A 454,016-nucleotide genomic window follows, 5' to 3' on the forward strand; every position below is an offset into this window, starting at 1 on the left:
ATGAAGGATATTACGGCAGTGATTGGAAGTTTGAGCGGTCTCGACACGCAGCAGAATGCGCGCCTGGAGACTGCCTGGGCGACCATTCGCGCCGGGCTGCGCCGCGACATTGGCGCGCGCATGTTCGACCAGTGGCTGAAGGCCGCGCAACTGGGCGATTATTGCCCCGAATCGCAGACGCTGGACCTGTTGTTCGCTTCCGACTTCACCGCCAATTTCGTGTCGGGCCAGTTCGGGGATCGGCTGCGCATGGCATGGCGCTGCGCCGGCGTGCGCGAGGTGCGCCTGCGCCGCGCCCCCAATGCGGTGGGCCCCCGGGTTCTGGAACTGCCGCCGGCGGAAGCCCTTGCCGTGAACGACGGCGGGGTGGCGGACGATCAGGCCCCCGCATCCAATTTCCAGCCGCGCCACAGCTTCGACCAGTTCGTGACCGGCGAGACCAATCATCTCGCCTTCTCCGCCGCGCAGGCCATGGCGGGCAGGAGCCAGCCGCGGTTCAGCCCGCTTTTCATCCATGGCGGCACCGGGCAGGGCAAGACCCATCTGCTCCATGCCATCGCCCAGGGCTTCTCCGCGCATTCGCCCTCGGCCCCCGTGCTCTACATGTCGGCCGAGCGGTTCATGATGGAATTCGTGAACGCGATGCGGGCGAACGAAACGATGATGTTCAAGGCGCGGCTGCGCGCGGCGCGGCTGCTGCTGATCGACGACATCCAGTTCATCGCCGGCAAGGGTTCGACGCAGGAAGAGTTTCTTCACACGATCAACGACCTGATCGATTCGGGCGCCCGCATCGTCGTGACCGCCGACCGTGCGCCGCAAATGCTGGACGCGATCGATGCGCGCATCCTCTCGCGCCTCGCCGGCGGGCTGGTGGCCGACATCCGTCCCGCCGGGCTCGACCTGCGCCTCGCGATCCTGGAGGCCAAGCGCGCCATTGCGGGCGACCCGCCGGTTCCGGACGCGGTGGTCGATTTCCTGGCGCGGTCGATCCGTTCCAATGTGCGCGAGTTGGAAGGCGCCTTCAACAAGCTGATCGCCTATGGCCAGCTCACCGGCCGATCGATCGACCTGGAGTTCGCGCAGGCGATGCTGGCGGACGCGGTGCGGGCCAATGCCCGCCGCATCACCGTCGACGAGATCCAGAAGGCCTGTGCCGCGCATTACAAGATCGACGCGGCGGAAATGCGTTCCAAGCGCCGGGCGAGGGCGGTCGCCCGTCCGCGCCAGGTGGCGATGTATCTGGCCAAGAAGATGACGCCGCGTTCCCTGCCCGAGATCGGCCGTATCTTCGGCGGGCGCGACCATAGCACCGTGATCCACGCGGTGCGCACGATCGAGGAATTGCGGCAGAGCAATCCGGACATAGACGCGGACATCCGCGCCCTGCAGCGCCAGTTGGAAGGCTGACAGGCGGGCGGCTTTGGATTAGAGCCAATCGACATTCAGATGATGACGAGCCGAAAATGGTGTTTTTCCGTGACCCGGAGCGCAGCGTACTCAAGGTACGTGAGTACCGGAAGCACGGAAAAGCGTCATTTGCAGGCCGTCAGGGCTGAATGTCGATTGGCTCTAGGCTTCGCGCCATGATCCGACAACTCGCCCTGTTCCTGGCCGCCCTTTTCTCCCTTGCTCCCGCCTTTGCCCAGAGCCCTGCTGCTGCGCCGCCTGCCGATGTGCGGGTTGCGCTCGACACCGGCGCCGGCCGCATCCTGATCGCGGTGCATGTTGCGCAGGCGCCGGCGACGGCGGCGAATTTCCTGCGCTATGTCGATCAGAAGCGGCTGGACGGCGCCAGCTTCTACCGCGGCGTCGGTTCGGCCGACTATGGCTTCGTGCAGGGCGGGGCGCAGAACGATCCCAAGCGCATCCTGCCGCCGGTCAAGCATGAGCCGACCAGCCAGACCGGCCTTACCCATGATGATGGCGCGCTCTCCATGGCCCGCTATGCGCCCGGCAGCGCGACCGGGGATTTCTTCATCGTGCTGGGCAAGATGCCCGGCATGGACGCGCATCCCGAAGCGGCGGGCGACAATCAGGGCTTCGCCGTCTTCGCCCATGTGATCGAGGGAATGGATGTCGTGAAGACGATCCTCGCCGCCCCCAAATCCCCCACGGCCGGCGAGGGCGTGATGAAGGGGCAGATGCTGGAGCAGCCGGTGACGATCCTGACGGCGCGCCGCCTTCCCTGACACTGACCTTGGCCCCGACCTTGGCCCTGACGCTGGCCCTGAGAGCGGATGATGGAGGGCGGAAGGCGAATGATGGGGGCATGGCTTGTTCGGGACGAGTCCTGTCCCTGTTGGAAAATCGCGCCGCCTGAGCCGGACTCCTGCTCTTGCGGCAGCGCGGCTGGCCTGATGCCGCTGCATCGTTAACCATATTCGCCGGGCCGCCTCCAATGAGGGATGCCCTGCGCGGTCGGCTCTATGCCTTGCCGCTTTCCCCTTTAAGATTCAGCTTTTTGCGGAGAGCAAGCCATGCAGGTCGACAGCAACGACACCCTGTCCGAACGGGCGGAGCTTCACTTCCTCGCGGCGCTGGTCGATGAACTGATGCGCAAGCTGCTTCATTCCGGCGTGCTCAGCCAGGCCCAGCTCAACGAGATCGAGCAGCAGGTCTCCCATCGCGTCGGGCACAGCCCCCGCGCCTGGTAGGCCTGTTCTGCCGAGGCCGCTTGCGATAGCATCGTGGGATGCGCGTCCTCACGGCACTCCTCCCCCTTGCGGCCTTCCTTGCCGGACCGGTCTGGGCGCAAGCCTCCGACCGGGCGGGGCATTATTATCTGCGCGGCGTGATGGAGACGGGGTCCGAACTGATGCTCCATCCGGACGGCCGCTTCCAATGGTATCTGGTCTATGGCGCGCTGGACCTGTTCGCGGAGGGGCGGTGGGCCGAGAGGGACGGCGCCGTCATCCTCACTGCCGAAAGGACGAAGGACGTGCCCGAACCCGGCTTCCGAACGCTTGTCCTGAAAGTCGAGGACAGGTCGCTCGTCCCGCCCGATGGCCGCGGCGCCTATGTCAGGCCCGCCGACGACAGGGACTGACCCCCGGCTGCATGTCGGCCGTTCTTCAGGGCGCGCTGCGTTGAAGCGGGCGCCGGTCGCGCGCTCCGGGTTCCTGTCGTCGCATCCTTTCAGGCGGAAGCCGGTTCCCGCCCTTCGCCGGGGTCGGGACAGGCCTTTCTGCACGACGCTCCCTAGCGGACCGCCGGTTCCAGCAGGCGGATCGTTCCCGCGTCGGCGTCGATTTCCGCCCGGCAGCCCACCGGCAGGCTGAACTGGCTGGCGACATGCCCGAACAGCGCGCCCTGGAAAGCGGGGACGCCAAGGGGCGCCAGATGCTGCCGCAACACCTCCGCCAGGGTGAATCCGCCATAGGAGGCGCCGCCGGGGCCGCAATCGGTGCATTGCCCGAACACCACGCCCGCCACCCTGCCCAGAAGGCCGGCCAGCGCCAATTGGGTCAGCATCCGGTCGATCCGATAGGGCTGCTCGCTCACATCCTCGATGAACAGGATCGCGCCGTCGAAATCCGGCAGCCACGGGGTTCCCATCAGCGTCGAGAGCACGGTCAGGTTTCCGCCCAGCAGCCGCCCGCTGGCCTTTCCGCCCCGGAAGGTCAGGATGCGCCCGCTGCGCTGCACCAGCCGGTCCTCATGCCCGTCCGGATTGGTCATCAGCGGCGTTGCTCCATCGAAGGCGACGGCGCGGAAGGCATCCCAGGAAAAGCGCGGCCAACTGCTGGCCGCATTGGGCCCGTGGATGGTGACGAAGCCAGCCCGCGCCGCGAAGGCGAGATGCAGCGCGGTGATGTCGGAAAAGCCGATCAGCAGCTTGGGATTGGCCCTGATCTTCGCGAAGTCCAGATAGGGCAGGATGCGCGCGCAGCCCCATCCGCCCCGGGTGGCGAAGACGGCGCGCACCTGCTGATCGGCGAACATGGCGTTGACGTCGGCTGCCCGGTCGGCATCCGTCCCGGCCAGATAGCCGTAGCGTTCGACCAGATGCCGGGCGGGCCTGGGCACCAGCCCCATGGCGACGATCGTTTCCTTGACCAGATCGAGGTCGAAGCTGTCGTCGGTAAAGCCCGCCGGCTCGATCAGGCCCACGCTGTCGCCGGGGCGCAGCCGGGGCGGCTTCACCACGCCCGCAAGGGGCGCGGCCGAAAGCCCGGGAGCCGCCATCGCAGCGCCCAGCGCGGCCATCAATGCCCGCCGGTCCAGCCTCAAAAACTGCTTCCATTCTTGCGGCGGTAGCTGCCCTCGACCCACTGCATGTCGATGTCGGGATAATGCGCATCGCCCAGCGGAACGCGCCCGACGACCAGGAAGGCGCAATCCTCGCCGCTTTCATTCACCAGATGATGGCCATTGGGATCGCCCTTCGGGAAGGAGGCCATGTCGCCGCCGTGCAGCGCTGTTCGGCTTCCTTCCTCGATCAGCATCGCTTCGCCGCTCAGCATGACGAGGAATTCGTCTTCATCCTCATGCCAGTGCCGTTGGGAGGATGCGGCGCCGGGCTTCAGAACCACATGGCTGATGCCGAAATCGGAAAGGCCGGTCGCCGGTCCCAGCCTGCGCACCCATCGCCCCGCCACCGCATCCGCATATTCGGGCGGATAGCCCGTCCGATCGGTCTGTTCGATGGCGGCAAGATCGATCCTGGGCATGACATATCCTCCTGCCGGCGGCGGCGCCGGCGGTCCCGCCAGCTTCAAAATGCGCGCTGTGCGCCACCGCATTTTGCGAGCCGCGCCTGTTCCAGCAGCTTCAAAATGCACGTCGGCCTGCACGCATTTTGCGAGCCGCTGACTGTTTCAGCCAGCTTCAAAATGCTCTAACGCAACCCCATGAACAAGACCAGCGCCGATGCAAACCCGATCGACATAGCCGAGAAGCTGATCGCCTGTCCCTCCGTCACGCCGGCCACGGGGGATGTCTTCGCCGTGCTGGAGGCGATGCTGAAACCGCTGGGCTTTACCGTCGACCGCTTCCTGGCGGGGGAGGCGCCGGACGGCCCGGTGGAAAATCTGCTGGCATGGCGGACGACGGGGCCGGGCAGGCATTTCGCCTTTGCCGGGCATCTGGATGTGGTCCCGCCGGGCAATGGCTGGGCGAGCGATCCCTTCCGGCCGGAGGTGCGCGGCGAGTTGCTCTACGGGCGCGGCGCCGTCGACATGAAGGGCGCCATCGCCGCCTATGTCGCCGCCCTTCATGACCTGCCCGAAGACCTGCCCGGCACGATCAGCCTGATCATCACCGGCGATGAGGAAGGCGCGGCCGTGCATGGCACGCTGGCCCTGATGGAGCGAATGGCCGCCCATGGGCTGCGTCCCGACCTTTGCCTGGTGGGCGAGCCGACCTCCTCGCAGCGGCTGGGCGACGTCATCAAGATCGGCCGGCGCGGATCGGTCAACATGTGGATCCATGTCGACGGCGTGCAGGGCCATGTCGCCTATCCGCACCTGGCCGACAATCCGATCCCGCGCCTGATCCGCATCCTGTCCGCCATCGATGCGCTGGTGCTGGACGAGGGCAATGACTGGTTCCAGGCGAGCAATATCGAGATCACCAATCTGGATGTCGGCAATCCGACGACCAACGTCATCCCCGCCGCGGCGCAGGCGCGCATCTCGATCCGTTTCAACAATGAACATGGCGGCGCGGAACTGGTCGACCGCATCACCGCCATCGCCGCGGCCGAAGGGGGCAGGGTGGAAGCGAAGATCAGCGGCGAACCCTTTCTGACGGAGCCGGGCATGCTGTCGGACATGGTCGCGGGCGCGATCCGGGACGTGACGGGGGTGGAGGCGGACCTGTCGACCACGGGCGGCACGTCCGACGCGCGCTTCCTCTCGCGCCTGTGCCCGGTGGTGGAATTCGGCCTCAACAATGCCACCATGCACAAGCTGGACGAGGCGGTGGCGCTGGCCGACCTGCGCGACCTCACCGAAATCTACCGGCTGGTTACGGCGAAGGCGCTGGCGAGCTAGGGCATCGTGCGCAAAAGTGGGAACCGGTTTTGCGCTTAAAAGGATGCGCCAACAAAAGCTTGGAGCGTTGCACGGAACGGCCTGTCCCGGTCCTGTCGAAGGGCAGGAACCCGGTCATGACGAAGGGAATGAAATCCCGCCCCATGAGGAGCGGGATGCGCATGGCCATCCGCTTCAGACGGAGCGATGCCGGACCAGCGGCGCGGGCGCGGCGAAGCGGGCGAGATAATCCTCCTCCCCCATGGGCCGCGCCAGATGATAGCCCTGGAACAGCGTGCAGCCGATCACGCGCAGCATTTCCATCTGCGCCTCTGTCTCCACCCCCTCGACCACTACTTCCATGCCCAGTCCCTGGATCAGCCCGACGACGGCGCTGCAGATCGTGCGCGCTTCGGCGGAAACGGCGATGTCGCGGACGAGCGAGCGGTCGATCTTCACCCGGTCGACCGGCAGTTCGCGCAGCCGCGAGAGGTTGGAATAGCCGGTCCCGAAATCGTCGATGGCGATGCGCACGCCGTCGCGCCGCAGGGCACGGATCTGGTCCAGCGTCCGCGACTTCATCTCCATCGCGAGCGATTCCGTGATCTCCAGTTCCAGCATGATCGCCGGCGCCCGATGCGCGTCTATCGCATGGCGCAGGCGCATGAAGAAGTCGGCCTGCCCCAGTTCGCGGGAGGAGATGTTGATCGCGATCCGCTGCCTTACCCCGGCCTGCGCCCAGCGCGCCGCCGTTTCGCACACGCGGCTCATGACCCAGTCGCCCAGCGCCACGATGGCGCCGCTTTCCTCCGCAATCGGCACGAAGGAGCCGGGCATCACCAGATCGCGTTCCGGATGCACCCAGCGGATCAGCGCTTCGGCGCCGATCGCCCGGCCGCTGGAAATTTCGATCTGCGGCTGGAATTCGAGGAGGAACTCGTCCCGTTGCAGGCCCAGCAGCAGGTCGCGCTCCAGCTCCGCGCGGTCGGCGGCTTCCAGCGCCAGTTCGGTGGTGAACATCTCGGCCCGGTTACGGCCCTGATGCTTGGCATGATACATGGCGATGTCCGCCGATCGCAGCAGCGCGGGCAGCGTGTCGCCATGTTCGGGATAGCAGGCGACGCCGATGGACGCGCCCAGGTCGATATGCTGGCTGCCGAGGTCGAAGCGTTCGCGCAGCGCGAACTGGATGGCGCGGGCAATGCGGCCGGCCGTGTCGAGATCGGGCATGCTGGGGACGAACAGGGTGAATTCATCCCCCGCCAGGCGGCCGATCAGGCAATCGCCCGCGCCCGCGCTGGCCTGCGCCATGGCGACTTCGCGCAGGCGGCCGGCAACGCGCGCCAGCAACTGGTCGCCCGCCGCATGGCCCAGCGTGTCGTTCACGCCCTTGAACCCGTCCAGGTCGATGAAGAACAGGGCCGCAAGCCCTTCTTCGCTGCGTTCCGCCAGCAGCCGTTCGACCTGCCGGCAGAAGCTGGCGCGGTTGGGAAGGCCGGTCACCTGATCGAACAGCGCCAGCGCCTGCACATGGTCCAGGTTCGTGCGGACCTGGCTGAACAGGCTTTCCATCGCCACGGACAGGTCGGGCAATTCCCGGCCTATGTCCCGCGGCACGGCGGATTGCAGGTCGCCATGGGCCGCCGCCAGCAGGCGTTCGGTCGCACCGTCGATGGCGCTGGCGGTCGTGGCCACGGTACGGCGGGCGGAGGCCCAGCTGAGCGTGCCGCACAGGATCGCGATGATGAGGGAGCGGCCGATGCCGTCCATGTCGGTCGCCTGCCCCTGCCCAAGGACCAGCGACAGGATGAACACCAGCGCCCCCGCGGCGCAGGCGAAGGCGGTGGCGCGGCTCGTCAATGTCACGCCCTGCATGAGTCTCCCTACCCCCGCCAGTCCGGCGTTGGACTGGATCAGTGGGATATGAAGGACAGTGGTTAAGAAAAGGTCAGTGAATCAGTCCGAAAGGCTTATTTTTTGCGCCGCAGGATGACGTAGAGGGCGCCGTCGCCGCCATGGCGCCGATGCGCGATCCGCACGCTGGCGATGCGGTCGGCATAGCTGCTGGTTTCCAGCCAGTGACCGATCTCGCCGCGGATGGCGCCCCGCCGCGAACCGCCGCTGGCGGAGGGGCTTTTCGGCGGTTTCCCGGTGACCACCAGCAATATTCGCACGTCCCTTGCCCAGGCCGAGGCCAGCGCCTGGTTAAGCTGCGAATGGGCCGCCGACAGGCTGTGGCCGTGCAGGTCTATGGTCATGTCCGGGGTCAGATTTCCGCTACGGATTCGGCGCTCCCAGCCCGAATCCAGAGTGGCTGCGGGGGTGCGCGCCGGGGCCGTCGCGACTGCCTGAACGGACGGAGCCGTTAACCCTGTCCCGTCCTTTGCGGGGGTTGGCGGCGTCGGAAGGGAAGAGATGCGCGCACCCGGCCTCAGCGGCCTTACGGAGCGGGTCAGCGCCGTCCAGAGCGCCTGTTCATCGGAGGTGAGACCGCGTCGGGGCATCGCAGCATGATGTCAGGGCTGCTGACCCAGGCGAGCCGCCGACCCGAGCGGCAGCAGGACCAGCGCGCTGCCCCGCGCCGACATGCCGCCCGCGATGCTGCGCGCATTGCTGCCGGCGCCCCAGAAGCTGTCGAAGCGGTTTGCGCCCTTGATCGCGCCGCCGGTATCCTGCGCGATCCAGATGCCATTGGGTTCCGCCCGGTCCAGCGAGAGCAGCACCGGCGCGCCCAGCGGCACATAGCGGGGATCGGCCGCCACCGTCGCTTCGGGCGTCACGGCGACGCCCATCGCGCCCAGCGGGCCGGCGCCGGTCAGTTCCCGGAAGAAGACGAAGCTCTTGTTCTCGTTCATGATCGCCGCGCCCTCGGCCGGATGGGCGCGCAGATATTGCATGATGTCCTGCATCGACCCGGCCTGGATGAGGCCGCGATCCTTCATCAGCTTGCCGATGCCGGTATAGTCGCGGCCATTCTGCCCGTCATAGCCGATCCGCATCACGCCGCCGTCGGGCAGCAGCAGGCGGCCGCTGCCCTGCACCTGGAGGAAGAAGAATTCCACCGGATCGGCGGCCCATGCCAGTTCCAGCCCCTTGCCGGCGAGCGATCCCGAAACGATCTGCGACCGTTCGTCGAACGGCACCAGATTGCTGCCGTCCACCTTGCCGCGAATGGTCCTGCCCTTCAGGCTGTCGCTGAACTGGCCCAGATTGACGTCGATGAGCGTGGGCGGGCGGCGGTAGATCGGCACCTCGTAACCGGGCTGCCGCGTGCGCGACCCCGCGATCTCCGGCTCATAATAGCCGGTGACGAAGGCCTTTCCGTCGCCCACCTGCACCGCTTCGAAATAGCGGGCGAAAAATTCGCCGGCCGACGCCTCCGGCCAGCTCGACGCGGCGGCGCAGGCGCTGTTCCAGTCCGTGCCGCGCGTCAGTCCGCTCTGGTCGCCCCGCCGCATCAGCGAAGGGCAGGAGAGGCGGAACGCCTGCAACGCCTTGCGCGAACGCTCCCCCGACGGAATGAGGTCGGTGATGGCCGGGCCGGGGGCGATTCCGGCGCTGACGGCATTGGCTGTATCGGTCGGCGCGGTCGCGGGAGGCGTGACCGGCACGGGCGGACGGGGGGTGGCGGGAACGGGGCGGGTTGCGGTCTCACCGCCGCGAGGCGGCCTTGAGGGCGCAGGCCCACCCGCGCCGGGCGGAATCACGCCGCCGGCGCAAGCGGACAGCAGCAAAGCCGCGGCCAGCGCGCCCCACGACTGACGAAGGCTCATGCCGCCTCGTCGGTCTCGCTGAGCTTCCAGTTGGGATCGGTGCTGCGCAGGTCGCGCGTGAAGGTCCAGATGTCGTTGGTGCCGACAGCGTCGGTCAGCGAACCGGCGACGACATTGCCGTCGCGGTCGCGGGTGACGGCGGCGATGTCCGCCTCGAAACGCAGGGAAATCTCCGCCATGCGGCCAGTGACGCCCGCGTCGACGATCTGCACCTTTTCCATGCGGACCAGACGGTTGTCGAGGACATGGCCCTCCGCCTCCCGCGCCGCGATCGCTTCCTCGAAGGAGGCGAGAACATCGGCATCGCAAAGCCATTCCAGTTCCTGCCGGTCGCCGCGCCAGAACGCCTCCAGCACCATCTTGTAGGCGGCCTTGGCGCCCTCCACGAACTGGGGCACGTCGAAGCTGCGGTCGGCCGCGATCAGCGCGCGGACGCCCGCTTCGCCGCCGGGAGCGATCAGCCCGTCCGACAGCCGCACCGAATCGCCCGCCATTTCCGGAACCGGGCGCGGCTGCACGATCGTCACCTTGGCGCGTTCCTCCGCCGGGCGAAGCGCAGGCTCCTGCTCATGCCCGGTCCGCTTGCCGAGCACCGAATAAAGCCGCAACGCCAGAAAGCCGGCAATCATGGCGAGGATGACGATCACATACACGGGGTCAGGCACCCTTTGGACTGAATCTGAAACTGTAACGCAACCAACATAGGCATGTTTCCCCGCATATTCAAATGGCCGCTTTTCATGTGCCGCATTGCCCCCTCCTGCCGCCCCTGCTAAGCGCGCGGATCGACATGCGCGGACATTCCGCCCGCCAGGCAAACCTTAAAAACCAGGGAAATGAGATGGCCGAGGAAGCCGATACCATTCAGACCACCGGCAATGGCGCCGACAATGGCCCCCAGATCGCGCTGATCAGCCAATATGTGAAGGACATGTCCTTCGAAAACCCCAATGCGCCCGCCGTCTTTCAGTGGCAGGACCAGCCGCAGATCGACGTGCAGTTCAACATCGGCGCCGACAAGGTGGGCGAGGAAGTCGTCGAAGTATCCCTGAAGATCGAGGTCAAGGCCACCGCGCCGCAGGGCACCGCCTTTGCCGTGGAACTGGTCTATGCCGCGATCTTCGGCATGCGGAACGTGCCCGAGGACCAGATGCAGCCCTTCATGCTGGCCGAAGCGCCGCGCCTTCTCTTCCCCTTCGCCCGCCGCGTGCTGGCCGACGCGATCCGCGACGGGGGCTTCCCGCCGCTGCTGCTCGATCCCATCGATTTCGGCGGCCTCTATGTCCAGCAGGCGCAGGCCATGGCGCAGACCGCAGGCGAGCCGGCCGGCCACGCCTGAGTCCGGGAATGATCCATCCCCCCGTTCGGGCTGAGCGTGTCGAAGCCCGCCACTTTCTTCCGATGAAGAAGAAGTGCAGCCCTTCGACAAGCCAAGGGCGAACGGGAGGAGGGGTTTTGCCATGAAACTCGCCAGGGCCCTTGGTTCCGTGGGCGGGCTGACGCTCGCCAGCCGGGTGCTGGCCCTTGTCCGCGATTCGCTGGCGGCGCGCTATGTCGGCGCGGGATTCGCGTCGGACGCCTTCAACGGCGTCGCCTTCCGCCTGCCCAACATGTTCCGCGCCCTCTTTGCCGAGGGCGCCTTTTCCGCCGCCTTCATCCCGATGTTCAACCGCAAGGCGGCGGGGCCGGGTGGGGTCGCGGACGGCTATCGCTTCGCTGAGCGGGCGCTGGCCGTGCTGCTGCCGGTGCTGGTCGTCTTCACCGCGCTGCTGATCGCGGCGGCCTGGCCGATCACATGGGCGCTCTCCGGCGGCTTCTCCCGCCAGAACCCGACGCCGGAGCAATTCGCCTTCGCGGTGACGCTCTCGCGGATCACCTTGCCCTATCTGGCGCTGATCAGCCTTGCCTCCCTGCTGGGCGGCATATTGAATTCGCTCGAGAAATTCTGGGTGAATGCCGCCGCGCCGATCCTGCTCAACATCGCCATGATCGCGGGGCTGTGGCTGTTCCACGGCGCCGACGAATATGAAACCGCGCGGGTGCAGGCGATTTCCGTCACCGTGGGCGGGGCGCTGCAATTGCTGTGGCTGATCTGGGCCTGCCGCCGGGCGGGCGTGTCGATGAAGCTCAGGCGCCCGCGACTGGACGCGGATGTGAAGGAACTGCTCCGCCTGATCGTGCCGGCGGCGGCGGGGGCCGGGGCTTCGCAGATCAACCTGCTGATCTCCACCGCCCTGTCCGGCTGGCTGCTCGCCTCAGGCTCCATCACCTATATCTATTATGCCGACCGGCTGAACCAGTTGCCGCTGGGGCTGATCGGGATCGGCCTTGGCACCATATTGCTGCCGACCATTTCCCGCTTGCTGTCGACGGGCCAGGAGCAGGTGGCCATGGACACGCAGAACCGCGGCATCGAACTGGCGCTGTTCCTGACCCTGCCCGCGACCGTCGCCTTCATCACCGTGGCGGAACCGATCGTGCGGGGCCTGTTCCAATATGGCCGCTTCACCGCGCTGGATGCGGAGCGCTGCGGCTGGGCGCTGTCCGCCTTTTCCATCGGCCTGCCATCCTATGTCCTCGTGAAGGTGCTGACGCCCGGCTATTATGCGCGCGGGGACACCAGGACGCCGGTCCGCTATGCGATGCTGTCGATCCTCATCAACATCGTCGGGAACATCGTCCTGATCCCGCTGCTGGGCCATGTCGGGCCGCCGCTGGCGACGGCGCTGTCCTCCACCGTCAATGTGGCGATGCTCTATTCGACGCTGGTGAAGCGCGGACATTTCGCCGCCGACGGGCAGTTGCGGCGGCGCCTGCCCCGCCTCGCCGTGGCGGCGGTCGTGATGGGCGGGGCGCTCTATGCCGGCGAAGGGCTGCTCGATCCATGGCTCGGCGGGGCGATGGTCCAGCGCTATGTGGCGCTGGCGGTGCTTGTCGGCGCGGGAATCGCGCTGTACGGGGTGGCCTGCTTCCTTACGGGCGCCTATCGGCTCTCGGACCTGAAGGCGCTGATGCGGCGCAAAAGTGCAACCAAGACAGAGAACGGATAGAAGAATGCGCGTCCTTTCCGGCATCCAGCCGACCGGCAATCTGCACCTGGGCAATTATCTGGGCGCGATCCGCAACTGGGTGCGGATGCAGGACGAGATGGACAGCGAGAGCCAGTGCTTCTTCTTCCTGGCCGACATGCATTCGATCACCGTGCATGAAGGGCGCGAACAGCGTATCCGCAATGTCCGCGACATGGCCGCCGCGCTGGTCGCCGCCGGGATCGACCCGGACCGCTCCGTCCTCTTCAACCAGGCGCGGGTGCCCGCCCATGCGGAACTGTGCTGGCTGCTGAACGGCACGGCGCGGATCGGCTGGCTCAACCGCATGACCCAGTTCAAGGACAAGGTGGGCAAGGACCGCGAGGGCGCCTCCATCGGCCTGTTCGTCTATCCGGTGCTCCAGGCCGCCGACATCCTGGTCTATAACGCCACCCATGTGCCGGTGGGGGAGGACCAGAAGCAGCATCTGGAGCTGGCCCGCGACATCGCCACGAAGTTCAACACCGATTTCGGCGTGGAGCTGTTCACCCTGCCCGATCCGATCATCCCCAGGGAATCGGCGCGCATCATGTCGCTGCGCGACGGCACGGCGAAGATGTCCAAGTCCGACCCGTCCGACATGAGCCGCATCAACCTGACCGACGATGACGATGCGATCATGCAGAAGGTGAAGAAGGCCAAGACCGATCCCGAACCGCTGCCGGACAATGCCGGGGGGTTGGCCGGGCGTCCGGAGGCGAACAATCTTCTCGGCATCTATGCGACGCTGTCGGGCATGAGCGTGGACGCGGTCTGTGCCGAATTCGCCGGCAAGGGCTTCGGCGCGTTCAAGCCGGCCCTGGGCGAACTGCTGGTGGAAACGCTCCGCCCCATCCGTGCGCGGTTCATGGAATTGCGCACCGACGACGCTGCGCTGGACGCCATCCTCGAAAAGGGGGCGGCCAAGGCGTCGGCGGCGGCCGCGCCCACTTTGCGGGCGGCCTATGACGCGATGGGACTGATGCGCTGATGCCGCAGGGGTCGCCAAAGCGGCGGCCCTTTCCGGTTCGTGACGGAATAATCCATGCCGCGGCGTCGTACGGATGGCAGGACATGGTTTGCGCCCGTTCGCCCGTTACGTGCGTTCAAACGATGTTCAGTTGCGTTTTGCCATGGCAGGACGCAAGATGTTTGGCAGGCGAAGTGCCTGGTACAGGACGCAAGAAAAATGACCCGTTTCAAAAAGATCGGCTTCCTCGCGGCGCCCGCTTTGGCGCTTGTGGCGCTGTCAGGCTGCGCGAGTTCCTTCAAGGCGGATGTGGCGCGCTTTCAGCAGCTTCCGGCGCCCACCGGCCAGAGCTTCACCGTTGTCGCGGACGATCCGCGCCTGGCGGGCGGGCTTGAATTTTCGCATTATGCGGACCTCGTCAGCCAGCGTCTGACGCAGACCGGCTATGTCGCCGCCGGCGATCCCGCGCGGGCCGACCTGATCGTGCGCGTGGCCTATGGCGTCGACAATGGGCGCGAAAAGGTGCGATCGACCGGGTTCGGCAATCCCGACCCGTTCTTCTACGGCGGTTGGGGCTGGCGGGGCCGCTGGGGCCGCCCCTGGGGCTATGGCTTCTATGACCCGTGGCTGTTCGGGCCCGGCGGTTATAATGACGTGACCAGCTACACCGTCTATACCGGCGACCTCAGCATGAAGATCGACCGCGCCGCCGACAATCGCCGCCTGTTCGAGGGCAAGGCGCAGGCCCAGTCGCTTTCCAACAAGCTGACCTATCTGGTGCCGAACCTGATCGATGCGATGTTCACCGGCTTTCCGGGCCAGAATGGCGAGAATGTGAAGATCACGCTGCCGCCCGAGAAGAAGGGCTGAGCGGCTTTCCTCAGGGCGGCTCCCAGCCATGCCCCTTTGCCCGGCGGTCGAGGATCGCCGGGCTTTTCTTCTCGAAAGCGCGAGGGTCGCCGGGCGGTCCGTCGCACCGGGCCGCCCGTCTCGCTGGAGCGCCTTCGCCGGAACATGGCGCGAATCACGGTCCGTCGTCGACCCCTTGCCGGCCGGCGAAGGGCAGCAGCGCCTCATAGACCGGAAGCGGCGGCTTGCCGTGCACGGAAACCCCGCGGCGCAACAGGAACGCATGCCGCACGATCTCCGCCTGCTGCTCCAGGCCGTAGCGGCGGAACGGCTTTCCCGGCACGATCTCATAGCCGTAGCGGCAGAAGGGATGGCGCATCAGCGGCAGATACCATCTGCCGCCCCGCTGCGCCTGCCAGACATGGGTCATTTCATGGATGAAATGTCCCTGGACGTGCAGGGGGCTGTCGCAGAAATCAGGGCAGAACAGGCCGCTTTCCGGATGAAACCAGAGGTCGCCGTCGGGCGCCATGGTGACTTGCCGCGGCTGGAACGGCCACCATTTGCGATCATGCACCCGCACCCGCCGATAATCGATGGCGGCGGCGAACACCGACCGGGCCAGGGCGGTTTCAGCCTCGGTCAGCGGACGTCCGGTCAATGCGCTTCATGCTCCTTTTGCGGAGGAACGGGAGCGGCGGCGCCGGGCTTCTGGATGATGGCGTCGACCAGCAGGCGGTCGCCATTGGCGAGCAGGAAAGTGAGCGTCATCCTGCCGCGGCCGATCGCCGTGTCGTTGACGCCCCAGAGCATCAGATGCTTGCCGCCCGGCGCGAAGGCGACCGTGGACCTGGCGGGGATGGGGACGCTGTCGAGCGGCTTCATCGTCATCCTGCCGCCCTCGCTCATGCTCTCGTGCATCTCCACCTTCAGCGCATAGTCGGTGAGCACGCCGCGCAGCGCCGTGTCCGCATCGCCGCCATGGGCGATGAAATAGCCGGAGGACGGCATGTCCTTGTTGGGGCTGAGCCGCACCCAGGCCTGATCGACATAGGTGGGCGCGGGATCGCCGCACGCCGTGAGCGCAAGCGGGGCGGCAAGGGCGATTAGGGGGTAAAATGCGCGCATGGGCAAAGGCTTCCTCAATGTCCCGTTTCCGATCGTTTCCTGGAGGTAATCGTCACAGCTTCTTGTGCCAAGCGAAAGCACGCCTATATCCCTTGCGCAAACGCCCTTGCCTTGGCGCTTTCGTGAGGTATGGGGCCGTCAACCGCTGAATATGATTTGGGGTTCAAAGAGGACACAATGGCAAAAGTAATCGGTATCGACCTGGGCACCACCAACAGCTGTGTCGCTGTGATGGACGGCGGCAAGCCCAAGGTGATCGAAAATGCGGAAGGCGCGCGGACGACGCCCTCCATCGTCGCCTTCACCAAGGACGGCGAGCGCCTGATCGGCCAGCCTGCCAAGCGTCAGGCCGTGACCAATCCGGACAACACCATCTTCGCCGTGAAGCGCCTGATCGGCCGCCGCTTCGACGATCCGATGACCAAGAAGGACATGGAGCTGGTGCCCTACAGCATCGCCAAGGGTCCCAATGGCGACGCCTGGGTCAATGCCGGCGGCAAGGATTATTCGCCTTCGCAGATTTCCGCCTTCATCCTGCAGAAGATGAAGGAAACCGCCGAGAGCTATCTGGGCGAGACGGTGACGCAGGCGGTCATCACCGTGCCCGCCTATTTCAACGACGCCCAGCGTCAGGCGACCAAGGACGCCGGCCAGATCGCCGGCCTGGAAGTGCTGCGCATCATCAACGAGCCCACCGCGGCCGCGCTCGCCTACGGGCTGGAGAAGCAGGACGGCAAGACCATCGCGGTCTATGACCTTGGCGGCGGCACGTTCGACATCTCGATCCTGGAGATCGGCGACGGCGTGTTCGAGGTGAAGTCGACCAATGGCGACACCTTCCTGGGCGGCGAGGATTTCGACGCCAAGCTGGTGGAGTTCCTGGCTTCGGGCTTCCAGAAGGATGAAGGCATCGACCTCACCAAGGACAAGCTGGCTTTGCAGCGCCTGAAGGAAGCGGCGGAAAAGGCGAAGATCGAACTGTCCTCGGCCCAGTCGACCGAAGTCAACCTGCCCTTCATCACCGCTGACCAGAATGGGCCGAAGCATCTGGTCAAGACCATCACCCGCGCCGATCTGGAGCGGCTGGTGGCCGACCTCATCAAGCGGACGATGGAGCCTTGCAAGAAGGCGCTGGCCGACGCCGGCGTTTCCGCGAGCGAGATCAGCGAAGTGGTGCTGGTCGGCGGCATGACCCGCATGCCCAAGGTGCGCGAGGCCGTGAAGGAGTTCTTCGGCAAGGAACCGCACACCGGCGTGAACCCCGACGAAGTGGTCGCCATGGGCGCCGCCATTCAGGCGGGCGTGTTGCAGGGCGACGTCAAGGACGTGCTGCTGCTGGACGTCACTCCGCTGTCGCTGGGCATCGAGACGCTGGGCGGCGTGTTCACCCGCATGATCGACCGCAACACCACCATCCCTGCCAAGAAGTCGCAGGTCTATTCGACCGCCGACGACAATCAGCAGGCGGTGACGATCCGCGTGTTCCAGGGCGAGCGTGAGATGGCGGCGGACAACAAGCTGCTCGGCCAGTTCGATCTGGTCGGCATCCCGCCCGCGCCGCGCGGCGTGCCGCAGATCGAGGTGACGTTCGACATCGACGCCAACGGTCTGGTCAACGTCCATGCCAAGGACAAGGGCACGGGCAAGGAACAGCAGATCCGCATTCAAGCTTCGGGCGGTTTGTCGGACGCCGACATCGACCAGATGGTCAAGGATGCCGAGCGCTTTGCCGAGGAAGACAAGAAGAAGCGCGAGGCGGCCGAGGCGAAGAACAATGCCGAAAGCCTGATCCACACCACCGAACAGCAGCTTTCCGAGCATGGCGACAAGGTCGACGCTGGCCTGAAGTCGGAGATCGAGACCGCGATCGCGGCCACAAGGTCTGCGGTCGAGGGCGGCGATGCGGAAGCCATGAAGGCGAAGGCGCAGGAACTCGCCACGGTCGCGATGAAGCTGGGGCAGGCCATTTACGAGAAGGAGCAGGCGGCTGCGGCTGCTCCGGGCGCGGACGCGCCGAAGGCGGATGACGATGTCGTCGATGCCGAATTCTCCGAAGTGGACGATAACAAGGCGTAAGCTGATGTGCTTGCCCCGTCAGGACTGTTATGGCCTTGACGGGGCAGGGACGCCGGGGGCGAGATGAGCACCGAAATCGACTATTACGAACTGCTCGAAGTCGAGCGCACGGCGGACGCCGCCACGATCAAAAGCGCCTATCGCAAGCTGGCGATGAAATATCACCCGGACAAGACCGGGGGCTGCACCGACAGCGAGGCCAAGTTCAAGGCCGTTTCGGAAGCCTATGAATGTTTGAAGGACCCGCAGAAGCGCGCGGCCTATGACCGGTTCGGCCATGCGGCGTTCCAGAATGGCGGCGGTTTCGGCGGCGGGCGTGGCGGCGCGGGCGGCTTTTCCGACCTGGGCGATATTTTCGAGACGATCTTCGGTCAGGCGGCGGGCGGCTTCGGCGGCGGGCGGCAGGCGCAGCGGCGCGGGGCGGACCTGCGCTACGACATGGAAATCACGCTGGACGACGCCTATCATGGCAAGAAGACCGAGATCGAGATCGAGGTTTCGGCCCCTTGCGAAAGCTGCGACGGCTCGGGCGCGCAGCCGGGCACCGGGGTCAAGAGCTGCGGCACCTGCCATGGCCATGGCCAGGTGCGGGCGCAGCAGGGCTTTTTCGTGGTCGAGCGGACCTGCCCGTCCTGCCATGGCGCGGGTCAGGTGATCGAAAGCCCCTGCCGTAGCTGCCGGGGCGAGGGGCGGGTGGACAAGCCCAAGACGCTTTCCGTCAACATCCCCGCCGGCGTCGACGAAGGCACGCGCATCCGCCTGTCGGGTGAGGGCGAGGCGGGGGCGCGGGGCGCGCCGGCCGGCGATCTCTACATCTTCCTGCATGTGAAGCGGCACTCGATCTTCGAACGGGACGGCACGACCCTGTTCGCGCGTGCGCCGGTCAGCTTCACGACCGCCGCCCTGGGTGGGGTCATCGAGGTGCCGGGGCTGGATGGCCGGCGGCATGAGATCAAGATTCCGAGCGGCATCCAGTCGGGCAAGCAGATCCGCCAGCGCGGCGCGGGCATGCCTGTGCTGAACGGGCGTGGACAGGGCGATCTGGTGATCCAGGTCGACGTCGAGACGCCGACCAAGCTGAGCGCCAAGCAGCGCGAACTGCTGGAAGCCTTTCGCGAGACGGAAACCGGCGAGGAATGCCCGCAATCGACCGGCTTCTTCAGCAAGCTCAAGGAATTGTGGGGGGACTGATTTTCCCTCCACCCTTCGGATGGTCTTCCCTGCCTTCATTCGCCCCGAGCTGGTGGAGGGGCTTTTCTTTCTTCGAGGAGAAGGGAAGGGCTTCGCCGGGCTCAGCCTGAATGGCGACAGGGCAGGGACTTTCGGTCCCGGCGCGCCCAGGCGTAAAAGGGAAATCCCCCCGCCATCAGCAGGAAGCTTGCTCCGCTGGGCACCAGCCCCGCGCCCCATAATGTCCAGAGCGCATAGCACAGCCCCAGCAGAGCGGCCGGCATCGCCAGCCGAAACCTGAGCGCCGCCAGCGCGCAGCCGACATAGAGCCAGAGCGTGGCCGAGGTCGACAGCAGCGCCATCGCCGTGAACAGCGCCACCAGCCCCTGCAGGCTGTTGGCGATCAGCATCAGCGTTCCGAGCAGGCAGGACAGCAGCAGCGCGCGGACCGGCGTGCCGCGGCCGTTGGTCCCGGCCAGCCAGCGCGGCAATTCGCCGCCCCGCGCCATGGCAAGCGGCACTTCACCCTGCAACAATGTCCAGCCATTGAGCGCCCCGAGGCAACTGATCGTGGCGAAGACCGCGATGAGTCCCGCCGGGCCGGGCGACCAGTAATGCGCGACGAAGGCGGCGAAGGGGGAGCCGGACCGGCTTTCCTCCGCCGGCAGGGTGAGGGCGATGCCGGAGCAGACCAGCAGGTAGATGAGGCCGGTGACCGCCGTGCCGATCAGCGTGGCGCGCGGGATTGTCCGGGCGGGATCGCGCACCTTGTCGGCGGCGACGCTGGCCGATTCGAAGCCGAGCAGCGCCCAGAGCGTCAGCGCGGCCGAGGCGGTGATGCCGGCGCTGGTGAAGCCTTGCGCGGGGAATGGAGCGACCTGCGCCCGGCCATGGCCCAAGGTCAGGGCGAGCAGGACGAAGACGACAGCGATCGGGATCAGCTTGATCGCGGTGGTGGCGAGCTGGGTCGCGCCCGCGGCGCGCGCGCCGACCAGGTTGATGCCGGTCGTCGCCCAGAGGAAACCGATGGAAAGGAGCGCCCCCATTCCGGGCCGGTGCAGCGCGGGCAGGATGCTGCTGAGATTGGCGGTGGCGGCGACGGCGATGGTGACATTGGTGAAGATCACCGAAATCCAGTATATCCACCCGATCGCGAAGCCGGCGGACGGGCCATAGGCGCGGGTGATGAACTGCGCCGTGCCGCCGGCGTCGGGCATCCGCACCGTCAGCCGGGCGATGACATAGGCAAGGAGGAGGGAGCCGGCGATGGTGAATATCCAGCCCGCCACCGCATCCCAGCCGAACGGCGCGAGCGAGGCGGGCAGCAGGAACACGCCGGACCCGATCATGTTGCCCATCACCAGCGCAATGCAGGCGGGCAGGCCGAGCGTGCGGCTTGCCGGCACTGGCCCGTTCACGAAGCGGCTCGCTGCATCATGTCCCGTTTGATGGGCCCATGCCGCGCCGCGCGCAATGGGTCAATGGTCGGTGGCGATGACGGGCAGCGGTGGACGGTCCGTTGCGGGCGCCATGCGCCACGGGCGCCTGCGAAGGCAGGGCGCGGCTTTTCCGCCTTCGCTGGATTGACTGAGGCGGTTTGCCGAACGCGGGAGCTTCGGGCTGCAAGCGGGATCGCGCCGCTCAAAATCCAGCCATGATGCGCGCGGTCATGAGGATGAGCTTTCTGCAATCGCGTTCGAAGCCATTGCATTTGCGGATTTTTCCCGCTGACCCCAGATAGGCGTCGATGCTGCAACGCAGCAATCCTTTTATCAAGAGGTCGCCATGTTCTCCCTGTTGTCGCTATATTTCGCCTATCGCCGCGATGTCGTCGTTGCCGAGCGCTATGTCGCCGGACTGGCCAGGGCCGAAGCCCGCCCTGCCGCCCCGGCGGCGCGGCGTCCGGCCGAACGACTGCCCCTCGCCGCCTGAAACGCAGGGACGCTCCGTCCGGCTTGGGCCGGATGGAGCGCCTTGCCTGCCCCGGCGGTCAGGCCGCCAGGAACATATCCGGGTCGAGCGCCATCAGGCTGTCGGCGCCGCCCTCGATCTTGCGGCGGAGCGCGCCGGCGTCGGGCATGATGCGTTCCGCGAAGAAGCGGGCGGTCACCAGCTTGGCTTCCAGGAATTTCGCGTCGCCTTCCCCCGCCGCCAGCAGGGCCGCCGCGGCCTTGCCCATGCGAAGCCACATCAGGCCGGTCGCGACGATGCCCAATATGTGCATATAGTGCACCGCCCCCGCCCCGGCATTGTCGGGGTTCTTCATCGCATTCTGCATCAGCCACATGGTCGCCGCGCCAAGCTGGCCGCCCGCCTTTTCCAGCGCCTCGGCAAGGCCGGCGAGCTTCTCGTCACCCTTGGCCTGCGCCACTTCATCCGCGACGATCTTCAGGAAGGCCTGAAGCGCGCGGCCGCCGTTCATCGGCAGCTTGCGCCCGACCAGATCCATCGCCTGCACGCCGTTGGTGCCTTCGTAGATCTGGGCGATGCGGACGTCGCGGACATATTGTTCGACGCCATTTTCCCAGATGTAGCCATGGCCGCCGAACACCTGCTGCGCCATGACGGTGACGTCGAAGCCCTTGTCCGTGCCATAGCCCTTGATCACGGGGGTCAGCAGTTGCACCAGATCGTCGGCGGCCTGGCGTTCCTCTTCGGTGGCGGCCTGATGGGAAAGGTCGACCTGGAGCGCGCCCCAGAGCATCAGCGCGCGCAGCCCTTCGGTCAGCGCCTTCGCCTCCATCAGCATGCGGCGGACGTCGGGATGGACGAACAGCGTGTCGGCCTTTTCCTCCAGATCCCTGGGGCCGGTCAGGGCGCGGCCCTGACGGCGGTCATGGGCATAATGGGCGGCGTTCTGATAAGCGATCTCCGCCTGTCCCAGGCCCTGCAGGCCGACGCCCAGCCGCGCGGCGTTCATCATGATGAACATGGCGGCCAGGCCCTTGTTCTCCTCACCCACCAGCCATCCGGTGGCCCCGTCATAGTTCATGACGCAGGTGGCGTTGCCGTGAATGCCCATCTTGTGTTCGAGCGATCCGCAGGAGACCGCGTTGCGCTGCCCCAGCGATCCATCCTCGTTCACCAGGAACTTGGGCACCACGAACAGCGAAATGCCCTTGCTGCTGTCCGGCGCGCCGGGGGTCTTGGCGAGGACGAGGTGGATGATGTTTTCGGCAAGGTCATGCTCGCCCGCGGAAATGAAGATCTTGGTGCCGCTGATCGCGTAGCTGCCGTCGGCGTTCGGAACCGCCTTGGTCTTGATGAGGCCAAGGTCGGTGCCGGCATGCGGCTCCGTCAGGTTCATCGTCCCGGTCCATTTGCCCGACACCATATCGGGCAGATATTTCCGCTTCTGTTCCTCGCTGCCCTTGGCGAGCAGGGCGGCCACGGCCCCGCTGGTCAGGCCATGATACATTTCGAAGCTGTGATTGGCCGAGAGGATATATTCGCTGACCGCCGTGGCGACGACATGGGGCAGGCCCTGGCCGCCATATTCGGCCGGCGCGTGCAGCGTGGTCCAGCCGCCCTCGACATAGGCGTCATAGGCCGCCTTGAAGCCGGTCGGGGTGGTGACGCTGCCGTCGGGGTGGCGGGTGCAGCCTTCCCTGTCGCCCACGGCGTTCAGGGGAAAGAGGACTTCGGCGGCGATCCTGCCGCCTTCGGTCAGGATCGCGTCGACCAGGTCCGCCGACGCATTTTCGAAGCCGGGGAGGTTGGTGTAGCGGTCCAGCCCCACGATGTGATCGAGCACGAAGCGGGTGTCGCGGACGGGGGCGGTATAGCTGGGCATGATCTTCTCCGGACGGTTCTGTTCTGGTGGGGGATTATCTGTCGAGGACGGTCACGAACTGCGAGAGTTCCGCTATGGCGGCGTCGATGTCGTCCTTCTGCCGCGTGAGCAGGTCGATGCGCGCCCTGCACTTTTCTATGGTGACGCGGCGCTGTTCCTCATGCTCCTCGTCGGCGTCATAGAGGTCGATCATCTCGCGTATGTCGGACAGGCTGAAGCCGACCCGCTTGCCGCGCAATATCCAGGCCAGGCGGGCGCGGTCGCGGCGCGAATAGATGCGGGCGAGGCCCTGCCGTTCCGGGGCGATCAGCCCTTCATCCTCGTAGAAGCGCAGGGCGCGGGCGGTGACGCCGAATTCTTCCGACAGGTCGGTGATGGTATAAGACTGCCGGTCGCTGTGATCGGGCAGTTCGATACCGGCGATACTGGTGTGTTTGTCCATGCCGGCTGATGTAACGGTGCTTTACGTTTACGTCAAGGTGAGTGTGCGGCCCCTGGCCCTTTTGTCCTAGTGACAGGGCGGGCCGCCGCCGCTAGGGCCTGGGGCCATGATGGGGGCAGTCAGACGATCGGAATCGGCAAGGGGCCTGCTGGCCGCGCTGGCCCTGCTCGTCCTCGCGATCCAGCTTGTCGCGCCTTCGGGCTTCATGCCGGTGCGGACCGAACGGGGCGTCGTCGTGACGCTCTGCACCGGGCAGGGCGCGGTCAATGTCGTGGTCGACCGGGGCGCCTTCGACCGGCATGGCGAGTCGGGCCGGCATCGTCCGGACGAAGGTGCGCCGGGGCAGCAGCATTGCCCCTTTGCCGCATCGGTGCAGCCGCTGGTTCCGCCGCTGGCTCTGGCCGATCTGCCCCTGCCCGCCTGGCAGCTAGGTTTCGGGCCCATCGCCTTCGCGCTCAAGACCGGGCTGATCGCGCGGCTGGCCGCGCCGCCGCCCCCCTCCTCGGGGCCGCCCGCCTTCTGAAAATCCGCCATTTTCCGCGATTTTTCAGTAAGGTTATCATTTCATGCCAGTCTTTTCCGTTTCGCGCGGCGTCTCGCTGTGCGCGCTTGCCTGTTCGCTGTCCGCTCCCGCTTTGGCCGAGGAGGCCGAGCAGAGCCGGATCATCGTCACCGCCAGCCCCGTGGTGGAGGAAGCCGCGGCGAAAGTCGTCCGCACCCCCGGCGGCGTCGACGTGGTGTCGGCCGGGGATTTCGAGGACAGGCTCGCCATTTCCCTGCGCGATGCGCTGAGCTTCTCGCCCGGCGTCTACACCCAGCCGCGCTTCGGGCAGGAGGTGCGCATCTCCATTCGCGGGTCGGGCCTGTCGCGCGGCTATCATATGCGCGGGCTGACGCTGTTGCAGGATGGCATCCCGATCAACATGGCCGACGACAATGGCGACTTCCAGGAGCTGGACCCGCAGGTCTTCCAGCATCTGGAGGTCTATCGCGGCGGCAATGCGCTGCGGCTGGGCGGGTCGACGCTGGGCGGGGCGATCAATGCGGTGACGCCGACCGGGCGCACGGCGCCGGGCGTGGAGATGCGGGTCGACGGCGGGTCGTTCGACACATTGCGGGCGAAGGCGGCCTATGGCCATGCCGACGGGCGGGGCGACGCCTGGGCAGCGGTGACCGCCGACCGGTCCGACGGCGACCGCGACCATGGACGGCGCAGGGCGCTGCGCTTCAACGGCAATGTCGGGCTGAAACTCAGTGAGCGGGTCGAAACGCGCTTCTATGCCAGCGTGCAGACGATCCGGCAGAAGTTGCCCGGCGCGCTCAATGAAAGCGATGCGCTGGATCATCCGGCGAAGGGCAATTTTACCGGCGATCAGGCGCGCAACATCGATTCGATCCGCTTGCAGAACCGCACCACGGTGGCGCTGGATGGCGGGGAGCTGGCGTTCGGCGTCTATTATAACGCCAAGGCGCTGGATCATCCGATCTATCAGGTCGTGGACCAGAAATCGGAGGATCGCGGGGTCTTTGCCAGCCTCGACCTGGCTGGTGACCTTGGCGGGATGCCGGTCGGGCTGACGCTGGGCACGCAGGCGCGTTTCGGGCAGGGCCGGTTCCGGCAGTTCGTCAATGTGAACGGCAGGGCGGGGGCGCCGACATCCTATCAGAAGGCGCGGGCGCAGACGATCAACAGCTATGGCGAGGCGCGGATCGCGCCGCTTGCGGGGCTCTGGCTGATCGCGGGCGGCATCTACACCCATGGCGAGCGGCGGCTGGACAACCGCTTCGCTCCGGCGCGGAGCGGGGATGCGTCCTTTGACGCCTTCGCGCCGAAATTCGGGCTGCTGGTGGAGCCGGCGCAGGCGGTGCAATTCTATGCGAACTACAGCCGGTCGGTGGAACTGCCGGGCTTTATCGAGCTTGGCCAGACGCAGTTCGATACGCTGGCCGTCGGCTTCGTCCCGCTCCAGCCGCAAAAGGCATGGACAGCGGAGATCGGCACTCGCGGGACGCTGGGCATGGCCCGTTGGGACATCAGCATCTACCGGGCCGATCTTCGCGGCGAGATGCTGCAATATGGCGCGGGCGACAGCGCCATTCCGGCGGCGACCTTCAATGCGGGCCGCACGCGCCATCAGGGCGTCGAGGCAGGACTGGACCTGACGCTGACGCCTTGGGCGACGCTGCGGCAAGTCTATCAATATAGCGATTTCCGCTTCCGGGGCGATGCGCAGTTCGGGAACAACCGCCTGCCGGTGGCGCCGCGCCATTTCTACCGGGCGGAACTGAAGCTGGGGACGGAGCGGCTGAGCATTTCGCCCGCCGTCGAATGGCTGCCGCAGGGGGCTTGGGTCGACTATGCCAATACCAAGCGGGTGGGCGATTACGCGACCCTGAACCTCGGCGCGCAGGCGGAGGTCCGGAAGGGGCTGGCCCTGTTCCTCGATGCGCGCAACCTGACCGGCGAGCGGGCCGTGGGCGACATCAGCGCGGTGGTTCGCTATGTGCCGGACAATCCGGCGACTGTGGCGAATGAAGGCAGCGTCGCCTTTTATCCCATCGAACGGCGCGCCTTCTATGGCGGGGTGCGCGCCCGGTTCTAATTCAAGCGTCATTCCCGCGAAGGGGGGGAAACGCAGTTCAGCAAAGCTAATCCATCTCCGACGCGGCATCCCGTCTATTCTTATGGGAGATGGGTTCCCGCCTTCGCGGGAACGACAATGGGAGAGATAATCTAAGGAGCACTGGAGCCGACTCGGTAATAGGTTTAGGGGCAGGCGGATGTTGCGCCTTTCCGGACTGAAACTGCCCCTCGACCATCCCGCCGGGGCGATGCCCGCCGCCATTTGCGAGCGGCTGGGCCTCGAACCGCAGGAATTGCTGGCCCATGTCGTCGTGCGCCGGGGCAATGATGCGCGGCGGAAGAATGCGATCCAGCTCGTCTATACCGTCGATGTCGAACTGGCCGACGAGGCGGGCGTGCTGGCGCGCTTCGCGAAGGATCATGACGTCCGCCCGCGCCCGGACACCGGTTATAAATTCGTGGCCAGTGCGCCGCCGGGCTGGTCGGGCAAGCGCCCCGTCGTGATCGGCGCGGGGCCGTGCGGGCTGTTCGCCGGCCTCATCCTCGCGCAAATGGGTTTCCGGCCGATCATCCTCGACCGGGGCAAGGTGGTGCGGGAACGGACCAAGGATACCTGGGGCCTCTGGCGGCGGGCCGAACTCAACCCCGACAGCAATGTGCAGTTCGGAGAGGGCGGGGCCGGCACCTTTTCCGACGGCAAGCTTTATTGCCGCGTCAAGGACCCGCGCTTCCTGGGCCGCAAGGTGCTGGAGGAATTCGTCGCGGCCGGTGCGCCCGACGACATCCTGACCGAGGCGCATCCGCATATCGGCACCTTCCGGCTGGTTTCCATGGTGGAAGCGATGCGGCGGCAGATCGAGGGGCTGGGCGGCGAATATCGATGGCAGCACCGGGTCGACGAACTGGAGCTGGAGCGGCAGGCGGACGGCACGCAAAAGCTGCGCGGGCTGCATCTGGCGGATGGCGGCTTCATCGAGGCGGACCATGTCGTGCTGGCGGTGGGCCACAGCGCCCGGCCCACCTTCGAGATGCTCCACCGCCGGGGCGTGCATATCGAGGCGAAGCCCTTTTCCATCGGCGTGCGGATCGAGCATCCGCAAAGCTGGATCGACCGGGCGCGCTACGGCAGTTGCGCGGGGCATCCGGTGCTGGGGGCGGCGGCCTACAGCCTGGCCCATCATTGCGCCAACGGGCGGACGGTCTACAGCTTCTGCATGTGCCCCGGCGGGCGGGTGGTGGCCGCGACGTCCGAGGAGGGGCGCGTCGTCACCAACGGCATGAGCCAATATTCGCGGGCCGAGTTCAACGCCAATTCAGGGCTGGTCGTCGGCATCGATCCGGAACGGGACTATCCCGGCGGGCCGCTGGCGGGGATCGAATTGCAGCGCCATTGGGAAAGCATGGCCTTCGTCGCGGGCGGCGAAAGCTATCATGCGCCGGGGCAGAAGGTGGGCGATTTCCTTGCCGGCCGCGCCTCGACCGGGTTGGGGGAGGTCGTCCCTTCCTACAAGCCGGGCGTGACCCTGACCGACCTGTCGCGCTGCCTTCCCGAATTCGTGCTGGAGGCGTTCCGCGAGGCGATCCCGGTCTTCGGCCGGCAGATCGCGCGCTACGACCATCCGGACGCGGTGATGACGGGGGTGGAGACGCGCACCTCCTCCCCCATCCGCATCACGCGGGGCAGGGATTTCCAGAGCCTGAATGTCGCCGGGCTTTATCCGGCGGGCGAGGGGGCAGGCTATGCGGGCGGCATCCTTTCCGCGGCCATCGACGGCATCAAGGTGGCGGAAGCGGTGGGGCTGGGCATCGCGGCGACATGACGTCGCACCTTCCCGATTGCGCAGCCATGCGCGACCTGCCGCTTTGGCGGGGTGAAACAAAGCGGTCACGCGCCCGTCATCCCGTCGTCTCCTGACCGACGCTCTGCCGTAACTCCAGCGTCAAGGCGCCGTCATGCAGCCGCGTTAGCAGTCGTGGCATGACGACCAGCCCCGACCGCTGCATGCGCATTCCGGCCGCCGACAAGGCGCGGCTGCGCGTCCTTTTCCTTGCCAAACATGCCTGCGCGGGCGGGCGGCCGGACGCAGTGGACGGCAATCACGCCATCTATCATCATGAGATGCGCTCCACGCTGGAGGGCATCGGCCTCCATGTCGCCGCCGCCAGCCGCTATGATGCCCTGTTCGAACGGCCCGATGCCGATTTCGTCGTCACCCTGCTCAATCGCGGCGGCTTCCAGAACAGCGAGATGCTGGCGCCCCTGCTGCTGTCGTGGCGCGACGTCCCCTTTCTGGGCGCCAGCCCGATCGTGCGCGGCGTGTCGGACGACAAATATCTGAGCAAGCTGATCGCGCGCGCCCGCGGCGTGCCGACCATGAAGGCGCAGCTCTTCCGGCGCGGCGGCCTGCCCGGCGGCCCCGCTTTCGCGGCCGAGCGGCTGGTGGTGAAGCCGAACGCATCCTCCGCCTCCTGGGGGCTGGCCATGGTCGACGGCTGGGCCGAGGCGCTGGTCCATGCCGATCGTCTGTTCGACCTGGGCCATGACGTGCTGGTGGAGGCCTGGGCTCCGCTGCTGGATGTGGCGGTGCCGGTGGTGGGCGGCAGCGGCAACGCCCCCTGGGTGCTGCCGCCGATGATGTACGTCCCCGCCGACCCGCATCGCGAGCGCAGCTATGAGGAAAAGCGCGGCCTGGTGGATGCGGGCGACGATCCGCTGGTGCTGGTCGAGGATCGCGACCTGCGCGAGCGGCTGGAGGATTTGACCCGCCGTCTGCTGCCCGAATTCTGGCCGTTCGACTATGGCCGGTTCGAGTTCCGCTACGATCCGGCGACCGATGCGCTGCTGTTCATGGAACTGAACCTGTCCTGCAATCTCTGGTCGAAGAAGACCATTTCGCGTTCCGCCCGTTCGCTGGGCGTGGATCATCCCGCGCTGGTCGAGACCATCGTCGCGCACAGCCTGTTGCGGCAGGGGCTGTTGCGGCAGGGGCTGTCGGCCGACGTGCCGGACCGGGCGGCGGCATGACCACGGCACTGATCCTGGCGGGCAGGCGCGACGGCCTGACCGATCCGCTGGCGCTGGAAGCGGGCGTGTCGCACAAATGCCTGGCGCCCGTCGCCGGCAGCCCGATGCTGACCCATGTGGCTGCGGCACTGGCGGCAAGCGACGGGATCGGGGAGATCCGCGTCGCGATCGAAGATCCCGAAGTGCTGGCGGGCGTACCGCTGCTGCGCCGCCTGCTCGACAGCGGCCGGATGATGCCGGTGGCCGCGCGGCCCAATCTGGTCGACAGCATCCTTGCCGCCGCGCAGGGCGCGCAGTTCCCGCTGTTCATCACCACCGCCGACAATGTGCTGCTGACGCCCGAAGCGGTGGCCGACATGCTGGGCCAATGCGGGACGCCGGGAACCGACGCGGCGGTCGCCTTCGCCCGGCGCGAGTCCGTGCTGGCCGCCCATCCGGAGGGGCAGCGCAAATTCTACCGCTTTGCCGAGGGCAGCTATTCCAACTGCAACAGCTATTGGCTGAAGGACCGCGCAGCCCTGACGGCCGCGGAGACATTCCGGTCGGGAGGGCAGTTCGTCAAGCATCCGATGCGCATCGTCAACGCCTTCGGTTTCCTGAACCTCGTCCGTTTCCGCCTTGGCATCGGCACGCTGGCGGAGACCTTCGCCCGCTTTTCCCGGCGGTTCGGCATGACCATCGCGCCGGTGATCCTGAACGACGGCGCGGTCGCCATCGACGTCGACAACAGCCGCACCCGCGCCGTCGCGGGGGAACTGCTGAACGCCCGCATGACGGTGGCGCAGGCGGCGGAGTAGCCGCCTTGTTCACCCTGCGCGCCCTGCCCGCCGGATCGGGCGACAATGAGCTGATGGCCGCCTATCACCGGGGGCTGCGCAGCCATTGGAGCCTGAGCCGATGGGTCCTTGCGCGGCTGTTGGCGGAGGCGGGGCAGGGCGGCTGGAGCCGCGCCGAGCGGGCGATGCTGAGCGAAGCCGCGCGCGCCCAGGGCCTGTCGATGCGCGACCGCAAGGGGCTGCACCGGCTGCTCAATCCGGGCGCCTTTCCGCTTGCCGCCAACCCGCTCAAGAACAAGCGCCTGTTCGCCCGGCTGGTGCGGGAGGCGGGCCTGCCCGCGCCGGACAGCCACGATCCGGAGCGGGAGGCGCTGGCGCAATGGCTGGGCCGCCATCATGACATCATCGCCAAGCCCAGCTACACGTCCAGGGGGCGGGGCGTGGAGCGTTTCGTCCGGGACGGGGACCGCTGGCGCGGCGGCCATCGCCGCCTGTCCGAAACGGCGCTGCTCGCCCGGCTGCATCGGCAATGGGCGCGGGGCGGCGTCATCCAGCAGCGGCTCGCCACCCATCCGGCGCTGGAGCCGGTGTCGCCCGGCGCGCTGCCGACCCTGCGGGTCGTGACCGTCCTCGATGAGCGGGGCGCGCCGGAGGCCTGCGCGCTGGCCTTGCGCCTGTCGGCGGGGGAGGGGCGGCCGGTCGACAATTTCAATGCCGGCAATCTGGTGCTGGCGGTGGACGATGCGGGGCGCTGCGGCGCTGCGTGGCGCGGAGGCATGGGACGGGTTCGTCCGGGCCGGCACCCCGCCACCGGTGCGATGCTGGAAGGCATGATGCTTCCCGACCGGGATGCGGCGGAGGCCCTGGCGCTGGCCGCGCACCGGCGCTTTCGCGAGGGCTTCGCGGTCATCGGCTGGGACATCGGCCTGACCGCGCAGGGACCGGCGCTGATCGAGGGGAACTGGAACCCCGGCACGGACATTGTGCAACTTGTCAGCGGGCGAGGCGTCGGGACCGGACGCATGGGCGCATTATACCGCCATCATCTCGACCGTTTGCCCGATCGACGCTGGCGCACGGCCCGCGCCATCGAAACGGAGGCGCGGCGGTGATCGTCCTCTACGTCCACGCTCTGGCGGCGACCGGCGTGGTGCGCAATGCGCGGCTGCTGGCGGCCGCCCTGGCGGAGCGCGGCCATCAGGTGGAACTGGTGACGGCCGCGCCCGGTGGGGAGGGCGTTCCCGGCGTGCGTCACCATGCGCTGCTCCAGCGGAGCCATGCCTCCCGCCTGATCGAAAAGCTGATCGCGATCCACGCGCTGCGCCGCCATTTGCGGCGGCGCGCGCCGGGCCTGCTGATTTCTGCCGGCAATCACGGTCATTTCGTCGCCTGGGCGGCCAGCAGGGGGCTTGGCGGCCTGCGCCGCGTCTATCGCATCAGCAACGACATGGTGCGTGCCGTTCCGGGCGCCCCACATGGCGGATCGGCAGGGTGGGAGCGGCGGATCATGACCCGCCTGATCGCCGCCGACGCCGACCGGGTCGTGCTGGTGTCGCCGACGCTGGCCGCCGCGCCGGCCTTCGCGGCGGCGGCGCGCGAGGGGCGGGTCGCGGTCATTCCCAACGGCATCGACGCCGCCGCGGCGCGCGCAAGGGCGGAAGGTCCGGCGCCCCATGGCTGGATGGCCGAGGATGCGCCGGTCATCCTCGCCATCGGCCGGCTGGCGAAGCAGAAGAATTTCGAGACGCTGCTGCGCGCCTTCGCCACTTTGCGGCAAAGCCGGCGGGCGCGGCTCATCATCCTGGGCGAGAGCCGGGACCGGATGCGCGACCGGCTGATGGAGCAGGCGCGCAGGCTGGGCATGGCGGACGATCTGGCGCTGCCCGGCGTGGTGGCGAACGTCTTTCCCTGGCTGGCGCATGCCGACGCCTTCGTCCTGCCGAGCTGGTGGGAAGGATCGCCCAATGTGCTGCTGGAGGCGATGGCCGTGGGCGTTCCCGTGGTCGCCTCCCGCACGGCGGGCAATGCGGCCGATCTGCTGGATGGCGGGCGGTTCGGGCGGCTGGTCGACCCGGCGGATGCGACGGCCATGGCGGATGCGCTGCTGGGCCAGATCGAACCCGCCAGCGCCATCCTGCCGGGCAACAGGATCGAAGCGTTCAGCCTGGAGAGGGCGATGGCGGGCTGGACGGATATTGTGGAGCGGCTCGGGGTGACGGTACGTCCGGGGAAAGGCCGAGTCGCCGCCGCGAGCTTCGGTCCCGTTCACCAAAACTGATCAACGACAACGGGTTGGCCCGCATCCCCGCCGCGCGCCCGGCAGCCATGCGGCCACGCCGGAGCAAAGGCACAATCGTGAAATATTATGCATGTCGATGAGATTGTTGGTTTATATTCATTACCAGCAGGATCGATTTTGTAATATATAGCTTCGCGCTGCTTTCGGCCGGTCAGACACAGCCGCAGCGGCAATCCACGACATCATTATCCTGGCAGAGGAGGCCCTTATGCGTGCCAGATATGTGGTGCTTTGCTCGTCCCTGCTGCTGTCGACAGGGGTTAGCGCCAGACAGCCCGGTGACCAGCTGACCGTCATTGCCTCTCCCGAAAAGGAGATGACCCTTGAAAAATGGCAGAGCCGGACCGCGACCCGGCTGACCGGCAGCATCCGCCGCGCCGCCGATCAGAATTTCGACCGGGATGCGACCGGCTATACCCGCGTCGAATTCCGCCTGGACGGGGAGGGGCGGCCGCAAGCCGTCTCGCTGGCCCAGCCTTCATCGTCGCCCGCCGTCGACAGCATATCGCTGCGGGCGGTGAAGCGGATGGGGCGGCTGACGCCCCTGCCGCCGCAGATCGCCGCCTCGTCCCGGTTCGAAGCCTGGATCGTCGTCGCCAGCGACGCGCTGGAACGCGACGCCATGTTGCGCCGGCTGCGCACCGACCACCGCGCCCGGACGATGGCGCAGGCCGACGGCGACAGGCCGGTCCTGATTGCGTCGCGCTGAGCGCCGTCCTTCCCCCCGGATGGCGTTGCGCGATGCGGAGTCTGGAGGAGCGGCCGGGCGGTTCGATGCGGCGCGGGTCAGCCTGCGCGCATCCGCCCCGTTCGCTCTTCCAGCTTCCCTTGCCCGTCAATGGAAATAGGCGGCGGTATAGGGAAGCTGGAAATAGTTGAGCCCGCTGCCGATCGCCCGGCCCAGGCGCGAGCGGCTGTCGCGGAAGAACAACTGCTTGATGTTGAGGCCGACGCCGAAGAAGATGTCGCGCTCCGGCTCTCTTCCGGCGGCGCGGTCGGCATTGGTGAAATTCCTGCCGCGATAGCCGACCTGCAGTTCGACGAAGCGCAGCGGGCTGTCGCGCAATCCCCTGAAACCGGAAAGTTCGAGCGCCAGAAGGAAGCGCTGCTGCTCATAATGACGCTTTCCCTTGAAGCTGTAGACCTCTGAATTGGGCATCATCAGCAGGCGGAAATCCAGCTTCTCCTCCAGCCCCGGCACGGTGTGGCGGAGCACCGAGAAGGCCGCGCCGCCGCTGTTGAAGACCACGTCCTGTATCGAAAAGCCGCTGTCCTTCTTATGCGCGTCCCACAGCTCGCCATAGAGCATGAGGCCCATGGAAAGCAGCGCCGCGGGCGCCGCCGCCCGCGCCCGGTCATGAGTCCTGCGGGCGATCCGCGCGCCCAGAAATTCAGCGAAGAGATAGGCGTTGAAGGCGTGGGTCAGCTTGTCGATGCCCAGATTATGGGTGTTCTTGCCGAACCAGCCCTCATCCTTGAAATGGAAATGGGTCGTGCCGTCGGTCCAATAGGCCTGCGTCGCGGTGATATAGGCGAACAGGCCGATAGTCTCCCATCTGGCGGCGCCGATGCGGCTGCCCAGCGAATGGTAACGCCCTTCCATGACGGTATCGGGAGGAGGCGGGATGCGCGGATCGGCCGGCCCCTGGACCCTGTTGCCGGTCGCGGGCGGTTCCGGCGTCATGGCGCTGAGGTCGAAGGGTGTTTCCAGCAGGGCCGTTTGGACCGCTTCATCCGGGCGGACGTCTTGCGCATCCGCCGGCGTCAGGGCGATGCAGAGAGCCCAGGGGAGCGGCAGGAATGTCCATGCAGGGCGCATCCTCTCCTCCCCGACAGACTGCGCCCATTGCAGGCTTTGCATGGGCGCTTGATCTCATCGCGGGAATTTAATCTGGACCGGCCATCGGGGACAATTTGCGAAAATGGGTAATGCTTGCCCATTATTGCTTATTGCGTTGGCAACTGCGTCCAATAGCCGACGATCTATATCCTGTATCGCGCCCTGCCCCGACGCGCCGGTGAAAATCCCCGGCGGCGGCGATGCGCCATGACATCTGCATGCCCGGGCCGCCCTATATGTCGGAAGTCATATGGCGTCGGATCGGATATTTTACCATTCTGTATCAAAGCGATACATATTTGCGGGGAAAGGCAAAATAGGTTGGAGGATCAATTATGAATGCGTAAATATACGCAATGGGGACAGGTCTCCGGTGGAGGATGGAGGCAGTCGGTAAGGGGCCCGTAGAGGTCGCTCCCGTGCCGGCGCCAGCTTTCCCAAGGTCGTGGACGGCGGGAGTCTGGCACCATTTCCCCCGCAGGTTCCCGCAACGGCTCCGGGCGATGGGACCACTGTCCCGTGCGGGGCAAGGACGATGGGGAGAGGACATGATTGCTAGCCTGGGCGTTTCCCTTCCCGGTCCGAGGTTGAGGGAATGATCGGCGCCCTGTTCCTGGCGTCCGCCCTGACGGTGGTCGATGGCGGCATGCTGCGCGTGAATGGCGAGCCGATCCGGCTGATCGGCATCGAAGCCCCCGACATTGTCGGCCGTTGCCGCAAGGGCAAGGCCTGCCCGGAGGACAGTTCGCGCCGGAGCAAGGAAAGCCTGAAGCACGCTTTGCGCGACCCCATCACCATCGTTCCCGTGGCGCGCGACGCCTATGGGCGCACCGTGGCCATCGTCTATGCCGGTGGGCTCAACATGTCGTGCGAACAGCTTCGCAAGGGCATGGCCGTCTATAGGCCGGCATGGGACATGGGGCGCCGGCTGGCCAAGGAATGCCGTTTCCTGACAAGGCGGTGATCGGGCGCGGCGTCTTTGGAGCCCAAAGCGCCCCAGGCCTTGCCGTGCGTCCCGTGATTTTTAGGAAAGTGTGGATGCCCGACAAGGATTCGAACCTTGATTGACGGAGTCAGAGTCCGCTCTCTTACCATTAGAGGATCGGGCATCAGGATGGGCCAGCGGCTCACCGGAGAGGCGCAAATAGGCGGCGATTCCGGATTGGTCAAGAGTTTTGCGACAGGCCTGCCGGACAATTTCATGCCCTGCCCGGCGCAACCATAAAAGAAAACCCGCCGGACAGGCTGTCGCTTCCGGCGGGCTCTTCATCGATCCCTGATGGGGTACGAAGGGCTGGGAGCCGCTTCCCGAGATAGGAAGCGGACCCCATTATTTCAAAGCGCTTATTCCATGTCCTCGGTGGTGAAATCCTCACCCTGGACGGCGGCCAGCGGATCGTCGCCGATGGCGGCTTCCGGACCCTGGCGCAGTTCGGCGGCATGCTCTTCGGCAGCCGTCTTGGGCGCGATCAGGTCGACCTGGCTGGAGGCCCGCAGCGCCGCCCGCATCGCCGCGTCACGCGACGAGGCGGCGACGCGCATGCGGTTCATGCCGGCGCCGGTGCCCGCCGGGATCAGGCGGCCGACGATGACATTCTCCTTGAGCCCGACCAGCGTGTCCTTCTTGCCCTGGACCGCCGCTTCCGTGAGGACGCGGGTGGTTTCCTGGAAGGAGGCCGCCGAGATGAAGCTGCGCGTCTGGAGCGACGCCTTGGTGATGCCGAGCAGCACCGGCTTGCCCTCTGCCGGCTGGAAGCCGGGCTGGAGCTTGGCGTTGATCTCCTCCATCTCCTCGCGGTCGACCTGCTCGCCCACCAGCAGCGTGGTGTCGCCGGACACGGTGATCTCGACCTTTTGCAGCATCTGACGAACGATCGTTTCGATGTGCTTGTCGTTGATCTTCACGCCCTGCAGTCGATAGACTTCCTGGATTTCGGCAACCAGATATTCGGCCAGCGGCTCGATGCCCAGCACTTCCAATATGTCGTGCGGGTCGGGCGAACCACCGATCAGGTTGTCGCCGCGCTTCACATAGTCGCCTTCCTGAACGTCGATCACCTTGCTCTTGGGGATCAGATATTCGACCGGCTCGCCGCCATCCTCCGGATTGATGGCGATCTTGCGCTTCGCCTTGTAATCCTTGAGGAACTGGACGCGGCCCGACACCTTGGCAATGATGGCATTGTCCTTGGGCTTGCGGGCTTCGAACAGTTCGGCGACGCGCGGCAGACCGCCGGTGATGTCGCGGGTCTTGGCCGCTTCGCGGCTGACACGCGCCAGCACGTCACCGGCCTGCACCTGCGCGCCGTCGTCCACCGACAGGGTCGCACCCACCGCCAGCATGTAGCGTGCGGCTTCGCCCGACTGGTCGTCGAGCAGGGTGAGGCGCGGGCGAAGGTCTTCCTTGGTGCGGGCGGACCCACGATGCTCGGTCACGACGCGCTGCGCGATGCCGGTCGCTTCGTCGGTCTGTTCGGTCAGCGTCTTGCCGTCGATCAGGTCCTGATACTTCACGATGCCCGGCTTTTCGGTGATCACCGGCATGGTGAAGGGGTCCCACTCGGCGAAGCGATCACCCTTCTTCACGGTGTCGCCATCCGCGAACAGGATGGTGGCGCCGTAAGGCAGGCGGTGCGTTTCGCGCTCGCGGCCCTCGCTGTCGATGATCGCGATCTCGCCATTGCGGGCGAGGCTGAGGCGGCGGCCATTCTTGTCGGTGATGGTCGGCATGTCGCGCAGCTCGATCGTGCCGTCCGACATGGCTTCCAGGTTCGACGTTTCGTTGAAGTTCGCCGCGCCGCCGATGTGGAAGGTCCGCATGGTGAGCTGCGTGCCCGGTTCACCGATGGACTGCGCCGCGATGACGCCGACCGCTTCACCGATATTGACCGGCGTACCACGGGCGAGGTCACGGCCGTAGCACTTGCCACAGACGCCCATCTTGCTTTCGCAGATCAGCGGGCTGCGGATCTTCACGGCCTGCGTGCCGATGGCCTCGATCTGCGCGACCAGCGCTTCGTCGAGCAGCGTGCCGATCGGCACGATGACCGAACCGTCCTTGCTGTCGACGATGTCCTGCGCCGTGGTGCGGCCCAGGATTCGTTCGCCGAGCGAGGCGATGACCGAGCCGCCCTGCACGATGGCCTTCATCTCCAGCGCCTTGTCGGTGCCGCAATCCTCCTCGACGACGGTGCAGTCCTGGCTGACGTCGACCAGACGGCGGGTCAGGTAACCCGAGTTCGCCGTCTTGAGCGCGGTGTCGGCCAGACCCTTGCGGGCGCCGTGGGTGGAGTTGAAATATTCAAGGACGGTGAGGCCTTCCTTGAAGTTCGAGATGATCGGCGTTTCGATGATCTCACCCGACGGCTTGGCCATCAGGCCGCGCATGCCGGCAAGCTGCTTCATCTGCGCCTGCGAACCACGGGCGCCGGAATGCGCCATCATGTAGATGGAGTTGATCGGCGCCATGCGGCCCGTATTCGGGTCCTTGGGCTGGGCGCGGATTTCGTCCATCATGGCGTTCGCGACCTGGTCGCCGCAACGGCTCCAGGCGTCGATCACCTTGTTGTACTTTTCCTGCTGGGTGATCAGACCGTCCTGATATTGCTGCTCATAGTCGGCCACCAGCGCCTTGGTTTCGTCGACCATTGCGGTCTTCGAATCCGGGATCACCATGTCGTCCTTGCCGAAGCTGATGCCCGCCTGGAACGCGTGGCGGAAGCCCAGCGCCATGATGGCGTCGGCGAACAGCACCGTGTCCTTCTGGCCGGTGTGGCGATAGACCTGGTCGATGACGTCCCCGATTTCCTTCTTGGTGAGAAGGCGGTTGACGACGTCGAAGGGCACCTTGTGCGACTTGGGCAGGCATTCGCCCAGCAGCATGCGGCCCGGCGTGGTCTCGAAGCGCTTCATATACTGATTGCCGGCTTCGTCGGTCTGCGGCACGCGGCTGATGATCTTCGAGTGCAGGGTGACGGCCTTGGCATAGAGGGCCTGATGGACCTCCTGCATGTCGGCCAGCAGCATGCCTTCTCCCGGCTCGCCTTCGCGTTCCATCGACAGGTAATAGATGCCCAGCACCATGTCCTGCGAGGGGACGATGATCGGCTTGCCGTTCGCGGGGCTGAGGATGTTGTTGGTCGACATCATCAGCACGCGGGCTTCAAGCTGGGCTTCCAGCGAAAGCGGCACGTGGACGGCCATCTGGTCGCCGTCGAAGTCGGCGTTGAAGGCCGAGCAAACCAGCGGGTGAAGCTGGATCGCCTTGCCCTCGATCAGCACGGGTTCGAACGCCTGAATGCCGAGGCGGTGGAGCGTCGGCGCGCGGTTCAGCATGACCGGGTGCTCGCGGATCACCTCGTCGAGAATGTCCCAGACTTCCTTGCGCTCCTTCTCGACCCACTTCTTGGCCTGCTTCAGGGTCATGGAGAGACCCTTGGCGTCGAGGCGGGCGTAGATGAAGGGCTTGAACAGTTCGAGCGCCATCTTCTTGGGCAGGCCGCACTGGTGCAGCTTGAGTTCCGGGCCGGTCACGATGACCGAGCGGCCCGAATAGTCGACGCGCTTGCCGAGCAGGTTCTGACGGAAGCGGCCCTGCTTGCCCTTCAGCATGTCGGACAGCGACTTCAGCGGACGCTTGTTCGCGCCGGTGATGACGCGGCCGCGGCGGCCATTGTCGAACAGGGCGTCGACGGCCTCCTGCAGCATGCGCTTTTCGTTGCGGACGATGATGTCCGGCGCGCGCAGTTCCATCAGCCGCTTCAGGCGGTTGTTGCGGTTGATGACGCGGCGATAGAGGTCGTTCAGGTCCGAGGTCGCGAAGCGGCCGCCGTCCAGGGGAACAAGCGGGCGCAGTTCCGGCGGGATGACCGGCACGACGTCCAGGATCATCCACTCCGGCCGGTTGCCCGACTCCAGGAAGGACTCGACGACCTTCAGCCGCTTGATGATCTTCTTGGGCTTCAGTTCCGACTTGGTGACGGCCAGTTCGTCCAGCAGCGCCTGCTTCTCGCCCTCAAGGTCGAGGTCCATCAGCATCTGCTTGACCGCTTCCGCGCCGATGCCGGCGGAGAAGGCGTCTTCGCCATATTCGTCCTGCGCGTCGAGCAGTTCGTCCTCGGTCAGGAGCTGATACTTCTCCAGCGGGGTCAGGCCCGGCTCGGTGACGATGTAGCTTTCGAAATACAGGACGCGCTCAAGCTGCTTGAGCTGCATGTCGAGCAGCAGGCCGATGCGCGAGGGCAGCGACTTCAGGAACCAGATGTGCGCGACGGGCGCGGCCAGTTCGATATGGCCCATCCGCTCGCGGCGGACCTTCGACACCGTGACCTCGACGCCGCACTTCTCGCACACGATGCCCTTGTACTTCATGCGCTTGTACTTGCCGCACAGGCATTCATAGTCCTTGATCGGACCGAAGATGCGGGCGCAGAACAGGCCGTCACGTTCCGGCTTGAACGTGCGGTAGTTGATGGTTTCCGGCTTCTTGATCTCGCCGAAGGACCAGCTGCGGATGCGCTCCGGAGAGGCAAGGCCGATCTGGATCTGGTCGAAGGTTTCCGGCTTCTGGATCGGATTGGCGAAGTTCGTCAGTTCGTTCATTTTTCAGTCCCTCTAGAGGGTAAATTGTTCGGGGCGGGGCAGGGAGGGAGCGCCGTCTTCGGGAGACAGCGCTCCGGAGTTCCCTTTATTCCGCCGCCTGCGCGAAGCCGTCATCGTCCTCGATCTCGTCCATCGACGCGAGTTCGACATTGAGGCCCAGCGAGCGCATTTCCTTGACCAGCACGTTGAAGCTTTCGGGAATGCCGGCCTCGAACGTGTCGTCGCCCTTGACGATCGCCTCATAGACCTTGGTGCGGCCGACCACGTCGTCCGACTTCACCGTCAGCATTTCCTGCAGCGTGTAGGCGGCGCCATAGGCCTGGAGCGCCCACACCTCCATCTCACCGAAGCGCTGGCCGCCGAACTGCGCCTTACCGCCCAGCGGCTGCTGGGTGACGAGGCTGTAGGGGCCGATGGAGCGTGCGTGGATCTTGTCGTCGACCAGGTGGTGCAGCTTCAGCATGTAGATGATGCCGACAGTCACCTTGCGGTCGAACTTGTCGCCCGTGCGGCCGTCGAACAGGTCCGACTGGCCCGACGAGTGCAGGCCCGCCAGTTCCAGCATCGCCGACACGTCCGCTTCGCGGGCGCCGTCGAACACCGGGGTCGCCATCGGCACGCCGCGTGCGAGATGTTCGGCCAGGTCCACGATCTGATCGGCCGTGCGGCCTTCGATCTGGTCGGCATATTGCGGCCCATAGGTTTCGAGCAGGCGGGTCTTCACCGCATCCGGCATCTCACCGCCCTGCGCGTTCGGATTGGCTTCGCGCCATTCCTCCAGCGCATGCTTGAGCTGCTGGCCAAGGCCGCGCGCGGCCCAGCCGAGGTGCGTTTCGAAGATCTGCCCGACGTTCATGCGCGACGGCACGCCCAGCGGGTTCAGCACGATGTCGACATGGGTGCCGTCCTCCAGGAACGGCATGTCCTCGATCGGCAGGATGCGCGAGATGACGCCCTTGTTGCCGTGACGGCCGGCCATCTTGTCGCCCGGCTGCAGCTTGCGCTTCACCGCGACGAAGACCTTCACCATCTTGAGCACGCCCGGGGGCAGTTCGTCGCCGCGCTGCAGCTTGTCGACGCGGTCCTCGAACTTCTCGACGATCAGCTTCACCGCTTCGTCATATTGCGCCTTGACGGCTTCGATGCCGGCCTGGCGGGCGTCGTCCGCAACCGCGAACTTCCACCATTCATGACGCTCGACCTCAGCCAGCAGGGCTTCGTCGATTTCCACGCCCTTGCGCACGCCCTTGGGAGCGGCCGTGGCGGTCTGGCCCAGCAGCATTTCCTGGAGGCGGTTGAAGGTGGCGCGGTTGAGGATGGCGCGTTCGTCCTCCCGGTCCTTGGCGAGACGGTCGATTTCCTCCCGCTCGATCGCCATGGCGCGCTCATCCTTGTCGATGCCGTGGCGGTTGAAGACGCGGACTTCCACGACCGTGCCGGCCACGCCCGGCGGCAGACGCAGCGAGGTGTCGCGTACGTCGCTCGCCTTTTCACCGAAGATCGCGCGGAGCAGCTTTTCTTCCGGGGTCATCGGCGATTCGCCCTTGGGGGTGATCTTGCCGACCAGGATGTCGCCCGGCTCCACTTCGGCGCCGATATAGACGATGCCCGCCTCGTCGAGGTTGCGCAGCGCTTCCTCGCCGACGTTCGGAATGTCGCGGGTGATGTCTTCCGGACCCAGCTTGGTGTCGCGGGCCATGACCTCGAACTCCTCGATATGGATCGAGGTGAAGACGTCATCCTTCACGATCCGCTCGGAGATCAGGATGGAGTCCTCGTAGTTGTAGCCGTTCCAGGGCATGAACGCGACCAGCGTGTTGCGGCCCAGCGCCAGCTCGCCGAACTCGGTCGACGGGCCGTCCGCGATGACGTCGCCGGCTTCGATCAGGTCGCCCACCTTCACCAGCGGGCGCTGGTTGATGCAGGTGTCCTGGTTGGAGCGCTGGAACTTCTGCAGCGTGTAGATGTCGACGCCCGACTGGCCGGGTTCGATGTCGCCGGTGGCGCGGATCACGATGCGGGTCGCGTCGACCTGGTCGATGATGCCCGCGCGACGCGCCGCGATGGCGGCGCCCGAGTCACGCGCAACCGTGCCTTCCATGCCGGTGCCGACGAACGGCGCCTCGGCACGGACCAGCGGCACGGCCTGACGCTGCATGTTCGATCCCATGAGCGCGCGGTTGGCGTCGTCATTTTCCAGGAACGGGATGAGCGAGGCCGCGACCGACACCAGCTGCTTGGGGCTGACGTCCATCAGGGTGATGTGGTCCTTGGGCGCCATCAGGAATTCGCCCGCCTCCCGCGCCGAGATCAGGTCTTCGGCCAGCGTGCCCTCTTCGGTCAGCTCGGCGTTGGCCTGCGCGATCGTGTGCTTGGCTTCTTCCATCGCCGACAGATAGACGACCTCGTTCGTTACCTTGCCGTCGATCACCTTGCGGTAGGGCGTTTCGATGAAGCCGTATTTGTTCACGCGGCTGAAGGTCGCGAGGCTGTTGATCAGGCCGATGTTCGGGCCTTCCGGCGTTTCGATCGGGCAGATGCGGCCATAATGGGTCGGGTGAACGTCGCGGACTTCGAAGCCGGCGCGCTCGCGGGTCAGGCCGCCCGGCCCAAGCGCCGACACGCGGCGCTTGTGGGTGACTTCCGATAGCGGGTTGGTCTGGTCCATGAACTGCGAAAGCTGCGAGGAGCCGAAGAACTCACGCACGGCGGCCACGGCGGGCTTGGCGTTGATGAGGTCGTTCGGCATCACAGTCGACACGTCGACGCTCGACATGCGTTCCTTGACGGCGCGCTCCATGCGGAGAAGCCCGACGCGATACTGGTTTTCCAGCAGTTCGCCCACCGAGCGGACGCGGCGGTTGCCGAGATTGTCGATGTCGTCGATCTCGCCCTTGCCGTCCTTCAGGTTCACCAGTTCCTTGACGACCGCAAGGATGTCCTCGGTCCGCAGGGTGGTGACGGTATCCTCGGCGTCGAGGTCGAGGCGCATGTTGAGCTTGACGCGGCCCACGGCCGACAGGTCGTAGCGTTCCGGATCGAAGAAGAGGCCGGCGAAGAGGGCTTCGGCGGTTTCCTTCGTCGGCGGTTCGCCGGGGCGCATCACGCGATAGATGTCGGCCAGCGCCTGGTCCCGCTCCTCGGCCTTGTCGGCCTTCAGGGTGTTGCGGATCCACGGACCCGTGGTGACATGGTCGATGTCGAGCAGTTCGAGGCGGTCGATGCCCGCCTTGTCCAGCTTCTCCAGATTTTCCGGCGACACTTCGTCACCAGCCTCGATGTAGATTTCGCCGGTCGACTCGTTGATGAGGTCATAGGCGCTGTAGCGGCCATAGACTTCCTCGGTCGGGATCAGCAGGGTTTCAAGGCCGTCCTTCTCCGCCTTGTTGGCGGCGCGGGGCGAAATCTTGTGACCGGCGGCGAACACCACCTCGCCCGACTTGGCGTCGACGATGTCGAAGGCGGGCTTCTGGCCGCGCCAGGCTTCGGCGGTGTAGGGAATCTGCCAGCCGCCTTCGCCGCGCAGGAAGGTCACCTTGTTGTAGAAATAGCCCAGAATGTCCTCGGCATTGAGGCCGAGCGCATAGAGCAACGCCGTGACCGGCAGCTTGCGCTTGCGGTCGATGCGGACGTTGACGATGTCCTTGGCGTCGAATTCGAAGTCGAGCCACGAACCGCGATAGGGGATCACGCGGGCGGCGAACAGATATTTGCCCGAAGAGTGGGTCTTGCCCCGGTCATGGTCGAACAGGACGCCCGGCGAGCGGTGCATCTGCGACACGATGACGCGCTCCGTGCCGTTGACGATGAAGGTGCCGTTCTGCGTCATGAGCGGCATGTCGCCCATGTACACGTCCTGCTCCTTGATATCCAGGACGGAGCGGGTTTCGGTGTCGGCATCCACCTCGAACACGATCAGGCGCAGCGTGACGCGCATCGGCGCCGCATAGGTGATGCCGCGCTGACGGCATTCCTCGACGTCATATTTCGGGTCTTCCAGCTCGTAATGGACGAAGTCCATTTCGGCGGTGCCGGCGAAATCGCGGATCGGGAAGACCGAGCGCAGGGTCTTTTCCAGGCCGGAGACATAGCCGATCGACGGATCGGAACGGAGGAACTGCTCATAGCTCTCCCGCTGGACTTCGATCAGGTTCGGCATCTGCACCACTTCGTGGATGTCGCCGAATACCTTTCTGATGCGCTTCTTCGCGCCGGTATTGCTGATCGTGGGGAGAGCTTTGGTCGCCATTGCGTATCCTGCCTGGTTGTTCGTCGCATTTTTTCGCATCGCAGCGAAAATTCAGCCTGGCCTGTCGGTTTCAGAGGTGATTCGCCCCTCCACCGCCACGCAAAAAAGTGCGGGCCGGGACTGTCCGATCCGCACTGTCAGCGTCTTGTGACCCGCCGTTTTCGCCCAATCCCGCCGGTCCCGTGCGCTAAACGAAGCCGGTCCCCGGGCGATCCGGGGGACGGTTCCCGCACGCCCGAGGGCAGTGCAAGAGCCGGATTTGAAGGACCCATATAGGCTCCATGCCCGCTCTTGTGAAGGGGGCAGGTCTGTTGATTCTGGCTGGTTGCCGCGTCAGGTCGTTGCTGTAGAGAGATGGGATGGCTTTTGCCGGGATTCAACCTCTTCTGCCGTCGGCTCGTCTGTCGTGAAGCCATGGGCGCGTCTGTGTTGCGCTTTCGCACTGGCCATGGCGGCGCCTGCCTATGGGCAGGAGGACGATGAAGCCGGGGAACCTTCGGCCGGCGAGCATGCCGTCTTCGTCACCGCCCGTCGCGTGGCCGAAGCGCAGGAGAGGGTGCCGATCAGTCTTGACCGCCTTGATGCGGCCGATCTGGAACGGCGCGGTATTGCCAGGCTGGCCGATCTGGCTGGCGTGGTGCCTAATCTCACCATGCCGACCATAGGTGCCTTTGGTGCGCAGCAGCCGATCATGCGCGGCGTCTTTTCTCCCATCGGCGCATCCACGATCGGCCTCTATGTCGATGATGTGCCCATTCAGATCCGGTCGCTAGAGGTGGCGGGCAATCCCGACCTGCGCCGTTTCGACCTCGACCGCGTCGAGGTGCTGCGCGGGCCGCAGGGCACGCTGTTCGGCGCGGATTCCATGGGCGGCACCATCCGCACCCTGACCCGGCAGCCTCAACTGGAAGGCTTGGATGGGCAGGCCAGCGGCGAGTTTGCGTTGGTCGGGAGAGGGGGATTCAGCCGCGAAATGCAGGCGGCCCTGGGCGGCGCCATATTGCCCGGCCGGATCGGCATGCGCGTCAGCGCTTATTATCGCCGCGATGCCGGCGTTATCGACCGGTTCGACCCTGCTTCCGGCGGCCTGTTGACGAAGAATATCGATCACGACGCGGCGCTGGGCCTGCGCTTCGCGTTGAAGGCGGCTCTTGGCGAGCGTCTGGAGTTGACGCCGTCGCTTTTCTTCCAGAGGGCGAAGCGGGGCGACCTGCCCTTTTACGAAAGCAGCCTGGGTCTCTTCCGTCAGACCGCCAGCCTCCGCCAGCCGGGCCATGATCGTTTCCTTTTGCCCGGCCTCACCGCGCGGCTGGACCTGGGCGGCGCCGTGCTGACCGGCGTCACCGCCTGGTTGGACCGCCGAAACCGCCAGATAGTGGATTATTCGGGCTATTTCGGAGAGATCATATTGGGTGGCATGGTCCCGGGAATCCGTACGCCCGGCGGCAGCTATAGCCGGACGACGGTCGATCAAACGGTTTTCACGCAGGAGTTGCGCATTGCATCCGCCGATCCTCGTGCGTCCGTCCGCTGGCTCGTCGGCGGCTTCTACAGCCGATCGCGGATCGCCATGGAACAGCATGTGGTCGAACCTGGGATCGCCGATCTCGCGCAGTCGCAACTGGGCCTGTCGATCGGGGAGATTTTCGGCTTGCCGCTGCTGCCCGGCGGGCTGAGCTATCACAGCCGGCAGCAAATTCGCGAGCGCACGCTGGCGGTTTTCGGGCAGGCAAACTGGACCTTCGCGCCCCGTTGGGAAGTGACGGGAGGCCTGCGTCTGTCCTATAATCCATTGCGCTTCCGCTTGATGTCGGAGGGGCCCTTTGCCGGCGGCAGCAACGCGGTCGGGCCCCGGGGACAAAGCGATACGCCCCTCATTCCCTATGCCGGGCTGTCCTGGCGACCGGGGGGCGACAGTCTTGTCTATCTGAGCGCCGGCAAGGGTTTTCGCGGCGGGGGGACCAATGGAGCGGTGCCGGCGAACAGTTGCGCGGCCGATCTTTCGGCGCTGGGCCGCGCTGCCGCACCGGACAGCTATGGCTCCGACTCGCTCTGGAGTTATGAGGTGGGCGTAAAGGCGGGATTGCCCGCCCGGCGGCTTCACTTGTCGCTGGCCGCTTTCCGCATCGACTGGCGACGCATACAGCAGTCCGTCACCTTGCCCAATTGCGGCTTTTCCTATGTCGATAACCTGGGGGCGGCTCGCAACCAGGGTGTCGAACTGGCGTTACGGAGCGAGCCGCTGCGGCGGCTGGTGCTGGATTTCTCGTTCGGCTTCGTGGATGCGCGTTTCCGCCGCGATGTCGGGCTTCCAGCCTCGGCCATCGTCGCGGCGGGCGACCGGATACCCTATGTACCGCGATGGTCGGGGACGCTGGCGGCGGAATATGGCTTTACGCTGCCGGGGCGGCTGGACGGTTTCGTGCGGACCGAATGGCGGCAGGCAGGGCGCTATCGCCGCGCACCTTCGACCCGGTCGGTGGCCTATGATCCGCGTGTCTATTCGGGCGAGGGAAGCGAACTGCTGTTCCTGCGCATGGGGCTTGGCCGCGATGGCTGGCAGTTGTCCGCCTTTGCCGACAATCTGCTGAACAGCCGCGCGCTGCTCTACCGCAATGCGGAGCTGGTGCCGGTAACCGGATCGCCGCTGCGCGAAATGGCGCAACGGCCGCGCACTGTCGGTCTGTCAGCCAGCTTCGGCCTGTGACGAACGAACCGATGCGATAAGCGGCGCGGCGGCCAGTGCGAGTGCCGCATAGACCGAGACGGGCAAGCCGTAACCGCCGCCCGTCGCGCGCATCTGGTCTGTCCAGAGCGGCGCCAGCGCGCCAACCAGGCTGATGATCGCGGTGTTGAGGCCGAGCAGCCGGGGGAACGCCTCCGCCTCCACCGCGTCGGCGAGCAGCATCGATCCCGACTGGCCCGGCAGCGCGCTCGCAACGCCCCAGAGAAGGACGAACAGCCAGACCCCGGCCATGTCCATCATGCGGACCCCCAGCAGCGCCATGGTCCCCGCGGCCAGCAGCAGCGCCGTCGCGGTCAGGCTGCGCCGCGCGCCGAGCCGGTCGGCCAGCATGCCGCCCATCAACAGGGCGGGCAGGCCGAGCAGATTGGCGCTGCTATAGGCGAGGACCGCCGTGGATTGGCTCAGGCCCTCCGCCATCAGGCTGTCCACCGCCGCGAACAGCACGCCGTTGATCGCGAGCTGCAACAGGGTCATGGCCAGCACGATCCGGAGGAAATTCCCCGTCCGGATGGCTGCCGGGGGCGCGGTCCGCTCCACCGGCATCGGCCCGGCATCCGTCCGGTCCCCGGGGACGAGTAGCACCAGCAGGGGGCAGGCCAGCACGATCGCCGCCGAGCAGAACAGCATGGCCATGCGCCAGGTCCAGAAGGTCATGGCCGCCGCGACAAATGGCGGTACGACGGCGCCCGCCACGACGGCGGCGCCCAGAAAGACCGCAAGCGCGAGGCCTCGCCGCGCCACATGATGCCGGGTGATGACGGCGATGCCGGGCACGATGGTCGATGCGCCCGCGCCGAAGCCCGACAGCGCCATGCCCGCCATCAAGGCCGTTCGCTGCTGCGCGATGGCGGCGAGCGCGAAGCCGGCCGCACTGAGCAGAACGCCGATCAGCAGCACCGGCCGGACGCCGGCTTTTCCCATGGACGAACCGACCGCCAGGCTGGCAAGGCTCATCGCCAGCAGGAACGCGGTGGCGCCGCCGCCCGCCTGCCCCCCGAAATCGGCCGCGATCCCGGGCAGGAGCACGCCCAGCGACATCAGCGTGCACCCCTGGACCAGCAGCGTCATGGCCGACAGGGCGAGAACCGGAAGCCAGGCGCCGTCTGCGGAAAAGCGGGGGAGGAGGAGCAAGGGACGCGGCACGACGGCAGCTTTATCCGTTTTTCCAGCAATTTGAATGGATCGGTGTCCGATTTGTGCAATGCGGCAGGGCGCAATTGCGTATATTCCGCATGGGGACTTGGAGAGATCGGGGCAAAGCTGTGATCCGGACGGAGGATATTTACGACGCGGCGACCGACGATGGCGCGTTCGACCGGCTGGCTTCGACGCTGGCCGACGCGGTCGGCGCGCGCTCGGGCGTTCTGCATTGGGGCCGCACGCCCCAGCATGTCGCGGAAATCTCCTACTCCGGCTATTTCACCGATGCGCAAATGGCGCTTTACGACGAGGAGTTTCAGGACGACGACATTTGGGGCGTCGCGCTGGACCGGGCAGAGGCGGTCAATCGCGTCTGGAATGTCGAAGCGCTCGTACCGACCCATGCCTATGAAGGCAGCCGCATCTACAATGAGTGGATCAAGGGCATGGGCGACGACACTTTCCGTTGCCTGGGCGGCGTGATCCGGAAGGACGGGACGACCGGCCATATCGGCCTGCATCGGGGGCGCACGCAAAAGCCGTTCAACGAGGGCGAAGTGCGGGCGATGCAGGACAGCATCGATCATATCGGCCGCATGTTCGCGATCCGCAGCAAGCTGGACCGCGCCAACCATTATGGCCGTTCGCTGCACGCCACGCTCGACATGGTGGGCCATGCCGTCTTCACCCTGCGCGCCAACGGCGCGCTGATCGACTGCAACCAGATGGCGGACGCGCTGCTGCGCCGGGGCGATGCGCTGAGCTTGCGTCAGCGGCAGTTGAAGGCGCGCGATCCCCGCGACGACGAAGCGTTGCAGGCCGCCTTCAGGGCTGCAACGGCCCGGCAGGGTGGACAGGCGAGCGCGATCTTCGTCCATCGCGAACGGGGCGCGCCCTATGTGCTGTCGATCGCCGCGGTGCGGGTCGGCATGGAGCGGCAGATCGTCGCGATCGCCACCGATCCCGCCGACCGGGACCAGAGCCTCGCCAGCCGCATCCGATCGCTTTACGGCCTCACCAGGGCGGAAGCGGAGGTGGCCGAAGCGCTTTGCCAGGGACGGGGCCTGGAAGACCTGTCGCAGGAACGCGGCGTGGCGCTCAACACCGTGCGGACGCAGATCAAGAATATCTATGTGAAGCTGGATTGCAGCCGCCAGTCCGAACTGGTCGCCCGCATCGGCGCGCTGCCGCGCCTGAGCGGGTTCGAGGACATGGAATAGATAGAAGGCGAGACGGAGCGCCCTTCAGGGTTGGGCGGGCGCCGTCACGGCCGGCGACGGCGGCGCAATCTTCACCACTTCGAAGCGTTCCTTGCGGCGCACGCCCGCCAGTTCCGGCGCGGCGGCGGGCGGCGGCGGGGCTGCCGCCCTGGGGTTCCGCTGAAGCATGCATTCATCCTTGTTGCCGCGCGGCGTCTGGAAGCAGTTCCAGAGCGAGCGCTGCAATCCCGTCGCGCTGTTGTGGATATAGGCGAAGGCCATGCTTTCCATCTGGTCGCCCGACAGAGGCAGGCCGCCCGGCGCGGTTCCCGCTCGCCAGGCCATGATCCGGCATTCCGGGCGCCCGGCGCAGAAGGTCTGGGCCATGGTCGGCCAACTGTCGGGGGAGATGGCGCGCCCCAGTTCGACCAGGAAACTCCTGGCCCCCGGCGCGATGGCGATGAGCCGGACGCCGGCCATCGTCCGGCCCAGCGAATCCGCCCCTATCGCCTGCTGCGGCCGGGCGGCGAGGTCGGCCAGCGTGCCGCCGGTCAGGGCAGGCGGGGACAGACCGGCGGGCGCATCCGGATCGCCCTGGTGCGCGGCGGACAGGCGCGCGATGCGCTGCACCAGCGGCTCGCCGCTTTCGCCCGCGCGGCGGAAGGCGGGGGGCGTGCCCCACCAGCCCCGCCAGCGGAAGAAGAGATGGGTGCCCACGGACGTGATCTTGTCCAGGCTGCCGCTCCAATAGGGCACGACCCAATCGGTATGATAATGGGTGGCGTAGCCGACCGGCTTGTACACCTTGCCCGCCAGGGCCGCCCGCGCGATGTCACGCGCCCTTTCCCACGCCGCCTGTGTCGGCGTGCGGGCGAGCGCGCCGTCGCAGGTGAAGGTGAACTGGCACCCCGTCGCCCGTTCCTGCCCCTGGAAGACGACGCCGCAGACCGTCTTGGGAAAGGCGGGATGCCGCACGCGGTTCAGCACCACCTGCGCGACGGCCCGCTCGCCCACGGCATCGTCGCCCGCCTCGTAAAGCTGCGCGGCGGCCAGGCAGTCCGTGGCGCGGGCGAGGTCGATGGGCGATCCTGAGAAGAGGAATGGCCGCGCCGCCGGATTGGGCAGGCGGGAGAAGGGAATGGCGGCGTTGAAGGCCCGCGCCTGATCGCGCTCCAGCGCATAGACCTCCACCGGCGCGACCGCCGGCGGCGGCGTGGCGGGGCGCGTGAGCCGGGCGGCGGCGACGCCTTCCGGGCGCGGCCTGCCGGGAGGCACCCGCGCCTCCCAGGCGGAAACCATAGCGGGCAGGCCGACGAACAGCAGGAGCCAGAGCAGCCACATCGAACGATGTGGCTGGCTGGTGGGGTTTGCGTCGGTCATGCCCGTTCCGGCTCTTGCCTGTGTCTGGCCTTATTCGGGCAGGAAGTCGGGCACCGACAGATAGCGTTCGCCGGTGTCATAGTTGAAGCCCAGAACGCGGCTGCCCGCCGGGAGTTCCGGCAGCTTCTGATGGATGGCGGCCAGCGTCGCGCCGGAGGAGATGCCGACAAGCACGCCTTCCTCCCGCGCGGCGCGGCGGGCGAATTCCTTGGCGTCGGCCGGATCGACCTGGATCACGCCGTCCAGCAACTGGGTGTGGAGGTTGGCGGGGATGAAGCCCGCGCCGATCCCCTGGATCGGGTGAGGACCGGGCTGGCCGCCGCTGATGACATGGGACAGGGTCGGTTCGACCGCATAGACCTTCAGATGGGGCCAGAGCTGCTTGAGCACCTGCGCGACGCCGGTGATGTGGCCGCCGGTGCCGACGCCGGTAATCAGCGCGTCAAGCGGCGAGTCGGCAAAGTCCGTCGCGATTTCCTGCGCCGTGGTGCGGACATGCACGTCGATATTGGCGGGGTTCTCGAACTGTTGCGGCATCCAGGAACCGGGGGTCTGCTCGACCAGTTCCAGCGCACGCTCGATCGCGCCCTTCATGCCCTTTTCGCGCGGCGTCAGGTCGAAGCTGGCGCCATAGGCCAGCATCAGCCGGCGGCGTTCCAGGCTCATGCTCTCGGGCATGACCAGGATCAGCCTGTAGCCCTTGACCGCCGCGACCATGGCCAGGCCGACGCCGGTATTGCCGGATGTCGGTTCGATGATGGTGCCGCCGGGCTTGAGATCGCCCGACGCCTCCGCCGCCTCGATCATCGACAGGGCGATTCGGTCCTTGATCGACCCGCCGGGGTTGGACCGTTCGGACTTGATCCACACCTCCGCATCACCGAACAGCCGGTTGACGCGGATATGCGGCGTGTTGCCGATGGTTTCCAAGATACTGGATGCCTTCATTGCACTTTCTCCTGCGTGGGCTCGGCCGCCCTTGTTTCGGGTGGGTCGAAGGTACGGGCAAGGCGGAGTTCTGGAAAGAGCTTCGCCCAGATAAGGGTTATCACGATGGCGCCGATCCCGCCGCCGATCACCGCCGCGACCGGCCCGACCAGCGCGGCGAGGAAGCCGGACTCCGCCTCGCCCAGTTCGTTGGAGGCGGAAATGGTGAGCTGCGACAGGCTGGATACGCGGCCGCGCATCTCGTCGGGGGTGTGAAGCTGGATCAGCGACTGGCGGACATAGACGGACACCATGTCGGCCGATCCCAGCAGGATCAGCGCGCCGATGCCGACTTCCGGCGCGATGGCGCGGGGCAGGAAGGCGGTCGAGCCGAAGACGATCGTGGCGATGCCGAAGAGGATGACGGCGCCCAGCATCTTGAGTCCGACTTCCGTCTTCATCGGCCGGAAGGAGAAGAAAAGGGCGGTGACCCCCGCGCCGATGCCGGGGGAAGCGGCGAGATGGCCGAGGCCGGCCGAACCCACATGCAATATGTCGCGGGCATAGACCGGGAGCAGCGCCGTCGCGCCCGCCAGCAGCACCGCGAACAGGTCGAGCGTGATGGTCGCCAGAACCAGCCGGTTGGTGCGGACATAGGTGAGGCCGTCGATCATCTGGCGCACCGGGTGCCGGCTGGTGTCGCGCGGCGGCTGAGGCACCGGGCCGATCAGCATCATGCAGAGCAGGGCGACCGTAAACAGGCCCGAGGCCAGCGCATAGGCCCCCCAGGGCTGCATCGCATAGGCATAGCCGCCCAGCGCCGGGCCCGCGATCATGCCCGCCTGCCACACGACGCTGGAAATGGCGATCGCGTTGGGCAGCAGTTCGCGCGGGACCAGATTGGGGGCGAGCGCGCTATAGGCCGGGCCGTTGAATGCACGCGCGACGCCGACCAGGGCGGCGATGCCGAAGATCAGCGGCAGGCTGACCCAGCCCTCATAGGTGGCGAAGGCGAGGACGGCCGACGCCAGCACCAGCAGCAGCAGGGTGAAACGGGTGATCAGGCGCCGGTCGAAATGGTCGGCCACCCATCCCGTCACGGGCGTCAGGAAGAAGAGGGGCAGGAACTGCGCCAGCCCGATCAGGCCGAGTTGGGCCGAGGCGGCGGCGGTGCTCATCGTTTCGCGGGCGACATTATAGGCCTGCCAGCCCAATATGATCATCATGCTATATTGCGCCAGAACCGTCGCCAGCCGCCCCAGCAGATAGGCCCGGAAATTGCCGAAGCGCAGGGGATGGGCGGGAACCGGGGGGCTAAGCATGCGCACTCCTTAGCGCCTGCACAATGATCCTCGCAACCGCGGCGGTAGAGAAAAGGCGCAGCAATATTTGGGGCGGTGATGGTCTGGCTTTAGAGGAGATCGGGCCTGTTCCCCATGCGCTTGGGCATGGCGGCTTTCGGCTGGGCAGGCTTTCCGTGTCGGTGGGGGCGAACCCTAGCGATCTGGCTGCAACAGGATGCCGCTTACCGATCCATTGCGCACGGAGCAGACGAAGGGCACCGACCGCCGGCCGTCGAACGGACCGACTTCGCCTTCCACTTCCCAACCGGTGGACATGGTGCTGGCGGCGATCCGTCCCAGGACCTTCGCGCCAGGTCCTGCCTCTTCCCGCGCCTTGGCCGCGCAGGCATTGCGGGCTGCCGTGGCGGTCTGGATCGGGCCGTAGCCGGGCGACACATAGGGTTGGCGTCTGGCATCGCGTTCGGCCTGACGATCGCGGGCGATGTCGCTGGCGATGGCGGCGTCCGTGGCGCGGCGCAGGTCGCGATAATCCTGCGCATGGGTGGGCAGGGCAGGCGCCAGACCCAGGGTGCAGATGGCCAGGGTGAAGGTGCCCCGTGTGAAGATGCCTAAGGTGAAGATGATCCTCTTTCGCATGGCATGTCTCCCCTCTTATTTGAACAGGCTGCCCAATATGCCGCGCACCAGTTGCCCCGCAATGCCGCCGGACCTGCGGCTGGACCCGCCGAAGACCGCCCGGCCGATTTCATTGGCGACCTGACGCCCGACGGACGAGGCGGCGGAGCGGGTCGCGGACTGGATCGCCTTGTCGAAGGAGGAGGGCCTGGCGGCTTCGCGGGCGGCGGCTGCTTCCTGCCGCGCCTGTTCCTTTAGCTGGGCCTCGCGCTGCTTGGCCTCTATTTTGGCCTGGGCGGCGGCCGCCTTGTCCGCTTCGGCCTGCGCCTTGGCGGCCTGCGCGGCGGCGGCGGCGGCCTGACCCCGGGCGGCGAGGATTTCCTCTGCCGACTCCCGATCGACGGTCGCGTCATATTTGCCCGCGCAGGGGGATATGGATTGGATGATCGCCCGTTCCTTGGCATCAAGCGGGCCTAGGCGCGACCGGGGCGGGGCGATCAACGTGCGCTGGACGATGCCGGGCGAGCCGTCCTCCTGCAGCAGCGACACCAGCGCCTCGCCCACCTTGAGTTCGGTGATCGCGGTTTCGACGTTCAGGTCCGGATTGACGCGGAAGGTTTCCGCCGCTGCCTTGATCGCCTTCTGGTCGCGGGGGGTGAAGGCGCGCAGGGCGTGCTGGACCCGATTGCCAAGCTGGCCCGCCACATCTTCCGGAATGTCGATCGGGTTCTGCGTCACGAAATAGACGCCGACGCCCTTGGAACGGATCAGTCGCACCACCTGTTCGATCTTGTCGGTCAGCGCCTTGGGCGCATCGTCGAAGAGGAGATGCGCCTCGTCGAAGAAGAAGACGAGGACCGGCTTGTCCGGATCGCCCACCTCGGGCAGCGTCTCGAACAGTTCGGAGAGCAGCCAGAGCAGGAAGGTGGCATAGAGCTTCGGGCTCTGCATCAGCCTGTCGGCGGCGAGGATGTTGACATAGCCGCGCCCCTTTTCATCCACCTGCAACATGTCGTGGATGTCGAGCGCGGGTTCGCCGAAGAAATGGTCGCCGCCCTGGCTTTCGAGCTGGAGCAATTGCCGCTGGATCGCGCCGACGCTGGCCTTGGTCACATTGCCGTAGCGCGCGGACAGGCTGTCGGCATTTTCCGCGCAATAGGCCAGCATTGCCTGCAGGTCGCCCAGGTCGAGCAGCAGCAGCCCTTCCTCATCGGCATATTTGAAGGCGATGGAGAGCACGCCCTCCTGCGTTTCGTTGAGGTCCATCAGCCGGGAAAGCAGCAGCGGCCCCATCTCGCTGACGGTGGTGCGGACGGGATGGCCCTGCTCGCCGTACAAGTCCCAGAAGATGGCGGGATTGTCGGCATAGCTGTAATTGTCGAGGCCGATCTCCCTGGCCCGCGCCACCAGCTTGTCCGCATTTTTGGCGGTGGGGGAGCCGGCCATGGCAATGCCCGCCAGGTCGCCTTTCACATCGGCGAGGAAGACGGGCACGCCCAGCGCGGAGAAGCTTTCGGCTATGCCCTGGAGCGTCACGGTCTTGCCCGTACCGGTCGCGCCGGCGATCAGGCCATGACGATTGGCCCGGCGCAGGTTCAGCGTCTGGGGGATGCCGCCGTCCTTGTCGGGCGCGCCAAGGCCGATGAAAATGCCGTCGCTCATCTCGCGTCATTCTCCCAAAAAGGTGACGGGCCGCGCCCACCGGAGTCTGCCGACCCCTTTGTAGAGGCGAGGCAGGGCTTCCGGCAAGCGCGACCCGTAACGATCGGCTGGTTTTCAGCTCTTGGCCTGTCCTGCGGCGCGCGCGCTTATTTGTCGCGCAGCCGCACCGGCAGGAACACGGCGGGCTGGCCGCGCCGCAGCACCTGGAGCAGGATCGCGCTGCGGCCCTGCGCCGACACCGCCTTCACCTGCGCGTCGAGGTCCGCCTGGGTCGCGACGGGCCGGTTGTTCGCGGTGATGATGACGTCGCCGCGACGCAGGCCCTTGGCGCCTGCATCGGTCGAGCCGTCGACGGCGGTGATCACGATACCCCGCGTATCGGCGGCGATGCCGAGCTGGCGGATGATGGTCGAGGTCAGCGGAATGGCCGAAATGCCCAGCGATTGCTGGCTGGCCTGGCCATTATTGGAGGGGTTCTCCTGCTGCTGGCTGAAATCCTCATCCTGGCTCTGGGCGAAGGCGTTGAGTTCGTCTTCGGACGGGCGTTCGCCCACGACGGCCGTCACCGTCTGTCGCTGCCCATTGCGCAGCAGCACGATCGGCACGCGTCCGCCGATCGGCTGGTTGGCGACGATGGACGAGAGATTCTGGTCCGGCGTCACTTCCTGGCCGGCGACGCTGACGATCACGTCGCCCGCCTTGATCCCGGCCTTGTCGGCGCCCTTGCCGGGCTCCACGCCCTGCACGAATTCGCCGCGATTCTTGGCGAGGCCAAGGGAATCGGCCAGATCCTCGCCCAGCGGACTGATCTGGATGCCCAGATAGCCGCGTTTGACGGCCTGGCCCTTGCGCAGCGTGTCGACGATGGGCGCCGCCTGTTCCGACGGGATGGCGAAGCCGATGCCGACATTGCCGCCCGAGGGTGAAAGGATCTGGCTGTTGATGCCGATCACATTGCCGCGCATGTCGAACATCGGGCCGCCGCTATTGCCCTGGTTGATCGAGGCGTCGGTCTGGATGAACTTGTCGTAGGTGCCGCCGGTGCCGCGATGCACGGCGGAAATGATGCCGGCCGTCACCGTGCCGGACAGGGCGAAGGGATTGCCGATGGCGATCACCCAGTCGCCCACGCGCGCCTTGGTGCTGTCCCCGAACTTCACGAAGGGCAGGGCTTTCCTCGGCTCGATCTTGAGCACGGCGATGTCGGTGGCGGGATCGCGGCCCACCAGCTTGGCGGGATATTCCTCGCTATTGGTCAGCGTGACGGTGATGGAATCGACGCTGGCCCCTTCCGCGCCGGCGGACACCACATGGTTGTTGGTGACGATATAGCCGTCGGCGGAGATGATGAAGCCCGACCCCAGCGATTGCGCCTGACGGGTCTGCGGCCTTCCGCCCGGAGCGCCGAACAGGTCGCCAAAGGGCGTGCCGGCGAAGGGATTCTGCACCTGCACGCGCTGCTTGGTGGAAATGTTGACCACGGCCGGTTGCAGCTTCTCGACCATGTCGGCCAGGCTTGCCGGGGCGCCGGCGGGGGCGGCGGCCTGCATGCCTTCATTCTGCGCGACCTGCGCGCCGACATTGGAACTGGTCGTGACGGCGATGGCCGTGCCGCCGAGCAGCAGGGCGCCGGTAATGGCATAAGCGTAACGCACTCGTGACGGTCCTCTCATGAACTTGCGAAGGAAAGGCGGGACTCTGCGATGAGCGGGATGCGCCGTCTTGCCTTAACCCTCATTGAATGACGCTGGTTCCGTAATGAAATCAACGCCCCTGGAACTGCTTCAGGAAATCATTGTCGCGGGAGAGGACCATGGTGGTCGACCCCTGCCGGTCCGGAGCGAAAGTATAGCGATAGGCCTGCATGGCGCGATAGAAATCGTAGAACTGGGCGTCCTTGCCGAAGCTTTCCGAATAGATGCGGGCGGCGTTGGCGTCCGCCTCCGCGCGGATGATCTGCGCCTGCTTGGCGCCCTGAGCGCGGATGGTGAGCGCTTCCTGTTCCCGCGCCGTGCGCATGCGGGTGAAGGCGCTTTCCAGCGGCGCGCCGTCGGGCAGGTCGGCCCGCTTGATCCGCACATCGACGATCTGCGCGCCATATTGCCGGGCGACGCGGTTCAGGCCCGCCTCGATATTGTCCATCACCTGTCCGCGTTCGGGGGAGAGCAGCGCCGCGAAGGGCCGCTTGCCCAGTTCGTTGCGCAGCGCGGAACCCAATATCGGGCGCAGGGCATCCGACACCCGCTCCTCGCTGCCCGCCGCGATGTACATGCGCAGCGGATCGACGATGCGGTAACGGGCGAAGGCGTCGACCTGAAGCCGGAGCTGGTCGGTGGACAGCACCTGCTGCCGCTCCATCTCCACCGACAGGACGCGCTTGTCGATCCAGACGATCTGGTCGATGAACGGCCAGCGCAGGATGATCCCCGCGCCCGTCTTGCCGAAATCCTCGTTGGGGCGATAGCGGTTGATGATCTTCTTGGGATCGCCGAAGCGCACGATCACGCCCTGCTTGGTTTCAGGCACGATGGCGATGGTGCTGCCGATCAGCAGCAGCGCGGCGATGGCCAGCAGCGCCAGCGCGACGGGATGGCGGACGAGGTTCTGCATCACTGGCCCTCCACGGTCGCGCTGCCCTGCGCGGTGCTGCCCTGCGCCCGGCGCTTGAGTTCGGGAAGGGGCAGATAGGGCGTGACATTGCCGCTTTCGACGATGGTCTTGTCGACGTTCGACAGGACACCCTCCATGGTTTCATAATACATGCGGCGGCGGGTGACGTCGGGCGCGAGCCTGTACTGCTCATAGACCTTGTCGAAGGCGGCGGCTTCGCCCTGCGCCTTGGCGGTCACCTGCTGCGCGGCGGCGCGGGCTTCGTTGAGATAGGTCTGGGCCGTCTGCTGCGCCGCGGACACCGCCTTGAACGCATCGTTGACGGCGGTCGGCGGATCGGCCTGCTTGATGGCGACGCCCTGCACGCGGATGCCCGAGCGGTAGCCGTCCAATATCTCCTGCATCCGTTGTTCGACCTGCTGCTCGATCTCCGTGCGGCCGGCGCCCAGCGCATCCTCCAGGCTGACGCTGGCGACGACGGAGCGCATCGCGCTTTCGGCGACTTCGCGCACCGATGAGTCAGGGTCGGAAAGCTGGAACAGGTAAAGTTCCGGGCTGCGGATGTTCCAGCGCACGGAATAGGCGAGGTCGATGATGTTCTGGTCGCCGGTCAGGACCAGATTCTCGCTCTCCGCCCGCGTCGAGCCGATGTCGATGGTGCGGATTTCCTCGACGTCGACGGTCGTCACATTTTCCAGCGGGGCAGGCAGCGTCAGGCTGATGCCGGGGGAGAGGGTGCGGCTGTATTTGCCCAGCAGGGTGACGACGCCGCGTTCCTGCGGGCCGACCCGGTGGAAGCAGGTCAGGACCAGCCACAGCACCACCAATATGCCGATGGCGGCCGGCCACAGCGCCTTGCCGGATGGGCGGGGCGGCAGATTGCCGAAGCCGCCACCCCCCTGGCCGAAGCTTTCCTTGCTGCGGCGGAGCAGTTCCTCGATCGCGGAAGGGCCCTTGGCGCCGGGGCGTCCCGGCCGGGTCCACGGGTTGCGCGGCCCGTCGCTGCCCTTGCCTTCGCCGCCCTTGCCCTGGCCGTCATTGCCGTCCGGACCGTCGCTCTTGCCGCCCCACGGACCCTGGGCCATGGCGCTCGCTATGCCCGGCATCCACCCGAAAAATCTCTTCATGCCTTCTCTATAGGTAGGCTCTCCGGCGAAAAACAGTGCCCTTCGCAACGATTATTGTTTCGAATGATGTCGATGGCCAAGAAAAACGGCGGCCTGCCGGTTTCGCCGGACGGGGAAAGTCCCTAGATGGCCTGCCATGACCCAGCTTGAAGATTTCGCCGCTCGCCTCAAAACGCTGACCGACGGCCGCGCCAGCGCGCCGCGCCTGAAGGACGGGGTGATGTCGCTGGTGCTGGACGTGGCGGGCCTGTCGTCCGATCAGCGCGACGCCGTGGCCGCCGCGATCCGGGAGGGCGCGCTGACCGTGCCCGGAGTCGAGGATGTGCGCATCGCCATGACGGCCGAGCGCAGGCCGCTGAAGATCGTCGCCGTCGCATCGGGCAAGGGCGGGGTGGGCAAATCCACGCTGTCGGCCAATCTCGCCGTCGCGCTGCAAAGGCTGGGGGTGAAGGTCGGGCTGGTCGACGCCGATATTTACGGCCCGTCGCAGGCGCGGCTGATGGCCAGCGAGGACAGGAAGCCGCAGGCGAAGGACAAGCAGCTCATCCCGGTGCAGAGCCCCTTTGGCGTTCCGATGCTTTCCATGGGCCATCTGGTCGAGCCGGGCAAGGCGCTCGCCTGGCGCGGGCCGATGGCGGGCAATGCGCTGGCCCAGCTGATCGAGGCGGATTGGGGCGATGCGGAGCTGCTGATCGTCGACATGCCGCCGGGCACGGGCGACGTGCAGCTGTCGATGGTGCAGAAGCACAAGCCGGCCGGCGCCGTCATCGTCTCCACGCCGCAGGACCTGGCGCTGATCGACGCGGTCCGCGCGGTGAGCCTGTTCGATCAGACGCAGGTGCCGATGATCGGCCTGGTTGAGAATATGGCGGGCTATGCCTGCCCCCATTGCGGGGAAGTGTCGGACCCCTTCGGTCAGGGCGGCGCGGAAGCGGCCGCCGGGGAAATGGGGATGCCCTTCCTTGGCCGGATACCGCTTGCCATCGACATTCGCCGCCGGTCCGATGCGGGAGATCCTCCGGCGGCGGGGGACGACGCGCATGGTGTGGCTTTCCGCACGATTGCGGAGAAGGTCGTTGCGTGGTTGCGGGGTGGGCGCTGACGTCTTCACCCTGTTCCTTCTTTCGTCATCCCGGCGATAGCCGGACCTCGTGAGACTACTCCATGCCCTGCCGCCTGAGATCCCGGCTTTCGTTGGGATGGAAGGGTTGGAGGGAACGGCTTGCGCCTCTCCAGCGTCCTTCCCATGTCTCGCGAATATGGAGGACCCCTCATGCCGCTTACCGATGCGCAGGATATAGCCGATCTGTTGAACGAAACCCGCACCATAGCGCTGGTCGGCATTTCCGACCGGCCCGACCGGCCGAGCTATGGCGTGATGAAGACCCTTCAGGATCACGGCTATCGCGTGCTGCCCGTCAATCCGCAGATCGCGGGCGAGCATGTCCATGGCGAATTCGTCTGGGCCAGCCTGTCCGACATCGGCGTGCCGATCGACATGGTCGACATCTTCCGCCGCAGCGACGCCGCGGGGGAGGTAGTGGACGATGCCATAGCGGCAGGGGCCAAGGCGGTCTGGATGCAGTTGGCCGTGGTCGATGAGGCTGCGGCGGCCCGGGCCGAGGCGGCCGGGCTCAAGGTGGTGATGGATCGCTGCCCCGCCATCGAGATACGCCGGCTCCAGCTCAGGCCCGTCGCCTGAACCTTCGGGCGCAATAGGGCTTTGCAGAGCTTCCAAGCCCCTCTATCAGCGATGGCATGGGGCGTGCACCGCGGAAGCAGGGTCAGCAGACGAAAAAGGGTTTGGACCGGCGCACCCTGCTGGTCGGCGGGGGCGCCACGGTGGGGCTGCTGCTGGCATGGGCCATATGGCCGCGCTCCTATCGCGCCAGTCTCAACACCGCGCCGGGCGAGACCGCGTTCAACGCTTTCCTGAAGATCGACCGGTCTGGCCAGGTCGTCGTCATCGTGCCCCAGACCGAGATGGGGCAGGGGGTCACGACCCTTCTGCCGCAGATACTGGCCGACGAACTGGGCGCGGACTGGCGGACCGTCGGCGTGCAGAGCGCGCCGATCGGGCCGCTCTACGCCAATATCCTGCTGGCGCGCGAATGGCTGGCCAATGACTGGAGCCGGCTGGCGGGCGAGGCGGGCGAATGGACCATCGATCAATATGCGACCCGCCGCGCCCTGATGCTGACGGGCGCGGGCACGTCGGTGCCGATGTTCCACCAGCCCTATCGGGAGGCGGGCGCGGCGGCGCGGGTGCTGTTGTGCAAGGCGGCGGCGGCGCGCTGGGACGTCGCCTGGGAAAGCTGCGACATCCAGAACGGCATCATTTCCGACGGCGGGCAGCGCCGGTTGAAGCTGGGCGAGGTGGTGGAGGATGCCGCGACCTTCGACCTGCCCGAGATATTGCCCTTCCGCCAGGCGGAGGTGGACCGGCTGGCGGGGCAGGAGCTTCCCCGGCTGGACACCCCGTCCAAGATCGACGGCAGCCATAATTTCGCCGCCGACATCCGCCTGCCCGACATGGTCTTCGCCTCCATCCGGCAGGGGCCGATCGGGGATGCCGTGCTGAAAAGCGTCAACGAGGGCGCGGCGAAATCCGTCACCGGCTTCCTGAAGCTGGTGCGGCGGGACCGGTGGGTCGCGGCGGTCGCCAGCAACTGGTGGGCGGCGAACAAGGCGCTCGATCTGGCCGATCCGGTCTTCGCGCTTTCCAGCAGGCCGGTGGACAGCGCCGCGATGGAGGCGGCGCTGGAGCAGGCCTTTTCCGGCTCCGGCGAACGGCTCTATGCGCAGGGCGATCCGCAGCCGCTGTTCGGGGATGCGACCATCCTTGCCAGCGAATATCGGGTGCGGCCGGGCCTGCATCTGGCGCTGGAGCCGATGTGCGCCACCGCCCGGATCGGCGAGGACAGCGCGGAAATATGGATGGCGACGCAGGCGCCCGGCCTGGCCCGCGCCGCCATCGCCCGCGCGCTGGGGCTGTCGGCGGAAGCGGTGACGCTCTACCCGCTGCACGCCGGCGGAGGCTATGGCCGCCGCATGGATTTCGAGGCCGGCGTGCAGGCCGCGCTCCTCTCCCGCGAGATGGGGCGGCCGGTGCAACTGCTCTGGTCGCGGCTGGAGGATGTGATCCAGGACAGGCCCGGCGCCCCCGCCCATGCGCGCATGGCGGGCAAGCTGGGCCGCAACGGCGCGATCGAAGGCTGGTCCGCGAAGGTCGCCGCCCCCTGCGCCCTGACCCAGACATGGGCGCGCATCGCCCATGGCAAGCTGCCGCACGAGGCCGGCGCCGATGCGTCAGGCACGTCCACCCGGCTGGCGGTGGCGGGCATGGAGCTGCCCTATGCGGTGCCCAACTGGGCGGTTGATCACTTCCCCGCCGATGTCGGCCTGCCGCTGGGGTTCGCACGTGGCAACGCGCATCTGCACGGCGCCTTCTTCACCGAAAGTTTCATGGACGAGTTGGCGCATCAGGCGCAGATGGAGGCGATGTCCTTTCGTATCCAGATGCTGGGCGGCAATCCCCGGCTGGCGCATTGCCTGACCACCGTCGGCGCCATGGGCGGCTGGCAGGGCGGCATAGAAGGAAGCGGGCAGGGACTGGCGGCGCATGTGATGAACGGCGCCTTCATCGCCGTCATGGTGGAGGCGGGCATGGCGGAGGGCAAGTTGCAGGTCTCACGGATCGTCGCCGCGGTGGACGGCGGGGATCAGGTCAATCCGGACATTGCCCGGCAGCAGGTCGAAAGCGGCCTGATCCATGGGCTGGCATTCGCCATGGGGGCATCCGTCCCCTATGCGAAGGGCATGCCGACGCGGGCGATGCTGGGCCGCATGGGCCTGCCGCGGCTGGGCGATGTCGGGGAAGTGACGGTCGAACTGATCCGTAGCACCGCGCCTCCCGCCGGGCTGACAGACCTGGGCGCGCCGCTGGTGGCGCCCGCCGTCGCCAATGCGCTGTTCACCACGGCGGGGCGGCGTTTCCGCACCCTGCCCCTGCTGATGGAAGGGTGAAATTCTTGGGCAAGATCGGCCTTCTCATCATCAATCTGGGCACGCCCGACGGTCCCGACCCGGCATCGGTGCGGCGCTATCTGGCCGAATTCCTTTCCGACCGGCGCGTCGTGGAAATTCCGCAACTGCTGTGGCAGCCGATCCTGCGCGGCCCGATCCTGCTCACCCGTCCGAAGAAATCCGCCCATGCCTATCGGCAGGTGTGGATGAAGGAGGGATCGCCGCTCGCCGTCTATACGCGCGACGCCGCCCGCGGGCTTCAGGAGCGGATGGGCGCTGGCGTTATGGTCGATTGGGCGATGCGCTATGGCAATCCGGCGATCGGCGCGCGGCTGGAGGCGATGGTCGCCGCAGGGTGCGACCGCATCCTGCTGGCTCCGCTCTATCCCCAATATTGCGCGGCGACGACGGCCACCGCGCTCGATGCCGCCTATGCGGCGCTGGCGAAGATGCGGGCGCAGCCGGCGATCCGCACGCTGCCGCCCTATCATGCCGATCCCCCCTATATCGAGGCGCTGCGCGCATCGACCCAGGCGCAGCTCGCCACGCTGGATTTCGCGCCGGACCTGCTGATCGCCAGCTTCCACGGCATGCCGGAGCGAACGCGGCAATTGGGCGATCCCTATCGCGACCAGTGCGTCGAAAGCGCAAGGCTGCTGGGCGAGGCGCTGGGGCGGGAGGTCCGGGTCACTTTCCAATCGCGTTTCGGCCCCGCGAAATGGCTGGGCCCGGCAACCGATGCGGTGCTGCGGCAGCTCCCTTCGGAAAATGTCCGGAATGTTGCCGTCCTGACCCCCGGCTTCTCGGCGGATTGCTTGGAAACCCTAGAGGAAATCGCCATTCGCGGCAAAGAGGATTTTATCGCTTCCGGTGGCAATAATTTTGTCCATTTGAGTTGTTTGAACGCCTCCCCGGACGCTATGAATCTGTACGAGACTCTGGCCCGTCGCGAACTGGCCGGCTGGTTGGAGAGGTAAGTTTCGTCCCGTCAATATTCTTTGAGGAGAGCCACTATGAGCAAGGTTGCAGTCGTCACGGGCGGAACGCGTGGAATTGGCGAGGCGATCAGCCTGGCGCTCAAGGAGATGGGGTTCACGGTCGCCGCCAACTATGCCGGCAACGACGCCAAGGCGCAGGCCTTTTCGGACAAGACGGGCATAGCGTCCTTCAAATGGGACGTGGGCGATCACCAGGCCTGTCTGGACGGTTGCGCGCAGGTGGCCGAGGCGCTGGGGCCGATCGACGTCGTCGTCAACAATGCGGGCATCACGCGCGACGGCGTGCTGGCGAAGATGAGCTTCGACGACTGGAACGAGGTGATGCGCATCAATCTGGGCGGTTGCTTCAACATGGCCAAGGCGACCTTCGGCGGGATGCGGGAGCGCGGCTGGGGCCGTTTCGTCAATATCGGATCGATCAACGGGCAGGCGGGCCAATATGGCCAGGTCAACTATGCGGCCGCCAAGTCCGGCATCCATGGCTTCACCAAGGCGCTGGCGCAGGAAGGCGCGAAATATGGCGTCACCGTCAATGCGATCGCGCCGGGCTATATCGACACCGACATGGTCGCGGCGGTGCCGCAGGCGGTGCTGGAAAAGATCGTCGCCAAGATACCGGTCGGCCGTCTGGGCCATGCCGATGAGATCGCCCGCGGCGTCGCCTTCTTCTGCAGCGAGGAGGCGGGCTTCGTGACCGGCAGCACGCTGTCGATCAACGGCGGCCAGCATATGTACTGATGGAAGGCGAGGGGCTTTCCATTGACGCTTCGGCGCCGGCGGCATCGCCCTTCGCTCCGCCCGTCAAGCGCAGCGTGACGATTGCGGGCCATCAGACCGCGATCAGCCTGGAACCGATATTCTGGCAAGCCCTGCGCGCGGCCGCCCTTCGGGAGGGTTTGCCCGTCAACGCCTTGATCGCGCGCATCGATGTCGCGCGCATGGCGGCGGCCGATCCGCCCAATCTGGCGAGCGCGATAAGATGCTGGCTTTTCAACGATAATATACAATCATAAAATAATAATTACTCGCAATAGCGTTGACTCTGCGAACAAGTCGCAATAGCAGGCCCCTCAAGGTTCAAGAAAGGGGTTCTGTTTCCATGTCCAAAGCACTGTCACGACCGTCCTTCCTGGCGCTGAGTTGCGTCGGCGCGATCGCCTTTGCCTCGTCCGCGCAGGCGCAGGATGCAGCGCAGGGCGCCAAGCTTGGCGGGATGACGGTCACCGACACGGCGATCGAGGAATCGCCGATCAAGGTCGAAAAGGCGGAATCGCCCAAATATACCCGGCCGCTGCTCGATACGCCGCAGACCATCACGGTGATCGGCAAGGAAACCATCCAGCAGCAGAACCTGCTGACGCTGCGCGACGTGCTGTCGACCGTTCCCGGCATCACCTTCGGCGCGGGCGAGGGCGGCTTCGGCTATGGCGACCGCATCATCCTGCGCGGGCAGGACGCGAAGAACGACGTCACGGTCGACGGCGTGCGTTCCGGCGCGTTCCTGAACCGCAACGAAGTCTATAATATCGAGCAGGTCGAAGTCACCAACGGCGCCAATTCGGTCATGAACGGCGGCGGTTCGGTCGCTGGCACGATCAACCTGGTGACGAAGCGTCCGTTGGCCGACGACAAGACGATCCTGAACGCCGGGATCGGCACGGACAATTATTATCGGGCGACCATAGACGCGAACAAGCGCGTCAACGACCTGATCGCCGTGCGCCTCAACGCCGTCTATCACCGCAACGATGTGCCGGGCCGCGATGTCGAGGATTATGAGCGCTGGGGCGTGGCGCCCGCGATCACCATCGGCATCGACAGCCCCACCAGCCTGACGCTGCAGGGCGAATATCTGGATGACAAGGCGATGCCGCAATATGGCATCCGCTACTTCCCGGCGCTGGGGGGCATCGTCGACCAGTTCGACCGGTCGGGCTATTACGGCTTCGCCAATCTCGACCGCCAGGACAGCAAGACCAACTCGCTGCAGGCGATCTTCAGCCATGCCTTCAGCGATACGGTCAAGGTCCGCAACCTGACGCGGTACGAACATATCCGCCAGGATACGGTGACCAGCCAGCCGAACGGCGTCTTCTGCCTCGACAACGGAACGGCGGGCGGCTTTAACCCGGACACCGGCGGCGCATGCACCCAGCGCATCGGCACGACCGCCGCCGGCGAAACGCTCACCATTCCAGTCGGCTATTATCTGCCGATCGGCGGCCGCGGCAACCAGCGCTTCATCACCAATGAAACCGCCTATAACCAGATCGACCTCAGCGCCGATTTCGACACCGGCGGCATCGGCCATACGCTGGTCGTCGGCGGTTCGGCCCTGTGGGAGCGCTACGACCAGTTGCAGGGCAGCCTGGGCCGCAGCGCCAACGGATTCGATCCCTATGCCGCGCCTTTCACCGCGCCTGCCACCGGCGCCGGCGCCGCCAATCCGGCCTATAGCGCCGCCGCCAGCCTTGGTTTCTACCTGCCGCTGGTGAACATCGCCGATCCGTCGTCCGGCATCGTCGGCCCTGCGGCCACCACCGGCCTGGCCCGCGTCTATGGCAGCAACAATTATGTCGGGCCGGTCAACTTCATCCTGGGCACGCATAATGTCGGGGAACAGACCAGCTATGCCGCCTATCTGTTCGATACGATGAAGTTCACCGACTGGTTCGAGATCAACGGCGGCGTCCGCTATGAGAAGGTCAAGGGCTTCAACCGCACCTTCACCTACAACACGACGGGCGGTTCGGCGCAGCTTGGCCAGATCAGCACGGTCGGCACTCGGCTGGAGGTGGACGACAATCTCTTTTCCTTCCGCATCGGCGCGGTCGTGAAGCCGACGCCGGACACCAGCCTTTATGTCGCTTTCGGCAACTCCAAGCTGCCGTCCAAATCGTCGGTCGACGGAAGCTGCACCGCGGACAATGCCGCGGGCGGCAGCGGCACCTGCAATGTCAGGCCGGAAACCACGAAGAATTACGAGATCGGCGCCAAGGCCGACCTGTTCGACAAGCAGTTGCTGCTGACACTCGCGCTGTTCCGCAACGACCGCAACCAGATCAAGGTGGTGTCGGGCGATCCGTTGCTGCCCGATCAGGCGACGGATGGCCGCCAGCGGGTGGAGGGCGTGTCCTTCGGCGCGTCGGGCAACATCACCGGCAACTGGACGATTTCCGCCAACTACATGTACCTCAAGAGCAAGATCAAGCAGGGCGTTTCCGACTATTGCCTCGCCCATCCGGGCGCGACCGACCCGGCCGCCGGCACATGCGCCAACAGCACGACCTTCCTTGATCCGACGGCTGGTTACGCGCTGACCAATACCCCGAAGCATTCGGGCAGCCTGTTCACCACCTACCGCTTCGGCTTCGGCCTGGAACTGGGCTATGGCCTGACCTATCAGGGCAGCTTCCTGCTGAACCAGCCGTCGCTCGCCCAACTGGTCGCCAACAGCTATGTCGGCTACCGGGTGCCGAGCTACACGATCCACCGTTTCATGGCCTCCTACCCGATCACGGAGAATCTGAAGGCGCAGGTGAATGTGCAGAACTTCACCAATGAGAAATATGTGACGACGGTGCGCAACAACATCAATAACAGCTGGGCGCAGCCTGCCCCGACCCGGTCGGCGGTGTTCAGCCTCAACTATATGTTCTGACCGATCCCTATCCCCCGGCACTCGTCCCTTGCCGGGGGAAACGGGCGGGTGGCGATGCACTCCTATCCTCCTCGGGTCGCCACCCGTCCGGTCCCATGGCAAAGATGCGATTGAGTAGCATTAGGATTCGCGTTATGGACCGGTTTCGCCGGCAGGGCGGCAAAGGGGATCTGGCATGCTTCGCGTAGCAGATGGATATGTTGAAGAGGCGGCGGATGACGCGATCGTCCCATCCCCCGCCGTTCCGCTCTCCGTCCCCAGCGCACCCGTTCGATTCGAGGCTGCTCCCGCCCGCTATGGCGCGCGGCGTGGGCCGAACGTTCCAGCCATTCTTGTCATCGTCCTGCTTCATGCCGTCCTTATCGCCGCGCTGGTCCAGGTCCGGCATCATGCGCAGCGCGTGCGGGAGGCGCGCCTGTCGGTCGTGAACCTCATGCCACCGCCTCCTCCGCCTCCATCCGCGGAGGCCCCGCCACCCCCGCCGCAGACCAAGATCGTCGCGCCGCCGCCACTGGTGAAAGTGCCCCTGCCGCCGGCGCCGGCCGTGGCGACCACGCCCGAGATCGTGCCGCCTGCGCCGCCTGCTCCTCCCGTCGCGCTTTCCTCACCCCCCGCGCCGCCCGCCGCATCCATGGGATCGAGCCTGGTCCAGGGCGGCGACCTGGGCACGCAGATGATCGCCGGCAAGCCGCCCCGCTATCCGGTGGAGAGCCGTCGCAGGCGCGAACAGGGGACCGTCGTTCTGGCTCTGACGCTGGGTCTGGATGGCGCGGTGGAGAATCTCTCCATCGCGCAGAGCAGCGGTTTTCCCCGGCTCGACAATGCGGCGCGCGACGCGGTGCGCGGCTGGCGCTGGAAACCCGTGATGCGCGATGGCCAGGCCGTCCGGGTCAAGGGCGTGGTCGAAATTCCCTTCGTCCTGCGCGGCGGGGCGGAGTGACGGCAATGGGCCGCTTCCGCTTCATCCGTGCCTGTCCAGGTTCATCGGCATGCTGACCGTCATCCCCGAACTGCTGGATGGCCAAACCGTCGCCCGGGTCCGCGCGCTGATCGACGCGGCGCAGTGGGTCGACGGCAATGTCACCTCCGGCCACCAGTCCGCGCTCGCCAAGCGCAACCTGCAACTGCCGGAGGATTGCGCCGAAGCGAAGCAGGCAGGGCAGATCGTGCTGGATGCTCTGGGCCGCTCGCCCCTGTTCATTGCCGCCGCGTTGCCGCTCAAGGTCTTCCCGCCGCTGTTCAACAGCTATGCGGGCGGTCAGGCCTTCGGCACCCATGTCGACAATGCAGTGCGGATGCAGGCCGGCACCGGCTTTCGCGTGCGCTCGGACCTGTCGATCACCGTCTTCCTGGAGGAGCCCGGCAGCTATGACGGCGGCGAACTGACGGTCGAGACCAATTTCGGCGTGCAGCAGGTGAAGCTGCCGGCCGGCCATGCGGTGCTCTATCCGTCATCGTCGCTGCATCGGGTGGAACCGGTGACGCGGGGGCGTCGGGTGGCCAGCTTCTTCTGGCTACAATCCATGGTGCGGGACGATGCCGCGCGGCAGATGCTATTCGATCTCGACAGCAGCGTTCAGGCGCTGGCGGGCGAACTGGGCCATGACAATGCGCAGGTCATCCGGTTGACCGGCGTGTATCACAATCTGCTGCGGCGATGGGCCGACGCTTGATCTTGTGGGAATTGGGCAATGGCGGACGTCAATGCTTCCTCTCCCCTTCAGGGGAGGGGACTGAGGGGTGGGGGCGTGCCCCACGGGAAAAGTTGACCTGTAAAGGCACGCCCCCACCCCAACCCCTCCCCTGAAGGGGAGGGGCTTAATGGCAAGAAACCACCCAACCCGTCTTTCACTCCCGCCCGGCGCGGATTGCCGCGCCGCCGGCAAAGGGGGTGATCGCGACCAGCAGCAGGGACGCTGCGCCCAGGAACTTGAGCGCTGCGCCGCTTCCGTCGCCCAGCGTCCCGGCGCCGAAGATCAGCAGCGGCACGGCGAGCGGCAGGGCCAGTAGTCCGGCGAGCGCCCCGCTGGAGCGCAGGCCTGCCGTCAGCGTCGCCACCAGCAGCCCCAGCGCCGCAAGGGCGGGCGTGCCGATCAGCAATCCGGCTTCCAGCAAGCCTATGGTCGCCCCGTCCAGCTTCAACAGTGCGGCGGCGGGCAGGGTGGCGATCATCAGCGCCGGGCCGAAGCCCAGCCAATGGGCGATCAGCCGGGCGAGCACGACCGTCTCCTCCCCGATCCCGCGCAGGGCTATCTGATCGAGAACGCCCGCATCCCGATCCGGCGCCACCAGCCGGTCCACGGGCAAAAGACTGGCCAGCAACGCCGCGATCCACAGCATGCCGCCGCCGCTCCGCTGCAGCAGCGCCGCGTCCGGTCCCACGGCAAAGGGGTAGAGGCTGGCCACCAGCAACAGGAAGGCGACCGGCAGCCACAGCCCGGCGGATTGCCAGGACTGCCGCAAATCCCGCACCGCGAGCGTCAGGAGGATGGTCATGCCTCCTCCTCCGCCCATGCATGGTCCTGCATCGCCACGATCACCGGCGTCGCCAGCGGCAGCGGCTGGTGCGACGCCGCCACGACGATCCCGCCCTTGGCCAGATGCCCCGCAACCGCCGTTCCGAGCAGGTCCAGTGCCGCTTCGTCCAGCCCGTTGCCCGGCTCGTCCAGCAGCCAGATCGACGCGCCGCTGGCGATCACCCGAGCCAGCGCAGCCCGCTTGCGCTGCCCGGTCGACAGCATGCGCACCGGCACCTGGCGGAGGGGCTCCAGCGCCATTGCCGCTATCGCCGCGTCCAGTGCGTCCGACGCCACTGCATCCAACCGCGTCCAGAAACGAAGCGCCGCTTCGAGCGGTTGCTCCATGTCCAGCGCCAGCCGCTCATCCGCCAGCGCGATCCGGCCATGGCGATCGACCGTCCCCGCCGTTGCCCGCAGCAGCCCGGCGCAAATCCGCATCAGACTGGACTTGCCGATGCCGTTCGGCCCCTTCAGCAAGGCGCTGCCGCCCGGCTCCATCGCCAGGTCGACGCCGCGGAACAGCAGCCGCCCGCCGCGCGCGCAGGCGACGCCCGACAGGTGCAATCCCGCCCGGCTCATAGAGTGACCATGTCCTCCAGCACATGCATGTCGAGGTCGGACAGGCCGAAATGATGGCCGATCTCATGCACGACGACATGGGTGATCAGCATGTCGAGCGGCACGCCGGTTTCCACCCATTCGTCCAGCAGCGGGCGGCGGAAAAGATGGACCGTCGGCGGCAGGTCTCCGCTCTGCGCCGCTTCCCCGACGGGCCGGCCGGTGTAAAGGCCGGTCAGGCCGAAGGGATCGTCGATCTCCATTTCCTTGAGCACCTGCGGATCGGCAAATTCCTCGACAAACAGCACGACATTCGACAGGTGCGAACGAAACGGTTCCGGCAGGCGCGACAGGGCCGCCAGCGCCAGGCTTTCTATATCCTCGCGCGTCGGCGCAAATCGGGGCTGTTGACCGGCATCGTCCATGGGAGAGACATAAAGCATGTTCCGAATCGTCTGCAAACCGCCGACGCTTGGGAAAATGAGTTAACGCCGCCAGGAATCGGCCGGGCAAGGGACGGGAAAGACAAATGATCGCGAAACTGGATGGGGAGGAACGCGCGCTGGCGCTGAGGAATCTGCCGGAATGGGCGCCGGTGCAGGATCCGGACGGCATCCGCCGCCTTTTCACCTTCAAGGATTTCAACGCCGCCTTCGGCTTCATGACGCAGGTGGCGCTGCTTGCGGAAAAGGCGGATCATCATCCCGAATGGTCGAATGTCTACAACCGCGTCGACATCCTGCTCACCACCCATGATGCCGGCGGCCTGTCGCGCCGGGACATCGAACTCGCCGCCCAGATCGACGTCCTTTCATAAGGCCCTATTGCGACGCATTTCCTTCGATCCGGTCATCATAGCCGCTGAGCGCCGAGATGACCGCCGGGACATGGGCATAGCGGTGGCGCAGCAGCGCCAGCCGCGCATCGGTGCCGGTGCAGAGCGCCGCGATATTGTCCTGCAAATAGGCCAGCCGCTCCGGATCATAGGCTTCCTCGCCCCGGAAATGGTCGCAACTGTCGCGGTCGACCATGTAGCGCGTCACCTCATCGGGAAAGGGCTGGATGTCGGCCGCGCCGTCCGATGGCGGCAGGTCGGGGACATAGGGGGGCGGCGGGATGTTGACCACCGAAGGCTTCATCGGCAGCAGCCGCAATGGCACGGCGCTCGTCGGGCCGGCGTCCGCCTGCCGTCCGGCGCCTTTTCCGCCGGGGCGCGAAGGCGCGGCAGCGAGGGCGGAAGATGCAGGAAGCGTCTCCGCCGCCTCTTCCCGGCGCAAAGGCATGTCGGGTAGCGCGAGGGAACCGAGGGCGTCACGCGGCTCGCCAGGCCGTTCCCCCGCCTTTGCGCTCGTCTGTCCATCGGAGCCAGGAGAACAACCGGCGGCCAGTGCCAGCACCAGCATCGGAAACAGCGTCTTGCCTGCGTTCACCCGATCTCCTCTCTCAAGCTGGCGATCAGGTCGGCGGCATGGTCCAGCCGCTCCTCCTCTTCATCCAGAATCGCCATGAAAGCGGTTCGCCTATATTGATGCACCGCTTCCTGGGAAAGACGGCTTGCCGCGGGACATGCAGAAATCACGATGTCCAGCAGCCGCTCCACCCCATGAAGCCGCCCCCACAGATAGTCGTTCTCCCGATAGGCGCGGCTGAAGAAAGCGCCGAAATTATTGAATTCTACGCCTTTCAGCGTCGCTTCCGCCCCGCCGGAGCGGATCGCGCTGCAATCCTCCGGCGAGATGCGGTCGACCTTGACCGGATCATATTCGTCCATCCCATGCCCTTGCAGCAGCGGCAGGGTGGCGATGTCGTAGAAGGGGAAGCCGAGATAGGCGAGCAGCATGGTCCGACGCGCCGCCCTGGGCAGCGCCGCCAGGGCATCGGCCAGCATCATGTCCGCCGCTTCGTCCCGTTCGCGCAGGCCACGTAGCTGCGCCACCGCCTCCAGCGCTGCGCCGGGATCATTGGGGACTTCGCGCGCCGCCGCCTTGATTTCCCCATTGTAGAAGTCGGCGCCCTCGCATTCGGTATAGTGCGACAGGGCGGCGTAGATGGCGTCGTGCATCTTCTGGATGACGGCGTCGTCCGCGGCGCCCTCCACCTCCAGCGTTTCGGCCAGACGCCGGGCGAGGAAGCGCAGGCGGCGAATGCGGAAGGGCAGGTCATGCTGGCGGAAGAAGCCGACCGGGGCGGATGCCGGTCCGACATCCTCCGTCAACTGGTCCGCACCGATCGACCTGACATGGCCCCATAGCGCCTGGCGGTAGCTTTCGCGCATCAGCGCGCTTTCCTCCCCGCTCAGGTGGAACAGCAGGTCGGCCAGGTCCTCGACGATGCCGGACAGCTTGAGGTGGCCGTAAGCGGGGAAGGCGAAGCCGGCGGAACTGGCGGCCCGTTGCTGGGCCTTGCTGCGCCAGGCGGACAGCCGCGCCGGCGTCGGGCGATCCAGGAACAGCATGCCGCCGATGGCGCTTTCGACCTCCGCCTCTATGCCGGGCCGCAGAGCGGTCAATATGCGCGCCATGCGCCGGATGCGGGCGCTGTGCCGGTCTATGGCGTCCAGATTGTCGCGGATCGGCTGTTCGCGGGGAATGTCGCTGAGCGCGCCGAAAATGGTGCGGAAGAAGCCCGGCAGCGGCGCATCCTCGCCCGATGAGGCTTCCTCCGCCTCGCCGTGGCGGTTGAGCTGGATCGAGCGATGGCCGGGCTTGGGATCGATATAGACGAAGCGCCGGTCGACCTCCCGCCGGGAGGGGCGGTTCCTGAGCGCGCCGATGGCCTGGGCGAACGGGGCGTTGGCCAGCACCGAACCGTCGATCAGCACCGCGTCCTCGGCGCGTCCGCGCGCCGCATGGCGGGGAAGGGCGCGCGCCAGAAAGGCGTCCCGCGTCGGCCAGGCGCGATGGCGGCGTTTCAGCACCCGGTCCAGCTCGCGCACGGTGAAGGGCGGAAAGGCGCCGGGAAAGCTGGCCGTGGCGCGGGCGGCGAAGACCAGTTCGGCGGGATCGGCAAGGTTGCGCTGTCCATGTCCGCGGGCGCGAAAGCCGATGGAGAGCCGATGTTCCGTCTCCACCACCTGTGGGGGGCTGTTGAGGTTCAGGCTCTGCGGATGCCCTTCGAAATCCGTGACGGTGACGAACAGGTCCAGCGGATGGCCGGGCGGCAGCAGCGCCGGGCCGCGCCCAGTCGCCTCCATCGCGTCGAAGGCGTCCAGGATCATGGCCGTGAAGATTTCCCCGCCGAAGGGAGGCTCGAACCAGCGGGAGCGGATGAAGTGCGACAGCTTGTGCCGAACCTCCTCCCGCGTATCGGGGGCGACGGTGCGCTCGACCGTGTCTCCCGGATGCCGCGCCGCCATCCACACAAGCGGCGTCGCCCAGAATTTGGTGATCCGCCGGGCGGGGCGGGCATCGGGATCGAGCAGCTTTTCGACATCGGCATTGTCGAGCCACATATCGGTCAGCGGGTCCAGCGACTGGCCCGTCTCTATCGCCTGCGCCAGGAAGATGCCGTTGATGCCGCCGGCGCTGGCCCCGGCGATGATGTCGGGCATCACCCGCAATTTGACGCCGCAGGCCGTTTCCAGATCCTCCAGCAGCTTGCGATAGACCGCCTCGCTGCTGTTGCCGGACGGCACGCCGTCATGGAACGCCCGGCTGGCCCGGGCCAGATGCCAGATCTCCTTGGTGATGCCGTGCATGTAGACGGCCAGGCTGATCCCACCATAGCAGACCAGTGCGAGCCTGAGTTCCCGCTCTTTCATGGGGTTGAGAGTTGCAGAGCAAAGGGGGCTTGTCGAGGGGGCGCTGATGGACAGGCGCGTTTGCCCAAAGGGTTCGGTGCTCCCGCCCTCGCAGGAACATGATGGAGCTTCGCCGTCACCCCAGCTTGAATTCCGCCCAGATGGGCAGATGGTCGGACGCCTTTCGCGCCCCCGCGCTTTCATGCACGCCGCAATCGACCAGCTTCAACTGCCCGCAATGCATGATCCGGTCGAGCCGCGCCACCGGCCGTCGCGCATGGAAGGAACGGCCGCAGGGCGCGAAGCTGTAATGCCGCGCGAAATCCGCCAGGCAGCCCCGTTCCGCGCTCCATTCGTTGAGGTCGCCCATCAGCACCGTCGGCATGGCGTCGCGCTGCCCTGCCGCGTGGATCACGGCGGCGGCCTGCTTGCGCCGCCAGAGCCCGGACAGGTCCAGATGCATGCCGAAGATGCGAAGATGCGTCTTGCCCAACGTCACCTCCGCCATGGTCGCGCCGCGCGGCTCCAGGCAGGGGAGGTGCAGAACGTCGTGCGCGCCGATCTCCACATCCTTGCGCACCAATATGGCGTTGCCGTGCCAGCCCATCGAATCGACCTGCACGTTGAGCGGCACCGGCTTATAGGGGCTGATGCTCTCCAGCAGCCAGGGCGGCAGCGCCGCCGACCGAACGCCGAAGCGCCGGTCGGCCTCCTGCAGGGCGATGATGTCGGCGTCCAGTTCGTTCAGCACGTCGATCACCCGCTCGGGAACCCGGCGGCGGTCGGTGCCTATGGCCTTGCGGATATTGTAGCTCGCGACGCGAATGGTCTTCATGGCGAAACAATGCGCCACAGCGCGCCCGGTTTCCATGGCAAGATGCAAAGAGGATTTGTGTTCCGCATATGTTCTGATATGCGTGCCGCATGGCCAAGGCAAAGCGAAAATTCGTCTGTCAGCAATGCGGCACCGTTTCGGGCCGGTGGCAGGGGCAGTGCGACGATTGCGGCGAATGGAACAGCATTGTCGAGGAAGCGGCCGAGACGGTCTTTTCCGCCCGCCACGACCTGCATAGCGGCGGCAGGGCGCTGACGCTGGTGGGGCTGGACGACAAGGTCGAACTGCCGCCCCGCACCACCACCGGCATTGCGGAGTTCGATCGGGCGCTGGGCGGCGGCATCGTGTCCGGTTCCGCCACGCTGATCGGCGGCGATCCGGGCATAGGCAAGTCGACCCTGCTGTTGCAGGCGGCCGCGCGCATTGCTTCGGCCGGGCACAGCGTCGCCTATATCAGCGGCGAGGAAGCGTCGGATCAGGTGCGCCTGCGCGCGCAGCGGCTGGGGCTTGGCAATGCGCCCGTGCAGCTTGCCAGCGCCACTTCCGTGCGCGACATACTGACGACGCTGGGGGAGGGCGCGCCGCCCGCGCTGCTGATCATCGATTCGATCCAGACGATGCACAGCGACCTGATCGAGGGCGCGCCCGGCACGGTGAGCCAGGTGCGCGCGTCCAGCCAGGAACTGATCCGCTTCGCCAAGCAGCGCGGCACCGCCCTGATCCTTGTCGGTCATGTGACCAAGGACGGCAGCATCGCGGGCCCCCGCGTGCTGGAGCATATGGTCGATACGGTGCTGAGCTTCGAGGGAGAGCGCAGCCACCAATATCGCATCCTGCGCGCGATCAAGAACCGCTTCGGCGGCACGGACGAGATCGGCGTGTTCGCGATGGTGGCCGAGGGGCTGGAGGAGGTCGCCAATCCGTCCGCCCTGTTCCTGACCCATCGCGACGAGAATGTGACCGGCGCCACCGTCTTTCCGGCGCTGGAAGGGACGCGCCCGGTGCTGGTGGAGATCCAGGCGCTGGTCGTCCGCCTTTCGAGCGGGGCCACGCCCCGCCGGGCTGTCGTGGGTTGGGACAGCGGGCGGCTGGCCATGGTGCTGGCCGTGCTGGAGGCGCGCTGCGGCCTCAGCTTTTCGACCTGCGAAGTCTATCTGAACGTCGCGGGCGGCTATCGCCTGTCGGACCCGGCGGCCGACCTGGCTGTCGCGGCCGCGCTGATGTCGGCGCTGTCGGAACGGCCGGTGCCCGCCGATGTCGTCCTGTTCGGGGAAATCGCCTTGTCCGGCGAAATCCGCCCGGTGGCCCATGCCCCGTTGCGGTTGCGCGAGGCGGCCAAGCTCGGTTTCAACCGCGCTTTCGTTCCCGCCGCCGTGGCCGATGGGGTCAAGGGCATTTCGGTCAGCGGTTATCGCGCCCTTGCGCAACTTGTTGACCAGATGCTCGGCCGCGGATAGCCAACAGCGCGATGAACGCGATCGACATTCTCGTCCTGCTGCTGATCGGCGGCTGCGCCATTTTCGGCCTGATGCGCGGTTTCGTGCAGGAAACCCTGTCGCTGATCGCCTGGGTGCTGGCGATCTTCGCGATCCGCCTTTTTCACGCTTCGGCGACGGAACTGGCGGCGCCCTTCGTCGGCAGCACCAGCGGCGCGGCGGTGCTTGCCTTCGCCTTGGTGTTCGGCATCACCTTCGGCGCGGGCAAGCTGCTGGCTCACGCCATCGGCCGGCGCACGCGGCAGTCGGTGCTGGGTCCCGTCGATCGGGTGCTGGGCGCGGGCTTCGGCGCGGTCAAGGGGCTGATCGGCGCGACGCTGGTCTTTCTGGCGTTCAGCCTGGTTTACGACACTTTCTACGGCAGCGGCGCGCGGCGGCCGGATTGGCTGTCCGATGCGCGGACCTATCCGCTGCTGAACGCCAGCGGTCAGGCGATCAGCGAATTCGTGGCGGAACGGCGGGCGCGCAAGCCGTCCGAGACGGACTAGAGCCAATCGACATTCAGAAGATGACGAGCCGAGCCGAAGGCCACCGAAGGTAAAATGGCGGTTTTCTGTGAGCCGGAGCGCAGCCTACTCAAGGTAGGTGAGCACCGGCAGCACGGAAAAGCATCATTTGCAGGCCGTCAGGGCTGAATGGCGATTGGCTCTAGCGGGCGATCCCCGACTCCGCCTGTCACTCTGTTTCCTCTTTCCGTCCGTTCCGCCTGCGTATTGGAGGCAACTTTCGGTTCTGCCCATCCGTTTATCGGGCAACAGCAACTGAAGGAGACAACCGATGGGCGAGATGACCGACAAGGTGAAGGCGGCCGGCAACAAGGCGGCCGGTGCGATCAAGGAAGCGGCTGGGCGCAACCAGCGCGATCCCGATCTGGTCGCGGAAGGCAAGGCGCAGAAGGCCAAGGGCACGGCGCAGGACGTCAAGGGTTCGGTCAAGGGCGCGCTTGGCGACAAGATCTGAGCCCAAGTCCAAGAAGCTTCCATAGAATGGCCTCGCCTTTTTGGCGGGGCCTTTTACTGTATTATTGACATCATACGCCTCTTGCTGTTCCAATCCTTTCAGCAAGGGAGTTCAGGGACATGTGGGATCGACGGTCGATAATCGCGGGCGGGACGGCTTCGTTCCTGTGCGCCGCCGGGTTGCGGGCGCAGGTCCTGCCGCCGCAGGGCTTTGCGACGCCTTCGGGCACCGTTCCCTTCGCGCCTGATGTGTTTCGCGAGCGCCGCCGCCGGGTGATGGAGGCGTTGAAGGACGGCGTCGCCATCGTCCATGGCGCGGGGCCGGTGGAAAGCAGCGCGGCGGTGGCGCCGCCCTTCGTGCAGGATGGCGATTTCGCGTGGCTCACCGGCATTGTCGACGAGCCGGACGCCGTGCTTGTCATGGCGCCCGCCGAACGCACGGTCAGGGAATGGCTGCTGCTGCCGTCGCGCGATGTGGAGTCGGAGCGGTGGGAGGTCGAGCGCCTGCCGCTGGGCACCGAAGTGGAGCGGCGCACGGGCTTTTCCCGGGTGGCGCGCACCGGCGGGCTGGGGAGCCTTGTCACCGCTTTGGCCGAGCGGTCCAAGACGCTGCATTTCCTGGGGCCGATCGTCAGCGCGTCCGCGCCCGTGCCCAGGGCGCTGGAGCTTTACGGCAAGGTGATGCAGCGGGTGCCGGGCGTATCCCTGAAGGACGACAGCGGCCTTCTGCCCTCGCTGCGCATCGTCAAGGAGGCGCGCGAACTGGAGCTGATGCGCAAGGCGATGGCGGCGACGGCGCGCGGCCATCTCGCCGCGATGAAGCAGGTGCGGCCCGGCATGACCGAAAGGCAGTTGAAGGCGATATTGGAGGATGGCTTCCGCGCCGGGGGCGGCGACGGGCTGGCCTATGACAGCATCGTCGCCACCGGGCGCAACGCGGCGTCGCTGCACTATACCGGCGGCGGCGGGGTGATCGGGGAGAGGGACCTGATCCTGATCGACGCGGCGGCCTCCGTCGGGGGATATGCCTGCGACGTGACGCGCACCTTCCCCGCCGGCGGCAGGTTCACCGACGAACAGCGGGCATCCTATGAACTGGTCCTCGCGGCGCAGGCGGCGGCCGTCGCCAGGCTGAAGGCCGGGGTCTATTATGAGGATCTGGTCGAGGCGGCGAAGGACGTGTTCCGCAAGGCCGGGCGGGTGGACGACTTCACCCATGGGCTGGGGCATCTGGTCGGGCTGGACGTCCATGATGTGGGCGACATGTCGAAGCCGCTGCCGGCGGGCGCGGTGATCACCGTGGAGCCGGGGCTGTACGTCCAGTCCGCCAATTACGGCATCCGGATCGAGGATCTGTACCTGATCACGCCGACCGGTTCGCAGCGGCTGAGCGAAGCCGTGCCGCGCACCGTCGCGGAGATCGAGGCGGCGATGGGGCGGTAGGCTTGCTTTCCGGGCGGATGGAATCATCTGCTGACTTGGAAAAGGCGACAAAACGGAAACTTGGAGCAGTCGAGCCGATGCAGTCGGATTGAAATTTGCTCTGGGGTGTGTGGGCAAGTTCAAGACCTTCCTTCTCCCTTGAGGGAAGGATGGGAAGCGTTGGCGACGGAGGAGCCGGGGCGGGGTTGGATGAGGGGGAGCGGGCCTGCGGCCCGCGCGGTCCCTTGGATCGCAACCCCCTCACCCGGCTGCGACTAGGCAGCGAGCTGCCAAGTCTGCGCAGCCCTCTCCCTCGAGGGAGAGGGGTAAGGTGGGTGTCCGATTCCTTCCCACATCATGCGGGCTGGCGAGACTTGAACTTGTCCGTGCAGGAGCGCGGTTTGCTGAAATCGATTTTAATCCTCTTCGGGCGCGGCGAGATAGGCCCGCACGTCGCGTCGCAGTTCGCCTGCGCAGAGGTAGAGGGCGATGACATTGGGGAGCGCCATCAGGAAGAAGCTGCTGTCGACGATGCCGACCACGCGGCCGAGGTCGATGGCGGCGGCGGGGGGCAGGGCGACGATATAGAGGATCTTGTAGGTCCATTGCGCCCGGGGACCGTTGCCGAACAGATAGCCCCAGGCCTGAAGCCCGTAAAAGCCCCACGCCACCAGCGTCGAATAGGCGAACAGCACCACGACCACCGCCAGCAGCCAGGGGAAGGAGGGCGAAACCTGCGCGAAGGCGGCGGAGGTGATGGCGATCCCCTCCAGCCCGCCATTCCATGTGCCCGCCACGACCAGCGCCAGCCCGCCCAGCGCGCAGACGATCATCGTGCCGAGCAGCGGTTCCAGCAGGGCGACCAGCCCCTCCGACACCGGGTGCCGCACCCGCGCCAGGCTGTGCGCCATCACCGCCGATCCCACGCCCGCCTCGCTGGCGAAAACGGCGCGCCGCATGCCCGCGACGAAGGCGCCCACCGCGCCGCCGGTCGCGGCCTGCCCGTTCCATGCGCCGTGCCAGATGTCCGCCAGCGCGCCCGGAATGGCGGCGGCGTGAAGGATCAGCACGGTCGCGACGCCGATCAGATAGACCGCGACCTTGAGCGGCGTCAGCCGCTTCGCCACCTCGCCCAGCCAGGCCGCGCCGCCCAGCGTCACCAGCGCCACCGCGCCGGCCAGCATCGTGCCATAGGCCCAGCCATTGGCGAAGCCGGTCACCACCTTCACCTGCGCGAAGCTCTGGTTGACCTGCACCATGGGGATCGCCCCGAACAGCGCGAAAAAGGCGTAGAAGCCGCCCAATATCAGCCCGATCTTCGGCCAGCCGCGCGCCGCGCCCACCGCCTTCAGCACATACATCGGCCCGCCATGCACATGGCCCTGCGCGTCGAAGACGCGATATTTGAGGCCCAGCGTCACTTCCGCCATCTTCACCGTCATGGCGAACCAGCCGATGATGAACATCCAGAGGATCGCGCCCGGCCCGCCCATCGTCAGCGCGACCGCGACGCCCGCGATATTGCCGAGGCCGATGGTGCCCGACAGCGCCGTCGACAGCGCGCCCCACTGGCTGACGTCGCCCTTCGCCTCGCCCGCATGCGGCTGCGCCCTGAGGATGCGGAGCGCCCGGCCCACCGCGGTCAGGTTGGGAAAGCCGAGCCAGAGGGTGAAGAACAGCATCGGCAGCGCCAGATAGAGCACGATCAGCTCGATCTGCGCGCCGAGCACCGGCACCTTCATGAAGACCGCGCCGGAAAGGGCGTCGACCGCTGCATTGAATCCGTCCATTCGCAAGGGGATGGCCGGTCCTTGCTGGAAAGTCGAACAAAGATTGCTATGGGAAGCATGAGAGCTTCACCGCGGGGCGGGCAGGGACGATGAGCAGGAAATATTTCGGTACGGACGGCATTCGCGGGCGCACCAACCAATGGCCGATGACCGCCGAACTGGCGATGAAGGTCGGCATGGCGGCGGGCAAGCATTTCCAGCGCGGCACCCATCGCCATCGCGTGGTGATCGGCAAGGATACGCGGCTGTCGGGCTATATGGTCGAAAATGCGCTGGTCGCCGGGTTCACGGCGGTCGGCATGGACGTGGTGCAGTTCGGGCCGATCCCGACGCCCGCCGTGGCGTTGCTGGCCCATTCGATGCGCGCCGACCTGGGCGTGATGATTTCGGCCAGCCACAATCCCTATTTCGACAATGGCATAAAATTATTCGGTCCGGACGGCTACAAGCTGTCGGACGAGGATGAGCTGAAGATCGAGGCGATGCTGGACCAGCAGATCCCGCTGGCCGCGTCGCAGGACATCGGCCGCGCCCGCCGCGTGGAGGATGCGCGCGGCCGCTATATCCATGCGGTCAAGTCCAGCTTTCCCGCCGATCTGCGGCTGGACGGGCTGAAGATCGTGGTCGATTGCGCCAATGGCGCGGCCTATCAGGTCGCCCCTTCCGCCCTGTGGGAATTGGGGGCGGAGGTGGTGGCGATCGGCGTCACGCCCAACGGCATCAACATCAACGACCAGTGCGGATCGACCGCGCCGCTGCTGTTGCAGGAAACGGTGGTGTCGTCGGGCGCCGACATCGGCATCGCGCTGGACGGCGATGCCGACCGGCTGATCGTGGTGGACGAGCATGGCGCGATCGTCGACGGCGACCAGATCATGGCCCTGATCGCGGGCAATTTCGCGAAGGCGGGGATGCTGCGCGGCGGCGGGCTGGTGGCGACGGTGATGTCGAACCTGGGGCTGGAGCGGTTTCTGGCCGGGCAGGGCATGGCGCTGGAGCGGACCAAGGTGGGCGACCGTTATGTGCTGGAGCGGATGCGCGAGGGCGGCTTCAATGTCGGGGGCGAGCAGTCGGGGCACATGATCCTGTCCGACTATGCGACGACCGGCGACGGCACGATGGCGGCGCTGCAGGTGCTGGCGGCGCTGGTGCGGTCCGGCAAGCCGGCGAGCGAGGTGCTGCACCAGTTCGATCCGGTGCCGCAATTGCTGAAGAATGTGCGCTTTTCCGGCGGCAGGCCGCTGGAGCATGAGGATGTGCGGAAGGCGATCGCGCAGGCGGAGGCGGAGCTGAACGGGTGCGGGCGGCTGGTGATCCGTCCGTCCGGCACGGAGCCGGTGATCCGGGTGATGGCGGAAGGCGACCGCGAGGAGCAGGTCAGGGACGTGGTGGAGCGCATCTGCGACGCCGTGGCGAAGGCGGCGGCGTGACGGCGTTGCGTTGCGGTTGTCCTTGCGGATATGGCGCTGCCTTTCCGGCGCGTCCGGGCCGGGGGAGGCGGCGGGAGATGGGTTCCCGCCTGCGCGGGAAAGACGGACGGAGGACGATCGTCCATGCTTGAGATGCGGCCCGATTGCGAACGCTGCGGCGTCGATCTGCCCGCCGACGAGCCGGGGGCGTTCATCTGTTCCTTCGAATGCAGCTTTTGCGCGCCCTGCGCCGAGGCGCTGGACGACCGCTGCCCCAATTGCGGCGGGGAGTTGATGGACCGGCCCACGCGGGTGGGGGATGCGTTGAAGCGGCATCCGGCTTCGGCGGAGCGGCGTTTCGGGGGATGAGCATCGCCCGCATCCTGATCGTCGCCGGGTCCGACAGCGGCGGCGGTGCCGGCATCCAGGCCGACATCCGCACCGTGACGCTGTTGGGCGGCCATGCCATGACGGCGATCACCGCGATCACCGCGCAGAACACGCTGGGCGTGCAGGACGTCCATCCGGTGCCGGCCGACATGGTGATCGCGCAGATGGAAAGCGTGATCGGCGACATCGGGGTCGACGCGGTGAAGATCGGCATGATCGGATCGGCGGAGACGGCGGCGGCGGTGGCCGAGCGGCTGGCGGCGCTGGAAGGCCTGCCCATCGTCTTCGATCCGGTGATGGTGGCGACCAGCGGTTCGGCGCTGGCCGATGAGGCGACGGTGGCGGCGTTCGAGCGGCTGATGGCGCTGGCGGCGCTGGTGACGCCCAATATTCCGGAGCTGGAGGCGCTGGGCGGGGAGGAGATCGCAGTCCGCTTCGCGACGCATGTGCTGGCCAAGGGCGGCCATGGCGAGGGGCCGATGCTGACCGACCGGCTGATCGGGCCGGGCGGCGTGGTGAAGGCCTGGAGCAATGCGCGGATCGACACGCGGCACAGCCATGGCACGGGCTGCACGCTGGCCAGCGCGATCGCGACCGGGCTGGGGCAGGGACGGGACATGATCGACGCGATCGAGCGGGCGCGCAAATATGTGCGGGAGGCGCTGGCGCTGGCGCCCGGCCTTGGCGGCGGACATGGGCCGATGGGAGCGCCGTTCGGATTTCATGACCATGCCTGATTTCGCCCATGAATTGCGGCATCATCCGGGGCTGGTCGCCGGGGTGGACGAGGCCGGGCGGGGGCCGCTGGCCGGGCCGGTGGTGGCGGCTGCGGTGATCCTGCGGCGGGAGGATTGCCCGGACGGGCTCAACGACAGCAAGCAGCTCAGCGCGGCGAAGCGGGCCGTGCTGGAGGGGGAGATCAAGGCGCGGGCGCTGTGCTGGGGCCTGGGGGTCGCTTCGGTCGAGGAGATCGACAGCCTCAACATCCTCTGGGCGACGATGCTGGCGATGACGCGGGCGGTGGAGGCGCTGACCCATGACTGCGCGCATGTGCTGGTGGATGGCAATCGCTGTCCGCAATGGCGCTGGGCCTCGACGGCGGTGGTCGAGGGCGACGCCAAATGCCTGTCGATCGCGGCGGCATCCATATTGGCGAAGGAGGCGCGCGACCGGATGATGATCGAGGCGGCGGCGGCGCACCCGCATTATGGCTGGGAAAGCAACAAGGGCTATGGCAGCGCCCGGCATCTGGCCGCGCTGCGCGAGCATGGGCCGACGCCGCTGCACCGCAGGAGCTTTGCGCCGGTCGCGCAGTTGAGCCTGCTTTAGGGACGCGCCGGGGCGGCGACCGTCCCGATCCGATACCGATGCGAGTCCGCCGGGGGCTGGCGCTGCGCCGTCTTATGGTTAAGAAGGTGTTTATGCGCGCCTTTCTGACCTTCCTGCTGTTGCTGACCTGTGCGGTGGCGCCGCCGGCCGGGGCGCAGGAGGCGCTGGGGCCGGGGGGCTATCGCTGGCTGGAGGAGGGGCCCTTTGCCGGGCCGCTCTATCTGGTCATCAGCATCGAGCGGCAGAGGGTGCATGTCTATGACGGCGACCGGCTGGTCGGGGTCGCCAGCGTGTCGACCGGCATGAAGGGGCATCGCACCCCCACCGGCGAGTTTCCGGTGTTGCAGAAGCGGGAATGGCATCGGTCGAACCTCTATTCCAACGCGCCCATGCCCTTCATGCAGCGGCTGACCTGGGACGGGATCGCGCTGCATGCCGGGCATAATCCCGGCTATCCGGCGAGCCATGGGTGCATCCGCCTGCCCCAGGCCTTCGCCCGCAAGCTGTTCGGGATGACGCAGATCGGCACGCTGGTCAGCGTGACGTCGGACCGGCTGAGCCCCGCGCTGATGGTGGATGCGCTGGTGGTGGGCGATCCGGGGAGCGCGGTCGCCACCTTCACGCCGCAGGCGCCGGTCGTGCTGGCGCAGCGCGAAGATGCGGGGGTGGGAGCGGGCGCGCCGATGCTGGAGGTCGATCCGGGGATATTCCGGCTGAGGTTGATGCGGCGTTAGGGGCCCTTCAGATGGGGCAGGAAGGCGGCGGGTTCCTGCGAGACCCCGCCGCCTTCCTGTTTTCCGGCATTCCGATCAGGCCGCTTCCGCGGTTTCCTCCGTCGCGGGGAGGCGGATGAGATAGTCGAAGGCGGACAGCGCCGCCGTCGATCCGGCTCCCATGGCGATCACGATCTGCTTGTAGGGCACGGTCGTGCAGTCGCCTGCCGCGAAGATGCCCGGCTGGCTGGTTTCGCCGCGCGCGTCGATCTCTATCTCTCCGCGCGGGGAGAGGGCGATCGCGTCCTTCAGCCATTCGGTGTTGGGGACGAGGCCGATCTGGACGAAAATGCCCTCCAGCTCGACATCGTGCTCCGTGCCGCCGTTGCGGTCCTTGTAGCTGAGGCCGGTCACTTTCTCGCCATTGCCGTCGACCCTGGTCGTCAGGGCCGAGGTGATGATCCTGACATTGGGCAGGCTGGCGAGCTTGCGCTGGAGCACGGCGTCGGCGCGGAGCTGGCTGTCATATTCGATCAGCGTCACATGGGCGACGATGCCGGCGAGGTCGATGGCCGCTTCGACACCGCTATTGCCGCCGCCGATCACCGCGACGCGCTTGCCCTTGAACAGCGGACCGTCGCAATGCGGACAATAGGCGACGCCCTTGTTGCGATATTCATCCTCGCCGGGCACGCCCATCTGCCGCCAGCGGGCGCCGGTGGAGAGGATGACGGTGCGGCCCTTGAGCGACGCGCCATTTTCGAGGACGACTTCGTGATAGCCGCCTTCGGCCTTGGCCGGGATCAGCTTCGCCGCCTTCTGGAGGTTCATGATCTCGACATCATAGTCCTTCACATGCGCTTCCAGCGCGGAGGCGAGCTTGGGCCCTTCGGTGCGGCTGACCGAGATGAAATTCTCTATGTCCATGGTGTCGAGCACCTGGCCGCCGAAGCGTTCCGCCGCGACGCCGGTGCGGATGCCCTTGCGCGCCGCGTAGATGGCCGCCGCCGCGCCGGCGGGGCCGCCGCCCACCACCAGCACCTCGAACGGGTCCTGGGCCTTGATCTTCTCCGCCGCGCGGGCCGCCGCGCCGCTGTCGATCTTCGCGACGATCTGCTCCAGCTCCATGCGGCCGCTGGCGAAGGGTTCGCCGTTCAGGAAGACGGTGGGGACGGCCATGACCTTGCGCGCGTCGACCTCTTCCTTGAAGAGCGCGCCGTCGATGGCGGTGTGGCTGATGCGCGGGTTGAGCACGCTCATCAGGTTCAGCGCCTGCACCACGTCGGGGCAGTTCTGGCAGGAGAGCGAGAAATAGGTTTCGAAGGCGAAGTCGCCGTCAATATTCCTGATCTGCTGGATCAGGTCCTGCGCGGCCTTCGACGGATGGCCGCCGACCTGGAGCAGCGCCAGCACGAGCGAGGTGAATTCATGCCCCATGGGCAGGCCGGCGAAGGTGACGCCGATGTCCGTGCCGGTGCGGCGGATCATGAAGCTGGGGACGCGGCTGGCGTTACCGGCGGCGATCGTCACCTTGTCCGACAGTTCGGCGATCTCATCCAGCAGCGTCTTGAGTTCGCGGCTCTTGGGGCTGTCGTCCAGCGATGCGACCAGCTCGATCGGCTGGGTGATGTTCGCCATATAGGCCTTGAGCTGGGCCTTCAGATTTGCGTCCAACATCTTCGGTCTCCTTGGGTTGGGCGCGCCTATCCGGGGCGCGGCTATATGTTCGCCGGAACGGTGCGACCCGAAGGCCCGGCGGTGTTTGCGATGATGCGATTTGACTTCGTCGTGCGCTTGCCTTCGCAGGAGCACGCGGCATGCAGAGGCCCTGCCGGATCAGGGAGGAACTCGACCCGATCCGGCAGACGCCCTTTCAGGTCTTTAGATCTTGCCGACGAGGTCGAGCGACGGAGCAAGGGTCGCTTCGCCTTCTTCCCACTTGGCCGGGCAGACTTCGCCGGGATTGGCGGCGACATATTGCGCGGCCTTGACCTTGCGGAGCAGTTCGGTCGCGTTGCGGCCGACGCCTTCCGAGGTGATTTCCATGAACTGGATCACGCCTTCGGGATCGACCAGGAAGGTCGCGCGGTCGGCAAGGCCCACGCCCGGGCGCATCACGTCGAAATTATTGGTGATCTGGCCCGACTGGTCGCCCAGCATATAATAGTTGATCTTGCCGATGGCCGGCGAGGTGTCGTGCCAGGCCTTGTGGCTGAAATGCGTGTCGGTCGACACCGAGTACACCTCTACGTTCAGCTTCTGCAGCGTCGGGTAGATGTCGGCCAGATCCTCCAGCTCCGTCGGGCAGACGAAGGTGAAGTCAGCGGGGTAGAAGAAGAAGACGGCCCACTTGCCCTTCACGTCGGCGTCGGTCACGTCGACGAACTTGCCTTCCTTGTAAGCGGTGGCCTTGAACGGCTTGATGGTCGTGTTGATAAGCGCCATGGGCTTTCCAGTTCCTTTTTAGGGGGTTGCTGTTGCCCGACCCATGTAGGGAAAGCGCAGGGCGCCGTGAAATTGGTTTTATCGACAAGGTTGATTGATAAAAACGATCACCGCCAGCTTCATTGATCGATCTAGCCGCTTCTCGGCTTTTGCAGGACGTAGTTCATCGCCTCCTCCAGCATGCCTAGCGCTTCCTCTATGGTGAAGGTGGAGGAGTCGAGGCACAGTTCCAGCCACAGGCCGTCGATCATCGCGGTAAGCCCGATGGCGGCGATGCGCGCGTCGGGACGGGGAATCTGGGGCGCCGCCTCGCGCAGCAGCACCTCCATGCGTTCGCGCCCGCCGCCATAGGTTTCGGCATGGGTGGCGGCGATGGCGGGATTGGTCTTGTTGAGGCTCCAGAAGGAAATCCAGGTCGCCAGCAGATCGGGGTCCAGCACGGGCGGCTGGAAGTTGGAGCGCAGATAGGCCCACAGCCGTGCGCGGGGGCAGGAGCCGGCCTCCGCCACGGCGCGTTCCATGGCGGCGGCGACCTTTTCACCGACATCGCGATAGGTGGCCAGGATCAGCGCGTCGACGCCGTCGAAATAATGGGTGAGCAAACCGGCCGAAACGCCGGCATAGGCGCAGATCGCGCGGACGGAGGTGCCGCCCACGCCCTTTTCCGAAAGACAGCGCGCCGTCGCCTCGATCAGGGCCTGCCGCCGGACATCGGCGGATTCGCGAACGAACCGCGCCCTTTCCGGGCGCCCCTCAACCTTGTTCTCCATCTCTTTTCCCCGCCCATGATCCTGCCTTCCCGCCGCAGCCGCTGGCAAGCGGCTCCGCCCCCTGTCGGGAAATGGATCGAAGCCCCGCGTTCAGCGGTTTATCGGGTCAATTGCAAGGAGAAAGATGGATGAATCGTCGCAATCTGGGCCTGATTCTCCCGCTGATGGCGATGGGAGCGCTAACTTCCGGTTGCGCCAGGAGCGCCGACGAGGGCGGGGCCGCGAACAATGCCGCGCAGCCGGCCGATGTGGAGGCGATTGCCGAGCCGGATGCCGTCAATGCCGCCGCCAACGGGGCGGCGGGCCTGCCCACCGACGAGTGGGTCGGGCGGTGGAATGGGCCGGAGGGGCTGTTCCTGGACATCCAGCCGTCGCCCGATGGCCGGCCCGGACATTATGCCATCGCCAATCAGGACAATCTGGACCGGCAGGGAGACTATCCCGGCGTGGCCGAAGGGGCGACGATCCGCTTCGTGCGCGACGGCAGGGACCTGAGCATTCGTCCGGGCACGGGCGCGGAAACCGGGTTCAAGGACCTTGCCGGCCGGCAGGATTGCCTGATCGTGCTGCCGGGCCGGGAGGGCTATTGCCGCTGATCCGGTCAGGAACCCGCCCGCTCGCTTGCGCATTTATGCCGCCGGGTGGCGTGAAGACGAGGAGGATTTCTATGGCGGATTATCAGGATCGTCCGGCGACGACCACGATCATCGAGAAGCGTGGCGGCGGCGGAACCATGGTGGCGGTTCTCTTGCTGGTCGTGGTCGTGGCGATTGCCGCCTTCTTCCTGATCAGCAGCCAGAGCCGGAAGGACAGCGCGGTCGAGAGCGCGGCCACGCAGGTCGGCCAGGCGGCGAGCGATGTCGGAGATGCGGCCAAGGACGCCGCGGGCGCCGCGAAGGGCGAATAGGACCGGCGCCGCACCGGCGGTTTCCCGCCGTTCATCCGGTTGGATTGCAAAAAAAGGGCGCCCTGTTCGGGGCGCCCTTCCTTCAGGCCTGCCGTTGTCGGCTCAGCCGGATGTCGTCAGCCTTCCACCTTCGCATGCCGGGGTGCGGCTTCGTTGAGGATGCGCAGGATCTTCTTGAGCGCGCTCGGTTCGTCCGTTTCCTCCATCGCCGCGAGTTCGCGGGCGAGGCGGCTGGACGCGGCTTCGAAGATCTGCCGTTCGGAATAGCTCTGTTCCGGCTGATCGTCGGCGCGGAACAGGTCGCGGGTCACTTCGGCGATCGACACCAGATCGCCCGAATTGATCTTCGCTTCATATTCCTGCGCGCGGCGCGACCACATGGTGCGCTTCACCTTGGGCTTGCCCTTCAGGGTTTCGACCGCTTCCTCCAGCGTCTTGTTGGAGGACAGCTTGCGCATGCCGACGCCCTCGGCCTTGTTCGTGGGCACGCGGAGCGTCATCCGCTCCTTTTCGAAACGCAGGACATAGAGTTCCAGCTCCATGCCCGCAATCTGCTCCTTCTGCAGTTCTATGACGCGGCCAACGCCATGCTTGGGGTAAACAACATAATCACCTACGTCAAAGGACAGCGCCTTGGCAGCCATTTGAAACCTTTCCATGTCTTCGGGGGAGCGGTGGCATTCGCGTTGCAGGTGCGAAAAGGTGCACGAGCCAGGGGAAGCGCGGCGCCACCATCATAACATCAGGCATTTGTCTCCGTAGTGGACGCGACCATATCCACCTGTTGGCGCCTATTTAGCAGATTCGTAACAAAATTGCCACCCCCGGACACAAAATCCGGGAGTGGCGGTGCAAATTAAACGCAACAGCTAGTCTTCATGAGGATGCCGGCGGCCGTTCGCGACAGCCTTGCGGCGCGGCGTTTCAGCTGCCCGCGCCGGGCTCCGGCGAGAAGAATTTCTCCAGCTTGTTTTCGATGCCCTTCATCTCGTCGGCGTCGGCGGGGGCTTCGCCCTTGACGGTGATGTTGGGCCATTCGGCGGAGAATTTCGTGTTCAGCTCCAGCCATTTTTCCAGGCCGTTCTCCGTATCGGGCAGAATCGCCTCGGCAGGGCATTCCGGTTCGCACACGCCGCAGTCGATGCACTCGTTCGGATTGATGACCAGCATGTTCTCGCCCTCGTAGAAACAGTCCACGGGGCAAACCTCGACGCAATCCATATATTTGCAGCGGATGCAGTTATCGGTCACGACATAGGTCATGGGTCAGCACTCTTGGTAGGGAGACAATCGGCGCCCTGCTATGCGCGGTCGGCGCGAAGGTCAATGAGGATATTGTTGGGGCGCGGGTAGTGGGCTTTTTCCTGTCATTCCTGTGGAGACGGGGATTCATCCCCCCTGCCGATGAGCTGGGGGCAATGTTGGGAGATGGGTTCCCGCCTTCGCGGGAATGACAAAAAGGGGGGGGGGGGCTTCAGGCGCCGACCGTCAGTTCCTCGTAGCAGGACTGGGCTTCGGGGGCGGGGCCTCGGCGGCCGGGGAGCTGGAGGATGCGGACGACCCGGACGCCGCTGGGATGGGGAAAGGTGATGAGATCGCCGGCCCGCACCGGCGCGTGCGAGCGTTCGATGCGGCGGCCGTTGAGGCGGATATGGCCGTCCTCCGCCATTTTCTGGGCGACCGAACGGCTCTTTGCGAGGCGCGCGAACCAGAGGAACTTGTCGATGCGCAGGCTGGGGCCGTGGGCCGCGACCAGGCCCGCGTCAGCCATTGCGGCCCAGCAGTTCGGCAAGGCCCGCAAAGGCATGGTTGCCGGTGGGGGCAGGGCCGGACGAGGCGGCGGGGCGCGGCCCCCGGTCGTTGCGGGGCTTGCCCTGGGCGGGCGCGCCGCGCTTTTCGCGGCCCGGATGCTGCTGGTGCGTCCGCGCCTTCTGCCGGCCACGGAAGGCCCAATTGGGTCCGCCCTCCGCAGGCGCCTCCACGGCGCGGAAGCCCGCGAGGCGCATCAGTTGCAGGAAGGCGTCCTCCGACAGGCCGAGCGAGACGATCTGCGGACTCTGCGCGGTGAAGGCCTCGTTCCTGGCGATGGCTTCATGCGCGGTGCGGGCCATGCGTTCGGCCATGTCGATGCGCAGCATCTGTTCGCCAAAGCCGCGGAAGCCGGCGATGCGGGCGCCCATCTGCTCAGGCTTTTCGCCGGCCGGGATCAGGGTGAGGCCGGGGCCGGGCAGGGGCAGGCAGGGCTTGCCCAGGCGCGCGGCCAGCAGGGCGGCGCGCCAGCGGGCGGCGCCGGGCTTCAGCAGGCCGGGATGATAGATGTCGAGCACGCCGATGTCGATGCCGGCGCGGCGCAGCAGATGGCGCTGATCCTTGTCGAGATGGCCGAGCGCCGAATCGAGTTCGGTGCGCGCGATGACGCCGCCGGCATCGGCAAGCTGGGCGAAGACGGCGCGGACGACGGCGGGGACTTCGGGATCGGCGCTGCTGGCCACCATTCTGGTGAGGGGCAGCAGATGCTTTTCCTTCTGCGCGTCCATCCATGCGGCAAGGCGGGCCGCCACCTGCTTCTGCACATCCTGTCCCATTGCGAGGAGCGCGCGGTCCAGACGGATTTCCGGGGTCAGCAGCGCGGGGCCGCCGTGCAGCGTCGCCACCGGATCGCCCTTCCAGCTTATGCCGGGGGCCTGCCCTGCTTCGTCCATGAGCGCGAAATCGGTATCGGGTGCGCCCAGCAATTCGTCAGCCTTCACTCGCAATATCCTTCCAAGGCGCCGTTCAGCGGCCGCCAGCAGCATCTTCCTGTCCTGATGCCGGGTAGCGGGATCGACCGAGAAACGAAATCCGTCAAGTCGCCCGATCGTCTCGCCATCGACGCAGACTGTCCCGTCCTGTTCGATTTCGACCGGCAGATTGGCCGCGCTTTGGCCGATGTCCCTTAGCAGAACGGTGGTGCGCCGGTCCACGAAACGCTGCGTCAGCGCGGCGTGGAGCGCGTCGGAGAGCTTTTCTTCGAGGGCGCGGGTGCGCTCCGCCATTTCCGCCGGATGGGCGAGCCAATCGGCGCGATGGGCGATGTAGGACCAGGTGCGGGCGGCGGCGATCCGGCCGGAGAGGGTGTCGATGTCGCCCTGAACCGAATCGAGTCGCGCAATCTGCTGGGCGAACCAGTCGCGGGGGATGTGGCCCGTCCCTTCGGACAGGAAGCGCCAGATGCGGCTGACGGCGCGGGCATGATGTTCGGCGCCCAGCTTCTGGAAATCGGGCAGGCCGCAGGCGGCCCAGAGCCGTTCGACCTGCTTCCTGCCGCGTGCCCGATCGATCACCAGCGGGTCGTCGGCGAGCCGCCTGAGCACGGCGAGGTCGACCGCTTCGGGCGCGGCGCGCAGTTCGGGGCGTTCGGGCTTCTGCTCCAGATCGGAGATGAGGTGATCCAGCCGGTCGGTGCGCGGCGTGCCGTTGCGCCAGAAAAGCTGCTCCACCGGCGGAAACCGGTGCGCCTCTATCGCCTCTATCTCCTCCGGCGTGAAGGCGGCGTCGCCATCCTCATGGCCCAGGCTGCCGAAGGTGCCGTCCTGGTGGTGGCGGCCGGCGCGCCCGGCGATCTGCGCCATTTCCGCGACGGTCAGGCGGCGGGTGCGGCGGCCGTCATATTTGCGCAGCGAGGCGAAGGCGACATGCGCGACGTCGAGGTTGAGGCCCATGCCGATCGCGTCGGTGGCGACCAGATAGTCGACCTCTCCGTTCAGGAACATCTGCACCTGCGCATTGCGGGTGCGGGGCGAGAGCGCGCCCATCACCACCGCCGCGCCGCCCCGGAAGCGGCGGAGCATTTCCGCCACGGCATAGACCTCCTCGGCGGAGAAGGCGACGATGGCGGAACGCTTGGGCAGGCGGGAGAGCTTTTTCGCGCCGGCATAGCTGAGCGTCGAGAAACGCGGGCGGCCGATGATCTCCGCATCGGGGACCAGCGCCTTCACCACCCGGCCGATGCTGGCCGAGCCGAGGATCATCGTTTCCTCCCGGCCCCTGGCGCGCAGGAGGCGGTCGGTGAAGACATGGCCGCGTTCCGGATCGGCGCCGAGCTGGGCTTCGTCCAGGGCGACGAAGGCGTAATCCGCCAGCCCCTCGTTCGCGGTCCCGGCCTGCCGACCGATCGGCATGGATTCCGCGGTGCAGAGGAAATAGCGGGCGCCGGGGGGCACGATCTTTTCCTCGCCGGTGATGAGGGCGACCTGCGCCGGGCCCTTCATGCCGGCCACCCGGTCATAGACTTCCCGCGCCAGCAGGCGCAGCGGGAAGCCCATCATCCCGGAGCTATGGCCGCACATGCGTTCGACGGCGAGGTGGGTCTTGCCGGTGTTGGTGGGGCCCAGGACGGCGGTGAGGGGCGATCGGGCGAACTGGGCCATGGTCCCTGCTATGTCGGGCATGGATCGGGGAAGGGCAAGGGGAAAGGCCCGGGCGGGAGGTCGAATTGGGGTGCGCCGGTCTTGCGGGTGGGCCGCCGGCCTTGCGGCGGGGGTGGGGGTGGGAGATGGATCCCCGCCTTCGCGGGGATGACGGGGAGGGGGCGGGGATGAGGGAGGAGAGGCGAGGATGAGGGGACGAGCGGCGGGGATTGGTCCGCCGGTCCTTTGCGGGGCACGGCCGGTCGCGGAAAAAGGGTTAAAAAAGGCGTGTTTATTTGACTTTAACCTTGTGCTTTTACAAAATTGCGGATGAACGCGCGGCGGGGGTCGGGCGATATTTGCCCCGGGGGCGTGTTTTACCGTGTTTCATGATGGTCAGATCAATGCCCAGCAGGGTGGCGCTTCCGCGTCCCTGTGGCTGACTGACTCGATCCGCAGGGCGGGACCGGCCGAGGATCGGCGCGACTGGCGGGAGAAGCTGCGCGACTGGGCCGAGGATGTGGAACTGGTTCCCGACCTTGGCCAGCGGGTGGGAAGTTTCACCTGGTTCCGGGGACTTGCGACCTGTTTCGGGCTGTGCGCGGCGGCGCTTTATCTGTCGCCGGGCTTTCATGCGCTGCCCGGCGCGCCGCAGCCGCTGATGCCGGCGAGGCAATTCGACGAAGTGCGCAGCCAGATGATCATGCCGCTTGCCCTGGGCGCGGACAGCGGGCGGCGCATGGGGCCGACCGACGCGGTGCAGCCGCTGCGCGAGACGCCGGAGCGGCCGCAGATCGAATTGCGCGCGCAGATCGGCGGCAGCGATTCGCTGGGCCGGGCGCTGGCGCGGGCGGGCGTGAGCGGCGGCGACGTGGCGACGGTGACGAGCCTGGTGGCGGGCGACACCGGCGCGGGATTGAAGCCGGGCACGCCGCTGGACATCGTGCTGGGCCGCCGGCCGAGCCGGGACGTGCCGCGGCCGCTGGACCGGCTGAGCTTCCGGGCGCGGCTCGATCTGGGGATCGAGATCGCGCGGGCCGGCGGGGTCCTGCAGGTGCAGCGGACGGCGATCCATGTGGACGAGACGCCGCTGCGCATCCAGGGCGTGGTGGGCGAGAGCCTCTATCGTTCGGCGCGGGCGGCGGGCGCGCCGCCCAAGGCGATCCAGAGTTTCCTGCGCGTCGTCGCGCAGCAGGTCGATCTCGGATCGATCTCGGCGGGGGACCGCTATGACATCGTCACCGAATATCGGCGGGCCGACACGGGCGACGTGGAGGTGGGCGACCTGCTGTTCGCCGGGCTGCACCGGGCGAGCGGGCGCGGCATCGACATGCTGAAATGGACGCAGGACGGGCGGACCCAGTGGTTCGAGGCGTCGGGCGTCGGCCAGCGGCGCGGCGTGCTGTCGGCGCCGGTGGCGGGGCGCATGTCGTCCAGCTTCGGCATGCGGCGCCATCCGATCCTGGGTTATACCCGCATGCATGCGGGGATCGATTTTGCCGCCCATTACGGGTCGCCCATCTATGCGGCGACGGACGGCGTGGTGTCCTATGCCGGGCGGCATGGCGGGCATGGCAATTATGTGCGGCTGGAGCATGGCAACGGCCTTGCCACCGGCTATGCGCATATGAGCCGCATCGCCGCGTCGCCGGGGCAGCGGGTGCGGCAGGGGCAGGTGATCGGCTATGTCGGATCGTCGGGCCTGTCGACCGGGCCGCATCTGCATTATGAGCTGTACCGGAACGGACGGACGATCAATCCGCTGTCGGTGCGGTTCACCACGACATCGCAACTGGCGGGCAGGGAACTGGCGGCTTTCCGGCAGCGGCTGGTGCAGTTGAAGAGCCTGCGCATCGGCCTGCCCGTGCAGGTGGCGCAGAAGAGCGCGGCGCCGGCCGCGGCCGGGAAATAGCTTTTCGCGGGCGATTCCCTCCGCTAACGGGCGTGAATGAACGCAGCGGCTTCCGACATCACCGCGATCCTGCTGGCCGGGGCGCGGCCGATCCCCGATCCCCTGGCGGCGGCGGCCGGCGTGGCGGTCAAGCCGCTGGTGCCGGTGGCGGGGGAGCCGATGATCAACCGGCCGGCCCGCGCCCTGCTGGCGCATCCGGCGGTCGGGCGGCTGGTCGTGCTGACCCAGGCGCCGGAGCTGTTCGCCGCCGATCCGGCGACCGCCTGGCTGGCGGAGCATCCCGAAGTGCGGTTCGAAAGGAGCGGGGGCGGAATCGCTTCCTCCCTCATCGCCTTGCTGGACCGGGGGGACCTGCCCTTTCCCCTGCTGATGACGACGGCGGATCATGTGCTGCTGGACGGGGCCATGCTGGACCAGATGGTGCGCGAGGCATCCGGCGCGGACATCGCCGTGGCGATGGTCGAGCGCAGGACATTGCTGGCGCGCTATCCGGGGTCGCGGCGGACCTGGCTCAAATTTCGTGACGGCGGGTGGTCGGGGGCGAATCTCTTCTGGTTCGGCAGCGGCAAGGCGCGGCCGGTGGTCGCGCTGTGGCAGGAGGTCGAGCAGGACCGGAAGAAGGGGTGGAAGATTCTGTCCGCCTTCGGACCGCTGGCCCTGCTGGGCGCGGTGCTGCGGATTTCGACGCTGCGGGGCGGGATCGCGCGGGTGGGGCGGCGCTTCGGGATCGTGGCGCGCCTGGTGGCGATGGAGAAGGCGGAGGCCTGCATCGACGCGGACAAGCCGGACGACGTGGCGCTGATCGAGGCGATCCTGGCGGGGTCTGTGCGATAGAAGGGGTGTGTTCCTGCCTGCGCAGGAGCACCTAATTCCATTTCCGCATGTTGTTCCATGTTCGAAAGTCAGTAGGCGTCCAGTTCCTCCAGCGCGGTGAAACGCTGCGACCAGAGCGCGCCGTAGACCGCCATCCACTGCACGACGGGCGCAAGGCCCTTGGCGCGGGCGGAATAATAGGTTTCGCGCCCGGCGCGGCGGGCCGTCACGAGGCTGGCGCGTTTCAGCTTGCCGAGATGGCGGGACACCATGGGTTGCGATACGCCGGAAATGGCGGTGAGGGCGTGGACGCTCTGTTTCCCTTCGCGCACCAGATATTCCAGCAGGGCGCGCCGGGTGCCGTCCGACAGGGCCTTGAACAGTTCGTCGCAGGAGGCCGATCGATCCCCCTTTAAAATATGGTCGGTCATGGCCCCATTCATAATCATCGGGTTATCGATGGGTCAAGGTGAAGGCGGTTTTTACCCTTCCCGGCGGCGTTAACCAAAAAAACTTTGGGCCTGTTCTCCGCTGAGTCTTTTGAGTCACACTAGCCGATCTTGAGTCTTTCGAGTCGCTGTCGACTCAATATCTAGTGGCTACCCGGTTCGTTCTCCGTCATGTTAACCATTATGTGAGGCTTGAACCCTAAGTTGCTGATCTTGACGGCTGACTCCGGAGGACTCATCGCTGGGCCTCAGAAGGAAACGGGGGTCACGAAATGGGTGTCATGGAACGCGTCGCGCCGCGGCGGAAAAAGGCGGTTGCGCCCGTGGAGGTCGAGGCCGACCGCCTGCTGCGCGGCGACTGCATCGCGGAAATGGCGAAGCTGCCCGATGCGTGCATTGACATGATCTTCGCGGACCCGCCCTATAATCTCCAGCTTGGCGGCGACCTGTTCCGGCCCGAGGGCAGCCGGGTGGACGCGGTCGACAATGACTGGGACAAGTTCGATACGCTGGGTTCCTACGACCGTTTCACCAAGGCCTGGTTGCGGGAAGCGCGGCGCATATTGAAGCCGAACGGCACCATCTGGGTGATCGGCAGCTACCACAATATCTTCCGCGTCGGCACGGCGTTGCAGGACGAGGGCTTCTGGATCCTCAACGACATCATCTGGCGCAAGTCCAATCCCATGCCCAATTTCAAGGGCACGCGCTTCACCAATGCGCATGAGACGCTGATCTGGGCGAGCCAGGGGGAGGATGCGCGATATACGTTCAACTACAAGGCGATGAAGACGCTGAACGACGAGTTGCAGATGCGGTCGGACTGGGTGCTGCCGATCTGCGGCGGGCAGGAACGGCTGAAGCGCAACGGCACCAAGGCGCATCCGACGCAGAAGCCGGAGGCCCTGCTCTACCGCGTGCTGCTGGCCTGTACGAAGCCGGGCGACGTGGTGCTCGATCCCTTTTTCGGCACCGGGACGACGGGCGCGGTGGCCAAGCGCCTGGGCCGCAGGTGGATCGGCATCGAGCGCGAGGACGATTATATCGAGGTCGCGCTGGAGCGGATCGAGGCCGCGCTGCCGCTTGACGAAAGCGCGCTGACCATCATGCAGACGGCGCGGCAGCAGCCCAAGGTGGCGTTCGGCACGCTGGTCGAGACGGGCTATCTGCAGCCCGGCGCGGTGCTGACGGATTCGAAGCGGCGCTGGCAGGCGGTGGTGCGGGCGGACGGTTCGCTGTCGGTGGGGGCGGATACCGGCTCGATCCACAAGATGGGCGCGACCCTGCAGGGTGCGCCGAGTTGCAATGGCTGGACCTTCTGGCATTGCGAGGTGGAGGGCGTGCTGAAGCCGATCGATGCGCTGCGGCAGACCTATTTGCTGGCGAACGAGCCTTAACGATCCCGGATTTCCTTTCGGGCTCTGGGCGACGGAGTTTGAAGATGCTGCCACAGCTTCCTGCGGATGCGCGGCTTTACCTGCGCCCCATCTGGTTCGTGCCGTCGCCCGTCGGCCTGGCCGACGGGTCGGCGGCGCGGATGGGCAATGGGTTGCTGTGGTTCCAGGCTTATGAGCTGACGGCGCGGAAGGACGGGCGGCGGGTGGCGCGGGCGACGGTGCCGGTCGCGGAATTTGCCGACGCCATTGCGGGGCTGCCCGATGCGCTGGCGGAGCGGGCGCAGCGGCTGGCGGCCAATATCTCTGCGCAGCGTCCGCCCCTGGTGCTGGGGGAACGCACCATCCGGTTCGACGCGCCGCAGGTGATGGCGATCCTGAACATCACGCCGGACAGCTTTTCCGACGGCGGCAGGCATATGGACGATCCGCAGGCGGCGGCCGATGCGGGCTTCGCCATGGCGGCGGCGGGGGCGGCGCTGATCGATGTGGGCGGCGAATCCACCCGACCCAGGGCGCCGCGCCTGTGGGAAGGGGATGAGATCGCCCGCGTCGTGCCGGTGATCGAAAGGCTGGCGGCGGCAGGGGTTCCCATGTCCATCGACACCCGCAAGGCGGCGGTGATGGAAGCCGCGCTGGCGGCGGGAGCGGCGGTCGTCAATGATGTGAGCGCGCTGCGGCATGATCCCCGCGCCATGGAAGTGGCGGTTGCGGCGGGGTGCCCCGTCATCCTGATGCATGCGCCGTCGGCCGGGGACGATCCGCACGACAATGCCGGGGGTTATGGCGATGTCGTGGCCGATGTGTTCGACATGCTGGAGGCGCGGGTGGACGCCTGTCTGGCGGCGGGGGTACCGCGCGGGAAGATCATGGTCGATCCGGGATTGGGCTTCGGCAAGTCGCTGGGCGACAATCTGGCGCTGGTGAACGGGCTGGCGACGTTGCAGGGGCTGGGCGTGCCGCTGCTGTTCGCGGGCAGCCGCAAGCGCCTGATCGGGGCGCTGTCGAACGAGGCGCCGGCGGCGGAGCGGCTGGGCGGATCGGTGGCCCTGGTCTTTCGCGCCGCTGAACTGGGCGCGCAGATGGTGCGGGTGCATGATGTCGCGGAAAGCGTTCAGGCGCTGCACCTCTGGCGCGGTCTGGCGGATGCGGGCTTGGGCGCGGTTTAGAGCATCGTGCGGAGAAAGGGGAGGCGGTTTAGGCCTTGCCGGGAGGGGCCCCGCTCAGGCCGTGGCGGAGGCCGTTCGGCCTATCGCAGCCAGCCTTTCGCCCGATAGGCTTCGGCAGTGGCCTTCAATCCCTCTTCCGTCGGCACCCGGGGCACCCACAGCTTTTTGGGCGGTTGCCTGCGCTTCGTCACGACCCAGTCGGGGTGGCAGAAATAGCTGACCCGGTCGGGCGTCAGCCTGGCGTTCCTGCCGCGCACCAGCCGGTCGAGCCGCGCGCCCATGCCCAGCAGCCAGGCGGGCGTCGCGAAGGTCCGCACCGGCCGTCCGACGGCGCGTCCGATCGCCTGCGCAAAGTCCATATGGTCCCAGCCGCCGGGCGTGCCGTCATCGACCTCATAGACATGGGTCAGGCTCTTCATGTCCTTTTCGACCGCCAGCGTCAGGAACAGACGGGCGAGGTCGCCCACCTCGATCACCGACAGGCGTCCGCCGGGCGGCATCAGCATGATCCCGCGCCGGGCCATGCGGAACAGTTCCAGCATCTCCCGGTCGCCGGGGCCGTAGATGGCGGGCGGGCGGATGATCGTCCAGTCGAGGCCGCTTGCCTTCACATGCCGCTCCGCCAGTTCCTTCGACCAGCCATAGTCCGACAGTTCCGGTTCCCGCGCCGAAAGCGAGGAGACGTGGATCAGCCGCTTGACCCCGCGATGCCGCATCGCGTCGACCACCGCCATGGTGCCGCGCGCATTGCCCGTTTCGAAGCCTTCGCGGTCGGGCGCGTTCACCACGCCGGCGATGTGGATCACCACATCGGCGTCGCGCACCAGCGTGTTGAGCGCCGCCCGGTCCTCCAGCGCGCCGGGCACCCATTTGAGATGGGCGCGCGGCGGCTGCGCCCGGCGGGTGATGGCGCTGACATGATGTCCCGCCGCCAGAGCCTGATGGAGCGTTTCGGCGCCGACGAAACCCGTCGCGCCCGTCATCGCAATGCGCAGGGACATGGGATCAGACCATCGCCATATGATCGCGGTGGACCAGCACGGAGCGGGGCAGATGCCCCAGCAGCGCGGCGATGTCCTCGCTGCGCTTGCCGGCGATGCGGGAGGCTTCCTCGCTGTCATATTCGATGAGGCCGCGGGCGATCACCCGACCATCCTCAGCCAATATGTCGACCACGTCGCCGCGGGCGAAGATGCCATCGACCCGCGCCACGCCGGCCGGGAGCAGGCTGTTGCCGCGGCCCAGGGCCGCCTCCGCCCCCGCATCGACCACGATCCGCCCGCGCACGGTGAGGCGGCCGGCGAGCCAGCCCTTGCGCGCGCCCCTGGCCTGTGCGGCGAGGAAGATCGAGCCCTTGCCGCCATCGGTCCAGTGCGACAGCGGCGAGTCCACCTTGCCGGAGATGATCGCCAGATGCGCGCCGGCCCCGGTCGCGATCCGCGCCGCCTCGATCTTGGAGGTCATGCCCCCCGATCCCATGCCCGAGGCGGAGCCGCCGTCCGCCATCCCGGCGATGCGCGCATCGATGCGCTCGATTGTCTCTATCAGCATGGCGTCCGCATCGACATGCGGGTTGGCGGTGTAAAGCCCGTCGACGTCCGACAGCAGCACAACTGCGTCAGCCCGTGCCGCCTGTCCGATGCGCGCCGCCAGCCGGTCATTGTCGCCGAAGCGGATTTCCGCCGTGGCGACGCTGTCATTCTCGTTCACGACCGGCACGACGTCGAGCGCCATCAGCCGTTCCAGCGTGGCCGACGCGTTGAGATAGCGGCGGCGGTTTTCCAGATCGTCCAGCGTCACCAGCATCTGCGCGGCGGTGATGCCCCTTTCGTGGAGCAGGCTGGCCCAGCATTGCGACAGCGCGATCTGGCCGGTGGCGGCGGCCGCCTGCGCGTCTTCGAGCGAGCCGCGTCCGCCCTTGGGCAGTTTCAGCCGCCGCGCCCCCAGGGCGATGGCGCCGGAGGAGACGATGATGATCTGCTGGCCCGCAGCCTTGCGCGCCGCGATGTCGGCCACCAGCGTGCGCAGCCAGGATTGGCGCACCTCGCCCTTCGGATCGACGAGCAGGGCGGAGCCGATCTTGATGACCAGGCGGCGGATTTGCGAAGGAGGGAAGCCGGAGAGGGAAGAAGTCATGAAGCGGTCCGAATGCGCTCCTCCCCTGCAGGGGAGGGGTTGGGGTGAGGAGGCAAGGCGGGGGAAGCCCTATCCGGCCAGCCCCCATCCCCGACCCCTTCCCTGAAGGGGAGGGGAGGAGTTACAGTGGCGACCACGGCTTCTCGTCTTCTTCTGTCCCATCCTCATCATCCTCGCCGGGCTGGTCCAGCAGCGGCAGCACCGCGTCCAGCAGGGCCGGCACGCCTTCGCCGGTCGCGCCGGAGATGATGAACACATCGTCCACCCCGGCCTCGTCCCGAAGCTGGCCGGCAATGTCCTCCATCAGTTCCGGCCCCAGCAGGTCGCCCTTGTTGAGCGCCACGATCTGCGGCTTTTCGTCCAGCCCGCCGCCATAGGCCGCGAGTTCATCCTGCACGATGCGGAACTGTTCGACCGGGTCGTCGCCGGTCGCGTCGATCAGGTGCAGCAGCACGCGGCAGCGTTCGACATGGCCCAGGAAGCGGTCGCCTATGCCGGCGCCCTCGGCCGCGCCCTCGATCAGGCCCGGAATGTCGGCCAGGACGAATTCCCGGTCGCGATGCAGCACCACGCCCAGTTGCGGCTTGGTGGTGGTGAAGGCATAGGCGCCGACCTTCGCCTTGGTGTTGGTGACCTGGTTGATGAAGGTCGACTTGCCCGCATTGGGCATGCCCACAAGGCCCACATCGGCCAGCAGCTTCAGCCGCAGCCACACCCACATTTCCTGCCCCGGCCAGCCCGTGCCATGCTGGCGCGGGGCGCGGTTGGTGCTGGTCTTGTAGGACAGGTTGCCGCGCCCGCCGTCGCCGCCGCGCAGCAGCACGACGCGTTGCCCGACCTGCGTGAAGTCGGCGAGCAGTTCCTGTTCATATTCCATCGTCCCGTCCTCATCCTCCGTGCCGTCGACGGGCGTGGGATCGGACAGGATCTGCGTGCCCACCGGCACCTTGATGACGAGGTCTTCGCCGCCGGCGCCATAGCGGTTCTTGCCCGCGCCGGGCATGCCGCGCTGCGCCTTGAAATGCTGGGTGTAGCGGAAGTCGATCAGGGTGTTCAGCCCGGCCACCGCCTCGAAGATGATGTCGCCGCCCTTGCCGCCGTTGCCGCCGTCGGGACCGCCATATTCGACATATTTTTCGCGCCGGAAACTGACCGCGCCGGGACCGCCCCAGCCGGACTTGATGAAAATCTTCGCTTGATCAAGAAAATGCATCGCGCGCCCATAGCGGTTTATGCGGCGGAATTAAACAGGCGCGCGGCAAAAGCGGCCGCTTGCCCGAAAAGCGGCCGGCGCCGGAGAAGGCGGCGCCGTGCCGCCATCCCCGGCAGCAGGGATCAGGCCGCCAGCGCGGGCAGCGAATCCCCGTAGAGATCGGTCGACGAATCCGTCATCATGGGGCTGGCGCCCGCCTGTCCGGAGGCGCCTTCCTCGAAGACCAGGCAATCCGCCGCCGCGCCCCGGCCCAGGCTGAAGCGCCTTTCCATCCGGCCGGCATAGCGGAAGCCGAGCTTGCGCAGGACGTTGCCGGATGCCGGATTGTCCACGAAATGGGCGGCGCGCACATCGCGGACGCCCGAGGCGCGGGCCATGAGCATGACGGCGCTGGCCGCTTCGGTCGCGAAACCGAGTCCCCAATAGGGGCGGGCGATCCAATAGCCCAGCTCCACCCTGCCATCCGCCGCTGCATGGAGGCCGCAGCCGCCGACAAGGCGCGGCGCGCCCTTGGTGCGGGTGAAGGCAAGCAGGCTGGGCAGGCGCGGGTCCTGCGGCTGGGCCAGGAACGCCTGCGCATCGGCCTGGCTGTAGGCGGCCGGTGCGCGGGTCAGGTTGCGCAGGACGGCCGCATCGCCGATCGCTTCGGCAAGGACCGGCGCATCTTCCATCCAGCCGGGCCGCAGCAACAGGCGGGGGGTACGGGCGAACATCGAAAGTCTCCTAATCTCCGGCGCGCCAATGACCGCGAAAAGTTACGGCTTGACGACTATCTTCTCTGGCTGGGCCCCGCCCGCACGACGCGCGAGAAAGCGAGGGGTTCCAGAGAGTTGAGGGAAATTCAGGGGAGACGCCCGTCGACACGAAAAAGGGGCGCTCCCGGATGGGGCGCCCCTTGTTTCCCTCGAACTCTGGCGGTGTGACCAAAGTCGTTCCGCCAGGAGGATCGCCCCGATTGCGAGGGACGATCCGTCATCGATCGTCCGTTATTCGGCTGCTTCGGCCAGTGCGTCGACCGACACATATTTGCGGCCGAGCTTGCCGGTGTGGAATACCACGCGGCCTTCACCCAGCGCGAACAGCGTGTGGTCCTTGCCCATGCCGACATTGCGGCCAGGATAGACGCGGGTGCCGCGCTGGCGAATGATGATGTTGCCGCCGATCACTTCCTGACCGCCGAACTTCTTCACGCCAAGGCGCTTCGATTCCGAATCGCGACCGTTGCGCGACGAACCGCCAGCTTTCTTATGTGCCATGACTTAAACTCCTCGTGACTTTGCTGCGGCTCAGGCGATCGACACGATCTTGAGGATCGTGTGATTCTGGCGGTGGCCGTTGCGACGACGGTAGTTGTGCCGGCGGCGCTTCTTGAAAACGATGACCTTCTCGCCCTTCGCCTGCGCGACGATTTCGGCGGCGACGGTCAGCTTGGCTGCGTCCTTCACGTCGCTGCCTTCGCCGGCGAACAGGACGTCATCCAGGGTCACCTTGTCGCCAGCCTCACCGGCCAGCTTCTCGACGACGATCTTGTCTCCGGCGGCGACGCGATACTGCTTGCCGCCCGTGCGCACGACTGCGAACATGGCTCTTCTCTTCTCGTTCAAATCTGCTTTACGCAGATCGTCGAGGGACAATGCCCTGTTGGACCCGCGCGGGAATGTGGCCCGCTACTGGAATGACTCGCCCATGTCAACCGGCAAGCGCGGCATTCGGGGCTGGTTTTTGGCCTTGCGCGTCCCTATCTTGGCGCGGCGAAAGGATAGCATCACGCATGACGCCAGCGCCATACAGGAATGAAGCACTGGCCGCCCGGCTGCTGTTCATCCTGACCCTGTGGCTGTCGATCGGCGTGGCCCTGCTGAGCGCGCTCGCGCCACTGGGGCCGCCATCCAGCCGGTTCACCGGCTCCGCCTTCAACCCGGCCACCACCGCCGTGGTGTTGAAGGCCCGCGCCCATGCGACCCCTGTCGCCGCGCAGGCCATCGAGCCGGATGGCGACGGGCGGGCGCCGTTTCCGGCGCTCGCCATGAGCGGGCCGATGGCCATCGCGATGCTGCCGGACGTCGTCCTGCTGCGCGCCGGCGACCGATTCTCTCCCGCCTTCGTTTCTTTCCCGTCCTTCCACCTGCTTTCCCCCCGGCGGGCGCGGGCGCCCCCGGTCCTTTCCTGACGCATCGCCCTCAGGGCGGCCGTTCCAGGCCGCCATCAGGAAAAAGGAGCCTCTTCATGACCCGCAGAAGATCGAGACGCGGCAGCACGGGGTCGTCCCGCCGCCGTCCGCCATGGTGGTTCATGCCGGCCGTCATGGCGGGACTGGGCGCGGCCGGCGCGCTGTTGTCGGCGGCGATGCTGACCGTCGCTGAATGAATATGATATGCCGCCGATGGAGGGCGTTCCTCCATCGGCGGTCAGGGAAAGACACTCCATGCCCCATCACACGCCCCTGATCGGAACGATCGTCGCGGGCCTTGTCGTCGCCTTCGTCATGGGCGCCATCGCCCATCGCCTGAAATTGTCGCCGCTTGTCGGCTATCTGATCGCCGGGATCATGGTCGGGCCGTTCACGCCGGGCTTCGTCGCCAATGCCAGCCTGGCCAATGAACTGGCGGAGATCGGCGTCATCCTGCTGATGTTCGGCGTCGGCCTGCATTTCTCCCTGCGCGACCTTCTGTCGGTGAAGAACATCGCGGTGCCCGGCGCGCTGGGCCAGATCGCGGTGGCGACGCTGATGGGCATGGGCCTGGCGCATGTCATGGGCTGGCCGCTGCTGGGCGGGCTGGTCTTCGGCCTGGCGCTGTCGGTGGCGAGCACCGTCGTGCTGCTGCGCGCCCTGCAGGGGGCGGACCTGGTGGAAACGCGCCGGGGCCGGATCGCCGTCGGATGGCTGATCGTCGAGGATCTGGTGATGGTGCTGGCGCTGGTGCTGCTCCCCGCGCTTGCCGGGGTCATGAACAATGCCGATGCGGCGGGCGGAGCCAATGCCGGGGCCTTGCTGGCGCCGCTGCTGGGCACGCTGCTGAAGGTCGCGGGCTTCGTCGCGCTGATGCTGGTGGTCGGCCGCCGCGTCATTCCCTGGGCGTTGCACTGGGTCGTGCATAGCGGATCGCGCGAGCTGTTCCGCCTGGCCGTGCTGGCGATAGCGCTGGGCGTCGCGTTCGGCGCGGCGGTGGCGTTCGACGTGTCCTTCGCGCTGGGGGCGTTCTTCGCCGGCATGATCTTGGGCGAGACGCCGCTCAGCCGCCGCGCGACGGAGGAGACGCTGCCGCTGCGCGACGCCTTCGCCGTGCTCTTCTTCGTTTCCGTCGGCATGCTGTTCAATCCGGCGGTGCTGGTCGAGCAGCCGCTGCCGTTGCTGGCCACGGTGGCGATCATCATCGTCGGCAAGTCGATCGCCGCCTTCGCCATCGTCCGCGCCTTCGGCCATCCGGGCGACACGGCGCTCACCATCGCGGCGAGCCTGGCGCAGATCGGGGAATTCTCCTTCATCCTCGCCTCCTTGGGGACGGGACTGGGGGTCTTGCCGGCCGAGGCGCGCGACCTGATCCTTGCGGGCGCGATCGTTTCGATCTTCCTCAATCCGCTGATCTTCTCCCTGATCGTGCGCGGGCACAAGCAGGAGGAGGTGGAGGAAGAGGCGCAGGCCCAGAAGGCGAAGGCCAAGCCGCGCATCGGCCATGTCATCCTGGTCGGCTATGGCCGGGTGGGGAAGCTGATCGCGGATCGGCTGGCCGAGAAGGGCGCGCATTTCGTGGTGATCGAAGCCGATTCCGACCGGGCGGAAGAGGCGGAGGAGGCCGGCCTTACCGTGGTGCGGGGCAGCGCGCTGGAGGACCGGCATCTGCGGGCGGCCGGCATAAACGAGGCGCGGCGGCTGCTGATCGCCGTGCCCGAAGGGTTCGAGGGCGGCGCGATCCACGAACATGCGCGCCACCTCAATCCCCATCTTCAGGTCATCGCCCGCGCCCATTCCGATGCGGAGGTCAGGCATCTGGAGGGGCTGGGCGTGCCCCATGTGGTGATGGGGGAGCGGGAACTGGCGGCGCGGATGCTGTCGCTCTGCGGGGCGGGTTAGGGTGTTGACGGAGCTTGGTCGATCGATGCGAAGGCATTCTAGAGCATCGTGCGCAAAAGTGGGAACCGGTTTTGCGCTTAAAAGGATGCGACAACAAAAGCTTGGAGCGTGCGGCCTGCGTAGGATTTAACGCAGCGCGCTCTAACCGTTGCCCAATCCGTCGAGGAACCGTGCCGCCTGTTTCCTGAGGGCGGCGCGGTCCTCCACGCTCATCCGGTTCCAGTTGCGATAGGGCATGGCGAGGCGCGGATTGCGCGCCAGCTTCCGCTCGTTGCGGGCCAGAAAGTCCCAGTAGAGCGCGTTGAAGGGGCAGGCGTCCTCGCCAAGGCGCTGCTTCACGTCATAGCGGCACCGGCCGCAATAATCCGACATGCGGTTGATATAGGCGCCGCCCGCCGCATAGGGTTTCGACCCCAGCAGGCCGCCGTCCGCGAACAGCGCCATGCCAATGGTGTTGGGCATTTCCACCCATTCATAGGCGTCGGCATAGACCTCCAGATACCAGACATGCACCTGCACGGGGTCGATCCCGGCGAGCAGGGCGAAATTGCCGGTGATCATCAGTCGCTGGATATGATGGGCGTAGGCGTGGTCGATGGTCTGGCCGACCGCCCGGGCCATGCAGTGCATGTCGGTCTTGCCCGTCCAGTAGAAGCCGGGCAGGTCGCGCTTCGCATCCAGCGCGTTGCGGCGGCCATAGCCGGGGCCTTCGTGCCAATAGACCCCGCGCACATATTCGCGCCAGCCGATGACCTGCCGGATGAAGCCCTCCGCCGCGTTGAGCGGGACCCTGCCGGCGCGGTATCGCCCCTCCACCGCCCGGCAGAGCGACAGCGGGTCGAGCAGTCCGGCGTTGATATAGGGCGACAGGACCGAGTGCCAGAGGAATGGCTCATCGGTCAGCATCGCGTCCTGATAGTCCCCGAAGCGGGGCAGGGCGTGATCGAGGAAATGGTCCTGCTGGCGTTGCGCATCCTGATGCGTGACGGCGAAGTGGAAATGGTCGAGCGAGCCGATATGATCTGAAAAACGCGCCGCGACCAGCGCCAGCACGTCCTGCGTGATCGGGTCGGGGCGGAAGCGGAGCGGCTGCGGCATCAACAGGTCGCGCGGGGGCGGCGGTTTTCGGTTTTCCGCGTCGAAATTCCACTGGCCGCCTTCGGGTTCGCCCTCTTCCGTCAGCAACAGCCCGGTCCTGCGGCGCATGTCGCGGTAGAAAAATTCCATCCTGAGCTGCTGGCGCGCCGCCGCCTAGGCATCGAATTCGGCATGGGAGCAGAGGAAGCGGTCATCCTCATGGATGGTGACGGGGATGCCGAAGCGGCCTTCCCATTCCTCCAGCATCGCGCGGACGCGCCATTCGCCGCCCTCCGTGACGTGGATCGCGGAGGGACGGTGGCGTGCGATGGCGCGGGCGACCTCCCCGGTGAAGCTGCCGCTGTTTTCCGGCTGGTCGAGCTTCACATAGTCGACCGTCCATCCGAGCGCTCTCAACCGATCGGCATGATGGCGCATGGCGGAGAGGATGAAGGCGATCTTGGCCTTGTGATGGCGGACATAGGTGGTTTCGTCCGCCACCTCCATCATCAGCAGGATGCTGTTTGCCGGGTCGGCGTTCCGGAGCGACGCGATGCCGGGCGTCAGCTGGTCGCCGAGGATCGGGATGAGGAGGGGGGCAGCCATGGCTTTTCAATGCATGAAGGGCTGCCCGGCTCCCGCCCGGTCAACCGCGGGGCTTGCGGGGGCCAGCCTTGCGCGGGCCGCCCTTGAACGGCCGCGCGCCATAGGCGGGCCTGGGGCCGTGCCCTTCATTGGGGCGACCCTTGCCGCGCGGGCCGCCGTCGCGCCGGTTTTCGCGCGCCATTTCGCGGGGCTTGCCCTCGATCTGCTCGATCGCGACTTCGGCGCCCTCGTCGCTGGCCTGGCCGGTGCGCTTTACTGCGCCGACGAACTTCGCCGCGATGGCGGAAGGGATTTCGAACATCGTTTCATTGGCGGCGATGCGGATCGCGCCGATTTCCTGCCGCGACACATGGCCGCGGCGGCAGATGAGCGGCAATATCCAGCGCGGATCGGCATTCTGGTTGCGGCCGATGTCCATGCGGAACCAGACCGTATCCTCAAACCCCGGACGCGGTCCGTCGCGGCGGGCGGGCGCTTCGCTGGCGTCCAGCAGCTCCTCCGGCGCGGGAAGGGCGGCGCGGGCGCTCTTCACCAGCATGGCGGCGATTTCCTTGGGCGATTTTTCGGCCAGCAGTTCGGCGCCCAGCGCCCAGTCCTGCTCGTCCAGCTCGGCGCGTTCCATCAGCTTCTCGCGCAGGCGGGCATTGTCCTGTTCCTGGATCGCTTCCCGGCTGGGCGGGGTGCCCCATTCGACGGGAATCTTCGCGCCGCGCAGCATGGATTCGACCCGGCGGCGGCGCGGATAGGGGACGATCAGCACGGCCGTCCCCTTCTTGCCGGCGCGGCCGGTGCGGCCGGAGCGATGCTGCATCGTTTCCGCGTCGCGCGGGATTTCGACATGGATGACGAGGCTGAGATTGGGGAGGTCGATGCCGCGCGCCGCGACGTCGGTCGCGACGCAGACCCGCGCGCGGCGGTCGCGCAGGGCCTGCAGCGCGTGGTTGCGCTCATTCTGGCTGTGCTCGCCCGACAGCGCCACCGCCGCGAAGCCGCGCTCCGTCAGGCTGGCGTGGAGGTGGCGGACATTGTCGCGGGTGGCGCAGAAGAGGATCGCCGTTTCCGCCTCATGATAGCGCAGCAGGTTGACCACCGCGTTTTCGATGTCGGCGGGGGCGACGGTGACGGCCTGATAGCTGATGTCGCCATGGCCGCGCTCGTCGCTGACGGTGGAGATGCGCAGCGCGTCCTTCTGGTAGCGCCTGGCCAGCGCCACGATCGGCTTGGGCATGGTGGCGGAGAAAAGGAGCGTGCGGCGGCCCTCGGGCGCCCCGTCGAGGATTTCTTCCAGATCCTCGCGGAAGCCCATGTCGAGCATTTCGTCGGCTTCATCGAGCACCACCGTCCTGATCGCCGACAGGTCGAGCGCGCCGCGTTCGAGATGGTCGCGCAGGCGGCCCGGCGTGCCGACGACGATATGCGCGCCGTGGGAAAGCGCGCGGCGTTCCTTGGCGGCGTCCATGCCGCCGACGCAGGTGGTGATGCGGGCGCGCGCCTCGCCATAGAGCCATTCCAGTTCGCGCGCGACCTGAAGCGCCAGTTCGCGGGTCGGCGCGATGGCGAGGGCCAGCGGCTGGGCGGCGACGGGCAGGCGGTTCTGTTCGCCCAGCAGTTCGGCGGCCATGGCGAGGCCGAAGGCGACCGTCTTGCCCGATCCGGTCTGCGCCGAGACGATGAGGTCGCGGCCTTTGGCTTGCGCCTGGGTGACTTCGGCCTGGACCGGGGTCAGGCTTTCATAGCCCTTTCGCGTCAGCGCGTCGGACAGGAGGGTGGGGAGATGTTCGAAAGACATTATATTTTCCATCGGTAAAGCGACCCGCCATTCCCGACGGATACGAAGGTGACCTCAATGCGCTCCGGGGGGTTTTTGGAGCCGGGGTGCAAGGTCATGCACCCCGAAGTTCACACCGTTGCCGGGCGAGTCCGCCTAAGGTCACGGTGTCTGGTGATCGCGTTATAACATGCATGCCTGTCCTCCGTTCGCCCTGAGCTTGTCAAAGGGGCTTTTTTCTTTCCTTCAGGAAAAGAAGAGGGCTTCGACAGGCTCAGCCCGAACGGGTGAGAGGGCGTTTTATGGTGCCAAGTCTCTAAAAAGCGAAAGCCTCCTTCCCCGCATGGAGGAAGGAGGCTCCCCTATCTGTTTGTGCGTCGGATCAGGCCGAAGCGACTTCCGCCACGTCGACCTTCACGCCCGGGCCCATCGAGGACGACAGGGCGATCTTGCGGACATATTTGCCCTTCGAACCCGACGGCTTCGCCTTGACGATGGCGTCGACGAAGGCGTCGAAATTCCTGCGCAGGTCTTCGGCCGAGAAGCTCGCCTTGCCGAGGCCGGCATGGATGATGCCCGCCTTTTCGACGCGGAATTCGATCTGGCCGCCCTTGGCGGCCTTGACCGCTTCGGCGACGTTCGGGGTGACGGTGCCCAGCTTCGGGTTCGGCATCAGGCCCTTGGGGCCCAGAACCTTGCCCAGGCGCCCGACCAGACCCATCATGTCGGGGGTGGCGATCACACGCTGGAAGTCGATATTGCCCGCCTGGATCGATTCGAGCAGGTCTTCGGCGCCCACCACGTCGGCGCCGGCGGCGGTCGCGGCTTCAGCCTTGTCGCCACGGGCGAACACGGCGACGCGGACGTCCTTGCCGGTGCCGGCGGGCAGGGTGACGACGCCACGGACCATCTGGTCGGCGTGACGCGGATCGACGCCCAGGTTGATCGCGATTTCGACGCTTTCGTCGAACTTGGCGGTCGCATGGGTCTTGATCAGGCCCAGCGCCTCATCGACGCCGTGCAGCTTTTCGCGGTCAACGGCAGCGGCCAGGGCCTTCGCCTTCTTCGTCAGCTTTGCCATGGTCTTAGCCCTCCACCACTTCGAGGCCCATCGCGCGGGCGGAGCCTTCGATGATCTTCGTCGCTGCGTCGATGTCGTTCGCGTTCAGGTCGGCCATCTTGGCCTGCGCGATTTCGGCGAGCTGCGAGCGCTTGATCTGTCCGGCGGAAACCTTGCCCGGCTCCTTCGAACCCGACTTCAGGTTGACGGCCTTCTTGATCAGGTAGGTGGCGGGCGGCTGCTTCGTGACGAAGCTGAACGAACGGTCCGCATAGACGGTGATGATGGTCGGCAGCGGGGTGCCCTTTTCCATCTTTTCCGTCGAGGCGTTGAACGCCTTGCAGAATTCCATGATGTTCACACCGCGCTGACCCAGCGCCGGACCGATCGGCGGCGAGGGGTTGGCGGCTCCAGCGGGCACCTGGAGCTTGATATAGCCCGTAATCTTCTTGGCCATTTTCACTCACTCTGTTGCTGGGCGTGCCCGAAGGCGCGCCCGGTTCAAGTTTAGCGGTATTGACGGATCACCGGAGCGATCCTCCCGCACTTTCCCTTGTCGTCATGCCAGCGGAAGCTGGCATCTCAGGCCGCAAGGGAACGGCCTGGGGCACGAGATCCCAGCTTTCGCTGGGATGACGTGAAAATCACTTCGACAGTTCGACCTGTTCGAAGTCCAGTTCGACCGGCGTGGCGCGGCCGAAGATCGACACCGACACCTTGACCCGGTTCTTTTCGAAATCCAGTTCCTCGACCGTGCCGTTGAAGCTGGCGAAGGGGCCGTCCAGCACCTTGACGCTGTCGCCGATCTCGTAATCGACGTTGATCTTGTGCTTGGGCGCGGCTTCGGCCGCCTTCTGCGCGCCGAAATAGCGGGCGGCCTCCGCCTCGCTGATGGCCTGCGGCTTGCCGCTGGACCCCAGGAAACCCGTCACCTTCGGCGTGTTCTTGACGAGATGGTAGATGTCGTCGTTCATCGCCAGCTTGGCGAGGACATAGCCGGGCATGAACTTGCGCTCGACCTGCACCTTCTTGCCGCGCTTCACCTCCGTCACGGTCTCGGTGGGGACTTCCACCTGCTCGACCAGCTGGGAGAGGCCCATGCGCTCGGCTTCGGACAGGATCGATTCCTTGACCTTGTTCTCGAAGCCCGAATAGGCGTGGATGATGTACCAGCGCGCCATGTTATCCTGTCAAACTCCCAGTTTCGTCGTCAGGCCTGTCCGGCGGCGAACGCCAGCAGCCACTGGACGATCGCGCCGAAGAAGGTGTCGATGCCGAAGAAGAACAGGCCCAACAGCGAGGTCATGATGACCACCATCACGCCGGTCATGATCGTTTCGCGGCCCGTGGGCCACACGATCTTCGACGCTTCGGTCTTCACCTGATTGACGAATTCGCCCGGAGAAACCTTCGCCATCGCCCGCACCAAATCCTTCCAACAAACACCAAAGCGCGAAGCAACAGTCCGCCCTCCCGATCCCGCCCTGTTCGGCGTCCGGGGGTGCGGCCGCGCTCCGCGACCCATGCTTCGTCAAGCACAGCTAGCCGCGAACCCCCGATATTTCAAGGTTTCGCGGCCAGTTCGCTTGGCAGGAGTGGAGGGACTCGAACCCCCGGCATTCGGTTTTGGAGACCGACGCTCTACCAACTGAGCTACACTCCTGCACTGGCCGGGGCCAGCGAAGGAGGGCGCTTTAGCGTGGCCCGCCGGGGAGAGCAAGCGGGAAAACCGAGAGCATGTTCCGATTGGATGGAATCGGAACATGCCCTCGATTTTCCCTGCCTGCGGTGATTTCCGAACCTTGGAATGGGCCATTTCACTGGAGATCGCCCTAGAGGAAATTTCCCCCCTTCATGATCCTGCGCACGCGGCCCTGCACGGGCATGCGGTCGAACGGCGTGTTTCCGGCCTGGGCGGCCATCTTCCCCGAATCCACGATCCACGGCGCGTCCGGATCGATGAAGATCAGGTCGGCGGCGCTGCCTGCCGCGAAGCTGCCGCCGTTGACGCCCAATATCCTTGCCGGATTGGCGCTGAGCAGGGTCATCAGCCGGTTGAGCGTCACATGCCCGTCCCGCACCAGGTTGAGCGACAGGGCGAGCAGCGTTTCCGCGCCGGCCATGCCGGGGGCGGCGTCCGCGAAGGGCAGGCGCTTGTCCTCCGGCCCGCGGGGGTCGTGGCTGGACGTGATGACGTCGACGGTGCCGTCCGCGACCGCTTCGATCGCGGCCTTCCGGTCGTCCTCTGACCGCAGCGGCGGAGAGAGGCGCGCGAAGGTGCGGAAATCCGTCACCGCATTGTCGGAGAGGAAGAGATAGGCCGGGCTGATGCCGCAGGTGATCCTGAGGCCATCCGCCCTGGCCGCGCGGATCAGGTCGAAACCCGCCCGGGTCGTCACCAGCCGGAAATGGATCGCGCCGCCGGTCACCCGCGCCAGCATGATGTCGCGGGCGATGGCCATCGCTTCGGCGCAGGCGGGCGCGTGGGGCAGGCCGAGCCGCGTCGCCGTTTCGCCGCTGGTCGCCACGGCCTTGCCCGCAAGGCCGCTATCCTCCGCATGGGTGATGACGGTGAGGCCAAGGCCCGAGGCATAGGACAGCACGCGCATCATCACGCCGGAATCGGCGATCCACTGGCGTCCGGTGCCGACCGCCTTCGCCCCTGCGGCCTGCATCATGCCGATCTCCGCCAGCTCGGCCCCCTTCAGGCCGCGGGTGGCCGCCGCGATGGGGTGGACCCAGAAGTCGGGCTTGCCCGCCCGCGTCGCCTGGCGGATGAGGCCGGCATCGTCCAGCGGGGAGGATTGATCGGGCATCAGCGCGGCGCGGGTGATGCCGCCGAAGTGGAAGGCCGGCTTGTCGGTGGCGAAGACGCCGAGGTCGACGAGGCCGGGCGCGACGACGAGGCCCGCCGCGTCGATGGTTTCGGCGCCGGCCGGTATCGCGGCATCGCCTGCCGCCGTGATGCGGTCATCCTCGATCAGGATGACGCCGGTGGCGAGGTCATTGCCTGCGGGGTCGGCCAGCTTTCCGTTGATGATGGCGAGTTTGGTCATTTCGGATTCACCTTGCGGCCAATGCCGTCAATCCCCCTGCCTTGCGTTTTGGGATGGGGCGGGAGATGGGTCCCCGCCTTCGCGGGGATGACGGGTGAGGGGGCGGGGATGACTGAGGAGCGGGCGGACGTGGCGAAGGAACGGGCGGGGATGACGAGAGAGGGGCTCGTCATGCCCAACCCTCCACGCCGCGCGCGCCTCTGGTCAGCACGTCCAGGCAGGCCATGCGGATGGCGACGCCCATTTCCACCTGCTCCGTGATGGCGGAGCGTTGCGGGTGATCGGCGACGACGCTGGCGATCTCCACGCCCCGGTTCATCGGGCCGGGGTGCATCACCAGCGCGTCGGGTCTGGCGATGGCCAGCCGTTCCGGCGTCAGTCCGTAGAGCATGTGATATTCGCGCGGGGAGGGGATGAAGGCGCCGTCCATCCGTTCATTCTGGAGCCGCAGCATCATGACGACGTCCGCGCCCTCCAGCCCTTCGTCCATGCGGGTGTAGGGCGTCGCGCCCAGCATCTCGACCTCCGGCGGCATCAGCGTCGGCGGGGCGACGGCGCGGACCTGCGCGCCGAGGGCCGCGAGGCAGAGCATGTTCGAGCGCGCCACCCGGCTGTGCAGCACGTCGCCGCAGATCGCGACGATCAGCCCTTCGAACCCGCCCTTGCGCCGGCGGATGGTAAGGGCGTCGAGCAGGGCCTGGGTCGGATGCTGGTGCCAGCCGTCGCCCGCGTTCAGCACCGGGCAGTCCACCTTGTCCGCGATCAGCGCGACCGCGCCCGAACTGGCGTGGCGGATGACGATCACGTCGGCGGCCATGGCGTTGAGCGTCATGGCGGTGTCGATCAGCGTCTCGCCCTTCTTCACGCTGGATTGGCCGGCATGCATGTTGACGACGTCGGCGCCCAGGCGCTTGCCCGCGATCTCGAAGGACAGCAGCGTGCGCGTGCTGTTTTCGAAAAAGGCGTTGATCTGGGTCATGCCGGCGAGCCGGTCGTCATGCTTGCGCGCGCCGCCCCGGTTGCTCCTGGCCCAATGTTCCGCCTCATCGAGGAGGAAGCGGATTTCCCATGGCTTGAGGTCCGCGATGGAGAGCAGATGCCGATGCGGGAACAGCGCCCGGCCGGTCAGGTCGCCCCCTTCAAGATCGGACTGGGTGGAGGAAACGGGGATGTCGGGCATGAGCCGACGCTTTAGGCGAGGGTGGGGAAGAGGGCAAGTATGCTCCCCTTCCTGCGCGGCAGGTTCAGCCCCGTCCGAGCCAGCGGCCCAGCAGCGCGCCGTCCTTCATCACCTCCCGCGCGGCATTGTGGCCGGGCGCGCCGGTCACGCCGCCGCCCGGATGGGTGCCCGCGCCGCACATGTAGAGGCCCTTCAGGGGTCCGCGATAGGCGCCGTGGCCCAGGACCGGGCGCGCCGCCCAGAGCTGGTCCAGGGTCATGTTGCCATGCATGATGTCGCCGCCGACCAGCCCGAATTTCCGTTCGAGGTCGAGCGGGGAGAGAATGTCCCGCGCGATCACCGATCGGGCGAAGCCGGGCGCATGGGCGTCGACCGTGGCGACGATGCGATCCGCCGCCGCCTCCCGCTCATCGTCCCAACGGCGTCCGTCGGGCAGGACCGGCGCGAATTGCTGGCAGAAGAGGCTGGCCACATGGCAGCCGGCCGGGGCGAGGCTTTCGTCCACGGTCGAGGGGATCAGCATCTCCACGATCGGCTCGCGCGACCAGCCTTCGCGCTTCGCGTCCATATAGGCGCGGTCCATATAGTCGAGCGTGGGCGCGATGATGATGCCCGACTGGTGATGTTCGCCCATGCCGGGCAGGCAGGTGAAGTCGGGCAGGGACGACAGCGCGACATTCATGCGGAAGGTGCCCGACGCCGTTTTGAACCCGCGGATGCGCCTCAGGAAATCCGGCGGCAGGTCGGCGGGGTCCATCAGCCGCTCGTAGAGCAGTTTCGGTCCGACATTGGCGATGACGGCCCTGCCCATCACCTCCTCGCCGCTTTCCAGCCGGACGCCCACGGCGCGCCTGCCGTCGACCAGCACGGATGCGACCGGCGCCTCCAGGCTGATTTCCACGCCCAGGCCGCGCACCACCTGCGCCATGATCCGGGTGATCGTGCCCATGCCGCCGACGCTGTGGCCCCAGGCGCCCTTCTTCCCGTTCACCTCCCCGAAGACATGGTGCAGCAGCACATAGGCGCTGCCCGGCGCGTCGGGGGAGGCATAGTTGCCCACGATCGCGTCGAAGCCGAAGGCGGCCTTCACCGCCTCGCTCTCGAACCAGCCGTCGAGGAAGCCGCGTGCCGAGCGGGTGAACAGTTCCAGCACGTCGCGCTGCTGTTCCAGCGTCAGGCTGCCGATCCGCCGTCCCTGCCGGAGCGCGGCGGCGATCATCGCCAGCCCGTCGCCCGCATTGGGCGGCGCCTTCAGCGTCATGTCGCGCAGCAGGTCCGCCACCACCTCCAGCGCGTCATAATAAGGGGGGAGGGTGGCGGCGTCTTTCTGGCTGAACTTCGCGAATTCCGCCTGCGTCCGCTCCAGCCCGCCGCCCAGCTTCAGATAGCGGCCGTCCGGCTGGGGGAAGAAATTGCTGATCGGCCGTTCGAGCACGCGATAGCCATGTTCGGCCAGCCGCATGTCGCTTATCACCTTGGGGTGGAGCAGGCTGACCGTGTAGCTTGCCACCGAATTGCGGAAGCCGGGGTGGAACTCCTCCGTCACGGCGGCGCCGCCCACGATGGCGCGCCGTTCCAGTATCCGCACCCGGTAGCCGGCCCGCGCCAGATAGAAGGCGCAGACCAGCCCGTTATGCCCGCCGCCGATGATGACCGCGTCATAGGCCCCGGTCATGCCGCCCGGCTCCATCCCGGGGCCGGGGCGCGATGCAGCCGCGCCTGCGGAATGATCCGCCGCATCCGCGCGCAGAAATGGCGGAGCGCCACCTCCTGCGTCGACAGGGGGCCAACGGTGAAGCTGTCCGAGGAAAGGCCCGCCTGCACCCGGTCCAGCAGGGCGCTGTCCTCCGCATTCACCCGCCGGTTGATCCGCCAGTTGAGGTAGCGGGCGGCCTTCATTTCCCGCCGCTCGTCAGGAATCGCATAGGGAATCTCCCTGATCAGCGATCGGGTGGGGGACAGCGGCAGCCACTGCATGAAGTCCACCTGGTCGGGATATATGTCGAAGGCGATATTGGGCCACAGCCTGAAATAGGTCCAAAGCCGCTGCCGCTCATCCCCCAGATGCGGTATGCGCGGCAGGAAATGCTGATAGGCGCGCTCGGAGGGGTTGGAGGAGGGCTGGCGGAGGATCGGCCCGCACATCCGGTCGGCATGGGCGCCGGCTTCCACCCGATAGCCCTCCCCCATCAGGCGCCGCAGTCCGGGATGCGCGACCGAAATATGCAGCCCGTCCGAATAATTGTCCCCGATGATCTTCCAGTTCACCGCGCGGGGCCGCAGCGTCATGCGCCCCATGGCCCTCAAGTCCGCGAAGCGATAGGCCGCGATCTCCTGACCATGGGGCGCCATCATCTCCGCGACGCGGGGGCCGCCGTCATCCTCCAGCCTGACGAAGAGAAAGCCGTGGAAATCCTCGACCTCCACGGCGTGGAGCCCATGGCGGGCGGGGTCGAAGCCGTAGCCGGCCTTCAGCGGCACCCCGGTCAGGCGGCCCCGGTCGTCATAGGTCCAGCCATGATAGGGGCAGGTGAGCTTCCTGGCGCAGCCCGCGGCGGCGTCCACGATCCGCGCGCCGCGATGGCGGCAGACATTGGCGAAGGCGCGGATGACGCCGTCCCCGCCCCGGATCAGGATGACGCTTTCCCCGATATAGTCCAGCGTGCGGAAATCGCCGGGAGCGGGAATGTCGCTTTCATGCGCCACGATCTGCCAGGAGGGGCGGAATATCCGGCGCAGCTCCAGCTCGAAAAATTCGGGATCGCGATAGGTCCATGCCGGCAGGCTCCATGCCGCATCCGGGTCCGCCAGTTGCCCGCCTTCCTCCACTATCCCGCCCCCCACCCCAGCCGATAGATTTTACGTATGTATAACAACCTCGTTTTTCCGGCAATGGCGGCGGTCGGGCCTGTCCTAAGCCGTTCTTTCCGGCACCTCGCCCCAGTCGGCCAATATGCTGTCCCGGCTGGCCACCGCCTCCCACGGAAAGACGAACCAGTCCTTCGTCGCGTCCCGGTCGATCGTTTCCGCGCGATAGTCCACCGTGGCGGCGGACCGGATATTGTCGATCAGGACCGCGAAGCGCACCCCTGCGGCGGGAGCGGCCGCCAGGGCATTGCGCACGGCATTGATCGTCCGTCCGCTGTCGTTGATGTCGTCGACGAACAGCAGCGTTTCGCCTGTCGCTGCGCGCTGCGCCAGGCCGGCCAGCAGCGCCTCTCCGAAATCGGGCAGCTTCGCCGACAGGTCGACCGACAGCATGGCGAGGCCGGTCGCATGGCTGAGATAGGTGGCGGGCACCAGGCCGCCGCGTCCGATGCCCACCAGATAATCGGGCCGCCATTGCGACGCCGCCAGGGCGCGGGCCAGCGCATCGATCTGGGCCAGGAACGCATCCATGGTGACGGGGGTCAGGATCGGCTGGCCCATCGCGTCAGCCCGCCGCCGCCAGACGGGTTTCGGCATCCGCCGCCGCGCCGTAGCGGCGGGCGAGGAAGGCGCAGGCCATCAACTGTATCTGGTGGAACAGCATGACCGGCAGCAGGATCGGCCCCACCGCACTGGCGGGGAACAGCACCCCGGCGATGGGCACGCCCGACGCCAGGCTTTTCTTCGATCCGCAGAATTGCAGCACGATCGCGTCCTCCCGCGACAGGCCGAGCAGCCGTCCCAGCAGGAAGGTGAAGACCAGCACGACGACCAGCATGGCGATGCAGATCGCGGCCAGCAGCAGCAATTCGCCGCGCGACACCTTCTGCCACAATCCTTCCACCACCGCCGCGCTGAAGGCGGAATAGACCACCAGCAGGATCGATCCGCGATCCACCCGCCCCAGCATCGCCCTGTGCCGGCTGACGAAGCCGCCGATCCATGGCCGGGACAGGTGGCCGATGACGAAGGGCAGCAGCAGTTGCAGCACGATGTCCTCGACCGAGGAAAGCGAGATCAGGCCGCCCGTCCCGTTTTTTTCCATCGTCAGCGCGACCAGCAGCGGCGTCAGGACGATGCCCAGCAGGTTGGAGAAGGATGCGCTGACCACCGCCGCCGCGACATTGCCCCGCGCAATGGCGGTGAAGGCGATCGAGGATTGCACCGTTGAGGGCAGCAGCGTCAGGAACAGCAGCCCCGCCCGCATCGAAGGCGGGATCGCCGCCGCCTGCTGAGTCGCCAGGCCGATCAGGGGAAAGACCGCGAAGGTCGTTCCCAGGGTCGCCAGGTGCAGTTTCCAGGCCCGGGCGCCGTTCCAGATCGCCTCCCGCGACAGCTTGGCGCCGTGCAGGAAGAAAAGCAGGACGATGCCCGCATCGGCCGCCGCCCCGGCCAGGCCGGCGGCTTCCCCGCGGGCGGGCAGCAGGGAGGCGAGCGCCACCGTGCCGATCAGCAGCAGCAGGAAGGGGTCCAGTATCTCGCGCAGGCGTTGCATGGGTCGCCTTTAGGCAGGATGGACGGAAAAGGATAGACGCGCTCGTGCCGATGCGCCAACAGTCGCGACGAACCAAGAGGCCCGCGACACGGCGACATCCGTGACAAGGGCGGAAGAACAGCAAGGAGACTCCGGTCGTGAGCGAAGGGATAGCCATTGTCGAAAATCAGGGCGTCGTCGAAATCCACATCGACCGGCCGGAAAAGAAGAATGCGCTGACCGCCGACATGTACCGCACCATGACCGCCGCGCTGGCCGACGCATCCGCGCGGGACGGGATCGGCGCCGTGCTGTTCGCGGGCAAGGGCGACGCCTTCTGCGCGGGGAACGACCTTAAGGATTTCATGTCCGGTCCGCAGGGCGGGGAAGCGGCCTTCGCCTTCATCCGCGCCATCGCCGCCTTCGACAAGCCGGTGGTCGCCGCCGTGCAGGGTCTGGCCGTGGGGGTGGGGACGACCATGCTGTTCCATTGCGACTTGGTCTATGCGAGCCCCGACGTGCGGTTCATCATGCCCTTCGTCAATCTGGGGATCGTGCCGGAGGCGGGCTCCAGCCTGCTGGCGCCGGCCATATTGGGCTATGCCAAGGCGGCGTCGATGCTGCTTCTGGGCGAGCCGATGGATGCGCAGACCGCCGACCATGCGGGTTTCGTCACGGCGATCGTCCCGGCAGACGCGCTGCTGGACCATGCCCGGCAGAAGGCGGCGTTGCTGATGACCAAGCCGCCCCAGGCGCTTGCCGCGACGCGCCGGCTGATGAAGGGCGACCCGGCGGCGCTGAACCAGCGGATCGAGGAGGAGGCGCGCCTGTTCCAGCAGACGATGCAATCCGCCGAGGCGCAGGAGGCGTTCGCCGCCTTCTTCGAGAAGCGCGCGCCGGTGTTCCGCCGCTAGAGCGCGCTGCGTTAAATCCTGCGCAGGCCGCGCGCGCATCGTGCACAAAACCGGTTCCCGCTTTTGCGCACGATGCTCTTAGCGTCCCGCCGCTGCGGAGGATTCCGCTATGGCTGCATCGGATCGGCTGCGGGTCGGCTGCTCCCGGCGCGCTCTAAGGCTTGCCGAAGCGGATTTCGCTGACGATGACGGCGGCGACCACCAGCGCGCCGCCCAGCAGGGCGCTGGCGGGCAGGCGGTCGCCCGCGATCCAGCCGATCAGGCCCGCCCAGACGGGCTCTCCGGCATAGATCAGCGTTGCACGGGTGGCCGACACGCTGCGCTGCGCCCAGTTCATCACCAGCTGGATCAGCGCCGTCATCAGGCCCAGCCCGCAGGCCGACAGCATGACGATCCAGTTGATGGGCGGGACGGCCTCTCCGGCCGGAATCATGCAGGCGAAGGCGAGCAGGGATGTCACCGCCAACTGGATGAACGTCACCCGCGCCACATCGACGCGGCCCGCCCAGAGGCTGATGAAGATGATCTCCAGCGCGATGGCGAGCGTGCTGATGAGCGTCAGCGCCTCCCCCCGGCCGAGCGACAGCCCGTCCCGCGGCGCGGCGATCAGCAGCAGTCCCGCAAAGGCCAGCGCCACGCCGATCCAGCTTGCAAGGCGCGGCCGCCTGCGCAGGACGATCCATTGCAGGATGGGGACCAGCGGCACATAGGCCGCCGTGATGAAGGCGGAGGTGCTGCTGGGGATCGTCCGCAGGCCCCAGGTCTGGAGCGTATAGCCGGTGAAGATGCCGCAGCCGATCATCGTCCCCGCCAGCCATTCCCGCCGCGTGACGCCGCGCAAGACCGGCAGGGCGAGGGGGAGGGCGATCAGCGCGGCGGTGCCGAAGCGCAGTCCGACGAAGAACAGCGGTCCGCTGTGCCGCATCGCCTGATGCACGATCAGGAAGGTGCCGCCCCACAGCAGGGTGATGCCGATCAGCGCCAGTTCCGGGCGCCCGATCATCAGCCGGGAGGGGGTTTGGGGTGCGGCGCCGTGCATGCCGTCGCTGGTGCTGCGGATGGCCGCTCAGGTCAAGCGCCGCTCCCCTCCGGTCGGCGGGGCGCGGCGTTTTTTCCGATCCCTTTCCCCAGTTCTTTTCCGTGCCGTCAGTCGTTGCGGATGTCGTTGCCCGCGCGTTCCATCGCCGCGCCGACATCCCGCTTTGCTTCGCGCGCCTCCCGCTCCGCATCGCGGGAGGCATTGTCCATGGCCGCGCCGAGGCGGCCGGAACCTTCGTCTATCGCATTGCCCGCCTCGTCCAGACCCCGGTCGAGCCTGTCGCCCGCCCGGTCGACCGTATTGCCGACGTCGCTGCCGATCGCGGAGCCGGCATTTTCCAGATTGTCGGCCGCCTTTTCCGAACAGGCCGATGCGCCGAGGACGGTCAGCGCCGACATGGCGGTCAGGAATGATGTGCGCATGGGTTCACCCTTATCTTGCCTTCAACAAAGAGCAGATAAGCGCCCCTGCGGCGATAAGGTTGCGCAACGATCCTTCACCGGCCGCGCAGGCCGAACACCATGGACCGGTCCTGATCGGGAATCAGCCCCTCCAGCACGCGCCAGAAGCCGGTGACGGAGCCCTGCCCCGCCTGGGCGTAGGCGGCGGCCATCTTTTCCCGCAGGGCGCGGAACAGGTCCGCCTCCAGCGCGACGCCGGCCGGGCTCAGCCGCAGCAATTTCTGCCGCCGGTCGCTGGCGCCTTGCCGGGTTTCGATATAACCCTGCTCGATCAGGTCGTTGAGCACGCGGCCCAGCGACTGCTTGGTGATGGCGAGCAGGCGCAGCAGGTCCTTGACGGTCAGGTCGGGCTGGCGCGAGATGAAATAGAGGGCGCGGTGATGCGCCCGGCCCAGCCCCTGCGCGACGAGCCCTTCGTCGATCGAGCGGGTCAGCGCGGAATAGCCGAAATAGAGCATCTCTATGCCGCGCCGGATCTCATCCTCGCGCAGGAAAAGCGGTGAAGCGGGCGCGATCTGGGATGTCGGGACGGGGGATGGGGAATGGGGCGCGGACATGCCGGTCGGTTCCAGGCTGAGAGGAAAGGGCGCGCGCATATTGGCGGTTCCGGAAAATAATGACTAGGCTTTCCTTTCGCGCAACAGGCGCTATATGGCGGTCCGCGCCGGCGATGTCCGGGCGATGCTGGGGCGTAGCCAAGCGGTAAGGCAGCGGTTTTTGGTACCGCCATGCGCAGGTTCGAATCCTGCCGCCCCAGCCAGCGTTTTGCCTACTTATCCACAGGGCATTCCGCAGTTCATTCCGCACTTTTGCCTGCCCTTCTTTCCAGTTTTGCTACCGCCGACCGGCTAAGATTTGCGGTCATAGCCTGATAGGTATCGAGCATTTGGTTTACGGTCGTGAGGGTCCAGCCGAGCCAAGATGCGATCTCCGATGGCGTGCATTCGGCCTCCGCGAGAGTGGTGCAGGCGGTGCCGCGCAAGTCGTGCATGTGCAACCCGTCAAGACCGGCCGCCAGGTGGTGACACGCCTCGAAGAGGAGACCCGGATCGGCAAGGGCGGGACCCTGGCGGGCCAGCTCTCGCGGCTCGACCTGGTGGTGCTCGATGAGCTTGGATATCTGCCGTTCGCGCGCTCTGGTGGCCAGTTGCTGTTCCACCTGATCAGCAAGCTCTATGAACGCACCAGCGTCGTCATCACGACGAACCTCGCCTTCGGCGAATGGCCTACCGTGTTCGGGGATCCCAAGATGACCACCGCCTTGCTCGACCGCGTTACGCATCATTGCGATATCGTCGAGACCGGCAATGACAGCTGGCGCTTCAAAAACCGCAGTTAGTCGCCACTCTCACCCCATCTTCAAAACCGACTTGCGCTGTGCGCGCCTCCGGCCGGGCTACGCCCGACCTCCGCCGCGCACAGCGCAGGGCGCTCCCCACAACCCTCCGCTCAATCCCGGAAAGGGGGTCCCTCTTCAACGCCGATACGGGGTCCCGTTTGCGCGCCGTTTGACACACATGGCCGCACCAACCAGCTGGGCAAAGTTCATAAACCCTTGCCAACGGAGGGCCGTCCACACAGGATCGCTGTTCCAAATTGCAGCCAGTGGTCGAAAGCGTGGTCTGCTATCGGATTGTCGCCGGTTCCAGCCATCCGCGATAATGGACCAGCCGCCCGATCAGGGGCAATGCGATGGGCACATCGAAATGGAAGCGCCCGCCTTCGGCCCATTCGCGGGCGGGCGAACGCGGGGCAAGCCATGTTGGCAGGGGCAGGGGACCGATCCACCAACGCCGCATGACCATGGTCAATCCCTGAGCGTCGCCGGGAAGATCGAAGGCGAAGCGGAACGGGCCGAAGCGCTCGACAAGCCAGCGGCCCCGTTGGCTGAGGTGGCTCTGAAAGCGTCGCCCTCCAAAATTGCGGGTCCAGCTTTCGCGGCCGTCGGCTTCATGGAAATGAACATGCAGGCGATGAGTACCGGCTTTGGGAAAGCCCATGATCCGCGCGATCAATGCCGCGGCCGGGTTCGACGCGCCGGTCACCGTGGCTTCGCCCGCTGCGCCACCATCGCGAAATACATCATGAATGGCGCGCACCTCCGGTGGGAGCTGTCCGAAGCGATCACCCATGATGCGGTCATACAGGGACGGCGGAGCAGGCAGTTCCGCCCTATCGTGCTGGATGGCCAGATTTCCGAAGGCATCGGCATAATCGCTCAGCGTCAGCGCCTCTGCGGCATCGCGGGCGCCTGCGGCTTCCTGCCCCGATAGGATGCGGGCTACTATGGGCGCCACGGACAATGTCGGTATTTCCGGGCCATCGCCCCGGTCGGCGATCAGCGTCCATCGGCGCTCGACCTTTTGACCAGCCACGTCACCGAACAGGCGCACGATCATGGCGGAGCGATCGCTGCCCAGCGAACGGGTCAGGGATTGGAGAGGGTGAAGGAAGCGCGCGAGCGGCGCGAGAGTGGTGATGAGCCGCCAACGCACCAGCCAGCTGGCGAGCCAGAGCGCCCAATTCTGGAACCGGAGTTCCGTACCCGCCCGGAAGGTGACGGCCGGGCGTCCCGCCAACCTTTCGGGCAGAAGGGCGAGGTCGGGCACATCGACAAGCGCGACCTTGCGACCTGTGATCGCCCCCGTTCCCGCGCATCGGAACTGGACGGAACGCATCTCCTGCCATCCGAAGGCTTTCGCCCAGTGCTGACCGCGCCAGATGCGCAGGGGCTGGCCGACCTGTCCTGCTATGGCGGCGGAAACCGCCGGACCTGCCGTCGCCTTGTTGGATGCGCTGATCGCCATCTCGACCGCGCGCACCCTGTCCATGCCTTGCGCCAGATGACGCACCGCCGCGCCCGACAGCGCCGGCACGCTCGAAGCGCCGGAGAGGAGGATGACGCCTGCGGCTCTGGCGGCATCGTCCAACGCCCGGATGCCGCACACGAAATCGCGGCTGTCGGCGATATCGACATAGTGAACCCCGGCAGCAATGCAGGCTTTGGGGATGGAATGATCCATCGCCTGAAAGGGGCCTGAGGCATCCACCACTATGTCCGGCCTATGCTCCTCCAATGCGGTGGCGATCCGACTGCGATCCAGCGCCAGCGGCATCAGGCTGGGCGCATCCCCGCAAAAGGCGCGGGCCTTGTCGATGGACCGTCCAGCGACCAGCACCTCATGCCCTGCAGCGGCGAGACGCCGCGCGATGCGCCCGCCAAAGCCGCCATAGCCGCCAAGGAGCAAGATCCGGCTCACAGGATGCGGCGGGCCTGTTCCGTTGTCGGGATCCAACAGGTCGACCGCTTCCCGAACAGCCGATAACGATGGCGCGCAATCCAGCGATAGACGGGATCGCGCAGCCAGCGCGGAACGATACGGAATGCCGCCAGCCCATCCCAGGGGCGGTCCAGACCCGCCCATATGGCCAGCACCGCATCGCTGTCCCGCAAGGCGCGGCCGTCTTCCACCACGATCAAGCTTTCCGGATTGGCCGGGTCGATGCCGAACTGGCGGTAGAGCGCGGCCCCAATGTCACCTTGCATGGACGCGAGCCGAAAGCGACCGGCGCGGTCATGGCGCAGCACGAAAGCGGCATTGGCGGAGCAGAGCACGCACATGGCGTCGAAGACGATGATGGGGCCGTCGCTATCGCTCGACGCATCGTTCATGCAGCCTCCGCCAAGGGCATCCCAACCGTCCAATCGCCATCCAGCCCCAGTGGCGGCAGGGGATTGCCGACCAGCCCGCTGACCATCGCCGCCTGTATGGCGGTGGCCGGCCAGAGCTTGGACAAGGGGCCGACCACGCGGTCGCGGATCAACGGCAGCAGACGGCTGTCCGATTGATAGACCGGGGTGAACAGTGCGGTGAGCCATTGATAGGTCAGCACATGGCGACGGCGCAGTTCGATGGCGTGCCGAATCCCTTCATCGACACCATTCTTCTTTGCTAAACCCTGGGCCAGCGCCCAGGCGTCGAGCAACGCCATGTTGGCGCCCTGTCCCAGCTGAGGGCTGGCGGAGTGCCAGGCATCGCCGATATGGATCAGCGCCGGTCCCACTGGAGCCGCAAGGGTCCGATGGGCGTAGCGGGCGAAGGTCAATTGGTCAGCATCATGAATCTGATCGAGCAGCGGCATGCAGTCGGGCCATAGCTTGGCAACCTGCGCCTTCCATGGCGCCAGCCCGGCCTCGCGCCAGTCGTCCAGCCGGTCCGCGCGGAGCGACCAGAAGAAAGCAGCCTTGGGCATCGTCGCACCGGGCGGCGTTCCGATGGGCAGGACTCCCGCCATGATGCTGGCGCGCTCGTAACGCTGCGCGAGTGCGTGGGGATCGAATGTGGCGGTCTGCGGCCAGTCGAGGCTTGCCCACAGCGCGCCATAGGCCAGTTCCCGACCCGTGGGCGGCGCCAGCGCTGTGCGCGTGCCCAGCGCATCGACGACGAGATCATAGGGGCCACTCGTCTCTCCATCGGCAAAATGTAGCGCGCGCTTCAGCCCGACCGGGGCGCTCCCCGTCAGCGTGCGGCCGGTATGGACGGCTATTCCCGCCTGCAGGACGGCGTCATGCAGGATCGCGAACAGGCTGGCACGATGGATGCCAATGCCGAACATTTCCCGGTGGCGAAGGGCTGCATAATGGACGTCGAGGACAATCCGCCTGCCCGCCTTGCCGAAAAGGCGATCGACCCGCGCGCCCCGCGCCAGAGCCTCCTCCAGCAATCCCAATTGAAACAAGACCTTCATGCCCGTGGGCTGGAGCATCAAGCCGGACCCGATGGGTCGAGGCGTATCGAAGCGTTCGAACAGCGTTACATGATGTCCGGCACGATGAAGCAGCAGCGCCGCCGCCAGTCCGCACGGCCCGCAGCCCGCGATCGCAATGTCCAGCCCCCGCATGGTCGCTGTCTAGCTGAGGATACCGTCCTATCCAATAGGATTGCCACAAGCTTTTAAAATCAGCATTCTAGGGCGTGTGGGGATTCAGCCCATCACCCCTCCTTGGCGCCAAACGGACTTTCCTCCCGCCTGACGACGGTGCGGCGTGACAGAGCCGTCCTTACGCGATCCGCCAGCTCCTCGCGGCGATAGGGCTTGCCGATCACGTCGAGCCGCGTGCCGCGCGGGATGTCGGCGACCAGATCCTCATTATAGCCCGTGGTCATAAGGACTGGCGTTTCCGGATATAGTTCGTTGAACTTCTCGACCAGTTCCAGGCCGCTCATGCCACCCGGCATGACCATATCGGTGAAGAGCAGGTCGACCTTGATATTCTCAAGCTTCAGGAGCGCTTCCTCGCCGCTTGCGACAGGAATGACCCGGTACCCGATCGCAGCCAGTTGCTCGCTCGCCAGCGCGCGGACATCGTCACTGTCTTCGACCAGCAGGATCGTCTGTCCTCCGGCATCGCCTGAAATCGCCGGCGCTGGCATGGGCCGCACGGGGCCGGACACGGCCTCTTCGGGCGGCGCGACGGGAAAGAGCAGCCGCATCGTCGTTCCCTGCCCCGGCTCGGAGTCGATTTCCAGACGGCCGAGCGACTGCTGCACAAAGCCGTGGACCATTGCCAGGCCAAGGCCGGTGCCGCGCTCCTTGCCCTTGGTGCTGAAGAACGGTTCGGTGGCGCGCTGGCGAACCTCGGCGCTCATGCCATGGCCTTCGTCGCGGATGCTCAACACGACATAATCCCCTTCGGGAAGGCCATGCGCCGCCGCGTTGCCGTTCAGCTTCCAAAGCTCGGTCGCGATCGTCACGGTGCCGCCGCCCGGCATCGCGTCGCGGGCGTTGATCAGGATGTTGAGCACCGCCATCTCAAGATGCGTGGGGTCGATCTGCACCGCCGGGAGCCGGCGCTCCAGCGCGGTGACCAGCCTGATCTGCGGCCCCACGGTATTGTCGATCAGATCGCCGAATTCGTGGATCAGCTCGTTCATGTTGATCCGGCGCGGCTCGAGCCGGGTCTTGCGCGCGAAGGCAAGCAACTGGCGCGTCAGCCTCGCGCCGCGCTCGGCAGCCCGGGCAGCATTGCCCAGCATCCGCCGCTGGGCATCGTTCAGATCGTCTCCGAGCACGATGTCGAGATTGCCTGTCACCACCTGCAGCAGGTTATTGAAATCATGCGCCAGGCCGGCAGTCAGTTGTCCGATCGCCTCCATCTTCTGCGCCTGACGAAAAGCCTGTTCAGAGGAGCGCCGACGCGTGACGTCAAGCTGGCTGGCGAAGAAATAGAGGAGCGTGCCGTCGTCATCATAGACGGGCGCCACGAACACCGCGTTCCAGAAGGGACTGCCGTCGCGGCGATAGTTCAGGATTTCGGTGGAAATCGCTTCCTGCGCCCTTACGGCTTCGCGAAGGGCGCGGACGGTTTCCCTGTCGGTGTCGGCCCCCTGCAGGAAACGGCAATTGCGGCCGACGACTTCGCTTTCCTCATAGCCTGTCAGATCGAGAAACGCTTTGTTGGCGAAGACGATGGGATTGTCGCCCTGGCGCGGATCGGTAAGGATCATCGGCATCCGCGTCATCTGCAAGGCAGCGAAGAACACCGTACCGCGCTGGTCGAGCCCAGGTTCCGCCACGGTCGATCGCTTCCAGTGATGCGTCGGCCGGGCACCTGTCGGACTATAGGAGCTGGTGTCTTCCAGATCGCCGGCTGGCTCGCCGGTCGCTTCGTTGGGATTGACGGGCGCTTCTGCGCCATCCTTGTCGGCCACGGGCTACCTCAAATCAGTTTCAACATCGCAATAAATCTTCACCGGCGATCTGGTTGCCATGAGTCTTCGATCGAGATTATCGGCCCGGTCCCACCGTCCCGTCTGCAACCAGTTCAGGCGTTTTGCGTTTGCGTCCAGCATCAGAAGAATTTTTTCCCGGGGGATCGATGAAAAAGCCAGAACCGTCGCGCGCGATCAGCGCTGACGAATGGCGCCAGATCGTCGATGGCGCGGTTGGCACGGCGATCGTCACCACCGATCTCGAAGGCCGGGTGACGAGTTGGAACGAGGGCGCGTCCCGGATGCTGGGCTGGACCGCCTCTGAGGTTCTGGGCGAGACGCTGGAGCGCCTGTTCCCCCCCGGAGAGGGCGCCTCGGCGCTCCGACAAGAGATGACCGACGCGCTGACCGTCGGCCGTGGCGGCGGAACGGAAGGTTGGCGCATTTGCCGCGACGGATCGCAGATATGGGCCGTAGGCGAAATGTCGCCGATCCGCGATCAGGCCGGTTCCGTGGTCGGATTCACGAAGATTTTGCACGATCGCACGAAAAGCAGGGAAGCGCAGGAGGCGATCTCCGAAGAGCGGCGCGCGCTGGAGATACTCAATCGGGCCGGCTCCGCGCTGGCGGCCAAGACCGATCTTCAGGAACTCGTCCAGATCGTCACCGATGCGGGGGTCGAACTGACCGGCGCCGAATTCGGCGCCTTCTTCTACAATGTCGAGAATGAGGCCGGGGAGAGCTACATGCTCTACACCCTATCCGGGGCGCCGGCAGAGGCCTTCTCCAAATTTCCGATGCCGCGCAACACATCGGTGTTCGCGCCGACCTTCTCGGGCGAAGGGATCGTTCGCTCCGACGATATAACCAGGGACCCGCGTTACGGGCAGAATGCGCCACGCAAGGGCATGCCCGAGGGACATCTGCCCGTGCGCAGCTATCTGGCCGTGCCGGTCATTTCGCGCAGCGGAGAGGTGATCGGGGGCCTGTTCTTCGGCCATGCCGATATCGGCGTCTTCGACGATCGGTCGGAACGGGGCCTGGAAGGCCTGGCGGCCGAGGCGGCCGTCGCAATCGATAATGCCAGGCTGTTTCAGGCGCTCGAGCGCGAGCTTGCACAACGGCGGAAGGCGGAGAGCGAGCTGGCCGACAGCGAAGCGCGCTTGCGGCTGGCCACTGAAGCGGCTGAAATCGGCACCTGGGACTACCACCCCGCCTCGAACGAACTTCGGTGGGATGTTCGGTGCAAGCAACTCTTCGGTTTATCCCCGGAGGCGGCAGTCACCTATGCGGGCTCCTTCATCGCGGGAATTCATCCGGACGACCGGGAGCGCGCGGATGAGGCCGTCCGGCGAGCGATCGATCCCGAGGGCATGGGCCGCTACGACATAGAATATCGCACCATCGGTATCGAGGATGGACGGCAGCGGTGGATTTCCGCGAACGGCCGCGCGCTCTTCGATACCGACCAGGGAACGCGGTTTGTCGGGACCGTGATCGACATTACCGAGCGGAAGGCGACCGAGGACAGGTTGCACCAGCTTAACGAGCGGCTGGAAGAACAGGTCGAGGCCGAAATCCGCAAACGCGCGGAAGCGGAAGAGGCGCTGCGCCAGTCGCAGAAGATGGAGGCGATAGGACAACTCACCGGCGGGATCGCCCACGACTTCAATAACCTGTTGGCAGGCATCATCGGCAGCCTGGAAATCATCGAAAGGCGCATTTCCGAAGGCCGGACCGAGGGTATAGAGCGCTTCATCAACGGTGCGCAGACCTCCGCCCGGCGCGCCGCGGCGCTGACCCAGCGGCTCCTCGCCTTCTCTCGTCGCCAGACCCTCGATCCCAAACCGACCGACGTGAACCGGTTGGTCTTCGGTATGGAGGACCTCATCGCCCGCACCGTCGGCCCGGCCATCAAGGTCGAGGTCGTCGGCGCCGCAGGCCTCTGGCCAACCAGGATCGACACCGTCCAGCTTGAAAGCGCGCTCCTCAATCTCGCCATCAACGCTCGCGACGCCATGCCCGACGGCGGCAAGCTGACGATTGAGACCGCGAACAAGTGGCTGGACAATCGCGCCGGGCGGGAACGCGACCTGCCGCCGGGGCAGTATATCTCGGTGTGCGTCACCGACACGGGGACAGGCATAGCCAGGGACATCGCCGACCGGATCTTCGATCCGTTCTTCACGACCAAGCCGATCGGCCAGGGCACGGGCCTAGGTCTTTCCATGATCCACGGTTTCGTGCGGCAGTCCGGCGGCCAGGTTCGCGTCTACAGTGAGACAGGGCAGGGAACGACGATGTGCCTCTATCTGCCCCGCTACTCCGGTGATGTCGCGGACGATACCGCGGCGGCGGAATCACCGATCCCGGAAACGGGCGCGGGGGAAACCGTGCTCGTGATCGACGACGAACCGACCGTTCGCATGCTCATAGTAGAGGTGCTCGAAGAGGCTGGATATGTCGCACTCGAAGCCGAAGATGGCCCCTCAGGGTTGAAAATCCTTCAGTCCGACGTCCGGGTCGACCTGCTCATCACCGATGTCGGATTACCCGGAGGCATGAACGGCCGACAGATCGCCGACGCGGCGCGCGTCGGTCGCCCGGACCTGAAGGTGCTTTTCGTGACCGGGTTCGCGGAGAATGCCGCTGTCGGCAACGGGCATCTTGAGAGGGGCATGGAGGTTATCACCAAACCATTTGTGATGACCGAACTCGCGAACAAGATCACCGACATGATCGAACATCGGCACCTCGGCGCCTGATCGACGCCGATCTCCGGCCGCGTCGGCCAAAGGTCATCTTGAGGGGCGTGGCATGAGATAGCTGACCGTCCCGACCTGAGGACTGAAAATTGGCGATAGCGCGTTGTTTTCGTCTGTTTGGATGGCTGATTACTGCCAGACGGCATATTCACCATGGGGATGGACGACAGCCAGCAGCCGGTCGTGCCCCGGCCCCGACCATAGCCGCAGTTCGAACTGCCGCGCGGTCTCATTCAGTTCCATCCGGAGCCAGAAGAACGGCGCATCGGCCGTCGCGGCAGCGGCATGGCTCTCCAACGTCGCAAGGATTTGCGCCTGCTCGACCGGCAGGATATATTGCCAGACCACCGAGTGGAACACGACCGTCGCGAAGCCAGTCTTAGGTGCCGCGCGCTGCACGAAACGCGCTGCATTCTCAGCCTCGACCACCAGCGAACCGCTTTGACCCAGCGCGACCGCCGCCTGCAGGCGTTCCATTCTCTCCCGCTGCTCAGCCCAGCAATAGGACAGCAGACGGGTGGCATCGGCCGTCTGCCGGATGTCGATCGGGCGACGGTCGCAGGCATGCCGCTCCGCCACGATCAAGTCCCGGTCCAGCGAGGGTGCCGCTCCTTCCCATCGGCTTGGGACAATCACGGAACTGGCCGGATCGCCCCAGATCGTCCCGCCGATCTCATAGCGAAACGCATCCCACAGGCTGTTCAGCCCCGCGCTCGCGCCCAGTTCAAAGCAGCGTAGCGGGAGCCCGGCCTCGCGCCCGATCGTCAGGAACCCGCCCAGCAGGCATGCCGAGCGCCGCACCTCATTGGTCTGCGGCTCATGTGCCAGAATGGCGGCCACCGGCCCGGCATGGTCGATCAGCACCTGCTCCGCCGTCACCCAGGCCTGTTCCGGATCCTCTGCCGCAGGCGGGTAGCAGGCTGCCAGAGCGGGCGCTTGCCCGCTCAGCACCAGATAATGCAGGCTCGCCAGCAGCCGGAGCGCGACGGCATCGCGCACCAGTCGATCGGCCGGAACCCCGCTCCAGTCCGCCAGCAGATGCGACACTATCCCGCCCGGGATGATGGCCCTGCCCGCCCGTTCCAGCACAGCCGCGCTGAACGGCGCACCCAGCGTCGCGCAGGCATGAGATTGGCGTTCAAAGGCTTCCAAAAGCGTGTTCGACATGGCGGTCTCCCGGATATTCGCTTGCCCGGAAAAGCCCCCATCGACATTGATCGGTCAATCTTGATAAATATAATCAATATGAAAGAGAGCGATTGGATATCCGCCGAGGAGGCGCAGTTGCGCCTGGGCGTTCGCGCGCAGACGCTCTATGCCTATGTCAGCCGCGGGCATGTTCAGGTGCGTGCCCATCCAGCGGACGCGCGCCGCAGCTTGTATCGAGCGACCGATGTGGATGAACTCGCCGTCCGCAACGGGCGCAGCCGCAAGCTGGCGGATGTGGCGTCCGCCGCCATCGTCTGGGGCGAGCCCGTCCTGAGTTCGGCGATCACCACGGTGCGCGCCGGCCGTTTCTTCTATCGCGGCCATGATGCCGTCGGACTAGCGGAGGATCGGCCGCTCGAAGCCGTCGCTCGCCTGCTGCTCGGCGAAGACCAACCCAGCGCCGACAACATGGAGCGAACCCCACCGCCCGACCATGTCGATCTCCACCATCGCCTCTACCAGATGCTGGCGGGGCGTGCCGCGGCCTCGCCGCCGATGCTGGGATCGAGCGACGGTATGATTGCTGCCGAAGCGGCGCTGCTGCTGGACCTCGTCGCGGATGCGGCCGCTGGCGCTGTCCTGCCTGGCCCGATCCATCAGCGGCTGGCGAACAGTTGGGGCGCCGACCCCCATGGCGCGACGGCTGACCTCATCCGCCGCATGATGATATTGGTCGCCGATCATGAATTGAACGCCTCCACTTTCGCGGCGCGTGTGACTGCATCGACCGGCGCCTCGCTGGCCGCCGCTGTCCTTTCCGGCCTTTCGACGCTTTCCGGCCCGCGCCATGGCGGCATGAGCGCCATGGCGCGGCGTTTCGCCGCCGAAGCCGAGCTGCATGGCGCGCGGGACGCTGTCCACGCGCGGCTGGTTGAGGGGCGGTCCCTGCCGGGTTTCGGCCATCCACTCTATCCGCAGGGCGACATAAGGGCGAAAGCGCTGCTCGACGGCTTCGAACTGCCCGCCTCGCTGGCGGCATTGCGGGCAGCGGCGAAGGATCTGGCCGATGTCGAACCCAATATCGACTTCGCCATGATGGCTATCTGCCTGTCCTGCGGCATGCCTGCCCAGGCGCCCTTTGCCCTGTTCGCGACAGCGCGCAGCGCAGGCTGGATCGCCCATGCCGTTGAACAAAACCGGACGGGCAAACTGATCCGGCCTCGTGCTCGCTATGTGGGACCGGAACCGCTGATCGGGTCGGATTGACGGACCGGGCCTTGGCCGCGACACGGCTGTGCTTCAAGCCTCCATGCGGTCCGGCGTGTCTCCCTTGGCGACCCGCAGCAGCAGATAGCCCAGCAAGCCGGAAAGCAGGGAGCCGGCGAGGATGCCGATCTTGGCTTCGGCCTGGAGCATCGCGTCGTTCGAAAAGGCGAGAAGCGTGATGAACAGGCTCATCGTGAACCCGATCCCGCACAGGAGCGCCGTGCCCAGCATCTGGAGGCGGCCCGCATGAGCAGGCATGTCGGCCATGCCGAGCCGGATGGCGAGCATCGATGCGCCGAACACACCCACCACCTTGCCGACCAGCAGGCCTAGCCCGACGCCCAGCGTGACCGGCGCGACAAGGGCCTCCGCCCGAAGGCCGAGAAGGGGAACGCCCGCATTCACCAGCCCGAAGAGCGGCACGATCAGGAACCCCACCGGCCAGTGCAGCAGATGTTCGAGCCGATGGAGCGGGCTATGTTCCTCCAGATCCGGTTTGCCGGGCGTCCCTTGCAGCGGAATGGCGAAGGCGAGGATCACGCCCGCCAATGTCGCATGGATGCCCGAGCGCAGGACGAAGAGCCACAATAGCGTGCCGATGAGCAGATAGGGAATGAGCCGGCGCACGCCGGAACGATTGAGCGCGAACAACAGGATGGTGACGGCCGCCGCGCCGCCGAGGTCGATCAGCGAGAGTTTTGCCGTGTAGAAGAAGGCGATGATGACGACCGCGCCAAGATCGTCGATGATGGCGAGCGCCGTCAGGAAGACGCGCAAGGAAATGGGAACGCGGTTGCCCAACAGCGCGATCACGCCCAGTGCGAAGGCGATGTCCGTCGCCGCCGGGATCGCCCATCCCCGCGCGGTCGCACCGCCGTTCAACGCCAGATAGACGAGCGCAGGCACCGCCATGCCGCCCGCCGCCGCAATGCCGGGCAATATTCGACGGGGCCAGGTGGAGAGTTGCCCGTCCATCACCTCCCGCTTGATCTCCAGCCCGACGAGCAGGAAGAAGACCGCCATCAGCCCGTCATTGACCCAGTGATGCAGGGACAATGGGCCAATCCGGCTGTGCAGCAGATGTTCATAAGCCCGACCGAGGGGTGAATTGGCGATCAGCATCGCCAGCGCGGCCGCGACCATGAGAATGATTCCGCCGGAGGCCTGTCCTTTGAGAAACTGGCGCAGGGCGCTGAGCGGCTTCACACGCAAGAGGGCCATCGAGAAAACTCCCGGCAAGTCATCAGCCCGCTGGCGGCCCGACCAACGGCTATCAACCTGCCCGCCCGACAGCCGAAGCGAACACCCGTCGCCGCTATGGCAAATGCGCTCGCGGCGCACAACCGTATCCGAAGTCAGGCAGCGGGCCGCGGAGGATGAGGAGGGAGCATGGGGCGCTTTCCTGATCCCTGAGCCGGGCGCGGCAACTGAATCGACGCTGTCGCCTCTTCCGCATGCAATGGATTGTGCTCGATCAATGATGATCGGCCCAACGGTCTGCTATCCTTGCCGGGCAGGTGGGGCAGAAGATTACAGCCAATTAAATTGCGCAATTTCGCTGGAGGGGCGAAGGAGGGGCATCGGATCGGAAAGGCGCCCAAGGATGGAAGGCGGGCTGGAGACTGTCTATCATAGCTGCCGCGCCGAACTGCTGCGCTTTCTGCTGGCGCGCACCGGCAGTGCGGCGGAGGCCGAGGATATTCTGCAGGACATATGGCTGCGGGTCGGTCAGGGCCGAAGCGGTCCTGTCGCCAATGGGCGCGCCTATCTCTATCGGGTCGCGCAGAATCTGGTGCTGGACCGCCTGCGGGAGGCGCGGCGGCGCGCGGTGCGGGAGCAGGGTTGGATGGAGATGGCCGCCGGCGTGGACCTGCGGCATGCCGATCCCGCCGATCCGAACGCCGATGCGCTGGCGCAGATGACCGAGCGGGAGGAGGTGGCGCGGCTTGCTTCCGCGATCGCCAACCTGCCTGCCGGGGCGCGACGCGCCTTCCAGTTGCACAAGCTGGAGGGGCTGTCGCATGACGAGGTGGCGCAGCGGCTGGGGATCAGCAGGAGCGGGGTCGAGAAACATATGGCGGTCGCGATGAAATATCTGCGCCGGGCCCTGTGCGAGGACTGAGGCGGAGCGGGCATGATGGCGTCACAGCGGGACACGGGAGCATGAGCGGGAGGCGGCGCCCCGAACGGGCGGGCTTCGATGGGACCGGCTTTGGTGGGATAGGGCCATGACGGAGACGATCCTCGACCAGGCGATCGCCTGGCACCGCGCGCAGGATGACGCGGATTTCGACTGGGACGGCTTTACGCTGTGGCTGGAGGCCGATCCCGCGCATCGAACCGCGTTCGATTCCATTGCGCTGGTCGATGCCCGGATCGTCGAGCATCGCGCGACGCTGGCGGCGCTGGTGCCGCCGGTGGACATGCCGGGTCCGGCCATCGCGGCGGAGGCGCCGCGCCGGCGACGGCGGTGGGTGGGCGGTGGAGTCGCGGCGGCGCTCGCGCTTGCCGTCGCCATTCCCGCCTTGCGATCGCCCGCGCCGCAACCGGCGGACTATCGCACCGGGCCGGGGCAGGGGCGCACCATCCTGCTCAAGGACGGCTCCCGGATCGCGCTTGCCGCCTCCAGCCATTTGCGCGTGGAGGGCGCGGCGCAGGACCGGCTGGCGCTGGAGGGCAGCGCCCTGTTCGACATTCCTCACCGGCCCGGGCGGACGATGACGATCGAGGCGGGCGGGCAGCGGATCAGCGACATCGGCACGCGTTTCGACATATTGGCCGACGCCCGGACGATGCGGGTGGCCGTGGCGGAGGGCAGGATCAGCATCGCGCCGCGCGATGGCGGGGATGCGATCCCATTGCCGGCCGGGCGGCAACTGCTGGTCGATCGGCTGACGCATCGCGGCGCGACCAGCGCCGTATCGCCCGGCACCGTCGGCAGCTGGCGGCAGGGACGGCTGGTCTATGAGGCCGTGCCGCTCTCTCTGGTGGCGTCCGATCTCAGCCGCTATGCAGGGGTGCCTGTCAGGGTCGGGGCCGATGTCGCCGACCGGCCATTTTCCGGTGTGTTGATCGTGGGGGACGGATCGGGCCTTGTCAGGGAAGTCGCGCAGTTCATGGACCTTCGCACCGTGCATCAGGGCGGCGCTGTGCTGCTGCGCGCTGGCGCCCGCTAGCGTCGGGGCTGAGGAGCGGCCGATCCATGTCGAACCCGCGCCGCTGGCCCAGGCGCTGACGGCGCTGTCGCGGCAGACCGGGATAGCGATCGGCTTCGAAGGCCGCCTGCCCGGCCTTCGGTCGCGCCGCGTCGACGGGCGGATGACGGTGGAGCAGGCGCTGGCCCGGATGCTGGAGGGAACGGGGCTGGAGGCGCGGCGCCTCTCCCCCACCGCCTATCGCCTGGTGCAAGCCGCGCCGCCGGCATCGCGCCGCGACCCCGTCCGGCCAGCGCCTCCGCTTCCGCCGGAGGGGTCGGTGGATATCATCGTCACCGGCACCAAGCGGGAGGAGCCTCTTGCCCGGCTGCCGATTTCGGTCGCGATCGTGCAGGCGCCCGGCGAGCAGGGCGGCGCGCTGCTTCCGGGCACAGAGGAGGTTGCGCAGCGGCTGGACGGCCTGACGCTCACCAATCTGGGACCGGGGCGCAATCGCCAGTTCATCCGCGGCGTGGCGGACAGTCCCTTCAACGGAAACAGCCAGTCGACCGTCGCCATCCTGATCAACGATGCGCGCGCCACCTATAATGCGCCCGATCCCGACCTGAAGCTGGTCGATGTCGAGCGCGTGGAACTTTTGAAGGGACCGCAGGGGTCGCTTTACGGCACCGGCACGCTGGGGGGCGTCTATCATATCGTCACGCGCCCGCCCGATGCGGGGTCGTTCGCGGCAATGGCGGGCATGGGCGCATCACTGGCCACCCACGGCGAAATGGGCGGCAGCGCGGAGGCGATGGTCAACCTGCCGGTCGTGGCGGACCGGCTGGCGTTGCGCGCCGTGGCCTATGCGGTCCGCGAGCCGGGATGGATCGACACGGCGGGCCGGGGGGATGCGAACCGGGGTGAGTTGCGCGGCGGGCGCGTGGCGTTGCGCGCGCTGGCGGGGGACTGGACCGTCGATCTCAACGGCATGGCCCAGATGCGGGACGTTGCCGACAGCCAATATGTCTATGCCCGCCATGCGTTGGAGCGGCCCGCCCAGCCTGCCGAGCCGCACGACAATGATTTTGCCCTGATGGCGCTGCGCGTCGCGGGAAAGCTGGGCGGCGCGGACCTGGTCTATGCCGGCAACTGGGTCGATCATGACGTATCGAGCACGCTGGACGCGAGCGATCTTTCCGCCTCCGCCTTCGGCATTGCTCCCCCGGCGCTTTATCTGGAGCAGCGCCGCAATCGCCTGTTCGACCAGGAAGTGCGTCTGTCGCAGACGCGGGATGACGGTCTGTCCTGGCTGGCGGGTCTCTCCTTCGTGGATGTGCGCAACCATCTCTCCGGCGTGGTCCGGGGGGTGCGGGATGAGACGGTCGGGACCGGCATACAGGGCGTGGTCGAATTTTCGGCCTTCGGCGACATGCGCATGCCGCTGACCGGGGCTCTGTCGCTCAGCGTCGGCGGCCGCCTGTTCCATTCCCGCATAGAGGAGGAGCAGGGCGCGCGCCACGCACGGATCGAGGCGTCGGTTGCGCGCAGCGGCTTTACGCCTTCGCTGGCCCTGTCCTGGCAGGCGGGCGCGCATGATTTCCTCTATGCGCGTTATGCCGGGGCGCTGCGGCCCGGAGGCCTTAGCCGGACCGGCGCCGCTTCGGCCGAGCGGTTCGAATCCGACGAGCTGCAGACGGTCGAGATGGGCTGGCGGCATTCGGCCTCCGCCTGGCTGACGATCAATCTCGACGCCTTCCTGACGACATGGTCGCATATGCAGTCGGATTATCTGCTGGCCGACGGGTTGATCGGTACGCGCAATGTCGGCGATGCCCGCATCCGGGGGGTCGAGGCGTCGGTGGACTGGAAACCGGCCGCCGGATGGGCGATCAGCGCCGGGCTGGTCGGGCAGAGCGCGCTGTTGACCCGCACGAACGAGGGCTTGCGGCTGGAGGACCGGCATTTGCCTGTCATTCCCGACTGGAAGGCGCGGCTGGGGGTGAACCGCCATTTCGATCTGTCCGGCTGGAGCGGCAGCATGGGCGTGAACCTTGCCTATCTCGGTCCTTCCCGTCTCAGTTTCGATCCGGGCCTCGACCGGCGGATGGGCGACTATGCGCTGGCGAATGCCGATCTGGCGCTGCGCCGGAAGGATTGGAGCATCCGGCTGTCGGGCAGCAATCTGCTGGACTGCAAGGCGGACAGCTTCGCCTTCGGCAATCCCTTCGCGCTCGCCAGGGGCACGCAATATACGCCGCTGCGGCCGCGGCAATGGGCGATCGGGTTCACGAAAAACTGGTGACCGGCCTTCGCCCTGGAGCCAATCGGCATTCGGAAGATGAAGAGCCGAAAATGGTGGTTTTCCGTGACCCGGAGCGCAACCTGCTCAAGGTAGGTGAGCACCGGAAACACGGAAAAGCGTCATTTGCAGGCCGTCAGGGCTGAATGTCGATCGGCTCTAGCGCATAGGTGGCGGTATAGCCGACATGGTCGGAAAGCATGGCGCCGTCCGCCCCATGGCCGAAGGGAATGTCGATCCGGCGCAGCGTCAGAGTCATCTGCCGGCCCGACGCGAAAAACTCCCAGTCGCGGGCGCGCCGTTCCGACAGGCGGGCATCGGCGGAGAAGGGCAGGTGCAACCCTTCGGCAGCGGCATAGGCATTGTCCATGGGCGTGCCGAAGCTCCAGTCCCGCGCCGCATGGTCCATAAGGTCGACGCGCCGCTCGACCGCCTGGCCTGCATTGAAATCGCCGCCGACGATCAGCGGGTCGTGAGGGTCGTGCCATTGGCGGATGAAGGCGGTGAGGCTGGCGATCTGAAGGCTGTGGGCATGGTTGGAGCGGGCATCCGGCACGTCGGAGGCGCGACGGCTGTTGAGATGCGTAGTGACTATATCGATCGGCCCGGGCTGGCCGGGAAGGCTGATCCGCACCAGCAGGGCGCCCTTGTTCGCCAGGCAGTCGAACCCGGCACAGGCGAAGCGCGGAAAGGCCATGCGGTGGACGGCGACGATGGGAAAGTCGGACAGGATCTGCAGGCCGCTGCCGACATATTTGCCGATGCCCTCGCCGTGGAGCGGGCTCTCGCCGGCGACGAAGCGCTGCTCCGTGACCGCCGGTCGCGCATCGTTCGTCGTCCGGTCGTCCGGGCCGTCCGCGACATAGGCATAGCCGGCCGCCCGTCCGATCGCCCTCGCATCGTCGGTAAAGGCTTCCTGCAACAGCACGACATGGGGATTGCGCCCCTCCGCGCGCATGTCGCGCAGCGTCGTTGCGATGCGGTCGAAATCGGCTTCGCGCCCCCAGGCCAGCGGCCAGGGCAGGCCATGGACATTATAGGTCATGACCGACAGGGCGCCATCGAAGCCGATGGGGACGGGCGGCGGCGGGAGGGCGCGCGTGTCAGCCGGAGGCGCCGCCGCGATCAGTGCGGCGACGGCGATCATGCGGAAAGTCCATGTCGGAATGCGCACAGCTTCTTCTCCTGTGGCGCAACGACGATGCCCGCAGAGCAACACCGCAGTTGTCGCCGGGCGATAAAAATATTCATGCAGCAACTGCGGTCCTTTGCGGCGATGGCGTCTTCCCGATGAGGGCGAAAGGCGGATATGGCGCAAATTGTCACAGGCAGGTCATCACCCGGCATCATAGCGGCGCTCGATAGGCGCAGGCGTGCTGGGGGTGTGGACCTGTCATGAAACGACTTCTTCTTTCCCTTCATGATGTTGGTCCATGTTTCGAGGGTGAAGTCGATCGACTGCTGGATCGGCTTTCGATGCACGCCGCGCCCGGCGCGCTCGCGATGCTGGTGGTGCCCAATCATTGGGGCGCGCACCCGCTGCTGCCCGGATCGCCCTTCGCGACGCGGCTGCGTGGCTGGGCGGAGGCCGGCGTCAGCATGTTCGCCCATGGATGGTTCCACAGGGACATGGCGACCCATGACAATGCCCTGGATCGGTTCAAGGCGCGGCGCATGACCGCCGGGGAGGGCGAGTTTCTGGGTCTGGACGGGGCGACCGCTGCACGGCGGATGACCGACGGCCGCGATCTGATCGAACAGGTTACGGGCCTGCCGGTGGCGGGCTTCGTCGCGCCCGCCTGGCTTTACGGCAGCCCTGCGCGCGCCGCGCTTGGCCGGTGCGGATTCGCCTTGGCGGAGGATCATATGAAGGTGTGGCATCCGCCATCGGGCAGGATATTGGCCCGTGGACCGGTCATCACCTGGGCCAGCCGCAGCCGGGCGCGCATCGCATCCTCCCTGCTGGCGGCGCGGCTGTTGCCGCCTGTCCTGCGCCATGCGCCGGTCGCGCGGGTCGCGGTGCATCCGGGCGACGCGCATGTGCCCGCCCTGCTCGACAGCATCGACCGGGTGGTGCGGCGTCTGGGGCGGACCCACCGCCCGGCGCGCTATGGCGATCTGCTGGCTGGCTGAAATGCGTATCCTGACCTTCCTCCACAGTTTCGAGCCGGGCGGCGTCGAGCGGGTCGCGCTGCGGCTGGTGCGCCGCTGGCGGGACCAGGGCATCGACGCGCCACTGTTCCTGGGGCGCGGCGATGGCGCGATGGGCGCTGAACTGGGCCATGACCTTGACCCTCATGTGCCGCGCGGGCCGGGCTTTTCCGTTGCCGGGTTCGAGACCCTGTGGATGATCATGACATTGCCGGGCTTCATCCGCCGGACGCGGCCGGACGCGATGTTCTGCGCGGGCAACAGCTATGCGGTGGTCGCCGTGGCGATGAAGCTGCTGCTGGGACGCCATTGCCCGCCCGTCCTGGCGAAGATCAGCAATGACCTGGAGCGGCGGGACATGGTCTGGCCGGTGCGTACCGCCTACCGGTTATGGCTGCGCATCCAGGGGCGGTTCATCGATCATTTCGTCGCCATGGCGCCGGGGCTGGAGCGCGAGATTGCCGCGCTCGTCCGGCCGGGAGCCGGGGCGATCAGCATCATCCCCGATCCGGCGCTGTCGCTGGACCAGATCGACCGGCTGCGCGCCGTCCGGCGGAAGAGGGCGGGCAAGGGGCGCCGGTTCGTCGCCATCGGCCGGCTGGCGCGACAGAAGAATTTCGGGTTGATGCTGGACGCCTTCGCGCGGGCCGCGGGCACCGACGATCGTCTGCTGATCTTCGGCGAGGGCCCGGAACGCGGCAGGCTCGCCGCGCGGTCCCGCCGGCTTGGCATTGCCGGACGCCTTTGCTTCATGGGCCATGTTCCCGATCCCGCCCTGAGGATCGGGCAGGCCGACGCCTTCCTCCTCTCGTCCGATTATGAAGGAGTTCCCGCCGTGGTGCTGGAAGCGCTGGCGGTCGGCCTGCCGGTCATCGCGACGGAGTGCAGCGCCGCGATGCGGTCCTTGTTGGGCGACGGCGCGTTGGGGAGGCTGGTGCCGGCAGGTGATCTTGCCGCCTTCGCAAGGGTTCTGGCCGACGCGCCGGGGCCCCAGCATGCCGCCGCCAGTCTGGCCCAGGCGCGGCGCTTCACGCTGGAGGCGGCCGCCCCCGCCTATCTGGACAGCTTCGCCCGAATTGCCGCGCGACCGACTGAGGCGTTCCTCATTGCGTGTCGTCAACCCATCCCGTCCACAATGACGAGTTCCTTATGACCGGCAACAGCTCCACCGGCCTGCTTCCTCCTCCCGTCGTGCCGCTCGACCCGCCGGTGCTCGACCCCAAGCCGCTGATCCAGTCGGGCCGCAACTGGACCCGCTGGGCCGGGCCGCTGGTGTCGGTGCTGATCCTGGTCGTCGCGCTGCACCAGTTCCATGGAATCGACCCGTCCAGCCTGTGGGCGATGCTGCCCGGCAGCATCGCCTTCTGGGCGGCGTTCGCGCTTTACTATCTGGCCGGGCCGCTTTCCGAATGGGTGATCTTCCGCCGTCTCTGGGCGATCCCGGCAGACGGCTTCGCAGCGCTGCTGCGCAAGCTGGTCAGCAACGAGATACTGCTCGGCTATCTCGGCGAAGTCTATTTCTACGCCTGGGCGCGGCGCAGCGGGAAGATCACGACCGCGCCGTTCGGCGCGATCAAGGATGTGACGATCCTTTCCGCGCTGGTCGGCAACGGCGTCACATTGGTCATGGTCGCCTTCGCCGTGCCGCTGCTGGGGGCGGTGGACGCGCGGCTCAACAGTTGGGAAGTGGGCGGGTCGATCCTGTTCGTGCTGGCGACATCGCTGGTGGCGATGCTGCTGCGCAGGCGGCTGTTCACCCTGCCGCGCGCGGAATTGCGGGTCGTTGCGGGCATCCATCTGGCCCGCATCGTCGCGACCACGGTGCTGGCGGCGATGATGTGGCACATGCTGCTGCCCGACATCGAACTCAGCTGGTGGATCCTGCTCGGCACGCTGCGCCAACTGGTATCCCGCCTGCCCTTCCTGCCGAACAAGGATGTGGTGTTCGCAGGCATGGCTGCCTTCCTGATCGGGCGCGACAGCGAGATCGTGTCGGCGATGGCGTTGATGGCCTCGCTCATCCTGGTGGCGCATCTGCTGGTCGGCATGGCGCTGGGCGCGACGGGCCTCATGAAGGAGAGCGAGGCGCAATGATCGCGACGCTGCTGCTCGCCGCCGCCATCCCCTCCACTCCCGACCTTGGCAAGGCGGAGGGCCAGTGCCGGGTGGATGAAAAGGGCCCGTCCTTTCTGGTCGACGTCAACCGCCTCAAGGACCGCAAGGGACGGCTGAAGCTGGAACTGTACCCCGCGGACGACGCGGACTTCCTGGCCGACGACAATCTGCTGGTCGCGGCCGGCAAGCCCTTCCGCCGGGTGGAGGTGGCGGTCCCGGCCACCGGGCCCGTGCAGCTCTGCATCCGCGCGCCCGGTCCCGGCACCTATGCGCTCAGCCTGCTGCACGACCGCGACGCCAACCGCCGTTTCTCGCTTTCGGTCGACGGGATCGGCTTTCCCGGCAATCCGAAGCTGGGCTGGTCCAGACCGTCCGCCGCCGCCGCCAGGGCGGTCGTCGGCAGCGGCCCCGCCCATATCGGCATCATCGTCAATTATCGCCGGGGGCTGCTGTCCTTCGGCCCGGTGGAGAAATAGGCCATGCGCATCGTCGACGTCTGCGCCTTCTACGCGCCCAGCGGCGGCGGGGTGAAAACCTATGTGGAGCGCAAGCTGCGCGCCGGGGCGCTGGCCGGGCATGAGGTCATCATCCTCGCGCCGTCCGACAGCGACCGGGTGGTGGAGGCGGGCGGCGGCAGGATCGTCATGCTGCCCGCGCGCCGCTTTCCGCTGGACCGGCGCTATTCCTATTTCGACGACGAAGCGTCGCTCCATGCCATGCTCGACCGGTTGCAGCCCGATCTGGTCGAGGCCTCCTCGCCCTGGGCCAGCGCGGCGATGGTGGCGCGGTGGCGGGGCGGCGCGCCGCGCGCGCTCATCATGCACGCCGATCCGCTGTCGGCCTATGCCTATCGCTGGTTCGGATCGGTGCTGAGCCGCGAGGCGATCGACCGGGGGTTCGACTGGTTCTGGCGCCACCTGCGCCGGCTGGACGAGCGGTTCGATCTGGTGGTCAGCGCCAGCGACAGCCTGTCGCGCCGGCTGGAGGCGGGACGGCTCCGGCGGGTGATGACGCTGCCCATGGGCGTCGAGCCGGGGCATTTCAGCCCCGCGCATCGGCATGAGGGGCTGCGCGCCCGCCTGCTGGAGCGCTGCGGGCTGGGGCCGGAGGCGACGCTGCTGCTGGGTGTTGGCCGTCACGCCCCGGAAAAGCGCTGGCCGATGGTGATCGATGCGGTGACGTCGGCGGGCTTTTCGACGCCGGTCGGTCTGGTGCTGGTCGGTGACGGGCGGGAGAGAGGGCGGGTGCGCCGGGCGTCGGCCCATAACCCGCACATCCAGCTGCTGGCGCCGATGCATTCCCGCCCGGCGCTGGCCGAACTGCTCGCCAGCGCCGACGCGCTCGTCCATGGCTGCGAGGCGGAGACCTTCTGCATGGTCGCGGCCGAAGCGCGCGCCAGCGGCCTGCCGGTCATCGTGCCCGACGAAGGCGGCGCGTCCGATCAGGCGCGCAGCGGCGGCGGACTGCTCTATCGCGCGGGACAGGCGGACAGTCTGGCCGGCGTGATCGCGAAATTCGCGCGCGCCGATGCGGTGGCGCGGCGCCGGGCGGCGCTGGAGTCTGCGCCGGCCGTCATGACCATGGACGACCATTTCGACCGGCTGTTTGCGGCCTATGGCGATATTGCAGGGGCACGACGCCATGTTGCTTGACCGACGCATCACCCGCCCCCTGCGCCCGCACATTCCCCTTCCGGCCTTTCGGAAATCGCCGCAGGATGCGGTGGAAGTCCATCCCTGCGGCCTGCGCCATCGATCGACTTGCGAGTGCTGGTCGTTCGTGGCCGCCATTCTTTGGTGGTTGTTGCGTGCCGATCGGCAACATGGGAAGCGGCCGGGACGACCCTGACCGCGGCATCAGGTCGCGCGGGAGCCAATACCTGACATTCAAATAAAGATAATCGGTCTTCTTCGATATTTCGAAAGTTATATATCCATCCCGCAAATTGTGATCGGAAGTGAATATAATCCCCTTTGCATCGGAAACAGTAAACACTGCTAACGTTTCTCTAACCTTTCCTGCTCCAATATTGGTTCAGATCAATAGGTGTCGAAATCACCGGAGGGGGAAACGTCATGCGCAAATATTGTGCGTTGTTCCTTTTGGGTCTCTTGCCGAATGCGGCGATGGCAACGGATGCCACAACGACGATGGGCGTGTCGGCCACGGTATTGAACGTCTGCCTGGTTTCGGCGACGAACATGGCGTTTGGCAGCTATGATCCGACATCGGCGTCTCCGACCGATGCGACCAGCACGATCAATGTCACCTGCACGCCGGGCACATTGTTCAACATAGGATTGAACGCCGGAAGCGCCGTCGGAGCGACGGTATCGACCCGGAAGATGCTGAGCGGCGCCAATCCGCTCGGCTACGCGCTCTACAGCAATTCGGGACGCAGCACGAACTGGGGCAACTCGGTGGGGTCGGACACGGTCGCCCAGACCGCGTCGACGATCCTGCCGGCGGCGTTCACCGTTTATGGCCGCATCCCCGCCCAGCAGAGCGTCGCGGCCGGCAGTTACACCGACACGGTGACGATCACCGTCAGCTACTGAAGGCAGGCCCGGTCATGACAATCAGGCGGCATGGCGCAGGACCCGGACGGGTTCTGGCGGTGATGGTCGGCGCCCTGTTCTGGGGGATCGCGCCGTCGGCGAATGCGGGCGCGCTGCGCATCCTGCCGGTGCGGATCGAAATGGCGGCCGAGAAACAGTTTTGCAGCCTGACCATCGCCAATGATGACAAGGCGCCCGCGACTGTCCAGGTCAGGGGTTTTGGCTGGCGCAAGGATGCGAACGGCATCGACCTGCTGGACCCGGACGGGGGGCCGGTCGTCAATCCCTCCATTCTCAGCATTCCCGGCGGGTCGAGCCGGCTGGTCCGGTGCAGCCTGCCGGCGCGCAGCGGGTCGCGTGAAGAGAGCTACCGCCTGATCATCGATGAATTGCCGATGGCGACGATTGCTCCCGGTACCGTGCGGACGTTGCTTCGCATCAGCATGCCGATATTCCGCGCGCCGTCGGGCGCGGCGCCCCTGCTTCGCTGGTCGGTCGGAAAGGGTGCGGATGGACGGCGGACGCTCATTCTGTTCAACCAGGGCGACCGGCATGTCCAGGTCACGGCGATCGACATGACGCCTGCCGGGGCTGGCGGGAAAGTCACGCGGCTCGACCGTGGTTTCTACCTGCTGGCGGGCGGGCGCATCGACCTGCCGCTTGAATCCCCGGATGGCGATGCGATCAGCGGAGTGCAGGTGGAGACGGCCACTGGCCCACTCGCCGCGTCAACCGCCGTCGCCGAGCGGTGAGGGCGGATGATCGATGCCGCTCGCTGCTGCATTGTCCGGCGCAGGGCGGGCCGGCTGGCGGCCGGGCAGGGCATCGGTCCTGCTATGGCTGTCGCTGGCGCAACCGGCGGCGGCGTCCGATCTTCCGTTGGCACTCGCCGTTCCGGTGGCGGTCGAGCCGGACGGCAGTCCGCGCCCTATGCCCGTGGGAGTCGTCATCAATGGCCAGCCGCTTGAAGAGACGGGCCTTGTCGTGCTGAGCGCGGGCCGCCTGTTCGTCCGGCAGGACATGCTGAGCCAATGGGGTTTGCGGTTGCCCGCGCCGCTTCGGCAAATGGAGGTGGGCGGCTGCAACTATGCCTTGCTGGACGGGCTGCCCGGCCTTTCGGTGAAACTCGACGGTTCGGGCGGGACCCTGCTGATCGACGCCGGGCCGTCCTTCTTCCCGACCGCCCATATCGGCCCGGAACAGCGCGGCCGGCCGGTGATGGAAGCGGTGCCGGTGCAATTTGCCGGCTATGATCTGTCGGTCGCGCGCTGGGGCGGCGGCTGGGCCGCTTCCGCCCTGCTGGATGCCGGGATGTCGGGCGGCTGGGGCGTCGCCGGCATCACCGCCCTGATGCAGCAGGGCGGCGGCGGGCCGGGGGCGGTTCGTCTCGACAGCAATGTCATCCGCGATTTTCAGGATCGGCGTTTGCGGCTGGTCCTGGGCGACACATTGACGCGCGGCGCCGACTGGAACCGGCCGGTCCGGTTCGCCGGGGTGAGGCTGGGGACCGATTTTTCGTTGACGCCGGAAGCCGTCACCTATCCGGTGCCCCGGCTTTCCGGCTCCGCCGCCTTGCCCTCGGTCGTGGACCTTGCGGCGGCCAGCAGCCGCCAGAGCATGGCGGTTCAGCCCGGCGATTTCAAAATCGATTATCAGCCCGTCTTTACCGGCGCGGGCGAAGTGACGATGACGATCAGGGACGCCAATGGCGCCGCCCGCACCGTCACGCAAAGCTTCTACACCAGTCCGCGGCTGTTGCAGGAAGGGCTGGACGATTTTTCGCTGGAGGCAGGGTTTTTGCGCAGGGACTTCGGTGCGCGCAGCTTTTCCTATGGGGCTCCCTTCGCCGCCGGTTTCTGGCGGCATGGGCTGGGCCAGGGCCTGACGCTTTCCGGCCGCATGGAGGCAAGCGAGGATGGGCAGATGGCCGGGCTGGGATTTGGCGCGCTTCTGTCTTCCTGGGGCGAAATATCGTTGGCGGCGGCGGGGTCGCATGGCCGTTCGGGTGATGGTTTCCTGTGGCGCGCGCAGGTGCAGCGGATCACGGCCCGCTATTCCGTGACCGCCAGCTACATGCAGGAAGATGCGCATTTCGCGCAGGTCGGGGAGGAGGATCAAGTGCCCGCCGGTCGCCGGGAATGGGTCGTGGCGGGAAGCCTGGCCCTTGGCGGGCGCGGCACCATCAATGCCCATTATCTCGACAGTGAGGGCGGCCAAGGCGACCGCTTCTCCACCGGCTCCCTTTCCTATGCGGCCAGCCTGGGGGCGGCCTGGGTCACGCTGGGCGCGCGGCGGACGCGCTTTTCGGACAGCCGTACCAACGGCCTTTTCGGATCGCTGACCCTTCCCCTCGGCGCGCGGTCGGGCGCGGGCCTGTTCGTGGAGGGAGGCCGCACCGCCGCCAGCTTCAGCCAGAACCCGCCGCCGGACGCGGGGTGGGGCTATCGCTTTCTGGCGTCGCGTCAGGCGGATGCGCCGGTACAGATGGAAGGCGGCGTGACATGGCGCACGGCGGCCGGCGATGTCGATCTGTCGGCGTCGCGCATGGGGGAAATGGAGGGGATGCGATTCCAGGCCCGCGGGGCGTTGCTGCGGGTAGGGGGACGGATCATCGCGACACCGCAGCTCGATTACGCCTTTGCCGTGGTGGATGTGGCCGCCGATCAGGACGTGACGGTCTTCTTCGAAAACCGGCCGGTCGCGCGCAAGGCGGAACCGGGCAGGCCCGCGATCGTCACGGGGTTGCAGCCCTATGCGGCCAACCGCATCGCGATCGACCTGGATGCCCTGCCGATCGACACCGTCGTGACATCGGCGGAGCAGGTCGCGGTTCCGGGATACCGGCAGGCGGTGAGGATCGGTTTTGGCGGCGCGGCCGTTCACCCCGTCACCTTGCGGCTGGTCGACGGCGGCGGCGCGGCCATTGCGGAAGGACTGACCGTCACCATGGAGGGAGCGGCACCCGGCATTTCCGGACATGGCGGCGAAGTGTATCTGGCCGACGCGCATGAAGGGCAGGAAATCCTGCTGTCCGGCCCGGCGGTCGCCTGCCGCGCGATCGTCCCGGCCCTGCCGGGCGGCGCCGGTGCGGCACGGATGGGGCCGGTACGCTGTGTGCCGGATCGGGAGGGGAAGCGATGAAAGCTGCGGGATTCGTTCTGGCCGCGCTGGCCGGCATGGGGCTGGCGACGCCGGCATGGGGCTGCACCCTGTGCAGTTGTTCGGCGTCGACGACGGGGATCGGCTTTGGCGGCTACGATCCCACTTCGCCCGCGCCCAAGGACGCCGCGGGCAGCGTGACGCTCAGTTGCACGGGCCTGGTCTCGCTGGCGGGAACCATCGACATCGCGATCAGCCCGGGCTCGTCGGGCGATGCGCTGGCGCGCCAGATGACGCAGGGTGGCGCACGGCTCAACTACAACCTCTATACAAATGCCAGCCGCACGACCGTCTGGGGAACCGGATCGTCGGGGACCGGCACGGTCACCGCCTCGTTGAACGGGCTGCTGTCCTTCAGCCAGACCGTGTCCGTCTATGGCCGCATCGCGGCGGGACAATGGCCGCAGGCGGGGGCCTATGCCGACAGCCTGATCGTCACCATCAGCTACTGATGCCGACCGGCTTCGTTCCCATCATGAAGACGCCGCCCGCCTGCCCGTCGGCGGACAAGAGCGGCGCGGCATTGACCCAGACGGTCTGGCCGTCGGGACGGCCGCCCACCAATGCCGCCGCCATGCCGAACGGTTTCCCAACGGTCAGCAACTCTTCCACGGCATCGCTGATCGTGCCGCGGTTGGAAGCCCCGAACAGGGTCGCAAATCGGGTGCCGACGATCCGGCTCTTCTCCGTCCCGACCAGCTCCGCGAGCGCGGGCGAAATATCGGTGACGATGGCCCGGACATTGAAGGTTCCGCGGGCCAGTCCGGGCAGCCGGTCGATCAGATCCTCATAGGCGGCGATCCGCGCATCCTGGGCGCGCAGGGTCACGCGATCCGCGATTTCGTCGGCAAGCACGGCAAAACCGCCCGGAAAGGCCGCAGCCTGGACGCGATGGACGAGCGGCGGCGGCCCGGCGGCGTTCTGCTCGAACGCTTCCGGAATGCCCGTGTCGCGCACGCGTTCAAGCGCCCGCAACAGGGAATGGGAGTCGGAGCCCGCCAGCATCTGCGCCAGGGGGACTCCCAGCACCTGCTTCTCGCTGACGCCAAAGCGGCGGCGGGCGGCCAGATTGATCCGGGAGAGTTTCAGATCCCGATCCGTCAGGATCACCTGCGTGGGGATCATGTCCAGCAGGATGTCCAGTTGCGTTTCCGGATGATCCGGTCCGCTGGAGCATTTCCGGCCACTGGCCAGACGCTGGAACAGGTCCGTCGCAAGGAGCGTCAGGCCGACATGGCCATGGTTCATGATATGGATGGGTTCGCCCATTGCCTGTCGGGAATGCACGGCGAAATGCCGAATCAGCGCCGTGGCCGTGACGACCTGACCGGGCGGTAAATCATCCACCGGCTTGCTCCCCTTTCCCCATCATCCCGTCGGTGTCCGCATAATGCGTACAATATCGGGCCTGTCATTAAAACGGAATCGTAACGAGTGCGCTGCCGCCGATCAAATGCTTCCTCAACCCATTGTGTTGCCGGACGAATATGGACGGGGTCGGGGAAGGGAAAAATCCTGCGGGCCGTGCCGATACATATATTGCGTAAAATTCCCTGTCTTCGCCTTCGCGCGCCCTTAGCCGTGGCGCTTCCATCTTCCGTCCGGGGACGTGGGATGCCGGGCTTGCGCTACCGCTGGACGGGCGCGTGGGGGGCACCCGTTCAGGGGACGGATCCATGAGGCGCGACGCATCGCGATATTCATCCGGGACTGCCGGAATAGCGAACCCGGCAAAGGGGCGAGGCAGGAAGGCCATGCGATGGCTGACGGGCGCTTTGCTGCTGGCGGGCGCGGGGTCGGGCGTGACCGCCCGAGCCAATGTGGTCAGCGCCTGCTCCGGCGTCAGCCTGCCCAAATCGGTGCTGACGCAGACCATCGGCGATGTCATCACGCCCGTTCTGGCGCCGGTGGAATCGACGCTGAGCATCCTGACCTTCGGATCGGTCGACCTCGGCATCAACGCCGCATTGTCCAATGCGGCGTCGGGCGCGCCGATCAATCTCAATGTGCTCGACATCAACGGCAATGCCGTCGACCTGCTCTCCGACCCGAGTTGCGAAACGACCTCCGACAGTTTCAGCCTTCTTACGCCCAGGGGCATTTCCTTTGGCGGCAACAGGATCACCGGTCTGGGTACGCCGGGTCTTGAAGCCAGCGCGGGCGAGCTGGATGCCATCGCCATCGGCAACCTCGCCAGCACGGCCACGGGCGCCTATGAGGCGGTGGCGATCGGCGCGGGGGCATCTGCCACCCACATGCGCAGCGTGGCATTGGGTGCGGGATCGGTCGCCAACGGCCTCAGCCTGAACCTGCCCGCCTATCTGGTCGGCGGCACTGCCAGCGCGGAGGTGAATATCGGCGGCCGCCGCCTGACCGGGCTCGCGGCCGGGGCGAATCCGACCGACGGCGTCAATGTCGCGCAATTGCAGGCCGTCAACGACGCGCTGGGCACCCTGGCCGGCAACGCGGTGCAATATGACGGCAGCGCGCGGTCGATGGTCACGCTGCAGGGCGCGACCGGCACCGGCATCACCAACCTCAGCGCGGGAGCGGTGAACGCCACCAGCACCGATGCGGTCAACGGCTCGCAATTGCAGGCGACGAACGACCTTGTGGCCCAGAACAGCGCGGCCATCGTCCAGCTAGGCTATGATCTTGCGATATTGAACGATCTGGCCGTCAAATATCAGGATGGGACGAAATCCTCCATCCTCCTCGGCGGCGCAGGCGGCACGGCCATCACCAATCTGGCCGCCGGCACCACGAGCAGCGACGCGGTCAACCTGTCGCAGTTGAGCAGTTCGGGGAGCGGCAGCGGCAGCGGCGGTGGCGGTGCGGCGCAGGACGCGCTGCCCTATGATCCGGCGATCCAGGCCTATAATGCCGCGCGCGGCGGCGTCGACCAGAAGATCGGCGGCGTTGCCGCAGGCGAACTGAGCGCGGCATCGGCCGAGGCGGTCAATGGCGCGCAACTCTACGCGACCAATGTGCAACTGGCCTATAATGTGACCGCCATCGCCGACCTTCAGGAAGCAAGGGCAGGGTATCTCCAGGTCAACAACAGCTCCGGCCATGCCAAGCCCGTTGCGAGCGGCGCGGACACGCTGGCCGCGGGGGCAGGCGCCGTGGCGTCCGGCAGCGGCAGCCTGGCCCTGGGCACGCAGGCGCAGGCGATTGCGCCGGGCAGCGTCGCGCTTGGCTATGCTTCTGTCGCCGACCGGGCCAATACGGTGTCGGTCGGCAGCGCTGGGGCGGAGCGGCAGATCACCCATGTCGCCGACGGCATGGCGCCGACCGACGCGGTCAATCTGCGCCAGCTGCAAGGCGGAATGGGGCAAGCGGTCGATGCCGCCAACGCCTATACGGATGTGCGCTTCAATCTGTTCGACAGCGGCCTGCGCAATTTGCGCCGCGATGCGGAGGGCGGCATCGCCGCGTCCATGGCGATGGCTGGCATACCGCAATTTTCCGAAGCCGGCGGCGGCACCCTGGGCCTGGGCGTCAGCACGTGGCAGGGCGAACATGCGGTCGCCATGGGAATATCGAAGGTGTCGGATAATGGCCGTTTCATCATGCGGGCGTCCGCAACCTATAACAGCCGCAATCAGGGAGGCGCCAATGCCGGCATGGGCATCGCGTTCTGAAAGGCGCCGGTATCTGGCCCTGCTGGCACTGGTCCTGTGTCCGTCGCCCGCGGCGGCGGCCGAGCCGGACTTTCTGCCGGACATCGCGCCCTTGTCGGATTTCCCCGATCCCGGTCGCGCCACCCGCCGCGAGGGTGTGTTTCTGTTGCCCCAGACGCCGCGCCTGTTAACGCCCGGCATGACCAAGCGGCAGGTCTATGCCTTGCTGGGCGTGCCCCATTTCCATGAGGGTTTGATCGGTGAGCGGCGCTGGAACTATATCCTTGATTTCTATACCGGTTCTGGAACGGAATATCGGATTTGCCGCCTGCAATTGCATTGGGACCGCAGGATGCGCCTCGAAAAAATGGCCTGGAGCGACAAGGCGTGCCGGGACATGGTTTACGCGCCGCCGCAACCGCTGGCCAGCGATCCGCAACGCCCGGTTACGGTGCGGAAGTTGCCGACGCTCACGGTCTATTTCGATTTCGACAAGGCCGATGTGCGCGAAGACGCGCATCGCGAACTGACCGCATTCCTGCAGGGAAATGAGCGAAGCATCCAAAAGCTGTCCGTGACGGGTTTTACCGACAGCGCGGGACCGGATGCCTATAATGACCGGCTGAGCCTGATGCGGGCGGATGCCGTGGCCAGGGATCTGGTGGCGATGGGGGTGCCCCTGTCGAACCTCCAGGTCTCCGGAGCGGGGGAGCGCACGCCCGCGCACCGGTCTGAGGGAGGCGCTGCCGATCCTCTCAACCGGCGGGTGCTGGTCCGCATGATGTCGAATGACGAATGATGATATATCCCTGCGCTTCGCAGCCGGATCGCTGGCATGTCCGGCAAAGCCGGCGCGCCGGAGCGATCGTCGCTGCGTCCCGCCGAAAAGCTAGAGCCATCGACATTCAGCCCTGACGGCCTGCAAATGACGCTTTTCCGTGCTTCCGGTGCTCACCTACTTTGAGTAGGCTGCGCTCCGGGTCACGGAAAAACACCATTTTACCTTCGGTGGCCTTCGGCTCGGCTCGTCATCTTTCTGAATGTCGATTGGCTCTAGGCGTCAGTTGGGCCTCGCGCCGATTTCAGGGTGACGGGACGCAGGCTTTCCTTGTCCTCCGGAGCGACCGTTGCATGAATGTCGGGCCGGTAATGTTCGTCCGCGCGTTGCGATCCGTCGGGATGTTCGGGACCTTCCAGATCGACCGGGCGATGTCCCACTTCGCCGGGGGCGTCGGCCCGTTGCCGATGCGCCGCGGTCTGTTCATCATGCTCCGCTGCTGAATCCCGGTTCGCTGTAACAGGCGTGGACCAGGTTGGGCGTCCGCTTTTCAAGAGTTGCCGCCCGGCCAAGGCCGCGACGCCGAGCAATGCCAAAGTCCTCAACATGACAGGTCTCCTTCGTGATGAAGGAACGCGGCGGAGGAGATAGGTTTCCCATGGCGTTCGATGCCCTTTGTTCGATCCGGCGCTCAGGCCGGGCCGTTATCGTGCAAGGGAATGATGTGATCTGCCGGGTTCATGGAAAAGAAGACATGCTCTTCCCACAGGCGCAGAAGGTCGGCGGCGCGGCCGCTTTGCTGGGCGTCCAGCAATGCCGTCAGCAATTCCTCATGCATGACCGCCTGGTCCTGCAAGACACGGCCGTGCAAATCCTCGACCGAGAGCATGGCGAACCGAATTTGATCTCTCAGTTGGTCGTAGCGTGAGATCAATCGCGGAAGTCCGGTGAGCCGGACCAGCGTCATATGGAATTCGATGTCCAGCGCGGAGATGGTTTCCACATCGGAATTGGCCTGCGCCGCCCGCATTCCATCCACCACGGCGGCTAGCGGACCGAGATCGGTCTTGCGCTGCACGAGGATGCGAATGGCCAATATCTCGTCAGCCGCCCGAAGCGCGGCCAGTTCGGGCATGTCGCCCGGCGCGGACGGAGCAACGACATAGGATCGATTATGCGCCTTCACGATCAGTCCGGATTGTTCGAGCAACCGAAGCGCTTCGCGCACGGGGGCGCGGCTGACGGCCATCCTCGTCGCGAGCACGGACTCCCGCAACGGTTGCCCGGCGAGGAATTCCCCTGACAGCAGCTTTTCCCTGATCTGGGCATATACCTCGCTGACGATCGAGCTGGTTCGAACCGCGGTGAAATTCATGTCATCAGTGCTCGCGCGTGCCATTGCCGTTCCACCGCCTTTATGACGATTTCCATCCGATCGTCTCACATTGAGGTGCTGGCTGTAAGATAAGGTCCTTGTCCTGTTCAAGGTCGAACGGCAAGCCAGGCCTTCGCCTGACAATGGACGGATTATTGTCATGTCATATGCTTACGTATCGAATCGAGGAAATAGGGCTGAATCCCTCAGCTATGCTTTTCCGGCTTGAGACGGCGCCCGGCGCGAAATCAGCGCTCTTCGAGAGTAATCGATTGAAATAAAATGATCTTTTCGGGGGTTTCGGGCTTCCTCCTCTCAGCGTTCGAAAAAGCAAAAAACTGTCGACAGTCTACAGTTGATAAGATATGCATACGTACAAATATAAACAGGAGGGGCGAGTTGGAGAAATCTCCGGTCGATCTCGCGGCGCGGCATATTCTGCCTACGCTGGCGCTGTGCGTTTTCGTGAATATCGTCGATCGCACCAATGTGGGCATCGCCGCCCTCAACATGCGCGCGGATATCGGCCTGTCGGCATCGGCTTACGGGATGGGGGCGGGCCTCTTCTACATCGGCTTCTTCTTCGCCGGCGTACCCGCCAACCTGCTGCTCGCCCGAATAGGCGCGCGCCGGTGGATCGCGGCCCTGCTGGTCGCCTGGGGCCTTATCGCGATTGCCACCGGGTTCATATCCGATGCCGGAAGCTTCTATGCGGTTCGTCTGGCCCTGGGCATTGCTGAAGCGGGGTTCGTGCCTGCCATCGTCTATTATCTCGCGCAATGGTTCGACCGGCGCGCAATGTCGAAGGTCATGGGGCTGATGATCGCGATGATGCCAGCGTCGCTGGCGATTGGCGCGCCGCTGACCACGGGTCTCCTGATGGCGGTGGATTGGCGCTGGCTGTTCATCATCGAAGGCGCGCCGGCGTTTCTCGTCGCCATTCTGGTGCTGAAATCGCTGCCCGAGCGCATCGACGACGTGCCCTGGCTTTCCGACGATCAGAAAAAGGCCCTGTCCGCCCGGCTGATGGCGGACGGCGCCCATCGTCAGGCCGGGTCTTGGCGGGACGCATTGACGCATCCCCAGGTGCTCCTGCTCAGCCTGCAATATTTCTGCATAGGGCTGAGCAGCCAGGCCATCATCTTCTGGTTCCCCCAGATCATCCGGTCGACCGGCATGTCGACGCTCGAGTCCGGGTTGTTCAGCACGGTGCCATGGGTGCTTGCGGCACTGCTCACGCCGCTCTGGGCCTGGCATTCAGCCTCGACCAACGAGCGTTACTGGCACGCCATCCTGCCCTGCTTGGCGTCGGGAGCGATCACGATCGCCGGCGCGCTGCTCCTTGACGACAGCGCGCTTTCCGGGTTGTTGCTGCTGTCGCTGGGCGTTGCGCTGAGTTCGATGGCGTCGGCATCCTATTGGGCCATTCCGCGGGTCCATGTCTTTGGCGCGGCAGCCGCAGCAGCGGGTGCGCTCACCAATTCTTTCGGCAATCTTGCCGGTTTCGTGGCGCCGGTCGCCGTCGGCATTTCAAAGGATATGACCGGCGAATTCAGGCTGGTGCTCATCCTGCTGGCCATGCCCGCCTTCCTCGCGGCCCTGTGTTCCACCTTTGCCGGCCGAATGGCCGACCCGGTGGACCGGCGTTCGATCCCATGAGGCTGCACCGCATGCGCGATCGATTGAGGCAGGGCGGTCTGATCGGCATGTTCATCTCCCTGCCTGCTCCCTCGCTGGTCGAATCCCTGGGCGGCATCGGCTTCGATGCGCTGGTGCTCGACGCCGAACATGCCGCGTTCGGCATTGCGGAGCTTGAGGCGCTGATCCGCGCCGCCGACGTCGCCGGTCTGCCCGCGCTGGTCCGCGTGGCGGCGATCGGTCCGGACATCGGCAGAGCCCTGGACCTGGGGGCGGCGGGCGTCATCGTGCCGCGCGTGGAAAGCGTCGCCCAGGCCGAAAGGATCGTCGCTGAAGTCCGTTTCCCGCCGGACGGCGCGCGGGGCGCTGGGGCAGTCCGCGCATGCGATTATGGGGCTTCGCTGCAGCCATATCTGGAACAGGCAAATGATCATCTGGCCGCGATCGTTCAGATCGAGACCCTGGCCGGACTGGACATGGTGGAGCAGATCGCCGCTGTTCCGGGCATCGACGGCCTGTGCATGGGACCGTTCGACCTTGCCGTGTCGATCGGCCATCCGGTGGGGTCGCCGGCGCATGCCGCCGCGATGGACCGGATCTGCCGCGCCGCGCGCGATGCAGCCATTGCCGGCATCGCCGTGTGCGCCACCGCCCGGCAGGTCCAGCATGCCCGCGATGCCGGAGCAAAGCTGGCGATCTTCGGCATGGATCGGATGTTCGCGCTTCAGGCGGCCGCGGCGGCTGCCGCGTCCATCGCGGCTAAACCCGGATAGACGCACCGAAAAAGAGGCGGCCTTGCCCGCGACGAATATCAACAAGGGGAGGTATCATGACAAGAAGGACGATCCACCGGACAATATTGGTCTGCGCCAGCCTGATCGCCATGCCGGCCATGGCGCAGGGGACGACCGCGGCGGGGCAAGAGGGGGCAAGCCTTGCCGACATCGTCGTCACGGCGCAACGCCGGTCGGAAAATCTGCAGAACGTCCCGATCTCGGTAACGGCCATCACGTCGGAACAGGCGATCAAGCTGGGCATCACCCAGCCGGACGTGATCGCTCAGATGGTTCCCGGCCTCCAACTGAACCACTCCGCCTGGGGCCTTACGCCGTTTCTTCGCGGGGTGGGCACCAATTCGGTCGCCATCGGCAATGAGCCTGCGGTGGCGCTGTTCGTGGACGACGTTTATCTGCCGACCGGTTCGGCCGGCGTCTTCCAGCTCAATTCGATCAGCTCGATCGAGGTTCTCAAGGGCCCTCAGGGCACCTTGTTCGGGCGGAATGCGACGGGCGGCGTGATCCACATCCGCACCAGAGACCCAAGCTTCGACCCCTCCGCCAGCGCGACCGCCAGCTATGGAAATTACGACACGATCTCTGGCCAGCTCTATGGATCGACCGGTCTTACCGACACCGTCGCGATCAATTTCGCCCTGCAGGGCATCGACCAGCGCAAGGGCTGGGGCGTCAACGGCACGACAGGGAACGAAGCCAACAGCATGTCGGGCTGGGGAGGGCGCGCCAAGCTGCTCTGGAACATGGGCGAAGAGACGTCGCTGCTGGTCGCGGGCAGCTATGACCGGCGCAGTTCCGATCAGGGGCAGCCGGGGCGCTCGATTGCAGGAACCTTTACGCGGGACGGTTACAGCGCGGATGCGGCGGGGCTGGGATTCTACGACGTCATGTCCAATCTCGACACCGTGCAAAAGTCGACCACCCGGTCCCTGAGCGGCAAGTTGACGCATGATTTCGGATCTGCGCGGCTCGTGCTGATAAGCGCGTTCAGCAAGACCGTCGTCGATCCCGTGGTCAGCGACAGCGACGGATCGCCCAGCCCCTTCTTCCAGACGCGCAAATTCGCCATGGGCGGGCGCACGTTCACGCAGGAAGTGCAGCTGCTCTCGCCCGAAGGTTCTGCGGTCAAATGGATTTTGGGCGCCTTCTACCTGCATGACCGGTCCTTCATGGACGCGACCTATGAGGGGCAGGCGTTCGGAACCTCCAAATCGCATACCGACGCGGTTCAGCGGACCAATTCGATCGCCGGCTTCGGGCAGGTGACAACGGAAATCCTGCCGAGGACCAACCTGACGCTGGGCTTGCGCTATACTTCGGACCGCCGGTCGCTCGATGCCGTTGCCCGATTGCTTCCGGCCACGGGCGCGGCTGTCACATTCGGCCCGTTCGAGGATGCAAAGACATTCAACAGCGTGACCGGCCGGGCTTCGATCGATCATCATTTCTCCGACGATCTCATGGGCTATATTGCGTATAATCGGGGCTTCAAATCGGGCATATATAATTTTACCGGCATCGTCGCGGGCACGACCACTCTGCCCCCGCCGGTAAATCCCGAGACGCTGGATGCCTATACGATAGGTTTCAAGTCCGAATTCCTCAATCGCCGCCTGCGCGTGAATGCTGAAGCCTTCCTCTATGAATATTCAGACCTTCAGGTGCAGATCGTCCTGCCGACGGGAACGACCCTCACCAATGCGAGCAAGGCCACCATCAAGGGGATCGACTTCGAAATATCCGCGATCCCGGTCCGCAATCTGACGGTCAGCGCCTCCATCGGATTGCTGGACGGGCGGTACAAGGATTTCCGGAATGCCCCTTCCTTCTTCCTGCTGCCGCCGAACGCGCCCACGCCCTATGATCCCGCCAGATGTAGTGGACCCAATCCCTATCCCGCGGTCCAGGGTTCCGCCCCGGCGACGCAACGAAGCTGCGACGTATCGGGCAACAGGCTGATCCAGGCTCCGCCCTTCTCCAGCAATCTTCAGCTTCTCTATACGCTGCCGACCGACCTTGGGGATTTCGACCTGTCGGCATCCTGGGCGCATGGCGGCAATTATGAATATGACGTCTTCAGCAGTCCGCTGACGCGCCAGCCCAGGACGGACATCGTCAATGGATCGGTCCAGTGGACCGCGCCGGGCGGCACTTTCAACGTGCGGTTGTGGGCGAACAACCTGACGGGCGAGAAATATTACACCATCGCCACGACCGGGTCGACGGCCGGCGCCAAATATGCGGCCGCCGCGCCCCGCACCTATGGCGTCACGCTGGGCGCGAACTTTTGAGGTCGAGGCGGCTTGCGGGGCAAGTTCCCGGAAGCCGCCCCTGGCGCAGTCCAGGGAAATATTCGCTGAAAGGAAGCCAGTTCTCGTGATGGATCATAGGGAAGAACTTCGATCCATCGTCGGCAGGGCCCATTGCTTTGCCGGGGATGAAATCGACCAGCGCTATCGAACGGACCTGCTTGGCCTCTACACCTGCTCTCCATCCTGCGTGGTCCGCCCGGGAAGCACGGGGGAGGTGGCGCGGGTGATGGAGGCGGCGCGCAAGGCACGCATCGCGGTCACCGTTCTGGGCGGCGGAACGGGGGGCGTCGGCGGCACGGCCTGCACGGATGGCGGCATCATCCTGTCGCTCGAACGGATGAACAGGGTCCTTGAGATCGACGAGGATGCCATGACCATCACCGCCGAAGCCGGCGTCACTCTCCAGTCCTTGCAGGAGGCGGCCGCTGGCAAAGGCCTGCTGATGCCGCTGGACATCGGATCGCGCGGCAGCGCGACGATCGGCGGCAACATAGCGACCAATGCGGGCGGCCTCAGAACCCTGCGCTGGGGCATGATGCGCGATATGGTGCTGGGGCTGGAAGCGGTCCTTGCCGATGGCACGGTGGTGTCGAGATTGGGCAAGGTGCTGAAGGACAATGCCGGCTATGACTGGAAGCATCTTTTCATCGGCAGCGAGGGCACGCTGGCCATCGTCACCCAGGCGGTCCTGCGGCTGCGGCCGCTTCCCACGACGGCGCAGACCGCCCTGTTGGCGTTCGATACGGTCGAGCAGGCAAGCCGGCTGCTTCGCCGGTTGCAACGGGATCTGGACGGGCGGCTGTCCAGCTTCGAACTGATGTGGAGGGATTTCTTCAACGTCATCGGCCAGGCGCAATCGGCCCGCCGTCCCTTGCCCATGTCGCCGGAATATCGGCTATATGCGATAGTCGAAGCGCTGGGTTCTCACCCGGAGCGCGATCGACAGGTGTTCGAGGAAGTCCTGTCGGCCATATTCGACGGCGGGCTCGTCCATGATGTCGTCATTGCCCAATCGGAGCGTGAAAGGCAGAATATCTGGGCCTTGCGGGAAGATCTGCTCGAACCGCTGGCGGCCCTCTCCCCTTTTGCGGGCTTCGACATCAGTCTTTCGCTGCTCGATATGGACCGGTTCATCAAACAGACCGATGCGAAAATGGGCGAGATGCTGCCGGGCGCCGTGGTCCTGCACTATGGACATGGCGGCGACGGCAACATGCACCTGATCGTGAGCCACCCCGCCTTGCATGATCCGCAGGTCATGCATGCGACCGAATGCCTGGTCTATGACGCCATCCGTCAATATCGCGGTTCGATAGCCGCCGAACATGGCATCGGGCAGGCCAAGCTGGAATTTCTCGATCGATCGCGCTCCCGGGAGGAAATCGCGCTGATGCGGTCGCTCAAACAGGCTCTCGACCCGCTGAACCTGCTGAACCCCGGCAAGGTTTTTCCTGCCGCCGGATAAGGCCGGGCAGGTCGGCCCGGCGGCCTTCCGGCGCGGGCATGGGGACGATGCGGTCAGGCGCAGATTTGGAGATTCAATGGCGTTTCGATATGCTTGGCGGGATTTCAGCGCGCTGCAGAACATAGAGGATTACCGGAAGCGGGCGCGCCGCATCCTTCCCGACATGATCTGGACATATGTGGAAAGCGGTGCGGGAGATCATCTGACGCGGCTCGACAATGAGGCCGCCTTCACCCGCTGGAAATTGCGGCAGCGCTGTCTGACAGGACAGGCGGCGCCATCCTTGGGCACGATCATGTGCGGCGTCGACGTCAGCCTTCCGGTCGCGCTGGCGCCGACCGGGCTGGCCGGCGCCTCGCATTGGAGCGGGGATGTCGCAGCCGCCCGCGCCGCGGAGGCGGCGGGCACCCGACTGGCGCTGAGCACGGCGTCCTGCTATTCGATCGAGGAGGTCGCGCAGGCCACGAAGAGCAACCACTGGTTTCAGCTCTATCCCTTTGCCGACCGGCCGGTGGCGTCCTGGTTGATGCGGCGCGCGAGCGATGCGGGCTATGGCGCCCTGATCGTCACCGTCGACGTGCCCGTGCCGGGAAATCGCGAAGGCGAGCGCCGAGCCGGAATAGGCATGCCTACGGTTCTTACACCCGCGCGCATTCTGGACATCGCGCGCCGGCCCCGATGGATGGCGAACGCGCTGCTGCATCGCCGCAATGTGCCGGTTCATTATGTCGAGGCAGAAAGGTTGCGGTTCGACGGGGCGGCTGGGGCAAGGCAGGCTTGGCGCGCCATGCAGCAGGATCTGGGCTGGGACGACCTGCGATGGATGCGGGACCAGTGGCGGGGACGCTTCTACATCAAGGGCATTCTGGACGCCGATGACGCGGAAAAGGCGATCGATCTTGTCGGCGCCGATGGCATTGTCGTGTCCAACCATGGCGGGCGTCAGCTCGATCGGGCCATGGCGTCGATCGATGCATTGCCGGCCATTTCCGACAGGATCGGCGGTCGGGCCGAAATCTATCTGGATGGCGGGGTAAGGCGGGCGGCGGATATTGTGACGGCCCTGTGCCTTGGCGCGACCGGCGTCTTCCTGGGCCGCCCCTATCTTTACGGTTTGGCGGTGGCTGGAGAAAAGGGTGTTGGGGAGATCATCGAGCTGTTGCGATCGGATTTGCATCGCACGCTCATTTTGATGGGATGCCGCTCGGTCCGCGATCTGGACCGATCCTGGATATTGAAAACAGGCGAAGAGGTTCCGCCAATCCGTCATCGCGGTTAGGGCCCGGCAGCTTCGAACCGCTTCCTGCCACGGGCCCCTGGCGCGGGGGGAGGGGATATGCGCCCTTCCCGTCGAATCCTTGACCTGTTGCCCCCCCCGGCATCTCAGGAAAGATCGGCCAGGTCGTAAACCGGCCGGATTTCGATCTCGCTCGGCCCCGGCATGGGGTTGGGGCAGCGCTTCGCCCAGGCGACGGCCTCTTCCATGTCCTTGACTTCCCACAGCCAGAAGCCGGCGACCAGTTCGCGGGCCTGTGCGAAAGGGCCGTCGATGACCGTCCGGTTCGGACCGTTAAAGGCGATCCGCTTGCCTTGGGAAGAGGGCGTCAGGCCGTCGGCGGCGAGCAGGATGCCGGCCTCCGCCAGTTCGTCGTTGAACCGGCCCATGGCTTCCATCGCCGCCCGAGTCTCCGGAGTCGCGACGAAACCTCGTTCGCTGTCCTCAGTGGCCTTTACGAGCACCATCACGCGCATGGCTTTTCTCCTGTCAGGGCTGGATGTCGATACAGCCTATATGCTGCCGTTCCGTCCTGGAGCATCGTGCAGAAAAGTGGGAAAGGGGTTTCTGCCTGAAAGGATGCGGCAACGGAGACCGGGAGGACCTGCCCCCGATTTAACGCAGCGTGCCTCAGAATGTAGGAGAAAGCGCGCCGGATCAACCTATGACCGCATGGGGCGGCCGCCCTTCCATGCCGGCCGGTCCGGGAAGAGTCATTGCTCAATCGCGACGAACCGACTCCCGTTCATGTCCGACATGCGCTAAACATGGATCAGTTCGCCGGCCGCTGGCGATCCTTCGTCGGAGCGTTCATGGCAGTCGAGATCGAACGGAAATTCCTGGTCGTGAGCGATGAATGGCGGGCGATGGCGGACGCGGGGCGGGACTTGCGGCAGGGTTATGTCGCGCATGACGGCCATGCCAGCGTGCGGGTGCGCCTGTCTGCGGACGGGGCCTGGCTTACCGTCAAGAGTGCGCGGGCGGGCCTGGTCCGGGACGAGTTCGAATATGCGATACCCGCGGCGGATGCGGAGGACATGCTCGACCGGCTCTGCGTCGATACGCTGATCAGGAAGACCCGCTATCGCGTGCCGCATGATGGCAAGGTCTGGGAAGTCGACGTCTTTGCCGGGGCGGCGGAAGGGCTGGTCCTGGCGGAGGTCGAGATGCGGTCGATTGACGAACGCTTCGACCTGCCGGACTGGGTCGGGGACGAGGTGACCAGCGACCCCCGCTTCCGCAACTCCGCCATCGCGCTGATGCGGGGGTTCGAGGCGGCGGTCTGACCCTGAGGATCAGACTAAGGACTCATCCGCCATCGCCGCCGGGTCAGGGGCGCAGATCGATCGCCGGCTTTTCGGCATCGGGCAGACTGGCGCCCATGATCCGCGCCAGGGTGGGGGCGATGGCCCGCATGTCGATCTGTCCCAGCTTCCGCCCGGCGGGTACGCCTTCGCCCATCAGCAGGAAGGTCGATTGCAGATTGGCCGGTCCCGGAAAATAGCCATGCATGCCCCTGATCGGGACGGGCGCCACCAGGGGCGCGGCGGGGCCGCGGAAGATGTCGGTCACGAAGCCGGGCTGGAGATCGACGTAGAAGGCCGCCTGCGGATTGCCGCCCATGCGGGCGATCCGTTCGCGGTCGGCGATATGGGCAATGCCATGGGCGGGATCGGCGGCCAGCCTGTCGAGCAGCGCCCTGACCCGCGCGGCGAGTGCCTCATCCTCCGGCCGGGCCAGCATGATCGCGGCCGATCCGCCGGAAATCCAGGGCATGGCCAGCCAGGATGCGACCTTGCCGTCCTTGTCCAGCACGATCAGCTTTTCGTCGATAAAGGGGCGGAAAAGGTTGACGGCGCTGTGCGTCGCCTGGAAGCCATGGTCGCTGACCAGCGCGATCACCGCATCGGGATGCGCCTTGCGCTCCGCCGCGACGATCCGGCCGACGATGCCGTCGATCTTTTCCAGCACGGTCTTCGCTTCGGCCGTGTCCGGACCCTTCGCATGTTGCTCATGGTCCAGCGCGGTCAGGTAGACGGTCAGGAAACCGGGTCTGTGGCTTTCGATCAGGGCGTTGGCGAAGCGGCCGCGATTTTCATCGCCCGACAGGCTTTCATCGATCCCCATGGCATAGGGCGTGCCGGTCGCGCGTTCCAGTTCCGACCTGAGGCCCGGCGTCGCCAGCGCATCCAGCAGCTTCACGTCGTCGGCATGGCCGGTGCGCCAGATCTGCGGCAGGTTCCAGGTCACGCCGCTGGCCGCGACGCTGACCGGCCAATGGACATTGCCGGTGGTGAGCCCGGCCTTCGTCGCCGCTTCCCACAATGTCGGCACCCGGATGTCGGAGGCGTACCAGGTCCAGCCGCTCTGGTTGATGCCATTGGGATCGAAGCTGTTATTGGCGGTGATCCCGTGCCGCGCGGGCGCAACGCCGGTGATCAGCGTCGTATGGCTGGGGTAGGTGAGAGTGGGCAGCACCCCCGTCACGCCCGAAGCGGAGGCCCCCTCCTTCACGAAGCGGCGCAGATTGGGGATGGCAAGGCCGCGCCTGTCCGCTTCCAGCACGTCGCCCGGGCGCAGCCCGTCGATGGAGATCAGCAGGACCGGGTTCGCCAGCGCCGCGCCCGGAAGGGCGGCGAGGGCGGCGAAGAGCAGCGCGGCCTTGTTCATCGCCCTAGAATCCCGCCTTCAAGGTAGCGAAGAATTGCGAGGGAGCGCCGACCAGCAGGGTCTGCGCATCGCCGCTATTGCCGAAACCGCCCGAACCGATGGTGCTGACATAGCGCTTGTCCAGCAGGTTGGTGGCATTGAGCTGCAATTCCAGATTCTCGTTGAAATGATAGCCGACGCTGGCGTCCACGATCACCCGGCCCGGCACCGATTGATCGTTGGTGTAGGTGTAATAGCGGCGCGACATATAGTTGACGCCGATCCGGCCGAACGCGCCCTGATGGTCGTAGCTGATCTCGCCCCGGGCGATATGCCTGGGGCTGTCGACGACGGTCCTGCCCTTGATCGGCGTGACGGCGCCGCTGTCGTCCACCACATCGTCGCGATAGGTGGAGTCGGTGTAGCTGTAGGAGCCATAGAGGCTGAAACCGCCGCCCAGCGTCAGCGTGCCCGCCGCTTCCACGCCGATCGCGCGGACATTGCCGACATTCTGGAGCGCCGAGGCGAAGCCCTGAATGGGGCTGCCGACCTGCACCGCGAGAAGGCGGTTGCGGAAGTTGACCAGATAGGCGCCGATCACGCCGTTGAAGACGCCGTCATGGTAGCGCAGGCCCAGTTCATAGGTGTCCGATGCTTCCGGCTTCAGCCTGCCCTTGATCGCGTCGAAGCCGGTCGGGTTGGTCGAGAAGGGACCGGTGGTCGTCGCGCTGGCGAAGGCGCGGGTCGCCTGGGTGAAGCCGCCGAAGACCTCTGCGCTTTGAGACAGTTCGACCGCGAAACCGGCATGGGGCTGGAACCAGTCCTCGGCCTTGATACGGCCCTCCGGGAAGCTGGCCTGCACCACGGCGTCGGCTTCGTTCGTGACCTTGAACCCCTTCCAGCCCAGGTCGATCTTCACCATGCCAAGGTCGATCCTGTCCTGGACATGATATTGGATGGTGTCGGTGGTGAAGTCGAATTCCCACTGGGTCGCGAAGGGGTTCTTCGGATAGTCGCGGAAGCTGAGGCCCGGCTCGGTCCGGCTGGCGAAGGCGTAGAAGCGGCGGGCCTGGTTGAATTCGTTGTTCTCATACCAGCCGCCGACCGTGAAATTCTGGATGCCCAGCGCGAAGTCGACGCTGCCGAAGACGCCGATCCGGTCCATTTCATATTCGGTGGTGCGGACCGACATCGGCACGCCGTTGGGGCTGGGGACATAGGGCGTTGCCCACAGGCCCATGCCCTTATTGTGGTGATAATAGCCCTTGAGCTTGAAGCTGGCCCGCTCGCCCAGCGGGGCGGCGATGCCCAGAGCGCCCAGCCAGTCCTTGCGCAGGCCGGCTGCGTCATAATAGGCGTCGTCCGCGCTGGTGACGTTGCCGGGATAGACCTGCCCGCCGGAAACGAGAGCGCCGCTATAGTCGTAGCGGCCATCGGGGAAGGGCGACCCGCCGCTGTTGCTGACCCGATCGACATCGTTCAGGCGGCTGGCATAGTCGATGGCGCGGGCATAATCGGGATATGTGTTGTCCCAATCCCAGCCCAGCCGCCGGATCATCGACATCGACATGTCCTGATAATCCTGTTCCCGCCGGTCGGAATAGCTGAGCCAGCCGTCGACCGTCACGTCGCCGACAGGGATCACGACCTTGGCATTGCCCATATGCTGGTCCTGCGTGCCATTGCCCTTATATTTGTCGGTCGAGCCATAGGCGTAGGAGACATAGCCCCGGATGCTGTCGCGGCTGCCCAGCGCCAGACGGGCGAAGCCGCGCCAGCTTTCGTCGCTGCCATAGGTGAGGTTGCCCTGCCCGGCCAGCGCGCCGCCGGTCAGATAGTCGGCTGGATCGGCGGAGAAATGTTCGATCGTGCCGCCCAGCGCATTGGTCGCCTGGGTGCCGATGGAGCCGGCGCCCTGCGACACGCGCACGCTGCCGATATTTTCCGAGCTGATCGCGCGGGTGATGTGCAGGCCGTTGTGATTGCCGTAACTCATGTCGCCCAGCGGAATGCCGTCGAAGGTGAAGCCGAGCTGGTTCTGGCTGAAGCTGCGGATGGTGACGCGCTGCGACCATTCATAGTTGCCGAAGGGATCGGCCGACTGGAAATTGACGCTGGGCAGCTTTTCAATGGCCTTCAGCGGGTTGGTGCCAGGCGTCAGGGTGACGATGTCCTGCGCCTGGATTTCCTGAACCTGACGGGTTTCGCCCCGGCCGAAGACGATGATGTTCGCACCCTCGACCGCCGCGTCGGCGGCGGACGGAACGGGCGCGGCTTCCTGCGCGAAGGCTGGCATGGCGGCCATGGCCGTCGAGGCCATCAGCAGGGCGGTGGCGATACGCATGTGGACTTCCCCTTTTTCCGCAATCGTGGATTGGGGGGCGCCCTAGCGGTTCAATGTTGCACTGCGATGTGGGGTGTTTGACTGGAGGGAGACGTTTTTGTGACGGGGCTGTCACAATGGCGTGGCGTGATGGGCAAGTTGATCAGATCCGTCATGCTGGGCCTGTTTCGAGCATGACGGATGAGTGAATAGGTTCCCGGCCGCGTGGACGAATTCGGGAATGTCTTGCAGCCACCCGATCAATCAGTCCGGCGAGGTCATGAACATGTCCACGCTGCCTAGCCCTCGCGAGCGACCTGGAAGCCGGCGAAGGACTGGGTGACCGGCATCAGTTCGATGCGGTTGAGGTTCAGATGGGGCGGCTGGCTGGCGACCCAGAACAGGGTTTCCGCAATATCTTCCGCCGTCATCGGATTGGCGGAGCCATAGAGCGCGTCCGATGCCGCCTGGCTGCCAGTGCGGACCAGGGTGAATTCGGTTTCGACCATGCCCGGTTCGATGGACGTCACGCGGACCCCCGTGCCATGCAGGTCCGACCGCAGCCCCAGCGAGAACTGGCTGACGAACGCCTTGGTCCCGCCATAGACGTTGCCGCCCGCATAGGGATAGGTCGCTGCGACCGAGCTGATGTTGATGATCGCGCCCCTGCGCTCGATCAGGCGGGGCAGCAGCTTGTGGGTGATGGTGACGAGGCTGGTGACATTGGTGTCGATCATCTGGCGCCACTGGTCGAGATCGGCCTGCTGCGCCGGCGCGGTGCCCAATGCCAGTCCCGCATTGTTGATCAGCAGGTCGACATCGGCAAAGCCCGGTGGCAGGGCGGCCAACGCCGCGTCGATGGCGGCTTCGTCGCGCATGTCGAAGCTGATCGCATGCACCCTGTCCGCGCCCAGTTCCTCAACCAGCGCGTCCAGCCGTTCTGCGCGGCGCCCGGTGACTATCGCCTTCCACCCGGCGGCGACGAAACGCCGCGCCGATGCGGCGCCTATGCCCGCGGTTGCTCCGGTGATCAGCGCCGTCCCTGCCATGCTTCATTCCATCCTGTCAGCCAATGGCCGGGGATGTAAGCCCATTTGCGGCAATGCCAAGCGCCATTTGTCAGGCAATGGTCACGACGCGCGCATGCCCCTTCCGGTCGAGCGGCTTCACCACCACCTTGTCGCCCATCCGGTCGAAGGCGATGTCCACCGCCGCGTCCCCGAGGCGCAGGCCGTAGAGCGTCAGCTCGTCGATGAAGCGGGGCAGGGTGGGATCGCGCAGGGCAATCTCCGCCCCCGCGACATCGAAGGTCAGGCCCAGGCTCGACTGGATCAGCGACAGGGGCGCCGCCGCGGACCAGGCCTGCGGGCTGCACGCCACGGGATAGAATGTCGGCCCCTGCGCCCGCCGCCGGGGAAAGCCGCAGAACAGTTCGGGCAGCCGCATCAGGTCGACATAGGTCGCGGCCGCGAACAGCCCCTCGAAGATCTGGGCCGCCTGCGTCCGGTAGCCATAGCGGGAAAAGCCGGCTGCGATCAGCGCATTGTCATGCGGCCAGATCGATCCGTTATGATAGCTCATCGGATTGTAGCGCGCCTCCGTCGAGGCGATGGTCCGCACGCCCCAGCCGGAAAAGGAGGCCGGCGCCATCAGCGTGTGCACCACCATGTCGGCGCGCGCCTCCTTCGCGAGGCCGGTGAACAGCACATGCCCGGCATTGGAGGAGCGGACGCGGCACGGCCTCTTATCCCCATCCAGCGCCAGCACATAGGTGCCGATCCCGGCGTCGAAGAAGGCGGCGTCGAACCGATCGCGCAGATCGTCCGCCCGCGTGCGGTGGTTCAGCGCCCTGTCCGGATCGCCCAGGGCGGTGAAGATCGCCTCCGCCGCCCGCCACGCGCCATAGACATAGGCCTGCACCTCCGCCAGCGCGATCGGGCCGCGCGCAATGCTGCCATCGGCATGGAAGACCGAATCATGGCTGTCCTTCCATCCCTGATTGACAAGCCCCTGGTCGGTCAGCCGGCCATATTCGACGAACCCGTCGCCGTCGCGGTCGCCATGCTCGTCTATCCACCTCAGCGCAGCCTCGACATGGGGCAGGATGGAGGCGATGAAGCCGCTGTCGCCCGTTCTTTCCAGATAGGCCCCGGCCAGCATCACGAACAGAGGCGTCGAATCGATGCTGCCATAATAATGGCGGAAGGGGACTTCGCCCAGTTCCGCCATCTCGCCATGGCGCACTTCATGCAGGATCTTGCCCGGTTCGGCATCGGCGGCGGCGTCATATTCGGTTGCCTGATGCGCGGCCAGATAGCCGAGCACGCCGCGGCTGATCGCCGGGTCCAGCCACAGCGTCTCCAGCGCGGTGATGATCGCGTCGCGACCGAAGACGGTGCTGAACCAGGGAATGCCGGCATAGGGATAGGGCCCATATTCGGTGTCGGTCGACAACATCGTGATGTCGGCCACGGACCGTCGGGCCACCTCGTTGAAAAGCTGGTTGGAGGAGCGCACGGTCGCCCCGCGCGTGCGCGCCTGCTTCAGCGCCTGCATGGATTCGCGCAGCGTCTTCAGGAAATGCTTGGACAGGTCGCCCACCGGCTCGTCATCCTGCGGCTGGCAGCAGATTTGCAGATATAGCGTGCGGCGCTCGCCGGGCGGCACGGCCACCTCGAAGCGTGCGCGGCTTTCCGTCAGGATCTGGGGAGCGGGATCGAAGCGCAGCAGCGTTTCGCGCCGCTTGTCGTCGCGCCCGTCATAGCCCAGCAGCACGGACTTTGGGCCGATCACAGGCTCCCGCACGGCGCCCCGCCGCAGACGGGTCATGCCGCGTATCTCGAACAGGTCCGCGAAATCGGCGGCGAAACCGATATTCACCGCCACGGTGCGGACCTCCGTGTCGAAATTGCGGATCGTGATCCGCTCATGCACCGCGCCTTCCCACAGGAAACGGGTGCGGCGCAGGTGGATGAGATCGTGTTCGACCGCCACCCGGCCGTCCCCGCCCGGAAAATCGGGATTGGTGAGGTCGCAGGTCAGCATCGCATTGTCGTCGCGAAGGCCAGAACTCAGCAGGATCGGCCGGGTGTCGTTGATGGTGAGGTAGAGGTGCGACAGATGCCGGGTGTCGCGATGATATAGTCCTTCCGGACTGCCCGGACCGGCAATCGCATCGCCGCTATGGTCGAAGACGGCGAAGCTGTCCCCATGTTTCAGCGTTCGCGGCCGCCGCTCATGCAGCGACGCCGTCGCCGGGATGAAGAATTGCGTCTGCGCCTGCGACAGCGCCTGTCCCGGATCGACGCCGTGACCGGCGTTCGGGACCGAAGGGCTGGGGTTTTCCGGCTGCAACTGGCTTGCCGTCATGCCTCTCTCCTGATGCCGGAGCGTTTTCACGACGGGTGAAAACGCTCTTGTCCTTTGATGCCGCATTTTCCGGGCTGTCGACCGTAAACGGTCCAGTTGAAAATGCCCTATCCCACGACCTGAAGTTCCGAACCTTCTCCGCGTAGCCGGCGCAGCATCGCGGCCTGCGTCCGCGCGCCGGGAAGATCATGATAAAGCTGAACATAATCGGCCGCCATCCGCTCTGCCGTGAAGCGTGCGTCAAAGGCGGCGCGCACCTGTGCGCGGTCGAGTTCGTGGAGTCGGCGGACCGCCGCGACCGCTTCATCCTCGCTCTCGACGATATAGCCCGACTGGCCATGGTCGATCACCTCGGGGACGGAGCCGCAGCGGAAGGCGACGACCGGCGTGGCGCAGGCCATGGCCTCTATCATCACCAGGCCGAAGGGTTCGGGCCAGTCGATGGGGAACAGCAGGGCGCTTGCCCGGCCCAGGAATTCGGCCTTCTGCGCCTCGTTGATCTCCCCGATATAGTGGATATTGGGATAGCGTTCGACCAGCGGCGCGATCTCCTCCTCCCAATAGGCGCGGTCCACCGCATCGATCTTCGCCGCGATCCGCAGCGGCAGTCCGGCGCGGGCGGCAATGCGGATCGCCCGGTCGGGGCGTTTTTCGGGCGAAATCCGTCCCAGAAAGGCAAGGTAGCCGTCGCTGGGGCCGGTGCGGGGCGGCAGCAGGTCGGCCGGCAGCCCGTGGTGGATCGTCCTTGCCCAGTTCACCGGCGGCATCGGCAGCCGCTGATGGTCGGAAATCGACACCAGGCTGTGATCGGGAAAGGCGCGGTAGAAGGCGGGAAGATCGGGCAGGTCCAGCCGGCCGTGCAGCGTCGTCACCGTGCGGCCGATGAAATCCTGGACCAGCGGCATGTGCAGCAGGTCGATATGGAAATGCAGCGCGTCGAATTCGTCGGCCCGGCGGCGCACGGCGTCCAGCAGGATCATGTGATAGGGGATGGGGTCGCGCACGTCGGGATTGAGCCGCAGCGCCATGTCTGTCACCGGCACCAGTTCCGCCGCGGTCACGGAGTCGCCACTGGCGAACAGCGTCACCTCATGACCCTGACGCACCAGTTCCTCCGTCAGGTAGGACACGATGCGTTCGGTACCGCCATAGAGGCGCGGCGGCACGCTTTCGGCAAGCGGAGCAATCTGTGCAATTTTCATGGTCGGGCATCCCTTCGAAGATCGCGCCGCCACCGATCCCCCGACCTGCGGTGGGCGCCCCCGTTAAAAGCGTGAAAGGCCCGCAGGTTGCATGGCGATTGCGCTTCCATGTCGGGATTTTCCGGTGGGCGGGCCTTTTTCGGCCGGTCGACGGAAAGCGCCCGTCCGCATCATTTTTCGCGCCGCTGACTTCGGACTGACATAGTCGCCGCTTAGGTGAGCGACAGCGAAAATCTGGCCGGCCGGTCTGAAGTGGGGCGGACATGGCCTTGAAATATGGAGAGCAATTTGACGGTCATCACGATCGATTTCGAGGCATCGTGCCTGCCCCGACACGGCCTGTCCTATCCCATCGAAGTCGGTATCGCCCGCAAGGGCCAGGCGCGAAGCTGGCTGATCCGGCCGCATGACGATTGGGCCGGATGGCATTGGTCGGCCGAGGCGGAGGCGCTGCACGGCCTGAGCCGCGACCGGGTGGAGCGCGAAGGCCTGCCCGTCGAAACCGTGCTGGCCGAACTGGCCGACGCCTGCGCGGGGCAGCGGATGGTGGCCGACAGCATGATCGACCAATATTGGCTGGACACGCTGGCCGACGCGGCGGGGCAGGCGACGCCCTTCCTCATCGATCATGTCTCGCTGCTGCTCGACGAGCATCGCGCGGGCGAGCGGCAGATCATGGAAGCGGTCGCCCTTGCCGACTCGGTCCAGCCGCATCGCCACCGCGCGGCGAGCGATGCGCTGTGGCTGGCGTCGCTGCTGGATCATATCGCCGGCCGGACGATCCATGCCCCTGCCCTGATGCGCATGGCCTGACCCGTCCTCCCATTGGAAGACCGGGAGGAGTTCCATGCGCCTGCCGCAACCGGAAAATGCTTGAGCAACAATTTGTAACGCTCGGCAAATTTCGGAGACATTCAGTGCGCCTAAACCCTGACCGACCATGTCCGGTCGTCAGGGAGAAGGCCCCATGTTGCTCATTCTCGCATCCAGCGCGGCGGCCCTTGCCGTCGCCACGCCGATCCACAGCGCTGAAATCACCCATGCTTCGAACGCCTATCGGGCGAGTTACGAGACCGAATCGACGGTCCGCTTCCGCGAGGTCGAATCGCGCTTCGCCAACCGGCCGTCCATGCCGGTGTGCCGCTGGCAGGCCGAACTGGTCGTGAACCGGGACGTCGCGACGCAGGGCCGCACGCTGGCCGCCGTCGCCAAGCCGATCCATCGTTTCGCCCCGCTGTCGGGCAGCCATGCCGGCGGCTGCACTGCCGCGCGCGACGAGATCGAGGCGGAAGTCGCCCGCCACGCCAGCGCTCGCGCCGCCGAAGCGGTCGCCGTGGCGCAGCGGGACCGTTCGGTATTGCTGGGCGAGCTTGACGGCATTCATGCGCTGTCCGCGAAGGACGCCGTAACCGGCGGATGAGTCCACCGCTGATATTGATCGCGGAGGCCCAGCAGGATGTGCGCCATGAAGTGCGCCAGTCGCTGGAGGAAAGCGGGTTTCGGGCCCTGGCCGCCGCCTCTGCGAACGAAATCTGGAATGCCATGGACAGCATGCCCGTGGGAGCGGTCGTGCTGGACGCCGCGCTGCGTGGCCCGGACGGCATGGACCTGTGCCGCGACGTCCGGGACCGCAGTGACGTGCCGATCATCCTGGTGGGCGCCAACAGCAGCGAGGTCGACCGGGTGGTCGGGCTGGAACTGGGCGCCGACGATTATATGGCGAAGCCCTATTCGACCCGCGAACTGGCCGCCCGGCTGCGCGCGGTGCTGCGCCGTGGGCGCAACGAGCGCGCCCTTGGCGTGCGCCGCCCGGCCGAGGCGCGGTTCGAAGGATGGGTGGTGGATTCCTCCCGGCGCGAAGTTCTCGATCCCGACGGCGCGCAGGTCGATCTGACCGCCGCCGAATTTTCGTTGCTGCTCGTGTTGCTCGACCATCCGCAGGTGGTGATCGCCCGTCCGCGCCTGATGGAACTGGCCGGCGTGCGGGACGCGCCCTCGTCAGACCGCAGCGTCGACGTGCTGGTCAGCCGGCTGCGGCGCAAGCTCAGCCATGGCGGCCGGCCCGCGCCCATCGTTACGGTGCGGGGCGGCGGATATATGTTCAGCGCCGTGGTCGACCGGCGCTGAGCCGAACCGGCGCGGTCGAATGTTTCCCATCCATTACATTGATTCCGTTGGAAAATCGGACGAGCCGTCCTGTCGATCGCGCTTTCCATCGCTCAGACATATTATTTAACAAAGCCGCTGCGACGCAGCAAAAACGCTTCCCTATTGTGCATCCTCAAGGCCGGTCTGCCCCCTGACCGGCCATCAGATAAGAAGGATGCAACGACATGAACGATCTGATCGGTCGCGTCTTCAGCTTCGAAAGCCATGTCTTTCCGAACCAGAGCGCGCTTTACAACCGCCTCGCCAGCGACGGGCAGAGCCCCAAGGCGCTGATGATCTCCTGCGCGGATTCGCGCATCGTGCCGGAACATATCATGCAGGCCGATCCGGGCGACCTGTTCGTCTGCCGCAATGCCGGCAACATCGTGCCGCCCCATGCGACGCAGAATGGCGGCGTGACCTCCACGGTCGAATATGCCGTCATGGTGCTGGGCGTGCGCGACATCATCGTATGCGGCCACAGCGATTGCGGCGCGATGAAGGCGCTGTCCACCAATGCCGACCTGAGCGCCATGCCCAATGTCGCCGCCTGGCTGCGCCACAGCCATGCCGCCCAGAAGGTGTGTCGCGAAAGCTACCCCGCCGACCTCAGCGATGCGGAGAAGCTGCGCAACATGGCGCTGGAGAATGTGGTGGCGCAGCTCGCCCATCTGCGCACCCATCCCTCGGTGGCGTCGGGCATCGCCCGCGGCGAGATCGCGCTGCACGGCTGGTATGTCGACATCCATGCCGGCCAGGTTCTGGGTCTTGACGGCGAGACCGGCCGTTTCCTGCCGCTGCGCGAAGGCCAGCCGCTGCCCGTGGCGCTGCCCCATGCCAGGCGTCTGGCGGTCGACATCGCCTATGCCGAGGCCGCGGAGTAAGCTCATGCTCAAGGCATTTTCCGGCGGCACCTTCAGCCGCGACTTCACGGCGTCCATCGTCGTCTTCCTGGTGGCGATGCCGCTCTGCATGGGTATTGCCATTGCTTCCGGGGTGCCGCCGGAAAAGGGCCTGATCACCGGCATGATCGGCGGCCTGATCGTCGGCCTGCTGGCGGGTTCGCCCCTTCAGGTCAGCGGCCCGGCGGCGGGGTTGGCGGTCATCGTCTTCGAAATCGTGCAGAAACAGGGACTGTCCGCCCTTGGGCCGATCCTGATCCTGGCCGGCGCCATTCAGGTGATCGCCGGGCTGCTGCGGGTCGGGGGCTGGTTCCGCGCGATCTCCCCCGCGGTGGTGCACGGCATGCTGGCGGGCATCGGCGTGCTGATCGTCGTCGGTCAGTTCCACGTGCTGTTCGACGACAAGCCGCTTTCCAGCGGCCTTGCCAATCTGATCGCCATGCCGGGGCAGATTTTCGGCCTCAGCAACCAGGACGCGGCCACCGCCTTCGCGGTCGGCCTTGTCACCATCGGCGGCATGCTGGGGTGGGAAAAGCTGCGTCCGGCCTCCATGAAGCTGCTTCCCGGCGCGCTGGTGGGCGTGGTGCTGGCGACGCTGGTCGCCTTCTTCCTCGGCCTTCCGGTCGCGCGCGTCGTGGTGCCGGAATCGATCGTCTCGGCCATTTCGCTGCCGGGCGACAATCTGGTCCAGCAGCTCCTGAACCCGACGATCATCACCACGGCCATCGCCATCGCCTTCATCGCCAGCGCGGAAACGCTGCTGTCGGCGGCGGCGGTCGACCGCATGCATGACGGCGTGCGCACCAATTACAACCGCGAACTCAGCGCCCAGGGCGTGGGCAACCTGCTTTGCGGCGTGGCCGGCGCGCTGCCGATGACGGGCGTCATCGTCCGCAGTTCGGCCAACGTCCAGGCCGGCGCCAGGACGCGGCTGTCGACGATCCTGCACGGCATCTGGATCCTGGGCTTCGTCGCCCTGCTGCCGTGGCTGCTGCGGGAAATCCCGATGGCGGCGCTGGCGGGCATCCTGGTGGTGACCGGCGTGCGTCTGGTCAGCGTGGACCATGTGAAGCATCTCCTCCACCGCTATGGCCCGCTGCCGGCCGTGGTCTGGGCGGCGACGCTGATCTGCGTCGTGGCGACCGACCTGCTGACCGGCGTACTGGTCGGCATCGGCCTCTCGCTGATCGAGCTTCTGCCCCATGCCCGGCGTCTCCGCCTGGGCGTGGACGAGGAAGCACGCGACGACGCGCATGAAGTCGCGCTGCACGGCACCGCCACCTTCCTCAACCTGCCGAAGCTGTCGGCCAGGCTGGAGGCGCTTCCCGCCGGGCGGCTCGTCATCCTGAATGTCGAGCGGCTCAGCCATATCGACCATACTTGCGCGGAAATGGTCCGCGAATGGGTCGACCGCCGCCGCGGGACCGGCGCGCAGGTCGAACTGTTCGGCGCCACCGGCCGCATGCGCCACCTCGCCGCCTGATCCTTCACCCCCTCGTCAGGCGTTGAACGAACCGCCGCATCACCCTTGGGCGATGCGGCGGTTTTTCGTTAAGATGCAAACTGGAAACATAATAGAAATATTCAGAAGACTGTAAGACAATAATCGTGTTGCGGACATCACAGTGCCTTCATGTCCTTTCGCATTTGCGAAAAAGCCATTTCCCCAATTCGCCTTATCCCCATAACCTGCTCTCGATCCGCCGGTATCGAAGACGATAAGACAAGAGATCTTCGGACGGAGCGGACGCAGGACGGAACATTCTTACGTAAAAGGGGAATGTTCATGAAGTATCAGATTGCCTGTGCCGCGCTTGCGCTGCTTTCCAGCGCTCCGGCTTTCGCTCAGGAAGAGCCCGCAGGCCCCGTCACCGTCACTGGCAGCGTCGGCCTGGTTTCCGACTATCGTTTCCGCGGCGTGTCGCAGAGCGACCGTGGCATGGCCATTCAGGGCGGCATCACCGCCACGCATGAAAGCGGCTTCTATGTCGGCACCTGGGGTTCGAGCCTTGGCGGCTGGGGCCGTTTCGGCGGGTCGAACATGGAACTCGACCTGGTCGCCGGCTATTCCGCCGCGTTGGGCGAGGGCACCACGGTCGACGTCGGCCTGACCTGGTACATGTATCCGTCGGGCGCCGACAAGACCGACTTCGCCGAACCCTATGTGAAGCTGTCCCACCAGTTCGGCCCGGTCAAGGGCCTGGTCGGCGTCGCCTATGCTCCCAAGCAGGAAGCGCTCGGCAAGTGGCAGAGCAGCGCCACCAGCGGCATCGACGATCCAGGCGACAAGGAAGACAATTTCTACGTCTGGGGGGATCTGAGCGCCGCGGTTCCCAACACCCCCGTCACGCTGAAGGCCCATATGGGCTGGTCGAACGGCAATTCGGGCCTGGGCCCCAACGGCACCTCGATCGCGCCGACCGGCAAATATCTCGACTGGCTGGTCGGCGCCGACCTGGCCATTCCCGGCACGCCGCTGACCGTGGGCGTCGCCTATGTCGACACCGACATCGCCAGGGTCGAGGAAGAATATCTGCGCCCGAACTTCATGGTCAATGACAGCAAGGACTTCGGCAAGTCGATCGCGCGCAGCACGATCCTCTTCTCGCTGAGCGCCGCTTTCTGATTCCATGCTCCGGGCCCGGTTCGCCGGGCCCGGAGCATGCTTCTTTCCCGGTCGTGACAAATTGTTTCTGCTGTCGCATCCGGGCGCTTCCCGCCGGCCCTGCGGTTGACCCGGGGTCCGGCCGTCCTTATCCCGCTGTCATGCCCATAGCCGTGCCGACATTTTCATGACCGCGCCGACCATCATCCTTGTCGAAGACGACCCGCCGCTGCGCACCCTGACGGCGCGGGCGCTGCAGGAGCATGGCTATCAGGTCCGCCCGGCGTCCTCCGGGCCGGAGATGTGGGTGGCGTTCGATGCCGGGCCGGTCGACCTTGTCGTGCTGGACGTCATGCTGCCGGGCACCAACGGCATCGATCTCTGCCGCCAGATCCGCCGCAAGAGCGACGTTCCCATCATCTTCATCAGCGCCAAGGGCAGCGAGACCGACCGCATCGTAGGGCTGGAGCTGGGCGCGGACGACTATCTGCCCAAGCCCTTCGGCACGCGCGAGCTGATCGCCCGCATCCGCGCCATATTGCGCCGCGTCGGCGTGGAGCGCGGGCCGGACGAGCATCGCGAGAATGAAGCGCGCTTCGACGGCTGGATCGTCAACTTCCCCCGGCGGGAACTGCGGTCGCCGACCGGCGCCATCGTCGACCTGACCGGCGCGGAGTTCGACCTGCTGGGCAGCTTCCTCAGCCATCCGCAGCGCGTCATCGCCCGCGAGCGGCTGATCGAGCTTTCGCGCACCCGCATGGGCGACAGCAGCGACCGCAGCATCGACGTGCTGGTCAGCCGCCTGCGCCGCAAGCTGTCGACGCAGGATCGCACGGCGCCGATCACCACCGTTCGCGGCGTCGGCTATATGTTCAACGCGGAGGTCAGCCGCGCTTGAGACGGCATGTCAGCCTGGTCGGGCAGATTTTCGCGATCCTGCTGCTGACCCTGACGCTGGAATTCGCCGTCGGCATCTTCCTGAACGAACGGTCCAACCACCTCTCGCTGCAGGATGACGAGGCCCGGCGCCTGGCCGAACATCTGGTCATCGCGCGCAAGCTGCTGACCGAACATCCGCCGGACGAGCGGCATGCGCTGTCGCTGCAACTCACCACCGATCGCTACGACGTGCACTGGACCCCGTCCTCGCCGCCGCCGCCGGCGCTGGCGCCGGGGCTGGAGCGGATGCGCCGGCAGATCGTCAACTGGGAACCGACGCTGGAACAGTCGGGCCTGTGGCTGCGCCTCGCTTCGCCCGGCCGGGTTTCGGAGATCAATGGCGGCCTGCGGCTGGCAGATGGAAGCTGGCTTTATTTCGGCATGCGCCATAGCGGCGGCAAATGGACCTTCGCCATCGGCCGCATGGGGCTGGCGCTGATCCCGGTGCTGGCGCTGCTGATCGTCGGCGGCATCATGATCCGGCGGACGCTGGCGCCGCTGCGCGACCTGACCCGCGCGACCGAGCGCATTGGCCTGAGCGACGAAGTGATCGTGGAGGAGGGCGGGTCCAATGACGTCCGCAACCTCATCCGCGCCTTCAACGCCATGCAGAAGCGCATCCATCGCCTCATCACCGAACGGACGGAGACTCTGGCGGCGGTCGGCCACGACATGCGGACCCCGCTCGCCCGGTTGCGGCTGCGGCTGGAGAACCTGCCCGACAATGAAGCGCGGGAGGCGATCGAGGGCGACCTCGCGGAAATGGGCGAGATGATCGATTCGCTGCTCGCCTTCCTGGGCGGCGAGAAGAATGGCGAACCGCCGGTGCGCACCGATCTGGCCGTGCTGGTGGCGACGGTGGTCGACGCCTTCCAGGATCAGGGCAGGCAGGTCGATTATGCGGGGCCCGACCATCTGGAAATGGCCGTGCGGTCGCTCACCCTGCGCCGGGCGATCGTCAACCTCATCGAAAATGCGCTGCACTATGGCAGCCGCGCCCGCGTCACGCTGGAGCGCCGCGACCGGGAGGTGCTGATCCGGGTCGACGATGACGGGCCCGGCATCCCGCGCGACAAGCTGGACGAGGTGTTGAAGCCCTTTGCGCGTCTGGACGAGGCGCGGCAGCGCAACACGCGCGGGCTTGGCCTGGGTCTGGCCATCGTCGCGCGGGCCGTGGAACTGGAGGGGGGCGAACTGACCCTCGCCAACCGGCCCGAAGGGGGATTGCGGGCGGAAATCTGCCTGCATCTTCCCGCCGATGCCCAGAAGCGCTGACAAAAGAGAATCTGCCTGCCCCCAAGCAAAACTCATTTACTGGCGGGCGGGATGCCGCGCTATGCCGGGCGTCTGTATGAAAAGAGGCGCTTATGACGGCAGAAGGCGAAAAGGAAATCGCCCAGGGTTATTGGGATATAGACAGGCTGGCGACCGAGCTGGGCGCGGTGCGGCGGCGCTGGCGGCAGGGGCAGGACCACCACGCCGAATATGGCGCGGAGGGATTTCCGTCGCGCGCCACGCTGACCAAGATCATGGAGGCGCTGTGCGGTGCGCTGTTTCCGCTGCGCCTTGGCCCCAGCTTCGTGCGCCTGCATAATGAGGACGCCTATGTCGCCCAGACCCTGCAGACGGTGCTGAGCCGGCTTTACGGACAGATCAGGCTGGAACTGATCTATGCGATGAAGGACGAGCCGATCGCGCATGTGGACCGGGAAGCGTCGCGCATCATCGGCGCTTTCGCGGAAAGCCTGCCGGCCCTGCGCGAACTGCTCGACAGCGATGTGGAGGCGGCCTTTCTGGGCGATCCCGCCGCGCGCAGCGTGGATGAGGTGCTGATCTGCTATCCCTCGATGATGGCGATCACGCACCATCGTCTGGCGCATCGGCTTTATCAGCTGGGCGCGCCGCTGGTGGCGCGGATCATCTCCGAAATCGCGCATGGCAGCACCGGGATAGACATTCATCCGGGTGCGAGGATCGGGCACAGCTTCTTCATCGACCATGGCACCGGCGTGGTCATCGGGGAAACGGCGATCGTCGGGGACCGGGTGCGCGTCTATCAGGGCGTGACGCTGGGCGCGCGCAGCTTTCCGGCCGATGAGAAGGGCGCGCTGGAAAAGGCCCTGCCGCGTCATCCGATCATCGAGGACGATGTGGTGATCTATGCCGGCGCGACGATATTGGGGCGCATCATCATCGGCAGCCGGTCGGTGATCGGCGGCAATGTCTGGCTGACCGACAGCGTGCCCGCGGACAGCAACGTCCGCCAGGCCAAGGCCCATTATGAAGTCACCAGCCGCGTGGAAGTGTCCGCGCCCCATCGCGTCCACGCGCTGCTGGAGGAAGGGCGCGACGGGATAGCGGAGAATATCTGAGGCGGCAGCGAGCCTCCAAAAACTTCGTCATTCCCGCCTTCGCGGGAATGACAGGTTTATTGATTTACTCCGCCGCGCAGCTATCCCCGTCCCCGGCGATCAGGTCGAGGCAGCGTCCGTCGATCTGGTCCTTCGGCACCGGCAATTCGATCAGCGCGGCCAGCGTCGGCATGATGTCGACCGTTTCCACGCCGAGCGGCTGTTCGAAATGGGCCAGCCCCTTGCGCCAGAACAGGATCGGCACGCGGCGGTCGGTATCCCAGGGCGAGCCATGGGTCGCGACCGATCCCATCACCGCCGCTTCGGGGATCGACATGACGCGCGGCTTCAGCAGCAGCAGCAGGTCGCCCGAACGCTGCGGGTCGAAGCTGGCGCGGGCTTCCTGGATCAGCGACCAGCTTTCCGGAGGGCCGGAGGGGGAGGGGGTGGCGGCGATTTCCGCCCTGGTGAAGACGACCTGCACCTGCGGGTGAGCGCGGAGAAGGGCCAGGGCCGCCGCTTCCACCCTGTCGCGCTGGGCGGCAGTCAGGCTGCGGTCGAAATAGAGGTCGCCCGCCGGGCCATCGCCCCAGATCAGCGTCTTGCCCATGATGCCGGTCCTTTCCGCGACCGCCGCCGACAATGCCTTGGGCGTGAGCGCCCTGTCGACGCGCTGCTCCATCGGCATGGCGTTCATCCGGTGCCGCTCGGGCAGGTCATGGCCGCCATGGTCGGCGGTCAGCACCACGGCATAGTCGATGCCATCCTTGTCCAGCCGGTCGAAGAAGGCGCCCAGTTCGCGGTCCAGCCGGTCGACCTGGATGCAGCTTTCCGTACCCTCCGTGCCGTAGGTGTGGCCGATATAGTCCGTCGCGGACAGGCCGATGGAGATGATGTCGGTCTGCGCCTGCCGGCCCAGGGCCATGCTTTCGATGGCGGCGGCGGCGAAGGCGAGGGTCATCGCATCCTGCTCCGGCGAGATGCGGAAGGCCTTGTAATCGCCCGCCTCGCGCGCGAAACGGCCGGTGCCGACGATCCGGTCGCCCGCCTTCACCGGAAAATCCTTGGCCGCGCATTGCGGCGGCAGTTCGAAGCCGGGATTGCCCTCTGCCAGACGCTGGGCCATCACCTCATTGACCCTGGCGACCAGCGGCGGCGTCGCCACGCCCTTGTAGCTGACATAGCCCTTCGGCCCGCCCAGCCACCAGACCTGATCGGCCGTCGGTCCGCCCATCATGATCGCCGCGCGGTCCTTGCCCGCGACCGATACGACGCGCGTCGCCGGATTGGCCGCCTTCATCCGCCCGCCCAGCGTCGGCACCCTGAGATGCGTGGGCGAAGCCTGGTAATTTTCGCTGTCGGTGCCCGGCTGCGTCTCATCCTCCGCGCAATAGACCAGCTTGTCGGCGCGGGCGGTGCGCAGGTCGAACCAGCTATTGGCGATGATGCCGGTGCGCGACGGGCGGCTGCCGGTCAGGATGGTGCTGTGGCCGGGGCAGGTTTCGGTCGCGGCATGGCTTTGATAACCGCGCGGGAAGACGATGCCCTGTTCCGTCAGCCGCTTGAGGCCGCCGCTATAATATTGGCGATATTCGCTGAACAGATCGGCGGAAAACTGGTCGACGGCGATGGCGACGATCAGCCTGGGCGGGGCGGAAGGCGTGGGAGTGGCCGCTGGTTGGGCCAGCGCGGGCAGCGAACTGGCGATGAGCAGGGTGGCGGCGACTTTTTTGAACATGGGGGAGGAGACCTTCTGATGCCTTGACGGCGCATGCAAGCGGACCTAGCCCCCTTGCGTCCACCGGAACAGAGGCCCGATGCGGATTTTTCATGTCCTTCTGATGACAGTGCTTTTGCTGTTCGCGCCAGCCATGGCGCGGGCGCAGGGCGCGTTCGGCGGGCGCGCGCCGCATATCGCGGCGGAACTGACCGCCGAAAGCGCCGTGCCGAGGCCGGGCGAGGGGCAGGCGTCGGGCACGACGATCGCCTTTTCCATGACGCCGGAGCCGGGCTGGCACGGCTATTGGGAAAATCCCGGCGATGCGGGGTTGGGCATGACCGTGAAATGGACGCTGCCCAAGGGGGTCGCCATCGGCCCGCTGCGCTATCCGGTGCCGGAGACATTGTTGATCTCCGGCCTCATGAACCATGTCTATGAGGGCCCCTATGGCGTGCTGGCGAAGCTGACCGTCGCGCCGGACGTGCCCAAGGGCACGAAGCTGCCGATCCGCGTCCGCGCCGACTGGCTGGCCTGCACAGACAAGGTCTGCGTGCCCGAGGGGGCGGAACTGGCGCTGGACCTGATGGCGGGCGACGGCTCCGTCCTGCCGGGCAGCAGGGCGCAGTTCGACGGCTGGCGCAGCCACCTCCCGCGTCCGCTGGGCAGCGAGGCGGCCTATGCCATGGCAGACGGTCGCCTGCGCCTGTCCATTCCTTTCCCCGCGGCGGCGAGCGCCCGCGACGTCCATCTTTTCGCGCTGGCCGACGGCCTCATCCGCTATGCCGCCCCGCAAAGCGTCATGCGGCAGGGCGATCGGCTGCTGATCGAAACCGAAGCCGGACAAGGCATGAAATCCGGGCCGGTCCAGGCCGTCCTGCGCACCGGCGACCATGTCGGTTTCCTGCTGACGGCACGGCCCGGCGCGGTTGCCGCCGCGCGGCCCGCCACCTTCCAGACCGTCTTCCTCGCGCTGGGCGGCGCGCTGGTCGGCGGCCTGCTGCTCAACATCATGCCCTGCGTCTTTCCGATCCTGGGGCTGAAGGCGATGAAGCTCGCCCGCGCGGGGGGCGATGAGCATGTCGTCCGGCGGGAGGCGCTGGCCTACAGCCTTGGCATCATCCTCACCTGCCTCGCGCTGGGCGGCCTGCTGCTGGGCCTGCGCGCGGCGGGCGCGGCCGTGGGCTGGGCGTTCCAGTTGCAGGACCCGCGCATCATCCTGCTGCTGTTGCTGCTGGTGACGGCGATCACGCTCAACCTCGCGGGGCTGTTCGAACTCAGCGCCTTCGGCGGCGGCGACAGGCTGGCGGACAAGGGGGGCGCGTCCGGCGCCTTCTGGACCGGCGCGCTGGTCGCCTTCGTCGCCACGCCCTGCACGGGACCGTTCATGGGCGCCGCCATGGGCGCGGCGCTGGTCCTGCCGCTCGGCGCGGCGCTGGCGATCTTCGCGGGGCTTGGCCTTGGCCTGGCGCTGCCCTTTCTGGCGCTGGCCTATATCCCGCCGCTCCGCACGCGGTTGCCCAGGCCCGGCGCGTGGATGGGGCGGCTTCAGAAGATCCTCGCCATCCCGATGGCGTTGACCGCGCTGGGCCTGCTGTGGCTGCTCGGCCAGCAGCGCGGCGTTACCGCCATCATGCTGGGCATCGGCGCGGCGCTGATTCTCGGTGCCGGCCTGTGGTGGCTGGGGCGCAGGCAGCGTCACGGCCGGCGCGGCGGGCTTGCCATGATCTGCGCGGCGCTCATCCTCTTCGCAGGCGCCGCCATTTTGTTGCCGGCGCATGCGCCGGCCGCCGCGGCATCGGCCCATGGCGTCCCCTTCGACGAGGCCCGCCTCGCCAGCCTTCGCGCCGCGAAAAAGCCGGTTTTCCTTTATTTCACCGCCGACTGGTGCCTGACCTGCAAGGCCAATGAAGCCGCCGCCATCGATCGCGAAGAGACCCGCGCGGCCTTCAAAAGGGCGGGTGTCACGGTGATGGTGGGCGACTGGACCAATGCCGACCCCGCCATCACCCGCTTTCTGGAAGGGCAGGGGCGTTCCGGCGTCCCGCTCTACCTCTGGTATGCGCCGGGCCGGGAGGCGCAGACATTGCCGCAGCTTCTGACGCCCGCCACGCTGACGGCGCTGGTGCCCTGATGGCCAAGGTCCGCGCCGATCAGCTGCTCGTCGACAGCGGCCTTGCCGAAAGCCGGGCGCGCGCGCAGGCGCTGATCCTGGCCGGCCTCGTCTTCCTGGGCGACCGGAAGATCGACAAGGCCGGGCAGCAGGTCGCCGCCGACGCCGGGCTGGAGGTGAAGGGCCGCGACCATCCCTGGGTGTCGCGGGGCGGCATCAAGCTGGCCCATGCGCTGGAACATTTCCATATCGACGTGACCGGCGCCGTCGCCATCGACGTCGGCAGTTCGACCGGAGGCTTCACCGACGTCCTGCTGACGCATGGCGCGGCGCGGGTCTATGCGGTGGACAGCGGCACCAACCAGCTTGCCTGGAAGCTGCGTTCCGACCCCCGCGTCATCGTCCATGAACAGACCAGCGCCCGCATCCTGACCGCCGATCACATCCCGGAGCCGGTGGACATCATCGTCTGCGACGCCAGCTTCATAGCGCTCGCCAAGGTGTTGGACCGGCCCTTGAGCTTCGCCCGTCCCGGCGCGCGCCTGGTCGCCCTCATCAAGCCGCAGTTCGAGGCGGGGCGGGAGGAAGTCGGCAAGGGCGGTGTCGTGCGCGATCCCGCGATCCATGAACGGGTGTGCAACGACGTCCGGGAATGGGTGTCGTCGCGGGGGTGGCAGGTCGAAGGCATAACCGCCAGCCCGATTACCGGCCCACAGGGCAATGTCGAATTTCTCCTCTTCGCAATATTTGGCGGATAATCCCATCCTGTTCGTTTCGCCGCTATAGTCATCATCTGCGACAAATGCCCATTTGAGTCGCTTGCAAAGGCCGATTAGCCCGATCCCATGCGCACCATCCTGCCTGTCTTCCTGATCGCGCTGACCCTTTCCGCCTGTGGCGGTCAAAAGGAAAAGAAGCCGCGTCCTTCCGCACTGGTCGAAGCCGCGCCCATATTGCGCGAAACCTTCACCGACAATCTGGACGCGGTCGGCACCGCCTTCGCCAATGAGCAGGTGGTGTTGTCTGCCCCGGTGACGGAGCGGATCGTCTCCCTCAATTTCAGCGACGGCGGCTATGTCAGCAAGGGGCAGGTGATCGCGTCCCTGGCCGTGGGTCAGGAGAAGGCGGAACTCGCCGCCGCCCAGGCGCAGGCGCTTCAGGCGCAGCAGCAACTGGAGCGCATCAAGGCGTTGAAGGAGCGGGGCTTCGCAACCGCCGCCAGCCTCGACAGCCAGGTCGCGCTGGCCAATGCCGCCCGCGCCAGCGCGCAGCAGGCCCGCGCCTCCATCGGGGACCGCGTGGTGCGCGCGCCCTTTTCCGGCTGGGTCAGCCTGCGCATGGTGTCGCCCGGCGCCATCGTCACCGCCGGCACGCCGATCGCCACGGTCAGCGACATTTCGCGGATCAAGCTGGACTTCACCATCCCCGAAACCCGCCTGGCGCTGGTGCGGGAGGGGCAGCCGATCAGGGCGGTCTCCGCCGCCTGGCCCGACCGGCCCTTCACCGGCACCATCGCCACCATCGATCCGGTGATCGACCCCGCCACCCGCGCCGTCCGGATACGCGCCATCCTGCCCAATCCCGACCGCGCGCTGAAGCCCGGCATGCTGCTGACGGTGAATGTGCTTGCGAAGCAGCGCCAGTCGCTGGCCGTGCCCGAGCTGGCGGTCGTGGGCGATGGTGAGGATCGCTTCGTCTTCCTGGTGGAGGATGGCAAGGCCAGGCGGACCAGGGTCGATACCGGCATCCGCCAGAACGGGCTGGTCGAGATATTGGGCGGGGTGAAGCCGGGCCAGACGGTCGTCACCGACGGCGTCGTCAAGCTGACCGACGGCGTGCCCGTCCGCCTGCCCGGCGACAAGCCGGAAGCGAAAAGCGCCAGCGCCGGCCGGGCGGCCGGTTAGGGAGGCGCGGCCATGCAGCTTTCGGACCTGTCCGTCCGTCGCCCGGTCTTCGCGGCGGTCGTCGCGGTGCTGCTCTGCATCGTCGGGATGGTCGGCTATCTCAGCCTTTCCATTCGCGAATATCCCGATACCGATCCGCCCATCGTGTCGGTGGAGACGACCTATACCGGCGCGGCGGCTTCGGTGGTGGAAACCCGTATCACCCAGATCATCGAGGATGGCGTCGCGGGCGTACAGGGCATACAGAACATCACCTCGACCTCGCGCGACGGCGTCTCCTCGATCAGCATCGAATTCGATCCGTCGCGCGACATCGATTCCGCCGCGAACGACGTGCGCGACCGCGTGGGCGGCGTGGTGGAGGATTTGCCGGAGGATGCGCTCGCGCCCGAAATCCGAAAGGTCGATGCGGATGCGCGGTCGATATTGTTCATCGTGTTCACCAGGGACGGCTGGACCCCGACGCAGATTGCCGACTATCTCGACCGCAATGTGCTGGACCGTTTCTCGGCCATTGACGGCGTCGCCCGCGTCACCGGCGGCGGCGACGAACGGCCCTCCACCCGCATCTGGCTGAATGCGGAGAAGCTGACCGCCTTCGGCATCACGCCGGGCGACATAGAGGCCGCCCTGCGCGCGCAGAATGTGGAACTGCCCGCGGGCCGCTTCGAATCGAAGGACCAGAACCAGACGCTGCGCGTCGAGCGCGCCTTTTCCACGCCCGAACAATTCGCCCAGCTTGTCGTCGGGCGCGGTGCGGACGGTTATCAGGTGAAGCTGGGCGATGTCGCGCGGATCGAGCAGGGCGCGGAAAATCCCTATACCTCCTTCCGCTCCAACGCCGCGACAGGCGTCGGCGTGGGCATCATCCGCCAGTCGGGCGCGAACACGCTGGAGGTCGCGGAAAAGGCGAAGGCGCTGATCGCTGAACTGCGGCCCACGCTTCCCGCGGGCATGAAAGTCACCATCGGATCGGACGAATCGCTGTTCATCAGCCGCGCCATCGACAATGTCTACGACACGCTGGCCGAAGCGGCGCTGCTGGTCGTGCTGGTCATCTTCCTCTTCCTCGGCTCCCTGCGCGCGACGATCATTCCGTCGGTCACAGTGCCGATCTGCCTGCTGGCGACCTGCGCGGTCATGTGGCTGCTGGGCCTGTCGATCAATCTGCTGACGTTGCTCGCCTTCGTGCTGGCCATCGGCCTGGTGGTGGACGACGCCATCGTCGTGCTGGAGAATGTCTATCACCGCATCGAACAGGGGGAGGACCCGCTGGTCGCCTCCTATCTCGGCACGCGGCAGGTGGGCTTCGCCATCATTTCGACCACGCTGGTGGTCTGCGCGGTGTTCGTGCCGGTGATGTTCCTCGCCGGGCAGACGGGCCTGCTCTTCCGCGAACTCGCCATCGCGATGATCGCCGCCATCGCCTTTTCGGGCTTCATTTCCCTGAGCCTCGCGCCGATGCTCTGTTCGAAGCTGTTGCGCCATTCCGAACGGTCACGCCTGTCGCGCTGGGTCGACGACCGGTTCCAGCGGCTGGAGGCGGGCTATGCGCGGCTGCTGGACCGTGTGCTGAAACGGCCCGTCCTCGCTCTCGTGCCCGTGCTGCTGTTCCTGGCGGGGGCGGGCGTGCTGTTCACCACGCTGCCGACCGAACTGGCCCCGGCGGAGGATACCGGCGTCGTCGATGGGCAGGTGACAGCGCCCGAAGGCACCGGGTTCGACCGCATGAACGCCTATATGCAGAGGATCGAGACCGATCTTCAGCCGTTGCGCGATGAAGGCACGCTGCAGGTGCTGAACATCCGTGCCCCCGCCGGCTTCGGCACCAGCGACGATTTCAACGGCGGCAACATCATCGCCTTCCTGCGGCCCTGGGAGGACCGCACGATCACCACGGCGCAGGTGGCCGACACCATCAACAAGGTGATCGCCAACCAGCCGGGGGTGCGCGGCAATGTCGCGCCGCGTTCCGGGCTGGGCCGTGGCCGTGGCCTGCCGGTCAATCTGGTGCTGGCCGGTGCGACCTATGAGGGGCTGGTCGCCGCGCGCGACCGCATCATGGCCGCCGCCGCGACCAATCCGGGCCTGATCAACCTCGATTCCGACTATAAGGAGACCAAGCCGCAGATGCGGATCGAGGTGGATCAGCAGCGGGCGGGCGACCTGGGCGTGTCTGCCAACGACATCAGCCAGGCCTTGCAGACGCTGCTCGGTTCCCGCCGCGTCACCACCTATGTCGACCGGGGCGAGGAATATCGCGTGCTGGTGCAGGCAGAGCGGGAGGGGCGGCAGACCCAGGCGGACCTCGAACGCATCAATGTGCGCAGCCGCACCGGCGTCCTCGTGCCGCTGTCCGCCGTGGTCACCGTCCGCGAGGTCGCCGGTCCGCGCCAGCTCAACCGCTACAACAAGCTGCGCGCCATCACGCTGACGGCCGCGCTCGCGCCGGGCTATTCGCTGGGCGAGGCGCTGGGTTTCCTGGAGGAACAGGCGCGCCAGTCGCCTGAGGTGCTGGCGCTCGGCTATCGGGGCGAGAGCCAGTCGCTGCGCGAGACCGGCGGGTCGATCTGGCTGGTCTTCGGGCTCACCATATTGATCGTCTATCTGCTGCTCGCCGCGCAGTTCGAAAGCTTCGTCCATCCCGGCGTCATCATCGCCACCGTGCCGCTGGCGGTGGCGGGCGGCGTGCTGGGGCTGGCGCTGACGGGCGGATCGGTCAATCTCTACAGCCAGATCGGCATCGTCATGCTGGTGGGGCTGGCGGCGAAGAACGGCATATTGATCGTCGAATTCGCCAACCAGCTGCGCGACGAGGGGCTGGAGATCGGCGCGGCCATCCGCCAGGCCGCCGCCCGGCGCCTGCGCCCCATCCTGATGACCTCCATCGCGACGGTCATCGGCGCCGTGCCGCTGGTCATTCGCGGCGGCGCGGGCGCGGCGGCGCGCCATTCCATCGGCGTGGTGGTGGTTTCGGGCGTCAGCCTGGCGACGCTGATCACGCTGTTCCTGATCCCGATCCTCTATTCGCGGGTTGCAGGACGAACCGTTTCACCGCAAACCGTCAGTCGGCGGCTTGACTCGGCCTTGAAGGATTCGCCCGAAGCCGCCGAATAAAAGGTGGAGCTTCGTTGCCGATGAACGAGATTGCGTCTCCGGGTCAATTACGTCTTGCCTATGCGCGCTGGGCGCTGGTTACTGTGCCTGCGATTGTTTTCCTTGGCTTTCTTTCGGGCAAGCTCGCCAATAGTGGCTATGGCAATCGCTGGTTCGCCGCCCTCGCCAAGCCGGAGCTGATCCCGCCCGGCTGGGTCTTCGGCCTTGCCTGGACCGTGCTCTACATATTGATGGCGCTCGCCTTCGCCATCGTCCTGCACGCGCGCGGCGCACGAGGGCGGGGCATCGCGATTGCGGCCTTCATCGTGCAACTGGGCCTCAACCTCCTCTGGTCCCCGCTTTTCTTCCGCGCGCATCTGGTGGACCAGGCGCTGCTGCTGATCGTCCTGCTGTTCCTGCTCGTCGCCGTCACGACCGCGCTGTTCTGGCGCGTCCGCCGCGTCGCGGGCCTGCTGCTGCTGCCCTATCTGTGCTGGCTGGCCTTCGCCTCCTACCTCAACTATGAGATCGGCCGCCTCAATCCGGATGCGGAAAGCCTTGGCAAACCCGCGCTCCAGACCCAGATATGATTTTTGGCGCCGCCCATCGCGGCGCCGCACGGAAGGATAAGCATCATGCAGAGCGAAAACCGCTTTTTCGACGACCTTGCCAAGCTGGTGAACGGCGCGGCCGGAACCGTCGCGGGCATGAGCCGGGAATTCGAGACCAATGCCCGCGAAAAGGCCAAGCAGTGGATCGGCGGCATGGATTTCGTCAGCCGCGACGAATTCGACGCGGTCAAGGCGTTGGCCGCCGCCGCCCGTGAGGAGGTGGAATTGCTGAAGGCCCGGCTCGACGCGCTGGAGGGCAAGGCGTCCGAACCGGTCAAGCAGACGGTCCGGGCCAAGCCCAGGGACGGCGAATAACCGGCTGATTTCCGGCGGAAGCGGAGTTGTCCACGCATTTTCCATGCCGCCCCGGTTTCCACCGGCGCAAAAAATGCTTTAAGGCGCGCAGATGATGGACAGCGACGAATATGAAAATGGCGGTCAGGAGGCCGCGCCGATCGACATGCTGGCCGCCTATTTCGAGGCGCATGGCTGGAGCTACGATCAGGTCGGTGAGGATGAGATCGTCGCCAGCACCCAGGGGTCCTGGGCGCAATATGAGCTGCGCGGCATCTGGCGCGACGAGGACCAGGTGCTGCAGATGCTCGCCCTGCCCGACATCAGGGTGAATGAGGACAAGCGCAGCGCCATCTACGAAACGCTGGGCCTGATCAACGAACAGCTTTGGCTCGGCCATTTCGAACTCTGGTCTTCCAGCGGCATCGTGCTGTTCCGCCACGGCGCGCTGCTGGGGGCGGGCGGCACGCTGACGCTCGACCAGGCGCAGATATTGGTGGAAACCGCCATAGACGAATGCGAGCGCTTCTATCCGGTGTTCCAGTTCGTCCTCTGGGGCGGCAAGACCCCGACGGAGGCGATTTCCGCCAGCCTCATCGAAACGCGCGGCGAAGCCTGAGACCCTTTCCCATGACCGACATCTGGCCCGACCATCTTTTCCTTGTCGGCTGCGGCAATATGGCGGGGCAGATGCTGCGGCGCTGGCTCGCCTGCGGCCTCGATCCGGCGCGGGTGGTCGTGTTGCGTCCCAGCGGCAAGGCGGTGGCGGAAGGGGTGAGGGTCGTCACCGACTATCCCGCCTCCCTGCCCGCCGGCACCACCATCCTGCTGGGCATGAAGCCCTATCAGCTTGGCGATGTCGCGGGCCAGCTTGCGCCGCTTTGCAGCGCCGATATGCGGATCGTTTCGATCCTTGCGGGAACGCGGCTGGCGGATCTGCGCGCCGCTTTCCCCGCGGCGGCGGAAATCGTCCGCGCCATGCCCAACCTGCCGGTGGGCATAGGGGAGGGTGTCACCGCGCTCCATGCGGATGCCGCATTCCCGGCGGCGTCGCGCAAGGCGGTGGATGCGTTCATCGCCCCGCTAGGCCTTGCCGAATGGATTGCGGATGAAGGCCAGTTCAACGAAGTCACCGCGCTGTCCGGCTGCGGACCCGCCTTTCTGTTCCGCTTCGTCGATGCCCTTGCGCGGGCGGGCGAGGCGATCGGCCTCTCCGCCGACCAGGCCGGGCGCATGGCGCTCGCCACCGTGCGCGGCTCTGCCAGCATGGCTGCCATGGCGAGCGAAAGCCCGGCCGTGCTGGCGGATCGCGTGGCCAGCCCCGGCGGCATGACCCGGCAGGGTCTGAACGTGCTCGATGCCGACGACCGGTTGCTGAAGCTGCTCACCGATACGCTGGTCGCCGCGCGCGACCGGGGCGAGGCGATGGCCCGGGGCGAATAGGGCCGGGGCGGTTCACCTCTTCCCGAAAATCCCTTAGAGAAACGACATTTCCCTCCTTTGGAGTCCTGCGATGCTGTCCCCCGAAACGTCCATCCTTGTCCTCACCACCGGGGGGACGATCGACAAGATCTATTTCGATGCGCTGTCGGATTATCAGGTGGGCGAAACGGTGGTGGCGAAGCTGCTGGACATCGCCCGCGTCAAACGGCCCTTCCGCATCGAGGAAGTGGTGCGCAAGGACAGCCTGGAACTGGACGATGCCGACCGTGCCCTGATCCGCGACCGTGTGGCCGCCGCGTCTGAAAGCCATATCGTCATCACCCACGGCACCGACACGATGACGGAGACGGCGAAGCTGCTTTCCGCCATCGCCGGCAAGACGGTCGTGCTGGTGGGCGCGCTCGCCCCCGCGCGTTTCGGGGAAAGCGACGCCAGCTTCAACCTCGGCATGGCCTTTGCGACGGTGCAGCTTGCCGCGCCGGGCGTTTACATCACGATGAGCGGGTCGGTCTTCCGGGCCGACAGGGTGGTGAAGGATCGGGAAAAGGGCGCCTTCGTCCCGATTGGCGAGTGAGTTTGCGCTGGGGGTGTTCCTGGTCGATCGGGGGACATTTCCCCTCTCGCCCATGATCCTTTCATGACCGGCCGCTTCAGCGCGTGCCGGCATTCTCCGCCGCCACGGGAACCGCGCCGCCCTCCGGCGTCTGCGCCTTGGGCGCGAAGATGCGGAGGCTGTCGAGCGTCTTTTCCGCCATCGCCTGATATTGCTCGCTCAGCATTTCAGGATAGACGAAGCTGGCCGTGACGATGGAGCCGTCCGGCTGTTTCATCAGCCGCAGCGCGACATTGTTGCCCTCGCCGTCATTGGCGGTGCCGCGATATTCGTTATCGCCGATATAGTCGCCGCTCACCCCTTCGGAGCCTTCGCTCACCGTCTCGACGATCTGTTGCAGCGTCTGGTCGCCCTCCTTCTTCTGCCAGAAGATGCGGACGTCCGCGCCCGCGCCGGGGTCCTGATAGACCACGCCGTCCGCATTGCTGGAGGCCGCGTCCTTCTGCCAGCCTTCGGGGAAGGTGATGGAAAAGCCGCGCTCGACATTGACATAGTTGCGGGATGCGGGCGTGTCGGCCTTCGCTTCGGCCATCGCCCTGGCCGCGGCGGCATTGGCGGCGGCGGCGAGTTCGTCCTGGCTTGGGAGGTCCTCCACCGGTTCCGCGCGGCCGCAGGCGACCAGCAGGAGGAGGGGCATGGCGGCGGCGAGGATGGCGCTTTTCATCGCTCCCCCAAAGCATAGCCGCCGCGACATTTCAACGCCGCAACCGCGTGTGGCGCGATGGGACGACGGCAGTGCGGGGCGTCCGCCCGCGACAGCTGGTCCGATCAGGCAGCGCTGTCGATGCCCAGTTCGGCGAGCTTGCGGTAGAGGGTCGAGCGGCCGATGCCCAGCCGCCGGGCCACTTCAGTCATGCGCCCGCGATAATGGCCGATGGCCAGGCGAATGACGTCCGCTTCGATCTCCGCCAGTTGGCGGACATGGCCGTCGCCTTCGAACAGGGTGATGCCGGCGGCCTCCCGATGCGGCTGCGGCACGGCATGAAGCCGGCCACGGGACTCGCCATGGCCGCGCCCGCGAATATGGGCGGCGATCTGTGGAAAATCCTGGGGCGTAAGAGCATCGCCCTCGCACAGCACCGCGGCGCGGAACAGGGCGTTCTGAAGCTGGCGCACATTGCCCGGCCAGTCATGCTGCATCAGCAGCGCCAGCGCGTCGTCGGTAAGGCCAAGGCCGCGCAATCCCGGCTGGGTCGCGATGCGCGCGAGCAGATGGCGGCACAGCGCCGGCACATCGCCCAGACGTTCGCGCAACGGCGGAATGGTGAGCTGCACGACGTTGAGGCGGTAATATAGGTCTTCGCGGAAGCGCCCCGCCTCGATCTCGTCATGCAGCCGCTTGTTGGTGGCGGCGATGACGCGGACATCGACATGGATCGGGCGGCGCGCGCCTATGGGCTGGACTTCGCCGTCCTGAAGCACGCGCAGCAGCTTCACCTGCGCGTCCAGCGGCATTTCGCTCACTTCGTCGAGGAAGATCGTGCCCATGTCGGCGGCGACGAATTTGCCGACCTGCCGGTCGAAGGCGCCGGTGAAGGCGCCGCGTTCATGGCCGAACAGGTCGGATTCCACCAGATTGGCCGGGATCGCGCCGCAATTGACGGTGATCATCGCCTGCTTGTGGCGGGGGGAAGCGGCGTGGATCGCGCGGGCGATCACATCCTTGCCGACGCCGCTTTCGCCCTCGATCAGCACGGGGACGCGGGCGCGGGCCGCCTTGGCCGCGATGGCGAGCGCGGCGCGGAACTGCGGCGCGGCGCCGACCACATCCTCGAAGGACAGGGCGGCAGGGATCTTTTCGGTCAGCGGGCGCAACTCGCCCTTGCCATGTTCGCCGTTCAGCGTGGCGTTGAGCGCGGCGAGCAGCCGCTCAGGCGCGATCGGCTTGGCCAGATAGTCGGTGGCGCCGGCCCGCATCGCCTCCACCGCGACGGCGACATTGTTATGCGCGGTGAGGATCAATATGGGCAGGGCCGGCCGGCGGGCGCGCAGTTCGCGGATCAGGCCGGTCGGCTCATAGCTCGGGCTCCACTGGTCGAGCAGCACGGCGTCGAGCCGCATGCCGTCCTGCGTGCCCAGCATCGCAATCGCGGTGTCGCCGTCATTGGCGAAGATGGTGCGCCATCCCGCACGGGCGGCGAGAGCCGACACCAGCCTGCGCTGCGCCGGCTCGTCGTCGATCAACATCAGCATCGGAACGCCGTCGCGCGCCATCCTTACCCCTCATAAGCGAACTGGTGCCGAAGGTAGGGAAGAGGGGTAAAGACCGGCTTAACCGGAAAAATTTTCTTGTCCGCTGACGGCTTGAGGGGGAGAGGGCTTGGCGATAAGAGGATGCCGCGAAACGGACAGAGAGGGACAGTGCATGGCTTCGGACGGGAATATGAACAGCGCAACCCAGACCTATGAAGGGTTCGTGGCCCTCATCAAATGGGGAACCATCGCCAGCGCCGTCGTCGCCGCTCTGGTCGTGCTGCTGATCGCCAGCTAAGCCAGGCTTGATCGCTGAAGGGGGAGCAGATGACGCCGTTCCTTCTCCCCTGCTTTTTGGCGGCCTGCATCGTCGGGGCGCTCGTTGCATGGCGGGCGCGGCCGGACGAGGGCTGGGCGCTCGTTTCCGTTCTTCAGATGCTGTCATCCGCCATTCTGGTCGGCGCGCTGATCGTGGCGGCGGAGGCGGGCAGCAGTATCGCCCGGACATTGGGCCTGCTGGCGACAGTGGCGGGCAGCGCCGGGTTTTGCGGCGGTTTGGTGGCGGCGCGGCGGATCGGCATGCCGCCGCGGCCATGATGGAAGGCGTGAACGCGACGATCCTCGCCGGCTGGTCGCTGGCCGCCTTATTGTTCGCGGCGGCTCTGCTGGCCCCGCTTGGCGGCGGGTTGCGGCGGGGCGCGCATCTGGCAGGCGCCGCGATGATGGTTGCGGGCGCCGTGACCCTCTACAGCCATGATGTCATGGCCCTGCCGCAAATCTGCGCGGCGCTGATCGCGGGAAGCGCGATCGGGTTGGCATTGGGGCGCGGCATGCCGCGATCCGCGCTTCCATCGCTGATGAGCGGTCTCATCGGACAGGCCGGCCTGGCGGCCGTCTTCATCGGCGGAGCGGCCTTGCGCGATCCGCATGCCTTCGGCCTGCTGGACGATGCGACGGACCGGCTGCGTATCGAGGGCGCCGCTGCGATCGGCGCAGCCGTCGCCTGCGGAGCCATGGCCTGCGCGGGGGCGGCGGCGGTCCTGTGGCGCGGGGCGGCGGGGTGGTGGCATCCGCTTGTGGCGGCTGCCATGCTGCCGGCGACCGGCGGGCTGGTCGCGGCCTTCATAGCGACTCCGGACCTGGGCAGGCTTCTTGCCTGCATCGGAGCCGCATGGCTTGCGGGCTGGACGGTTGTGAAATGGGCCTTGTCGTGGGGAACCGGACCTGCGCTGGCGCTGGTGGGCGGCTTTGCCGGCTGGTCGCTGGCGGCGTCCGCTTTCCTGATGGAAAATATGCCGATGGCCGTCGCGGGAGGGCTGGCGGGCGCGGCGGGCAGCCTGTTCGGCGCGCGCCTTTGCGGCGGTGCGGGCAGGAAGGGGCTTGCCGATGCGGGACGCCGTCCCTAACGATTTGGGCGAGGGACAAGCCTGTCCGGCTTTGTCGGCGCATGGGGATAAGCGGATTCATGAAGAAGCTCGGCCTGATAGGCGGTCTCAGCTGGACGTCGACGGCGCGCTATTATCAGATCATCAACCAGGCGGTGTATCGCGCCCGGGGCGGCCAGCATAGCGCTCCGCTGCTGATCGAAAGCCTCGATTTCGCGGACATAGGCCGTTCCATCACCGAAGAGGAATGGGCCCATGCGGCCGATGTGCTGACCGCGTCCGCCAGGCGGCTGGAGCAGGGCGGGGCGGCGGCCTTGCTGATCTGCGCCAATTCCATGCACCGCGTCTATGACGATGTGCAGGCGGGCGTCGACATTCCGATCGTCAACATCGCCGAAGCCGTAGGGCGCAAGATGCAGGCCGACGGCATCGAAAAGGCCGCGCTGATCGGCACCCGCAATGTGATGACGGAGAAATTCTATCGCCAGCGGCTGGTGGCGCACGGCATATCGCTGCTGCCCCCGGACATGGAACTGGCCGAGCGGATCGACCGGATCGTCTATGACGAACTGACCATCGGCAAGGTCAGCCGCGAGTCGGAACGCTATATGAAGTCCGAACTCACCGACATCGCCAAGGAGAATGTGCAGGCGGCGATCCTGGCGTGCACCGAATTGGAGATGATCGTCGATGTGAAGGCGAACGTCCTGCCGATCTATGACGGCACCAGCATCCATGCACGTGCGGGCGTGGACGTGATCCTGGGGGATTGAGGCGTCTGGACCTTTAGCGGGCCTGGCCCCAATCCTCCCTCCGCGCAGCGGACGATGGAGCGAAACGCGCCGGCGTCGAGACGCCGGACGCCCGCCAATCCGGGGCGGCGACGGGAATCGCCTGCTTCTCTCGAACCTTCACCTTCCACCCCGTTGCGCGCCGCGCAGGGATTTTCTCGCCTCCGCAATAAAATGCTTTCGGGGGTCTGGCTGTTTTGCCGGTTAATGGTTACATGGGCCGCCACGAATCCCCCAGCGATCATGCCAGGCCCCCGCATGAAACGCGCAGCAGAAAGTGGCTTCACATGGACATCCGCCTTGGCCTCACCTTTGACGACGTGCTTTTGCAGCCCGCCGAATCCGATGTGCTGCCCAGCCAGGCGGACACCAGCACCCATGTGACCCGCGCAATCAAGCTCAACATCCCGATCCTCTCCTCCGCCATGGACACGGTGACGGAGGCGGACATGGCGATCGTCATGGCCCAGCTGGGCGGCCTTGGCGTGTTGCACCGCAACCTGTCGGTCGAGGAACAGGCCGACGCGGTACGCGCGGTCAAGCGCTTCGAAAGCGGCATGGTGGTCAATCCGATCACCATCACGCCCAATGCGACGCTGGCCGATGCGCAGATGCTGATGACCCGCCACAAGATCAGCGGCATTCCGGTGGTCGAGGCGTCGGGCAAGCTGGTCGGCATCCTCACCAATCGCGACGTGCGCTTTGCGGAGAACCCCGCTCAGCCGGTCAGCGAACTCATGACCCGCGACAATCTGGCGACGGTGAAGACCGGGGTGGGCCAGGACGAAGCGATGCGCCTGCTGCATCAGCGCCGGATCGAAAAGCTGCTGGTGGTGGACGACAATTATCATTGCGTCGGCCTGATCACCGTCAAGGACATCGAAAAGGCCGTCACCTATCCGCAGGCGACCAAGGACGCTTCGGGCCGCCTGCGCGTGGCGGCGGCGTCGACCGTCGGCGACAAGGGGCTGGAGCGCAGCAAGGCGCTGATCGACGCGGAATGCGACCTGATCGTCATCGACACGGCCCATGGCCACAGCCGCCAGGTCGCCGTCGCGGTCGAGGCGGTGAAGAAGCTGTCCAACCATGTTCAGGTGGTCGCCGGCAATGTCGCCACCGCCGAAGCGACCAAGGCGCTGATCGGCGCGGGCGCGGACTGCGTGAAGGTCGGGATCGGGCCGGGTTCCATCTGCACCACCCGCGTCGTCGCGGGCGTGGGCGTGCCGCAGCTGACCGCCGTCATGGATTCGGCCGAGGAAGCCGCGAAGCAGGGCGTGCCGGTGATCGCGGATGGCGGCCTGCGCACCTCCGGCGACGTGGCGAAGGCGCTGGCGGCGGGCGCGGGCTGCGTCATGGTGGGCTCTCTGCTCGCCGGTACGACGGAAGCACCGGGCGAGACCTTCCTCTATCAGGGCCGCGCCTATAAGAGCTATCGCGGCATGGGCAGCGTCGGCGCCATGGCGCGGGGTTCCGCCGACCGCTATTTCCAGGCGGACATCAAGGACCAGATGAAGCTGGTGCCCGAGGGGATCGAAGGCCAGGTGCCGTTCAAGGGGCCGGCGAAGGACGTCATCCACCAGCTTGTCGGTGGCGTGAAGGCGGCCATGGGCTATACCGGCAGCGCCACGATCAAGGACCTTCAGGAACGGGCGCGCTTCGTCCAGATCACCAATGCCGGCCTGTCGGAAAGCCATGTCCACGACGTGACGATCACGCGGGAAGCACCCAATTATCCGACGCGGTAAGGCCCTTTTCCATTCTCTTCCTTCCCGTGATGGGGGAGTAGCGCATGACCCCGTCCGCACGCGTCCAGGCCGCGATTGAGTTGCTCGACGCCATCATATCGTCGGCGCGTGACGGCGGGCCGGCGGCGGATACGCTGATTGCCCGCTATTTCAAGGATCGCCGCTATGCCGGATCGCGGGACCGGCGGGCGGTGCGCGATCATGTCTATGACGCCGTGCGCCGCGCGGCCGAGCGTCCCGAAAGCGGGCGCGCCGCGATGGTGGGGCTGGCCCGCGAGCGGCCGGAACTGGCGGAACTGTTCAATGGATCGGCCCATGGGCCGGCACCGATTGCCGCGGACGAGGCGGGAACGGCGGCAGGCGTCGTGCCCGGCTGGATCGACCCTCTGCTGGCCGCGCCCGTGGAGCGCGAGGCCCTGTTGGGCCGGGCGCCGGTCGACCTGCGCATCAACCGGCTGAAGGCCGACCCGGACAGGGTGGCGTCCTTCTATCCCGATGCGGTGCGTCTGTCCTGCCTGCCCGAGGCCTTGCGCCTGCCCGAAGGCGCGCCGGTCGAGCAGAGCGATCCCTGGAAATGGGGGCAGGTCGAGGTGCAGGATGCCGGCAGCCAATGGATCTCCGCCGCCTGCGGGGCGCAGCCGGGCATGACCGTGATCGATCTCTGCGCCGGGGCGGGGGGCAAGACGCTGGCGCTGGCGAGCGCCATGGCGGGCAAGGGCACGCTGATCGCCGCCGACACCATCCGGTCGCGGCTGTCGCGGCTCGACCCGCGGGCGGAGCGGGCCGGGGCGACCTTCATCGAGACGCTGCTGCTGGATCAGGGGCATGAGGCGGGCGCGCTGCAAAGCCTGCATGGCCGCGCCGATGTGGTGCTGGTCGACGCGCCCTGTTCGGGCACCGGCACCTGGCGCCGCAATCCGGAGGCGCGCTGGCGGCTGACCCCCGCGCGGCTCGACCGGCTGGTGGCGGAGCAGGCGCGAATCCTGGATTTCGCCGCGCCTTTGCTGACACCGGGCGGCCTGCTGGTCTATGCTACCTGCGCGCTGACGGACCGGGAGGGGCGGGATCAGGTGCGGGCATTTCTGGCACGGCATGCGGGATGGACGGTCGAACCGGCCGATGTGCCGACGGGCCGTGCCCATGGCGACGGGCTGCTGCTGACGCCGGCGCATGACGGGACGGATGGTTTCTATTTCGCGCGGCTGCGACGGACGGCGTGAAAGAGTCGATGGACAAGCGCCCGCAAAATCGCGAGACTTGGACGGAATCAGCGCCTGAAACATGGCTGGAGTTGTGCATGCGTTTTACCCCCGCTTCGATCGCCCTGGCCGTCCTGTTGACCACCGTTTCCAGCGTCGGGCTGACGCAGCGCCCGGATTCGCAGATTTCGCCGCTGTCCATCGAGTGGCAGAAGGCGGGCGAAGCAGCGCGCAAGGCGGGCAATTATCAGGGCGCCACCGATGCGCTGGAAAGCGCGCTGGCGGTCGATCCCCGCAACCGCATGGCCTATATCGAGCTGGCCGAAGTCGCGCGGGCCCAGGGATTGCAGGGCAAGGCGATCCGGCTGTATCGCGAGGCGCTGTTGCTGGAGCCCAATGACGTCGCCGCCCTGGTCGGTCAGGGCGAGGCGATGGTCGAGAAGGGCGCCATCGCCAAGGCGAAGGAAAATCTCGCCCAGGCGCAGGGGCTGTGCAAGGTGAACTGCGCGGCGGTCGGACAACTGGCGGCGGCGATAGAGAAGGGGCCGCCCGCGACGGTGCTCAGCGCGAAGGACAAGGTGCCAGCACCCAAGGCGGCGGAAACCGAGACGCCCTGACCCGTTTCCGCGGAACTGTTCTCGAACCTTTTACACCGAAGTTCACACCATATGCGTGCGCGCGCGTGGGCGGGTGCGTGTGGTTTACCGGATGTTTCACGGAAGGAAGCGGGATAGGCCCGTGGATGCGGAATAGGACAGGCCGAAATCATGTTTCGGTCGAAAATAGGATGCTTTTTGGTCGGCCTGTGGCGATCGGGTTACGGGTGATCCTGGGTTGAAGTCATTCCGGTTCCGGGTTTGGCGGGTTGGACCATTTGAAGGGGTCCGGAAATGGCCAGTGGCGCACGTTGGCACTTCCTCCCCTTGAGGAGAGGGGATTCGTTTGACCCTGAAGGGGAGGGGCTTAAAATCCGTTTCCCACCCAAGATTCCAAAAGAAAAGGGCCGGCAGGCTTGTCGCCCCCGGCCCGTTTCCAATCCGACTATGCCGGATCAGCCGACGATTTCGTCCGGCTTGAAGAAATAGGCGATCTCGATCGCGGCATTTTCCTCGCTGTCGGAACCATGGACGGAATTGGCTTCGATCGATTCGGCATATTCCTTGCGGATGGTGCCCTCATCGGCATTGGCGGGGTTGGTGGCGCCCATGATGTCGCGGTTGCGCTTCACGGCGTCCTCGCCTTCCAGGACCTGCACGACCACCGGGCCGGAGATCATGAACGCGACCAGATCGGCGAAGAAGGGGCGTTCCTTGTGCACGGCGTAGAAGCCCTCGGCCTGCTCGCGGCTCATGCGGATGCGTTTGGAAGCGACGACGCGCAGGCCCGCTTCCTCCAGCTTCTTGGTCACGGCGCCCGTCAGGTTGCGACGGGTCGCGTCGGGCTTGATGATCGAAAAGGTGCGGGTCACGGCCATAAGGCTCAAAAGCTCCGAATTGTTGGGATAAGTTGGCGCGCCCTTTAGACCGGGCCGCAGCCTATCGCAAGAGGGCTGATTTTTGGTCCATGCTTATGGACCCTGCACCCATTTGCGGCCTTCCTGCCGCCAGAATCGTGGCGTCACGCCATCCCGTTTGGCGAGATCGCGCCAGCTTGCCCGCGCGCCTTCGACGGTTTCCGCGTCGAAGAAGTAAAAGGCCCGCTCGAAACCCAGCGCCTCTTCGCGCCAGAGGCCATCGGCCAATGCGACATGCCGTGCCCCATTGGCGGCCAGATCGACGCTTGGGCAATCCTGCGCCAGCAGCACCGGCTGCACGGATTCGCCGCCATCGCCCGCCCGGCCATGCGCCAGGAAGCTTTCCGGCGGCCCCGCCCACAGCCCGGCGGAGATTCGCTCCAGCCGTTCAGGCTCCCGCGCCACCACCAGCAGCCGCTCGCCCATCTCCAGGATACGGCCTGCTATGGCGGGCAGCACCTGTTCCACCGGATCGCGGCTGAGCTGGTAGAAATCGACTTGCATTCTTCTCGCTCTAACCGTTCGCCCCGGGCTTGTCGAACCGAAGGTCGGCGAAGCCAACGGCTTTCACGTCTTCTTCAAATAAAGAAAAGAGCTTCGACAGGCTCAGCCCGAAGGGGGCGGGGTTTTAGCCAGACAATGCTTGCCCTCGGTCCGGACCAAATCCAAACCGAACGGGAAGAAAGATCAGCCCTCGAACTTGTCCGCGACATAGCGGTCGAGCAGCCGCACGCCATAGCCGGTCGCGCCCTTGTCCCATGTCGCGCCGGGCTTGTCGGCCCAGACCATGCCCGCAATGTCGAGATGCGCCCATTTCACGCCCTCATCGACGAAGCGTTTGATGAACTGCGCCGCCGTGATCGACCCGCCATAGCGCGGCCCGATATTCTTCATGTCGGCAATCGGGCTGTCGATCAGCTTGTTATAGGCGTCGCCCAGCGGGAAGCGCCACAACTGGTCGCCCGCCGCCTTGCCCGCCGCGATCAGATCGTCGGCCAGCCCGTCGTCATTGGAGAAGATGCCCGCATATTCGTTGCCGAGCGAGATGATCATCGCCCCGGTCAGCGTAGCAAGGTCGATGATCACCTCCGGCGCATAGGTCTTCTGCGCCCAGGTAATGACGTCGCACAGCACCAGACGCCCTTCGGCATCGGTGTTCAGCACCTCGATGGTCTGCCCGGACATGGAGGTGACGATGTCGCCCGGCCGCTGCGCATTGCCGTCCGGCATATTCTCGACCAGCCCGCAAATGCCGACGACGCGCACCTTCGCCTTGCGCCCGGCCAGCGCCTTGATCGCGCCCGCGACCGCGCCCGCGCCGCCCATGTCCCATTTCATGTCTTCCATGCCCGGCCCGGGCTTCAGGGAAATGCCGCCCGTGTCGAAGGTCACGCCCTTGCCGACGAAGACCAGCGGCTTTTCGGTCGCGCCACCCGTGCCGTCCCATTCCATGGCCAGCAGGCGCGGCTCGCGCACCGAACCCTGCGCCACGCCCAGCAGCGCGCCCATGCCCAGATCCGCCATCGCCGTCTTGTCCAGCACGGTGATCTTGACGCCCAGCTCCTCCAGATGCCTGCAGCGCTCGACGAAGCTTTCGGGGTAGAGGATGTTCGCCGGTTCCGACACCAGCTCGCGGGTGAAGGCCACGCCCGCCGCGACCGCCGACCGGCTTTCCCAGGCCGCCCCGGCGTCGCTCGAAACCAGCGTGATCTGCTTGAGCGTCGGCTTGGCCTTTTCCGCCTGCCGCGTGCGATAGGTGTCGATCCGCCAGCCGCGCAGCGACGCGCCGAAGGCCAGCGCCGCCGCCTTGTCCCCACTCGCGCCGCCGAAGAATTCGACCGCCGCATGGGTCGCGCCGCTGGTCGACAGGCGCGCCGTCAGCGCGCTGCCCGCGCGCTCATAATCCGCATCGCTGCCCCCGCCGGTGCCGACCAGCACCACGCGCAGCACCCTGCCGCCTTCCTCCACGAAGCTCTCGAAGCTCGACCCCGCTTCGCCCGTGAAGCGCGCCGCGGCGGCGCCCGCCGCCAACACGGGCGCGGCGCTCAGGGGCAAGGCGTCGAAACCGCCCTTCGGCACGGCGAAGACCAGCGTATCGGCTTCGGGACGGACGGGGCTGAACGCGATTTCCATCTAGGGTCCTTTATTTCCTGCAAGGCTTGTATCTCTATGGCCAGATAGTGCGGCTTACCCTGTCTGGCAAAGCCGTTCGACTGATTTTCCCGCAAAACTCTTGGCGGAGACGATTGCAGCGCAGACAAAGCAGTGCGATAGGCGGGAAACAAAGCGCCCCGTCAAAGAGGCCCCATCCTTTTGCAGAACAGCCCTTTCCCCTTGCGTTTGAAACCTCTCCTGGCCGCCGGCGCCGCCTTTCCGTGCCTGGTCGCCGTCCCGCATGCCACGGCCCAGCAACTCCAGGAACCGCAGGCGACGATCAGCGCGCCCGACGCCCCCGTGCCCGAAAGCGACGAACAGATCGGCTTCGCCGCCGATGCGCTGGAATATGACAGCAACAGCGAGGTCGTGACCGCCAGCGGCAATGTGCAGTTGCTGCGGGAGGGCAACCGGCTGCGCGCCGACAAGGTCGTCTGGAACCGCACCACGGGGAAGGTGGAGGCGAACGGCAACGTCTCCGTCACCGATCCGGAAGGCAATATCGCCTATGGCGACCGGTTCGACGTCACCGATTCCCTGCAGGACGGCATGGTCCAGAACATGCTGCTGGTGCTGCAATCGGGCGGGCGGCTGGCCGCCGCCAGCGGCCAGCGGGTGAACGGGGTCTATACGCTGCGCAAGGCCGCCTATACCGGCTGCGTGGTGGAGAATCATGAGGGCTGCCCCAAGGAGCCCACCTGGCAGATCAAGGCGGTCAGGGTCGTCTATGATCCGGTCAAGGCCCGCGTCAAATATACCAATGCCAGCGTGGAACTGTTCGGCCTGCCGCTGATCCCGCTGCCCGGCTTCTCCCATCCGGTGGGCGACAATGGCGGCAGCGGCCTGCTGGTGCCCAATCTGCGCTACGACCGCACCAACGGGTTCGAGGTCGCGCTGCCTTATTATCTGAAGCTGGCGCCCAATCGCGACCTCACCGTCACGCCGCATGTCTATACCGACACGCTGCCGATGCTGGAGACCAACTACCGCCACTTATGGGACCGGGGCGCCTACCAGATCACCGGCTATGCGACCTATGGCAGCCGCGTCGCCACCGGCAATGCCTCTTCCACCACCCCGGCGGGATCGGAAAGGGATTTCCGCGGCTATCTCGACGCCAGCGGCGCGCTGCAACTGACGCCGGAATGGAGCATTGGCGGGTCGATCCGCGCCGCGACCGACCGCACCTTCCTGCGCCGCTACGACATCAGCCGGGACGACCGGCTGCGTTCTACGCTCAACGCCCAGCGAATCGGGGAGAACAGCTATTTCTCCATCGCCGGCTGGGCGGTGCAGACGCTGCGCACCGGCGATTCGCAGGGGCAGATGCCGATCGCGCTGCCCGTGATCGACTATCGCTTGCGGATGAAGGACCCGCTGCTGGGCGGCGTGGCGCAGTTCCAGGCGAACAGCCTGGCCATCACCCGCACCCATGGCCAGGACACGCAGCGCGCCTTTGCCGCCTTCGAATGGAACCTGCGCAAGCTGACGCCGATGGGTCAGGAACTGACCTTCACCACCTATTTGCGCGGCGACGTCTATCACAGCAGCGACAATCTGATGAACAGCATCGTCAGCTATGCCGGCGATCCGGGCTGGAAGGCGCGCGGCATCGCGGCGGCGGCCATCGACATGCGCTGGCCCTTCATGGGCGAGGCGTTCGGCGGCGTGCAGCGCATCGCCCCGCGCGTGCAGATCGTCGCCGCGCCCAAGATCGCCAATCTCTCCGTCCCCAATGAGGATGCGCGCGCCATCGACCTGGAGGACAGCAACCTCTTCGCGCTCAACCGCTTTTCCGGATATGACCGGTTCGAGGATTCGACCCGCGTCACCTATGGCATGGAATATAGCCTGTCGCTGCCGGACTTCTCGCTGGAGAGCGTGGTGGGGCAAAGCTACCGCCTCGACAAGCGAGAGAGCATCCTGCCGGAAGGAACCGGCCTGTCGGACCGCCTGTCCGACGTCGTCGGGCGCACCACCGTCCGCTACAAGGATTTCATCAGCTTCACCCACCGCTTCCGGCTGGACAAGGACAATCTGTCGGTCCGCCGCAACGAGATCGACGCCACCATCGGCAGCCGCAAGACCTATGCGACGGTCGGCTATCTGCGCCTCAACCGCGATGCGAACCTCAATCTGGAGGATTTGCAGGACCGCGAGGAACTGCGCCTGGGCGGCCGCGTCCAGTTCGCGCGCTTCTGGTCGGTCTTCGGCTCGACCGTCATCGACCTGACCGACACGAAGGAAGATCCGCTGTCCGTCGCGGACGGCTATGAACCCGTGCGCCATCGTCTGGGGATAGCCTATGAAGACGATTGCCTGACGCTCGGCCTCACCTGGCGGCGCGACTATCAGGTGCTGGGCGACGCACGAAAGGGCAACAGCTTCCAGCTTCGGCTGGCTTTTCGCAATATTGGCATATAAGGATCAGCCTTCCCGCTTCCTGCTCAGGGTCGGTTAAGGCGGATCGGCGCATCTCGTGCCGAACCGATTGGAGAGTTTTGTCGACGATGCAGCCTGTCGTTTCCCCGTTTTCCCGCATTGGCAGCACGGCCTACAGGGGCCTGCGGACCGTGCTTCTGTCCTCGGCGCTGCTGGCTACCGGCGTCAGCGGAAGCCTGGCCCAGACGGTCGCCGACGATGACAATGTCGCCACGCAACAGCTCAACCTGCCCAGGGATGTGACCGTCTTCGGCAAGAGCGACCCCAATGTCCGCAAGGCGACGGCCATCGTCAATGGCCGGATCATCACCGGCACGGACGTCGACCAGCGCCTGGCCCTCATCATCACGGCCAATGGCGGCAAGGTGTCGGACGAGGAAAAGGAAAGGCTGCGCGTCCAGGTGCTGCGCAACCTGATCGACGAAACGCTCCAAATCCAGGAAGCCGCCGCCAACGACATCAAGGTGGACAAGGCCGAGATCGACCAGAGCTATGAGCGGGTCGCGGCCAATTTCCGCCAGTCCCCCGCCCAGTTCGACCAATATCTGCGCCAGCAGGGCAGCTCCGCCGCCAGCATCAGGCGCCAGATCGAGGGCGAGCTGGCCTGGAGCCGCCTGCTCCGCCGCAACATCCAGCCCTTCGTCAACGTGTCGGAGGATGAGGTGAAGTCGGTGGTCGACCGCATGAACGCGGCCAAGGGCAGCGACGAGTTCCGCATCGGCGAGATCTACCTGTCGGCCACGCCGGAAAACCAGCAGCAGATCATCGCGAACGCCCGCAACATCATCGAACAGATCAAGCAGGGCGGCAGCTTCGCCGCCTATGCGCGGCAATTTTCCGAAGCCTCCACGGCGGCGGTCGGCGGCGACCTGGGCTGGGTCCGCCCCGTCCAGCTGCCCGACGAACTGGCGCAGGCGGCGGCCGAAATGCAGGTCGGCCAGATCGCTGGCCCCATCGGCGTGCCGGGCGGCGTCTCGATCATCTATGTCATGGACAAGCGCAAGGTGCTGACCGCCGATCCGCGCGATGCGCTGCTCAGCCTCAAGCAGCTCTCCGTCAGCTTCCCCGCCGGCACGACCAAGGAACAGGCGAGCACCAGGGCGGCCGCCTTCGCCGCGCAGGTCAAGACGATCAAGGGCTGCGGCCAGGCCAATGAACTGGGCGGCAAGATCGGCGCCGACGTGGTCGACAACGACAATGTGAAGCTGCGCGACCTGCCCCCGCAATTGCAGGACATCCTTCTGAACCTCCAGGTCGGTGAGGCGACGCCGCCCTTCGGCTCAATCAACGACGGCGTGCGCGTGCTGGTCGTCTGCGGCCGTGACGAAGCCTCCTCCGCCGCCGCGCCCAATGCCGAACAGATCATGGCGCAGTTGGAGGAAGAACGGGTCAACAAGCGCGCCCGCATCTATCTGCGCGATCTCCGCCGCGATGCCGTTATCGACTATAACTGATCCGGCGGATATGCCGCCATTCGCCGTGTCGCTCGGTGATCCGGCGGGAATCGGGCCGGAAATCGTCGCCAAAAGCTGGGTCATGCGGGAGGCGCGGGGCCTGTCGCCCTTTTTCGCCGTGGGCGACGCCGCGTCCCTGCGCGCCGTCTGGCTCGGCCCGGTCGAGCCGGTCAGCACGCCGGAGGAAGCGGTGGAGGTCTTCGACAAGGCCCTGCCATGCCTGCAGGTGGCGGAGGCGGGCGAGATCACGCCCGGCACGCCCAGCATGGATGGCGCGCGCACGGCCTTTCAGGCGCTGGAGGTCGCGGTCGGCCTCGCCCGCAGCGGTTCGGCCGCCGGGATCGTCACCGCCCCGGTGGGCAAGGAACAGCTCTACGGCGTCGGCTTCACCCATCCGGGACAGACCGAATTCATCGCGGAACGCTGCGGCGTCGCGCCCCACAACGCCGTGATGATGCTGGCGGGGCCGTCGCTGAAGGTCGTGCCGATCACCATCCACATCCCCCTGGCAGAGGTGTCGTCCGTGCTCACGGTCGACCTGATCCGCGCCCGCGCCATCACCACGGCAAAGGGGCTCCAGCGCAATTTCGGCATCGGCCGTCCCCGTCTGGTCGTCGCGGGCCTCAATCCGCATGCGGGCGAGGGCGGGGCGCTGGGGCGGGAGGAGATCGACGTCATCCGCCCCGCCGTGGAGTCGCTCCAGGCGGAAGGCTACGACATTCAGGGGCCGCTCGCCGCCGACGCCCTGTTCCACAGCCGCGCCCGCGAAACCTATGACGCGGCGCTCTGCATGTATCACGATCAGGCGCTGATCCCGATCAAGACGCTGAATTTCGACGAGGGGGTGAACATCACCCTGGGCCTTCCCATCGTGCGCACCTCGCCCGACCATGGCACCGCCTTCGGCATTGCGGGCAAGGACAGCGCCAATCCCAGCGCGATGATGGCCGCGATCAGGATGGCCGCCGAAGCGACACGCGCCCGGCTGACCCCCGGCTGCTGAGGCTCATGGCCGCCGATACCCGCCCCAAGCTCCCGCCGCCCAAGCTCCCGCCGCTGCGCGACGTCATCGCCGCCCACGGATTGCAGGCCAGCAAGGCGCTCGGCCAGAATTTCCTGCTGGACGAACAGTTGCTGGACCGGATCGCGGCCATCCCCGGCCCGCTGGAGGATCAGCCCGCCTTCGAGGTCGGCCCCGGTCCCGGCGGCCTGACCCGCGCGATCCTGCGCGCCGGGGCAAGGCTGGTGGCGGTCGAGCGCGACCGGCGCTGCCTGCCCGCGCTTTCCGAACTGTCAGAGGCCTTTCCCGGCCAGTTCCGGGTGATTTCCGGCGACGCGATGGCGGTCGACGCCCGCGCCGAGGCAGGCGAAGGCGCGCATATCATCGCCAACCTGCCCTATAATGTGGGCACCGCCCTCCTCATCGGCTGGCTTTCCGCGGACTGGTCTCCACTCCCCTGGTGGTCGAGCCTGACGCTCATGTTCCAGATGGAGGTTGCCGAGCGGATCGTGGCGAAACCCAATGGCGATCATTATGGCCGCCTCGCCGTGCTGTCCCAATGGCGCAGCGACGCCCGCATCGCGATGAAGGTCCACCGCAGCGCCTTCACGCCCCCGCCCAAGGTCATGTCGGCGGTCGTCCACATCACGCCCAGACCCGCCCCCGAAGGCGTGCAGTTGAAGCATCTCGAACGCCTCACCGCCGCCGCCTTCGGCCAGCGCCGCAAGATGCTGCGCCAGAGCCTCAAGGGCCTGCCCGGCGCCCTCGAAGCGCTGGAGGCGGTCGGCATAGACCCGCAACGCCGCGCGGAAACCGTCAGCGTCGAGGAATTCGTGGAAACAGCGCGCGTTCTGGGACGCCTTTAGCCCTAAAAGCCCGGCTTAGGTGGAATCAGGACATTCCCCTCCCGCAGGCGGGAGGGGGCTAGGGGGTGGGCTGGCGCGACATCAGCGTGAGTTTTCAACGGCTAAGCTGGAAGCTCGCTGCGCTCGCACCCACCCCTAACCCCTCCCGCCTGCGGGAGGGGAATGTCTTGGATTGGCCAAAACCGGCCTCACCCCAATTGCGGCGGTGTTTCGAACTTGTCGATCACCCATTCTTCCGCCTGGGCGCCGCCGATCCATTCCTGCATCCAGGGATGGTTGATGACCGCGCGCATATAAGCCTCCGCAAAGCGCGGCACGGGCAGTTGATAGGTGATGAAGCGCGTCACGACCGGCGCGAACATCACATCGACCGCACTGAAGTCTCCGAACAGGAATTCCCCCTCGCCGCCATGGCGGGCGCGGGCCTGCGCCCAGAGCTGCATGATGCGGGCTATGTCCTGAGTCACCGCTTCGGACGGCGGGACGGGGGCATAGATCTGGCGGATGTTCATGTTGTGCTCGCGGCGCAACGCGGCGAAGCTTGAATGCATTTCCGCCGCCATCGAACGGGCCATGGCCCGCGCGGCGGTATCGGCCGGCCAGAATCTGTCGCCGCCCGACTTTTCGTTCAGATATTCGACGATCGCCAGGCTGTCCCACACGACGATGTCATCGCCGTCCCACAATATGGGAACCTTGCCGGAAGAGGGCGCGAATTCGTCGCCTTCGCGCCGCTTCTCCCATGCCTCGTCATAAAGCGGCACGACCACTTCCTCGAAGGGAAGGCCGGACAGCTTGCACGCCAGCCAGCCGCGCAGCGACCAGCTCGAATAGGCCTTGTTGCCAATGAACAGCTTCATCATGCCCCTGTCTTTAGAGTCTGTTTGGAAATGCGCGAAAGAGCCAATTTCGATGCGGTGCCGGTTCTCTGCCCCTCCCACCCGCTCATATCAGGATGCCGTTGGGTGGCCGGGAGGCGAAAAAGGGCCGGTGACGCCATGCACCATGAAGGTGCATTGTCCAATGGTCTTTAGACGGGACGGGCGGGGAAAGTCGAGGGGATCGCGCCATTCATGCATTCAACAGCATTTGTTTTGGCGACGATAAATTTCCAATCCAAAAGGGGGCTGGCTGGCATGGTTTTTCGGCCTTACACGTCGGTCGATTTCACGACGTAATGAGTTTGGGGCGGAATATGGATTGGTTGCACGCGATCGCAGGCCTTTTTGTCGGCCTGATGGTTGGCATGACCGGCGTGGGGGGCGGATCGCTGATGGCGCCGATCCTGATCCTGCTGTTCGGCGTCGCGCCCACCACGGCGGTCGGCACCGACCTGTGGTTCGCATCGATCACCAAGGCGGTCGGAGGCGCGGTGCACCATCATCAGGGCGGCGCCGACGGCGGCCCGGACTATGATGTGGTAAAGCGCCTGATGATCGGCAGCATTCCCGCATCGCTGATCGTCCTGGCGATCCTGTCGCAGATGCATCTCGGGCAGATCAAGACCGGCGTGATCACGGGCGCGCTGGGCGTGGTGCTGATCGGCACGGCGGTCGCGACCCTGCTGCGCGGGCGGTTCCATCAATGGGCGCTGGCCCGCCGGGTCGGCACGGCCGACCGCTTTACCCGCTGGCAGCCGGCATTGACCGTGCTGGCGGGGGCGTTGCTGGGCGCGATGGTGACGCTGACTTCGGTCGGGGCAGGGGCGATCGGCGCGACGCTGCTGCTGGCGCTCTACCCGCTGCGCATGCGGATGCAGCGGCTGGTGGCGACCGACATCGTCCATGCCGTGCCGCTGACCCTGGTGGCCGGGCTTGGCCATTTGTGGATCGGCAACGTCAATCCGGTGCTGCTGGTCAACCTGCTGGCCGGATCGCTGCCGGGCATCGTGATCGGATCTCTGCTGGCGACGCGCACGTCGGACCGCGTGCTTCAGCCCTTGCTGGCGGCGGTGCTGGTGGTGGTGGGATGGCGGTTGATCGCCTGACGGGGCCGAGCCGGAATCGAATTGGTAAAATAAGATAATGGAAAATATGGCAAAATTAATTTGTCTGGCAAATGAATCCATCAAACGGTCCATCGCCGCTGGAATCAAAATGGGTTCGATTCTCAAACGCGGAATCACGGACCAAAAATAAGGCCGATTCGTCGGCCCTATTTCTACCGAATCATGCTTCAGATGTCATTGCGGAGCAGAGGGACTCAAGGCAGGGATGTTGGACGATCCGGAACGGTAGCTTACAGAAGCGCTGGTTGGGTAAACGGACGTTCCCAGCAGCTACCCGGCGTGTCAGCTTCACGCCATAGTGGCGGTCATAGAACCTCGCTGGACGCCTCGCCAATTGCTGCCGGTCCGGTTCTCAGCCTCCGGCGCACCGCTGGCGAGGCAAGGGGAAGCCTTGGACTATTGATGGGGTGGATGGCACGCACTTGCCCAGGCGCACCGAGGCCTCGATCGTCTACAAGGCGACGAGTAATCTCCGGGCGATCAGATCCTGCTTGGCCACACCAAAAATGGAAAATACTGTCAGGTATCTCGGCGTTGACGTTGAGTACGCTTTGCCTCTCGCCGAAGGCGCAGAAATTTGATGGCGCCGGCTCCTCCTTCCACTGGAGGAGCCGATCGCCACAGCGCCCCAAAGGCGGCCAATGCCGCATTAATGCGCTGCTTCCAATCGCCGAAAGTTGGCTTCAAATCGACCGAGGCGATGTCGGAACGGTGGAACAAAGGCCTGAAGATGAACTGCAAGCATCGGCAACGCGAGCAACAGCATCCCCTGCTGGCAGGCGAGCTATGGCGTAATCGGGAGGAGGCGGCAGCAAGACTGAAGGGCTTTCCACCTCATTGCTATCATATTGGCAGCGGCTATTGATCTGCTAGACGAAGGAACACAGCCAGCCGAGGCGAATGGGAAGAAAGGGTTCATTTTGGAGCGTAGCGAGTGGTTCATTACTGGCGCCCTCGCCTGCCCACGATTCCCGTGCGCCAATTCCATCGCGTAGGACTAACGCATGACACCGTCTGATCCGCACGGGATGTTGGCTCCATCTGGCGGGGCCGCCGTCGAGCCATCCATTCTGCAGACCGCAATCGAGATGCTGTGCGACAAGCATGCCGGCTTTCACGATCATGTCCGCAAGATAGATTTCGACTGGCAGCCCAACGATCCTTTCCTGGTAGGCGAGTTCCTTTATCCGCTGTTCGGATCCGGCGGACCCAATATCGACGCGCTGATCCGCTATATCTATCGTTCGCTCATCCCCTTTTGCCTGCCGCGCGGTGAGGTCAAGCGGGTACTCGACGACGCCTGGGCTGCGAAGGACAGCAACGCCATCATCTCGCTTGGCGATCGCGCCCGCGAGCTGTTCGTGCGCACGCGCGCCGCGGCGCTGACCGGAGGCGAGGCTGGGGAGCTAATTCTGTTCCTCATCCTAGAGGCCCTTGTGAAGGCGCCGCTGCTTGTCTCCAAAATGAGCTTGAAGACCAACAGCAATATGAATGTCCATGGCCGCGACGGCATTCACGTCCGCTACTGTCCCGACCTCAGGGGACTGGTGTTACATCTAGGCGAGGCCAAACTGCACGGCGGGCTTGCAGCCGCCGTCGACGACGCAATCGAGTCGATTGCCGGCTATCTGGGCGACCTTGCGCTGCGGACGCGCGAAATCGACATCATCAACGGCAACATGGATCTGACTGGTCTCGCCCCCGAAGCGCAAGACTATCTGCGTGCTACGTTGAACCCCTACACATCGCCACCGCCGGTGTTTCACACGATTCACACTTGCTTCATCGGCTTCAACTATCCCGCCTACGGCCAGGTTGCGAGGTTGTCCGGCGACGCGGTCGAAACGGCATTCCGGGAGATTTATACTAAACGCGCCGGCGAGATCGCCCAGTTGATCCAGAAGAAGGTCGGTGATGCTTTGCCGCCGCCCACCCGGCTACGCTTCTTCGTGATGCCGTTTCCCGACCTAACCGTCTTTCGCAAGGCCTTCGCCCAGAAGCTGGGGGTGCAAATTGCTTGAAGCACTTGTTTCTGACATCCGGGCGAATGCCCGCTTCCATGCGGATCTGCAGGGACTACTCGGCGAACGTATGGGCCAGGCGCTGGCGCGTGATAGCGGCCGTGCCGAACCAGAGGGGTCGGCCCTTGATCGGCTGGTACAGAGCGCGGGCCTTTTCAGCCTTAGCGTCGATCCGGACGCGCGGCATGACGCGTTTGCGATCGCGACCGCTGCCTTCGAGCTCTATGGCGGCACGCTTGGCGGCCTTGCCGACAGCCTGACCCTGGTGTTGAGCCGCCTCGGCCATTTTCCCGCACTCGATTTCCGCGCCGAGTTTCGCGACCGGCCCTCGCGTTTGCCGACGCCTGTCCTGCTCGAGGCAACCGGCAGGCGAATCCAAAATACCATTGCCATGGCTGGCGGGGAACTGTCTCTCACTGACTTTCAGCGAGTCATCTGGAACGACCTGAAGAGCGATCGGTCCGTGATCGCGTCCGCGCCTACGTCGGCTGGCAAGTCCTTTACCTTCCAGATGCATCTCGTCGATCAGCTGAGCAGAGGCCGGGTCCGCAATGGCGCGTTCATCGTGCCGACAAGAGCGCTCATCAGCCAGGTTTCGGCGCAGCTTGCCGAGCGCCTGTCCGGCCTTCCGGATCTCGACGCGCGTGTTCTCACCATTCCGGTTGCCCCGGCGGACAAGGCTCGCCCCAGTATCTTTGTGATGACCCAGGAGCGCGTCCAGGTGCTGCTGGGCGATCCCGCCTTCCATTTGGACATCGCGGTCATCGACGAGGCCCATCTCGTCGGCGATGGCGATCGCGGCGTCATCCTCCAGTCGGTGATCGAGGATCTGCTGGCCCGCAATCCCGCTACCCAGCTTCTTTTCACCCTGCCGCAGGTCCACAACCCTGACGCGCTGGCTCGAATTTTCCGTATCGCCGATCCCCAGGTCCGCAAGACCGGCGACAGTCCCGTCGGACAGAATATCATCCTGCTCGACGTTCAGGACAGTGTTCCGGACCGGGTCCGGGCCCAGCTCTGGGACAAGGGGCTGGCGTCAGAGTCACTCAGCTTCGACCTGGCCACCTCGCTCGTCGATCCGGATCAGAAGCTCGTCTATCTGGCCTGGTTCTTTGGCCGCGGCTCACAGAGCATCGTCTATGGTGATACCCAATCGCGCTGCGAGAAGCTGGCGTGGCTGCTCAAGGATCTCGTCGAGCATGAGGAGGAAAGTCCCGTCGCCGAGCAGCGTCGCGAGCTTTCGCGCTTCATCCAGGACCATGTCCATCCCGACTTCCTGCTCGCCCAGACCGTGTTGGCTGGTGTCGGCTTTCATTACGGCCATATTCCAAGCCTGGTGCGCCGCGCGATCGAGGTTGCGTTTGACGAGCGTATCCTTGATTTCATCGTTTGCACCAACACCCTGCTGCAGGGCGTCAACCTGCCGGCCCGCAACATCTTCATGCGTTGCCCCGAAAAGGGCGAGGAACCCCTCGAGGCGGTCGATTTCTGGAACTTGGCCGGCCGTGCCGGTCGCCTCGGCAAGGAATTCGAGGGCAATGTCTTCCTGATTGACTATGCCGACTGGGAAAAGCAGCCGCTCGGCGCCGGACCCGAAGGGCGTGTCCAGTCCGCCTTGCAGGAGCAGGTGATCCACCATAGCGACGCGCTGCTGGACTATATCGGTAATGCGAGCATCGAGTCCGGCAAGGATACGCTTCTCGAGAATATCTTCTCTCGGTTGTTCAAGGATTTCCGGCTCGGCAAGCTCGAGGACACGCTCGACCACATCGATGCGCCGGCGGACGTCCGGTCTAGCATCCAAGCCGGAATCGAGGAGGCTGCCCGCACCATCCAGGTTCCCGATACGACGCTGGGGGAAAACCCCACGATCTCTCCCCACCGCCAGCAGCGGCTCTACGCGAAGCTCATCCGCGACGTACCGAAGAAGGGCGTCGACTACTACATGCCGCCCCATCCGGCCGGCGAATGGAAGAAGGTGCAGTCGAAGCTCATCAACGTTTATCGCCGACTGCAGGTCGAGCTGGACGGCCAGCCTCGCGGCGACGCCTACAAACGCTGGGCGACGCTGTCACTACAGTGGATGCGCGGGCAGGGACTGCCCGATCTCATCCAGTACGCCATCGACCAAGATCAGCGGCGCGTCGCCGATGGCCAGGCGGCCGGCCGCCGCCTGCGTTCACGCAGTCGGGCCTCCATCATCCGCGACATTCTGAAGGACGTCGAGCGAGAACTGCGCTTCAAGTTCGTGAAGCAGATGGGGTGCTATAATTCGGTGCTGCGCGAGGTGCTTTTGGAAATTGGTGAGCATCGTGCGGCCGCGCACATCCCGGCTATCCCGCTGTTTCTCGAGGTCGGGGCCTCGTCAGAAACCATGCTCAGCCTGATTGATCTCGGCCTATCGCGTATCTCCGCTCGTCTCCTTCAGCAGCGCGCAGCGAATTACGGCATGGACCGGGAAACGGCACTGGCGTGGCTACGGCGCCAAGATTTCAGGGCGATCGACCTGCCACTCATCGTGCAGCGAGAAATTGCTCCACTTCTGGCCTGATCCAATGCTGGTAGCCGGGTCAGGCTATGATCGAGCGGTTAAAGTAGTTTAATGGCCTAACGAGGAGCGAGAGTTGCTTGACGCTATAGCCACTGACAAGGCGCGATCGTTCGTGGACCGCCTTGCGAACGTTCGCCTTCCGGACGTTTTCAATCCGTATTCGGACAGCTGCCCGTACTACGATCTACCTAGAGCTCCGTCAATTCGACGACGCAATCTCGAGCTCGTCCTCGCAGCTGCTCTTTCTGCGGAGGAGATCGAACTGTGGATCGCGCAAGATCTTGGTCGCCTCGGCGGGCGCCGAACGGGGCTCGCGCTCACCGACGAGATGCGCTTTCCAGATTTGGAGGCGCACTGGGGGATTTCGGGCATTGCGCGTGCAACGTCGGGCGAAGCCGTAGGCGAGCCTACCGCAGGCTACGTCTGGAAGGCATTGAACAGTCGCTCCAAGAAGGTCTTTCTCTGGAATGTGTTTCCTTTCCAGCCACATCCTGAGGGGCGCCCCCTGCGGAACCGAGGGCATACCCGCGAGGAGGCTTCGATCACGCGCTGGACGTTGGACTGGGTTTTATCTGAACTTGTTCCGACCCGTGTAGTGGCCATCGGAAGGTTTGCGGAGGGGCGGCTGAACGATCGCGGCGTCACGCACACAATGGTTCGGCATCCCGGGAGGGGCGGAGGACCGACGTTCCTGAAGCAGATCTTGGTCTGACCTCAACCTCAGTGCGGATCACGGCCAGCCTCTGCATGATGATTGACGAAAACCGTCGGATCAGGTTTCGTTACGGATACGGATTGGTCGCGTTTTGTTGCGGCGTGTGGAGATGGAAGCGTGGAGTTCAGTGCATATCAGCGAGAGGCGGCTGAAACCGTTCAGCTCGATCTCTCGAAGGCGAATGGTCGGGTGGAGCTCGTTCTGGGGCTCATGGCCGAGGTTGGATCACTCGCGAAGGCATACCGGTCGCTGCTGCGGGACGATATTCCTCTCGAGACCCAGCGCGAACGGCTCGAGCGTGATCTTGGCGACATCCTTTGGTATTCGTCGATGGTTGCACAGTCCGTGGGAATCGACCTCGACGAGGTCGCAAATTCTAACCTCAAGCGCGTGACGGACCGCCACCGGAAGGTTGTGAAGCAGGAATATCGTCCGTCGTTCGACCATGGCTACGCCGCAGAGGAAGTATTTCCGCGCAGAATGCTCTTTGAGATACATCCGGCCAAGGCGGAGAGCACATTCGAGGCGCCTCATGTTGGTTTCCGGGTGGTCGACGCCTCTCCATACGCGTTCAAGGGTGAGCCGAAGCTGAACGCTAATGGGAAGCCGATCGGCTTCCAGCTCGGAGCCAGTATCGGCGATCCAGTCAACGACAACAGTGCGAAGGGTGATGGCTATCGCTATCACGATGCGGTCCATGTGGCCTTCATGGCCGTGCTCGGCTGGTCACCGGTCATGCGCGAGCTTCTCAATCTAAAGCGTAAGTCGAAACCTGCGACGGATCACGTTGAGGACGGAGCGCGTGCAAGCGATATCGAAGAGGCCCTATCGGCGGCGTTAAAGGCATTTAGCGTGACCCGGAACGACTTCCGGACAGACGCTGACATCGATGGCGACACGAGAAATCTGATCAGCCTACTGACGGCCGATCTCGAGGTGGCAGACGTCCCGCTGTGGCTCTGGACGCAGGCGATCCGCCAAGGGTACGACGCGATGGCCAGCCTAATCGCGAACGGCGAAGGTTGGCTGCTCGCTGATCTGGATGCCCAGACGCTGAAGTTCAGCGCCGATAGGCCCGCATTCTAAGCGAACAGACGCAACTGCGTTTGCTCGACCGGCCGCTCACCCGGAAAACGGTGCGCGCGCACCCCTTCACCTTCGAACACTGACCAGAAGAAGTCCGCCAAGCGATCGGACGAAGTTTCGTCGATGGCATGCCGCCGAACCGCTCCGTCTATGATGACCGTCGTCACCGAAACGCCGCGTAAGCGGAGCGGATCGCGAAGGGCCTTGTAGAGCGTGTGCATGTTGGCTTTGCCAGCGGAAAGCGAGAATTTATCCGGGTGGGGGGTGTCCTTATACCCCCCACCGGTGAGTATAACGCGGCCACGGGTCTGCTCGAGATAGGGCAATAGCGTCTGGACGGCGACCATGGCACCAGTGAGGTTGACCGTCATGGCTTGTTGCAGCTCTTCCGGCCGAGTCGTTAGAACGGACGCTTTGATACTGACCTTCGGGTTGTAGATCAGCCCTTCGACACAGCCGAGCTCGTCTGCCACGAAGCTCAGGGTCTGCGAGAAGGCGTCCACGTCTGACACGTCGGCTTGTGCGAAGATAACAGCCTCAGCATCTTCACCGAGATCAGACCGAAGGTTATCGAGCGTCCCAGTCGTGGCGCTTATGACCGCGACCCGCCGACGCTCGGCGGCGAAGCGGCGCACGAGTTCAAGCCCGAAGTGCCGGCCTGGGCCGATCAATATAATCCCGCCCGTCCCCCGATCGTGGGCATCCTCCGCATTCACGTGCAATCTGCTCCAACTCTTAGTTCGCGAGGCCGTATGCCCCATCCTAGGTGATTTCCGAAGCCCGCTTCGCGTCTACTCCGATTGCAGCGGTCTGCCGACGCGATCGTGTCGGCACGATGTTTTCGCACGCTCAGCTGTTCGATTCCCATAATTGCAGCGATTCGTCGCCCGACAGTGAGTTGTCCTAGCCTAACGGGCATCCCTATGCTCGCGATAGAAGAATCGGCCATGTCGTCATTTGAGTTGGCGACTGCGGTCCTCACGTCTTGCTGATCCGGCACGACCAAGTTGCTTCGGAGCAAGGGCAATCTCGTTGGCGCTGACATCTAACCAAGGGATGCCAGTGTCGGAAGATCGCGCAGGCGGCATCGGGCGTCCAGGCGTAAGATGATCGATACGCTCCAGCCTAGACGGCGAAGGTCAAGCGCGAGGCGCCCACCGCATCCGCCTGATTGTCATCGCCGAGCTCAATTGACCGCTTCCTGGCTTCTTTGCCGGAAGCTCTCGGGCAACAACATCCGGTCGTAGAAAATGAATGTACGACGGTTTCCGAGGCATAGCATCCTGGAAACCGGACAGGCAGAAAACGGCCCAGTTGCCGGCGCCGACGAGTGCCCGAACATAGGGCAGCTTTTGGCGAGCTACTCCGGAGCAGGGAATGACGGCTTTGTCGGCGGCTGCCGACCAAAACACGCCGTTGGCATTTACTGAGACGAACGGCGGGATCTGACAGGAGCGGCCGTCGGAGCTCGATGCATCACTCGTGGGCGGCCGCAGACATAGTGGGGCATCGAGACCTGTTCGCCCCTTGATCGGGCATTTTCCCCTTAGTGCGAAGTTGCGGGCCGATCGGCTGAACCCGTGCTCCCGAGAATGGGCCCGTGGTCCGTTGTCTGGGATGCCATCTCAGATTCTTATTTCGTCCAAAGATTACGTGCCGCGAAGGGCGGCGTTTTCCTGCTCCAGCAAGGCGACACGCTCTTCCAGCAACCTTGTCCGCTCCGCCACCTCGTCTTGGCTAAAGCGCCGCACGATATGCTGAGGGCAGTTCAGGTCATAGGCCTCAAGGTGGAGTAGCATCACGCGCTCGACCTTGGCGTTGTAGGACGTGTCGATCACCTGAGCTAGTAATGCGGCATCGTCTTCGATCTCACGCAATTCCGCCTTGGCCAGAATCTTCAGCCTGCGGCGCCGGACGAAATCGACCATGATCAGCGCCGCGCGGCCACCCGACGCGATGTTCCCCGCCGAAAGATACTGCTGGTTGCCGCGATAGTCGGCAAAGGCAAGAGTCCGATCGTCCAGCACTTTGACAAAGCCGGGCGGGCCGCCCCGATGCTGGACATAGGGCCAGCCATTCTCCGACACGGTCGCGATGAAGACTGTATCGCGCTGGGCGATGAATTCGGCAATATCGGGGCTGAACCGGTCGAATTTCCGGTCGCCGGAAAACCCGGCGAAGTAATCCAGACTGCCCCATTGTGCCTGAATGGCCTTGTTCGCGTCGGTCGCGATCGTGTCGAGAAAGCCGTAAGTCATTGTTCCTCGCCCTTGTTCGGGGTGATGTCAGCCGCTGAAATGATGTGGGCAGCATCTGCGAGGTCGATGACCGCATGCCCTTGTTTCAAGGCCTCCAATGCGCCGGGCGAGGGGAAAGCGCTGCCCCATACCGCGATATAGCCAAGCCTTGGCTCTCCGGCGCGAGCACAAGCGTCGCTATAGCGCGCGACCGCAAGGGCGCGGCGGCATGCCATCGCGATCAGGGTCTGGCGATCATGGGCGCCGCTCTCGGCAAATATCTCCACCAGCGCGGGCGGACTGTCGACGCGGTAGCCGGTAAATTCGCCCTCCAGCCCGGGGATATCGAGGGTCGGCCGCCAATGGACCTTGTCAACGCCCAGCGCCTTGGCAACGCTGGGAATGGCATGTTCAAGAACCTGCGGCTGCCCATCACCCTCGCCGTCCCAACGCGTTTCCACGCCCTGCCAGAAGGCGATCCAGTTTTCGATCGGTCGGGCGATCGGGGCGGTTTCCTCATAAGTCCATGCCGCGCCAGGATTGATCGCGCCCGCGACCAGGACGTCGAAATAGGAGGCTTCGCCGCCCTTCCAGTAGCACTGGCTACTACCGCCGGCGGGCCGCAGCGCACCCTGGCGTATCGATCCGGGCGGGAAATAGAGCCGGTTCTCCACAAGGATGCAGTGCGGGCTGCGGGCAATCTCCTCGCCATTCCATCTTGCAACAAACATGGGCTTCTCCTTTGGTGTCGACCGTTCCCGGTGGATCAGCGGGTCTGCTCGCGCTTGCGGCTGCGATGGTGGTGACACGCCTCGAAGAGGAGACCCGGATCGGCAAGGGCGGGACCCTGGCGGGACAGCTCTCGCGGCTCGACCTGGTGGTGCTCGATGAGCTCGGATATCTGCCGTTCGCGCGCTCGGGCGGGCAGCTGCTGTTCCACCTGATCAGCAAGCTCTACGAACGCACCAGCGTCGTCATCACGACCAACCTCGCCTTCGGCGAGTGGCCTACCGTGTTCGGGGATCCCAAGATGACCACGGCTCTGCTCGACCGCGTCACCCATCACTGCGATATCGTCGAGACCGGCAACGACAGCTGGCGCTTCAAAAACCGCAGTTAGCCGCCACTCTCACCCCAGCTTCAAAACGGACTTGCGCTGTGTGCGCCTCCGGCCGGGCTACGCCCGACCTCCGCCGCACACAGCGCAGGGCGTCACCCACAACCCTCCGCTCAATCTCGAAAAGGGGGTCCCTCTTCAACGCCGATATGGGGTCCCGTTTGCGCGCCGTTTGACACGCAAGCAGACACAACGTTTGAGACTGCGAAAACGATTTGCATCGCCAGTAACCATTCGCTGGCCTAAGGTTTTGCGAGATTCATTTTGTCAAGAGCAGCCCGAAGTCCCCGAGCCAGAAGTTGAGCATCCTTATCGGACCAGAAGTGCATGAAGAACAAACGTGGCTGGTCGTCCAACATGTGGTTGTGGAGGGCAGTGATTTCGATTCCGTTCGAGACCAAAGTCCGCATGACAGGATCAACTTCACTTGCCGTTAAAACGAAATCTCCCGAGATGGCAGCCTTCCCTCCCTCCGTGGGCTGGAAGTTAATTGCCGTAGCGGTGCCCATCGTAGCTGGCGCGGGCATCCCTTCCGCTGTTAGCGCCTCTTGTCGGGGAAAGCTAAATTGATAAACGCCGCCGTTGATCTTGCCCTTCGCTCTCATGATGTCATCAAGCGCCGCAGTATTGAAGGAAAGCGGAGCCGCGACCATAGGCGCTTTGGGGCTGGGGGCTGTTACTAGCGGCGTTCGGCTCAACGCTAGTGCATCATGTAAGGACTGAGCCAGTTTAATCGGATCGCCATGAGCGCCGATGTGCATGTACATCGTTGCCGGTGTGGAATGCAGTAGATGATTGTGGAGCGCGGTAACGGTAAAACCGCTGGCAAGCAGCCGACGCATCACCGGCTCCACTTCCTCATGGGTGAGAACAAGATCACCCATGACCATCACTTGATCGCCCATAGGCTGAAACGCAGCCCACGACCCGAGTGCTAACGCAGGCTTGAGGATCACCTTGTCCAGGATGACCTTCAGGTCGGAACGCGGGAATGAATATCGGTATACACCATCCGGCTGTGCAGTCCCGCCCCGACCCATCGCTTGATCAACTTTAGACCAGTCCGGTGCGGCTGTCGCGGGAGTGCTGAAGAGGACAAAAGCAAGACCTGCGATCAGCAACCGACTATGCATAGCATGCGCTTCCTTGTTAGAATTGCAAAATTGGTCCTGTCGAGCTCTATGGCGGTACATCCGCTTGTGCGAACTTATCAGTCGAAGGGCAGGAGCGCTATGGATGTAAATCCAAGGTTGCCCCGGCCTGCGAATCGCTCCGTGCCGCCGATAAGGCGATGTTCGGGTTTGGGATGGAAAGCTGCCCAGCGGCAGGCGACCAGTTGCAGACATTCATGATCTAACGCTCACTTGGGAGCAGCCAACAAATTATTATTACGGGTTGGGAACGATCAGTGAAGTTGCGAGTTAAGGATCGGCAGGCTTCGCCTGTGTTGCGACCACTTAACCCCGCTCGCCTTCGCAATCGAGCGGGGCTTTTTTGCTTTATCCCAGCTAACCGCAGGCGGTCGGGCCATATGCGATTACTTAAGGAGAACCACGCCTATTTTGTCGCCATTTCTATGACGCATTATACAATGGGTGGGGTCATGCTGATCGATGGAATGGAGGATCGCCTCAGCATTCCGGTAAGACACAGGCGACCAAAAAGGCGGCGATGTGAAAGAGATCTCCAGATTTTGAGCAGCGGCACGTTTCAGTACCGACCGCAATAAAGCATTCTTCGACATAGATTACGCCCCACCCGAGAAAAGCACTTTCTGAAGAGACGCGACCATTCTTATGATTCAGGCGGCACAAACTCTTGAGCGGAGATTTGGTTCCGAAAAAATTATGGTGGTTCGGCCCGGCAGGGGACCGTCGGGGGGAAGGGACTGCCGGGCCGATGGGCACGCTCGCGGGTGAGCGTGGCCCGTGCGGGCACGCCAAAGAAATGGTACTTGGCGTTAAATTGGTCAACTCCGCAGAACCACGCACATTCGAAAGCCGGCAATCTGCCTTCCTGAGAGAAGCCGACTTTCCGCAAACCACCCATGTTTGCCGTTGAGCATCATACACCGCTGACAAGATGCCTTTGCGGTATTGGCCCCGACAGGCTTGGGAACCAGGTGCCGAAGTTATCCTGTCCGCCATGGACAGGAAGTCTCATGTTAGAAGCTGGCGTAGCCAGAAAGAGCCCTATTTTTATTACAAAACAGCATCTTCGAAAGGGGCAGGAGGTAAAAGACCTGCTCTGCTATTCCAGAATACCCCTGTAAGCCCCTCAGAGGCCCCGCCAGGCAACGAAATCGAATTTTAGCTACCTACCTAGCCAAAGCAGAATGTTGATGCTCTACGGGCCTTAAAATCGCCTACTTCTAATTATTCGTTCGTGATAATGTAATATAGATGTAAACCGTAAAAAATATATCTGTACTTTAATTAAGTATATCTTCCAAATCCGGGAACAAGGGCATTGGAGTTAATTCGGATAATTCTACAACATTAGCATCATATACGCTGATGGTAGCCCACTCTACACGCCAGTCGACAAATGCTGCTTCACCTTCAAAGCGAACTATTCCCGCACCATCACGCGCAACATCAAACTTACAGCGTAGGTCTTCGTCATAGGAACCGACAAGCAGGGTGCCATCGCTGAGCGCCACAAGGAAGCGGTCATCATCCTCATACGGCACTGATAAGGTTGTCTCCACATCACCACTGATCCGAACCCGGACCGAATTAGGAATCGGTTCAATGCGGACGCCCATAGAATCACCTTTCCTATTTAAGAACAAAAAGAGAACATGGCTTTTAGGAAAGGAGTCGGCAATGGGCAATATCGATGGTTCGTTTTTGATGGGTGTGGCGGCGATCCTCACCAGTCTTGCCGCATTGGTGAAGGCCGCAAGGATTTGGAGGCGGTGAGCAGACGGATCGAAACCGTAATGGACTCATGCGCTTCGGTCACGTAATAGGAGTGTTGCTGATCCGATCTTAGTCGTGAGGGTCGGCCCGCATTCGCGCGGCGAACACAGGCACTCGGCCATCAGGTCGGGCGGCCTGCCGAATATAATACCGTAAGGGAATACGCAGGGCGCGGTTCCCTGTGTTCACGCGCGACTAACCGTCCCGACTGGCGGGGTGGGCGGATGAACATGGGGAATTTCATGCGTCTACTGGTTTGTGGAGTACTGCTGACGGCTGCGCTTTCTCTTTCGCAGGCAGCCAAAGCCGATTGGCAATACACTAAGTGGGGAATGTCGCCTGATCAGGTGGTATCCGCATCGGCTGGCGCAGTGTCGCGTTCCACATCGTCGCTGGAGGGGCCGAATGGAACGGCGCTTCTGGCGAGCGGGACATACGCTGTCGTGCCGGGCTTCATCGCGGAAGCCAGCTTTGGCTTCACCAATGGCGGGCTAACTGCCGTGCAATTAAAGTTCCCAACAGATGCAAAGTGCTATGCCATCGGTATTAAGTTAACGGAGCAATACGGCAGGGCTGATGATGCCGTTGATCTTTTGGTTTCCACCAAGAAAACATGGAATGATACAGCATCCGGCAATAAAGTGGTTTTTAATAGATTTTCTGAATCCTGCTATTTAACCTACCAACCGATAAATTTCAGACCGAAATCGTCTCTTTAATCATAATTTTGTTGGATCAGGAGTCGATTTTATGAAGCGGACTGGAATCATCCTTATAGCAGTGGGCGCCGCCCTCTTCCTCTATGCCATGCTGATCTTCGATACCTCTGTGGCTGTCGGCAGTTATGGAGGCTACGGCGGTGGGCGTGTCGTTAATATCGGCCTTCAACAGCAGCAAACGATGATGGCGATTGCTGGAGCGGCACTCTTCATCGGTGGCATTGTCCTATATGGCATGTCCTTCGCTATGGCGGCCAATGTAAGCCAGGACACGCATGAGAATGCCCGGCCCGCAGGCGAGGCACCAATAAGTCGTAAAACCTACTCAGAGGAAGAATTGGCCGATTTGGGGGTGATGTCTGATGGGAATTCCTATCACGCCCTAGGGAAGACGTTCCAGAGCGGACAGGAAGCCGCAAACCATGTGAGAATGGAACGGATAAGGTCCAAGCTCTCGTAAAAATATGGATCTAATAAAACGCCCTAAAAAACTTCTTTGGGCGTTTTATTGATTGGAACGGATAGCGGGTATTTATTGTGCCTCTATCCTATAATCAACTTATTTCCCCGTCTTCGAATGCCTTTATCTGTCATAAATTCGGCTAATGAGGAGTCTTGCCATATGCGCTTAAGGTAATCCGCATTCTTACCTCCGCAAGCTTGCCATAATTCCTTTGTTGTGACGACCAGCCGACCGTTACTGAATAAGGCCATCATGGTATCCATCACGATTTGTACCTTCTTCTTTCGTTTAGGTGGAACTGGCGTCCAGTCATACATGGTGCAATTCGGAAACGCCTCCTCAAGCGCCTCTTTACGGCCACCCCTGTTTGCAGCAATCAAATAGACGTTTGCCGTTCCTGCCGCTTCGGAGTTCATATTGCGCAGGTTCGAGCGGCATGCGGCTTGATACACATGGTGCGCAAATTCGTATGCGCCTATCATCCCAACTGCGGCCTTATCGATGTTTGCTAACGTGCCGGTAGCTGCCATATAGATGGCTTCATAGCCCTGATAGGGGTAATGATTGCCGCCGATGATTAGGACATTCTTGATATCCCGATGCTCGTTGCTGGCGATGTGCTTTCCCCAATGAATAAAACGCGCCTTCGCCTGCGTGTGCAATTTCTCTTGGATTTCGTCTGCCACGCAATAGCTTACCCCATTGAACCGGCTTTCGACCTTCTTCTGATGAATGACCAGCCATTCGGCATCGCTGTTGTTTATTAGCTCGGCGGCTACCGCTACAATGCGTTGGCGTTCTACCGGATCAGCGAGCGAAGATTTACCCGCGCTTCGATCCCACCAATGCAATTCCATCGCTGAATAATCTGCAACCGCCATATGCAGGAAATTTACGTTGCTACATCGGTCTGCCCAATAGCGATAGGATCGACGGAGCCGCGCAGAGGCGTCAAAAATGATCAACGGCGCAAGGTCGTTCGGTATCGGTTCCCCCGCTCCCACGACCATAAGGCCCTTCCGTTCTTTCCTTAAAATCGCCCGCTGACCTGCAAGATGGGCAAGCCCTTCCACCGCTTGGAGGATATCGGAGGGCAACCCCGCCTTTTTGCATGGTATCGCAATAGAGTGGGCGAGGTCGCGAAGCTCAATCGGAAAGGAAAGGATAAAACCGGCCTGTCGTTGCGCCTTGTCCAGCCGGAGAGCGTCAATCGCCGTGATCAACCCATCGCTACCGGCAACGTCGCGTAAAAGCGTCGGAAGCGCTTCGAGGATGTTGAGATTGAAGGAAACGGGACGGGCAGCATCTAGCCCTTCATCCCAAAGCCGCAAAGTCCTAGGTTTACCCAGGTAATGAAATGAGGCAATCGCCTCGAAGCCGCCATGCTCCGCGATACGTCGCCGCGCCTGCTCATGGGTGGTGAACAAGACCTTTGCCTCGTTAGACCGAGATCGCCCAAGGCCGAACTGGTTGAATTTTCTATCTGCTGACACGCAAGCAAAATCGGACTGGTCAAGCTGACAGCTCTGACGGAAGCTATCTATCTCATCGAAAGTGGCGAGAAAGATGATGATGCTGCCATCGCCGGGAAAGCCAGTCTCTTTCCATTCACGGACGAAAGATTGAACGGCTCTGGATTTACCGCTGCCTGCGTCAGCAGAAAATATATGGACACCGGACGCACAACGGGAATGCAAGCAATCCTTCATTTTATCTTTCAGAGAAGAGAATGCTCTTTGAAAAGGGGTCGCCGGAGATGAAGATGAAAGATGACATGAAATTGATCTATCATCACTTTTAATTTCAATATAATCTGAACTTGATTTAAAACTACTAAATAACATATATTTCCTTCTTTTTTTTCCAAAAATCCGACATTTATCTTTAGTAAATTATATATTATGTCGAACTTTGAATCAGAAAATATATACAATCGGTAGAAAATCAACTCTTCCTAATAAGATGTAGTATATTATTTAGTATTTGATGATTTTAATTATATTTTCTTGTAAGAATTTAAGAAGATATCGTAATTAATTATCATCATAAAAATTTAAATGATCTATCTTGCGGAGTTAAATATAGTAATGATATTAATTTAAATATTGCAAATGGTTATTTATAAATATTTATCTTTGTTCAAAACATAAATCAACATGTCATGGTATTTTTAAACTTTTCCCTTATAAATAAACAACACTGTTAAAGTCCGGGTGATAAAACGCCGTAAATGGGAGCGAATGGACTGGGGGAGGACAAGATAAACAAGAATCAATGGTAATTTTTCAAAATACACATCACAATGTGATCCTGTAAGCATTTAGTCCTTTGGTGACATTGCTAGGCTAGCTTGAAGCGTCTCAAAGGCTATCTTGCCATTATAGATTAGGTAATGCGTGCCAGCGCGCACGACACCAAACCCACATGCCTTGGCAGCCTTGATTAGAGCCGCCTCTGACGTCTTGGTTTCAATGGTAATAGCTTTACGTTTGGCGATGCCACCCTCGGCTTTCAACGCTTTGGCTTCAACCAGCTTCCGCAGATATTCATGTTCGGAAAGAGGAATGAAGCAGGCGGTGTAGGGGCTATCGATCATTTTTGTACGGCGGCTCATCGGCTGGCCTCCTGATGCAGGAAGCTTTCCAAATCGGATACATAGTAGAAGCGTCGTCCCCCTAGCTTATGGCTTTTGGGGCCAAGCCCCTTGCTCTTCCAATCAGCCAAGGTTTTCGAGCTAAAACCCAAAAACGCAGCAGCGTCTTCGCGGGTAAGCCTTCCCTGTATGCCTGCAAGTGCTTGGGACAGAGATATTCTCATGTTACTTTGATTCACGGCGTACAATCCCATAAAGTTAAAAAGAGGGATGTCGCTTAAATTGAAACGACCGAGGGCGTCAAACGAGGTTAATACGAATTACTGTCTTTTTTATTCGTATAAATTAGTAGTTCCAATTAGATTTCGTTTCAAATAACGAATTTGACTCCAGAGACTTAAAAAAGATAATGCAATGTTGCAATCTGGAGGTGTTAATGTCGCTCAAATTCTCTAAACTTACTCGACCTGCAATTCGCTCGTTGCAGCCAGGAGGCAAACTCCATGAGCATGGGATTCATGTGGAACGGCTGGCTAACGGCGATGCACGTTACAAAATCAACATAATGGTAGACGGCCAGCGAATTCACCGGGTCATCGGGCGAGAGAGTGATGGCGTCACGCGCGAACAAGCCGAACGTGCCATCGAGACGCTGAGGACCAAGGCGAGAGAGGAAAGGCTGGACCTTCCCAAGGGTAGGAAGATTGCAATGTCCTTCGCCGCAGCGGCAGACGACTATCTTGTTCGACTGGAAGAATCGGGTGGCAAAAACATCCGGGCGAAGCGGCAACATCTGGCAATGCACCTCAAGCCCTATTTCGGTCGGGACCGGCTGGATAAGATCACAACATTTGACGTTGATCGATACAGGAAGGAGCGCGGAGAGGCGGGGGCTTCGGAGGCTACGATCAACCGCGAATTCGCTACCCTTTCTCATATGCTCAAATCGGCTGTTTCTTGGAAGTGGATCAGCGCGGACCGTGTACCTGAAATGAAGAAGGCCACCGAAGACCTAAAGCCGATCACGATTCTTTCAGAGGCGGAATCAGATGCATTGATGGCGGCGGCTATGATGGATGAAGATGACCGGCTCTGGTTGTTTGTGGCTTTTGGGCTAGGCGCAGCCATGCGTCATCGTGAGATTCTGAAAGTTCGTTATGACCAGATAGATTTTGAACATCGCCGCATATTCATTCCTCAAGCTAAAGCTGGGCAGAGGGAGCAACCCGTTACGCCAAGTCTGGCAGCGGCACTTCGTCGTCAGCGCAAGGCCGATGGTGATTCGTCTGGTTGGATTTTTCCTGCCGCTAACGGTGACGCATCAAAGGTAGGCTATCGGACCAATATGGGGCGTCAGTTTGCTCGCGCTGTGGCAAGGGCTAAGCTGGATACCTCGAAAATCACGCCGCATACAATGAGGCATACGGCAATAACGCGGTTGGTTCAGGCTGGCGTCGATCTACCGACGATACAAAGGATCAGCGGACACAAGACCTTGGCAATGGTGCTGCGCTATACCCATATCTACGGCCAACATATCGATGAGGCTATTACCGCCATCGACCGCCCAGTTCCTGTCGGCGTTACACCAAAATTACACACAAATATCAGGGGTCACGGGCAAGCTAATGCGGCTTAGAAAAAAACCATTTTAAATCAATAGCTTGATGGAGGCCCGAGCCGGAATCGAACCGGCGTATACGGATTTGCAGTCCGCTGCGTCACCACTCCGCCATCGGGCCTCGGCATGGGTGGCCGCAAATGTGCGGCTTTTGATGCAAAGTCAAGCAGCGCTGTTATATTGGGGCGCAAGATTCTGGCGCCGCGGCGCGCAAAGCCGCTTGGCGTGGCTTGTCCGCTGATTTAGAGGTCCGATTATATCTTTGCTGTATTGCTTTCCTAATACAGCTTTTCTAAAAAGCTATCCCAGTCGAGGAATTGTCGTGACCGAGCAGAATTTTTCATCGATGCGGACCGCCATGGTCGAAAGCCAGCTTCGCACCAGCGATGTGGATGATCAGCGCGTGATCGCGGCGATGGCGCATGTGGCGCGCGAGGAATTCGTGCCGGCCGAGCGGCGGGCGATGGCCTATGTCGACCGGCCGGTCCCGCTGGCGAATGGGCGTGCGCTCAATCCGCCGCTGGTGACGGGCCGCCTGCTCAAGGAAGCGCAGATCCTCAAGGGCGACAAGGTGCTGCTGATCGGCGCGGCGACCGGGTACAGCGCGGCGCTGCTCGCGGCGCTGGGCGCGCAGGTCACCGCCGTCGAGGAAGAGGGCGGGCCGCAGATCGCGGTCGACGGCATCACCCTTGTCCGCGGCCCCCTGAATGCCGGTTCCGCGGCCGGCGCGCCTTATGACGTGTTGTTTGTCGACGGCGCGGTGGAGGAAGTGCCCGCCGCGCTCGTTCAGCAGCTTGCCGATGGCGCGCGGGTGGTGACGGGTATCGTCGAGCGCGGCGTCACCCGTCTGTGCAGCGGCCGGGTGGTGTCGGGCGTGCTGGGTCTTTCCCGCCTCGCCGACATCGAAATGGTTGTGCTTCCGGGCTTCGCGGCGCCGGAAAGATTTGTGTTCTGAAAGGGCCTGTTGGGGGGGACATGACGGCAAAAGTTCAGCTTCCGGGGCGCGCCGCCCTCATCCTGTTGCTGTCGATGTCCTCCACGCTGGCGGGCGCGGCCCATGCGGAGACGTTGCAGGGGGCGTTGGCCAAGGCCTACCGGTCCAACCCGACGTTGACGGGCGCGCGCGCCGGGCAGCGGGCGACCGACGAGAATGTGCCGCTGCAGAAGGCGGCGGGTCGGCCCTCTTTGGGAGCGAACGGAACCTATACGGAGAGCATTCTCAAGCCGACGATCAGCTTCACCTCGCCGCAGCGGACGGTGGATGCGAACGCGCAATTGACCGTGCCGGTCTATTCCGGCGGCGCCGTGCGCAACGGCGTGAAGGCGGCGAAGACCCGCGTTGCCGCGGGCCAGGCCGATCTGCGCGGGACCGAGGCGAGCGTCTTCTCGCAGGTGGTGGCCGCCTATATGGACGTGATCCGCGACAGTGCGGTGGTCGCGCTCAACCAGGCCAATGTGAAGGCGCTGGAGGTCAATCTCCAGGCGACCAGCGACCGCTTCGAAGTGGGTGACGTGACCCGGACGGATGTCGCGCAGTCCGAGTCGCGGCTGGCGCTCGCCCGCTCCAATCTCCAGACGGCGGAAGCGAACCTGATCGCCAGCCGGGAAAATTACATCGCGCTGGTGGGTGAGGCGCCGGGCGATCTTCAGCCGCCGCCCGAACTGCCCGGACTGCCCGCGACGCCCGACGCCGCGGTGCAGGTCGCGCTGAAGGACAATCCGGACATCCTGGCCGCGGCCAAGAGCCGGGAAGCGACGGCCTATGATGTGAGGGCGGCGAAGGCGGCGGTGTCGCCCACGCTCTCCGCCTTCACCCAGGCGGGCTACACCAATTATCTCGACTCGCTCAACGCCGTGAACAGCGCCAACGGATCGCAGATCAACAAGCAGGCGTCCGCGGGCGTGCAGATCAGCGTTCCGCTCTACCAGGGCGGGCGTCCGGCCGCGCAGGTGCGGCAGCGGCAGGCGCTCGAATCGCAGGCCATGGAGCAGGAGATCGAGGTCGAGCGCGGCGTCATCGCGCAGACGCGATCCGCCTATGCGAGCTGGCAGGCCTCGCTGGAGAGCATCCAGTCGAACCAGAAGGCGGTGGACGCGGCGAACCTGTCGCTGGAAGGGGTGAGGGCGGAGAATTCCGTGGGCAGCCGCACCATCCTGGACATCTTGAATGCCGAGCAGGAGGCGGTGAACGCCAAGGTCCAACTGGTGACGGCGCGGCGCAATGCCTATGTCGCGGGCTTCAGCCTGCTGGCGGCCATGGGCCATGCGGAGGCCGACGACCTGAACCTTGAAACCGGCGCCCTCTATGATCCGATGGTCAATTATGAGCGGGTGAAGGGCAAGTGGTTCGATTGGGATTTCGACCCGGCGCCGAAGGTTCAATCGACGCGGACCGTTGACTCCCCGGCGCAAAACGCCAATGTGGACCCCGGTTTGGCGCAGCCTTAACGCAATTTTAACCCCGAAGGCGTTCCTTTGGTGCTATGGCGTTAACGGGGACTGGAACAGGGGTTGACCATGGGCGACATGAGCAAGGAACCCTCGATGGAGGACATCCTGTCGTCCATCAAGCGGATCATCGCTGAAGAGGGCGAGGAAGCGGTGCAGACCCTGCCGCGCCGCGTGCGCGGCGAGGCCGCGCAGAAGGTCAGGCCCGTGCCGGTCGCGGAGGCGATGTCCGACCCTGCCAGCGACGAAGTGCTGGAACTGACCGACGAGGTTGCTGTGGAGGAACCCATGCCCGCCCACCGAACGTCCCGCACCCCCCGGCCCGTTGCCGAGCAGGAGGATGCGTCCATCCTGTCCGTCGAGAGCGAAGTGGCGGCCCGGCATTCGCTGTCCGCCTTGTCCTCCATGCTCGTGACGCCCAGGGAAGGCGAGGACAATACGCTGGACGGGCTGGTGCGTTCGATGCTGAAGCCGATGCTGAAGGAATGGCTGGACGCGCGGCTGCCGCAGATGGTCGAGGATATGGTGGCCAAGGAAATCGCCCGCATCACCGGCCGTTGAGCCGGCAGCAGGCGCTGATTCGCCTATTTGTGGCGAACGGTTGCCGGTCCTGGGCGCGTTGCGTGCCTTACGCATCATGATCCGACGATCTTTGTTCTTTTGTTACGCTCCGGTGGTTGATCCTTGCGCCATGGCGGGACGCTGCCTACACCCTTGTCCATAGCTGTCGACGCCGCCCGCACGAGAGCGGCGCGATCCGATCCAAGGGTGTTCATCCATGAAATATCTTCTGCAGGCGGGACTTGGCGCTCTGGCCCTGGCCCAATCCGCGTTGGCCGTCGCGCCGGCCTCTGCCCGGCCATTCACGCCCAGCGACATGGTCGGCCTCCGCCGCGTGTCGGCGCCGGCGGTTTCGCCGGACGGGCAATGGCTGGCCTATCAGTTGCGCGTGACCGATCTTGCGGGGAACAGGGGGCGGACGGACCTGTACCTGCTGGACCTGAGCCAGGCGGGCGCGGCGCCCCGCTTGATCGCCTCCGTCGCGGATAAGAATGAAAGCGCGCCTGCCTTTTCGGCGGACGGGATATCGCTCTATTATCTCTCCAACCAGAGCGGCGACGACCAGCTTTGGCGAGTTGCCCTGACCGGCGGCAAAAGCGAGCAGGTGACGCAGGCGCCCGGCGGGATTTCCGGTTTCCTGCTGAGTCCGGCGGGCGATCGGGTCGCGCTGTGGGCGGACCGGCCCGTAGGCGCGAAGACATTGGACGATGTGAAGGCGGCCCCGCCGCCCGGCGCGGGCACGGGCCGGGTCTATGACCAACTGTTCGTACGCCATTGGGACATGTGGGCGGACGGCCAGCGTTCCCGGATATTCGTGATGCCGCTTGGCGGCGGCAGGGCGGTGTCGGTCATGGGGGCGCTGGTCGGGGACAGCCCGTCCAAGCCCTTTGGCGGCGCCGAGGAGATTGCGTGGAGCGCGGACGGCAAGACCCTGTTCTTCGCGCTGCGTGAGGCCGGGCGGATCGAATCCCTTTCGACCAATCTCGACATTTTCGCGGTTCCCGCCGACGGCAGCGCGGCGCCCGTCAACCTGACGGACGGCAATGATGCGATGGACAGCATGCCCGCCGTCTCTCCGGACGGGAAATGGCTGGCCTATGCAGCGATGAAGCGGCCCGGTTATGAGAGCGACCGGCAGGTGCTGATGCTGCGCAACATCGCGACCGGGGAGACCAGGGCGCTGACCGAGGCGTGGGACCGGTCGGTCGCGTCCATCGCCTGGGCGGCGGACGGGAAGGGCCTTCTGGTCACGGCGGACGATGTGCTGGATCATCCGGTGTTCCGGGTGGACGCTGCGTCGGGCAGGGTCGCGCGGCTGACCCGGACCGGGCATGTGGGCAGCGTCCTGCCCTTGCCCAAAGGTGGCTTCGTCTATTCGCTCGACAGCATCCAGGCGCCCGCCGATTTCTGGAAGATGCCCGGCAAGGGCAGGGCAGTGCGGCTGACCAGCGTGAATGCGGACAAGCTGGCCGGGATCGACGACGTGTCGGTGCAGCGCTTCAGCTTCAGGGGCGCCGATGGCGACACCGTCTGGGGTCAGATCGTGAAGCCGAAGGAGGGGGCGGGCAAGCTGCCGGTGGCTCTGCTGGTCCATGGCGGGCCGCAGGGCAGTTTCAACGATAGCTGGTCCTATCGCTGGAATCCCAAGGCGTTCGCCGCCCATGGCTATGCGGCGGTGATCGTCGATTTCCACGGCTCGACCGGCTATGGGCAGGCCTTTACCGACAGCATCAACAGGGATTGGGGCGGGAAGCCGCTGGAGGACCTGAAGCTGGGTCTGGCCGCCGCCGCGGCCAAGGATGCGCAGGTCGATGCCGGCAATGGCTGCGCGCTCGGCGCCAGCTATGGCGGCTATATGATGAACTGGATCGCGGGCAACTGGCCCGACGGGTTCAAATGCCTGGTCCAGCATGACGGCGTATTCGACGCCCGCGCCATGGCCTATGAAACGGAGGAGCTGTGGTTCGACGAATGGGAACATGGCGGGCCCTATTATGAAAATCCGCAGGAGTTCGAGAAATGGAACCCCGTCAACCATGTGACCCGGTGGAAGACGCCGATGCTGGTGGTGACGGGGGAGAAGGACTTCCGTATTCCCTATACGCAGGGGCTGGCGGCCTTCACCGCGTTGCAGCGGCGCGGCGTGCCGTCGAAGCTGCTGGTGTTTCCGGACGAGAATCACTGGGTGCTGAAGCCGCGCAACTCGCTGCAATGGTATGATGAGGCGCTGGGCTGGCTGGACCGGTGGACGAAGAAATAAGGTCGCCCCCGAGGCGGCGGAAAGTTGACGCCGCCGCCGCCTTGCGTAAAGGCCAGCCTATGACCGAACTGCCCAAGACCTTCGACCCCGCCGAAATCGAATCCCGCTGGTACGCCCATTGGGAGGAGAAGGGGCTGTTCCGCCCGGAACGACCCGACGCAGAGCCCTTCACCATCGTCAACCCGCCGCCGAACGTGACGGGCAGCCTGCATATCGGCCATGCGCTCGACAACACGTTGCAGGACATCGCGATCCGCTACGAACGGTTGCGCGGCAAGGATGCGCTGTGGGTGGTGGGCACCGACCATGCCGGCATCGCGACGCAGATGGTGGTCGAGCGGCAGATGGAGGCGCGGCAGGACAAGCGCACCAACTACACGCGCGAGCAGTTCATCGAGAAGGTGTGGGAGTGGAAGGCGGAGAGCGGCGGCGCGATCACGCGCCAGCTTCGCCGCCTGGGATGCTCCATGGACTGGGCGAATGAGCGCTTCACCATGGATGAGGGCTTTTCCAAGGCCGTCATCAAGGTGTTCGTGGAACTGCACCGCCGTGGGCTGCTCTATCGCGACAAGAGGCTGGTGAACTGGGACCCGCGCTTCCGCTCGGCCATTTCCGATCTGGAGGTCGAGACGCAGGAGGTGAAGGGCGGCTTCTGGCATTTCCGCTATCCGCTGGCCGATGGCGTTCGCCTTGCCAATGGCGCGGACCATATCGTCGTGGCGACCACGCGTCCGGAAACGATGCTGGCCGACATGGCGGTCGCCGTTCATCCCGAAGACCCGCGCTACCGGGATGTGATCGGCAAGGACATCCTCCAGCCGATCACTGGCCGCCGCTTCAAGATCGTCGCTGACGAGCATGCCGATCCGGAACTGGGATCGGGTGCGGTCAAGATCACGCCCGGACATGATTTCAACGATTTCGAAGTGGGCAAGCGGGCGGGTTTCAGGCCGGCCGAAATGCTCAACATGTTCGATGCCGACGCCAATGTCGTCCAGACCGCCGACGGGCTGATCCCGGAACGGTTCCTGGGCCTGCACCGCTTCCGCAACGACGGCGTGGACGGGGCGCGGGAACTGGTGGTGGCGGAGATGAAGGCGCTTGGCCTGCTGGTTCCGCATGTCACCAGGAACAAGGAGGGTGAGGAGGTCGTCACCGACGCCGAGCCACGCACCATCCAGACGCCCTTTGGCGACCGGTCCGGCGTCGTGATCGAGCCCTGGCTGACCGACCAATGGTATGTCGATGCGCAGAAGCTCGCCGTCGCGCCGATGCAGGCGGTGCGCGACGGGCGGATCGAGATCGTGCCGAAGACCTGGGAAAAGACCTTCTTCAACTGGATGGAGAACATCCAGCCCTGGTGCGTGTCGCGCCAGCTCTGGTGGGGGCATCGGATTCCCGCCTGGTATGACGAGGACGGCAATCCCTATGTCGCGGAAAGCGAAGAGGAAGCGCAGGCTCTTGCCGGCAATAAAAGGCTGACCCGCGACCCCGATGTGCTGGACACCTGGTTCTCCTCCGCGCTTTGGCCCTTCGGCACGCTAGGATGGCCGGAAGAGACAGAGACGCTCAAGCGCCACTATCCCAACGACCTGCTGATCTCCGGCTTCGACATCCTGTTCTTCTGGGATGCGCGCATGGCTATGATGGGGATGGAGTTCATGGGTCCGGAGCGGAGCGATCCGCGAGAGAAGGTGCCGTGGCGCAAGCTCTACCTCCACGGACTGGTGCGCGCCGCGGACGGACAGAAAATGTCCAAGTCCAAGGGCAATGTGGTCGACCCGCTGGGTTTGATCGACCGGTTCGGCGCGGATGCGCTGCGCTTCTTCATGGCGGCGATGGAAAGCCAGGGCCGCGACGTGAAGATGGATGAGAAGCGCGTCGAGGGCTATCGCAACTTCGCGACCAAGCTGTGGAACGCGGCCCGTTTCCTGCAATCGAACGGCGTCACGGCCTCGACCAGCCATGAGGCGCCCCATGCGGAGGCGCCGGTCAATCGCTGGATCGTCGCGGAAACGGTGGCGACCGTGCAGGCGATCGACACCGCCATGGCCGAACTGCGCTTCGATGCTGCGGCCAACGCCATCTATCACTTCATATGGGACCAGTTTTGCGACTGGTATATCGAGCTGACCAAAGGCTCCATGGATGAAGAAACAAGGGCGGTGGCCGGCTGGGCGTTCGACCAGATATTGGTGATGCTGCATCCCTTCATGCCCTTCATTACCGAAGAGTTATGGAATCTGACCGGAACGCGGGAAGGCGAACTGATCGTCGCGCGCTGGCCGCAGGCGCTCTATGCCGTCGACGGCGAGGCGCAGGCGGAGATCGACTGGCTGATCCGCCTGATCGGCGCGATGCGGACGGCGCGCACCGAACTCAACGTGCCGCCGGGCGCGAAGCTGGGCGTCGTCGTGCATGATGCGTCGGAGGAAACCCGCCGCCGCATCGACCGCCAGGGGGCCGCATTGGCGCGCCTGGGCCGGGTGGAAAGCCTGTCCTTCGGCGACAGCGTCACGGGCGGCGCGGCGCAGATCGTGGTGGACGAGGCGACATTCATCCTGCCGCTGGAGGGCGTGATCGACATCGCCGCCGAAAAGGCGCGGCTCGCCAAGGCGCTGGCGGCGGCGGAGAAGGAACGGGATTCGCTGTCCGCGCGTCTTTCCAATCCCAGCTTCGTCGAGAAGGCCAAGCCCGAGGCCGTCGCCAAGGCGCGGGAGGACCATGGCGAAAAGGCGGCCGAGGCGGAAAGATTGAAGGCGGCGCTGGAACGGCTCGCCTGAACGGCCGGCGCATCGGGCAGGGTGCGCCGGCAAAAGGACCGGAAGGGGCGCGCCGGAAGGATACGGCGTCCCTACGGTCCCCATCCGCAAGGGGGCAGGAGGGATCATGGTTGCAGGGGAACATCGGGCCAGGGACCTGACGCAGGGACCGATCGCATCGGCCCTGCTGCTGTTCGCCGTCCCGACATTGGCGTCCAACATCCTCCAGTCGCTGAATGGATCGATCAACGCCATCTGGGTCGGCCGTTTCCTGGGCGCGCAGGCGCTGGCGGCGACCGCCAACGCCAACATCACCATGTTCCTGATGTTCTCCATCGTCTTCGGCTTCGGCATGGCGTCGACGGTGATGATCGCGCAGGCGGTGGGACGGGGCGATCTGGACGCGGCGCGCCGCGCCTTCGGTTCTGCCGTCGGCTTCTGCACCCTGCTGGGCCTGGTCGTCGCGACCGCCGGATGGATCGGCGCGCCCACTTTGCTGCGGCTGCTGGCGACCCCGGCGGAGGCGTTCGACCTGGCGCTCGTCTATTTGCGGGTGATCTTCGTTGCCATGCCCGCCTCCCTGCTGAGCGTCATGATGATGATGGGCCTGCGCGGCACGGGGGATGCGCGAACGCCGCTGATCTTCATGTTCGTGAGCGTGGGCGTCGACCTGGTGCTCAACCCGGTGCTGATCCTGGGACTGGGGCCGATCCCGGCCATGGGCATAGGCGGGTCGGCCGCGGCAACGGCGGCGGCGGGCGTGGTCAGCCTGATCGGCCTTGTCCTCTACACCTATGCGAAGGATCTGCCGTTGCGCCTGCGCGGGCGGGAACTGGCTTATCTCCGCCCCGCGCCGGACCAGATGCGCGTCCTGTTCGGCAAGGGGCTGCCGATGGGATTGCAGATGATCGTCATGTCCGCATCCGGGCTGGTGATGATCGGCCTCGTCAACCGGGAGGGTTTTCTGGTCACCGCGGCCTATGGCGCGGCGCAGCAGATCTGGACCTATCTCCAGATGCCGGCCATGGCGATGGGCGCGGCGGTCAGCGCCATGGCGGCGCAGAATATCGGCGCCGGGCGATGGGACCGGATCAGCCGGATCACCGGCTATGGCATGGGTTATCTGCTGCTGATCACCGGCACGATGGTGGCGGTGATCCTGCTGTTCCACGCGCCGCTGCTGGCCTTGTTCCTGGGACGGAACGAGGCCGCCATCGCCGCCGCCTGGCACATGCAGCTTCTGGCGAGCTGGAGCTTCGTGCTGTTCGGCGGCACGATGATTCTGTTCGGCGTGATGCGGGCCAATGGCGTGGTGGTGCGGCCGCTGCTGATCCTGATCTTCACCCTCTTCGCGGTGCGGCTGGGCTTCTACCATCTGGGCTATCCGCATCTGGGGGCAGACGCGCTGTGGCTGAGCTTTCCCGTCGGTTCCGCGTCGTCCTTCCTGCTGGCAGGGCTGGTTTACCTGCAGGGCGGCTGGCGCAAGGCGAAGCTGCTCGTCCCCGTGGACGAGGAGGAGTGCCGCGAAAGCATCAATGCGGAGAGCGAGCCCGCCGGACGGATCGTCCCGGCGGGATAATCGCTTACCGGCCCTGGCTGCGCCAGCGCGTGATGGTGCGGTCGAGGATGTCCGCTTCGCCGCCGGACTGGCGCCAGAGTTCCGTGAAGCTCGGATCGCCCGAGGCTGGACGCCGCTCCTCCTCCAGATTGTCGAGCGCGACGCGGATCGGCACGGCGACGCCTTCGCCGCAGATGATCGCCTCCCGGTTGCGCAGGGCGGGAATGGAATCGAGGAAGCCGCGCGCGCCTTCGGGCATGGCGGCCTTAACGAAGGCCTGGTCGCGGTCGTTGTTGAGGCGCATCGAGATGATCGTGCCGCATTGCGACAGCACGCCTTCGGCCAGATCGGACGGGCGTTGGGTGATGAGGCCCAACGATACGCCATATTTGCGGCCTTCCTTGGCGATCCGTTCCAGGATGCGGCGGACGGCCTGACCGCCGCCGGTCGTGCTGCTGGGGATGTAGCGATGCGCTTCCTCGCAGACGAGCAGGATCGGGCGCTGCGGCTCGTCCCGCGCCCAGAGGGCATAGTCGAACACCAGCCGCGACAGCACCGACACCACGACGGACGTGATGTCGGACGGCATGGACGACACGTCGATGATCGAGATCGGCTTGCCGCCGGAGGGCAGGCGGAAGATCTTGGCGAGGAATTCCTGCATCGAATCCGCGACCAGCATGCCGGAGAACATGAAGCTGTAGCGCGGATCGCTCTTGATCTCGTCGATCTTGGTCTTGAGCCGCATATAGGGCAGCGATCCGGTGCCCTTGTCCAGCTTCCCCATCTCGTTCTGGAGGATGTTGGTGAGGTCGGACAGCAGATAGGGGACGGGCGAATCGACGGTCAGCCGGCCGATGCTCTCCGCCAGCCGGTTCTTGGACCGCGCGGCCAGCAGGCATTTGGCGAGGATGTCGCAATCCACCGTCCGCTCTGAGCCTTCGGAGGTGACGAACACCTCGCAATGCTCCTCGAAATTCATCAGCCAATAGGGGAGGGCGAGGTTGTTGACGTCATAGACGGCGCCATTCTGCTGGAAGGCGGCGCCATATTCGCCATGGGGATCGATCATCACGATATGCCCCTGCGGCGACAGGTCGCAGATGCGGTGCAGGATGAGCGCGGCGCTGGTCGACTTGCCGGTGCCGGTCGAACCCAGCAGCGCGAAATGCTTGCCCAGCATCGAATCGACATAGAGCGCGGCGCGGGTGTCGGACGTGGGATAGACGGTGCCGATCTGCACATGGGGGCGGTCGTCGGCCGAATAGATCTGCTGCATGTCCGCGCTCGATACCGGATAGACCTCCGTCCCCGGCGTCGGGTAACGGGTCACGCCCCGGCGGAAGCGGTAGATGCGCCCCGTCAGCTTTTCCTCATCGCCTTCGCCCAGAAAGTCGATGTCGACGATGATGCTGTTGCTGTCCTGCCGGTCCATGGTCATGGCGCGGACGCTGGCGATCAGCCAGACTTGGCCGACGCGCATCTTCACCTGGCTGCCGACCTGCCCCGCCATGGCGAGCGAAGGATCGGGATCATGCGACAGCGCGGCAATGCGCGAGGCGTCGATGATCAATTGCGAACTGGACCCGGAAATCTGGAAAACCATTCCCATGGCATCGACCGGAGCCTGAAAGACATGCGGCTGCGCGCCGGCGAAATGGTCTGCACCGTGCATCTGGGTCATGAACCTGTTTTCCTTCGACCGGACGGGATTCCGGCACGTCGGATCGATTTAACCGGCGACTGGTAAAGAATCTGCTTATCGCTCACCCATGTTAATGGTGCGGCCACGCCCGGCGCCGCGATGGTCAGAGGAAATGCGTGTCAGGCTTGGCTGTTGAAACATTGGCCGAAAATCGGGAAAATCCTGTGTCGCGGGTGCTGACGACGGATGCGGCGCGGCGCTCCGACGCGATCTCCATCGCGCGGGTGATCTGCATTCTGGGCGTGGTCTATGTCCATGCGTGGACGGGCCTGAACGGCCATGATCTGGAAAGCCTGAGGGGCACGTCGCAGGACAGTTTGCGCTGGGGCCTGATGGAGGTTTTCGGGCGCAGCGCCGTGCCGTTGCTGGGCCTGATTTCCGGCTGGCTGGTCGAGGGGTCGTCGCGGACCCACGACTGGTTGCGCCATGTCGGGCGGAAGGCGCGGACGATCCTGTTGCCGATGATCCTGTGGAATGCGCTGGCGATCCTGTTCGTTTCGGGTGCGGCCTGGATGCTGGGCCTGTCCGCGCCCGTGCCCTCGTCCACCGGCTGGATGTTCGAGGAGCTATTCATCGTCAGCCGCAATCCGGACATCAACGTGCAGATGCCGTTCCTGCGCGACCTGTTCCTGTGCATGCTCGCCGCGCCCCTGTTCGTCCGCCTGCCGGGCTGGGCGCTGGGGGCGGTCGCCGCGATGGCGGCGCTGTGCCAGATCATGGGCTGGGGGCCGCCGGTGCTGATGCGCGCATCGATCCTGTTCTTCTTCATCATGGGCATCGTCGCCCGGCGCGAGGGGCTGGCCGATCGCGTGGCGGCGCTGCCCTGGATGGTCGCGGCGCCGCCCTTTGCGCTGCTGATGACCGCGCAGCTCTATATTTCCCTGCATCCGGGCGCCTTGCCGCCGGGCGTCGGCACGGCGGTGCTGGACATGGCGGTGCGGGTCGCGGCGGCGTTGTTCTTCTGGCGGCTGGCCTGGTCGTTGGCGGCCAGCGCGGCGCGGGGCATGTTGTTGCGGATCGAGCCTTTCGCCTTCTTCCTCTTCTGCTCTCACCTCATCCTGATCTGGCTGGGCGGACCGGTGCTGGGGGTCGTGTTCGGCAAGCTGGGCTCACCCTTCTATCCCGCCTATCTGCTGGTGCAGCCGCTACTGGTGCTGGTCGCCGTGGTGCTGCTGGGATCGCTGCTCAGCCGCGCCGCGCCGGGGCTTGCGAAGCTATTGAGCGGGGGCCGCCTGATGGCTGTCTGACGCCGTTCGGCCGGCCACCGCCTGGCCTGCCGCCATGGCGATTTCCAGACTGCGCTTGCGCGCCTCGAAATCGTGGATCTGGCCGCCGATGATGATCTCGTCCACCTGCGTGCGGCGGATGAAGGCGGCCAGGTCGCGCTCGACATCGGCCTGGGTGCCGATGCTCGACGCGCTCAGCACATCGGCCAGCATCGCCTGCGCCTGCGGCGGCAGGCTTTCATAATAGCCGGGCACAGGCGGTTGCAGCTTGCCCGGCTGCCCGGTGCGCAGCCGCACGAAGGCCTGCTGCATGGAGGTGGCGATGAGCCGCGCCTCCTCCACCGTGTCGGCGGCGAAGACATTGTAGCCCGCCATCACATAGGGATATGCGAGCTGCGCCGACGGACGGAAATCACGGCGGTAGATGGCGATGGCCTCATCCAGCGCGCCCGGCGCGAAATGGGAGGCGAAGGCATAGGGAAGGCCCAGTGCGGCGGCCAGTTGCGCGCCATAGAGGCTGGAGCCGAGAATCCAGAGCGGCACATCTTCACCCGCGCCGGGGGTCGCCTGGAAGCCGAGGCGGCTGTCGCCCGCGAAATAGGCCTGCAACTCCATCACGTCGCGAGGGAATTCGTCCGGGCCGCCCGTCAGTGTCCGCCGCATCGCCTGCGCCACGCGCTGGTCGGAGCCGGGAGCGCGGCCGAGACCCAGGTCGACGCGGCCGGGAAAGAGCGCCGCGAGCGTGCCGAACTGCTCCGCGATCAGCAGCGGCGCATGATTGGGCAACATGATGCCGCCCGCGCCGATGCGGATGCGGCTGGTGGCCTGTCCGATATGCGCCAGGACCACGGCGGTCGCCGCCGAGGCGATTCCCGGCATGCCATGATGTTCCGCCACCCAATAGCGGTGGAAGCCAAGGCTTTCGGCATGGGCGGCAAAGGCGGCGGCGCGGCCAAGCGCCTCACTGGCGCTACTGCCTTCGTTGACGGGGACAAGGTCCAGAACGGAGAAACGGGTCATGACCCGCATATGGGGGGATGACCGGTTTTATTTCAATACTATTCGAGAGGGATTTGGGCGTGGCGTCAGCGGGGTTTGGATGGGTGGAAGGCGGACCGACCCATCGCGGCGCACTGAATGGCGAAGGATTGCTCCCCGAAATCAACTGGCGGCGCGGCCAAATCCTGGGGCCGGACTGTCGACGCGTCTGCCGAAGCCCTGCGGCCGGCGAGCGACCAGCGGATTGGCCTCGCGGTCGAGCAGGGCCATCGTCTCTGTGAAGCAGGGGCGCAGCGCGACGACATCCTCGATCAGTTCGTCCGGGCCTTCGCGGCTTTCGACGCAGCGGCGGGCGACCATCTCGATCTTCTCGGCCATGCCGCTCAGCCGATAGGCGCCGAACTGGGCCGACTCGCCCTTCAGCGTGTGGGCCGGGGTGACCAGCGCAGCGGCGTTGCGGGCGCGGAAGGCTTCCTCGATCGCGCTGATCGCCTTTGCGCCGTCCTCGCGGAAATAGCCCAGAATCCGCAGGAAAGCGGTCCCCAACTCCGATCGGGACTTGGCAAAATCGGTCCAGTTGACCAGTTCGGCCTCTTGATATGACACCCTGACACTCCCTGTTCTGCCGGGGGAATATAGAAGAGGAGCGTAAATAGGGGGTTAAGTTGCGGCGCGAGGGGAGAAGGCACCACGATGGGAGGAGGATCGTTAGAGCGATCGAGCGAGAGCAAAGAGATGCGGCCTCTCGGCAATGAAGGTCCAACCCTGCTGCCGGGCCAAGGCCTCCAGTTCCACTGGCGCAATCGGATCATCCGCCTCGACCGTCACGGCATCGGCGGATCGCATCGCCCGCGCCGCGCGGAGAGCGGGCCAGGGGCATTTCATCCCCCTGGCGTCGATATGAACCGCTTCACTTGCTGGCATAGGGGTTTTTGGCGCTGCGCAGCGTCAACCGCACCGGCACCGCGCCGAAGCCCAATTCCTTGCGGATGCCGTTCACCAGATAGCGGCGATAGCTTTCCGGCAGCTCGTCCAGCCGCGTGCCGAACAGCACGAAGGTCGGCGGGCGGGTCTTGTTCTGGGTGATGTAGCGCAGCTTGATCCGCTTGCCGCCGGGGGCGGGAGGCGGATTGGCCTCCAGCGCGCGTTCGAACCAGCGGTTGAGGATGCCGGTCGACACGCGCTGCGACCAGGCGGTGCGGGTTTCGAAGGCGACGCGGATCAGGTCGTCCAGACCCTTGCCGGTGGCCGCGGAGACGGTCATGATCGGCACGCCGCGTATCTGCGCGAGACCGTCGGACAGCGCCTGCTTGATGCCCTGATAGAGCGCCGAGCCATGCTCCACCGTGTCCCATTTGTTGAGCGCGACGACGAGGGCGCGGCCTTCCTCGATCACCTTGTCCGCGATGCGCAGGTCCTGCGCCTCCAGCCCGCGGGTGGAATCGAGCAGCAGCACGACGACTTCGGCAAAGTTCACAGCGTTCAGGCCGTCCGAAACCGCCAGCTTTTCCAGCTTGTCCTGCACCTTCGCGCGCTTGCGCATGCCCGCCGTGTCGATCAGGCGGACCGGGCGTTCTTCGCCGTCAGGGCTGGTCCAGCTCCAGTCGACGGCGATGGAGTCGCGGGTGATGCCGGCTTCCGGCCCGGTCAGCAGGCGGTTTTCGCCCAGCAGGCGGTTGATGAGGGTCGACTTGCCGGCATTGGGGCGGCCGACGATGGCGAGCTTCAGCGGCGCGGATTCGAGGTCGGCCTCTTCGGGTTCGGCCTCCTCTTCCTCCTCTTCGCGGTCGATATAGGGGAGCAGCGCCTGGAACAGGTCGGCCAGCCCCTGGCCATGTTCGGCGGAGAAGGGAACCGGGTCGCCCAGGCCCAGGCTGAACGCCTCCATCACGCCGTCGTCGCCTGCCCTGCCCTCGGCCTTGTTGGCCATCAGCACGACGGGGGCGTCGCCTTCGCGCAGCCAGCGGGCGATTTCCTCGTCCAGCGGGGTGATGCCCGCGCGAGCATCCACGACGAACAGCGCGACATCGGCGTTCTCGACCGCCGCCTGCGTCTGCATGCGCATGCGGCCGGGCAGGGTCTGCGGGTCTTCATCCTCATAACCGGCGGTGTCGATGATGGTGAAATCGACGCCCAGCAGGTTCGCCTGCCCCTCCCGCCGGTCGCGGGTCACGCCGGGCTGGTCGTCGACCAGCGCCAGCTTCTTGCCGACGAGCCGGTTGAAAAGGGTGGACTTGCCCACATTGGGGCGTCCGACAATGGCAACGGTGGGCAGCATGAGAGGCCCGTATCCTTTAAAAAATGGGTGCTCCTGCGAAGGCAGGAGCCCAGTTCCACCGCTTGGACTGGGCTCCTGCCTTCGCAGGAGCACGTTTACCTGAAATCGCCGGTGGCGTCAGCGGAATGCCGTCAGCTTTCCGTCATCGGCCAGGATATAAAGCGTGTTGTTCGCGACGATCGGCGACAGCGACATCGACCGGTCGAGATCGATTTCCGCCTGGATCTTGCCGGTCGTCGGATCGACATAGTTGAGGTCGCCATGGGTCGACACCAGCACCAGCCGCCCGCCAGCCAGCACCGGGCCGGTCCAGCGGATCGCCTTGTCCTTCTTCTTTTCCTTCTGCCAGCGGCGGAGCTGGCTGATCCAGCGGATCTTGCCCGTGGCGCGGGCGACGCACAGCAGCTTGGCGTCGCTGGTGACGGCGAACACCCATTCGCCCACGACCGAAGGGGTGGAAATGCCGGCGATGTTGATTTCCCACAGACGCTGGCCGCTCACCAGTTCATAGCTCGCCATGCGGCCGCCCTGGCCAATCGCGAACACCCGGCCGCGATCGATGACCGGATCGGCGTCGATGTCGGTCAGCGACGCCACGGCGGTCGAGATGCTGGTGCGCGAGAGCGCGTCGCCCCACAGCGTCCGGCCATTTTCATAGCGATAGGCGGTCAGTTCGCCCGAGCTGTAGCCCGCGATCACCGTGCCCTGCGCGGCGGCGGGGGCGGCCACGCCGAAAATGCCGGTTACTTGCAGCGTGCCGCTGTCGGTCCACTGCACCTCGCCGTCGCTCTGGTTGAGGGCGAAGATCTGATTGTCCTGCCCCATCACATAGACATGGCCATTGGCGAGCGTCGGCGCGCCGCGCAGCGGGCCGCCGGGGCGCTTCTTCCACAGGATCGCGCCGCTGTTCGCATCCATCGCGGCGACATCGCCCACGCCGGTGCTGGCATAGAGCTTGCCGTCGATCACGCTCACGCCGCCGCCGAACAGGGCCCGGCCGCTGCCTTCGGCGGGCAGGGGCGTCTGCCACAGCTTCGCACCGCTGTTGGCGTCGAAGGCGATGACCCGCGCATCGGCGTCGATGACATAAAGCTTGCCGCCGACCACCACCGGAGCGGAGGCGAGGCGGGCCTGCGGCGTGCTGCCCGAAATGGAGGCGGTCCAGGCCTGCGAGGGCGAGGGTCCCAGCGCCAGATTGCCCATGGTCTTGGCGGGGCTGCCGCCCGGCTGCGACCATTGGTCGTTCACATAGGGTTCGGGCAGGGTCACGGGCACGTCGGCCAGCGTCGGGTCGACCTCCACCCCCTGTTCATTGCTGAGGATCGAGGTGCGCTTGCCGACCACCGGGGTCTTGGGGCCGCCCTTCTTGCCGCCCACGATGCCGCAACCCGCCAGCAGGGCGATCATCATGGCCACGGTCAGGGCGCGGCCGGCGCCCGAAAATTTCGTCATGCTGTGCATTCCCATGCGCCCAATCATTCCTGTCCCGCCGCGACCGGCGTTTCGACTGCATCCACACCCAATAAGCCTGCCATCTGTCGCGCGCGTGAACGGATCGACTGGGGCACGTTCCTGTCCTTCGCCATGGCGGCGAACAGCGGCCCGGCAAGATCGGGCTTGCGCATCTTCATATAGGCGATGGCGACCAGTTCCCCGGCGCTGCCGAACCAGGGCGCGCCCTCGACGGCCAGGGGTTTCAGCCGGTCGACCACCTGCTGCGGAGCGAGGCTTTCATATTCCAGCGTGGTCTGGCGGATCAGCGCCAGGTCGCGATAGGGGCGGTCGAGCGAACCGTCATCCGCCATCGCCTTATAGGCGGCGATGGCGGCCTTGCTGTCGCCCTTGCGCGCGGCGGTGCCGGCCTTCACCAGCAGGGCGGAGGCGCGGAAGCCGGGCTGGCTCGCCTGGGTCAGCTTGTCCAGTTCCTTCGCATCGGGCGTGCCGCCGCCGACCGCCGTGGCGATCACCTTGTCCATTTCCTCCGACACGGCCTGCGACTGCGTCTTCGTATAATGCTGCCAATAGAGCCAGCCGGCGAAGGCCGCGAGGCCGATGACCACCGCCGCCACGATCCAGCGGCCGAAGCGCTGCCAGAAGGTCAGCAACTGGTCCTGCCGGACGGCTTCGTCGACCTCACGCATGAAGGCTTCGCTGTTTTGCGGCGTCAGGGCCACTTGGGTCTCCAGAAATTCGTCAGTTACGGCACGCGGAAGGCGCGATCATTAGCGGGGCTCTTGGCTCACGCAAATCACTTTTTGGGCCGATAGACCTGATCTTCGGTCGGAAAGTGCCGGTTCCGGACATCTTGCGCATAGCGGGCGGCGGCATTGCCGATGGTTTCCGCGATATTTTCATAACGCTTCACGAAACGGGGCACGCGCTCGAACATGCCCAGCATGTCCTCCGCCACCAGCACCTGCCCGTCGCAATGGGCCGAAGCGCCGATGCCGATCACCGGCACGTCGACGCTGTCGGTGACGGTGACGGCGATGTCCTCCATCACCCCCTCCAGCACCATGGCGAAGGCGCCCGCCTGCGCGACGGCGCGGGCGTCGGAGATGATCTTCGCATGTTCCTCCTGGCTCTTGCCGCGCGCGCCATAGCCGCCCAGCGCGTTCACCGCCTGCGGGGTGAGGCCGATATGGGCCATCACCGGAATGCCGCGCTGGCTGAGGAAGCTGATGGTTTCGGCCATGGCGACGCCGCCCTCCAGCTTCACGCCCGCGCAGCCGGTTTCGGCCATGACGCGGCTGGCGCTGGCGAAGGCCTGTTGGGGAGAGGCTTCGTAACTGCCGAAGGGCATGTCGACGAGGACGACGCTGTGATAGCTGCCGCGCACCACGGCGGCGCCATGGGCGATCATCATGTCGAGCGTGACCGGCAGGGTGGAGGGGAGGCCGTAGATCACCTGGCCCAGCGAATCGCCGACCAGCAGCATGTCGCAATGCGGATCGAGCAGTTGCGCCTGCCGCGCGGTGTAGGCGGTCAGCATCACCAGCGGCTGTTCCGTCTTCCCCTCGAACTTGCGCCGCTGGATGGCGGGCACCGTCAGGCGCTTCATCGGCGCGGGGGTGGGGTTGGCGCGGCTGGTCGACGTGTCGAGCGTGAAGGTCGTGGACATGGGATGCGCTCTACCGCAGCGGGGCGCGGGGCGCAAATCGGGGCCGTATCCAATCCGTTCAGGGCGGCATTGAAAAATGCGGGGAGCGACAGGGCCGTGTCGCTCCCCGCAGGGGGTGAACATCGTTGGATGCCAGCCCCTATCGAGAGGCCGTGGGCATCGTCAGAACGAGAATTTGATCGTACCGCCCCAGGTCTGCGGGTCACCGGGCTGACCGGCGATCAGGCCGGTATTGCCCGGCGCGACCTGGAGATTTTCGATATAGTTCACGTCGAAGGCGTTGCGGACCCAGCCGAAGATGTCGAACCCTTCACCCCGGAAGCCGGCGCGGAAGTTGGTCAGGGCATAGCCCTTCACCTCCGTATAGATGGACGGCGAGGCGTTGGAGTTCCAGTGCGACCGGTAATTGCCGTCGACGCCCAGATAGAGCTGGCCGTCCTTGTCCAGCAGCGTGACCGGAATGTTATATTCCGCGCCGTAGGAGAAGGCCCATTTCGACACGCCGGGGAGACGCTCGCCGGAAATGTCGACAAATGGGGGGCTGACCTGATTGGCCGTTGCTGCCGATCCGGGTGTGCCGGTGTAGGTGCACCTGCCGGTCACCGCAATCCCGGTGCTCGACCCGCCGCTCAGTTCCGGCGGCGGCGGCGCGTTGCAGAACTTCACATATTTGGCATCGGTGTAGGCGCCGTTGGCATAGGCGGTGAAGCGGTCGCTGGCGACGACCTTGAAATCTGCCTCGATACCCTGGGACCGTACCTTGTCGGCGTTGGCGAGATAGCCGCGCGTCGTGCCGAACTGGCCGCCGTTCACCGTCGCCTGGAAATTCTCGATCTCCGTGCGGAAGGCGGTGAGGTTGAAGGTCGCCCGACGGTCCCAGAACTGGGTCTTCAGGCCGACTTCGAAATGGTTGACCCGTTCCGGCTTCACCGTGCCCACGGCATAGTTCACCGTATTGTCCGAATTGAGCGGCAAGCCATTCTGGTTGATGCCCAGCGTCTTGAAGCTCTTCGCATAGGTCGCATAGGCAAGGATGTCCTGCGCGATCTTGTAGTTGACGTTGAAGTCGTAGGTGAAGTTCCAGGCGCTGTCGGACGGCGCGCTGAGTTGCGGCTGGTAGACGCCGCACTGCGCCGTCAGCACGGCATTGCCCTGCGTCGCGGTGGGTGCGCAACTGTTGATGACCGCTCCGGAGCCAGTGGTGACCACGCGCTGGTAGAAGCCCGACTTCTTGTCGTAGTTCAGGCGCGCGCCCGGCTGGATGGTCAGGGCGTCGGTCACCTTCCAGCTCAGCTGGCCGAACAGCGCCGCGCTGGTGCTCTTGAGCCATTGCGTGTTGGTCGCGGTCAGGCCCTGAAGGATGCTTGGATTCCCTGCATTCGCGCCGGTCAGGCTCCAGCGGCTGGCGTCCGCGCCCTGCTGCTCCGTGCCCTGCGTGTCGATCCGCTGCTTGAAGCCGAACAGGCCGACCACGAAGTCGATCTTCTGGCTTTCGTAATTATAGCGGAATTCCTGGCTGTACTGGTCCTGCTGCGAGGGGTTCTGCGATTTCGAAACGACCGACAGGCCGGTGAAGTCGCGGTCATTCTCCGGCTTCCAGTCCCAGAAGCGCCACGCGGTGACGGAGGTCAGCGTGCCGGGGCCGACATCCCACTTTATCCTGGCGGAGACGCCGCCGATCTTGTTGCCAGCGTTCAGGTTGCTGTCGAGATCGGTCAGCCGGTCATAAGGATTGCGGCTGGGCACGGCATAGTTGCGGCCGGGATAGGCGGGGTTCGGGTTGGCGTTGATCGCCTTGACCAGCTCATCATATTGGCGCGTGATCGGGCGCTGCGTCGTGCCCACCCGCACGAACACGGTGCCGCAGCATTCCGGGTCCTGTTTGCTGTAGTCGCCCGACAGGGTCAGGCTGAAATTGTCGGTCGGCTTGAACAGCAGTTGTCCGCGAATGCCCAGATTGTCCTGCTCGTTGATCCAGCGCTGGGACGTGACGTTGTAGATCGTCCCCCGGCGGCTGGTCGCGGCGACGGCGATGCGGGCGGCGATCGTGTCGGACAGCGGGCCGGAAATGGCGGCCTTCGCCTGCTTGTAATTGAGATTGCCGACGGTCAGTTCGGCGCGGCCCTCGAAATCGAAGGTCGGCTGGTTGGTCGTGATGTTGATCGCGCCGGCCGTGGTGTTCTTGCCGTAGAGCGTGCCCTGCGGACCGCGCAGCACTTCGACCTGGGCGACGTCCAGAAAGTCGAAGGTCGCGGCGGCGACGCGGCTGTTATAGACGTCATCGACATAGATGCCGACGCCCTGCTCGAAGCCGTCGCTGGTCAGGCCGAACGGCACGCCGAGGCCGCGGATGTTGACCGAGGTGTTGCGCGGGTTGGTGGTGTAGACCTGAAGCGTCGGCGCCAGTTGCTGGAGCTTCACGACGTTGAAATTGCCGGTCGCCTCTATGCTGTCGCCGCGGATTACGGAGATCGCCAGCGGCACCTCCTGCGCGGTTTCCGCACGGCGGCGGGCGGTGACGATGATCACTTCCCCGCGGGCAGTGGCTTGTTCGGCGCTGTCCGCAACGGGTTGAGCCGCGTCCTGCGCAGATGCGGTGGACGCAATAAAGGATGCGCTCGCCACGCCGGCGAGCAACAGAAAACGCGCAATCATTGTATATTCCCCTTCCGGATGTCCGGTGAATGTTGATCGCGGCCCCTGCGGTGATCCGCTCAAAGCCGTTGGTCTGGGGATGGAAAATGTGGCCCACCCCTTGCCACCTGTTATCCGGCCCTTTGCGGGCCTTGTTCAGCAACCCTGAATCTTCTTGCTCCCCCCGCTCTTGTTTCAGGCGGTGAGGCGCGTCTTTTCCGTCACGTCGATCTGCACGACGCGTGCGTCATGCACGGTCAGCGTGACAGATCCGAAACGAAGCGCCTCCAGCACGCTGCGCACCTTTTCGATGCTGACCGCAATGTCGTGGCGCTGCCCGTCACTGCGGCCGTTGCGGGCGAATTCAATCGATCGGTTTTCACTCATAAACACCTCTTAGCCGCTCTTTATCTCAACTGTATTGATAGACAAAAAAGCAAATATAAGGGGCGCTCAAGTTTCTCTTGTCGCGCCCCAAAAGCATCGTTCGGAAAATGGGTCCGGTTTTCCGTAGAAACGATGCGATAACAAAAAACTATAGATTTAGCCGTTGACCCGCAGCGCCGCCAATCGCCGCTCCTGATGCGCCAGCGGGATGGCGGGCCGTAACTGGCGCATTGCAGAAGCCTGCTCATGCGCATTGTCGATCAGTTTTTCGAGCAAAGCCTGGCCGAAGCGCCATTCGCCCAGGCCCGAATCCGCATTGATATGGCCGCAAAAGCCCGCATCGACAAAGCTGCTGCCCCAATTCTTGCCGATGCTGTGGGCGCGTTCGAAGAAGATATAGGGATCGTTGCGGCTCGCCACGACGATCGAGGGAAAGGGCAGTTGCGCGCGGGGCGTGGGGCCGAAGCCGCCGATCGTCTCGGGCGTTTCCATCCGGTCGCAGTCGGGCGGCGCCACCAGCAGCGCGCCGGTCACGGGCCAGCCATAGGCCTGGCTCTGCAAGGCGCCCCACCAGGCGACCGCAAGGCAACCCAGGCTGTGCGCGGCCAGGATGATCGGCCCCTCCGCCGCCCGGATCGCGGCGTCCAGCCGCGTGACCCAGCTATTGCGGCTGGGGCTGGCCCAGCTTCCCAGGTCGACCCGCTCGCAATCACCGCGCGTCTTTTCCCACAGCGTCTGCCAATGACCCGGCCCGCTATTGTTGAGACCCGGTATGGTCAGCACGACCGGCTGGCGCGCGTCTCCCGAATGTCCGAATCGCTCCATGGTCAAATCCTCGTCCTATTGTCGAGGGAGAGATAATTCTATTTATCCGGTAGACAATGGTCAAGCGGCAAAATGTGTCGGAATCTGGGCAACCCGATTCATCTGAGGTTCATATAGTGGAAAGGGTCGGGGACTACCACCTTTGCGCCGCCTGAAACCGCCGGAACGCCCCTTACCAGGGGTAGATCAGCCCATAATAGTGAAAGACGCTGCGGCCGTAAGCGTCGTCATAATCGGGTCGTTCATCCGGCAGATGGCGGGGCGCCTGGTCCAATATGTCCTTGGCCAGGTCCACCACATAGCCGCCCTTGTCCGTGTCGTAGCTCAGCATCGACCAGGGCAGCGGATAATGATCGTTGCCGATGCCCAGGAAGCCGCCGAAGGACAGCACGGCATAGCGGACCTGCCCGCTGCGCTTGTCGACCATGAAGTTGGAGATGTGGCCCAGCCGCTCCCCCTGGCGGTTGTAGACAGTGGTGCCTTCGATCCGGTCGGATGCGATCAGGTCGCCATGATTTTCCCTCGCCACGTCAGACATCGTCACTCTCCTGCGAAGAAATCGCGTTATGCTGACCGAACCAAGGGGGACCGGGCGGGTTCCCCGGGGCAGACGAGATGATATGCGAACAGGAGGACGGTCATGAAGATCAATCGCAGCGGATCGGCGGTATGGAGCGGCGGCCTGAAAGACGGCAAGGGCGCGATCTCGACCCAGAGCGGCGCGCTGGATGCGCATCCCTATGGCTTTGCGATGCGCTTCGAAGGGGTGCCGGGCACCAATCCCGAGGAGTTGGTCGCGGCGGCCCACGCCTCCTGCTTCACCATGGCGCTGTCGCTGATATTGGGCGAAGCGGGGCTGACGGCCGAGAAGATGGAGACCAACGCCGTCGTGACGCTGGAACAGCAGGAAGGCGGCTTTGCCATCACGGCGAGCAAACTGAGCCTGAAGGCGACCATCCCCGGCGCGGACGATGCGCGGTTTCAGGAACTGGCCGCCAAGGCGAAGGCCAATTGCCCCGTGTCCAAGCTCTTGAATGCGGAGATCAGCCTGGACGCGGAACTGCTAGGCTGAAGGCGTGCGCTTGGCGTGGACATGTTCGCGCCAGGCGATGTACAGGCCGCTCCCCACGATCAGCGCCGCACCGATCCACGTCGTCGCGATCGGCCAGTTGCCCCAGATCGCCCAGCCGAGCAGCGTCGTCCAGACGATGGAACTGTAGTCCATCGGCAGCACCAAGGAAACGGGGGCCCAGCGCAGCGCCGCGGTCATGCAGATCTGCGCGATGCCGCCGGTCACGCCGATCAGCAGCAGCAGGCCCCATGTCATGGCGTCATGGGCCTGCCCGTGGAACAGCATCGCCACGCCCAGCGGGGGCAGGGAGAGGAGGGTGAACCAGAAGACGATCACCCCGGCGCTTTCCGTGCGGCCCAGTTCGCGCAGGACCAGGCTGACGCAGGCGGTGACGAAAGCCGCGGCGAGCGCGACCGCGACGCCGATCGCGGGGAAGTGCCCGGCGTCCGGCCGGACCATCACGATCACGCCGAGAAAGCCGATGAGCACCGCGCTCCACCGGTGGATGCCGGTCGTCTCGCGCAGGATGAGGGCGGACAGGATCGTGCCGAAGATCGGCATGGTGAAGCCGATGGTCACCGCTTCCGCCGGCAGCAGCAGGATATAGGACAGGAAGTTGAGCACCATGCCCGTCAGGCCGATGATCATGCGGGTGGCATGGACGCCGATGCGTCGCGTGCGGATCGATCCCATGCCGCTTGTCATGGCGATCCAGGCGAATACCACCGGCAGCGCCAGGGCCTGGCGGTAGAACAGCGATTCCACCACATGGACGCCGCGCGCGTCGGCCAGCCTGACCGTCACGAACATGACCGAAAGGCAGATCACCGCGAGCAGGCGCAGGCCGATGGCGGTGAACGGACGATGCGGGCGATTGGATGGGGGTAGGGGCGGCATGCGAACGCCTTAGCCCCGCTGCGGGAGGACGCAACCGCCCAAGGAGGGATGGACGGGTCCGGAATGCGGGAAATTGGCCAATTCAGGACCTTCCCCTCCCGTAAACGGGAGGGGTTAGGGGTGGGCGCGAGCGTAGCGAGCTTCTGACTTAGCCGTTGAAAATTCACGCTGATGTCGCGCCAGCCCACCCCCTAGCCCCCTCCCGCCTGCGGGAGGGGGAATGTCCGCAATCCACCCCAATCAGCCGTTCGGCGCGTTAAGGAGCGTGCGGCGTTAAATCGGACGCAGGCCGCGCTTCAGCTTTCCGTGTCGCATCCTTTCAAGCAGAACCGGTTCCCGTCCTTCGACGGGCTCAGGACAGGTTTTTCTGCACGATGCCCCCCATTTGCCCGCGCCGTTTCACTTCACCGGTTTGCGAAAACGCAGCGTCATCCGGTCGCTTTCCCCAATGGCGAGATATTTCGCCTTGTCGACCTCTCCATTGCGCAGGGTCGGCGGGAGCGTCCAGACGCCCTTTTCCCAGTCGGCCGTGTCCTTGGGATTGGCGTTGACCTCCGACGATCCGGCATATTCGAAGCCGGCCGCTTCAGCGAGGCGGCGGATGGTCGATACCTTGAGGTAGCCGCTGGTCTTCTCCAGCGCCGTATCGCGCCCTTCGGGCAGGCGATGGTCGACGATGCCCAGCGTCCCGCCCGGCTTCAGCAGGTCGTAAAAGGTCTTGAACGTGGCCGTTTCGGTCCCGCCCATCACCATATTGTGCACGTTGCGGAAGGTCAGCAGCGTGTCGACGCTGCCCGCCGGAATGAGACCGGTCTGGTCGGGGAAGGGGACGACCTTCACCTTGTCATAGACGTCCGGCTTTGCCGCGAGGAACGCCTTGTAGCCGTCCAGAGAGCGGCCGGTTGGCTGGAGCGCGTAGAAGGTGCCCTTTTCGCGCAGCAGCGGCGCCAGGATTTCCGTGTACCAGCCGCCGCTGGGCGCATATTCGACCACTGTCTGGTCCGGCTTCACCCCGAAGAAGGCAAGGGTTTGGGCCGGATGGCGGTAGGTGTCGCGAGCGGCATTGGCCGGGGTGCGGCTGGGGGCGGCGACCGCGGCCGCGATAGGATCGGCCGCCTGATGATGGTGCGCATGCTGCGCGGCGAGGGGAAGCAGCGGCAGGGACAGGCCGGTCAGCAGCAGGGCGGCGCGGGCTAGACGGTTCATCGGCATTCCTCTCTTTCTGGGGAATGTCCGATGTGCCGGTGATGCAGGCTGTGCGCAAGCGGGCCGGCGGGAAATGTGTCCGCCGGCAGCAGATTGTTGCAATATGCGCTTATGGGCAGGTCGTTACAGGCAGGCTTCCAGGAAAGGCTGGTCGAAGCCGAACTGCCGCGCCTTGTCCAGCGTGTAGGGACGCAGGCCCATGGAACGATATTCCCCGATGATCTTCCCGCTGTCGTCCTCGTCATGATATTCGAACTTGAACAGTTCCTGGGTGACGATGACGTCGCCTTCCATGCCGATCACTTCGGTCACGTTGGTGACGCGGCGGGAGCCGTCGCGCAGTCGCTTCACCTGCACGATCAGGTCGACGGAGTCGGCAATCTGCTTGGAAATCGCTTCCTTGGGGATCTTGATGTCGCCCATCAGGATCATGTTCTCCATACGGCCGAGGCATTCGCGCGGGGAGTTGGAGTGGAGCGTGCACATGGAGCCATCATGGCCGGTGTTCATCGCGGCGAGCAGGTCGAAGCACTCCGCGCCGCGGATTTCGCCCAGGATGATGCGGTCGGGGCGCATGCGCAGGGCGTTCTTGACGAGGTCGCCGATGGTGATCGCGCCCTGGCCCTCCAGGTTCGGCGGGCGGGTTTCCAGCGGCAGCCAGTGCGGCTGTTGCAGGCGAAGTTCGGCCGCGTCCTCGATGGTCAGCACGCGCTCGCCGGGGTCGATCATCTTGGAGAGGGCATTGAGCATGGTCGTCTTGCCCGAACCCGTACCCCCCGAAATCACGATGTTGAAGCGGCATGCGCCCGCGATCTTCAGCGCCGTGCACATCTTCTGGCTCATCGCGCCCCATTGGGCGAGCATGTCGAGCGTGATCGGCTTGGCGGAGAATTTACGGATGGAGATGGCGGTGCCGCGCAGGGATAGCGGCGGCACGATCACGTTGACGCGGCTGCCGTCGGGCAGGCGGGCGTCGGCCAGCGGCGTGGTCTGGTCGACGCGGCGGCCGACCTTGTTGACGATGCGCTGGGCGATCTGGAACAGATGCTCCTCGTCGCGGAACTTGATGGGCGCGATCTGGAGCTTGCCCTTCTTTTCGATATAGGTCTGCTCCGGGCCGTTGACCATGATGTCGCTGACGTCCGGATCGGCCAGCAATTCCTCCAGCGGGCCCAGGCCGAGCAGTTCGTCCACCAGCACCTTTTCCAGCGCGAACTGCTCGCGGCGGTTGAGGGTCAGCTTCAGTTCCGCCAGCACCTCCATGATGATCGGGCGGAATTCCTCGGCCAGCTCATCCTTGGTCAGCGTGGCGGCGGCTTCGGGATCGACGCGCTCCAGCAGGCGGGGGAGCACCTGCTCCTTGATCTTGTGGACCGAGGCTTCGAACCCCTGCGGTCCGGCATCGGCGGCATGTTCGGCATTGGCGCGATCCGACAGGCGCTGCATCGCGTCGGCATTGCGCTGCATCTGGCTTGTGGGCGCGGAGAGCGGATCGAGCGGGGCTTCCGGGGGCAGGGCCGTCATGTCCAGGGGCGGGAACTGCTCGCCGCCCTTGATCTCTTCCTTGGGCGCGCCTCCCTGCATCGGTCGGGCAAGGCCGAAACCCGGCTTGATGCCCGCAGGTCCATTTTTCCGTCCAAACGCGCTCATAATTCTCCGCCGAAATGATGTGCATCAGCCATGGTTGTTAAAGGTGAATAGCGTGGAAACTTTGATAAATGGCTAATGCGTCGGGTGGCCGGGCGCCGCAGCGGGGCGGGGCCTGCTTGGACATTCGAACGGCGTCTGCATTCGGCTGGCGGGAGGATGATGCTTGCCCACAAGATGCGAACTGTTGGCGTGGTGGCTGACATCCAGTCTTCAACGATAGGGCATTTCGGTCGTTGATGATCCTGATGAGAGCCATGTTCGGCCAGTCTGGAATGCCAAAGGGCCCCGTTCCGACTTGGAACGGGGCCCTTTGGCTTTTAGCAGCGGTCAGATTCGGCTTGTCAGCCGGCATGTTCCGCAAGGACGGTGAGGCCCTTTTCGTTCACCTCGGCAAAGCCGCCGCGGACCGGGATGATTTCCGGGGCGGCGCCGGCGTTGGCGAAGATCTGGATTGTGCCGTCACGGACGGTCGACATGAAGGGCGCATGGCCCTCCAGCACGCCGAAGTCGCCATCGGTGCCGGGGACGACCACCTGATAGACCTCTTCCGAGCGGACGAGCTTTTCCGGGGTCACGAGTTCGAAATGCAGTGCCATTGTCTTACTGAGCCTTTGCTGCATCAAGGGCGACGGTCATGATCATCTGAATGCCCTTGCCTTCATTGTAAACGATGTTGGGACCATCAAGAATGACGATCATATGCCCGCCGGGACGTTCCGCATTGAGGACCAGCAAATCCCGCATGAAATTGCCTTGCATCCCAGATCGGCTTTTATCGATCGTCCAGCCTATGGTCGACCGCAATTTGGTCGTCCAATCATATCTTGCCGTCAGCGAGAGCATGGTGTCGGCCAGCGTCACCTTACAAGCCGGCACCGAGGCGGAAGTAGCCAGCCACATCTTGCCTTCGGGCACGGCGACGGAAGCGTAGATGCCTTCCTTGCCAAATAAGCGGCTAGCCATGGTCTCCACATCGGCCGGAGGAATGGCCAAGGTGATACCGACGTTCTTCAACAGCTTTTCGTTCTTCGCGGTCAAATGGTCCCGCTCGGTAAGCTGTTGCGCGCAGGCTCGAAATGCTGTTTCCAGCGCGCTGGTCAACTGGGAGGCCGTCGTCTTGGCCGGTGTTGCCGATTGCAGCAAAGCTAGTGCAAGGACGACGCCTCCCATCATTTGCCTTACGCCGCTTCCGCAGCCAGCTTCTTCGCCTTTTCGATGGCTTCGTCGATGCCGCCGACCATGTAGAAGGCGTTTTCGGGCAGATGGTCATATTCGCCTTCGACCACGGCCTTGAACGACTTCACCGTATCCTCGATCTGGACGAACTTGCCCGAAATGCCGGTGAAGACCTCCGCGACGTGGAAGGGCTGCGACAGGAACTTCTGGATCTTGCGGGCGCGGGCGACGGTCAGCTTGTCCTCTTCCGACAGCTCGTCCATGCCCAGGATCGCGATGATGTCCTGAAGCGACTTGTACTTCTGGAGGATCGCCTGAACCGCGCGGGCGGTTTCATAATGTTCCTGACCCACGACGCGGGGTTCCAGAACGCGGCTGGTCGAGTCCAGCGGGTCCACCGCCGGATAGATGCCCAGTTCCGAAATGGCGCGGTTGAGAACGGTGGTGGCGTCGAGGTGCGCGAAGCTGGTGGCCGGCGCCGGGTCGGTCAAGTCGTCCGCGGGGACGTACACGGCCTGCACCGAGGTGATCGAACCCTTGTTGGTCGAGGTGATGCGCTCCTGAAGGGCGCCCATGTCGGTGGCGAGGGTCGGCTGATAGCCCACGGCCGAAGGAATGCGGCCGAGCAGAGCCGACACTTCCGCGCCCGCCTGGGTGAAGCGGAAGATGTTGTCGACGAAGAACAGCACGTCCTGACCTTCCTGGTCGCGGAAATATTCCGCAATGGTGAGGCCCGACAGGGCGACGCGCGCGCGGGCGCCCGGCGGTTCGTTCATCTGGCCGTAGACCAGCGCCACCTTCGAACCTTCGCTGATCGCGTTGCCGTCGGCGTCCTTGGCGATGACGCCGGCGTCGAGGAATTCGTGATAAAGGTCGTTGCCCTCGCGGGTACGCTCACCGACGCCCGCGAACACGGAGGTGCCGCCATGGCCCTTCGCGATATTGTTGATCAGTTCCTGGATGAGCACGGTCTTGCCGACGCCCGCGCCGCCGAACAGGCCGATCTTGCCGCCCTTCGCATAGGGAGCGAGAAGGTCGATGACCTTGATGCCGGTGACCAGGATCGAGGCGTCGGTCGACTGGTCGACGAATTCCGGCGCCTTGGCATGGATCGGGGCGGAGAGGGTGGTGCCGACCGGGCCGCGCTCGTCGATCGGTTCACCGACGACGTTCAGGATGCGGCCGAGCGTGGCCGGGCCGACGGGAACGCTGATCTGCGCGCCGGTGTCGGTCACTTCCTGACCGCGGGTCAGGCCGTCGGTCGAGTCCATCGCGATGGTGCGGACGGTGTTCTCGCCCAGATGCTGGGCGACTTCCAGCACGAGGCGCTGGCCGTTGTTGCTGGTTTCCAGCGCCGAGAGAATGGCCGGAAGTGCATCGGGGAAGGTAACGTCGACGACGGCGCCGATGACCTGGCTGATGCGGCCTACATTGTTGGTGGTTGCCATGACTACTGTCCTTGCCTGCACTTAAAGGGCTTCGGCGCCCGAGATGATTTCGACGAGTTCGGTGGTGATCGCGGCCTGACGGCTGCGGTTGTACTGAATGGTCAGCTTGTTGATGAGGTCGCCGGCGTTGCGGGTCGCATTGTCCATGGCGGTCATCGACGCGCCCTGTTCGGACGCGTTGTTTTCCAGCAGCGCCTTGAAGATCTGCACCGTGACGTTGCGCGGCAGCAGGTCGTCGAGGATCGCTTCCTCGCTCGGTTCATATTCCACCGTCGCGCCGATGGCGTTGCGGTCGGCGTCGGCCGGGATCTTCACCGGAATGATCTGCTGCTCGGTCGGGATCTGGGCGAGCGCCGACTTGAAGCGCGAGAAAAAGAGATGCGCGACGTCGAACTTGCCGTTCAGATACATGTCGGTCAGTTCGCGGGCGATCTCCTCTGCCTGCGCATAGCCCGGTTCCTTGACGCCGGTGGTGTCGAACTGGGCGACGATCATGCCGGGGAAGGTGCGGTTGATGACCGGACGGCCCTTGCGGCCGATCAGGTAGAAGCGGACGGTCTTGCCCTGCTGGATCAGTTCGTCCGCCTTGGCGCGGGCGGCCTTGACGATGTTGGCGTTGAACGCGCCGGCAAGGCCACGGTCCGAATTGGCGACGACCAGCAGATGGACATCGTCCTTGCCGGTGCCGGCCAGCAGCGGGGAGGCGCCTTCGCCCGAACCGCCTGCGATCTTCGAGGCGAGGCTGGCGACGACCGCTTCCAGACGGCTGGAATAGGGGCGGGCGGCTTCGGCGGCGGCCTGCGCCTTGCGCAGCTTCGCGGCGGCGACCATCTGCTTGGCCTTGGTGATCTTCTGGGTCGATTTGACCGACCCGATGCGCAGCTTCAGTTCCTTGAGGCTAGCCATAGTTCAAACATTCCGAGCAAGGGCCAGACGGCCCGCGAGACCAAAGAAACCGACGCCCATGGCGCCTTCGAACCAGCGCATCGCGCTGCTCTGCCCGACCTTGCGCCCCGCCTTGGTGGCGAGGATCGCGAGAAGGGCGCACCAGAAGAAACCCAGTCCATAGACGATCGCGATCAGCAGCATGCCCTGCCATGGTGCGTCCGGACCGGTGCCGACGAACTGCGGCAGCGCGGCCAGGAAGAAGATCGCGACCTTCGGGTTCAGCACGGTGCTGATGAACCCCTGCGCGAAGGGCGATCCGCCGATCCGCAGCCTGGGCGCTTCCGATGCCGGCGATGGCTTCACCGCGCCGCGCAGCATCGAAAGGCCGAGCCATGCGAGATAGATCGCGCCCGCGATCTTCACCGCCATGAAGAGGCCCGGCACGGCGTTCAACACGCTGAGGAAGCCGAAGCCGCAGAGCGCCATGTAGAACAGCCCGCCAAGCTGGATGCCGCCGATCGCCGCCATTCCCGCCTTCAGCCCGCGCCGCGCCGCGTGACCAGCCACCAGCATGGTGTCCGGTCCCGGCAGCAGCACCAGACCGATCGACATCACGGTCCAGGCAAGGAGGGAATGGGCGGTGAGCATTATCGCAGCTTCGTTCTTCCTTTTTTCCGTCATCCCCCTGGGGGGCCATCTCCCTTGCGTTGCGTCTGGGCGCTCGGTCGGGAGATGGGTTCCCGCTTTCGCGGGAATGACGGAGTTGGTGGGTTACGCGAAGGTCTTGCCGAACGAGTCCAGCGCGGCCTTCAGCTTCGCCTTGGGCTCGTCGCCCAGATCCTTGCTGTCGCGGATGGCGGCCAGCACCTCGGGATGGTCGTGGCGCAGATAGGCGAGCATCAGCTCTTCATAGCGCGTCACGTCCTTGACCGGGATGCTGTCCAGATAGCCGTTGGTGCCAGCGAAGATCGACGCCGTCTGCTCTTCGAAGGGCAGGGGCGAGAACTGGGCCTGCTTGAGCAGTTCGGTCAGGCGCGCACCGCGGTTCAGCAGCTTCTGGGTCGAAGCGTCGAGGTCCGAACCGAACTGGGCGAAGGCCGCCATTTCGCGATACTGGGCCAGCTCCAGCTTGATCGAGCCGGAAACCTTCTTCATCGCCTTGGTCTGCGCGGCGGAACCGACGCGCGACACCGACAGGCCGACGTTGATGGCCGGACGGATGCCCTGATAGAAGAGGTTGGTTTCGAGGAAGATCTGGCCGTCGGTGATCGAGATCACGTTGGTCGGAATATAGGCCGACACGTCGCCTGCCTGCGTTTCGATGATGGGCAGCGCGGTCAGCGAGCCGGCGCCGTTGGCGTCGTTCATCTTCGCGGCGCGCTCCAGTAGGCGGCTGTGCAGGTAGAAGACGTCGCCCGGATAGGCTTCGCGGCCCGGAGGACGGCGCAGCAGCAGCGACATCTGGCGATATGCGACGGCCTGCTTGGAAAGATCGTCATAGACGATCACGGCGTGCATGCCGTTGTCGCGGAAGAATTCGCCCATGGTGACGCCGGTATAGGGCGCCAGATACTGGAGCGGAGCGGGTTCCGAAGCGGTCGCGGCGACGACGATCGAATATTCCATCGCGCCATTTTCTTCGAGCTGCTTGACGATCTGCGCGACGGTCGAGCGCTTCTGGCCGACGGCGACGTAGATGCAGTAGAGCTTCTTGCTCTCATCGTCGCCCGCGTTGATGCCCTTCTGGTTGATGAAGGTGTCGATCGCGACGGCGGTCTTGCCGGTCTGGCGGTCGCCGATGATCAGCTCGCGCTGGCCGCGGCCGACGGGGACGAGGGCGTCGATCGCCTTGAGGCCGGTCTGCACGGGTTCGTGCACCGACTTGCGGGGAATGATGCCCGGCGCCTTGACTTCCACGCGCTTGCGTTCGGTGTACTGGATCGGGCCCTTGCCGTCGATCGGGTTGCCGAGGCCGTCGACCACGCGGCCAAGCAGGCCCTTGCCGACGGGCACGTCCACGATGGTGCCGGTGCGCTTGACGGTGTCGCCTTCCTTGATCTCGGCATCCGAGCCGAAGATCACGACGCCGACATTGTCGGCTTCCAGGTTGAGCGCCATGCCCTGCACGCCATTGGCGAACTCGACCATTTCGCCCGCCTGGACGTTGTCGAGGCCATGGACGCGGGCGATGCCGTCACCCACGGTCAGCACGGAACCGACTTCGCTCACCTGCGCTTCGGTGCCGAAATTGGCTATCTGGTCCTTGATGACCTTCGAAATTTCTGCGGCGTTGATATCCATGTTCAGCCTTTCAGCCTTTCATCGCGTGGGCGAGACTATTCAAACGGGTGCGGATGGAGGAATCGATCATCTGGCTGCCGATCTTGACGACCAGCCCGCCCAGGATCGCGGGATCGACCTTGGCATCGAGCGCGACGTCGCGGCCGACGCGGGCGCGCAGGCCCTGTTGCAGGGCGCTGACCTGCCCGGCGTCGAGCGGATGGGCGCTCGTCACTTCGGCGCGAACCTCGCCCTTGTGATTCGACAGCAGCGTCTCATAGGCGCGGATGATCGCGGGCAGCTGGGAAAGGCGGCGGTTCTGGGCCAGCACGCCCAGGAAATTCGTCGTCAGCGGGTCGAGGCCCATGGAGGATGCGACGGCGGCGATCGTCTTACCCGCTGCGTCGCGACTGAGGACGGGGCTGTTCACCAGGCCCTTGAAATCGGCCGATTCGGCCAGTGCCGCCTTGAGCGCAGCCAAGCTCGCCGCGACGGTGTCGAGCGTCTTGCCGTCGCGGGCCAGATCGAACAGCGCCACCGCATAGCGGCCGCTGAGGCTGGCCTGAATACCGCCGGTCGTCTCCACGCGCTTACCGTCCTCCACTTGATTCTGGCATTTTGAATTGCCGGTCATGCAAAAAGGGGGCGCGGTTCTGTCCGTCCCGGTCCCCTGTTGGGGGGCCGGTTAGCAGTGGGATTGTGACTATGCAAGCCATGGAACGCGATTCGACCGTCAGTATGAAATCATCGCGATTTGACTGAGTTTTTATATGGGACGAATCGCCGGTCGCCGCCCCGCTTTTATTTCCCCTCGGGGGTGAGCCGACCCTTTTGGCAATGGTAAACGATCCGTTCATTGGGTTGGGCCGGAAGCAGGGCGGCGAGATCGTTCTGCAGCGTGGCGATTTTCCCCAGCAGGGCAGAATCGCTCCCACAGCCCTTGATCGCGCCGCCGCCAAGGGCGCGGGCCTTTGCCATGGTGTCGATGTCGGGCAGCCAGCGCTGGACCCGAAGCGTGCCCGTTGCCGGATCGAAGCGGCTGACGGTCACGAAATTATGGTCGTCGGGAACGGCCGCGCGCTGCCAGCCGGTGCCGGAGGAGACATATTGGGTGTCGCCGTCGACGCAGCCCCCCTCCGCCCAATGGAATCCGATGTCATTGGGTTGGGATATGGTGAGCCGGCTGCGATTCACGTCCACCCGGCAGACATTGTCGCCGGCCCAGGCAAAGGCGTTGTTGCCCATGACGTTCGCGTCCTGCGGCAGTTCGATGCGTTCTTCGATACTGGAGAAGCTGGGCTTCAGGAAGAACAGTCCGATCGCCGCGAACAGCAGGACGCCGCCGCCCGCCAGCCACCAGGTGGCGCGCCGTTCCCGGCCCTGGCTGTAGAACAGGCCGCCTGCGCCGAGGCCGAGCACCGCCAGCGCCAGCAGCACCGCGGCGCCCGCCATCGCATTTTCCCGGGCGGAAATGACGTCGCGTTCGGCCGTGTCGCGGGCCTTGTCCAGCGCGGCTTCGCGAGCGTCCGCGCGGGCGCGTTCGGATTGCTCGCTCCGCGCTTCCTCCCGCTGGGCGAGGGCGGCTTCGGCGGCGTCCGCCTCCGCCATCGAGCGGCAGGGAACGACGGTGTGCAGCGACGATATGCCGGCCTGCCGCAGGAAGGAGGCGACTTCCCGCCAGGACACGGCGAAGCCGAACTCCGCATCATTGCCGTCGGAGACCGATCCGAAACTGTTGACCCCCAGCACCCGGCCGCAATCGTCGACCAGCGGACCGCCGCTATTGCCTGCGGCCAGCGGCGCGGTGTGCAGCACCGTATCGAAATTCTGGCTGGCCCTGCCTGAGGACACAGTGCCGCTGGTCTTCACCGTGCCGAGCGGTTCCACCAACTGCTTGAGGCCAAGGCCCTGCGCGCGGTCCACCGTGCCGGGATAGCCGATGGCGGTCACATGCTGCCCGTCGCTCACCGCCCCGGCGTAGAAGGTGCTGACCGGCAGGCTGCCTTCCTCCAACTGGATCAGCGCCAGGTCGTTGCCGGGCGAGAAGGCGATGATCCGGCCGCCATAGGTCTTCGTCCCCTCCGAAGGGATGACGCCGATGACAAGATCCTTCTCCTCCCGCGTCAGTTCGACCACATGGGCGTTGGTGACGATCTTGTCCGGCGCGACCGCGAAGCCGCTGCCATGGCCCACGAAATAGGCGTCGGAGCCGTTGGTCGCGACCAGCACGACGCGGACAACGCCGCGGGCGGCGGCTGCGATGTCCTGCTGTTCGGCATGCGCGCCGGAGGGCCCGGCAAGAGCCAGGAGCGCGGCCAGAACAGGGGCGAGGCGACGGAATAGTGCGACCATGGTTGGCGGCATTCATATGCGATGGTGGGATTGAGGCAATGCGCAAAAAAGCGTGGAGCCGCTTTTTGAGCGCAAGCGGCGGGAAGGCTGATGCGTCGGGCGCGGCTATCCCTTATTCATGACCGAGATGAGACAGCCCGAAGCCCCGATCCACGCCATGCCGGACGCAGATGCCTGCTGGGACGCCTTTCTGGGGCGCGACCGGAGCTTCGACGGGCGGTTCGTGGGCGCCGTGCTGACCACCGGCATCTATTGCAAGCCGAGCTGCGCGGCGCGGCATCCTCGGCGGGAGAATATGATCTTCCTTGCCGATCCGGAGGCAGCGCGGGCGGCGGGTTTCCGCGCCTGCCTGCGCTGCCGCCCCGACGAGGTCGGGCGCGACCGGCTGGCGGTGGAGGCGGCCATCGCCTTCATCGCTGCCGCCGAGACCCCGCCCTCGCTGGAGGAGGTGGCGGCGCATGCGGGCTATGCGCCGCATCATTTCCACCGGCTGTTCAAGCGCGAAACGGGGATGACGCCGGCCGCCTACGCCCGATCGCTGCGCACCGAACGGCTGAAAAGCGCGCTGGAGGAGGGGAGCAGCGTCACCGGCGCGATCTATGAGGCGGGCTATAATGCGCCCAGTCGCGCCTATGCCGATGCGGAACGGCATCTGGGCATGACGCCCAGCGCCTGGAAGGATGGAGGGCGTGGCGTGGCGATTCGCCATGCGGTGGTGCAGACCGGCCTGGGGCCGGCGCTGGTCGCGGGGACCGAGCGGGGGCTTTGCCGGATCAGCTTCGACGAGGATGAGGCGGATTTGCGCCGGCGCTTCCCCAAGGCGGAGATCCTGCCCGCCGACGAGGGGCTTTCGGCCCTGGCGGCGCAGGTCGTGCGGTTGATCGACGATCCGTCGGTGCCGCCGGATTTGCCGATGGATGTGTGCGGGACGGCGTTTCAGCAGGCGATATGGGCGGCCTTGCGCGCGATCCCGCCGGGTGAGACGCGCACCTATGGCGAAATTGCGGCGGCCATCGGCAGGCCAGGCGCCGTGCGGGCCGCCGGGACGGCTTGCGGCGACAACAATCTGGCCGTGCTGATCCCTTGCCATCGAGTGTTGCGGAGCGATGGGAGCCTGGGCGGATACGCCTATGGCACGCGGCGCAAGCAGGCCCTGCTGGAGCGCGAAAGCCGGGGCTGAAACCACGCTTTTCGCTTTTCTTTCAGCAGGCTGTCGGCCATGAGTGCCGCCGGGGTTCAACGCCGTTGCAGGGGGTGGCGTGACGATTCGGGTGTTGAAGGGGCTGCTGCTCCTGGCGGGCGCGTTGGCGATCATGCCGGGTACGGCGCAGGCGGCGTGGTTGCAGGCGAACAGCCGGCATTTCACCATCATGAGCGACGGCAGCGAAGCCAGGCTGCATGAATTTGCCGAGAAGCTGGAAAAATTCGACGGCCTGTTGCGCCGCGTGACCGGCGTCGACGATCCGGAGGCGGGCAGCCCGGTCCATGTCTATCTTCTGTCCAACGACGCCAAGGTGAAGGCGCTGGCGCGCAATCCCAATATCGGCGGTTTCTACACGACGTCGGATCGCTTCGCTTATGCCGTCCTGGCGCGGGGCGCGAAGACGAGCGATTATGATGTGGGTGCCGAGGACATATTGTTCCACGAATATACCCATCATTTCATGCTGCATCATTTCCCGGCGGCTTATCCGGCGTGGTATGTGGAGGGTTTCGCGGAATTTTTCTCCGCCGTGAAATTCCCCAAGGACGGGTCGATCCAGTTCGGCCGCATCCCGATGGCGCGGGCGCCCACGCTGGTGCAGGATTCGCCCTATCCGCTGAAGGACCTGTTCGCCCGCGATACGGACGGGCTGGGGCTGCGAGACGGGGATCGCTATTATGGCACGGCCTGGCTGCTCACCCATTATTTCCAGTATAAGGCCGACCGGCGGGCGGAAATCAGCCATTATCTGAAGGATCTGGCGGCCGGCGTGCCGGATATGAAGCTCGATGGCTATTTTGCCGGGGGCGTCGAGGGGCTGGAAAAGGACCTGAAGGCCTATATGCGCCGTCCCTTGTCGGCATCGCGGCTCGATCCCAGCGCGGTGACGGTGGGGGCCATCGCGATCGGCCCGGTCGATCCGGCGCAGGGCGCGCTGATCGAGGATGAATTGCGGCTGATGAACCATCCCCGCACCGAAGATTTGCCCGACATCGTCCGTGCGATCCGCGCCACCGCCGCAAAATTCCCGTCCAGCGCCTATGCGCTGGCGCTGCTGGCGGAGGCGGAGTGGGAGGCGGAGGAGAAGGCGGCGGCGCTGGCCGACGCCGATCGCGCGATCGCGCTCGATCCCGGACTGTCGCGGGCCTATAGCGCGCGGGCGCGGGCATTGCTGGAGCGGGCGCAGGACGATGACAAGGAGGAGGATTGGAAGGCTGCGCTGAAGGCCATCGTCAAGGCGAATCGCGCGGATACGGAAGACCCGGTGCCGCTGGCGCTGTTCTACCGCTATCATGCGATGAAGGGCGGGCTGATGCCGGACATCGGCTATGACGGCCTGGCCAAGGCCTTTCTGCTGCTGCCGCAAAGCCCGGAATATCGGATGACCTATGTGCAGGCCCTCGCATTCCGGGGGGACTATGCCAAGGCATCCCAACTGCTCGACCCGCTGGCCTATTCGCCGCACCCCTCCGGCACGCGGGACGCGGCGCTGGCGCTCAAGAAGCGCTTCGATGCCGAGGCCGCTAGGAAGAAAAGCCCTTCAACCGCTCCATGATCGCGCGGCGCTGGGCCTTGCTCATCCCTGCCCAGCGTCGGATTTCGTCCGTCGTCCGTCCGCAACCGGTGCAGATCCGCCCGGCCTTGTCGAGCTTGCAGATGTTGACGCAGGGGCTTTCCATGGGTGTTCGGGCCATCACATGAAGCTGTACGGGTCGACGTCGACCGCCACCCTTGTGCCCGATTTCCAGCTGAGGTTGCCCAGCCATTCCCGGATCGCGTCCTGCACGTCGACCTGCCGCGTCGCGTGGATCAGCAGGCGGTGGCGGTGCCGCCCGCGCAGCACGGAAAGCGGGGCCGGGGCGGGGCCGTAGACGCGCATCCCGTCGATCGAGGGCGCGGACTTGCCGATCAGCCGCGCGACCTCGGCGGCTTCGTCCGCATCCTCGCTGGACACGATGATCGCGGCGAAGCGGCCGAAGGGCGGGGCGTTGGCGTGGCGGCGATTCTCCGTCTCCACCTCGTAGAAGCGCTCCACATCGCCTGCGATCAGGGCCTTGATGACCTCTGCCTCCGGCATGCGGGTCTGGATGAAGACGCGGCCCGGTTTCTGCCCGCGCCCGGCGCGTCCGGCGACCTGGACGATCTGCTGGAAGGTACGCTCCGAGGCGCGCAGGTCGCCGCCTTCGAGGCCCAGATCGGCATCGATCACGCCCACCAGCGTCAGGTTGGGGAAGTGATAGCCCTTGGTGACGAGCTGCGTGCCGATGATGATGTCGACCGCGCCCGCCTCCACCGACTTCACGAATTCCGCGACCTTGGCGGGCGACCAGAGCGTGTCGGAGGTGACGATGGCGGTGCGCGCATTGGGCCAGAGCGCCTTCACCTCGTCCGCGATGCGCTCGACGCCGGGGCCGCAGGCGACAAGGCTATCCTCCTCCTTGCATTCCGGGCAGAAGCGCGGCGCGGGGATGACATGGCCGCAATGGTGGCAGGCCAGGCGGTGGGTCAGCCGGTGCTCGACCATCCAGGCGGTGCAATTGGGGCATTGGAAGCGATAGCCGCAATGGCGGCAGAGCGTCAGCGGCGCATAGCCCCGCCGGTTGAGGAAGAGCAGGCTCTGCTCGCCCTTTTCCATCGTCTCGTCGATGGCGCGCACCAGCGGCGGCGCGATCCAGCGGCCGCGCTCCGGCGGGTCGGTGAGCAGGTTGATGCCCTCTATGTCCGGCATGGCCGCGCCGCCGAAGCGGGAAGGCAGCTTGATTTCCCTGTAGCGGCCAAGCTCGACCTGATGCCGCGTCTCTATGGCGGGGGTGGCGGAGGCGAGGATGACCGGGAATTTCTCTATAAGGCCGCGCATCACCGCCACGTCGCGGGCATGATAGTGGACCCCGTCCTCCTGCTTGAAGCTCGCCTCATGCGCTTCGTCCACCACGATCAGGCCCAGATTGGGATAGGGCAGGAACAGGGCGGAGCGGGCGCCGACCACCACCGACGCCTCGCCCGCCGCGATCGCCCGCCAGGCGCGCCGCCGCTCGCTCTGGCGCAGGCCGCTGTGCCAGTTGACGGGGACCGTGCCGAAGCGCTTTTCGAAACGTTCCAGAAAGGGCTCGGTCAGCGCGATTTCGGGGAGCAGCACCAGCACCTGCCGTCCCTCGCGGATAGCGGCGGCGATAGCTTCGAAATAGACTTCCGTCTTGCCCGATCCGGTCACGCCGTCGAGCAGGAAGGGGGCGAAGGCCCGTTCCCTGACCGCTTCGATGAACTGGTCGGCGGCCGCGCCTTGCCCATCGGACAGCAGCGGCGGGGCATGATCGGGATTCGGCATGGGGAAGGGGGTGTCGACGCTGACCTCCACCGCTTCGAAGGCGCCCGCCTTGATGAGGCCGCGGATCACCGCGTCGCTGACTCCCCCGATCATCGCCAGCTCGCGGATCAGCCCCTGCCGTTCGCCGATGCGCTCCATCGCCTGGGTGCGCTGTTCGGTCATGCGGTCAGGAAGGTCGCCCGTGGCGCGATATTCGATGACGGTGCGCGCGCCCTCCAGCGCCGCCATGGACGCCAGCGTCATGCGCAGCACGGCGGCGATGGGGGCGAGATAATAGTCCGCCGTCCACTCGATCAGGCGGCGCAGCGTCTCCGGCACCGGGGGCGCGTCGACCGGGCCGACGACGTTGCGCAGGCGGTTGTCGCCCACCGTCTCGATTTCGGGAAAGCTGTCCTCGTCCCACACCACGCCGACGATCTGGCGCGGACCCAGCGGCGCGACGACGATGCTGCCGGGCTTGACCGCCATTCCGTGCGGCACGCGATAATCGAGCGGCCCCAGGGCGGCGTTCAGCAGGATGACACGGGCGCGCGAACTCATTGCCCTCTCCCTAATGGCAGGGGCGGTTGAGGCAAGCCCTGGAGCGCGTCAGATTTTCCAGCTCAATGTCAGCCAGGGGATGTGCGCCACCGCATCCGGGCGGCCGTCGCGGAACGTCTGCTGCCGCATATAGAGCAATTGCGCGTCCAGCGCCCTGGCGATCGGATGGCGCAGCCCGATCTGGTTGCGCATGACGGCGAGGCCCCGCCTGTCGCCGGGGCGGGCGCGGTTCAGGTGGAACATCAGCTCGGCCGCCGCGATCAGCGTCCATCGCTTCGCCGCGTCGAGAGGCACCGAGGCCTGCGCCCGCTGCCGCAGCCGCCAGCTTGCCCTGTCGGCGGTATCGAAAAAGCGCTGTTCGATGCGGGTGCGGCTCATCCAGATGCCTTTCGTCAGCGTCACCTGCTGGAACAGCCGCATTTCCTGTTCCGGTTCGGAGCGGAAAAAGGCGAGGCCGCCGCCGATCTGCACCGCCCTGGCGACGCGATGGTCGATCAGGACGCGCACCGTCTGCTGCCCGCCATTGGAGGATGCCTGGCGGAAACGCTGGCTGAGGTCGAGCGACACGAGGTCCACATCGCTTGCCTGCACGACCAGCGATTCGGTCGTCCACAGTTGATTTTCCTGGCTGGCGGCGAAGGCGGGCGAGGCGGCCAGGAGGCCGACGGGGATCAGCGCGTCCGATATGTGGCGGGGACGCTGGCGGCGGGGCATGGATCGGTCCTTTGGAAAGGTGCCGCCGTCATAATGTTGCGCCGGGCGGAAGGTAAAGGGGCAGCCTCCGGCAATAATGGCTAATCCGTCATGGAGCCGCTAAAGGAAACGCGATTCGTCCCTTCCTCTGCCGGAGCAGATCCATGAAGTTCTTCGTCGACACCGCCGACACCAATGAAATCCGCGAACTCGCCGCCACCGGCCTGCTGGACGGCGTCACCACCAACCCCTCTCTGATCCACAAGTCGGGCCGCAAGTTCCTGGAAGTGGTGGAGGAAATCTGCGGCATCGTGGAAGGGCCCGTGTCGGCGGAGGTCGTCGCGCTCGACCATGAGACGATGATGAAGGAAGCCGCGGTCTTGCGGAAGATCGCCGGCAATGTCTGCATCAAGGTGCCGCTGACCATCGATGGCCTCAAGACCTGCAAGGCGCTGACCGGGGAGGGCGTGATGGTGAACGTCACCCTCTGCTTCTCCGCCAATCAGGCGCTGCTGGCGGCCAAGGCGGGCGCGACCTTCATCTCGCCCTTCGTCGGGCGACATGACGACAATGGCTTCGACGGCATGAAGCTGATCGAGGACATCCGCCTGATCTACGACAATTATTCCTTCGCCACGGAAATCCTGGTCGCAAGCGTGCGTCACCCGATCCATGTGCTGGAAAGCGCGAAGATCGGCGCCGACGTGATGACCGCGCCGCCGTCCGTCATCAAGGCGCTGTTCAACCATGTGCTGACCGAGAAGGGCATTGCCGGCTTCCTGGCGGACTGGGAAAAGACCGGCCAGTCGGTCCTCTGATTCGAGTTGGGGGTTTGAGGAAGGGCGCGCAGGCCGGTCCTGCGCGCCTTTTTTGTCGCAACCTTCGCCGGGGAGCGTCATTCTCCTGCGCAAAGGAGAGGCACGATGTTCGTCGCGGTCTATTGGTGGCGCGTTCACCCCGGCAAGGAGGATCAGTTCCGCAAGGCCTGGCGCCGGGGAACCGACCTGATCCGCGAAAAATATGGCAGCTATGGTTCGCGCCTGCATCGTGATGCCGACGGGCGCTTCGTCGGCTATGCCGAATGGCCGGACGAGGCGAGCTGGCGCGCGGCTTTCGATGAGAAGATGGTCTATGACGATCCCGAGACGCGCGCCGCCTTCGTCGACGCCATAGCGGAGGTGCCGCCGGACGCCGATCCCATCTTCACCATGACGGTGACCGACGACCTGCTGTTGCGTTCGGCGGCGGGGCGTGGCGGCGGCGACTGACCGATCGGACTAGGCGCGCCTCCCTTGCGCGTCCCTTCCTTGCGCCTTCCAGCCAGCCCCCTAACACCTTTGACCCCGGCGGCTGTCCCGATGCGCCGATGCGCCGGTCGAGACAGGCTCTATCACCATCAGCGCCTGCCAGATCCCGGAAAAGAGGAGGGAAAGCATCGCCGCCAGCGCATCCTGTCCGGCCTTGCCCGCGCCGACCGCGCTGGAGGCCAGCCCGTCCGTTGCCTATCGGCGCGACATCGATGGGCTGCGCGCATTGGCGGTGCTGCCGGTGCTGTTCTATCATGTCCGCCTCTGGCCCTTTTCCGGAGGTTTCATTGGCGTCGACATCTTCTTCGTCATCTCCGGCTATCTGATCGCCTCGATCATTGCGCGGGAGCTGGCGGAAGGCCGGTTCAGCCTCACCGATTTCTATGTGCGGCGCATCCGCCGGATATTCCCCGCCCTGTTCGCGACCATCGCCGTCACCATCATCGCCGGCAGCCAGATCCTGCTGCCCCTGGACTATCGCGCGCTTGGCCTGAGCGCCGCAGCGACGGTGCTGTTCGCCAGCAACCTCCATTTCGCGCGGCATAGCGGCTATTTCGGCAGCGCCGCGGAAGAAGCGCCGCTGCTGCACACATGGTCGCTGGCGGTGGAGGAGCAATTCTACATCCTCTTCCCGCTGCTGATGCTGTGTGCCTTTAGGGCGGGCGGGCGGACGCGGCTCCTGCTGGGGGTGGTGGCGCTTCTGTCCTTCGCCACGGCGCTGCTGCTGGTCGACCGTGCGCCGGTGCTGGCCTTCTACCTTCCCTTTCCCCGCGCCTGGGAGTTGCTGGCGGGCGCGTTGCTGGCGACGGATATGTTGCCGCCGCTGCGGAACCGTTGGGCGGCGCAGCTCTGCGCGCTGGCGGGGGTGGCGTCGATCGGCTGGGCGCTGTTCGGCTTTTCCAGCGCGACGGCCTTTCCGGGGCTGAACGCGCTTTACCCGGTGCTGGGGGCACTACTGATCCTGCATGCGGGGCAGAGCGGGTCGGCGGTCAGCCATCTGCTGGGCGGCGCGATGCCCGTGGCGGTCGGCCGCATCTCCTATTCGCTCTATCTGTGGCACTGGCCGCTTGTCGTCTTCTGGACCTATCGCACGGACGGCGACTGGCGGTTGCGGGAGCAGTTGCTCATCATCCTGCTCTCGCTCCTCCTCGCCGCTTTCTCCTGGCGCTTCATCGAGGAGCCGTTCCGCCGGGCTCGTCGCTTCACGGCAGGCCGCGCCTTCGCGCTCGCCGGCGCGATGATGGCGGCGGGGTGCGGAGCGGGCGCGCTGCTCTACCTGTCCGGCGGCCTGCCCGCGCGAGTGGCGCCCTCCGTCGCCGCGCTCGATGCGGCGAGCCGGAGCATGGCCTATCTGCCGGAGCGCTGTTCGGGCATGGCGGCGGTGCGGCACCGGGCGCTGTGCGCGGTGGGCGCGCATAACGGCACGGCGCCCAGTTTCCTGCTCTGGGGCGATTCCCACGCCCATGCGCTGAAACCCGCATTCGATCAGGCAGGCGATGCGCTGGGTCTGTCCGGACGGATCGCATCCTATCCTGCCTGCCCCACCCTGCTGGGGCTGGATCGGCTGGACCAGCCCGCCAGCCATGATTGCAGCGCCTTCAACGCGCAGGTGCTGGCGATGCTGCGCGACAGTCCGACGATCCACACGGTCTTCCTGGTGTCCCGCTGGGGCCTGTGCGCCAATGGACGCCGTCCCGAAGGCGGGACGCCCTGCTATCTCGGCCGGGACGGGAATGACGACCGGAGCCTCAAGCGCGACGCCTTGCTGTTTCGCGCGGGGCTGAAGGAAACGGTGCGGACACTGACCGGCATGGGCAAGCGGGTCATATTGGTCGCGCCCATTCCGGAATTCCGCCGCAACGTGCCGGAAAGCCTTGCGCGGGCGGAACTCTACAGCGAACCGGCGCAACTGGACCTGCCGCTGGCGGATTATCTGCGGCGGCAGCGCGACGTGTTCGGCGCCTTCGACGAGATGCGGCGGCGCTTCGCGGCCGGCGTCGTCTATCCGCACCGCCTTCTCTGCGGCACCGGCCATTGCGCGACGATGATGCATGGCGTGCCGCTTTATTCCGACGACGACCATCTGTCGCGGCAGGGCAGCCTGCTGCTGAGCGGCATGGTCCATGAAGCGATGCGGCCGATCCGGGAACGGGCCGACCGCCGCGAAAAGCGCTGAACTGGCGGAAAATGGCGACCCCGACAGGATTCGAACCTGTGACCATTCGCTTAGAAGGCGAATGCTCTATCCAGCTGAGCTACGGGGCCGTCGGCGCGTTCGATAGCGGGGCTTTGACCGGCTTGCAATCATGGGCGGCATTGCATTTGCGCGCCGGCCCGATATGCAAGGGCGCATGAGCGATGCGGGGGTAAGGAAAATCGACGCCTATGCGCTGGGTGCGCGCCCATTGCGCTATTTCGATTTCTGCATGGCCGGTTTCGTCGCGATCCTGCTGCTGTCCAACCTGATCGGCGCGGCGAAGCTGTCGACGCTGGGCGGCTTCACCTTTGGCGCGGGCATCCTCTTCTTTCCTTTGGGCTATGTGCTGGGCGACGTGCTGACCGAAGTCTATGGCTATGCGCGGGCGCGGCGATGCGTCTGGGCGGGCTTTGGTGCAATGCTGTTCATGGCGCTGATGAGCTGGGTGGTGGTGAAGCTGCCTCCGGCGGAGGGATGGCCGGACCAGAAGGCCTATGAGGCCGTGTTCGGCAGCACGTGGCGCATCGTCTTCGCCTCCGTCACCGCCTTCTGGGCGGGTGAGTTCGCCAACAGCTTCGTCCTCGCCAAGATGAAGCTGCTGACGCAGGGCAGGCATTTGTGGATGCGGACCATCGGTTCCACCGTGGTGGGGCAGGGGGTGGACAGCCTGCTTTTCTATCCGCTCGCCTTTTATGGAGACTGGACCAACGCGCAGGTGGCGACGGTGATGGTCACCAACTGGCTGATGAAGGTGACGTGGGAAGCGGTGCTGACGCCCGTGACCTATGTGGTGGTCAATCGCCTCAAGCGCGCGGAGGGGCTGGACGTTTTCGACGAGGGCACGAATTTCACGCCGTTCCGGGCAAGCCTCTAGGACATGGTGTTCCCGCCTGCGCAGGCGCATGATTACTCGCCCGGGTAACGCGCCCGCACGAAATACAGCCCATCGGGCGGCGCGTTCAATCCCAGGGCGGCCCGGTCCTTCGCGTCTCGCGCCGCCTCCAGATCGCTTATCGACCAGCGCCCCATGCCCACCATGGCAAGGCATCCCACCATCGACCGCACCTGATGGTGCAGGAAGGACCGCGCCTCCGCATGGATGGCGAGGCGGTCGCCCGCACGCTCCACATCCAGCCGGTCCAGCGTCTTCACCGGACTTTCCGCCTGGCAGTGGACCGAGCGGAAGGTCGTGAAGTCGTGCCGGCCGACCAGCAGTTGCGCGGCCTCCTGCATCGCGTCCGCGTCCAGCGGCTGGATCACCCGCCAGACCAGCCCATTTTCCCAGGTCAGCGGCGCGCGGCGGTTGGCGATGCGATAGACATAGGAGCGGCCGGTGCAGGAGAAGCGCGCATGCCAGTCGTCTGCCACGGCCTCGCAGGCAAGGATCGCGACCGGCGCCGGCCGGAGAAGCGCGTTCAGCGCCTCCATCAGGCGGAAGGACGCGATGTCCTTCGCAATGTCGGCATGGGTGCGCATGCCAAGGCCGTGGACGCCGGCATCGGTCCGCCCCGCCGCATGGACGGCGACCTGTTCGCCCGTGACGGCGAAGATGGCGTCCTCCATCGCCTGCTGCACGCTCGGCCCATGGGCCTGCCGCTGCCAGCCCATGAAGGGGCGGCCATCGAATTCGACGGTGAAGGCGAAACGGGTCATGGGGTCAGGCGTCGATCCGGCTGCCGGCGGGCATGTCATAGCCGCGCAGCAATTCGCCCGCCGACATCGCGCCCTTGCCCGCGCGCTGGATCAGCGTCGGGCGGATGCTGCCATGGCCGCAGCCGATCAGCAGGCTGTTGTCGAGCAACTCGCCCGCCGGGCCGTCATTCTCCTCGACATGGGCGGCGAGGATGCGGAACCGTTCGCCGCGATATTCGAAGAAGGCGCCCGGTATGGGGTTGAAGGCGCGCACCTGCCGTTCGACCTGATGCGCGTCGCGGCTGAAATCGATCCGCGATTCCGCCTTTTCGATCTTGGAGGCGTAGGTGACGCCTTCCTCCGGCTGGGCGACAGGCGGGTGGAGAGAGAGGTCGTCCAGCACCTCCACCATCAGTTCCGCGCCGGCTTCGGCCAGTTCCTGCGTCAGTGCGCCGGCGGTCTTGTCCTCAATAGGCGTCACATGCTTGGCGCGCATCGGGCCGGTGTCCAGCCCTGCCTCCATGTCCATGATGGTGACCCCCGTGACATTGTCGCCAGCGAGGATGGCGCGCTGGATCGGCGCAGCGCCGCGCCAGCGAGGCAGGAGGGAGGCGTGGATGTTCATGCAGCCCAGGCGCGGCGCCTCCAGGATCGGGCGAGGCAGGATCAGGCCATAGGCGGCGACCACCGCCACATCGGCGTTCAGCGCGGCGAAGGCGGCCTGCACCCCGGCATCCTTCAGCGAAACCGGCGTGCGCGCCTCTATGCCCATTTCCAGCGCCCTCGCATGGACGGGGGACGGACGGAGCGCCTTGCCGCGTCCGGCCGGGCGGGGCGGCTGGCTGTAGGCGGCGACGATCTCATGCCCGGCCTTTGCCAATGCCGCCAGGGCCGGCACGGCGAAATCCGGGGTTCCCATATAAACGATGCGCATGGCTGGCCTTTTGTTGGGTTTCGGCGCCGGCCGGCGCCGCCTCTGAAATGCGCTGGGAGGCGTATTTCCGAAGACGCCTCTCAAACCCCTTGTGTCCGCGACTTGCAAGCCCTTATTCCGGTTCCATGGCTTCTCCCGAGATCGAAGCGCTGACGCAGGCGCTGTCCCGCCTGCCCGGCCTTGGCCCGCGTTCGGCGCGGCGTGCCGTGCTGCACCTGCTCAAGAAGCGGGAATCCGCGCTGGAGCCGCTGCTGCGCGCCCTGGATGCGGTGAACGAACGGCTGGTGACATGCAGCCTGTGCGGCAATGTCGATACCGTCGATCCCTGCGGCATCTGCGCCGATCCGCGCCGGGATGCGCGGGCGCTTTGCGTCGTGGAGGATGTTGCGGACCTGTGGGCGCTCGACAAGTCGCGACTGTTCCCGGGGCGATTCCATGTGCTGGGCGGTCGGCTGTCTGCGCTGGAAGGCGTGCGTCCGGAGGACCTGTCCATCGATGCGCTGGTCGCGCGGGTGGAGGCCGGCGGCATAGACGAGGTGGTTTTGGCGATGAACGCGACGCTGGAGGGACAGACCACCGCCCATTATCTGGCCGAACGGCTGGAGCGTTTTCCCGTGCGCCTGACGCAACTGGCGCATGGCGTGCCGGTGGGCGGGGAACTTGACTATCTGGACGAGGGGACGTTGGCCCAGGCGCTGAGGGCGCGACGCCCCGTCGGGTGAATGTGGCGGTCGCTTGAAATTTTCCGGCCGTCCGATTATTTTGGTTCCATGGCCATTCTTCCCATCCTGGAGGCGCCCGATCCGCGCCTGCGTACCATCTCGTCTCCGGTGGAGGCGATCGATGACGATTTGCAGCGTCTGATCGACGACATGTTCGAAACCATGTACGACGCGCCGGGCATCGGCCTGGCCGCGATCCAGGTGGGCGTACCCAAGCGGGTGCTGGTGATCGACCTGCAGGAACCCGAATCCGATGAGGAGGGCGCGCCGCCGGTCAGGAAGCCGATGGTGTTCATCAATCCGGAAATCCTGGAAGGATCGGAGGACCTGTCGGTCTATAATGAGGGCTGCCTGTCCGTCCCCGACCAGTTTGCGGAAGTGGAGCGGCCGGCGAGCATCCGCGCGAGCTGGATGGACAGGGACGGACGCATCCATGAGGAGCGGCTGGAAGGGTTGCTGGCCACCTGCCTGCAGCATGAGATGGATCATCTGCAGGGCGTGCTGTTCATCGACCATCTGTCGCGGTTGAAGCGGGACATGCTGATGAAGAAGCTGACCAAGGCGCGCAAGGCGGCCTGATCCCAGCGGCAGAGCTAGAGCGTTTTCCAAGCAGATGGAATCATCTGCTGACTCGGAAAACGCGACAAAACAAAAACTTAGAGCAGTCGAGCCGATGCAATCGGATCGGAATCTGCTCTAAAACGAAATGCCCCGGCCTTGGCCGGGGCATTTCGTTTTTGGGCGGGAGGCGGAGGGTGAGCGTAGCGAGTTTCCGGCCTGGCGGTTGGGAATCTCCGCAGATGTCGCACTGGCTCACCCCCTCCCGCCCGCGGAGGGGGAATGGCTGGCTTCATCCAAAAAGAGGTCAGCCGATCAGCGCACGGGCGTCCATGTCTGGGTCTTGCAGAACATCATGATGCAACCCTGCACCTTCAACGTGCCGTCGCCGTTTCGGCTGACCTTGCTGTTATAGGTCTTGCCACTTTCCGGATCGTAGATCGACCCTTTCCACAGATCGCCCACGTCGGCAAAGCCGGTCAGCAGCGCCAGACCGGTCAGCGGCTTGCCGCGCTGGGCCGGATCGGGGTTCTTGATGTCGGTCTGGGGGCGGCCGGGGGTGGGTTTCACGATCTTTTCTATCCGCCCGCAGAGCGTCTTGCCGCAGGGGGCGATCTGGACGATGGCCTTGCCGTCGACCGTGGCCCAGCGGCCGGTGATGGGCTGGGCGGCCTGCGCGGGCAGGGCGGCGAACAGGGGCAGGATGGGCAGCGCGGCGCGGGCGGCGATGCGGGTGATGGCGACCATGGACCTCTCCGGATTTGCGTCTTTGCAAAAGGGGATAGGGCAGGATCGGCCGCTTCGCCAAGGCGGAAAATCAGCGGTTTTCGCGGGCGTTCGAAGGGACGCTACGGCAACGCGCCTGCGCCCCTTCAAAATTTTAGAAGGCCTGGCTGATCGAGCAGGCGGCCGGACCCAGGATGACGACGAACAGGGTCGGCAGGATGAAGAGAATCAGCGGCACGGTCATGATCGCGGGCAGGCGCGCGGCCTTTTCCTCGGCACGCATCATGCGTTCGTGGCGGAATTCGGCGGACAGCACGCGCAAGGCCGAAGCCAGCGGCGTGCCGTATTTTTCCGTCTGGATCATGGTCGTGACCACGCCCTTGATCGCGTCCAGCTTGACGCGGGTGGCCAGGTTCTCGAAGGCCATGCGCCGCTCGGTAAGGAAGCTGAGTTCGATGGCGGTCAGGTGGAATTCATCGCCCAGCTCCGGATAGGCCTTGCCCAGTTCACGGGCGACGCGGCTGAAGGCGGCGTCGACGGTCAATCCAGCCTCGGCGCAGATCACCAGCAGGTCCAGCGCGTCGGGCAGCCCCTTGCGGATCGCGGCGGAACGCTTCTGGATCTTGTTGTCGATGAAGATGTCGGGCGCCTTGTAGGACAGCAGCAACGCGCCGGCGAACGCCATGAAGCGCTTCGCGCCGCCCCATTCGGGGAAGATGCCCACCGCATAGAGCAGCAGCGCCGCCATGCCGCCGATGACGATCGGCAGGATCATGCGGCCGAAGATCACCGCGACCGCCCAGTCCTTCGACCGGATGCCGGCCTGGGCCAGCTTGATCTGCGCTTCCTTGAGCTGATCGTCCTGCAGCACCTTCAGGCTGGAGAGGAGCGACCGCATCTGGTCGGTCGTCTGGTTCTTCTTCACCAGCTTGGCGCGGCGGCGCGCGGTGGAGGCGGTGATGCCGGCCTTCAGCTGTTCGCGCCGTTCGTTGAGCGCCTTGACGCGCTTTGCCATCGGATCGCGCACGGTCATGACCGCATAAAGCGCGAACAGCGTCGCCAGTGTCGCCAGGGCGGCGAGCAGCGTGCCGAAATCGGTGGCGGTCAGGCCGAAGAGGGTGCCGGCGGGGACGGGTGTGCTTTCCATCTTGTCGGCTTCCTCAGATTTCGAAGTTGATCATCTGCGCCATGATGAAGGCGCCGATCGCCATCCAGCACATGCCGCCGATGCCGACCACCTGCATGGTCGAAAGGCCGAATATCCCGGCTGGGTCGGGCGTGAAGAAGGGGGACATGTAATCGTAGTTGATGTAGCAGATCAGGCCGAATACCGTGAAAGGCAGCACGCCGATAATATAGGCCGACGCCTTGGATTCCGAGGACATCGCCCGGATCTTGAGCTTCATCTGCGCGCGCTGGCGCAGCACGTTGGCGAGGTTGGACAGGGTTTCCGCCAGATTGCCGCCGGTTTCGCGCTGGATCGCCAGGCTGATGACGAAGAATTGGAACTCGGGCGTGCCCAGCCGGTCGGCGGTCTCCTGCAACGCCTGATCCATGGTCTTGCCGATCTTGATGCGTTCGGTGATCAGCTTGAATTCCTCGCCCACCGGTCCCGGCACTTCGCTCGACACGACGTTCAGCGTCTCGGCAATGGGAAGGCCCGAGCGCAGGCCCCGGGTCAGCAGTTCCAATGCGTCTGGAAACTTGGCGTTGAATTTCAGCACGCGGCCCTTGATGAGCCGGCTGATCCACATATGCGGCAGGCCAAGCCCCGCCGCGAGGCCCAGCATCACGGCGAACAGCGGCGGGAATCCGCGCAGCATCAGCACGGCGGACAGCAGCAGGAAGATGACGGCGCAGGCGGTCATATACTGGCTGACGGTCCATTTCTTGCCGGTCATGCGGATACGCTTGGCGAGGTTTTCCGGATTGGGCACCAGGGACACCAGCATCGACGATTCATTGCCGGCCGGGCGGTTCGAGATCGCCTTGCGCATGCGCGCTTCCAATATGGCGTCGGTGGAATCGCTGTGCCGGCCGCGGATCAGTTCCATGCGGCGCTTCTGCGCCTTTTCCGGCGACGGGCCGCCAAAGGCCATGACGATCAGGCCCAGCATGGTTGCGAGCAGCACTGCCATCAGGATGATATTGCCGTTCATGTGCCTGCCCGTTTCTTATCCGGTTCCATCAAAGCGGCCATGCCGCCCCCAGGCGGCACGGCCCATCCTGTTCAGGCCGAAGCCTTGCCCTTGCGGCGCGAAGGGATCATGCTCTTGAGATCGCTGATCTTGCCCAGCAGGGAATCGCCCTTCTTCGACGAGGTCGCGCGGCCTTCATCGGCCTCCGCCTCCTCCGCCGCGCCCAATACCGCATCCAGCAGGGTGTTGCAGGCGGCCCCGACCTTGCTGCCCTTGGCCGTCTCCGCCAGCGTCTTGCCCAGCTTGGCGGCCTGCGAGGCGACCTTGAGGTCGAAGGGGATCAGCACGTCCACCTTGCGTTCGATCGACTGTTCGAAATCCTTGCGGCTGATTTCCGGCGCGCCGGGGTGGACGCGGTTGGCGACCACCAGCACGCGCGACTGCGGGGCGTTGGTCTTGAGCCAGGACAGGATGCGGATCGAATCCCGCGCCGCCGCCAGCGTCAGTTCCGTGACCACGACGGTGACGTTCACGTCGCTCATCAGATGCGGATGCTGGATCAGCATGGCGCGCGGCAGGTCGATGACGCTGCATTCGAAAGCCGCGCGGAACTCCTCCAGCAACTGGTAGAAGGCGCCGCCGTCGGTCAGCAGGGGCTGGCTGATCGGCGCTTCGGCCGACAGGATCGCCAGCGTGTCGCTCGCGCGCACCATGGCGCGTTCGATGAACAGACCGTCGATGCGGCTGGGATTTTCGATGGCGTCGGTCAGGCCGCGCCCCGGCTCCAGGTCCATCGCCAGCGCGTTGGTGCCGAAATGGACGTCCAGGTCGAGAAGGGCGGTCGGGCGCTGCCTCTTGTCGCTGAGCAGCCAGGCGAGCGAGGTTGCCAAGCTGGACGCGCCCACGCCGCCGCGCGTGCCGATGACCGCCGTGGTCATGTGCGGCCGTTCCGGCCCCGCATCGCGTGGCGCGAAGAATACGGCCTGCGCCTGCGCCAGCGCGTCGCGCAATTGGTCCGCGCCGAAGGGCTTCAGCAGATAGTCCTGGATGCCGCTGGCCAGCAGGTCGCGATAGAGGCGCACGTCATTGACCTGGCCTGCCGCGATGACGACCGTGCCGGGCTCGCACACTTCGGCCAGGCTGTTGATGTCGTTCAGCGGATCGCCGCTTTCCGACATGTCGATGAACAGGATCTGCGGCGAAGCGGTGATCGACAGGGACTGCACGGCGTTGCGCATGCCGCCCTTGTTCACCTTTTCCGGCGCCCAGCCCATTTCCGCCGCGACGACGCGCAGCAGGTCGAAACTGTGATCGTCGCAGACGAAGGCATGGAAGGGGTCACGCTGGCCGGATGCGCCGGGTTTCCAGGGTGCGTTCATGTCAATTGCCTCCCGACAGGGTCTTGAGGTCGCCGGAACCGGTCGGCGCCTTTTCGCGATAGGTCGAAATCGCGCGGTTGGACGTGGCGGTGCGCAGGTCGCTGTCGGTGGTCTGGCCGCGCACCAGATCCTCCGGATTGGCGATCATCGCGGCCAGATTGCCGTTCACGCCGCAGCCGAAATTGGTCGATGCGCCCAGTTGCTGGTCGGTTTCCGGCTTGTCCGACCAGTCGGGGCAGCCGGGCACGCTGGCGGTGGCGCGGCGCACGATCAGGCGCACGGCGCCCTGTGGCGCGGTGCCGGCGACGGCGGTGCCGTCTTCGCCCACCAGCATGCCGTGGCGCGCCACCACATCGGCTATGCCTTCGCGCAGGGCAGGGCTGTAATAGCCCGCATCCGTCGCCACGGCGACCTGATCGCCATAGCCAAGGCCGATGGAAACGAACCAGTCGTCCAGCCGGCGCGCCTCCGATGCGGTGAGGCCGCCATCGGGGCCCGCCTGCACATCATAGGTGAAGGCGGTGTGGCTGACGACCGGCTGATGGACCGACTGCACGCCGCGATTGGCGGCCTGGTCGGTCTGGCAGGCCGCGAGCGGCAGGGCCATCAGCGCGAGCGCGCCAAGGCGGATAAGGCCGCGGAGGACGGGGGTCTTGCGAGACTGGAAAGTCATGTCTTTCGTCCTTCGGATCAGAAGCTGAAGCCGGGCGCGGCGTCCTTCGAACGCTTGCCGGTGTCACGAGAGGCGACCGGCGGCAGAGCGGCCGAGCTTTGCGGACCCGGCGCGGGCGCCGGAGCGCCCGGCGCGCGGCTCGGCATGGGGGAGCGGGCCCCGCTGACGCCGTCGTGCATCTGTTGCAGGAACAGTCCTTGACCTTCATTGGCGTTGCGGAACCCGTCCGTCGGCAGGCGCACGTCCGAAGCATTCATCGGCTTCACCAGATAGGGGGTGACGACGATGACCAGTTCCGTCTCGTGACGCTGGAAATTGCGCGACTTGAACAGGCTGCCCAGGATCGGCAGATTGCCAATGCCCGGAACCTTGCTGATGCTGTTCGCGGTGTCGTTGTTGAGCAGGCCGGCGATCATGAAGGCCTGACCGGAACCCAGTTCGACCGTAGTTTCGGCCGTGCGGCTCTTGAGGGCCGGAACGCTGGAATCAACGGAGAAGTCCAAGCTCGACACGGTTGGGCGGACCCGCAGCGAAATGCGGCCATCAGCAAGTACGGTTGGTGTAAAGGCCAACTGCACGCCATATTGCTTGAACTCGATGCTGTTACCCTGCGTGCCATTGCTGATTGTGTAGGGATATTCGCCGCCTGCCAGGAAGCTGGCGGTTTCACCCGAGAGCGAGGTCAGGTTGGGTTGGGCCAAGGTGGTGGCAAGACCACTCGATTCCGCAAGGTCCAGAGCGGCACCGATGTCCATGCCCAGGATACGGGCGACGCCGCCGAGCGTGTAGCTGCCATCGTAGAGGTTGTTGAACGTCCCGCCGCCATCGGCATTGAAGGTCAGCGGATTACGGATGCCGCCGCCAATATTGCCGACGACCTTGCCCAGTCCAGGATCGCGGGAGGCAAGGCTGATGCCGATCTTATGGCCAACATCCTTGCTGACTTCGGCAATCTTGACCTGCAGGTTGACCTGAAGCGGCGTCGCGGTGCGCAGGCGGCTGACCACGGTCACTTCCTTGCCGACGAAGGCCTGGGTCAGCCTTTCGGCCTCCGCCGCATCTTCCGGCGCGGCGATGGTGCCGGTCAGCAGGACCATGCCGTTCATCTTGTTGACGGCGATGTCCGCGTTCGGCATCGCCAGCTTCAGCATGTCGTCGATGCTGGTCAGGTTGTTGCCGACCCGCACCGTCCCGGAAAACAGCACCTTGCCGTTCGTCGCCGTCGCGAAGACGGTGGTTTCGCCTGCCTTCTTCGCGATCAGGTAAAGCTGGTTCTGCGAACGGACGTGAACGTCGACCACATCCGGATCGCCGATCACCACGTCCGACATCTTGGCCGGCAGGTTGATGACCTTGCTGCCGCCCACGGAGAGCAGGATCGCATTGTCCTGCATGGAGGCAGGCGCGGCGTTGAGCGCGGTGGTCGGCGCGGCCGCGGCTGCAACCGCCAGGCCGAGCGCGATGGCGGGGCCGAGCAGCGGCTTGGCCGCAAGAGCCGAGAGGGTGTGCGGCCTGGCCGCACGGGTGTGAACAGTGAACCCCTTCATCTTACTTCCCCCCGACCGGAACGACGGTCACGCTGGTTCCGCGGGCGACGCGGATTACCGGCCCCTGGCCGACAATGCCTCCGCCGACCGGCGCGCCCATGACGGGAGAGCCGCCAGCAGCCATCGCCTGCAAAGGCTTGGCGGGGACGCTGCTGCGCTGATAGCGCGAGACGTCGGCGCCTGTGGAATAGGTGCTGCCCTTGTCGACCGGGCGAGCGGCGATGCTGGCCAGCAGCTTCTTTTCCGCATTGGGATTGCTGCCGTCCGGCAGGTCGACGTCGCTGCCGGCAATGGCCGCGTCCAGTTCGGAACTGTTGTCCGCGAGCGAGCGCAGCGAGAGCGAGAGCGAGCCGATGGTCTGGGCCACCGCGATCTTCTCCGCAATCTTCGGCGTCACTTCGATGGTGACGTTGGAATAGGTCTGAACCACCGGCTTGCCGTCGGCGCCCAGCGCGTCCATGCGCTGATCGGTGGCGAGCACGCGCAGGTTGCGCAGGATGGTTTCGGAGACCTTGAGCGGTTCGCCTTCGCCGCCGCCGCTGACGCTCTGCGTCAGCATCAGGTCGACGCGGTCGCCCGGAAAGACGAAGCCCGCCACTGAATTCTGCGCCGATACCGGCACGGTCACGGCGCGCATGCCCGGCCCGAGGGCCGCGGCCAGGAAGCCGCGATCTCCCGGCTTGATCACCGACCCCAGGGTCATCGGCTGACCGGCGGAAATGGCGGTGCGGATGACGCTGCCCACCAGCTTCTGCGGATCGGCCTGGCCTTTGATATAATAGGCCTGCTCGACCAGATCCTTGGGCCAGGGCTGGAAGCGGAAGCTCTCCGCATCCAGGATGGTGCCCACCGGCAGGGCCTTGGTCGCGACTAGCACATGGGGTTGGTCAGCCTCGACCGGCATGGACGATGCGCCCGCTTGCGGTGCGCTCGACGAACTCAGCATGTTGCGTGCAAGCAGGGCTGTAGTGACCGCTATGATCAGCGCCCCCACCAGCAGCACGATCTTCTTGGCATCCATGATGAAATTCGCCTCCCTCAATCGGACGAGTTGCGCCCGAGCCCCCGTTTATTCACGCAAATTGGTTAATATATCGTTCGCCAAGCAGCCAAAGCGCCGCGAACGAGATGGCGATGCCATAGGGGATTTGCGGCTGGCCCAGCCGCCGGGTCATGCGATGGTGCACGACGGTCACGATGGTGACGATGCCCCCCAGCACCGCCATCAGCATCAGCATCGACAGGGTCGCCTGCCAGGGAAACCAGAGCGCCAGCGCACCCAGCAGCTTCACGTCCCCGCCGCCCATGCAGCCGAGCGCGAACAGGGCGGCGAACGCCATGAACACGATCAGCGCCACCAGCAGCTGCACCGCCATGCCCGGCCAGAAGGGCAGGCCGCAGGCCAGCCACCAGAGCGGTGCCAGCGCGGCCACCGTCAGGTTGAGCCGGTTGGAGATGATGCGCGACCGCAGATCGGTGACGGACGCCACGATCAGCAGCACTGTCAGGGCGCCGATCAGCGCCATTTGGAAAATATCCCCCGTCATGGGTTCGAAACTATAGACCGCATGGCTTACCAAAGCGTAACCATGCGGCGCATGGATTCGCCCCGCTTCGTTCCCGTTGCTTTCGACCGGCGCGCCTGGCCGATGGACGGGCGGCTCGATTACTGGACCGCGCCGGATGGCTGGCGCCTTCGCCGCTACCGGCTGGGCGAAGGTCGTCGCGGCCGGATGCTGGTGCTGGGCGGACGCGGCGACATGATCGAGAAATATCTTGAGGTCATCCGCCACTGGGCCGACCGGGGCTGGGCGGTCACCGGCTTCGACTGGCGCGGTCAGGGCGGATCGGGCCGCACGACCGGCGATCCGCTATGCGGCCATATCGACGATTTCGGACAGTGGATCGCCGACCTTGAAGCCTTCGCCACCGATTGGCGCGGGCAGGGGGTGGGGCCGAGCGTGATCGTCGGTCACAGCATGGGCGGCCATCTGTTGCTGCGCGCGCTGGCGGAGGGGATGGCTCCGCCCGATGCCGCCGTGACGGTTGCGCCGATGATGGGACTGCACACCGCGCCCCTGCCGCGCTGGCTGGCGGTGGCCATTGCCGAAACGATGTGCGCCCTGGGCTTTGCCGAAAAGCAGGCGTGGACGCAGAAGGAGGAGTCGGAACGCCAGCGGCGCATGCGGCAGAAGCGGCTGACCCACGATCCCGAACGCTATGCGGATGAGCTGTGGTGGCGCGACCATAGCAGGGAGGTGGCGCTGGGCCCGCCGAGCTGGAAGTGGGTGGCGCAGGCGCTGCATTCGACCCGCGCGCTGGAGCAGGGGCGCGCGATCGAGCGGATTGCCGTGCCCCTGCTCATCCTGGCGGCGCGGACCGACCGGCTCGTCTCCACGCCTGCCATCGCGCGGATCGCGGCGCGGATTGCCGGCGCGCGGCTGCATGTCTATGGGCGGGAGGCCGCGCACGAGATATTGCGGGAGCTGGACCCGGTGCGGCTGGATGCCTTGGCGCGGATCGATTGCTTTCTGGATGAAGTCGCCCCCGGCCGGGCCGGACTGGAATGAACCGGCCCGACATCGTGATTGTCGGCGGCGGGATCGCCGGGGCGAGCCTTGGCGCGGTGCTGGCGGACCGTGCCAGCGTGCTGATGCTGGAGATGGAGCCGAGCGCCGGCTATCACGCGACGGGGCGGGCGGTCTCCTTCTGGGAGGAGACCTATGGCGGGCTGGCGGTTCAGCCCCTGACCACGGCGTCGGGACCGATGCTGGCCGCGCCCGATCCGGACTTTTCCGACACTCCTTTCCTGACGCCGCGCCGGACGTTGCATATCGGGCGGGCAGGCGATGCGGCGGCGCGGGACCGCCTGCTGGAGCAGTTCGGCGGCAAGGTGGACCTGGTTCCGGTCGAGCCTGCCGGGCTTGTCCCTGGACTGCGGCCGGAATGGACGCTGGGCGTGCTGGAGCCGGGTGTGCGCGACATCGACGTGGCGGCGTTGCATCAGGCCTGGTTGCGGCTGTTCCGTCGCCTGGGCGGCGAGGTGCGGCTGGCGACGGCATTGCGGCGTGCCGAGGCGCGGGACGGCGGCTGGCGGGTCGAAACGGATAGGGGCGCGATCGATTGCAACATGATCGTCAACGCGGCGGGGGCCTGGGCGGACGATGTGGCCCGGGCCTGCGGGGTCGCGCCGATTGGCATTGCGCCGCTGCGGCGGACAGTGGTGCAGTTGCGCGTGCCTGCCATGCCTGCGGCCGATCTGCCGCTGGTCATGGACCTTGCCTCGCAATTCTATTTCAAGCCGGAGGGGGAGGGCCGGGTCTGGCTCACGCCCCATGACGAGGAGCCTTCGCCGCCCTGCGACGCCGCGCCGGAGGAAATGGCGGTGGCGGAAGCGATCGCCCGCTTCGAGGCAGTGGTCGACTGGCCGGTCGAGGCGGTGGAACGCAAATGGGCCGGGCTGCGCAGCTTCTCCCGCGACCGGGCGCCGGTCTATGGCTTCGATCCGGCGGCGCGGGGCTTTTTCTGGTTTGCGGGGCAGGGCGGGTTCGGCATCCAGACCTCGCCCGCTGCGGCCTTGCTGGGCGCTGCCCTTCTCAGGGGAGAGGCTTTGCCGCCGCAGATCATAGGGATCGATCCAGCGCCTTATTCTCCGGCGCGGTTCCGTTAGTTCAGCCTGCTTCCTTCATGCCGGGCCGTGTCAAAACCCGTCGGCTCGCCAGCCCCATCATGGCAAAGCCCGCGATCGCGGCGACGATATTCGCGCTTGCCGCCCCGACCGTGCCATAGATCGGCAACAAGGCCGCCTGCATCCCCAGCAGCAAGGCGGTCGAAACCAGCGTGATGCGCAGCGACAGGCTGGCCCGGTCGGTCGCCATCAGCAGCGGACGATAGCTCACCCCGACCAGGTCGATGCAGGCCGCGATCCCCAGCAGCAGCAGCAGCGGATAGGCCGGCAGAAATGCCTTGCCGGCGATCAGCCCCAGCAGCGGATGGCCGATGGTCAGGATGAGGGCGATGATCACGGCCCCTGCGATCAGCGCCAGCCGGTTGGTCCGCCGGAACAGCGTACCCAGCGCCTCATGGCCATGGCTGGAATGGGTGCGGCTCAGTTCCACGAAGATGCTGCGGGAGAGCAGGCTGGAAATCTTGGTCAGGGAATTGGCGAGCTGGTTGGCAAGCCGGTAGAGGCCAGCCCCCGCCGGTCCCACGAACAGGCCGACCACCAGCACGGCCACCTGCTGGCCCACGGATGACAGGGTCGTCTGCAAATTGGTGGCGGTGAGAAAGCCGACGATGCCGGGATTTTCCCTGCGCGCGTCCAGCGCCCGGCCGGACCGCCAGCGCCCCAGCCTTTCGCCCCCGACGCGCAGCGCCAGCCACCAATAGCTGATCGCGCACAACAATTCCGCCGCGCCCCAGGCGATAAGGAAGCCGGTGACATCGGGCATCAGCACCCAGGCCAGCCCGGCGCCGATCATCCGCCCCACCGGGATCATGGTTTCGGCAAAGGCGCCGGAATCGAACCGGTCGAACAGCCGCAGCACGCCGGTCGGGCTGGAGCGGATGGTGATCATCATCACCATGCAGAAGATCCAGGCCTGCCACCCCATGCCCGCCGACAATTCCATCAGCGGTCCGAAGGCGAGGATGATGAAGGCCGCGATCAGCCCGCCCGCCACGGCGGAGCCAAGGTCGATCAGGATGCAGAAGCGCAGCACCCGGTTCAGCGCATCGCCGTCGCCCGCGGCCAGATGCGGCTGGCCGTAGCGCACGACGATCTGCCAGCTGTCGAAGCTCACCAGCGTCTTGATGACGTTGGCGGCGCTCAGCACCAGCGCGAACCGGCCGAAATCCGCGACGCCCAGCGTTCGCGTGACGATGGCCAGATAGGCAAGGCTCAGCACCGCGCCCACGCCCTTGCCGCCCAGCAGCCAGCCGGTATTCGCCAGGATGCGGGCGAAGCCTTCCTGAGCGCCAGCCGATCCGCGCTTGCTCGTCACTTGGGTTCCGGCCTTTCCTGATCGCCGACCGACCGGCGCGGGTCTATCTAGGATTGGGCCGGCTGTGATGCAACATGGCCTGTCCATCGGCCTGTCTTTGCTTTAATGGCCCGACGCATGACTATCTCGAAAGCCATCATCCTTTCCGCAGGCCAGGGATCGCGCCTGCTTCCGCTGACCCGCGACGTGCCCAAATGCATGATCGACTTCAACGGCCGCACTCTCATCAGCTGGCAGGTCGCCGCGCTGGTGGCCAATGGCGTGACCGACATCGTCGTCGTCACCGGCTTCCGCACGGAACGGGTGGAGGATCATGCGCTGCAACTCTATCGCGACACCGGCGCGCGCATCCGCACCGTGTTCAATCCCTTCTTCCAGGTGGCGGACAATCTCGGCACCTGCTGGATCGTGCGGGAGGAGATGGATCGGGACTTCATCATCCTGAACGGCGACACCATCGTCTCGGACGAGATCGTGGCGAAGCTGATCGCGGGGGCGGAGGACGCCATCACCGTCACCGTGGACGTCAAGCCCGGCGATTATGACGATGACGACATGAAGGTGAACCGGGACGAGACCGGCCGCCTGCTTGCCATCGGCAAGCGGCTGCTGCCCCATGACACCAATGCCGAATCCATCGGCATGCTGGCCTTCAAGGGCGAGGGGCCGGCGATCTTCCGCAACCAGATCGACCAGATGATGCGCACGCCCGAGGGCGTCGAGCGCTGGTATCTGCGCGCCATCGACATCATCGCCAAGGGCAACCGCGTCGGCACCGTCTCCATCGAGGGGCTGGACTGGCAGGAAGTCGACTTCCCGCAGGATGTGGAGGCGGCGAAGAGGCTCACCGCCCGCTGGCTGGCCGAGGGGCGTTACGCGAAATAGGGCCTGAGCCAGCCCGTCAGCGCGGCGATCTGTTCGGACGAGAGCTTCACCGCGCTGCCAAGGTCGGGCTGTCCCGGCCATCCGGCGTCCGTTATCCGCAGGCCCTCATGCTCGCGGCTGCCCCCATGGCGGGGCAGCACATGGAAATGGACATGCGGGTCCACCATCATCAGCATCAGATAATTGATCTTCTCATAGCCGACTGCCTCAGTCAGCGCGCTTTCGATCGCCTTGGTCGCGAGGGCCAGTTCGGCATGGGCTTCCGCCGGCAGGTCGCCAAAGGCTGTTGCGTCGGACTTCGCCGCCAGCACCAGCGACCCCAGCGTCGGCTGGGCGGGGCGCAGCAACACCAGCCAATGCGCGAACTCCGCGATCAGGGTCGCGGGGTAGCCGAATTTCCCGATGGTCGCGTTCATGCCCTTGCCTCCATCCAACTGACGATGGGCCGCCCGGAGCGCTTCACGGCATAGGCCTGCATCAGCCGCACCGCATGGACGCCCAGCGAGATGATCGTCCACCAGGCGAGCGCGATCAGCCCGATGTCCGGCCGCCCGGCCAGCAGCGCGACGAACAGGATCACCATATTCGGGTTGCGCCGCGCGGTGATCAGCCGGAACCAGCTGTCGAACCGGCCCCAGACATGGATGTCCATGCCGAAATCCTTGATGAACATCCCCTCGATCAGCCGCTGGAGCACATAGCCCGCGATCACTGCCGCCATCACCAGCGCGAAGGTCTGCGTCGACAGCGCCAGCCCCCAGGCCGACAGCCCCACGCCCCAGAAATACCACCAGAAGGGCGGATGGATCAGGTCGACGCCATGGTCCGCCACATTGCCCCATTTGGACGAGGTGATGGTGCAGCGGGCCAGCTTCCCGTCCACCGTGTCCAGCACCATGAAGACGAAGCCGGCAAGCATGCCAGTCCAGTAAAGCCCCTGGGCGAAGAACCAGGTCGCCAGCACGCACAGCGTCGCGCCGATGGCCGTCACCATATTGGGCGTCATGCCGATGGAGGCGGCCAGCCGCGTCAGCCACAGCGCCAATTCGGGCCAGAGATATTTGGTCAGCAGGTCGGTGACGCCCTTATAGGCGCCGAAATAACTTTGCCGTTCGATGCCGCGCCGGGTTGCGGGGGTCAGTTCCCGGACGAAGGGCTGCTCCAGCTTGCGGAGTTGCCGGTTGTAGAGCTTCCGCCCATCCGACAGATCGACGACATGCGCCGCGCTCAGCGGATCGCTGCCTGCCGGCACCTGCCCGACGATCGGTACCGCGCCCCAGGCGAAGACCGTCCCAGGCTCCTCCAGCACCAGCCGCAGCAGCATCGGATCGAAGGCGTAGCTCAGGTTGAACAGCAGTTCATGCCCGTCCGCCAATGCGCTGCCGTTCTTCGCGGCGCTTTCGGCCATGCGGCGGCAGCGCTCGGCATTGGACATGCCCCAGATGCGGGTCGCATTGTCGCCCAGCAGCCGCACCGGCCCCAGCGCGGTCATGATCGTCTGCGTCATGCGGCGGCGGTCCTTTCGGAGTTCCGGGCGAAATCGAGGATGAGGTCGGCCTGCCTTTCGGAAGCAGGCGTGGGTGATCGGTCGATGGAATCGGACATGGCCGCTTCCTGAGCATCAACGAACCCGGCTTGCAAGTCCGCCGCGCGATCAAGCGCCTGTGGCAGGGCGCCCATATCCTCGATCACCTGCCCCAGCCGCCAATGGGCGAAGGCCTCATCGCCGCGCCAGTCGCGCCGGTCGAGATTGAGGAAGATGCAGGGGCGGGGATGGAGCAGATATTCATAGATCTGACTCGACACGTCGCCCAGATAGACGTCCGCGCTCATCGTATAGCTCATGTCGATGGAATGACGGCTGCCCATGTCGACCAGGATATGGGGCGCCGCCGTGCGGATCGGCGCGGTGCGGCAGGCAAGCTTGGTATGGGGGGCGATGATGACGTTCCACCCCTCCAGCGCTTCCAGCGCTGCCAGCACCTCCGGCCCATGGCGGGGCCAGGACGACAATTGGGCATCAAAATGCGGATTGTAAAGCAGCACCGGCCGGTCATTGTCGAAAAAGCGTCGCCGCGCGGCCTTCAGCTCGAACTTCGCATAGCCGCCGACCGCGCAATCCTGCGCCGTGCAGAGCCCGCGGTCGATCAGCCGCCGCCGGTCCTTCTCGCCCGCGACCAGCGTCAGGTCGAAGGCGGAATGGCGCGCCTTGTACCCGCCCTCCCGGTCGCCCGCGCCATGCTTGATCTGGATCATGCGGGCGGAAAAGCCGGGCATGGTGCGCAGCCAGCCGCTGGAAATCTCCGTCGTCACCAACAGGGGAAAGCGGCGGACCGTCGCATAGTTCAGCATCAGCGTCAGGAAACGCGACGGCTGGCGGAACAGCGAGTCGGGTTGGGCGGGCGGCCTGCGCAGGCGGATGAGGTCCAGCGCGCCTTCCGGATCATAGCTGGCGACCAGATCCAGGATCAGGCGGGAGGGGGAAAGCACATGCACCTTCACCCCCGCCCGGCGCGACAGGGCAAGCGCGGCCGGCAGCCAGTGATAGACCTGATGGGCTTCGGCAATGGCGAGGAAGGCGATGTCGGTCGGCAACGGGCTGGCTCTCCAGGGTGTGCCGCGCCGTAGCGATCAGGACCGCCACAAATCAAGCAACCCGTTTTTTGCATTGCGTCAGTGCTGGACCTTTGCAGATTTTTTGTTATGCGCAACGCCGACTGAAGGATTATCCGAAGAGGCTTGACGAGCAATGGCCGAATTTTCGCTGCCCAAGAACAGCAAGATCAGCGCCAAGGGCGTAACCCACAAGGCGCCCGACGGCGCGACGAACGTCAAGAGCTTCAAGGTCTATCGCTACGATCCCGACTCCGGGCAGAATCCGCGCTACGACACGTTCGAGATCGATCTCGACAATTGCGGGCCGATGGTTCTGGACGCGCTGCTGAAGATCAAGAATGAATATGATCCGACGCTGACCTTCCGCCGTTCCTGCCGCGAGGGCATTTGCGGTTCCTGCTCGATGAACATGAACGGCCGCAACGGCCTGGCCTGCACCACCTCGATCGAGGAATGCGCGGGCAAGGAAGTGCGCGTCACGCCGCTGCCGCACATGGACGTCATCAAGGATCTGGTCCCCGATTTCACCCATTTCTACGCCCAGTACAACAGCATCAAGCCCTGGCTGCAAACCGTCAGCCCGGCGCCCAGCGGCAAGGAACGGCTCCAGTCGCCCGCCGATCGCGAGAAGCTGGACGGCCTCTATGAGTGCATCCTGTGCGCCTGCTGCTCGACCTCCTGCCCCAGCTACTGGTGGAACAGCGACAAGTTCCTGGGCCCGGCGATCCTGCTCCAGGCCTATCGCTGGCTGGCCGACAGCCGCGACGAATATACCGGCGAGCGTCTGGACGAGCTGGAGGATCCCTTCCGCCTCTATCGCTGCCACACCATCATGAACTGCGCGAATGTCTGCCCCAAGGGTCTGAGCCCGGCCAAGGCGATCGCGGAAACCAAGAAGATGATGGTCGAGCGGCAACTCTGACACGGTGAGCGACGGAGCGGGTCATCTGAGCCCGGTGGCCGAAGGGCCGTGGGCGGGTTGGTCGTGCTGGACCGACACGGCGCCGGGCACGTTCCTCGACTCGGCCATCGGCACCAGCTATTCGCGCAGCGATGCGGTGGGCAGGGCGACGGTCATGCTGGAAAGCCTGCCGTCGCACGCCAACCGGTTGGGAGCGCTGCATGGCGGCTTTCTCGCCGGATTTGCCGATCATGCCTATTTCGCGGCCCTGGCGGCGATGGGGCGTCCGGAACAGGCGGCGGCGGTGACCGTTGACCTCAGCATGCAATATTGTGGCTCCGGAAAGATCGGTCCCGTCCTGCGCGCGGAGGTCGAATTGCTGCGGGAGACGGGGCGGCTGATGTTCCTGCGCCTGACCATTTCCCAGGATGACGACCTGATCGCGGCATCGACCGCGACCGTGCGCAAGGCGCCCGAACCCAAGAAGCCGCTGCCAGGGTGAGCAGCGTCATCGCCCGTTACGACGCGCTCGTGACCGCGGGCGAATTGCGGCCCGACCCCGACCAGCGGGCGGCGGCGATGCGCCTGGACCTGCTCCAGCAGGAACTGGAGGCGTCGCCGCCGCGCGGTTCGACCTTGTGGAGGCTGCTGCGAAAGGCGCCGGAACCGCCGCGCGGCCTTTACATGTGGGGCGGCGTCGGGCGCGGCAAGTCGATGCTGATGGACCTGTTCTTCGACACGGTGCATGTCCAGCGCAAGAAGCGCGCCCATTTCCACGAATTCATGCTCGATGTCCATGCCCGGCTGGCCGAGGCGCGCAAGTCGGAGACGGGCGACCCGATCCCCCCGGTGGTCGAGTCGCTGGCGGAGGAGGCGCGGCTGCTCTGTTTCGACGAGATGGTCGTCAACAATATGGCCGATGCCGCGATCATGTCGCGGCTCTTTACCGGCTTGCTGGAAAAGCGGGTGACGATCGTCACCACCTCCAACCGCGAGCCGGACGAACTCTACAAGAACGGTCTCAACCGCCAGCTTTTCCTGCCCTTCATCGACCTCATCAAGGCGAAGCTGGACGTCATGACCCTGAACGGTCCGACGGACTATCGCCGCGATCGCCTGGGCGATGCGACCCTGTGGCACGCGCCCAACGGTCCGGAAGCGACGAGGGCGCTGTCGGAAGCCTTTTTCCGCCTGACCGACTATCCGGTCGAAGACCGGGCGAAGGTTCCGGCCGAGGACATCAAGGTGCAGGGCGGCCGGACGCTGCATGTGCCCAAGAGCCTGAAGGGCGTCGCCGTCTTTTCCTTCAAGCGCCTCTGCGTCGAGGCCCGGGGCGCGCCGGACTATCTGGCGATCGCCCGCAAATATCACACCGTCATCATCGTCGGCATCCCGGTGTTGGGGCCAGAGAAACGCAATGAGGCCGCGCGTTTCGTGACGCTGATCGACGCGCTCTACGAATATAAGGTGAAACTGCTCGCCTCCGCCGATGCGGAACCGGCGCGTCTCTACCCGGAGGGCGATGGCGCGTTCGAGTTCGAGCGCACCGTATCCCGCCTGATGGAAATGCAGTCCGACGACTATCTGGCGCTGGGCCACGGCGAGAAATAATCTCGCTCCGTCTAATTCGCCATTGTCCGCTTTGGAAAAAAGGGTCCGCACGCTCCCATTGAAGGGAGGCGTGCGGCAGGTGGCCGCTGTGGGGAAGGGCCATGCGCCAGGGTAGGAGCGCGTGGGCGACAGAGGCGAAACGGCTATTAATGAAATTGCGAATGAATTGCAAAGATAAATTGGCATGTGGGCCTTTGCGCGGTTGAAACCTAGGGCGGATAGGCCTAAGCGCACTTTCAGTTCCGGTTTCTTGGCAATTCCAGTTTACGGCTTGGAGGATGATTGCATATGGCCCGTAAGAAGATCGCGCTTATCGGCGCTGGTAATATCGGTGGCACGCTCGCGCATCTGGCGGCTCTCAAGGGGCTTGGCGACATCGTCCTCTTCGACGTCGTCGAAGGCGTGCCGCAGGGCAAGGCGCTCGACCTGTCGCAATGCGCTTCGGTCGAAGGCTTCGACGCGAAGATCACCGGCTCCAACGATTATGCCGACATTGCGGGCGCGGACGTCATCATCGTCACCGCCGGCGTCGCCCGCAAGCCGGGCATGAGCCGCGACGACCTGCTGGGCATCAACCTCAAGGTCATGAAGGCCGTGGGCGAGGGCATCGCCGCCAACGCGCCCGACGCCTTCGTCATCTGCATCACCAACCCGCTCGACGCGATGGTGTGGGCGCTGCGCGAATTTTCCGGCCTGCCGCACAACAAGGTGGTCGGCATGGCGGGCGTGCTCGACTCGTCGCGCTTCAACCATTTCCTCGCGGAAGAATTCAACGTGTCGGCCAAGGACGTCACCAGCTTCGTGCTCGGCGGCCATGGCGACACGATGGTCCCGGTGATCGAATATTCGACCGTCGCGGGCATCCCGGTTCCCGACCTGATCAAGCAGGGCCGCTCGACCAAGGAGCGCATCGACGCCATCGTCCAGCGCACCCGTTCGGGCGGCGGCGAGATCGTCGCGCTGCTGAAGACAGGCTCGGCCTTCTATGCGCCGGCCACCAGCGCCATCGCCATGGCTGAAGCCTATCTGGGCGACAAGAAGCGCCTGCTGCCCTGCGCCGCCAACCTGACCGGCCAGTACGGCGTCGACAATCTCTATGTCGGCGTGCCCGTGATTATCGGCGCCGGCGGTGTCGAGCAGGTCGTCGAGATCGAGCTGGACGACGAAGCCAAGGCGAACCTTCAGGTGTCGATCGACGCCGTCAAGGAACTGCTGGAAGCCTGCAAGGGCATCGATCCTTCGCTGGCCTGATCCGCAAACGAGCTTGCACCGGACCGTCCCAGGTAAGTGCGCAGCCTGGGGCGGTCCGCCTTTAGACCCAAAGTGCCACGTCCACAGAAAATGAAGGGACGCCCATGTCCATTCTGGTGAACAAGAACACCAAGGTCATCACCCAGGGTATGACCGGTGCCACCGGTACCTTCCACACCGAAACCGCCCTGGCCTATGGCACGCAGATGGTCGGCGGCGTCACGCCGGGCAAGGGCGGCACGACCCATATCGGCCTGCCCATGTTCGACACCGTGGCCGAAGCCAAGTCGAAGACCGGCGCCGACGCGTCGGTCATCTATGTTCCGCCGCCGTTCGCGGCCGACTCGATCCTGGAAGCGATCGACGCCGAAATCCCGCTGATCGTCTGCATCACCGAAGGCATTCCGGTGCTGGACATGGTGAAGGTGAAGCGCGCCCTTTCGGGTTCGAAGTCGCGCCTGATCGGCCCGAACTGCCCCGGCCTGCTGACGCCGGGCGAATGCAAGATCGGCATCATGCCGGGCAACATCTTCTCCAAGGGCAGCGTCGGCGTCGTCTCGCGCTCCGGCACGCTGACCTATGAAGCCGTGTTCCAGACCACCAATGCGGGCCTGGGCCAGACCACGGCCGTCGGCATCGGCGGCGATCCGGTGAACGGCACCAACTTCATCGACGTGCTGGAACTGTTCCTGGCCGACGACGCCACCGAATCGATCATCATGATCGGTGAAATCGGCGGCGACGCGGAGGAACAGGCCGCCCAGTTCCTGATCGACGAAGCGAAGAAGGGCCGCAAGAAGCCGATGGCCGGCTTCATCGCGGGCCGCACCGCGCCTCCGGGACGCCGCATGGGCCATGCCGGCGCGATCGTGTCGGGCGGCAAGGGCGACGCGGAGAGCAAGATCGCGGCGATGGAAGCAGCCGGCATCAAGGTTGCGGCGAGCCCCTCCGAACTCGGCACGACCCTGCTGGAAGTGCTGAAGGGCTGATCCAGCCATGGAGATGGCCGGGCTGCACCCCGGCCATCTGTTACCCCGCACCCGCGACTGCACGCGGTTGGCATGGGACGAGAGAAATGGGTTACGAAAACCAGGACTTCGAGATTGAGCGCGGACCGAGCTGGGCGCGCACCAACTGGCCGCCGATCGACACCGACGACCTGACCGGGGCGCTTGACCCCACGCAGATGCAAGTGGCCGTGAAGGCCGCCGCCAAGGCCAGCGGCAAGGCGGTTTCGGATGCCGATGCCGTAAGTGCGGCCGACGATGCAATACGCGCGCAGATGTTGATCCGCACATATCGCGTACGTGGTCATCTGGCTGCCAATCTCGACCCGCTGGGGTTGACCCAACGCGATCTGCCGGCCGACCTGACGCCGGAATATCACGGCCTGAACGATCCGGACAAGAAGGTCTATCTGGGCGGCACGCTGGGCCTGCAATATGCGACCGTGCGTGAGATCGTGGCGATCCTGCGCGCCAATTATTGCGGCAATGTCGGCCTGGAATATATGCACATCGCGGACGTGGAGGAACGCCGTTTCCTGCAGGAGCGTCTGGAGGGCAAGGACAAGGAAATCCATTTCACGCCGGAAGGCAAGAAGGCGATCCTGGCCAAGGTGATCCACGCCGAGCAATATGAGAAGTTCCTGGGCCGCAAATATGTCGGCACCAAGCGCTTCGGCCTGGACGGCGGCGAATCGATGATCCCGGCGCTGGAAGCCATCATCAAATATGGCGGCGCGCAGGGCGTGCGCGAGATCGTCTATGGCATGGCGCATCGCGGCCGGCTGAACGTGCTCGCCAATGTGATGGCCAAGGGCTTCCGCGTCATCTTCCACGAATTTTCGGGCGGCACCGCCAATCCCGAGGATGTCGGCGGATCGGGCGACGTCAAATATCACCTCGGCACCTCGACCGACCGTGAGTTCGACGGCGTCAAGGTCCATATGTCGCTGGTCCCCAATCCGTCGCACCTCGAAACCGTCGATCCGGTGGTGCTGGGCAAGGTGCGCGCGCAGCAGACCTTCCGCGACGACCTCGCCAAGCATGAGCAGGTGCTGCCCGTGCTGATCCACGGCGACGCGGCCTTTGCGGGGCAGGGCATCGTCTGGGAATGCTTCGGCTTCTCCGGCGTGTCGGGCTATAATACCGGCGGCTGCATCCACTTCATCGTCAACAACCAGATCGGCTTCACGACCAGCCCGCAATTTTCGCGCGGTTCGCCTTATCCCAGCGATGTGGCGAAGGGCGTCCAGGCCCCGATCCTGCACGTCAATGGCGATGATCCGGAGGCCGTGACCTTCGCGTGCAAGCTGGCGATGGAATATCGCCAGACCTTCCACCGCGACATCGTGATCGACATGTGGTGCTATCGCCGCTTCGGTCACAATGAAGGCGATGAGCCGTCCTTCACCCAGCCGCAAATGTATGCGAAGATCCGTCAGCATCCGCCGGTCAGCGACGTCTATTCGGCGCGGCTGAAGGCGGAGGGCGTGGTCGACGATGATTTCGTCGCCCAGGTTACGGGCGACTTCGTCAACCATCTGGAGGAAGAGTTCGAGGCCGGCAAGAGCTACAAGCCCAACAAGGCCGACTGGTTCGCCGGTCGGTGGTCCGGCCTGCACAAGCCGGCCGATGCCGAAACGAGCCGCCAGAGCGTCGACTCCGCCATCAGCCAGAAGCTGTTCGACAGCCTGGGCAAGACGCTGACGGCGATTCCGGAGGGCCTCAACGTCCACAAGACGCTGAAGCGCGTGATCGACGCCAAGGCCGAGATGTTCAAGTCCGGCGAGAATTTCGACTGGGCGACCGGCGAGGCGCTGGCCTTCGGATCGCTGCTGTCGGAAGGCTATGGCGTTCGTCTGTCGGGCCAGGACTCCGGGCGCGGCACCTTCAGCCAGCGGCACGCGGTCTGGACCGACCAGGATAGGGAGAACAAATATATCCCGCTCTCGACCGTGCCGCACGGCCGGTTCGAGGTGCTGGATTCGCCGCTCTCCGAATATGGCGTGCTGGGCTTCGAATATGGCTTCGCGCTGGCCGATCCGAAGAGCCTGGTGCTGTGGGAAGCGCAGTTCGGCGACTTCGCCAATGGCGCGCAGATCATCTTCGACCAGTATATCGCTTCGTCGGAGACCAAGTGGCTGCGGTCCAACGGCCTCGTCTGCCTGCTGCCGCATGGCTATGAAGGCCAGGGTCCCGAGCATAGCTCGGCCCGGCTGGAGCGCTATCTCCAGCTTTGCGCGGAAGGGAATATCCAGGTCGCGAACATCACGACCCCGGCCAATTACTTCCACGTCCTGCGTCGTCAGATGCTGCGGCCGTTCCGCAAGCCGCTGATCATCATGGCGCCCAAGTCGCTGCTGCGCCACAAGCTGGCGGTCAGCAAGGCGGAGGACTTCCTGGGCGAAACGCACTTCAAGCGCATCCTGTCGGACCCCAATGGGGCCGCCGACAAGGACACCCGCCGCCTGGTGCTCTGTTCCGGCAAGGTCTTCTACGACCTGATGGAGGCCCGCGACGCCGCGGGCGACACGGACGTGCAGATCGTGCGCATCGAGCAGATCTACCCGTTCGCGGCCGAAGCCCTCGCCAAGCGCATCGAGCGCATGACGAACCTGGAAGAAGTCGTCTGGTGTCAGGAAGAACCGCGCAACAACGGCGCATGGTTCTTCGTGGAGCCCTATGTCGAGGAAGCGCTGGCAGCCGCCGGCAAGGCGCCGATGCGCGCCCGCTATGCCGGCCGCAAGGCGTCGGCGTCGCCCGCCACGGGCCTCGCCAAGCGCCATGTCGCTGAGCAGGGCGCCCTCGTCGCCGATGCGCTGGGTCACAGCGTCCGTGAAGAAATCCGTCGCCAGAAGAAAGGCTGAACAAGCTCATGGCTACCGAAGTCAAAGTCCCCACTTTGGGTGAATCCGTTACCGAAGCAACCGTCGGCCAGTGGCTCAAGAAGCCCGGCGACGCCGTGAAGGCCGACGAGCCTATCGTCAGTCTTGAAACCGACAAGGTCGCGGTCGACGTGCCCGCGCCGGCCGCCGGCACGCTGGGCGACATCGTCGCCAAGGAAGGCGATACGGTCGAGGTCGGCGCGCTGCTGGCCTATGTCAACGAGGGCGCGGCCGCTGCGGCAGCGCCTGCCGCTGCTCCGGCCCCCGCCGCCAAGGCGGAAGCCGCCACGCCGGCCCCGGCCGCTTCGGCCCCCGCCGATGAGGATGAGGGCGGCAACCTGACCCTGTCGCCCGCCGTGCGCCGTCTGGTGCTGGAACATGGCCTTGATCCGAGCAAGATCAAGGGCACGGGCAAGGACGGTCGCCTGACCAAGGACGACGTCGTGGCCGCCGCCGCCGCCGGTACCGCCAAGGCCGCCGCTGCTGCGCCTGCCGCCGCGCCCGCCGCTGCTGCGCCTGCCGCTGGCCCCAGCCGCGCGCAGGAACGCGTCAAGATGACCCGCCTGCGCCAGACCGTCGCCAAGCGGCTCAAGGAAGCGCAGAACAACGCCGCGCTGCTGACCACCTATAACGACGTCGACATGACCAACGTCATCGAGGCGCGCGCCAAGTACAAGGACCTGTTCGAGAAGAAGCATGGCGTCCGCCTGGGCTTCATGGGCTTCTTCACCAAGGCTGTCTGCATGGCGCTGCGCGATATTCCGGGCGTCAACGCGCAGATCGAGGGCGACGAGATCGTCTATAACGACTTCGCTGACATCTCGGTCGCCGTGTCGGCCCCGAACGGACTGGTCGTGCCGGTGATCCGCAATGCCGAGAGCCTGAGTGTGGCCGAGATCGAGAAGACGATCGGCAGCTTCGGCAAGAAGGCCAAGGAAGGCACGCTGACCATGGAGGACATGAAGGGCGGCACCTTCACCATCTCCAATGGCGGCGTGTTCGGTTCGCTGCTGTCGAGCCCGATCATCAACCCGCCGCAGTCAGCGGTGCTGGGCCTCCACCGCATCGAGGATCGCCCGGTCGTCCGCGACGGCCAGATCGTCATCCGCCCGATGATGTATCTGGCGCTCAGCTATGACCATCGCCTGATCGACGGTCGCGAGGCAGTGACCTTCCTCGTCGCGGTGAAGAACGCGATCGAGGACCCGACCCGCCTGCTGATCGACCTGTAAAGATGTGACCCGTGCTCCTGCGGAAGCAGGAGCCCAGGGTGTAGACGCGCTACGCGAGCCGGCTATGTCTATCTTCTGGCCAGCAGGCGCAACGGCACCCTATATCTGGGTGTCACCAGCGATCTGGCGGCCAGGGCATATCAACATCGCAAAGGCTTGATTGACGGCTTCACCAAGGACCATGATTGTAAGCTTTTGGTCTGGTTTGAGGCATATGACGATCTGCAGGAAGCGCGACATTGCGAACTGCGGATGAAGAAATGGAAACGCGCCTGGAAGATCGAGCTGATCGAACGCGATAATCCACAATGGCGGATTTGTTCGAAACGCTGTTCTGACGACGCCCTGGGCTCCCGCTTTCGCGGGAGCACGGCAATGGAGTGAGAAATGGCAGACTTCGATTATGATGTTCTGGTGATTGGCGCCGGTCCCGGTGGTTATGTCGCGGCGATCCGCGCGGCTCAGCTCGGCCTCAAGACCGCCTGCGCCGAAAGCCGCGAGACGCTGGGCGGCACCTGCCTCAATGTCGGTTGCATTCCGTCCAAGGCGCTGCTGCACGCTTCGGAACTGTATGAGGAAGCCGCCAATGGCGCGCTCGCCAAGCTGGGCGTGAAGATCGACAAGATGAGCCTCGATCTCGACACCATGCAGGGCCAGCGCAAGGAAGCGGTGAAGGGCCTGACCGGCGGCATCGAATATCTGTTCAAGAAGAACAAGGTCGACTGGTTGAAGGGTCTGGCGACCTTCGCCGGCGCCAACACCGTTGAAGTCGCGGGCAAGACGGTGACGGCGAAGAACATCGTCATCGCCACCGGCTCGTCGGTCACGCCGCTTCCGGGCGTTGCGGTCGACAATGCGGGGGGCAGGATCGTCGATTCGACCGGCGCGCTGGAGCTGGACAAGGTTCCCGGCCATCTGGTCGTCGTTGGCGGCGGGGTCATCGGGCTGGAACTGGGTTCCGTATGGCGTCGCGTCGGTGCGAAGGTCACGGTGGTCGAGTTCCTCGACCAGATCCTGCCCGGCATGGACGGCGAAGTCCGCAAGGAAGCCAACAAGATCTTCAAGAAGCAGGGCTTCGAATATAAGCTCGGCACCAAGGTCACGGGCGCGGAAGTCGGCAAGAAGGGCGTGACCCTGACCGTCGAGCCGGCCGCCGGCGGCGAGGCGGAGAAGATCGAGGCCGATGTGGTGCTGGTGTCGATCGGCCGTCGTCCGAACACGGAGGGGCTGGGTCTCGACAAGATCGGTCTGGAACTCAATGCCCGTGGCCAGATCGAGACCGATCATGACTTCGCGACCAAGGTTCCCGGCGTCTGGGCCATTGGCGATGTCATCCCCGGCCCGATGCTCGCGCACAAGGCCGAGGATGAAGGCATTGCCGTTGCCGAGAATATCGCGGGCCTGACCGGGATCGTGAACCATGACGTGATCCCGTCGGTGGTCTATACCAAGCCGGAGATCGCTGGCGTGGGCCTGACGGAAGAGGCCGCCAAGGAAAAGGGCGCGATCAAGGTCGGCAAATTCCCGATGCTGGCGAACAGCCGCGCCAAGACCAACCATGAGCCCGATGGCTTCGTGAAGATCATTGCCGATGCGGAAACCGACAAGGTGCTGGGCGTCTGGATCATCGCGACGGTTGCGGGCACGATGATCGCGCAGGCGGCGCAGGCGATGGAGTTCGGCGCTTCGAGCGAGGACATTGCCTATACCTGCCACGCGCATCCGACGCATAGCGAGGCGATCAAGGAAGCGGCCATGGCCGTGACGGGCAAGCCGATCCACATCTGATCGCGTCCCGCCCTTGGGAAAGAATGAGAAGGCCGTCCTTCGGGGCGGCCTTTTTCATGGCCTATTGACGATTGGAGCATTGCGTGGAGCTTGCCCCGATTGCGTTGAGGCATGCCCATTCTCGCGAAGGCAGGAATGCCGTTCCCAGGTCGTGCAGGGAGCGGAGCAAATTCTATCCGCTCTGGGCCCGGGACCTTGGACCGTCGGCGCGCTTGTCAGGCACGGCAAGCGCCCGCCGCACGCAGACCCGGTTGCGGCCATGCGTCTTCGCTTCATAGAGCGCCGCATCCGCCCGCGCGATGGCATCGTGGATCGCGGCATCGCCGGATTGGACGGCCGACAATCCGAAACTGGCGGTAAGGGGGCGCGAAAGGCCAAGCTGGCGAGCGACCTCCTGCGCGATGCTCTCCCGAATGTCATTGGCGACCGTGGCTGCCCGGGCCGCGTCGGCATCGGGGAGGAACAATATGAATTCCTCCCCGCCGAAGCGCGCCGTGATGGCCTCGGCAGGCGCGAATTGCACCAATATCCGCGCCAGTGTGACGATCACGCGATCGCCCAGCGCATGGCCATGGGCATCGTTGATCGACTTGAAATGGTCGATGTCGCAGACGATCAGGCTGCCCTGCGTCGGCAGTTTCCGCGCCCTCTGGCCGATGGCATCGTCGAATCCCCGGCGGTTGAGCAGGCCGGAGAGGGGGTCATGCAGCGCGTCGCGCTGATAGCGGGCGAGAAGGTCGAGCATGTTCGCCGCAAGCGCGGCCAGAGCCAGGAACAGGCCAAGGACGCAGGCGAGCGCCTGCATCAGGAAGGCATAGTCGCTGCTCAGGAAACTGCCCCCCGACAGGGTAAGGGGCACGGTGCTGCCGCGTATCAGATTGTCCAGCGCGACCAGCGTCGCCGCGCCGAACAATGTGCGGTCCGACCAGTTGTCGAGGCGATCCCTGCCGGCGATCAGCGGCAGGCCGATCAGCAGGAAGCAGCCGAAATCGGACGCAGCCAGTTCGAAGGGCAGATTGTCCAGCATGAGGGAAACGGCGCACAGCATCACGGACAGCGCCCAGATCGCGATCCGCACCCGCAGCAGCCAGTTGGGCCGCCATCGTTCCAGCAAAGCCTGGCTGAACAGCAGGAAGCCGCTGGCGAACAGCAGGTCCGCCAGGAAGCCCCAGAGGGGCGTCGGCACAAGGGCGAATCCCGCCGGCACGGCAAAACCGCCCGCGACGCAGAAGAAGGCGGCGCTCCAATATCCCGCGGCGCGCACCCGCAGGGTCCAGACAAAGGCGAAAACCACGCCGAAGCTCGCCATCATGACGGGCAGGAAGAAGGCGAAATTCTCTCCCACGCTGCGTGCCTGTTCCTTACTATCGGTCGAAAGTCATGCGCGAGCCGGCGCGTCGTCCGTGTCGGGAGACCGGTAAAAGCCGATCCTTAACAAATACTTCCGGATCGGATGAGATGTTCATCCAATTTGGATGAAGATGCGATGAGCGGGTCAGAAGCGGGGACGACGCTTGTCGCGGAAGGCCTGCACGCCCTCCTGAAAGTCGGGCAGGGTGAAGGCGTCCCGGAACATGGCCAGCGTTTCCGCGTCGTCGTCCGCCTGTCCATCCAGGATGCGGCGGACGATCGCCTTGGAAGAACGGATCGAATGCTGGGCATTGGCGGCCATGCGCCGAGCCAGTTCCACTGCTGCCTCCAGCGGGGCGGGGGCGATCTGGTCGATCAGGCTGATGGCGAGCGCATCCTCCGCATCATGGAGGGCGGCGGTGAACAGGATGCGCTTGGCCCGCGCCGGCCCCACCAGATCCACCAGCAGCCTGGTGTCGAACAGCGAATAGACGATCCCGAGCTTGGCCGGCGTGATGCCCAGCCTGGCGGAGGGGGAGGCGATCCGCAGATCGCAGGCGATGGCCATGCCGCATCCGCCGCCGATCGCGTCCCCGTCTATGGCCGCGATCACCGGTTTTTCGGCATGGGCCAGGGCATATTGGGTGGCGCGGATCGCCGCCTGATTGGCGACGCGCCAATCCTCCTCGCCCGAATGACGCGCGAATTCGTGGATGTCCGCACCCGCGCAGAACAGGCCCGGTGCAGCCGATGTCAGGATCAGCACGCGGATCGCCTCGTCCGCCATCGCTTCCTGCACCAGTTGGGGCAATCGCTCCCACATCTCCTGGTTCATGGCGTTGTGCTGCCGGGGGCGGTCGATCAGCAGCGTGGCGACGGCGCCATCGCGTTCCAGGCGGAGGGTCATGCCGGCCAGCCTTCGAGCAGCGGCACCAGCTCGTCAAAATGGTGGATGACGGCGTCGGCCTCCAGCGCCTCGACCGGCCCGTCGAGAAAGCCGAAGCTGACGGCGATGCTGGGGATGCCCGCATTGCGCGCCCCGGCGATGTCGTTGATCGTGTCGCCCAGGAAGATCGTCCGTCCGCCGCCCGCGCGCTCGATCATGGCGTGGATCGGCGCCGGGTCGGGCTTTGCGATGCCGACCGTGTCGCCGCCGACGACGCTGGCGAAACGGTCCGACAGGCCGATCTGGTGCAGCAGGGGAATGGTGAAGCGCTCCGCCTTGTTGGTGCAGATGGCGAGCTTCACGCCCGCCTCCTCCAGCGCATCCATCGCCGCGATCAGGCCGGGATAGGGCAGCGAATGGATCGCCAGATTCTGCTCATAATAGTCCAGCAGGATCGGCAGCATCCTTTCCAGCATGGCGTCGTCATAGCCGCCCGAGGCGTCCAGCGCGCGCTGAAGCATCACCTTCGCCCCCTTGCCGACAAAGGGATGGATCGCCTCGACCGGAAAGGGCGGCCGCCCGTCGGTGGCGATGGCGTAGTTGACCGCCGACGCCAGGTCGCCGCTGGTATCGAGCAGGGTGCCGTCAAGGTCGAAGCCGACAATGTCGAAGGGAATGGAAACCATGCCCGGCTCATGCCGCCTGGGTGGTGGCAAAGGCAAGTCAAACATGGCAGAGAGCGCTCAGATTCTTGGCCCTTTCGTGAAGGATGCCCCCGTGACCTCCAGCCGCTCCCCCGCTCGCCCCTTGGCCGTGATCATCCTTGCCGCCGGGCAGGGCACGCGCATGAAGTCGGCCAGACACAAGGTTCTGCACCCGATTGCGGGGCGGCCGATGCTTCTCCATCTGCTCGCCAGCGTGGCGGAGTTGCAGCCCGAGCGGCAGGTCGTGGTGGTCGGCGCTGGGCGCGAACAGGTGGAAAGGGCGGTGGAGGGCAGCGGCGCCGTCATCGCCGTGCAGGAACAGCAGCTGGGCACCGGCCATGCCGTGGCGCAGGCGCATGACGCGCTGGCCGGTTTCGCGGGCGACATATTGATCCTCTATGGCGACGTGCCGCTGGTGCGCGCCGAAACGCTGCGCAGCATGCTGGACCGCCTGAACTGGGGCGACGAGCCGCGCGCCGTGGTGCTGGGCTTCCGGCCGGAAGATGCCGCCGCCTATGGCCGGATCATCGCCCGGGACCAGGGCGTGATCGAGAAGATGGTCGAATATAAGGACGCCAATGCGGAGGAGCGGGCGGTGACGCTCTGCAATTCCGGGCTGATGGCGGTGCGGTCGACCGATCTTTTCGTGCTGCTCGACAAGATCGGCAACGACAATGCGGCGGGCGAATATTATCTGCCCGACATCGTCATGCTGCCCGGCGCCCAGAGCGCGGTGATCGAGGCGGAGGCCTGGGAAGTGGCGGGCGTCAACAGCCGCGCCGAACTGGCGGGGGTGGAGGCCGTCTGGCAGGACCGCCGCCGGGCCGAGGCGATGCGGGAGGGCGCGACGCTGATCGCGCCGGAAACGGTGTTCTTCGCGCATGACACGCTGTTGGGCCGCGATGTGGTGATCGAGCCGCATGTCGTCTTCGGTCCGGGCGTCAGCGTGGCGGACGATGCGACGATCCACGCCTTTTCCCATCTGGAGGGCGCGGCGGTCGGCAGGGGCGCGGAAATCGGCCCCTATGCCCGGCTGCGTCCCGGCGCGAAGATCGGCGTCAAGGCCAAGGTCGGCAATTTCGTCGAGGTGAAGAAGGCCGAACTGGGTGAGGGCGCCAAGGCCAATCACCTGTCCTATATCGGGGACGCCAGCGTGGGCGCGGGCGCGAATATCGGCGCGGGCACCATCACCTGCAATTATGACGGCTTCTTCAAATATCGGACCGAAATCGGTGCGGGCACCTTCATTGGCTCCAACAGCGCGCTGGTCGCGCCGGTGAAGATAGGCGACGGCGCGATCGTGGCGGCCGGCAGCGTCGTGACCCAGCCGGTAGAGGCCGACGCGCTGTGCCTCGTCCGGCCGAAGCAGGAGGCGAAGCCCGGCTGGGCGGCCCGCTTCCGGGCGCGGATGCAGGCGCGCAAAGCCGCCAAGTGACGGGTCTTCTGCGAAGGCGGCGCTGGCTTGCGGCGCTGCTGCTCATCCTTCTGGCCGTGCCGGGCGGGGCGGTCTGGCTCTACGCCAATGCGCGGGCCATGCCGGTCGTGCGGCGGTTGGACGTCGCGCTGCCCTTTCCGGCGGATGCGCCGCGCGGCCCGGTGACGGTGGCGCTGCTGACCGACAGCCATTTGTCCGGTCCCGATAACAGTCCGGAGCGGATGGCGCGGATCGTCGCTCTGGTGAACGGCCTCAGGCCCGAGCTGATCGTGCTGGGCGGCGACTATATCGGGGACGACAAGGGCGGTGCGACCTATGATCCGGCGCAGAGCATCGCCCCCTTCTCCGCCTTGCGCGCCCCGCTGGGGGTGGTGGCGGTGCTGGGCAATCACGATGCGCGCAAGCATACGGGGATCAGCCGCCGGCAATGGGGCGATCTGTTCGGCCGGATCGGCATCCGCCTGCTCGACAATCAGGCGGTGCGGCGGGGACCGCTTGCCATTGGCGGACTGCGCGACATTTATACCGGGCGGCCCGATATTCCCGGGACGCTGGCGGCCATGCAGGCGCTGGGCGGCGCGCCGCTGATGCTGTCGCACGGGCCGGACGCCTTTCCGCTGCTGCCCGACCGGGCGATGCTGACGCTGGTCGGGCATACCCATTGCGGGCAGGTGGCCTTGCCCTTTGCGGGCATCGTCTATGTGCCCTCGCGCTATGGCACCCGCTATGCCTGCGGGGTGTATCGGGAAGGGCGGCGGATCATGGTGGTGTCCGCGGGGCTCGGCACCAGCGGCCTGCCGATCCGGATGCTGGCGCCCCCCGATGTCTGGCTGATTACAATTCATCCACGATGATGCGGTACCCCTGTCGCCCGCCGCATGATCGTGGCATAGGCGGCGTAAGCATAGAGTTTTCACGGCTTTGGGACTGACTATCCATGTGCGGTATCATCGGAATCATCGGCAAGGACGACGTGGCGGGACGGCTGGTGGAGGGCCTCAGGCGCCTGGAATATCGCGGCTATGACAGCGCGGGCGTCGCCACCGTCCATGACGGGCGGATCGACCGCCGCCGGGCCGAGGGGAAGCTCGCCAACCTGGTGAAGGAACTGGACGCCGCGCCCCTGCCGGGCACCACCGGCATCGCCCACACCCGCTGGGCCACCCATGGCGCGCCGACGACCAGCAACGCCCATCCCCACGCCACGAAGGAAGTGGCGCTCGTCCACAACGGCATCATCGAGAATTTCAAGCCGCTGCGCGAGGAACTGATGGCGCGGGGCCGCACCTTCGACAGCCAGACCGACACGGAGGTCGTCGCCCATCTGGTGAGCGAGCTGGTGGAGCAGGGTGCATCCCCGAAGGACGCGGTGGCGCAGGTGCTGCCTCGCCTGCACGGCGCCTTTGCGCTGGCGATCCTGTTCCGCAGCCATCCGGAAATCCTCATCGGCGCGCGCCTGGGTTCGCCGCTGGTGGTGGGCTATGGTGAGGGAGAGACCTATCTCGGCTCCGACGCGCTGGCGCTGGCCCCGCTGACCCAGCGCATCGCCTATCTGGAGGAAGGCGACTGGGTCGTCATCACCCGCGACGGCGCGGAGATTTTCGACAAGGACAACAACCCCGTCGAACGCCCCGTCACCATCAGCGGCGTGACCGGCGAACTGATCTCCAAGGGCAATCACCGCCACTATATGCTCAAGGAGATTTACGAGCAGCCGGTGGTCGTGGCCCAGACCCTGCGTTCCTATCTGCGCCGGATGGAGGATCAGGTATCGCTGCCGATCCCCGATTTCGACCTGGGGACCATCCGCCGCGTCACCATCGTCGCCTGCGGCACCAGCTATTATGCGGGCATGGTCGCCAAATATTGGTTCGAGCAATTCGCCCGCGTGCCTGTCGACATCGATGTGGCGAGCGAGTTCCGCTACCGCGCCCCGGTGATGGAGGAGGGCGGCCTGATGATCGTCATCAGCCAGTCGGGCGAGACCGCCGATACGCTCGCCGCGCTCCGCCATGCGCGGGCCGAAGGGCAGAAGATCGCTGCCGTCGTCAACGTGCCGACCAGCACCATGGCGCGGGAGGCGGACCTGCTGCTGCCCACCAATGCCGGGCCGGAAATCGGCGTCGCCTCGACCAAGGCCTTCACCTGCCAGTTGGCGGTGCTGGCGGCGTTCGCGGCCAATCTCGCCCGCGCCAAGGGGCGGCTGGACGCGAAGGCGGAGAAGGAACTGGTCCGCCACCTGTCCGAAGCGCCCGCCGCGCTCAACGGGGCGCTGGCCTATGATGAATCGATAGAGGCGATGGCGCATCTGATCGCGGGAGCCCGCGACGTGCTCTATCTGGGGCGCGGGCCGGACTATCCGCTGGCGCTGGAAGGGGCGCTGAAGCTCAAGGAAATCAGCTATATCCATGCCGAGGGCTATGCCGCGGGCGAGATGAAGCATGGTCCCATCGCCTTGATCGACGACAAGGTGCCGGTGATCGTGCTGGCGCCCAGCGGGCCGCTGTTCGAAAAGACCGTCAGCAACATGCAGGAAGTGCAGGCGCGCGGCGGGAAGGTGGTGCTGATCTCCGACTATGACGGGGTGCAGGCGGCGGGCGAAGGCTGCATGGCGACGATCACCATGCCCAAGGTGCATCCGCTGATCGCGCCGATGGTCTATGCCGTGCCGGTGCAGTTACTGGCCTATCATGTCGCCGTCGCCAAGGGCACGGACGTCGACCAGCCAAGGAACCTCGCCAAGTCCGTCACCGTCGAGTGATAGATGGCTGGCGAGTGATTCACTGGCGAGTGAAGCGGTAGCGGTCCCGGATGCGGCGGTTGAAATAGCCGCCCTTGGACGTGGCGGCGCGCATGCCTTCCGCGACGTCCACAGGGACATCATGATAGCTGTAGCGCCGCCCGCTGACGAACTGCACGTCCAGCCGGCGCTGGGCGGCGTCATAGTCGAAGCGGGCGATGGCGGTCGACGGCATGCGGATGACAATGATCCGCGACGGGGGAGGTTGCGTGTCGGCGGGCGCCAGCCGTTGCCGGCCGAACCGGGCCGCTCTATCCTCTCGGGAATGATCGAGACGGAAAGACTGCGCCTTCGCCCCTACACGCTCGCTGATTTCGCGCCCTATTGCGCCATGTGGTCGGACATGGACCTGATGCGGCATATCGGCGGCGTAGCTCCTTCGCCGGAAGACGCCTGGAACCGCATCCTGCGTTATGAGGGGCACTGGTCCCTTCTGGGCTACGGCATTTTCGCGGTGATCGAAAAGGCCAGCGGCCGCTATGTCGGAGAGACCGGGCTGGCGGATTTCCATCGGGGCCTTGGCGATGATTTCGACAAGGCGGGGGAAGCGGCCTGGATTTTCTCATCCGAGGTACATGGCCGCGGCTACGCGTTCGAGGCCGCCCGCGCCGCGCACGACTGGTATGCGCGGCGCAAGGACGCCGGCCGAACCGTCTGCCTCATCGATCCCGCCAACGAATCATCGCTCAGGCTTGCGGCCAGGTTGGGTTATGCGCCGTTCAGGGAGGCGGTCTACAAGGGGCGGACGGCGGTCATGCTCGAAAGATCGTCCGCATAGAGGCGACCGGCGGAGAAGCTCAGCCGCCACCCGGCGCATTGTGCCCGCCCGCCGGCACCGGTCCGCCGCTCGGCGCATGGCTGTGGTCGGGATTGCTGTCCCAGTCGATATGATAGAGGTCGAACCGCCGGTCGCGCAGGTTGCGGACCGTACCCTCCGCCCGCGCCCAGCTCAGGTCCGCCAGGTTCACGTCGGCCATGGTCAGCGTCTCGACATTCTCCGTCGATTCCGCCGCGATCCCGTCCCGCGCAAAGGGCAGGTCGCAGGGCGTCAGGATCGCGCTCTGCGCATATTGAATGTCCATATTGTCGACGTTCGGCAGGTTGCCGACATTGCCCGACATGACGACATAGCATTGGTTCTCGATGGCGCGGGCCTGCGCGCAATAGCGCACGCGCATATAGCCCAGCCGCGAGTCGGTGCAGAAGGGGACGAAGATGATCCGCGCGCCCTGGTCCACCAGCCGCCGCGCCAGTTCCGGAAATTCGCTGTCATAGCAGATGAGCACGCCGATCGGCCCGCAGTCGGTCTGGATCACGTCCAGCGAGTCCCCGCCCTTGATGTTCCACCAGAAGGCTTCGTTGGGCGTGGGGTGGATCTTCTCCTGCGTGTGCAGCGAACCGTCGCGCAGGGCGACATAGGCGATATTCTGGATGTCGCCATCCTCTGCCCGCGTCGGGTGGGAGCCGCCGATGATGTTGATATTATATTCCAGCGCCATCCGCTCCAGTTCGCGGGTCAGGCGCGGGGTGTAGCCGGTCAGCCTGTCGATGGCCTCGATCGGAGTGAGCTTCTTGGTTTCGTAGGAGAGCAGCGGCAGGGTGAACAGTTCGGGAAAAACGATGAAGTCGGAACGGTAGTCGGCGGCGACATCGACGAAATATTCGATATTGCGGATGAACTCTTCGAAGTCCTTCACCGCGCGGGCCTGCAACTGACAGGTGGCTAGGCGGACGCTTTCCACGCCGCGCGGCACCCGCATTTCGGGCGCTTCGTCGGGGTCGACATAGGGGTTGCGCCATACCAGATGGGCGGCGTGTCCGTCGGACTGCCTGTCTTCGGGCAGGTAGTTTTCGAGGACGCCCAGCGGCTCGAACTGGTTCTTGAGCTGGAAGCTGATCACCTGATCGCGCAGCTTGCCGTGCACGACCTTGTCCAGATAATCCGCCGGGCCATCGACGCGCCGCTTAGCGCGGGCATAGCCCGGCATGCGCCCCGCGATGACGATGCCGTGCAGGTCCAGTTCCTCGGCCAGCTCCTTGCGCTCGTCATAGAGGCGCTGGCCGATGCGCAGGCCGCGCAGCTTGGGGTCGACGGCCATTTCATAGCCGTACAGCCACTCGCCCGCCGCGCTGTGCCGCGTGCCGAAGCCGTTCGCCGTGATCTCCTCCCAGTCATGATGGGAAAAGGCCATCGCCTTGCTGACCCGCATGGTCGCGCAATAGCCGACGACCTTATTGTCGTAGAGCGCGACGAAGCAGCCATTGGGGAAATTGTTGATCTGCCCGCGCAGGGTGGCGAGCGAATAATTGGGCATGCCGGGATAGACCCGGGCGATCAGTCGCTGGATGCCGCGTACATCGGAAGGAACGGCGGCCCGGACCTCCAGGCGTTTCTTGGCTGTCGTCGTCATCGCTGATCTCCTGCCATGGAAAAGGCGGCGCCGATACACGGCGCCGCCTCGTTCCGTTTCCGTATTGAACCGCGGAAGGGCGGATCAGTTCCGTCCGATTATTGCCACTTGCCCATGGCTTCTTCCAGGTTCACGCGGATCGCCTCGAAGAACTGCTCGGTGGTCATCCACGCCTGTTCCGGACCGATCAGCAGGGCGAGATCCTTGGTCATCGCGCCGCCCTCGACCGTTTCGATGCAGACCTTTTCCAGCGTTTCCGCGAACTTGGTGACTTCCGGCGTTTCGTCGAACTTGCCGCGATAGGAAAGGCCCTGGGTCCAGGCGAAGATCGAGGCGATCGGATTGGTCGAGGTCGCCTTGCCCTGTTGATGCTGGCGATAGTGGCGGGTGACGGTGCCGTGCGCGGCTTCGGCCTCGACGGTCTTGCCGTCGGGCGACAGCAGCACGGAGGTCATGAGACCCAGCGAGCCGAACCCCTGCGCCACGGTGTCCGACTGGACGTCGCCATCGTAATTCTTGCAGGCCCAGACGAACTTGCCGCTCCACTTGAGGGCGGAGGCGACCATGTCGTCGATCAGGCGATGTTCGTAGACGGCGCCCACCTTCTTGAACTCGTCGGCGAATTCATTGTCGAACACTTCCTGGAACAGGTCCTTGAAGCGGCCGTCATAGGCCTTGAGAATGGTGTTCTTGGTCGAGAGGTACAGCGGCCAGCCGCGGCCCAGCGCGTAGTTCATGCTGGCGCGGGCGAAATCGCGGATCGAGTCGTCCAGATTGTACATGCCCATGGCGACGCCGGAGCTGGGGAAGTTGAAGACGTCCTTCTCGATCTTCTCGCCATTGGCGCCGTCCCACACCATGCGCAGCTTGCCGGGGCCGGGGACGAGGAAGTCGGTGGCGCGATACTGGTCGCCGAAGGCGTGGCGGCCGATGACGATGGGGTCGGTCCAGCCGGGGACCAGACGCGGCACGTTGCGGATGACGATGGGTTCGCGGAACACCACGCCGCCCAGGATGTTGCGGATCGTGCCGTTGGGCGACTTCCACATTTCCTTCAGGCCGAATTCCTCGACGCGGGCTTCGTCCGGGGTGATGGTGGCGCACTTCACGCCGACGCCATGTTCCTTGATCGCGTTGGCGGAATCGATGGTGATCTGGTCGTTGGTCTCGTCGCGCTTCTCGACGCCCAGATCGTAATATTTAAGATCGATGTCCAGATAGGGGAGAATCAGGCGCTCACGGATCCACTGCCATATGATCCGCGTCATTTCATCGCCATCGATCTCCACGACGGGGTTTTTCACCTTGATCTTAGCCATAGCGCCTGTTCGCCTTCTCGTTCGGGTGGAATTTGCGACCGCCCTAGGCAAAGCGACGGCAATGTTCAACCGTCCAATGCCCTTTGCAGGATTGGAACATTTCATGGCTCCTGCGACGGTATCGGACGTTGTCACTGCAAGTGTCTGTCCTTAAAGACGGTGCCCATGGAAAATGACGAACTGACGGTCGCACTGGGCGGCAATGTGAAATGGCGCTTCCCCTCCGTGCATCCGGAGGGCGTGAAATTCGGCCTGATCGCGGCGGCCATCACCGCGCTGCTGTTCCTGGTCGGCTGGGAAATCCTCGGCTGGCTGATGGTGATGGTGACCGTCTGGGTGCTGGCGTTCTTCCGCGATCCGGTGCGCGCGGTGCCGCAGGATGAGCGGGCCATCGTCGCCCCCGCCGATGGGCTGGTGACGCTGATCCAGCGGGTGCCGCCCCCCCGCGAGATGGCAGGGGCGGATGGGCTGGGCGACCAGCCCATGATCCGCGTGTCGATCTTCATGAGCGTGTTCGACGTCCACATCAACCGCACGCCGATCGGCGGGACGGTGAAGTCGGTGGTCTATATTTCGGGCAAGTTCCTGAACGCCGATCTCGACAAGGCGAGCGAGGATAATGAGCGCCAGCATATATTGGTGGAGCGGCATGACGGCGTGCGCATCGGCTTCACCCAGATCGCCGGATTGGTGGCGCGGCGGATCGTGCCCTTCGTGAAGCCGGGCGACATGGTCGCGGCCGGACAGCGCATCGGCCTCATCCGTTTCGGCAGCCGGGTCGACGTCTATCTGCCCGCCGGCACCGCGCCGCGCGTGGTGCTGGGGCAGCGCACCGTCGCGGGTGAGACGATCCTGGGCCAGATCGGTGACATGCGCGTGATTTCGGGGATTCAGCAATAATGCGGCAGCGGCGCGCCATCCCGCGCGGATTGCGCCGGGGGATCACCCTGCGGATGGTGGCGCCCAACGCCGTGACCGCAATGGCCCTGTGCTTCGGCCTGACCGGCGTGCGCTACGGCATATCGGGCGAGTGGGAGAGGGCGGTGCTCTCCATCCTCATCGCCGGGGTGCTGGATGGGCTGGACGGGCGCATCGCGCGGTTGTTGCGGGGGGAGAGTCGTTTCGGGGCCGAACTCGACTCCTTGTCGGACTCCATTGCCTTTGGCGTGGCGCCGGCGCTGGTGCTCTATCTCTGGTCGCTGAACGCCATGCCGAAATTCGGCTGGATTTTCGCGCTCGCCCATGCGCTGTCCTGCGCGCTGCGGCTGGCGCGGTTCAATGCGAATATCGACGCCGATGTTCAGCCGCACAAATCCGCCGGTTTCCTGACCGGCGTGCCGGCTCCGGCAGGTGCGGGGCTGGCCTTCGTGCCGCTCTATCTCTGGCTGGTGACGGGCGAGCCGCTTTTTCGGGAATGGTATGTCGTGGCGCCCTGGACCGCCTTCACGGCTTTCCTGATGATCTCCAACATCGCGACCTATAGCTGGTCGGCGCTGCGCCTGCGCAAACGCATCCGGCTGGAGGCGATCGCGCTGGCGGGCCTGCTGGCGGCGCTGCTGATCACCGATCCTTGGCTGACGCTGCTGGTGTTGTGCGCCTTCTACCTTGCGCTCATCCCCTTCGGCATGATGTCCTATGCCAAGGTGCGCCGCCAGCGGGCGGGCGAGGAAGCGTAATCCTCAGGCGGCCAGGACCGCCGCCGCAAAAGCCGGCGCGGCCTGCCGTGCAGAAGGTGACGCGCGTCGCCGGCTGATGCGCAGGCGATAGACCGGCGTTTCCTGCGGAATGGGGTCGAACGTCAGCGCCGCGACCATCTTGTCATGATAGGCCAGGAACATGCCGATAATGGTGCCTGCGGCCAGCAGGAAGGATCCGATGAAAACAAGTGCTGCGACCAGTGCGAACATATGCAGCTCACTTTCTGTCTTGCCATTTGCACGGCTTGGTTCACTATAGGCAGGCAAACGGCGTGAATCCGCCATTTGTTCCCGATGTTCTCCTTATGTTCCATCCGGAATGGAGAGTCAAGCCCCTTGCATTGATATTCCGACGCCGTTAAAGGCGCGCCCATTCCACATGGGAATCGACATATCCGGTGCTGTGCGTGACGCCCAGTTCCTGATTCCCAGAGGTGTAACCGGAAGGAGAAATATTATGGCGGCTCCTGTCGTCACCATGCATCAATTGATCGAGGCCGGCGCGCATTTCGGCCACCAGACCCACCGCTGGAACCCGCGCATGAAGCCGTACATCTTCGGTGAGCGCAACGGCATCCACATTCTCGACCTGTCGCAGACCGTGCCGCTGTTCGGCCGCGCGCTGGACTTCGTGTCGGCGACCGTCGCCGCCGGTGGCAAGGTGCTGTTCGTCGGCACCAAGCGCCAGGCGCAGGACCCAATCGCCGAAGCCGCCCGCAAGTCGGGCCAGCATTTCGTCAACCATCGCTGGCTGGGCGGCATGCTCACCAACTGGAAGACCATTTCGGGTTCGATCAAGCGTCTGAAGACCCTGGAAGAGAAGCTGTCGGGCGACACCCACGGCTTCACCAAGAAGGAAGTCCTCCAGATGACCCGTGAGCGCGAGAAGCTGGAACTGTCGCTGGGCGGCATCCGCGACATGAACGGCATCCCCGACGTCATGTTCGTGATCGACGCCAACAAGGAAGAACTGGCGATCAAGGAAGCCAACACGCTGGGCATCCCGGTCGTTGCGATCCTCGATTCGAACGTCTCGCCCGACGGCATCGCGTTCCCGGTTCCGGCGAACGATGACGCCAGCCGCGCGATCCGCCTTTACTGCGACGCCGTCGCCGCCGCCGCCACCAAGGGCAACCGCGGTGCGCAGCAGGCTTCGGGCGTCGACCTGGGCGCTCTGGACGAGCCCGAGGCCGAAGAGGTCGTCGCTCAGGCCTGAGACGCGGTCTTCGAACTGCAAAATTGACAGGCTAGGGCGCGCTCCACTGGAACGCGCCCTGCCGTTTTTCTGAAACATTGAACTTTAGGAGCCGAAACATGGCCGAGATTACCGCTGCTGCCGTCAAGGAACTGCGCGACCGTTCGGGCGCGGGCATGATGGATTGCAAGAAGGCGCTCACCGAAGCCAATGGCGACATCGAAGCGGCGACCGACTGGCTGCGCGCCAAGGGTCTGGCAGCCGCGCAGAAGAAGTCGAGCCGCACCGCCGCCGAAGGCCTGGTCGGCGTCGCCGTCGCCGGCACCAAGGGCGTGGCCGTCGAAGTGAACAGCGAAACCGACTTCGTCGCCAAGAACGACCAGTTCCAGGATTTCGTCCGCACCGTGTCGGTCATCGCGCTGGAGAACGGCGTGGCCGATGCCGAGGCGCTGTCGAACGCGGCCTATCCCTCGGGCGGCACGGTCGCCGAGAAGCTGGTCGCCAACATCGCCACCATCGGCGAGAACCAGACCCTGCGCCGCGTCGGCCAGGTCGAGGTGAACCAGGGCGTGGTCGTTCCCTATGTCCATAATGCGGCCGCTCCGGGCCTGGGCAAGATCGGCGTGCTGGTTGCGCTGGAAGGCGATGCGCCCGCCGACGTCCTGGAGCCGCTGGGCAAGCAGATCGCGATGCACATCGCCGCTGCCTTCCCGCTGGCGCTGTCGGCCGCCGACATCGATCCGGCCCTGCTGGAGCGCGAGCGCGCCATCGCCGCTGAAAAAGCCGCCGAATCGGGCAAGCCTGCCGAGATCGTCGCCAAGATGGTCGACGGCGCCGTCGCCAAGTTCGCCAAGGAGCAGGCCCTGCTCAGCCAGCTCTTCGTGATGGACAACAAGACCCCGGTTGCCGATGTCGTCGCGAAGGCGGCGAAGGATGCCGGCGCATCGATCACGCTGAAGAACTATGTCCGCTTCCAGCTCGGTGAAGGCATCGAGAAGGAAACGAGCGACTTCGCCGCCGAAGTGGCCGCGGCCGCAGGCGTCTGATCCGATAGTTCGTTCGCTTCGGCGGTGTCGGGAGGCTCAGGCTTCTCGACAAGCCGGAAGCGGGCGCTAAGGAAGTTCGGGGTTTCCAAAACCCCGCTTCACAACATGGCGCGCGCTGCTTAAGGTGCGCGCCATTTCCTTGCCCGATCATAAAAGGAATATTGCCCCGCATGTCTCGCCCAGCCTTCAAGCGCATCCTGCTGAAACTTTCGGGCGAAGTGCTGATGGGGCAGGGGCAGTTCGGCATCGAGCCGGAGACGGTGAACCGCGTCGCGGGCGAGATCGCGGCGGCGAAGGATGCGGGGTTCGAACTGTGCGTCGTCGTTGGCGGCGGCAATATCTTCCGGGGCCTGGCGGGCGCCGCCAAGGGTTTCGACCGGGCGAGCGCCGACTATATGGGCATGCTGGCCACCGTCATGAACGCGCTCGCCGTGCAGAATGCGCTGGAGAAGCTGGGCTACGACACGCGCGTCCAGTCCGCCATTCCGATGGCGTCGGTCTGCGAACCCTATATCCGGCGCAAGGCGGTGCGGCATATGGAGAAGGGACGGATCGTCATCTTCGCGGCGGGCACCGGCAGCCCCTTCTTCACCACGGACACCACGGCGGCGCTGCGGGCGGCCGAAATGGATTGCGACGCCCTGTTCAAGGGGACCAGCGTCGACGGCATCTACAATGCCGATCCCAAGAAGGTGCCGGATGCGGCCCGCTATGAAGCGATCAGCTTCGACCAGGTGCTGAACGACAATCTGAAGGTCATGGACGCGAGCGCCATTGCCCTTTGCCGCGAAAACAATATCCCCATCGTCGTGTTCAACATCCGCGAAACCGGCAATCTGGCCAAGGTGCTGGCCGGGGACGGTGTGGCGACGATCGTGCAAAATCAGGAGCGCTGAAACAAAATGGCTCAATATGACAAGGCCGACCTCGAACGCCGCATGGCGGGTGCCCTGGAATCGCTGAAAGGCGATCTGTCGGGCCTGCGCACGGGCCGCGCCAATATCCAGCTTCTCGATCCGGTGACGGTCGAGGTCTATGGCGCGCATATGCCGCTTAATCAGGTCGCGACCGTTTCCGCGCCCGAACCGCGCATGCTTTCCGTGCAGGTGTGGGACAAGAGCAATGTCGGCCCGGTGGACAAGGCGATCCGTTCGGCGGGGCTGGGCCTTAACCCCATCGTCGACGGCCAGACGCTGCGCCTGCCGATCCCCGACCTGACCGAGGAGCGCCGCAAGGAACTCGCCAAGCTCGCCAGCAAATATGCCGAGGGCGCCCGGATCGCCGTCCGCAATGTCCGCCGCGACGGCATGGACAGCCTGAAGACCGACGAGAAGAAGGGCGAGATCAGCGAGGACGAGCGCAAGCGCAAGGAAACCGAAGTCCAGAAGCTGACCGACAGCACCATCGCGGACATCGACGCGGCGGCTGCGGCGAAGGAAAAGGAAATTCTCGGTCAGTGATCCGGGGCTTTCCTTTCGCGGCCAAAGCACGCATTCCTGTCTGATGGCCACCCAAGCCAAAACCGATCTGACCAGCGGCGCGCCAGCCCATGACGCGCGTCCCAAGGATGTTCCGCCAGGAACGGCCATGCCTCGTCACGTCGCCATCATCATGGACGGCAATGGACGCTGGGCGAAGAAGCGCTTCCTGCCCCGCATCGCCGGCCATCGCGCAGGGGTGGAGGCGGTGCGCCGCGTCGCCCGCGCCGCGCGGGAACTGGGTCTGGAATGCCTGACGCTCTACGCCTTTTCCTCGGAAAACTGGAAGCGTCCGGCCGGCGAAGTGGCGGACCTGATGGGCCTGCTGCGTCATTTCATCCAGTCCGACCTTGACGAATTCCATGCCAATGGCGTGCGGCTGCGCATCATCGGCAATTATCGGGCACTCGATCCTGCGCTGGTGGCGCTGATCGACAATGCGGTGGCGCGGACTGCGGGGAATAGCGGGCCGATCATCGCCATAGCGCTCAACTATGGCGCGCAGGACGAGCTGGTGCGCATGGCGCAGACGCTGGCGCGCCGCGTGGCCGCCGGCGAGATCGCGGCGGAGGAGATCGGCCTCGCCGATGTGGATGCGGCGCTCTACACTGCAGACCTGCCGCCGCTCGACCTGATGATCCGCACCTCGGGCGAGCAGCGGCTCAGTAATTTCATGCTATGGCAGGCCGCCTATGCGGAGCTTTATTTCACCGACATGCTGTGGCCGGATTTCGACGGGCGGGCGCTGGCTGCCGCACTGGACGCTTTCCGCCTGAGGGACCGCCGTTTCGGCGGGCTGTGACAGGCATGTCGAGCGAGCTTCGCACCCGCGCCATCGTCGGCGTCGTGCTCATCCTCGTAGCGTTGGCGGCCCTGTTTTCGGGCGGCTTCCTTTTCTGGATGCTGCTGTCCGTGGCGGGCGTGCTGATGCAGGGGGAGTGGGGCGACCTGACCGGAGCCACGCCGGAGAACCGCAAGCTGGCGATGTTCGCCGTCTCGGTGCCGCTGGCGATCCTTTGCCCGGCGGCGGCCGGCGTGTCCTGGCTCGCCTTCACATTGATGGCGGCCGCCTTCTTCTTCGTCGCGCTGGTGGGCCGGTCGGTCAAGTTGGCGCTGGGCGTGCCCTATATCGTCGTGCCGGTGATGGCGCTGCTTTTCCTGCGCGAACAGGCGCCCAATCTTCAGGGGTTGCTGCTGACCCTCTGGGCGCTGGGCCTCGTTTGGGCGACCGACATCGGCGCTTATTTCGCCGGCCGCTCCATTGGCGGGCCGAAGCTGGCTCCGCGCGTCAGCCCGTCCAAGACCTGGGCCGGCCTTGGCGGTGGCGTGCTGGCGGCGCTGACCGTGGGTTTCCTGCTCTACCGGTTCGCGGACCTGCCGGTTCAGCTTGCCGCGGCAAGCGGCCTGCTGGCGGTCGCCGCGCAGCTGGGCGACCTGTTGGAAAGCTGGATGAAGCGCCGTGCAGGGGTGAAGGATAGCGGTACGCTGCTGCCCGGCCATGGTGGGGTGATGGATCGGTTGGACGGGGTGGTCGCCGCCGCGCCGCTGGCCGCGATCTGCTATATGATCCTGGTGCAATTGCCATGAAGAAGGTGTCGATCTTCGGCGCGACCGGATCGGTCGGCATGTCCACGCTGGACCTGATCCAGCGCGATCCGGACAGCTATAGCGTCGTTGCGCTGACCGCGCATGGCGATGTGGCGGGTCTGGCCGCCGCCGCGCGGCAGAGCAATGCCGCGATCGCGGTGATCGGGGACGAGACGCGCTATGACGCGCTGAAGGATGCGCTGCGCGGTTCCGGGACGGAGGCGGCGGCCGGCCAAGGCGCGTTGGTCGACGTGGCCGGTGCAGGCGCGGACTGGAGCATGGCCGCCATCGTCGGTTGCGCGGGGCTGCGTCCGACCATGGCGGCGTTGAAGGCGGGTGGCACGGTCGCGCTCGCCAACAAGGAATCGCTGGTGTCGGCGGGCGCGCTGATGATGGACGCGGTCGGTGCGTCGGGCGCGACGCTGCTGCCGGTCGACAGCGAACATAATGCCATATTCCAGTGCCTTGCGGGCAGTCGCATGGAAGATGTCGCAAGGATCACCCTGACCGCGAGCGGCGGCCCCTTCCGCACCCGCAGCCGGGAGGAGATGCGCGGCATCACCCCCGCGCAGGCCGTCGCCCATCCCAACTGGTCCATGGGCGCGAAGATCAGCGTCGACAGCGCGACGATGATGAACAAGGGGCTGGAACTGATAGAGGCGGCGCATCTCTTCCCAGTCGGGCTCGACCGGATCGAGATCCTCGTCCATCCGCAATCGGTCATCCACTCCATGGTCGAATATCGCGACCGCTCAACCCTGGCGCAGCTTGGCTCGCCCGATATGCGCATCCCCATCGCCCATGCGCTGGCCTGGCCCGATCGGATCGCCACCCCTTGCCAGCCGCTGGACCTCGCCCGGATCGGCCGCCTGGATTTCGAGGCGCCGGATGAGCATCGCTTCCCCGCGCTGCGGCTGACCCGGCAGGCGGCGGAGGCGGGCGGCGCCGCGCCCGCCATATTGAACGCTGCCAATGAGGTCGCCGTCGCCGCCTTCCTCAAAGGCGCCATAGGCTTCCTTGATATCGCCATGATTGTGGAGGATGTCCTGAACCGCTATAGCGCGCCTGTGCCCCGCCAGATCGACGATGTGCTGGAAGCGGATGCGCAGGCGCGTAATATGGCTGCACAAGTGATGGAAAGATTGACCGCTTGATCCAGAATCCCGGTTTCCTGTTGACCGTAGTCGCATTTGTGGCGGTCATCGGACCGCTCGTCTTCGTGCATGAGCTGGGCCATTATCTGGTGGGCCGCTGGTGCGGGGTGAAGGCGGAGGCCTTTTCCATCGGATTCGGCCCGGAAATCGCGGCCTGGGTGGACAGGCGCGGCACCCGCTGGCGCCTGGGGGCGCTGCCGCTGGGCGGCTATGTGCGTTTCAAGGGCGACATGAACGCGGCGAGCCTGACCGATCCCAGCTGGCTGGAAATGCCCGCCGCCGAACGGGCCGAGAGCTTCCCTGCCAAGCCGCTATGGCAGCGGGCGGCCATCGTCGCGGCCGGGCCGGCGATCAACTTCCTCTTCGCCATGGCGATCCTTGCAACCTTCGCCTTCGTCCATGGCGAGAGCCGTACCCCCGCGGTCGCCGGGCAGGTGCAGCCCGGCAGCGCGGCAGCGGCGGCTGGCATCGTCGCGGGCGACCGCATCGTCTCGCTCAACGGGCGGGAAATGACGACCTTCGACGATATTCGCCTGTTCGCGCAGATCCGCCCCGGCGAACCCGTCACCATCGTGATCGACCGCCGGGGCAAGCTGTTCGAGAAGCAGGGCAAGGTCGGCGCGGTCGAGGAAGATGACGGCTTCGGCAACAAGTTCCGCATCGGACGGCTGGGCATCGCGCCGGGTGAGCCGGTGATCGAGCCCGTCAGCCTGGCCCGCGCGCCGGTCGTCGCCGTGGAGCGGACGGGGCAGATCATCCGCACCATGGTGGAGACGCTGGGCCAGATCGTGGGGGGCGGCCGATCGGTCAAGGAACTGGGCGGCCCGCTCAAGATCGCGGAGGTTTCCGGTCAGGCGGCGACGCTGGGGGTGGAGAGTTTCGTCTTCTTCATGGCGCTCATCTCGATTAACTTGGGGTTCATCAACCTCTTGCCAATCCCGATGCTGGATGGCGGGCATCTGCTGTTCTACGGGGTGGAGGCGATACAGCGGCGACCGGTCAGTCCGCAGGTGCAGGAATGGGCCTATCGCTCGGGCCTGGCGGTCCTGCTGGCGATGATGGTGCTGGTAACATTCAACGATTTATCCTCTTTCGGCCTCTGGGATCGTCTGTCCGGCTTGATCGGCTGAGCCGTATCGGGCAGGAGGACGCGATTTGGCGCCGTCTTTCCGGATGTGAACGGAATGGGTCCGGCGTGAACGACATGTTGCTTTTTTGTAGAAGGTGGAGCGGGTGACAGCGATGATGAGCAGCAACAGGCAGCGCCCGGTCGTCGTGGCCCTGTTGGCGACGACGATGATCGCGGGCATGTCTGCGATCCCGGCGATGGCTCAAAATGCCCCGCCGGCTGCCGCGCCTGCGCCCGTTCCGGCAGTCGCGCCAGCGGCCGGAACCATCCGCACCATCTCCGTCACTGGCCAGCAGCGCCTGGAGCCGGATACGGTGCTGTCCTACACCAAGCTGCGGATCGGCCAGCCCTTCACCCAGGAATCGCTCGACCAGGCGCTGCGCGACCTTTACGAGACGGAGCTGTTCGCCGACGTCCAGATTCGCAACGACAATGGCGCGCTGACCGTCGAGGTTAAGGAAAACCCGGTCATCAACCGCATCGTCCTTGAAGGTAATAAGCGCCTCAAGGAAGACAAGATACGTCCCGAAATAAAACTGGCTCCGCGCCAGATCTACACCCGCTCGAAAGTGCGCGCCGACGTGGCCCGCATCATCGAGCTGTATCGCCGGCAGGGCCGCTTCGCCGCCACGGTCGAACCGAAGATGGTGCAGCTTGACCAGAACCGCGTCGACATCGTCTTCGAAATTTCCGAGGGGCCGAAATCCAAGGTCCGCCAGATCAACATCATCGGCAATGAGAAGTTCAAGGACGGCGAACTGCGCAGCCAGATGGTGACCAAGCAATCGCGCTGGTTCCGCATCTTCTCGTCGGGCACCAGCTACGATCCGGATCGTCTGGCCTATGACCAGCAGAAGCTGCGCCAGTTCTACCTGACCGAAGGCTATGCCGATTTCCGCGTGATCTCCGCCGTGGCGGAACTGACGCCGGACAAGCAGGACTTCATCATCACCTATGTGGTCGAGGAAGGGCAGCGCTACAAATTCGGTGATGTGAAGGTCAACAGCGACATTCGCGACCTGTCCGGCGATTCGCTGACCAAGATGCTGCCGATGAAGAAGGGCGACTGGTACAACGCCAAGCAGGTCGAGGATACGGTCGACACGCTGAGCGAAACGGCGGGCCTGTTCGGCTATGCCTTCGCGGACGTCCAGCCGGACTTCCAGCGCGACAAGGACACGCTGACGATGGGGATCGACTTCCGCATCGCCAATGCGCCGCGCGTCTATGTCGAGCGGGTCGACATCAACGGCAACACGCTGACCCAGGACAAGGTCGTGCGCCGCGAATTCCGCCTGGCGGAGGGCGATGCGTTCAACAGCTTCCTGGTCAAGCGGTCGAAGGACCGCATCAATTCGCTGGGCTTCTTCCAGGAAAAGCTGGACATCGAGCAGAAGCCGGGTTCCGCGCCGGACCGCATCGTCCTGGAAACCAATGTGCAGGAAAAATCGACCGGCGAATTGTCGCTTTCGGCCGGCTTCTCCTCGCTGGAGCGTTTCATCGTCGCGGCGTCGATCACCCAGCGCAACTTCCGCGGCAAGGGCCAGGAACTGCGCACCAGCGTCAATTATTCGGCTTATTCCAAGTCGGTGGAAGTGGGCTTCACCGAGCCCTATTTCATGGACAAGAATATCGCGCTGGGCGGCGACATCTATCGCCGCGACCTCAACAGCTTCCGTTATCTGAACAATAACGACCGCGACACGACCTATGAACAGACGACGACCGGCTTCCAGCTTCGCGCCGGCGTGCCGATCACGGAATATATGTCGCTGGCCCTGCGTTACACGTTGAATCTGGACGACGTGACGCTCGACAAGGATACCTACTACTCCGATCCCGATGGCGCAGGTCCGCTGGGACTTCAGTGCGATCCGCTGCTGGCCGGACGCTATCTTTGCGACGCCATCGGCAAGCGGACGACGTCGTCGCTGGGCTATTCTCTGATCTACGATACCCGCGACAACCGCATTCGTCCGACAAGGGGCCATAATGTCGTTCTCAGCCAGGATTTCGCGGGTCTGGGCGGCAGCGTCAAATATGTGCGCACGCGGTTGAACGGCTCCAAATATTGGCCTGTCGGCGGCGGGTTCATCTTCTCCGTCTCTGCGGAGGGCGGCTATATCCACAGCCTTGAAGGCGACCGCCGGGACGCTTCGAACGAGCTGGTCGACAAGGTTCGCCTGACTGATCGCTTCTTCCTGGGCAATCCGCAGATTCGCGGCTTCGATATTCGCGGCATCGGCCCGCGCGTGAAGCGCTATTACCTGCAGTCGCAGACCGACTCGAGCGGCAATACCACCTATGTGCGGGGCGAAGGGAACAATAATGTTTCCGACGACGCCTTGGGCGGCAAGGTCTATTATCTGGCGCGGGCGGAGATGGAAATTCCGCTGGGCTCGGGTGCGCGTGAAATGGGCCTGCGTCCCTCGATTTTCGCGGACGTCGGTGCGGTTGCCGGATTGCGCAATCCCCGCACGACGAATTCGAACGGCATCTGCGCCGACAACACGACCGGTTCGCGCAGCGAGGCGGGGACTCCCGGCACATGCGGGACCAACCAGACCCTCATCATCGGACCGTTCGAGGAGGAATATCTGGGCGATACGCTGAAACCGCGTGTCGCCGTGGGCTTCGGCGTCAACTGGAACTCGCCCTTTGGGCCGTTCCGCATCGACATCGCCAAGGCCCTGCTCAAGGAACCAGGGGACGACACTCAGCTCATTAGCTTCAACGTAGGGACTCAATTCTGATGAAGACGATTTTCAAGGCTGCGGCGCTGGTTCTCGCGCCGATGACCGCCATGGCGCTGACCAGTGTCCCGGCCGCTGCCCAGTCGAAGACCGGCATCGCCGTCGTCGACCTGCAACGCGCCGTCGCCACCAGCTCGGCCTATTCGACCGCGCGCACGCAGATCCAGACCACCTACAAGGCGCAGATCGACGGCTTTACCGCACGCAAGAATGCGATCGACGCCGATCTCAAGGCCAAGGGCACGGCCCTGGAAGCCGCGATGAAGGCAGCCGGTGGCAAGCCGACCCCGGCGATCCAGACCCAATATGAGGCCTATCAGAAGGCCGGTCAGGACGGCCAGGCCGAACTGCAGCGCCTGGGTCAGCCGATCGCTCTCGCCAACGCCTATGTCGAGGAGCAGATTTCGGCCAAGCTGTCGGATGCGCTGAAGTCCGCGATGACCAAGGCGAAGGTCGACCTGATCCTGTCGCCTGACGCGACCGTGTCCTATCAGCCGACCGTCGACATCACCCAGTCGGTGGTGACCGAACTCAACGCGCTGGTGCCCAGCGTCGGCATCACCCCGCCAGCCGGCTGGCAGCCGGGCCGTCAGGGCCAGGCCGCTGCCGCTCCGGCCGCTGCTCCCGCCAATCCGTCGCAGCAGCCGACCTCGCGCTGATCGCTTGATGACGGTTCAGTCTGACAATGCTGCCGCCGCCATCGGCCCCATCGATATTCGTGGGGTGATGGCGGCGCTGCCGCACCGTTATCCGATGCTGCTCGTCGACCGCGTGATTTCGCTCGTGCCGAACAGCACGATTCACGCGGTCAAGGCGGTGTCGATCAACGAGGATTTCTTCCAGGGGCATTTCCCCGGCCGGCCGATCATGCCCGGCGTATTGATCGTCGAAGCCATGGCGCAGGCCGCTGGCGTGCTGACGGTCGAAACCATGGACCTTCGCGGTTCGGGCAAGCTCGTCTATTTCATGAGCATCGACGGGGCGAAGTTCCGCAATCCGGTAGAACCGGGCTGCCTGCTCGACCTGCATGTCGATCTGGTCCAGATTCGCGGCCGCGTCTGCAAGTTCACGGGCAAGGCGATGGTCGAGGGCAAGCTCTGCGCCGAGGCCAGTTTCGTCGCTATGATTGCCGACCCGCCGGTGGACTGAAACGCGGCGGTGATCCGGACTTTCCTGCCACTTCCTCCACAGCCGGAATGACGGGTCGACTGATACAGGGAACCGCCTGTTCTTCCCCTTGCTTTTGCGCGCATTCCCATGTAACCGCGCGCCTTCGCAGATTTTCGCATCCATGGCCGGTCGGAAACCGGCCCCTGAACGGAGCAGACCCATGAAGGCCGATACGCATCCCGATTACCACTTCATCACCGTCCAGATGACCGACGGCACGACGTTCCGCACCCGCTCGACCTGGGGCAAGGAAGGCGACACGCTGGCGCTCGACATCGATCCCAAGTCGCACCCGGCCTGGACCGGCGGCACCCGCCAGCTTGAGCAGGGCGGCCAGGTGGCACGCTTCAACAAGCGCTTCGGCGGCCTGACGCTGAAGAAGTAATCGGCCTTCAAGTGAAGGATAGGGAAGGGCGCCTCCTGGGGCGCCCTTTTTATTTGGCTGGTAGAGGCGGGTTTTCGCCAGAAGCGGACATTGACGCTTGCCCCCCTTAAGGGGAGAGGGGCGTGCCTCACGCGCAGTCTCAGCCTATGGGCACTTCCCATACCCACCCTTCAAACGAGTTACATGCCTTGTTTGAACCTGAAGGGAAGGGGCTTAATGGTGGCTGACCATCCCTATCAGCCATCCCGGGCATCATCCCGCCGCCATGCGATCCTCGTCCAGGAACGCGGCGACATCATCCAGCACGACATCCTTCGACAGGAAGGTCTGCCCGATTCCCCGCGCCAGCAGGAAGGGCAGGGTGCCTGCCGCCATCTTCTTGTCGTGCAGCATATGCGCGACCAGCGCCGCGCCGTCCGCCTTCACATGCGCGCTGGCGAGGTCGTGCGGCAGGCCGACGGCTTTCAGATGCGCCGTCACCCGCTCCGCATCCTCCGCCGGGCACAGGCCGCGCCGCGCCGAATAGCGGAAGGCAAGAGCCATCCCCGCCGCGACGCCCTCGCCATGGAGCAGAAGATCCGAAAAGCCGGTATCCGCCTCCAGCGCATGGCCGAAGGTATGGCCAAGGTTCAGCAAGGCCCGCCGTCCGGATGTCTCCCGCTCGTCATCGGCAACAATGGCCGCCTTGGCGGCCACGCTGCGTTCGATGGCATATTCGCGGGCCTGGACGTCGCCGGACAGCAGCCTGTGCCCTTCCGCCTCGCACCAGGCGAAAAAGGCGGGATCGTCGATCAGGCCATATTTCACCACCTCGGCATAACCGGCCCGCGTCTCCCGCGCCGGCAGCGTGTCGAGCGTCGAGGGATCGATCAGCACCAGCGAGGGCTGGTAGAAGCTGCCGACCAGATTCTTGCCGGCCTTCGCATTGATCGCGGTCTTTCCGCCGACGGAACTGTCCACCTGCGCCAGCAATGTCGTGGGCAACTGGATGAAATGGCAGCCGCGTTTCAGGATCGAGGCGGCAAAGCCCACCAGATCGCCGATCACCCCGCCGCCGAGCGCCACCACATGGTCGCCGCGCTCTATCTCCAGCGCCAGCAGCGCATCGAGCAGTTCTTCAAGGTGGCGCCAGCTCTTGGTCTGCTCTCCCGGTGGCAGGACCACCGCTTCTACCGCCACATTGGCGGCCCGCAGGCTCGCTTCCAGGCGGGGCAGTTGCGCGGCGGCGACATGCCGATCGGTCACCACCACCAGCCGTCCCTGGCGCGCATAGCCTGCCAGATGCGTTGCCGCCCGGTCCAGCACGCCCTGTTCGATCAGAATGTCGTAGCTGCGCGAATCCAGCGCGACGCGGACTATGGCCATTGGGAAAGCTGCTCCATGATGCTGTCGACCGCCACGTCATGCGGCGCGGCGGCGCTTTTCACATGAATGGGGCAGAGTGCGTAAACCGGATTGCGGATCGCGGCCAGCTCGGTCAGCACGACGCGCGGGTCCTTGCCCTTCAGCAGCGGCCGTCCCTCGCGCCGCGACACCCGGTCGACCAGCGTGTCGATGTCGGCGTTCAGCCAGATCGCCAGCGCATGCTCCAGGATCAGCGCCCGCGTCTCTTCCTGCATGAAGGCGCCCCCGCCGGTCGCGATGACCTTGGGCTCCCCATCCATCAGCCGGGCGATGACCCGCCGTTCGCCATCGCGGAAATAGGCCTCGCCATAGCGTTCGAACATTTCGGTGATCGTCATGCCCGCGGCCTTTTCGATCTCCTCGTCCGCATCGACGAAGCTCACGCCAAGCCGCGCCGCCAGCCGACGCCCGACGGTCGATTTGCCCACGCCCATCATGCCCACCAGGACGATGGGGCCGCGCTTCGCTTGCGCATTGGCGGATTTGCTGTTTCGCTGCATGGCGAGCGGGGCTATACATCCCCGCGTCGACAAGGCAAATCGCAACTTTCCTTCAGCTTTGACCCAGCCAGAATAGCCAGCCAGAACAGGACTCATGAAGCGCAACCGTTCCTACAGCAGTTTTGAGGGCAGCTCCCGGCGCCGCAAGACGTCCCTGCCGATCATCCCCATCATTGCGGTCCTTGTGCTGGCGGGGATTATCGCCCTGCTCTGGTCGCGCGGCGGCGAAAAGCCGCAGGCCCGCGTGGAAAAGGTCATTCCCGCCGAAAAGCTGGGCCAGTAAACGGCATGGCGCAACGGCGGGTGAATGCGAAATGGGCGCTGGGCACGCTTGCGCTCGCTCTGGCGCTGCCGGTGGTGGCGCAGGAGACGCCCGAATCGCTCCTGCCGCCCGGCTTCGGCGATGCGCCCGAAACGCCGCAACCCGGCACGCAGCCGCCGCGCCCCGCCCCGGGCACGCCCGCGCCGCCTGTCGGCTCCACGCCCGCCACGCCCATCGTGCCGCCCAGCTTCGCCATCACGGACGAGGCCGGGGACAATGCGGCGGAACCGATGAGCGAGGAGGAGCTGGCCGCCGAAAAGCAGAAATACGACCTGCCGGAAAACGCCCATCGCTCACTCGATCGCGTTGGGCCGCTGACGCCGGAGCAGCGGGGGCTGGCTCCCAATGCCTTCGGCGCGCAGTCGGGCCAGTTCCTTGCTGCATTGATGAAGGAAACGCGGGCGCCGATCACCTCCCGCTGGGCGTCGATCCTGCTGCGCCGGGCGCTCTTGTCCGCGACCGATACGCCCCGCGACATCGACGGCGCCGATTGGGTGGCCGAACGCGCCTGGCTGCTGCTGCGCATGGGGGAGGCGGACAGCGCCCGCCTGCTGGTGCAGAGCGTCGATTCCGACCGGTTCACCCCCCGCCTCTATGCCATCGCCATGCAGACCTATCTGGCGACGGCCGATCCGGCGGGACTGTGTCCGCTGTCGGCGGGCGCGCTGCGGTTCAGCAAGGAGCCGGGCTGGGACATGACGCGCGCCATATGCCCGGCGCTTTCAGGGGATCAGGGTTCGGCCAGCGGGGCGCTCAACCAGGCGCAACGGCGGGGCGTGGTGCGCGGCATCGACTATCGGCTGGCGGAAAAGGTCGTGGGCACCGGATTCAACGCCCGCAGGTCGGTGAAGATCGAATGGGACGCGGTGGACCGGCTGACGGCCTGGCGTTTCGGCCTCGCGACGGCGCTCAATGTCGAGATACCCGATGATCTCTATGCCACGGTCGGGCCCCATGTCCGCGCCTGGGAAGCGCGTGCGCCCGCCTTGTCCGCCGTTCGTCGCCTGCCGGGCGCAGAGGTGGCGGCGCGGCTCGGCGTCTTTTCCTCGCAGGCGCTGGTTGGCTTCTACAGCCAGTTGCAATCCGACGGCGACGTGCCCGCCAATGCGGCCGACCGGGTGGACGCGCTGCGCACCGCCTATGCCGGATCGGGGACGGACGAGCGGCTCCAGGCGATGCGGACAGTTTGGCAGAATGAGGCGCGGCCGGATTTCGTCGGCTTGATCGCGACGGCGCGGGCGGCCGCGGCGCTGCCGGTTTCGGAGCTGAGCGCGCGCGATGCCGCCAATCTGGTCGCGGCCATGTTCACCGCCGGTTATGACCGCGGCGCGGCGCAATGGTCGCGGCTTGCGGCGCAGGCGGACGGTGACGGCGCGGCCGACCTTTGGGCCTTGCTGGCGGTCGGTGCGCCGAGCGCGGTGGTGGAGATCGGGTCGGGACGGGTTTCCTCCTTCGCCAAGGATGCCGATCCCCACAAGGCGCAGATGCTGATCGCCGCGCTGGCGGGCCTGTCGCGGCTCAATGCGCAGGACGGTGCGGCCCTGGCGCAGGATCATGGTTTCGATCTGGCTGCCGCCAGCCGCTGGTCGCGCGCCATCGATGCGGCGGCCGGCCGGGGCGAGAAGGGCAGCGTCGCGCTGCTGGCGGCGGTCGGCATGCAGACGGCCGACTGGAACCGGCTCCCGGCCTTCCACCTCTACCACATCGTCGCGGCACTGCATCGGGTCGGGCTGGACCCCGAAGCCCGGATGATCGCCGCGGAGGCGATGACGCGGCTCTGATGGGAGAGGATGCCGCGCTTATCGACCGCTTTCTGGAAATGATGGCGGCCGAACGGGGTGCCTCGCGCAACACGCTGCTGGCCTATCGCGCGGACCTGCAGGGGGCGGCGGACCTTGTCGGCGGCCTGGCGGTCGCCACCAAGGATGGCCTGGCGGAACTGGCGACGGCCTGGGCGGAACTGGCGGCCTCTTCCGTCGCCCGCAAGTCTTCCGCCCTGCGCGCCTTCTACGCCTTTCTGGAGGAGGAGGGGCTGCGCGCCGACAATCCTGCCGCTGCCCTGCCGCGTCCCGTCACCCGCCGGCCGCTGCCCAAGATTCTTTCGACGGGCGAGGTCGAATCCCTGTTCGCCCTGATCGCGGCGAAGCTGGCTGTCGAGCATCCCGCGCCGCTGGACCTGCGGCTGTCCGCGCTGATCGAGCTGCTTTACGGATCGGGGCTGCGGGCGACGGAACTGGTGTCGCTGCCGCGCCGCGCCCTGGCATCCGACCGGCCCTTCCTGATCCTGAGGGGGAAGGGCGGGCGCGAGCGGCTGGTGCCGATTTCAGACCGCGCCCGCGCCGCCGTGGCGGCCTGGCTGCCGCATGTTCCGGCCGACAGCCCCTGGCTCTTTCCGTCGGGCAAGAGCCATGTCAGCCGGATCCGACTCTATCAGATGGTGAAGGCGCTGGCCGCCGCTGCCGGCATCGCGCCGGATCGGGTCAGCCCCCATGTGCTGCGCCATGCCTTCGCCACGCATTTGCTGGAAGGCGGGGCGGACCTGCGCGCGCTGCAATCCATGCTGGGCCATGCCGACATCGGCACCACGCAAATCTATACCCATGTCGACAGCCGCAGGCTGGTCGAACTGGTCAACAGCCGCCATCCGCTGGCTTCCATGACGCATCGGCGCGTTGACGGCGAAGCGTCTGCGCCCTAACGCCATGCGCCATGGTTAGTTTTCTCGAATTCGAAAAGCCGATTGCCGAACTCGAAGCGCGCATCATCGAATTGCGCGCGACCGCCAATGCGGGCGACATCGACATCAGCGGCGAGATCGACAAGCTGGAGCAGCGCGCCTCCAAAATGCTGGTCGACACCTATGCGAAGCTGTCGCCCTGGCAGAAGACGCAGGTCGCCCGCCATCCCGACCGTCCGCATTTCAAGGATTATGTCGCGGGCATGTTCGACAATTTCATGCCCCTGGCCGGCGACCGCGCCTTTGCCGACGATCAGGCGATCATCGGCGGTTTCGCCACGCTGGGCGAGCGGCGCGTGGTGGTGATCGGCCATGAGAAGGGGGACGACACCGCAAGCCGCGTCCGCCATAATTTCGGCATGGCCAAGCCGGAGGGCTATCGCAAGGCGATCCGCCTGATGCAGCTGGCCGACCGTTTCGGCCTGCCGGTGGTGACGCTGGTCGATACGTCGGGCGCTTTCCCCGGCGTGCAGGCGGAGGAGCGCGGTCAGGCGGAGGCGATCGCCCGTTCGACGGAACAATGCCTGGCGCTGGGCGTGCCGATGGTGGCCGCCGTGGTGGGTGAGGGCGGCTCCGGCGGTGCGGTGGCGCTGGCGGCGGCCAATCGCGTGCTGATGTTCGAACATGCCGTCTATTCGGTGATCTCTCCCGAAGGTTGCGCCTCCATCCTCTGGCGCACGGCGGAAAAGGCGAGCGACGCCGCGACCGCCATGCAGGTGACGGCGCAGCATCTGAAGGCGCTTGGCGTCATCGACCGGATCGTGCCGGAGCCGGTCGGCGGCGCCCATCGCGAGCCGGTGCAGGCCATCGCCAATCTGGGCGCGGCGATCGGGGAGGAACTGGATTCGCTCTCGGGTCTTGGCGGCGATGCGCTGCGTACCGATCGCGCCGACAAGTTTCTGGCGATCGGCGTCTGACCGCGCGATCCTCTGTTTCGGGGAACATCCGCCTGCTATTGCTCGTTACGCGAAGGTAACAGGGGTAGCAGGAGGCGCCGTGAAACGAACATCATCTCTGGCTCTCGCCGGGCTGGGCCTGATCGTCCTGACGGCCGCGCCGTCCGCAGACGGCCAGCAGCGGGCGATTCGTACGGTTTCGTCGATCAGCCCGCAGGAAAAGGAAGCGGGCGCCAAGCAGCATCCCCAGCTCCTCAACGAATTTGGCGGCGCCTATGCCGGGCCGCAGGCGAAATATGTGGAGGGCGTGGGCCGACGCATCGCGGTCCAGTCCGGCCTGTCCAATGCGCAGGGGGACTTCACCGTCACCCTGCTCAATTCGCCGGTGAACAACGCCTTCGCCATTCCGGGCGGCTATGTCTATGTGACGCGCCAGCTCATGGCGCTGATGAACGACGAGGCGGAGCTGGCCGGCGTGCTCGGTCATGAGATCGGCCATGTCGCGGCGCAGCATGGCCAGAGGCGGCAGCAGGCGGCGCAGCGCAACGCCATTGGCGGTACCCTGTTGCAGGTGCTGACGGGCGCTCTGCTGGGCGATTCGGCGCTCACCGGCATGTTGCAGAAGGGGATTGGACAAGGCAGCCAGTTGCTGACGCTCAAATTCTCGCGCAGCCAGGAATATGAGGCGGACGATCTGGGTATCCGCTATCTTGCGTCGGGCGGTTACGATCCCAAGGCCCTGTCATCCATGCTGGCCTCGCTCGCGGCGCAGAGCAGCCTGGATGCCCGGGTCGCCGGCAGCTCCCGTTCGGTGCCGGAATGGGCAAGCACCCATCCCGACCCCGCCTCGCGCGTTGGCCGCGCGTCACGCAATGCAGCCGGCAGCGGCTCGACCAGCACGGTCCGCAACCGGGACGCGTTCCTGAACGCCCTCAACGGCGTTCTCTATGGCGACGATCCGAAACAGGGCGTGATCGAGGGCAGCCGCTTCCGCCATCCCGATTTGCGGGTCAGCTTCACCGCGCCATCGGGCTTCGGCATGGAAAATGGCGCGAGCGCCGTCAGCGTCGTGGGGTCGGGCGGCCAGGCGCAGTTCAGCGCCGCACCCTATTCGGGCGATCTGTCCGCCTATATCGACTCGGTGTTCGCGAAGCTGGGCGACGGCAATGGCGGCGTTCCGGCCGGAGAGGTGCGGCGCACCACCGTCAACGGCCTGCCCGCAGCCTGGCGCACCGTTCGCGCCAGCACCCAGTCCAGCCAGGTGGATGCGACGGTTTTCGCTTATGATTTCGGCGGCGGGAAAGCCTATCATTTCCTGCTGCTGACGGCGGCGGGGCAGGGGATCGGTCCCTTTTCCACCATGGTGCAGTCGGTACAACGTCTTTCGGCCCAGGACGCGGCGGCGATCAAGCCTCGCCGGGTCGATGTCGTGACTGTAAAGGCTGGCGACACCATCCAGTCCCTGGCCAGGCGCATGGCCTATACGGATTATCCGGTGGACCGGTTCCTGACGATCAACGCCCTGACGGCGAATAGCGTGCTGCGTCCCGGGCAGCGGGTCAAGATCGTGACCTGGTGAAGCTGGGCGCAATGAAAAGGGCGACGGAATTGCTTCCGTCGCCCTTTTTAAAACTAAAGCCTAAGCTTAGTTGGTCAGGCTGTTCGACACCTTGTTGAAGGTGTTGGTGAGCTTGCCGCCCAGGCTGGTCATGGCGCCGATGGCGGCGACGGCGATGAGCGCGGCGATCAGGCCATATTCAATGGCGGTCGCACCCTTTTCATTCTTCATCATCTTGCGGATGAACTGCATTGGAAGTCTCCTTGCGTCAAATTTCACGTTTAACTACCCGGCCGCCCCCCGCTTGGAATGAAGGTCAGCTTCGGACGGTGTAGAGAGTGCGGGTTGATAAAGATTTAATGGAGCGAAACAGGTGTCAGACATAAATGGTTAATGCGCCAGGACTTCCGTCGCGACATTGTTCCACATGCCGATGGTCTTGTTCGCGACGTTCGACAGGGCGCCGATGATGGCCAGGCAGATGAGGGCGAGGATCAACCCATATTCCACCGCCGTCGCTCCGCGCTGGCAGTAGATCAGCTTCCAGAAGCTGAAATTTTTGAATAATGCCCGCATGCCGCACCCCATTTACACACAGCCCCGGATGCCCTTGTAAAAGGGGCAGAGTTAACAAACCCCTCAAGCGGAACCATTATGACGATAATTTCTCCTCTGCTGGTGGTCGCCGCCGCCCTGGTCGACGCGGATGGCCGCGTGCTGTTGCAGCAGCGGCCGCCAGGCAAGCCGATGGCGTATCTCTGGGAGTTTCCCGGTGGCAAGGTCGAGCCGGGGGAAGCGCCTGAAACCGCGCTGATCCGGGAACTGGAGGAGGAATTGGGCATTCGCACCCATGCGAGCTGCCTGGCGCCCGCGACCTTCGCGAGCGAGCCGCTGGGCGACCGCCATCTGCTGCTGCTGCTTTATGTCTGCCGCAAGTGGCAAGGAATAGCGGAAGCGCGTCATGCGACCGCGCTGCAATGGGTCAGGCCGGCGCAAATGTATGCGCTGGAGATGCCGTCGGCCGACCTGCCGCTGATCGGTTTGCTCGATTCGCTGATTTAAATGGGCTGAATGACGCCTGCTCCCGTCTTCGCATGAGCACAATGTCCCAGCGCTGATCCGAAGCGTCAGTGGCGGGGCAGGCATGCCGGATAGGCCCGCCCGCCCGTGATCCCTTATTCTTCCGCAGCCTTGCTCTGCAGCTGGATATAGTTCTGGATGCCCATGCGCTCGATCATCTCGAACTGGGTTTCCAGCGTGTCGACATGCTCTTCCTCGCTTTCGAGGATATGCTGGAACAAATCCCGGCTCACATAGTCACGGATCGATTCGCAATAGGCGATGGCGTCCTTCAGCACCGGCAGGGCTTCATATTCCAACTCGAGGTCGGCTTTCAGGATTTCTTCCACCGTTTCCCCGATCTTCAGCCGGCCGAGCAACTGGAAGTTGGGCAGGCCGTCAAGGAACAGAATGCGCTCCGCCAGCTTGTCCGCATGCTTCATCTCATCGATGGATTCTTCATATTCGAACTTGGCCAGCTTCTCGATGCCCCAATGATTCAGCATGCGATAGTGGAGGAAATATTGGTTGATCGCGGTCAGCTCGTTCTTGAGCACCTCGTTCAGATATTCGATAACCTTGGCGTCGCCCTTCATGGCGTTCTTCTCCGGCTGTAGGGGAAAGTGCCGGGATCATAAGCGTTCGGCTTGCGTTTGTTAATCCGCAAAGCCGCAGAAATCCGCCATTTTCTGCTACGCTATTGCGTCAGGTTCGCGTCAATCCGATGCGCTTGCTTCGCAATGGCTTCAAATAGAGGCGCGCTCCGCCGCGATGATCGTGCGGGCGAAGGGCACGCACTGGCCGCATTTGGGCCGCCGGCCAAGGCGCGCATAGGCGCTGCAAGGGGTTGCGCAACCTTCACGGGCGACCTCTTTCAGGTCCTTTTCACGGATGGCATTGCAGACACAGACAACCATGCAAATCTCCTGAGGGGGAGATAGCGCAGATGATAATAGGTCGCAATAGGAATTCAGGCGCTGTTGCGAATCTTTTGCGTTTGGCCGCGGGCAAGGCTGCGCCACAGCCACTCCGCCGGGCCAAGGGCGAATCGGCGTTGCCAGAGGGGCGACCAGATCAGCATCGTCGCCCATGCCGCGATCACGAACAGCGGCAGCCTGTGGTGCGGAACCTGGCCGAACAGTCCCAGTCCCCAGCCATAGAAGATCCCGCACATGATGAGGCTGCTGCCCAGATAGTTGCTGAGCGCCAGTCGGCCGACGGCCGCGATGCGCCCGGTCAACGATGCGGCAGGGTGGCGCGTGAACAGCCACAGGACCAGGGCCGCCCACCCGACGGCAAGCGGGATGCGGAAGGGGAAGGACCAGGCCAATACCGATCCCAATGCCGTGAGCGGAGCGAACCGGCTGGAAACGATCCACGCCGCCAGCGCCGCCATCGGAATCAGCCCGATCAGGAAGCAGTGCCGCGCCGTCCGCCAATATTGCTCCGCCTCCCATCGGCCGGTGAGGAAACCGCCCTTCAACATCGCCATGCCCAGCAGCATGAACCCCAGCGTATCGAATGCGACGAATGGCAGGGTCGTGAGCCACTGTCCGCCGAACAGGGCGACATGATGGAGGAGGATGCCGCCATAGCCGCCGCGATAGACCCTATATTCGCTGCTGATGGCCGCGTGGTCCGGATCGGAAAGCGAAGCGACGAAATCGGCGAAACCCGCACTGACATGGCCGGGAGCATCGGGTGCGGCGGCGGCATGGCCCCAGGCATAGAGCGTGCCGATGAAGCCTGCGCAGATCAGGAAATGCGCCAGGAAGAAGAAAAAGGCCCATTTGACGAGCGCCAGCGGCTCCCTGCGCGCGAATGGCAGCGCCGCTAGCCCGACCAGCGCATAGATCATCAATATGTCGCCCCACCACAGCAGCAGGTAATGGGCGAGGCCGAAGACGAACAGCCAGCCGGCCCGGATCATCTGCGCCCGTCGTCCGTCGCGTCCGGCCATTTCCTCCCGGTCGATCAGCAGCAGCATCGACGCGCCGAACAGCATGGAGAACAGCGCCCGCATCTTGCCGTCCACCAACAGGAAGCTGACGGTCCAGAAGGCGATGTCTCCTGTCGACAGCGGCCCCGCCGCCGCGGGGTTGAAATAGGCCTGTTCGGGCAGCGCGAAGGCCGCGATGTTCATCCAGAGGATTCCCATGACCGCGCAGCCGCGCAGAACGTCCATGGCGGGAATCCGGGTGGAAAGGGCGGTCATCGGTCGGCGGTCCTTGAAAGACTGGAAAAGAGAGTGCGGCTCTGCCAATGCGACTAGCCATGAACGGCCACCGCAAGCAACGAATAAGCGACGCTTTCGGCGCGGCTGCGGGGCATTATGACGATCATGCCGGGCCGCAGCGGCTGGCCGCCGCGCTGGTGGCCGATCTTGCGCAGCGGCAGAGGCCCGGCGGGGTCGGCCGGATATTGGAGATCGGCTGCGGCACGGGCTTTCTGACGCGCGACATCCAGGCGCGCTGGCCGGGCGCCGAACTGGTGGTGACGGATCTGTCGCCGGACATGCTGGCCCGCGCCGCCACGGGCGGACTGGTTGCGGGCACTTTCCTGGCGATGGATGGGGAAGCGCCGATCTTCGAGGGCGAATGGTTCGACCTCATTCTTTCCAGCCTGGCCTTTCAATGGTTCGACGATCTGGAAAGCGCGATCGCACGGTTGGCGGGATTGCTGCGCCCGGGGGGCAGCCTGCTTTTCTCGACCATGGGGCAGGGCAGCTTCGCCCGATGGCGTTCGGCGCATCAGGCCGCCGGATTGAGGCCGGGCATTCCCGATTATCCTTCGCTACCCGCATTGCGGTCCATGCTGGCGCCCTATGAGGACGCCTTCGCCTTCGATGAGGAATATGCCCTGCCATGCGGCGGCGCAAAGGGTTTGATCGCCCATCTCAAGGGCATCGGCGCCGTGGTGCCAAGCGAGGGGAGAAAGCCGCTTCCTCCCCGCGACCTGCGCCGAGTCATGGCGGCCTTCGAGGAGGACGGCGGCGATGACGTCTATCAGATATTGTTCGGCCGGGTGACGCGCGCCGGTTAGAGCGTTTTCCAAGCGGATAGGATCATCGGCTGCTCCAGATACGGGGGCCTTCCGCCCTCAAGGACGCTTCCAGCGCCCTGAGCATCGGCGCTTCCCGCAGCCCCGCCGCTCGCGCGCCATAGAGAAGTCCGACATTCCTCCGCTCACCGAAATCCTTGAGCGCGACCCGCGCCATGCCCGGCCAGCGGTAGCTTTCGGGCATGACCGTTATGCCCAGCCCCGCCGCGACCATCTGCATCACGCGCTCGTCATTGGTCGAGCGCAAGGCGAAATGCGGGCGGACGCCGCGATCGACGAAATAGCGGCTGGTGGCGGAGAGCGCCTCGCAATGGCGGCGCACGATCATCGTTTCGGAGGCGAGTTCTTCGGCAGCCACCACGGCTCTCCCGGCCAGCGGATGGCCGGCGGCCATGGCGATGCCATAGCCTTCCTCTATAACCGATTGCGTCAGGAAGCGGTCCGCGCCCGGCCTGATCAGGGTGAGCGCCACGTCGATCCGCTCCGCGTCCAGGCGCCCCAGCAATTCCCGCTCGCTGCCGGGGATGATCTCGATCCTGCCTTCCTTGGCCATGGCGTGGTCTGCAACGGCGCGGGCGACCAGCTCGCCTGCTATGCTCAGCAGCACGCCGATGCGCAGCACCGGGGCCTGCTCCGCCTTTGCCCCCGCCAGTTCCGCCAGGTTGAATTCGCGCTCGATCCGCCGGGCATGGGTCAGCAGGCGGGCTCCGGCTTCGGTCAGTTCGACCCGCTGGTTGCTGCGCAGGAAAAGCGGAGCGCCCACCGCCTGTTCCAGCTTGGAGATGCCCACGGACAAAGTCGGCTGCGACACCAGGCAGTGCGCGGCCGCGCGGGAGAAATTGCCATGGTCCACGACAGCGAGGAAATAGCGGAGCAAATAGCGTTCGATCATAGACAGAAACTATACACTATCCTGCGCCGTTTCAATTTTTCCTGGCGGTTGTTGAACGATAGGATGCGCGGCAAGGAGAGCTTGCCATGACTGATTTCGACTTCGCGCTGGGTGAAAATGCGGAGATGATCCGCGAGACGACCGCCCGTTTCGCCGCCGACCGCATCGCGCCTCTGGCCGCGGAAATCGACGCCAGGGATTGGTTCCCGCGCGACCTGTGGCCGGAAATGGGCGCGCTGGGCCTGCACGGCGTCACCGTGGAGGAAGCCGATGGCGGCCTTGGCCTCGGCTATCTGGAGCATGTGGTTGCGCAGGAGGAGGTGGCGCGGGCTTCCGCCTCCATAGGCCTCAGCTATGGCGCGCATTCCAATCTCTGCGTCAACCAGATCCGCCGCTGGGCCACGCCGGAGCAGAAGGCGCGCTATCTGCCCAAGCTGATCTCCGGCGAGCATGTCGGATCGCTCGCCATGTCGGAGGCGGGGGCGGGGTCGGACGTCGTCTCGATGAAGCTGCGCGCGGAGAAACGCGGCGACCGCTATGTCCTCAACGGCACCAAATTCTGGATCACCAACGCCACTTATGCCGACACGCTTGTCGTCTATGCCAAGACCGGCGAAGGGTCGCGCGGCATCACCGCGTTCCTGATCGAGAAGGATTTCAAGGGCTTCTCCATCGGGCAGAAGATCGACAAGGTGGGCATGCGCGGATCGCCCACCGCCGAACTGGTCTTCGACGATTGCGAAGTGCCGGAGGAAAACATCATGGGCCCGCTCAACGGCGGCGTCGGCGTGCTGATGTCGGGCCTCGACTATGAGCGGGCGGTGCTGTCGGGCATCCAGCTCGGCATCATGCAGGCCTGTCTCGACGTGGTGCTGCCCTATGTGCGGGAGCGCAAGCAGTTCGGCCAGCCCATCGGCGCGTTCCAGCTCATGCAGGCCAAGGTCGCGGACATGTATGTCGCGCTCAATTCGGCGCGGGCCTATGTCTATGCCGTGGCGCAGGCCTGCGACCGGGGCAGGACAACCCGCTTCGACGCGGCGGGCGCGATCCTGCTGGCCAGCGAGAATGCGATGAAGGTCTCGCTCGAAGCCGTGCAGGCGCTGGGTGGGGCCGGCTATACGAAGGACTGGCCGGTCGAGCGCTACATGCGCGACGCCAAGCTGCTCGACATCGGGGCTGGGACGAACGAAATCCGCCGCATGCTGATCGGTCGCGAACTGATCGGCGTGTGAATGTGCCCCTGCCGTCCGAACTGGGCTCCTGCCTCCGCAAGAGCGGGCAACTCTCTCATGACCGCCCCACGAACAGGAAGCCCACCGCCGCCATGATGCAGAGGAAAGCGGCCAGATGGCGCCAGTGCAGCGGCTCGCCCAGCACCGTCACCATGAATCCGCCGAAGATCAGCAGCGCAATGGCCTCCTGCGCGATCTTGAGCTGGCCCGCGCTCCACCCATGGGCAAAGCCGATGCGGTTGGCGGGCACGGCGAAGCAATATTCGATGAAGGCAATGCCCCAACTGATCAGGATGACGGCGAAGAGGGGCTTATTCATCCCGCCTTTCAGGTGCCAATACCAGGCGGTGGTCATGAACAGGTTGGATAAGGTGAGGAGCAGGATGGTAGGCATGGATGACCCCGGATATGCAACCGCAGGGCAGGGGAGCGCAAGAGCATGAGTGCGCCTGTTCTCGATACGAAGCTCTCGGCGGAGAGCGATGCCTTCCGCGCCAACGCCGCGCATAACCGGGCGCTGCGCGACGAACTGCACGCGAAAGTCGCGCAGGCCGCGCTCGGCGGCAGCGAGGCGGCGCGGGCCAAGCATGTGGCGCGCGGCAAGCTGCTGCCCCGCGACCGGGTGGAGCGGTTGCTCGATCCGGGCAGTCCGTTTCTGGAGATCGGCCAGCTCACCGCCAATGACATGTATCATGGCGAAGTGCCCGGCGCGGGCATGATCGCGGGGATCGGCCGGGTGTCGGGACGGCAGGTGATGATCGCCTGCAACGACGCCACGGTGAAGGGCGGCACCTATTATCCGCTGACCGTGAAGAAGCATCTCCGCGCGCAGGAGATCGCGATGGAGAACCGGCTCCCCTGCGTCTATCTGGTCGACAGCGGCGGCGCGAACCTGCCCAATCAGGCGGAGGTCTTTCCCGACCGCGAGCATTTCGGGCGCATCTTCTACAATCAGGCGCAGATGTCGGCGCGGGGCATCCCGCAGATCGCCTGCGTCATGGGAAGCTGCACCGCGGGCGGCGCCTATGTGCCCGCCATGTCGGACGAGACGGTGATCGTGCGCAACCAGGGCACGATCTTCCTCGCCGGCCCGCCGCTGGTGCAGGCCGCGACGGGCGAGGTCATTTCCGCCGAAGACCTCGGCGGCGCGGAAGTGCATGGCCGCCGCTCCGGCGTGGTCGATCATGTGGCGGAGAATGACGAACATGCGCTGACCATCGTGCGGGACATCGTCTCGACGTTGCAACCGGCGCCGGAGATCGACCTCAACCTGCGCGAGCCGAAAGCGCCGAAATACGACCCGGCGGAATTGTACGGCATCATCCCGCAAGATGTCCGCGCCCCCTATGACGTGCGCGAAGTGATCGCCCGCATCGTCGACGGCAGCGAATTTCACGAGTTCAAATCGCTCTACGGCACCACGCTCGTCTGCGGTTTCGCCCATATCTGGGGCATGCCGGTCGCGATCCTCGCGAACAACGGCGTGTTGTTCAGCGAGAGCGCGCAGAAGGGCGCGCATTTCATCGAATTGGCCTGTCAGCGGCGCATTCCGCTGCTGTTCCTCCAGAATATCTCCGGCTTCATGGTCGGCGGCAAATATGAGGCGGAGGGGATCGCCAAACATGGCGCGAAGCTGGTGACGGCGGTGGCGACCGCCAGCGTGCCCAAGATCACCGTGCTGATCGGCGGCAGCTTCGGCGCGGGCAATTACGGCATGTGCGGGCGGGCTTATGGGCCCCGCTTCCTCTTCACCTGGCCCAACAGCCGCATCTCCGTGATGGGCGGCGAGCAGGCGGCGAGCGTGCTGGCGACCGTCCACCGCGACGCCGCGAAATGGACGCCTGACGAGGCGGAAGCCTTCAAGGCCCCGATCCGCCAGAAATATGAGGATGAGGGCAACCCCTATCACGCGACAGCGCGTTTGTGGGACGACGGCGTGATCGACCCCGCCCAGACCCGTGACGTGCTGGGCCTGGCCTTCGCGGCCACGCTCAACGCCCCGGTCGAGGAGGCGCCCCGCTTCGGGGTGTTCCGCATGTGAGGGGGCGGAACGAAATACCTCCCCGGAACGGGGAGGGGGACCAGCCAAAGGCTGGTGGAGGGGTGTTCTCGGCAACGACTGAAGCCATCCGCATGGCACGCAAGGAACGCCGCAGCGGCAATCTGCCGGAAGTCGTCCTGTGGCGCGCCCTGAAGGCACGCCCCGGCGGTTTCAAATTCCGCCGCCAGCATCCGATAGACCGCTACAGTCTCGACTTTGCCTGTCTGTCGGCACGACTGGCTATCGAAGTCGACGGCGAAGTCCATTCACGCGGCCATCGGCCCGCCCGCGATCAGGACCGGGATGCTGCATTGGAACGGCTGGGCTTTCACGTCCTGCGCATTCCCGCCCGCGATGTCCTCCAGAATCTGGACAATGTCGTTAAGGCGATCACAGCCGCCTGTGTTGCGCGCCAGCCCCTCCACCAGCCTGCGGCTGGTCCCCCTCCCCATATTGGGGAGGTATTTGGGAGTCTCTCATGATCCAATCCCTGCTCATAGCCAATCGCGGCGAAATCGCCTGCCGCATCATCCGCACCGCTCGGCGTCTCGGCATCCGCACCGTTGCGGTTTATTCCGACGCTGACGCCAAGGCTCTCCACGTCCGCGAAGCCGATGAAGCCGTGCATATAGGTCCATCCCCGGCGCGCGAATCCTATCTGATCGGTGATCGCATCATTGCCGCCGCCCAGGCGACCGGCGCCGAAGCGATCCACCCCGGCTACGGCTTCCTCTCGGAAAACGCCGCCTTCGCGCAGGCCGTCATCGACGCGGGCCTCATCTGGGTCGGTCCCAATCCCTCCAGCATCACCGCGATGGGCCTGAAGGACGCCGCCAAGACGCTGATGGCCGACGCGGGCGTGCCCGTCACCCCCGGCTATCTGGGCGAGGACCAGAGCGCAGAGCGCCTGCAATCCGAAGCCGATGCCATCGGCTATCCCGTGCTCATCAAGGCGGTCGCGGGTGGCGGCGGCAAGGGCATGCGGCGCGTCGAAGCGGCGGCGGATTTTGCCGACGCGCTGCTTTCCTGCCAGCGGGAAGCGGCGTCCTCCTTCGGCAACGACCAGGTGCTGATCGAAAAATATATCCTCTCGCCCCGCCATATCGAAGTGCAGGTGTTCGGGGACAGCCACGGTCAGGTCGTGCACCTGTTCGAACGCGACTGCTCGCTCCAGCGCCGCCACCAGAAGGTGATCGAGGAAGCCCCCGCACCCGGCATGGACGCCGCCACCCGCGAAGCCATTTGCGGCGCTGCGGTCCGGGCGGCGCAGGCGGTGGATTATGTCGGCGCGGGCACGATCGAGTTCATCGCCGACGCCAGCGAAGGCCTGCGCGCCGACCGCATCTGGTTCATGGAGATGAACACGCGCCTTCAGGTCGAGCATCCGGTGACGGAGGAGATTACCGGCGTCGATCTGGTCGAATGGCAACTCCGCGTGGCGAGCGGCGAAAAGCTGCCGAAAAAGCAGGAGGAGCTGTCGATCAACGGCCATGCCATCGAGGCGCGGCTCTATGCCGAAGACCCTGCCAAAGGCTTCCTGCCCAGCCCCGGCAAGATCGACCGGCTGCTGTTCGACAACCGCGCCCGCGTGGAAACGGGCGTGGAGGAAGGCGATACCGTCAGTTCCTTCTACGACCCGATGATCGCCAAGGTCATCTGCCATGGCGAGGATCGGGAGGAAGCGCGGGGCGGCCTGATCCGCTGGCTCGACAGCAGTTTTGTCGGGTCGCTGCACACCAACAAGCCGTTTTTGCACGCTTGCCTTTCCATGGCCGATTTTGCCGAGGGTCGCCTCGACACCGGCCTGATCGAGCGGCAGGGAGAGGCGCTGACAAGGATCGATGGCCCCTCGGACCGAGTCCTTGCGGCGGCGGGCGAGCGATTCCGCAGGGACTGGCTCGCCCGGAGCGATCGGGACGATCGGTCCTTTCGCGACGGTTTGTTCGGTTTCCGCCTCAACGGACAGTCGAAGACCAAGGTCGACCTGTTCGTGGACAGCCGCCATGTCGTAGTGGAAGCGCAGTCGGACGATCTGCGCACCGGTCTCTGCTCCGACATGGAGCGCGACGGCACGATCATCGTCACCGAAGCCGGGCAAAGCTGGTTCTTCAGTCAGACCCCGCCCGTCAAGGCAGGCGGCGGCGCCGCATCCGACGGCGCGATCCTCTCCCCCATGCCGGGCCGCATCATCGCCGTCGGCGTGGCGCAGGGCGACAAGGTCGCCAAGGGCCAGAAGCTGGTCACGCTGGAGGCGATGAAGATGGAGCATAGCCTGACAGCGCCCTTCGACGGCGTAGTGGTGGAACTGGACGCGTCCGAAGGCGGCCAGGTCAGCGAAGGCGCGCTGCTGGTGCTGGTTGAGCGGGAGGAGGGCTGATGGCGGGCCGCTATTATGACGAATGGCGGATTGGCGACCGGATAACCCATGACATCCGCCGGACGGTGACGGAAACCGACAATCTCCTCTTCTCGACCATGACCCACAATCCCCAGCCGCTGCATCTGGACGCCGAAGCCGCGAAAGCCTCGGAGTTCGGCCAGATCCTCGTCAACGGCACTTTCACCTTCGCGCTGATGGTGGGCCTGTCGGTGGGCGACACGACGCTGGGCACGCTGGTCGCCAATCTGGGCTATGACAAGCTCGTCATGCCCAAGCCCGTCTTCATCGGCGACACGATGCGGGCGGACAGCGAAGTGACGGACCTCAAGGAAAGCCGTTCCCGCCCCGAAGCGGGGATCGTGACATTCACCCATCGGCTCTATAACCAGCGGGACGAAATCGTCTGCCAATGCCTGCGCATGGCGCTGCTGAAGAAGAGGCCCGCATGAAGCTCCGTTCGCTGCTTTTCGTACCCGCCGACCGCCCCGAACGCTTCGCCAAGGCGGCGGCCAGCGGCGCCGACGCCATCATCCTGGATCTGGAGGATTCGGTCGCCCCGGAACGCAAGGCCCTTGGGCGGGAGGCGATTGCGGAATGGCTGGCCTCGCCCCGCGACTGCGTGGCCTTCGTCCGGGTGAACCCGCTGGACGGCGACCACACCCGCGCCGACCTGGCCACGGTGCTGCCTGCCTCGCCGGACGGGATCATGCTGCCCAAGGCGGAAGGCGCGGCCGGCATCCAGGCGCTGATCGCCCTGGCGGACGGCGCGAATGTGCCGCCGATCCTGCCCATCGCGACCGAAACGCCCGCTGCCATCTTCGAACTGGGCACGTTCCGGCAGGTCCGCGAAAAGCTCGCTGGCCTGACCTGGGGGGCGGAGGATCTGCCCGCCTCGGTGGGCGCCTCGACCTCCCGCGAGGAGGACGGCCGCTACACCGCGCCCTTCGAACTGGCGCGCAGCCTGACGCTGTTCGCCGCCCATGCAGCAGGCGTGCCAGCCATCGACACGGTCTTCCCCCGGATCGAGGCGATGGACGATCTCAAGGCCTATATAGGAAGGGCGCGTCGCGATGGCTTCACCGGCATGATGGCGATCCATCCGGTACAGGTCGCCGCCATCAATGATGGCTTTACCCCCAGCGAGACCGAAATCGCCCGGGCGAGGGCGGTGATCGACGCCTTCGCCGCCAATCCGGGTGCAGGGGTGCTGAAACTGGACGGCAAGATGATCGACCGTCCGCATCTGGTCCAGGCGCAGCGGGTACTGGCCGCCGCCGAATGAAGAAGGGGCCCGGCCGGCGGCCGGACCCTCCCATTTTTTACCGGTAACGGCCCTTTTCGAAGGTCGAACCGCTTGCGCCGCTGAACCTGTCGCTCGCATCGTCGTCCTGCGATCCGAACAGGGCCTGCTGCTCCCGTTCGGTGCGCCATGCGGTCTGCGCCTGTTCCGCCGTCTTTTCCAGCGTCACCTTCTGCGCGTCCACCGACCTGATCCAGGATGACGGGATCGAATGATGCACGCCGCCGGATTCCTGATCGCTCTTGGTCAGGATGATGCGGTCGCCGCGCAGCTTGTCGACCGTGCCGACATGCTCGCCGTCGCTGCCGACGACTTCCATATGCTCGCGGACCTGCTGGACCGCCTGGCGCTGCTCGCCGCGGCGGTTCCGCCAGCTGCCGAACTCATTGTTGAAGCGTTCGCGATTCTCCCGCTGATATTCGGCATAGTCGCGGTCCAGCTCGTCGATCCGTTGCTGACGCCAGGCATAGTAATTGGCGTCGTGATGCTCGCCATAATCATGGTTGGGGCCATAGGCGCGCACCCGATAGCCATGATCCTCGCTGCCGAAGCCGCTGCGTTCGCCGGCAAAGGGCGCATAGCCGCGATTGGGCAGGTAACGCGCCGAATTGGAGGCAGAGGCATAGCCGATCCGGCTGCTCTGGTCCCGCGGATCGCCATAGGGCCGGTTGTAATAATCGTCATATTCGCGGCGACGCTCCGCCTCTTCGTCACCGAACCAGCTCCGGATTTCGTCGCCCGCGCGGTCGAAGAAGCCCCGTTCTTCCGGATCATAATCTTCGGGCGGGCGCCGGTTGCCCGATCCGCCATATCCCGATCCCGATCCGCCGAACTGGCCGCGCGTGCCATATCGATAGCTGCGGTCGTCCCGCCAGTCGCGCCGCGCACGGTAACGGTCGGAATCGCGGTCCCAGTCCGTCCAGTTACGATCGCCGTCACCATAGCGACGTCCGCCTTGGTAACCCATTGTCCGTCTCCTTGTCTGCTTTTTGCACGACGTCCTTTCGGAAGCGTCGTCACCGCACCAATGAGCATGCGGCCGCATCGTTCCGGGCGTTACGCAGGAGTAATGTTCCGCCTTGGCCCCGACAGAGCGGCTGCGCTGCGCGGTTCCGGGCCTGTTCGCGGCCGTCGCATTTTGCGCAAAAAGACCGTTGCATGGGCGCAATCGCTCGCTTATAGGCAGCGCTCCTTTACGGGGCCGTAGCTCAGCTGGGAGAGCGCGTCGTTCGCAATGACGAGGTCAGGGGTTCGATCCCCCTCGGCTCCACCAATCCCTTCGGGATTGACTGGAAGGGACTTTACCGCCGGCGATTTCAATGCCTATGGCGGTTTCATGACAGATATGCTTTCCGAAGGCCGCGCCGCTGCGACGGTGGTCATCCTGCGCGACCGCCCGGATGCCGCCGCGGAAATCCTGATGATGGAACGGGCGTCCAGCATGGCCTTCGCCGCGGGCGCGCTGGTCTTTCCCGGTGGCGCGGTGGATGCGGGCGATCATGCTCTTGCAGCGAAGATCGCTGGTGGCCTGCCTCTGGACGAGGCGGCGGCGCGGATCGCCGCCATCCGGGAGACGCTGGAGGAAAGCGGTCTCGCCATTGCCTTCACATCCCCGCTGGCGGCCGATCGGATCGCGGCCATGCGGCAGGCGCTGGGGGCAGGAGCCGGGCTTGGCGACATCCTCAGCGATCATGGGCTGGAAATCGCGCTCGATCGGCTGCTGCCCTTTGCCCGCTGGCACCCCGCGCGCCTGGAGCAGGCGCAACGGGTGTTCGATACCCGCTTCTACATCGCTGAGGCGCCGGAAGGACAGGCCGCGAGCGTCGATGCCACCGAAAATGTGCAACTGTTCTGGAGCAGCGCAGCGGAAACGCTGGCCCGATGCGACCGGGGCGAGGGGCAGATCATCTTTCCGACGCGGCGCAATCTGGAGCGGCTCGCCCAATTCGGCCGCTTCGATGATCTGGCGGCGCATGCCCTGTCGATCCCGGTCGAGAAGGTGACGCCCTGGTTCGAGGAGAGAAATGGGGAACCGCATCTCTGCATTCCCGATCATCTCGGTTATCCGGTGACGTCGGAACCAATGGGGACGGTCCGGCGTGCTTGAGGCATGCGCCGAATCCACCTCTTCCTGCGCCGCCTTGTCCATGTCGCGGCGGTTCTGAGCCTTTGCCTGATCGGCTATGCCTATGTCAGCCGCCGGCCCCAGAATATCCCCTGGACTCGGCTTGATCTTTCCCAGCCGGTCGGCCTCTTCACCGGCCGCAAGCTTGCCTCGCTGACCGGCCGTCCTGCCGAGTGCCGCGCCCTGCTGGATCGGGCGGGCGTTGCCTATTCCCGCATGAAGCCGGGGGGCGAGGGCCAGTGCGCCTATGCCGACGCCGTGCGGCTGACTCCGGTCAAGGACGCCATCGCATGGGAACCGGCGGCGGTCGCGCCATCCTGTCCGGTTGCGGCGGCGCTCAAGCTCTGGGAATGGCAGGTGGTCCAGCCCGCCGCCCAGCGCCATTTCGGCCGCGCGGTTCGGAAGGTCACGCATTTCGGCGCTTATAGCTGCCGCCGTCTCTATGGACGCAGCGCAGGGGATTTCAGCGAGCATGCCACGGCCGACGCCATTGATGTGGCCGGTTTCATCCTGACGGACGGACACCGGATCGGGGTTGCGGCGGACTGGAAGGGAGGGGGAAAGGACGCGGATTTTCTGCATGAGGTTCGTGACGGCGCCTGCGGGTTGTTTTCGACCGTCCTTTCGCCCGACTATAATGCCGCACATCGCGATCATCTGCATCTCGATCAGGCGGAACGCGGCGCCTGGGGCGGGCGGGCCTGCCGATGAGGGCCTAGAGCCAATCGACATTCAGATGATGACGAGCCGAAAATGGTGTTTTTCCGTGCCCCGGAGCGCAGCCTACTCAAAGTAGGTGAGCACCGGAAGCACGGAAAAGTGTCATTTGCAGGCCGTCAGGGCTGAATGTCGATTGGCTCTAGCCCAATATCGCCCTCGAACAGGGAGCATGAAGGGTCTATGATCCATGCGCCTGTCAGACAGGGGAGGACATCATGCCGCAATTCGTGATCGAACGGGACATGCCCGGCGTCGGCCAATTATCGGGCGAGCAGCTCAAGGGCGCGTCGCAGGGCTCCTGCAATGTGCTGCGCCAGCTGGGCCCGGATATTCAATGGGTTCACAGCTATGTCACCGATGACAAGATCTATTGCGTCTATCGTGCGCCCAGCGAGGAATTGATCCGCCAGCATGCGGACATGGCGGGATTCCCGGCCAACAGCATCGCCCAGATACGCGCGACGATCGATCCGACGACAGCGGACTGAATTTGTCCGGGGCGACGGGGTGCGCTGCGAGGCGCGCATGCTCTTTGACGGCAGCGGGCGATGGCAGAATTATCGCCAGGCTTCGAAGGCCTATTGCCGCAGTCTTTCGATCGCCTGCGCCAGCGCGACATAGAGCTTGCCCATGTCCGATGAAAGGATCGCAACGCCCAGCGCATTGCCGTCGCGGGCCGACAGGATGATCCGCAGCATCGATTCGAAATCGTGGATGTAGCGGTTCACATGCTCCTGAAATTCAGGATCATTGTCGTAATGCAGGGCGATTTCGCGGGATTCGCCCGCGTCCAGCAGCTTGACCGCGCGGCGGGTGAAGACGCCGCGATCCCCCTTCAGATAGGCTGACCAGGCCGAGTCCGTGACATCGTTGGAGAGTATCTTCGACACGTCGATCGCCGTGCTGTTGAGCGATTCGATGATCAGCGCCGACCGTCGGGCGAAATGGTCGCGGTCGCGGTCCTCGGCGGCGCGCTCAGCTTCCTCTATCCGCGCTTCCACGCTGGCGCTGGTGTCCGCGATGGTCAGGAGCTGGCGGGTCAGGCGGTCGGATGCCTGATGCGCGGCCTTCACCGCTTCCTCCGCCACCCTGGCGACCATTTCGATCTGGGCCGTGACCTTTTCGTCGATGGCGCGCTGCATCGCCTGCTCGCTGGCGTCGGCAAGCGCCTCCGCCGCTTCGGGAATGGCGCGGCTGAGCGCCTGGCGGGCGCGCTCGGCCGCCTGATCGGCGGTATCCTTGACGCGGAGCAGGGCGGTGACGAGCAGCGGTCCCGCGCCTTCGGTGATGCGCGTCGCGTCCTGATGCGCGTTGTCGAGCGCGCTGCGCAGCTTCTCCACCAGTTCGCGATTGGCATCGACGCCGCTTTGCGTGCTTTCCAGCCATTCGGTCAGGCGGCGTCCCTGGCCGCGCAGCAATTCCTCGGCCTCCTGCGTGCGCCCGAGCAACGCCTCCGAAATGGCCTCCAGCCGTTCGATCTCCGGCGCGGCGCTGTCGAGCAGGGTGCGGCTGGTCTCGATCCGGCCGTTGAAGCGCTGGAGCGCGGCAGGAAAGGTTTCGTCGAGTTCGCGCACGCTGGAATCAAGCGCGACCATCAGCGTTTCCGCACTGCCGATCAGCTTTTCGGCGGTCAGGCCGCCAGCCCCCAGGGCGGCATCGATGCGCTGCGTTTCGGCGGTCAGGCGCGACAGCGCTTCGGTCAACCGCTCATTGCGGGCGAGGGCTGACTGTTCCATCGCCGCAAAGCGCGACTGCGCGGAATCGACCGCATCGTCCAGGCTGCTTTGCAGGCCCGATACAAGCGTGCGCTGGCCTTCGACCAGATCGTTGATCTGGTGCAGGCGGTTTTCGATCTCGCCCACATGATCCGCTATACTGGTGACGGTCTCATCCCCGATGGCGGCGATGCTGTCGCGCGACCGGGCGATGAGCGCCTCCAGCGCCGCGCCATGGCGGGCGATGCCGTCGTCGGTCAGCCTGATGCCTTCATGGGTCTGCGCAATCGCCGCTTCCACCCGCCGGCGCAGTTCGGCCTCCACGGTTTCGGCGTCGCGCGCCAGGGTGGAGAGGGCGGATTGGCTGGTGGCGGCAATGCCAGCCTGCGCACCCTCGATCAGCGCCTTCAGCGACGCGGCCTGCGCGGTCAGATTGGCGTCGACCGCCGCCATGGTTTCCTGCGCGCGCCCATGGGTGGTTTCCAGACGGTGCAGCACGTCGATCTCGACGCGGTTCAATTCCTGCGTCAGCAGGGCGATGACCGACTGGGTGGTCTCTGCTATTTCCGACTTGGTGCGATCGGTAAGGCCGGTCAGCACGATCGACTTCTGCTCGATGTCGAGCCAGCTCTCTTCCATCGCCTTGCGCGCGCTCAGGGTCGTCGCCTCGATCCGGCCCGAAGCGACATCGGCCATGCCGGTCACTTCCTGCGTGGCCGAGCGCGTGGCTTCCTGAAGCTCGATAAGCTGGCTCGAAAGGCTCTTGGTTGCTGAAAGCGTGCGGCTGCGGGCATCGTCCGACAACTCGCCCAATGCATGCAGCCGAGCCTCCAACATGTCGATGCGTTCCGACAGGGCGTGGCCGTTGTCGATGATCTGCGCGGACATGCGCGTCGCGCGATCCTCCAGCTCCGGGATGGAGGCGACCAGCGCTTCCATCCGCTGGACGAGCGCCAGCCCGGCGCGCTCGGCGGACTCGGCGCGTTCGGCGGTGCTGTTGGCGCGGCTTGCGATCAGTTCGGCCGACGCCTCCATATTGCTGCTGGCGGCGGCGCCATAGCTGTCAAGCAGTTCCGCCTGATCCTGCATGCTCTGGCGTGCGGTTTCCAACTGGCCGGCGATTCGGGCGACGCGCAGCTCCAGCAGTTCCGCCTCGGTCCTGAGCGCGCGGGCGGTGTCGAGATAGCGGCGGGCTTCGCTGCGGCTGTTCCGCAGCAGCAGCAGATAACAGACGCCGAGCAGGATGAGCGGGACCAGGATGGTCGCGACCAGCCCCGGCCACGCCGCGGGCCCGGCGCGCCATTGTCCGGAGGACAGCGTCGCCCAACCGGCAAAGCCGATCCAGCCAAGGCCGGCGGCGGGGAATGCCCATGTCGCGGCGCGCATCCCATGCTCGCCGCTTTCCGCAGGCACGCCCTCATCCTCCAAGCCAAGAACGGCCTGTTTCAAAAGCAAGGCGTCGTCTGCCTGCGCCGTATCATCGGTCGCTGCGTCCTTGTCCCGCCAGAATTCGACGATTGTGCTGCCCCCATTCATGCGTCCTATCCTAGCAGCTTTTGCGCGCACGAAAATGCCCTGTTACCAAAACTTAACGCAAGCCAGATAGCGTTGACCCCATGTCCTATGATCCAGGCGCCCTGAATGCCGCTCTTGCCGCCGCTGTCGGTGACGACAGACCGTTGATCGAGGATCTGCGCGTCGCCTTCATGGAAAGCGCGGAGCGGCAGGTCGATCTGCTGGGGCGGTCGCGATGCGATGCGAACTGGCAGCTTGCCGCCTGGCGGCTGAAGGGGCTGGCGGCCAGTTTCGGCCTCACCGGCCTGATGGCGATGGCCGATGAAGCGGCCGACGCGGCGCCGGGCGATCCACGCATATTGCGGCGCTTGCGTGCCGCGCTTGACGATCTTGCGCAGCGTTGAGGCGTGAGGCTGCTTGCGTGATTGCCTCCGCCTTGTAACAAGGTGGGCTGAACAACGATCGGGTCGGTTTCAACACGCATGACTTTTGCGGCTATTCTCAGCGCGAGCCGGGCCGGCGGCGATTCGGCCGGGTCGCTGCGCGCCAGCCTGCATTTCGCCGGGCAGACGCTGGTCGAATATCAGGCGCGGCAGGCGGTGCGCGCGGGCGCCGACCGGGTGATGATCCTGGTCAGCGTCATCACGCCCGCTTTGTCGCAGGCCGTCGACCGGCTGTCGGCGGACGGCATCGCCGTCGCGCTGGTCCGCGACATGGTTTCGATGGTGCGCGATGCGCCCCGCGACGCGGACACGCTGCTCGTCGCGGACGGGGCGATCATCGGACAGGGTTATTTCGAGGCGATGGCCGCTCAGCAGGGCGATGCGCTGCTGGTGGCGGACGACAGCCGGGCCAGCGCGCCGTTCGAACGGATCGATGCCGGACAGCGCTGGGCCGGCCTGGTCCGGGTCAGTCCGGACCTGCTGTTCAACACGCTCGACATGATCGGGGACTGGGATCTGGCGTTGACCCTCGTGCGGGGCGCTGTTCAGGCCGGCGCACGCCGGATCACCGTGCCGCAGGACGACCTGATGGAAGGGCGCGTCGCGCTGGTGGAGACGCAGGAGCAGGCGGACCTGGCCGCTCAGGCGGTGCTTTCCGGCGGGCCGCGGCTTCGGCGCGTCAGGGGCGCGGCCGAACAATATCTGCTGGGCCCGGCCGCCCGGTTGATCAGCCCGGCGCTCATGCGCATGCAGGTTCCGGCGCTGCAGGTGCGGATCGCCGCCATGGCGCTGGGTGCGATTGCGCTGGTGCCGATCGAACTGCTGTGGACAGGGACGGGCTTCTGCCTGCTGCTGCTGTCGCTGTTGCTGGCGGAAACCGCGGATCGGCTGGACGAGATGGCGCTGCGGCCGTTGCCCATGGGCTGGATGGCCTTTATCGCGCCGGCCTTCGCGCTTGGCGGGATCGCGCTCGCGGGCGGAGGAACGACGGCGGCCTATCTGGCGCTGATGCTGGCGATCATCCAGATGGCGGATCGCTGGCAGAAAACCGGGCCGTTGCGGCCGTGGATGATCTTTACGCCCGCCAGCGCGCTCATTCCCCTGCTGCTGGCGTCGCTGGCCGGGGCGCTGGGGCCGATGTTCGACCTGACGACGCTGTGCGCCATCGGGTCGCTTGGAACGATGATCCTGCTCCGCCGGAATTGAGCGATTTTGCTCGTTACGGTTTAGTGCATTTTAACGACGTGCCATTATGCTGGCCGGCATGAGCGCCTTTTCGTCCCTGATCGGACCGACCCGGGCGGACTGCTGGCCGATGGCGCAAGTCATGGCGGGCATGTCCGCCGTGCCTGTCGGCCATGCCATTGATCTGGCGTTTTTCTTTCCTGACGACGGGCGGGAGCGGCACGACGCTCTGGTGGCGGAGACCCGGCGGCATCTTGGCGGATGCCTGACCGCAATGGAGATCGGATTGCGTCTGGCGCTGGAGGATAGGCCGGAAATCGCGGCGGCGTTGGCGCAATGGCCGCAACCCGTTTGCTGGCCGACGCTGCGCGCACAGCCGACCCTGTTGGGGCCGGCGCTGCTCGCCCATATGCAGATGCGGGGCGGGATCAGCCTCATGCTGCGCCAGTTCGGCGGGCCCGATGGCGGTTCGGGCAGCGAATCGGAGGCGGAGTCGCTCTTTCCCGCCGACGATCCCGCCTTGGGCGAAGCGCTTGCCGCGCTGATGCTGGCGGAAGGGCGCTGGCTGATGACCGCGGCGGAGGATCAGCCGATGCAGCCCGATCTGCCGGCCGGCTTCTTTGCGGAACTGCTGTGGACGGCGGCCGCCTGCCTGGCCGCGATCGTCCAGCGGAGCGGCCTGATCGAAGCGGAAGCGGTGGTGCCGCTGGTCGAAGCCGCGGCGCAACGCCAACTGATCCGGCATGACGAGGCGCAAGGGCCCATCGCGGCGGCGGACAGGCTGGTCCGTCAATTGGGCGAGCGCGCCGATGCGCCCGAACTGATGGCCGCCGCGTTGCAGCACAGGCATTTCCTGCTGTTCGCCGCGCTCGCCGGGCGCCGGTTGCGGATGGAGAGCGCGCAGGTCGCGGACATCCTGGTCATGGGTCCGGTGGGGCAGGTTGCCGCTCTGTGCCGGGCGCTCGGGGGATTGGACAGCGACTACCGGCAATTGTTGCTGGCATTGCGGCCGGTGCGGCCTTCCTTGTCCGATGCGACCATCGTCGGGGAAGCCATGCGCTATCAGGAATTGAGCGTAACGCAGGCCGACGCGACGGTGGGCACCCTGCGCGCGCCTGCGGCGCTGCGGGCCAAGCTGGATCATCTGCGGCGGATCGCCGGTTGATGAACATGCCCGCGCATCCCGCCATCATCCGGGCGACGGTTGCTGCGGATGGCCGGCTGCTGAGTGCGGATGCACCCGTGCTGGCCCTTCAGCAGGAGGCGGGCGGCGATCTCGGCAGCGCGCTGGCGGTCCCGCAATTGGCGGCGATGGCGCGGCTGGCGGCGCATCTGGGCATTGCCCTGTCCCGCCCGGTCGTGGCCGCGGCGGAGCGTGGTGACATCGACATGTGGGTGCGTGCCAAGCCCGAGGCCGAACGGGTGCAGCTTTCCATCATCGACTGGCATGAGCGGCAGGCGGTCGCGGCGCCGCTGGATCTGGCGCGGCGAGAGACCGACATCGCTGCCCTGTCCGACGGCTGGACGTGGCAGATCGACACCCAGTTGCGCTTCCAGATGGTGCATGAGGGGTTGGGCGGCGAGGGCGCATTGCCATCCGCCCCGCCTTTGCCGGGCAGCCGCTTCACGAGCTATTTCGAATTGCGCCCGGATGCCGAAGGCGACCTGGCGATCCTGCGCGGCTTCGCGCAGCGGCGCGCCTTTCGCGATCAGGTGGCGGGATTGACGAGCGATCCGGCGCAGCGCTTCATGCTGTCGGGCTTTCCGATGTTCGATCTCGCGGGTCAGTTGGTGGGTTATCGCGGCAAGGCTTTGCCCGTCGACCGCGCGGTGACGGCGCCGCTCGCCACGCCGGAACCGCTGCCATTCTATCCCGCCGAGTTCGGGAAGAGGCTGGACCGATCTTTGCGACGGCCTTTGGGACGGATCATCGCCAATGCGGATTCGATCGGCGCGCAATTGGAGGGGCCGTTGCGGCCGGACTATCTGGGCTATGCCAGCGACATTTCGGCGGCGGGGCGTCATCTGATGGCGCTGATCGACGATCTGGCGGACCTGCAGGCGATCGACCGGCCGGGTTTCAGCGTGACCGCGGAAGAGATCGATCTGGCCGATGTCGGGCGGCGGGCCGCCGGGCTGTTCCTCGTAAAGGCGCAGGATCGGGGGATCAGCATCCTCGCCCCTGCGCTGACGGTCGCGGAGCCGGCGATCGGTGAATTTCGCCGCGCCTTGCAGATCCTGATGAACCTTGTCGGCAACGCCGTGCGCTATGCGCCCGAAGGGTCTGCTGTTCGGATAGAGACAGGCCGGTCGGACGGCGAGGCCTGGATCGCGGTGCTGGACCAGGGCGATGGCATAGCCGCCGACAGCAGGGAGCGCATCTTCGACAAGTTCGAGCGACTGGGCCGCAGCGACGCGGGCGGCAGCGGCCTTGGCCTCTACATTTCGCGGCGTCTGGCGCGCGCCATGGGCGGCGACATCCGTATCGACGACGCGCCCGAAGGCGGGGCGCGGTTCACGCTGCTGCTGCCGGCTTTGGGCGTATAGCGGAATCGATATTCGGTCTGGGCAAACCGTGCACCCGCCAAGGAGTAGCACGGATCAGACGGGGCAATGATCCCCTGAAGCCGGGACCGGGTTCCCGCCTGTGCGGGATCATGGGGCGCTCCCTGTCAGCAAACGGCCAACTCCCCGCCAAAACAAAAGCGGCGCCCAAACGGACGCCGCTTCCCTGCCTTATTGCCGGTGCAGCCTAGCGCTTGTCGACGGGGACATAATCGCGTTGCGCCGGGCCGGTGTAGAGCTGGCGCGGACGGCCGATCTTCTGCGCAGGGTCGGAGATCATTTCGTTCCACTGCGCGACCCAGCCGACGGTGCGGGCAAGGGCGAAGAGCACGGTGAACATCTCGGTCGGGAAACCGATGGCCGAGAGGATCACGCCCGAATAGAAGTCGACATTCGGATAGAGCTTCTTTTCGATGAAATAAGGATCGTGAAGCGCGATCTGCTCCAGTTCCTTCGCCACGTCGAAGATCGGATCGTCGACGCCCAGCTTCGCCAGGACGTCCTTCGCGGTCTTCTGCATCACGGTCGCGCGCGGATCGTAATTTTTGTAGACGCGATGGCCGAAGCCCATCAGGCGGAACGGATCGTCCTTGTTCTTGGCGCGGGCGATATATTCCGGAATGCGGTCGACGGTGCCGATTTCGCGCAGCATGTTGAGCGCGGCTTCGTTGGCGCCGCCATGCGCCGGACCCCAGAGGCAGGCGATGCCCGCCGCGATGCACGCGAAGGGGTTGGCGCCGGACGAGCCGGCCAGACGCACGGTCGATGTGGACGCGTTCTGCTCATGGTCGGCGTGCAGCGTGAAGATCTTGTCCATCGCGTCGACGACGACCGGATCGATGACATATTCCTCCGCCGGGACCGAGAAGGTCATGTTCAGGAAGTTGGCGGTGTAGCTGAGGTCGTTGCGCGGATAGACGAAGGGCTGGCCCACCGAATATTTATACGCCATCGCCGCGATCGTCGGCATCTTGGCGATCAGGCGGTGGCTGGCGATCTTGCGCTGTTCCGGATCGTTGATGTCGGTGGAGTCGTGATAGAAGGCCGAGAGCGCGCCGACCACGCCGCACATGATCGCCATCGGGTGGGCATCGCGGCGGAAACCGCGGTAGAAGGTGGTGAGCTGCTCATGCACCATGGTGTGGCGCGTGATGGTGCGCGTGAAATCCTCCAGTTCCTTCTTCGAGGGCAGTTCGCCGTTGAGGAGGAGGTAGGACACTTCCATGAAGCTCGACTGTTCGGCAAGCTGGTCGATCGGATAGCCGCGATGCAGCAGCACACCGGCGTCGCCGTCGATATAGGTCAGGCCCGAATCGCAGCTCGCGGTCGAGGTGAAGCCGGGGTCGTAGGTAAACATGCCGGTGTTGGCGTAGAGCTTGCGAACGTCGATGACCTGCGGTCCGACCGTGCCGTTCAGAATGGCATAGTCTTTCGCGTTGCCGTCGACGCTCAAAGTGGCATTGTTATCCGACATGGTATTCTCCTGATACTTCAATTGGCCGATGCGTGCCTCACAGCGGCCAATCGTTCCAAGCTCTCCGTCTTCCCCAGAAGGAAAAGGACGTCGAAAATTCCCGGCGAAACCGTGCGACCGGTCAGCGCCGCGCGCAAAGGCTGCGCGACCTTTCCAAGCCCGAGGCCGGCATCCTCTGCCACGCGGCGAATGGCTTCTTCGATCGCTTCGACCGTCCAGGACTGGACGGGTGCAAGAGCGTCGGCTGTCTGTCCCAGCAGCGCGCGTGCGGAATCGTCTAGCAGAGCAAGCGCCTTCTCGTCAAAATCGAGCGGGCAATTTTTGAACAAGAATTCGGCGCCCTCCGCAATTTCGTTAAGCGTCCTGGCGCGGGGCTTGAGCGACGGCATGGCCTCTGCAAGCCGTTTCTCGCCATCCTCCGGCAGGTCGATGTTCAACCTTGCCGCAACCCTTGGCGCGACCAGCGCGGCAAGGCGCGCGTCATCCGCCTCGCGCAGATAATGGCCGTTCAGATTCTCCAGCTTCTTGATGTCGAAGCGAGAGGGCGAGCGGCCGACACCTGAAATATCAAAGAGTTCCACCGCACGCTCGCGGGAAATGATCTCCTCGTCGCCATGGCCCCAGCCGAGTCGCAGCAGATAGTTGAACACCGCTTCGGGCAGCATGCCCAACTCGTCGCGATAGGCATCGACGCCAAGCGCGCCGTGCCGCTTGGACAGCTTCGCGCCGTCGGCCCCGTGGATCAGCGGGATATGGGCGTAGATGGGCTCTTCCCAATTCATCGCCTTTATGATGCCTAGCTGGCGGAACGCATTGTTGAGATGGTCGTCGCCGCGAATGACATGGGTGACGCCCATGTCATGGTCGTCGACCACCACCGCCAGCATATAGGTGGGCGTGCCGTCCGAACGCAGCAGGATCATGTCGTCCAGCTCCGCATTCTGGACGACGACGCGGCCCTGCACGGCGTCCTCGATCGCCGTCTCGCCTTCGCGCGGCGCTTTCAGGCGGATGACGAAGGGCGCGCCTTCCGGGGCTTCGGAAGGATCGCGGTCCCGCCACCGCCCGTCATAGCGCATCGGCTGCTTGGCGGCGCGCTGCCGCTCGCGCAGTTCCGCCAGTTCCTCGGGCGTCGCATAGCAGCGATAGGCATGGCCGGAGGCGAGCATCTGGTTCGCCACTTCGGCATGGCGGGGCGTGCGCTCGAACTGGAAAACCGCCGGTTCGTCGCCGCCCAGCCCCAGCCATTCCAGCCCGTCGAAGATCGCGGCGACCGCTTCCTCGGTGGAGCGGGCCCGGTCTGTGTCCTCGATCCGCAGCAGGAACTTGCCGCCGTGATGACGTGCGAACAGCCAGTTGAATAGCGCGGTGCGCGCGCCGCCGATGTGAAGAAAACCGGTAGGCGACGGCGCAAAACGGGTTACTACCTGCTTGTTCGAACCTGTAGCACTCACCGTTTCATTCCCTGCCATTCGCCCGGATACCACCCGACCCATCCATGATCGCGACGCCCCCTAGCATGGCTTTCGAGCCACGACAAACCTCCGTTGTCAGTTCGGCCCGGGGGAAAGCGGCGCGGATTTGGCGCGGCGTGGAGCTGTGGCTGGAGGAGGAGCGCGAACGGTTGCCGCTATGGGTTCCGGTCGCCCTGGCTGCGGGAATCGCGGCCTGGTTCCTTCTGCCTAATCGGCTGGAATGGCTGGCCTTTTGCTGCGTGACGCTTGCGGTTGCCTGCGCCGCGCTGCTTTTGCCGCCCGGTGGCCGGGTGCGTCAGGCGATCGTCGTCGGTGGCATTCTTGCCTGTGCGGGGTGCCTGCTGGTCTGGGGGAAAGCGACGATCGTCGGATCGCCGCCCCTCGACCGCCCGGCCTTCATCTCGCTGAAGGGGGAGGTCCGGTCGGTCGAAAGGCTGCCCGCGCAGCACATGAGTCGCGTGCTGGTCCGGCCTGTCGGCGTGCCTGCCCTGCCGCCCCTGGTGCGCGTCAATCTTGACGATGCGTCGATGCCGCCGGGGGTCGGGGAGGGAGCCATCATAGCCTTCCGCACAAGGCTGATGCCGCCTGCGCCGCCCAGCCTGCCGGGCGGCTATGATTTTGCGCGCCGCGCCTATTTCGAGGGCGTCGGCGCGACCGGGCGTGTGCTGCCGCCGGTTACGGTCCTGCGGCCGGCCACGGCCGGCCCCCGGTTGAGGGCGCGTCTGTTCGAGCATATCCTGGAGCGCGTTCCGGGACAGGGCGCCGGCATCGCCGCTGCCCTGGCCACCGGCGATCAGGGCGCGATCGCGCAGGCAGATGCGGAGGCGATGCGGCGGAGCGGCCTTGCGCATCTGCTGTCGATCAGCGGTCTGCATGTCACGGCCCTGATCGCTGCGGTGATCTTCCTGTTGATGCGGATGATGGCGCTCAGCCGCCGGGCGGCTCTCGACTGGCCGCTGATGCTGCTGGCCGCGGGCGGCGGCGCTCTGGCGGGCATCGGCTATACGCTTCTGACTGGCGCAGAGGTGCCGACCGTGCGATCCTGCGTCGCTGCCCTGCTTGTGCTGGGCGGACTGGCGATGGGGCGGGACGCGATCACGCTCAGGCTCGTGGCGGCGGGGGCGCTGGTGGTGCTGATCCTCTGGCCAGAAGCATTGGTGGGGCCGAGCTTCCAGATGAGCTTCGCGGCCGTGATAGCCCTGGTGTCGCTGGGCGAGCATCCGGCCTTCCGCGCCTTTCTCGCGCCGCGTGACGAAGGGGTATGGCGCCGGATCGGGCGCAATCTTGCGGGCATGCTGGCGACCGGCCTGGTCGTGGAGCTGGTGCTGGCGCCGATCGCGCTGTTCCATTTTCACAAGGCGGGCATGTTGGGATCGATCGCCAATCTGGTGGCCATACCGCTTACGACGCTGGTGGTCATGCCGCTGGAGGCGACGGCCTTGCTGCTGGACCTCGGCGGGTGGGGTGCGCCCTTCTGGTGGCTTGCCGCGCGATCGATCGACCTGCTGTTGCTGATTGCCCATGGCGTGGCGTCCAGCCCTTGGGCGGTGGTTCTGGCGCCCGCCCAGTCGGGCGTGGTGTTCGGCCTGATGCTGCTGGGCATGCTGTGGTGCCTGCTATGGCGAAGCCGGTGGCGCTGGGCGGGTCTGATGCCCGTGACCACGGGCGTCATGATGGTGCTGACCAGCCCGATGCCCGCCATATTGATAAGCGGGGACGGCCGGCATGTCGCGGTGCGCACTGCCGATGGCGGCATGGCGATGCTGCGGGCGCGAGCCGGCGGCTATGCGCGCGACGTCATGGCTGAAAGCGCGGGTTATGACGGTACCTTGCAGGCATTGACGGCGCTGCCCCAGGCCCGCTGTTCTCCCGATCTATGCGCCGTTCGCCTGAAAGGAGGGGGCCGGAACTGGAACCTGTTGCTGACGCGACGCAGCGTGAGGATCGATAATGCGATACTGGCGCGGGATTGCGCCTATTCAGACATCGTCGTCAGCGACCGCCGCCTGCCGGGCGCCTGTCGCCCACGCTGGCTGAAGGTGGATCGACGCTTCCTCGCCAGGACGGGTGGCCTGACCATCGATCTGGACCATGGCACCATGCGCAGCGCGAAGGCGTGGCATGATGAGCACCCCTGGGTCGCGCGGCCTTCCAGCCGGCCGCGCGAATACAGGAAGCATCAGTTATAGCGGCGCAGCAACCCGGCCAGCTTGCCCTGGATGCGAACCTGCCGAGGGTCGTAGATTTGCGGTTCATAGGCGCTGTTGGCGGGATCGAGCCTGACCTTCGGACCCTCACGCCGGAAATATTTCAGCGTCGCTTCATTTTCGTCGATCAGGGCGACCACGATCTGCCCCTCGCGCGCGACGTCGGTGCGCTGGATAAGCGCGAAATCGCCGTCCAGAATGCCCGCTTCGACCATTGAATCCCCCGCCACTTCCAGCGCATAATGATCCCCGGTGCCCAGCAGCGCGGCGGGAACGGAAAGCATGTTCTGCCCCTCCAGCGCCTCGATCGGCACACCCGCCGCGATCCGGCCGTGCAGCGGAATCTCCAATATGTCGTTGGCGGCGACCGGTGGCCTGCTGGCCGCTGGACCGGGCGTCAGCGGCGGCTTGGCAGGCACGACGACCTTGGGAGCGCGATGCATGGCATCGGGCAGTTTGAGCACTTCCAGTGCGCGGGCGCGATTGGGCAGGCGGCGGATGAAGCCGCGTTCCTCCAACGCATTGATCAGGCGGTGGATGCCGGATTTGGACCGCAGGTCCAGCGCTTCCTTCATCTCCTCGAAAGAGGGGGATACGCCTCCCTCCTCCAGCCGGGTCTGAATGAAGCTCAGCAATTCCTGTTGCTTGGGTGTCAACATCTCGCCTTGCCCTCCTTGGAACGGATGGAGAACGCATAGGAAACGGAACGGGGCAAGTCAAGCGCCTAACCGTTGGGCGCTTTTGCTGGAACGCGGAAGGCCGCAGGCCGTTTAACGCCTGCCTTCCACGAAGAAGGTGAATAGGAGAGAAAGATGGCCAACCAGAACAACCAGGGCGGCGGTCAACGTCGCGACCAGCAGGGCGGCGACCGCTCCAGCCAGGGTGGACGCCAGCAGCAGCAGGAAGACCGGCAGGGCCAGATGGGCGATGAACGCCGTCAGGACAAGTCGCCCGGCAAGCAGCAGCGTTGAAGGAACGGCGGCGGTCCAGCATGGCTGACATCGCCGCCATCCGTCAGGACTGCACTGGAAGGGGTCGCGCGGCGGCCCCTTTCCTTATGCGAGGGGAAGGACCGTGACGGGATCGCCGGCGGCGACCGGAGCAGAGCCGGCGGGGCGCAGGATGAGGCAGTCGGCCATCGCCATGGCCGCAGTGGCGGCGCTGTCCTGCGATGTCACGGAAACGATGCCCGCTTCCGTGCGGAAGGCGCGGAGGTAATCGTCGCGTTCCCCCGTGGCGGGCAGCGGCGCGGCGAGCGTCGCCGGCGCGGTGCGGGGCAGGGGCGATGCCGCGCCCATCATGTTGCGGACCAGCGGCAACAGGAACAGCGTCGCCGTCACGAAGGCCGATACCGGATTGCCCGGCAGGCCCAGGAAGACGGCGGAACCCAATGTCCCCGCCATCAACGGCTTGCCCGGACGCATGCGGATCTTCCAGAAATCGAGCGAACCCCCGGCCTGGACGAAAGCCGGGCGGACGATGTCGTGATCGCCCACCGATGCGCCGCCGGTCGAAACGATGATGTCCGCCTGGCTGGCGCGGGCAAAGGCCTGGACCATGCCGGGGAGATCGTCCGGCACGATCCCCAGATCGATGACATCGCAGGAAAGGCCGGCGAGCAGGGCGGCCAGCATCGGCGCGTTGGATGAGGGAAGCTGGCCGGGCTGCGTCGGCGCACCGGGGGGCACGAGTTCGTTGCCGGTCGAGAGCAGGGCGACCCGCGCCCGGCGCGATACGGGCAGCGTCCCATGCCCGGCCAGCACGGCGAGCGCGATCTGCGCCGCCCCCAATGCGCTGCCGGCCTTCAGCAAAAGGCCGTCCTTGCGGAAGTCGGAACCGGCCGGACGCACATGACGCCCCTTCGTCAGCGCCTCCTCCAGCCCGCGCAGCATGTCCCCCTCGCGCGCGGCATTTTCCTGAATCAGGATGCTGTCGGCGCCCTGCGGCAAGGGCGCGCCGGTGAAGATGCGGCAGGCCTGGCCGGGTTCGAGGGGCGGAGGCGGCGGGCCGCCCGCTGCGCTTTCGGCGGCGACCTGCCATGGCCCGGGCCATTCAGCGGCGCGCACGGCATAGCCGTCCATGGCGGAAAGATCGGCCCAGGGCTGATCACGCAGCGCAACGACATCTTCCTTCAGCCATCGTCCGGCGCAGGCGGGAATGGGCATATGCTCCATCGGCAGCGGCCTTGCCAGCGCCATCAGGCGGCTCTGCGCCTCCGCGACCGGAAGCAGGCTCATGACGCCGGCCCGTCCCCAGCCGTCCAGTCGCCGGACTTGCCGCCGCTCTTGGCCAGCAGGCGCACGTCGCTGATGATCATGCCCTTGTCCAGCGCCTTGGCCATGTCATAGACCGTCAGCAACGCGACCGACGCGGCGGTCAGCGCCTCCATCTCGACGCCGGTCTGACCGGCGGTCTTCGCGGTCGCCGTCACGGTCACGCCGCTGCCGTCGAGATCGAGGTCGATGCTGACCGAACTGAGCGGAATCGGGTGGCAGAGCGGGATGAGGTCGGCGGTCCGCTTGGCCGCCATGATGCCCGCCACGCGGGCCACGGCCAGCACATCGCCCTTCTTCACCAATCCCTGCTCGATCGCTGCTGCTGCATCGGGGCTCATGCTGATGCGGCCGCTCGCGACAGCCTTGCGCGCGGTCGTCGCCTTGGCGGAAACATCGACCATATGGGCCGACCCCTCCTCGTCCAGATGGGTGAGCTTGCTCATCGCCCCGTCAGCAGCCTGCGCGTGGCGGTTTCGACATCCGCCTGCCTCATCAGGGTTTCCCCCACCAGAAAGCAGCGCACGCCATGGTCCGACATGGCGATCAGGTCGTCATGGCTGCCGATGCCGCTTTCCGCAACGAAGGTGCATCCTTCCGGAGCCTGTCCGACCAGTTCGTAGGTGCGGGCGAAATCGACCGTGAAGTCGCGCAAGTCGCGATTATTGACGCCGATCAGGCGCGAGCGGAGCTTCATCGCGCGCTCCAGTTCCTGCGCATCATGCACTTCAACCAGCGCATCCATGCCCAGGCCAAGGGCGGCGTCCTCTATCTCCGCCATCTGATTGTCGTCCAGCGCGGCGACGATGATCAGGATCGCGTCGGCGCCGAGCGACCGGCTTTCCAGCACCTGCCAGGGATCGACCATGAAATCCTTGCGCAGCACCGGCAGGGCGCAGGCCGATCGGGCCGCGACCAGATAATCGTCATGCCCCTGGAAATAGGGTTCGTCGGTCAGCACCGACAGGCAGGCCGCGCCACCCGCCGCATAGGCGCGGGCATGGGCGGGCGGATCGAAATCGGGGCGGATCAGGCCCTTGGACGGGCTGGCCTTCTTGATCTCCGCGATCAGGCCGAATCCGGGGCGGGCGGCACCGTCCAGCGCCTTGCGGAAGCCGCGCGGAGGCGTCTGTTCGGCGGCGCGGGCGTGAAGCGAGGAAATGGGCGTGGCGGCCTTGCGCCGGGCGACTTCCTCCCGCTTTACATCGCAGATTTCGATCAGCTTGTTCGTCATTTATAGGCTATCCAGCAATTGAGCAGCGCGTTGGCAAGGCCGCGGTCGATGGTTTCGGCGGCTTCCTCCACGCCTTCGCGGAAATCGGACACGGCGTCGGCCACGACAAGGGCGGCGGCGGCGTTCAGCAGCACCGCGTCACGATAAGGCCCCCCTTCGCCTTGCAACAGGGCGCGCAGGGCGGCGGCGTTATAGGCGGGGTCGCCCCCCCTGATCGCCTCGACCGGATGGGTGGACAGGCCGAGTTCGGCAGCGGTCAGGCGGCGCGTCGCAACCAGCCTGCTGCCTTTCACCTCCGCCAGAGCATTGCCGCCGGCCAGCGACAGTTCGTCCAGCCCTTCGTCGCCTGAAACGATCATCGCATGATCGACGCCCAGTTCCGCAAGCGCCTCCGCATAGACGGGGACATAGTCCGGACGCGCTATGCCGACCAGTTGACGGCGCACCCCGGCCGGATTGGCGAGCGGCCCCATCAGGTTGAAGATGGTGCGTTCCCCGATCGCCCTGCGGATGGAGCCAAGCCGTTTGAGCGCGGGATGATAGTTCTGCGCAAAAAGGAAACAGATGCCAAGATCGGCCAGCGTCGCTTCGGCTGTCGTGGCGGCGCGGTCCAGGTCCAGGCCGAGCGCTTCCAGCGTATCGGCTGCGCCGGCCTTGGAGGAAGCGGCGCGGTTGCCATGCTTGGCCACGGGCACGCCCGCCGCCGCGACCACCAGCGACACGGCGGTCGAAACGTTGAGGGTATGATGGCCATCGCCGCCCGTGCCGCAGACATCGATCGTGCCCGCCGGCGCCGTGACTGGGATCATGCGGTGGCGCATGGCGCGGGCGGCGGCGGCGATTTCCGTTGCCGTCTCGCCACGCCGGGCCATGGCGACGAGAAAGCCGGCGATCTCCTCTTCCGGCAGGTTGGCGTCGAACAGCAGGTCGAAAGCCTTTGCGGCCTGTTGCGCGTCGAGTGGGGTGGCGGGATCGGGCAGGCGGGTCATCGACGCTGCCTTAATCATGGGAAGGCGCCGGAGTCGAGATGGGGAAGCGCGAAAGTCGTTATGGCAGCGCAATATGGTGCGCTAGGCGATGCGGTCGCTACAAGTTTGCCGCGGCGTTCCTGCCTTCTCGTAATTTGCCGGACGGGCTGATTTGGGGGTAATCGGACACCCGCTTTACCCCTCTCCCTTGAGGGAGAGGGCTGCGCAGACTTGGCAGCTTGCTGCCTAGTCGTAGCTGGAAGAGGGGGTCGCGATCCAGGGGATCGCGCGGGCCGCAGGCCCGCTCCCCCCTCATCCAAATCAGCCCAGGCTCCTTCATCGCCAAGGCTTCCTATCCTTCCCCCTCAAGGGAGAAGGAAGGTCCTGAATTGGCCATTCCCCCCAAATTCCGAACTTGGTCTAAGGTGAGGCCGCTTCAGGCCGCCGCGCGTTCGCGAACTGGAATGCCGGCGATCCGCATGAAGTTCGCCAGCATGTCATGACCATGTTCGGTGGCGATGCTTTCCGGGTGGAACTGGACCGAATGGATCGGCAGGTCGCGATGCCGGAAACCCATGACCGAGCCGTCCTCGCTGGTGGCGTTGACGATCAGCGTTTCGGGAATCTCCTCGACGATCAGCGAATGGTAGCGGGTGGCCGTGAAGGGCGAAGGCAGCCCCTGAAACAGACCCGTGCCGTCATGGGTGACGGGAGAGGTCTTGCCGTGCATCAGGCCGCCGCGCACCACCTTGCCGCCGAAATGCTGGCCGATCGACTGATGGCCCAGGCACACGCCCAGCAGCGGCGCACCCGCATCGGCGCAGGCGGCCACGAGATCGAGGCTGACGCCTGCTTCATTGGGCGTGCACGGACCGGGCGACAGCAGAAATGCCTGCGCGCCGGTGGAGAGGGCCTGGCCGGCGGAAATGGCGTCGTTGCGGACAACCTCCACCTGCGCTCCCAATTCCATGAGATAATGGACGAGGTTCCAGGTGAAGCTGTCATAATTGTCGATGACGAGGATCATGCAGCGGCTTTAGCGCGGGATCGAAGCTTGGGGAAGGGCCGCATTTCCGCGGCAGCGACGATTTGGGTGGGAAGCCGGACAGGGAGTGTCGACCCCAAGCGCATGTGCTTCCGCGAAGGCAGGGGGCAAGCATCGACTGGCGGTGGCAAATGGATTTCCCTTCATTCGCCCATCTCGTCCCATTTGAAAGCCAAGCGGGTTTCGCCGGTCTGCACGCCGTCCGGGTCGAAGCGGCGCTCCGAAATGACGCCTTGTCCCCGCGCGTCGACTGCGACGATCGTGCTGCATCGCGTGCCATAGACGGGATTGCGGATGAAGATGGGCGAGATCATCGCCTCCGCCGGAATGTCGGAGGGTGCATCGGGGGCAATGCCGGCATGGGGCAGGCTTTCCGCGCGGAGGGCGCCGAACAGCGTCAGAGGATCGTCGGCTCCGGCGACCAGCCAGTCGAGCAAGGCGGATTTGAGGGCGAGCGTCTTCGGCCAAGGCGCATCGAGCGTGCCGTTGGAAAGGCCATAGAGGCCAGGCGTGAGTTCCGTGCGAAGGAGGTGAGGGCGGTTGGTCAGGAACAGCGCTCGGTCCCGGTCGATCAGGATGAGATTGAACGGATTGAAATCCCCCAGCGGAGCCGTCTCGTCGCCGCTCAGAAGGTCCGTCACCAACGCGCCGCGGGACGCGCGATCGGGATCGGGCCCGCCATAGCCGCGCAGGTTGGTGACGATCGCGGCGCGCCCTTGTTCGGAAACGCCCAGCCAGGTTCCGCCGGAAAGCAGGTCCCGGCCTGCGATCAGATGGTCCGGCTGTTCCCAGCGGGCGAGCGGCGCTGCGGGGCGCGCGTGCAGTTCGTCGCGATTGCCGATGAGGATCAGCCGCCAGCGGGGGTGCGCGTCCCAAGCCATTGCCATGATGCACATGCGTGTTTTCCTCCAGATCGGGAGCGGCTTGATAAACGGTCCGCGCCTCTCCATATAGGCCGGTGCCGGGTTCGCCCGGCTATGGTGATAAATCGTATCGTGCAATAGGCGCAGCGGACCCGGGGGCGGTACCCGGCGGCTCCACCACATTCCCCGTCGTTCCGGGGCGCGTGACGGGGCCGAACTAGGATCGACGTGTGTTGAAAAGCGATGCCTTCACCCGGCCTGAGTACGCCGTAAAAAGGTTCAAAACTCACAAGTGCCAACGATAACGAGGCTCTTGCTCTTGCTGCGTAATTGATGGCCTCACGGCCGGACATTACTCAAAAAGAACGCGGTTGAACCCACCGGGCAACAGAAGGGAATTCAGCGGCCGCCGGAGGGGCCGGGCAACAGAACCCTCCGGACCTTCCCTCACAATTCCACTTTTTCCAGTCGGCTCGTCGCGGGATCGCTGGCCCCCTGCGCGGCTGCTCGCGAATCGATGAAGTCCGGAACGACTTCATTCGATTACACTTTTATGACAGTTAAAAGAAAAAGATATAAGATGTTGAATATAGGGCGATAAAAATCCTTTTCAGTGGATGCTCCTGCCCTTGCTCCCATGTCATCAAAGTGAAATACTTACAGCTATTATAGAAGGTTTTTTGGAGGTTTTGGATGAGGAAGGCCGCAGCAATTTGTGGGTTGGCTCTGGCGGCGATGGCCCCGGCTGTGGCATCGGCTGCCGATGATACCATCATAGTGGGCGTGTCCGACAAGGGGCTGGCCTCCAAGGCGCTGGCAGCGGGGGACTATCAGGTCGCTGCTCGCCGGCTGGAGGCGCTGCGGTCCGATTTCCCCGACGATCCGGCTCGACTCATTAATTTGGGAAATGCCTATGCCGGAATGGGGAAGGCAAAGGCGGCACGCAATGCATATCAGGCGGCGCGCTTCGCTCCTGACGCCGTGCTGGTGACGGCTGATGGGCAGGAAGGATCATCGCGGGAGATCGCTCGCAAGGCGATCGGCCGTCTGCAGACAAGTTACGCCATGCGCTGAACAGGCGCAAAGGCGGACACCCTGGGTGCAGGGAGCGGGGGCGTCGTCCTTTTGGGACGGCGCCCCTTTGTCCTTGCGGCTTGGAAGCTGTTCCGCCTTCATCAGGTGCCTAGATCGCGCTGCGTTAAATCATACGCAGGCCGCGCGCTGCGGATGGCCCGATCCCATGGCAAGCAGAGCAAAGATCGGGGCGATGTCGCAAAAGTGAAACATGCGTCTTCAAACTGTCATTTGAAAGACCTCGATATGTCATAGAAGCGGCACAACCCTGTCATCTGTCGCGCCTAACTGCCGCCAGCAGGGCGACAGGGGGCGTTGTCCGATTCGAGTTTCTCCCCTGCGCTCCGCAACCTTTATGAAGCCGGCGAGCGCCGGGGCGGAGACTCCATGGTCAAGAATAACCGTTTCAACACCATCCTGATGGCGGGCTGTGCCTGTGCCGCGCTCAGCGCATGCGGCGCCAATGACGTCGCCTCGCCCGGCAGCGGCGGTGACATCACCATCAACTATCCCACCCCCACGCCGACTCCGACACCCACGCCGACCCCGTCGGCGACGGTAACCCCGGCAGGCGGTTGTCCGACCCTTCCGGCTGGCGCCAATCCGCTGGTCGATAGGGGCACCACCGCCACGACGCCGACCGGTGTATGGCGCATCTGCGAACTGCCGTCGCGCATCAACCAGTCGATCACCCTGCCGAAGCTTGCCGGCCTGCTCTATTCGCTCCCCGGCCGCGTCGATGTCGGTTGCGACCGCGGACCCAGCGACAGCCAGATTCCCGCCGGCTGCACGCTGCCGTCCGTCACGCTCACCATCGAACCCGGCGTTATCGTCTATGGTGCCACCGGCACGTCCTGGCTCGCGGTCAATCGCGGCAACAAGATCAATGCCGTCGGCACGGCCGACAAGCCGATCATCTTCACCAGCAAGAGCAATATCGACGGCGCAGTGAACGACAATTCCATCGGTCAGTGGGGCGGCGTCGTGCTGATGGGCCGTGCTCGCATCACCGACTGCACCACCGGCTCGGTCGGCGCGGGCACCTGCGAGCGCCAGACCGAAGGCGCGGCGGACCCGGCGATCTATGGCGGTACCCTCGACACCGACAATAGCGGCACGATGAAATATGTGCAGATCCGCTATTCGGGCTATGTGCTGGGCGCCAACACCGAATTGCAGGCGCTGACCACAGAAGGCATCGGCAGCGGCACCACGCTGGAATATATCCAGAGCCACAACAGTTCGGACGACGGCGCCGAATTCTTTGGCGGCACCGTCAAGATGAAGCACTACATCGCCACCGGCGCGGATGACGACAGCCTCGACATCGACACCGGCTTGCAGGGCTTCTTCCAATATGTGCTGATCGTGCAGCGCCCTGGTCAGGGCGACGCGCTGATGGAGGTCGACAGCAACGGCTTTGAAGGCGATACGCCGCGCCAGAAGACCATCGTTGCCAACTTCACCGCGATCCAGGCGCAGTCGAGCGCCAATAACGACGCCAATGACCAGGCCTCGATCCTGTTGCGCGGCAATGCGGACCTGACTCTCGTTAACGGCATCGTCAACTCCCCGAACAACGAGTGCCTTCGCATGAACGGCAGCGGCACCACTCCGGCGACGCTGACCGCCCGTTCGGTCGTGATGGCGTGCAACGCCACCAAATATCTCGGCACGGGCAGCATCACCGCGGCGCAGGTCGCGACAGCCTTCGGTTCGGGTTCGAACGGCAATAACGACGCTTTCACCATCTCGCTGAGCAGCCTGTTCATCAATGGTGCCGGCGAAACGGCTGTGACTCCGTTCGATGCCAAGACGCTGGACGCCTATTTCGACACGACCAGCTATGTCGGGGCGGTCAAGGACGCGAATGACAATTGGTACAAGGGTTGGACCTGCAACTCCGCCACGGCAGCGTTCGACACCACCAGCAACGCCAACCGCGCCTGCACTTCGCTGCCGGTCACCTAAGCGCCCGACGCAGCCATGAACGGGGCGGGCGCGGCTTTCAAACGAGCCGTTTCCCGCCCCGATCTCGCAATTCCAATATTTAGGGGACATTCGATGGCGACGCCGCTCAAGCTTGCGGGCCTGCTGTTCATTTCATCCGCGCTGGTCGCACCGGCTGCAATCGCGCAAACCGCCAGCGCACCGGCCGCCGGTTCTCAGCCGACCGATCCCGCCCCGGTGCCGGGCCAGCCCGCAAAGGAAGCGGATCAGGGTTTCGTGCCCGACATTTCCATTCCCGGCAGCGACATCATCGTCACGGGCCGCCGCGGCGCGAATATCCAGAAGAGCGCGCCCGCCGTCGTGTCGATCCTGTCGTCCGCCGATATTGCCCGGACAGGCGACGGCAACATCGCCGGCGCCCTGGGCCGCGTCACCGGCCTTAGCGTGGTGGGTAGCGGCTATGTCTATGTGCGCGGCCTTGGCGACCGCTATTCGCTGGCGCTCCTGAACGGCTCCCCCCTGCCGAGCCCCGAACCGCTGAAGCGGGTCGTGCCGCTCGACCTGTTCCCGACCAATATCGTCTCGTCCTCACTGGTGCAGAAGAGCTATTCGGCCAATTACCCAGGCGAGTTCGGCGGTGGGGTCATCAATCTCACGACCAGCGTCATCCCGGCAGAAAGCTTCGTCACGGTGAGCGGTGGCATCGGCGCCAATGATGAGACGACCGCGCAGATGGGTTACACCTATTATGGCAGCGGCAGCGACTGGACCGGCTTCGACAACGGTTCGCGCGACATTCCGCCGGCGCTCAAGGCCTTCTTCCGGAGCGGCGAGCGGATCAGCTCGGGCAATGTTGACACCGGCGCGATCGCCAGCCAGCTCGTCAGCTTCGACAATGCACTGGTCCAGCGGGTGCAGGACGTGGCGCCCAACTATAGCGCGACCATCTCCGGCGGGACCTCCTTCGATCTGGGCGGGGCGGTGTTGGGCCTGATCGCGACGGCGGGCTACAGCAACCGTTGGGTGACGCGTGACCAGACGCAACAGAACTCGCTGACGCCTGATCTTGGAACGCTGGAAAATGATTTCCGGCGGGTGACGACCGACAATCGCATCATCGTCAACGGGCTGCTGGGTGTCGGTCTGGAATTCGGGGACAACAAGATCCGCTGGACCAACCTCTATATACGCGACACGCTGAAGCATACGCGGCTGGGCATCGGCCATCGGCAGGAAACGGCCGTCGACTTCATGCAGCAGGATACCGCCTGGTATGAAAGGCAGTTGATCGACACGCAGGTCGTCGGTGAGTTCAAGTTGACGCCGGAACTGAGCCTGGACGTGCGGGGCGGCTTCGCCAACTCACAACGCGAGGCTCCGGCCGAACTGACCCTGGAATATGTCCGCACCAATTCGGCGTCCGATCCCTTGGGCCAATATTTCGTGAACCGCCTGAACAATGGCAATGGTGGCGACGCGACGATCAGCTATTCCGACCTTAACGAGGATCTGTGGTCGAGCGGCATCGACCTCAGCTATCGGCCGACGCCCGAACTGTCGCTGACCGCGGGCTATGCCTTCCTGAACACCAGCCGCACAAGCTCCCGCCGCGACTTCCAGTTCACGGCGCCCAGCACTTTCCCTGAAGGGGTGGCGCTGCTGCGGCCGGACCTGTTGCTTCGGCCGAGCGTAATCGACACCTTCGACATCGTCCTCATCGAAACCAATGAGGGCAATCCGGCTTTCCGAGCGCGGCTGCGCAATCATGCGGGCTATGGCAAGTTCAATTGGCAGATCACTCCGCAACTGTCGATCGATGCCGGCGTCCGCTATGAAAAAGCGAAGGAGACGGTGTCGCCGATCCAGGTTTTCAGCACGCCCGGTGCCAGCCTAGCCGCGACCAGTCTGAAGAACGATTATTGGCTGCCGTCGGCTACAGTGACCTGGCAGGTCCGCCCTGACATGCAGTTCCGCGTCAATGCATCGAAGACCATCGCCCGGCCGCAGTTCCGCGAGTTGATCTATCAATTCTACTTCGATCCGGATACGAACCGCCGTTATCAGGGCAATCCCTACCTTCAGGACAGCCAGCTTTATAATGGCGAGGCGCGTTTCGAATGGTATTTTGCCCGAGACCAGCGCTTCTCGCTGTCGGGTTTTTACAAGCGGATCAAGAATCCGATCGAAACCTTCATCTCGGGCGGCGAGTTCATCACCAGCTTTGCCAATGCGCCCAAGGCGAATCTGTATGGCGGCGAAGTCGAATTGCAGAAATATGTCGATCTGTCGGGCGTCGGCAGCGATGCGTTTTTCGCAACGCGGCGTTTGGTGGCGATCGCCAATTATACCTATACCAAGTCAAAGCTGAAGGTCGGCGCCGATGATCCGGTTGCGGTGTTCGGTTCCTCGTCGGGCAACGCGACCGACTTCTTCCGCGATGGAGCGCCGCTGACGGGCCAGTCAGATCATCTGGTAAACCTGCAACTTGGGATCGAAGATCAGGAAAGCCTGTCGCAGCAGACGCTGATCCTGTCCTATGCCAGCAAGCGCGTGACCAGCCGTGGTCTGGCTAACCAGAACCAGCCGGATGTCTATGAACGGCCACCGATCAATCTGGACTTCGTCGCACGGCAGGGCGTGCATGTGGCGGGTCGCCAGTTCGACGTGAAGTTCGAGGCCCGTAACATCCTGGATAAGGATTATAAGGAAACGCAATCGAACGGGACCAATATGGTCGTCTATAACGCGTATCGCATCGGACGGACGTTCAATTTTTCGCTCTCGACGACCTTCTGAAAGCCCGTTGTCGAGGGGATGGGGATGCCGCCTCTCGACCCTCCGCCGGTCTTTGCCTGATCCTCCTCATGTCTCCGCATGGGGAGGATTGCGTTTGCTAACGGGCTGATTGGCGCGACGGGGCTGTTCGTGATAGTTCGAACTCCAGGCAGATGCGCGGAGGCGGCGCATGAATCGGGAAGTCGAACTGAAGCTGGAACTGGCGCCCGATGCGGCGGATGCTTTCGGGCGACTGGACTGGCTCCCGGCGGACTGCGACGTGGCGACATTGCGGTCCGTCTATTTCGACACGGCGCAGCGGGATCTGGCGGGCCGGGGGATCAGCCTGCGTATTCGCCGGTCGAACGGCCAGCGGGTGCAGACGGTCAAGGCCGATGGAGAGGGCGGCGCGGGCCTGTTCGCGCGGGCGGAATGGGAAATGCCGGTCGCGGACGATGCGCCAGTGCTGGACGCCCGGACGCCGATAGCCGAGCTGCTGGGGCAGGGGGTGCATGGCATCCAGCCTGTCTTCCATGCCGAAGTCGAGCGGCGCAGATGGATCGTGCGGCAGGATGATGCCCTGATCGAACTGGTGCTGGACCGGGGGCAGGTGAGCGCCGGGGACCGGCAGGCCGCGATCTGCGAAGTCGAACTGGAACTGAAATCCGGCTCACCGGGCGCCCTGTTCCTCCTCGCGCGGCGGATCGACGCCGAAATGCCGGTCCGTCCCGGCGTGCTGACGAAGGCGGAGCGAGGATACCGGCTGCGCGACCGGCTTGCCGCCTTCGTCAAGGCGGAACCGGTGGCGCTCGACCCGTCGATGCGGGCGGAGGAGGCATTGTCGCGGATCGCGGGAACCTGCCTGCGGCACTATCGGCTGAACGAGGCGCTGCTGCTGGATCATTATGATTCAAGGGCGCTGCACCAGGCACGGGTGGCGATCCGCCGGTTACGCTCGGCCCTTTCGCTGTTCAGGCCCATGCTGGCTCCTGCGGATGTGGAGCGCTTCCAGGGCGAGCTCAAATGGCTGGCGGCTATGCTGGGCGAGGCGCGCAATCTGGATGTGCTGGCCGAACGGGTCGAGACGGAGGAACTGCGCGAGCGATGGGATGCGGTTCGGGGCGAGGTGCATGGCCGCGTGCAGGAATGGCTGCGCTCGGCCCGGGTTCGCATGCTGCTGATCGATCTTGTCGAATGGCTGACCCTGGGCGCGGGGCATGGCGGGGGCAAGGTGCAGGCGATGCGGGACGAGCCGGCGGCGGACTTTGCCGCGCGGCGCTTGCGGCGGCTGCGCAGGCGGATCGCGAAGGAGGGCAGGGGGCTTGCCGGATTGAGCGACGAAGCGCGCCATGAGGTGCGCAAGGATGCCAAGAAACTGCGCTACGCCTCCGAATTCTTCGCCGGGCTGTTCGAGGGCAGGAAGGCGCGGCGGCGGCGGGGCAAATTCATCGCCGCGCTGGAACAGGTGCAGTCGGAACTGGGCGCATTGAATGATCTGGTCGCCGCGCCGGGGTTGCTGGCGCATTATGGGCTAGGGGGAGAGGAAGCCAGGCTGCGTCCGAAGCGGAAACGGAAATTATTGGGCGCCGCGGCCCGCGCGCATGAGGATTTGCTGGAGGCCCCTCGCTTCTGGCGGTGAGGGTATTTGCGGCGAGGGATGGAGAGCGGATGGTCTGAGCGCCGCCCTCTCCTTGAAGCATGTCGCGCTTGATGGGCTGCCAATGGTCATTCGCGACCCACCCGATCACCCCCAGGGCCGTTCGCGATACCATTTTGTGATCACATGCTTGACGCCGCTGCGTACCTTCATGCCGTGGTGGATGCTGGCGGGATTATAGGCCCCCGGACCCAGCCGGTTGTTCCACGCCAGCAGCTTGCCGGTTTCGGGCTGTACCGTCTTGCCGATCTTGACGAAGCGGGTCGCGCCGCCCGCCGCCGGTTCGTTCAGATAGACCATCAGCGTCCATGTGCGGTTCCCGGAAACCGCGCAGAAGCGTTCGAAATCGGGGCCCTTGGGTTCGAAATAGTCGGTATGCGCCTTGAATTCCTGACCGACGGAATAGCGCTGCCCCTGAATGGGTTCGCCATGGGCGGGATCGATGCCGGCGAAGGCGGCAAGCTTCGCGTCGATCCTCGCCACAAGCGGGTCGGAAGCGTCCAGGTCGCATGTCTCGCTGGTGCGGAAATATCCGTCGCCATTCGCGTCCGCGATGGTGGAGGGGCGGCGGTGGGCGTCGATCCGTTCGATCAGGCCGGCACATTCCTCCGCCGACAGGAAATGGCGCTGGATGAACAGGACCAGGTCGCGGCTGGGCACGCGCTGGATGCGGGGGTGGGATGCGATCCAGGCAGGATCGGCGTCGGGCGCGGCGGGAGGGAGGCTATCGGCCATCGGCAGGGTCCAGGAAGCGGAAATCCGGCCTTTTGCTATCGCTGGCCGCGCGAAATGCAAGCGCCGTCGCTTCGGCCGTTGCGATTGTCATCAAAGCGTCACAATAGTGTCATCCGGTAGTAAAACCAATTTTCTAGCAGGCGCCGATATCAAGGGGGATGAACGACGCGCATGCGTGTGGCTTTCAGCGAGAATATCCGGAACATGGGCGGACGGTTGCGGCCGATCGACTGGTTGTCGGCGGTCGAGAAGCTGTTGCTGGGCCTGCTGGCGCTGCAATGCGCGGCGCTCGTCTGGACGGTGCTGACGCCCGTAGGCAGTTTCGGCCCTTGGGAAGGGAGGCAGGCCCGCTTCCTTTCCGTCGCGGAACGGCAGGCGCTGTTTTCCAGCTTCGATCCCTTTTATCGCGGCGGTCCTCAACAGGCGGGCGGCGGCGTCGTGACCTCCCTGGCGCTGACCGTTTACGGCATCCGCCTGAACGAAGGGTCCGGACTGGGCTCCGCGATCGTGGCGGGGCCGGATGGGGTGCAGAACAGCTTTGCCGTGGGTGAGGAGATCATGCCCGGCGTGGTGTTGAAGGCGGTCGCCTTCGACCATATCACCATCGACCGCGGCGGGGCGGAGGAGCAGGTGTTTCTCGACCAGTCGCAGCCCGCGCCGACGGCCATGCCGGACGGCGGAGCGCCCACCGGTTCGCCGCCTTCGCCGGTGGCGGGAACGGACAATCCGACCGCCGACATGCTGAAACGCGACGTTGGCTATACCCCCCGGATGCAGAATGGGCGCGTGACCGGCCTCATCCTGACGGCCAAGGGCCCCGGCTTCCAGCAGGCCGGCTTCCAGCCCGGCGACATCGTCACCCAGGTCGACGGCCAGCCCATCGGATCGGTGAGCGATCTTCAGGCGCTGCAGGGCAGGATCATGCCCGGCGCGCGCATTTCCCTGACGGTGGAGCGCGGCGCGGCCATGTCCTCCGTCAACCTGACACTGCAAGGCCAATGACCAGAAAACTGCTTCTTTCCGCCGCCATGGCCCTCGCGCTGGCGGCTCCCATCGCATCGCCGGTCATGGCGCAGCAGACGCTGAACGTGCGCGACGCCGACATCCGCGCCTTCATCCAGGATGCGGCGCGGGTGACCGGGCGGACCTTCATCATCGACAACCGCGTGGCCGGAAAGGTGTCCGTGGTGACCGACCGGCCGCTGTCGCGATCCGAATATTTCGAGATTTTCCTGTCGACGCTGCGGGCGAACGGGCTGGTGGCGGTGCCGGCGCCGGGCGGCGCCTATCGCATCCAGCCGGCGGACGGCGCGGCGGGGCAGCCCAGCGCCGTGGGCCGCGCGGCCAATCGTAACCAGTTCGTGACGGAGGTGTTCCGCCTGCGCTCCATCGACGCGGCGAGCGCTCTGGAAACGCTGCGGCCGCTGGTCAGCAGGGATGGCTCCGTGACGGCGAACCGGGCCGGGAACAGCGTGGTCGTGGCCGATTATGCCGACAATATCGGGCGCATCCGGCAGGTGATCGCGCGGATCGACCGGGATACGGCCTCGACCACCACGGTCGTGCTGAAAAATGCCGGGGCGCGGGAGATCGCGACGTCCCTGCAGGCGCTGGTGACGACGGGCGGGGAAGGGGCGGCGAAGCCCGCCACCATCGTGCCCATCGACAGCAGCAATGCCGTCGCGATCCGGGGCGATGCCGGGACGGTGGCGCGGCTGGCGCAGATGGCGCGCGACCTCGACCGGCAGGCGGCGAGCGGGACCGAGATCCGCGTCTACTGGCTGGAACATGCCGATGCCGAAAAGCTGCTGCCGGTGTTGCAGCAACTGGTGGGGCAGGCGACCGCTTCGTCCGTGACCGCCTCCACCCCCGCGGCGGGAACCGCGCCCTCCGCGGCGCCAGCCGCCGCTTCAACCGCGGTGGCGGGGCCGGGCAGCTCGGGCGGCAACGGGATTTCGTCGCGCGGGCCCGCCATCGTGACCCGCTATGAGGGCGCCAATGCGATCATCGTCGCGGCCAACAGCGACGTGCAGCGGATGCTGGGCGAGACGATCCGCCAGATCGACACAAGGCGCGAACAGGTGCTGGTGGAGGCGATCATCGTCGAGATCAGCGACGCCGCCGCCAAGAAGCTGGGCGTGCAATTCCTGATCGGCAGCACCAAGACGGGCTTTGCCGCGACTAATTATTCCAATGCTTCGCCCAATATCTTGACGTTGGCCGGGGCCATCGGCGCGCGCGAACTGGGCAACGACACCACGGTCGAAACTTCGGCCAATGGAACCGTCACCACTACCACTTCGCATAACAGCAGCGATCTGGAAACGACGCTGCAACAGGCGGCGGTCGACAGCCTGATGAACGCGACCGGCGGCTTCGGCGGGGTGGCGACGTCGCTCGGGCGGAACGGGATTTTCGGCGCGATCATCAATGCGGTCAAATCCGATACCGACAGCAACATCCTCTCCACGCCCTCGGTGATGACGCTGGACAATCAGAAGGCGTCGATACTGGTCGGCCAGCAGGTGCCGGTGACTACGGGCGAGGCGCTGAGCCAGAATTTCGACAACCAGTTCCGCACCGTCCAGCGGCAGGATGTCGGCATCAAGCTGGAGGTGAAGCCCCAGATCAACACCGGCGGCGCGATCAAGCTGTTCCTCAAGCAGGAGGTGTCCAGCGTCGCCGGGCCAGTGTCGAACAACAACAGCGACCTCATCATCAACAAGCGTGAGATCGAGACGACCGTGACGGTCGACGATGGCGAGATATTGGCGCTGGGCGGCCTGCTGGACGACAATGAGCGCAAGACGATCGAGCGCATTCCGCTGCTGTCCGACATTCCCGGCATCGGCGAACTGTTCAAGTCGCGCAGCAAGAGCCGGACCAAGACCAACCTCATGGTCTTCATCCGCCCCACCATATTGCGGTCGAAGGAAGATGCGCAGAAGCTGACGCAGCAGCGCTACGGCTATATCCGCGGCATGCAGTTGCAGCGCAACCCGGAACAGGAACCGGGCATTGACGAGCTGGTGCGCGACTATATGGGCGCAACGCCTCCCTCCGCCGCGCCGCAGCCGGGCGACGCCGTGGTGCAGCCGCCCGCCGAGATCATCGAACCGACCGCCCGCCAGTCGAGCGGCGTGGTGCGGCCTGTGGACATCCCGGAAAGCGAGCAATCGAAATGATCGGGAAGCGGGCTTTCTCTCCATTCGGGCTGGGCTTGTCGAAGCCCTTCGCTTTTCTTCCTTTCAGGAAAGGACTGGGCTTCGACAAGCTCAGCCCGAACGGAGGTTAGGGTGCAGGAAGCCGCTTCTGCTTCTGGCGATATCCCCCCGCATATCGCGCCGCGCGCCGTCGACATACCCTATGTCTTCGCGCGAAAGCACGGCGTGGTCATGCTGCCGCCGGATGGAGAGCGGCTGACCATCGCCGTGCGCGAAGGCAGCGATCCGCGCGTCCTGCTGGAGGTGCGGCGGCATCTGGCGCGCAGCTTCGACGTGCGTTTCGTCGATGCCGCGCAGTTCGACCGGCATCTGTCGGACCATTATGCGATGGAGGGCAGCGCCGCCGCCATGGCGGGATCGCTCGATGTCGGGGCGGACGAGCTGGACATCCTCGCCGCCGACATTCCGACCGCCGACGACCTGCTCGACAGCGCCGACGATGCGCCCGCCATCCGCCTCATCAACGGCATCATTGCCGAAGCGGCGCGGCAGGGCGTGTCGGACATCCATATCGAACCCTATGAGACCGGGCTGATCGTGCGGATGCGCGTCGACGGCGTGCTGCGGGAGACGCTGCGCATGCCGCCCCATGTCGCGCCGGTCGTCGTCAGCCGCATCAAGGTGATGGCCCGCCTCGACATAGCCGAGCGGCGCGTGCCGCAGGACGGGCGGATCGGGCTGACGCTGGGCGGGAAACTGCTCGACGTGCGCGTTTCCACCCTGCCGAGCCGGGCGGGAGAGCGGGTGGTGCTGCGTATTCTCGACAAGGAGAATGCGGGCATGAACCTCGACCTGCTGGGCATGGCCGGGGCGGCGGACCGGATTTTCCGGGAGGGGTTGCAGGAACCCAATGGCATCATCCTCGTCACCGGGCCGACGGGGTCGGGCAAGACGACAACGCTCTATGCGGGCCTCAGGCAGCTCAACGACGGCACGCGCAACATCCTGACGGTCGAGGACCCTGTCGAATATGCGATCGAGGGCGTCGGCCAGACGCAGGTGAATGCGAAGGTGGGCCTGACCTTCGCGGCCGGCCTGCGCGCCATCCTGCGTCAGGACCCCGATGTGGTGATGGTGGGCGAAATCCGCGACCGGGAGACTGCCGAAATCGCCGTGCAGGCGTCCCTGACGGGGCATCTGGTGCTGTCCACCGTCCACACCAATGACGCGGTGGGTGCGATCACGCGGATGCGCGACATGCGGGTGGAACCGTTCCTGCTCGCCTCCACCCTGCGCGCCGTGATCGCGCAGCGGCTGGTGCGGCGGCTCTGCCAGCATTGCCGGGAGCCGGTGCAGGCGGACAAGTCGGCCAGCGCCCTGCTGGGCTTCGATCCGGGCACGATCATCTATCGGGCGCGGGGATGCGAGTCATGCAACGGCACCGGCTACAAGGGCCGCATCGGCGTGTTCGAGGCGATCCGGGTGGACGATACGATCCGGCGGCTGATCAATGACGGCGGCGATGAATCGCTGATCGCGCGCCATGCTTTCCTGAACGCGCCCAATCTGGGTTCGGCGGCGCGTGCGCTGGTGCGCGACGGCCAGACGACGGCGGAAGAAGCGATCCGCGTGTCGCGGCGCGACGCGGGCGAGGTGGAAACCATCACCGATGGCTGAGTTCGACTATATCGCCATCGACCCCGCCGGGCGTGAGCGCAAGGGCGCGATCAAGGCTGAAACGGTCGAGGATGCGCGGGCGAAGCTGGACTCGCGCAAGCTGTTCATCGTGCGGATCGAGCCGGGCGCGGTGGAAAAGGCGCGCAGGCGGGCAGGGCTGTCGTTCGGCGCGCCGCGCCTTTCGGCCAAGGAACTGACGCTGTTCACCCGGCAGTTGTCGACGCTGATCCAGGTCAGTCCGCTGGAGGAATCGCTACGCACCATCGGGCGGCAGAGCGAGCAGGCGCATGTGCAGGCGATTGTCGGCAAGGTGCATTCGGGCGTGCTGGAGGGGCGGCGGTTGGCCGACGCCCTGGGCGCCGAGCCGAGGAGCTTTCCGCCGCTCTACCGCGCGATGATTTCAGCGGGCGAGAGTTCCGGCAGCCTGCCCACGATCATGGAGCGCCTGTCCGACCTCATGGAGCGGCAGGCGGTGATCCGGTCGAAGGTGCTGACCGCCATAGCCTATCCTTCCGTACTTGCCGCCTTTGCGGTGTGCGTGGTCGCGGCGCTGATGATCTTCGTCGTGCCCAAGGTGGTGGAGCAGTTCGATACGGTGGGCCAGCAACTGCCGCTGCTCACCCGCATGGTGATGGGGATTTCCGCCTTTCTGGCGGGCTATTGGTGGCTTCTGGCGATCCTGCTGGGGGTGGCTGGCTTCGGCTTCTGGCGGGCGCTGAAGGTCGAAAGCTTCCGCTATCGCTTCGATGCGATGCTGCTGCGCCTGCCATTGCTGGGGCGGCTGATCCGCGACCTGCATGCGGCGCGGATGGCGCGCACTCTGTCGACCATGGTGGCGAGCCGCCTGCCGCTGATGGAGGGCTTGTCGCTTACCGCCCAGACGGTGCACAACCGGGTGCTGCGGCAGGCTTCGGAGGAGATCGTGGAGGCCATTCGCGGCGGCGGCAGCCTGTCGGCGGCGCTGCGGCGGGCGGGCGTGTTTCCGCCTTTGCTCGTCTATCTGGCGGCGAGCGGGGAGAGCGCGGGGCGGCTGGACACCATGCTGGAGAGGGCGGCGGACTATCTGGAGCGGGAATTCGACAGCTTCACCTCCGCCGCGCTCGCCATGCTGGAGCCGGTCATCATCATCGCCATGGGCGGCATCGTCGCCGTCATCATCCTGTCCATCCTGCTGCCCATCCTGCAATTGCAGAGCCTTACCGGGGCCTGAGGAGTGTTTATGCGCAAGATCCTTTCTCTCCGTCATTCCCGCGAAGGCGGGAATCCATCGCCTGAACGTTCCCCCTGGCGTTTCTTGTGGGAGATGGATTGGCTGCGCCGAACTGGCGTTTCCCGCCTTTGCGGGAATGACGTCAGGAGAGGGGAAGGAGAGAACGGCTTCGGGTCTCCGAGGCGCTCCGCCGAACACGGCTTCGAGTCTTTGAGACGTTCCGCCGAACACGGCTTCACGCCCGTGAGGCGTTCCGCCGAACACGGCTTCACGCTGGTCGAACTGATGGTCGTGATCGTCATCATCGGCCTGCTTGCCACCATCGTGGCGATCAACGTCATTCCGGCGACGGATACCGCGCGGGTGGAGAAGGCGAAGGCCGACATCGCCACCATCGAACAGGCGCTGGAACAATATCGGCTCGACAATCTGGCCTATCCGTCCGCGACCGATGGGTTGCAGGCGCTGATCAACCCGCCGGCCGCGCTCGCCCAGCCGCAGCGTTACCGGCGCGGGGGATATATCAAGAAGCTGCCGAACGATCCCTGGGGCCGGCCATACCACTATGCGGTGCCGGGGCGGAAGGGCGCGTTCGACATCAGTTCGCTGGGAGCGGACGGGCAGCCGGGTGGCGACAATGAAAATGCCGACATCTATTCCAGCGAGCTTTGATCGCCGGCGGCACGGCTCCGGATCTTTGAGGCGTTCCGCCGAACACGGCTTCAGGTCTTTTAGACGTTCCGCCGAACACGGCTTCAGGTCTTTTAGACGTTCCGCCGAACACGGCTTCAGGTCTTTTAGACGTTCCGCCGAACACGGCTTCACGTTGATCGAGCTGATGGTCGTGCTGACGATCATCGGCTTCATTTCGGCCGCAGTGGTGTTGGCGATCCCCGACCCTCGCGGCCGGGTGATCGAGGATGCCGATCGCTTCGCCGCTCGCCTTGCCGCGGCGCGCGACGAAGCGGTCGTTACCGCGCGGCCCATGGGTGTATGGGTATCGGCCTCGGGCTATGGCTTTCAACGCCGCGATGGCGGGCAATGGGTGGGGCTGGAGGACAAGCCCTTCGCCACCGCCAACTGGAAGGCCGGGACGCGGGCGCTGGTCGGGAAGGACGGACGGCAGCAGATCGGCTTCGACGGCACGGGGCTTCCGACCGATCCCATGACGGTAATCCTTGCCCGCGAGGGAGAGCGGGTCTCGATTTCGGTCGATATGGCCGGAAAGGTCGTTGTCGGTGGGTAGGACGCGCTTCATGCGGTCACGCTGCCGCAAGGCGCGTGGGGAGGAGCAAGGCTTCACCCTGCTCGAAATGCTCGTCGCGCTCGCGGTCTTCAGCCTGGCCGCCCTGGCGCTCGTCCGCCTGCAAGGGGTGACTCTGCACACCGCCGCCGACCTCGACAGCAAGGCGATGGGTCAGATCGTCGCGCGCAACCTGATGGTGGAGGTGCAGACCGATCCCGCGCCGCCTTCGCTCGGCAGTGAAGAAGGCGATGTCGACAATGGCGGGCGGCGCTGGCACTGGACACGGCAGGTCAAGGCGACCGATGACAAGCGCCTGCTGCAAGTCGATCTTGCCGTCGACGGTCAGGCGGGCTCCTCCCCCGTGGTGCTGAGCTTCGTGCGGGTGGTGCAATGAGGCAGGCAGGTTCCATCGGACACGGCATAGGGTCCGTGAGGCATTCCGCCGAACACGGCTTCGGGTCTCTGAGACGTTCCGCCGAACACGGCTTCGAGTCTCTGAGACATTCCGCCGAACACGGCTTCACGCTGATCGAACTGCTCGTCGCCCTGATGATCTTCGCCATGCTGGCGGCGGCGGGGGTGCTGCTGCTGGGCAATAGCGTATCGGCAGAGGCGCAGATCAAGCTGCGGCTGGACGACATGGCGGCGGTGCAGCGGGCGAGTGGGGCGCTGGCGGCCGATCTGGGGCAGGCGGTGCCGCGCATCAGCCGCACGGAGGCAGGCACGCTGGCGCCCGCCTTCTGGTCGCATCGGGAGGGGGAGAGCCAGCCCATCCTCCAGTTCGTGCGCGGCGGCTGGGACAATCTGGGCGATCTGCCGCGGCCGTCGCTCCAGAAGGTCGAATATTGGGTGCGGCAGGGGCGGCTGGAACGGCGCACCTATGCGCAGGTCGACGGTGCGGCGGGCGACGAGCCGGCCGCGCTGCTCACCGGGGTCGGCGACGTCGCGTTGCGCTTCCGCGACTCCAGCGGCGACTGGCGCGACGAATGGGAGCCGACCCAGCCCGACCTGATGCCCCGTGCCGTGGAGATGACGGTGACGCGAACCGGCGAGCCGCCGGTGACGCTGCGTTTCCTGGTGGGGCCGGGTCCGGCGGAAAAGCCGGAAGGGGTGCCAGCCAATGGTTGACCCCCGCAAGCCGGGAGAGCGCGGCGCGGCGCTGTTGACCGTGCTGCTGCTGGTGGCGGTGATGGCGGTGGTCGCTTCCACCGCGCTGGAGCGGCTGGCGCTGGCCACGCGGATGACCGGCAATGGCGGCGCGGTCGATCAGGCGCGCGCCTTTGCCGATGCCGGCACGGAGATCGCCCGGATGCGCATAGGCGATCTGGTTGCGGCCAATCCGGGCAAGACGACGCTGGCCGGCAACTGGATGGGAACGCCGCAGGCCATATCCGTGCCGGGCGGGGTCGCCACGGCGCGGGTGACGGACGGGGGCAATTGCTTCAACCTCAACAGCGTGGTCGCGGGCGAGACCGAGGCTGATCTGAAGGTGCGCCCGGTGGGCGTATCGCAGTTCCAGGCGCTGTTGCAGGCGCTGGGCGTCGACGCGCGGCAGGCGCAGGTGGCGGCGGCGTCGCTGGCGGACTGGATCGACACGGACGGCGTGTCGCAGCCCGGCGGCGCGGAGGACGAGACCTATGCGCGGGCGCCGCGGCCCTATCGCACGGCCAACCGTTTCATGGTCGATCCCAGCGAATTGCGGGCGGTCAACGGGGTGACGCCGGCCATTTACGGGCTGGTGCGGCCATGGGTATGCGCCCTGCCGACCGTCGATCTGTCGCCCATCAACATCAATACGCTGCTGCCCGATCAGGCGCCGCTTTTCGCCATGCTGATGCAGGGGCAGCTGAGTGTCGCGCAGGCGCGGCAATTGCTGGCGCAGCGGCCGGTGGATGGCTACGGCAGTACGGTGGAATTCTGGCGCGCGCCGTCGCTGGCGGGGCTCAGCCCGCTGGAAGAGGCGGCACAGCAGGTCAGGTTGACGACGGGATTTTTCGGAGTGGAAGTGTCGGTGGATGTCGGGGGAACGCAGGTGGTCGAACGGGCGCTGATCGATGCGCGGCAAAGTCCGGCCAAGCTGATACGCCGCAATTGGGGGACCGGCGCGTGAGCGAGGGATTGATCGTCGCCCTGCCGGAACGGCCGGGCGCGGAGCCGCTGTGGATGCGGGTGGCGAACGGCGCCGTGGTGCAGAAAGGGGCGGGGACGAACTGGCTCGCGGCTTGCGGCCTCACGGCGCTGCCCAGGGATATGACGGTGATGCTGGTGCCTCCGGCGGCGCTGGTGACGCTGCATCGGGGCGCCTATCCCGATCTGCCTGCCCGGCAGGGGAGGGCGGCGGCGCGGCTTGCGGCCATGGCGGGCGGGATCGTGCCCGCGGACCAGCTTTTCGCCGCAGCCGACGACAATGACGATCCGGCGCGGCCGCATTGCGTCGCCGTGGCTGCGAGGGCCGACATGCAGCACTGGCTGCTCTGGGCGCAGCATCATGGGCTTGATCCGGACATCATCGTGCCTGCCCCGCTGCTGCTGCCCGAACCGCAGGAGGGGTTCGAGCGTGCTCTGGTCGGCGGCGAAGCGGTGCTGCGCGGGAGCGACCTGGCGCTGGCGGGCGACCTGGCCCTGCCGGAACTGATCGGCGATGCCGCGGTGCGCGACGTTCCCGCGGACCAGATCGAAGCGCGGGCGATTGCCGCGCTGGACCGGCCGCCGCTCGACTTGCGGCAGGGCGACTTCGCCAAGCGGGTGCGGCGGTCCTTCGATAAACGGACGATGGCACGCATCGCGGTCTGGAGCGGGCTGATCCTGCTGGTCAGCCTGTCCATCGCGCTGGTCGGCCTTGCCAAGCAGCATTTCGCGGCGAGCGCGCTGGACGCGGAAAGCCTGGCCCTGGCGCGGCAGGTGGTGCCGGGGGCGACCGACGTCCTCCAGGCGGAGGCGGAAATGGACCGTCAACTCGCTGCGCGCGGGGCGGGCGGCTATGCCTTCACCGCGCCGGTTTCGGGCCTGTTGAGCGCGATGCAGGATGTGCCCGGCGTGTCGCTGACGGCTTTGTCGCGCGATCCGGACGGGATGATCCGCGCCACGCTGGCGGCGGCGAAGGGGGATGACATCAACAGCGTGCTGCTGGCCTTGCAGGCGGCGGGCTTCGCCATCACGGCGACGCCTTCGCAGGACCCCGGCGGGCGGATGCTCGCGGACATAACGGTGCGGTCATGATGGAACGGTTGCAGGCATTATGGGGCGAACGGAGTCCCCGCGAACAGTGGATGCTGGGCGTGATGTTCGCGCTGCTGGCGGTGGTGATCCTGTGGCTGGGCGTGGTGCGGCCGCTCGACGCTGCACAGCGTTCGGCCCGCGACGGGTTGCGGGAGGCGACCGATCGCAATGCCGCCATCCGCGCCAAGGTGAAGCTGCTGAAGTCGCTGCCGCGCACGGCGGCGACAGTCGACTCGGGCGTGCCGTTGGACCAGTTCATCGGCCAGAGCGCCAGCGAGGCGGGGCTGACGCTGGAACGCGCGCAGGCGCAGGGCGCCGACCGGGTCGACATGGCCATTGCCTCGGTGCGGCCGGTCGCGCTGTTATCATGGCTCTCCGTCCTGGAGGCAGAGGGCATCCGGATCGAAACGATAAGCGCGCGGCCGGCGGCGACGGCGGGCAGCGTCGCGGTGCAGGCCGTGCTGGTGCGGGGCGGGCAATGATGGGGCTCAGCCTTTCGCGGCGGGTGCGCATCGCGCTCATCGCTGTGTTCGCATCGGGATTCCTCATCTTCCTGCCGATGCGCGTCGCGCTCGGCATGGCGGGTCTGCAGCGGCTGGGCGTGGCGGCGCGGGAGGTGCGCGGCACGGTGTGGAGCGGCGGGATCGACCGGCTGATGCTGGGCACGGTGTCGCTGGGATCGGTCCATGCGGGCCTGTCGCCCGTGTCGCTGCTGGTCGGACGGGCGCGGTTCGACGTCTGGCGCCGCAATGGCGCAGCGGACGATCTGAGCGGCGCGCTGACGGTCGGCTTCGGACGCATGGGGATCGACGATGTGACGGGCGCGGTGCCGCTGGGCCGGACCTTCGCGCCGCTGCCGGTAAGCAGCTTCGTCATGGACGATGTGTCGGCCTGGTTCTCCGGCGACCGCTGCGGCCATGCCGAGGGACGGGTCCGTGCGCAGATGGCGGGGCAGTTTCCGGGACTGAACCTGTCGCAGGGCCTTTCGTGCGTGGCCAGTTGCGACGGCGAAGCGCTGCTGTTGCCGCTGGTCAGCCAGTCGGGGCTGGAAAAGGTCAATCTGCGCATCTGGCGATCGGGCCGCTATCAGGCGGAAATGCGGGTGGAAACCGCCGACGCGACGCTGGGCGAGGCGTTGGCCAAGGCGGGCTTTGCCGATGCCGGGGGCGCGCGGGTGCTGAAGATCGAAGGGACGCTGTGATTGAGGTCTTCCCCGCCCTGCTGGGCGCGACAGCCGGAGCCATAGCCGGGAGTTTCCTTGCCACGATCGTCCTGCGCTGGCCGCAGGGGCGCAGCGTGCTGCGCGGCCGGTCGGCCTGTGACGGCTGCGGGCGGATTCTCAGCGTCTTCGATCTCGTGCCGATGGCAAGCGCGCTGGCGCAGCGAGGGCGGTGCCGGACCTGCGGCGCGCCCATCGATCCGCTGCATGGGCGGGTGGAGGCAGGATGCGCGATCATCGGCGTGCTCGCCCTGGGCTTTTCGCCCGATCCGGGCGGGGCGGGATGGGCTCTGCTGGGCTGGCTGCTCCTGGCGCTGGCGGTGCTCGACCGGCGGCATTTCTGGCTGCCCGACGCGCTGACCCTGCCATTGGTGTTCCTGGGCTTCACCCTTGGTCCCTGGACGACCGACGCGACGATGGGGGATCGGGCGATCGGCGCGCTGACTGGCTATCTGACGCTGCTGCTGGTCGCGCTCGGCTATCGGCGCTTCCGGAGGCGCGACGGGCTGGGTCTGGGCGATGCCAAGCTGCTGGGTGCGCTCGGCGCCTGGTTCGGCTGGCAGGCCTTGCCCTTCATCCTGCTGCTGGCGGCGAGCGCGGGACTGCTGGCGGTCCTCGCGGTCATGGCGACGGGCGGGAGGGTGGACGGCACGACGCGCGTGCCGCTGGGGACTTTCCTCGCCCTGGCCGCGGTGCCGGGATGGTGGCTTGCAACCGTCCTTGCCAGTGCAGGCGGATGACCCGGCCAGAGAAATTTCACGATGCTGTGAAACCCCGTTGACCCATAAGCCCGCTCTGCTTATAGCGCCGCCTCACCGCAGGGCACGGCCCGGCGGACGGCCCATGGGGCGGAGTAGCTCAGCTGGTTAGAGCAGCGGAATCATAATCCGCGTGTCGGGGGTTCAAGTCCCTCCTCCGCTACCACCTTTACAGACAGTCAGGCCCAGGCGGATTTTCCGCTTGCATTCGTCCTTTCCTGTTGCACTAATGTTGCAATGCACAACCAGCCGATGGCCGGCTGAGGGAGGATCGATACTTTGCCCTTCCACGAAATGTTTGAGCCGGATGGTTCGATACGCCCCTGCTACGCGGAAGTGCAGAATTGGGTGGATCGGACCGGCATTGCCGGGCTCAATCGTCGAATGGATGAGGCGGAGGCGATCTTCCGGCGCATCGGCATCACCTTCGCCGTCTATGGGGAGGGGGGCGATCCGGAACGACTGATCCCCTTCGACCTGCTGCCCCGCATCTTCATGGCCCAGGAATGGCGCGTGCTGGACAAGGGCATCCGGCAACGGGCGCGGGCGCTCAACGCCTTCCTCCACGACGTCTATCATCGCGGAGAAATTGTGAAGGCGGGGGTCATGCCCGCGGACATCATCTATCAGAACAGCGCCTATCTGGCGGAAATGGCCGACTTCACCCCGCCGGGGAAAGTGTACAGCCATATCGTCGGCATCGACATCGTCCGCACCGGGCCAACCCGGTTCGAGGTGCTGGAGGATAATTGCCGCACCCCCTCCGGCGTGTCCTACATGCTGGAAAATCGTGAGATCATGACCCGCATGTTCCCGGAACTGTTCGCGCAGGGCGTGGTCGCGCCGGTCGACGATTATCCCGCGGAATTGCTGAAAAGCCTGAAGGAAGTCGCGCCGCCCGCCTGCAAGGGCGATCCGGTGGTGGTGGTGCTGACGCCCGGTTCGCTCAACAGCGCCTATTATGAGCACAGCTTCCTTGCCGACCTGATGGGCGTGGAACTGGTGGAGCCGGCGGACCTGTTCGTCGACGACGACCGGGTGTGGATGAAGACCACGCTGGGGCCGAAGGCGGTCGACGTCATCTACCGGCGCATCGACGATGAATATATCGACCCGCTGGTCTTTCGGCCGGACAGCCTGCTGGGCGTGCCCGGCATCTTCAACGTCTATCGCAATGGCGGTGTGACGCTGGCGTCCGCACCGGGATCGGGGATCGCGGACGACAAGGCCGTGTACATCTATGTGCCGGAAATGATCCGCTTCTATCTGGGCGAGCAGCCGATCCTGGACAATATCCAGACCTGGCAGTGCGGGAAGCCGGACGAATGCGCCTATGTGCTGGAAAATCTGCACGAACTGGTGGCGAAGGAAGTCCATGGATCGGGCGGCTACGGCATGCTGATCGGGCCGAAATCGACCAAGGACGAGATCGCGGCCTATGCCGACCGCATCCGCGCCAATCCGGGCGAGTTCATCGCCCAGCCGACGCTGGACCTGTCGACCGTGCCCACGCTGGGACCGGCGGCGGTGGTGGGGCGCCATGCGGATTTCCGCCCCTATTGCCTGGTGGGCAAGCAGATCAGGCTGGTGCCCGGCGGGCTGACGCGGGTGGCGCTGACCGAAGGATCGCTGGTGGTGAACTCCAGCCAGGGGGGCGGGGTGAAGGACACCTGGGTATTGCAGGATTGATGATGTTTAGAACCTTCATCACCCCTCTCCGTCATTCCCGCGAAGGCGGGAATACATCTCCTGATCTCACCCCTGGCGGCACGCTTGGGAGATGGATTGGCTTCGCCGTACTGGCGTTTCCCGCCTTCGCGGGAATGACGGAAGAGTGGGAGCGGGCCCCATGCTGAGCCGGACGGCCGAAAATCTCTTCTGGATGGCCCGCTACATGGAGCGCGCAGAGGCCACCGCCCGCCTGCTGACCATGGGCCAGCGCATGGCGATCCTGCCCGGCGCGCATCATCGCGACGAGTGGCGATCGGTGGTGCGGGCCACAGGCGCGCTCAACCATTTTCCCGAAGGCGCGCAGGTGACGGAGAGCGACGCCATCGCCTTCCTGATGCTGGACCTCGACAATCCCTCCTCCATCCGGTCCTGCCTGCTGAAAGCGCGCGCCAACGCCAAATCGGCCCGCACCATGTTGACGCAGGACATGTGGGAGGCGCTGAACGAAGGCTGGCGCAAGCTCGACAGCTATGACGTGGCGGAGGCGCGGCAGCAGCTTCCCGCGCTGATCGACTGGGTGAAGACGCGGGTGATGACCTTCCGCGGCGCGGCCCATTCGGGGCAGCTCCGCAATGAGGGGCATGACTTCCTGCGCACCGGCTCCGCGCTGGAGCGGGCGCAGATGACGCTGCGCCTGTTGGACGTCAAATATTATGTGCTGCTGCCGGAAACGGAAGTGGTCGGCGGCAATCGCGACCATTATCAATGGACGTCGGTGCTCTATGCGCTGTCTGGCGCGCGGGCGTTCCACCATGTCTATGGCGGCACCTACACGCCCTGGCAGATCACCGATTTCCTGATGCTGAACCGTCTGTTCCCGCGCAGCGTCGCCTATTGCTACGACCAGCTTGCCTATCGGCTGAACCGTCTGGCCGGATGGCATGATGCGCGTTCGGCCTGCCATGACACCGTGCGGCAGATGGTGACCGATCTGGAGAAGCTGGACAGCGGCGAAATCTTCCGGGCCGGCCTGCATGAAACGGTGCAGAACGGCCTGATGAGCACCAACCGCCTGGGCGTCGAGATCGCCCAGGCCTATCATTTCGGCTGATGGGAGGACGCGCATGAAACTGCTCGTCCGCCACCAGACCATCTATCGCTATGAGGCTGCGGCCGGGCGGGTGGCGATGCGGCTGAAGCTGATGCCCGTCGATACGCCGACGCAGAAGGTGCTGGACTGGCAGGTCAGCGTCAATGGCGATCCGCTGACCGGCTTTCGCCGCAACAGCTATGGCGAGATGGAGGCGATCTGGGTCCGGCACGACCGGTTGGACAATGCCGTGATCGTCGCGGAAGGACTGGTCGAAACATGCGAAGGCCATGGCGTGGTGGGCTGGCTCGGCTGCCCGGTGAATCCGCGCTATTTCCTGCGGGAAACGCGGCTGACCGGGGCATCGCCGGAAATCCGGGCGATGGCGCTGTCCCTCCCCGACGAAGACGGGCCGCTGGCCCGGCTGCATGCGCTGTCGGCCGCCGTCAGCGATGCCGTGGCCTATCGCGCAGGCGTGACGACCACGAACACCACGGCGGCGGAGGCTTTCGCGCTGGGCGCCGGGGTCTGTCAGGATCATGCGCAGGTGTTCATCGCCGGCGCGCGGTCCATGGGCATCCCCGCGCGCTATGTGTCCGGCTATCTGCTGGCCGATGAGGGCGACGTGCTGCATGAAACTCATGGCTGGGCGGAGGCGCTAGTGCCCGAACTGGGCTGGGTGGGATTCGATCCCTCCAACCGGGTCTGCGTGACGGAGCGCTATCTGCGCCTCGCCTGCGGGCTGGATGCGGATGAGGCCGCGCCGATACGCGGCTCCGTGACCGTGGCCGGCGATATCTGGATTGACGCGGACGTCCGGATCGCGCAGGCGGAGGATGGGGTGGAGGAGCGGCAGCTCCAGCGGCAGCAACAACAGGGCGCGCAGACCACCACGCAGGGTTGAACGACGATAGGAGCCCTTGGGGCCATGACTTATTGTGTGGCGGTGCGCGTCGACCAGGGGCTGGTCATGCTGTCCGACACCCGCACCAATGCGGGAATGGACAATATCGCGCGCTTCCGGAAAAGTTTCACCTACAGCGTGCCGGGCGAGCGGGCGATCACCCTGATGTGCTCCGGCAATCTGTCTATCACCCAGGGGGTGAAGGCGATGCTGGGCCGCGCGATCAAGGATTCGGCGCTCGATCCGGATGTGGAGACGATCCTCAACTGCCCCACCATGCACCGCGTCGCGCAGATCGTGGGGGAGGCGATGTGCACCATGCAGGGCCGCTATCGCAGCACGATCGAGATGCAGGGCGCGGCGGCGGACGCCTCCATCCTGATCGCCGGGCAGCGCAGGGGCGGCAAGCCGCGGCTCTACCTCATCTATTCGGCCGGCAATTTCATCGAGGCGACGGAGGACACGCCCTTCTTCCAGATCGGCGAGCATAAATATGGCAAGCCGATCCTGGACCGCATCATCAAGCGCGAAACCAGTCTGGAAGATGCGACCAAGGCAGTGTTGGTGTCGATGGATTCGACGCTGCGGTCCAACCTGTCGGTGGGGATGCCGCTGGACCTGACCGTGATAGAACGGGATGCCTTCGACTTCCGCGTGCGCACCCGGATCGAGGCGGACAATGAGGAGTTCCAGCTTCTCTCGCACAGCTGGTCCGCCGCGCTGCGCAAGGGGTTCGAGGATTTGCCCAACGTCCTCGATTGACGGGACGAAGGTGGCGGCCCAAGGCTCAGCTTCTCACCCTTCAAGCAAATCCATCGCTTGCGCGTCCGCCTGCTTCGCCTATCTCATCCCGACAGACGAATCGCAGCCGGAAAGACTTTCATGACCGCCACCCATTCGACCCGCATGCTGATCCTCGGTTCCGGCCCGGCCGGCCTGTCCGCCGCCATTTATGGCGCGCGCGCGGGCCTGGCGCCGATCGTGGTGCAGGGCATGCAGCCGGGCGGCCAGTTGACGATCACGACCGACGTCGAAAATTATCCGGGTTTCCGCGACGTGATCCAGGGGCCCTGGCTGATGGAACAAATGCAGGCGCAGGCGGAGCATGTCGGCGCGCAGATGATGTACGACCAGATCATCGACGTCGACCTGTCAGAACGGCCCTTCCGCCTGAAGGGCGACAGCGGCACGCTCTATTATGCGGACAGCCTGGTGATCGCGACCGGCGCCCAGGCCAAATGGCTGGGCGCGGAGGGCGAACAGCTTTTGCAGGGCAAGGGCGTCTCGGCCTGCGCGACCTGCGACGGCTTCTTCTATCGCGGCAAGAAGGTGGTGGTGATCGGCGGCGGCAATACCGCGGTGGAGGAGGCGCTGTACCTCACCAACCACAGCCATGACGTCACCCTGATCCACCGCCGCGACTCGCTCCGGGCGGAGAAGATCCTCCAGCAGCGCCTGTTCGCGCATCCGCACATCAAGGTGCTGTGGAACCAGGCGGTCGATCGCTTCGTGGGCGGCGGCGATCCCGAGGGGCTGGTCGGCGTCGACCTGATCGACACGGTGACCGGCCACAAATCGCATATAGAGACGGACGGCGCGTTCGTCGCCATCGGCCACCAGCCCGCCACGGAGTTGTTCGTCGACAAGCTGCCGATGGACGAGGGCTATCTGCTGGTGGAAAAGGGCACGACCCGGACCGCCATCCCTGGCGTTTTCGCGGCGGGCGACGTCAGCGACAAGGTCTATCGTCAGGCCGTTACCGCCGCCGGCATGGGCTGCATGGCCGCTCTGGATGTGGAGAAGTTCCTGGCCGAAGCCGATTTCGAGGCTGTCGCGGCGGAATGAAATGGTCAAGCGGTCGGATTGCGTAGCGTCAATGTCCGCAACTGGCCATCCCCGGCCTATCTCATAACGTCCCTGCCTCTTCTCTGCCGCTTAACCAATTTTCGTGGTAAATAAACTTTTCACAGCGGCCCGCGAACGGCATAGTCGACTCATGAATCAGGGGTCGGGCAGCGCTGTGGGGGAGATGCGGTTGTGAGTGCACCGTTCCGCTTTCCGCGCTTTTTCGTCACCAACCCCAGTCCCTGTCCCTATCTGCCCGGCAAAAGCGAGCGGAAGGTGTTCACCGAACTGAGCGGCGACAATGCGTCGGAACTGAACGACGCGCTCGGTCGCATCGGCTTCCGCCGCAGCCAGAATGTCGCCTATCGCCCCAGTTGCGCGGATTGCTCCGCCTGCGTGTCCGTGCGCGTCGTCGCGGGGGAGTTCGAGCCGAACGCCACCCAGCGCAAATTGCTGCGCCGGAACGAAGACCTGGTCATCACCGCCTGCAAGCCCTGGTCGACGGAGGAACAGTTCGAACTGCTCCAGCGCTATCTGCGCGCCCGGCATCCCGGCGGCGGCATGACCGAAATGGATGAGATGGACTTTGCCGACATGGTCGAACAGACCCCGGTGGAAAGCCATGTCGTCGAATATCGCGAACCAGGCGAAGATGGCCGTCCCGGCAGGCTGATCGGCGCCTGCCTTACCGACCGGCAGGGCGATGGCCTGTCGATGATCTACAGCTTCTTCGATACGGAGCTGGAGCATCGCAAGGGGTTGGGCAATTTCATCATCATGGACCATATCCTGCGCGCGGCGAAGGCGGGGTTGCCCTATGTCTATCTCGGCTATTGGGTCGAGGGATCGCAGCGGATGCAGTACAAGATACGCTACCGGCCGCTTGAACGACTGAGCCGCAACGGCTGGACCCGCTTCGACCCGCAGGAGCAGGCGCAGGCCGTGCAGCAGGCGGAAAGCCGTGACGAGCCGGCGCTGCCGCGCGAACTGGCGGCGATCTTCCGCAAATAAAGCCGGCGAAAAATCCAGCCCGTACAAAGGATGACCGATGGCGCTTTCGCGCGATCGGCATGGAACGGCTTAACGCCGTTATGGATTGATTACGTACTACGGCATTGGAAATCTTATTTAACTTTTTCCGTTACTGCTTTCCCATGGATTGCAGAAATGGCGTTGGATCAGGACCGGCAGATGGACCGTTTTGCTGATCGCAGATTTGGGGAATTTGCCTCCGAACTGGCTCGGGACGGGCTGGAATGGGATGCGTTTCACTATCGCAACGAACTATTATTCTCTCCGGTCTTCCAGCGCGTTTCGCCGCCGCTGATTCGCTGGATCGCTGATTATCGCGGCCGCATATTGTCGCGGGAGATCATGTCGGACCTTTTTGCCCGTCATTTTTCCTGCGACATCATCGGAAATGGCTGGCGGTCGATGCTGGACAGGCATGACTGGAAAGCGCTGGCCGACGCCGCCAAACGCTCCGCCCGGCCCGATCCCGTTCCCGTGCGCATGCGCACCCTTGCCGGTGAAACGAGGTCGGGGATCGTGCGCATGTCGCTGGTCGTGGAGCCCGATGAGGCGCCGCTCTGGTACGGAACGATCGAGGACATCGATGAGCGGTACGACTGCGACCGCCGCGCACTGGCCGATGCCCTGGCGGAAAGCCGGCAGCATTATCGCTGGTCGGTCGAACTCAGTCCCCAAGTCCCCTGGACGGCATCGGTCAGCGGCGAAATCGAGGAGGTGGGACCCCGCTGGCAGGAACTGACCGGCATGGCCCCGGCGCGTGCGCGGGGCAGGGGGTGGATCGATTCGCTGCATCCCGACGATGTCGATCGCACGCTGGCCATCTGGACGGAAAAGCTCCATTCAGGCGATCCTGTCGACGTCGACTACCGGCTGCGCCTCTCCGACGGCGGCTATCGCTGGATGCGGTCGCGCGCCTCGGCGCGCCGCGACGCGAAGGGCCGGATCGTGCGCTGGTACGGAACGCTGGAGGATGTTCACGCGCAGAAACTGGCGCAGCGCGAACTGGCTGACAGCGAGGAACGCTTCCGCCTGGCGGTGCAGTCGGCGCGGCTGGGCATATGGGATTTCGACGCGGTCGCCGGCACGCGGACATGGTCGCGGGAATTCCGGACGATGCTGGGCCTGTCGGATACCGAACCGGCGACGAGCGAACTGGCATTGCGGCTGGTGCACCCGGATGATCGGTCGCGTCTCGCCGGAATGCTGGACGCCGTCGCGAACGGGCGCATGCCGCCGCATTTCGAAGCCACGCTGAGGGTGCACAGGGCCGACACCGGCGCCCTGCGCTGGATCAAGAGCGTCGGCTGGAGCAGCTTCTCCGATTCCGGCAAGCCACTGCGCGTCATCGTGACCTTCCAGGATGTGACGGAAGAAAGGAACAGCGAGGAACGGATACGCTGGGCCGCCACGCACGATCCCATGACGCATATGCCCAATCGCGCGCTGTGGCAGACGACATTGGAGGAAATGACCGAGCAGGCGCGCCGGACGGGGGAAAGTTTCGGCCTGATCCTGGTCGACATCGACGACCTGAAGCGGACCAACGACACGCTGGGCCATGATGCGGGCGATGCGCTGCTCTGCGGTTTTGCGCAGCGCTTCGCCTCCTGCGCGCCGGTCGATGCCATGATCGGGCGACTGGGCGGCGACGAGTTCGGCATGATCGCGCCCTCGCTCGCCAGCAGCGCGGCGCTTTCGGCCTGGAGCGCCGAATTGCTGGGCGGTGTGCGCGCGCCCTATGTCCATAATGGCCGGTCGCTCGATTATGGGATCAGCATGGGCGGCGCGGTCTTTGGCGAACATGGCGAGGATGCGGCGGAATTGCTGAAGGCGGCGGACCTGGCGCTTTATGCGTCCAAGTCCACCGGACGGGGCCGGCTGACGCTGTTCCAGTCGCAATTGCGCGCCGACGCGCAACAGCGCAGTTCGATGATCCACATGGCGCGGCAGGCGATCGTGGACGATCTGGTCGTCCCCTATTACCAGCCCAAGGCGGACATGAGGACCGGACGGATATTGGGCTATGAGGCGCTGCTGCGCTGGCAGCATCCCCGCACCGGCGTCCACGCGCCCGACACGATCGCGGCGGCTTTCGACAATGCGGAACTGGCCGTCGAACTTACCGAAAAGATGCTGGCGAAGGTCGTCCGCGACGTCGATCGATGGCTGCGCGCCGGCCATGATCCGGGCCGGGTCGCCATCAACGCCTCCGCCGCCGATTTCATGCAGCATGATTTTGCCGACTATGTCCTCGCCCATCTCGCGCGCTGCACCATCCCGCCGCAGCAGTTCGAGATCGAGGTGACGGAGACCGTTTTCCTGGGCCGGGGCGCCGAACAGGTGGAGCGGGCGTTGCACCGCCTGTCGTCGGCGGGCGTACGGATCGCGCTGGACGATTTCGGCACCGGCTACGCATCGCTCAGCCATTTGAAGCAATATCCGGTCGACGTGCTGAAGATCGACCGCAGTTTCATCAGCAATATCGAACAGGATGCGGGCGACGCCGTCATTGTCGACGCCATCGTCAAGCTGGGCAGCAGCCTTGGCATGGAGGTGGTGGCCGAAGGCGTCGAAACGGTGGGACAGGTCGAGATGCTGATCGCTCGCGGCTGCACCATCGGCCAAGGTTATCTGATGGGGCGTCCCCGGCCTTGGGCGGCGGTACGGTCCCGCGCCGCCTAGAGCGATTTCCAAGCAGATGGAATCATCTGCTGACTCGGAAAACGCTACAAAACAAAAACTTAGAGCAGTCGAGCCGATGCAATCGGATCGGAATCTGCTCCAGAGCGATTTCCAAGCGATCGTAACCGTTGCTGGTCAAGAAATCGCGGAAGACGAGGAAGCTGGAGCGGCGATCTGATTCATCGGAGCGAAAGCCGGTTTTTTCCGTTCCAATCCTTCCCGCGCGCACCGGAACAGCTCTGTCGATGCTACCGCACCCTGCGCCTGCGGACCGGAACTTCCGTCACATAGGTCCGGGTGGTGGTGACGGCGGGCTGGACCACGACCGTCGTGGTGGTGGAGCCGGGATAATAATAGCCGCCCGATATGAAGCCGGGCGCTTGCGTCGTCGTGACGACGGGTTCTCCCGGACCGGCGCGCCGCTCCGTCCGGTTCGGCCCGGCGGCATAGGGCGGCGGGTCGAAATCGACACCGGGTCCACCCCGGACCTGCCCCTCGAAACGGCCTTCATAATCGCCGCTGAAGGTCTTGCCGTCCTTGTCCCGCCATGTGCCGCTCCAGCGCCCTTCATAGCCCAGCGGCGGCGGTGGCGGGCCATCCCGCGCGGTGACTTCGTCATCATAGCCGATGCCCGGCGGCGGTGCCGTGTCGCCTGCTTCCTCCCATGCGACGCCGCTGCGATAATCGCGCACGCGGCCATCCCGGTCGGTCATCACCGCATCGTCATAATAGCGCGACCAGCCATAGCCGCTGACGGGCGCCGGCAGCCCGTAAGCGCCATAGTTGCGGATATGATAGGCGGGGTTGATCCAATAGCGTGGCAGGACATAGCCGACCACGGGCCTGCGATAGGCCGCCCAGCCGCCCGGCGCGGACCAGCCCGCATGCCAAAGGCCCTGATGGCGCGGACCCCAGCGGTGCACCGTGGTTCCCGCATGCACCGCCGGCCGGGCGGCCATTCCACCACCCCCGACCGGCCCGTTTGCGGAAACCGGCGCCGTCAACCCGATCGCCAGACCGGCGCCGGCCAGGATGAAGCTCCGGATATGCATGCTCAAATCCCCGTTTTCGGCTGATATGTTAACGGCTTGTTTAGCATGATCGGCCGCCGCCATCCAAGCGCCGGCATTTCCATGCCTGTCCCGAAAAGAGGCAACGGCGCGCATTGGGCCCCGATATGTTCGCTATTTTGGTTCCCTGAACGTGCCATTCATGGGTTTACCACCTAAACCAGACGCGACGCGATCCGCCCGACCAGCGCCTCCAGCCCGGTCCGGTCCGCACTGTCGAAGCGCGCCGGGATCGGACTGTCGAGGTCCAGCACGGCGACGACCCGGCCTTCGACGATCACCGGCACGACGATTTCCGAAGCGCTGGCGGCGTCGCAGGCGATATGGCCGGGAAAGGCGTGGACGTCCTCCACCAGTTGCGTCTGGCCGCTGGCCGCCGCGGCGCCGCAGACGCCCTTGCCCAGCGGGATGCGGATGCAGGCGGCCTTGCCCTGAAAGGGGCCAAGGACCAGTTCGCCGCCGACCATCCGGTAAAAGCCCGCCCAATTGAGGTCGGGCAGGAACTGCCAGATCAGCGCGGAGACATTGGCCATGTTGGCGATGGCATCGGGCTCGCCCGCCGTCAGCGCATCGGCGGCGGAGAGCAGGTCGTCATGGAGCGTGGCTTTGTCGGCACCGGCCGGGGGAGAAAAATCGAACATGGCCGGCATATAGGATGTGGCGCGGGTGCAGGCCAGACCGGTTAATCCAGCCTTACCTTGCCACGCCCCGCCTTGACCGAACTGCGCGCCTTCTTCGCGTCGACGCGCCGCGCCTTGGCGGCCTTGCCCGGCTTGGTCGCCTTGCGCGCCTTCGGCACGACCGTGGCGTCCCGGATCAATTCCACCAGCCGGGCCAGCACCTCCTGCCGGTTCAAGAGCTGCGATCGCGAGCCTTCGGAACGGAGGATCAGCACGCCCTCCGCCGTCATCCGCCGTCCGGCGATCGCCGCCAGCCGGTGCTTGACCGCCTCGGGCAGCGACGGGCTGTTCGCCACGTCGAAGCGCAACTGCACCGCGCTGTCCGTGGTGTTCACATGCTGGCCGCCAGCCCCGGTCGAGCGGACGAAGCTTTCCGACAGCTCGTCGCTGTCGATGGAGATCGACCGGGTGACGGGGATGCGTGGCAAGGGCGCTAAAGCCCGGCCTGTTCGAGCAGTTCCTGCCCGAAGCCCGCTGCCGCGAAGGTCGCGGGCAGGGGGGCGGTCGCTTCCGCCGGCGGCTTCTCCCCGCGCGGGATGCTGAGGAAGCGGCTGTGCAGCAGCATCGGCCCTTCGCCCGATCCATAGACCGGATCGCCCGCAATGCCGAAGCCCAGGCCATGCAGCGCATGGGTCCGGATCTGGTGGGTGCGTCCGGTGCGGGGGGTGAAGACGATCAGCGAGCGTCCGTCCTTCTCCGCGATCTTGCGCCAGTCGGTGAACGCGGCCTTCCCCGCCTTCGCCGGGATCATCCGCCACCCCTGGGCGGGCGTGCTGATCTTCTTGAGCGACAGGCCGATGGTGCCGCTGTCCTCCGCCGGAACGCCGTCCACCACCGCGACATAGCGTTTCGCGACCGTTCCGGCCTCAAAGGCCGCGGCGAAGCGCTTGTGCGCCTTGGGATTGCGGGCGAGCAGCAGGCAGCCGCTGGTGTCGCGGTCCAGCCGGTGCACCGGCAGCGGCCAGCGCTGGAAGCCGAAGGTCAGCGAGGACAGGTGGTTTTCCAGCGAAAGCGACCCGTCACGCGGCGCGTCGACGGGCAGGCCCGCCGGCTTGTCGAGGATGATGGCCTCGCCATCGATGAACAGAACTCGGTCATGAAGCAGGGACAAGAGGCGTTTTTCCGTAAATGCAGGGCAGCGATTGACGCGCGTGCCGCTTCCTATAGGGCGTGGAGGGCATGGAGAACAGGGGGCATGAGGCGCATCCGCCGGGCGGAGGGCGGCTGGAATGGATCGATGTCGCGCGCGGCATCGGGATCGTCGCCGTGGTCGCCGGCCATGTGTGGACGCGCGGGGGACTGCGCGACGCGATGTACAGCTTCCACATGCCGCTGTTCTTCCTGCTGTCGGGTCTCCTGTCCCGCCCGCAGCCGGCGGGACGCTTCACCCGCCGCCAGCTCGCGTCCCAGATGCGGCCCTATGCGGCTTTCCTGATCCTGCTGATCCTGACGGATCAGGTCGTCGAGACGATGAAGGGCGGCAGGCCGATCTTCCATGACTGGCCGGGGGATCTGGCGCCGATAGCGCTCGGCGGCTCATGGTTGCGCGGGCCGTTCACCATATTCTGGTTCGTGCCCTGCCTGATGATGGCGCGCATCCTGTTCAACATGGTGCTGGCCCGCTGGCCCGACCCGCTCGATCGGCGCTGGGCGTTGCTGATGCTGCCGGTGCTGCTGATCGCCTATGGCGCGGGACAATGCACCAGCCTGTCGCCGCTGGGGCTGCTCACCGTACCCATGGCCCTGGTCCTGCTCTGGGCGGGGGCGGCATGGCAGCGCGTGGACTGGCGAAGCTGGATGCTGGCGCCGCTGGTCCCGCTGTCGCTGGCCGGGCTGACGGCGCTGCTGCCGACGCTCAACATGAAGGCGGCCGACTATGGCTGGCCCTTGTTGTCCATCGCCTCGGCCATGGCCACCAGCTTCCTGCTTTTCCGCCTTTCGGTGCGGATCGCGCCCTTTGGCGGATGGATCGCCGCCATCGGGCGCGCGTCGCTGGTCGTCATGTATCTCCACGTCGCGGTCATTCACTATCTTTCGCCCTATATGGCCAAGCCGTGGCTGCTGGTGCAGGCGCTTCTGATACCGCTCGCCGCTTATTATCTGATCCGGGCCGTCCCCGGCGCGCAAAGGATTTTCCTCTAAAAAGCGCGCTGCGTTACACGGGACGCGCGCTCCAGGCTTGTGTTGGGGCATCGTTTGATCGGAAGACCGGTTCCCGACCTTCGACAGGCCCAGCGCAGGCTTTCCGGCCCCGTCAATGCAGATGCCGCAGCTTGTCCGGGTTGCGCATCACATAGATGCCGGTGACGCGCCCATCCTCGATGTCGAGCGCCGTGGTCTGGAGTTCGCCGTCCGCCTCCCGGGTGACGAAGCCGGGAAGGCCGTTGATCAATCCCACGCGCACCAGCGTCGACCCATATTTGCCGAACAGCACGGCCAGCGCCTTGTGCATCTGCATGACCGGGCCGAAGCCCAGCACGGGAACGATCGCGGCAGGGCGCTTGCCGCCGCCATCGCTGTGCAGGCTGACATCCCGTGCCAGCATCGCGCCCAGCGCCGCCATGTCGCCGCTCCGCGAGGCGGCGAAGAAGGCGCCGGCAATCTCCAGCCCGTGCTGTCTTTCCACCCGGTAGCGGGGTCTCGCCTCCCGCACATGGGCCCGCGCCCGCGCCGCCAGTTGACGGCAGGCCGCCGGATCGCGTTCGACCGTGGCGGCGATTTCCTCGAAGCCGACGCCGAAGACGTCATGCAGCAGGAAAGCCGCCCGCTCCAGCGGCGACAGCCGTTCCAGCGCCAACATCAGCGGCAGCGTCACATCCTCTTCTTCCCCGGCGTCGTCCACCACCGGATCGGGCAGCCAGGGGCCGATATAGGTTTCGCGGTTGCGCCGCGCCGACTTGAGCTGGTCGAGGCACAGCCGCGTCACGGTGCGGCGCAGGAACGCTTCCGGCTCGCGCACCGCGTCGCGGTCGGCGCCCATCCATCGGATAAAGGCTTCCTGCACCACATCCTCGGCGTCCGCGACCGAACCCAGCATGCGATAAGCGACGCGGATGAGCCTGGGACGCAGCGGATCGAAGCTCTCCGCCGCGCCCCCATGCGCCCCCTGCGCCATCACGCAGCCGCCCTGGCCGGCGTGTCGTACCAGAGGCCGAAGCCCACCGCGATGCGGTTCCAGCCGTTGATGACGTTGATCATCAGGGTCAGCTTCACCTGCTCCTCCTCCGAAAACTCGGCTGCCAGCGCCTTGTGGGCCGCTTCATGGCTGTGCCCTTCGGAAAGGCGAGTCAAGGCCTCCGTCCATTCCAGCGCGGCCCGCTCGCGGGCCGTATAGCAGGGCGCCTCCCGCCAGGCGGAAAGCAGGTAGATGCGCTGTTCGCTTTCGCCCTGCGCGCGGGCCTCGACCGTGTGCATGTTGATGCAGTTGGCGCACTGGTTGATCTGCGACGCGCGGATCTTCACCAGCTCGATAAGGCTCGGCTCAAGGCTGGCATTGATGGCGGCGGAGGTGGCGAACCAGCTTTTCATAAGCTGGGGCGCGGCGGCAAAGGGGTCGAGCTTGGCAGTCATGTCAGCACCTTTCTTCCTGAGTTATGCCGACATGACGAGACAGGATCGGCTGGCGTGACATGGGTCGCGAAAAAATGCCATATCGGCGATTGGAAGGGCGGAACAGCGGCACTGCTCCACTCCGACCCTTCAAACCAGCCACTTGCCTCGTCTGGACCTGGAGGGAAGGGGCTTGATGTCCCCTAACCGCCCCCTAGAGCCAATCGACATTCAGCCCTGACGGCCTGCAAATGACGCTTTTCCGTGCTTCCGGTGCTCACCTACTTTGAGTAGGCTGCGCTCCGGGTCACGGAAAACCACCATTTTCGGCTCGTCATCATCTGAATGTCGATTGGCTTTAGCCCCCGCGGCCGTCCACTGCATCAGCGCGACCTTCATCCCCCGGCCAATGACCGCTTCCCAAGCCTTGCAAAAATGCTCTAGGGCGGGCGGCATGACCAATATTCTTCTCGTCATGGCAGGAGGCGCCGTCGGATCGGCCTTGCGCTACCTGCTCGGGCGTCTCGCTGCCCAGATATTCCCTGGCGCCCTGTGGCCCTGGGGAACATTCGGCGCGAATATCATCGGCGGTTTCGCCATGGGCCTGTTCGCCGGATGGCTGGCCCGCTTCAATATGACGGGGGGCGAACCGATCCGGCTGCTGCTTGCCGTCGGTCTGCTGGGCGGCTTCACGACCTTTTCCTCCTTCAGCCTGGAAACCGTGCTGATGATGGAGCGGGGGCAGCCGGGCATGGCGCTGGGCTATGCGGTCCTTTCCGTCATCGGCGCCGTGGGCGCGCTGGCCGGCGGCCTGGCCGTCATGAGGAGCGTCGCATGAAGGGCCGTCCTCCCGGCAAACCCACCGGCCCCCGCAAGCCCGGCGCAGCGCCCCAGGGGCGGGCGCGCGGCGCGGCCAAGGCGGCTCGCGCCCGCAAGCCGGATGCGCCGAAGCCCGCTGCCCGGCCTCCTGTCAAAACGCCCGCCGCCAAAACGCCTGCGGCAAAGACTGCTGCCCGGTCCGCCTCCTCCTCTCCGGCGAAGGGCGTGTCGCTCGACGTGCGGCAATTCCGCGTGGCGGCGGATGACGACGGCATCCGGCTCGACCGCTGGTTCCAGCGGCATCTGCCCGACATCGGCTTCAACACCGTCTCGCGCTGGGCGCGCACCGGCCAGTTGCGCGTGGATGGCGCCCGCGCCGCGCCGGGCGACCGCATCGCGGAGGGCCAGACCATCCGCGTGCCCCCCGCCGAGCCCAAGGCTCCCGAAACCGCGAAGCCCAAACGCGTTCGTCCGCAACTCACGGACGATCAGGCGGCCTTCGCCCAGGGGCTCGTCATCCATCGCGACGCGCAGGCCATCGTCATCAACAAACCGCCCGGCCTCGCCACGCAGGGCGGCACCAAGACGGACGATCATGTCGACGGCCTGCTCGATGCGCTGGAGTTCGACCTCGATCAGCGGCCCAAGCTCGTCCACCGGCTGGACAAGGACACGTCCGGCGCGCTGCTCGTCGCGCGCACCGCGCGGTCGGCCGCCTTCTTCGCCAAGGCCTTCTCCAGCCGCACGGCGCGCAAGGTCTATTGGGCCATCGTGATGGGCGTGCCCTCCATCGAGGATGGCATGATCGAACTGCCCATCGCCAAGCAGCCCGGCACCGGCGGCGAGAAAATGCATGTCGATGAGGAGGAAGGGCTTCCTTCCCGCTCGCGCTATCGCGTGATCGAACGCGCGGGCAATCGCGCCGCCTGGGTCGAACTGCAACCCTATACCGGCCGGACCCACCAGTTGCGCGTCCATATGGCGGCAATCGGCCATCCCATCGTCGGGGACGGCAAATATGGCGGCAAGGACGCCTTTCTGAGCGGCACGATCAGCCGCAAGATGCATCTCCACGCCCGCCGCATCCGGGTCGATCATCCCGATGGCGGCCGGGTCGACGTGCGGGCCGAACTGCCCGAGCATTTCGCCGCCAGCCTTGCCTCGCTGGGCTTCGACCTTTCCGCCGGCGACCTGCCGCTGGACGAGGAGGTCGCCCGCGCGCCCACGCGGGAGGATGAGAAGAAGGCCGCCCGCGCTCATGCCAAGCAGATCCGCAAGGGCCGCAAGGGCGAACGGCGCGCCCGCGGTTCGGGTGGAGGGCCGCGCAGGAAATGACGCCCGGCGCGCCTTATCGCTGGCGGGACGAAGCCGCGATCCGCGCATTCGTGGCGGAGGTGGGCTTCGGCCTGCTCTGCGTGGCCGCACCGGACCGCCAGCATGTCGTCCATCTGCCGCTCGTCTGGAGGGACGAGGGGCATGTCGGCTTTCACCTCCACCGCGCCAATCCCATCGTCCGCCACCTGGACGGTCAGGAAGCGCTGATCGTCGTGACCGGCGCCCATCATTATATCAGCCCCGACTGGTACGGCATGCCCGACAAGGTGCCGACCTGGAACTACCAGTCGGCGGAATTGCGGGGCGTCATGCGCAGGCTGGACCATGAGCAGACCGTCGCCCATCTCGACGCGCTGTCGAACGATCAGGAAAGCCGCCTCCTGCCGAAACCGGTCTGGACCCGCGAGAAGATGAGCGAGGGGCTGTTCGAGCGTGTGATGACGGGCCTGATCGGCTTTGAGATCGCCGTGCATGCGATGGAAGGCACGATGAAGCTGGGACAGGACAAGCCGGAATCCGCGCGCATCGCCGTGGCGGACGCTCTCGCGGCCAGAGGCGATGCCGCCATGTCCGTCCTCATGCGGGCGACGCTGTCATGAGCAATCGCCTTGCCGTATTCGATTGCGACGGCACGCTGGTCGACAGCCAGCACAGCATCTGCACGGCCATGGTCCGCGCGTTCGAGGGCGAGAAGCTGGTGGCGCCGGACCGCGCGACGATCCTGTCGGTCGTCGGCCTGTCGCTCCCGCTCGCCATGGCGCGGCTCCTGCCGGATGCGGAGGCCGATTATCACGATCATCTGTCGGAAAGCTACAAGCTGGCCTTCCAGCAGCTTCGCCGCGAAAATGCGGTGTCGGAACCGCTCTATCCCGGCATTGCCGAACTGATCCGCGAACTGGATGCCGATGGCTGGCTGCTGGGCGTCGCCACCGGCAAATCGGACCGCGGCCTGCAACTTTGCCTCACCCATCATGGTATCCACGCCCATTTCGTGACGTTGCAGACCGCCGACCGCCATCCGTCGAAGCCGCATCCCTCCATGCTGCTGACCGCCATGGCCGAAGCAGGAGCGACACCGGAAAGCACGGTGATGATCGGCGACACCAGCTTCGACATCGACATGGCGCTGTCTGCCGGCACGCGCGCGCTGGGCGTGGGCTGGGGCTATCACACGCCGCAGGATCTGATGGACGCCGGCGCGCACAGCGTCGCCATGGACAGCGCGGAGCTGCGCGGCCATATCCACGCCCCCCATGGCCCTTCGCCCGACAGCCGCTCCCGATGACCGACATGCCGCCCGTTCCTCCCACCGACCCGGAAAAGGTCGCCCGCCAGCGTTTCTTCGCGCTCGGCCTGTTCCGCCTGTCGGGCGCGCTGCTGGTGATGTTCGGCTTCCTGGTGCTGATGCAGCGCTTCCATTGGGTGCAGGGGAACAAGGCGAAGGCGATGGGCGCGATCTTCGTCATCGTCGGCCTGTTCCAGTTCGTCATCGTCCCGCGCCTGCTGCTCGCGCTGTTCAGGAAACCGCCGCAATCATGAAACGCTTCTACCAGGATGCCGCCGTCGTCGCGGTTGAATCCGGTTTCGAAATCCGCCTCGACGGCCGCCCGGTCCGCACCCCCGCCCGCGCGCCGCTGGCGCTGCCCACCCAGGGGCTTGCAGAGGCGATCGCCGAAGAATGGCGCGCGCAGGGCGACACGGTCGACCCCCGATCCATGCCGTTCACCGGGCTCGCCAACGGCGCCATAGACCAGATCGCACCCAATAGCGGGAGTTTTGCCGCAGGCATCGCCCGCTATGCCGAAAGCGATCTGCTCTGCTATCGTGCGGAGGGGCCGGCCGAACTGATTGCTCGAGAGGCCGCGGCCTGGGACCCGCTGCTGGAATGGGCGACGACCCGCTACGACGTCGCGTTCCGGGTGACGCAGGGCATCGTTCCGGTGGCCCAGCCGACCGAAACGCTGGAGCGGCTGGCGGCTGCCGTGGCGGTTCTCGACCCTTTCACCCTGGCGGGGCTATCCACGCTGGTGACGCTGTCCGGCTCGCTCGTCTGCGGTCTGGCGGTGGTGGAGGGGGGCCATGACGCCGACCTGATCTGGACGGCGTCCGAAATCGACGAAGCCTGGGAAGTCGAACAATGGGGCGAGGACAAGGAAGCCGCCGCCCGGTCGGCGCAGCGCAGGAACGAATTTGCCATGGCCCGAGCCTTTTGCGAGATGGCCCGCGCCTGACCGGGTGGGAATGACGCAGCGTCTTCGTTCAATATCGACAGGCGCGGCCCCGAAGCCCGCCTTTTTCGCAAGACCGAGGAGTGCTCCATTTTGCCGCCCCGTTTTTCTCTTTTCGTCCTGATCGCCCTGTCCGCGCCGCCGGCGCAGGCGGCCCCGGCGCTTGCCCAGCAGGCGGGGCAGGCGGCTCCCGCCGCCGGTCGGATGAGTTCGGAACAGATCGCGGCCTTCAACCGGGCGGTCACTGATTTCACCGCGGGACAGACCGCGCAGCAGGCCGGCGACAATGCCGCCGCCGCCGCGAAATATGAAGCCGCACTGCCCGCTATCCGCACGGCCGTGGAGCTCGACCCCGCCAGGATCGAAAATGTGAATTTCCTCGCCAACGCGCTTTACGCCGATGCGGCGGCGCAGGGCGCGCTGGGCAGGATGGACAGGGTGATCGCGCTCTATACCGAATCCGCGCCCCATTGGCGCAAGCTGGTGGAGGCAAAGCCCGCCGATGCCGCCAGCCGCAATATCTTCGCCGGCATCTTGATCCAGATGGGCAATCAGAAGCTGGCCGGCAATGACAGGACCGGGGCCGATCCCCTCTATCAGGAGGCGCTGACCCTCGCGCGCAGGTCCGTCGCGGAAAAGGCCGGGGACGCGGTGTCCCGCAACATCCTGCTATCCGCGCTGATCGGGGTCAGCCAGACCGGCAAAGACCCGGCCCTGTCCGCCGAAGCGCTGAAAATGGGCAAGGCGATGCTGAGCGACGGCACCATCGACGCAATGAACAAGCCCTCTATCGAGGCGATGACGGGCGCCAAGGCCGGCTGACGCCGCTATTTAGAGCGCGCTGCGTTAAATCGGACGCAGGCCGCGCGCTCCAAGCTTTTGTTGTCGCATCGTTTTAACGCAAAACCGGTTCCCACTTTTGCGCACGATGCTCTATTTGTCCAACGGTGAACCTGCCCCGCGAGGGAGCAGGCCATGTTCAACCTGCCCGACCCTGTGCGAACGGGACTGGGTAACGCTCTGCGCCTAAGCCGTCAGGCCCATGATCTTGTCGGCATAGAGCAGCCGCCCCGGCCCCATCAGGCCGATGAATTGCGGCAGCATATGGCGGGCAAGCGCGAAACAGCCCTCGCTGCGGCCGATCTTGCCCCAGGTCGCGATATGGTTCTCGCTGACATAGTCCGCGCCATGCACGACGATGGCGCGCATCTCCGCATTGTTGTTCTGCGGATCGAGCCCGGCCAGGCGCATCGCCCGGCCATGCTGGCCCTCATAGATTTCGCCGGTCTTGAAAGCGCCCGAACTGCTCGCCAGTGAATTGGGTTCATTGGAAAAGCTGTGGAGCCATCCCGAATGCTCGGGGTCGGAACCGCGGCCATGGGCAACCAGATAGGAACTTGCCTGCCCGCCGATCAGGTCGACCACATGGAAGCGCAATTCGCGCGACGGCGCATTGAAATCGGCCAGCGCCACCCGGTCCCGCAGGGTGAACATATGCCCATGCTGGTCCAGCGCGGCCTTTGCCCGCTCCAGCAGTTTCGCATAGGGCTGGGTCGCGAGCGGCCCCGGCGAAGCCGGACGCGGTGCGGGAGGAACTGCCGGCTGTGGCTGCGTTTCGCCCAGCGGAGCGGCCCGCCCGGCACTGTCGGCAAGAAACGAAAATGCCAGCCCGCTCAAAGCGAGCTTGGTAAAACTACGACGATCCATGAATCGCAATATAGCAAAGGAGCAGCGCCAGTCCAAGGGCGGCGCAGGATCGCCGCCGCCGTCCCGCCTCCTTTCCGGGGCGGGAAGACTCCGGCCGATGGCGCGGGCCCCTATTCGGTGGCGTTCGCGCCTTCGTCTGCGCCGTCCTGGCCAAGGCGCGCCGTCATGCCTGTCGCGGCGGCGTCGTCCTCGATCTGCTGCTGTTCGGAAATGCTCGGCGGCGGTGCAGGTTCCGGCGCGGCCGCATTGTTGCCCGGCTCGGGAGCGGGGGCCACCGGTTCCTCCTCGATCACATTTTCGACCGGCGGCTCGACCAGATTGTTGGTCGCGGGCGCCTCTTCCTCCTTCTTGCCGCAGGCGGCGAGGGCAAGCGTCCCGGCAAGGGCGATAAGGGCGAATTTGCGCATGAAGATCAGTCCTTGGATGCGATGGAGGTGGCGGGCGCAGCGGTCGGGTCGACCCGGCGGCTGGACGCCTCGATCTTCGCCGCCAGCAGCTTGTCCCAGCCATAGGGATCGGAACGGAAGCTCATCGTCCCGTTATTGCTGGCGAAGGCGGTCCAGTAAAGCAGGTACACCGCCACTTCCTTGGGCAGCGACACCCGCTGGGTCTTGCCCGCGTCGATCAGCGACTGGATCTTGCCGGCAAGGTCGGGATTGCCCGCCACCATCAGCTCCGCCAGCGGGACGGGCTTTTCCAGGCGGATGCAGCCATGGCTGGCCAGCCGGTCATAGCTTGAAAACTTTGCCCGCGACGGCGTGTCGTGCAGGTAGACGGCGAAGGGATTGTTGAAGTCGAACTTCAACCGGCCGAGCGCGCTGTTCGGGCCGGCGGGCTGCACGATCCGCTCTCCGGTTTCCGGCGTGCCGACGATCTTGTACCCCTGCCGGATCAGTGTCGCGCGCCCCTTTGGCCACAATTCGCGCTTCGCGATGGAGGAGGGGACGTTCCACGGCGGGTTGACCACGATCGAATGGATGCTGGACGACAGCATCGGTGTCGCATTGTCCGGCGAGCCCGTCACCGCGCGCATCGACGTCACCGGCTGGTCGCCCTCGAACACCGTCAGCACGGCGGCGGCGATATTCACCTGCACCCGGTTGACCGGCAATTCGCGCGGCATCCAGCGCCAGCGTTCCATATTCGCCATGATCGCGGCGATGCGATCATCCACCGGCACGTTCAGCTCCCTGAGCGTCCGGGCGTCCAGCAGGCCGGTGGGGTTGAGGCCATAGCGCCGCTGCGCCCGTTGCAGCACATCGACCAGCTTTTCGCCGGGCGTGACGCTCTTGTCCTCTATGGCGATGCGCGCCCGCACGGCATCGGGGGAGGATTGCGCGGTGAGGGTGGGCCAGCCGCCCGCATCGCGAATGCGTTCGTAATTGGCGAGCCCCTTGCGCAGCCCGTCATAGCCGGCATAGGGCGGCGTCAGGCTGAGCGCCCATTGCGGCAGCCTGTCCTCGCTGATCGCCTTGGCAAGGCCGGGCCGGGGATCGAACCGCGCCGGGCGCAACGCCCAGATCTCCAGGAAGTCGGCGGTATCCACGCGCCCGGTGCTGAGCGCCTTCGCCCGGTCCAGCACGGCGGACAGAAGCGCCTCTCCCTTCAGTTCTCCGGTCGCTCTGGCGCGCGCCATCAACCCTTGGACCGCGCCGCCCTTCAGCCACTCGTTCAGCCATTTTTCCTGCGCAGCCGAGGGTTGCGGCAGCGGCACGGGCGGCGGCGTCACCATGGCCGGAGGCAGGATGACCTGCGGGGCGGGGGGCTGCGCCGACGGGGCGGGCATGGTCGGTGCGACGGCCGGCGGTTGCGCCACCGCCGGCACCGCGACGGCGCCCAGCAGGGAAATTACGGAAAAACGGATCATTTCAGGACGGTTCATGCTGGACCAGATAGCGCAAAGCCCGCATCGTTCAAACTCGAAGATAGCGGAAAAGATGATGCTGCACGTCGTTCACCATCCGGCCTATGTCTCTCCGGCAACAGCGGGCAGTTCCTTTCGCTTCGACAAATATGGGCTGGTGATGGAGGCGCTGACCATGGCGGCCGCACCCTTTACCGTGCATGAACCCGCCCCCATGCCGCGCGTCTGGATAGAGGCGGTCCACGACCCCGATTATGTCGAGCAGGTCGCGACGCAGACCGTGCCGCGCGAAAAGGAAAGACGGATCGGTTTTCCGGTGACGGAGCGGGTGGCGCGCCGTTCGATGCTGTCGCCCGGCGGCACATGGCTGGCGGCGCGGCTCGCCATGCGCCATGGCTATGCGGCGAATGCGGCGGGCGGCAGCCATCATGCACTGCCCGGCAGCGGCGCGGGATATTGCGTGTTCAACGACCTTGCCATCGCTGCCAACCGGCTGATAGCGGAGGGGGATGCGAACCGTATATTGATCCTCGACCTCGACGTGCATCAGGGCGACGGCACGGCCGTGCTGACCGGCGGGCGAGGGGACATATTCACCCTGTCCATCCATGCGGACCGCAACTTCCCCGTGCGCAAGGCCTGCTCGACGCTCGACATCGGCCTGCCCGACGGCACGGGCGATGAGGCTTATATGGAGGCGCTGATAAGGGCCCTCCCGCCCGTGCTCGACGATTTCCGGCCTGATCTGATCCTCTACCAGGCCGGGGTCGACCCGCATCAAGACGATCGCCTCGGCCGCTTGGCGCTGAGCGATGCCGGGCTGGACCGCCGCGACCGCGCCGTGATGCGCGCCGCCCGCCGCCGCGGCATCCCGCTCGCCAGCACCATGGGCGGCGGCTATGGCGAAGACCGCATGGCCATCGCCCGGCGCCACGCCGATTGCATGATCCGCCTGGCGGAAGAGGCGGGTGATGGCCGATAGCTGCCGCTGAGCGCGCCATGTTCCTGCGAAGGCTCTCACGAGCCATTTGCCTGTTCAGCAAGGCAAGCGGAAAGTCGGCAAGCCCCCCCTTCCGCGCTTAATGCAGCGTTGCCTCCCCCGTGGCGTCGGAACCGGCGGCCTGCCTGCTCTCCATGATTTTTGCCGCGACCAGTCCTGCCGCGACCAGCGCCGCGAAATCGCTGAAGGCCAGATAAAGGATATAGCCCCAGGGCGCATGGTTGAACACCGCTTGCCCGATATGCAGCCACAGCACGGCCGCCAGCGCGAACAGGACCGTCGCTCTCGCCCGTCCAGCCAGATCGCCGCTCACGATCCGCAGCATCAGCGCAATGACGATGCCGACGACCAGCGCCAGGATCAGGCCGCCGATCAGCGCCCCGGCATCGGTCACCGGAAATCCGCTATTGTTGTAGAAGACCGTGGCGACCGGCCCCTTGCCATAGAGGATGGTGCCCTGCGCGGTCGCCGGGTCGGGAATCACATAGACGCCGGTGCCCGAGGGCGTCAGCGCCTGCGCCAGGGCCGCCTGCAAATTGCTGCCGGCGGCGGACTCCGCGCGATGAAAGGCGAGCGCGCTCAGCGGCGTTCCCCAGAAGAGGAAGCCGACGAGATACATGGCGACGCCGCCGATCAGGCCGCCCAACAGGGTCTTGAACATATGCCCTCCTGTCCTCTCAACGATCGAGAGGCTGACGGACAAACGCCGGAACGGCAATATCTTTCCGGGAAGGGCGCTCAATCGCCCTTGCGCGACGCCTTTTCCGCAATCCCCGACACGCCCTCGCGCCGGTCGAGTTCGTCCAGCACTTCGTCCAGCGCGATGTCGAGGTCGGCCAGCAGCACCAGCAGATGGAACAGCAGGTCTGCGCTTTCGCCGATCGCGCCTTCGCGGTCCGCCGCCATGGCGGCGATCACCGTCTCCACGGCCTCTTCGCCCAGCTTCTGGGCGATCTTGCCGCGCCCCCTGGCGGTCAGCTTGGCCACATAGGACTGATCGGGATCGGCCTGCCGCCGCTGGCGGATGGTCCGTTCAAGATTAAATAGGGTCGCGCGCATGGCGCCATCAAGCGCCACGCGCGCAAACCGTCAAACGAAAACTTACTTGCGCTTGCGGCGGGCGACGAAAACCCGCGCGCCCAGCACCGCGGCGCCAAGGCCGAACAGCGCCATCTGTTCCGGTTCGGGCACCGGCGTCGGCGTGCCGCCGGACGAGGAACCGCCCGAGCTGCTGGAGCCGCCGCACTTCTTGCCCCAGCACCAGGTCGCTTCCGCCGGAGCCGCCGCGCCCATCAGAGCGGCCACGCCAGCGGCCAGAAACAGCTTGTTCACATTCATCATCTTCACCCCGCTATTGATTGAGTCAGGTGCGGGAAGAGGTGCAGGCACCGTGCCAGTTCCATTGATTGGAGGCGGAACGGGGCCATCATGGTTAACATAGGCCTGCCGATCTGGGTTAATGTAAAGACAACCGACGCTTTTCGGCGGAATCGGGTCGGTCAGGCGGTCCGGACGGCAATGCCGGCGGCCGCCAGCGCCTGATGCGCTTCAGCAATGCTATGTTGACCGAAATGAAATATGGACGCCGCGAGCACCGCGCTGGCATGCCCCTCCACCACGCCTTCGACCAGATGATCGAGCGTCCCGACGCCGCCGCTGGCGATGACCGGAACCGAAACCGCATCGGCAATGGCGCGGGTAAGGGCAAGGTCATAGCCCGCCTTGGTCCCGTCCCCGTCCATGGACGTGACCAGCAGTTCGCCCGCGCCCAGTTGGGCAAGCCGCACCGCATGCTCCAGCGCATCAATGCCGGTCGGCTTGCGGCCGCCATGGGTGAAGATTTCCCAGCGGCCATCGCCCACCCGCCGCGCATCGACCGAGCCGACGACGCACTGGCTGCCGAAGCGGTCGGCGATGTCCGCCACCACCTCGGGCCGGGTGACGGCCGCGCTGTTCACCGCGACCTTGTCCGCACCCGCTAGCAGCAGGGCGCGGGCATCCTCCGGACTGCGCACGCCCCCGCCCACCGTCACCGGCATGAAGCAGACCTCCGCCGTGCGCCGGACCACGTCGATGATCGTGCCGCGCGCCTCATGCGTGGCGGTGATGTCCAGGAAGCAGAGTTCATCCGCGCCCGCCGCGTCGTAAATCTTCGCCTGCTCGACCGGATTGCCCGCGTCGCGCAGATCGATGAAGTTCACGCCCTTGACCACGCGGCCATTGGCGACGTCCAGGCAGGGGATGACGCGGGTGCGGACGGTCATGCGGCCGCCTGCGCCACCGCCAGCGCCGCCTTCAGGTCCAGCCGCCCGTCATAGAGCGCGCGGCCCGTGATCACGCCTTCAATGCCCTCGTCGGCATGCAGGCTCAGCACCCGGATGTCCGCGATCCCCGCGACGCCGCCGCTGGCGATCACCGGAATGTCCGTGGCGCGGGCCAGATCGACGGTCGCATCGATGTTGCAGCCCTTGAGCAGGCCGTCGCGGCCGACATCGGTGAACAGCAGGCTGGCGACGCCCGCATCCTCGAACCGGCGGGCAAGGTCGACCACCGGCATGTCGGACTTCTCCGCCCAGCCGTCCGTCGCGACGAAGCCGTCCCGCGCATCCACCGCCACCACGATCCCGCCGGGGAAGTCCCGTGCCGCCGCCTTGACGAAGCCCGGGTCTTTCAGGGCCGCCGTGCCGATGACGATGCGCGACACGCCCAGGTCGAACCAGCGCTCCACCGCCTCCCGGTTGCGGATGCCCCCGCCCAGCTGCACATGGCCGGGAAAGGCCGCCACGATGGCCTCGACCGCTTCGGCATTGACCGCATGGCCCGCGAAGCTGCCGTCCAGATCGACTACATGCAGATGCTGCGCGCCCGCTTCCGCGAACAATATCGCCTGGGCGGCGGGATTGTCGCCATAGACGGTGGCGCGGTTCATGTCGCCTTCGGCCAGGCGCACGACCTGGCCGCCCTTGAGGTCGATGGCAGGGAAAACGATCAGGCTCATGGACGCCAATCCAGAAAACGGGAGAGGAAGGAAAGGCCGTAGCTCTGGCTCTTTTCCGGGTGAAACTGACAGCCAATGATGGTGTCGCGCGCCACCGCCGCGACCAGCGGCCCGCCATGATCGGTGACGGCGGCGACATGCGCCGGGTCGGCGGCTTCGAAATGATAGCTGTGCAGGAAATAGGCCTCGCCCGCTTCCAGCAGCGGAGGCGTGCCGCGCAGGGCCACGTCGTTCCAGCCCATGTGCGGCACCTTGATCGCCGGATCGCGCGGCTCGATCAGCCGGACGGTGCCGCCTATCCAGCCCAGCCCCTCGTGCCGGCCGAACTCTTCCCCCGCATCGGCCAGCAACTGCATGCCCACGCACACGCCCAGAAAGGGGACGCCGCGCTGGCGGACGGCCTCGTTCATCGCCTCCACCATGCCGGGAATCGCGACCAGCGCATCGCGGCAGGCGCGGAAGGCGCCGACGCCCGGCAGGACGATGCGGTCCGCCCCTGCCACGACATCCGGATCGGCGGTGATAACGGCGTCGTCCGCCCCCGCCTTGCGCAGGGCGTTGTGCACCGAATGAAGGTTGCCCGCGCCATAGTCGATCAGGGCAAGCGCGGTCACAGCATTCCCTTGGTCGAAGGAATGGCGTCGGCCTTGCGCGGGTCGATCTCCACCGCCTGCCGCAACGCGCGAGCAAGGCCCTTGAAGCAGCTTTCGACGATATGATGGTTGTTGCTGCCGTAGAGATTTTCGATGTGCAGCGTGATCCCGGCGGCCTGGGCGAAGCTGTGGAAGAAATGCTCCACCATCTCGCTGTCCCATTCCCCGATGCGCTGCACGGTGAACTCCACCTTGAACACCAGCCAGGGGCGTCCCGAAATGTCCAGCGACACGCGGGTCAGCGTCTCGTCCATCGGGGAATAGACGCTGCCGTAGCGGGAAATGCCGCGCTTGTCGCCCAGCGCCTTCGCCACCGCCTCGCCAATGGCGATGGCCGTGTCCTCGGTCGTGTGATGCTGGTCCACATGCAGGTCGCCGACGGTCTTCACGTCCATGTCGATCAGCGAGTGACGCGACAGTTGCTCGATCATGTGATCCAGGAAACCGATGCCTGTCGAAACGGTGTAGATGCCGGTGCCGTCCAGGTTGACGGTCACGTCGATCTGCGTTTCCGCAGTGTTGCGGTGAATGTCGGCCGTGCGCATGGCAGCGCCCTATAACGAAGTGGACGGCCGTTGCAATGTGGCGTTGCACCTATAGCGCGCACTTGACCCGCGCCGCCGCGCCGTTAGGACATTGGCGCATGAGCGACGACCTGCCCGACAGCCTGATTCCCTATGACGAAATCGTGCAGGAGGCCCTGCGCGCCGTCGTCGGCCGCGTGCTGGGGGAAATCGAACGGACGGGCGGCCTTCCCGGCGCGCATCATTTCTACATCACGTTCAAGACGCAGGCGGCCGGAGTCGATATTCCACGCCATCTGGTCGAACGCTTCCCTGACGAAATGACCATCGTCCTCCAGAACAAATTCTGGGACCTGAAGGTCAGCGACGACGCCTTCGGTGTCAGCCTGACCTTCAACCAGGTGGCGGCGCATCTGCATATTCCCTTCGCGGCGATCACGGCCTTCGTCGATCCGGCGGTGAATTTCGCGCTCCAGTTCCAGGCGCAGGCCGACATTGCGCCCGAACCGCATGAAGAGGCGGAAAATGACGCGCCGCAGGTGACGACGGAGGACGGCTCCAATGTCGTGACCGTGGACTTCGGCAAGAAGAAATAAGGCTGGAAACAGGGGCGGGGGCTCCCCAGATTGACGGCACTCCGGCGACATCATGGGAGTGCCCGACTTGAACGACAGCCGCACCGAAACCGACAGCATCGGCGCCATCGAAGTGCCCGCCAGCGCCTATTGGGGCGCGCAGACCCAGCGGAGCATCGAGAATTTCCCCTTCGGCCCCGGAGAACGCATGCCGATCGGCATCGTCCACGCGCTGGCTATCGTGAAGCAGGCGGCGGCGCGGGTCAATCGAGGACACGGACTCGATTCGGACCTGGCGGATGCAATCGAGGCGGCGGCGGCGCAGGTCGTCGCGGGCAACCATGACGACCAGTTCCCGCTCGTCATCTGGCAGACCGGCAGCGGCACCCAATCCAACATGAACGTCAATGAGGTGATCGCGGGCATCGCCAATGAGGCCCTGACCGGCAAGCGCGGCGGCAAGAGCCCGGTCCACCCCAACGACCATGTGAATATGGGCCAGTCGTCCAATGACAGCTTCCCGACCGCCCTGCACATTGCGGCGGCGCGGGCCGCCACGGCGGCCCTGTTCCCGGCGCTCGACCGGCTCCACGCCGCCCTCGACGCCAGGGCGAAGGCGTGGGAGGGCATCGTGAAGATCGGCCGCACCCATCTGCAGGACGCGACGCCGCTGACGCTGGGCCAGGAATTTTCCGGCTACGCCCATCAACTCTACCGCAGCCGCAAGCGGATCGAGCCGGCGGTCATGCACGGCATGATGGCGCTGGCGCAGGGCGGCACGGCGGTCGGCACCGGCCTCAACGCGCCCGCGGGCTTCGACGTGGCGGTGGCGAAGGAAATCGCGGCGCTGACCGGCCTGCCGTTCCGGACCGCCGACAACAAGTTCGAGGCGCTCGCCTCCAACGATCCGCTGGTGCACCTGTCCTCCACCCTGGCGACGCTGGCAGTGGCGCTGACCAAGATCGCCAACGACATCCGCCTGCTGGGCAGCGGCCCGCGCTCGGGCCTTGGCGAACTCGACCTGCCGGCCAATGAACCGGGCAGTTCGATCATGCCCGGGAAGGTCAATCCCACCCAGTGCGAGATGCTGACCATGGTCGCCGCGCAGGTCATCGGCAATCATCAGGCGGCGACGGTCGGCGGCCTTCAGGGGCATCTGGAACTCAATGTCTTCAAGCCGATGATCGGCGCGGCGGTGCTGCGGTCTATCCATCTGCTCAGCGTCGGCATGGACAGTTTCGCAGAACGCTGCGTCGACGGGCTGGAGGCGAATGAGAGGCGGATTGCCGAGCTGGTCGACCGGTCGCTGATGCTGGTCACCGCGCTCGCGCCCGAAATCGGCTATGACAATGCCGCCAGGATCGCGAAACACGCCCATGCCGAAGGGCTGACGCTGAAGGAGGCGGGCCTGCAATTGGGGTTGGTCGATGGGGAAAGCTTCGACCGGCTTGTCCGGCCCGAAAATATGGTCTGATCGACATCGGCATGGTGGAACCGGTCGCGCTGCGGTACATTGATGTCCCATGAGGAAAAAATCGCCCGACCAGCCGCTGATCGCCGTCCGCCCGCCCCGCAAGGACGGGCTGCTCCGAAAGGCGGCCCGCGTCGGTGCGACCGTCGTCGCGGCGCGGGTGGCCGCCGATACCGGCAAGAAGGGCGTGATCGGCCTGCTGGCGGGCATGGGGGCCAAGCGGCTCATCATGCGTCATCCCATGGGCACGCTGTTCGTGACGGGCGCCTATATGGCCGGAAAGGTCTATGAGGCGAAGCGCGAGGCGGATCGCAAGCGCAAGGTCAAGGCCCTGCCGGACGGCAGTCCGCCGCCGATCCTGATCGAGGAAGCGCGCAAGGCCCGCAAGGGCTGACGGCGCGACAGTCCCCCTTGCCAAATCCCGTCCATGACGCCAAGAGCGGCCATGGCCGACAGCATCTCCATAGAGACGCCCGATTTCAAGCGCCGCGGCGTCCTGTTCGTTCTTTCCTCGCCCTCTGGCGCCGGTAAATCCACCATCGCGCGCAAGCTGCTGGCTGCGGAGCCGGATCTTGCCATGTCGGTTTCCGCGACCACGCGGCCGATGCGGCCGGGGGAGGTCGACGGCAAGGATTATCATTTCGTCGATCTGGAGGAATTCCGGCGGATGACCGCCGATCACGAATTTCTGGAATGGGCGCATGTCTTCGGCCAGCGCTACGGCACGCCCCGCGCTCCGGTGGAGGCGATGCTGAAGTCCGGCCGCGACGTTCTGTTCGACATCGATTGGCAGGGCGCGCAGCAACTCCACCAGATTGCGGGCGGTGACGTGGTGCGGGTGTTCATCCTGCCGCCGTCGATGGAGGAACTGGAGCGTCGCCTGCGCGGACGGGCGACGGACAGCAATGAGGTGATCGAAGGCCGCATGGCCCGCGCGGCGGGAGAGATCGCGCACTGGGACGGTTATGATTATGTCCTGTGCAATGTCGATGCGGAAGATTGCTTCCGGCGCGTCCAGACGATCCTGCACGCCGAACGCATGAAGCGCAGCCGCCAGACGGGTCTGATCGGCTTCATCCGCAGGCTCAGCCGCTATCATCAGGAAGATTGAGGGATTTGGGCGTACCATGCGCCTGCGAAGGCAGGAACATGGCAGGTTTCAATCCAGCGGGGTCATGCCCAGGGATGATCGCCAGAGCATCGTGCGCAAAAGTGGGAACCGGTTTTGCGCTTAAAACGATGCGACAACAAAAGCTTGAGTGCGCGGCCTGCGTACGATTTAGCGCAGCGCGCTCTAGAGCAGATTCCGATCCGATTGCATCGGTTCGACTGCTCTAAGTTTTTGTTTTGTCGCGTTTTCCGAGTCAGCAGATGATTCCATCTGCTTGGAAAACGCTCTAGCCCTCAAAACCCGCCGGTTCTGCCCAATCCGGATGCACCCAGGCCATCGCCTTGAACAGCGTCCCCATGGCATCCCCGGCGGTCAGGCGCAGGCGGGCTGCCTCCACCTCATCGGCGCGGGCCGGCGTCGTGCGGGCGAGCTGATCGGCGCGGGCGTCGATGCCCAGCTGGCGCAGGAAGGCGCCCTGACCGACCGGCCCCATCACCCGAAGCCCCGCCTGCCGCGCCATATTGCCGATCATGGTGAAGTCGACATGGGTGGTGAGGTCGCTTTCGCCCGGCTCCAGAAAGGGGTCGGCGAAGCGGTGCGCTCGCACCGCCTGCAACGTGTCCCCCAAGGCCGGCCCCTCATAGCCATAGTCGACGATGATCGCGGCGCCGCCCTGCCGGGCGATCCTGTGCGCGAGTTCCAGCGCGACCGCGGCCCCGGCCAGCGGCGTTTCCAATATCGCGCCTTCCGGCGCTTCGGCGGCGAGGGCGGGGATGCCCGACTCGACGCGGCGATAGCCAGCCATGGGCGCGAAACGATCAGGCTGGCCCGGATCGGGGCAGATCACCACCCGTTCGCGCCATTCCTTTCCGCTGCGCACGATCTGGCGCACGGGCAGCGCGTCGAAAAATTCGTTGGCGACGACCAGCAGCGGCCCCTGTTCGGGCAGGCTGGAGACAGTGTCGTGATGGAAGATGTTGGGGATGATCGTCCTTTGCCGCTCCCGCAGGCTCGGGCTGGTCTCCACGAAATGCACTCGTGGGACGAGCGACAGGCCGGCCATGGCCCGGAGGGCATCGGAAGCGAGCGTGCCGCGGCCGGGGCCGAGTTCGACATAGCCGATCTCCGGCCGGCTGCCCGACCGCATCCAGACGTCCGCCAGGCATAGTCCGACCAGTTCCCCGAACATCTGGCTGATCTCCGGCGCGGTGGTGAAGTCGCCGGCGGCGCCCAGCGGGTCGCGAGTGCCGTAATAATGCTGGTTCGCCTCCGCCATATAATGGGCGATGGAGATCGGCCCGCCCGACGCGATCTGGCGCGCCAGGCGTTCCGACAGGCTGGGTTCAGCTGACACTCGCGCTGCCCGCGACCGGTTCCACGCGCACGCGGCGGCTCCTGGCGGTGAAGATCAGGTACAGGCCGCCCAGGATCATCGGCACGCACAGCCACTGGCCCATGTGCAGGCCGGTGCGCGCGGCGAATTCCATGAGCTGCGCGTCGGCCTCGCGGAAATATTCGACGCCGAAGCGGAAGATGCCATAGCCAAGCAGGAAGATGCCCACCAGCATGCCGGGCTTGTAGCGGGCGCGGGTCTTCCAGAAGGCGAAGGCGAGGATCAGGAACAGCACTATGCCTTCCAGGAAAGCCTCGTAAAGCTGGCTCGGATGGCGGGGGAAGGCGCCGCCGGTCGGGAAGACGATCGCCCAGGGCACATCGGTTTCCTTGCCCCACAGCTCCCCGTTCACGAAATTGGCGAGGCGGCCGAAGAACAGGCCGAAGGGCACGCAGCAGGCCACGAAATCATGGATGCGCAGCCAACTGAGCTTCTCCTTGCGCGCCATGTAGAGGATGCCGAGCGACACGCCTATGGCCCCGCCATGGAAGGACATGCCGCCGTTCCACAGCTTGAAGATGTCCAGCGGATGGCGGAGGATTTCGGGCTGGTAGAAGAAGACATAGGCCAGCCGCCCGCCGATGATGATGCCCAGCGTCGCATAGAAGATCATGTCGTCGGCATGGCGGCGCGCCATGGGCGAACCGGGCTGGGCGATCAGCTTCAGCAGGTACCAGTAGCCGATCAATATGCCCGCCAGATAGGCGAGGCTGTACCATTTCAGCGTGAAGAAGCCGAGGTCGAGCGCGACAGGGCTGAGGCCGAGCTGGTCGAAGCGGATGGCCCCCGAAGCGGCGGCGGCAAGGTCAAGGATCAAGTTGGCGTTCCCCTTGGGAAATTCGGCCCCCGCCATAGAGCAAGGTGGGGGACGGAGGAAAGGGAGGAAGTTGACGGGGCCGGTTCATGAAGTCCGAACGACTTTCCCGGCCATGGTGGTGGCGAGTTGCGGCGGCCTTGAGACGAAGGGCGCCACTCGACCAGACAGGGGCTTGGCATGCGTCGGGACCGACCTTGCAATCCTGCCTTCCCCAACGACGGATCGGGCATCCCCGCCATCCGACCGTCCTCACCCCTTCGAAATCCGCCAGCGCCGGGAAACCTGCTTCCACAAACGGCAAACCGAAATTCAGCCCCCGATCTTCGCCCGGGCAAAGGCGACGAGCGACCCGAACGTCTCGAACGTATCGCCGTCTATATCCTCGTCCTCGATCAGGATGCCGAAGCGGTCCTCCATCTCCGTGAGCAGGCCCGCAACGGCCATGGAGTCCAGTTCCGGCAGCGCGCCGAACAGCGGCGTATCCGCATCAAAGGCGTCCACCCGGTCCTGCGACAGGGCCAGCACATCGCGCAGCAAGGCGCGCATCATCGTTTCAATATCCATTGCCCGGTCGACCGGTTGTGCATTGTCCGCCCGCATGATGGGCGCCTACCTAGTCGTTCCGCCGCTAACCTACAAGCGCCGAAATGGCCGCACGCGCGGCGGGCAGCCAGACCGAAGCGCGTCGGGGGTTGAAGAAATCCAGCCGGTAGAGCGTTTCCCGTTCCTCCATCCAGTCGGTCTTGTAGCCATTGTCGCCCGTTCCATAATCGATCGTCGCGACATGATCGCGATCGATGGCGTGCGCGAACATCGCATGGCTGAGCAGGCTGCCGGGGGAGGCACCGTCGAACGCCTGATCATGGGCCAGCTTGTGGATCAGGGCGGTGCCGTGCTCCACCGTCCACAGCTGGGTCGCCACCGGCTGCTCCTCCAGCCGCGCGAAGCCCAGCCGGAGCGTCCCGGCGGCGCTTTCCCGCTGGGCCAGCGCATGGAGAAAGCCGAGATCGGCCTCCGGCTTCTTCCAGCTTCGTTCCTGCACGGCGGCATAGTCGCGCCACAGCGCCTCGGTCAGCCGGTCCGCGATGCTGAGGGTGAAGCGGCTCGCACGGTTCTTGCGCGCGATCAGCGTACGCACGCGGCCGGGCCGTTGCGCCCAATATTGCTCGAAAGTCCGCCCATTCAGGTGCAGCATATGCCGCCCCCCCATCGGCCGCCGGACGCTGAACCAGCCTGCACGGCGAAAGGCGTCGAGCAGCATGTCCGACGCGGCCGTGACCGGATAGAGGTCGATCTGGGCACTGTCCGTCAACAGAGACTGGGCGATGACTTCGATCAGGCGACGACGGACGGTCTCGTCCGAAGGGCCAAGGAAGACCGGCCCCCAATCGAAGCTGTACCAGTTGGCGAGCGCGCCCAGCCGTCCCGCTCCGGACGAAAGCAGGAAAAGCCATGCCTGACACTCCCCCTCCAACGCCTGGAAGATGCGGACGTCCGTCGTGGAAAAGCAATGCGCATGGAGCGATTCGAACCAGTCGATGCGGTCAAACAGCGACGGCGTGCCGGCGCGGTCGAGCGCTGAACCCAGCACCTGACGCGCTTGGGCGACGCTGCGATATTCCCTTGCGACCAGCAAACCATTATCTCCCCGTCGACAGCATCGACTTTAGGAAAAAAGTCTGGAGATGGAGTTAAGCGATTCCCCCGCGCCCATGGCGGACCCCATGATCGACGGCGCGCAGGTGCGGCCGATCGACCATCTGCTGCTGCGCGGCGACGCGGAACGGCCCGCGCTGGACGGGCGGTCGGGCACGCAAAGCTATGCGGAGCTGGAAGCGACATTGGGCCGGCTGGCGGCATGGCTTGCCCGATTCGGGCTGGACAAGGGCGCGCGAGTCGCAAGCTGGGTCGCAAAGGGCCCGGTCGCGGCCCTGATGCCGCTCGCCGCGCCCCGCGCCGGGCTGGTCCATGTGCCGGTCAATCCGCTGCTCAAACATGCCCAGGTCGCGCACATATTGGCGGACAGCGGCGCGTCGCTGCTGATCGGGACGGCCAGCCGTCTGGCGACCCTGACGCCGGGCGACGTGCCGGGGCGATGCGACCTGCACCGGGAGGATGATGCGGCCTGCGCGATGAGCGGGGGGGAGGCGCTGGCCCCGTCCCATGCCGCGCCCGACGAACTGGCCGCAATCCTCTACACCAGCGGATCGACCGGGCGGCCCAAGGGCGTGATGCTGAGCCAGGCCAATCTCTGGCTGGGCGCTGTATCGGTGGCGGAATATCTGAAGCTGACGGCGGAGGACCGGACGCTTTGCGTGCTTCCCTTCAGCTTCGATTATGGACAGAATCAGCTGTTTTCCACCTGGTTCGCCGGCGGATGCGCCTGTCCGCTCGATTATCTGACGCCGCGCGACGTGGTGAAGGCGGTGGATCGGTGGGACATCACCACCTTGGCGGGGGTGCCGCCGCTCTGGGTGCAGTTGACCGAACTCGACTGGCCCGCCGATGTGGCGGCGAAGCTCAGGCGGCTCACCAATAGCGGCGGCGCGCTGACGCGGCCCCTGGTGGCGAAGTTGCGGGCGCTGTTTCCGCGGGCGGACCTCTACCCCATGTATGGACTGACCGAGGCGTTCCGCTCGACCTATTTGCCGCCCGCGCTGGTGGAAAGCCGCCCCGACAGCATGGGATCGGCCATTCCCCATGCGGAGATACTGGTCGTTCGCCCGGACGGTTCGATTGCGGGCGACGATGAGCCGGGTGAACTGGTGCATTGCGGGCCGCTGGTGGCGCAGGGCTATTGGCGCGATCCGGCGCGCACGGCGGAACGGTTCAAACCGGCGCCCGTCGGCTCCCACTATGGCGGCATGGCGGTATGGTCGGGCGATACCGTGCGCCGGGATGCGCAGGGACTGCTTTATTTTGTCGGACGCGATGACGCCATGATCAAGTCCGCCGGCAACCGCATCAGCCCCACGGAGGTCGAGGAAGCGGCCGTCGCGGTGGAGGGCGTTGCCGAAGCGGTTGCGCTGGGCGTCCGGGACGATCGTCTGGGGCAGGCGGTGCTGTTGCTGTTGCGCGGCGCTTCGCCGGAGCTAAAGGCGCAGGTGGAGGCACGGCTTCGGCAGGAGCTTCCCAATTTCATGCAACCGCGCGAGATCGTCATGCTTTCCGAATTTCCCCGCAATCCCAATGGCAAGATCGACCGCGTGGCGCTGGCGAAGGAATTTGCGGCATGAAGCCGATGGGACCAATCCCGCCCTTCTTCGCGGGCGAGGAGGGCATGTTGCTGATCGGCGGCTGCGGCGCGGCGAGCCTGGTGGAGGAGGCCGGCGACACGCCGCTGTTCGTCTATGACATGGGCATCGTAGAGGGGCAGGCGCGGGCCTTTCGCGACGCCATGCCAGCGACGCTGTCGCTCCATTATGCGGTGAAGGCCAATCCCCATGCGCCCCTGCTGGAGCGCATGGCGAAGCTGGTGGACGGCTTCGACGTGGCGTCGGGCGGGGAACTGGCCCGGGCGCTGGAGGCGGGGATGGACGCTGCCCATATCAGCTTCGCCGGGCCGGGAAAGCGCGATGATGAACTGATCGTCGCCATAGACAGCGGCGCGACGATCAACCTTGAGTCGGAGGGGGAGGCGCGGCGGGCCATCGCCCTTGCGGAGCGGCGGGGCAGGACGCCGAAGCTGGCGGTGCGGGTGAACCCGGATTTCGACCTGAAGGGGTCCGGCATGCGCATGGGCGGCGGCGCCAAGCCCTTCGGCGTGGACGCGGAGCGCGCGGCGGCGCTGGCGCGCTGGGTGATCGATGCGGGGGCCCAATGGCGCGGCTGGCATATCTTCGCCGGCAGCCAGGCGCTGGGGGCGCTGGCGCTGATCGAGACGCAGGCGGCAACCATCGATCTCGCCACCCGCCTGTCCGACAGCATCGGCGCGGTGCCCCCGCTGGTCAATCTGGGCGGCGGCTTCGGCATTCCCTATTTTCCCGGCGACGAACGGCTGGACATCCGGCCCATCGGGGACGCGCTGGGCCGGCTGCTCGACGGGCGGGCGGACATATTGCAGAACAGCGCCTTCGCCATGGAACTGGGCCGCTGGCTGGTGGGGGAGGCGGGCGTTTACCTCACCCGCATCGTCGATGTGAAGAAGAGCCAGGGCGAAACCTTCGTCGTCGTCGATGGCGGGCTGCATCACCAGCTCGCGGCGAGCGGCAATTTCGGCACGGTGGTGCGCCGCAACTATCCCATCGCCGTCGCCAATCGCTTCGGGGAAGCGCTCGCGGCGGAGGCCGTAACGGTCGTGGGCTGCCTCTGCACCCCCATCGACAGGCTGGGGGACAAGGTCGCGTTGCCGCCGGTGGAGGAGGGCGACCTGATCGCGATCTTCCTTGCGGGGGCCTATGGCGCCTCGGCCAGCCCGGCGGCTTTTCTCGGTCATCCGGCGCCTCGGGAACTGCTGATCGGCTGATTTTAATCAACTGATTTGCCAATAACTTAACTCCTAACGCTATTTTTACCCTTTCGGGGCAAGAAGGCCGTCGAAGCTGAGTGCTTGACGGTTGCCGGCGCCCCCCTTGGCGGCTGTCGGCGCGGCCGCGAAAAGGGGTGAATCTATGCGTTTCCTGTCACTTTCCCGTGCGTTGATCGGCATGTCCCTGCCGGCTCTGGCTCTTTCGGGCTGCGCTTCGGGCGGGGGCGCGCCCAATCTGCCGCCGGCGTCCTTCGTTTCGACGCAGGAGGGGCCGGGCGAGGAATATGTGATCGGGCCGCTCGACGACCTCACCATCTTCGTCTGGCGCAATCCCGATCTCGGCGCGAAGGTGCAGGTGCGGCCCGATGGGCGCATCACCACGCCGCTCATTTCCGACATGCCGGCGGTCGGCAAGACGCCCCGGCAACTGGCCGACGACCTGAAGGTGGCGCTGGGCAAATATATCGAAAATCCGCTGGTGTCGGTGATCGTCAACAATTTCTCCGGCACCTTCAGCCAGCAGGTGCGGATCGTCGGCGCGACCGAAAAGCCCGCCTCCATCCCTTATCGCGCCAATATGACGCTGCTCGACGCGATGATCTCGGTCGGCGGCCTTTCCGAATATGCGGCGGGCAACAGGGCGAAGCTGGTCCGCTTCAACAAGGAAACCGGCAAGCAGCAGGAATATCAGGTCCGCCTCGGCGACCTGCTGAAGCGCGGCGACAGCAAGGCGAATGTCATGCTGGCGCCCGGCGACGTCATCATCATTCCCGAAAGCATGTTCTGACATGGCGGCTCTCGTCGACGAACTGCTGGTCATCCTGCATGGCCTCTGGCTCCGCCGCTGGCTGGCGCTGGGCGTGGCCTGGGGCGTGTGCCTGGCTGGCTGGCTGGGCGTGGCGCTCATCCCCAACAGCTATGAATCCAAGGCGCGGGTCTATGTGAACACCCAGTCGCTGCTGGAGGACAAGGTGGGCATCACCCAGGTCCAGGCGCAGCAGGACCTCGACAGGGTGCGCCAGACCCTGGCCAGCACGGCCAATCTGGAACGGGTGGTGAAGGAGACCGATCTCAACCGGACGGTCGACGGGCCGCGCGACCTGGCGGCGAAGATCACCGGATTGCGCGAGACCATCACCGTGATGGCGCAGCTTGACCCCAGCATGATCGACATCAGCGCCACATGGGCCGATTCCGGCCTGTCGGACGGCGCCAATGCGCGCATTTCGCAACAGATCGTGCAGAAGCTGGTCGACATCTTCCAGGAAACCAACCTGTCCTCCGACAAGGTGGAGACGCGGCAGAGCCTTGCCTTCCTCGACCAGCAACTGGCGGCGCGGGGCAAGCAGCTTGCCGCCGCCGAACAGCGCCGCGTCGAGTTCGAGCAGCGCTATGCGGGCATGCTGCCGGGCGCCGGATCGATCGGCCAGCGCATGGACGCCGCCCGGTCGGAGATCAACAGCATCGATTCGCAACTCGTGCAGGCGCAAAGCGCGCTGGCGGCGATGAACGGCCAGTTGGCGGGCACGCCGCAGACCTTGCCGGGCGTCGGCGCTTCGGGCGGGCCTTCGGCGCTGGCCCAGGCGCAGGCGGACCTTGCGTCGATGCGGGCGCGGGGCTTCACCAGCAGCCATCCCGACGTGATCGCGGCGCAGCGGCAGGTGGACCTGCTGCGCGGGCAGGGCGGCGGCAGCGCGGGCAGCACGCCCAATCCCGCCTATCTTTCGATCAGGTCGATGCAGGCGGAACGCGCCGCCACGGTGCAGGGGCTTTCCGCCCGCAAAGCGCAGTTGCAGGCGGACCTGAACGCCATGGCATCGCGCCAGACGGATGAACCCGGCCTCGCCGCCGAGCAGGAACGGCTCGACCGCGACTATCAGGTGCTCAAGACCCAATATGACAAGATGCTGGCGGACCGCGAGGAAATCCGTCTGCGCGGCGATGTGAAGTCGGAAACCGGATCGGTCCAGTTCCGCGTCATCAATCCGCCCAGCCTGCCGACCGCTCCGGCCGCGCCGAACCGGCCGCTGCTGCTGCTGGGCGTGCTGATCCTGGGGCTGGGCGCGGGCATCGGCACGGCCTTTGCCGTGGCGCAGCTCAAGGGCGGCTTTCCCAATGCGGCGCGGCTGGAAAAGGCGCTGGGCGTCTCCGTGATCGGATCGATCAGCCAGACCGTCAGCGCGGCGCAGCAGGCGATGGAGAGGCAGCGGATGAAGTGGTTTGCAGGCGCCAGCGGCGGCCTTGCGGCGCTGTGCCTGCTGCTGATCGTCATCGAATTCGTCCAGCGCGGGCTGGCTTGAGGAGGGACCGGATATGAACAGGCACAAGTCCCTTTCCGGCGGATCGCTGATCGAGCGGGCGACCGAAATCTACGATTTCAGCGCGGCCCTGCGCGGGCGCGCGGCGCCCGCGGTCGAAGTTCCGGCGGGCGAACCCGTGGTGGAGGCCGCGCAACCCGCGCCCGCCGCCGTCGAAACGCCGGTCCCCGAAACGCCGGCCCCCGGCTATCGCGCGCCGGACTGGACCGGGCCGGTTCAGCCGATCGACCGCATCGCGCTGGTCGAGGCGGGCTATCTGCTGCCCGACGGTCCCGTCACCGCGATGAGCGAGGAGTTCCGGCTGCTCAAGCGCGACCTGCTGGCCGAACTGGCGGGCAATGCGCGGGGCAACCGGGTGCTGGTCTGCTCCGCCCATAGCGGGGATGGCAAGAGCTTCTGCGCGATCAACCTGGCGCTCAGCCTGGCGGCGGAGAAGGATCGCGAAATCCTGCTGGTCGACGCCGATTTCGGCAAGCCCGGCATCCCGCAGGCGCTGGGGCTGACCGCAGGGCCGGGCCTGATGGACGCGCTGGCCGATCCGGCGATTGCCATCGAGGATTGCGTGTTGCGCACCGACATTCCCTCTCTCTCCGTGCTCCCGGCCGGACAGCGGAGCAACAACGACACCGAATATCTGGCCTCCGCGCGGACGGAAATGCTGCTGGGCCGCCTGACCGAGGGACGGCCCGACCGCATCGTCCTGTTCGATTCGCCGCCCCTGCTGGCCGCTTCTCCTGCGGCTGTGCTGGCCGGCCACGCCGCCGTCGCGCTGCTGGTGGTGCGGGCGGACAGGACGACGGAAAGCGCGCTGCGCGATGCGGCCGGACTGCTCAAGGGCGCGTCCAAGGTGAAGCTGCTCCTGAACGGTGTGAACTTCGCCAGCGGCGGACGGCGTTTCGGCAGCTATTATGCGCATGGCCATGATGGGGAGCATGCGGGCTGATGATCTCTCGCATAACCCTTCTTCTCGCGGGGATCGCCCTGGCCTCGCCCGCCCTTGCGCGGGACGAGCAGCGCAAGGTCGACGTCACGCCCTATCTCGGCATCGACCAGGTCGTGGTCGCGCCGATCCAGGGCGGCGGCGACGTTCTGACCTATACCAACGTCACCGCGGGCGTGACCGCCAGCGTGCAGACGCGGCGGCTGGAAGCCGCTGCGGACCTGCAATATGCACATAGCTTCGGCTGGGGCGATGACCTCAGCGATCAGGACATCATCAGCGGGATCGTCAGCGGCCAATATGGCCTAGCGCGCGGGCTGTCGCTGAATGCAGGCGGCCTGGCGACGCGGGTCCGCACGGACGGGTTCTCGGGCGCGTCGGTGCGCAATGACGGCTATAGCAGCCAGGTCTATGCAGGCTATGTCGGCCCGTCCTATGTCACGCGGCTGGGCGATCTGGACATCAGCGCCTCCTACCGGCTCGGCTATGCGCGGGTCGAGGATGACGTGAATGTCGATTTCCCCGGTGCGCCTCTGGGCAATGGCTTCGCGGAATCGACCACCCATGACCTGATGGGTTCCGTCGGCGTCGGGCCGGGGGTGTGGATGCCGCTGGGCCTCGTCGCCAGCGCAGGCTATAGCCGGGAGGATGCAAGCCAGCTCGACCAGCGGTTCGAGGACAAATGGGCGCGGCTCGACGCCACCCTGCCGGTATCCCCCACGCTCGCCCTGATCGGCGGCATCGGTTATGAGAAGATCGAGATCAGCCAGCGTTCGCCCTTGCTCGATGGCAATGGCGTGCCGGTAATCTCCTCCAGCGGCCGCTACGTCACCGACGACAGTTCGCCTCGCCAGCTCATCTATGATTTCGACGACATCATCTGGGATGTCGGCGTGCTCTGGCGGCCGAGCCACCGCACCTCGCTGACCGCGCGGGTGGGCGAGCGCTATGGCGGCATGACCTATTCGGGCAGCTTCATCTGGCAGGGCCGGGACAAGTCGTTCGCCCTGGTCGTGTTCGACGGCATCGACAGCTTCGGGCGCGTCATCACTTCCGATGTGGCGGCGCTTTCGGGCAGCGACCTCAATATCGTGCGCAATCCCTTCACCGGCGATTTCACCGGCTGCGCCTTCTCCACCAGCGGGGGCGGGCAGTGCTTCAACGATGCGCTGGCCGGGGTCACGGGGGCCAATTTCCGCTATCGCGGCGTGGCGGCCCAGTTCGCGGCGGAGCGCGGGCCCTGGGGCATGGGTGTCGGCCTTGGCTATTCGCAGCGCAAATTCGTGACGCCTTCGGGTGAGACGGTGCTGGTGCGCGGCACGCGGGACCAGAACTGGTACGGCAACGCCTCGCTCACCTATCGTGTCGACAGCCAGTCGAGCATCGATACGGCCGTCTATGCCAATTATTTCGACGCCAGCGGCAACCGGCTGGACGTGCTGAACCTGGGCGCCTTCGCCAGCTATTACCGGCTCGTCACGCGCAATCTGCAGGCGTCCGCCTCGGTCGGCGTCGACAGTGCCAAGGCGGACAATCTGGACGCCGTCATCAACGCCATGGGCCAGCTTGGCCTTCGCTACACATTTTAAGCCAATGCCCCGTCGGGTGGAGAGATAGTCATGTACGACCAGTTCTACGGATTGCAGGGACGCCCGTTCCAGCTGACGCCGGACCCGCATTTCTATTTCGAGAGCGCGACCCATCGCAAGGCGCTGTCCTATCTGGGCTATGGCCTTGCGCAGGGAGAAGGCTTCATCGTCATCACCGGCGACATCGGCGCGGGCAAGACGACGCTGGTCGGGCACCTCATGAACACCATCGACCCGTCGCGCCTGACGGCCGTGAAGATCGTCTCGACCCAGGTGGAGGGCGACGACATGCTGCGCCTTGCCGCGCAGAGCTTCGGCCTGGGCGTCGACGGCATGCCCAAGGCGCAGATACTGAAGCAGATCGAGGGCTGGCTCCATGCGCAGGCGCGAGCGGGCAAGCGGTCGCTGCTGATCGTGGACGAGGCGCAGAACCTGCCCATTTCCGCGATCGAGGAATTGCGGATGCTGTCCAACTTCCAGTTGGGCGGGCAGTCGCTGTTGCAGATATTCCTGCTGGGCCAGCCGGAATTTCGCGACCTGCTGAAATCGCCGGAACTGGAGCAGCTTCGCCAGCGGGTGATCGCCACCCATCATCTGGAACCGATGATGCGGCGGGAGGTCGAACCCTATATACTGCACCGCCTGTCGCTGGCCGGATGGCAGGGCGATCCGCAATTCACGCCGGAGGCTTTCGCCGCCATCTATGCCGCGACCGGCGGCGTGCCGCGCCGGATCAACGTGCTGGTCAGCCGCGTGCTGCTGCTGGGCGCGCTCGACCAGCTTTCGGTGATCGATGCCGAAGTGGTCTATGCGGTGGTGAACGACATGGGCGCGGACGCGGACGTAACGCCGGAACCGATGGCGCGCAGCGTGCTGGACGATGCCGGGGAACTGGCGGACATGCCTGCTGCCGTGCCGTTCGCGGCCGACCCCGCGGTTTCCGACGAGGTTGCGTCCTTGCGCGCCGAGGTGGAGGCGCTGCGGGCCGCCAGCCCCGGGCCGGCCGCGGACCTGCTCGACGAGATCGCTTCCCTGCGGGCGGAGATCGACACGCTTCGGGCCGAGAACGACTTTGCCCGCAGCGCGCCGAGCGTCGATCCCGAAGCGCTGAAGGACTGCTTCGCCCTTGTCGAGGAACGGCTTTCCACGCTGGAGTTCCGCGTGACGGAGCAGGACACGGCGCTGCGCCGGGTGCTGACGCTGCTGGTCGAATGGGTCGAGCGCGAGGAAAGGCTGGGCGAAACGCAGCAAAGCGCCGCCGCCTGACGGACCCATGCTGAACGCCCTATCCGTCGATGTCGAGGACTGGTTCCAGGTCGGCGCTTTCGAGCGCACGATCCGGCGCGAGGATTGGGCGGGCCTGACCCATCGCGTCGAGCGCAACACCGATGCGGTGCTGGCGCTGTTCGAGGAGGCGGGGGTCAGCGCGACCTTCTTCACGCTTGGCTGGGTGGCGGAGCGCTATCCGGCGCTGATGCGGCGCATCAGCGCGGCGGGGCATGAGGTCGCCAGCCATGGCTATGACCATAAGCGGGTCTTCACCTTCGACGGGGCGCAGTTCCGCGCCGACCTGCGCCGGTCGCGGGCGATCCTGGAGGATGCGACCGGCCAGGCGGTGACGGGCTATCGCGCGCCCAGCTTTTCCATCGACCGGCGCAACCCCTGGGCGCATGAAGTGCTGGCGGAGGAAGGCTATGCCTATTCCAGCAGCGTCGCGCCGATCCGGCACGATCATTACGGATGGCCCGAAACGCCGCGCTTCGCCTGGCGGCCGGTCAAGGGATCGCCGCTGGTCGAACTGCCCGTGACCACCGCAAGATTCGCGGGGCGAACGCTGGCGGCAGGCGGCGGCGGCTTCTTCCGGCTGCTGCCCTATGGTTTTTCGCGCTGGGCGATCCGGCAGGTGAACCAGCGGGATGGGCGGCCGGCGATCATCTATTTCCATCCGTGGGAGATCGACCCCGGCCAGCCGCGCGTCGAGGGCGCGCCGTTGCGCTCACGGGTGCGGCATTACAGCAATCTGTCGGTCATGGCGGCCAAGCTGCGTCGTCTGACGCGGGACTTTTCATGGACCCGCCTGGATGCGCTGGCGGCGCAGGAAGCGGAGCGGGCGGCATGATGGCGGGGGAAATGCTCGTCACCGCGCTGGACCTCGACGATCCGGCGCAGCGGAGCGCGGCGGATAAATTCGTGATGGCGCATCCGGCGGGGACGCCCTTCCACCGGCCGGCCTGGTTGACGGGCGTGGAGCGTGGGACCGGCAATCGGGCGCACATGCTGGCCGCCGTGGCGCCTTCGGGGGAGATGGCCGGGCTGCTGCCGCTGCATCATGTGAAAAGCGCCTTGTTCGGGCAGGCTCTGGTGTCGTCGGGCTTTGCCGTCGACGGCGGGATTCTCGCCAGCGATCCGGCGGCGGTGCCTGCTCTGGCCGCAGCCTGCGAGGGCATGGCGCGGGACGGCGGCATCGCCTCGGTCGAAATCCGTGGCGGTCCGGCGCCGGGCAGGGGCTGGGCGCTGCATGAGGGCAGCCATCTGGGCTTTGCGCGCCCTATCGCGGCGGATGATGAGGCGGAACTGCTCGCCGTGCCGCGCAAGCACCGGGCGGAGCTGCGCAAGGCGCTGGCCAATGACGCGCTGCGCGTCGAGATCGGGCGGGAGGCGCGGCATCGACAGGCGCATTACCGCGTCTATTCGGAAAGCGTACGCAATCTCGGCACGCCGGTCTTCCCGGCACGGCTGTTCCGCGAGGTGCTGGCGGCCTTTGCCGAGGATGCGGACATATTGGCGGTCTATGAGGGGGAACGGCCGGTTTCGGCGGTGCTGACCCTCTATCATCAGGGGCGGGTCATGCCCTTCTGGGGCGGCGGCATTGCGGATGCGCGGCGGCTGCGGTCGAACGAACTCATGTATTTCCGGCTGATGGGTCATGGCCGGGCGCGGGGCATGCGCGTCTTCGACTTCGGCCGTTCCAAGACAGGCAGCGGACAGGCGGCGTGGAAGAAGAGCTTTGGCTTCGACCCCGTGCCGCTTTCCTATCATAGCTGGTCGGCCACGGGCGAGCGGCGGGACATCGATCCCAACAGCCCGCACTATCAGCGGCGGATCGACCTCTGGAAGAAGCTGCCCCTGCCGGTTGCGAACCTCATCGGACCGCTCATCGCGCGGGGGCTGGGGTGAGGGGGGACATCCTCTTCCTCTGCCATCGCATCCCCTTTCCGCCGGATCGGGGCGACAAGATCCGGTCCTATCATCTGCTGGAGCGGATGGCGGAGGTCGCGCCCGTCCATGTCGGCTGCTTTGCCGACGACGCGCGGGACATGGGCTTTGCGCCCGACATGGCGAAGCTGACAGCCAGCCAGTGCGTGCTGATGCGCGACCGCTCGCGCATCATGGCGGGCCTCAAAGGGCTGGCGAAGGGGCAGCCCTTGCTGGTGTCGCTGTTCGATCATCCCGATCTGCATCGCTGGGTCGCGAAGACGCTGGCGGAACGGCCCATTGCGGCGGTCGTCACCTATTCGGCGCAGATGGCGCATTTCGTGCCCATGCTGCCGGACGGGGTGCGCTTCGTCATGGATTTCGTGGATTTCGATTCGGCCAAATATGCCGCTTATGGCGCGCAGGGCTCCGGCCCCATGGCCTGGATCAACCGGCGCGAAGGGCGCATGCTGCTGGACTTCGAGCGGAAGGTGGCTGAACGCGCCGACCTCTGCGCCTTTGTGAGCGAGGCGGAGGCCGCGCTGTTCCGGCGCGAAAGCGGGCTGGGCCCCGATAGAATCGTTGGCATCGACAATGGCGTCGCGCTGGACTTTTTCGATCCCTCGGCGGATTTCCCCGCCGTGGATCGGCCGGACGGGCGGCTGCTCGTCTTCACCGGCCAGATGGACTATCGGCCCAATGTCGAGGCGGTTGAGAGCTTTGCCCGCGAAACCCTGCCCGCGATCCGCGCCCGCTGTCCGCAGGCGCTTTTCGCCATTGTCGGCCGCAATCCCACGAAATCGGTGCAGGCGCTGGCGGCTTTGCCGGGCGTGATCGTGACCGGCGCCGTGCCCGATGTCCGCGGCTGGCTGGCGGCGGCGGACGTGGTGGTGGCGCCGCTGCGGATCGCGCGGGGTATCCAGAACAAGGTGCTGGAGGCGATGGCCATGGCGCGGCCCGTCGTCGCCTCCCCCCAGGCCGCCGAAGGGATCGACGCCCGCGATGGCGAGCACCTGCTGATCGCCGCCGACCCGGGGCAGGAGGCGGAGACGCTTCTTGCGCTGCTCGCCGATCCAACCCGCGCCGCGTGCCTTGGCCATGCGGCGCGATCCCGGATGGAGGAGCGCTACCGCTGGTCCGCGACGCTGGCGAAGCTGCCGGACATGCTGTTCGGATCGCCGGGTGCCGCCGACATGAGGGCCGCGTGATGGAAGGCGCGCTTCCCATGCGGCCGGAGGTGAAGCTGTCCGGCTGGCGCGGCCATCTGACGGCGTTCGCCATCATCGCCGGCACGATCCTGGCGCTGTTCCACCGCGACCTGCTGGGCATGATGGCGATCTGGTGGAACGCCTCGACCTATGGCCATTGTCTGTTCGTGCCGTTTCTTGTCGCATGGCTGGTGCAGCAGCGTTTGCCCGGCCTGCGCCGGCTGGAGCCATCCGCCTGGGCGCCGGGGCTTATCTGGCTGGGGCTGGGCGCTTTCGCCTGGATGCTGGGCGCGGCGGCGGGCGTGGCCGTGTTGCGGCACGGCGCGCTGATCCTGATGTTGCAGGGTTCTGTCATCGCGCTGCTGGGACCGGCCGTGGCGCGGGCGCTGCTCTTTCCGCTGTTCTACGCCTTCTTCATGGTGCCCTTCGGCGAGGAGATCGTCGCGCCCCTGCAACTGGTGACGGCGCATATCAGCATGATCCTGCTCGGCCTGACCGGTATTCCGGCGCAGATGCAGGGCATCTTCATCACCACGCCCAATGGCTATTTCGAGGTGGCGGAGGCCTGTTCCGGCGCGAAGTTCGTGATCGCCATGACGGCCTATGGCCTGCTCGTCTGCAATGTCTGCTTCACCAGCTGGAAACGGCGGGTCGCCTTCATGATCGGCGCGCTTTCCCTGTCGATATTGGCGAACGGCGTGCGCGCCTTCGCCACCATCTTCGTCGCGGAAGTGACCACCATCGATGCGGCGGCGGGCTTCGATCATGTGGTCTATGGCTGGCTGTTCTTCGCCGTCATCATGATCGTGGTGATGGCGATGGCCTGGCCCTTTTTCGACCGGCAGCCCGGCGATCCCTGGTTCGATCCCGAACATCTGCGCCATGAAGGCCATTCTTCGCCGGGCGCCGTCGCGGGCGGCGCGCTGGCGATGATCGTGGCCGCGCCCCTGTGGCTGGCGGCGAGCGCCGCGGTGGGCCAGCCTCTGCCCGGCGCACCCGCCATGCCGGAGGTGAAGGGCTGGGTCCGAAGCGACGAACCGCCGCTCCCGCTCTGGCGGCCGCGCTTCGACGGCGCCGATTATCTGGCCATGGCGAGATACCGCAATGCGGAGGGACAGGTGGTCGATCTCGCCATTGCGACCTTCGACCGGCAGGATGAGGGGCGCGAACTGGTCGGCTTCGGTCAGGGCGCGGCGGGCACCGACAGCGGATGGACCTGGTCGCAGCCCGCCGCCGCGCCCGAAAATGCGCGCGGCGAGCAGATCACCGGCCCGGGCCGGCTGGTGCGCCATGTCGTCAGCTTCTATGCCGTCGGCAAGGGCCAGCCCACCGGCAGCGCCCATCTCGTCAAGCTGGAGACGATGAAGGCGCGCCTGTTGGGCACTGACCAGCGCGCCGCCGCCATCATGGTTTCGGCAGAGGAACGGGCAGGCCGCCCTTCGGACGCCGCCATCGCCGCCTTCCTCCATGATCTGGGCGATGTGAAGGATTTGGCTGACCGCAGCCTCCGAACCCGCTAAGACCCTTCGAATGTGCGGAATTGCGGGCATTTTCCATCTTGAAACGGCCAAGCCGGTCGATCCGGCGCGGGTCGGGCTGATGCTGGACGCCATGCCGTGGCGCGGGCCGGACGACAGCGGCATCTGGACCGCGCCCGGCGTCGGGCTGGGCCATCTGCGCCTCTCGATCATCGATCTGGGCAGCGGCGCGCAGCCCATGCTGACGGAGGATGACAGCCTGGCCGTCGTCTTCAACGGCGAAATCTATAATTTTCGGGAAGTCCGCACGGAACTGGAGGCCAAGGGCCACGTCTTCCGCACGCATAGCGATACGGAGGTCATCCTGCACGGCTATCGCCAATGGGGCGAGGCCTGCGTAGAGAAGTTCAACGGCATGTTCGCCTTCGCCCTGTTCGACGCGCGGGCGCAGGCGCTCTGGCTGGTGCGCGACCGGCTGGGGGTGAAGCCGCTCCATTATGCGCTGCTGTCGGACGGCAGCCTGATCTTCGGTTCGGAACTGAAGAGCCTGCTCGCCCATCCCCTATTGCGGCGTGCGCCGGACCTGTCGGCGGTCGAGGATTATCTCGCTTACGGCTATGTGCCCGACGACGCCTGCCTGGTCGCAGGCGTGCGCAAGCTGGGCGCGGGAGAGTCGCTGCGCATCGTGCGCGGGCGGCCCCTGCCGCAGCCGCAGCGCTATTGGGACGTCAGCTTCGCCGACCGCAGCAGGGCGAGGCCGGAGGCGCTGGAGGAGGAACTGGTCGCGCTGATGCGACAGGCGGTCCGATCCCGGATGGTGGCGGACGTGCCTCTGGGCGCCTTCCTGTCGGGTGGAGTGGACAGCAGCAGCGTCGTCGCGCTGATGGCGGAGGCGTCGAAACAGGCGGTCAAGACCTGCACCATCGGCTTCGACGTCAGGGAACTGGACGAGACCGCCTATGCCGACAGGGTGGCGCGGCGCTTCGCCACCGACCATCGCACCCGCATCGTATCGCCCGATGATTATGGGCTGATCGACACGCTGGCGCTCCATTTCGACGAACCCTTTGCCGATGCTTCCGCGCTGCCGACCTATCGGGTGTGCGAACTGGCGCGGGAGCAGGTGACGGTGGCGCTCTCCGGAGACGGCGCGGACGAGGCCTTTGCCGGCTATCGGCGGCATCGGTTCCAGATGCAGGGCGAAAGGCTGCGCTCGCTGATCCCGGCTTCGGTGCGGCAACCGCTGTTCGGGACTTTGGGCCGCTGGTATCCCAAGGCCGACTGGGCGCCCCGCCCCCTGCGCGCGAAATCGACCCTGCTCGAACTGGCGGGGGAGGGCGGGGAAGCCTATGCCGCATCGGTCGGCGTGACGCCCCATGCGCTGCGGCAGCGGATGTTCAGCCAGGACATGAAGACCCGGCTCGGCGCCTATCGGGCGGAAGATCGCTATATCAGGACCATGGCGGAGGCGCCCGCGCGCGATCCGCTGGACCGGGCGCAATATGCCGACATTCGCATATGGCTGCCGGGCGACATCCTGACCAAGACCGACCGGATGAGCATGGCCGTCAGCCTGGAGGCGCGGGAGCCCCTGCTCGACCACCGGCTGGTCGAGTTCGCCGCGCGGCTCCCCGTGGCGCAGCGGATTCGGGGGAACAGCGGCAAATATCTGATGAAGAAGACGATGGAGCCTTTCCTGCCGCAGGACATACTCTACCGCCCGAAAATGGGCTTCGTGACCCCGATCAGCGCCTGGTTCCGTGGACCCTTGGCCGGGGAGGCGACAGCGATCGCAGGAGGATCTGCATTGGCGAAGACCGGCTGGTTCGACGCGAAGATGCTCGGCAAGATCGCGGCGGATCACAAGGCCGGGCTGGCCGATCATGGGCGGCTGCTGTGGCAGTTGCTGATGCTCGACAAGGCTTTGGGAAGGTTGTTTGCGCTTTGATCCGGACGATGCACGCTCCTGCGAAGGCAGGAGCCCGATCGCGAGGTCAGAGCCGGGTTCCCGCCTTGGCAGGAACTCGTTGATCTCCATTCAAACTCTTGAAAGCTGCTCCGACCAGTGCCAACGGAGCGGACACGCCAAGCTGATCAGGGTCCATAAGTGACAGTCTCCAAGGAAATATTGCGGGTGCGCCTGTACCTGCTGTGTCTGCTGGGGGACATGGCGGGGCTTTTCCTGTCCTTTCTGCTCGCCAATTATCTGGTGCTGGGCGCATGGCTGGGCGAACCGGGCAAGCCGCACGGCATCGTCATGTTCGCGATGATCGCGCCGCTTTACGTGCTGCTCGGCGTGCAGGGCGGCGCCTATGGCATCCATATGCTGGAGGATCTGCGGCGCGGCATTTTCCGGGGGTTGATGGCGCTGGCGCAGGCGGCGATGCTGATGCTGCTGATCGTCTATCTGGGGAAGATCGCGGAACAGCTTTCGCGTCTGACCTTCATCGTCGGCCTGGGCATTTCGGCAGTTGGCGTGGCTGCCGTCCGACTCGCCATCGGGCGGCTCGGCGCGCATCTGCTGGGCGAGGTGCCGCATCTGACCGTGGTCATCATGGACGGCGTGACCATCGACACCGGCCCGCACATGCATGTGATCGAGGCTGAGGCCGCCGGCCTGCAGCCCAAGGGGCATGACGCGGACATGGCGGCGCGGCTCGCCGCGGCCGTGGGCATGGCGGAACGGGTGATCGTCGCCTGCCCGATGGAGCGGATGGACGACTGGTCGGTGGCGCTCAAGTCCCTGTCGGCGCGGGGCGAGATCGTCGTGCCGGAACTGCTGCGCTTCGCCCCGGCGCGGGTGGACGAGTTCGACGGTCAGCCGACGATCATCGTCGCGGGCGGGCCGTTCCAGTTCCGCGACCGCCTGATCAAGCGATTCTTCGACATCGTCGTCGCGACGGCGGCCACCATCGCGCTTTCCCCGGTGCTGATCGCGGCGGCGCTGGCGGTGAAGCTGACCAGTCCCGGCCCGATCATCTTCCGCCAGCCGCGCATCGGCCGCGACGCCCGGCCGTTCAACATATATAAATTCCGTTCCATGCGGGCGGAGGCGAGCGACCGGAAGGCCGACAAGCTGACGGCGCGCGATGACGATCGGGTGACGGCTGTGGGCCGTTTCCTGCGCAAGACCAGCATCGATGAGCTGCCGCAACTGTTCAACGTGCTGCGCGGCGACATGAGCATCGTCGGCCCGCGCCCCCATGCGGCCGCCGCGAAGGCCGGCGACCGGCTCTATTGGGAAGTGGACGAGCGCTATTGGGAGCGGCATTGCATCAAGCCGGGCATGACCGGACTGGCGCAGGTGCGCGGCCATCGCGGATCGACCGACCATCATCAGGACCTGATCGACCGGCTCCAGTCGGACCTGGAATATGTCACCAAATGGTCGATCTGGCGCGACCTGCGCATCATCGTCGCGACCATCGGCGTGCTGGTGCACCACAAGGCCTATTGAGGGATGGGCCGGTTGACGGACAGCATCGACCTGATCGCGGCCCTCACGCTGCTGCTCTCGCTGGTGGCGGTGGCTTGGCCGTTTCTCTTCTACCCCCTGATCCTGCGCTTGCTGCCGACAAAGGCGGAGCAGCCGGCCGCCGGGCCGCCGCCATCCGCATCGCTGCTCTTCTGCGCTTATAATGAGGCAGCGGCGATGCCGGAAAAACTGGCCAATCTGGCGATGTTGAAGGCGCGCCATCCGGCGCTGGAAATACTGGCCTTCGACGACGGCTCGTCGGACGAGACGGCGGCGCTGATCGAAGCGCGGGGCGATCTGGTGACGCTGCTGCGCGGGCCGGGGCGCTGCGGCAAGGCGCATGGCATGAAGCTGCTGGCGGCGCGGGCGCAGGGCGATGTGCTGATCTTCACCGACGCCAATGTGATGCTGGACCCCGACGCCATCGACAATCTGCTGGCGCGCTATGCCGATCCGGACATCGGAGGCGTGCTGGGGTCCCTGCATTATATGGGCGACGGGGAAAGCGCCACAGCCTCGGTCGGGTCACTCTACTGGCGGATCGAGGAACGGTTGAAGGACGAGGAATCGCGCACCGGCAATGTGCTGGGGGCCGACGGGTCGATCTTCTCCATCCGCCGGGCGCTCTATCCCGACTTTCCCGACAGCGTGCTGGACGATCTGACGGTGTCGATGGCGGTGGTCTTCGCCGGCAAGCGGCTGGTGAAGGCGAAGGACGTGATCGCCCGGGAGCGGCTGGTGGCGGCGCGTGGCGACGAATATCGGCGCAAGGTGCGCATCGCCGCCCGCGCCTGGCATACGCACAGCCATTTGCGGCCGCAATTGCGACGGATGCGCGGGGTCGACAGGTTCAAATATGCCTCGCGCAAGATCGTGCGATGGTTCGGCGGTCTCTTCATACTGACGGGGATCGTCGCGGCGGGGACGCTGGCGATGCGGATTTCCCCGATGCTCTACATGGTTGGCGGACTGACTGGGGTATTCATCCTGTGGCGCGGGCTGCGGTCCAAGGGCGGACCCTTCGCGGCGGCGGTGGACATCGTGCTCGCCTATTTCGCGACCTTGCAGGGCGTGGCCAAGGCGATGACGGGACGAACCGTGACTATCTGGAACCCCGCCAAGTCGCGCTGATTCCCGCCTTTGCGGGATGTCGGGTCTGATGGGCCACGCACAACGGAATCGCTCGCCAAAGCGGCGGCATATTGTATAGGCCGGTGCCAACTGCTTTTTGGAGCCAAGGCGTGATCACTTTCCAGCGGGTGGCGAAAGCCGCCGGCAAGCATCTGACCCGGACAATGCTGGCCGTGCGCAAAGCCATGGGCGCGCGGGCGAACCGGGCCTGTCCGGCCTGTGGGCAGGCGGTGGTGGGGTTTTTCCGCTATGGCGACAATGCCGAATGGGGCTGTCCGAACTGCGGCGCTTCCCCGCGCGAACGGTTGATGAACCATCTGATCGCGGGCCATGTGCTGACCGTGCCGGAACAGGGCGCGGTGCTGCACATGGCGCCCAATGAAGGCAGCCTGGTGCGCCGCTTCTCCACCGCCGCCGACTATACCCCCGCCGATCTCGATCCCGGCCGCTACCATGTGCCGAACATGCGGCGCGTCGACCTGATGGCGCTCGATGCCAGCGACCGCTACGACCTTTTCTATGCCAGCCATGTGATGGAGCATGTGCCGGACGATCATGCCGTGCTGCGCAACATCCATCGCGCGCTGAAGCCCGGCGGCGAAGCCTGGCTGATCGTCCCATTATGGGACAGGCCGACCGAGGATGGCAGCTTCGACATGCCTCCGCGCGAACGCGAACGGCGTTTCGGTCAATGGGACCATGTGCGCCAATATGGCCCGGACTTTGCCGACCGCATCCGGGCCGCCGGCTTCGATCTGGAGGAGATTGACGCCAGCGCCATCGATGCCGATACCCGGCATTATTTTGCGCTGGACGACAGGCTGTTCCGCGCGCGCAAGCCGCTCGCGACCGGCGCCCGGTGAGCATGCCGCCCGGCAGCGCGCTTGCCCGGATCGAGGGGTCGGCGCGCATCCTTGCCCTGATCAAGCTCGCCAATGTCGGGCTGACCCTGATCTGGGGCTTTGCCGTCACCTATGTGTTCGTGCGCGCCCTGCCGCTGCGCGAGTTCCAGTCCTTCCTGCTGCTGGTGGCGTTCGGCAATTTCACCATCTCCGCCGAGTTCGGCCTGACGAGTATCGTCTATGCGCGGCTGCGGCGGCATTGGTTAGGGAATTTGGGGCCGGCGAATTTGGGGCCGGGGAATTCAGGACCGGGCCAGGACGGGGCGGGTGGATTCCGGCTGGAGGAAATGGGCGTCCTGTTCCTGTTCCTTGGCCTGCTGATCGTCGGCGGCCTGGCGATCCTGTCGGTTTCACTGGCGGCGGGCGGATTGCGCACGGGCATGCCGCTGCTGTTCCTGCTCTTCTTCCTCTCCGCCTGTCTCAACCTGCCGGCGCTGCTCGCCAAAAGGGCGCTTGCGGCGGTGGACGGCAATTTCCTCTGGGAAGCGCTGGATTGCCTGCGCCGGGTGATGACCATCGCGCTGCTGCTGTTCATCCTGCAAGGACTGGACCCGCGCGTCTCCGTCGCCCTGCAACTTTGCGTGAGTGCGGCGGTGATCGGCTATGCCATCGCCCTGGTGCATCGGCGCCTCGGCATGGAGGCGCGGCACTGGCTGTCCTTCAGGGTCGGTGGCGGCCATGTCAGGCGCCATTATCTGCGGGACATCGGCGCATCGGCTGCCTTCACCATTTCCGAAATCCTCGCCTATAACGCGCCTTATTTCACCATCGCCGCCGCGACCCATGATGCGCGGCCGATGTTGATCTTCGACTTTTTCTTCAAGATGTCCCGCTCGCTTTCCATGCTCGTCAGGGCGACCGTGGAGGCGGCCTTGCCCCGGATCACCCGCGCTTTTCATGCGGGCGACGGCGTAAGGCTGCGTCAGTTGATGGTGCGGGCGCTTGGCGCGGCGCTTTTCTTCGCGCTCGCCGCTTCGGCGGCCTTGCTGCTGCTTGGTGAATGGCTGTTCGCAAAGCTGTTCGACGGCCGCGCGGCGATCGACCGGATCGACCTGCTGCTGATCGGCGGGGCGCTGCTGGCGCTCGCCCTGATCTGCGTGTCCGTCTATGTGCAGGGCGCGCTGGGACGGTTCACGCTGCTGCTCGGCCGATCCTTGCCCTTCCTCGCCGGTTCGCTGCTCAGCGTGCCGCTGGCCCGGATATTCGCGCCGGAGCGGTTCGACCTGCTGTTCCTGATCCTCTACACGCTGACCCTGTTCGCCGCGGCATTCATCCACGGCCTTTCCCTGCGCCAGTTGATGGGGAAGCGCGCATGAAGGTCGCGATGTGCGATCCGTCGCTCTTCACCGGCCGCTATGACGACAGCCTCTGCGCGGCGATGGCGGCAGAGGGCGTGGACGTCACCCTGCTCGGTCGACCGATGCGGGAGACGGATGCCATCGTGCCGCAGGGCTATGGCTATGAGCCGCGCTTCTTCCGCCGGAGCGAGACCCTGCGCCAGCGCATCGGTGAAGGTCGGGCCTTCCGCCTACTCAAGGCCGCGGAATATGGGCTCAGCTGCGCGCTGGGCGGCCTCGCCCCACTGGCCAGGGCCGATGTGGCGCACATGCAATGGCTGCCGCTTGCGCCCGCCGACCGGATCATGTTGCGGCGGTTGAAGGGCAGGACCGCGCTGGTCCATACCGTGCACAATGCCGATGCCTATCATGCCGACGCCGGGGTGCAGGGCAGGGGCTATCGCGGCCTGCTCGACATGTTCGACGCGCTGATCGTCCATGGCGGGACGACGCGGACCGCGCTGGAGCGGCAGGGCATCGATCCGAAACGCATCCATGTGACGCCGCATCCGCCGATGCGACTTGCGACGGCCGGGACGGAGGATCTGGCGCAGGTGCCCGACGCTGTCCTGCCGCGCCTGCTCTTCTTCGGCACGATCCGCCCCTATAAGGGCGTCGACCTGCTGCTGCAGGCGTGCCTGTCGCTCTGGCGCGCCGGGCATCGTTTCGAACTGGTGCTGGCGGGCAAGCCGTTCATGGACATCGCCCCGCTGCTCGACAGCGTCCATGCCGCCGGCTTTGGCGAGCGGCTGATCGCCGATCTTGCTTTCCTCACCGAACAACGGCTCGACGCCCATATGGCGAAGGCGGACATATTGGTCTTCCCCTATCGGCATATCGACAGCAGCGGCGCTTTCCTGTCGGCCCTGCACCATGGCAAGGCGATGGTCACGTCGGACGCGGGCATGTTCGCCGGCCTGCCGGAGGAAGTCGCCGTCAGGACCCCGGCGGGAAATGCACCCGCGCTTGCGCAAGCCCTCTTGCCCCTCGTAGAAAGCGCGGCCATCAGGCAGGCTTTGGGAGCGCGCGCGCGCACCTATGGAGATTCAATGGGCAATTGGAAGGACATGGCGCTGGCCACCATCGCCATCTACCGCAGCGTGACCGGGAAATGAGCCGCCATGTCCGGGAACTGCGCGACCGGGCGCTGGCGGTGCGGCTGGCGCTGGCGGGGCGGGTGCATCAATATCCGGAAATCCAGGCGCTGCGCCGTTTCCTGAGCGCCTTTGCGGTCGATTGCGTGTTCGATGTCGGCGCCAACCGGGGCCAATATGCGACGATGCTGCGCAAGGATGCGGGCTTCGACGGCACGATATTGTCCTTCGAGCCCAATCCGGACATCTTCTCCGAACTGGAACGGAATGCCTCGTCCGACCGTCAATGGCATGTGTTCAACATGGCCCTGTCGGATTTCGACGGCATGGCGAGCTTCAACATCATGGCGGCCGACCAGTTCAGTTCGCTGAAGACGCCGTCCGGGGAACAGGACGCGATCTTCGCCGAACGCAACAGGGTGACGCGCTCGGTCGACATGCAATGCCGCCGGTTGGAAAGCCTGCTGCCCGAACTGAAGCGCGCCCATGGCTTCACCCGACCCTTTCTCAAGATGGATACGCAGGGGCATGACCTGTCCGTCTGCGAAGGCGCAGGCGATGCGCTCCACGACATGGCGGGGGTGCAGACCGAACTCGGTGTCCGGCCGATCTATGAAGGCGGGACCGGCTATCGCGCGATGATCGACTGGCTGGCGGAGCATGGCTTCGTCCCCTCCGCCTTCTTCGCCAACAATAAGGGGCATTTCCCCCTGCTGGTCGAGATGGACGGCATTTTCGTCAATCGGGCGCTGCTGCCGCAGGAAGGCTGATGTTCAATCGGTTGCGCCCCATCAGTGCCACCCGTCTGCTCCTTGCGGGCGCGATCGGGCTGACGCTCTGGCTGGGCGCGACCTTCCTCTGGCATGTGACCTACAGGCAGGGCATCAGCCTGGCGGTCATCCTGTTCCTCGATCAGGATTTTCCGGCGCTTCTGGGCGCATTGCTGCTGCTGACGCTGGCCGCCCCCTTTGCGGAGGGTCTGGGCTGGCGCCTGCCTACGCCGCGCGCGCGCATAATGGTGCCGCTGGTGCTGCTGTTCGGCCTGATCGCCTGGGCGGGCCATTACTGGCTGTTCCAGGACTATTCCATCTCCCGCGACGAGGAGGTCGCCCGCTTCGCCGCCGCCTATATGCGGGAGGGTTTCCTGGCCCGCCCGATCCCGATGGAGTGGGAGGCCTATCGCCGGGCGATCATGCCCGAATTTTTCTCCCCCTTCGGCGCGGCGGATTATTGGACCGCGGCCTATCTGCCGGTGAACAGCGCAATCCAGGCGCTGTTCTGGCAATTGGGCGACCCGAATCTGGCCGGGCCGGTGCTGCTGATGGCGGGGCTGTTCGCGCTGTGGCGGGTGGCGCTGCACCTTTTCCCCGACAGGCCCGACGCGGTCTGGGTGACGATGCTGCTGGGCCTGTCTTCGGCACAGCTCTGGGTCACGGCGATGACGCCCTACGCCATGACCGGGCATTTCGCGCTCAACATGATCTGGCTGGCGCTGGTGCTGCGCGGCGGGCTGATCGGGCATCTGAGCGCCGGGGTGGTCGCGCTGGCGGCGGCGGGGCTGCACCAGTGGCATTTCCCGCCGATCTTCATCGCGCCCTTCATTCTCTGGATGCTGCTTGGGAAACGGTGGAAGGTCGCGATCTTCCACATCCTCGTGCTGGCTGCCATCGTCATAGTCTGGGCGAAGCTATGGCCCGCCTTCCTGACGCATGTGTTGGGGCAGCCGACCGACGTGCGTCCTTCCGCAGGCGTGGCGGACAAGGTGGGCAGCCTGTTCGAGCGGTTGGGCGACCGCTGGCAGCCGCTGGTGAATCTCAGCCGCTTTGCCGCCTGGAACAATATATTGGTGGTGCCGCTGGCGACGCTGGGCGTGTTCGCGATGCGCTGGCGCAAGGCGATCCGGGGGCAGGAGATCGCGCTGCCGCTGGCGCTGGGCTGCTTCGCCGGATGCGCCCTCGCCCTGGCGCAGGGCTATGGCTGGGGCTATCGCTACGCCCATGGCTTCATCGGGCCTTTCTGCCTGCTGGCGGGCCTTGGCTGGGCGCGTTTCCGGACCGGCGCCATGCGCCCCATGTTCCTGGGCGCGGCCATAACATTGCTCAGCAGCGCCTTTCTCGTGTGGCGGACGCACGGCTTCGTCGCGCCCTATGCCGCAAGCCACAGGATGATCGACGCTTCCAGGGCCGATGTCGTGCTGGTCGACCCCCGCGGCGGGCTTTACGTGACGGACCTGGTGCGGGGACGCAACGGCGTGCCGGGCAAGCCGATGGTGATGAACCTCGGCATGCTGACGCTCGAGCAGGTGGACAATCTCTGCAGGAATTATGTGGTGGAACTGTTCGACCGCGCGGAGTTCCGGCCCCTTGGCGTACCGCTGGCGCGATGGAATCTGGGGCGCATGGACGCGCTGCGGGCGCATATGAAGGAAGAGGGCTGCGACAAGCCGGTCCAGCCGCCGCTGCCGGAGACGGAGGAAGAAGCGTTCAACGCGGCGGGGGCTGTGCTTTGATCCTGTCGTCGTCCCAGCATTGAACGGCCGGCATTGAACGGGATGACGCCATGTTGGCCGCCGCTACTGCCCCTTCACATAGACCCGCTTGCCGCCGATCCACGTCTCCAGCACTTGCGTCCCGTGAATCTCAACCGGGCTTGACGTGGAAATATCCCGGTCGATCAGCAGGAAATCCGCCCGCTGCCCCGGCACCAGACTGCCGAAGCGCTTTTCCGCGAAGCCCGCATAGGCTGCCGTCCTGGTGAAACCGTCCAGCGCCGCCTCGAAGCTTACCCGCTGTTCCGGCATCCATCCGCCTGCCGGCTGCCCCGATGCATCTTCCCGCGTCATGGCGGCGGCGATGCCGGGGAAGGCATTGGGGCTTTCCACCGGTACATCCGACCCGAAGGCCAGCGGCACGCGATTGTCCAGCATCGCCTTCCACGCATAGGCGCCCTTCAGCCGCGCCTCGCCCAGCCGCGCCGTGGCCATGCGCCAGTCGGAGGTCTGATGCACCGGTTGCATCGACGCGACGATGCCATATTGCCCGAAGCGCGGCAGTTCCGCCGGATCGACGATCTGCGCATGCTCGATGCGCCAGCGCCGGTCGCCCTTGTAGGTTTCGCTGAGTTCCTGCACCGCATCCAGCACTTCGCTGTTCGCCGCGTCGCCGATGGCGTGGACCGCGATCTGGAAATTGTCCATCGCGGCCCGGCTCATGATGTTGCGAAGCTGGGTGGACGGGATCATCGCCAGGCCGCGCTGCCCCGGCGCATCGGCATAGTCCGCCTTCAGCCAGGCGCCCCGCGATCCAAGCGCGCCATCCAGGATCAGCTTGACCCCGCCCATGCGCAGATGATCGTCATAGAGCCAGGGCGTCGGCTCAGGCCCGGCGATCAGCACCATATTCTCAAGGCCATAGGCATAGGACATGATCCGCACCCGCAGCGCGCCGCGGTCCGCCGAACGGCGAAAGGCCTGCCAGTCGTCGATGCTGGTGCCCATGTCGGCAATGCCGGTAATGCCTTGCCGCAGCAGCGCCTGCTGCGCCTTCTCCAGCGCGATGTCGCGATCCTTGGGCGCCGGCGGGGGCACGACGCGCGTGATCAGATCCATCGCCTTGTCGACGAACACGCCCGCAGGCTTTCCCGCCGCCATTTCGATCCGGCCGCCGGGTGGCGCCTTGGTCGCCGCGGTGACGGCCGCCGCCTTGATCGCCAGCGAATTGGCCCAGCCCGCATGGCCGTCTACCCGTTCCAGCCAGACCGGAACGTCGCTGACCGCAGCATCCAGCTCGGCCGCCGTCGGAAAACGGCCCAGGCCCCAAAGCTCCTGATTCCAGCCCTTGCCGATGATCCATTTCCGGCCCGTATTGGCGGCGGCATAGGCCCTGATCTTCGCCTGCGCCTCCGCCAGCGATTTGGTTTCCGAAAGGTCCAGCGTGATCAGCGACAGGCCATAGCCCATCACATGCCCATGGGCGTCGATCAGCCCGGGGATCAGCGTCTTGCCGCCCGCGTCCAGCTTGAAGTCGGGGCGGCTGGGCTGTGCCTGCTCCGGCTCGTTCTTCTTCCGCTTCCGGGGGCGCGGCTGCTCCGGCTCCCGATAGCGGTCGGGCAACAGCTTATCCACCTTGCCCTCATCGTCGATGGTGAGCGCCCGGAAACGCACCACGCGGCCATTGGCATCCAGCGCTATGCCGTTCACATTGTCGATGATGCCCGAAGCCAGCGCAGGGACGGGCAGCGTCAGGGCAAGGGCGACGGCAATCCTGCATCCGTTCGCGCGGAGCTTGCCGCAGCGGCGCATTGTCCTTGGGTCAAGCCCGGGGCGGACGGCGCTGCTGGTCATGCCGGCCTTGTTCATGCCCGCGTGATCCGCCGAACGAGCGCGCTGGTGTCCTGCCGGTGGCCCCCCATGGCCTGCACATCGGCATAGAATTGATCGATCAGCGCCGTCACCGGCAGGGTGGCGCCATTGGCCCGCGCTTCCTCCAGCGCCAGCCCCAGATCCTTGCGCATCCAATCCACCGCAAAGCCGAAATCGAAACTGTCCGCTGCCATCGTCTTCCAATGCTTGTCCATCTGCCAGCTTTGCGCCGCGCCGCCGGAAATCGCCTCGAACAATGTGTCGAGGTCCAGTTCAGCCGCCTGCGCGAACCGCAGCGCTTCGGCCAGGCCCTGCACAACGCCCGCGATGCAGATCTGGTTCACCATCTTGGCGGTCTGCCCCGCGCCTGCCTTCCCGACATGGACGATGCGCGGCGCATAGGCCTGCATCACGATCCGGGCGGCTGCGACCGCGGGCTCGCTGCCCCCGCACATGACTGCAAGGCTGCCCTTTTCCGCCCCGGCCTGACCGCCGGTCACCGGCGCGTCGACGCAATGCAGCCCCCGGCTCTCGCCCTCCACGAACAATTGCCGTGCGATCCGCGCCGACACCGTCGTATGGTCGATGAACAGGCCGCCCGGCTTCATCGAGCGAAAGGCGCCGTCGCGGCCCAGGGTGATCTGGCTCAGATCGTCGTCGGTGCCGACGCAACTGATGACGATCTCCGCATCCTCCGCGGCCTTGGCCGGGTTGATCGCGACCGCGCCGCCATAGGCCTCCGCCCAGCGCTTCGCCTTGCCGATGGAACGGTTGTAGACGGTCAGCTCATGCCCCGCCTTCGCCAGATGCCCCGCAATCGGGCCGCCCATGACGCCCAGGCCGATAAACGCGATTTTAGCCATATGCCTCGATCAGTTGGATGCGCGCCCGCAAGCCATAGGCAGAGTTTTCGGTCAGTGCCAGTTCCTTCCGAAGCAATTTTAAGCTAGGTGGCGCGCCATGAACACGCTGAGCAAGATAGAGAGCGCCGTGCCGCTGCCCATTTCCGTCGACGACATCCTCGCGGCGCGGGTGCGAATTTCCGGCTCCGTCGTGCATACGCCGACGCTGGTCAGCCAGACGCTGTCGGCCATGTTCGGCTGCAAAGTCTATCTGAAGTTCGAAAATCTCCAGTTCACCGCCGCCTATAAGGAACGCGGCGCGCTCAATCGCCTGCTCCAGCTGGATGAGGAGGCGAAGCGGAAGGGCGTGATCGGGGCTTCCGCGGGCAATCACGCGCAGGGCCTGGCCTATCACGGCAAGCGGCTGGGCGTGCCGGTCACCATCGTCATGCCCAACACCACGCCCACGGTGAAGGTCACGCAGACACAGGGCCATGGCGCCACGGTCGTCCAGTTCGGCGAGAAGTTCGACGATGCCTATGCCCATGCGCGGCTGCTGGAGGTCGAGCAGGGCCTGACCTTCGTCCATCCGTTCGACGAACCCGACATCATGGCGGGGCAGGGCACGGTCGCGCTGGAAATGCTGGAGGACGCGCCGGAGATCGACACGCTGATCGTGCCCATCGGCGGCGGCGGCCTGTTTTCGGGGGTGGCGACCGCGGCCAAGGCGATGAAGCCCGACATCAAGGTCTATGGTGTGCAGGCGGAGCTTTATCCGTCAATGTACGACTATATCAAGGGCGCTAACCTGCCCTGTGACGGCGATACGCTGGCGGAGGGCATTGCCGTCAGGGAACCGGGCGAACTCACCCGCCGCTTCGTCGAGCGGCTGGCGGACGATGTGCTGCTGGTCAGCGAGCGCCATCTGGAGGAAGCGGTGAGCCTGCTGCTCCAGATCGAGAAGACAGTGGTGGAGGGTGCGGGCGCCGCCGGCCTCGCGGCGCTGTTGACGCACAAGGAACTGTTCGCCGGGCGCAGCGTCGGGCTGATCCTGACCGGCGGCAATATCGATACGCGGCTGCTGGCCAATGTGCTGCTGCGCGACCTGGCGCGCTCGGGCCGGCTGGCGCGGCTGCGCATCATCCTGCAGGACCGGCCGGGCGCGCTGTTCCATGTGGCGCGGATCTTCGACCAGGAAGCGGTCAACATCCTCGAACTGTCGCATCAGCGGATCTTCACCAATCTGCCTGCCAAGGGCCTCAGCCTCGACGTGGAATGCGAGACGCGGGACGGCGCCCATCTGGAACGCCTGATCGCCGCCCTGCGGGCAGTGGGCTATGAGGTCGCGCCGATCGAGGTCGCCTAGCCTTATTGAAGACTGCGCGAGCAGAAGGGTGGAGAGCGGACACCCACTTTATCCCTCTCCCTGGAGGGAGAGGGCTGCGCAGACTTGGCAGCCTGCTGCCTTAGTCGTAGCTGGGTGAGGGGGTTGCGATCCAACGGATCGCACGGACCGCAGGCCCGCTCCTCCTCGTCTAGATCAGCCTAGGCTCCTTCGTCGCCAAGGCTTCCCGTCCTTCTCAAGGGAGAAGGAAGATCTTGCACTGGCCACTTCCCGTAAAACCGAAAATAAAGGGAGCCGGCGCGCAGTCCCATGCGCCGGCCCCCCATTTGCGTTGATGCCTTGCGACCCAAGGCTCTCAACGACTGCACCGTACAGACGGCGCAGCGATGCGTTATCCGTGCAGTTTCAGTGCCGTTTCCGCAACGCGCCGGCCCTGATAGCGTGCGCCCTCCAGTTCTTCCTCGCCGGGCTGGCGGCTGCCGTCGCTATCCGCCAGCGTGGTGGCGCCATAGGGTGATCCGCCGCGGACCTTATCGACGCCCATCTGTCCCGCAAAGCCATAGTCCAGGCCGACGATCACCAGACCGAAATGCAGCAGGTTGGTGATGATCGAGAACAGGGTGGTCTCCTGCCCGCCATGCTGGCTGGCCGTCGAGGTGAAAGCGCCGCCCACCTTGCCGTTCAGCGCACCGCGCGCCCAGAGGCCGCCTGCCTGGTCGAGGAAGGCCGCCATCTGGCTGGACATGCGGCCGAAACGGGTGCCGGTGCCGATGATGATCGCGTCATAATCCGCCAGTTCCGCGACAGTGGCGACCGGCGCTTCCTGATCGAGCTTGAAATGAGCGGCTTGCGCCACTTCCAGCGGTGCCGTCTCCGGCACGCGCTTGATGTCGACCTGCGCGCCGGCAGCCGCCGCGCCTTCCGCCACGGCCTTCGCCATCGTCTCGATGTGGCCGTAGGAGGAGTAGTAGAGAACCAGAACCTTTGCCATGAGTATCTCCATTTCGTCTAATGCATTGATCGTAAAAAGGTTTCGAAAAAATCGGCCGCCCGCGCAGAGGGAGGGGGGAGAAGCGCGGGCGGCCTTTCGGCCCGTCCGGGGGAAGGGGACGGACCTTATTCGCTGTCCACCAGGACGATTTCGGCGTCCTCGATCGCCTTGATGGTGATGGGCGCGCCGCCGATGATCGCAGCGCCGTCACGCGCCTCGAAGATCTGGCCGTCGATCTCGACCCGCCCGGTCGCCGGAACCAGATAGAGATGACGTCCTTCGGCACTGTCGTAGGTCACGCTTTCGCCCGCCCTGACGGTGCCGCCCAGCAGACGGGCGTCGGCGCGGATGCGCAGCGCTTCCACATCCTCGGCATGGCCGCTTGCCAGGACCACCAGCTTGCCGGACCGGTCGCCCT

General features: G+C 65.6%; 418 protein-coding genes, 7 tRNA genes, 1 other RNA gene and 4 pseudogenes (1 of these 430 running past the window's edge). 243 read left to right on the forward strand and 187 right to left on the reverse strand.

Going from position 1 to position 454,016, the window contains the following annotated elements; all coding sequences use genetic code 11:
* The 4 genes from dnaA to EGM87_RS00020 all read left to right on the forward strand — a co-directional run bounded on the left by dnaA (window position 1) and on the right by EGM87_RS00020 (window position 3,049).
* The gene (dnaA, locus tag EGM87_RS00005; RefSeq protein ID WP_137709372.1) at window positions 1-1,410 is read left to right on the forward strand and encodes a chromosomal replication initiator protein DnaA; all 1,410 of its coding nucleotides are present in this window, start codon (window positions 1-3) and stop codon (window positions 1,408-1,410) included.
* A gap of 176 nt (window positions 1,411-1,586) precedes the next feature.
* Window positions 1,587-2,192: a peptidylprolyl isomerase gene (locus EGM87_RS00010; RefSeq protein WP_137709371.1), complete on the forward strand. Its 606-nt coding sequence runs from the start codon at window positions 1,587-1,589 to the stop codon at window positions 2,190-2,192.
* A gap of 288 nt (window positions 2,193-2,480) precedes the next feature.
* Window positions 2,481-2,657, forward strand: coding sequence for a hypothetical protein (locus EGM87_RS00015; protein WP_165363329.1), 177 nt, complete (start codon window positions 2,481-2,483; stop codon window positions 2,655-2,657).
* A gap of 38 nt (window positions 2,658-2,695) precedes the next feature.
* Window positions 2,696-3,049 carry a hypothetical protein gene (locus tag EGM87_RS00020; protein ID WP_137709370.1) on the forward strand — a complete coding sequence of 118 codons (354 nt, stop codon included), beginning with the start codon at window positions 2,696-2,698 and terminating at the stop codon, window positions 3,047-3,049.
* A gap of 152 nt (window positions 3,050-3,201) precedes the next feature.
* Here EGM87_RS00020 and EGM87_RS00025 read toward each other — a convergent pair whose 3' ends face one another.
* Complete coding sequence (locus EGM87_RS00025) at window positions 3,202-4,209, reverse strand: S66 peptidase family protein (RefSeq protein ID WP_167706730.1); 1,008 nt, start codon at window positions 4,207-4,209, stop codon at window positions 3,202-3,204.
* Between the two features lie 20 nt (window positions 4,210-4,229).
* A complete protein-coding gene (locus tag EGM87_RS00030; protein ID WP_061936472.1) occupies window positions 4,230-4,673 on the reverse strand; it encodes a cupin domain-containing protein in 444 nt (147 codons plus the stop codon).
* 180 nt (window positions 4,674-4,853) lie between these two features.
* Here EGM87_RS00030 and dapE point away from each other — a divergent pair, with 180 nt between their 5' ends.
* Window positions 4,854-5,996, forward strand: a complete 1,143-nt coding sequence (gene dapE / locus EGM87_RS00035) for a succinyl-diaminopimelate desuccinylase (RefSeq protein ID WP_137709368.1) — start codon at window positions 4,854-4,856, stop codon at window positions 5,994-5,996.
* A gap of 174 nt (window positions 5,997-6,170) precedes the next feature.
* On the opposite strand, the gene EGM87_RS00040 is transcribed toward dapE, so the two are convergent.
* From EGM87_RS00040 to EGM87_RS00055, 4 genes are all read right to left on the reverse strand, one after another.
* Entirely contained in the window at window positions 6,171-7,850 is a 1,680-nt protein-coding gene (locus EGM87_RS00040; protein WP_044661619.1) for a putative bifunctional diguanylate cyclase/phosphodiesterase, read from the reverse strand.
* A gap of 95 nt (window positions 7,851-7,945) precedes the next feature.
* Window positions 7,946-8,479, reverse strand: coding sequence for a Smr/MutS family protein (locus tag EGM87_RS00045; RefSeq protein WP_048577018.1), 534 nt, complete (start codon window positions 8,477-8,479; stop codon window positions 7,946-7,948).
* 12 nt (window positions 8,480-8,491) lie between these two features.
* Window positions 8,492-9,748, reverse strand: a complete 1,257-nt coding sequence (gene mltA / locus EGM87_RS00050) for a murein transglycosylase A (RefSeq protein WP_137709367.1) — start codon at window positions 9,746-9,748, stop codon at window positions 8,492-8,494.
* Window positions 9,745-10,401 (reverse strand): Tim44/TimA family putative adaptor protein, encoded by a 657-nt coding sequence (locus EGM87_RS00055; RefSeq protein WP_044661622.1) that lies wholly within the window; start codon window positions 10,399-10,401, stop codon window positions 9,745-9,747. Before EGM87_RS00055 ends, mltA begins: the two co-directional genes overlap by 4 nt.
* Before the next feature lie 188 nt (window positions 10,402-10,589).
* Between EGM87_RS00055 and secB the strand changes: the two genes are divergently transcribed.
* The 4 genes from secB to EGM87_RS00075 all read left to right on the forward strand — a co-directional run bounded on the left by secB (window position 10,590) and on the right by EGM87_RS00075 (window position 14,656).
* Window positions 10,590-11,087, forward strand: coding sequence for a protein-export chaperone SecB (gene secB / locus EGM87_RS00060; protein WP_137709366.1), 498 nt, complete (start codon window positions 10,590-10,592; stop codon window positions 11,085-11,087).
* Window positions 11,088-11,208: 121 nt separating this feature from the next.
* Window positions 11,209-12,798, forward strand: coding sequence for a murein biosynthesis integral membrane protein MurJ (gene murJ, locus EGM87_RS00065; RefSeq protein ID WP_137709365.1), 1,590 nt, complete (start codon window positions 11,209-11,211; stop codon window positions 12,796-12,798).
* Between the two features lie 4 nt (window positions 12,799-12,802).
* Window positions 12,803-13,807, forward strand: a complete 1,005-nt coding sequence (gene trpS, locus EGM87_RS00070) for a tryptophan--tRNA ligase (protein WP_137709364.1) — start codon at window positions 12,803-12,805, stop codon at window positions 13,805-13,807.
* 198 nt (window positions 13,808-14,005) lie between these two features.
* Complete coding sequence (locus EGM87_RS00075) at window positions 14,006-14,656, forward strand: DUF4136 domain-containing protein (protein WP_137709363.1); 651 nt, start codon at window positions 14,006-14,008, stop codon at window positions 14,654-14,656.
* Between the two features lie 154 nt (window positions 14,657-14,810).
* Here the strand turns inward: EGM87_RS00075 and EGM87_RS00080 are convergent, their stop codons facing one another.
* Both EGM87_RS00080 and EGM87_RS00085 read right to left on the reverse strand, forming a co-directional pair.
* The gene (locus tag EGM87_RS00080) at window positions 14,811-15,296 is read right to left on the reverse strand and encodes a hypothetical protein (RefSeq protein ID WP_025551913.1); all 486 of its coding nucleotides are present in this window, start codon (window positions 15,294-15,296) and stop codon (window positions 14,811-14,813) included.
* Window positions 15,293-15,763 carry a copper chaperone PCu(A)C gene (locus EGM87_RS00085; RefSeq protein WP_025551915.1) on the reverse strand — a complete coding sequence of 157 codons (471 nt, stop codon included), beginning with the start codon at window positions 15,761-15,763 and terminating at the stop codon, window positions 15,293-15,295. The genes EGM87_RS00080 and EGM87_RS00085 overlap by 4 nt, the downstream gene beginning before the upstream one ends.
* Window positions 15,764-15,940: 177 nt before the next feature.
* Here EGM87_RS00085 and dnaK point away from each other — a divergent pair, with 177 nt between their 5' ends.
* Together dnaK and dnaJ are read left to right on the forward strand one after the other, a co-directional pair.
* Window positions 15,941-17,839, forward strand: coding sequence for a molecular chaperone DnaK (dnaK, locus tag EGM87_RS00090; protein ID WP_048577023.1), 1,899 nt, complete (start codon window positions 15,941-15,943; stop codon window positions 17,837-17,839).
* Window positions 17,840-17,902: 63 nt separating this feature from the next.
* The gene (gene dnaJ, locus EGM87_RS00095) at window positions 17,903-19,030 is read left to right on the forward strand and encodes a molecular chaperone DnaJ (RefSeq protein ID WP_061936458.1); all 1,128 of its coding nucleotides are present in this window, start codon (window positions 17,903-17,905) and stop codon (window positions 19,028-19,030) included.
* A 101-nt stretch (window positions 19,031-19,131) separates the two neighbouring features.
* On the opposite strand, the gene EGM87_RS00100 is transcribed toward dnaJ, so the two are convergent.
* A complete protein-coding gene (locus tag EGM87_RS00100; RefSeq protein ID WP_103000220.1) occupies window positions 19,132-20,427 on the reverse strand; it encodes an amino acid permease in 1,296 nt (431 codons plus the stop codon).
* A 367-nt stretch (window positions 20,428-20,794) separates the two neighbouring features.
* Here EGM87_RS00100 and EGM87_RS00105 point away from each other — a divergent pair, with 367 nt between their 5' ends.
* Window positions 20,795-20,941 carry a hypothetical protein gene (locus tag EGM87_RS00105; protein WP_165363328.1) on the forward strand — a complete coding sequence of 49 codons (147 nt, stop codon included), beginning with the start codon at window positions 20,795-20,797 and terminating at the stop codon, window positions 20,939-20,941.
* A 58-nt stretch (window positions 20,942-20,999) separates the two neighbouring features.
* On the opposite strand, the gene EGM87_RS00110 is transcribed toward EGM87_RS00105, so the two are convergent.
* Both EGM87_RS00110 and EGM87_RS00115 read right to left on the reverse strand, forming a co-directional pair.
* The gene (locus tag EGM87_RS00110; RefSeq protein WP_137709362.1) at window positions 21,000-22,802 is read right to left on the reverse strand and encodes an acyl-CoA dehydrogenase C-terminal domain-containing protein; all 1,803 of its coding nucleotides are present in this window, start codon (window positions 22,800-22,802) and stop codon (window positions 21,000-21,002) included.
* 34 nt (window positions 22,803-22,836) lie between these two features.
* The gene (locus tag EGM87_RS00115; RefSeq protein WP_025548781.1) at window positions 22,837-23,244 is read right to left on the reverse strand and encodes a MerR family transcriptional regulator; all 408 of its coding nucleotides are present in this window, start codon (window positions 23,242-23,244) and stop codon (window positions 22,837-22,839) included.
* A 106-nt stretch (window positions 23,245-23,350) separates the two neighbouring features.
* Between EGM87_RS00115 and EGM87_RS00120 the strand changes: the two genes are divergently transcribed.
* From EGM87_RS00120 to EGM87_RS00155, 8 genes are all read left to right on the forward strand, one after another.
* On the forward strand, window positions 23,351-23,767 hold the full coding sequence (locus EGM87_RS00120; protein ID WP_137709361.1) for a hypothetical protein: 417 nt from the start codon (window positions 23,351-23,353) through the stop codon (window positions 23,765-23,767).
* A 43-nt stretch (window positions 23,768-23,810) separates the two neighbouring features.
* Window positions 23,811-25,847 (forward strand): TonB-dependent receptor family protein, encoded by a 2,037-nt coding sequence (locus tag EGM87_RS00125; RefSeq protein WP_137709360.1) that lies wholly within the window; start codon window positions 23,811-23,813, stop codon window positions 25,845-25,847.
* Between the two features lie 178 nt (window positions 25,848-26,025).
* Complete coding sequence (locus EGM87_RS00130; RefSeq protein WP_048577026.1) at window positions 26,026-27,648, forward strand: NAD(P)/FAD-dependent oxidoreductase; 1,623 nt, start codon at window positions 26,026-26,028, stop codon at window positions 27,646-27,648.
* 158 nt (window positions 27,649-27,806) lie between these two features.
* A complete protein-coding gene (locus tag EGM87_RS00135; protein ID WP_025548776.1) occupies window positions 27,807-28,853 on the forward strand; it encodes a D-alanine--D-alanine ligase family protein in 1,047 nt (348 codons plus the stop codon).
* A complete protein-coding gene (locus tag EGM87_RS00140) occupies window positions 28,850-29,650 on the forward strand; it encodes a nucleotidyltransferase family protein (protein ID WP_137709359.1) in 801 nt (266 codons plus the stop codon). The genes EGM87_RS00135 and EGM87_RS00140 overlap by 4 nt, the downstream gene beginning before the upstream one ends.
* 5 nt (window positions 29,651-29,655) lie before the next feature.
* Window positions 29,656-30,741: a sugar-transfer associated ATP-grasp domain-containing protein gene (locus tag EGM87_RS00145; RefSeq protein WP_137709358.1), complete on the forward strand. Its 1,086-nt coding sequence runs from the start codon at window positions 29,656-29,658 to the stop codon at window positions 30,739-30,741.
* Window positions 30,738-31,907 carry a glycosyltransferase gene (locus EGM87_RS00150; RefSeq protein ID WP_137709357.1) on the forward strand — a complete coding sequence of 390 codons (1,170 nt, stop codon included), beginning with the start codon at window positions 30,738-30,740 and terminating at the stop codon, window positions 31,905-31,907. The genes EGM87_RS00145 and EGM87_RS00150 overlap by 4 nt, the downstream gene beginning before the upstream one ends.
* Before the next feature lie 229 nt (window positions 31,908-32,136).
* Window positions 32,137-32,637 carry an energy transducer TonB family protein gene (locus EGM87_RS00155; RefSeq protein WP_061936436.1) on the forward strand — a complete coding sequence of 167 codons (501 nt, stop codon included), beginning with the start codon at window positions 32,137-32,139 and terminating at the stop codon, window positions 32,635-32,637.
* A 126-nt stretch (window positions 32,638-32,763) separates the two neighbouring features.
* Here EGM87_RS00155 and EGM87_RS00160 read toward each other — a convergent pair whose 3' ends face one another.
* On the reverse strand, window positions 32,764-33,789 hold the full coding sequence (locus EGM87_RS00160) for a DUF2279 domain-containing protein (protein WP_253719102.1): 1,026 nt from the start codon (window positions 33,787-33,789) through the stop codon (window positions 32,764-32,766).
* 574 nt (window positions 33,790-34,363) lie between these two features.
* Between EGM87_RS00160 and EGM87_RS00165 the strand changes: the two genes are divergently transcribed.
* Complete coding sequence (locus EGM87_RS00165) at window positions 34,364-34,732, forward strand: thermonuclease family protein (RefSeq protein WP_137709356.1); 369 nt, start codon at window positions 34,364-34,366, stop codon at window positions 34,730-34,732.
* A gap of 71 nt (window positions 34,733-34,803) precedes the next feature.
* Here EGM87_RS00165 and EGM87_RS00170 read toward each other — a convergent pair.
* The 3 genes from EGM87_RS00170 to rpoB form a co-directional block, all read right to left on the reverse strand.
* Window positions 34,804-34,877, reverse strand: a tRNA-Gln gene (locus EGM87_RS00170).
* A 235-nt stretch (window positions 34,878-35,112) separates the two neighbouring features.
* On the reverse strand, window positions 35,113-39,369 hold the full coding sequence (gene rpoC, locus EGM87_RS00175; RefSeq protein WP_137709355.1) for a DNA-directed RNA polymerase subunit beta': 4,257 nt from the start codon (window positions 39,367-39,369) through the stop codon (window positions 35,113-35,115).
* Between the two features lie 85 nt (window positions 39,370-39,454).
* Window positions 39,455-43,618, reverse strand: coding sequence for a DNA-directed RNA polymerase subunit beta (gene rpoB / locus EGM87_RS00180; RefSeq protein WP_044661637.1), 4,164 nt, complete (start codon window positions 43,616-43,618; stop codon window positions 39,455-39,457).
* A gap of 448 nt (window positions 43,619-44,066) precedes the next feature.
* Here rpoB and EGM87_RS00185 point away from each other — a divergent pair, with 448 nt between their 5' ends.
* Window positions 44,067-46,325: a TonB-dependent receptor gene (locus EGM87_RS00185; RefSeq protein ID WP_137709354.1), complete on the forward strand. Its 2,259-nt coding sequence runs from the start codon at window positions 44,067-44,069 to the stop codon at window positions 46,323-46,325.
* On the opposite strand, the gene EGM87_RS00190 is transcribed toward EGM87_RS00185, so the two are convergent.
* A complete protein-coding gene (locus EGM87_RS00190) occupies window positions 46,305-47,507 on the reverse strand; it encodes an MFS transporter (RefSeq protein ID WP_253719103.1) in 1,203 nt (400 codons plus the stop codon). The genes EGM87_RS00185 and EGM87_RS00190 overlap by 21 nt on opposite strands.
* 119 nt (window positions 47,508-47,626) lie before the next feature.
* Between EGM87_RS00190 and EGM87_RS00195 the strand changes: the two genes are divergently transcribed.
* The gene (locus EGM87_RS00195) at window positions 47,627-48,724 is read left to right on the forward strand and encodes a helix-turn-helix transcriptional regulator (RefSeq protein WP_244309654.1); all 1,098 of its coding nucleotides are present in this window, start codon (window positions 47,627-47,629) and stop codon (window positions 48,722-48,724) included.
* Between the two features lie 24 nt (window positions 48,725-48,748).
* Here the strand turns inward: EGM87_RS00195 and EGM87_RS00200 are convergent, their stop codons facing one another.
* The 8 genes from EGM87_RS00200 to hflK form a co-directional block, all read right to left on the reverse strand.
* Window positions 48,749-50,083 carry a cell wall hydrolase gene (locus EGM87_RS00200; protein WP_137709352.1) on the reverse strand — a complete coding sequence of 445 codons (1,335 nt, stop codon included), beginning with the start codon at window positions 50,081-50,083 and terminating at the stop codon, window positions 48,749-48,751.
* Window positions 50,084-50,113: 30 nt separating this feature from the next.
* The gene (cysK, locus tag EGM87_RS00205; protein ID WP_044661642.1) at window positions 50,114-51,031 is read right to left on the reverse strand and encodes a cysteine synthase A; all 918 of its coding nucleotides are present in this window, start codon (window positions 51,029-51,031) and stop codon (window positions 50,114-50,116) included.
* Window positions 51,028-52,332 (reverse strand): MFS transporter, encoded by a 1,305-nt coding sequence (locus tag EGM87_RS00210; protein WP_044661643.1) that lies wholly within the window; start codon window positions 52,330-52,332, stop codon window positions 51,028-51,030. Before EGM87_RS00210 ends, cysK begins: the two co-directional genes overlap by 4 nt.
* A gap of 174 nt (window positions 52,333-52,506) precedes the next feature.
* A complete protein-coding gene (locus EGM87_RS00215; protein WP_061936420.1) occupies window positions 52,507-52,950 on the reverse strand; it encodes a hypothetical protein in 444 nt (147 codons plus the stop codon).
* 15 nt (window positions 52,951-52,965) lie between these two features.
* Complete coding sequence (locus EGM87_RS00220) at window positions 52,966-54,591, reverse strand: helicase HerA-like domain-containing protein (protein WP_137709351.1); 1,626 nt, start codon at window positions 54,589-54,591, stop codon at window positions 52,966-52,968.
* Window positions 54,592-54,737: 146 nt separating this feature from the next.
* Window positions 54,738-56,246 carry a Do family serine endopeptidase gene (locus tag EGM87_RS00225; RefSeq protein WP_025548759.1) on the reverse strand — a complete coding sequence of 503 codons (1,509 nt, stop codon included), beginning with the start codon at window positions 56,244-56,246 and terminating at the stop codon, window positions 54,738-54,740.
* A gap of 109 nt (window positions 56,247-56,355) precedes the next feature.
* Window positions 56,356-57,201 carry a protease modulator HflC gene (gene hflC, locus EGM87_RS00230; RefSeq protein ID WP_025548757.1) on the reverse strand — a complete coding sequence of 282 codons (846 nt, stop codon included), beginning with the start codon at window positions 57,199-57,201 and terminating at the stop codon, window positions 56,356-56,358.
* Window positions 57,201-58,328 carry an FtsH protease activity modulator HflK gene (gene hflK, locus EGM87_RS00235; RefSeq protein WP_171009988.1) on the reverse strand — a complete coding sequence of 376 codons (1,128 nt, stop codon included), beginning with the start codon at window positions 58,326-58,328 and terminating at the stop codon, window positions 57,201-57,203. Before hflK ends, hflC begins: the two co-directional genes overlap by 1 nt.
* A gap of 334 nt (window positions 58,329-58,662) precedes the next feature.
* Between hflK and EGM87_RS00240 the strand changes: the two genes are divergently transcribed.
* The 9 genes from EGM87_RS00240 (at window position 58,663) to EGM87_RS00280 (ending at window position 68,686) form a co-directional block, all read left to right on the forward strand.
* Window positions 58,663-59,430: an Mrp/NBP35 family ATP-binding protein gene (locus tag EGM87_RS00240; protein ID WP_235600868.1), complete on the forward strand. Its 768-nt coding sequence runs from the start codon at window positions 58,663-58,665 to the stop codon at window positions 59,428-59,430.
* Window positions 59,431-59,601: 171 nt separating this feature from the next.
* Complete coding sequence (locus tag EGM87_RS00245; RefSeq protein ID WP_025548752.1) at window positions 59,602-60,030, forward strand: CoA-binding protein; 429 nt, start codon at window positions 59,602-59,604, stop codon at window positions 60,028-60,030.
* 56 nt (window positions 60,031-60,086) lie between these two features.
* On the forward strand, window positions 60,087-62,354 hold the full coding sequence (locus EGM87_RS00250; protein ID WP_171009987.1) for a molybdopterin cofactor-binding domain-containing protein: 2,268 nt from the start codon (window positions 60,087-60,089) through the stop codon (window positions 62,352-62,354).
* Window positions 62,355-62,359: 5 nt separating this feature from the next.
* Window positions 62,360-63,331, forward strand: a complete 972-nt coding sequence (gene hemH, locus EGM87_RS00255) for a ferrochelatase (protein ID WP_137709350.1) — start codon at window positions 62,360-62,362, stop codon at window positions 63,329-63,331.
* Between the two features lie 36 nt (window positions 63,332-63,367).
* Window positions 63,368-64,090 (forward strand): acetoacetyl-CoA reductase, encoded by a 723-nt coding sequence (gene phbB / locus EGM87_RS00260; RefSeq protein ID WP_025548750.1) that lies wholly within the window; start codon window positions 63,368-63,370, stop codon window positions 64,088-64,090.
* Entirely contained in the window at window positions 64,090-64,365 is a 276-nt protein-coding gene (locus EGM87_RS00265) for a ribbon-helix-helix domain-containing protein (protein WP_137709349.1), read from the forward strand. The genes phbB and EGM87_RS00265 overlap by 1 nt, the downstream gene beginning before the upstream one ends.
* Window positions 64,366-64,451: 86 nt before the next feature.
* Window positions 64,452-67,013, forward strand: a complete 2,562-nt coding sequence (locus EGM87_RS00270) for a TonB-dependent receptor (RefSeq protein WP_137709348.1) — start codon at window positions 64,452-64,454, stop codon at window positions 67,011-67,013.
* A 175-nt stretch (window positions 67,014-67,188) separates the two neighbouring features.
* Window positions 67,189-67,953 carry an energy transducer TonB gene (locus tag EGM87_RS00275; protein ID WP_137709347.1) on the forward strand — a complete coding sequence of 255 codons (765 nt, stop codon included), beginning with the start codon at window positions 67,189-67,191 and terminating at the stop codon, window positions 67,951-67,953.
* 49 nt (window positions 67,954-68,002) lie between these two features.
* A complete protein-coding gene (locus EGM87_RS00280) occupies window positions 68,003-68,686 on the forward strand; it encodes a Fe2+-dependent dioxygenase (protein ID WP_137709346.1) in 684 nt (227 codons plus the stop codon).
* 175 nt (window positions 68,687-68,861) lie between these two features.
* Here the strand turns inward: EGM87_RS00280 and EGM87_RS00285 are convergent, their stop codons facing one another.
* Genes EGM87_RS00285 through EGM87_RS00295 form a run of 3 tightly spaced genes read right to left on the reverse strand, consistent with a single transcriptional unit; the run spans window position 68,862 to window position 70,533 of the window.
* Window positions 68,862-69,509, reverse strand: a complete 648-nt coding sequence (locus EGM87_RS00285; protein WP_137709345.1) for a heme exporter protein CcmB — start codon at window positions 69,507-69,509, stop codon at window positions 68,862-68,864.
* A complete protein-coding gene (gene ccmA / locus EGM87_RS00290; protein ID WP_137709344.1) occupies window positions 69,506-70,111 on the reverse strand; it encodes a heme ABC exporter ATP-binding protein CcmA in 606 nt (201 codons plus the stop codon). The genes EGM87_RS00285 and ccmA overlap by 4 nt, the downstream gene beginning before the upstream one ends.
* Entirely contained in the window at window positions 70,108-70,533 is a 426-nt protein-coding gene (locus EGM87_RS00295; RefSeq protein ID WP_044663047.1) for a metallopeptidase family protein, read from the reverse strand. Before EGM87_RS00295 ends, ccmA begins: the two co-directional genes overlap by 4 nt.
* An 86-nt stretch (window positions 70,534-70,619) precedes the next feature.
* Between EGM87_RS00295 and EGM87_RS00300 the strand changes: the two genes are divergently transcribed.
* Window positions 70,620-70,907 (forward strand): 4a-hydroxytetrahydrobiopterin dehydratase, encoded by a 288-nt coding sequence (locus tag EGM87_RS00300; RefSeq protein WP_137709343.1) that lies wholly within the window; start codon window positions 70,620-70,622, stop codon window positions 70,905-70,907.
* 4 nt (window positions 70,908-70,911) lie between these two features.
* Here the strand turns inward: EGM87_RS00300 and EGM87_RS00305 are convergent, their stop codons facing one another.
* The 3 genes from EGM87_RS00305 to EGM87_RS00315 all read right to left on the reverse strand — a co-directional run bounded on the left by EGM87_RS00305 (window position 70,912) and on the right by EGM87_RS00315 (window position 74,664).
* Window positions 70,912-71,520, reverse strand: a complete 609-nt coding sequence (locus tag EGM87_RS00305; RefSeq protein WP_061940249.1) for a hypothetical protein — start codon at window positions 71,518-71,520, stop codon at window positions 70,912-70,914.
* Entirely contained in the window at window positions 71,517-73,850 is a 2,334-nt protein-coding gene (locus EGM87_RS00310; protein WP_137709342.1) for a patatin-like protein, read from the reverse strand. The genes EGM87_RS00305 and EGM87_RS00310 overlap by 4 nt, the downstream gene beginning before the upstream one ends.
* Window positions 73,851-73,965: 115 nt before the next feature.
* Window positions 73,966-74,664 carry an endonuclease/exonuclease/phosphatase family protein gene (locus EGM87_RS00315; RefSeq protein WP_171009986.1) on the reverse strand — a complete coding sequence of 233 codons (699 nt, stop codon included), beginning with the start codon at window positions 74,662-74,664 and terminating at the stop codon, window positions 73,966-73,968.
* An 89-nt stretch (window positions 74,665-74,753) separates the two neighbouring features.
* Between EGM87_RS00315 and radA the strand changes: the two genes are divergently transcribed.
* From radA to EGM87_RS00335, 4 genes are all read left to right on the forward strand, one after another.
* Window positions 74,754-76,121: a DNA repair protein RadA gene (gene radA, locus EGM87_RS00320; protein WP_044661660.1), complete on the forward strand. Its 1,368-nt coding sequence runs from the start codon at window positions 74,754-74,756 to the stop codon at window positions 76,119-76,121.
* A gap of 11 nt (window positions 76,122-76,132) precedes the next feature.
* Window positions 76,133-76,648, forward strand: coding sequence for a CvpA family protein (locus tag EGM87_RS00325; RefSeq protein WP_044661661.1), 516 nt, complete (start codon window positions 76,133-76,135; stop codon window positions 76,646-76,648).
* Between the two features lie 289 nt (window positions 76,649-76,937).
* Window positions 76,938-77,120 (forward strand): general stress protein CsbD, encoded by a 183-nt coding sequence (locus tag EGM87_RS00330; protein ID WP_025551144.1) that lies wholly within the window; start codon window positions 76,938-76,940, stop codon window positions 77,118-77,120.
* 119 nt (window positions 77,121-77,239) lie between these two features.
* A complete protein-coding gene (locus EGM87_RS00335) occupies window positions 77,240-78,562 on the forward strand; it encodes an aminopeptidase P family protein (RefSeq protein ID WP_137709340.1) in 1,323 nt (440 codons plus the stop codon).
* 395 nt (window positions 78,563-78,957) lie between these two features.
* Here the strand turns inward: EGM87_RS00335 and EGM87_RS00340 are convergent, their stop codons facing one another.
* The gene (locus tag EGM87_RS00340) at window positions 78,958-80,331 is read right to left on the reverse strand and encodes an alanine/glycine:cation symporter family protein (RefSeq protein ID WP_137709339.1); all 1,374 of its coding nucleotides are present in this window, start codon (window positions 80,329-80,331) and stop codon (window positions 78,958-78,960) included.
* Between the two features lie 89 nt (window positions 80,332-80,420).
* On the opposite strand from EGM87_RS00340, the gene glmM reads away from it, so the two are divergent.
* From glmM to EGM87_RS00365, 5 genes are all read left to right on the forward strand, one after another.
* A complete protein-coding gene (glmM, locus tag EGM87_RS00345) occupies window positions 80,421-81,761 on the forward strand; it encodes a phosphoglucosamine mutase (protein ID WP_048577137.1) in 1,341 nt (446 codons plus the stop codon).
* A gap of 123 nt (window positions 81,762-81,884) precedes the next feature.
* A complete protein-coding gene (locus tag EGM87_RS00350) occupies window positions 81,885-82,109 on the forward strand; it encodes a DUF1272 domain-containing protein (RefSeq protein WP_103000197.1) in 225 nt (74 codons plus the stop codon).
* Window positions 82,106-82,867, forward strand: coding sequence for a bifunctional hydroxymethylpyrimidine kinase/phosphomethylpyrimidine kinase (gene thiD / locus EGM87_RS00355; protein WP_137709338.1), 762 nt, complete (start codon window positions 82,106-82,108; stop codon window positions 82,865-82,867). Before EGM87_RS00350 ends, thiD begins: the two co-directional genes overlap by 4 nt.
* On the forward strand, window positions 82,860-83,459 hold the full coding sequence (gene rnhB, locus EGM87_RS00360; RefSeq protein WP_025551133.1) for a ribonuclease HII: 600 nt from the start codon (window positions 82,860-82,862) through the stop codon (window positions 83,457-83,459). Before thiD ends, rnhB begins: the two co-directional genes overlap by 8 nt.
* A gap of 92 nt (window positions 83,460-83,551) precedes the next feature.
* Window positions 83,552-84,193, forward strand: a complete 642-nt coding sequence (locus EGM87_RS00365) for a L,D-transpeptidase family protein (RefSeq protein ID WP_208759558.1) — start codon at window positions 83,552-83,554, stop codon at window positions 84,191-84,193.
* A 75-nt stretch (window positions 84,194-84,268) separates the two neighbouring features.
* On the opposite strand, the gene ahpF is transcribed toward EGM87_RS00365, so the two are convergent.
* From ahpF to betI, 3 genes are all read right to left on the reverse strand, one after another.
* Entirely contained in the window at window positions 84,269-85,849 is a 1,581-nt protein-coding gene (ahpF, locus tag EGM87_RS00370; protein WP_137709336.1) for an alkyl hydroperoxide reductase subunit F, read from the reverse strand.
* Window positions 85,850-86,053: 204 nt separating this feature from the next.
* On the reverse strand, window positions 86,054-86,617 hold the full coding sequence (gene ahpC / locus EGM87_RS00375; protein ID WP_013040906.1) for an alkyl hydroperoxide reductase subunit C: 564 nt from the start codon (window positions 86,615-86,617) through the stop codon (window positions 86,054-86,056).
* A gap of 131 nt (window positions 86,618-86,748) precedes the next feature.
* Complete coding sequence (betI, locus tag EGM87_RS00380; protein ID WP_044661667.1) at window positions 86,749-87,387, reverse strand: transcriptional regulator BetI; 639 nt, start codon at window positions 87,385-87,387, stop codon at window positions 86,749-86,751.
* 128 nt (window positions 87,388-87,515) lie between these two features.
* Here betI and EGM87_RS00385 point away from each other — a divergent pair, with 128 nt between their 5' ends.
* Both EGM87_RS00385 and EGM87_RS00390 read left to right on the forward strand, forming a co-directional pair.
* Complete coding sequence (locus EGM87_RS00385) at window positions 87,516-87,983, forward strand: hypothetical protein (protein ID WP_025551127.1); 468 nt, start codon at window positions 87,516-87,518, stop codon at window positions 87,981-87,983.
* 71 nt (window positions 87,984-88,054) lie between these two features.
* Window positions 88,055-88,294 carry a hypothetical protein gene (locus EGM87_RS00390; protein WP_025551125.1) on the forward strand — a complete coding sequence of 80 codons (240 nt, stop codon included), beginning with the start codon at window positions 88,055-88,057 and terminating at the stop codon, window positions 88,292-88,294.
* A 116-nt stretch (window positions 88,295-88,410) separates the two neighbouring features.
* Here EGM87_RS00390 and EGM87_RS00395 read toward each other — a convergent pair whose 3' ends face one another.
* The 4 genes from EGM87_RS00395 to EGM87_RS00410 all read right to left on the reverse strand — a co-directional run bounded on the left by EGM87_RS00395 (window position 88,411) and on the right by EGM87_RS00410 (window position 92,703).
* Window positions 88,411-88,938 (reverse strand): CarD family transcriptional regulator, encoded by a 528-nt coding sequence (locus tag EGM87_RS00395; protein ID WP_025551124.1) that lies wholly within the window; start codon window positions 88,936-88,938, stop codon window positions 88,411-88,413.
* 280 nt (window positions 88,939-89,218) lie between these two features.
* Window positions 89,219-89,557 carry a ferredoxin FdxA gene (fdxA, locus tag EGM87_RS00400; RefSeq protein ID WP_025551122.1) on the reverse strand — a complete coding sequence of 113 codons (339 nt, stop codon included), beginning with the start codon at window positions 89,555-89,557 and terminating at the stop codon, window positions 89,219-89,221.
* 211 nt (window positions 89,558-89,768) lie between these two features.
* Window positions 89,769-90,065, reverse strand: coding sequence for an RNA-binding S4 domain-containing protein (locus tag EGM87_RS00405; RefSeq protein ID WP_044661669.1), 297 nt, complete (start codon window positions 90,063-90,065; stop codon window positions 89,769-89,771).
* Complete coding sequence (locus EGM87_RS00410; protein WP_253719105.1) at window positions 90,058-92,703, reverse strand: helicase-related protein; 2,646 nt, start codon at window positions 92,701-92,703, stop codon at window positions 90,058-90,060. The genes EGM87_RS00405 and EGM87_RS00410 overlap by 8 nt, the downstream gene beginning before the upstream one ends.
* A 361-nt stretch (window positions 92,704-93,064) precedes the next feature.
* Between EGM87_RS00410 and EGM87_RS00415 the strand changes: the two genes are divergently transcribed.
* Window positions 93,065-94,594, forward strand: coding sequence for a M23 family metallopeptidase (locus EGM87_RS00415; RefSeq protein WP_025551597.1), 1,530 nt, complete (start codon window positions 93,065-93,067; stop codon window positions 94,592-94,594).
* Window positions 94,595-94,630: 36 nt separating this feature from the next.
* Entirely contained in the window at window positions 94,631-95,428 is a 798-nt protein-coding gene (locus EGM87_RS00420) for a nucleotidyltransferase family protein (protein WP_025551598.1), read from the forward strand.
* A 68-nt stretch (window positions 95,429-95,496) separates the two neighbouring features.
* Here EGM87_RS00420 and EGM87_RS00425 read toward each other — a convergent pair whose 3' ends face one another.
* Window positions 95,497-95,838 carry an ArsR/SmtB family transcription factor gene (locus EGM87_RS00425; RefSeq protein WP_137709335.1) on the reverse strand — a complete coding sequence of 114 codons (342 nt, stop codon included), beginning with the start codon at window positions 95,836-95,838 and terminating at the stop codon, window positions 95,497-95,499.
* Between the two features lie 290 nt (window positions 95,839-96,128).
* Between EGM87_RS00425 and EGM87_RS00430 the strand changes: the two genes are divergently transcribed.
* Together EGM87_RS00430 and folP are read left to right on the forward strand one after the other, a co-directional pair.
* Window positions 96,129-97,253 carry a site-specific DNA-methyltransferase gene (locus EGM87_RS00430; protein WP_025551601.1) on the forward strand — a complete coding sequence of 375 codons (1,125 nt, stop codon included), beginning with the start codon at window positions 96,129-96,131 and terminating at the stop codon, window positions 97,251-97,253.
* A gap of 44 nt (window positions 97,254-97,297) precedes the next feature.
* Window positions 97,298-98,419 (forward strand): dihydropteroate synthase, encoded by a 1,122-nt coding sequence (gene folP / locus EGM87_RS00435; protein WP_061940802.1) that lies wholly within the window; start codon window positions 97,298-97,300, stop codon window positions 98,417-98,419.
* Between the two features lie 80 nt (window positions 98,420-98,499).
* On the opposite strand, the gene EGM87_RS00440 is transcribed toward folP, so the two are convergent.
* From EGM87_RS00440 to rplU, 6 genes are all read right to left on the reverse strand, one after another.
* Window positions 98,500-99,420 carry an NAD-dependent epimerase/dehydratase family protein gene (locus tag EGM87_RS00440; protein ID WP_025551603.1) on the reverse strand — a complete coding sequence of 307 codons (921 nt, stop codon included), beginning with the start codon at window positions 99,418-99,420 and terminating at the stop codon, window positions 98,500-98,502.
* A 4-nt stretch (window positions 99,421-99,424) separates the two neighbouring features.
* Window positions 99,425-100,555 (reverse strand): glutamate 5-kinase, encoded by a 1,131-nt coding sequence (gene proB / locus EGM87_RS00445; RefSeq protein ID WP_025551605.1) that lies wholly within the window; start codon window positions 100,553-100,555, stop codon window positions 99,425-99,427.
* Between the two features lie 121 nt (window positions 100,556-100,676).
* Window positions 100,677-101,768, reverse strand: coding sequence for a GTPase ObgE (gene obgE / locus EGM87_RS00450; protein WP_137709334.1), 1,092 nt, complete (start codon window positions 101,766-101,768; stop codon window positions 100,677-100,679).
* A gap of 122 nt (window positions 101,769-101,890) precedes the next feature.
* Complete coding sequence (locus EGM87_RS00455) at window positions 101,891-102,481, reverse strand: GNAT family N-acetyltransferase (RefSeq protein WP_137709333.1); 591 nt, start codon at window positions 102,479-102,481, stop codon at window positions 101,891-101,893.
* A 273-nt stretch (window positions 102,482-102,754) separates the two neighbouring features.
* A complete protein-coding gene (gene rpmA / locus EGM87_RS00460) occupies window positions 102,755-103,024 on the reverse strand; it encodes a 50S ribosomal protein L27 (protein WP_022683124.1) in 270 nt (89 codons plus the stop codon).
* A gap of 30 nt (window positions 103,025-103,054) precedes the next feature.
* Entirely contained in the window at window positions 103,055-103,351 is a 297-nt protein-coding gene (gene rplU, locus EGM87_RS00465) for a 50S ribosomal protein L21 (protein ID WP_007683601.1), read from the reverse strand.
* Window positions 103,352-103,539: 188 nt separating this feature from the next.
* On the opposite strand from rplU, the gene EGM87_RS00470 reads away from it, so the two are divergent.
* Genes EGM87_RS00470 through ybaL form a run of 3 tightly spaced genes read left to right on the forward strand, consistent with a single transcriptional unit; the run spans window position 103,540 to window position 105,840 of the window.
* The gene (locus EGM87_RS00470) at window positions 103,540-103,938 is read left to right on the forward strand and encodes a hypothetical protein (RefSeq protein WP_253719106.1); all 399 of its coding nucleotides are present in this window, start codon (window positions 103,540-103,542) and stop codon (window positions 103,936-103,938) included.
* Between the two features lie 56 nt (window positions 103,939-103,994).
* Window positions 103,995-104,135, forward strand: a complete 141-nt coding sequence (locus EGM87_RS00475) for a hypothetical protein (RefSeq protein ID WP_165363323.1) — start codon at window positions 103,995-103,997, stop codon at window positions 104,133-104,135.
* A gap of 58 nt (window positions 104,136-104,193) precedes the next feature.
* The gene (gene ybaL / locus EGM87_RS00480; RefSeq protein WP_025551612.1) at window positions 104,194-105,840 is read left to right on the forward strand and encodes a YbaL family putative K(+) efflux transporter; all 1,647 of its coding nucleotides are present in this window, start codon (window positions 104,194-104,196) and stop codon (window positions 105,838-105,840) included.
* A gap of 141 nt (window positions 105,841-105,981) precedes the next feature.
* Here ybaL and EGM87_RS00485 read toward each other — a convergent pair.
* The 13 genes and pseudogenes from EGM87_RS00485 to EGM87_RS00545 all read right to left on the reverse strand — a co-directional run bounded on the left by EGM87_RS00485 (window position 105,982) and on the right by EGM87_RS00545 (window position 119,010).
* Window positions 105,982-107,523: pseudogene (locus tag EGM87_RS00485) on the reverse strand (cryptochrome/photolyase family protein).
* 40 nt (window positions 107,524-107,563) lie between these two features.
* Window positions 107,564-109,312, reverse strand: a complete 1,749-nt coding sequence (locus EGM87_RS00490; protein ID WP_137709332.1) for a DEAD/DEAH box helicase — start codon at window positions 109,310-109,312, stop codon at window positions 107,564-107,566.
* 361 nt (window positions 109,313-109,673) lie between these two features.
* Complete coding sequence (rplA, locus tag EGM87_RS00495; protein WP_044661677.1) at window positions 109,674-110,372, reverse strand: 50S ribosomal protein L1; 699 nt, start codon at window positions 110,370-110,372, stop codon at window positions 109,674-109,676.
* 4 nt (window positions 110,373-110,376) lie between these two features.
* Window positions 110,377-110,808, reverse strand: a complete 432-nt coding sequence (gene rplK, locus EGM87_RS00500) for a 50S ribosomal protein L11 (protein ID WP_044661678.1) — start codon at window positions 110,806-110,808, stop codon at window positions 110,377-110,379.
* 187 nt (window positions 110,809-110,995) lie between these two features.
* Window positions 110,996-111,532 carry a transcription termination/antitermination protein NusG gene (gene nusG, locus EGM87_RS00505; protein WP_007683610.1) on the reverse strand — a complete coding sequence of 179 codons (537 nt, stop codon included), beginning with the start codon at window positions 111,530-111,532 and terminating at the stop codon, window positions 110,996-110,998.
* 29 nt (window positions 111,533-111,561) lie between these two features.
* The gene (gene secE / locus EGM87_RS00510) at window positions 111,562-111,768 is read right to left on the reverse strand and encodes a preprotein translocase subunit SecE (protein WP_025550848.1); all 207 of its coding nucleotides are present in this window, start codon (window positions 111,766-111,768) and stop codon (window positions 111,562-111,564) included.
* A 170-nt stretch (window positions 111,769-111,938) separates the two neighbouring features.
* Window positions 111,939-112,014: transfer RNA gene (locus EGM87_RS00515), tRNA-Trp, on the reverse strand.
* Window positions 112,015-112,183: 169 nt separating this feature from the next.
* Window positions 112,184-113,407, reverse strand: a complete 1,224-nt coding sequence (locus EGM87_RS00520; RefSeq protein ID WP_137709331.1) for a dihydroorotase — start codon at window positions 113,405-113,407, stop codon at window positions 112,184-112,186.
* A 169-nt stretch (window positions 113,408-113,576) separates the two neighbouring features.
* Window positions 113,577-114,587: an aspartate carbamoyltransferase catalytic subunit gene (locus tag EGM87_RS00525; protein WP_025550847.1), complete on the reverse strand. Its 1,011-nt coding sequence runs from the start codon at window positions 114,585-114,587 to the stop codon at window positions 113,577-113,579.
* Window positions 114,588-114,651: 64 nt separating this feature from the next.
* Window positions 114,652-116,262: a phytoene desaturase family protein gene (locus tag EGM87_RS00530; RefSeq protein ID WP_137709330.1), complete on the reverse strand. Its 1,611-nt coding sequence runs from the start codon at window positions 116,260-116,262 to the stop codon at window positions 114,652-114,654.
* The gene (locus EGM87_RS00535; RefSeq protein ID WP_410483102.1) at window positions 116,259-117,431 is read right to left on the reverse strand and encodes an aromatic ring-hydroxylating oxygenase subunit alpha; all 1,173 of its coding nucleotides are present in this window, start codon (window positions 117,429-117,431) and stop codon (window positions 116,259-116,261) included. The genes EGM87_RS00530 and EGM87_RS00535 overlap by 4 nt, the downstream gene beginning before the upstream one ends.
* Before the next feature lie 69 nt (window positions 117,432-117,500).
* Entirely contained in the window at window positions 117,501-118,016 is a 516-nt protein-coding gene (locus EGM87_RS00540) for a phosphoribosyltransferase (protein WP_137709699.1), read from the reverse strand.
* Window positions 118,017-118,020: 4 nt separating this feature from the next.
* Window positions 118,021-119,010 carry a bile acid:sodium symporter family protein gene (locus EGM87_RS00545; RefSeq protein ID WP_061936797.1) on the reverse strand — a complete coding sequence of 330 codons (990 nt, stop codon included), beginning with the start codon at window positions 119,008-119,010 and terminating at the stop codon, window positions 118,021-118,023.
* 137 nt (window positions 119,011-119,147) lie between these two features.
* Here EGM87_RS00545 and EGM87_RS00550 point away from each other — a divergent pair, with 137 nt between their 5' ends.
* Window positions 119,148-119,903 carry an enoyl-CoA hydratase-related protein gene (locus EGM87_RS00550; RefSeq protein ID WP_025550838.1) on the forward strand — a complete coding sequence of 252 codons (756 nt, stop codon included), beginning with the start codon at window positions 119,148-119,150 and terminating at the stop codon, window positions 119,901-119,903.
* Between the two features lie 154 nt (window positions 119,904-120,057).
* Here the strand turns inward: EGM87_RS00550 and EGM87_RS00555 are convergent, their stop codons facing one another.
* The 3 genes from EGM87_RS00555 to EGM87_RS00565 form a co-directional block, all read right to left on the reverse strand.
* Window positions 120,058-120,942, reverse strand: coding sequence for a DMT family transporter (locus tag EGM87_RS00555; RefSeq protein WP_137709329.1), 885 nt, complete (start codon window positions 120,940-120,942; stop codon window positions 120,058-120,060).
* Between the two features lie 107 nt (window positions 120,943-121,049).
* Window positions 121,050-121,364, reverse strand: coding sequence for a hypothetical protein (locus EGM87_RS00560; protein WP_048577121.1), 315 nt, complete (start codon window positions 121,362-121,364; stop codon window positions 121,050-121,052).
* A gap of 74 nt (window positions 121,365-121,438) precedes the next feature.
* On the reverse strand, window positions 121,439-121,960 hold the full coding sequence (locus EGM87_RS00565) for a MarR family winged helix-turn-helix transcriptional regulator (protein WP_137709328.1): 522 nt from the start codon (window positions 121,958-121,960) through the stop codon (window positions 121,439-121,441).
* A gap of 128 nt (window positions 121,961-122,088) precedes the next feature.
* Here EGM87_RS00565 and EGM87_RS00570 point away from each other — a divergent pair.
* Window positions 122,089-122,163, forward strand: a tRNA-Gln gene (locus EGM87_RS00570).
* Between the two features lie 258 nt (window positions 122,164-122,421).
* A pseudogene (locus tag EGM87_RS00575) lies at window positions 122,422-122,742 on the forward strand (ATP-binding protein); the annotation flags it as partial.
* Window positions 122,743-123,028: 286 nt separating this feature from the next.
* Here the strand turns inward: EGM87_RS00575 and EGM87_RS00580 are convergent.
* From EGM87_RS00580 to EGM87_RS00595, 4 genes are all read right to left on the reverse strand, one after another.
* Entirely contained in the window at window positions 123,029-124,663 is a 1,635-nt protein-coding gene (locus EGM87_RS00580) for a saccharopine dehydrogenase family protein (protein ID WP_208759559.1), read from the reverse strand.
* A complete protein-coding gene (locus EGM87_RS00585) occupies window positions 124,660-125,076 on the reverse strand; it encodes a thiol-disulfide oxidoreductase DCC family protein (RefSeq protein ID WP_044661685.1) in 417 nt (138 codons plus the stop codon). The genes EGM87_RS00580 and EGM87_RS00585 overlap by 4 nt, the downstream gene beginning before the upstream one ends.
* The gene (locus EGM87_RS00590; protein ID WP_137709326.1) at window positions 125,073-126,305 is read right to left on the reverse strand and encodes an FAD-dependent oxidoreductase; all 1,233 of its coding nucleotides are present in this window, start codon (window positions 126,303-126,305) and stop codon (window positions 125,073-125,075) included. The genes EGM87_RS00585 and EGM87_RS00590 overlap by 4 nt, the downstream gene beginning before the upstream one ends.
* A gap of 92 nt (window positions 126,306-126,397) precedes the next feature.
* Window positions 126,398-128,116, reverse strand: coding sequence for a histidine kinase famiy protein (locus tag EGM87_RS00595; RefSeq protein ID WP_137709325.1), 1,719 nt, complete (start codon window positions 128,114-128,116; stop codon window positions 126,398-126,400).
* A gap of 167 nt (window positions 128,117-128,283) precedes the next feature.
* Here EGM87_RS00595 and EGM87_RS00600 point away from each other — a divergent pair, with 167 nt between their 5' ends.
* On the forward strand, window positions 128,284-130,881 hold the full coding sequence (locus tag EGM87_RS00600; RefSeq protein WP_137709324.1) for a PAS domain S-box protein: 2,598 nt from the start codon (window positions 128,284-128,286) through the stop codon (window positions 130,879-130,881).
* Window positions 130,882-131,010: 129 nt separating this feature from the next.
* Here EGM87_RS00600 and EGM87_RS00605 read toward each other — a convergent pair whose 3' ends face one another.
* Window positions 131,011-132,048 carry a DUF2332 domain-containing protein gene (locus EGM87_RS00605; protein WP_137709323.1) on the reverse strand — a complete coding sequence of 346 codons (1,038 nt, stop codon included), beginning with the start codon at window positions 132,046-132,048 and terminating at the stop codon, window positions 131,011-131,013.
* A 78-nt stretch (window positions 132,049-132,126) separates the two neighbouring features.
* Here EGM87_RS00605 and EGM87_RS00610 point away from each other — a divergent pair, with 78 nt between their 5' ends.
* On the forward strand, window positions 132,127-133,296 hold the full coding sequence (locus tag EGM87_RS00610) for a citrate synthase (RefSeq protein ID WP_137709322.1): 1,170 nt from the start codon (window positions 132,127-132,129) through the stop codon (window positions 133,294-133,296).
* A 33-nt stretch (window positions 133,297-133,329) separates the two neighbouring features.
* Here EGM87_RS00610 and nhaA read toward each other — a convergent pair whose 3' ends face one another.
* Window positions 133,330-134,517 (reverse strand): Na+/H+ antiporter NhaA, encoded by a 1,188-nt coding sequence (gene nhaA / locus EGM87_RS00615; RefSeq protein WP_103001755.1) that lies wholly within the window; start codon window positions 134,515-134,517, stop codon window positions 133,330-133,332.
* A gap of 382 nt (window positions 134,518-134,899) precedes the next feature.
* On the opposite strand from nhaA, the gene EGM87_RS00620 reads away from it, so the two are divergent.
* The 3 genes from EGM87_RS00620 (at window position 134,900) to EGM87_RS00630 (ending at window position 138,735) form a co-directional block, all read left to right on the forward strand.
* Window positions 134,900-135,418: an RNA polymerase sigma factor gene (locus EGM87_RS00620; RefSeq protein ID WP_025547227.1), complete on the forward strand. Its 519-nt coding sequence runs from the start codon at window positions 134,900-134,902 to the stop codon at window positions 135,416-135,418.
* Window positions 135,419-135,524: 106 nt separating this feature from the next.
* Entirely contained in the window at window positions 135,525-136,472 is a 948-nt protein-coding gene (locus tag EGM87_RS00625; RefSeq protein ID WP_137709321.1) for a FecR family protein, read from the forward strand.
* The gene (locus EGM87_RS00630; protein ID WP_137709320.1) at window positions 136,390-138,735 is read left to right on the forward strand and encodes a TonB-dependent receptor; all 2,346 of its coding nucleotides are present in this window, start codon (window positions 136,390-136,392) and stop codon (window positions 138,733-138,735) included. The genes EGM87_RS00625 and EGM87_RS00630 overlap by 83 nt, the downstream gene beginning before the upstream one ends.
* A gap of 133 nt (window positions 138,736-138,868) precedes the next feature.
* Here EGM87_RS00630 and EGM87_RS00635 read toward each other — a convergent pair whose 3' ends face one another.
* Entirely contained in the window at window positions 138,869-139,906 is a 1,038-nt protein-coding gene (locus EGM87_RS00635; protein WP_130029848.1) for an endonuclease/exonuclease/phosphatase family protein, read from the reverse strand.
* Between the two features lie 221 nt (window positions 139,907-140,127).
* Here EGM87_RS00635 and EGM87_RS00640 point away from each other — a divergent pair, with 221 nt between their 5' ends.
* From EGM87_RS00640 to EGM87_RS00680, 9 genes are all read left to right on the forward strand, one after another.
* Window positions 140,128-140,865 carry a polysaccharide deacetylase family protein gene (locus EGM87_RS00640; RefSeq protein ID WP_044661695.1) on the forward strand — a complete coding sequence of 246 codons (738 nt, stop codon included), beginning with the start codon at window positions 140,128-140,130 and terminating at the stop codon, window positions 140,863-140,865.
* 1 nt (window position 140,866) lies between these two features.
* Complete coding sequence (locus tag EGM87_RS00645) at window positions 140,867-142,036, forward strand: glycosyltransferase (protein ID WP_167706564.1); 1,170 nt, start codon at window positions 140,867-140,869, stop codon at window positions 142,034-142,036.
* A complete protein-coding gene (locus tag EGM87_RS00650) occupies window positions 142,033-142,977 on the forward strand; it encodes a hypothetical protein (RefSeq protein ID WP_061936836.1) in 945 nt (314 codons plus the stop codon). The genes EGM87_RS00645 and EGM87_RS00650 overlap by 4 nt, the downstream gene beginning before the upstream one ends.
* Entirely contained in the window at window positions 142,974-143,474 is a 501-nt protein-coding gene (locus tag EGM87_RS00655) for a DUF2141 domain-containing protein (RefSeq protein ID WP_137709318.1), read from the forward strand. Before EGM87_RS00650 ends, EGM87_RS00655 begins: the two co-directional genes overlap by 4 nt.
* Window positions 143,475-143,477: 3 nt before the next feature.
* Window positions 143,478-144,650: a glycosyltransferase gene (locus tag EGM87_RS00660; RefSeq protein WP_137709317.1), complete on the forward strand. Its 1,173-nt coding sequence runs from the start codon at window positions 143,478-143,480 to the stop codon at window positions 144,648-144,650.
* 474 nt (window positions 144,651-145,124) lie between these two features.
* On the forward strand, window positions 145,125-145,556 hold the full coding sequence (locus tag EGM87_RS00665; protein WP_226869815.1) for a Csu type fimbrial protein: 432 nt from the start codon (window positions 145,125-145,127) through the stop codon (window positions 145,554-145,556).
* Window positions 145,557-145,570: 14 nt separating this feature from the next.
* Window positions 145,571-146,308, forward strand: a complete 738-nt coding sequence (locus EGM87_RS00670) for a fimbrial biogenesis chaperone (protein WP_137709316.1) — start codon at window positions 145,571-145,573, stop codon at window positions 146,306-146,308.
* Between the two features lie 13 nt (window positions 146,309-146,321).
* On the forward strand, window positions 146,322-148,697 hold the full coding sequence (locus tag EGM87_RS00675) for a fimbria/pilus outer membrane usher protein (RefSeq protein ID WP_137709315.1): 2,376 nt from the start codon (window positions 146,322-146,324) through the stop codon (window positions 148,695-148,697).
* On the forward strand, window positions 148,694-149,167 hold the full coding sequence (locus tag EGM87_RS00680) for a Csu type fimbrial protein (RefSeq protein WP_025547243.1): 474 nt from the start codon (window positions 148,694-148,696) through the stop codon (window positions 149,165-149,167). The genes EGM87_RS00675 and EGM87_RS00680 overlap by 4 nt, the downstream gene beginning before the upstream one ends.
* Here EGM87_RS00680 and EGM87_RS00685 read toward each other — a convergent pair.
* Entirely contained in the window at window positions 149,157-150,062 is a 906-nt protein-coding gene (locus EGM87_RS00685) for a PAS domain-containing protein (protein WP_025547245.1), read from the reverse strand. The genes EGM87_RS00680 and EGM87_RS00685 overlap by 11 nt on opposite strands.
* Before the next feature lie 407 nt (window positions 150,063-150,469).
* Between EGM87_RS00685 and EGM87_RS00690 the strand changes: the two genes are divergently transcribed.
* Together EGM87_RS00690 and EGM87_RS00695 are read left to right on the forward strand one after the other, a co-directional pair.
* Window positions 150,470-152,359 carry a YadA family autotransporter adhesin gene (locus tag EGM87_RS00690; RefSeq protein ID WP_137709314.1) on the forward strand — a complete coding sequence of 630 codons (1,890 nt, stop codon included), beginning with the start codon at window positions 150,470-150,472 and terminating at the stop codon, window positions 152,357-152,359.
* Entirely contained in the window at window positions 152,334-153,137 is an 804-nt protein-coding gene (locus EGM87_RS00695; RefSeq protein ID WP_137709313.1) for an OmpA family protein, read from the forward strand. The genes EGM87_RS00690 and EGM87_RS00695 overlap by 26 nt, the downstream gene beginning before the upstream one ends.
* A gap of 254 nt (window positions 153,138-153,391) precedes the next feature.
* On the opposite strand, the gene EGM87_RS00700 is transcribed toward EGM87_RS00695, so the two are convergent.
* Both EGM87_RS00700 and EGM87_RS00705 read right to left on the reverse strand, forming a co-directional pair.
* Window positions 153,392-153,724 carry a hypothetical protein gene (locus EGM87_RS00700; protein WP_137709312.1) on the reverse strand — a complete coding sequence of 111 codons (333 nt, stop codon included), beginning with the start codon at window positions 153,722-153,724 and terminating at the stop codon, window positions 153,392-153,394.
* Window positions 153,725-153,807: 83 nt separating this feature from the next.
* Window positions 153,808-154,635 (reverse strand): GntR family transcriptional regulator, encoded by an 828-nt coding sequence (locus tag EGM87_RS00705; RefSeq protein ID WP_171009983.1) that lies wholly within the window; start codon window positions 154,633-154,635, stop codon window positions 153,808-153,810.
* Window positions 154,636-154,890: 255 nt separating this feature from the next.
* On the opposite strand from EGM87_RS00705, the gene EGM87_RS00710 reads away from it, so the two are divergent.
* From EGM87_RS00710 to EGM87_RS00730, 5 genes are all read left to right on the forward strand, one after another.
* Window positions 154,891-156,150, forward strand: a complete 1,260-nt coding sequence (locus EGM87_RS00710) for an MFS transporter (protein ID WP_171009982.1) — start codon at window positions 154,891-154,893, stop codon at window positions 156,148-156,150.
* 11 nt (window positions 156,151-156,161) lie between these two features.
* Entirely contained in the window at window positions 156,162-156,902 is a 741-nt protein-coding gene (locus EGM87_RS00715; protein WP_171009981.1) for an HpcH/HpaI aldolase family protein, read from the forward strand.
* A gap of 56 nt (window positions 156,903-156,958) precedes the next feature.
* A complete protein-coding gene (locus tag EGM87_RS00720; RefSeq protein WP_137709308.1) occupies window positions 156,959-159,214 on the forward strand; it encodes a TonB-dependent receptor in 2,256 nt (751 codons plus the stop codon).
* An 88-nt stretch (window positions 159,215-159,302) separates the two neighbouring features.
* Window positions 159,303-160,700 carry an FAD-binding oxidoreductase gene (locus tag EGM87_RS00725; RefSeq protein WP_167706569.1) on the forward strand — a complete coding sequence of 466 codons (1,398 nt, stop codon included), beginning with the start codon at window positions 159,303-159,305 and terminating at the stop codon, window positions 160,698-160,700.
* A 76-nt stretch (window positions 160,701-160,776) separates the two neighbouring features.
* A complete protein-coding gene (locus EGM87_RS00730; RefSeq protein ID WP_103000989.1) occupies window positions 160,777-161,979 on the forward strand; it encodes an alpha-hydroxy acid oxidase in 1,203 nt (400 codons plus the stop codon).
* Between the two features lie 104 nt (window positions 161,980-162,083).
* Here EGM87_RS00730 and EGM87_RS00735 read toward each other — a convergent pair whose 3' ends face one another.
* A complete protein-coding gene (locus EGM87_RS00735; protein WP_137709306.1) occupies window positions 162,084-162,452 on the reverse strand; it encodes a YciI family protein in 369 nt (122 codons plus the stop codon).
* 336 nt (window positions 162,453-162,788) lie between these two features.
* Here EGM87_RS00735 and EGM87_RS00740 point away from each other — a divergent pair, with 336 nt between their 5' ends.
* Window positions 162,789-163,262 carry a CYTH domain-containing protein gene (locus tag EGM87_RS00740; protein WP_048577393.1) on the forward strand — a complete coding sequence of 158 codons (474 nt, stop codon included), beginning with the start codon at window positions 162,789-162,791 and terminating at the stop codon, window positions 163,260-163,262.
* A 43-nt stretch (window positions 163,263-163,305) separates the two neighbouring features.
* On the opposite strand, the gene EGM87_RS00745 is transcribed toward EGM87_RS00740, so the two are convergent.
* The 5 genes from EGM87_RS00745 to EGM87_RS00765 all read right to left on the reverse strand — a co-directional run bounded on the left by EGM87_RS00745 (window position 163,306) and on the right by EGM87_RS00765 (window position 171,519).
* On the reverse strand, window positions 163,306-164,646 hold the full coding sequence (locus EGM87_RS00745; protein ID WP_137709305.1) for an alkaline phosphatase family protein: 1,341 nt from the start codon (window positions 164,644-164,646) through the stop codon (window positions 163,306-163,308).
* 4 nt (window positions 164,647-164,650) lie between these two features.
* Window positions 164,651-166,969 carry a TonB-dependent receptor gene (locus EGM87_RS00750; protein ID WP_137709304.1) on the reverse strand — a complete coding sequence of 773 codons (2,319 nt, stop codon included), beginning with the start codon at window positions 166,967-166,969 and terminating at the stop codon, window positions 164,651-164,653.
* Window positions 166,970-167,247: 278 nt separating this feature from the next.
* Window positions 167,248-167,997 (reverse strand): SDR family NAD(P)-dependent oxidoreductase, encoded by a 750-nt coding sequence (locus EGM87_RS00755; protein WP_025550367.1) that lies wholly within the window; start codon window positions 167,995-167,997, stop codon window positions 167,248-167,250.
* 70 nt (window positions 167,998-168,067) lie between these two features.
* The gene (locus tag EGM87_RS00760) at window positions 168,068-170,317 is read right to left on the reverse strand and encodes an amylo-alpha-1,6-glucosidase (RefSeq protein WP_137709303.1); all 2,250 of its coding nucleotides are present in this window, start codon (window positions 170,315-170,317) and stop codon (window positions 168,068-168,070) included.
* 107 nt (window positions 170,318-170,424) lie between these two features.
* Window positions 170,425-171,519 (reverse strand): glycosyltransferase family 4 protein, encoded by a 1,095-nt coding sequence (locus EGM87_RS00765; protein WP_025550370.1) that lies wholly within the window; start codon window positions 171,517-171,519, stop codon window positions 170,425-170,427.
* Between the two features lie 288 nt (window positions 171,520-171,807).
* Here EGM87_RS00765 and EGM87_RS00770 point away from each other — a divergent pair, with 288 nt between their 5' ends.
* The 9 genes from EGM87_RS00770 (at window position 171,808) to epsC (ending at window position 180,485) form a co-directional block, all read left to right on the forward strand.
* The gene (locus EGM87_RS00770; protein WP_025550372.1) at window positions 171,808-172,332 is read left to right on the forward strand and encodes a 3'-5' exonuclease; all 525 of its coding nucleotides are present in this window, start codon (window positions 171,808-171,810) and stop codon (window positions 172,330-172,332) included.
* A 154-nt stretch (window positions 172,333-172,486) separates the two neighbouring features.
* Window positions 172,487-172,939, forward strand: a complete 453-nt coding sequence (locus EGM87_RS00775; protein ID WP_048577381.1) for a hypothetical protein — start codon at window positions 172,487-172,489, stop codon at window positions 172,937-172,939.
* The gene (locus EGM87_RS00780) at window positions 172,936-173,646 is read left to right on the forward strand and encodes a response regulator transcription factor (protein ID WP_025550376.1); all 711 of its coding nucleotides are present in this window, start codon (window positions 172,936-172,938) and stop codon (window positions 173,644-173,646) included. Before EGM87_RS00775 ends, EGM87_RS00780 begins: the two co-directional genes overlap by 4 nt.
* A gap of 206 nt (window positions 173,647-173,852) precedes the next feature.
* Window positions 173,853-174,551 (forward strand): carbonic anhydrase, encoded by a 699-nt coding sequence (locus EGM87_RS00785; RefSeq protein ID WP_025550378.1) that lies wholly within the window; start codon window positions 173,853-173,855, stop codon window positions 174,549-174,551.
* Window positions 174,552-174,555: 4 nt separating this feature from the next.
* Window positions 174,556-176,052 (forward strand): SulP family inorganic anion transporter, encoded by a 1,497-nt coding sequence (locus EGM87_RS00790; RefSeq protein WP_061936878.1) that lies wholly within the window; start codon window positions 174,556-174,558, stop codon window positions 176,050-176,052.
* A gap of 297 nt (window positions 176,053-176,349) precedes the next feature.
* Window positions 176,350-177,195: a TorF family putative porin gene (locus tag EGM87_RS00795; RefSeq protein ID WP_137709302.1), complete on the forward strand. Its 846-nt coding sequence runs from the start codon at window positions 176,350-176,352 to the stop codon at window positions 177,193-177,195.
* 166 nt (window positions 177,196-177,361) lie between these two features.
* Window positions 177,362-178,072: a response regulator gene (locus EGM87_RS00800; protein WP_025549717.1), complete on the forward strand. Its 711-nt coding sequence runs from the start codon at window positions 177,362-177,364 to the stop codon at window positions 178,070-178,072.
* The gene (locus tag EGM87_RS00805; RefSeq protein WP_025549716.1) at window positions 178,069-179,388 is read left to right on the forward strand and encodes an ATP-binding protein; all 1,320 of its coding nucleotides are present in this window, start codon (window positions 178,069-178,071) and stop codon (window positions 179,386-179,388) included. The genes EGM87_RS00800 and EGM87_RS00805 overlap by 4 nt, the downstream gene beginning before the upstream one ends.
* Window positions 179,389-179,480: 92 nt before the next feature.
* Window positions 179,481-180,485: a serine O-acetyltransferase EpsC gene (gene epsC, locus EGM87_RS00810; RefSeq protein ID WP_025549715.1), complete on the forward strand. Its 1,005-nt coding sequence runs from the start codon at window positions 179,481-179,483 to the stop codon at window positions 180,483-180,485.
* Between the two features lie 64 nt (window positions 180,486-180,549).
* On the opposite strand, the gene EGM87_RS00815 is transcribed toward epsC, so the two are convergent.
* Entirely contained in the window at window positions 180,550-182,202 is a 1,653-nt protein-coding gene (locus EGM87_RS00815) for an alkaline phosphatase family protein (RefSeq protein WP_137709301.1), read from the reverse strand.
* 79 nt (window positions 182,203-182,281) lie between these two features.
* Here EGM87_RS00815 and EGM87_RS00820 point away from each other — a divergent pair, with 79 nt between their 5' ends.
* The 9 genes from EGM87_RS00820 to EGM87_RS00860 all read left to right on the forward strand — a co-directional run bounded on the left by EGM87_RS00820 (window position 182,282) and on the right by EGM87_RS00860 (window position 192,216).
* Window positions 182,282-184,315, forward strand: a complete 2,034-nt coding sequence (locus tag EGM87_RS00820; RefSeq protein WP_137709300.1) for a protein-disulfide reductase DsbD family protein — start codon at window positions 182,282-182,284, stop codon at window positions 184,313-184,315.
* Window positions 184,315-185,052 carry a TlyA family RNA methyltransferase gene (locus tag EGM87_RS00825; protein ID WP_103000997.1) on the forward strand — a complete coding sequence of 246 codons (738 nt, stop codon included), beginning with the start codon at window positions 184,315-184,317 and terminating at the stop codon, window positions 185,050-185,052. The genes EGM87_RS00820 and EGM87_RS00825 overlap by 1 nt, the downstream gene beginning before the upstream one ends.
* An 87-nt stretch (window positions 185,053-185,139) precedes the next feature.
* Window positions 185,140-186,198: an efflux RND transporter periplasmic adaptor subunit gene (locus tag EGM87_RS00830; RefSeq protein WP_061936890.1), complete on the forward strand. Its 1,059-nt coding sequence runs from the start codon at window positions 185,140-185,142 to the stop codon at window positions 186,196-186,198.
* 12 nt (window positions 186,199-186,210) lie between these two features.
* On the forward strand, window positions 186,211-189,315 hold the full coding sequence (locus tag EGM87_RS00835) for an efflux RND transporter permease subunit (protein ID WP_048577387.1): 3,105 nt from the start codon (window positions 186,211-186,213) through the stop codon (window positions 189,313-189,315).
* Between the two features lie 20 nt (window positions 189,316-189,335).
* Entirely contained in the window at window positions 189,336-189,884 is a 549-nt protein-coding gene (locus EGM87_RS00840; protein ID WP_025549710.1) for a TspO/MBR family protein, read from the forward strand.
* Window positions 189,885-189,929: 45 nt separating this feature from the next.
* A complete protein-coding gene (locus EGM87_RS00845) occupies window positions 189,930-190,220 on the forward strand; it encodes an accessory factor UbiK family protein (RefSeq protein WP_007683948.1) in 291 nt (96 codons plus the stop codon).
* A gap of 91 nt (window positions 190,221-190,311) precedes the next feature.
* Window positions 190,312-190,818, forward strand: a complete 507-nt coding sequence (locus tag EGM87_RS00850) for a type III secretion system chaperone family protein (protein WP_025549709.1) — start codon at window positions 190,312-190,314, stop codon at window positions 190,816-190,818.
* Window positions 190,819-190,829: 11 nt separating this feature from the next.
* On the forward strand, window positions 190,830-191,642 hold the full coding sequence (locus EGM87_RS00855) for a pyrroline-5-carboxylate reductase family protein (RefSeq protein WP_137709299.1): 813 nt from the start codon (window positions 190,830-190,832) through the stop codon (window positions 191,640-191,642).
* Between the two features lie 70 nt (window positions 191,643-191,712).
* On the forward strand, window positions 191,713-192,216 hold the full coding sequence (locus EGM87_RS00860; RefSeq protein WP_025549707.1) for an asparaginase domain-containing protein: 504 nt from the start codon (window positions 191,713-191,715) through the stop codon (window positions 192,214-192,216).
* A 76-nt stretch (window positions 192,217-192,292) separates the two neighbouring features.
* Here EGM87_RS00860 and EGM87_RS00865 read toward each other — a convergent pair whose 3' ends face one another.
* Window positions 192,293-192,919 (reverse strand): hypothetical protein, encoded by a 627-nt coding sequence (locus EGM87_RS00865; RefSeq protein ID WP_025549706.1) that lies wholly within the window; start codon window positions 192,917-192,919, stop codon window positions 192,293-192,295.
* 104 nt (window positions 192,920-193,023) lie between these two features.
* On the reverse strand, window positions 193,024-194,469 hold the full coding sequence (locus EGM87_RS00870; RefSeq protein WP_044661720.1) for a sigma-54-dependent transcriptional regulator: 1,446 nt from the start codon (window positions 194,467-194,469) through the stop codon (window positions 193,024-193,026).
* 169 nt (window positions 194,470-194,638) lie between these two features.
* Between EGM87_RS00870 and EGM87_RS00875 the strand changes: the two genes are divergently transcribed.
* The 7 genes from EGM87_RS00875 to EGM87_RS00905 all read left to right on the forward strand — a co-directional run bounded on the left by EGM87_RS00875 (window position 194,639) and on the right by EGM87_RS00905 (window position 200,185).
* Window positions 194,639-194,746, forward strand: a complete 108-nt coding sequence (locus tag EGM87_RS00875) for an aa3-type cytochrome c oxidase subunit IV (protein WP_226869800.1) — start codon at window positions 194,639-194,641, stop codon at window positions 194,744-194,746.
* Window positions 194,747-194,775: 29 nt separating this feature from the next.
* Window positions 194,776-195,045, forward strand: coding sequence for a proton-translocating transhydrogenase family protein (locus EGM87_RS00880; RefSeq protein WP_103001001.1), 270 nt, complete (start codon window positions 194,776-194,778; stop codon window positions 195,043-195,045).
* Window positions 195,045-195,854: an NAD(P)(+) transhydrogenase (Re/Si-specific) subunit beta gene (locus tag EGM87_RS00885; RefSeq protein ID WP_253719170.1), complete on the forward strand. Its 810-nt coding sequence runs from the start codon at window positions 195,045-195,047 to the stop codon at window positions 195,852-195,854. The genes EGM87_RS00880 and EGM87_RS00885 overlap by 1 nt, the downstream gene beginning before the upstream one ends.
* A 59-nt stretch (window positions 195,855-195,913) precedes the next feature.
* Window positions 195,914-196,606, forward strand: a complete 693-nt coding sequence (locus EGM87_RS00890) for an aspartate/glutamate racemase family protein (protein ID WP_025549702.1) — start codon at window positions 195,914-195,916, stop codon at window positions 196,604-196,606.
* Between the two features lie 305 nt (window positions 196,607-196,911).
* Window positions 196,912-198,369: an IMP dehydrogenase gene (gene guaB, locus EGM87_RS00895; protein ID WP_025549701.1), complete on the forward strand. Its 1,458-nt coding sequence runs from the start codon at window positions 196,912-196,914 to the stop codon at window positions 198,367-198,369.
* A gap of 44 nt (window positions 198,370-198,413) precedes the next feature.
* On the forward strand, window positions 198,414-199,589 hold the full coding sequence (locus EGM87_RS00900; RefSeq protein ID WP_137709297.1) for an RsmB/NOP family class I SAM-dependent RNA methyltransferase: 1,176 nt from the start codon (window positions 198,414-198,416) through the stop codon (window positions 199,587-199,589).
* 77 nt (window positions 199,590-199,666) lie between these two features.
* Window positions 199,667-200,185 (forward strand): tetratricopeptide repeat protein, encoded by a 519-nt coding sequence (locus EGM87_RS00905; protein WP_044663058.1) that lies wholly within the window; start codon window positions 199,667-199,669, stop codon window positions 200,183-200,185.
* Between the two features lie 434 nt (window positions 200,186-200,619).
* Here EGM87_RS00905 and ndk read toward each other — a convergent pair whose 3' ends face one another.
* The 3 genes from ndk to EGM87_RS00920 all read right to left on the reverse strand — a co-directional run bounded on the left by ndk (window position 200,620) and on the right by EGM87_RS00920 (window position 203,214).
* On the reverse strand, window positions 200,620-201,042 hold the full coding sequence (gene ndk / locus EGM87_RS00910; protein WP_007684133.1) for a nucleoside-diphosphate kinase: 423 nt from the start codon (window positions 201,040-201,042) through the stop codon (window positions 200,620-200,622).
* 93 nt (window positions 201,043-201,135) lie between these two features.
* Window positions 201,136-201,585 carry a DNA polymerase III subunit chi gene (locus EGM87_RS00915; protein ID WP_061936922.1) on the reverse strand — a complete coding sequence of 150 codons (450 nt, stop codon included), beginning with the start codon at window positions 201,583-201,585 and terminating at the stop codon, window positions 201,136-201,138.
* Between the two features lie 183 nt (window positions 201,586-201,768).
* Window positions 201,769-203,214 (reverse strand): leucyl aminopeptidase, encoded by a 1,446-nt coding sequence (locus EGM87_RS00920; protein WP_137709296.1) that lies wholly within the window; start codon window positions 203,212-203,214, stop codon window positions 201,769-201,771.
* Window positions 203,215-203,394: 180 nt separating this feature from the next.
* Here EGM87_RS00920 and EGM87_RS00925 point away from each other — a divergent pair, with 180 nt between their 5' ends.
* The 4 genes from EGM87_RS00925 (at window position 203,395) to rsmA (ending at window position 208,997) form a co-directional block, all read left to right on the forward strand.
* Complete coding sequence (locus EGM87_RS00925) at window positions 203,395-205,659, forward strand: LPS-assembly protein LptD (protein WP_137709295.1); 2,265 nt, start codon at window positions 203,395-203,397, stop codon at window positions 205,657-205,659.
* 86 nt (window positions 205,660-205,745) lie between these two features.
* The gene (locus EGM87_RS00930; RefSeq protein WP_048578597.1) at window positions 205,746-207,131 is read left to right on the forward strand and encodes a peptidylprolyl isomerase; all 1,386 of its coding nucleotides are present in this window, start codon (window positions 205,746-205,748) and stop codon (window positions 207,129-207,131) included.
* Window positions 207,109-208,134 carry a 4-hydroxythreonine-4-phosphate dehydrogenase PdxA gene (gene pdxA, locus EGM87_RS00935; protein WP_025549697.1) on the forward strand — a complete coding sequence of 342 codons (1,026 nt, stop codon included), beginning with the start codon at window positions 207,109-207,111 and terminating at the stop codon, window positions 208,132-208,134. The genes EGM87_RS00930 and pdxA overlap by 23 nt, the downstream gene beginning before the upstream one ends.
* 5 nt (window positions 208,135-208,139) lie before the next feature.
* Window positions 208,140-208,997 (forward strand): 16S rRNA (adenine(1518)-N(6)/adenine(1519)-N(6))-dimethyltransferase RsmA, encoded by an 858-nt coding sequence (gene rsmA, locus EGM87_RS00940; protein ID WP_025549696.1) that lies wholly within the window; start codon window positions 208,140-208,142, stop codon window positions 208,995-208,997.
* A gap of 188 nt (window positions 208,998-209,185) precedes the next feature.
* Here rsmA and EGM87_RS00945 read toward each other — a convergent pair whose 3' ends face one another.
* Window positions 209,186-209,860 (reverse strand): glutathione S-transferase family protein, encoded by a 675-nt coding sequence (locus tag EGM87_RS00945; protein ID WP_171009980.1) that lies wholly within the window; start codon window positions 209,858-209,860, stop codon window positions 209,186-209,188.
* 332 nt (window positions 209,861-210,192) lie between these two features.
* Here EGM87_RS00945 and EGM87_RS00950 point away from each other — a divergent pair, with 332 nt between their 5' ends.
* The 6 genes from EGM87_RS00950 to EGM87_RS00975 all read left to right on the forward strand — a co-directional run bounded on the left by EGM87_RS00950 (window position 210,193) and on the right by EGM87_RS00975 (window position 217,378).
* Entirely contained in the window at window positions 210,193-210,984 is a 792-nt protein-coding gene (locus EGM87_RS00950) for a sulfite exporter TauE/SafE family protein (RefSeq protein ID WP_025549126.1), read from the forward strand.
* A 601-nt stretch (window positions 210,985-211,585) separates the two neighbouring features.
* A complete protein-coding gene (locus EGM87_RS00955; RefSeq protein WP_171009979.1) occupies window positions 211,586-211,870 on the forward strand; it encodes a hypothetical protein in 285 nt (94 codons plus the stop codon).
* 139 nt (window positions 211,871-212,009) lie between these two features.
* On the forward strand, window positions 212,010-213,026 hold the full coding sequence (locus EGM87_RS00960) for a HamA C-terminal domain-containing protein (RefSeq protein WP_137709293.1): 1,017 nt from the start codon (window positions 212,010-212,012) through the stop codon (window positions 213,024-213,026).
* On the forward strand, window positions 213,019-215,577 hold the full coding sequence (locus tag EGM87_RS00965) for a DEAD/DEAH box helicase (protein ID WP_137709292.1): 2,559 nt from the start codon (window positions 213,019-213,021) through the stop codon (window positions 215,575-215,577). The genes EGM87_RS00960 and EGM87_RS00965 overlap by 8 nt, the downstream gene beginning before the upstream one ends.
* A 73-nt stretch (window positions 215,578-215,650) precedes the next feature.
* Complete coding sequence (locus EGM87_RS00970) at window positions 215,651-216,289, forward strand: uracil-DNA glycosylase (protein ID WP_216614570.1); 639 nt, start codon at window positions 215,651-215,653, stop codon at window positions 216,287-216,289.
* 120 nt (window positions 216,290-216,409) lie between these two features.
* Window positions 216,410-217,378 (forward strand): nucleoside triphosphate pyrophosphohydrolase family protein, encoded by a 969-nt coding sequence (locus tag EGM87_RS00975; protein WP_137709291.1) that lies wholly within the window; start codon window positions 216,410-216,412, stop codon window positions 217,376-217,378.
* Here EGM87_RS00975 and EGM87_RS00980 read toward each other — a convergent pair.
* From EGM87_RS00980 to EGM87_RS00990, 3 genes are all read right to left on the reverse strand, one after another.
* Window positions 217,375-218,094: an SDR family NAD(P)-dependent oxidoreductase gene (locus tag EGM87_RS00980; RefSeq protein ID WP_171009978.1), complete on the reverse strand. Its 720-nt coding sequence runs from the start codon at window positions 218,092-218,094 to the stop codon at window positions 217,375-217,377. The genes EGM87_RS00975 and EGM87_RS00980 overlap by 4 nt on opposite strands.
* A gap of 933 nt (window positions 218,095-219,027) precedes the next feature.
* Window positions 219,028-219,636 carry a pyridoxamine 5'-phosphate oxidase family protein gene (locus tag EGM87_RS00985; protein ID WP_137709289.1) on the reverse strand — a complete coding sequence of 203 codons (609 nt, stop codon included), beginning with the start codon at window positions 219,634-219,636 and terminating at the stop codon, window positions 219,028-219,030.
* Window positions 219,633-220,346, reverse strand: coding sequence for a DUF427 domain-containing protein (locus EGM87_RS00990; RefSeq protein WP_137709288.1), 714 nt, complete (start codon window positions 220,344-220,346; stop codon window positions 219,633-219,635). The genes EGM87_RS00985 and EGM87_RS00990 overlap by 4 nt, the downstream gene beginning before the upstream one ends.
* A 68-nt stretch (window positions 220,347-220,414) precedes the next feature.
* On the opposite strand from EGM87_RS00990, the pseudogene EGM87_RS00995 reads away from it, so the two are divergent.
* A pseudogene (locus EGM87_RS00995) lies at window positions 220,415-220,735 on the forward strand (ATP-binding protein); the annotation flags it as partial.
* 239 nt (window positions 220,736-220,974) lie between these two features.
* Here EGM87_RS00995 and EGM87_RS01000 read toward each other — a convergent pair.
* Together EGM87_RS01000 and EGM87_RS01005 are read right to left on the reverse strand one after the other, a co-directional pair.
* Window positions 220,975-221,865, reverse strand: coding sequence for a DUF1259 domain-containing protein (locus tag EGM87_RS01000; RefSeq protein ID WP_137709287.1), 891 nt, complete (start codon window positions 221,863-221,865; stop codon window positions 220,975-220,977).
* Between the two features lie 1,298 nt (window positions 221,866-223,163).
* Window positions 223,164-223,610 carry a hypothetical protein gene (locus EGM87_RS01005; RefSeq protein ID WP_253719107.1) on the reverse strand — a complete coding sequence of 149 codons (447 nt, stop codon included), beginning with the start codon at window positions 223,608-223,610 and terminating at the stop codon, window positions 223,164-223,166.
* A gap of 270 nt (window positions 223,611-223,880) precedes the next feature.
* On the opposite strand from EGM87_RS01005, the gene EGM87_RS01010 reads away from it, so the two are divergent.
* Complete coding sequence (locus tag EGM87_RS01010) at window positions 223,881-224,375, forward strand: hypothetical protein (RefSeq protein WP_137709286.1); 495 nt, start codon at window positions 223,881-223,883, stop codon at window positions 224,373-224,375.
* A 31-nt stretch (window positions 224,376-224,406) separates the two neighbouring features.
* Window positions 224,407-224,835 carry a hypothetical protein gene (locus tag EGM87_RS01015; RefSeq protein ID WP_137709285.1) on the forward strand — a complete coding sequence of 143 codons (429 nt, stop codon included), beginning with the start codon at window positions 224,407-224,409 and terminating at the stop codon, window positions 224,833-224,835.
* Window positions 224,836-224,918: 83 nt separating this feature from the next.
* Here EGM87_RS01015 and EGM87_RS01020 read toward each other — a convergent pair whose 3' ends face one another.
* The 3 genes from EGM87_RS01020 to EGM87_RS01030 all read right to left on the reverse strand — a co-directional run bounded on the left by EGM87_RS01020 (window position 224,919) and on the right by EGM87_RS01030 (window position 227,685).
* Window positions 224,919-226,682 carry a hypothetical protein gene (locus EGM87_RS01020; RefSeq protein WP_137709284.1) on the reverse strand — a complete coding sequence of 588 codons (1,764 nt, stop codon included), beginning with the start codon at window positions 226,680-226,682 and terminating at the stop codon, window positions 224,919-224,921.
* Window positions 226,683-227,158: 476 nt separating this feature from the next.
* Complete coding sequence (locus EGM87_RS01025) at window positions 227,159-227,452, reverse strand: hypothetical protein (protein ID WP_048578846.1); 294 nt, start codon at window positions 227,450-227,452, stop codon at window positions 227,159-227,161.
* A complete protein-coding gene (locus EGM87_RS01030) occupies window positions 227,449-227,685 on the reverse strand; it encodes a helix-turn-helix transcriptional regulator (RefSeq protein ID WP_373886289.1) in 237 nt (78 codons plus the stop codon). The genes EGM87_RS01025 and EGM87_RS01030 overlap by 4 nt, the downstream gene beginning before the upstream one ends.
* A 182-nt stretch (window positions 227,686-227,867) precedes the next feature.
* On the opposite strand from EGM87_RS01030, the gene EGM87_RS01035 reads away from it, so the two are divergent.
* Entirely contained in the window at window positions 227,868-229,070 is a 1,203-nt protein-coding gene (locus EGM87_RS01035) for a tyrosine-type recombinase/integrase (RefSeq protein ID WP_137709283.1), read from the forward strand.
* A gap of 29 nt (window positions 229,071-229,099) precedes the next feature.
* Here EGM87_RS01035 and EGM87_RS01040 read toward each other — a convergent pair.
* Window positions 229,100-229,173, reverse strand: a tRNA-Cys gene (locus tag EGM87_RS01040).
* Window positions 229,174-229,374: 201 nt separating this feature from the next.
* On the opposite strand from EGM87_RS01040, the gene EGM87_RS01045 reads away from it, so the two are divergent.
* The 6 genes from EGM87_RS01045 (at window position 229,375) to EGM87_RS01070 (ending at window position 238,662) form a co-directional block, all read left to right on the forward strand.
* Window positions 229,375-230,007, forward strand: coding sequence for a protein-L-isoaspartate O-methyltransferase family protein (locus EGM87_RS01045; RefSeq protein WP_044661744.1), 633 nt, complete (start codon window positions 229,375-229,377; stop codon window positions 230,005-230,007).
* A gap of 20 nt (window positions 230,008-230,027) precedes the next feature.
* Complete coding sequence (locus EGM87_RS01050) at window positions 230,028-231,500, forward strand: TolC family outer membrane protein (RefSeq protein WP_137709282.1); 1,473 nt, start codon at window positions 230,028-230,030, stop codon at window positions 231,498-231,500.
* Window positions 231,501-231,569: 69 nt separating this feature from the next.
* Entirely contained in the window at window positions 231,570-232,061 is a 492-nt protein-coding gene (locus EGM87_RS01055; RefSeq protein ID WP_044661746.1) for a DUF2497 domain-containing protein, read from the forward strand.
* 217 nt (window positions 232,062-232,278) lie between these two features.
* Entirely contained in the window at window positions 232,279-234,321 is a 2,043-nt protein-coding gene (locus EGM87_RS01060) for an alpha/beta hydrolase family protein (protein ID WP_137709281.1), read from the forward strand.
* A 59-nt stretch (window positions 234,322-234,380) separates the two neighbouring features.
* Window positions 234,381-237,104, forward strand: coding sequence for a valine--tRNA ligase (locus EGM87_RS01065; protein ID WP_103000741.1), 2,724 nt, complete (start codon window positions 234,381-234,383; stop codon window positions 237,102-237,104).
* A 106-nt stretch (window positions 237,105-237,210) separates the two neighbouring features.
* A complete protein-coding gene (locus EGM87_RS01070; RefSeq protein ID WP_137709280.1) occupies window positions 237,211-238,662 on the forward strand; it encodes an MATE family efflux transporter in 1,452 nt (483 codons plus the stop codon).
* Between the two features lie 4 nt (window positions 238,663-238,666).
* On the opposite strand, the gene EGM87_RS01075 is transcribed toward EGM87_RS01070, so the two are convergent.
* Complete coding sequence (locus EGM87_RS01075) at window positions 238,667-240,325, reverse strand: ATP-binding protein (protein ID WP_048577965.1); 1,659 nt, start codon at window positions 240,323-240,325, stop codon at window positions 238,667-238,669.
* Between the two features lie 146 nt (window positions 240,326-240,471).
* Between EGM87_RS01075 and EGM87_RS01080 the strand changes: the two genes are divergently transcribed.
* Complete coding sequence (locus tag EGM87_RS01080; protein WP_044661750.1) at window positions 240,472-241,593, forward strand: acyltransferase family protein; 1,122 nt, start codon at window positions 240,472-240,474, stop codon at window positions 241,591-241,593.
* On the opposite strand, the gene EGM87_RS01085 is transcribed toward EGM87_RS01080, so the two are convergent.
* The 11 genes from EGM87_RS01085 to EGM87_RS01135 all read right to left on the reverse strand — a co-directional run bounded on the left by EGM87_RS01085 (window position 241,561) and on the right by EGM87_RS01135 (window position 252,354).
* Window positions 241,561-242,592 carry an LLM class flavin-dependent oxidoreductase gene (locus EGM87_RS01085; RefSeq protein WP_137709279.1) on the reverse strand — a complete coding sequence of 344 codons (1,032 nt, stop codon included), beginning with the start codon at window positions 242,590-242,592 and terminating at the stop codon, window positions 241,561-241,563. The two genes, EGM87_RS01080 and EGM87_RS01085, sit on opposite strands and share 33 nt — an antisense overlap.
* 141 nt (window positions 242,593-242,733) lie before the next feature.
* The gene (locus EGM87_RS01090) at window positions 242,734-243,177 is read right to left on the reverse strand and encodes an Hpt domain-containing protein (RefSeq protein WP_048577963.1); all 444 of its coding nucleotides are present in this window, start codon (window positions 243,175-243,177) and stop codon (window positions 242,734-242,736) included.
* A gap of 102 nt (window positions 243,178-243,279) precedes the next feature.
* The gene (locus EGM87_RS01095) at window positions 243,280-243,495 is read right to left on the reverse strand and encodes a sulfurtransferase TusA family protein (RefSeq protein WP_137709278.1); all 216 of its coding nucleotides are present in this window, start codon (window positions 243,493-243,495) and stop codon (window positions 243,280-243,282) included.
* Window positions 243,482-244,849, reverse strand: a complete 1,368-nt coding sequence (gene der, locus EGM87_RS01100; protein ID WP_044661752.1) for a ribosome biogenesis GTPase Der — start codon at window positions 244,847-244,849, stop codon at window positions 243,482-243,484. Before der ends, EGM87_RS01095 begins: the two co-directional genes overlap by 14 nt.
* Window positions 244,850-244,966: 117 nt before the next feature.
* Window positions 244,967-246,310 (reverse strand): outer membrane protein assembly factor BamB family protein, encoded by a 1,344-nt coding sequence (locus tag EGM87_RS01105; protein ID WP_410483120.1) that lies wholly within the window; start codon window positions 246,308-246,310, stop codon window positions 244,967-244,969.
* Between the two features lie 14 nt (window positions 246,311-246,324).
* On the reverse strand, window positions 246,325-247,023 hold the full coding sequence (locus EGM87_RS01110) for a tetratricopeptide repeat protein (protein WP_025549908.1): 699 nt from the start codon (window positions 247,021-247,023) through the stop codon (window positions 246,325-246,327).
* 74 nt (window positions 247,024-247,097) lie between these two features.
* Window positions 247,098-247,970, reverse strand: a complete 873-nt coding sequence (gene panB / locus EGM87_RS01115) for a 3-methyl-2-oxobutanoate hydroxymethyltransferase (protein ID WP_061940160.1) — start codon at window positions 247,968-247,970, stop codon at window positions 247,098-247,100.
* A 162-nt stretch (window positions 247,971-248,132) separates the two neighbouring features.
* On the reverse strand, window positions 248,133-250,625 hold the full coding sequence (locus tag EGM87_RS01120; protein ID WP_044661755.1) for a TonB-dependent receptor: 2,493 nt from the start codon (window positions 250,623-250,625) through the stop codon (window positions 248,133-248,135).
* A 174-nt stretch (window positions 250,626-250,799) separates the two neighbouring features.
* Window positions 250,800-250,991, reverse strand: coding sequence for a YezD family protein (locus EGM87_RS01125; protein ID WP_025549910.1), 192 nt, complete (start codon window positions 250,989-250,991; stop codon window positions 250,800-250,802).
* A gap of 156 nt (window positions 250,992-251,147) precedes the next feature.
* The gene (locus tag EGM87_RS01130; RefSeq protein ID WP_025549911.1) at window positions 251,148-251,816 is read right to left on the reverse strand and encodes an RBBP9/YdeN family alpha/beta hydrolase; all 669 of its coding nucleotides are present in this window, start codon (window positions 251,814-251,816) and stop codon (window positions 251,148-251,150) included.
* A gap of 172 nt (window positions 251,817-251,988) precedes the next feature.
* The gene (locus EGM87_RS01135; RefSeq protein ID WP_137709276.1) at window positions 251,989-252,354 is read right to left on the reverse strand and encodes a PRC-barrel domain-containing protein; all 366 of its coding nucleotides are present in this window, start codon (window positions 252,352-252,354) and stop codon (window positions 251,989-251,991) included.
* Window positions 252,355-252,456: 102 nt separating this feature from the next.
* On the opposite strand from EGM87_RS01135, the gene EGM87_RS01140 reads away from it, so the two are divergent.
* Complete coding sequence (locus EGM87_RS01140; protein ID WP_044661757.1) at window positions 252,457-252,888, forward strand: OsmC family protein; 432 nt, start codon at window positions 252,457-252,459, stop codon at window positions 252,886-252,888.
* Here the strand turns inward: EGM87_RS01140 and EGM87_RS01145 are convergent.
* From EGM87_RS01145 to EGM87_RS01195, 11 genes are all read right to left on the reverse strand, one after another.
* Window positions 252,880-253,785, reverse strand: a complete 906-nt coding sequence (locus EGM87_RS01145; RefSeq protein WP_137709275.1) for a DMT family transporter — start codon at window positions 253,783-253,785, stop codon at window positions 252,880-252,882. The genes EGM87_RS01140 and EGM87_RS01145 overlap by 9 nt on opposite strands.
* Before the next feature lie 399 nt (window positions 253,786-254,184).
* The gene (locus EGM87_RS01150) at window positions 254,185-254,991 is read right to left on the reverse strand and encodes a class I SAM-dependent methyltransferase (protein WP_044663065.1); all 807 of its coding nucleotides are present in this window, start codon (window positions 254,989-254,991) and stop codon (window positions 254,185-254,187) included.
* Between the two features lie 123 nt (window positions 254,992-255,114).
* Complete coding sequence (locus EGM87_RS01155; protein ID WP_025551234.1) at window positions 255,115-256,641, reverse strand: TadA family conjugal transfer-associated ATPase; 1,527 nt, start codon at window positions 256,639-256,641, stop codon at window positions 255,115-255,117.
* Window positions 256,642-256,982: 341 nt separating this feature from the next.
* Entirely contained in the window at window positions 256,983-257,237 is a 255-nt protein-coding gene (locus tag EGM87_RS01160) for an ATP synthase F1 subunit epsilon (RefSeq protein ID WP_044661760.1), read from the reverse strand.
* 4 nt (window positions 257,238-257,241) lie between these two features.
* Window positions 257,242-257,814 (reverse strand): hypothetical protein, encoded by a 573-nt coding sequence (locus EGM87_RS01165; protein ID WP_128830856.1) that lies wholly within the window; start codon window positions 257,812-257,814, stop codon window positions 257,242-257,244.
* A 5-nt stretch (window positions 257,815-257,819) separates the two neighbouring features.
* A complete protein-coding gene (gene atpD, locus EGM87_RS01170; RefSeq protein WP_025551231.1) occupies window positions 257,820-259,265 on the reverse strand; it encodes a F0F1 ATP synthase subunit beta in 1,446 nt (481 codons plus the stop codon).
* Window positions 259,266-259,286: 21 nt separating this feature from the next.
* On the reverse strand, window positions 259,287-260,171 hold the full coding sequence (locus tag EGM87_RS01175; protein ID WP_061940214.1) for a F0F1 ATP synthase subunit gamma: 885 nt from the start codon (window positions 260,169-260,171) through the stop codon (window positions 259,287-259,289).
* A gap of 3 nt (window positions 260,172-260,174) precedes the next feature.
* Window positions 260,175-260,801: a LysE family translocator gene (locus EGM87_RS01180; RefSeq protein WP_061940216.1), complete on the reverse strand. Its 627-nt coding sequence runs from the start codon at window positions 260,799-260,801 to the stop codon at window positions 260,175-260,177.
* A gap of 123 nt (window positions 260,802-260,924) precedes the next feature.
* Window positions 260,925-262,454: a F0F1 ATP synthase subunit alpha gene (gene atpA / locus EGM87_RS01185; protein WP_044661763.1), complete on the reverse strand. Its 1,530-nt coding sequence runs from the start codon at window positions 262,452-262,454 to the stop codon at window positions 260,925-260,927.
* Window positions 262,455-262,464: 10 nt separating this feature from the next.
* Entirely contained in the window at window positions 262,465-263,019 is a 555-nt protein-coding gene (locus EGM87_RS01190) for a F0F1 ATP synthase subunit delta (protein ID WP_048576191.1), read from the reverse strand.
* 215 nt (window positions 263,020-263,234) lie between these two features.
* The gene (locus EGM87_RS01195) at window positions 263,235-264,785 is read right to left on the reverse strand and encodes a S1C family serine protease (RefSeq protein WP_137709274.1); all 1,551 of its coding nucleotides are present in this window, start codon (window positions 264,783-264,785) and stop codon (window positions 263,235-263,237) included.
* Between the two features lie 118 nt (window positions 264,786-264,903).
* Here EGM87_RS01195 and ada point away from each other — a divergent pair, with 118 nt between their 5' ends.
* Together ada and EGM87_RS01205 are read left to right on the forward strand one after the other, a co-directional pair.
* Window positions 264,904-265,965 carry a bifunctional DNA-binding transcriptional regulator/O6-methylguanine-DNA methyltransferase Ada gene (gene ada, locus EGM87_RS01200; RefSeq protein ID WP_137709273.1) on the forward strand — a complete coding sequence of 354 codons (1,062 nt, stop codon included), beginning with the start codon at window positions 264,904-264,906 and terminating at the stop codon, window positions 265,963-265,965.
* 133 nt (window positions 265,966-266,098) lie between these two features.
* Window positions 266,099-267,544, forward strand: coding sequence for a tetratricopeptide repeat protein (locus EGM87_RS01205; RefSeq protein ID WP_052816772.1), 1,446 nt, complete (start codon window positions 266,099-266,101; stop codon window positions 267,542-267,544).
* Here the strand turns inward: EGM87_RS01205 and EGM87_RS01210 are convergent.
* Genes EGM87_RS01210 through EGM87_RS01220 form a run of 3 tightly spaced genes read right to left on the reverse strand, consistent with a single transcriptional unit; the run spans window position 267,513 to window position 270,568 of the window.
* Window positions 267,513-267,755 carry a DUF1289 domain-containing protein gene (locus tag EGM87_RS01210; RefSeq protein WP_316252053.1) on the reverse strand — a complete coding sequence of 81 codons (243 nt, stop codon included), beginning with the start codon at window positions 267,753-267,755 and terminating at the stop codon, window positions 267,513-267,515. The genes EGM87_RS01205 and EGM87_RS01210 overlap by 32 nt on opposite strands.
* Window positions 267,683-269,854 (reverse strand): primosomal protein N', encoded by a 2,172-nt coding sequence (locus tag EGM87_RS01215; protein WP_137709271.1) that lies wholly within the window; start codon window positions 269,852-269,854, stop codon window positions 267,683-267,685. The genes EGM87_RS01210 and EGM87_RS01215 overlap by 73 nt, the downstream gene beginning before the upstream one ends.
* Before the next feature lie 48 nt (window positions 269,855-269,902).
* The gene (locus EGM87_RS01220) at window positions 269,903-270,568 is read right to left on the reverse strand and encodes a DUF2490 domain-containing protein (RefSeq protein WP_137709270.1); all 666 of its coding nucleotides are present in this window, start codon (window positions 270,566-270,568) and stop codon (window positions 269,903-269,905) included.
* A 143-nt stretch (window positions 270,569-270,711) separates the two neighbouring features.
* Between EGM87_RS01220 and fsa the strand changes: the two genes are divergently transcribed.
* The 3 genes from fsa (at window position 270,712) to EGM87_RS01235 (ending at window position 274,030) form a co-directional block, all read left to right on the forward strand.
* On the forward strand, window positions 270,712-271,365 hold the full coding sequence (gene fsa / locus EGM87_RS01225) for a fructose-6-phosphate aldolase (RefSeq protein WP_137709269.1): 654 nt from the start codon (window positions 270,712-270,714) through the stop codon (window positions 271,363-271,365).
* 105 nt (window positions 271,366-271,470) lie between these two features.
* Window positions 271,471-271,815 carry an antibiotic biosynthesis monooxygenase family protein gene (locus EGM87_RS01230; RefSeq protein WP_137709268.1) on the forward strand — a complete coding sequence of 115 codons (345 nt, stop codon included), beginning with the start codon at window positions 271,471-271,473 and terminating at the stop codon, window positions 271,813-271,815.
* 193 nt (window positions 271,816-272,008) lie between these two features.
* Window positions 272,009-274,030, forward strand: a complete 2,022-nt coding sequence (locus tag EGM87_RS01235) for an acyltransferase family protein (protein ID WP_244309665.1) — start codon at window positions 272,009-272,011, stop codon at window positions 274,028-274,030.
* Between the two features lie 12 nt (window positions 274,031-274,042).
* On the opposite strand, the gene EGM87_RS01240 is transcribed toward EGM87_RS01235, so the two are convergent.
* Window positions 274,043-274,119, reverse strand: a tRNA-Arg gene (locus tag EGM87_RS01240).
* Between the two features lie 86 nt (window positions 274,120-274,205).
* Here EGM87_RS01240 and EGM87_RS01245 point away from each other — a divergent pair.
* On the forward strand, window positions 274,206-274,925 hold the full coding sequence (locus EGM87_RS01245) for a queuosine precursor transporter (protein WP_025550419.1): 720 nt from the start codon (window positions 274,206-274,208) through the stop codon (window positions 274,923-274,925).
* Between the two features lie 32 nt (window positions 274,926-274,957).
* Here EGM87_RS01245 and truA read toward each other — a convergent pair whose 3' ends face one another.
* Both truA and fmt read right to left on the reverse strand, forming a co-directional pair.
* Entirely contained in the window at window positions 274,958-275,704 is a 747-nt protein-coding gene (truA, locus tag EGM87_RS01250; RefSeq protein ID WP_137709267.1) for a tRNA pseudouridine(38-40) synthase TruA, read from the reverse strand.
* A 4-nt stretch (window positions 275,705-275,708) separates the two neighbouring features.
* The gene (gene fmt / locus EGM87_RS01255) at window positions 275,709-276,617 is read right to left on the reverse strand and encodes a methionyl-tRNA formyltransferase (RefSeq protein ID WP_137709266.1); all 909 of its coding nucleotides are present in this window, start codon (window positions 276,615-276,617) and stop codon (window positions 275,709-275,711) included.
* Window positions 276,618-276,742: 125 nt separating this feature from the next.
* Between fmt and recR the strand changes: the two genes are divergently transcribed.
* Together recR and def are read left to right on the forward strand one after the other, a co-directional pair.
* Entirely contained in the window at window positions 276,743-277,339 is a 597-nt protein-coding gene (gene recR / locus EGM87_RS01260) for a recombination mediator RecR (RefSeq protein WP_044661769.1), read from the forward strand.
* 48 nt (window positions 277,340-277,387) lie between these two features.
* Window positions 277,388-277,918, forward strand: a complete 531-nt coding sequence (gene def, locus EGM87_RS01265) for a peptide deformylase (RefSeq protein WP_048576188.1) — start codon at window positions 277,388-277,390, stop codon at window positions 277,916-277,918.
* Window positions 277,919-278,212: 294 nt separating this feature from the next.
* Here the strand turns inward: def and EGM87_RS01270 are convergent, their stop codons facing one another.
* From EGM87_RS01270 to EGM87_RS01305, 8 genes are all read right to left on the reverse strand, one after another.
* Window positions 278,213-278,644, reverse strand: a complete 432-nt coding sequence (locus EGM87_RS01270; protein WP_137709265.1) for a DUF2147 domain-containing protein — start codon at window positions 278,642-278,644, stop codon at window positions 278,213-278,215.
* A gap of 133 nt (window positions 278,645-278,777) precedes the next feature.
* On the reverse strand, window positions 278,778-279,770 hold the full coding sequence (locus tag EGM87_RS01275) for a type II secretion system F family protein (protein ID WP_025547806.1): 993 nt from the start codon (window positions 279,768-279,770) through the stop codon (window positions 278,778-278,780).
* 13 nt (window positions 279,771-279,783) lie between these two features.
* Window positions 279,784-280,782 carry a type II secretion system F family protein gene (locus tag EGM87_RS01280; protein ID WP_137709264.1) on the reverse strand — a complete coding sequence of 333 codons (999 nt, stop codon included), beginning with the start codon at window positions 280,780-280,782 and terminating at the stop codon, window positions 279,784-279,786.
* Window positions 280,783-280,853: 71 nt separating this feature from the next.
* A complete protein-coding gene (locus EGM87_RS01285; protein WP_044661772.1) occupies window positions 280,854-282,140 on the reverse strand; it encodes a pilus assembly protein CpaE in 1,287 nt (428 codons plus the stop codon).
* A 1-nt stretch (window position 282,141) separates the two neighbouring features.
* Entirely contained in the window at window positions 282,142-282,813 is a 672-nt protein-coding gene (locus EGM87_RS01290; RefSeq protein WP_025547810.1) for a CpaD family pilus assembly protein, read from the reverse strand.
* Window positions 282,814-282,830: 17 nt separating this feature from the next.
* Window positions 282,831-284,360, reverse strand: a complete 1,530-nt coding sequence (locus EGM87_RS01295; protein WP_137709263.1) for a type II and III secretion system protein family protein — start codon at window positions 284,358-284,360, stop codon at window positions 282,831-282,833.
* A 1-nt stretch (window position 284,361) separates the two neighbouring features.
* The gene (cpaB, locus tag EGM87_RS01300; RefSeq protein ID WP_137709262.1) at window positions 284,362-285,381 is read right to left on the reverse strand and encodes a Flp pilus assembly protein CpaB; all 1,020 of its coding nucleotides are present in this window, start codon (window positions 285,379-285,381) and stop codon (window positions 284,362-284,364) included.
* A 52-nt stretch (window positions 285,382-285,433) separates the two neighbouring features.
* Window positions 285,434-285,886, reverse strand: a complete 453-nt coding sequence (locus EGM87_RS01305) for an A24 family peptidase (RefSeq protein ID WP_082166087.1) — start codon at window positions 285,884-285,886, stop codon at window positions 285,434-285,436.
* Window positions 285,887-285,949: 63 nt separating this feature from the next.
* Here EGM87_RS01305 and EGM87_RS01310 point away from each other — a divergent pair, with 63 nt between their 5' ends.
* Together EGM87_RS01310 and EGM87_RS01315 are read left to right on the forward strand one after the other, a co-directional pair.
* On the forward strand, window positions 285,950-286,930 hold the full coding sequence (locus tag EGM87_RS01310) for an alpha/beta hydrolase (RefSeq protein ID WP_137709261.1): 981 nt from the start codon (window positions 285,950-285,952) through the stop codon (window positions 286,928-286,930).
* Window positions 286,927-288,030, forward strand: a complete 1,104-nt coding sequence (locus tag EGM87_RS01315) for an NAD(P)/FAD-dependent oxidoreductase (protein WP_137709260.1) — start codon at window positions 286,927-286,929, stop codon at window positions 288,028-288,030. The genes EGM87_RS01310 and EGM87_RS01315 overlap by 4 nt, the downstream gene beginning before the upstream one ends.
* 1 nt (window position 288,031) lies before the next feature.
* Here the strand turns inward: EGM87_RS01315 and EGM87_RS01320 are convergent, their stop codons facing one another.
* Window positions 288,032-289,363, reverse strand: coding sequence for a lipopolysaccharide biosynthesis protein (locus EGM87_RS01320; RefSeq protein WP_137709259.1), 1,332 nt, complete (start codon window positions 289,361-289,363; stop codon window positions 288,032-288,034).
* A 117-nt stretch (window positions 289,364-289,480) separates the two neighbouring features.
* Between EGM87_RS01320 and EGM87_RS01325 the strand changes: the two genes are divergently transcribed.
* The gene (locus tag EGM87_RS01325; RefSeq protein ID WP_061938966.1) at window positions 289,481-290,248 is read left to right on the forward strand and encodes a phosphocholine cytidylyltransferase family protein; all 768 of its coding nucleotides are present in this window, start codon (window positions 289,481-289,483) and stop codon (window positions 290,246-290,248) included.
* On the opposite strand, the gene EGM87_RS01330 is transcribed toward EGM87_RS01325, so the two are convergent.
* From EGM87_RS01330 to EGM87_RS01340, 3 genes are read right to left on the reverse strand one after another with little or no spacing between them, the layout of a single operon-like run.
* On the reverse strand, window positions 290,236-290,664 hold the full coding sequence (locus EGM87_RS01330) for an HIT family protein (protein ID WP_061938965.1): 429 nt from the start codon (window positions 290,662-290,664) through the stop codon (window positions 290,236-290,238). The genes EGM87_RS01325 and EGM87_RS01330 overlap by 13 nt on opposite strands.
* A complete protein-coding gene (locus EGM87_RS01335) occupies window positions 290,661-291,755 on the reverse strand; it encodes a CDP-alcohol phosphatidyltransferase family protein (RefSeq protein ID WP_137709258.1) in 1,095 nt (364 codons plus the stop codon). Before EGM87_RS01335 ends, EGM87_RS01330 begins: the two co-directional genes overlap by 4 nt.
* Entirely contained in the window at window positions 291,752-292,843 is a 1,092-nt protein-coding gene (locus tag EGM87_RS01340) for a CDP-glycerol glycerophosphotransferase family protein (protein ID WP_137709257.1), read from the reverse strand. Before EGM87_RS01340 ends, EGM87_RS01335 begins: the two co-directional genes overlap by 4 nt.
* A gap of 154 nt (window positions 292,844-292,997) precedes the next feature.
* Here EGM87_RS01340 and EGM87_RS01345 point away from each other — a divergent pair, with 154 nt between their 5' ends.
* The 9 genes and pseudogenes from EGM87_RS01345 to lpdA all read left to right on the forward strand — a co-directional run bounded on the left by EGM87_RS01345 (window position 292,998) and on the right by lpdA (window position 303,536).
* Window positions 292,998-293,786 carry a succinate dehydrogenase iron-sulfur subunit gene (locus EGM87_RS01345; RefSeq protein ID WP_025547823.1) on the forward strand — a complete coding sequence of 263 codons (789 nt, stop codon included), beginning with the start codon at window positions 292,998-293,000 and terminating at the stop codon, window positions 293,784-293,786.
* Between the two features lie 34 nt (window positions 293,787-293,820).
* On the forward strand, window positions 293,821-294,267 hold the full coding sequence (locus EGM87_RS01350) for a PaaI family thioesterase (protein ID WP_137709694.1): 447 nt from the start codon (window positions 293,821-293,823) through the stop codon (window positions 294,265-294,267).
* On the forward strand, window positions 294,264-295,376 hold the full coding sequence (zapE, locus tag EGM87_RS01355) for a cell division protein ZapE (protein WP_044661780.1): 1,113 nt from the start codon (window positions 294,264-294,266) through the stop codon (window positions 295,374-295,376). The genes EGM87_RS01350 and zapE overlap by 4 nt, the downstream gene beginning before the upstream one ends.
* A gap of 288 nt (window positions 295,377-295,664) precedes the next feature.
* On the forward strand, window positions 295,665-296,627 hold the full coding sequence (gene mdh, locus EGM87_RS01360; protein WP_044661781.1) for a malate dehydrogenase: 963 nt from the start codon (window positions 295,665-295,667) through the stop codon (window positions 296,625-296,627).
* Between the two features lie 104 nt (window positions 296,628-296,731).
* Window positions 296,732-297,616: a succinate--CoA ligase subunit alpha gene (sucD, locus tag EGM87_RS01365; protein WP_025547828.1), complete on the forward strand. Its 885-nt coding sequence runs from the start codon at window positions 296,732-296,734 to the stop codon at window positions 297,614-297,616.
* 86 nt (window positions 297,617-297,702) lie between these two features.
* Complete coding sequence (locus EGM87_RS01370; protein ID WP_137709256.1) at window positions 297,703-300,498, forward strand: 2-oxoglutarate dehydrogenase E1 component; 2,796 nt, start codon at window positions 297,703-297,705, stop codon at window positions 300,496-300,498.
* Window positions 300,499-300,506: 8 nt separating this feature from the next.
* Window positions 300,507-301,748, forward strand: a complete 1,242-nt coding sequence (gene odhB / locus EGM87_RS01375) for a 2-oxoglutarate dehydrogenase complex dihydrolipoyllysine-residue succinyltransferase (protein ID WP_137709255.1) — start codon at window positions 300,507-300,509, stop codon at window positions 301,746-301,748.
* A 75-nt stretch (window positions 301,749-301,823) separates the two neighbouring features.
* A pseudogene (locus EGM87_RS01380) lies at window positions 301,824-302,086 on the forward strand (GIY-YIG nuclease family protein).
* A 49-nt stretch (window positions 302,087-302,135) separates the two neighbouring features.
* The gene (lpdA, locus tag EGM87_RS01385) at window positions 302,136-303,536 is read left to right on the forward strand and encodes a dihydrolipoyl dehydrogenase (RefSeq protein WP_137709253.1); all 1,401 of its coding nucleotides are present in this window, start codon (window positions 302,136-302,138) and stop codon (window positions 303,534-303,536) included.
* A 172-nt stretch (window positions 303,537-303,708) separates the two neighbouring features.
* On the opposite strand, the gene EGM87_RS01390 is transcribed toward lpdA, so the two are convergent.
* From EGM87_RS01390 to EGM87_RS01400, 3 genes are all read right to left on the reverse strand, one after another.
* Window positions 303,709-304,881: a GGDEF domain-containing protein gene (locus EGM87_RS01390; RefSeq protein ID WP_137709252.1), complete on the reverse strand. Its 1,173-nt coding sequence runs from the start codon at window positions 304,879-304,881 to the stop codon at window positions 303,709-303,711.
* 150 nt (window positions 304,882-305,031) lie between these two features.
* Window positions 305,032-305,793, reverse strand: a complete 762-nt coding sequence (locus EGM87_RS01395; protein WP_137709251.1) for an enoyl-CoA hydratase/isomerase family protein — start codon at window positions 305,791-305,793, stop codon at window positions 305,032-305,034.
* The gene (locus EGM87_RS01400; RefSeq protein ID WP_171009976.1) at window positions 305,790-306,458 is read right to left on the reverse strand and encodes an HAD family hydrolase; all 669 of its coding nucleotides are present in this window, start codon (window positions 306,456-306,458) and stop codon (window positions 305,790-305,792) included. The genes EGM87_RS01395 and EGM87_RS01400 overlap by 4 nt, the downstream gene beginning before the upstream one ends.
* A gap of 160 nt (window positions 306,459-306,618) precedes the next feature.
* Between EGM87_RS01400 and glmU the strand changes: the two genes are divergently transcribed.
* From glmU to glmS, 3 genes are all read left to right on the forward strand, one after another.
* Window positions 306,619-307,911, forward strand: coding sequence for a bifunctional UDP-N-acetylglucosamine diphosphorylase/glucosamine-1-phosphate N-acetyltransferase GlmU (gene glmU / locus EGM87_RS01405; RefSeq protein WP_244309789.1), 1,293 nt, complete (start codon window positions 306,619-306,621; stop codon window positions 307,909-307,911).
* Window positions 307,908-308,765 (forward strand): metallophosphoesterase, encoded by an 858-nt coding sequence (locus EGM87_RS01410; protein WP_137709249.1) that lies wholly within the window; start codon window positions 307,908-307,910, stop codon window positions 308,763-308,765. The genes glmU and EGM87_RS01410 overlap by 4 nt, the downstream gene beginning before the upstream one ends.
* Window positions 308,766-308,848: 83 nt before the next feature.
* Window positions 308,849-310,672: a glutamine--fructose-6-phosphate transaminase (isomerizing) gene (glmS, locus tag EGM87_RS01415; protein ID WP_137709248.1), complete on the forward strand. Its 1,824-nt coding sequence runs from the start codon at window positions 308,849-308,851 to the stop codon at window positions 310,670-310,672.
* A 19-nt stretch (window positions 310,673-310,691) separates the two neighbouring features.
* On the opposite strand, the gene EGM87_RS01420 is transcribed toward glmS, so the two are convergent.
* Window positions 310,692-310,886, reverse strand: coding sequence for a KTSC domain-containing protein (locus EGM87_RS01420; RefSeq protein WP_137709247.1), 195 nt, complete (start codon window positions 310,884-310,886; stop codon window positions 310,692-310,694).
* A 54-nt stretch (window positions 310,887-310,940) separates the two neighbouring features.
* On the opposite strand from EGM87_RS01420, the gene EGM87_RS01425 reads away from it, so the two are divergent.
* Complete coding sequence (locus tag EGM87_RS01425; RefSeq protein WP_253719108.1) at window positions 310,941-311,489, forward strand: GNAT family N-acetyltransferase; 549 nt, start codon at window positions 310,941-310,943, stop codon at window positions 311,487-311,489.
* Window positions 311,490-311,508: 19 nt separating this feature from the next.
* Here EGM87_RS01425 and EGM87_RS01430 read toward each other — a convergent pair whose 3' ends face one another.
* Window positions 311,509-313,122: a bifunctional GNAT family N-acetyltransferase/carbon-nitrogen hydrolase family protein gene (locus tag EGM87_RS01430; RefSeq protein WP_065846816.1), complete on the reverse strand. Its 1,614-nt coding sequence runs from the start codon at window positions 313,120-313,122 to the stop codon at window positions 311,509-311,511.
* Window positions 313,123-313,220: 98 nt separating this feature from the next.
* A complete protein-coding gene (locus EGM87_RS01435) occupies window positions 313,221-314,441 on the reverse strand; it encodes an NADP-dependent isocitrate dehydrogenase (protein WP_025547848.1) in 1,221 nt (406 codons plus the stop codon).
* A gap of 165 nt (window positions 314,442-314,606) precedes the next feature.
* Here EGM87_RS01435 and EGM87_RS01440 point away from each other — a divergent pair, with 165 nt between their 5' ends.
* Both EGM87_RS01440 and EGM87_RS01445 read left to right on the forward strand, forming a co-directional pair.
* Window positions 314,607-315,341, forward strand: coding sequence for a phosphatidylserine decarboxylase (locus EGM87_RS01440; protein ID WP_137709245.1), 735 nt, complete (start codon window positions 314,607-314,609; stop codon window positions 315,339-315,341).
* A complete protein-coding gene (locus EGM87_RS01445; protein WP_025547851.1) occupies window positions 315,341-316,117 on the forward strand; it encodes a CDP-alcohol phosphatidyltransferase family protein in 777 nt (258 codons plus the stop codon). The genes EGM87_RS01440 and EGM87_RS01445 overlap by 1 nt, the downstream gene beginning before the upstream one ends.
* Before the next feature lie 3 nt (window positions 316,118-316,120).
* Here EGM87_RS01445 and EGM87_RS01450 read toward each other — a convergent pair whose 3' ends face one another.
* Window positions 316,121-316,423, reverse strand: coding sequence for a hypothetical protein (locus EGM87_RS01450; protein ID WP_253719109.1), 303 nt, complete (start codon window positions 316,421-316,423; stop codon window positions 316,121-316,123).
* A 172-nt stretch (window positions 316,424-316,595) separates the two neighbouring features.
* Between EGM87_RS01450 and rpsB the strand changes: the two genes are divergently transcribed.
* The 12 genes from rpsB to rpmE all read left to right on the forward strand — a co-directional run bounded on the left by rpsB (window position 316,596) and on the right by rpmE (window position 328,035).
* Window positions 316,596-317,354, forward strand: coding sequence for a 30S ribosomal protein S2 (rpsB, locus tag EGM87_RS01455; protein WP_025547855.1), 759 nt, complete (start codon window positions 316,596-316,598; stop codon window positions 317,352-317,354).
* A 98-nt stretch (window positions 317,355-317,452) separates the two neighbouring features.
* A complete protein-coding gene (tsf, locus tag EGM87_RS01460; RefSeq protein WP_044661795.1) occupies window positions 317,453-318,379 on the forward strand; it encodes a translation elongation factor Ts in 927 nt (308 codons plus the stop codon).
* 170 nt (window positions 318,380-318,549) lie between these two features.
* Window positions 318,550-319,275, forward strand: a complete 726-nt coding sequence (gene pyrH, locus EGM87_RS01465; RefSeq protein ID WP_020821031.1) for a UMP kinase — start codon at window positions 318,550-318,552, stop codon at window positions 319,273-319,275.
* A gap of 6 nt (window positions 319,276-319,281) precedes the next feature.
* Window positions 319,282-319,839, forward strand: coding sequence for a ribosome recycling factor (frr, locus tag EGM87_RS01470; RefSeq protein ID WP_025547858.1), 558 nt, complete (start codon window positions 319,282-319,284; stop codon window positions 319,837-319,839).
* A 43-nt stretch (window positions 319,840-319,882) separates the two neighbouring features.
* Window positions 319,883-320,659: an isoprenyl transferase gene (locus EGM87_RS01475; RefSeq protein WP_137709244.1), complete on the forward strand. Its 777-nt coding sequence runs from the start codon at window positions 319,883-319,885 to the stop codon at window positions 320,657-320,659.
* A 5-nt stretch (window positions 320,660-320,664) separates the two neighbouring features.
* Window positions 320,665-321,444 carry a phosphatidate cytidylyltransferase gene (locus EGM87_RS01480; RefSeq protein ID WP_025547861.1) on the forward strand — a complete coding sequence of 260 codons (780 nt, stop codon included), beginning with the start codon at window positions 320,665-320,667 and terminating at the stop codon, window positions 321,442-321,444.
* Complete coding sequence (locus tag EGM87_RS01485) at window positions 321,441-322,598, forward strand: 1-deoxy-D-xylulose-5-phosphate reductoisomerase (RefSeq protein WP_025547862.1); 1,158 nt, start codon at window positions 321,441-321,443, stop codon at window positions 322,596-322,598. Before EGM87_RS01480 ends, EGM87_RS01485 begins: the two co-directional genes overlap by 4 nt.
* Window positions 322,595-323,728, forward strand: coding sequence for an RIP metalloprotease RseP (gene rseP, locus EGM87_RS01490; RefSeq protein WP_048576149.1), 1,134 nt, complete (start codon window positions 322,595-322,597; stop codon window positions 323,726-323,728). Before EGM87_RS01485 ends, rseP begins: the two co-directional genes overlap by 4 nt.
* Window positions 323,729-323,840: 112 nt before the next feature.
* Window positions 323,841-326,480 (forward strand): outer membrane protein assembly factor BamA, encoded by a 2,640-nt coding sequence (gene bamA / locus EGM87_RS01495; RefSeq protein ID WP_137709691.1) that lies wholly within the window; start codon window positions 323,841-323,843, stop codon window positions 326,478-326,480.
* Window positions 326,480-327,139: an OmpH/Skp family outer membrane protein gene (locus EGM87_RS01500; protein WP_025547868.1), complete on the forward strand. Its 660-nt coding sequence runs from the start codon at window positions 326,480-326,482 to the stop codon at window positions 327,137-327,139. The genes bamA and EGM87_RS01500 overlap by 1 nt, the downstream gene beginning before the upstream one ends.
* 7 nt (window positions 327,140-327,146) lie before the next feature.
* Window positions 327,147-327,629, forward strand: coding sequence for a 3-hydroxyacyl-ACP dehydratase FabZ (fabZ, locus tag EGM87_RS01505; protein ID WP_025547869.1), 483 nt, complete (start codon window positions 327,147-327,149; stop codon window positions 327,627-327,629).
* A 181-nt stretch (window positions 327,630-327,810) separates the two neighbouring features.
* Window positions 327,811-328,035, forward strand: coding sequence for a 50S ribosomal protein L31 (rpmE, locus tag EGM87_RS01510; protein WP_007687040.1), 225 nt, complete (start codon window positions 327,811-327,813; stop codon window positions 328,033-328,035).
* Window positions 328,036-328,287: 252 nt separating this feature from the next.
* Here rpmE and aroB read toward each other — a convergent pair whose 3' ends face one another.
* Together aroB and EGM87_RS01520 are read right to left on the reverse strand one after the other, a co-directional pair.
* Window positions 328,288-329,400: a 3-dehydroquinate synthase gene (gene aroB / locus EGM87_RS01515; protein WP_140041446.1), complete on the reverse strand. Its 1,113-nt coding sequence runs from the start codon at window positions 329,398-329,400 to the stop codon at window positions 328,288-328,290.
* Entirely contained in the window at window positions 329,391-329,939 is a 549-nt protein-coding gene (locus EGM87_RS01520; protein WP_137709242.1) for a shikimate kinase, read from the reverse strand. The genes aroB and EGM87_RS01520 overlap by 10 nt, the downstream gene beginning before the upstream one ends.
* Window positions 329,940-330,033: 94 nt before the next feature.
* Between EGM87_RS01520 and EGM87_RS01525 the strand changes: the two genes are divergently transcribed.
* The 5 genes from EGM87_RS01525 (at window position 330,034) to EGM87_RS01545 (ending at window position 335,473) form a co-directional block, all read left to right on the forward strand.
* Window positions 330,034-330,222, forward strand: coding sequence for a hypothetical protein (locus EGM87_RS01525; protein ID WP_044661801.1), 189 nt, complete (start codon window positions 330,034-330,036; stop codon window positions 330,220-330,222).
* 5 nt (window positions 330,223-330,227) lie between these two features.
* Window positions 330,228-332,042 (forward strand): hypothetical protein, encoded by a 1,815-nt coding sequence (locus EGM87_RS01530; protein WP_137709241.1) that lies wholly within the window; start codon window positions 330,228-330,230, stop codon window positions 332,040-332,042.
* On the forward strand, window positions 332,042-332,959 hold the full coding sequence (locus EGM87_RS01535; protein ID WP_048576144.1) for a tyrosine recombinase: 918 nt from the start codon (window positions 332,042-332,044) through the stop codon (window positions 332,957-332,959). The genes EGM87_RS01530 and EGM87_RS01535 overlap by 1 nt, the downstream gene beginning before the upstream one ends.
* An 11-nt stretch (window positions 332,960-332,970) precedes the next feature.
* The gene (locus EGM87_RS01540) at window positions 332,971-333,915 is read left to right on the forward strand and encodes an acetyl-CoA carboxylase carboxyltransferase subunit alpha (protein ID WP_025547878.1); all 945 of its coding nucleotides are present in this window, start codon (window positions 332,971-332,973) and stop codon (window positions 333,913-333,915) included.
* Between the two features lie 79 nt (window positions 333,916-333,994).
* Window positions 333,995-335,473: a M48 family metalloprotease gene (locus tag EGM87_RS01545; protein WP_137709240.1), complete on the forward strand. Its 1,479-nt coding sequence runs from the start codon at window positions 333,995-333,997 to the stop codon at window positions 335,471-335,473.
* 66 nt (window positions 335,474-335,539) lie between these two features.
* On the opposite strand, the gene EGM87_RS01550 is transcribed toward EGM87_RS01545, so the two are convergent.
* Both EGM87_RS01550 and EGM87_RS01555 read right to left on the reverse strand, forming a co-directional pair.
* Window positions 335,540-335,704 (reverse strand): Flp family type IVb pilin, encoded by a 165-nt coding sequence (locus EGM87_RS01550; protein ID WP_025772654.1) that lies wholly within the window; start codon window positions 335,702-335,704, stop codon window positions 335,540-335,542.
* Between the two features lie 138 nt (window positions 335,705-335,842).
* Window positions 335,843-336,028: a Flp family type IVb pilin gene (locus EGM87_RS01555; RefSeq protein ID WP_061938928.1), complete on the reverse strand. Its 186-nt coding sequence runs from the start codon at window positions 336,026-336,028 to the stop codon at window positions 335,843-335,845.
* Between the two features lie 78 nt (window positions 336,029-336,106).
* On the opposite strand from EGM87_RS01555, the gene EGM87_RS01560 reads away from it, so the two are divergent.
* Entirely contained in the window at window positions 336,107-336,514 is a 408-nt protein-coding gene (locus EGM87_RS01560) for a (deoxy)nucleoside triphosphate pyrophosphohydrolase (protein WP_137709239.1), read from the forward strand.
* Window positions 336,515-336,627: 113 nt separating this feature from the next.
* On the opposite strand, the gene bfr is transcribed toward EGM87_RS01560, so the two are convergent.
* From bfr to EGM87_RS01575, 3 genes are all read right to left on the reverse strand, one after another.
* Window positions 336,628-337,107 carry a bacterioferritin gene (gene bfr, locus EGM87_RS01565; protein WP_025547881.1) on the reverse strand — a complete coding sequence of 160 codons (480 nt, stop codon included), beginning with the start codon at window positions 337,105-337,107 and terminating at the stop codon, window positions 336,628-336,630.
* A 150-nt stretch (window positions 337,108-337,257) separates the two neighbouring features.
* Window positions 337,258-337,428, reverse strand: coding sequence for a (2Fe-2S)-binding protein (locus tag EGM87_RS01570; protein WP_025547882.1), 171 nt, complete (start codon window positions 337,426-337,428; stop codon window positions 337,258-337,260).
* 53 nt (window positions 337,429-337,481) lie between these two features.
* Window positions 337,482-338,726 (reverse strand): DUF418 domain-containing protein, encoded by a 1,245-nt coding sequence (locus tag EGM87_RS01575; RefSeq protein ID WP_137709238.1) that lies wholly within the window; start codon window positions 338,724-338,726, stop codon window positions 337,482-337,484.
* A 59-nt stretch (window positions 338,727-338,785) separates the two neighbouring features.
* Here EGM87_RS01575 and EGM87_RS01580 point away from each other — a divergent pair, with 59 nt between their 5' ends.
* Window positions 338,786-339,553 (forward strand): methyltransferase domain-containing protein, encoded by a 768-nt coding sequence (locus tag EGM87_RS01580; RefSeq protein WP_025547886.1) that lies wholly within the window; start codon window positions 338,786-338,788, stop codon window positions 339,551-339,553.
* 22 nt (window positions 339,554-339,575) lie between these two features.
* Here EGM87_RS01580 and EGM87_RS01585 read toward each other — a convergent pair whose 3' ends face one another.
* The gene (locus EGM87_RS01585; RefSeq protein WP_137709237.1) at window positions 339,576-340,463 is read right to left on the reverse strand and encodes a LysR family transcriptional regulator; all 888 of its coding nucleotides are present in this window, start codon (window positions 340,461-340,463) and stop codon (window positions 339,576-339,578) included.
* Between the two features lie 86 nt (window positions 340,464-340,549).
* Here EGM87_RS01585 and EGM87_RS01590 point away from each other — a divergent pair, with 86 nt between their 5' ends.
* A complete protein-coding gene (locus EGM87_RS01590; protein WP_025549294.1) occupies window positions 340,550-341,695 on the forward strand; it encodes an isovaleryl-CoA dehydrogenase in 1,146 nt (381 codons plus the stop codon).
* Between the two features lie 55 nt (window positions 341,696-341,750).
* On the opposite strand, the gene EGM87_RS01595 is transcribed toward EGM87_RS01590, so the two are convergent.
* On the reverse strand, window positions 341,751-342,089 hold the full coding sequence (locus EGM87_RS01595; RefSeq protein WP_137709236.1) for a DMT family protein: 339 nt from the start codon (window positions 342,087-342,089) through the stop codon (window positions 341,751-341,753).
* A gap of 45 nt (window positions 342,090-342,134) precedes the next feature.
* Between EGM87_RS01595 and EGM87_RS01600 the strand changes: the two genes are divergently transcribed.
* The 5 genes from EGM87_RS01600 (at window position 342,135) to EGM87_RS01620 (ending at window position 347,398) form a co-directional block, all read left to right on the forward strand.
* Window positions 342,135-343,736, forward strand: coding sequence for a carboxyl transferase domain-containing protein (locus tag EGM87_RS01600; protein ID WP_137709235.1), 1,602 nt, complete (start codon window positions 342,135-342,137; stop codon window positions 343,734-343,736).
* Between the two features lie 92 nt (window positions 343,737-343,828).
* Window positions 343,829-344,218: an endonuclease domain-containing protein gene (locus EGM87_RS01605; RefSeq protein ID WP_137709234.1), complete on the forward strand. Its 390-nt coding sequence runs from the start codon at window positions 343,829-343,831 to the stop codon at window positions 344,216-344,218.
* Window positions 344,215-346,113, forward strand: coding sequence for an acetyl/propionyl/methylcrotonyl-CoA carboxylase subunit alpha (locus tag EGM87_RS01610; protein WP_137709233.1), 1,899 nt, complete (start codon window positions 344,215-344,217; stop codon window positions 346,111-346,113). The genes EGM87_RS01605 and EGM87_RS01610 overlap by 4 nt, the downstream gene beginning before the upstream one ends.
* Window positions 346,113-346,565, forward strand: coding sequence for a MaoC family dehydratase (locus tag EGM87_RS01615; RefSeq protein WP_137709232.1), 453 nt, complete (start codon window positions 346,113-346,115; stop codon window positions 346,563-346,565). Before EGM87_RS01610 ends, EGM87_RS01615 begins: the two co-directional genes overlap by 1 nt.
* On the forward strand, window positions 346,562-347,398 hold the full coding sequence (locus tag EGM87_RS01620; protein WP_137709231.1) for an HpcH/HpaI aldolase/citrate lyase family protein: 837 nt from the start codon (window positions 346,562-346,564) through the stop codon (window positions 347,396-347,398). The genes EGM87_RS01615 and EGM87_RS01620 overlap by 4 nt, the downstream gene beginning before the upstream one ends.
* 37 nt (window positions 347,399-347,435) lie before the next feature.
* Here EGM87_RS01620 and EGM87_RS01625 read toward each other — a convergent pair whose 3' ends face one another.
* Window positions 347,436-348,383: a DUF2171 domain-containing protein gene (locus EGM87_RS01625; protein ID WP_044661815.1), complete on the reverse strand. Its 948-nt coding sequence runs from the start codon at window positions 348,381-348,383 to the stop codon at window positions 347,436-347,438.
* Between the two features lie 230 nt (window positions 348,384-348,613).
* Between EGM87_RS01625 and EGM87_RS01630 the strand changes: the two genes are divergently transcribed.
* The 4 genes from EGM87_RS01630 (at window position 348,614) to EGM87_RS01645 (ending at window position 350,749) form a co-directional block, all read left to right on the forward strand.
* Window positions 348,614-348,689, forward strand: a tRNA-Ala gene (locus EGM87_RS01630).
* A 63-nt stretch (window positions 348,690-348,752) separates the two neighbouring features.
* A complete protein-coding gene (locus tag EGM87_RS01635) occupies window positions 348,753-349,523 on the forward strand; it encodes an NUDIX hydrolase (RefSeq protein WP_410483103.1) in 771 nt (256 codons plus the stop codon).
* Between the two features lie 3 nt (window positions 349,524-349,526).
* A complete protein-coding gene (locus tag EGM87_RS01640) occupies window positions 349,527-350,252 on the forward strand; it encodes an extensin-like domain-containing protein (protein ID WP_137709230.1) in 726 nt (241 codons plus the stop codon).
* 224 nt (window positions 350,253-350,476) lie between these two features.
* Window positions 350,477-350,749 (forward strand): DUF4242 domain-containing protein, encoded by a 273-nt coding sequence (locus EGM87_RS01645; RefSeq protein ID WP_137709229.1) that lies wholly within the window; start codon window positions 350,477-350,479, stop codon window positions 350,747-350,749.
* A 90-nt stretch (window positions 350,750-350,839) separates the two neighbouring features.
* Here EGM87_RS01645 and EGM87_RS01650 read toward each other — a convergent pair whose 3' ends face one another.
* Window positions 350,840-353,512 (reverse strand): coiled-coil domain-containing protein, encoded by a 2,673-nt coding sequence (locus EGM87_RS01650; RefSeq protein WP_171009975.1) that lies wholly within the window; start codon window positions 353,510-353,512, stop codon window positions 350,840-350,842.
* A gap of 80 nt (window positions 353,513-353,592) precedes the next feature.
* Here EGM87_RS01650 and EGM87_RS01655 point away from each other — a divergent pair, with 80 nt between their 5' ends.
* From EGM87_RS01655 to EGM87_RS01670, 4 genes are all read left to right on the forward strand, one after another.
* Window positions 353,593-353,895 carry a hypothetical protein gene (locus EGM87_RS01655; protein ID WP_025549274.1) on the forward strand — a complete coding sequence of 101 codons (303 nt, stop codon included), beginning with the start codon at window positions 353,593-353,595 and terminating at the stop codon, window positions 353,893-353,895.
* Window positions 353,896-353,973: 78 nt separating this feature from the next.
* Window positions 353,974-355,140: a hypothetical protein gene (locus EGM87_RS01660; protein WP_044661818.1), complete on the forward strand. Its 1,167-nt coding sequence runs from the start codon at window positions 353,974-353,976 to the stop codon at window positions 355,138-355,140.
* 46 nt (window positions 355,141-355,186) lie between these two features.
* Window positions 355,187-356,284, forward strand: a complete 1,098-nt coding sequence (locus EGM87_RS01665) for a DUF2336 domain-containing protein (RefSeq protein ID WP_137709228.1) — start codon at window positions 355,187-355,189, stop codon at window positions 356,282-356,284.
* On the forward strand, window positions 356,284-357,666 hold the full coding sequence (locus EGM87_RS01670; RefSeq protein ID WP_137709227.1) for a sensor histidine kinase: 1,383 nt from the start codon (window positions 356,284-356,286) through the stop codon (window positions 357,664-357,666). The genes EGM87_RS01665 and EGM87_RS01670 overlap by 1 nt, the downstream gene beginning before the upstream one ends.
* A gap of 205 nt (window positions 357,667-357,871) precedes the next feature.
* On the opposite strand, the gene EGM87_RS01675 is transcribed toward EGM87_RS01670, so the two are convergent.
* On the reverse strand, window positions 357,872-359,158 hold the full coding sequence (locus tag EGM87_RS01675; protein ID WP_025549270.1) for a citrate synthase: 1,287 nt from the start codon (window positions 359,156-359,158) through the stop codon (window positions 357,872-357,874).
* A gap of 17 nt (window positions 359,159-359,175) precedes the next feature.
* Window positions 359,176-360,630, reverse strand: coding sequence for a glutamate--tRNA ligase (gene gltX / locus EGM87_RS01680; RefSeq protein ID WP_044661820.1), 1,455 nt, complete (start codon window positions 360,628-360,630; stop codon window positions 359,176-359,178).
* A 47-nt stretch (window positions 360,631-360,677) separates the two neighbouring features.
* Between gltX and EGM87_RS01685 the strand changes: the two genes are divergently transcribed.
* Window positions 360,678-362,822 (forward strand): ComEC/Rec2 family competence protein, encoded by a 2,145-nt coding sequence (locus EGM87_RS01685; RefSeq protein ID WP_137709226.1) that lies wholly within the window; start codon window positions 360,678-360,680, stop codon window positions 362,820-362,822.
* Here the strand turns inward: EGM87_RS01685 and lexA are convergent.
* Window positions 362,813-363,499 (reverse strand): transcriptional repressor LexA, encoded by a 687-nt coding sequence (lexA, locus tag EGM87_RS01690; protein ID WP_025549267.1) that lies wholly within the window; start codon window positions 363,497-363,499, stop codon window positions 362,813-362,815. The two genes, EGM87_RS01685 and lexA, sit on opposite strands and share 10 nt — an antisense overlap.
* 153 nt (window positions 363,500-363,652) lie before the next feature.
* Here lexA and EGM87_RS01695 point away from each other — a divergent pair, with 153 nt between their 5' ends.
* On the forward strand, window positions 363,653-363,811 hold the full coding sequence (locus EGM87_RS01695; protein WP_165363390.1) for a hypothetical protein: 159 nt from the start codon (window positions 363,653-363,655) through the stop codon (window positions 363,809-363,811).
* Window positions 363,812-363,895: 84 nt separating this feature from the next.
* Here the strand turns inward: EGM87_RS01695 and EGM87_RS01700 are convergent, their stop codons facing one another.
* The 6 genes from EGM87_RS01700 to EGM87_RS01725 all read right to left on the reverse strand — a co-directional run bounded on the left by EGM87_RS01700 (window position 363,896) and on the right by EGM87_RS01725 (window position 369,256).
* Window positions 363,896-365,077: a molybdopterin molybdotransferase MoeA gene (locus EGM87_RS01700; protein WP_137709225.1), complete on the reverse strand. Its 1,182-nt coding sequence runs from the start codon at window positions 365,075-365,077 to the stop codon at window positions 363,896-363,898.
* Complete coding sequence (gene moaC, locus EGM87_RS01705) at window positions 365,074-365,559, reverse strand: cyclic pyranopterin monophosphate synthase MoaC (protein ID WP_025549266.1); 486 nt, start codon at window positions 365,557-365,559, stop codon at window positions 365,074-365,076. Before moaC ends, EGM87_RS01700 begins: the two co-directional genes overlap by 4 nt.
* The gene (gene trpC / locus EGM87_RS01710) at window positions 365,556-366,347 is read right to left on the reverse strand and encodes an indole-3-glycerol phosphate synthase TrpC (RefSeq protein ID WP_137709224.1); all 792 of its coding nucleotides are present in this window, start codon (window positions 366,345-366,347) and stop codon (window positions 365,556-365,558) included. Before trpC ends, moaC begins: the two co-directional genes overlap by 4 nt.
* A complete protein-coding gene (gene trpD / locus EGM87_RS01715; protein ID WP_137709688.1) occupies window positions 366,344-367,336 on the reverse strand; it encodes an anthranilate phosphoribosyltransferase in 993 nt (330 codons plus the stop codon). Before trpD ends, trpC begins: the two co-directional genes overlap by 4 nt.
* A 415-nt stretch (window positions 367,337-367,751) precedes the next feature.
* Window positions 367,752-368,342, reverse strand: a complete 591-nt coding sequence (locus EGM87_RS01720; RefSeq protein WP_025551081.1) for an anthranilate synthase component II — start codon at window positions 368,340-368,342, stop codon at window positions 367,752-367,754.
* 161 nt (window positions 368,343-368,503) lie between these two features.
* The gene (locus EGM87_RS01725) at window positions 368,504-369,256 is read right to left on the reverse strand and encodes an NRDE family protein (RefSeq protein WP_137709223.1); all 753 of its coding nucleotides are present in this window, start codon (window positions 369,254-369,256) and stop codon (window positions 368,504-368,506) included.
* A 24-nt stretch (window positions 369,257-369,280) separates the two neighbouring features.
* On the opposite strand from EGM87_RS01725, the gene ssrA reads away from it, so the two are divergent.
* The 5 genes from ssrA to EGM87_RS01750 all read left to right on the forward strand — a co-directional run bounded on the left by ssrA (window position 369,281) and on the right by EGM87_RS01750 (window position 376,661).
* Window positions 369,281-369,625: a transfer-messenger RNA gene (gene ssrA, locus EGM87_RS01730) on the forward strand.
* Window positions 369,626-369,916: 291 nt separating this feature from the next.
* Window positions 369,917-370,297 (forward strand): tetratricopeptide repeat protein, encoded by a 381-nt coding sequence (locus tag EGM87_RS01735; RefSeq protein ID WP_048575384.1) that lies wholly within the window; start codon window positions 369,917-369,919, stop codon window positions 370,295-370,297.
* 387 nt (window positions 370,298-370,684) lie between these two features.
* On the forward strand, window positions 370,685-372,268 hold the full coding sequence (locus EGM87_RS01740; RefSeq protein WP_048575382.1) for a beta-helix domain-containing protein: 1,584 nt from the start codon (window positions 370,685-370,687) through the stop codon (window positions 372,266-372,268).
* A 93-nt stretch (window positions 372,269-372,361) separates the two neighbouring features.
* Window positions 372,362-375,043, forward strand: coding sequence for a TonB-dependent receptor domain-containing protein (locus EGM87_RS01745; protein WP_137709222.1), 2,682 nt, complete (start codon window positions 372,362-372,364; stop codon window positions 375,041-375,043).
* Between the two features lie 169 nt (window positions 375,044-375,212).
* Window positions 375,213-376,661, forward strand: a complete 1,449-nt coding sequence (locus EGM87_RS01750; RefSeq protein ID WP_137709221.1) for a CYTH and CHAD domain-containing protein — start codon at window positions 375,213-375,215, stop codon at window positions 376,659-376,661.
* A gap of 105 nt (window positions 376,662-376,766) precedes the next feature.
* Here the strand turns inward: EGM87_RS01750 and EGM87_RS01755 are convergent, their stop codons facing one another.
* Window positions 376,767-377,414, reverse strand: coding sequence for a prolyl hydroxylase family protein (locus EGM87_RS01755; protein ID WP_171009974.1), 648 nt, complete (start codon window positions 377,412-377,414; stop codon window positions 376,767-376,769).
* A gap of 171 nt (window positions 377,415-377,585) precedes the next feature.
* On the opposite strand from EGM87_RS01755, the gene EGM87_RS01760 reads away from it, so the two are divergent.
* The 21 genes from EGM87_RS01760 (at window position 377,586) to EGM87_RS01860 (ending at window position 399,131) form a co-directional block, all read left to right on the forward strand.
* Entirely contained in the window at window positions 377,586-378,416 is an 831-nt protein-coding gene (locus EGM87_RS01760; RefSeq protein WP_137709220.1) for a type II secretion system protein N, read from the forward strand.
* Window positions 378,413-380,599: a type II secretion system secretin GspD gene (gspD, locus tag EGM87_RS01765; protein ID WP_137709219.1), complete on the forward strand. Its 2,187-nt coding sequence runs from the start codon at window positions 378,413-378,415 to the stop codon at window positions 380,597-380,599. Before EGM87_RS01760 ends, gspD begins: the two co-directional genes overlap by 4 nt.
* 111 nt (window positions 380,600-380,710) lie before the next feature.
* Window positions 380,711-382,255, forward strand: coding sequence for a type II secretion system ATPase GspE (gene gspE / locus EGM87_RS01770; RefSeq protein WP_272481264.1), 1,545 nt, complete (start codon window positions 380,711-380,713; stop codon window positions 382,253-382,255).
* Window positions 382,248-383,465 carry a type II secretion system inner membrane protein GspF gene (gene gspF / locus EGM87_RS01775; RefSeq protein ID WP_025551095.1) on the forward strand — a complete coding sequence of 406 codons (1,218 nt, stop codon included), beginning with the start codon at window positions 382,248-382,250 and terminating at the stop codon, window positions 383,463-383,465. Before gspE ends, gspF begins: the two co-directional genes overlap by 8 nt.
* Window positions 383,466-383,558: 93 nt before the next feature.
* A complete protein-coding gene (gene gspG, locus EGM87_RS01780; RefSeq protein ID WP_410483104.1) occupies window positions 383,559-384,137 on the forward strand; it encodes a type II secretion system major pseudopilin GspG in 579 nt (192 codons plus the stop codon).
* A gap of 25 nt (window positions 384,138-384,162) precedes the next feature.
* Window positions 384,163-384,711 (forward strand): GspH/FimT family pseudopilin, encoded by a 549-nt coding sequence (locus EGM87_RS01785; RefSeq protein ID WP_316252058.1) that lies wholly within the window; start codon window positions 384,163-384,165, stop codon window positions 384,709-384,711.
* A 10-nt stretch (window positions 384,712-384,721) separates the two neighbouring features.
* A complete protein-coding gene (gene gspI / locus EGM87_RS01790) occupies window positions 384,722-385,105 on the forward strand; it encodes a type II secretion system minor pseudopilin GspI (RefSeq protein WP_083199098.1) in 384 nt (127 codons plus the stop codon).
* 68 nt (window positions 385,106-385,173) lie between these two features.
* Entirely contained in the window at window positions 385,174-385,839 is a 666-nt protein-coding gene (gspJ, locus tag EGM87_RS01795) for a type II secretion system minor pseudopilin GspJ (RefSeq protein WP_137709686.1), read from the forward strand.
* The gene (gene gspK, locus EGM87_RS01800; RefSeq protein WP_137709217.1) at window positions 385,832-386,821 is read left to right on the forward strand and encodes a type II secretion system minor pseudopilin GspK; all 990 of its coding nucleotides are present in this window, start codon (window positions 385,832-385,834) and stop codon (window positions 386,819-386,821) included. Before gspJ ends, gspK begins: the two co-directional genes overlap by 8 nt.
* Window positions 386,818-387,930 carry a type II secretion system protein GspL gene (gene gspL, locus EGM87_RS01805; protein WP_137709216.1) on the forward strand — a complete coding sequence of 371 codons (1,113 nt, stop codon included), beginning with the start codon at window positions 386,818-386,820 and terminating at the stop codon, window positions 387,928-387,930. The genes gspK and gspL overlap by 4 nt, the downstream gene beginning before the upstream one ends.
* Window positions 387,927-388,412: a type II secretion system protein M gene (locus EGM87_RS01810; protein WP_137709215.1), complete on the forward strand. Its 486-nt coding sequence runs from the start codon at window positions 387,927-387,929 to the stop codon at window positions 388,410-388,412. Before gspL ends, EGM87_RS01810 begins: the two co-directional genes overlap by 4 nt.
* Window positions 388,409-389,131, forward strand: coding sequence for a type II secretion system protein N (gspN, locus tag EGM87_RS01815; protein ID WP_137709214.1), 723 nt, complete (start codon window positions 388,409-388,411; stop codon window positions 389,129-389,131). Before EGM87_RS01810 ends, gspN begins: the two co-directional genes overlap by 4 nt.
* Entirely contained in the window at window positions 389,128-389,889 is a 762-nt protein-coding gene (locus EGM87_RS01820) for a prepilin peptidase (protein ID WP_137709213.1), read from the forward strand. Before gspN ends, EGM87_RS01820 begins: the two co-directional genes overlap by 4 nt.
* A 107-nt stretch (window positions 389,890-389,996) precedes the next feature.
* A tRNA-Met gene (locus EGM87_RS01825) sits at window positions 389,997-390,073 on the forward strand.
* Between the two features lie 113 nt (window positions 390,074-390,186).
* The gene (locus EGM87_RS01830) at window positions 390,187-391,596 is read left to right on the forward strand and encodes a circularly permuted type 2 ATP-grasp protein (RefSeq protein ID WP_025550184.1); all 1,410 of its coding nucleotides are present in this window, start codon (window positions 390,187-390,189) and stop codon (window positions 391,594-391,596) included.
* 160 nt (window positions 391,597-391,756) lie between these two features.
* Window positions 391,757-392,689 carry an alpha-E domain-containing protein gene (locus tag EGM87_RS01835; RefSeq protein ID WP_025550183.1) on the forward strand — a complete coding sequence of 311 codons (933 nt, stop codon included), beginning with the start codon at window positions 391,757-391,759 and terminating at the stop codon, window positions 392,687-392,689.
* A gap of 13 nt (window positions 392,690-392,702) precedes the next feature.
* Window positions 392,703-393,572 carry a transglutaminase family protein gene (locus tag EGM87_RS01840; protein WP_048575373.1) on the forward strand — a complete coding sequence of 290 codons (870 nt, stop codon included), beginning with the start codon at window positions 392,703-392,705 and terminating at the stop codon, window positions 393,570-393,572.
* Between the two features lie 24 nt (window positions 393,573-393,596).
* Window positions 393,597-394,334 carry a proteasome-type protease gene (locus EGM87_RS01845; protein WP_025550181.1) on the forward strand — a complete coding sequence of 246 codons (738 nt, stop codon included), beginning with the start codon at window positions 393,597-393,599 and terminating at the stop codon, window positions 394,332-394,334.
* A 120-nt stretch (window positions 394,335-394,454) separates the two neighbouring features.
* Window positions 394,455-395,417, forward strand: coding sequence for a thioredoxin-disulfide reductase (trxB, locus tag EGM87_RS01850; protein ID WP_025550180.1), 963 nt, complete (start codon window positions 394,455-394,457; stop codon window positions 395,415-395,417).
* 192 nt (window positions 395,418-395,609) lie between these two features.
* Window positions 395,610-396,428 carry an arginyltransferase gene (locus EGM87_RS01855; RefSeq protein WP_025550179.1) on the forward strand — a complete coding sequence of 273 codons (819 nt, stop codon included), beginning with the start codon at window positions 395,610-395,612 and terminating at the stop codon, window positions 396,426-396,428.
* 180 nt (window positions 396,429-396,608) lie between these two features.
* On the forward strand, window positions 396,609-399,131 hold the full coding sequence (locus EGM87_RS01860; RefSeq protein WP_137709212.1) for a sensor domain-containing protein: 2,523 nt from the start codon (window positions 396,609-396,611) through the stop codon (window positions 399,129-399,131).
* A gap of 248 nt (window positions 399,132-399,379) precedes the next feature.
* Here EGM87_RS01860 and EGM87_RS01865 read toward each other — a convergent pair whose 3' ends face one another.
* The 4 genes from EGM87_RS01865 to EGM87_RS01880 all read right to left on the reverse strand — a co-directional run bounded on the left by EGM87_RS01865 (window position 399,380) and on the right by EGM87_RS01880 (window position 401,992).
* The gene (locus tag EGM87_RS01865) at window positions 399,380-400,183 is read right to left on the reverse strand and encodes an RcnB family protein (RefSeq protein WP_137709211.1); all 804 of its coding nucleotides are present in this window, start codon (window positions 400,181-400,183) and stop codon (window positions 399,380-399,382) included.
* Between the two features lie 173 nt (window positions 400,184-400,356).
* Window positions 400,357-400,842, reverse strand: coding sequence for a free L-methionine (R)-S-oxide reductase MsrC (gene msrC, locus EGM87_RS01870; RefSeq protein ID WP_044663082.1), 486 nt, complete (start codon window positions 400,840-400,842; stop codon window positions 400,357-400,359).
* A 41-nt stretch (window positions 400,843-400,883) separates the two neighbouring features.
* On the reverse strand, window positions 400,884-401,309 hold the full coding sequence (gene arfB / locus EGM87_RS01875) for an alternative ribosome rescue aminoacyl-tRNA hydrolase ArfB (RefSeq protein WP_025550175.1): 426 nt from the start codon (window positions 401,307-401,309) through the stop codon (window positions 400,884-400,886).
* A gap of 5 nt (window positions 401,310-401,314) precedes the next feature.
* The gene (locus EGM87_RS01880; protein ID WP_044661840.1) at window positions 401,315-401,992 is read right to left on the reverse strand and encodes an RluA family pseudouridine synthase; all 678 of its coding nucleotides are present in this window, start codon (window positions 401,990-401,992) and stop codon (window positions 401,315-401,317) included.
* Between the two features lie 68 nt (window positions 401,993-402,060).
* Here EGM87_RS01880 and EGM87_RS01885 point away from each other — a divergent pair, with 68 nt between their 5' ends.
* A complete protein-coding gene (locus EGM87_RS01885) occupies window positions 402,061-403,023 on the forward strand; it encodes an acyltransferase family protein (RefSeq protein ID WP_137709210.1) in 963 nt (320 codons plus the stop codon).
* A 112-nt stretch (window positions 403,024-403,135) separates the two neighbouring features.
* On the opposite strand, the gene EGM87_RS01890 is transcribed toward EGM87_RS01885, so the two are convergent.
* The 3 genes from EGM87_RS01890 to EGM87_RS01900 all read right to left on the reverse strand — a co-directional run bounded on the left by EGM87_RS01890 (window position 403,136) and on the right by EGM87_RS01900 (window position 404,886).
* Window positions 403,136-403,996, reverse strand: coding sequence for a sigma-70 family RNA polymerase sigma factor (locus EGM87_RS01890; RefSeq protein ID WP_025550172.1), 861 nt, complete (start codon window positions 403,994-403,996; stop codon window positions 403,136-403,138).
* Window positions 403,996-404,451: a carboxymuconolactone decarboxylase family protein gene (locus EGM87_RS01895; RefSeq protein ID WP_025550171.1), complete on the reverse strand. Its 456-nt coding sequence runs from the start codon at window positions 404,449-404,451 to the stop codon at window positions 403,996-403,998. The genes EGM87_RS01890 and EGM87_RS01895 overlap by 1 nt, the downstream gene beginning before the upstream one ends.
* A 210-nt stretch (window positions 404,452-404,661) precedes the next feature.
* Window positions 404,662-404,886, reverse strand: coding sequence for a hypothetical protein (locus EGM87_RS01900; protein WP_137709209.1), 225 nt, complete (start codon window positions 404,884-404,886; stop codon window positions 404,662-404,664).
* Here EGM87_RS01900 and crcB point away from each other — a divergent pair.
* The 7 genes from crcB to EGM87_RS01935 all read left to right on the forward strand — a co-directional run bounded on the left by crcB (window position 404,885) and on the right by EGM87_RS01935 (window position 409,634).
* Window positions 404,885-405,268, forward strand: a complete 384-nt coding sequence (gene crcB, locus EGM87_RS01905; protein WP_044661843.1) for a fluoride efflux transporter CrcB — start codon at window positions 404,885-404,887, stop codon at window positions 405,266-405,268. The two genes, EGM87_RS01900 and crcB, sit on opposite strands and share 2 nt — an antisense overlap.
* Window positions 405,265-406,584, forward strand: coding sequence for an RluA family pseudouridine synthase (locus tag EGM87_RS01910; RefSeq protein WP_044661844.1), 1,320 nt, complete (start codon window positions 405,265-405,267; stop codon window positions 406,582-406,584). The genes crcB and EGM87_RS01910 overlap by 4 nt, the downstream gene beginning before the upstream one ends.
* Window positions 406,581-407,183 (forward strand): FMN-binding negative transcriptional regulator, encoded by a 603-nt coding sequence (locus tag EGM87_RS01915; protein WP_137709208.1) that lies wholly within the window; start codon window positions 406,581-406,583, stop codon window positions 407,181-407,183. Before EGM87_RS01910 ends, EGM87_RS01915 begins: the two co-directional genes overlap by 4 nt.
* Window positions 407,180-407,869, forward strand: coding sequence for an HAD-IA family hydrolase (locus EGM87_RS01920; RefSeq protein WP_137709207.1), 690 nt, complete (start codon window positions 407,180-407,182; stop codon window positions 407,867-407,869). Before EGM87_RS01915 ends, EGM87_RS01920 begins: the two co-directional genes overlap by 4 nt.
* Window positions 407,866-408,123: a hypothetical protein gene (locus EGM87_RS01925; protein WP_025550167.1), complete on the forward strand. Its 258-nt coding sequence runs from the start codon at window positions 407,866-407,868 to the stop codon at window positions 408,121-408,123. Before EGM87_RS01920 ends, EGM87_RS01925 begins: the two co-directional genes overlap by 4 nt.
* Window positions 408,120-408,815: an ATP12 family chaperone protein gene (locus EGM87_RS01930; RefSeq protein WP_025550166.1), complete on the forward strand. Its 696-nt coding sequence runs from the start codon at window positions 408,120-408,122 to the stop codon at window positions 408,813-408,815. The genes EGM87_RS01925 and EGM87_RS01930 overlap by 4 nt, the downstream gene beginning before the upstream one ends.
* 90 nt (window positions 408,816-408,905) lie before the next feature.
* Window positions 408,906-409,634, forward strand: coding sequence for a hypothetical protein (locus tag EGM87_RS01935; protein ID WP_137709206.1), 729 nt, complete (start codon window positions 408,906-408,908; stop codon window positions 409,632-409,634).
* A 204-nt stretch (window positions 409,635-409,838) separates the two neighbouring features.
* Here EGM87_RS01935 and EGM87_RS01940 read toward each other — a convergent pair whose 3' ends face one another.
* From EGM87_RS01940 to EGM87_RS01950, 3 genes are all read right to left on the reverse strand, one after another.
* On the reverse strand, window positions 409,839-410,519 hold the full coding sequence (locus EGM87_RS01940; RefSeq protein ID WP_044663083.1) for a murein L,D-transpeptidase catalytic domain family protein: 681 nt from the start codon (window positions 410,517-410,519) through the stop codon (window positions 409,839-409,841).
* 110 nt (window positions 410,520-410,629) lie between these two features.
* Window positions 410,630-410,926, reverse strand: coding sequence for a hypothetical protein (locus EGM87_RS01945; protein ID WP_025551772.1), 297 nt, complete (start codon window positions 410,924-410,926; stop codon window positions 410,630-410,632).
* A 5-nt stretch (window positions 410,927-410,931) separates the two neighbouring features.
* The gene (locus EGM87_RS01950; protein WP_025551770.1) at window positions 410,932-412,386 is read right to left on the reverse strand and encodes a L,D-transpeptidase family protein; all 1,455 of its coding nucleotides are present in this window, start codon (window positions 412,384-412,386) and stop codon (window positions 410,932-410,934) included.
* Between the two features lie 73 nt (window positions 412,387-412,459).
* Between EGM87_RS01950 and EGM87_RS01955 the strand changes: the two genes are divergently transcribed.
* The gene (locus tag EGM87_RS01955; RefSeq protein ID WP_137709685.1) at window positions 412,460-413,365 is read left to right on the forward strand and encodes a histone deacetylase family protein; all 906 of its coding nucleotides are present in this window, start codon (window positions 412,460-412,462) and stop codon (window positions 413,363-413,365) included.
* A 97-nt stretch (window positions 413,366-413,462) separates the two neighbouring features.
* Here EGM87_RS01955 and EGM87_RS01960 read toward each other — a convergent pair whose 3' ends face one another.
* The 7 genes from EGM87_RS01960 to hisB form a co-directional block, all read right to left on the reverse strand.
* Complete coding sequence (locus EGM87_RS01960; protein ID WP_048575361.1) at window positions 413,463-414,044, reverse strand: hypothetical protein; 582 nt, start codon at window positions 414,042-414,044, stop codon at window positions 413,463-413,465.
* A 77-nt stretch (window positions 414,045-414,121) separates the two neighbouring features.
* Window positions 414,122-414,442, reverse strand: coding sequence for a phosphoribosyl-ATP diphosphatase (locus EGM87_RS01965; protein ID WP_061940924.1), 321 nt, complete (start codon window positions 414,440-414,442; stop codon window positions 414,122-414,124).
* Between the two features lie 42 nt (window positions 414,443-414,484).
* Window positions 414,485-414,721, reverse strand: coding sequence for a PEP-CTERM sorting domain-containing protein (locus tag EGM87_RS01970; protein ID WP_025551763.1), 237 nt, complete (start codon window positions 414,719-414,721; stop codon window positions 414,485-414,487).
* Between the two features lie 161 nt (window positions 414,722-414,882).
* Window positions 414,883-415,647, reverse strand: coding sequence for an imidazole glycerol phosphate synthase subunit HisF (hisF, locus tag EGM87_RS01975; RefSeq protein ID WP_137709205.1), 765 nt, complete (start codon window positions 415,645-415,647; stop codon window positions 414,883-414,885).
* Window positions 415,644-416,381 (reverse strand): 1-(5-phosphoribosyl)-5-[(5-phosphoribosylamino)methylideneamino]imidazole-4-carboxamide isomerase, encoded by a 738-nt coding sequence (gene hisA, locus EGM87_RS01980; protein WP_044661852.1) that lies wholly within the window; start codon window positions 416,379-416,381, stop codon window positions 415,644-415,646. The genes hisF and hisA overlap by 4 nt, the downstream gene beginning before the upstream one ends.
* Window positions 416,378-416,995 (reverse strand): imidazole glycerol phosphate synthase subunit HisH, encoded by a 618-nt coding sequence (gene hisH / locus EGM87_RS01985; RefSeq protein WP_025551759.1) that lies wholly within the window; start codon window positions 416,993-416,995, stop codon window positions 416,378-416,380. Before hisH ends, hisA begins: the two co-directional genes overlap by 4 nt.
* Window positions 416,992-417,579, reverse strand: coding sequence for an imidazoleglycerol-phosphate dehydratase HisB (gene hisB, locus EGM87_RS01990; protein WP_137709204.1), 588 nt, complete (start codon window positions 417,577-417,579; stop codon window positions 416,992-416,994). Before hisB ends, hisH begins: the two co-directional genes overlap by 4 nt.
* Window positions 417,580-417,677: 98 nt before the next feature.
* Between hisB and EGM87_RS01995 the strand changes: the two genes are divergently transcribed.
* From EGM87_RS01995 to gmk, 4 genes are all read left to right on the forward strand, one after another.
* On the forward strand, window positions 417,678-418,154 hold the full coding sequence (locus tag EGM87_RS01995; RefSeq protein ID WP_044661853.1) for an SspB family protein: 477 nt from the start codon (window positions 417,678-417,680) through the stop codon (window positions 418,152-418,154).
* Window positions 418,155-418,221: 67 nt separating this feature from the next.
* Window positions 418,222-419,607, forward strand: coding sequence for a class II fumarate hydratase (fumC, locus tag EGM87_RS02000; protein ID WP_044663085.1), 1,386 nt, complete (start codon window positions 418,222-418,224; stop codon window positions 419,605-419,607).
* Window positions 419,608-419,656: 49 nt separating this feature from the next.
* Entirely contained in the window at window positions 419,657-419,998 is a 342-nt protein-coding gene (locus EGM87_RS02005; RefSeq protein ID WP_048575357.1) for a hypothetical protein, read from the forward strand.
* Window positions 419,999-420,049: 51 nt separating this feature from the next.
* Window positions 420,050-420,715 (forward strand): guanylate kinase, encoded by a 666-nt coding sequence (gmk, locus tag EGM87_RS02010; protein WP_025551753.1) that lies wholly within the window; start codon window positions 420,050-420,052, stop codon window positions 420,713-420,715.
* Between the two features lie 286 nt (window positions 420,716-421,001).
* Here gmk and EGM87_RS02015 read toward each other — a convergent pair whose 3' ends face one another.
* The 4 genes from EGM87_RS02015 to EGM87_RS02030 form a co-directional block, all read right to left on the reverse strand.
* Window positions 421,002-422,069, reverse strand: coding sequence for a class I SAM-dependent methyltransferase (locus tag EGM87_RS02015; protein ID WP_137709203.1), 1,068 nt, complete (start codon window positions 422,067-422,069; stop codon window positions 421,002-421,004).
* The gene (gene lgt, locus EGM87_RS02020; RefSeq protein WP_170825636.1) at window positions 422,059-422,961 is read right to left on the reverse strand and encodes a prolipoprotein diacylglyceryl transferase; all 903 of its coding nucleotides are present in this window, start codon (window positions 422,959-422,961) and stop codon (window positions 422,059-422,061) included. The genes EGM87_RS02015 and lgt overlap by 11 nt, the downstream gene beginning before the upstream one ends.
* A gap of 273 nt (window positions 422,962-423,234) precedes the next feature.
* Window positions 423,235-423,525 (reverse strand): acyl carrier protein, encoded by a 291-nt coding sequence (locus EGM87_RS02025; protein ID WP_025549642.1) that lies wholly within the window; start codon window positions 423,523-423,525, stop codon window positions 423,235-423,237.
* A 28-nt stretch (window positions 423,526-423,553) separates the two neighbouring features.
* Window positions 423,554-424,561 carry a GNAT family N-acetyltransferase gene (locus EGM87_RS02030; protein WP_137709202.1) on the reverse strand — a complete coding sequence of 336 codons (1,008 nt, stop codon included), beginning with the start codon at window positions 424,559-424,561 and terminating at the stop codon, window positions 423,554-423,556.
* A gap of 49 nt (window positions 424,562-424,610) precedes the next feature.
* On the opposite strand from EGM87_RS02030, the gene EGM87_RS02035 reads away from it, so the two are divergent.
* The 19 genes from EGM87_RS02035 (at window position 424,611) to EGM87_RS02125 (ending at window position 448,569) form a co-directional block, all read left to right on the forward strand.
* Window positions 424,611-426,161, forward strand: a complete 1,551-nt coding sequence (locus EGM87_RS02035; RefSeq protein WP_253719110.1) for an acyl-CoA ligase (AMP-forming), exosortase A system-associated — start codon at window positions 424,611-424,613, stop codon at window positions 426,159-426,161.
* A complete protein-coding gene (locus EGM87_RS02040; protein WP_137709201.1) occupies window positions 426,158-427,390 on the forward strand; it encodes a pyridoxal-dependent decarboxylase, exosortase A system-associated in 1,233 nt (410 codons plus the stop codon). Before EGM87_RS02035 ends, EGM87_RS02040 begins: the two co-directional genes overlap by 4 nt.
* Before the next feature lie 145 nt (window positions 427,391-427,535).
* Window positions 427,536-428,180, forward strand: coding sequence for an XrtA/PEP-CTERM system exopolysaccharide export protein (locus tag EGM87_RS02045; protein ID WP_044661858.1), 645 nt, complete (start codon window positions 427,536-427,538; stop codon window positions 428,178-428,180).
* Between the two features lies 1 nt (window position 428,181).
* Window positions 428,182-429,693, forward strand: a complete 1,512-nt coding sequence (locus tag EGM87_RS02050) for an XrtA system polysaccharide chain length determinant (RefSeq protein ID WP_025549647.1) — start codon at window positions 428,182-428,184, stop codon at window positions 429,691-429,693.
* A 13-nt stretch (window positions 429,694-429,706) separates the two neighbouring features.
* Window positions 429,707-430,654, forward strand: coding sequence for a P-loop NTPase (locus EGM87_RS02055; RefSeq protein ID WP_137709200.1), 948 nt, complete (start codon window positions 429,707-429,709; stop codon window positions 430,652-430,654).
* Complete coding sequence (locus EGM87_RS02060) at window positions 430,654-432,240, forward strand: hypothetical protein (protein ID WP_099185913.1); 1,587 nt, start codon at window positions 430,654-430,656, stop codon at window positions 432,238-432,240. The genes EGM87_RS02055 and EGM87_RS02060 overlap by 1 nt, the downstream gene beginning before the upstream one ends.
* Before the next feature lie 30 nt (window positions 432,241-432,270).
* Window positions 432,271-433,506, forward strand: coding sequence for an XrtA/PEP-CTERM system-associated ATPase (locus tag EGM87_RS02065; RefSeq protein ID WP_137709199.1), 1,236 nt, complete (start codon window positions 432,271-432,273; stop codon window positions 433,504-433,506).
* A 7-nt stretch (window positions 433,507-433,513) separates the two neighbouring features.
* The gene (locus EGM87_RS02070; protein WP_137709198.1) at window positions 433,514-434,359 is read left to right on the forward strand and encodes an XrtA system polysaccharide deacetylase; all 846 of its coding nucleotides are present in this window, start codon (window positions 433,514-433,516) and stop codon (window positions 434,357-434,359) included.
* Window positions 434,356-435,417 carry a FemAB family XrtA/PEP-CTERM system-associated protein gene (locus EGM87_RS02075; RefSeq protein WP_137709197.1) on the forward strand — a complete coding sequence of 354 codons (1,062 nt, stop codon included), beginning with the start codon at window positions 434,356-434,358 and terminating at the stop codon, window positions 435,415-435,417. The genes EGM87_RS02070 and EGM87_RS02075 overlap by 4 nt, the downstream gene beginning before the upstream one ends.
* Window positions 435,414-436,643, forward strand: coding sequence for a TIGR03087 family PEP-CTERM/XrtA system glycosyltransferase (locus tag EGM87_RS02080; RefSeq protein ID WP_137709196.1), 1,230 nt, complete (start codon window positions 435,414-435,416; stop codon window positions 436,641-436,643). The genes EGM87_RS02075 and EGM87_RS02080 overlap by 4 nt, the downstream gene beginning before the upstream one ends.
* On the forward strand, window positions 436,643-438,163 hold the full coding sequence (gene xrtA / locus EGM87_RS02085) for an exosortase A (protein WP_137709195.1): 1,521 nt from the start codon (window positions 436,643-436,645) through the stop codon (window positions 438,161-438,163). The genes EGM87_RS02080 and xrtA overlap by 1 nt, the downstream gene beginning before the upstream one ends.
* 10 nt (window positions 438,164-438,173) lie before the next feature.
* Window positions 438,174-440,069: an XrtA/PEP-CTERM system amidotransferase gene (locus EGM87_RS02090; protein WP_137709194.1), complete on the forward strand. Its 1,896-nt coding sequence runs from the start codon at window positions 438,174-438,176 to the stop codon at window positions 440,067-440,069.
* A gap of 219 nt (window positions 440,070-440,288) precedes the next feature.
* The gene (locus EGM87_RS02095) at window positions 440,289-441,578 is read left to right on the forward strand and encodes a sugar transferase (protein WP_410483110.1); all 1,290 of its coding nucleotides are present in this window, start codon (window positions 440,289-440,291) and stop codon (window positions 441,576-441,578) included.
* 3 nt (window positions 441,579-441,581) lie between these two features.
* On the forward strand, window positions 441,582-442,727 hold the full coding sequence (locus EGM87_RS02100; protein WP_137709192.1) for a glycosyltransferase family 2 protein: 1,146 nt from the start codon (window positions 441,582-441,584) through the stop codon (window positions 442,725-442,727).
* A gap of 110 nt (window positions 442,728-442,837) precedes the next feature.
* Window positions 442,838-443,590 (forward strand): class I SAM-dependent methyltransferase, encoded by a 753-nt coding sequence (locus tag EGM87_RS02105; RefSeq protein ID WP_061936247.1) that lies wholly within the window; start codon window positions 442,838-442,840, stop codon window positions 443,588-443,590.
* A 2-nt stretch (window positions 443,591-443,592) separates the two neighbouring features.
* Complete coding sequence (locus EGM87_RS02110; RefSeq protein WP_171010013.1) at window positions 443,593-444,945, forward strand: hypothetical protein; 1,353 nt, start codon at window positions 443,593-443,595, stop codon at window positions 444,943-444,945.
* Window positions 444,942-446,081 (forward strand): glycosyltransferase family 4 protein, encoded by a 1,140-nt coding sequence (locus tag EGM87_RS02115; protein WP_137709191.1) that lies wholly within the window; start codon window positions 444,942-444,944, stop codon window positions 446,079-446,081. Before EGM87_RS02110 ends, EGM87_RS02115 begins: the two co-directional genes overlap by 4 nt.
* The gene (locus EGM87_RS02120; protein ID WP_137709190.1) at window positions 446,078-446,830 is read left to right on the forward strand and encodes an FkbM family methyltransferase; all 753 of its coding nucleotides are present in this window, start codon (window positions 446,078-446,080) and stop codon (window positions 446,828-446,830) included. The genes EGM87_RS02115 and EGM87_RS02120 overlap by 4 nt, the downstream gene beginning before the upstream one ends.
* Complete coding sequence (locus EGM87_RS02125; RefSeq protein ID WP_137709189.1) at window positions 446,830-448,569, forward strand: MFS transporter; 1,740 nt, start codon at window positions 446,830-446,832, stop codon at window positions 448,567-448,569. The genes EGM87_RS02120 and EGM87_RS02125 overlap by 1 nt, the downstream gene beginning before the upstream one ends.
* Window positions 448,570-448,632: 63 nt before the next feature.
* Here the strand turns inward: EGM87_RS02125 and EGM87_RS02130 are convergent, their stop codons facing one another.
* Window positions 448,633-450,360, reverse strand: a complete 1,728-nt coding sequence (locus EGM87_RS02130) for an amidohydrolase (RefSeq protein ID WP_137709682.1) — start codon at window positions 450,358-450,360, stop codon at window positions 448,633-448,635.
* A 53-nt stretch (window positions 450,361-450,413) separates the two neighbouring features.
* Complete coding sequence (locus EGM87_RS02135; RefSeq protein ID WP_025549659.1) at window positions 450,414-451,283, reverse strand: NAD(P)-dependent oxidoreductase; 870 nt, start codon at window positions 451,281-451,283, stop codon at window positions 450,414-450,416.
* 97 nt (window positions 451,284-451,380) lie between these two features.
* Here EGM87_RS02135 and EGM87_RS02140 point away from each other — a divergent pair, with 97 nt between their 5' ends.
* Window positions 451,381-452,628, forward strand: coding sequence for a threonine ammonia-lyase (locus EGM87_RS02140; RefSeq protein ID WP_044661875.1), 1,248 nt, complete (start codon window positions 451,381-451,383; stop codon window positions 452,626-452,628).
* Between the two features lie 370 nt (window positions 452,629-452,998).
* On the opposite strand, the gene wrbA is transcribed toward EGM87_RS02140, so the two are convergent.
* On the reverse strand, window positions 452,999-453,598 hold the full coding sequence (wrbA, locus tag EGM87_RS02145) for an NAD(P)H:quinone oxidoreductase (RefSeq protein WP_061936259.1): 600 nt from the start codon (window positions 453,596-453,598) through the stop codon (window positions 452,999-453,001).
* 125 nt (window positions 453,599-453,723) lie between these two features.
* Window positions 453,724-454,016, reverse strand: the final stretch of a protein-coding gene (locus EGM87_RS02150; protein WP_044661876.1) for a pirin family protein. It continues 427 nt past the right edge of the window; only the last 293 of its 720 coding nucleotides appear in the window; the start codon falls outside the window, past its right edge — the gene reads right to left on this strand; its stop codon occupies window positions 453,724-453,726.

Origin of the sequence: Sphingobium sp. RSMS (assembly GCF_005406185.4) — a bacterium.
In the GTDB taxonomy this organism is placed as follows: Bacteria; Pseudomonadota; Alphaproteobacteria; order Sphingomonadales; family Sphingomonadaceae; genus Sphingobium; species Sphingobium fuliginis.

Bases quoted from the DNA above. Each gene is read 5' to 3' on its own strand.
- rpsB (WP_025547855.1), top strand. From the start codon at position 316,596: ATGGCGGCTCCTGTCGTCACCATGCATCAATTGATCGAGGCCGGCGCG.
- EGM87_RS01945 (WP_025551772.1), bottom strand. From the start codon at position 410,926: ATGCGCAAATTCGCCCTTATCGCCCTTGCCGGGACGCTTGCCCTCGCC.
- EGM87_RS02060 (WP_099185913.1), top strand. From the start codon at position 430,654: ATGATCTCTCGCATAACCCTTCTTCTCGCGGGGATCGCCCTGGCCTCG.
- EGM87_RS01275 (WP_025547806.1), bottom strand. From the start codon at position 279,770: ATGGAAAGCACACCCGTCCCCGCCGGCACCCTCTTCGGCCTGACCGCC.
- EGM87_RS00030 (WP_061936472.1), bottom strand. From the start codon at position 4,673: ATGCCCAGGATCGATCTTGCCGCCATCGAACAGACCGATCGGACGGGC.
- EGM87_RS00690 (WP_137709314.1), top strand. From the start codon at position 150,470: ATGCGATGGCTGACGGGCGCTTTGCTGCTGGCGGGCGCGGGGTCGGGC.
- EGM87_RS00160 (WP_253719102.1), bottom strand. From the start codon at position 33,789: ATGCAAAGCCTGCAATGGGCGCAGTCTGTCGGGGAGGAGAGGATGCGC.
- EGM87_RS01055 (WP_044661746.1), top strand. From the start codon at position 231,570: ATGGGCGACATGAGCAAGGAACCCTCGATGGAGGACATCCTGTCGTCC.
- EGM87_RS01750 (WP_137709221.1), top strand. From the start codon at position 375,213: ATGAATCGGGAAGTCGAACTGAAGCTGGAACTGGCGCCCGATGCGGCG.
- odhB (WP_137709255.1), top strand. From the start codon at position 300,507: ATGGCTACCGAAGTCAAAGTCCCCACTTTGGGTGAATCCGTTACCGAA.
- EGM87_RS01560 (WP_137709239.1), top strand. From the start codon at position 336,107: ATGACGATAATTTCTCCTCTGCTGGTGGTCGCCGCCGCCCTGGTCGAC.
- trpC (WP_137709224.1), bottom strand. From the start codon at position 366,347: ATGACGAACAAGCTGATCGAAATCTGCGATGTAAAGCGGGAGGAAGTC.
- EGM87_RS01450 (WP_253719109.1), bottom strand. From the start codon at position 316,423: ATGGCGGATTCACGCCGTTTGCCTGCCTATAGTGAACCAAGCCGTGCA.
- EGM87_RS01520 (WP_137709242.1), bottom strand. From the start codon at position 329,939: ATGCAGCGAAACAGCAAATCCGCCAATGCGCAAGCGAAGCGCGGCCCC.
- EGM87_RS00280 (WP_137709346.1), top strand. From the start codon at position 68,003: ATGCTGACCGTCATCCCCGAACTGCTGGATGGCCAAACCGTCGCCCGG.
- wrbA (WP_061936259.1), bottom strand. From the start codon at position 453,598: ATGGCAAAGGTTCTGGTTCTCTACTACTCCTCCTACGGCCACATCGAG.
- EGM87_RS00490 (WP_137709332.1), bottom strand. From the start codon at position 109,312: ATGTCTTTCGAACATCTCCCCACCCTCCTGTCCGACGCGCTGACGCGA.
- EGM87_RS01315 (WP_137709260.1), top strand. From the start codon at position 286,927: ATGAACCGGCCCGACATCGTGATTGTCGGCGGCGGGATCGCCGGGGCG.
- EGM87_RS01220 (WP_137709270.1), bottom strand. From the start codon at position 270,568: ATGCCCCGCCGCCAGCGTCCCCGCCACATATCGGACGCGCTGATCCCC.
- EGM87_RS01150 (WP_044663065.1), bottom strand. From the start codon at position 254,991: ATGAACCGTCTAGCCCGCGCCGCCCTGCTGCTGACCGGCCTGTCCCTG.
- msrC (WP_044663082.1), bottom strand. From the start codon at position 400,842: ATGTTCGATTTTTCTCCCCCGGCCGGTGCCGACAAAGCCACGCTCCAT.
- EGM87_RS01635 (WP_410483103.1), top strand. From the start codon at position 348,753: ATGACAGATATGCTTTCCGAAGGCCGCGCCGCTGCGACGGTGGTCATC.
- EGM87_RS01640 (WP_137709230.1), top strand. From the start codon at position 349,527: ATGCGCCGAATCCACCTCTTCCTGCGCCGCCTTGTCCATGTCGCGGCG.
- EGM87_RS01480 (WP_025547861.1), top strand. From the start codon at position 320,665: ATGTCGAGCGAGCTTCGCACCCGCGCCATCGTCGGCGTCGTGCTCATC.
- EGM87_RS00390 (WP_025551125.1), top strand. From the start codon at position 88,055: ATGGCGGATTATCAGGATCGTCCGGCGACGACCACGATCATCGAGAAG.
- EGM87_RS00565 (WP_137709328.1), bottom strand. From the start codon at position 121,960: ATGTCCGCGCCCCATTCCCCATCCCCCGTCCCGACATCCCAGATCGCG.
- EGM87_RS01895 (WP_025550171.1), bottom strand. From the start codon at position 404,451: ATGACTGCCAAGCTCGACCCCTTTGCCGCCGCGCCCCAGCTTATGAAA.
- EGM87_RS00680 (WP_025547243.1), top strand. From the start codon at position 148,694: ATGAAAGCTGCGGGATTCGTTCTGGCCGCGCTGGCCGGCATGGGGCTG.
- EGM87_RS01210 (WP_316252053.1), bottom strand. From the start codon at position 267,755: ATGGCTGGGCAACCTCAGCTGGAAATCGGGCACAAGGGTGGCGGTCGA.
- EGM87_RS00650 (WP_061936836.1), top strand. From the start codon at position 142,033: ATGACCGGCAACAGCTCCACCGGCCTGCTTCCTCCTCCCGTCGTGCCG.
- EGM87_RS00265 (WP_137709349.1), top strand. From the start codon at position 64,090: ATGGAAGGCGAGGGGCTTTCCATTGACGCTTCGGCGCCGGCGGCATCG.
- EGM87_RS01915 (WP_137709208.1), top strand. From the start codon at position 406,581: ATGACGCCCGGCGCGCCTTATCGCTGGCGGGACGAAGCCGCGATCCGC.
- rpmA (WP_022683124.1), bottom strand. From the start codon at position 103,024: ATGGCACATAAGAAAGCTGGCGGTTCGTCGCGCAACGGTCGCGATTCG.
- EGM87_RS01155 (WP_025551234.1), bottom strand. From the start codon at position 256,641: ATGAGCGCGTTTGGACGGAAAAATGGACCTGCGGGCATCAAGCCGGGT.
- rnhB (WP_025551133.1), top strand. From the start codon at position 82,860: ATGCCTGATTTCGCCCATGAATTGCGGCATCATCCGGGGCTGGTCGCC.
- EGM87_RS00395 (WP_025551124.1), bottom strand. From the start codon at position 88,938: ATGGCTGCCAAGGCGCTGTCCTTTGACGTAGGTGATTATGTTGTTTAC.
- EGM87_RS01035 (WP_137709283.1), top strand. From the start codon at position 227,868: ATGTCGCTCAAATTCTCTAAACTTACTCGACCTGCAATTCGCTCGTTG.
- EGM87_RS01530 (WP_137709241.1), top strand. From the start codon at position 330,228: ATGGCGCAACGGCGGGTGAATGCGAAATGGGCGCTGGGCACGCTTGCG.
- EGM87_RS00440 (WP_025551603.1), bottom strand. From the start codon at position 99,420: ATGTCCCTGCGCATTGCGATGACGGGCGCGACGGGTTTCGTCGGCGCC.
- EGM87_RS01580 (WP_025547886.1), top strand. From the start codon at position 338,786: ATGAACGGCCACCGCAAGCAACGAATAAGCGACGCTTTCGGCGCGGCT.
- EGM87_RS01215 (WP_137709271.1), bottom strand. From the start codon at position 269,854: ATGAGTTCGCGCGCCCGTGTCATCCTGCTGAACGCCGCCCTGGGGCCG.
- rsmA (WP_025549696.1), top strand. From the start codon at position 208,140: ATGGCCGCCGATACCCGCCCCAAGCTCCCGCCGCCCAAGCTCCCGCCG.
- EGM87_RS00945 (WP_171009980.1), bottom strand. From the start codon at position 209,860: ATGATGAAGCTGTTCATTGGCAACAAGGCCTATTCGAGCTGGTCGCTG.
- EGM87_RS00725 (WP_167706569.1), top strand. From the start codon at position 159,303: ATGGATCATAGGGAAGAACTTCGATCCATCGTCGGCAGGGCCCATTGC.
- EGM87_RS02125 (WP_137709189.1), top strand. From the start codon at position 446,830: ATGTTCAATCGGTTGCGCCCCATCAGTGCCACCCGTCTGCTCCTTGCG.
- EGM87_RS00745 (WP_137709305.1), bottom strand. From the start codon at position 164,646: ATGAACAAGGCCGCGCTGCTCTTCGCCGCCCTCGCCGCCCTTCCGGGC.
- EGM87_RS01950 (WP_025551770.1), bottom strand. From the start codon at position 412,386: ATGATCCGTTTTTCCGTAATTTCCCTGCTGGGCGCCGTCGCGGTGCCG.
- EGM87_RS01145 (WP_137709275.1), bottom strand. From the start codon at position 253,785: ATGCCGCCCCTACCCCCATCCAATCGCCCGCATCGTCCGTTCACCGCC.
- ndk (WP_007684133.1), bottom strand. From the start codon at position 201,042: ATGGCCGTGACCCGCACCTTTTCGATCATCAAGCCCGACGCGACCCGT.
- gspG (WP_410483104.1), top strand. From the start codon at position 383,559: ATGGATTGGCTGCGCCGAACTGGCGTTTCCCGCCTTTGCGGGAATGAC.
- EGM87_RS01270 (WP_137709265.1), bottom strand. From the start codon at position 278,644: ATGGTCGCCATCACCCGCATCGCCGCCCGCGCCGCGCTGCCCATCCTG.
- EGM87_RS01370 (WP_137709256.1), top strand. From the start codon at position 297,703: ATGGGTTACGAAAACCAGGACTTCGAGATTGAGCGCGGACCGAGCTGG.
- EGM87_RS01345 (WP_025547823.1), top strand. From the start codon at position 292,998: ATGGCCGAATTTTCGCTGCCCAAGAACAGCAAGATCAGCGCCAAGGGC.
- hflK (WP_171009988.1), bottom strand. From the start codon at position 58,328: ATGAAGAGATTTTTCGGGTGGATGCCGGGCATAGCGAGCGCCATGGCC.
- guaB (WP_025549701.1), top strand. From the start codon at position 196,912: ATGGACATCCGCCTTGGCCTCACCTTTGACGACGTGCTTTTGCAGCCC.
- EGM87_RS01330 (WP_061938965.1), bottom strand. From the start codon at position 290,664: ATGAACGCGACCATCGGGAAATTCGGCTACCCCGCGACCCTGATCGCG.
- EGM87_RS01585 (WP_137709237.1), bottom strand. From the start codon at position 340,463: ATGATCGAACGCTATTTGCTCCGCTATTTCCTCGCTGTCGTGGACCAT.
- trpS (WP_137709364.1), top strand. From the start codon at position 12,803: ATGCGCGTCCTTTCCGGCATCCAGCCGACCGGCAATCTGCACCTGGGC.
- EGM87_RS01760 (WP_137709220.1), top strand. From the start codon at position 377,586: ATGCGTGTGGCTTTCAGCGAGAATATCCGGAACATGGGCGGACGGTTG.
- EGM87_RS01965 (WP_061940924.1), bottom strand. From the start codon at position 414,442: ATGCGCGCGACCCTATTTAATCTTGAACGGACCATCCGCCAGCGGCGG.
- EGM87_RS01735 (WP_048575384.1), top strand. From the start codon at position 369,917: ATGAGGAAGGCCGCAGCAATTTGTGGGTTGGCTCTGGCGGCGATGGCC.
- secE (WP_025550848.1), bottom strand. From the start codon at position 111,768: ATGGCGAAGGTTTCTCCGGGCGAATTCGTCAATCAGGTGAAGACCGAA.
- aroB (WP_140041446.1), bottom strand. From the start codon at position 329,400: ATGGCCATAGTCCGCGTCGCGCTGGATTCGCGCAGCTACGACATTCTG.
- EGM87_RS02130 (WP_137709682.1), bottom strand. From the start codon at position 450,360: ATGCGCCGCTGCGGCAAGCTCCGCGCGAACGGATGCAGGATTGCCGTC.
- gspF (WP_025551095.1), top strand. From the start codon at position 382,248: ATGGCTGAGTTCGACTATATCGCCATCGACCCCGCCGGGCGTGAGCGC.
- EGM87_RS00860 (WP_025549707.1), top strand. From the start codon at position 191,713: ATGCTGTCCCCCGAAACGTCCATCCTTGTCCTCACCACCGGGGGGACG.
- EGM87_RS02115 (WP_137709191.1), top strand. From the start codon at position 444,942: ATGAAGGTCGCGATGTGCGATCCGTCGCTCTTCACCGGCCGCTATGAC.
- EGM87_RS01930 (WP_025550166.1), top strand. From the start codon at position 408,120: ATGAAACGCTTCTACCAGGATGCCGCCGTCGTCGCGGTTGAATCCGGT.
- EGM87_RS00530 (WP_137709330.1), bottom strand. From the start codon at position 116,262: ATGACCGGGGCCTATGACGCGGTCATCATCGGCGGCGGGCATAACGGG.
- EGM87_RS00645 (WP_167706564.1), top strand. From the start codon at position 140,867: ATGCGTATCCTGACCTTCCTCCACAGTTTCGAGCCGGGCGGCGTCGAG.
- EGM87_RS00220 (WP_137709351.1), bottom strand. From the start codon at position 54,591: ATGAGCGACGGCATTTTCATCGGCCTTGGCGCGCCCGACAAGGACGGC.
- lpdA (WP_137709253.1), top strand. From the start codon at position 302,136: ATGGCAGACTTCGATTATGATGTTCTGGTGATTGGCGCCGGTCCCGGT.
- hisB (WP_137709204.1), bottom strand. From the start codon at position 417,579: ATGCGCACGGCCGACATTCACCGCAACACTGCGGAAACGCAGATCGAC.
- EGM87_RS00250 (WP_171009987.1), top strand. From the start codon at position 60,087: ATGGGGCGTGCACCGCGGAAGCAGGGTCAGCAGACGAAAAAGGGTTTG.
- EGM87_RS00015 (WP_165363329.1), top strand. From the start codon at position 2,481: ATGCAGGTCGACAGCAACGACACCCTGTCCGAACGGGCGGAGCTTCAC.
- EGM87_RS02050 (WP_025549647.1), top strand. From the start codon at position 428,182: ATGGCGGCTCTCGTCGACGAACTGCTGGTCATCCTGCATGGCCTCTGG.
- EGM87_RS00115 (WP_025548781.1), bottom strand. From the start codon at position 23,244: ATGGACAAACACACCAGTATCGCCGGTATCGAACTGCCCGATCACAGC.
- EGM87_RS02095 (WP_410483110.1), top strand. From the start codon at position 440,289: ATGGCGGGGCTTTTCCTGTCCTTTCTGCTCGCCAATTATCTGGTGCTG.
- fdxA (WP_025551122.1), bottom strand. From the start codon at position 89,557: ATGACCTATGTCGTGACCGATAACTGCATCCGCTGCAAATATATGGAT.
- EGM87_RS01130 (WP_025549911.1), bottom strand. From the start codon at position 251,816: ATGGAGCGATTCGGACATTCGGGAGACGCGCGCCAGCCGGTCGTGCTG.
- EGM87_RS01485 (WP_025547862.1), top strand. From the start codon at position 321,441: ATGAAGAAGGTGTCGATCTTCGGCGCGACCGGATCGGTCGGCATGTCC.
- EGM87_RS00735 (WP_137709306.1), bottom strand. From the start codon at position 162,452: ATGCGCGTGATGGTGCTCGTAAAGGCCACTGAGGACAGCGAACGAGGT.
- EGM87_RS02055 (WP_137709200.1), top strand. From the start codon at position 429,707: ATGAACAGGCACAAGTCCCTTTCCGGCGGATCGCTGATCGAGCGGGCG.
- EGM87_RS00885 (WP_253719170.1), top strand. From the start codon at position 195,045: ATGGAAGGCGTGAACGCGACGATCCTCGCCGGCTGGTCGCTGGCCGCC.
- EGM87_RS01525 (WP_044661801.1), top strand. From the start codon at position 330,034: ATGAAGCGCAACCGTTCCTACAGCAGTTTTGAGGGCAGCTCCCGGCGC.
- EGM87_RS00815 (WP_137709301.1), bottom strand. From the start codon at position 182,202: ATGTTCAAAAAAGTCGCCGCCACCCTGCTCATCGCCAGTTCGCTGCCC.
- EGM87_RS00025 (WP_167706730.1), bottom strand. From the start codon at position 4,209: ATGGCCGCGCTGGGCGCTGCGATGGCGGCTCCCGGGCTTTCGGCCGCG.
- gspI (WP_083199098.1), top strand. From the start codon at position 384,722: ATGCGGTCACGCTGCCGCAAGGCGCGTGGGGAGGAGCAAGGCTTCACC.
- EGM87_RS00695 (WP_137709313.1), top strand. From the start codon at position 152,334: ATGCCGGCATGGGCATCGCGTTCTGAAAGGCGCCGGTATCTGGCCCTG.
- EGM87_RS00855 (WP_137709299.1), top strand. From the start codon at position 190,830: ATGACCGACATCTGGCCCGACCATCTTTTCCTTGTCGGCTGCGGCAAT.
- EGM87_RS00165 (WP_137709356.1), top strand. From the start codon at position 34,364: ATGATCGGCGCCCTGTTCCTGGCGTCCGCCCTGACGGTGGTCGATGGC.
- EGM87_RS00020 (WP_137709370.1), top strand. From the start codon at position 2,696: ATGCGCGTCCTCACGGCACTCCTCCCCCTTGCGGCCTTCCTTGCCGGA.
- thiD (WP_137709338.1), top strand. From the start codon at position 82,106: ATGAGCATCGCCCGCATCCTGATCGTCGCCGGGTCCGACAGCGGCGGC.
- EGM87_RS01135 (WP_137709276.1), bottom strand. From the start codon at position 252,354: ATGTCTGACGTGGCGAGGGAAAATCATGGCGACCTGATCGCATCCGAC.
- EGM87_RS01420 (WP_137709247.1), bottom strand. From the start codon at position 310,886: ATGCCGTCGACCGCCATCGCCCGCTTCGACTATGACGCCGCCCAGCGC.
- EGM87_RS00340 (WP_137709339.1), bottom strand. From the start codon at position 80,331: ATGGACGGATTCAATGCAGCGGTCGACGCCCTTTCCGGCGCGGTCTTC.
- EGM87_RS00420 (WP_025551598.1), top strand. From the start codon at position 94,631: ATGAACGCAGCGGCTTCCGACATCACCGCGATCCTGCTGGCCGGGGCG.
- EGM87_RS00475 (WP_165363323.1), top strand. From the start codon at position 103,995: ATGACCCGCAGAAGATCGAGACGCGGCAGCACGGGGTCGTCCCGCCGC.
- EGM87_RS00730 (WP_103000989.1), top strand. From the start codon at position 160,777: ATGGCGTTTCGATATGCTTGGCGGGATTTCAGCGCGCTGCAGAACATA.
- EGM87_RS00625 (WP_137709321.1), top strand. From the start codon at position 135,525: ATGACGGAGACGATCCTCGACCAGGCGATCGCCTGGCACCGCGCGCAG.
- EGM87_RS00330 (WP_025551144.1), top strand. From the start codon at position 76,938: ATGGGCGAGATGACCGACAAGGTGAAGGCGGCCGGCAACAAGGCGGCC.
- EGM87_RS01645 (WP_137709229.1), top strand. From the start codon at position 350,477: ATGCCGCAATTCGTGATCGAACGGGACATGCCCGGCGTCGGCCAATTA.
- rplU (WP_007683601.1), bottom strand. From the start codon at position 103,351: ATGTTCGCAGTCGTGCGCACGGGCGGCAAGCAGTATCGCGTCGCCGCC.
- EGM87_RS01075 (WP_048577965.1), bottom strand. From the start codon at position 240,325: ATGACCCAGATGCACGGTGCAGACCATTTCGCCGGCGCGCAGCCGCAT.
- EGM87_RS00840 (WP_025549710.1), top strand. From the start codon at position 189,336: ATGAACGAGATTGCGTCTCCGGGTCAATTACGTCTTGCCTATGCGCGC.
- EGM87_RS00960 (WP_137709293.1), top strand. From the start codon at position 212,010: ATGACACCGTCTGATCCGCACGGGATGTTGGCTCCATCTGGCGGGGCC.
- hflC (WP_025548757.1), bottom strand. From the start codon at position 57,201: ATGCAGAACCTCGTCCGCCATCCCGTCGCGCTGGCGCTGCTGGCCATC.
- EGM87_RS00215 (WP_061936420.1), bottom strand. From the start codon at position 52,950: ATGCGAAAGAGGATCATCTTCACCTTAGGCATCTTCACACGGGGCACC.
- EGM87_RS00990 (WP_137709288.1), bottom strand. From the start codon at position 220,346: ATGTTTGTTGCAAGATGGAATGGCGAGGAGATTGCCCGCAGCCCGCAC.
- EGM87_RS01670 (WP_137709227.1), top strand. From the start codon at position 356,284: ATGAACATGCCCGCGCATCCCGCCATCATCCGGGCGACGGTTGCTGCG.
- EGM87_RS01435 (WP_025547848.1), bottom strand. From the start codon at position 314,441: ATGGCTAAGATCAAGGTGAAAAACCCCGTCGTGGAGATCGATGGCGAT.
- EGM87_RS00275 (WP_137709347.1), top strand. From the start codon at position 67,189: ATGCTTCGCGTAGCAGATGGATATGTTGAAGAGGCGGCGGATGACGCG.
- EGM87_RS00310 (WP_137709342.1), bottom strand. From the start codon at position 73,850: ATGAAAGAGCGGGAACTCAGGCTCGCACTGGTCTGCTATGGTGGGATC.
- EGM87_RS00040 (WP_044661619.1), bottom strand. From the start codon at position 7,850: ATGCAGGGCGTGACATTGACGAGCCGCGCCACCGCCTTCGCCTGCGCC.
- gltX (WP_044661820.1), bottom strand. From the start codon at position 360,630: ATGGCAGGGAATGAAACGGTGAGTGCTACAGGTTCGAACAAGCAGGTA.
- EGM87_RS01685 (WP_137709226.1), top strand. From the start codon at position 360,678: ATGGCTTTCGAGCCACGACAAACCTCCGTTGTCAGTTCGGCCCGGGGG.
- ccmA (WP_137709344.1), bottom strand. From the start codon at position 70,111: ATGAGCCGGGCGGGATTGCACCTGTCGGGCGTCGCCTGCGCGCGCGGC.
- dapE (WP_137709368.1), top strand. From the start codon at position 4,854: ATGAACAAGACCAGCGCCGATGCAAACCCGATCGACATAGCCGAGAAG.
- EGM87_RS00870 (WP_044661720.1), bottom strand. From the start codon at position 194,469: ATGGCGCGCGACGGCGTTCCGATGCTGATGTTGATCGACGACGAGCCG.
- EGM87_RS00720 (WP_137709308.1), top strand. From the start codon at position 156,959: ATGACAAGAAGGACGATCCACCGGACAATATTGGTCTGCGCCAGCCTG.
- EGM87_RS00820 (WP_137709300.1), top strand. From the start codon at position 182,282: ATGCGGATTTTTCATGTCCTTCTGATGACAGTGCTTTTGCTGTTCGCG.
- EGM87_RS02135 (WP_025549659.1), bottom strand. From the start codon at position 451,283: ATGGCTAAAATCGCGTTTATCGGCCTGGGCGTCATGGGCGGCCCGATT.
- EGM87_RS00240 (WP_235600868.1), top strand. From the start codon at position 58,663: ATGACGGCCGAGCGCAGGCCGCTGAAGATCGTCGCCGTCGCATCGGGC.
- EGM87_RS01995 (WP_044661853.1), top strand. From the start codon at position 417,678: ATGAGCGACGACCTGCCCGACAGCCTGATTCCCTATGACGAAATCGTG.
- fabZ (WP_025547869.1), top strand. From the start codon at position 327,147: ATGACGGTTCAGTCTGACAATGCTGCCGCCGCCATCGGCCCCATCGAT.
- EGM87_RS01920 (WP_137709207.1), top strand. From the start codon at position 407,180: ATGAGCAATCGCCTTGCCGTATTCGATTGCGACGGCACGCTGGTCGAC.
- atpA (WP_044661763.1), bottom strand. From the start codon at position 262,454: ATGGATATCAACGCCGCAGAAATTTCGAAGGTCATCAAGGACCAGATA.
- EGM87_RS00365 (WP_208759558.1), top strand. From the start codon at position 83,552: ATGCGCGCCTTTCTGACCTTCCTGCTGTTGCTGACCTGTGCGGTGGCG.
- EGM87_RS00620 (WP_025547227.1), top strand. From the start codon at position 134,900: ATGGAAGGCGGGCTGGAGACTGTCTATCATAGCTGCCGCGCCGAACTG.
- xrtA (WP_137709195.1), top strand. From the start codon at position 436,643: ATGGAAGGCGCGCTTCCCATGCGGCCGGAGGTGAAGCTGTCCGGCTGG.
- EGM87_RS01810 (WP_137709215.1), top strand. From the start codon at position 387,927: ATGATGGAACGGTTGCAGGCATTATGGGGCGAACGGAGTCCCCGCGAA.
- EGM87_RS00850 (WP_025549709.1), top strand. From the start codon at position 190,312: ATGATGGACAGCGACGAATATGAAAATGGCGGTCAGGAGGCCGCGCCG.
- EGM87_RS01960 (WP_048575361.1), bottom strand. From the start codon at position 414,044: ATGTTCAAGACCCTGTTGGGCGGCCTGATCGGCGGCGTCGCCATGTAT.
- EGM87_RS00700 (WP_137709312.1), bottom strand. From the start codon at position 153,724: ATGTTGAGGACTTTGGCATTGCTCGGCGTCGCGGCCTTGGCCGGGCGG.
- EGM87_RS02140 (WP_044661875.1), top strand. From the start codon at position 451,381: ATGAACACGCTGAGCAAGATAGAGAGCGCCGTGCCGCTGCCCATTTCC.
- EGM87_RS00655 (WP_137709318.1), top strand. From the start codon at position 142,974: ATGATCGCGACGCTGCTGCTCGCCGCCGCCATCCCCTCCACTCCCGAC.
- EGM87_RS02045 (WP_044661858.1), top strand. From the start codon at position 427,536: ATGCGTTTCCTGTCACTTTCCCGTGCGTTGATCGGCATGTCCCTGCCG.
- EGM87_RS00545 (WP_061936797.1), bottom strand. From the start codon at position 119,010: ATGCAACGCCTGCGCGAGATACTGGACCCCTTCCTGCTGCTGCTGATC.
- EGM87_RS01835 (WP_025550183.1), top strand. From the start codon at position 391,757: ATGCTGAGCCGGACGGCCGAAAATCTCTTCTGGATGGCCCGCTACATG.
- EGM87_RS01535 (WP_048576144.1), top strand. From the start codon at position 332,042: ATGGGAGAGGATGCCGCGCTTATCGACCGCTTTCTGGAAATGATGGCG.
- EGM87_RS00660 (WP_137709317.1), top strand. From the start codon at position 143,478: ATGCGCATCGTCGACGTCTGCGCCTTCTACGCGCCCAGCGGCGGCGGG.
- EGM87_RS01720 (WP_025551081.1), bottom strand. From the start codon at position 368,342: ATGATCCTCGTCATCGACAATTATGACAGCTTCACCTGGAACCTCGTC.
- EGM87_RS00155 (WP_061936436.1), top strand. From the start codon at position 32,137: ATGCGTGCCAGATATGTGGTGCTTTGCTCGTCCCTGCTGCTGTCGACA.
- EGM87_RS00350 (WP_103000197.1), top strand. From the start codon at position 81,885: ATGCTTGAGATGCGGCCCGATTGCGAACGCTGCGGCGTCGATCTGCCC.
- EGM87_RS00795 (WP_137709302.1), top strand. From the start codon at position 176,350: ATGTTCATGAAGTATCAGATTGCCTGTGCCGCGCTTGCGCTGCTTTCC.
- EGM87_RS01290 (WP_025547810.1), bottom strand. From the start codon at position 282,813: ATGACTTTCCAGTCTCGCAAGACCCCCGTCCTCCGCGGCCTTATCCGC.
- pdxA (WP_025549697.1), top strand. From the start codon at position 207,109: ATGCCGTTATCGACTATAACTGATCCGGCGGATATGCCGCCATTCGCC.
- EGM87_RS00315 (WP_171009986.1), bottom strand. From the start codon at position 74,664: ATGAAGACCATTCGCGTCGCGAGCTACAATATCCGCAAGGCCATAGGC.
- EGM87_RS00285 (WP_137709345.1), bottom strand. From the start codon at position 69,509: ATGACCATCCTCCTGACGCTCGCGGTGCGGGATTTGCGGCAGTCCTGG.
- EGM87_RS01925 (WP_025550167.1), top strand. From the start codon at position 407,866: ATGACCGACATGCCGCCCGTTCCTCCCACCGACCCGGAAAAGGTCGCC.
- EGM87_RS01165 (WP_128830856.1), bottom strand. From the start codon at position 257,814: ATGATGGGAGGCGTCGTCCTTGCACTAGCTTTGCTGCAATCGGCAACA.
- EGM87_RS01070 (WP_137709280.1), top strand. From the start codon at position 237,211: ATGGTTGCAGGGGAACATCGGGCCAGGGACCTGACGCAGGGACCGATC.
- EGM87_RS00600 (WP_137709324.1), top strand. From the start codon at position 128,284: ATGAAAAAGCCAGAACCGTCGCGCGCGATCAGCGCTGACGAATGGCGC.
- EGM87_RS00760 (WP_137709303.1), bottom strand. From the start codon at position 170,317: ATGACGGCAAGCCAGTTGCAGCCGGAAAACCCCAGCCCTTCGGTCCCG.
- EGM87_RS01605 (WP_137709234.1), top strand. From the start codon at position 343,829: ATGGCACGCAAGGAACGCCGCAGCGGCAATCTGCCGGAAGTCGTCCTG.
- glmS (WP_137709248.1), top strand. From the start codon at position 308,849: ATGTGCGGTATCATCGGAATCATCGGCAAGGACGACGTGGCGGGACGG.
- EGM87_RS01015 (WP_137709285.1), top strand. From the start codon at position 224,407: ATGAAGCGGACTGGAATCATCCTTATAGCAGTGGGCGCCGCCCTCTTC.
- EGM87_RS02075 (WP_137709197.1), top strand. From the start codon at position 434,356: ATGATGGCGGGGGAAATGCTCGTCACCGCGCTGGACCTCGACGATCCG.
- EGM87_RS01540 (WP_025547878.1), top strand. From the start codon at position 332,971: ATGGTTAGTTTTCTCGAATTCGAAAAGCCGATTGCCGAACTCGAAGCG.
- panB (WP_061940160.1), bottom strand. From the start codon at position 247,970: ATGTCCACGACCTTCACGCTCGACACGTCGACCAGCCGCGCCAACCCC.
- obgE (WP_137709334.1), bottom strand. From the start codon at position 101,768: ATGCATTTTCTTGATCAAGCGAAGATTTTCATCAAGTCCGGCTGGGGC.
- EGM87_RS00590 (WP_137709326.1), bottom strand. From the start codon at position 126,305: ATGCGGGGGCTGGACATTGCGATCGCGGGCTGCGGGCCGTGCGGACTG.
- atpD (WP_025551231.1), bottom strand. From the start codon at position 259,265: ATGGCAACCACCAACAATGTAGGCCGCATCAGCCAGGTCATCGGCGCC.
- gspN (WP_137709214.1), top strand. From the start codon at position 388,409: ATGATGGGGCTCAGCCTTTCGCGGCGGGTGCGCATCGCGCTCATCGCT.
- rpoC (WP_137709355.1), bottom strand. From the start codon at position 39,369: ATGAACGAACTGACGAACTTCGCCAATCCGATCCAGAAGCCGGAAACC.
- folP (WP_061940802.1), top strand. From the start codon at position 97,298: ATGCTGCCACAGCTTCCTGCGGATGCGCGGCTTTACCTGCGCCCCATC.
- EGM87_RS01660 (WP_044661818.1), top strand. From the start codon at position 353,974: ATGACTTTTGCGGCTATTCTCAGCGCGAGCCGGGCCGGCGGCGATTCG.
- pyrH (WP_020821031.1), top strand. From the start codon at position 318,550: ATGTCTCGCCCAGCCTTCAAGCGCATCCTGCTGAAACTTTCGGGCGAA.
- phbB (WP_025548750.1), top strand. From the start codon at position 63,368: ATGAGCAAGGTTGCAGTCGTCACGGGCGGAACGCGTGGAATTGGCGAG.
- EGM87_RS00010 (WP_137709371.1), top strand. From the start codon at position 1,587: ATGATCCGACAACTCGCCCTGTTCCTGGCCGCCCTTTTCTCCCTTGCT.
- EGM87_RS00915 (WP_061936922.1), bottom strand. From the start codon at position 201,585: ATGCAAGTCGATTTCTACCAGCTCAGCCGCGATCCGGTGGAACAGGTG.
- EGM87_RS00300 (WP_137709343.1), top strand. From the start codon at position 70,620: ATGATCGCGAAACTGGATGGGGAGGAACGCGCGCTGGCGCTGAGGAAT.
- EGM87_RS01655 (WP_025549274.1), top strand. From the start codon at position 353,593: ATGTCCTATGATCCAGGCGCCCTGAATGCCGCTCTTGCCGCCGCTGTC.
- EGM87_RS00085 (WP_025551915.1), bottom strand. From the start codon at position 15,763: ATGCGCGCATTTTACCCCCTAATCGCCCTTGCCGCCCCGCTTGCGCTC.
- EGM87_RS02100 (WP_137709192.1), top strand. From the start codon at position 441,582: ATGGGCCGGTTGACGGACAGCATCGACCTGATCGCGGCCCTCACGCTG.
- glmU (WP_244309789.1), top strand. From the start codon at position 306,619: ATGAAGTCGGCCAGACACAAGGTTCTGCACCCGATTGCGGGGCGGCCG.
- EGM87_RS01010 (WP_137709286.1), top strand. From the start codon at position 223,881: ATGAACATGGGGAATTTCATGCGTCTACTGGTTTGTGGAGTACTGCTG.
- EGM87_RS00295 (WP_044663047.1), bottom strand. From the start codon at position 70,533: ATGCTTTATGTCTCTCCCATGGACGATGCCGGTCAACAGCCCCGATTT.
- EGM87_RS00880 (WP_103001001.1), top strand. From the start codon at position 194,776: ATGACGCCGTTCCTTCTCCCCTGCTTTTTGGCGGCCTGCATCGTCGGG.
- EGM87_RS01205 (WP_052816772.1), top strand. From the start codon at position 266,099: ATGCCGGGTACGGCGCAGGCGGCGTGGTTGCAGGCGAACAGCCGGCAT.
- EGM87_RS00555 (WP_137709329.1), bottom strand. From the start codon at position 120,942: ATGCACGGCGCCGCACCCCAAACCCCCTCCCGGCTGATGATCGGGCGC.
- nhaA (WP_103001755.1), bottom strand. From the start codon at position 134,517: ATGGCCCTCTTGCGTGTGAAGCCGCTCAGCGCCCTGCGCCAGTTTCTC.
- frr (WP_025547858.1), top strand. From the start codon at position 319,282: ATGGCTCAATATGACAAGGCCGACCTCGAACGCCGCATGGCGGGTGCC.
- EGM87_RS01140 (WP_044661757.1), top strand. From the start codon at position 252,457: ATGAAGATCAATCGCAGCGGATCGGCGGTATGGAGCGGCGGCCTGAAA.
- EGM87_RS00335 (WP_137709340.1), top strand. From the start codon at position 77,240: ATGTGGGATCGACGGTCGATAATCGCGGGCGGGACGGCTTCGTTCCTG.
- EGM87_RS01065 (WP_103000741.1), top strand. From the start codon at position 234,381: ATGACCGAACTGCCCAAGACCTTCGACCCCGCCGAAATCGAATCCCGC.
- EGM87_RS01890 (WP_025550172.1), bottom strand. From the start codon at position 403,996: ATGGCGCAGGGGGCGCATGGGGGCGCGGCGGAGAGCTTCGATCCGCTG.
- EGM87_RS00765 (WP_025550370.1), bottom strand. From the start codon at position 171,519: ATGAAAATTGCACAGATTGCTCCGCTTGCCGAAAGCGTGCCGCCGCGC.
- EGM87_RS01095 (WP_137709278.1), bottom strand. From the start codon at position 243,495: ATGCCAGCAAGTGAAGCGGTTCATATCGACGCCAGGGGGATGAAATGC.
- EGM87_RS02120 (WP_137709190.1), top strand. From the start codon at position 446,078: ATGAGCCGCCATGTCCGGGAACTGCGCGACCGGGCGCTGGCGGTGCGG.
- EGM87_RS00775 (WP_048577381.1), top strand. From the start codon at position 172,487: ATGTTGCTCATTCTCGCATCCAGCGCGGCGGCCCTTGCCGTCGCCACG.
- EGM87_RS01445 (WP_025547851.1), top strand. From the start codon at position 315,341: ATGCGGCAGCGGCGCGCCATCCCGCGCGGATTGCGCCGGGGGATCACC.
- EGM87_RS00985 (WP_137709289.1), bottom strand. From the start codon at position 219,636: ATGACTTACGGCTTTCTCGACACGATCGCGACCGACGCGAACAAGGCC.
- EGM87_RS01440 (WP_137709245.1), top strand. From the start codon at position 314,607: ATGGAAAATGACGAACTGACGGTCGCACTGGGCGGCAATGTGAAATGG.
- EGM87_RS00675 (WP_137709315.1), top strand. From the start codon at position 146,322: ATGCCGCTCGCTGCTGCATTGTCCGGCGCAGGGCGGGCCGGCTGGCGG.
- rpoB (WP_044661637.1), bottom strand. From the start codon at position 43,618: ATGGCGACCAAAGCTCTCCCCACGATCAGCAATACCGGCGCGAAGAAG.
- EGM87_RS01335 (WP_137709258.1), bottom strand. From the start codon at position 291,755: ATGACGCAGACGATCATGACCGCGCTGGGGCCGGTGCGGCTGCTGGGC.
- EGM87_RS00270 (WP_137709348.1), top strand. From the start codon at position 64,452: ATGTCCAAAGCACTGTCACGACCGTCCTTCCTGGCGCTGAGTTGCGTC.
- EGM87_RS00540 (WP_137709699.1), bottom strand. From the start codon at position 118,016: ATGGGCCAGCCGATCCTGACCCCCGTCACCATGGATGCGTTCCTGGCC.
- EGM87_RS00755 (WP_025550367.1), bottom strand. From the start codon at position 167,997: ATGGCAGGGACGGCGCTGATCACCGGAGCAACCGCGGGCATAGGCGCC.
- EGM87_RS00800 (WP_025549717.1), top strand. From the start codon at position 177,362: ATGACCGCGCCGACCATCATCCTTGTCGAAGACGACCCGCCGCTGCGC.
- EGM87_RS00585 (WP_044661685.1), bottom strand. From the start codon at position 125,076: ATGAACGATGCGTCGAGCGATAGCGACGGCCCCATCATCGTCTTCGAC.
- EGM87_RS01125 (WP_025549910.1), bottom strand. From the start codon at position 250,991: ATGAGTGAAAACCGATCGATTGAATTCGCCCGCAACGGCCGCAGTGAC.
- moaC (WP_025549266.1), bottom strand. From the start codon at position 365,559: ATGAGCAAGCTCACCCATCTGGACGAGGAGGGGTCGGCCCATATGGTC.
- EGM87_RS00325 (WP_044661661.1), top strand. From the start codon at position 76,133: ATGAACGCGATCGACATTCTCGTCCTGCTGCTGATCGGCGGCTGCGCC.
- mltA (WP_137709367.1), bottom strand. From the start codon at position 9,748: ATGAGCCTTCGTCAGTCGTGGGGCGCGCTGGCCGCGGCTTTGCTGCTG.
- EGM87_RS01755 (WP_171009974.1), bottom strand. From the start codon at position 377,414: ATGGCCGATAGCCTCCCTCCCGCCGCGCCCGACGCCGATCCTGCCTGG.
- EGM87_RS00825 (WP_103000997.1), top strand. From the start codon at position 184,315: ATGGCCAAGGTCCGCGCCGATCAGCTGCTCGTCGACAGCGGCCTTGCC.
- EGM87_RS01430 (WP_065846816.1), bottom strand. From the start codon at position 313,122: ATGACGACGACAGCCAAGAAACGCCTGGAGGTCCGGGCCGCCGTTCCT.
- EGM87_RS00780 (WP_025550376.1), top strand. From the start codon at position 172,936: ATGAGTCCACCGCTGATATTGATCGCGGAGGCCCAGCAGGATGTGCGC.
- EGM87_RS00740 (WP_048577393.1), top strand. From the start codon at position 162,789: ATGGCAGTCGAGATCGAACGGAAATTCCTGGTCGTGAGCGATGAATGG.
- EGM87_RS00605 (WP_137709323.1), bottom strand. From the start codon at position 132,048: ATGTCGAACACGCTTTTGGAAGCCTTTGAACGCCAATCTCATGCCTGC.
- glmM (WP_048577137.1), top strand. From the start codon at position 80,421: ATGAGCAGGAAATATTTCGGTACGGACGGCATTCGCGGGCGCACCAAC.
- EGM87_RS01160 (WP_044661760.1), bottom strand. From the start codon at position 257,237: ATGGCACTGCATTTCGAACTCGTGACCCCGGAAAAGCTCGTCCGCTCG.
- EGM87_RS00525 (WP_025550847.1), bottom strand. From the start codon at position 114,587: ATGCCCGACATCCCCGTTTCCTCCACCCAGTCCGATCTTGAAGGGGGC.
- EGM87_RS00875 (WP_226869800.1), top strand. From the start codon at position 194,639: ATGAACAGCGCAACCCAGACCTATGAAGGGTTCGTGGCCCTCATCAAA.
- EGM87_RS00785 (WP_025550378.1), top strand. From the start codon at position 173,853: ATGAACGATCTGATCGGTCGCGTCTTCAGCTTCGAAAGCCATGTCTTT.
- EGM87_RS01590 (WP_025549294.1), top strand. From the start codon at position 340,550: ATGACTGATTTCGACTTCGCGCTGGGTGAAAATGCGGAGATGATCCGC.
- EGM87_RS01285 (WP_044661772.1), bottom strand. From the start codon at position 282,140: ATGAACGCACCCTGGAAACCCGGCGCATCCGGCCAGCGTGACCCCTTC.
- EGM87_RS01740 (WP_048575382.1), top strand. From the start codon at position 370,685: ATGGTCAAGAATAACCGTTTCAACACCATCCTGATGGCGGGCTGTGCC.
- EGM87_RS00670 (WP_137709316.1), top strand. From the start codon at position 145,571: ATGACAATCAGGCGGCATGGCGCAGGACCCGGACGGGTTCTGGCGGTG.
- EGM87_RS01550 (WP_025772654.1), bottom strand. From the start codon at position 335,704: ATGCAGTTCATCCGCAAGATGATGAAGAATGAAAAGGGTGCGACCGCC.
- EGM87_RS00200 (WP_137709352.1), bottom strand. From the start codon at position 50,083: ATGACCGACGCAAACCCCACCAGCCAGCCACATCGTTCGATGTGGCTG.
- EGM87_RS01020 (WP_137709284.1), bottom strand. From the start codon at position 226,682: ATGTTATTTAGTAGTTTTAAATCAAGTTCAGATTATATTGAAATTAAA.
- trxB (WP_025550180.1), top strand. From the start codon at position 394,455: ATGACCGCCACCCATTCGACCCGCATGCTGATCCTCGGTTCCGGCCCG.
- def (WP_048576188.1), top strand. From the start codon at position 277,388: ATGGCCATTCTTCCCATCCTGGAGGCGCCCGATCCGCGCCTGCGTACC.
- EGM87_RS01230 (WP_137709268.1), top strand. From the start codon at position 271,471: ATGTTCGTCGCGGTCTATTGGTGGCGCGTTCACCCCGGCAAGGAGGAT.
- EGM87_RS01050 (WP_137709282.1), top strand. From the start codon at position 230,028: ATGACGGCAAAAGTTCAGCTTCCGGGGCGCGCCGCCCTCATCCTGTTG.
- EGM87_RS01865 (WP_137709211.1), bottom strand. From the start codon at position 400,183: ATGCATATCCGGAGCTTCATCCTGGCCGGCGCCGGTCTGGCGATCGGG.
- mdh (WP_044661781.1), top strand. From the start codon at position 295,665: ATGGCCCGTAAGAAGATCGCGCTTATCGGCGCTGGTAATATCGGTGGC.
- epsC (WP_025549715.1), top strand. From the start codon at position 179,481: ATGACGGCAGAAGGCGAAAAGGAAATCGCCCAGGGTTATTGGGATATA.
- lexA (WP_025549267.1), bottom strand. From the start codon at position 363,499: ATGTTGACACCCAAGCAACAGGAATTGCTGAGCTTCATTCAGACCCGG.
- EGM87_RS00105 (WP_165363328.1), top strand. From the start codon at position 20,795: ATGTTCTCCCTGTTGTCGCTATATTTCGCCTATCGCCGCGATGTCGTC.
- EGM87_RS01175 (WP_061940214.1), bottom strand. From the start codon at position 260,171: ATGGCTAGCCTCAAGGAACTGAAGCTGCGCATCGGGTCGGTCAAATCG.
- EGM87_RS01030 (WP_373886289.1), bottom strand. From the start codon at position 227,685: ATGGGATTGTACGCCGTGAATCAAAGTAACATGAGAATATCTCTGTCC.
- EGM87_RS00665 (WP_226869815.1), top strand. From the start codon at position 145,125: ATGGCAACGGATGCCACAACGACGATGGGCGTGTCGGCCACGGTATTG.
- EGM87_RS00900 (WP_137709297.1), top strand. From the start codon at position 198,414: ATGACCCCGTCCGCACGCGTCCAGGCCGCGATTGAGTTGCTCGACGCC.
- betI (WP_044661667.1), bottom strand. From the start codon at position 87,387: ATGGAGAACAAGGTTGAGGGGCGCCCGGAAAGGGCGCGGTTCGTTCGC.
- der (WP_044661752.1), bottom strand. From the start codon at position 244,849: ATGCTGCCCACCGTTGCCATTGTCGGACGCCCCAATGTGGGCAAGTCC.
- EGM87_RS01650 (WP_171009975.1), bottom strand. From the start codon at position 353,512: ATGAATGGGGGCAGCACAATCGTCGAATTCTGGCGGGACAAGGACGCA.
- EGM87_RS00955 (WP_171009979.1), top strand. From the start codon at position 211,586: ATGGCGCCGGCTCCTCCTTCCACTGGAGGAGCCGATCGCCACAGCGCC.
- EGM87_RS01725 (WP_137709223.1), bottom strand. From the start codon at position 369,256: ATGTGCATCATGGCAATGGCTTGGGACGCGCACCCCCGCTGGCGGCTG.
- EGM87_RS01180 (WP_061940216.1), bottom strand. From the start codon at position 260,801: ATGCTCACCGCCCATTCCCTCCTTGCCTGGACCGTGATGTCGATCGGT.
- EGM87_RS01475 (WP_137709244.1), top strand. From the start codon at position 319,883: ATGGCCACCCAAGCCAAAACCGATCTGACCAGCGGCGCGCCAGCCCAT.
- hisA (WP_044661852.1), bottom strand. From the start codon at position 416,381: ATGAGCCTGATCGTTTTCCCTGCCATCGACCTCAAGGGCGGCCAGGTC.
- EGM87_RS01595 (WP_137709236.1), bottom strand. From the start codon at position 342,089: ATGCCTACCATCCTGCTCCTCACCTTATCCAACCTGTTCATGACCACC.
- gmk (WP_025551753.1), top strand. From the start codon at position 420,050: ATGGCCGACAGCATCTCCATAGAGACGCCCGATTTCAAGCGCCGCGGC.
- EGM87_RS01860 (WP_137709212.1), top strand. From the start codon at position 396,609: ATGGACCGTTTTGCTGATCGCAGATTTGGGGAATTTGCCTCCGAACTG.
- EGM87_RS00075 (WP_137709363.1), top strand. From the start codon at position 14,006: ATGACCCGTTTCAAAAAGATCGGCTTCCTCGCGGCGCCCGCTTTGGCG.
- EGM87_RS01195 (WP_137709274.1), bottom strand. From the start codon at position 264,785: ATGGTCGCACTATTCCGTCGCCTCGCCCCTGTTCTGGCCGCGCTCCTG.
- EGM87_RS01615 (WP_137709232.1), top strand. From the start codon at position 346,113: ATGGCGGGCCGCTATTATGACGAATGGCGGATTGGCGACCGGATAACC.
- EGM87_RS01570 (WP_025547882.1), bottom strand. From the start codon at position 337,428: ATGGTTGTCTGTGTCTGCAATGCCATCCGTGAAAAGGACCTGAAAGAG.
- EGM87_RS01885 (WP_137709210.1), top strand. From the start codon at position 402,061: ATGGAGAACAGGGGGCATGAGGCGCATCCGCCGGGCGGAGGGCGGCTG.
- EGM87_RS01675 (WP_025549270.1), bottom strand. From the start codon at position 359,158: ATGTCGGATAACAATGCCACTTTGAGCGTCGACGGCAACGCGAAAGAC.
- cysK (WP_044661642.1), bottom strand. From the start codon at position 51,031: ATGAAGGCATCCAGTATCTTGGAAACCATCGGCAACACGCCGCATATC.
- EGM87_RS01305 (WP_082166087.1), bottom strand. From the start codon at position 285,886: ATGGCGCTGATCGGCGCCCTGACAGTGCTGCTGATCGTGGCGTCCGTC.
- EGM87_RS00610 (WP_137709322.1), top strand. From the start codon at position 132,127: ATGAAAGAGAGCGATTGGATATCCGCCGAGGAGGCGCAGTTGCGCCTG.
- EGM87_RS02090 (WP_137709194.1), top strand. From the start codon at position 438,174: ATGTGCGGAATTGCGGGCATTTTCCATCTTGAAACGGCCAAGCCGGTC.
- gspD (WP_137709219.1), top strand. From the start codon at position 378,413: ATGACCAGAAAACTGCTTCTTTCCGCCGCCATGGCCCTCGCGCTGGCG.
- EGM87_RS01105 (WP_410483120.1), bottom strand. From the start codon at position 246,310: ATGCACAGCATGACGAAATTTTCGGGCGCCGGCCGCGCCCTGACCGTG.
- EGM87_RS00425 (WP_137709335.1), bottom strand. From the start codon at position 95,838: ATGACCGACCATATTTTAAAGGGGGATCGATCGGCCTCCTGCGACGAA.
- rpmE (WP_007687040.1), top strand. From the start codon at position 327,811: ATGAAGGCCGATACGCATCCCGATTACCACTTCATCACCGTCCAGATG.
- ahpF (WP_137709336.1), bottom strand. From the start codon at position 85,849: ATGTTGGACGCAAATCTGAAGGCCCAGCTCAAGGCCTATATGGCGAAC.
- EGM87_RS01280 (WP_137709264.1), bottom strand. From the start codon at position 280,782: ATGAACGGCAATATCATCCTGATGGCAGTGCTGCTCGCAACCATGCTG.
- fsa (WP_137709269.1), top strand. From the start codon at position 270,712: ATGAAGTTCTTCGTCGACACCGCCGACACCAATGAAATCCGCGAACTC.
- EGM87_RS00185 (WP_137709354.1), top strand. From the start codon at position 44,067: ATGGCGGCGCCTGCCTATGGGCAGGAGGACGATGAAGCCGGGGAACCT.
- EGM87_RS01000 (WP_137709287.1), bottom strand. From the start codon at position 221,865: ATGCATAGTCGGTTGCTGATCGCAGGTCTTGCTTTTGTCCTCTTCAGC.
- EGM87_RS02035 (WP_253719110.1), top strand. From the start codon at position 424,611: ATGGAGTTAAGCGATTCCCCCGCGCCCATGGCGGACCCCATGATCGAC.
- EGM87_RS00245 (WP_025548752.1), top strand. From the start codon at position 59,602: ATGCCGCTTACCGATGCGCAGGATATAGCCGATCTGTTGAACGAAACC.
- EGM87_RS00125 (WP_137709360.1), top strand. From the start codon at position 23,811: ATGCCAGTCTTTTCCGTTTCGCGCGGCGTCTCGCTGTGCGCGCTTGCC.
- EGM87_RS01060 (WP_137709281.1), top strand. From the start codon at position 232,279: ATGAAATATCTTCTGCAGGCGGGACTTGGCGCTCTGGCCCTGGCCCAA.
- EGM87_RS00715 (WP_171009981.1), top strand. From the start codon at position 156,162: ATGCGCGATCGATTGAGGCAGGGCGGTCTGATCGGCATGTTCATCTCC.
- EGM87_RS00520 (WP_137709331.1), bottom strand. From the start codon at position 113,407: ATGACCAAACTCGCCATCATCAACGGAAAGCTGGCCGACCCCGCAGGC.
- EGM87_RS01620 (WP_137709231.1), top strand. From the start codon at position 346,562: ATGAAGCTCCGTTCGCTGCTTTTCGTACCCGCCGACCGCCCCGAACGC.
- EGM87_RS00120 (WP_137709361.1), top strand. From the start codon at position 23,351: ATGATGGGGGCAGTCAGACGATCGGAATCGGCAAGGGGCCTGCTGGCC.
- dnaJ (WP_061936458.1), top strand. From the start codon at position 17,903: ATGAGCACCGAAATCGACTATTACGAACTGCTCGAAGTCGAGCGCACG.
- cpaB (WP_137709262.1), bottom strand. From the start codon at position 285,381: ATGGATGCCAAGAAGATCGTGCTGCTGGTGGGGGCGCTGATCATAGCG.
- rplK (WP_044661678.1), bottom strand. From the start codon at position 110,808: ATGGCCAAGAAGATTACGGGCTATATCAAGCTCCAGGTGCCCGCTGGA.
- EGM87_RS01500 (WP_025547868.1), top strand. From the start codon at position 326,480: ATGAAGACGATTTTCAAGGCTGCGGCGCTGGTTCTCGCGCCGATGACC.
- EGM87_RS01665 (WP_137709228.1), top strand. From the start codon at position 355,187: ATGCTGGCCGGCATGAGCGCCTTTTCGTCCCTGATCGGACCGACCCGG.
- EGM87_RS01745 (WP_137709222.1), top strand. From the start codon at position 372,362: ATGGCGACGCCGCTCAAGCTTGCGGGCCTGCTGTTCATTTCATCCGCG.
- EGM87_RS01845 (WP_025550181.1), top strand. From the start codon at position 393,597: ATGACTTATTGTGTGGCGGTGCGCGTCGACCAGGGGCTGGTCATGCTG.
- rplA (WP_044661677.1), bottom strand. From the start codon at position 110,372: ATGGCAAAGCTGACGAAGAAGGCGAAGGCCCTGGCCGCTGCCGTTGAC.
- EGM87_RS01700 (WP_137709225.1), bottom strand. From the start codon at position 365,077: ATGAGCCTGCTTCCGGTCGCGGAGGCGCAGAGCCGCCTGATGGCGCTG.
- truA (WP_137709267.1), bottom strand. From the start codon at position 275,704: ATGACCCGTTTCGCCTTCACCGTCGAATTCGATGGCCGCCCCTTCATG.
- radA (WP_044661660.1), top strand. From the start codon at position 74,754: ATGGCCAAGGCAAAGCGAAAATTCGTCTGTCAGCAATGCGGCACCGTT.
- EGM87_RS02110 (WP_171010013.1), top strand. From the start codon at position 443,593: ATGCCGCCCGGCAGCGCGCTTGCCCGGATCGAGGGGTCGGCGCGCATC.
- trpD (WP_137709688.1), bottom strand. From the start codon at position 367,336: ATGACCCGCCTGCCCGATCCCGCCACCCCACTCGACGCGCAACAGGCC.
- murJ (WP_137709365.1), top strand. From the start codon at position 11,209: ATGAAACTCGCCAGGGCCCTTGGTTCCGTGGGCGGGCTGACGCTCGCC.
- EGM87_RS00470 (WP_253719106.1), top strand. From the start codon at position 103,540: ATGACGCCAGCGCCATACAGGAATGAAGCACTGGCCGCCCGGCTGCTG.
- EGM87_RS01120 (WP_044661755.1), bottom strand. From the start codon at position 250,625: ATGATTGCGCGTTTTCTGTTGCTCGCCGGCGTGGCGAGCGCATCCTTT.
- EGM87_RS01555 (WP_061938928.1), bottom strand. From the start codon at position 336,028: ATGCGGGCATTATTCAAAAATTTCAGCTTCTGGAAGCTGATCTACTGC.
- EGM87_RS00790 (WP_061936878.1), top strand. From the start codon at position 174,556: ATGCTCAAGGCATTTTCCGGCGGCACCTTCAGCCGCGACTTCACGGCG.
- EGM87_RS01395 (WP_137709251.1), bottom strand. From the start codon at position 305,793: ATGACCCTCCGCCTGGAACGCGATGGCGCCGTCGCCACGCTGCTGATC.
- EGM87_RS00750 (WP_137709304.1), bottom strand. From the start codon at position 166,969: ATGCGTATCGCCACCGCCCTGCTGATGGCCTCGACGGCCATGGCCGCC.
- EGM87_RS00905 (WP_044663058.1), top strand. From the start codon at position 199,667: ATGCGTTTTACCCCCGCTTCGATCGCCCTGGCCGTCCTGTTGACCACC.
- EGM87_RS01295 (WP_137709263.1), bottom strand. From the start codon at position 284,360: ATGAAGGGGTTCACTGTTCACACCCGTGCGGCCAGGCCGCACACCCTC.
- EGM87_RS01025 (WP_048578846.1), bottom strand. From the start codon at position 227,452: ATGAGCCGCCGTACAAAAATGATCGATAGCCCCTACACCGCCTGCTTC.
- gspK (WP_137709217.1), top strand. From the start codon at position 385,832: ATGGTTGACCCCCGCAAGCCGGGAGAGCGCGGCGCGGCGCTGTTGACC.
- bamA (WP_137709691.1), top strand. From the start codon at position 323,841: ATGATGAGCAGCAACAGGCAGCGCCCGGTCGTCGTGGCCCTGTTGGCG.
- EGM87_RS00410 (WP_253719105.1), bottom strand. From the start codon at position 92,703: ATGGCCCAGTTCGCCCGATCGCCCCTCACCGCCGTCCTGGGCCCCACC.
- EGM87_RS00110 (WP_137709362.1), bottom strand. From the start codon at position 22,802: ATGCCCAGCTATACCGCCCCCGTCCGCGACACCCGCTTCGTGCTCGAT.
- recR (WP_044661769.1), top strand. From the start codon at position 276,743: ATGGCTTCTCCCGAGATCGAAGCGCTGACGCAGGCGCTGTCCCGCCTG.
- EGM87_RS00865 (WP_025549706.1), bottom strand. From the start codon at position 192,919: ATGAAAAGCGCCATCCTCGCCGCCGCCATGCCCCTCCTCCTGCTGGTC.
- bfr (WP_025547881.1), bottom strand. From the start codon at position 337,107: ATGAAGGGCGACGCCAAGGTTATCGAATATCTGAACGAGGTGCTCAAG.
- EGM87_RS00640 (WP_044661695.1), top strand. From the start codon at position 140,128: ATGAAACGACTTCTTCTTTCCCTTCATGATGTTGGTCCATGTTTCGAG.
- EGM87_RS01600 (WP_137709235.1), top strand. From the start codon at position 342,135: ATGAGTGCGCCTGTTCTCGATACGAAGCTCTCGGCGGAGAGCGATGCC.
- EGM87_RS01955 (WP_137709685.1), top strand. From the start codon at position 412,460: ATGCTGCACGTCGTTCACCATCCGGCCTATGTCTCTCCGGCAACAGCG.
- ahpC (WP_013040906.1), bottom strand. From the start codon at position 86,617: ATGGCGCTTATCAACACGACCATCAAGCCGTTCAAGGCCACCGCTTAC.
- EGM87_RS00140 (WP_137709359.1), top strand. From the start codon at position 28,850: ATGACCACGGCACTGATCCTGGCGGGCAGGCGCGACGGCCTGACCGAT.
- EGM87_RS01940 (WP_044663083.1), bottom strand. From the start codon at position 410,519: ATGGATCGTCGTAGTTTTACCAAGCTCGCTTTGAGCGGGCTGGCATTT.
- EGM87_RS00045 (WP_048577018.1), bottom strand. From the start codon at position 8,479: ATGCCCCGACGCGGTCTCACCTCCGATGAACAGGCGCTCTGGACGGCG.
- EGM87_RS00130 (WP_048577026.1), top strand. From the start codon at position 26,026: ATGTTGCGCCTTTCCGGACTGAAACTGCCCCTCGACCATCCCGCCGGG.
- EGM87_RS00135 (WP_025548776.1), top strand. From the start codon at position 27,807: ATGACGACCAGCCCCGACCGCTGCATGCGCATTCCGGCCGCCGACAAG.
- lgt (WP_170825636.1), bottom strand. From the start codon at position 422,961: ATGGCGGGGGCCGAATTTCCCAAGGGGAACGCCAACTTGATCCTTGAC.
- EGM87_RS01910 (WP_044661844.1), top strand. From the start codon at position 405,265: ATGAAGGGCCGTCCTCCCGGCAAACCCACCGGCCCCCGCAAGCCCGGC.
- EGM87_RS01610 (WP_137709233.1), top strand. From the start codon at position 344,215: ATGATCCAATCCCTGCTCATAGCCAATCGCGGCGAAATCGCCTGCCGC.
- nusG (WP_007683610.1), bottom strand. From the start codon at position 111,532: ATGGCGCGCTGGTACATCATCCACGCCTATTCGGGCTTCGAGAACAAG.
- dnaK (WP_048577023.1), top strand. From the start codon at position 15,941: ATGGCAAAAGTAATCGGTATCGACCTGGGCACCACCAACAGCTGTGTC.
- EGM87_RS00835 (WP_048577387.1), top strand. From the start codon at position 186,211: ATGCAGCTTTCGGACCTGTCCGTCCGTCGCCCGGTCTTCGCGGCGGTC.
- ybaL (WP_025551612.1), top strand. From the start codon at position 104,194: ATGCCCCATCACACGCCCCTGATCGGAACGATCGTCGCGGGCCTTGTC.
- EGM87_RS00405 (WP_044661669.1), bottom strand. From the start codon at position 90,065: ATGGCTGACGCGGGCCTGGTCGCGGCCCACGGCCCCAGCCTGCGCATC.
- EGM87_RS00385 (WP_025551127.1), top strand. From the start codon at position 87,516: ATGAATCGTCGCAATCTGGGCCTGATTCTCCCGCTGATGGCGATGGGA.
- EGM87_RS01970 (WP_025551763.1), bottom strand. From the start codon at position 414,721: ATGAATGTGAACAAGCTGTTTCTGGCCGCTGGCGTGGCCGCTCTGATG.
- EGM87_RS00930 (WP_048578597.1), top strand. From the start codon at position 205,746: ATGCAGCCTGTCGTTTCCCCGTTTTCCCGCATTGGCAGCACGGCCTAC.
- hisF (WP_137709205.1), bottom strand. From the start codon at position 415,647: ATGACCGTCCGCACCCGCGTCATCCCCTGCCTGGACGTCGCCAATGGC.
- EGM87_RS00830 (WP_061936890.1), top strand. From the start codon at position 185,140: ATGCGCACCATCCTGCCTGTCTTCCTGATCGCGCTGACCCTTTCCGCC.
- EGM87_RS02065 (WP_137709199.1), top strand. From the start codon at position 432,271: ATGTACGACCAGTTCTACGGATTGCAGGGACGCCCGTTCCAGCTGACG.
- EGM87_RS01900 (WP_137709209.1), bottom strand. From the start codon at position 404,886: ATGCCGCCCGCCCTAGAGCATTTTTGCAAGGCTTGGGAAGCGGTCATT.
- EGM87_RS00920 (WP_137709296.1), bottom strand. From the start codon at position 203,214: ATGGAAATCGCGTTCAGCCCCGTCCGTCCCGAAGCCGATACGCTGGTC.
- fmt (WP_137709266.1), bottom strand. From the start codon at position 276,617: ATGCGCATCGTTTATATGGGAACCCCGGATTTCGCCGTGCCGGCCCTG.
- EGM87_RS01400 (WP_171009976.1), bottom strand. From the start codon at position 306,458: ATGGTTTCCATTCCCTTCGACATTGTCGGCTTCGACCTTGACGGCACC.
- proB (WP_025551605.1), bottom strand. From the start codon at position 100,555: ATGACTTCTTCCCTCTCCGGCTTCCCTCCTTCGCAAATCCGCCGCCTG.
- EGM87_RS02005 (WP_048575357.1), top strand. From the start codon at position 419,657: ATGAGGAAAAAATCGCCCGACCAGCCGCTGATCGCCGTCCGCCCGCCC.
- EGM87_RS01575 (WP_137709238.1), bottom strand. From the start codon at position 338,726: ATGACCGCCCTTTCCACCCGGATTCCCGCCATGGACGTTCTGCGCGGC.
- EGM87_RS02025 (WP_025549642.1), bottom strand. From the start codon at position 423,525: ATGCGGGCGGACAATGCACAACCGGTCGACCGGGCAATGGATATTGAA.
- EGM87_RS01695 (WP_165363390.1), top strand. From the start codon at position 363,653: ATGGCCAACCAGAACAACCAGGGCGGCGGTCAACGTCGCGACCAGCAG.
- ada (WP_137709273.1), top strand. From the start codon at position 264,904: ATGACCGAGATGAGACAGCCCGAAGCCCCGATCCACGCCATGCCGGAC.
- EGM87_RS01085 (WP_137709279.1), bottom strand. From the start codon at position 242,592: ATGACCCGTTTCTCCGTTCTGGACCTTGTCCCCGTCAACGAAGGCAGT.
- EGM87_RS02040 (WP_137709201.1), top strand. From the start codon at position 426,158: ATGAAGCCGATGGGACCAATCCCGCCCTTCTTCGCGGGCGAGGAGGGC.
- EGM87_RS00845 (WP_007683948.1), top strand. From the start codon at position 189,930: ATGCAGAGCGAAAACCGCTTTTTCGACGACCTTGCCAAGCTGGTGAAC.
- crcB (WP_044661843.1), top strand. From the start codon at position 404,885: ATGACCAATATTCTTCTCGTCATGGCAGGAGGCGCCGTCGGATCGGCC.
- EGM87_RS01625 (WP_044661815.1), bottom strand. From the start codon at position 348,383: ATGGGTTACCAAGGCGGACGTCGCTATGGTGACGGCGATCGTAACTGG.
- EGM87_RS00950 (WP_025549126.1), top strand. From the start codon at position 210,193: ATGGATTGGTTGCACGCGATCGCAGGCCTTTTTGTCGGCCTGATGGTT.
- dnaA (WP_137709372.1), top strand. From the start codon at position 1: ATGAAGGATATTACGGCAGTGATTGGAAGTTTGAGCGGTCTCGACACG.
- tsf (WP_044661795.1), top strand. From the start codon at position 317,453: ATGGCCGAGATTACCGCTGCTGCCGTCAAGGAACTGCGCGACCGTTCG.
- EGM87_RS01325 (WP_061938966.1), top strand. From the start codon at position 289,481: ATGACTATCTCGAAAGCCATCATCCTTTCCGCAGGCCAGGGATCGCGC.
- EGM87_RS00890 (WP_025549702.1), top strand. From the start codon at position 195,914: ATGAAGAAGCTCGGCCTGATAGGCGGTCTCAGCTGGACGTCGACGGCG.
- EGM87_RS01310 (WP_137709261.1), top strand. From the start codon at position 285,950: ATGCGGCGCATGGATTCGCCCCGCTTCGTTCCCGTTGCTTTCGACCGG.
- EGM87_RS01840 (WP_048575373.1), top strand. From the start codon at position 392,703: ATGAAACTGCTCGTCCGCCACCAGACCATCTATCGCTATGAGGCTGCG.
- EGM87_RS02070 (WP_137709198.1), top strand. From the start codon at position 433,514: ATGCTGAACGCCCTATCCGTCGATGTCGAGGACTGGTTCCAGGTCGGC.
- sucD (WP_025547828.1), top strand. From the start codon at position 296,732: ATGTCCATTCTGGTGAACAAGAACACCAAGGTCATCACCCAGGGTATG.
- secB (WP_137709366.1), top strand. From the start codon at position 10,590: ATGGCCGAGGAAGCCGATACCATTCAGACCACCGGCAATGGCGCCGAC.
- EGM87_RS00430 (WP_025551601.1), top strand. From the start codon at position 96,129: ATGGGTGTCATGGAACGCGTCGCGCCGCGGCGGAAAAAGGCGGTTGCG.
- EGM87_RS00210 (WP_044661643.1), bottom strand. From the start codon at position 52,332: ATGCTTAGCCCCCCGGTTCCCGCCCATCCCCTGCGCTTCGGCAATTTC.
- EGM87_RS00560 (WP_048577121.1), bottom strand. From the start codon at position 121,364: ATGCGCACATCATTCCTGACCGCCATGTCGGCGCTGACCGTCCTCGGC.
- EGM87_RS00455 (WP_137709333.1), bottom strand. From the start codon at position 102,481: ATGTTCGCCCGTACCCCCCGCCTGTTGCTGCGGCCCGGCTGGATGGAA.
- EGM87_RS01245 (WP_025550419.1), top strand. From the start codon at position 274,206: ATGAGCGATGCGGGGGTAAGGAAAATCGACGCCTATGCGCTGGGTGCG.